The organism is Roseateles sp. P1_C6 (assembly GCF_056406315.1).
The window spans coordinates 51,962-502,372 of the sequence record NZ_JBFUAK010000004.1; the positions used below are offsets into that span (position 1 = coordinate 51,962).

A 450,411-nucleotide genomic window follows, 5' to 3' on the forward strand; every position below is an offset into this window, starting at 1 on the left:
GGGTTTTTTTCTGGCCCGCGCCTGAGCCGCGCGACGATGCCGCCATGTCTTCCTCCGCGCCACGCCTGCCCGTCATCGACATTGCGCCGCTGCGCGACCCGCTGGCCGGCGCGCCGGCGCTGCGGCATTACGTCGACGAGATCCGCCGTGCCTGCGTGGCCCACGGCTTCTTCTATGTGACCGGCCACGGCCTGCCCGAGGCGCTGACGGCCCGGCTGGACGCACTGGCGCGCGCCTTCTTCGCGCAACCTGAAAGCCTCAAGCTGAAAGTGCCGATGAGCGCCGGCGGCCGTGCCTGGCGCGGCTACTTCGGCGCCGGCGGCGAGCTGACCTCGGGCCGGCCGGACTGGAAGGAGGGCCTGTACCTGGGCAGCGAGCTGCCTGCCGATGACCCGCGCGTGCAGGCCGGCACGCCGCTGCACGGCCCCAACCTGTGGCCCGACGCGCCGCCGGGCCTGCGCGAGACGGTGCTGGCCTACCTCGACGCCGGTGCGGCCGTCTGCGCCGCCGTGCTGCGCGGCATTGCACTGAGCCTGGGCCAGCCGGGCGACTACTTCGAGCAGCGCTACACGCGCGACCCCTTGCTGCTGCTGCGCCTGTTCAACTACCCCAGCCGCCCGGCGCCCGACGACGCCGGCTGGGGCGTGGGGGAGCACACCGACTACGGCCTGCTGACGCTGCTCTACCAGGACAGCATCGGCGGGCTGGAGGTGCACACCCCCGAGGGCTGGGTCGATGCGCCGCCGTTGCCCGGGACCTTCGTGTGCAACCTGGGCGACATGCTGGACCGCATGACACGTGGCCTGTACCGCTCCACGCCGCACCGCGTGCGGCTGAACACGACCGGCCGCGACCGCATCTCGGTGCCGCTGTTCTTCGACCCCGACTTCTTCTCCACGCCCGCACCCATCGCAGGCCTGCCCGCGGCGCCCGACGACCGCGCGACGCGCTGGGACGGCGCCAGCGTGCACGCCTTCAGCGGCAGCTATGGCGACTACCTGCTGGGCAAGGTGGGCAAGGTCTTCCCGGACCTGGGCGCCGCCGTGCTGGGCTGAAGCGCCAAGCACGCGATCCGCATAACAGTTCGCGTTTTGCTTCGTTTGCCGCAGAACGCGGCAGGCCTAGCCTTGCTCGGTTTTCGCATGAGACCCGACATGAGTAACTCAGTTCTCGAAGAACCCGAAGCCCTGGCCCAGGCCCGTGAGGCCGCCCAGGCCACCGGCCTGCCGTTCGCGGGCGGCGTTGCGCCGCGTGAGGCCTGGGCGCTGGTCCAGGCCGGCCGCGCCGTGCTGGTGGATGTGCGCAGCGCCGAGGAGCGCCACTTCGTGGGCCATGTGCCTGGCAGCCTGCACGTGGCCTGGGCCACCGGCACGTCGCTGAACCGCAACCCGCGCTTCGCCAAGGAGCTGGACGCCAAGGTCGGCGCCAAGTCCGGCAACGAGCTGCCGGTGCTGCTGCTGTGCCGCAGCGGCAAGCGCTCGGCGCTGGCGGCCGAGGCGGCGACCAAGGCGGGCCTGGCCAACGTCTTCAATGTGCTGGAAGGCTTCGAGGGCGACAGTGACGACCACCAGCAGCGCGGCCATTTCAACGGCTGGCGCTTCCACAGCCTGCCGTGGGTGCAGGACTGATGGGCGCCGCGCAGGGCCGCCCCAAGCGAGCTCGCTCCCGCCTGGCGGGGCAGGCTGCCGGCCGAAGGGTGCAGCCATGAGCGCTGCTGACCCGGTCGACGACCTGTCGGCCATCGTCGCCGCGCTGCGCGGCGCACGCCGCCGCTGGCGCGAGGAGCACCGCCGCTGGGATGTGGGCGGGCGCGAGCTGCCGTCGCGCGAGCTGCTGGCGGCCTTCGTGCAGCAGCTGGCCGGCGCGTTGTTCCCGATGCGGCTGGGCCCGCCGGACCTGCAGCCCGAGGGCGAGGACTATTTCGTCGGCCACACGCTCGGTGTGGCGCTCGCGCGGCTGCGCCAGCAGGTGGCGTTGGAGCTGCGCCACGACGCCCGCCTGCGCGGTGTGGACGCGCCGCACGAGGCCACCGCGGCCGCGGTCGTCAGCGCCTTTGCGCGCCGCCTGCCCGCCGTGCGCGAGCTGCTGGACAGCGACGTCATCGCCGCCTTCCAGGGCGACCCGGCCGCGCGCAGCGTCGACGAGGTGCTGCTCTGCTACCCGGGCCTGCATGCGTTGATCAGCCACCGCCTGGCGCACGAGCTGTACCGCCTGGGCTTGCCGCTGATCGCCCGCGTGGTGGCCGAACTGGCCCATGCGCAGACCGGCATCGACATCCACCCTGGCGCGCAGATCGGCGCGGGTTGTTTCATTGACCACGGCACCGGCGTCGTCATCGGCGAGACGGCCGTGCTGGGCCGGCGCGTGCGCATCTATCAGAACGTCACGCTGGGCGCCAAGAGCATACCCACCGACGAGGCCGGCCACGCGCACAAGGGCCAACCGCGCCACCCCATCGTCGAGGACGACGTCGTCATCTACGCCGGCGCGACCGTGCTGGGCCGCATCACCATCGGCCGCGGCTCGGTCATCGGCGGCAATGTCTGGCTGACACGCAGCCTGCCGCCGGAGAGCCGCATTTCCCAGGCCGCCTCGCAAGCCGACCCGAACTCAGCCTTCCAGGCGCTGAGCGCCTGAGCACTTCACCACCCACCCACCGCCCCCAGGAGCCTCTTTCCCCATGGCTGACACTCCCCAACTCGCGCTCAGCGACACCGCCGCGCGGCAACTTGCGAACGCGACGAAAACCGTCCCGCAGCTCTCCACCATCACGCCGCGCTGGCTGACGCATCTGCTGCAGTGGATCCCGGTCGAGGCCGGCATCTACCGCCTCAACAAGGTGGCTGACCCCGAGGCCGTCAAGGTCGCCTGCGCCAAGCGCGACGAGGCCGAGCTGCCCGTCACCTTCGCCGACTACGACGCCGCGCCGCGCGAGTACTTCCTGAACGCGGTCGCCACCGTGCTGGACGTGCACACCCGCGTGTCCGACCTGTACAGCAGCCCGCACGACCAGATCAAGGAGCAGCTGCGCATCGTCATCGAGACGATCAAGGAGCGCCAGGAGTCCGAGCTCATCAACAACCCCGACTACGGCCTGCTGGCCAACGTCGCGGACGAGCAGCGCCTGTCCACGCTGACCGGCGCACCGACGCCCGATGACCTGGACGACCTGCTGGGCAAGGTCTGGAAGGAGCCCGCCTTCTTCCTGACCCATCCGCTGGGCATCGCCGCCTTCGGCCGCGAGTGCACGCGCCGCGGCGTGCCGCCGCCCACCATCAGCCTGTTCGGCAGCCAGTTCCTGACCTGGCGTGGCATCCCGCTGATCCCCAGCGACAAAGTGCCGGTCAACGACGGCAAGACCAGCATCCTCCTGCTGCGCGTGGGCGACAAGCGCCAGGGCGTCGTGGGCCTGTACCAGCCGGGCCTGCCGGGCGAGCAGGGGCCGGGCCTGTCGGTGCGTTTCATGGGCATCAACCGCAACGCGATCGCCTCCTACCTGATCAGCCTGTACTGCTCGCTGGCGGTGCACAGCGACGATGCGCTGGCCGTGCTCGAAGACGTGGAAGTGGGCAAATACCATGAGTACCCTGACACCTACCGCTGACGTGGCCGAGAGCCCGTTCGACGTGGCGGCACTCGGCCGGCTGGCCAACGAGCTGTTCGGCAGCCTGGGCGTCGGGTCGCTGCCTTCGGCCCAGCCGGTGCAGTCCGCTGGCGGCCTCAACGTGCCGGCCAACCCGCTGCCGCCGGGCTTGCCCAGCGGCCCGCTGCCGCAGTCCACCACGACGCAGTTCGGCGGCTTCGGCGCCGCGGCGCCGGGGTTGAATCTCATGCCGACAGGGCCCGACCAGGCCGCTGCACTGGCAAGGCCGTCACCCGCCCGCGCGCCGCATGCGCAGGCCGGCAACGGCGTGCCCGACGTGCTGCTGACCAGCGTGCCCGGCATCTACGGCCGCGCCGGCGGCCAGCTGCTGGGCGTGCCGCAGCAGATCGCGCCGCCGCAGCGTGAAGCGGTTCCCTCGGGCTACTACTTCGTTCAGCCGGCCGAGCAGTCACTGCAGCAGCCTTCGCTGTATGTGCTGGACCTGCAGCCACGCCACCCTGGCGTCACGGGCCATCACGCCGGGGAGTTGCCCAACAAGCATGCGCTGCAAGGCCAGCGCGTGCCGTTCGACGTGAACGCCATCCGCCGCGACTTCCCCATCCTGGCGGAGCGCGTCAACGGCAGGCAGCTCGTCTGGTTCGACAACGCGGCGACGACGCAGAAGCCCCAGGCCGTCATCGACCGGCTGAGCTACTTCTACGCGCACGAGAACAGCAACATCCACCGCGCTGCGCACACGCTGGCCGCGCGGGCGACGGATGCCTACGAAGGTGCTCGCAAGACGGTCGCGAAGTTCGTCAACGCGCGCTCGGCGGACGAGGTCATCTTCGTGCGCGGTGCGACGGAAGCCATCAACCTGGTTGCCAACACCTGGGGCGAGCAGCACATCAGCGCGGGTGACGAGATCGTCGTCTCCCACCTGGAGCACCACGCCAACATCGTGCCCTGGCAGCAACTCGCCGCCCGCAAGGGCGCGCACCTGCGCGTGATCCCGGTGGACGACACGGGCCAGGTGATCCTCAGCGAAGCGCAGAAGCTCCTTGGCAGCCCCCGCGCCAGGCTGCTCGCGGTCACGCAGGTCAGCAATGCGCTCGGCACCGTCGTGCCGGTGCAGGAGCTGGTCGGCATCGCGCAGCGGCAGGGTGTGACGACGCTGGTGGACGGCGCGCAGTCGGTGTCCCACCTCGCGGTGGACGTGCAGGCCATCGGCTGCGACTTCTTCATCTTCAGCGGCCACAAGATCTTCGGCCCCACCGGCATCGGTGCGGTCGTCGGCCGCAAGGCCGTGCTGGACGCCATCCCGCCTTGGCAGGGGGGCGGCAACATGATTGCGGACGTGACGTTCGAGCGCACCGTGTTCCAGCCGGCCCCGGCGAAGTTCGAGGCTGGCACCGGCAACATCGCCGATGCCGCAGGTCTCGGCGCCGCGCTGGACTACGTCTCGCGCGTGGGCCTGCACCACATCGCCCGCTATGAGCACGACCTGCTGGCCTACGCGACCGAAGCCGTCCGCCCCATCCCGGGCCTGCGGCTCATCGGCACCGCGGCGGACAAGGCCAGCGTGCTGAGCTTCGTGCTGGCCGGCCACGAGACGGCGGCCGTGGGCAAGGCGCTGGCGGAAGAGGGCATCGCGGTGCGCTCCGGCCACCACTGCGCCCAGCCCATCCTGCGCCGCTTCGGCGTGGAGGCCGCCGTGCGGCCGTCGTTCGCGTTCTACAACACCTGCGACGAGATCGACCACTTCGTGTCGGTCGTGCGCCGCCTCGCGAGGGCCTGAACCATGAGCACCGACGCCCTGACCCGTCAGCGTGTGGAGATCCGCCCGCTGCCCGGCAGCTTTGCTGCCGAGGTGGTGGGCCTGGACCTGAGCCAGCCGCTCGCCTCCGACGACTTCCGCCGCATCCACCGCGCGCACCTGGATCACCATGTGCTCGTCTTCCGCGACCAGCGCATCAGCCCGGAGCAGCAGATCGCCTTCAGCCGCCGCTTCGGCGCGCTGCAGATCCACGTGCTGCACCAGTTCCACCTGACGGGCCACCCGGAGATCCTCATCGTCTCCAACATCGTCGAGAACGACCAGCCGGTCGGCCTGGGCGACGCGGGGCACTTCTGGCACTCGGACCTGTCGTACAAGGAAACGCCCAGCCTGGGCTCCATGCTGCTGGCGCAGGAGCTGCCCAGTGAGGGCGGCGACACGCTGTTCGCCGACCAGCACGCGGCCTGGGTGGCGCTGCCGCCGGCGTTGAAGCAGCGCGTGCGCAACCTGAAGGCCGAGCACTCCTACCTGGCCAAGTACGAGGAGCTGCGCGAGCGCAGCCCCTGGCGGCCCAAGCTCAGCGACGAGCAGGTCGCGCAGGTCTTGCCCGTCGTGCAGCCCGTGGTGCGCACGCATCCGGAAACAGGCCGCCTGGCGCTGTTCGTCAGCGAGCACTTCACGACCCGCATCGTCGGCCTGCCCGAGGACGAGAGCCGCGCGCTGCTGGCCGAGTTGTTCACCTACGGCACGGCACCCGAGCTGCAGTACCGCCACCGCTGGCAGCCGCACGACATGGTGTTCTGGGACAACCGCTCCGTCACCCACCTGGCCGCCGGCTGCCCGCCGCAGCTGCGCCGCCGCATGCATCGCACCACGATAGAAGGCGACAAGCCTTTCTGACCATGAAGCTCACACAAACGCTGCGCCGCCTGGCGCTCACCACCCTCATCGCGCTGCCCCTGGCCGCTCAGGCCGAAGGCCGCATTCGCATCGCCGAGCAGTTCGGCATCGTCTACCTTCTGCTGGACGTGGCCAAGGACCAGGGCCTGATCCAGAAGCACGGCAAGTCGCAAGGCCTGCCCGACGTGCAGGTCGAGTTCGTCGAGCTTTCCGGCGGCGCGGCCGTCAACGAAGCGCTCCTTTCAGGCGGCATCGACATCGCCGGCGCCGGCGTGGGCCCGCTGCTGACGATCTGGGACCGCACCAACGGCAAGCAGAACGTGCGCGGCGTCGCGTCGCTGGGCAACTTCCCCTACTACCTCGTCAGCACCAACCCGGCGGTGAAGACCATCGCCGACTTCGGCGACAAGGACCGCATCGCCACGCCGGCCACCGGCGTGTCCGTGCAGTCGCGCATCCTGCAGCTGGCGTCCGCCAAGCTGTGGGGCGACGCGCAGTTCAACAAGCTCGACCGCCTGCAGGTCGCGCTGCCGCACCCCGAGGCGACGGCCGCCCTCATCAAGGGCGGCACCGAGATCAATGCCCACTTCGGCAACCCGCCCTTCCAGGACCAGGTGCTGGCCGGCAACCCGCAGGCCCACATCGTGCTGAAGAGCTACGACGTGCTGGGTGGCCCGGCGTCGGCCACGGTGCTGTACACGACGGAGAAGTTCCGCAAGGACAACCCGAAGACCTACAAGGCGTTCACGGACGGGCTGGCCGAGGCGGCCAGGCTGGTCAAGGCCGACCCCGAGAAGGCGGCCGACATCTATCTGCGCACCAACAAGAGCAAGGTCGACCGCGCGCTGCTGCTGAAGATCATCAAGAACCCTGAGGTGGACTTCAAGCTGACGCCGGAGAACACGTTTGCGCTGGCGGACTTCATGCACCGCGTGGGCGCCATCAAGACCAAGCCGGCTTCGGTGAAGGACTACTTCTTCGACGACGCCCACCTCGTCGGCGGGAGCTGACATGGTCGCCACGGCCCTGCAGGAACAGCAGGCGGTGGAGGCCGTGGCCTCGCCGCTGCTGCAGGTGCGCAACCTGACGCTGGCGTACCGCAGCGAGCAGCGCACCATCCGCGCCACGCACGAAGTCTCCTTCGACGTGCAGCAGGGCGATCGCTTCGTGCTGCTGGGCGCCTCCGGCTGCGGCAAGAGTTCGCTGCTGAAGGCGGTGGCCGGTTTCCTGCAGCCGCGCTCGGGCGAGATCCTGCTGCAAGGCCAGCCCGTGCGCGAGCCGGGGCCGGACCGTGTGGTCGTCTTCCAGGAGTTCGACCAGCTGCCGCCCTGGAAGCGCGTGCTCGACAACGTCGCCTTCGGCCTCATCGCGTCGCGCCAGTGCGGCAAGGATGAAGCCCGCGAGCGCGCCGCCCAGGCATTGGCCACGGTCGGCCTGACGCGCTTTGCCGACGCCTTCCCGCACCAGCTCAGCGGCGGCATGAAGCAGCGCGTGGCCATCGCCCGCGCGCTGGCCATGCGCCCGCGCGTGCTGCTGATGGACGAGCCCTTTGCCGCGCTCGACGCGCTGACGCGGCGCAGCCTGCAGGAGGAGCTGCTGCGGCTGTGGGGCGAGCTGGGCTTCACGCTGCTGTTCGTCACGCATTCCATCGAGGAGGCGCTGCTGATCGGCAACCGCATCCTGCTGCTGTCGCCCCACCCGGGCCGCGTGCGCGCGGAGCTGGACGCCGATCAATTCGACCTGGGCAGCGTCGGCAGTGCCGCCTTCCAGGCGCAGCAGCAGCGCATCCACCGCCTGCTTTTTGAACCATGAGCTACGTCCACCCCCGCCCCGAGTTCGAGCGCGAGTTGCCACCGCTGCCGGCGTTCGCGGCGCCCGCGCCGCTGGGCCGCGTACAGCGCCTGTGGCAGCGCGACGGCGTCCGCCAGGTGGTCGTGCTGGTGCTCATCGCGGCGTTGTGGGAGCTGGCCGCGCGCTGGGCCGGCAATGACTTGCTGCTGCCGGGCTTCCTGCAGGCCGCGCAGGCCTGGTGGGACGACTTGCGCAACGGCGAGCTGCTGATGCGCACCGCCGCGTCGCTGTCGCTGCTGCTGCAAGGCTATGCGCTGGGCGTCGTGCTGGCGCTGACCTTGTCGGCGCTGGCCGTCGCCACGCGGCCCGGGCGCGACGTGCTGGTCACGCTGACTTCGCTGTTCAACCCGCTGCCGGCCATCGCGCTGCTGCCGCTGGCGCTGCTGTGGTTCGGCCTGGGCCAGGGCAGTCTCGTCTTCGTGCTGGTGCACGCGGTGCTGTGGCCGCTGGCGCTGTCGACGCTGTCGGGCTTCCAGGGTGTGCCCGAGACGCTGCGCATGGCCGGCCGCAATTACGGCCTGCGCGGGCTGCGCTACGTGCTGCAGATCCTCGTGCCGTCGGCGCTGCCGGCGATCCTGTCGGGGCTGCGCATCGGCTGGGCCTTCGCCTGGCGCACGCTGATCGCGGCCGAGCTGTTCTTCGGCGCGTCGTCGGGCCGCGGCGGCCTGGGCTGGTACATCTTCCAGAGCCGCAACGAGCTGATGACCGACCGCGTGTTCGCGGGCCTGGTCACCGTCGTGCTGATCGGCTGGCTGGTGGAGCGCTTCGTGTTCGACACGGTCGAGCGGCTGACGGTCAGGCGCTGGGGCGTGCAGCGCTGATGCGGCTGTTGAAGCCGCGTGTCAGCAGGATGGGGTGCCCTGCGCCTGGCTGCTGCCGACGCAGGTTGTCGCCATTACACGAAGGTACTCGCCTACGATCCTTCGAATGAGCCATACGCCTGACCCCCAACGCTACGAACGCCAACCCTACCGCCGCAGCGGGCGCAGCGGGCTGCTGCTGCCCACGCTGTCGCTCGGCCTCTGGCACAACTTCGGTGACGTCGACCGCTACGACACGGCACGCGAGATGGTGCTGGGCGGGTTTGACCGGGGCATCACGCATTTCGACCTGGCCAATAACTACGGCCCGCCGCCCGGCTCGGCCGAGCTGACGATGGGCCGGCTGCTGCGCGAGGAGCTTCACGCCCACCGCGACGAACTCATCATCTCCACGAAGGCGGGCTACCGCATGGGCCCGGGGCCTTACGGCGAGTGGGGCTCGCGCAAGTACATGCTTGCCAGCCTGGACGCGAGCCTGAAGCGGCTGGGCTTGCCTTACGTCGACATCTTCTACTCCCACCGTCCCGACCCAGACACCCCGCTGGAGGAGACGATGGGCGCGCTGGACCACGCGGTGCGCAGCGGGCGCGCACTCTATGTCGGCGTCTCCAACTACTCGGTCGAGCAGACGCGCGAGGCCAGCGCCATCCTGCGCCGGCTGGGCACGCCCTGCGTCATCCACCAGCCGCGCTACAGCATGCTGGATCGCTGGGTCGAAGGCGGACTGCTGGACACGCTGGCCGAGGAAGGGATCGGCTGCATCGCTTTCTCGCCGCTCGCCCAGGGGCTGCTGACGGAGCGCTACCTTGCCTCGGCCATTCCGGCTGACTCGCGTGCGGCGAAAGGTGGCTTCCTGAAGCCCACCGACGTGACGCCCGGCCGCGTGGCCGTGGTGCGCGCGCTCAAGGCGCTGGCCGATTCGCGCGGCCAGACGCTGCCGCAGCTAGCGCTGACCTGGGTGCTGAGGCATCCCGGCATGACGTCGGTGCTGGTTGGCGCCAGCCGGCTGGCCCAGATCGACGATGCGCTCGGCGCGGCCAACGGCGCACCGCTGACGGACGAGGAGCTGGCGACGGTGGAAGCGGCGCTGCGGCTGGAGAAGCAGTCGGCCTAGCCTGGCTGTTCGACGACGTGAGACCGATGCGATGAGGCTCGGGGCGCTCAGATCGCTGGGGCACAACCTGGCGGATTCGTTGGCCGGCGGTGTTGGCTTGCTGATCGGCGTCTACGACATGAACGTCTTTGGCGAGGCGGCAGCCGAGGAGCCTGGTTACATCCACGTCGACTTCCTCACGGCGTCCACGACAGGAGGCCGCGTGTCGCCGGGTCTGCTGGATGCCATCGGGCGTTATCAGCAGGCGCTGCCGCCGCTGAATCAGTTCGCCGCGAAGCAGTACAGCAACCCCGCGCCACCGGTCGCCACCAGCTTGGGCTGGCTGCAGCCGCGGCTGCCGTGGGCGGAGTTCCACGAGGCGTTGCCGCCGCCGGTGCGGTCGAAGTGGCCCAGTTGCACCGAGCCGTCCTCCGCGCCCGACGTGTAGTTCCTGCAGGTCTTGTCGGCGCCCTCGGGGAAGGCGCGGCCCTCCACCGTGGAGCCGGTCAGGATGTCGTGCTCGTTGGGCGTGTCGCCAGCGGCCTTGGGGCGTTCGCCCTTCTCGGTCAGCGCGGTGTTGCGCGTCAGGTTGCTGCCGAGCTGGGCCTGCTCCAGCGTGTCGCCGTGCAGGTGGGCCACGTCACGCGCCACCGGCTGGCCGCGCACGTTGGTCCACGGCCCCTTGCCGATGCGGTCGCGCGCGTTGACGGCGTTCGCGCCCTGCGTGCTGAGGTAGGCGCGCCAGGTCTTGTGCGGGTTGCCCACGCCGTCGGCGAGCTTCTGGCAGTGTGCGTCGGCGCCTTCCAGGCCGCCATAGTTGGCGCCGTTGCCACCGCCCACGCTGGTGACGAAGAAGGTGAAAGGTGGCGGTGGCGGGGCGCTGGCGGCGTTGGCCGGCGGGGTCTGCGCCTGCACGTTGAAGGCGAGCAGGGCGGTCGTGGCGAGCAGCAGTGGCTTCATGATCAATTGCTGTTGCGGTAGTCGTCGTGGCAGGCCTTGCAGGTCTTCTGCAGCGCGGCGAGCTGGGCCTTGACGGCCGCGACATCGCCGCCCTGGGCGACGCGTGCGAGTTCGCTGGCTTCCTTGCCGAAGGCGGCCTGCGCGGCGGCGGCGCCGGACGCGTCGCTGAACAGCGTGGCCTTCACGGTCGTGTCCTTCCAGCCCTTGCCGGTTTCCGTGCCGGCGGCAAACAGCGACGGCAGGCCGGTGTTGGCGACCGCGGCAATCGTGTTGGCCGCGCGGATGACCTCGTCCTTGTTGTAGGTGCCGTCGACATTGGCCTTCACGCGGCCGGCGTTCCAGCCAATGACCTGGTAGGCCGACTGGCGCCACTTGATGAGTTGCTCGGGCTTGGGGGCCTGCTGGGCCTGGACCGAGGTGGCGACGGCGGCGGCCAGCAGCGTGGCCGCCAGCACGGTGAGGATGGTTTTCATCGAGTTCTCTGGTGGAGGGAAAGGGGTTACTTGCCGCGGCCCGTGTAGCCCTGGGCCAGCGTGTCGATGCGGTAGGCGGCGCCGCGACCGACGACGAAGAGCTGCTTCTTGTCCTTGCCGGCAAAGGCGAGGTTCTGGGGCTGCTTGGGCAGCGCGATGACGCCCAGCGCACGCCCCGTCGCGTCGAAGACCTCGATGCCGACGCTGCTGGCGACGAAGAGCCGGCCTTGCGCGTCCACGGCCAGGCCGTCGGCGCCGCTGCTGGGGCCGCCCGGCGCGTCGATGCGCCAGCCGGCCAACCTGGCGAAGTCGCGCCGAGGGCCGAGGTTGCCGTCGGCCAGGACGTCGTAGGCCAGCACATGCTCGCCGGCCGTGTTGGCCACGAACAGCGTCTTCTCGTCGGGGCTGAGCTGGATGCCGTTGGGGCGGGTGATGTCGACGGCCAGACGCTCCAGCAGGCCGGGAGTCCCGGGCTTGAGCCGGTAGACGGCGGGCGGCGCCGTCTCGCCAACCGCGGCAGCCTGGTTGGCGTTGCGGCCGGAGTCGGTGAAGTAGATGCTGCCGTCGCGCGCGACGACCAGGTCGTTGGGTCGGCCGAAGGGCTTGCCGCCCCAGCCACTGGCCAGCGTCCTGGCGCCGGCGCCGACAGTGCCGACGCGCGTGTCGTTGACCTGCACGGCCACCAGTTCGCCGGTGGGCGTCAAGCCCAGACCGTTGGCGCCATTGCTGTCGCGCAGATGCGTGGACAGGCGGCCGTCGGCGGCGATGCGCGTGATGCGCTGGTCCTGCGTTTCGGTGAACAGGAAGCTGCCGTCGGGCAGGCCGATGGGCCCCTCGGTGCCCTTGAAGCCGTCGCCCAGGACGACGATGGGCGTGCCCTCGGCCACGACGCCGGCGATGCCGCTCGTGCGCGCCGGCGCGGGCGCCAGCGCCTGGGCGGCGGCCAGCGCGGCTTCGACGTTGGCGGCCGGTGCGAGGTTGCCGACAGTGGCGACGACGCGGCCGCTGCGGTCGAGCACGAAGCTGGTCCGCTCGGCGCGCGCATGCGTGATGTCCTGGCCCTTGGTCGTCTTGCGGCCCGCGGGCGTCTCGGTCGTCGCGATGTCGAAGGCGCGGGCGATGCGCCCATCGGCGTCGGACGCGACGGTCAGCTTGCCGGCGCAGGTCTCGGGGTCGCTGGAGAACTCGCGCAGGCGCTCGATGCCGTCGCCGGACACGCCGATGACGGTGGCGCCGGCAGCAGTGAAGCGGGCGAGGTTCTCGGCGAACTCATGCGCCTGCAGATTGCAGCCGCCGGTGAACGCGGCCGGGTAGAAGTAGACGACGACGGGGCCTTTGGCCAGCGCGTCCTTCAGCTGCACGTCGACGGTCTTGCCGGCGAGTGCCGCGCTGGCGCGGAAGTCCGGTGCGGCATCGCCGGGCTTGAGGGCGGCCTGGGCAGCGCCGGTGAAGGCGAGCGCCAATGACAGGCCGAGGGTCTTCTGGAAGAGGTTCATGGCGTTCAGGGCAAGGGCTTGTAGGGGTCGTGGCAGTCGTTGCACGCCAGCGCGATGGCGCGCGCCGATTGCGCGGCGGCGGCGATGTCGCCCTGGGCCACGTGGGCGGGGATGGCCGCCGCCAGCCGCTCGCCGTCGCGCGAGAAGCTCACGGCGTCGGCCGCCGGGTAGTCGCGCTCGAAGTACAGCGCCATGTCGGCGTAGAGCTTTTGCAGCGCCTGCGCATCGGCCACGGCCTCGTCCTTGCGGCCGGCGGCCAGGTGCTTTTGCACGCTGACGGTCTTGCTGTCGATGGCGCGCATCCAGAGGCCCAGGTCCAGCCGCGAGGCGGCCTGGGTCAGCGGTGCGACGAGCAGGGCCGCGAGGGCCATCAGGGTCAGGCGTTTCATTTCTTCTTGTAGACCTCGTGGCAGGTCTTGCAGCTGCGCGTCAGGTCGCTCAGGCGGTCCATGGCCGCGTCGTAGTTGCCGGCCTCGACGGCCTCGACGATGGCGTTCGCGTGCGCCTGGGATTTGCGCGAGAAGTCCACGCCGCGGGCGGCATCGGCCTTGGCGCTGAAGTGGCCCTCCACCTGCTGGAAGTAGCGGGCCAGCTCCTTGGCGTCGTCCAGCGCCTTGCGGTCTTGCAGGCTGATGCGCGAGTCGAGGTTGTGCAGCGTCTCCTCGGCCTCGCGCATGTCGTCGGCCGTGAGCTGGCCTTGGGCGGCCAGCACGGTGCCGACGACAAGCAGGGGCAGGGCGAGCGCGAGAACGCGAACGATCAAGCCAGGATCTCCTTGATGACGTCGCCGAACACGGTGGTGGCCTTCTCCGCGCGGCCCTGGTGGGCGAACACCAGCTTCTTGTGGTTCAAGCCCAGCTGGTGCAGCAGCGTTGCCTGCAGGTCGTAGGTGTCGACGATGCCGGTCTCGGCACGCAGGCCGATCTCGTCCGTGCCGCCATAGGTGCCCGGCTTGATGCCGCCGCCGGCGATCCACTGCGTGTAGCCCCAGGGGTTGTGGTCGCGGCCGTTGCCGCTCTGGCCATACGGCGTGCGGCCGAATTCAGAGGCCCAGACCACCAGCGTCGTGTCCAGCAGGCCGCGTTCCTTCAGGTCGGCCAGCAGCGCGCCGACCGGCTGGTCCACCTGCTTGCACATGACGGCGTGGTTCTTCTCCAGGTTGTTGTGCGCGTCCCAGCTGTCGACGCTGTTGTCCGGCGCGCCGGAGATGACATGCACGAAGCGCACGCCGCGCTCCACCAGGCGGCGGGCGCGCAGCAGCGAGGTGCCGTACTCGTCGGTCTCCTTGGTGCCGATGCCGTAGGCCGCCTTGGTCGCCGCGGTTTCCTTGCTCAGGTCCACGGCCTCGGGGGCCGAGACCTGCATGCGGTAGGCCAGGTCATAGCTCTTGGCGCGGGCCAGCAGCTCGGTGTCGCCGGGGTAGCGCGAGGCATGGTCAGCGTTCAGCGCGCTCAGCAACGCCAGCTGTTCTTTCTGCTCCTTCTCGGTGATGCCTTCGGGGCGGGCCAGGTGCAGGATGGGCGAGTCGCCCTTGCGGAACGGCGTGCCCTGCAGCGCGGCGGGCAGGAAGCCGCTGCTCCAGATGACTGCGCCGCGGCCGCCGCCGGCCGCACCCACGCCGGTGGGCAGCACGACGAAGGCGGGCAGGTCGGGGTTGGCCGAGCCCAGGCCGTACTGCACCCAGGAGCCCAGCGCCGGGCGGCCCGGCACCAGGCCGGCCGTGTGCAGCTTCAGCGACGCGATGACGTGCGTGCTGCCTTCGGTCTTGCTGCCTTTCAGGAAGGCGATCTGGTCGGCCTGCTTGGCGATGTGGGGCAGCAGGTCGGAGACCCACGCGCCGCTTTCACCATGCTGCTTCCACGTGCGCTTGCTGGCGAACAGGTTGCCCACACCGCCGTCGGTGGCGGTCTTCAAGTCCTTGCCGAAGCTGTCGGGCAGCGGCGTGCCGGCCAGCTTGATCAGCTCGGGCTTGTAGTCGAACAAGTCCAGCGTGCTGGGCGCGCCGGCCATGTGCAGCCAGATGACGGCCTTGGCCTTGGCCGGGTGGTGGGGCTGGCGCGGTGTCGTCGGGTCGAAGAGTTCGCTGGCAAAGGCGGACGAGAGGCCGCCGAAGCTGCCGAAACCGAAGGCGCCCGCGGCTGCTGCACCGGCAGCGGTGCCGAGGAAATGACGGCGGGAATGATCGTGGGAGTGGCTCATGGCTGACCTCAGAAGCGATAGGTGAATTCGTTGGTGTTGACCAGGGTGTGGACCAGGTCGACGAAGGCGGCGGCGCGGGCCTTGCTGGCGCCCTTGGTGGGCGCGCCGGTCGGGGCCGCGGCTGCGGCGGGAGCGGCTGCGCCCCCGTCATCCGCCGCGTCGTCGCCGCCGTCGCCCTTCTTGCGCTTGGCGGCTTGCTGGTCCAGGTAGGACAGGAAGGCGGTGCGCTCGTAGCGGTCGGGCTCGCGCTTGTAGGCGGCCTTGTAGAAGCCGTCGATCTGCTTGGCGAGCTTGGGGTCGACCCCCCAGCCTTCGGGCAGATGCGGCTTCTTCACCTGGCCCGCCTGGGCGACCTGCAGCGTCTCCTGCGCGTTCAGGAAGGCGACGAGCTTTTCCTTTTCCTTCGTCGACGGCTTGCGGGCGAACAGGATCTCGTAGACGCGGTCGATCTGCGCGGACTCGCTGGCCGGTGCCTCCTGCAGCACGCGACCGGCCAGGGCCTGGCTCCAGCCCAGCACCAGGTCGCTGTTGACCAGGGCCAAGGCCTGCGGTGCGGTCGTCGTCACGTCACGGCGGAAGTGCGGCGATTGCGGGTTGGCCCAGTCGAAGGTTTCCAGCAGCGGGTAGGGCGAGTTGCGCAGCACGAAGACGTAGAGGCTGCGGCGGTTGTGGTCGCGTGGGTCCTCGGACGTCTGCCAGCGGTTGCGCTGGCCGCCGATGTCGAAGTTGGTCGGGATGGGCGGGTAGACCGACGGGCCGCCGCGCTTTTCTTCCAGCAGGCCGGAGGCGGCCAGCAGCGAGTCGCGCAGCTGTTCGGCTTCCAGGCGCTGGCGCGGGAAGGCCCACAGCAGCTTGTTGTCCGGGTCGGGCTTGACCTCACGCGCCTCGCTGGCCTGGCGGTAGGTGCTGGAAAGCAGGATCTGCTTGTGCAGCGTCTTCACGCTCCAGCCCTGTTTGACGAAATCGGCGGCCAGGCGGTCGAGCAGCTCGGGATGGGTCGGCTTGGAGCCGGTCTTGCCGAAGTCGGCCGACGTGTCGACGATGCCGCGGCCGAAGAACTGCGCCCACTGGCGGTTGACGAACACGCGCGCCGTCAGGCCGTTCTCCGGGCTCACCAGCCAGTTGGCCAGCGCCGTGCGGCGGCCCGAGGACGTGGCCGTCGGTTCGATCTTCGGCGTCGTGTTGTCGGTCAGCAGCGCCGGCAGGCCGGGTTGCACTTCCTGCAGCGGGCGGTCGTAGATGCCCTTGAACAACACCTTGGTCGGCGGCGAATCCGGGCCCAGCTCGACCATGGTCGAGATCGCGCCGGGGTCCTTGGGCTTGAGCTTGTCGAACTTCTTCAGCTCCTCGCCCAGCTCCTGGTACTTGGCGTAGTTGTCCTTGTCGCGGGTGCGCATCTGGTTCTCGGCATTGCGCGTGCGGCCCTGCATCGTCCAGAGGTTGCGGTGGTAGATCCAGCGGTCGTAGGCGTTGCGCTCAGCGGCCGGCTTGGTGATGGACACGCGCGTCTCGGGCACGAAGCCGGACAGGCGGTCGGTCTCCAGCTTGTCGATGGTGGGCTTGAGCAAAGCCTCGCGCTTCTCGCGCAGGTCCTTAGTGGCGGCCTCCCATTTGGCGAGCTGCGCGTCGTAGTCGGCCTTGGCCTTCCCGGTCAGCGGCGAGACGTCGTCCTTCCAGCTGGCGTTGGAGAAGAAGGCCTGGAACTGGTAGTACTCCTGCTGCGTGATCTTCTCGGTCTTGTGGTCGTGGCATTGGGCGCAGCCCAGCGTCGTGCCCAGGAACACGGCGGAGACGGTGTCGGTCAGGTCGTTGGCGACTTCCTGCTTCTTCAGGTTCAGGTCGCGCGCGTTGATCTCGTCCGGCAGGTTGCGCAGGAAACCGGTGGCGATCAGCGCCTCGGTCTTGTCGGGCCACAGTTCGTCGCCGGCCAGCTGTTCCTTGACGAAACGGTCGAAGGGCTTGTCGGCGTTGAAGGCGTTGACGACGTAGTCGCGGTAGCGCCAGATGTTGGGCCGGGTGCCGTCGGTGTTGTAGCCGTCGCTGTCGGCGTAGCGGCTCAGGTCCAGCCAACGGCGCGCCTGGCGCTCGCCGTAGCGCGGCGACGCGAGCAGGCGCTCGACCAGCTTCTCGTGCGCCTTGGGCGACTTGTCGTTGACGAAGGCATTCACTTCCTCCGGCGTGGGCAGGAGGCCCCAGGTGTCGAGCGTGGCGCGGCGGATGTAGGCGCGCCGGTCGGCCTCGGCCGAGGGTGCAATGCCTTGCGCCTCCAGCTTGGCCAGCACGAAGGCGTCAAGCGGCTCGCGCACCCAGGCCTTGGCCTTGACGGCCGGCGTGGCGACCTTGGTGTTGAGCGGCGTGTACGACCACGGGCGCTCGCTGCCCTTGACGAAGCCGCCGGGGGGCGCGTAGTCCTCGGCGGGACTGAGGGTGGTGACGCATGCCAGCAGGGCAGCAAGAGCGACACGAGAAAGAGGGGCGATCCGGAACTTGGGCACGTAGGTCTCCCGGGAGATGAACTGGAAGGGTCAGCGCAATAAACGCGCCAGCAAAAACGGCGCGGAGGGCGGCAAATCGGGGCTGGATTTGCGGGGGCGCCAACAGCGCTGTTGACGCGCTGTTGATTCCTGAACAGGGTTACAACTTGGCCATGAACTGGATGCCCACGCTGCGCGGTATGGCCGGTGTGTAGCTGGTGCTGCTGCGGCTGCGCACGGTGTCGTCGTCGAAGAGGTTCTTGACGAGCAGGGTCACGTTGAAGCTCTTGTTGCGCGTGCCGAAACCGATGCCGGCGTCCACCGTCGTGGTCTTGGGCACCACGGAATAGGCCGACAGGCTGACGTCCGAGTAATAGGACGAGGAGAACGCCACGTTGGCCGTGTAATTGATCTCCTTGTCACCCCAGACGGCCTGGCGATAGTCCAGGCCGACGTTGCCGGTGTACTTGGCCGCACCGGCCAGCGGCTGGCCGCTGATGTCGGTGTAGGGCGAGGAGCCCGGGTAGGCGTCCTCGACGCGTTGGGCCGCGTTCGGGAAGGACTTGTACTTGGCGTCGTTGTAGGCCGCCGAGAAGCGCACGGTCAGGTCGCGGATGCCGCCGTAGACGCCGTCGATCTCCAGCCCTTTGACCTCGACCTTGGGCGCATTGCCGGTGGCGCTGGTGTAGTAGCGCGTGCCGTCGTTGGTCTGCGTGGTCGTGTAGCTGTCCAGGATGCGGACGCTCTGCTGGTAGTCCTTGATGCGGGTCAGGAAGACATCGGCGTTCAGGATCAGCGTCTTGTTCAGCAGCGCCGACTTGAAGCCCAGCTCGAAGCTGTCGGTCTTCTCGGCCTTGACCGGCGTGGAGATGCCGTTGACGAATTGGGCGATGCCGGCCTTCTCGCCATGCTGCAGCGAGGCATAGCCGGTCAGGTCGCGGCTGAACTTGTAGCTCGGGCTCAGCACCCAGGCCGGCTGGGTCGCCTTGAACGGCTGGGCCTCGGTGGTCGGGAACAGCACGCCGATGTTGGCCTGGCGGATGGCCTTGGCGTCGGCAATCTGGCGGCGTTGCGCGGCCGTCAGTGCGGCATAGGTCTGCACGTTGAAGTACTTGGCTGCGGTGGCGTTGGCCAGGGCGATCTGCTCGGCCGTGTTGCCGGCGGCGAGGTCGCCAGTCGCGTTGGTGGCGAAGCCGCCCAGGGCCACGCCGTTGACGCTGACCGGGTTCAGCTCGGGTGCGCTGCCGTCGCTGGTGATGCGGCTGGCGCCGGTGTTGCGGCGGTCCTCGCGGGTCAGGCGGGCGCCGGTGGTCACGGTCAGCGCGTCGCTCAAATGCCAGTTGGCCTGGGCGAAGATGGCGGCACTCTGGTTGCGGATGTCCTGCACGCCGGTCGGGCTGTTGTAGGAGGCCTTCACGTTGGCCAGCGTGTTGCGCAGCAGGTCGCGGCCGGCGCCGTCGGCATCCAGGCGGGCGTATTGCGCGTTGTTGGCGAACCAGGCACCGGCGTCGTTGCCCCACCAGCGGCGGTAGTCGGCCGTGTTGTTGACCTTGATGAAGTAGAGCCCGGCCTGGTAGTCGACGAAGCCGCCGGGGGCGGACGTCAGGCGCAACTCCTGCGTGGCCTGGCGGTAGTCGTTCCAGAAACCGCCGGCATTGCGGTAGACGTCGAACGGCGTCGCGTCGTCGTTCACCGCGTCGAAGTGGTAGCTCTTGAAGGCGGTGATGGAGGTCAGCGTGTGGCCGGCGACCTGCCAGTTCAGGTCGGCCGTCGCGCCCGAGCTGCCGGTGACCAGGCCGCGCACCGAGTCGGTGGTCAGCAGGTTCTGGTAGTCGGCCAGGGAGTAGCCCGTGTTGTCCTTGAACCAGCGACGGCCCAGGCGCTGCTCGTTGGTCAGCGAGGTGATGGGCGCGCCGTTGGAATAGGTCGTCGGCGGGTTGACGACGGGGAAGCTGCGGCCGTTGGTGGTCTCGCCGGCACGCGGCTGCAGGTCGAAGGCGAAGCGGGCCTTGAAGTCGGGCGAGGGCGTGACGAGGAACTGCACGCGGCCGGAGATGCGGTCGGTGTTGGTGTAGCTGACGTCGCGGTTGTAGGCGTTCTTGATGTCGCCCGCGCCGCGGTTGGCCGAGAAGGTGCCGCGCCAGGCGACGAGGCCGTCGACGATGGGGCCGCCGATGGCCGCGGTGGCGAACACGCCATCGCGCTGCCGGAAGCCCAGCGTGAAGTCGGCCGTCGGCGTGAAGCTCGGGCGCTTGGTGGTGAAGATGATGTTGCCGACGCTGGCGTTCTTGCCCAGCAGCGTGCCCTGCGGGCCGCGCGTGACCTCGATGGTGTCGATGTCGACGAAGTCGAAGCTGGAGGTCAGCGCGTTGTAGGCGTAGGAGACGCCGTCCACGATGATGCCCACGCTGGGATCCTGGGCCTCGGTCTGGCCGATCTTGCCGATGCCGCGGATGGAGATGGAGCTGGTGCGCTGGTTGCCGAGGTTCCAGCTGACGTTGGCGGCGCGCTTGGTGATGTCGTCGATGCCGACGGCACCCAGGCGGTCCAGCTCGCCGCCTTGAATGACGGAGATGGACAGCGGCACGTCCTGCAGCTTCTCGATGCGATTGCGGCTGCGCACGGTGACGGCGCCGAGGGCCTGAGTGTCGTCGGCGGGCGGCGTGGCGTCCTGCGCGAGTGCGCTGCCGGCGGCCAGCGTGGCGATGAGGGCGGTCAGTGGACGCAGGCGAAAGCGGTGTGATTGGGTCATGGGTGAAGTGAACGGAGGAAGGTTTGCCGATCACTTCTTTGCAGCAAGCGTGCCCAATACGCTGGGCTTCTAAGCTGCTGCGCTTCTCGTTGGCAAACGGGGTTTGGCGCCGTTTGGGACGGCTTTGCGGCCATGGGGCCGGGTCTTGCTGCCGCCCGCTTGCACGGCGGTGTTGACGGATCAACAGCGCGGCAGCAGAGGCTGCTGTCGAGCGCGCAGTTCTGACGGGCGCGGCCGGCTTTCGGGCCTGTCCGGCGCCCGTCCGGGCTGGCACGGAAGCTGCGCTGTGCGCTGCATCCGTCACTTCTGCTGAGTCGCCCCATGAAGAAACTCGCCACCCTCGCCCTCGTCGCCTTGCTCGGCGCGAACACGCTTGCCCAGGCCCAGACCACCGCAGCCTCCGCGCCCGCCGCGGCCGCCGAATGGAAGTACAAGACCAAGCGCCTGAAGGCCGTCGAGGTCGACGCGCTGCTGGCCCAGCCCGAGAAGCTGCTGGTGCTGGACCTGCGCCGCCCGGACGAGCTGATCAAGTACGGCAGCTTCCCGGTCTACCTCAACATCCAGAACAGCCAGCTCGACAAGCAGCTCGCCTACCTGCCCAAGGACCGCGTCATCCTGACCGTGTCCAACCACGCACAGCGCGCCGGCCGCGCGGGCGACATCCTGGCCGACAAGGGCTACAAGGTCGCCGGCGCCACGGGCAGCGAGGACTATGAACAGGAAGGCGGCAAGGCTGTCGCCCACATCCAGCCGCCTGCGCCGCGCGCCCAGGCCGCCGCGGGAGGCACCGATGTCGCCGCAGCCCGCCAGCCTTGACCGCCCGGCGGCGGCGGCCGACGTCGTCGTCTGGGACCTGCCGCTGCGGGTCTTCCACTGGGCCCTGGTGCTGCTCGTGTCCAGCGCCATCGCCACCGGCCTGGCCGGCGGCGCGTGGATGACCTGGCATGCGCGCGCGGGCCAGGCCATCGCGGCTCTGCTGGTGTTCCGCCTCGCCTGGGGCTTGTGGGGCACGCGCTATGCGCGCTTCGCGCAGTTCTGGCCCTCGCCCGCGCGCGTGCTGGCCTACCTGCGCGGGCGCTGGCAGGGGCTGGGCCACAACCCGCTGGGGGCGCTATCGGTGCTCGCCGTGCTGACGCTGCTGGTGGCGCAGGTGCTGACCGGCCTGATGGGCAACGACGAGATCGGCTTCGCGGGGCCGTGGTCGGACTGGGTGTCCGAGGACACCAGCCTGCAGCTCACCGGCTGGCACAAACTCGCGGCCAAGCTGCTGTATGCCTGGCTGGGCCTGCACACGCTGGCCATCGCCGCCTATGTGCTAGTGCGGCGCCAGCCACTGCTGCGCGCCATGTGGGTGGGCCGCAAGCCGGGCCAGCCGGGCGACGCGCTGGCCTCCGCTGAGCGGCCACGCTGGCCGCTGCTGCTGCTGTCGCTGGCGCTGGCCGCCTCGGTCTGGTGGCTGCTGCGGACCTCGGGGCTGTCGTAGCCCCTGCGGTCGCGGGCGGCGCCCCTCAGTCCAGCGCGACCTTGGCGCGCTTGATGACGTCGGCGTACTTGGCCGACTCCGCCGCGATGAAGGCGGTGAACTGCTCGCGCGTCACGGGGAAGGGCTCATAGCCGAAGGCCGCGTAGCGCTCCTTGATGTCCGGCTCGGCCAGCGAGGCGGCGATGTCCTGGTTGATCTTGTCGGCCACGTCCTTGGGCAGGCCCTTGGGCGCGGCGATGGTGGTCCAGCCAGTCACCTCGTAGCCGGCTGGGCCGCGCGACTCGGCCACGGTCGGCAGGTCGGGGAAGGCGCTGTGCCGCTGCGGCGCGGTCACGGCGATGAAGCGCAGCTTGCCGGAGCGGTACAGCGCGCCGGCCGTGGCCAGCGAGCCCAGCGCCCAGCGCAACTCGCCCGTGGCCACGCCGGTGTAGAGCAGCGAGGTCTCTTTGTAGACGACGTGCTGCATCTGCGTGCCACTCATCGCCTCCAGCAGCGCCGAGCCCAGGTGCACCGGGTTGCCGACCGACCAGGAGCCGTAGTTCAGCTCGCCGGGGTGAGCCTTGGCGTCGGCCAGGATGTCGCCGACGGTCTTGTAGGGGCTGTTGGCCGCAACCGCGACGAAGAAGTAGGTGCGGAACAGCGGCGCCACGGGCTCGAAGTCGTGCACCGGGTCATAAGGCAGTTTCTTGAACAGGTGCGGGTAGGCGACGAGGTGGACGTTGTCCAGCTGGATCAGGTCGGTGCCGTCGGTGGCGCCGCGCTTGAAGGCGTCGATGGCGATGAAGCCGTTGGCCCCCGGCCGGTTCTCGACGATGACCGGCTTGCCCCAGCGGCGCTGCAGCTTCTCGGCCAACACGCGCAGCACGGCCTCGGGGCCGGAGCCGGCGGGGAAGGGCGTCAGGATGCGCACCGGCTTGGTCGGGAAGTCCGTGGCCAGGGCCGGGGCGGCCAGCACGGCCGCGGCCAGCCCCAGCAGCAGTTGGCGGCGCAGCATCTTTGTCTTCACCATCGTCGTCTCCACTCGTTGTGTTTGAGGTCGTGATTCAGTCGATGTAGCGCAGCCCCGCCTTGGCCAGAGGCTCGCGCATCTTGTACATGTCCAGCCCGAGCACGCCAGACGCGAGCTGTTCTCGCTTGGCGCCTTCGAGTGCCTCGCGGGCAGCGGCGGCTTCCAGTGTCTGCGCAGCGCGCACGGCCGGCACGCAGACGACGCCATCATCGTCTGCCACGATGACGTCGCCCGGCGTGACCCACATGCCGGCGCAGACGACAGCGATGTTGACCGAGCCCAGCGTCGCCTTGATCGTGCCCTTGGAAGAGATGTAGCGGCTCCAGACGGGGAAGCCCATCTCGGCCAGCGTCTTCACGTCGCGCACGCCGGCATCGATGACCAGCGCCCGCGCGCCACGGGCCTGGAAGGATGTGGCCAGCAGGTCGCCGAAGTAGCCGTCGCTGCACTCGGCCGTCAGCGCCGCGACGACGATGTCGCCGGGTTGGATCTGCTCGGCGGCGACATGCATCATCCAGTTGTCGCCCGGGTGCAGCAGGACGGTGACCGCCGTGCCCGACACCTGGGCGCCGGCGTAGATGGGCCGCATATAGGGTTTGAGCAGGCCCACGCGGCCCATGGCCTCGTGCACGGTGGCCGAGCCATAACGGGCCAGGCCATCGGCGGCAGCGCGCTCGGCGCGCTGGATGTTGCGGTAGACGACGCCGAGTTCGTACATGGTCAAAGTCCCTTTGACTTCAGTTGCGCATCCAGGCGCGGGAACACGCGGCGGGCATTGCCCTCGTAGACCGCGTGGCGGTCCGCGTCGCTGAGGTTGGCCGTCGCCTGGACGTAGCGCTTGGTGTCGTCGTAGTAGTGGCCGGTCTCGGGGTCGATGCCGCGCACGGCACCGATCATCTCGGACGCGAACAGGATGTTCTTCACCGGAATCACCTTGGTCAGCAGGTCGATGCCGGGCTGGTGGTACACGCAGGTGTCGAAGAAGATGTTGTTCAGCAGGTGTTCGCTCAGCAGCGGCTTCTTCAGCTCCTGCGCCAGGCCGCGGAAGCGCCCCCAGTGGTAGGGGACGGCGCCGCCGCCGTGCGGGATCAGGAACTTCAGCGTCGGGAAGTCCTTGAACAGGTCGCTGGTCAGGCACTGCATGAAGGCTGTCGTGTCGGCGTTCAGGTAGTGGGCGCCGGTCGTGTGGAAGCAGGCATTGCAACTGGTCGACACATGGATCATGGCCGGGATGTCGTACTCGACCATCTTTTCGTAGATGGGATACCAGTGCCGGTCCGACAGCGGCGGCGACGTCCAGTGGCCGCCGGACGGGTCGGGGTTCAGGTTGATGCCGACGTTGCCGAACTGCTCCACGCACTTGACCAGTTCGGGGATGCAGGTCGCCGGGTCCACGCCGGGCGACTGCGGCAGCATCGCCGCCGGCACGAAGTGGTCGGGGAAGAACTGCGCGACGCGGTGGCAGAGCTCGTTGCAGATCGCGGCCCAGGTGCTTGACGTCTGGAAGTCGCCGATGTGGTGGGCCATGAAGCTGGCACGCGGGCTGAAGATGGTCAGGTCCGAGCCGCGCTGCTTCATCAGCTTGAGCTGGTTGGTCTCGATGGACTCGCGCAACTCGTCGTCGCTGATCTTCAAGTCGGCAGGCGAGGGTGCCCGGCTCGGATCCTTCAGGCCGGCGATCTGCAGGTCGCGCCAGGCGCCCAGGGCCGCCGGCGCCGTCGTGTAGTGGCCGTGAACGTCAATGATCATGGTTGGGGTTTGTCTCGGGAGGAATGATTCGGGGCGTCCATGCCATGGGCGCGTTTCAGTGCCGCCGTGGCGTCGCTGGCCATGAACGCCAGCAAGGCCTGCGCGGCGTCGGCTTGCGTGCTGTGTGCGCCGACCGCGCCGGTGAAGGTCGTGACGATGTCCAGCGCGGGCGGCAGGCCGCCCAGCAGCGTGATGCCGGCCAGGCCTTGCAGTTCGGTGAGCTGCTGGAAGCCGATCTCGGCGTCGCCGTCGGCCACCAGCCGGCCCACGGGCACGCCGGGGCTTGCCTGCACGAGGCGGGCCTGCAGCGTGTCAGCCAGGCCCCAGCGTTCGAAGATCTGCAGCAGCGCGCGGCCGCTGGGGCCGGTGGAATAGCCGATGCTGCGCGCGGCCAGCAGGCTGCGGCGCAAGGCGTCTTCGGACGCGATGTCCGGCCGCTGCGCGCCAGCGCGCACGGCCACCGCCACGCGCGAGTCCGCCAGCGCGCGAGGCGACCGCGCCAGGCCTTGCGCGGCCAGCGCCGCCAACGCGTCGTCGGCCAGCACGATGACGTCGAACACCTCGCCGGCCTGCACGCGCTTGGCGGCATCGACGCCGCCGACGGACTCCAGTCGCACGGTCACGCCGTGCGCGCGCTCATAGGCCTGCGTCAGTGCGAGCAGCAGTGGCTTGGTGGCCATGGAGGACAGCAATGCGATGGCGGCGTGGGGCATGGGCAGGGGCAGTAGCGGCTGCTCGCATTCTTGTGAGTCGGCGCTAGTCCAACAAGTTCTGGGCGGCGCTAGCTGCTATTCCTTCCCGGCATGGCCGCTGCGATGATGACGGGCATGAACCTGAACCAGCTGGAGACCTTTGTCCATGTGGCCGAGCACGGCAGCTTCAGCAAGGCGGCGCTGGTGCTGGGCGTGGCTCAGCCGGCGCTGAGCCGGCAGGTGCGCGCGCTGGAGGTGGAGCTGCACGAGACGCTGCTGCTGCGCAACGGCCGTGGCGTGCAGCTGACCGACGCCGGCCGGCGCCTGCTGCAGCATTGCCAGGACATCCTGCATCTGGTCAGCCAGGCCAAGGAAGACCTGCTGGCTCAGCGCAACGAGCCGGTGGGCCACATCAGCATCGCGATGCCACCCACGCTGGCGCGGCTGCACACGCTGGCGCTGATCCAGGCCTTCCAGGCCGAGCTGCCGCAGGCGCGGCTGGCCATCATGGAGGGCTTCTCCACGCACCTGACCGAATGGCTGCTGACGGGCCGCACCGACCTCGCGCTGATCTACAGCCCCGAGCCGCTGCCGTCGCTGGAGATCCTGCCGCTGCGCCAGGAGAAGCTGTGCCTGGTCAGCCCGGCCGGCGAGGCGCCGCCGCGGCCGATCAGCCTGCGCCAGCTGGCGCGCTACCCGCTGGTGATGCCGCAGCGCGGCCACATCTTCCGCAGCCTGATGGAGTCATCCGCGGCGATGGCCGGCGTGCAGCTCAACGTCGTGTGGGAGGTCTCCAGCGTGCCGGCCATCCTGGACCTGGTGGCGGCCGGCATCGGCCACGCGGCCTTGGGCGAAGAGGCGATCCGCGCGGCCGAGCAGCCGGAGCGGCTCGCGATCACACCCTTCGCCGGCAGCGAGATCAGCGCCACGCTGTGCCTGGTGACGCCGGCGCAGAAGCGTGCCACGCCGCTGCTGCAGCGCAGCGCCGCGCTGTTGATGAAGCTGATGCGCCCCGCCTGAACGTCAGCCGGCCGTGCCCGTCAGGTGATGGGCGGCGCGGTGCAAGTGGGCCAGGAAGTGGCGCACGCTGGGCTTGATGGCCGTGTCTGCGCGCGCCAGCGCCACCAGCGTCAGTGCCAGGGCACCTTCTTCCACGGGCACGATCTCCAGATGCTGACTGGCGAACGGGTGCGTCGCAATCTGGCGCGGCAACAGGCCCGCGCAGTTGCCGCTGGCGACGATGGACAGCAGTCCCAGCGTCGAGTTGACGATGGCGCCGGCCGGCGGCGGCTTCATGCCGTGGCTTTCGTACAGCGTCTTCGCGTAGCCCGCGTCGGCCGTGGCGCCGGTGTAGACCCAGGGCGCCTGCGCCAGGTCGGCCAGCCGGCGCGCGCGCGCCAGCGGGTTGCCCTTGCGCACGACGATGACCATGTCGATGGGCATCAGCGTCTCGACGACGAACTCGCCTGCCGGCAGGTGCTCGGGCAGCGGTCCGAGGGCGATGTCGACCTCGCCTTTGCGCAGGCGCGTCAGTTGCGCGATGTAAAGCTCTTCGCTGATGCGCAGCTGGATGTCGGGGAACTCGCGGCCGAAAGTGCGCAGCGTTTCGGGCACCAGCAGCATGACCGCCAGCGGCACGGCACCGATGGACAGCGTGCCCGTCATGCGACCGCCCAGCTGCTGGATCTGGTCCACCGCCTGCGTCAGCTCGCGGTCGGCGGCGATGGCCCGTTCATAGAGGACCATGCCCTGTGCAGTGGCCAGAACGCCCGTTGTCGAGCGCAGCAGCAAGGTGGTGGCCAGCTCGCGCTCCAGCTCGCGAATCATCTTCGTCAGCGCCGGTTGCGACACGCCGATCTGCCGCGCCGCGGCGCGCAGGCTGCCCTGTTCGATGGCGGCCACCAGCGCACGCAAGTTGGTCAGCTTCATGAATTGATGATAACCAGCGGTTATCGCGACCGCTTGCGCAGCATCTTCTGGCGGCAAGGCCCGATTCCTAGACTGCGCCGCAACTTGATCTGGATCAAGTCAAACCAGAGAGATCGCCGCCATCGCAGCGGCACGCGAGGAGACTTCGTTGGATTTACATGACCCCGGCGCGCAGCCTTTGATGCGCCGCTTGGAACGGCTTTGCGACGCGAGCGCCGCCATCGGTGCCCTGGTGCTCAGCGCCGTCGCGCTGATGACGACCTGCAGCGTCATCGGGCGGGCCTTCTTCTCGCATCCCATCCTCGGTGACGTCGAGCTGGTGCAGCTGGGCGGCGCCGTCGTCGTCGCGAGCTTCCTGCCGTACACCCAGTTCCGCCGCGCCAACATCATCGTGGACTTCTTCACCACCGGCGCGAGCGCTTCGGCGCAGCGGCTGATGGACGCCTTCGGCACGGCGCTCTACACGGTCGTGCTGGCCCTCGTCACCTGGCGTGTCGCGGCCGGCGGTGTGTCGATGTACGCGTCGCAGGAACGCTCCATGCTGATGGACCTGCCGCTGTGGATGCCGTATGTGCTGATGCTGCCGGGCCTCGCGCTGTGCGTCGTCATTGGCGCCGTGCAGTCGGCGCAGGTGCTGCGCGGCGAGGTGCTTGCATGAGCACGATGTCCATCGGCCTGTCGATGTTCGGCGCCATGCTGGTGTTGATGGCCGTGCGCGTGCCCATCGCCATCGCGATGTTCGTGCCCGGCGCCGTCGGCTACATCTTCCTGTCGGGGTACGACCCGCTGCTGGCTCATCTCAAGGGCGCCGTCTATGGCCGCGTGTCGGTCTACGACTTGTCGGTCATCCCGCTCTTCATGCTGATGGGCTCGGTGGCCGTGCAGGGTGGGCTGTCCAAGGCGCTGTTCGACTTTGCCAACGCGCTGCTGGGGCGCTTCCGTGGCGGCATGGCCATGGCCGGCGTGCTGGCCTGCGCGGCCTTCGGCTCGATCTCGGGCTCCACGGTCGCCACCACCGCCACCATCGCCCAGGTCGCCTACCCGCAGATGCGCCGCATCGGCTACTCGGGCAGGCTCGCCACCGCCGCGCTGGCGACGGGCGGGACCATGGGCGTGCTGTTGCCGCCGTCGGTCACGCTGATGGTCTACGCCATCCTGACCGAGCAGAACATCACCAAGATGTTCCTGGCGGCTTACGTGCCGGCGCTGATCGCGGCGCTGGGCTACATCGCGGCCATCGCCGTCATGGTGCGCATCAACCCGCAGGACGCACCCGCTGCCCAGGCCGCCTCGCGCGCCGAGGTGGTTGGCACCGCGCTCAAGGTCTGGCCCATCGTCGCGATCTTCGCGGTCGTCTTCGGTGGCATCTACGGCGGCCTGTTCACGGCGACGGAAGGCGCGGCCATCGGCAACGTGATGACCTGTGCCATCACGCTGCTGCGCCGTGAGATGGATGCTCGCAAGTTCGTCGCCGCGGTGCGCACCACGGCCCAGACCAGCGGCATGATCTTTTTGATCTTCATCGGCGCCGACATGATCAACGCGGCGCTGGCCCTGTCGCAGTTGCCCGCGCAGCTCGCCGACCTCGTGGGCCATCTGCAGATCTCGCCGCTGCTCGTGATGGCCGGCGTGATGGTGTTCTACATCCTGCTCGGCTGCGTGATGGACGAGATGAGCATGATCCTGCTCACCGTGCCGACGCTCTTCCCCGTCATCATGGGCATGGACTTCTTCGGCCTGGGCGTGGCGGACAAGGCACTGTGGTTCGGCATCCTGATCCTGACCGTGTGCGAGATCGGCATGATCTTTCCGCCCGTTGGGCTGAACGTCTACATCATGAACGGCCTGGCGCGTGACGTGCCCATGGTCGAGACCTACAAAGGCGTCGTGCCCTTCCTCATCACCGACGGCCTGCGCCTGTCGCTGCTGATCGCCTTCCCCGCCACGGCCCTCTGGCTCGTGCATCTGCTGACCTAGAACAACCCCAGGAGACATCCATGAAATTCAACTTCCTGGCCGCATGCGGCCTGGTTGCAGCCGCCGCATTGCCCGTGCCGGCGCAAGCCCAGGAGGTCACGCTGAAGCTGGCCTTCTTCCTGCCGCCGACCTCGTTCGCGAACACGCTGTTCATCCAGCCCTGGTGCGACAAGATCGCCAAGGAGTCTGCGCAGCGCATGAAGTGCCAGCCGTACCCCTCCATGCAGCTCGGCGGCACGCCGCCGCAGCTCTACGACCAGGTGCGCGACGGCGTGGCCGACGTGGTCTGGACGCTGCCCGGCTACACCGCCGGCCGCTTCCCGAGCATCGAGGCCTTCGAGCTGCCCTTCATGATGCAGAGCCCCGAGGCCACCAGCAAGGCACTGTGGGACTACGTGCAACTGCACGCCCAGGCCGAGTTCAAGGACGTCAAGCCGCTAGCCTTCCACGTGCATGGCGATGGTGTCTTCCACATGGCCAGCAAGCCCGTGAAGATCGCGGCCGACCTGCGCGGCCTGAAGCTGCGTGCGCCCACGCGCATGACCAACAAGTTCATCGCCATGCTGGGCGCGACGCCGGTCAGCATGCCGGTGCCACAGGTGGGTGACGCGCTGTCCAAGGGTGTCATCGACGGCGCCGTCGTGCCGTATGAGGTCGTGCCCTCGGTCAAGCTGCAGGAGCTGGCCAAGTTCCACAGCGAGACCGACCCGGCCGAGCCGGCCTTCTACACGTCGACCTTCATCTTCGCGATGAACAAGGCCAAGTACGAGTCCCTGCCGGCCGACCTGAAGAAAGTCATCGACAACAACAGTGGCCAGGCGCTGTCCGGCCAGATCGGCAAGGCCTTCCTGCAGGCTGACCACGAGGGCAAGAAGCTCGTGTCCGCGGCCTCCGTTAACGTGATCCCGGCGAGCGAGCTCGCCGCCTGGAAGCAGCTCGGCAACAAGCTGGCCGCCGACTGGGTCAAGGACATGGACGCCAAGGGCCTGTCCGGCGCCAAGTTGCTCGACGACGCCAAGGCGCTGATCGCCAAGCACGTGGCGGCCCGCTAACTCACCCAACCACCCGCGATGCCCGACCCGAGGCCCGGAGACAAACCCATGATCAAACCCTTCAAGCGCCACCCGCTGGCACTGCGCGTCGCCATCGCCTGCGCCGCCGTGCTGCCCGCCGCCTGCGGCGGCAGCAACCCGGATCCTGTCGCCGCCGAACCCGCGCCGGCCGTTGTCGACGCCGAAGACGCCGCGCTCAAGTTCGACGCGGCCAAGTACACGACGGTCAATGTCACCGTCGACGGCGTGGCCGTGAAGCTGCGCCAGTACCGCATCGTCTATGTCGCCAAGCCCGTCAAGATGCTGCTGACCCAGTTCACGCTGGGCGGCTTCGGCACGACGACGCTGGCTGACCCCTACGCCTACCAGACCATGATCGTCTCGGTGCCGGAGGACAAGGTCTCCGACCAGAAGACGGCGCTGTACTTCCTCGTCAACAACGCCGGCTGGTGGGCCAGCCCCGTGGCGACGTCGATCACCGAAGGCAAGGCCTTCGTCAGCACCAGTGACACCGACAACGTCGGCGCGGCGCTGAAGGCCGGCTATGTGTTCGTCGATGTCGGCACTCGCAGCCGCGGCGGTGCGGTGGCCGAGGACGGCCGCTTCACCGGCAAAGCGCCTGCGCCGGTCGTGGACGCGAAGGCGGCCATCCGCTACCTGCGCCTGAACGACGCGCTGATGCCCGGCTCGGCCGATCGCATCGTCGTCAGCGGCACTAGCGGCGGCGGCGGCCTGACCTCGGCCGTGGCGGCCAGCGGCAACAGCGCCGACTACCTGCCCTACCTCGACGAAGTGGGCGCCGCCGGCCTCAAGGGCTCGGGTGCCAGCCTTGCCAGCACGATCAAGGACGACGTGTTCGCGGCCGTCGCCTACTGCCCCATCAACAACCTCGGCAACGCCGACGCCGGCTACGAGTACGAGTACAGCGCCGTTCGCAGCGACAGCAACACCGGCGCGCTCGGTGGCGTGGCCTACACGGCCGGCCTGCAGCCGGCGGCGTCGACCGCCATCGCCGCCAAGTTCGCCGCTTACGTGACGGGCCTCAACCTGAAGAACGATGCCGGCGCCGCGCTGACCGCGCAAGGCCTGCGCGACGCCACCCAGGCCTTCGTCAAGGCCGAGGTGGAACACCAGATTGCCAAGGGCACGGCGGTGCCGCAGCTGGGCGGCAACTTCGTGACGACGCGCGCGACGCTCGCCAACGACTGGCTCACGCTCGGCGGCACGGGCACCAGCGCCACCGTCACCGGCATCGACTACGCCAAGTTCGTCAAGTACGTCGCCACCAACCAGGCGCTCAAGACCGTCGTGGCGTTCGACGCGGTCGGCGTCACCGGCAATAAGAACGCGTCCACGGGCGCCTGGAACATCAGCGGCGAGACCAACCTGTTCGGCTCGGCGACCGCGCGCTATGCCAACTTCACCGAGTGGAGCTGGAACAACAACGCCGCCACCGGCGACAGCTCGGGCACCGATGACACCGGGTTGAGCTTTGCGCAATACACGGCGCTGAGCGCCAACACGCTGGCCACGCAGATCAAGCTCATCAACCCGCTGGCCTACCTGGGCACCGCGGCCGACAGCGCGCCCTACTGGTATGTGCGCCACGGCATGGTGGACCGCGACACGGCGTTCTCCATGCAGACGCTGCTGTATTTCGCGATCAAGAACGACACGTCGGTCAAGGACGTGAACTTCAAGTTCCCCTACCTCGTGCCGCACAGCGGCAACTACGACGTGCAGGAAGCCTTCGCCTGGATCAAGGCGAAGTTGGACGCCAACCCCTAAGCAACCACGGACGGCGGCGGGCTCGGCGCCCGCTGCCAGCGGTACACACCATGGCCCAGATCATCGGCGGCATCGCCGCTTCCCACACGCCGACCATCGGCTTCGCCTTCGACCGCGACAAGCAGGACGACCCGGCCTGGGCCCCCATCTTCGGGGCCTTCGCACCGGTGCAGCAGTGGATCGCCGACCGCAAGCCCGACGTGCTGCTGCTGATCTACAACGACCACGTCACGTCCTTCTTCTTCGACCACTACTCGGCCTTCTCCCTCGGCGTGGGCGAGCGCTGGGCCGTGGCGGACGAAGGTGGCGGCGCGCGCGACCTGCCTGCTGTCGAAGGTCATCCGGCATTTGCTGCCCACATCGGCCAGTCGCTGATGACCGACGAGTTCGACCTATCCTTCTTCCAGGACCGCGGGCTGGACCATGGCTGCTTCTCGCCCTTGTCCGTCATGTGCCCGCACGAGCCAGCCTGGCCCGTGCAGCTCGTGCCGCTGCAGATGGGCGTGCTGCAGTTCCCCATCCCGAGTGCGCGGCGTTGCTACAAGCTCGGCCAGGCGCTGCGCCGCGCCATCGAAAGCTATCCAGAAGATCTCAAGGTCGCCATCGTCGCTACCGGCGGCCTGTCGCACCAGGTGCATGGCGAGCGCGCCGGCTTCAACAACACCGAGTGGGACGCGCGCTTTCTCGACCTGTTCGAGCGCGACCCCGAGGCGCTGGCCGACATGACGCATGCCGAGTACGCCGCGCTCGGCGGCTTCGAGGGCTCGGAGGTCATCATGTGGCTGGTCATGCGCGGCGCGCTCGCGTCGCAGGTCACCTGCCTGCACCGCGACTATTACCTGCCGTCCATGACCGGCATCGCGACAGCCATCTACGAGCCCGTCGAGCAGGCGCTGCCGCCCGCCGTGCTGCAGCGCCACCGCGCCCGCATGGCCGAGCAACTCAGTGGCATCGAGAACCTGCCGGGCACCCACCCCTTCACGCTGGCACGCAGCGTCAAGGCCTACCGGCTGAACCGCTTCCTGCACGGCCTCGTCATGCCCGACGTGCGCGCGGCCTTCCTGGCGGACGAAGAAGCGGCTTTCGAGGCTGCCCAACTGCCCGAGGTCGAACGCGATCTCGTGCGCCGCCGCGACTGGCGCGGCCTGATCCACCACGGCGTCATCTTCTTCATGCTGGAGAAGCTGGGCGCCGTGATCGGCGTGTCCAACCTTCACATCTACGCCGCCATGCGCGGCGAGACGCTGCAGGACTTCCAGCGCACGCGCAACACCCAGGCCCTCTATTCGGTCGCCGGCAAGCAGGCCGGTGAGCTGGACTGGAACCCGGCCAAGACCTGATCCCCCATCACATCAACGAGGAGACATTCGCATGATCAAGAAGACCTACGCACTTGCGCTGCTGGCGCTGGCCTCTGCCGCCCACGCCCAGACCAACGTCACCATCTACGGCATCCTGGATGCGTCGGTGGAGCACCTCAGCAACGTCGGTGCCGGCGGCGCCAACCTCACGCGCATGCCCGGCCTGACCGGGGGCATCTCGCCGTCGCGCCTGGGCTTTCGAGGCACCGAGGACCTGGGCGATGGTCTCAAGGCCGTCTTCACGCTGGAGCAGGGCCTGGGCGTCGACAGCGGCACGCTGAACCAGGGCGGCCGCGCGTGGGGCCGCCAGGTCTTCGTCGGCCTGCAGGGCGGCTGGGGCACGGTCTCGCTGGGCCGCCAGTACTCGATGCTGTTCTGGTCGCAGCTGGATGCCGACATCCTGGGCCCGGCCATGTTCGGCTCCGGCTCGCTGGACAGCTATCTGCCCAACTCGCGCGTGGACAACGCGATCGCCTACCGCGGCACGTTCAGCGGCTTCACGGTCGGTGCCACCTACAGCTTCGGGCGTGACGCCGTGAACGCCGGCCCCAGCCCCTCGGGCACCAACTGCGCCGGTGAGAGCAGCACCGACACCCAGGCCTGCCGCCAGTGGTCGGTGCTGGCCAAGTACGACACGCCGGCCTGGGGCGTGTCGGCGGCGGTCGACGAGATCCGCGGCGGTGCCGGCGCCTTTGCCGGCCTGACCAGCGGCGCGCTGACCGACCGCCGCTCCACCGTGGCCGGCTGGGTCAAGTTCGGCCAGGTCAAGCTCGGCGCCGGCGTCATCGACCGCAGGAACGAAGCCAGTGCCACGACGCCCAAGAGCCAGCTCTGGTACGCGGGTGCGTCATACGCCGTCACGCCCGCGTTCTCGCTGGACGGCGAGGTCTTCAAGCTCGACTACCGCAACACCGCCAACCAGGCCACGCTGTTTGCGCTGCGCGGCGTCTACACGCTGTCCAAGCGCACGGCCGTCTACGCCACGGCCGGCCGTATCGACAACGACGGCACGCTGGCCTTGGGGGTCTCCAACGCCGCCGCCGGCAACGGCCCGGCCGCGGGCAATGGCCAGACGGGCCTTGCATTCGGCGTCAGGCACAGCTTCTGACGGCGCCGGCCTGGTCAAGCCTCCAGCGTCTCGTGGAAGGCCGTGGCGCCGGCCTTCCAATACGCCGCCACCTTCAGCGACTCCTTGGTCAAGCCCTTACCGACCAGCAAGGCCCTCACCTGAGCCATGACGGCAGACTCGCCGGCGGCCCAGGCGAAGCCGTCGCCCTCGGGCAACGCCAGCGCCGCGACGGTGGACAGCAGCGTTTCGGTGCTGTCCGCCCAGTGCAGGTCCAGCTGAGCGGCCGTGGTGAGTGGCCTGCGGTCGGCCGGGTCGCTGACGTGCAGCACGACCAGCGCGCGTGCGTCGGCAGGCAGTTCTTCCAGGCGGCGGTGCACGGCGGGCAGCGCCGAAGCGTCGCCGATCAGCAAGTGCCAGTCGTAGTCGGCCGGGATGATCATGGAGCCGCGCGGGCCGCCGACCGCCAGGCGCTGCCCGACCGCGGCTTGGCTGGCCCAGTCCGAGGCGGCGCCGGCGCCGTGCATGGCGAACTCGATCGTCAGTTCGCGGCGCTCGCGGTCAAAAGCGCGCGGCGTGTAGTCGCGGCGCGCCGGCTCGGCGGCGGTCTCGTCGAAGAACAGCTTCACGTGGTCGTCGAAGGAGTCTGAGCGAAAGCTGGCGAGGGAATCGCCGTGCAGCGTGATGGCGACGAAGTTCGGACTGACCTGTTCGACGCGCGTGACGTCGAGTTCCCGGCGCAGCAGCTCGTGGCGGACGCGCTGGATGCGGCGGACGGGAGAGGTGGTGGGATCGGACATGCGGCAGGGACGTTGGTTGATAATGTCATCCATCATGCGCAAACAAGTTGATATTGTCAACAATAAATCCGACCTGCCCGAAGAGGTCGTGGAGAGCGTCCACACGGTCATGCACCTGTTCCGCTCGCTGCAGTTCCAGGCCTTGAAGGAAGCCGCGCATGACCTGAGCCACATGGAAGCCAAGACGCTGGGCTTCTTCGCCTCGCGGCCGGGGGCGACGCAGAGCGAGCTGGTGCAGCACTCCGGGCGCGACAAGGGCCAGGTGGCGCGGTTGATCGCGGGCCTGCGCGAGCGTGGCCTGCTGGAGGCCGGCGCCGATGCGGCCGACAAGCGCAGCGTGCGCCTGCAGGTCAGCGCCTCAGGCAAGGCCTTGCAGCAGCAGGTGCGAAAGCAGGCGCAGCGGGTGTCGGCGCAGGCCGTGAGCGGGCTGGACGAGGCGGAGTGCCGGCAACTGCTAGCCCTGCTGGCCAAGTTGCGCGAGAACCTGGAGGGCGACGGCCCGCCGGACGCCGAATCCTGATCGCAGACAAACGCCCGGCGCACGGAGACAATCGACTGCAACCCAGCCAGGTCAGTGCGCCATGTCTTCGTCAGGGTCTCCGTCGCCGCCACCTGAAGCACCCGATGCGGAGGCGGACTCGCGGCAGGAGGCGCGCTTTCGGGCCATCACGGGCCTGTCCTGGGATTACTACTGGGAAACCGACGAAGACCATCGCTTGACCGAAATCGCCGGCAACCCGGAGCGCATGGCTTCGCTGGACACGACGAGCGCGCTTGGGCACCGCCCCTGGGACGCCGTTCCGCCGGAGGAAGCCAATGCCGACTGGCTGAGGGCCCACCGCGAGACGATCGCCCGGCATGAGCGCTTCCGCGATCTGGACATCGCCTTCACCTCGCGTGACGGCGTCTGGCACGTGGATCGCATCAGCGGCGAGCCCCGCCATGACCGCGACGGCACCTTTCTTGGCTACCGCGGCACAGGGCGGGACGTCACGGAGATCCACCTCGCCGAGCGCACGCGGCGATCACTCGAAGCCCAACTGCTGCAGTCGCAGAAGATGGAATCGCTCGGCGTGCTGGCCGGCGGCATCGCGCACGACTTCAACAACCTGTTGGGCGGCATCCTCGGCAATGCGGCGCTGGCCTTGCGCGCCGGGTCGATGGAGGGGCGCGCGCGGCTCGTCGCCGAGATCGAACGGGCGGGCCGGCGCGGCCGGGCGTTGGTGCAGCAGATCCTCACCTTCGCCCGCCGCACGGAGCGCACGCCGGAGCCGACCGACCTCGACGCGTTGGTGGCCGAAACGCTCGGCCTGCTGCAGGCCAGCCGACCCGCCGGCACGCGGCTGTTGGCGGTGCGCAGCGGCTCCCCGGTGGTCGCCCTCGTCGACCCCGTGCAGATGCACCAGGTGCTGATGAACCTCTGCACCAACGCCTGGCACGCGTTGCCCGAAGGGGTGGGCACGGTGACGGTCGGCACGGACCGGATGCCGCCCCAGGCGCATACCGGCGCCGGGCCTGCAGGCTGGGTTCACGCGTGGGTGCAGGACACCGGCGTCGGCATGGCCCCCGACACCACCGCGCGCATTTTCGAGCCCTTCTTCACGACGCGTGCCGTCGGCAAGGGCACGGGTCTGGGGCTGTCCGTCGTGCACGGCATCGTCGCCGGCCACGGCGGTGTCCTCGAGGTGGACAGCACACCGGGTGTGGGCACGACCTTCCATCTGTGGCTGCCGGCCACCGACGCCGCGCCGGCTGCCGCCGCGCCTGAGAACGCCGTGCCGCCGGGGCAGGGCGAGCATGTGCTCTACGTCGACGACGACGATGTGATGACGCTCGTCGTGGAGCAGTTGCTGGTGCACGCGGGCTACCGCGCGACGAGCGTTCGCGACCCGGCCCGCGCGCTGGCGCTGCTGCGCGAGGAGCCGCTCGTGTTCGACGCCGTCGTCACCGATTTCGACATGCCGCTGTGCAATGGCCTGGACCTGGCGCGCGACATCCTCGCGAGCCGGCCGGGTCTACCGGTGGTGCTGGCCTCGGGCTCCATGGCCGAGTCGCTGGAGGCCAGCGCGCATGCTGCCGGGGTGCGTGCCGTGCTTGCCAAGGAGCGCACGGTGGAAGACCTGGCCCGCCGCCTGGCCGAGGTGTTCGGCCGCGCCTGAGTCCGTCAGCCTCCCGGGGTCGGGTGCGCTGCTTCGAGCGCCTGCAGCAGCGTCCACGCCGCCCGCGTGGGCGCGGGGTCGCGACGGTGGATGCAGGCAAAGCTGCAGTCGTAGCTCAGCTCGTCCACGGACACGGCTTGCAGGCGACCGGCGTCGACGAACGGCTGGGCGTAGTGGTCGGGCAGGAAGCCGACGAAGCAGCCGGTCAGGATCAGCGTCGCCACGCCCTCCTGGTCGGACGCCGTGGCGGCCCGCTCCAGCTTGCGCTTGTGCGTGAGCGCGAGGTTGGGTGAGTGATAGCCCAGGCCGGCCAGCGCTTGGCGCCGCAGGTCGGCCCATGTCCAGTGCCGGCCGGCCGCGAACCAAGGGTGGCCGCTGCCGGCGTACAGGTGCATCTGCTCGCCGAACAGCGGCCGGTAGGCCAGGCTGTCCGAGCGCCGGTGCTCGGGGATGACGCCGACCTGGAACTGGCCCGACAGCACGCCCTGTTCGATGTCGGTGATGGTGCCGACGTGGATGTGCAGCTTCACGCCGGGCGCCGCCTGGTGGAACTGCGCCAGGGCCTTGTCGATGTGGCAGGCGGGGTTGCTGACGGTCTTCTCGAACAGCGCCAGGTGCAGGTCGCCGCCGATCTGGTGGTGGATCTCTTCGAGCCGGGCACGGAAGTCGGTCGTGGCGGACAGCAGCTGCAACGCCGCGGCGTACAGCTCGGCGCCTTCGGCCGTCAGCGCAAAGCCGGCGCGGCCGCGGCGGCACAGCACCAGGCCCAGGCGCTCCTCCAGGTCCTTGATCTGCCGGCTGATGGTCGGCATGCCGACGTTGAGCTCCAGCTCCGCCGCCGCCATGCCGCCGCATTCGACGACGGCCTTGAAGACGCGCAGCAGGCGCAGGTCGACGTCGGCGATCTGGCCAGGAATGTTCGCGGTCTTTGGTTTCATCTGACGGCAAGTAGACATGGCGATGTTGTCATTGTCTACAAGCATCGGCAGGAGCACGATGGCGGCGCAAACCACTCGCAAGAGACGCCATGACGCTCACCGCAGACAAAGACCGCCCTGAAGGCTGGATGGACGCCCACTGGATGCCCTTCACCGGCAACCGGCAGTTCAAGGCCAACCCGCGCATCCTGACCGGCGCCGCCGGCGCCTACTACCGCACCGACGACGGCCGGCAGATCTTCGACGGCCTGTCGGGCCTGTGGTGCACGGGCCTGGGTCATGCCCGCACGGAGATCGTCGACGCCGTCAGCCGCCAGGTGCGCGAGCTGGACTATTCGCCCGCCTTCCAGTTCGGCCACCCGCTGTCCTTCGAGCTGGCCAACAAGATCGTCGAGAAGATGCCCGCCGGCCTGAACCGCGTGTTCTTCACCGGCTCGGGTTCGGAGTCCGCCGACACGGCGCTGAAGATGGCGCGGGCCTACTGGCGCGTGAAGGGGCAGGCCACCAAGACGCGGCTGATCGGCCGCGCCAAGGGCTATCACGGCGTCAACTTCGGGGGCATCTCGGTCGGCGGCATGGTGGGCAACCGCAAGCACTTCGGCCAGGGTGTCGAGGCCGACCACCTGCCGCACACCCAGCCGCCCAACGGCAGCTTCTTCAAGGGCATGCCGCCGCAGGAAGGCCCCATGGGCGCAGCGCTGGCCGACGAGCTGCTGCAGCTGATCGCGCTGCACGACGCGAGCAACATCGCCGCCGTCATCGTCGAGCCCTTCTCCGGCTCGGCCGGCGTCGTCATTCCGCCGGTGGGCTATCTGCAGCGGCTGCGCGAGATCTGCACGGCGCACAACATCCTGCTGATCTTCGACGAGGTCATCACCGGCTTCGGCCGCGCCGGCGCGTGGACGGGCGCAGAGGCCTTCGGCGTGACGCCCGACATCCTGAACGCCGCCAAGCAGATCACCAACGGCGTGCAGCCCCTCGGTGTGGTGGTGGCCAAGCAGGAGATCCACGACGCCTTCATGGCTCAGGGCGGGCCGGACTACATGCTGGAGTTCCCGCACGGCTACACCTACTCGGCCCACCCGGTCGCCTGCGCAGCGGGCATCGCCTCATTGGACCTGCTGGAAAGCGACCATGCGCTGGAGCGCGTGAAGGCGCTGGCGCCCAAGTTCGAGGCCGCCGTCCATGGCCTCAAGGGCGCCAGGCATGTCGCCGACATCCGCAACTACGGCTTGGCCGCCGGCATCACCGTCGCGCCGCTGCCGGGCGAGCCGGCCAAGCGCCCGTACGACATCGCCATGGCCATGTACGCCAAGGGCTTCTACGTGCGCTACGGCGGCGACACCATTCAGCTCGCGCCGCCTTTCATCAGCACCGAGGCGCAAATCGACACGCTGGTCTCCGCGTTGGGCGACTGCTTCAACGCCACCCCCTGAACAACCACTTCCGAGCACGCCCGTGATCACCCATCTCATCAACGGCCAGCCCGTCGACGGCGGCAGCCGCTCGGCCGACGTCTTCAATCCCGCCACCGGCAAGGTCGGCGGGCAGGTCCGCCTGGCCGACCGCGCCACGGTCGAAGGGGCCATCGCCGCCGCGCAAGCCGCCTTCCCCGCCTGGCGCAACACGCCGCCGCTGAAGCGCGCCCGCGTGCTGACCCGCTTCAAGGAACTGCTCGAAGCCCATGCCGACACCATCTGCCGCCTCATCACCGATGAGCACGGCAAGGTGCTGGCTGACAGCCTGGGCGAGCTGCAGCGCGGCATCGAGAACGTCGAATACGCCAGCTATGCGCCCGAGCTGCTGAAGGGCGAGCACAGCCGCAACGTCGGCCCGGGCATCGATGCCTGGTCGGAGTTCCAGTCGCTGGGCGTCTGCGCGGGCATCACGCCGTTCAACTTCCCCGCCATGGTGCCGCTGTGGATGTGGCCCATGGCCGTGGCCTGTGGCAACACCTTCATCCTGAAGCCCTCGGAGCGCGACCCGAGCAGCACGCTGTTCATCGCCCAACTGGCCCAGGACGCCGGCCTGCCGCCGGGCGTGCTGAACGTCGTCAACGGCGACAAGGAAGCCGTGGACACGCTGCTGACCGACCCGCGCGTGCAGGCCATCAGCTTTGTCGGCTCGACGCCCATTGCCGAGTACATCTATTCGACCGGCACCAAGCATGGCAAGCGCGTGCAGGCCCTGGGCGGCGCGAAGAACCACGCCGTCGTGATGCCCGATGCCGACATCGACAACGCCGTGACAGCGCTGATGGGCGCCGCCTTCGGCTCCTGCGGCGAGCGCTGCATGGCCATCCCGCTGGTGGTGGCGGTGGGTGATGCGACGGCCGATGCCGTGCGCGACAAGCTCGTCGCCGAGATGGCCCGCATGAAGATCGGCTCGGGCCGTGAGGCCGGCTGCGACATGGGGCCGCTGGTGACGAAGGCCCACCTGGAGAAGGTGCGCGGCTATGTCGACCAGGGCGTGGAAGAGGGCGCCGAGCTGGTCGTCGACGGCCGCGGCCTGACGGTGGCGGGCCACGAGGCCGGCTACTTCCTCGGCCCCTGCCTGTTCGACCGCGTGATGCCCGGCATGCGCATCTACGAGGAAGAGATCTTCGGCCCCGTGCTGGGCATCGTCCGCGTCGACAGCCTGCAGGTGGCGATGGCCATGATCGACGCGCACGAGTACGGCAACGGCACCTGCATCTTCACGCGCGACGGCGAGACGGCGCGGCATTTCACCGACCACATCCAGGTCGGCATGGTGGGTGTCAACGTGCCGCTGCCGGTGCCGGTGGCGTATCACTCCTTCGGTGGCTGGAAGCGCTCGCTGTTCGGCGACTTGAACGCCTACGGGCCTGATGCCGTGCGCTTCTACACGCGCCGCAAGCAGATCACGCAGCGCTGGCCGTCGGCCGGGGTGCGGGAGGGCGCGGTGTTTGCGTTTCCGTCGAGCAAGTGAGGTCGTCCGCACGCCGGTGCGGAGATGCTGCTCGATCTAGAGCAGATCGAACCAAAGCCACTTGGCCTCGGTGAGCGGTGACACGGTCAACCGGGTCACCGTCGCCAGCTGCAGCGCATCACCTCCGCGCAACTCCATCGGCTGTGGCTCGCCGTCGACTTCGACGGACACGATGCCTTCCAGCACCTGAAGCCATCCATATCGACCCGCGTCGACTTCGTGCGGACAGTGCTCACCTGGCTTGCCCGAAGCGCCCCATACGCTCACGGGCGCTCGCAACTGCAATGCCCCAGGCTGCTCTGTTGGGCCGGCAATCAGGCGCGGGCCATCCGCCGTGCTCAGCCCGTCCGGCAGCAACTGGTAGCGCGGCGGCAGGTTGTCGGCATTGCCGTGCAGCCAGATCTGGAACAGATGCGTCGGGTCCTGAGGCTCGGGGTTGCGCTCGGAATGCTTGATCCCCGTGCCGGAGCTGATGAGCTGGACATCGCCTGCGCGAAGCCGGCCTTCATTGCCCGCCGAGTCCCTGTGCTCAAGCGCTCCCGACAGCATGAAAGTCAGGATCTCGAAGTGGTCGTGGGCGTGCTCCGCGAAACCGGAGCCGCCTGCGACGATGTCCTCGTTGATGACCCGCAGCGCGCGGAAGCCCATTCGGGTCGGATCGTTGAACGAGCCGAAAGAAAAGGTGTGATGCGCCTGCAGCCATCCGGTCTTGGTCCACCCCCGAGCCTGCCGGTCATGAAATACATCGCTCATGGTCTTGTGCGCGCTGAAGGGAGTTCCATGCAGGCTTTATAGCTTGCATGGCAAGCCCCGTCGGACCCGCAATCAAACGGCCGGGTCGCCATGCGCCTTCTGGTGGCACCGGCTACCCTGCGGGTATGAACATCGCCGTCATCGGTGGCGGCATCGCCGGTTTGGTGGCTGCGTGGCAGCTGTCGCGGCGCCACGCGGTGACGCTGTTCGAGCGCCATGCGGTGCCCGGCTTCATCGCCAGCTCGGTGGCGCTGGACGCCGTCGCCCCGGGCCTGCGGGTCGACGTGCCGCTGCGGGTCTTCTACCCCGGCTACTACCCGACGCTGACCCGCCTCTATGCCGAACTCGGCGTGGCCACCGAGCCCGTGGACTACGCCACCACCTTTTGCGGCAGCGACGGCCGCGCCTATTTCCGTTGGCGCAACGCGCGCCTGGGTGACTGGTCGTTGCCCTATGTGCTGCCGCAGGATGTGGCCAGCGCGCGGGGTTGGCGCATCGTGCAGGGCGCGCTGCACTTCCATGCCCGGGCGCGCGCGGCGCAGGCGGCCGGGGATCTGGGTGGCGCCAGCATCGGCGAGTTCATCGCTGCCGAGCGCATCGCACCCGACTTCGTTGACGGTCTGCTGCTGCCGGCCATCGCTACCATCGCCACCTGCAGCACCGAAGACGCCCGTGCCTACCCCGCTGCCGTGGTCGCCGGCTACGCCACCGCCGGCGTGGGGCGGCAGAGCGTGCGCCGTGCGCGCGACGGCGCCGACGCGGTGGCCGCGAAGCTGCTGGCCGGCATCACCCGCGTGCAATGCAGCGCCGGCGTGGTGGCCGTCCGACGCGGGCCGGGCGCGGCAGCGCAGGTGGTGGTGCAGCACGCGGACGGGGAGGAAGCTTTCGACCATGTCGTCTTCGCCACGCAGGCCAACCAGGCCCTCACTTTGCTGGCCGACGCCGCGCCCGACGAGACCGCGGCGCTGGCCGCCTTCCGCTACCGCGCGCTGCAAGTGCTGATGCACGGCGACACCGCGCTGATGCCCGAGCGCCGCGCCGACTGGTCACCGGTGAACGCGCGTGTCTGCGCCGAACACGCGCAGCCCGAAAGCACGATCTGGATCAACCGCGTGCAGCCGGGGCTGCGCCATGCCGCGCCGCTGTTCCAGACCGTGATGCCGCAGCGTGCACCGCGGGACGACAGCGTCATCGGCCACGCCCGCTTCGAGCGCCCGCTGGTGGGTGCCGGCAGTGCCGCGGCGTTGGCCGCGCTGCAGCAGTTGCACTCGCAACCCGAACGCCGCGTGTGGTGGTGCGGTTCGTACGCGGAAGCCGGCGTGCCGCTGCTGGAAAGCGCAGTGCGATCAGCGCTGGCGGTGGCCGCGCGGCTGGAGTCCTGCGCCGCCGCGCCGTCAGCCGGTGGTCGCCTGACGGCGAGCGTGCCCTAACCCGGGCGCGCCGTGCGGCAACGTCGTGTTCGGCAGATGCCTTACTCGACGGTGGCCAGCACCTTGACGCTGCCGTCGACGGCCGCCTTGTCGATGTAGGCGACGCTCTTGGGGTCGGCGGCCACGGCCTTCTTGGCGGCAGCAGCGTCTGCCGCTTCCTTGGGCGCCTGGGCCTTGCCCGAGAACACGAGGCGCGCCCAGGTCGCCTTGATCTGCGACAGGTCGCGGCCGGTGGCCTTCTTGTAGAACTCGGCGCGGATGCCGGCGGCCTCCGGCTGGTCCAGCGGGTTCAGCGCGGTGTTCTTGCCCAGGAAGACGTCGGCGACCTGGTCCTTGGACATGGGTGCGGCGGACGGGTGGCCGACGACGACGATGTCGGCGGCGAGTGCCGGCGAGGCAGCCGTGAAGGCGGCGAGCAGGGCGGCGCCTGCCATCAGATGCTTGTGCATGGCGCGTGCTTTCAGAAGACGAAGTCGAGGGCGACGGTCGTGATGCCGACCTTCTTGCCCGAGGGGTCGATGACGAGGAACTGCTGGCCGGTCTGGCTGGCGCGCTCGTACTGGGCCTTCAGCGCCATGCCGGTCTTGAAGTCCCAGCGCAGGCCGACGGCGTCGGTGGTGGCGTCGCCCAGGCCGGCCAGCGCCACGCCGGTGTACTTCAGCCAGGAATGGATGGCATAGGGCATCCAGTCACCGACCCGGTAGCCGGCCGTCAGGTAGTAGCTGCGCGTGTCGAACACCTTGCCGGAGGTCTTGCGCATGATGTATTCGCCCATCACGAGCAGGCGGCCGTCGTCGTACTGCGCGCCCACGCCGGTGAAGGCGTCGCGGAAGCGGTCGCTCGGGATGAAGGGGTGGGAGACGTAGACGTTGGTCGACTCCTGCGTGACCGTGTGGCCCAGGCGCAGCTGCCAGTCGCCCTTCTCGGCCGTCACGTTGACGCTGCCCAGGCGCTTCCAGGCGCTGTCGTTGGTGGCCATGCCGAGTTGCGGGCCCAGGTCGAAGTAGAGCTTGGCCTTGGCCTGGCCGAAGGTGGGTTGCACCGTCAGGTTGACGTCGCCCAGCCGCACGCGGTACGTGGCCTGCGCACCGTCGACGGACGTGACCGGGAAGCCGAGGTAGGCCTGGGCCGGCGTGCGCACCCAGTGCTGGCTGTAGCCGACATTGCGGCTGTCCGACAGCATGAAGGCGGGCAGCGCGACGCGGCCCACGCGGGCGCTCAGCTCGTCGGTGATCTGGGCCTGGGCATACAGCCACTCGACGTCGACCTTGTCCTTGCCGTCGCGGCGCAGCGCCAGCAGCTGGCCGGTGGCTGAGAAGGTGTCATTGAATTTGGCCGTGGCCTGCACGCCCAGGCGGGAGTCCACGCCGAAGTCGACATTGCCGTGGCTGCCCTTGTCCTGGCGCCAATTGGCGCGGAACTCGGTCGTGTCGCTGCTGGAGCGCACGGCCGACAGCGTGCCGTAGCCGCCAAAGGTGTATTCGGTGGCGCTCGCGCCGAGGGTCGCGGTGGCCAGGGCGGAGGCCACGCCGAGGCGAAGAATGGATGTCATCGTGGGTTCAGCTGGTTGGTTTGGAGGGCCGCCGGGCACAGGCATTCGCCCGGCTCTGCATCGCTGCGCAACCTTTTTGGGGATGCGATGAACTAATCTTAAAACGAACAATAGTTCGTAAATAGAAGCAGGTCGCACAGCGGCGCGGCTTTCGTGTGATCCGTCACCAGATCGATCCGCAGCGTCAAAAACTGGCTTCAATGACGCTGCAAAGGATTGCTTTGGGCAATAACGCACCGACAAGGTGCAAATGCGACCGTTGTTCGCATTTGCGCGCAAAGCGTGAGAAGCTGCCTGGATGCGAACAAACTGTCTAAATATGATGGCTCGATTCGCATTCGTGCAAGCCGGCAAGGAGCAACCACCCCATGAATTTCCGAACCAAGATCTGGATGCTGCCCATCAGCGCCGCGCTGGTTTTCATCGTCGGCTCGGGCGCGAGCTACGTCGTGGGCTCGCACACCTCGGCGCAGATGGAGCACCTGCGCGATGTCGACTACCCCTACATGGAAAGCGTCGCTCGCATCGACCGCGGCGCCGAGGAGTTCCGCCTGAGCCTGCAGTCCGCGGCCACCGAGGGTGACGACAGCAAGCTCAAGGACGTCGAGGAGGTCGTGGCCAACGTGCGCAAGTCCGTGGCTGAGGCGGCACAGCTGGACGGCAAGGCCGACGACGCGCGCAGCCTGGGCGGCGCCTTCGACACCTACCAGGGCGCGGCCCTGGCGGCGACGCGGGCCATGCTGACCAAGCAGGACGCGGGCGACTCCGTCAAGCGCATGCAGGCCGGCCTGGCCGACTTCAGCGAGCGCCTGCAGTTGCACAAGAAGGCTGCCGCAGAGGCCGTGAACCAGGCGCAGGCGGCTGCGCTGGGTGGCGTGCGCACCAATGTCTGGGTGGGGCTGGGCACGGGGTTGGTGGTGCTGCTGGTGCTGGGCATGGCCTCGCGCCTCATCCTCGCCTCGGTCTGGCGCGAGCTGGGCGACGAGCCCGCCCGTCTGCAGCGCTTCGTGCAGCGCGTGGCCGATGGTGACCTCAGCGGCGAAGGCGGTGCCGCTTCGGTGCCGGGCTCTCTGCACGCGGCCGTCATCGCGATGGTGGGCCGCCTGGGCGAGACGGTCAGCACCATCCGCCATGCCACCGATTCCATCGCAGTCGCCTCACGAGAGATCGCGGCGGGCAGCATGGACTTGAACACCCGTACCGAGCAGACGTCCGCCAACCTGCAGCAGACGGCCTCGTCGGTCTCGCAGCTGAACGGCAGCGTGCACCAGAGCGCCGAGGCCGCGCGTGCCGCCGATGGCCTGGTCAGCACCGCGTCTGCCGCCGCACAGCGCGGCGGCGAGATCGTGGCCCAGGTCGTCACGAGCATGGACCAGATCAACGACGCCTCGCGCAAGATCAACGACATCATCAGCGTCATCGACGGCATCGCCTTCCAGACCAACATCCTGGCGCTGAACGCGGCCGTGGAGGCCGCACGTGCCGGCGAGCAGGGCCGCGGCTTTGCCGTCGTGGCGGGCGAGGTGCGCACGCTGGCTCAGCGCAGCGCGCAGGCCGCCAAGGAGATCAAGACGCTGATCGGCGCGTCGGCCGAGAAGGTCAGCAGCGGCAGCAAGCTGGTGCAGGACGCCGGCGGCGCCATGCAGGAGATCGTCGAGGGCGTGCGCCGCGTGACGCAGATGATTGGCGAGATCAGCAACGCCGCGCAGGAGCAGGCCTCGGGCATCTCGCAGGTCGACCATTCGGTCAACGAGCTGGACCGCATGACGCAGCAGAATGCCGCGCTGGTGGAACAGTCCGCCGCCGCGTCCGAGAGCCTTCAGGAGCAGGCGCAGCGGCTGGCCGAAGCGGTGAACGTGTTCCGCGTCGGCGACGCCCAGCCTGCCTGAGGGCTCAGCCGCCCAGCGCGGCCTTCAGTCCGCCCCAGCTCTCGCGGAAGAGGCCGGCATCCATCCGCTTCACATCCCGCACGATGGGCTTGAAGTCCATGTGCGCGAGCACGTCGCGCTCCAGGTCGATGCCCGGCGCGATTTCGGTCAGCTCCAGGCCGTCCTCGCGCAGATGAAAGACGGCGCGCTCGGTGACGAACACGACTTGCTGACCCCGCTGCGCCGCGTCGCGGCCGTTGAAGGTGATCTGCTCGACCTGGTGGATGAACTTGCGCGAGCGCCCCTCGGTCTCGATGTGCAGCTGGCCGTCGCCGATCTGCAGCGCCAGGCCGCCGGCCGTGAAGCTGCCGCAGAACACCAGCCGCTTCGTCGAGCGCGTGATGTTGACGAAGCCGCCGCAGCCCACGGGCCGGCCGTTGAACTTGCTGACGTTGACGTTGCCGGCCGCGTCCACCTGGGCCAGGCCCAGGAAGCTCGCGTCCAGGCCGCCGCCGTCGTAGAAGTCGAACTGGAAGCTCTGCTCGATGATGGCCTCGGCGTTGTAGGCCAGGCCGAAGTCGCCCAGCTGCGCCGGGATGCCGCCGGTCACGCCGCTCTCGATGCTCAGCGTCAGCGCGTCGGCCATGCCTTCCTCGGCGGCGACCGACGGGATGCCGGCCGGGATGCCGATGCCCAGGTTGGTGATGGCACCGGGCTTGAGCTCCATGGCCGCGCGGCGGGCGATGACCTTGCGCTCGTCCAGCGGCATGACGGCCAGGCTGCCGGTGGGCACGCGGATGTCGCCGCACAGCGCCGGGTCGAACTGCGTGGCAATGGTCTGCATGTGGTTGCGCGGCTCGGCCACGACGACGTAGTCCACCACCACGCCAGGGATCTTGACGGCCTTGGGATGCAGCGTGCCGGCCTTGACGATGCGCTCCACCTGGCAGATGACGATGCCGCCGCTGGCGCGCGCGGCCTGGGCGATGGAGAGCTGTTCGAGGATGACGCCTTCCTTGTCCAGCGTGATGTTGCCGTGCTCGTCGGCCAGCGTGCCGCGGATCAGCGCGACGTCGATCCTGGGCGCCTTGTAGTAAAGCCACTCCTCGCCTTCGAACTTCACCAGGCGCACCAGGTCTTCGGTCGAGCGGCTGTTCATCTTGCCGCCCTCCAGGCGCGGGTCGACGAAGGTGCCCAGGCCCACCTTGGTGAGCACGCCGGGCGAGCGGCAGGCGATCTGGCGCGTCAGGTGCGACAGCGAGCCCTGCGGGAAGTTGTAGGCCTCGACGTCACCGTTGAAGACCATCTTCATCATCTCGGGCCCGGTCTGGCCGAAGTGGCCGGCGACGACCCGTTTGATCATGCCGGCGTGGGCGAAGTGCTTCATGCCCGCCGCGCCGGAGTTGCCGATGGCGCCGCAGGCCCAGGTGCTGAGCTGCTGCGGGTGGCCGGTGGCGAGGAAGTGCTGCTCCAGCGCTGCGAGCAGCTCCTCGGGCAGGCTGGTGACGGCCAGGCCGCCGAGGAAGAGCGTGGCGCCGTCGGGGATCAGTGCGCCGACGTCGGCGGGGCGGATGACTTGCATGGGTTTGACCGGTTAGCGGTTGCGGGAATCGGAAACGCGCAGCACGGTGGCAAGGCCTGTGTCGCCGGCCGCGCAGCCGGTGAAGAGGCCCACGCCGCCGCCGCGCAGCACCAGCTCCTCGATCAGCTCGATGACGCCGCGCAGGCCGGTGGGCGCCTGCGGGTGACCCCAGACGAGGGAGCTGCCGTAGTTGTTCATGCGCTCCCACGGGAAGCCGAGGTCCGCGGCCAGCGCGAGGTCGTTGACGGCGAAGGGGTTGTGCGTCTTGACGGCATCCAGCGCGCTTGCGGCGATGCCAGCGCGCTGCAGCGCGGCCAGCGCGGCGGGGCCGGGCGCGGCGGGCATGTAGCCAGGCGCCTCGCGGTGCATGCCGAAGCTCAGCAGCTCGATCTCGATGCCCGCGTCTGCGGAAACCTCGCGGGCGAACTCGCGCGTGGTGACGATGGCGCCGGCGTTGCCGTCGGCGGGGTGGGTCTGGGCGCCGAAGGTGACGGTGCCGCCTTCGAGCACGGGCTTGAGCTTGGCCAGGCCTTCGGCCGTCGTCGGGAAGATGCCTTCGTCCGTCGACAGCGCACCGGTGCTCTTCTTGAAGCGGCTGTCGGACAGCGGCGCGTCGACCATGTAGCGCTTCTGGAAGGCGCGGTCATCGGCCAGCGCCATCTGGTACTGCTCATGGCGGCGCAGCTTGACGGCGTGCTGCTGGGCCGTCGTGAAGCCGTAGCGCGCGGCCACGTTCTCGCCGGTCTGCAGCATGGAGTTCTTCGCATAGGGGTCGCGCGCCATGTTGTCCAGCACCCACCGCTCGGTGATGCCGTAGCCGCCGCTGCCGGTCGGATCGGGGTACTGCACGACCGGGCCGTTGGACTGGCGGTCGGTCATCACCAGCAGCGCGCATTTCGCGCTGCCTTCGCGCAGCTCGCCGCTGGCCATCTGCAGCGCACGCACGCTGGTGGCGCAGGCCTGCTGGACGGTCGGGCCGGCGACGCGGTCCAGGCCCATCAGCCCGGTGACGTAGGGCAGGCCGTAGAAGCCGCCGACCTGCGGGTTGGTGACGCCCAGCAGCCCCAGGTCGATGGCCTCGGTCGGGAACCTGCGCGCCGCCAGTGCGTTCTTGCCGCAGAGGGCCGCCAGCTGCAACGCGTTCAGGTTGGCCAGCGAGCCCTGCCACTTCGCAAAGGGCGTGGACCAGTAGGCCCCGTAAGGGATGTAGGCAGTCATCGGATGTCTCCAGGCAATTTGATTTCATCGTATAACGATTAAACAATGCAATCAAGTGAGTCATCGACGGCGATTAAGTCGAGGCATGGCTACATGTGTTGCTCGGTTGCGTTTGCAGAAATCGCTTGAAGTGATTCAAAAATTGAACGATCATCAGACCCATTGAGTAGTTCAACAGCTGAATCAAATGAACCTTGCCGACCTTGCCTCGCCGCCCGAACTCGCCGCCGATGGCCTGCTGGCCACGCTGGACCTGCTGAAGATCACGCGCGCCGGTGCCGTGCTGCACGTGCGCCTGAACCGCCCGGCCAAGCGCAACGCGATCTCGGACGACCTCATCACGCAGATCCACACCGCGCTGCTCAACCTGCCGGCCGACGTCGGCGCCGTGCTGATCAGCGGCGAGGGCGCGCACTTCTGCGCCGGGCTGGACCTGTCGGCGCTGGTGCAGCGCGACATCGGCGGCGCGGTGCTGCATTCGCGCAGCTGGCATGTCGCCTTCGACGCGCTGCAGTACGGCCGCGTGCCGGTCGTCGCGGCGCTGCATGGCGCGGTCGTCGGGGGCGGGCTGGAACTGGCCGCCGCCTGCCACATCCGTGTGGCCGACGACAGCGCCTATTTCGGGCTGCCGGAGGGTCAGCGCGGCATCTTTGTCGGCGGCGGTGGCTCGGTGCGCATCCCGCGGCTGATCGGCGTCGCGCGCATGACCGACATGATGCTGACCGGCCGCGTCTACGCCGCCGACGAAGCCGAGCGCATCGGCCTCGTGCAGTACCGCGTGGGTGAGGGCGAGGTGCTGGCCAAGGGCATGGAGCTGGCGCAGAAGGCCGCCCGTGCGGCGCCGATGACGGCTTACGCGGTCATGCACGCGCTGCCGCGCATCGCCGAGCAGAGCCCCGCCGAGGGCCTGTTCACGGAGTCGCTGATGTCCGCCGTCGCCGCGAGCACGCCCGAGGCGCAGGCGCGTCTGCAGGCCTTCCTGGACGGCAAGGCGGCGAAGGTGGTGAAGTCATGAGCGCCCCGTTCCGCTTCGCGCGCGTGGCCGGTTGCGTCGAAGCGAGCCTGATGACGCAAGCCGACGGCAGCCAGGTGCTGACGTCCACCGAGCCGTTACAGGACTACCCGCCGCGCCTGACCGATGTGCTGGAGCAGTGGGCCGCGGCCACGCCTGATCGCAGCTTCATCGCCCAGCGCGATGCCGCCGGTGAATGGCAGCACCTCAGCTACGCCGTCATGCTGGCGCGCGCCCGCGCCGTGGGCCAGGCGCTGCTGGACGCCGGCGTGACGGCCGAGCGCCCGCTGGCCATCCTGTCCGACAACAGCCTGGAGCACGCCACGCTGATGATGGGTGCGATGTGGGCGGGCGTGCCCTATGTCAGCGTGTCGGTGGCCTACGCGCTGGTGTCCAGCGACTTCGCGCGGCTGCGCCACATCCTGGGCGTGCTGACGCCGGGCGTCGTCTACGCGGCGCACGAGGGCTTCGGCCGCGCGATCTCGGCGGTGGTGCCGGTCGACGTGTCCGTGGTGCTGGGCCGCGGTGAATTGCCGGACCGCGCCAGCACCCCCTTCGCGGCCCTGCTGGCCACCGAGCCCGGCCCTGCGCTGGAGTACGCCCACGCCGCCGTCGGCCCCGACACCGTCGCCAAGATCCTCTTCACCAGCGGCAGCGCCAGCGCGCCCAAGGGCGTCGTCACGACGCAGCGCATGCTGTGCGCGAACCAGCAGATGCTGCGCCAGTGCATGGCCTTCCTGGCCGACGAGCCGCCGGTGCTGCTGGACTGGCTGCCCTGGAGCCACACCTTCGGCGGCAGCCACAACCTGGGCATCGCCCTCTACAACGGCGGCAGCCTCTACATCGACGACGGCAAGCCCACGCCCAGCGCCTTCGCGCAGACCGTGCGCAACCTCAAGGAGGTGTCGCCCACCGTCTACTTCAACGTGCCCAAGGGCCTGGAGGAGCTGGCCAACGCGATGGACCAGGACACGGGCCTGCGCGATGCCTTCTTCCGCGATGTGAAGGCCATCATGTTCGCCGCCGCCGGCCTGTCGCAGGCCGTGTGGGACAAGCTCGACCAGCACGCCATCGCCGCCTGCGGCGAGCGCGTGCGCGTGCTGACCAGCCTGGGCATGACCGAGACGGCACCGTCCTGCGTCTTCATCGTCGGCACGCACGCGCGCTCGGGCCACATCGGCCTGCCCTGCCCGGGCGTGGAAACCAAGCTGGTGCCGGTGCAGGGCAAGCTGGAGGTGCGTTTCCGCGGCCCCAACGTGATGCCGGGCTACTGGCGCGAGCCGGCGCTGACGGCCGCGGCCTTCGACGACGACGGCTTCTACCGCACCGGCGACGCCGTGCGCCTCGTCGACCCCGACGACCTCTCGCTGGGCCTGCTGTTCGACGGCCGCATCGCCGAGGACTTCAAGCTCTCCACCGGCACCTTCGTCAGCGTCGGCCCGCTGCGCGCGCGCATCACGCTGCAAGGCCATCCTTACGTACAGGAGGCGGTGCTGACGGGCCTGAACCGCGACCAGCTCGGCGCGCTGATCTTCCCGCGCCTGGCGGACTGCCGCGCGCTGAGCGGCCTGGGCGCGCAGGCGTCGGCGGCCGACGTGCTGCACCACCCCCGGGTGCGCGCCTTCTTCCAGCAGCTCACCGACACGCTGTATGCGCAAGGCACCGGCAGCGCCAACCGCATCGAGCGGCTGCATGTGCTGGTGGACCCGCCGTCCGTCGAGCACGGCGAGATCACCGACAAGAACTCGATCAACCAGCGCGCGGTGTTGAGCCACCGTGCGGCGCTGGTCGAGGCCATCTACGCGGATGCCGACCCCTGGCTGATCCGACCCCACAAGACTCCCAAGGAGACATCATGAAGATCCAAGACCAGGCCGCCATCGTCACCGGCGGCGGCTCCGGCCTCGGCGAGGCCGTGGCGCGTGAGCTGGCGAAGCAGGGCGCCAAGGTGGCCGTGTTCGACATCAACGCCGCCGGCGCCCAGCGCGTCGCGGCCGAGATCGGCGGCATCGCCTGCGCCTGCGACATCACCGACACCGCGTCGGTGACCGCCGCACTCGATGCCGCCGAGGCCGCCCACGGCCCGGCGCGCATCGTCATGAACATCGCCGGCATCGGCACCGCCAAGCGCGTCATCGCCCGCGACGGCTCGCCCGCGCCGCTGGAGGACTTCGAGCGCGTCGTGCGCATCAACCTCGTCGGCACCTACAACGTCATCCGCCTGGCCGCCGCGCGCATCGCCAGGCTGGACGGCGGGGAAGACGGCGAGCGCGGTGCCATCCTGTGCACCGCGTCGGTCGCCGCCTTCGACGGCCAGGTCGGGCAGGAGGCCTACTCGGCGTCCAAGGCCGGCGTCGTCGGCATGACGCTGCCGCTGGCGCGCGACCTGGCCCAGCACGGCATCCGCGTCTGCACCCTCGCGCCGGGCCTGTTCGCCACGCCGCTGCTGAAAGAACTGCCCGAGGAAGTGCAGGCGAACCTGGCTGGCTCCATCCCCTTCCCCAAGCGCCTGGGCAAGCCCGAGGAGTTCGCGGCATTGGCGGCGCACTTCGTCACCAACGGTCACCTGAACGGCGAGGTCATCCGCCTGGACGGCGCGCTGCGCATGGCGCCGCGATAAAACGCTTGCGGCATCATGGCGGCATGGCACCCAAAAACAAGAAAAGCGAGAAGACCGAACTGCAGACCGGCGTGCTGGACTCGGTGATCGGCTACCGCATCGCCAAGGCCCGCATCACCACGCAGGCCTTGTTCATCCGCCATGTCGGCAAACCTTTCGCGCTGCGGCCGGTGGAGTTCTCGCTGCTGATGCTACTGCAGGCCAACACCGAGCTGGCGCCCAGCCAGCTCAGCGACGCGCTGGCCTTGTCGCGGCCGCACCTGACGCTGCTGCTGGACCGCATGCAGGAGCGCGGCTGGATCGGCCGCGAGCGCAGCGAGGTGGACCGGCGCTCACAGCAGGTGCGACTGACCGAGGCCGGTGCCGCTTTGGCCGCCGACGTGGCCCGGCGCGCGCCGGACATGGAGAGCGAGCTGCAGAGCGCCCTGTCCGCCGCCGAGCGGGCGATGTTGATCGAGCTGCTGGACAAGGTCGCCGCGCATGGCGGCGGCGTGCTCGACGACGAAGAGGCCTAGAACTCCTCGGTGTCGATCTCGGCCTGTGTGGCCGCGCTGTAGCGCGCGCCGCTGACGGTGTGCCGATTGATCAGTGCATCCAGCCGCTTCAACGTCGCGCCGTCGAGCTGCAGTTGCGGCGCGGCCATCAGCTCCCACAGGTGCTCGGGCCGCGACGTGCCGGGGATGGGCACGATGTGCTCGCCCTGGTGCAGCAGCCAGGCCAGGGCCAGCGTGGCCGGCGCGCAGTTCAGCTGTGCTGCTTCGTCCTGGAAGCCATCCAGCAGCTTCAGGTTGGCCGCGTAGTTCTCCGGCGAGAAGCGCGGCATGCCGCGGCGGATGTCCTTGGGCGCCAGCTTGATGACGTCGCGCAGTTCGCCGCCCAGGAAGCCGCGCGCCAGCGGGCTGAAGGCGACGAAGGCGGCGCCCAGCTCGCGGCAGGCGTCCAGCACGGCGATCTCGGGGTTGCGCGTCCACAGCGAGTACTCGGTCTGCAGCGCGGCAATGGGGTGCACGGCGTGCGCGCGGCGCAAAGTGACGGCCGACACCTCCGACAGACCCAGCGCGCGCACCTTGCCAGCCTTCACCAGCCCGGCCATCGCGCCGACGCTGTCTTCCACCGGCACCTTGGGGTCGAGCCGATGCAGGTAGAGCACGTCGATGACGTCGGTGCGCAGCCGCTTCAGGCTGGCCTCGACGCTGGCGCGCAGCGTGTAGGGCCGGCCGTCGATGACGCGCTGGCCGTCCACGCCCTGCATGCCGCATTTGCTGGTCAGCACGATGCGTTCACGGTGCTGGGCCAGCAGACCGCCCAGCAGCTCCTCGTTGGCGCCGAAGCCGTACAGCGCCGCCGTGTCGAACAGCGTGATGCCGCCGTTGAGGGCGCCATCCAGCACCTTGGCCGCCACGTCACGCGGCGGCGGGGTGCCGTAGGCATGGCTCAGATTCATGCAGCCCAGGCCCACGGCCGAGACTTCGAACGGCCCGATGCGACGGGTCTTCATGCGGCGGTGTTCAGCTGCTGTTCAAGCTGGTGCAGCACCCGGTAGCAGGGCAGCACCTGGGCCACGCTGCTGTTGGGCTCGCGGCCTTCGCGGATGGCGGCGAAGAACTCGCGGTCCTGCAGCTCGATGCCGTTCATGGACACGTCCACCGCCGACACGTCGATCTTGTTCTCCTTGCCGTCGAACAAGTCGTCGTAGCGGGCGAGATAGGTGCCGGTGTCGCCGATGTAGCGGAAGAAAGTGCCCAGCGGCCCGTCGTTGTTGAAGGACAGGCTCAGCGTGCAGATCGCGCCGCTGGCGGCCTTGAGCTGGATGCTCATATCCATCGCGATGCCCAGCGTCGGGTGGATGGGGCCTTGCAGCGCGTGGGCCTGCACGACCGGGCTCTGCGCCTGGTAGGCAAACAGGTCGACCGTGTGCGCGGCGTGGTGCCACAGCAGGTGATCGGTCCAGCTGCGCGGCTGGCCCAGCGCGTTCATGTTGGTGCGGCGGAAGAAATAGGTCTGCACGTCCATCTGCTGGACGTTGAACTCTTCCGCGGCGATCTTCTGGTGCACCCACTGATGACTGGGGTTGAAGCGGCGCGTGTGGCCGCACATGGCGACCAGACCCGACTGCTTGGCCACGCTGATGACCTCCTCGCCATCGGCCAGCACGTCGCACAGCGGAATCTCCACCTGCACATGCTTGCCGGCCTTCAGGCAGGCCAGCGTCTGGCTGGCGTGCATCTGCGTGGGCGTGCACAGGATGACGGCGTCCACTTCGGGCAGGGCGAGGCTGTCTGCCAGGTCGGTCGTCACATGGCCGATGCCATATTTCTGCGCGACCTCGCGGGTCTTGTCCAGGTCGCGGCTGATCAGCGAGACGACCTCGACGCCGGCGATGTTCTTGATGCCATCGAGATGCTTGATGCCGAAGGCGCCGGCGCCGGCCAGGGCCACACGAATAGGCTTGCTCATGAGTTCTCCAAGATGAGGTGTCCAACGGCCGTGTTTGACGCAGGCACGTGATAGAAGCGATGCGCGACCTTCGGGGCCGGGCCGCCGTGGATGTCGGCCATTGCGCCGCGGGCGATCAGCCACATGACCAGCTCGATGCCTTCCGAGCCGGCCTCGCGCACGTAGTTGTCATGCGGCACGCGCGACAGCGCGTCGGGCTCGGCGATGAGGCGGTCCAGGAAGCGGTTGTCCCACTCGCGGTTGATGAGACCGGCGCGCGGGCCTTGCAGCTGGTGGCTCATGCCGCCGGTGCCCCAGATCTGCACGTTCAGGTCCGAGCCGTAGGACTCGACGGCGCGGCGGATGGCCTGGCCCAGCATGAAGCAGCGCCGGCCGGACGGCACCGGGTAGTGCACGACGTTGACCGCGAACGGGATGACGGCGCAAGGCCAGGCGCCGTTGACCGGGTCGGGCTGGCCGCACATCAGCGACAGCGGCACGGTCAGGCCGTGGTCCACGTCCATCTTGTTGGCGATGGTCAGGTCGAAGTCGTCCTGGATGACGCTGTGCGCGATGTGCGCGGCCAGTTCCGGGTGGCCGATGACGGGCGGCACCGGGCGCGGGCCCCAGCCTTCGTCGGCCGGCTCGAAGCGCGCGGCGGTGCCGATGGCGAAGGTGGGAATCAGGTCCAGGCTGAAGGCGGTCGCATGGTCGTTGTAGACGAGGAAGACGACGTCCGGGCGGTTGTTGTCGAACCAGCGCTTGGACGGCTCATAGCCGGCGAAGACGGGCTGCCAATAGGGCTCGTCGGTCTTGCCCAGGTCCAGCGCCGCGCCGATGGCGGGCACATGCGAGGTGTAGACGGATGCGGTGATGCGGGCCACGTTATTTGTCCTTCTTGCCGGCCTGGCCCTGCGGCTGGCGGTGTGACTGCGCGTCGCCGTCCTCGCCGATGCGGCGATTGCCCTCGATGGAGCGTCCACCGGCCACCATCATGTCGCGGTACTCGGCCTCGGTCATGCCGGTCATGCTGCCCGCCATCTGCTGGAAGCTGCGACCGTCCGTCGCACCGATCTTGGCCAGGAAGTAGATGTTGCCGCCCAGGCGTATGCATTCATTCAGGTCGCGTGCCAGCACGGCGTCCTTCTGCTCTTCCGTCATGGGCCATTCATTGAGATAGGCCCGCTCGTCGGCCTTGAAGCGGGCGCGGTTGTCGGCCTTCATCAGCGACATGCAGAACTGGTTCAGCCAGTAGCCCTTGCGGGACTGCTCGGCGTCGAAGATGGTGGTGCCGGGGATGTCGGTGTAGGACTTGTCGAGAGGCATCAGGTCTCCTCGGGCCAGTAGAGGCGCATCGGATTGGTCACCAGCAACTGGCGCTGCAGCTCGGGCGTCGGTGCGATGTGCGGGATGAAGTCCACCAGCAGGCCATCGTCGGGCATGTGGTCCTTGAGGTTGGGGTGCGGCCAGTCGGTACCCCACAGCACGCGATCGGGAAACTCATCCATGACGCGGCGGGCAAAGGGCACGACGTCACGATAGGCGGCCTGCTCACCGTCCAGCGCGCGCGGGCCGGTGACGGACAGGCGCTCGGGGCAGCTGAGCTTGCTCCACACGTTGGCGTTCTCGCGCATGAATTTCAGGAACAGCTCGAACTCGGGGCCGTCCACCGGCTTGCTCACGTCCGGCCGGCCCATGTGGTCGACGACCACCGTGGTCGGCAGCGCGGTGAAGAAGTCCCACAGCTCGGGCAGGTCGGCCGCCTCGAAGTAGATGACCACATGCCAGCCGAGCTTGGCGATGCGCGTGGCGATCTCCTGCAGCTCGTCCTTGGGCGTGAAGTCCACCAGCCGCTTGACGAAGTTGAAGCGCACGCCGCGCACGCCGGCCTCGTGCATGCGTTGCAGTGCCTCGTCGCTGATGCCGCGCTTCACGGTGACGACGCCGCGCGCCTTGCCGCCGGCGCTTTGCAGCGCGTCGAGCAACGCGCTGTTGTCAGCGCCATGGCAGGTGGCCTGCACGATGACGTTGCGCGCGAAGCCGAGGTGGTCGCGCAGCGCGAACAGCTGGTCCTTGCTGGCGTCGCAGGGCGTGTACTTGCGCTCCGGTGCGAAAGGGAACTGCGCGCCGGGGCCGAACACATGGCAGTGCGCGTCCACGGCGCCGGGTGGCGGCTGGAAGCGGGGCCGGCTGGGGTTGGCATACCAGTCCAGCCAGCCGGGGGTCTTGGTGAATTCCGCGTGGGTCATGGTGAGCTGCTGCCTGTATCTTCAATGCGCGAGGGCGGGGCGTGCGTCGCCGTCGTCGGCAAAATTGTCGGCGTCGCGCTTGATCCACAGCGCCGCCGCCGCGATGGCCGCGGGCACGGCCAGGACCGTGAAGACCATGCCGATGCCGGCGTGCATGGCGCCCAGTTGCGCCACCAGCAGCGACCCCAGGATGCCGCCGAAGCGGCCGATGCCCAGCATCCACGACACACCGGTGGCTCGGGCGTTGGTGGGGTAGAAGGCAGCGGCCAGCGCCGGCAGCGAGGACTGCGCGGTGTTCATCAGCACACCCGCGAGGAAGACGCTGACGACCAGCGCCCCCACGTGGCCCACCAGCTGCCCGATGGACCAGATGGCCACCGACGTCAACGCAAAGCCCAGGGCGACGATGCGGTTGGGCTCCACGCGGTCCATCAACCAGCCGAAGAACACGGCACCGACGCCGCCAAGCGGAAAGAGCGCGGAGATCAGCGTCGCGGTGCGCGGCGCGATGCCGGCCTCCTTGAACAGCAGCGGCATCCAGTTGATCAGCGCGTAGAAGATCACCAGGCCCATGAAGTACGCGAGCCACAGCATCAACGTGCCCAGGCGGTAGTGCCTGGCCAGCACCTGCGCCAGGCCGCCGCGTTCGTTGGTGACCACGCGCGTCTCGCTGAGCGTGAAGCGGGTGATCTGGTGCACCTGCGGGCCGGCGATGCGCGCCAAGGCCGCGCGAATGCGCTCGACCGGCTGGCGCCGCGTGACCATGAATCGCACCGACTCCGGCAGCAGCAGCGCCAGGCCGACGGTCAGCGCCAGCGGCGCGATACCGCCGAGCAGCAGCACGCTCTGCCAGCCCCATTGCGGGATCATCCACGCAGCCAGAAAGCCGCCGAAGGCGGCGCCCAGCGGGAAGCCGCAGAACATCAGGTTCGTCAGCGTGGCGCGGCGTGCGCTCGGGCAGTACTCGCTCATCAGCGTGACGGCGCTGGGCATTGCGGCGCCCAGGCCCAGGCCGGTGATGAAGCGCAGCACGCTGAGCTCTGTCAGGCTGGTGGCGAAGGCCGAGGCGAGCGTGGCCACGCCGAAGAGCAGCACCGTTACCGTCAGTACCAGCTTGCGCCCCAGGCGATCGGCGATCGGGCCGGACACCAGTGCACCAGCCGCCAGGCCGAAGAGTGCGGCGCTGAGCAGCGGCGCCAGCATGGGCTTGGTGACGCCCCAATCCTTGATCAGCGAGGGGGCGATGTAGCCGATGGCGGCGGTGTCAAAGCCGTCCAGCAGCACGACGAAAAAGCACAGCGCGAAGATGACCCACTGCCAGGCGGACAGCGGGTGGTCGTCGATGAGGCGCTGCACGTCCGCGGCACGCGTGCCGGGGGCAGTGATCGGTTGAGTCTGCAAGCGGGTCTCCAGTTTTGTCGGTCGGCGCCAGCGCAGGTCTTGGATCGCTCAGCTGCCGTGGCCGGATTCTTCTCAGTGCACCCCTGTCACGCTAGGTCTGGCTGCCGCTAGCAGCTATAGCGGTTCGGCATGGGGCTGGCGCTGCTGCCCGGCGCTGGCCCGTCACCATGGCAGGCCGACATAGTTCTCGGCCATCGCCGCCATCGCGCTGTCCGAGCTGACGAGGTATTCCAGCTCCGCGCGGTGCAGCTTGGCGTCGATCTCCGGCTCGTTGGGCAGGTTGTGCATCAGGCTGGTGAACCACCACGAGAAGCGCTCGGCCTTCCAGATGCGCGACAGGCAGCGCGCCGAGTACTGCTCGATGCCGGCCTGGCTCTTCTCGCGGTAATGCTCGATGAAGGCCTGTGACAGGTAGCGCACGTCGGACGCGGCCAGGTTCAGCCCCTTCGCACCCGTGGGCGGCACGATGTGCGCGGCGTCGCCGGCGAGGAAGAGCCGGCCGAAGCGCATCGGCTCGGCGACGAAGCTGCGCAGCGGCGCGATGCTCTTTTCCAGCGACGGGCCGGTGACCAGCGCCGCCGCCGCCGCGGGGTCCATGCGCTTGCGAAGTTCGCCCCAGAAGCGCTCGTCGCTCCAGTCGCCGGCCTGCTCGGTCAGCGGCACCTGCAGGTAGTAGCGACTGCGCGTGGGAGAGCGCATGCTGCACAGCGTGAAGCCGCGCTCATGGCGGCCGTAGATCAGCTCATGCGACACGGGCGGCGTGTCGCTGAGCATGCCCAGCCAGCCGAACGGGTAGACCTTCTCGTGCGTCTGGATCGCGTCCGCCGGCACGCTGGCGCGGCTGACGCCGTGGTAGCCGTCGCAGCCGGCGATGTAGTCGCACCGGATCTCGATGCGCTCACCGTTCACCGTGCAGCGTGCGCCCGGCTGGTCACCGTCGAAGCCGAACAGTTCCACGTCAGACGCCGAGTACAGCGTCTGCTCGCCGGCGGCCGTGCGGGCTTCCATCAGGTCGCGCGTCACTTCGGTCTGGCCATAGACCATGACCGACTTGCCGCCGGTCAGACGGCTCAGGTCGATGTGGTGGCGCTGGCCGTCGAACATCAGCTCGAAGCCGTGGTGCACCAGGCCTTCGGCATGCATGCGCGCGCCGACGCCGGCCTCGTCCAGCAGGTCGACGGTGGTCTGCTCCAGCACGCCGGCACGGATGCGGCCCAGCACGTAGTCGCCCGTCTGACGCTCGACGATGAGGTTGGCCACACCGGCCTTGTGCAGCAGCTGCCCGAGCAGCAAACCCGATGGCCCCGCGCCGACGATGAGCACCTGGGTGCGCAATGTCTTCATGTCTCGCTCCACGCTTCTTGAATGGTGGTGAGAGTAGGACGGCGGGCATGCGCGGGCAATGGACGTCAGGAACGCGTGCTTGCACAATTCGAACCTATGCCAAGGACCCAGCCCGTCACGTCGCCGCCGCTGTATGAGCTCTATGGTGAGATGGGACGGGATGCAGCGCTGGACGGGCTGCACATGGAGTCCATCGCCGACCGTAGCCGATTGCACAATTGGGAAATCCAGCCGCACCGGCATGCGACGCTGGTGCAGCTGCTGTTGATCGAGGCCGGCCTGGCCCGGGTGCAGATCGATGGCCAGGTGCTGGCGCTGCACGCACCGGCCGTCGTCTGGGTGCCGATGCTGGTGGTGCACGGCTTCGCGTTCTCGCCTGACACGCAGGGATACGTGATCACGCTGGACCACGCGCGGGTCAGGAGCTTGATCGGCAACTCACGCGGCCTCTGGGAAGGCCTGGGCGCCTCTCGCGCCGCCGCGTTGGCGGTCGATTCGCCGCAAGGTCAGACGCTGTTGGCGATGGCCCGCGCGCTGCGCGACGACTACGCCGGCACCTCGCCCTGGCGCACCCAGGTGCTGGACGGCGCGGTGCTGATGGCGGCCGCTCTCGTGGCCCGGCTGTCGCCGCTGGCTGCCGAGTCAGCGGACGCCGTCGAACCCGAAGGGCGGGCGATGCAGCACCTGGCGCGCTACCGCGAGCAGGTCGAGCGCCACTATCGCAACCACCCGACGCTGGACACGCTGGCCGCGCCACTGGGCATCACGACGACGCAGCTGAACCGCCTGTGTCGCCAGCATCTGAACTGCTCGGCGCTCGATGTGCTGCACCAGCGCCTGCTGCTCGAGGCCAAGCGCGAGCTGGGCTACACGACGCTGCAGGTGCGCCAGATCGCCGATGGGCTGGGCTTTGCGGACCCGGCCTACTTCACGCGCTTCTTCCTGCGGCTGACGGGACAGTCGCCATCGGCCTGGCGCGCCGAACGCTAGAGCTGCAGGCGGTCCCGCAGGTCGTACCAGAGCGCGCCCATGGCCGTCAGCGGCACACGCAGCAGCCGCCCGCCCGGGAACGGGTAGTGCGGCAGCGTCGCGAACGCATCGAAGCGCTCCGCCTGGCCGCGGATGGCTTCGGCCAGCACGCGGCCGATCAGGTGCGTGAACGTGACGCCGTGTCCCGAGCAGCCCTGCGAGTAGTAGATGTTGGGCGCCAGCCGCCCCACCTCGGGCAGGCGCGACAGCGTCAGCAGGAAGTTGCCCGTCCAGCCATAGTCGATGCGTACGCCCTTGAGCTGCGGGAAGGTCTTGAGCAGCTTGGGTCGCACGATGGACTCGACATGCGCCGGGTCGCGAGCACCGTAGATGACGCCGCCGCCGTAGATCAGCCGGCGGTCCGCGGACAGGCGGAAGTAGTCGAGCAGGAAGTTGCAGTCCTCCACGCAGTGGTTGTGCGGCAGGATCTCCGGGAATCGGTCGCCCAGCGGCTCGGTCGCGACGACCTGGGTGCCGCAGGGCATGGAGCGCGCCGCGAGCTGCGGCTCCAGCCCGCCGAGGTAGGCGTTGCCGGCGACGATGACGAAGCGCGCGCGGACCCGCCCTTCAGCCGTGTGCACGATGGCCGGCTCCCCACGCTCGATGCGCACGACGGCCGAGCCTTCGTGGATGACGCCGCCCAGCGACTCGAAGGCCATCGCCTCGCCCTGGGCCAGGCGCAGCGGGTGAACGTGGCCGGTGCTGCGGTCCAGCAGCGTGGCGCGGTAGCGTTGCGTGCCGACTTCGGCCTCGCTCTGCTCGGCATCCAGCAGTTCCAGCTCGCGGTGGCCGAAACGCTCCCACAAGGCCTTGTGGTGCTCCAGCTGGCGCACCTGCCGCGCGGTGATGGCGGCGAACATGCCGCCGCGCTGGAAGTGGCAGTCCATGCCATAGCGCTGGATGCGCTCCTTGATGATGGCCGCGCCCTCGAAGGCCATGGCGCCGAGCGCGCGCGCGGCGGCCGTGCCGTGGCGGGCCTCGATGACGTCGAGGTCGCGCGAGTAGCTGTGTACCAGCTGACCGCCGTTGCGGCCCGAGGCGCCCCAGCCGACGCGCTGGGCTTCCAGCACGACGACGCGGTAGCCGGCCTCGGCCAGATGCAGCGCGGTGGACAGCCCCGTGTAGCCCGCGCCGATGACGACGGCGTCGGCCTCGATGCTGCCCCGCAGCGGTGGGCGCGGCGGCTGCGGCAGGCCGCTGGCCGCGTAGAAGGACGGCGCGTGGCCGCCCGTGGGTGGAGTCGTTGTCTGCATGATGCTCAGCCGGCTATGCGCAGCCAGGTGGTCTTCAGCTCGGTGTACTTGTCGAAGGCGTGCAGCGACTTGTCGCGGCCGTTGCCGCTCTGCTTGAAGCCGCCGAAGGGCACGGTGATGTCGTCCTCGTCGTACTGGTTCACGTGCACGGTGCCGGCACGCAGCGCGCGCGACACGCGATGGGCGCGGTCCAGGCCGCCGGTCCAGACGCTGGCCTGCAGGCCGTAGGGGCTGTCGTTGGCGATGGCGATGGCCTCGGCCTCGGTGCCGAAGGCGATGACGCTGAGGACAGGGCCGAAGATCTCCTCGCGCGCGATGCGCATGCCGTTGTTGACCGAGCGGAATACGGTGGGTTCGACAAAGAAGCCGCCGCTGTCGGTGCGCGTCTGCCGTCCGCCGAACGCCAGCGCGGCACCTTCTTCCTGGCCGGCCTGCACGTAGCCCAGCACCGAGCGCATCTGCGTCTCGTCGACGAGCGCGCCCATGGCCGTTGTCTCGGCGAGCGGGTCGCCCGGGATGTGGCGCCGCGCCTCGTCGCACAGCAGCGCCACGCACTCGTCCACGCGTGAGCGATGCACCAGCACGCGCGTCGGCGCGTTGCAGGACTCGCCCTGGTTGAAGTACACGCTGCCGGCGGCCGTGCGCGCGGCGCGCTCCAGCTCGGCGTCGGCAAACACGAGATAGGCCGACTTGCCGCCCAGCTCGTTGTAGACGCGCTTGAGGTTGGACTCGGCAGAAGCGGCCAGCATGCGGCGGCCGATGCGCGTGGAGCCGGTGAAGCCGATGGCATCCACATCCATGTGCAAGGCCAGCGCCTCGCCAGCCTCGTGGCCGTAGCCGGGCACGACATTGAGCACGCCCGGCGGCAGGCCGGCCTTCAGCGCCAGCTCGGCCAGGCGCAGCGCGGTATAGGGCGACTTCTCGCTGGGTTTCAGCACGACGCTGTTGCCCGCGGCCAGCGCCGGGCCGAGCTTCCACGCGGCCATGATGAGCGGGTAGTTCCACGGCACGATGGCGGCAATGACGCCCATGGGTTCGCGCGTGACCAGGGCCAGCGCGTTGGCGGCGGTGGGCGCGATCTCGTCGTAGATCTTGTCGACCGCCTCGCCATACCAGGCGATGCAGTTGGCCGTGGAGGGCACGTCGACCGCCAGGCTGTGGGCGATGGGCTTGCCCATGTCCAGCGTCTCCAGCAGCGCGAGTTCGTCCTTGTGGGCCAGCAGCAGCTCGGCCCAGCGCTGCAGCACGCGCTTGCGCTCGCGCGGGCTTTGGTTGTGCCAGCGGCCGTCGTCGAAGGCGCGGCGCGCGGCGGCCACGGCCAGGTCGATGTCGGCGGCGCGGCCACGGGCCACGTCGCCCAGCAGGCGGTTGTCGATGGGGGAGTGTTTGGCGAAGATCTCGCCGCTCGCGCTGTCGCGGCGCTTGCCGTCGATCAGCGCACGGCCGTCGAAGCGCAGCGCGGCGGCGCGGGCGTGCCAGTCGATGGGGTTGGTAGTCGTAGTCATGATCAGACGTGCAGCAGCAGGTGCTCGCGCTCCCACGGAGAAATGACCTGCATGAACTCGGCATGCTCGATGGCCTTGACCTCGGCGTAGACGTCGACAAAGCCGTGGCCCAGCACATCGGCCAAGGCCTTCTCGCCCTTCAGCAGGTCCAGCGCCTCGCCCAGGCTGCGCGGCAGGCCGTACTCGCTCAGGTAGGCGTCACCCGTGCACTCCTCGGTGGGTTTGAGCTTCTGCGTGATGCCGAGGTAGCCGCAGGCCATCGTCGTGGCCAGCGCGATGTAGGGGTTCACGTCGGCGCCGATGACGCGGTTCTCGATGCGGCGCGCCGCCGGCGGTGACAGCGGCGATCGCAGGCCCACGGTGCGGTTGTCGATGCCCCATTGCGTGTTGATCGGCGCGGCCGTGAAGCGGGCCAGGCGGCGGTAGCTGTTCACATAGGGCGCCAGCAGCGCCATGGCCGCAGGCAGGTAGCGCTGCAGGCCGCCGATGAACCAATGGAACTCGTCGCTTGCCGTGCCGTCGGCGTTGCTGAACAGGTTGCTGCCGTCGGACGTGCGCACGATGCTCTGGTGCACATGCATGGCGCTGCCGGGCTCGCCGGCGATGGGCTTGGCCATGAAGGTGGCGTACATGCCGTGGCGCAGCGCGGCCTCGCGCACCAGGCGCTTGAACATGAACACCTCGTCGGCCAGGCCCAGCGGTTCGCCGTGGAAGAAGTTGATCTCCATCTGGCCGGCGCCGATCTCGTGGATCAGCGTGTCGACGTTGAGCTCCATCTTTTCGCAATAGGCGTAGATGTCCTCGAACAGCGGATCGAACTCGTTGACCGCGTCGATGGAATAGGCCTGGCGCGAGGTCTCGGCGCGGCCGCTGCGGCCGACCGGGGGCTTCAGCGGCAGGTCGGCATCGGTGTTGCGCGCCACCAGGTAGAACTCCAGCTCGGGTGCCACTACCGGGGCCCAGCCGCGCTCGGCATACAGGGCGCACACGCGCTTGAGCACGGAGCGCGGTGCAAAGGGCACGAGGTGTCCGTGGCGGTCGTAGCAGTCGTGGATGACCTGCACGGTGGGGTCCTGCGCCCAGGGCACGAGGCGGGCCGTCGTCGGGTCGGCGCGCAGTTCCATGTCGTGGTCGGTGGAGGCGATGACCTCGGTGTAGCGCGCGCTGCTGGGTGCTTCGCCGGTGACGCTCATCGCGATGGCGACCTCGGGCAGGCGCATGCCCTTGTCGGCGGCGAAGCGCTCGCGCGGCAGGATCTTGCCGCGGGCCAGACCGGTGAGGTCGGGCACCAGGCATTCCACTTCGCCGACGCGCTGCTCGCGCATCCAGTGGTTCAGGGTGTTGAAGTCGTGGGGTTGGGACTGCATGGGGATCTTTGGAGCGTGGGTGGCCCGCGGCCGGCGGCCGCGGGGTGGTTCAAGCCGCTCAGAGACCCGGTGGCCGGTGCAGGTCGCGCCAGTCCTGGCAGGCCGCACCGAAGGCCTTCAGGATGGCGAGTGACGCGGCGTTGTCGGCCGCCTGCCACTCGGGGTGCCATTGCAGGCAGAGCGCAAAGCCGGGGCCGGCCTGCAGGGAAAACGCCTCGACGAGACCGTCCGGCGCGCGCGCTTCGACGCGCAGGCCGTCGGCCAGGCGGTCTATGCCCTGGCCGTGGATGCTGTTGACGATCAATTCATTGCCCAACAGCCGGGCGAGCAGGCCGCCGGGTTCGAGATGCACGGGGTGCGACGGGCCGTACTGCACGCCCACCGGCGCGTCATCGTCGGCGCGGTGGTCGGCCAGGCCGGCCTGCTCGTGCACGGCCTGATGCAGGCTGCCACCGAGGGCCACATTGGTCTCCTGGAAGCCGCGGCAGATGGCCAGCAGCGGCAGGCCGCGCGCCAGCGCCAGGCGGATCAGCGGCAGCGTCCAGGCATCGCGCAGTGGGTCCAGCGGCAGCGTTTCGTCACGCACGTCGGCGCTGAAGTGCGCGGGGTGAACATTGGACGCCGAGCCCGTCAGCAGCACGCCGTCGGCGATGTCCAGCCAGCCTTCAAGCTCGTCCGGGTGCGCGGCCGGCACGACGATCGGATAGGCGCCCGCCAGGCGCACCGCCTCGATGTATTTGCGGCCAACCATGTGGAACGGGTGCTCGCCGTAGAAGCGATTGCAGGCCGGTACCAGCACGCGGGGTGCGTGGCGCGGCAGCGCGGCGGCAATGGGCAAGGTCGGGCTGAGGGACGTGCTCATTTGTGGAGATCCCCGAGGCAGAGGTATTTGGTTTCCAGGTACTCGTCGAGCCCTTGGTGCCCGCCCTCGCGGCCGAGGCCCGATTGCTTGACGCCGCCGAACGCCGCCTCGGCCGTCGAGATGAGTCCGGTGTTGATGCCCACCATGCCGTAGTCCAGCGCCTCGCCCACGCGCATCAACCGGCCGATGTCGCGGGTGTAGAGATAGCTCGCGAGCCCAAACTCCGTGGCGTTGGCGGCGGCGATGGCCTCGGCCTCGGTGTGAAAGCGGAACACGGGCGCTACGGGGCCGAAGGTCTCTTCGCTCGCGCAGCGCATCGCGGGCGTCGCGTCGGCCAGCACGGTGGGCGCGTAGAAGCGCTCGTTCACGCGCTCGCCGCCGGCCAGCAGGCGTGCGCCGTGGGCCAACGCGTCGGCAACGTGGGCCTCGACCTTGGCCAGCGCGTCGGCGTCGATCAGCGGGCCCTGCGTCGTCTGCGGATCGAAGCCGCTGCCCGGGCGCAGATCGTGACGCACGCGGGCGGCCAGCTGCTCGACGAAGCGGTCGTAGATGCCGTCCTGCACGTAGAAGCGGTTCGCGCAGACGCAGGTCTGGCCGGCGTTGCGGAACTTGGCCGCCAGCGCGCCCTCGACGGCGCTGTCCAGGTCGGCGTCGTCGAAGACGATGAAGGGCGCGTTGCCGCCCAGTTCGAGGGCCAGCTTCTTCAACGTCGGCGCGCACTGGCGCATCAGGATGCGACCGACCTCGGTGGAGCCTGTGAACGAGAGATGGCGCACCACGGGGCTGTGGCACAGCGCCTGGCCGATCGCGATGGAGTGCGCGCCGTCCGCCGTCAGCACATTCAGCACCCCCGCTGGCAGGCCCGCGCGCTGCGCCAGCTCGGCCAGCGCCAGGGCGGACAGCGGCGTCTGCTCGGCCGGCTTGATGACGACCGTGCAGCCGGCGGCCAGGGCCGGTGCGACCTTGCGCGTGATCATCGCGATGGGAAAGTTCCACGGCGTGATGGCCGCGCAGACGCCGATGGGCTGGCGCAGCGTCAGCAGGCGCTTCGTCGCGTCGTGGCTGGGGATGACCTCGCCGCCGGCGCGCCGGGCTTCCTCGGCAAACCACTCGATGAAGCTGGCGCCGTAGATCACCTCGCCGCGTGCTTCGGCCCAGGGCTTGCCCTGCTCGGCGGTAATCAGCGTGGCCAGGTCATCGGCATGGGTCTGGACCAGCTCGAACCAGCAGCGCAGCACGGCGGCGCGCTCCTTGGCGGGCTTGGCGCGCCAGGCCGGCAGCGCGCGCTCGGCGGCGGTGATCGCTTGCAGGGCATCGCCGGCGTCGCAATTGGCCACGTCGGCCAGGTGGGCGCCGTTGGCCGGGTCGAGCACGGCGAAACGCTCGTCCGCCTGGGGCCAGACGCCGTCCAGCAGCGCGCTGGTCTTCAGCAACGTGCCGTCCTTGAGCCGCTGCAAAGGGCTGCGCTGGCTCACGAAGCCTCCTCGGCGAGGGCCGCGGCCAACTCGGTCAACGCAGCGTCGAACTGCACGTCGGGGATGGTCAGTGGATACAGGAAGCGGATGACGTTGCCGTCCACGCCGCAGGTCAGCAGCAGCAGGCCGCGCTTCAAAGCCGCCTGCTGGACGCGCTTGGCGACGTCGGCGCTGGTGAACTCGGCGGCGATCATGGAGCCGACACCGCGGACTTCTTCCAGCTCGGGGCAGGTCTTCTGCTGCTCCCGCATGAATCGCGTCAGCCTTTCGCCGAGCACCTGGGCACGATGGCACAGGTCTTCTTCCTTCAGCACGTCCAGCACCGCATGGGCCGCGGCCACGGCCAGCGGGTTGGCCGCGTAGGTGCCGCCCAGGCCGCCGGGCGCCGGTGCGTCCATGACGTCGGCGCGACCACAGACGGCCGATAGCGGCATACCGCCGGCCAGGCTCTTGGCCGTCGTGATCAGGTCGGGCCGCACCGCGTAGTGCGCCATCGCAAACAGCGCACCGGTGCGGCCGAAGCCGGTCTGGATCTCGTCGGCGATCAGCAGGATGCCGTGCTCGTCGCAGATGCGGCGCAGGCCCGACATCAGCGCCGGCGGCGCGACGTTGAAGCCGCCTTCGCCCTGCACCGGTTCGATGATGATGGCCGCGACGCGCCTGGCTTCGATGTCGCAGGCGAAGAGCTGCTTCAGCGCGGCCAGGCTGTCCGCCACCGTGACGCCGCGGCGCTCGCTGGGGAAGGGCAGGTGGTGCACGTCGCCGGGGAAGGGCCCGAAGCCAACCTTGTAGGGCACGGTCTTGCCCGTCAGCGCCAGGCCCATCAGCGTGCGGCCGTGAAAGCCGCCGCCGAAGGCGATGACGCCGCTGCGGCCCGTGGCACAGCGTGCGATCTTGATGGCGTTCTCGACGGCCTCGGCGCCAGTCGTGAAGAAGGCGGTCTTCTTCTCGCCGTCGATGGGCACGATGGCGTTGATGCGCTCCGCCAGCGCGACGGCGCTCTCGTAAGGCACGATCTGGTAGGCCGTGTGCGTGAAGCGCTGCAGTTGCTGCTCGATGGCGCGCACGACGCGCGGGTGACGGTGGCCAGTGTTGAGCACGGCGATGCCGCCGGCGAAATCGGTGAACTGGCGGCCTTCGACGTCCCACAGCGTGGCGTTCTCGGCGCGCGCGGCATAGAAGTCGCACATCACGCCCACGCCGCGCGGGGCAGCCGCGCGGCGGCGTTGGTCAATCAACTGGTTTGTCATGGTGTTCAAGCGCCCTCGTGGGCCACAAATAACTTGCGCGTCGGCTGCAGCACTTCCCAAGTGCCGCTGAAGCCGCGCGGGATGACGAAGCGGTCGCCGGCGCGCAGCGTGTGGGCGTTGCCGTCGGCATCGGTCAGCACGCTGACGCCTTCGAGGATCTGGCAGAACTCTTCCTCGGTGTAGGCCACGTGCCAGGCGCCGACCTCGCTGTGCCAGTGGCCGGCGCTGAAGTCGCCGGTGGCGTCGACGTAGTGCAGCCACAGCGTCTGCAGCGGGTTGCCTGCGATGAGCTTTGCTGCCGGCAGGTGGTAGCTGCGCGGCTCGACGGTGCCGGTGATGCGGTGCAGGGTCATGGCGTCACACGTGCAGCAGCAGGTGCTCGCGCTCCCACGGCGAGATGACCTTCATGTACTCGGCGTACTCGATGTCCTTGATCTCGGTGTAGACGGTCACGAACTCGGGGCCCAGGACCTCGGCGAGGTCGGGCGACTGGCGCAGCAGCTCGACGGCTTCGCCCAGGCTTTGCGGCAGTTCGTGCTTGCCCAGGTAGGCGTCTCCCGTGCACTCGGCCGTGGGGGCGATGCGCTGCTTGATACCAAGGTAGCCACAGGCCAGCGTGGCGGCCAGCGCCACATAGGGGTTGGCGTCGGCGCCGATGACGCGGTTCTCGATGCGGCGGTTCTGCGCCGAGGCGATGGGCGAGCGGATGCCCACGGTGCGGTTGTCGGTCCCCCATTGCAGGTTGACCGGCGCGCCGAACTTGGCCGCCAGCCGGCGGTAGCTGTTCACATACGGCGCGAACAAGGCCATCGCCGCGGGCAGGTACTTCTGCAGGCCGCCGATGTACCAGTGGAACTCGTCGCTGGCGCTGCCGTCGGGCTTGCTGAACAGGTTGCTGCCGTCCCTGGCGCTGACCAGGCTCTGGTGCACGTGCATGGCGCTGCCCGGCTCGCCGGCGATCGGCTTGGCCATGAAGGTGGCGTACATGCCGTGGCGCAATGCGGCCTCGCGCACCAGGCGCTTGAAGAAAAAGGTCTCGTCGGCCAGGCGCAGCGGGTCGCCATGGAAGAAGTTGATCTCCATCTGGCCGGCGCCGATCTCGTGGATCAGCGTGTCGACGTTGAGCTCCATCTTTTCGCAGTACGCGTAGATGTCCTCGAAGAGCGGGTCGAACTCGTTGACGGCGTCGATGGAGTAGGCCTGGCGCGATGTCTCGGCGCGGCCGCTGCGGCCGACCGGCGGCTTGAGCGGCATGTCGGGGTCCACGTTGCGCTCCACCAGGTAGAACTCCAGCTCCGGTGCCACGACAGGCACCCAGCCCTCGGCCGCGAACAGGTTGCAGACGCGGCGCAGCACGGAGCGCGGCGCGAAGGGGACGAGCTGGCCGTCGGCGCCGTAGCAGTCGTGCAGCACCTGCGCCGTGGGGTCGGTGGCCCAGGGGACGATGTGCACGGTGCTGAGGTCGGGCGTCAGGTGCATGTCCCGGTCGTTGGCCGAGATCACGTCGTAGTACGGGCCGTCTTCGGGGAAGTTGCCCGTCACGCCCATCGCGACGATGGCCTCGGGCAGCTTCATGCCGCGATCCTCGGTGAACTTGGCGCGCGGCAGGATCTTGCCGCGGGCCACGCCGGTGAGGTCGGGCGCCAGGCATTCCAGCTCGGTCACGCCGTGCCGGTCCAGCCACTGCTCCAGGTTGGCGAAGGTCAGCAGTTCTCGTTCGGTCTTGTTCATGGTGAGGCTCAAAGCAGATCCAGCAGTCGGTACCAGGCCATGCCCAGCACCAGGGCCGGCGTGCGCAGCAGGCGCCCGCCGGGAAAGCGCCGGTGGCGCAGTCGTGAGAAGAGGTCGAAGCGGCCCGCGTCGCCGGCCATGGCCTGGGCGACGATGCGACCGGCCAGGCCGGTCAGCGCCAGGCCGTGGCCCGAGAAGCCCTGCAGGTAGTACAGGTTGCTGTCCAGGCGGCCGAAGTCGGGCGCGCGGTTCATCGTGATGTCGACGAAGCCGCCCCAGGCGTATTCCACCGGCAGGTCGCCCAGTTGCGGGAAGGTCATCACCATGCGGCGGCGCATGGTTTCGACCAGGTCGGCGGGCGTGCGCGTGCTGTAGCTGACCTCGCCGCCGAACAGCAGGCGGTGGTCGGCCGTCAGGCGCAGGTAGTCCAGCACGAAGTTGGTGTCGCACACCGCCGCCCGGCTCGGGATCAGCGCGTTGGCGCGCGCCTCGCCCATGGGCGCGCTGGCGATGATGTAGGTGCCGACGGGCATGATGCGCGGCTCCAGGGCCGGGGCTACGCCTTGCAGGTAGACGTTGCCGGCCAGTAGCGCCTGGCGCGCGCTGACCTGGCCCTGGGCCGTGTGCAGCGTGACGCTGGCGCCGCGCTCGAGGCGCAGCACGGGGCTGTGCTCGTGGATGCGCACGCCGGCCTGCCGTGCCGCGCGGGCCAGGCCCAGTGCGTACTTCAATGGATGCAGGTGGCCGGAGCGCGGGTCGTAGAGGCCGCTGTCATAGCGCGGGCTGTCGACCCAGCGGCGCATGTCGGGTGCGGCGATGCGTGGCATCTCGTAGCCATACAGGCGCTCGATGCGGTCCGCCCACTGGGACAGTTCCCGGCCCTTGCGCGGGCTGGTGGCCACGCCGACGAAGCCGTCCTGCAGGTCGCAGTCGATCTTGTGCTGCCGGCAGCGTTCGCGCACCAGGTCCAGCGCCTCGATGCTCATGTCCCACACGCGGCGCGCGTCCTCCAGCCCGAGCTGGGACTCGATCTCCGCCACATCGCAGGCCAGGCCATGGATGAGCTGGCCGCCATTGCGGCCGCTGGCGCCCCAGCTCACTTCCTTGGCCTCGAGCAGCACGACCTGCAAGCCTTGCTCGGCCAGGTCCAGTGCGGCGCACAGGCCCGCCAGGCCACCGCCGACCACGGCGACGTCGCATTGCACGCGCCCCTGCAGCGGTGGCTGCGCGGGCGGTCGTTGCGTCGTCGCGGCGTAGTAGGAGTGCCGGCTCAGCTCGAGGTCAGACTGGAGGAAGTTCATGGCGCACGCTGCGCGTTTCTGCTGGGTTACTGCGGAGAGAACAGGAGCTCGCCCACCGCGTGCTCGTCCGGCGCCGAGGCGTCGAACGGCATGTCGCCCCAGGCCAGGCGTTGGGCGGCGAGCGGGTCGTTGAGCACCTGCGGCGCGAGGCCCAGGTCCATCGTGGCGCGGGTGCTGGTGTCGTAGCGCGGCCAGTCGGGCAGCTCGGTTGCGGCTGGCGTGCCGCCGTGGGCGAAGGCCGTCCACGCCTGCTGCATGCGCTGGGCCAGCAGCTCGCGGCCGTCGCAGCGGCCGGTGAAGGCGATGGCGCTGGGGTCCTCCAGCGCGCCGAACAGGAAGGGCAGCTCCATCGCGTGCGCCGACTGGTAGCAGGCGACTTCTGACGTGGAGCGGTAGGTGAACAGGTACATCCACACCGGCTGGCGCCGGCACAGGTTCTCGGCCAGGCGGATGGACGGCAGGCGGAAGACGATGTCGCCGGCGAGCTGGATGCGCCCGCCGTCGCCAAAGCCGTAGGTGCGCTCGACGTCGGTGGCGCGTTCGCCGGCGACGTCGCGCAGTTGCGCACTCAGCGACGCGGCCGGCTTGCGCAACAGCGCCACGTCTTCGATCTCGGTCCAGAAGCGGATCTCGTCCAGCGTCGTGCCGATCAGCACCGGGACCTGGGCCCCGTGGCCGTCGCGCAGGCGGGCGATGGCGTGCTGCTCCAGCACGACGCCGTCCACCGTGGGCCAGAAGGCGTTGTCGGCCACACCGGAGTCGAACAGGCGTTGCTGCAGCGCCAGCAGGTCGGCCGTGCGCAGCGCCTGCAGCTCCTGCACGGTCGTCACCTCGGCCAGCGCCATGAAGGCCTTCGTCGCCTCCGCTGCGCGCACCGGACTGCGGCCCAGCTGCGGCGACATGCTCTGCACGATGGCCTTGTGGAACAGGCCGCGCGCCGGCGGCATGCTGAGCAGCATGGCCACGCTGGCGCCGCCGGCGGACTCGCCGAAGATCGTCACGTTGTCCGGGTCGCCGCCAAAGGCCGCGGCGTTCTGGCGCACCCAGCGCAGCGCCTCGACCTGGTCGAGCAGTCCGACGTTGCCGCTCTCGGCGAACTCGGGCCCGCCCACTTCGGCGAGGTACAGGAAGCCGAACGCGCCCAGCCGGTACTGCACCGTGACGACGACGACGTCGCCGCCGGTCGCCAGCGCGGCGCCGTTGTACCAGGCGTTGCGGGCGCTGCCCTCGATCAGCGCGCCGCCGTGCAACCACACCATCACGGGGCGGCGGCGGCCGTCCAGCGCGGGCGTCCAGATGTTGAGCGTCAGGCAGTCCTCGTGGATGACGTTGTTGCCGTTCTCGGTGACGTCGGTGCCGGCCAGCTGCGGGCAGGCCGGGCCGAAGTCCATGGCCTCACGCACGCCTTCCCAGGCCGCGGCCGGTTGGGCAACGCGAAAGCGTCGTTCCCCCACCGGGGGCAGCGCGTAGGGAATGGCGCGGAAGGACAGGGCGCCCTGGTCATGCACACCACGCAGCCGGCCGGTGGCAACTTCCACCTCGGGGCGCGGTTGCGCACTTTTCAGGACGTGTTCGATCAGCCGCAGCTGGCGCGCGGCGCTGGAAGGGAGCGACATGGGAACTTAGAACTTGTAGGCCGCGTTGAAGCCGACCGTGCGCGGGCGGAAGGTGGCGGCTTGCAGCGCGGGGGTGTCCGCCGTGCGCAGCAGCGTGGTGCGGCTGTTGAACAGGTTGTTCACGTACAGCGACAGGTCCACGGCGCCCATGCGCAGGCCGCCGTACAGCGAGACCTGGTGGGTGGCCGGTGCTTCGTAGAGGCTCGCGCGGTAGTCCAGGTTGCCGACCGGGCCAGTGCGCTTGTAGCTGCTGCCGTACTGGTAGTCGCCGCGCAGCGTGGCGCGCCAGCCGTCGGCCAGCGCCCACGCGTACTCGGCGCCCAGCGTCACGTTGACGCCCGGGATGGGCAGCGACTGGCCCTTCTGCGACAGCGCCACGCCCGTGCCGACGGTGCTGCCGTTGCCGTAGATGGTCTCGGTGTACTGGGCGTCGGTGTAGGCCAGCGTGGCCGACAGCAGCAGCTGGCGGGTGGCGCGCAGCTGCAGCTGCACATCGCCGCCGACGCTGCGCGCATGGCCGGCGTTGGCGGTGAAGCCGAACAGGCAGCTGGGCAGGATGGAGCTCGTCTGGATGTTGCGCCAGTCGACGTAGTAGACCGAGCCGGCCACTTCCATGCGCTGGTCCAGCAGGCGGCTCTTGTAGCCGATCTCATAGCTCCACAGCGAGTCGCCCTGGTAGGTGCGCGGCACGTCCGAGACGCCCAGGTCGGCCAGGCTGGGGCCGCACTGCGGCACGGCGGCGTACGACGGGTTGGCGCCGCCGACGCGGTCGCCCTTGGCGGCGCTGGCGTAGACCAGCGAGGCGTCGCTCAGCTCGTGGCTGATCGCGAGCTTGGGCAGGTTGCTCTTGCCCTTTTGCTTGCCGTTGAAGTTGATGTCACCGCCGGCAAAGGGGCCGCTTTCCAGCGTCTGGAACTCGAACTCGTTGCGGCCCAGGCGCAGGCCCAGCGTCAGCGTGGTCTTGGGTGCCAGCTTGATGCTGGCCTCGCCGAACACCGCTTCACTGCGGTCCTTCAGCGTGTCGTCCTCGGTGTAGGGGTACTCGCCGTTCGGGCCGCTGTTGGGCAGGCCGAAGATGAAGATGGCCGGTGCGCCGAAGGCGGTCAGCGTGATGGGGTCCAGGCTGCCGATGATGCGCTGGCTCATGGTCTGGTGGGCGCGCGATACATAGACGCCCGCCACCCAGCTGAGCTTGCTGTCGGCCGACTCATTGGACGAGACGCGGAACTCCTGCGCCGCGTTGCGCTGGTGGGTAGCCTGGGTGCTGCGCAGCACGTAGTCGGGGAAGCCGGGCAGCACTTCGACGGGGCCGCCGGTCATGCTGCGCGGGTCGCCCGTGACGCTGGCGGGGATCACATAGCTCAGGTCGTCCAGGCGGCTCTGCTTGCGCTCGTAATAGGACGTGACGGACTTGAAGGTCAGGTCGTCGGTCTCGTAGCTGACCGCCAGCGCGGACAGGCTGAAGCGGTCCTTGGTGGGCTGGCGCAGCTTGTTGTAGGTGTTGAAGGGGCCCGCGTCCTCGTAATAGATGTTGCGGTCCTTCTCATGCGTGCGCTGCACGTAGATGGACGGCGCGATGGTCAGCTCGGCCGTGGGCTTGATCAGCAGCGCGACGCGGCCGACGGTGGCCTCGCCCTGGTTGGTGTCCTTGTCCGTTACCGCACCGGTGGCGCGGTCGACATGGTTCATGTAGCCGCCCTCCTGCTTGTGCCAGAGGCTGGCGCGGAAGGCCACGGTGTCGTTGACGGGGCCGCCCGCGGCGACGCCGGCCTGGTAGGACATGTCGCCGCCCTGCGTGGCGGCGATGCCGGCCTTGGCCTCGCCGCTGAACTTGTCGAAGCGCGGCGTGGGCGTGATGAAGCGGATGGCGCCGCCCTCGGCGCTGGAGCCGAACAGCGTGCCCTGCGGGCCGCGCAGCACCTCGACGCGATCCAGGTCGAAGACCTGCGGGTAGGCGGTGCCGCCGGTCAGCACGCTGAGGTTGCGGGTCTGGATGGCCGCGTCGTCGATGTAGACGGCGGTCGTGGCCGCGCCGGCGTTGGAGGCGATGCCGCGGATGGCGATGTTGGGCGTGCCGAAGGGTGTCGTGGACGGCGTGGCGCTCAGGCCCGGGCTCAGGCGGCTCAGGTCCTGGATGTCGCGCACGCCCTGCTTGGTCAGCTGCTCCTGGCCGACGGCGCTCAGGCTCATGGGCACCTTCTCGGCGAACTGCGGACGCTTCTGCGCGGTCACGACCACGCGGGTCAGCGTGACGCCGTCGTCGCCTTCCTTGGTGGTGGCGGTTTCAGCAGCGGTGGCCTGGGCCCAGGCGGCGGGAGCGCAGCACAGCAGACCGGCCGCCATCGCGACGGCGGACAGGCGGGCACGGGGTGCTGCAAAGGAGACGGAAGGATTCATGGAACCTCGCGGATGAATGGCTTGGGTGACTCGCTACGGCCTCGCTGCCCGTACTGCTCTCGGGTGGGTAGCGGCTGAAGGTCAGCGTAACGACGGGGTGCCCGATGGCGCTTGTATGAAACGGGGGATTTCTGTGCCGCTCGTTGCGCCGGCGCTCAGGCGCCGTGGCAGTCGGCGCGGCGGATGCCGGGCTGCAGCGTGGCGCTGGCGGTGAGACCGAAGTAGCGCCGCACGGCGCGGCTGCCGTGCGGGGCGTCATAGAAGCCGGCTTCCAGCAGCGAGTCCTCCGCGCTGCAGGCGGTGGCGGCTGCGTGCGCGCCGACGCGCTGGGCATCGACCAGGCGGTGCAGCCGCGACCACATCTGGTAGCGCGACAGGCTCATGCCGGCGACTTCGCGGAAGGCCTTGCGCAGATGCTCGGGCGACCAGCGCACGCGCTCGGCCAACTGGCCCACGCTGAGCCGGCAGGCGAGGTCTTCGCGCAACAGCGTGGCGACGGTGCGCAGGCGCCAGTCGGCGTCGGGCTCGGGCGCCTGGGCCAGCAGCGCGGTGCGCAGGCGGGCGACCCAGGCCAGCACGGCGCCGCGGTCCGCGCCGCCCTGGCACAGGGCCTGGAACCAGTCGGGCTCCCAGCCGGGCAGCGCCGGTGCCGTCCACGGCAGCAGCGCCTGCGTGTGGCAGAGGTGGGTCAGTGCGCGGCCCGCCGCGCTGAGCGGGTCCCAGTAGAGGAAGGCCGCACCGACGTCGCGGTCGGCGCTGCAGCTGCTGCTGCCGGCGGCATGCAAGATGGCGGGCGCGCACAGCGGCGCGGCAGCGCCGTCGCCCTGCACCTGCAGCGCGCGGCCTGGCTGACCCAGCAGCAGGCAGGGCGCCGCCATCTCCGAGCGGGCATAGCTGCCGGACGCATCGACGTACAGCAGCCAGTCATCGCCCACATAGGCGGCCGCGCCAACGGCAGCGGCTGGCGTTGCGTTGGCGAGGCGGGCACCCATGGCGATGTCGCTCAGACCAGGCGGAAGATGTCGAGCGTCACGCCGTCTTCGCTCTCGTAGCGGATCTCGCCGACGAAGACCGATTCGTTCAGCCAGGCGTAGCGCCCGGCCGGCGCCTGGAAGACGGGCGTGCACAGGCAGCGGTACAGCTCGGGCGCGGGCGGCCAGGAGGGCAGGTCACGCTCGTTGACGCCGGGCGCGTAGCGCAGCAGCGCGCGGTTGCTGACCTGGATGACGGTGCCGTCTTCGGTGCGCAGGCAGTAGCGCGCATCGGGCTGGCCGACGCCGTCGCGGCGCTCCAGGTACCAGTCGGCGCCGCCGGGCATGATGTCGCCGCGCAGCAGCGTGCCCTCGAAGCGGCCGCCGACGATGGGGTAGTTCAGGCGCCGGCCTTCGGGGAAGTCGCCGACGACGACCTCGTCGCCGCAGACGACGTCCAGGCGCATGACCCAGGCATTGGCCAGCGGCGCGATGCTGCGTGACAGGTTGTTGGCTTCGGACATGTGGATTTCCTTCAGTCGAAGCGGAACAGGTCGATGCGAACCTGACCCAGCGCGGGGTAGTCGACGCGGCCGGCGAACACAGCCTGGTTCAGCCAGGCATAGGGCCCTTGTGGCGCCTCGAACACCGGCACGCAGTGGCAGCGGAACGGCCCCTCCTCGTTCGGATGGCCATCCGGTCCCGGGGCTGCCCACAGCAGCCCGCGGTTGTGGATGTTGATGAGCACGCCGTCATGCGTGCGCAGCGCATAGCGCGCGTCCAGCACACCCACGCCATCGGCGCGGCGCAGGAAGCGGTCCACGCCAGGCAGCACCTCGCCGCTCAACTCCGGGCCGAAGAAGCTGCCGCCGAGGATGGGGTAGTTCTCGCGCAGGCCGTCGTCCGTCTGGCCGATGGCCTGCAGCGGCGCGCACTGCACGTCCAGCCGCATGACCCAGCGGCTGGTCAGCGAGGGGGCGACGGCCGAGGTCATGCCGCCACCGCCCGCGGCGCGACATGCTGGTTCAGCGCCTTGATCATCTCCAGCGTGTCGATGTTGATCGCCGCGACCGCGTGCGGCGGCGACGACTGCTTCACCACGACGAGGCCGGTGTCGAAGTTCACGTACAGCGTCTGGCCGTGAATGCCGATGGCCAGCAGTGCCTGGCCGTTGAACACATACCACTGGCTCTTGTACGACAGCGGGCCGATGGGCGCGAACTCGGGGTTGCGCGCAAAGATCGCCGGGTCGCTGCCCGCCAGCAGCGTATCGATGACGGCCGCGGGGATCACCGACTCGCCGCCCACGCGGCCGCGGTCCAACAGCATCTGACCGAAGCGTGCCATGTCGCGCAGTGTCGCGCTGAAGCCGGCGCCCGCGACGCCGCGGCCGAGCGAGTCGGCAATGAAATAGCCATCGCGCTCGCAGCCCAGGCGCCCCCACACCTGCGCCAGCAGCTCGTGCGCGGCCACGCCGGTCGCACGCTCCATGACCCAGGCCAGCACCTCGGTGACGGCGGTCACATAGTCGAAGAAGCCGCCGTGCTCGCCCTTCTTGCGCAGCCGCGGCAGGAAGCTGTAGAGGCTGTCCAGGCCGGCGTACTCGGCCGGTGTTTCGGCGAGGTCGTCCGCATAGGGCGGAGTCAGGCCGCAGGCCATGCCGAACTGCGAGCTCTCGGAACGCGGGTCTTCGTAGTTCTCGGTGTAGTGGACGCCCACGGCCATGTCCATCAACTGGCGCACGGTCGCGTCGCCGAAGGCGCTGCCGCGCAGCTCCGCGACGATGTCCTGGGCCAGCTTCGTGTCGTCGAGCCGGCCCTCGTGGACCATCCACTGCGCCAGCGTGCCGATCATCGACTTGGTCACCGAGAACATGATGTGGCGCGTCTGCGGCGCATGCCCGTTGGCGTAGTGCTCGAACAGGATGCGGCCGTGCTGCAGCACGATGAAGCCGTCGGTATCGCTGGCGGCCAGGTGCTCCGTCAGAGACACCTCGGGCCCGCCGACGCTGCGAAAGCGCAGGCCCGCGAGGCTGGCGTCTTCCTGGCGCGGCAGCGCGCGCGGTTGGCCGCTGGCCGGCACGTCGATGGTGGGCAGCAGGCGGGCGATGTGCTGGAAGCCCCAGCGATGAAACGGCGGCCGCATGAAGTTGCGCCGGGTGACCTGCGCCGCTGCGGCGGGTGGAAAGCCGGCCATCAGCCCCTGTTCACGCCAGCTCGGTGCCGGCTCGGCGCTGGCCTGCGCGTAGCTGGCGCGGATCAGCGCGGGAATGTCGAAAGGGGGCTGGGACATGGTGCGAAGGCTCCGGTAAGGGCCGCCCGGCAAGCCTGGCGGTGCCGAGTGGTTGCAGTCTTAATATGAACTAATGTTCGTATTATGAGGAAGGTGCCACTTGGAGATCTCAGGGTTTTCTCGGTGTTGCGCCACGGTCTTCGCGATCGGCCAATGCTGGCTTTGGCCGTGCCTGGACGACAGCCGCCCAGAGTTGTGCAGTATTGGGCGTTGTTGGGGCAAATGTTGTGAGCTGGCACCGCGGGGCGGCGCGCCATGCCTGAATGGCGGCAGGTCACCGCGCCGCGCGCGGCCGGCCACCAAGACGGCAGGGAAAACGCACCCTTGTATGTGACACAAAGTTCATATTAAATGGGCTCATCGACCGGTCACGTGCCGCGCCGCTGCCGTCGGCCCACTCGGCCCAACTCCATTGCAACAGGGTGTCCTTCATGTCTTCCACCGCTCTTCCAAGTCAGGGTCCGCTCGGCCGGCCGCAATCACCGCTCTTCATCACCGCCATGGTGGCGCTGGGCTGCGTGGCCTTCACCTTCTTCCTGTGCACGCCGCTGTTGGTGGCCTTCATGGCACAGCAGTGGGGCTTCAGTCCGTCGCAGGTCGGCTTCGTCGTGACGGCGGACACGGCCGGCAACACGATCGGCGCACTGGCCGTGGCCAAGGGCATCCGGGGCTGGCCGATGCGGCGCATCCTGGGCGCTGGCATGCTGTGCATGATGGTCGGCAACGCCGTCATCGGCCTGGGCCTGGGCATGCCGGTGGCCATTGCCGGCGGCCTCTTCGCCGGCCTGGGCAATGGTGTGGTCAGCGCCTCGGCCATCGGCTTTCTGGCCTACAGCCGCGAGCCGCAGCGCAACATCGGCATCCTGGTGGTGTGCCAGAACCTGTATGCGATGGCCCTGATGGCCGTCATCCTGCCGACCGTCGGCGGGCAGTGGCAGGCCAGCGGCGCCTTCTTCTTCATCGCCGCGGTGGGCATCGTCTGCTTGCCGGCGATGTTGTTGTTCAAGCGTGGCGAGACCATTCCCGCTGCCTTCCGCGACGGCAAGATCAACAAGGCCGGTGTCTACCTGACGCTGTTGACGCTGTACACCTGCTACACCGGCGTCGGCGTGATCTGGACCTTCCTGGCCACGCTGGCCGAGAGCCAGGGGCTGGACAAGGCCTACGTCGGCAAGGTGCTGGCCATCGCCAACTTCGCGTCGCTTGCAGCCTGCTTCTTCGTCAAGGCGATGGCGCGGCACAGCCTGTTCGGCTGGAGCCGCTTCGTGGTGGTCGTGACGGCCGTTGGTGCGGCGGGTCTGGCCCTGCCGCTGACGCCCACCAGCTTTGCCGTCGCGACCGGTGCCTTTGTCGGGTGCTGGACGCTGACCGGCATCCTGGTGCCGACGCTGTTGCCGGTGTTCGACCCGGTGGGGCGGCATGCCGCGCTGACGCCGGCCATCCTGGGCCTGGGCTACTCGACGGGCTCGTTCATGGGCGGCATCGTCGCCGAGGTGGCGTCGCCACGCACGGCGTTCGTCGTCGCGGCGGGCTGCATCGCGCTGTCGGCCTTGCTGCTGTTCGTGCAGCGCTTCTTCGTGACGGCGCCGAGCGCGCCGCAACTGCCGGCCGCGGACCTGAAGCGCTCGGCTGCCTGAGGCCGCTTCGGCGGCCAACGACAAAGCCCGCCTCGCGCGGGTTTTTTGTTTGCTGCCTCAGGCCGCGCGGGGCACCAGCAGCCGCGTGGCCAGTGCCACCAGGCAGACGCGGATGTCGGCGGCCATGCGCTCGTGGTCGACGTTGGGTTCCATCTGCGCCGAGGCCATCAGGTGGTGGCACATCAGCGGGATGGTGCGCGCGACGGAGCGGACGTCCTCTCCATTGGCCTGCGGCGCATAGAACTTCAGCGCCGATTCCATCGATTCGCCGACCCGCTCGCCATGGCGAAACACCATCGCGTGCAACGCCGGCATGGACATCACCATGCCGAACAGCGCGCCGATGCCGGGCTGGTCCTCGTAGACGACGCGGGCGCGCTCCATCTGTTCGTTGAGGTAGGTGAAGAAGTCCCGGTTGCCGCCATGGCGCGGGTGCACGGAGTCCACGGCGTCGAAGACGCGCGTCAGCCAGGCCTCCAGCAGCGCCGCGATGATGGATTCCTTGTTCGGAAAATAGCCGTACAGCGAGCCCACCGACAGCCCGGCGGCCGAGGCGATGCGCTTGGTGGACAGGTGGTCCAGCCCGTCACGGCGGATCTCCTCGTTGGCCGCCCGCAGCACGGCCTGCACGGTCTGCTGGCTGCGCGCCTGCTGCGGAATGCGCCGCACCGACACGCCTTTGCGTTGCCGCGCGGGTGTTGCTGGCGGTTCGTCAGGGGCTGCCGGTTCGACCGCCGGCTTCTTTTCGAGGACTTTCTTCGGCATGTCGGCATCGTATCCAAGGGCCAATGTCGGACCCTCCGCCGCCACCGTGGCAGCGGCTTCCGCGGCCGTCGATGCCTCGCCCGCAAGCGCCACCTTTTTGTGATCTAAAGATCGTGTTTCATCGGTGAATGAGTCAGAAGGAAGCCCCTCCGGATGCGGTGATTCTTTGGGCTCTGTGCTCATTCAGCGTTTGGGTGGCCTGCTTTAAATGCGAATTAATTGTCGCATCAAAGACAGGTCGTCTCCCAGGGAAAAGCGCCGTCCCCCGGCGGCCAAGGCCGCACGCGTCATGCGAATCGGTGCGTCCCCGCGGCCAGGTGCCGTGCCTCGCGTCCCGGCAACACCACGCTGGCGCTCAGCCCTGCCGGCAACTCAAGCTCAAACCAGGGCTGGCCCTGGGCGTCGACGCCCCAGCGCGACGCGATCTGGCCGTGCACCGTGGCTTGCGTGGCGCGCCCCGCGCCGAGGCGGGCGTCCAGCAGCGGCCGGCACAGCACGGACTTGAAGCCAGGCTCGGCGCTCGCCAGCCCCGCCACGCGGCGATACAGGAAGCCCGTGATGGCGCCCAGCGCGTAGTGGTTGTAGGAGTTCATCGCCACGTCACCGGTGTCGCCGTTCCAGCGCTCCCAGATCGTCGTCGCGCCGCGCTCCACCATGTAGCCCCAGCTTGGGAACTCGGTGCGCAGCAGCAGCTCCACGGCCAGCGCACCATGGCCGTTGTCGGCCAGCACATCGAGACTGAAGGGTGTGCCGAGGAAGCCGGTGGTCAGCAGCGTGCCGCGGGCGCGGATGGCTTCGGCCAGGTGGTCCGCGGCAGCCTGGCGCAGCGGCGCGGGCACGAGGCCGAAGGCCAGCGGCAGGATGTAGCCCGTGTGGCTGCCGTTGCCGATGCGACCGTCCGGCTGGATGAAGGTCGCGGCAAAGGCCTGGCCGACGCGCTCGCGCCAGGCGCTGAAGTGCGCGGCCCTGTCGTCCCGCCCGGTGGCCGTGGCCATGTCGGCCATCATGCCCAGCATGCGGCCCCAGCAGGCGGTGGCGCTCAGCAGCTTGGGCGTGGTCTCGTCCATCAGGTTGACGGCGTCCAGCGACAGCCAGTCGCCGAAGTCCACCTCGCGCCGCGCGCGCCAAAGGCCTTCGCCGTTGGGTTCGGCGATCCAGTCCATCCAGCGCTCCATCGAGTCCCAGTGCTCGTCGAGCAGCGACGTCTCGCCGTAGTGCTGCCAGACGGTGTGCGGCAGCACGACGCCGGCGTCGCTCCAGCCGTGCGCACCATAGGCCGGCAACGCGGGCGGATTGGTGTCGGCGTAGGCGCCGTCGGCGCGCTGGCTGGCGCGCAGGTCGGCCAGGAAGCGGCGCGTGAAGCCGCGCACGTCCATGTTGAACGCGGCGGTGGGCCAGAAGACCTGCGCGTCGCCCGTCCAGCCCAGGCGTTCGTCGCGCTGCGGGCAGTCGGTGGGCATGCCGACGAAGTTGCTGCGCTGGCTCCAGAAGGTGTTGTGCCACAGGCCTTGCAGGATGCGCTGGCCGCTCTCGAAGTGACCGGTGAGGGCCAAGTCGCTGTGCACGACCACGCCGTCCACGTCGTCGGCCGTCAGCGTGCCAGGCCAGCCCGAAATCTGCACGTAGCGGAAGCCGTGGTACGTGAAGCGCGGTTCCCATGTCTCGCCGGCGGGGTCGCCGCGCAGCGTGTAGCGATCGGTGCAGCGCGCGGCGCGCAGGTTGCGCATGTCGACCTGGCCATCGTCGCCGAGGATCTCCGCGAAGCGCAGCGTGACCGTGCGGCCCGCCTCGCCGCGTACGCGGATGCGGCACCAGCCGGCGAAGTTCTGGCCGAAGTCGACAACGTACTGACCCGGTGCCGGCTCGCTGACGGTCTGCGGGCGTAGCGTCAAGGTCTCGCGGATGGGCGGGCCTTCCTGCAGGAAGAGGGTGCAGCTGGGTATGGGTGCGAGCCAGGCGGGGTCCCAGGCGCCGTCGTCGAAACCGGGCGAGGACCAGCCCGGCTGCTCCAGCCGCGCGTCATAGGTTTCGCCGTGATAGATCTCGGCAAAGCGCACCGGCGCCGTGGCGGCGCGCCAGTGGTCGTCGGTGGCGATGCGCCGCGCGCTGCCGTCGGGCAGCGTGACGTCCAGCGTCAGCCACAGCCGCCGGGGTGCGCCGCCAAACGGGTAGCGGCCGCGGCCGATGGCCTCGCTGGCGTAGAAACCGTCGCCGACGATGACGCCCAGCGCGTTCTCGCCGGCCTGCAGCTGATCGGCCACGTCGTGCTGCTGCACCAGCAGGCGGTGGCGGAAGTCGCTGTTCTCGGGTGCCAGCAGCGCGTCGCCAACACGGCGGCCATTCAGCTCGGCCTCGCAGCCGCCCAGGCCCGTCAGCGTCAGCGTGGCGGACACAGGCCTGGCTGGCAGGTGAAAGGCGCGGCGCAGCAGGCGCGCGGGCTGGGCAGGCATGGGCAGCCAGTCGATGGGTTCGGCTGGCGCGGTGGCCGGCTGCCATTCGGCACCGAGGTCGCCGAGGTGCCAGCCGGGCGCCGCCAGCACGCGCGTGCGCCAATCGGCCGGTTGCGGCGACAGGAACCTGCCGCCACCACGCAGCAGCGCCGCCAGCCCGCCCTGGCGCGGCTCGGCGATGAAGGGGTGGAAGACACGCACCTGCGCCGCCAGCCGATGCGCCCCGGCGGCCAGCGTGCCCAGGGCCAGGTCTTGCATCGCGCGGCCGGACAGCATGTCCGCCGACTCGTGCAGCGCCTGCCCGTCCAGCCAGACGCCGGGCAAGCCCTTCTGCGCGGCGATCAGCAGGCGCGCGTCGGCCAGCGGTTCGTCGAGGTGGAAGTCCCAGACGAACTCGCGCAGCTTGGGCTCTTGCGTCAGGCCCGTTGGCAGCGTGCCCCAGGCCCAGTGCCAGCCGGCCTGGCGCTCCGCGCGCGCGGCGGCGTCCTCGGCGGCCAGCCAGCAGGCGGCGCCGGGATCGATGACGTTGCTCATGTCACTGCCGCGTCAGCCAGGCGACATAGGCATCCAGCCAGGCGTCGGCCGTCGTGCCCCGCGGCATGGAGCCGAAGCCGTGGCCGCCGCGCTCGTACAGGTGCAGCTCGACGCGCTGGCCTGCCTGCCGCCAGTTCTGCACGATGTCGAAACCATCCGGCGGGAACAGCGGGTCGTCCGCCGCTTGCGCCAGGAACAGCGGCGGCACCGGCTGGCGTGGCTGTGTCGCGTAGAAGCCGCCGTAGATCAGCGCCAGCGTGTCGGGCATCTCGTCGGCCGTGGCCTGCGCCACCAGCGCGCGGCCGCTGCGGGCGCCGGCCGAGAAGCCGATGTAGCTCAGCCGTCTGGCGTCAAAGCCTTGCTCGGCCGCGTGGGCCTTCAGCCAGGCCATCGCCGCCTTGGCGTCTTCCACGGCCGGGCCGTGGGGGGTGAGGTCATCGGCGGCCTTGGGTGCGCCGGGCGCGAAGCGCTGCGCGATCTCCGCGTTGACCTCGGCGGCGAAGTCGGTGTCCGCCACCGGCGTGGGCTTGACGCGGTAGACCAGCACGAAGGCGGTGAAGCCCGCATCGGCGAGGCGCCGCGCGATGGGCATGCCTTCGTTCTCGATGGCCACGAAGCGGTAGCCGCCACCTGGCACGACCAGCACCGCGCGGCCATTGGCCTTTCCTGCGGCGGGGCGCACCGCGTAAAGCTGTGGGCGCTGCACGTTGCGCAGGATGCGTTCCTGGCCCAGCCCGGTCCACTGGAAGGCCGGGCCGCTGCCCGTGCCGCCAAGCGACAGCGGCGTGGGCAGCTCCATGGCCGTGGCGGGCACGGTGCGGAAGACATGGGGCGGCGGCTCAGCCGCCTGTGCGACAGGCATGTGGCTCAGGCTGGCGGCGGCCATCAGCGCGCCGGCGAGGGGGCGGACGTAGCGGTGTGTCATCAGTTCGGCGCCTTGTGGAAGCGGCCGTCCTTCATGATGGCCTTGAGGTGGTGCTTGTTCTGCAGGATGGCCACGTTGGCCGTCGGGTCGCCGTCGACCAGCAGCAGGTCGGCCAGATAGCCCTCCTTCAGCAGGCCCAGCTCGTCGCCCATGCCCATGGCCTGGCCACCCAGCGCGGTGGCGGCATGCAAGGCCGCGGCGGGCGTGTAGCCGAAGTGCTGCACCCACAGCTCCAGGTCGCGCGCATTGCGGCCGTTGGGGTTGAAGGGGAAGCCGTAGTCGCCGCCCGGCACCAGGCGCACCCCGCGGCGGCGCAGCTCGGGGACGATGCGCTTCTGGTGCTCCAGCACCACCGCCGCGTCCTGCTTCATGTGCGTCATGTCGATGTGGGGCGGCGGGTTGGCGTCCAGCGTGGCCTGGATGATGCCGATGGAAGGGCCCACGAAGACACGGTCGCGGGCCGCTTCCAGCAGGTCCAGCGCTTCCTCGTCCGCATAGGTGCAGTGGTAGAGCATGTGGAAGCCGTTGCGCACGCCCATCTTCACGGCCTCGGCCGCGTGGGCGTGGCCGGTCAGGAAGAGCCTGCTCTCCCTGGCCTGCTCGCCGGCGGCCTTGATCTCGTCCTCGGTGTACAGGATCTCCAGCGAGGCACCGGGCTTCAGCGCGCTCTCGCCGGAGAGCAGGAACTTGACCGACTTCGCACCCAGCTCGCCGCAGCCCTTGACGAAGGCGCGCACGTTCGCGGCGCCGACGCCGTGTTCGTCCGCCTTGCCCGGGTCCAGCATGGAGCCGTCGCTGGGCGGCTCGCGCTCCACGGAAGAGGGGATCAGGCGCGGGCCGGGCATGCCGCCGGAATCGATCTGGTCCTTCAGGTAGATCTCCAGGCGCTTGCTCAGGGCGCCGGCCGAGTAGGCGCCGGTGAAGCCGTGGTCCAGCAGGATGCGGGCATTGCGCGCGGCGGTCAGCGCCAGCTCTTCCGGCGGCAAGGCCATGCCGGGCACGAACTTCTCGACGCTGGTGGGCCAGGTCAGGTGGGCATGGGACTCGATCAGGCCGGGCATCAGGACACCGCCACGGCCGTCGACGATCTTGGCGTTGTCGCGCAAGACGTGGCCCCCATCACGAGCGAGCGCCGTGATGCGATTGCCGTCCACGCGCAACTCGCCGGCGAAGGCTTCGCTGCCGCTGCCGTCGAAGATGCGGACATTGGTGAAGACGATGCCGGGGTCGGCGGCGGGCGGGGTGTAGCTGTGGTCCATGGCCAGGTCCTTGGCGCTGCCGGAGGCGGCGTTGAGCGTGATGTCGCCGCTCAGCGCGTTGTCGCGAGCGATGGTGCCGAGCAGATGGGCGCTGGGCTTGGGCGTGCGCTGCTGCGTGCTGCGATCGACGGCGATCAGGCCGAAGCGCATCGCGTAGCCAAACACCCATTCGAAGTTGTCGAAGCCGCTCCAGCAGGTGTAGCCGATCAGCGGAACACCGTCCGCAATCGCCGCGTGCAACCCGGCCAGCGCCTGTTGCAGGAACTCGACGCGGCGCGTGTCGTCGTCGCCGCAATAGCCGTTCTCGGTGATCAGGATGGGCAGCTTCAGCTCATGCGCCACGCGGCGGGCGACGGACGCAACGGCCTGCGGCGCGAACTCGTAGCGAGCGCCGGTCGACTCGGCGTCCGCGGGCGGGGCTACCTGGCCGTCGGGGCCGTGGATCTCGCGGGTGTAGTTCTGCAGCGCGAAAAAGTCGTCGCCCTGGATGGCCGGCAGCCACTGGCGGAAGTTGCCGTGCCACATGCGCGCGGCGCTTTCCTCGCCGCCGGGGATGTGCTGCGGCTGGGACAGCGCCAGCGCCAGGCCCACCTGCACGCCGGGCGCCACGCGGCGGATCACCTCACGCGCGGCCACGTGCGCGGCCGAGATGGTCGCCACGCCACGCTCGTCGCCGGCCATCTGGAAGGCGCAGTAGGTGGCCGCGTCGGTGCCGCAGGCCTGGGCCGCGCTGTTGCGCCAGCCCGGCGCGCGCCAGCTCTTCACGTCCACACCGATGGGCGGCACGAAGCCCAGCGACGCGAACATGCTCTGCAGCAGCACACCGATGTTGCATTCATTCAGCGTCACCACGCGCTTGACCGCCGTGCCCAGCGCCGGCATCACGCGCTCCACGTAGCGCGCAAACAGCGCGGGCGTGCGCTCGCCGCGCCAGCCGCCGAGCGGCATCAGCCACTTGGGCGACGTGAAGTGGTGCAGCGTGATGACCGGCTCCAGCCCGTGCTCGACGCAGGCATCCACCACCGCGCGGTAGTGCGCCAGCGCCTCGGCGCTGAACTCGCCTTCGCGGGGCTCGACGCGTGCCCACTCCACCGAGAAGCGGTAGGCCTTCAGGCCCAGCGAGGCCAACAGCGCGATGTCGTCGCGGAAGCGGTGGTAGTGGTCGATGGCGTCGCCGCTCTTGTCCACATAGGGCGAGCCCTCGGCCCATTCCTCGGCCCAGGTGTCGCAGTTGTCGTTGCCGCCTTCGACCTGGTGCGCCGCAGTGGCGGCACCCCAGAGGAAGCCTTCGGGAAAGTTCTTTTGCATGACGGGAGCGGTGATCGGTAGGTTGTCGAGTTCAGGCGGTGGCCGCGTCGCGGCGCAAGCCCAGTTGCTGGTTCATCTGCGAAAGCTGCGCCCGACCCAGCGGGTAGACCCAGCCCATGATGGCCGCGACGCCCAGGGCCATCACGGCGGGGACGACGCTCATCAGCGCCACCACGCCCTGCAGAGCCTCGGGCGCTTGCTGTGCGGCACCGGCCTGGTAGGCCGTGGCGCTGAGCACGCCGCCGACGATGGCGCTGCACAGGCCGGCGCCGACCTTGGACGCGAAGTTGATCGTCGCGACCAGCGTGCCGACGACGCGCTGGCCTTCGCGGCATTCGATGTCGTCGGCGATGTCGCCGTTCATCGAGTAGCTGATGGGCGCGCTGACGCCCAGGCAGATGTTGGCCAGCAGGGACAGCACGAACACCAGCGGCAGCCGGTCCGGCCCCCCCAGCGTCATGGCCGTCAACAGCAGCGCGGCTGCGATCATCGAGCCGACATAGACGCGCTTCTTGCACAGGCGGCGCGTCAACTGGTCGCTCAGTACCACGCCCAGCACCAGGCCGATGCCGCCCAGGCCCATGAAGGGCCCGATCAGTTGCGGCTTGCCGATGACGACGGCGAAGTAGTAGACGCCGCTGGCCAGCGGCAGGCCGATCAGCGCGCCCAGCGCGCATTGCGCCAGCACGCCGGCGCGCCAGGCGCGGCTGGCCAGCAACGCGCGCAGGTCGGCCTTGAGGTCGGCGCGCGGACCGCTCATCGGCGCCACGCGCTCCCGCACGAACGCGAAGCACAGCCATGTGAACAGCAGGCCGAAGGCGCCGAACAGCAGCGCGGCGCGCTGGAAGCCCTGGGCCGGGTTGCCGTCGGACAGTGCGTCCTTCAGCATCGGGAAGCCCGCCGCGCAACCCACGACGAAGATGAACTGCACGAAGCTGCTGACGCCGGCCATGCGCAGGCGCTCGTCGGGGTCGGGCGCGATCATGGGCAGCATGGACTGGAAGGGGATCATGATCAGGCTGTAGGCGCACCACAGCACGACATAAGCCGCCACGAAGTAGACGGTCTTGGCCATGCCTTGCAGGGGCGGCACCGTGAAGCTGGCCACCAGCGCGAGGGCCAGCACCGGCGCGAACCACAGCAGATAGGGCCGCGCCTGGCCCCAACGGCTGCGCGTGGCGTCCACGCGCCGCCCGACGAAGATGTCCCACACCGCGTCGACGATGCGCACCAGCAGCAGCAGCGCGCCGATGAAGGCGGCCGACAGGCCGGCCACGTCGGCATAGAAATACATCGCCATGCCACCGGTGGCCGTGACGGCCGTGGGCATGAAGTTGCCCAGGCCATAGGCCACCTTTTCATGGAAGGGAATGCGGAGCTTGCTCATGGCGGGCTTTCAGGAAAGGTCAGGCGGCGCGAAGGCGCACGGGGCCGAGGAGGCCGGTGGGCAGGCGGGTCAGGCGCCGGCCGGGCAGCGGCAGACCGCCGGGTCGCGCGGGGTCGCGATGGGCGTTCTCGGGCACGTTGGCCACCGCGATGGACAAAGTATTGGCGCCCGCCTGCAGGCGGCGGGTCACATCGAACTCGAACGGGCCTTCGCTGCGCATCCACGGCGTGTCGCCGTTGAGTTGCAGCGACAGCGCATCATGGGCCGTGCCGAGATCCAGCATCAGGGCGCCGGCCGCCAGCTCCTTGGCGGTCAGCTCGAACTGCAGCGTGTAGCAAAGCAGGCCGGCGAAGTCGGCAAGGTCGGACAGGTTGCGCAGGTCGGTCAGCGTGTCCCAGGTGGCGTCGAAGCGGATGCGCCGTCCGCCCAGGCCCACGCCGTCGGCGCTGACCTGCCAGGGGCCGCGCAGCTCGAGCACGAGGACCGGGGCCGTCGCCGCCTTGGCGGCACGCGGCGCGCGGCAGACCTTCGCGGGCGCGACGCGCAGCCAGCGTGAGGTGCCTGCCGGCAATTGCGTCTCGACGTGTTCATGGGTTTCCATGGCGTCCACCTCTCCACTCCATGCATCCCAGACCTCGGCAGCCTGGCCGGCCGGCAGGCGCCAGCCCACGGTCTGAGCCGTCATGCCTGCGTTGCGCAGCAGCACCCATTGCTGCTCGCCGTCTTCGCGAACATGAAAGCTGCAGCCGTGGCCCGGCGCCAGCGCCAGGCTGGGCGGCACGCCGGCGGCCCGCAGCTCGTGTCCCGTGGCCGACGGCGCGACGAGGCGGACGGCTTGCAGCGATCGCTGCACGCGCAGATCACGCGCGGCAGCGTCCTTGAAGCCGGCCTCGCGGTTCGGCACGCGACCACAGGCCCAGACAGTCACGCCGGCCTCGGCGCAGGCGGCCAGGAACTCGGCGACCTCGGCGCGCAGCGCGGGCAGGTCCGGCAGCAGCAGCGCGCGGTAGCGGTGGCCGCCCGGCGTGACCAGTGCGCCAGCTTCCAGGCGGCTGGCCAGCAGGCCATGGTCGTTGATCCAGTCCCAGTCGTAGCCGGCGTCCTGCAGCGCGTCATGCCAGGCCGGCGGCGTCATGCGCTCGGCTGCACTGGCGAAGGCGAACAGGTCTAGCGGCGCCAGCACGGCCACGGTCACGCGCGCGCGGCCGCGCTGCAGCAGCGCCTGGTTGCGGGCCATGTAGTCGGTCAGCGGCCTCGCCAGGTGCCACCAGGGGTTGGTGTCGTCCAGCGGCGTGCCGATCTCCATGGCCTCGAACGGGTACCAGGGGTGGCCGCCGCTCCAGCCCGTCATGCGCGCCGACGCGCCGTGGCCGACGAGTTGCTGGATGCCTGCCGCGTAGAAGGCATCGGCGCGCTCGCGCACCTTTTGCGGTGTGACGGCGAAGCCTTCCAGCAGCCAGCAGAAGGCCTCGCCGGTGACCAGCTCGCGGCCATAGATGTGGGCGGCCGAGCGGGCCACGCGCAGGAAATGCGGCGCGGCGCCGCCGGCCAGATCCTCGGTCTCGGGGATGCCGGCCACGCCGTAGGCCTGCAGCCAGTCCACCGGCGCGCCGTGCGCCTGCACCTTGGCCTGCAGGCCGTGCTCGCGGGCCCAGTCGGACATGGGTTGGTACAGGCGCTCGATCATCAGCTCCGACACCGTCAGCCGGTAGTCGTGGCGCACGCGCGCGCCGATGTCGGCGTCGTCGAACAGCGGCGCACCCAGCCGCGCCTGGAAGCAGTTGCGCCAGCCCGGCTGCAGCATCAGCGGCAGGTGCGGGCGCGGGTCGTAGCCGCGGCGGCGCTGGAACTCGGCGCGGAAGTCGTGCGTCCACAGCAGGTCCGCAGGAATCTCCAGGCTGTCGATGAAGATGCTGCGCCAGGTGGCGCCGGCGTGTTCGCCCCAGCGGGGCAGGGCCGCGTCGCCGACGCGCGCGGCGTGGGCGTCGAAGGCGGCGCGCTGCAGGTGGTCCAGCACCAGCTGCGGGCCGCGGCCGGCGCCTTCCAGGATCATCTGGTCGCTGACGAAGCGCTGCACGACGACGAGTTGCCAGTCGCCGTCGGGCACGTTCCATTCGAGGCTGCCGTCGGGCTGCAGGCGGTCGGTCAGGTCGATGGTGCTGGCGGCGTCGAGCCAGCCAGCGGCCAGTACCTGGCCCCAGCGGTCGGGCAGCGTCATCGGCACGAAGCCGGGGTAGGGCCCGAGGCTGGGCACGCCGCCGCAAGCAGCCAGCACGGCGACGGTCTCGACGGGTGCTGCCATGCGCTCGGCCCAGTCGGCCGGCAGCGCCTGTTCCTCGGCGATGCCGCCGTGCCTTGCCAGCCACGTGGCCGAGCGCAGCGGGCGCTCGGGCTGGCGCGGTACGCCGCGCCATTCGCAAGGCCCTTGAACGCTGGTCCACGCCAGCGTCAGCTCCGACGCGGCCAGCTCTGGCGTGATGGCCTCGCCGCCGCCAAAGGGCCAGGCCGAGCCGAAGGTGACGTCCACGCACATGCCCAGCCGCGCGGCCTCGGTCATGACCGCGGCAACAGTCTCGTACCAGCCCGGCGTGAACACGTCATGCACGCGTGCCGACTGCGCCGGCGTTAGGTCATGCGGCAGGCCCACGCGGCAGGGCTGGATCTCCACGCCACCCCAGCCGGCCTTGGCAAAGCCGCGCAACTGCTCGCACAGCGCCTGCGCATCGACCGCGCCGCCCGGCCACCACCAGCGCAGCATGGGCCGCTGCGCCGTGGCCGGTTGGCGGAAGAGGGCTTCGACCGATGACATGGGTGCAGAGCCTGGCGCCGAATCAGAACTTGATGTCGGCCGTGAGTCCCACCGTGCGGAAGGAATTGGCACCCAGCGAATAGGCATACCCGGAGCCCGCACCCTTGCCGGGCAGCGGGTAGAGGATGGCGTTGGGCACGCGCTCGTCGCCGGCGTTGCGCACGAACAGGCTGATGCCCCAACGGTCGTCCGGGCTACGCAGGCCGGTGTGCAGGCCCACGATGCTGTGGGCCTTGTAGCTGCACTCGGGCGCCAGGGTGTTGCACAGGCGCACGGCGGTCTTGTAGGTCGCATCCAGCCCCAGGCTCCACTCGTAACCGCCCCAGACCTCGGTGTCGTAGTCGGCGCCGACGGTCAGCTTGCCCTTGGGCGAGTACAGCAGGCGCTGGCCGCCGACGTTCTGGTTGTCGAAGGTGAAGCCGCTCGGGTACTCGGTGCCCATGATCAGCGCGCCGCTGGCACGCAGGCTCAGCGCGCCCAGCACGCGGGCGCGCAGGTCCAGCTCCAGGCCATAGCTCTTGACCTTGGGCACGTTCAGCGGGATGCAGTTCAGCGCGCCGACCGGGTTCAGCGTGCAGTTCTGTTCCTGGAAGTTCTTGATGCTGGTGTTGAACACCGCGATGTCCACGTCCAGGTGCTTGTTGAACAGGCTGGTCTTCAGGCCCAGTTCCAGGCTGGTGGGCTGCTCGGCCTTGACCAGCGTGCCGCTGGTGGAACCGCTGGCAGCGAGGGCGCTGATGGGCGTGTCGTTGTCGATCTGCGGGCCCTTGTAGCCGCGGCTCAGCGTGAGGTAGCCCTGGGCCTGCTTGTCCAGCGCGTAGAGCAGGCCGACCTTGCCGGACAGGTCGCTCTCGCGGGCCGCAGCCGCGCTGCTCATGACGGTGGGCGGCAGCGCGAAGTTGGCGAAGGCGACGTTGCCGTTGCGCACCTGCTGGTCCTTCACGCGGTCGCGGGTGTAGCGCAGGCCGGTGAGCAGCTTGAGCTGTTCGTCCAGCTTGAATGTGGCCTGGCCGAACAGCGCGGCGGAGCCGGTGTCGGTCGTGTAGTCGATCAGCGTCGAGATCGAGCGTGGCACCGGCGGGGACGGCGCGAAGGGCGACGGCAGGATGGTGGTGGTGGAGACCTTGGTGGAGTGGTAGTCGGACAGGAACAGGCCGGCCACCCAGTCCACCGACTGGCCGCTGGGCGAGGACAGGCGCAGCTCCTGGCTGAGCTGGCGGATCTTGATCTCGGTGCCGGATGTCCGCACCTTGTCATAGCCCACCGACATGTCGATGGCCGCGGCGTCCGGCCCCGTCTTGCGCTCGCGCACGGCGGTGATGGAGGTCAGCGTCAGGCCGTTGGCCAGCGTCTTGTCGACCTGGGCCGACAGGCCGCCGACCGTCGCCTGGAAAAGCTCCAGCGAGTCCGAGCAGACGGTGTTGTTCTTCAGGCTCACCGTCACGCCGCAGGCGGCGAACTCGGCCAGCGGCGCATGGTTGCCGGCCGTGTTGGACGCGTAGGCGATGGCGGGTGCAAAGAACACCGCGTTGGTGCTCTTGTTCTTGTCGTAGTCGGCGATGAGGTTGATGCTCAGGTCGCCGTCGGGCTTGAGCAGGTAGCGCACCCGTGCGCCCGTGCCCGTGGTCTTGGCATCGGTGCCGTTGAAGACGTTGTGATACACGCCCTTGAGCTGGTCGGCATGGGCCGTGATGCGCAGCGCCGAGATGTCGTTGATGGGCACGTTGACCGCGCCGCGCAGCACCGTGTTGCCGAGCTTGGAGCCCAGCGCGTTCTTGCCTGACAGCTCCAGCGAGGCCGAGCCTTCGAAGAGGTTGAACTTGGGCGCCTTGGTGACCATGTTCAGCACGCCGGCCGAGGCGTTCTTGCCGAACAGCGTGCCCTGCGGGCCACGCAGTACTTCCACGCGCTCCAGGTCGAACAGCGCGCCGCCGGCCGTGTTGCCCAGCGGCACGCCGTCGACGACGATGCCCACCGAGCTTTCGGCCGAGGTCGTGAACACCGCCGTGCCGATGCCGCGGATGGACGCGCTGCCGCCGGCGCCGCCGGTCTTGGTGTCGCCGAACTCCAGGCTGGCGGCCGTCTTGGACAGGTCGGTGATGTCGGTGATGCCTTGCTTCTGCAACTGCTCGGCGCTGACGACGCTGATGGCGACGGGCACTTCCTTCAGCGTCTGCGTGCGCTTTTGTGCCGTGACGATGACCGTGGGCAGCTCGTTCACCTCGGCCTTGGCCGGGGTGGCCTCGGTGGCGGCCTGCTGTGCCGATGCCGACGGCGCGGCGGCCATCAGGCTGATCGTGGACAGAGCCAGGGCGATGGCGCTGGGGCGGAAGGGCGCGAAATGACGGGTCAAGTTTGTCTCCTGTGATGGTGGCCAAGGCGGGGCCTCGGGCGCTGACCGTGTTCTGGCGGCCGGCTCCATGCGGGCCGGCGCAGCGGTTCTAGAAATGGGGGAAATCAGGCCTGCCGGTGGGCGCGGCGGCGCGCCGCGATGGCGGCGTTGTGACATCAACCGGCGAGGGGCTCGCCCGGGTCTGCTGGGTCATGGACTGTCTCCTGTGAACCTCGCTCCGCAGGGGTGGCGGACGGGCTTTTTGATCTGTTGAAGGCCAGTCTATGGACTGGCTATTCATTCATCCAGGGGATGAAGTGAATTCTCCGAATCCATCTTGTGGATGGTGCAGGGGACTTGCCGCTGGCCCGGGCGTGGCGGGGGTTTTGGTGGATAAAACCGCCCTGCCAACGGCCGGCGGTCAGGGGAAAACACCGAGGTCGCGCAGCCACAAACGGCCGCGCCGCAGGGGCGCGGGCGCTACGGCGCCAGGCCCATGGTCCAGGCCAGGCCGCGCTCCAGCACGCGCATGCTTTCGGGGTGCTGGTAGCTCTCGGCGCGGTGGCCGATGGCGCTGTAGAACGAGCGGCCGCGGCCGACCCGGCGCACCCAGGCCAGCGGGTGGTCGCCCATGCGCAGGTCGCGCCCGACCAGGCCTACCGGGTCGTAGCTGGCCTCGTCCAAAGTCAGCAGCACCTGCGCGCCGGTCAGGCGCGGGCTGGCGGTGAAGGAGTACCACTCCTCCAGCATGTCCCAGCCCTCGCCCAGGCCGTCGACGATGGCGTGGCCGGGCTCGACGCGCACAAGGCCTTGCTGGAGCACCGGCGCCATCGGGTGGCCCGCGAAGCGCACGCCGAGCAAGGTGTCGGCATACCAGTCCCAGCGGCACACCGGGTCGCCGGCCGAGCCATGCACGGCGGCAAAGCCACCCCCTGCTTCCACCCAGGCGCGCATGGCCGCGCGCTGTGGCAGCGTCAGCGCGTCGCCGCTGACGTTGTTCCAGAACACAGCGTCAAAGCGCGCCAGGTCCTGCGCGTTGAAGACGGCGCCGTTGTCGCTGAACACGAGGCTCCAGCCGCGCCGCCGCGCCATCACCGTGACGGCGTCGCGGGCGCCGTTGACGCTGGCCTCGTCACGAAAGCCGTTGATCTTGTCGAACACCAGCAGCGCCGGGCGCGGCAGCTGCGCGGGCAGCTCGGGCGCAACGGCGTCGTAGCGGGCGCAACGCTGGCGCAAGGCCTCGTCGCTGGGCGGGATGGCGGCCAGCGCCGCATCCAGCTGCGCCAGCACGGCGGCGCCGTCCTGGCCCTGGTGCTCCAGCCTCGTGCGTGGCGTGAAGACGCGCAGGATGCCCAGGGGCAGCGGCCCGCCACCGAAGGCCGCCGGCGCCTGCAGCAGGCCCGGCGCCAGCCGCTCCAGCACGGCCAGCGCCTGCGGTTCGGCGGCCAGGTCGGCCAGGGAACTGCCGCTGGAATAGGACTCCAGCGCGCCCGGGCATTCGTGCGCCGGCACGGCGGGCAACGGACTCATGAGGGCTCCGATCAGCCGTGGCGCGCGATGAAGTCCAGCACCGGGCCGCTGAGGCTGTCGTCGCCGGTGTTGACGGCCAGCGTCTGCGAGAAATGGTTGTGGTGGCGGATGAAGCGCAGCTCAGGTGCAAACCCATGCCGGCCGCTGAGCCGCGCGAACAGCTCGCCGGCCTGCACCTGCATCTGCAGCAGGTCGCGTTCGGCATAGGTGACGAGCAATGGGAACGGGGCCGCGTCAACCTGGTCGACGATGCTCATCGCGATCAGCGTCTCCGCATCGTCAGTGCCGAAGTAGGCATCGTTGCGCGGGTCCGGCGTGGCGATGCCGAAGGCGTCGCGGGTCAGGCGTTCGAGCCGCGCGTTGTACGGTCCCGAGGTCAGGATGGCGCCGCGGATGCCCAGCACGCCAAAGCGCCTCAACAGAGCAGCGGCAGCCACATGCGCCGCGCCGGCCGACTCGCCCATCAGGAAGATGCGCGCGGGGTCGGCACCGAGGCTCGATGCCTGCTCGCGTGCCCAGGCCACGGCGGCGGCCACGTCCTCGGGTCCGGCGGGCCAGCGGTGCTCCGGCGCCAGGCGGTAGTTGGGCAGCAGCGTGACCACGCCGTGCCGTGCCAGATGCCAGCCGATGTTGGCCTTGTGCGCTTTGTCGCCGCGGATGAAGCCGCCGCCGTGGAAGAACAGCAGCAGCGGGCGGGGTGCCGTTGCTTCGGCCGTCGGTTGGTAGACGTCGAGCACTTGGCGCGCATGCTCGCCGTACCGTTGTGACTCCAGCCGCAGCACGCCGTTCGTGGGTTGTTGGGCGAGCAGCGGCTCGTACATCGCCTGCACCTCGGGCAGGTTGAAGCCTGCCCCCAAGGCGGCCAGTCGCGTGGCAATTGAGTCGGGCAGCATGCTCATGGCTTGAGTATCGTCAGCCATGCAGTGCCACGACGGCGTCGTCCAGCAGTGCGCGCAGCCGCGCCGCGTCGCCGGCCGTGCCGTAGACGTAATGGTCGGGCCGCAGCAGCACGGCCTGGCAGCCCTGTGCCTCAAACCAGCGCGCCATGACGCCCTCGGCCTCGGCCATGCAGCCTTCGCCGTCACCGAAGCGCAGCGTCTGCAACTTGAGCGCGTGGGCCTGGGCCGGCGTGGGGCCCCCGAGGTCGCTGTCGGCGGCAATCAGCAGGCGCCAGCCGCAGCCCAGCCAGTGGTCCATGCGCACGCGGCGGTCCGGCAGCAGCAGCCAGGGCTGTGGCGCGAGGCTGCCTGCGGCAGCGCTGTCGTCGAGCAGGCCTGTCGTCAGCCGCGGCAGCATGTCCTGGCGCGGCCTGGGGGCCACGCCCTCGGCCAGCATCTGGCGGTCGCGGCTGCGTGCCGCGTCCACGTCGCGCTCGCAGATCACCGCCCCTATGCCCTTGAGCCGCGTCGTCAGGTCGCTCACATGGGCCTTGCGCTCCAGGCCGTAGCTGTCCAGCAGCGTGTCGGCGGCGCTGGCCCGCACGTCGCCGCGCAGCACGGCCGTCAGCTTCCAGGCCAGGTTGACGACGTCGCGCACGCCCTGGCACATGCCCTGGCCCAGGAAGGGGGGCTGCTGGTGGGCGGCGTCGCCGGCGATGAAGACGCGGCCGATGCGCCAGCGCTCAGCCACCAGCGCATGGAAGCGGTAGGCCGCCTGGCGCCACAGCTCGCCGTCGGCTGGCGTGATCCAGCGCGACAGCAGCGTCCACGTGGCGTCGTCCTCGACGACGGCCTTGGGGTTTTCGCCGGCTTTCAGCGAGATCTCCCAGCGGCGGTGGTTCCTGGGGCCGATCACATAGGTGCAGGGCCGGTCCGGCTCGCAGTACTGCACGCTGGTGGTGGGCAGCTTGGCGAGGCCTTGCTCGTTGGCCAACACGTCGACCACCAGCCAGGGCTCGTCAAAGGACAAGTCCTCCAGCGTGATACCGACCAGGTCACGCACGGTGCTTGAAGCGCCGTCGCAGCCGATGGCGTAGCGGGCCCGCACTTGGCTCAGGCCCCCGTCCTCGGCGCGGCAATGCAACAACACTTGCTCGTCGGACTGCTGCAGATCGAAGACGGTCAAACCCGTGTTGACGATGACCGACGGCCGCGCGGCGACGGCGCGGCGCAGCGCCTCTTCGACTGGCGGCTGCGTGAACACGACCGACGGCGTGTAGCCCTGCGGATAGGGCGGCGCCACCATGGTCATGCGGCGGATCAGTTCGCCGTCGACGCCGTAGTAGCAGGAGTCGGTGAACGGCTCCATGAAGGGGGCTATCTGCTCGACCACGCCCAGCTGCTGGAACACGCGCAGCACCTCGTGGTCCAGCGCGATGGCGCGCGGCCGGTCGTAGACCTCGTGCGCTCGGTCGGCCACAAAGACCTTGAACCCGGCCTGGCCCAGCAAGGCCGCAGCCACGGCGCCCGAAGGCCCGAAGCCGACAATGGCCACGTCGTACAGCGGCTCAGCCATGGCTCAAGCCTCTTCGCGACGGATGGGGTTGACCAGCGTGCCGATGCGCTCGATGTCGATCTCGATGACGTCGCCGTCCTTCATCCACACCGGCGGCGTGCGCGCCTGGCCGACGCCGGCTGGCGTGCCCATGACGATGACGTCGCCCGGCTCCAGCGTCAGGCAGTCGGACAGCAGCGCGATGGTCTCGGCGACGCTCCAGATCATGTCGGTGGTGGAGGCGTCCTGCATCACCTGGCCGTTCAGCCGGCTCTGGATGCGCAGGCCGGTGGCGCCGGGCGCCAGCTCGTCGGCCGTCACCAGCACCGGGCCGAAGCCACCGGTGGCGTCGAAGTTCTTGCCGATAGTCCATTGCGGCGTGCGCTTCTGGTAGTCGCGCACCGACATGTCGTTGAAGCAGGTGTAGCCGAACACGTAGGCCAGCGCATCGGCCTGGCTGACGTGGCGCGGCACCTTGGCGCCGATGACCAGGGCCAGTTCGGCCTCGTAGTCGAATTTCTCCGAGACCTGGGGCAACTGGCCGGGGGCGCCGTGGGCGAGCAGCGAACTCTTGCCGCGGAAGAAGAACCACGGGTACTCGGGCTTCTCGCGGCCGCCTTCCTTGGCGTGGTCGTAGTAGTTCAGGCCCAGGCAGATGGTCTTGCCGGGCTCGGGCACCAGCGGGGCGAGCGTCAGGTCGGCGAGCGGCGTGCGCGTGGCATCACTCGCGAGCGCGGCTTGCGCGGCGGCGGCGAGGTCCACACCGGCTTCCAGCGCGGCGCGCAGGTCGGCCGGCACTTGCGGCTGGGCGGCGTTCAGGTCGATGACGCGGTCGCCGTCGACGAGGCCCAGGCGGTTGCGCCCATCGGCGCTGACAAAGGTGGTGAATTTCATGGCGGGACTCGATTCGGATCGGGTTCAGGTCGGGATGAAGAAGACGCTGCGCTGCGCGGCTTTCAGCGCGGCGCTGGGTGGGGCGGAGATGCCCCATTGGTCGACGCGGCCGGGCGGCCAGGTCCAGTCGGCGGGGCCGCCGGCGCGGTAGCTGTCGTCGATCTGCTCGACCTCGGCCGTGTATTCGATGACCTCGCCGAAGGGGCCGATGAAGTAGTTGAAGGCGTTGTTGCCGGGGCCGTGGCGGCCCGGGCCCCACTCGATGGCGTGGCCGGCATCGCGCATGCGGCCGCCACCGCGCATGACGGCGTCGATGCTGGGCATGACGAAGGCGATGTGGTTGAGCGCGTCGTTGTCGGCGTCGCCCAGCGCCAGCGTGTGGTGGTCGCTGGCGCAGTTCAGGAACGCCATGATCCGCGTGCGGTCGGCCAGCGTGAAGCCCAATGCCTGCTCTATCCACGCCTGGCTGGCGGGCAGCGCGTGACTGTTCAGCACCGCGTGGGCGAGGCGGATGGGGCTGTCGGGTTCGTCGGCGGTGTCGGTGTGGCGGGTGTCGCCGTGGATGACCTGGAACAGCCGGCCGCTGGGGTCGCGCACGGTCAGGCCGGTGCCGCCGCCGGGCTCGGCGATGCGGGCCAGGGCGTGCTGGACACGGCCACCGGCGGCCACGGCGGCTGCGCCAATCGCCGTCAGCGCAGCTTCATCGCGGGCGCGCAGCGTGACGTGGCGAATGGCCAGCGTGTCGGCGGCGTGCAGCGCCAGCAGGTGGTGGTCGGCGCCGGTGCCGCGCAGGTAGATCGCATCGGCCTTGCGCGCGGCGACCTTCAGGCGCCAGACGTCGGTGTAGAAGGTTTCAGCGCGCGCCAGGTCGGGCACGTCCAGGGCGACGCTGCGCAGCCCGCTGATCCAGCGTGAACTCATGAATAGGCCTTGGGAGTAAGACCGAGGAAGCGCTCGGCGTTGCCATGCAGCAGCGCGCTGACGGTCGCGTCGTCTAAGCCGGCGGCCTCGACGCGCTGGGCCGGCGTGCGGTCATGGAAGTTGAAGGGGTAGTCGCTGCCCAGCATCAGCTGGCTCGCGCCGAAGCGCTCCACCAGATGGCGCAGCGTGGCGTCGTCGAACACGAGGGTGTCGAAGAACAGCTGGCGCGCCTGCTCGACGGGCGATGCCTGCACCTGCTCGCGCAGCGCCGGGAACACCTGCCAGCCCTGTTGCAGCCGCGGCAGCAACATGGCCAGCGTGCCGCCGCCGTGGCTGAAGGCGATGCGCAGGCGCGGGCAGGCCAGCAGCAGGTTGGCCGTGATGACCGAGGCCGCGGCCAGGCCCACGTCGCTCGGGTAGGCCAGCACCTGCTGCAGCGGCGCCGGGCCCACGAGGCGGTCCATGCCGGTGGGCTTGAGGGCATGCACGAACACCGGCACGTTCAGCGCCTCGCAGGCCTGGAAGAAGGGCAGAAAGCGCGGGTCGCCGATGGGCACGCCGTTGACGTTGCTGCCGAGCTCCACGCCCACCAAGCCGAGCTTATCCACGGCGTGCCGCAGCTCGGCGAGGGCGAGATCCAGGTCCTGCAGTGGCACGGCGGCCAGGCCCAGCAGCGCGCCGCCACTGTCGGCCACCATGGCGGCGGTCTGCTCGTTCAGGTAGCGCAGCAGCGCCTGCGCGTCGGCCGGCTCCAGCCAGTAGCTGAGCAGTTCGGGCATCGGCGAGATCACCTGCTGCGCCAGTCCCATGCCGGGCAGGTCAGCCAGGCGGCGCGGCGTGCTCCAGCATTTATCGGACACGGTGCGGTACTGCTTGCCGGCGATCATCACGTGGCGGTGGCACAGGCCGCCCTGCGTCGGCGCGGCCACGGTGGACGGCCATTGCGCTGGCACATGGGCACCCAGGTAGGCCGGGAAGTGCTCGGGCACGACGTGCGCGTGCACGTCGATGCCCCGGCAGGCGCAGGGTTGAAGGGTCATCCAGCCACCAAGCCTGCAGCGACCACACCGGCAATGCAGATCGCCTCGTCCTCGTCACCGCTGCCACCCGAGGCACCCACCGCGCCCAGCACGCGACCCGAGCAGTCCTTGATGAGCACGGCACCCGTCTGCGGAAGGAAGCGCCCCTTGGCCGTGTCCGCCAGCGTCGTGAAGAAGTTGGGATTGCCCTTGGCCCGCTCGGCCAGCACGCGGCTGGACACGCCCATGCCGACCGCGCCCCAGGCCTTGGCCGCAGCGATGTCGATGCGGAACATGCTGGCGCCGTCGTCGCGCTGGGCGGCCTTCAGGTGGCCGGCGTCATCCAGCACCACCACGCCCATGGGCGCATGGCCGGCCGCGCGGGCGGCGGCCAGCGCGGCGGCGAGCAGGGCGTTGGCCTGCGCCAGGGTCAGCGTGGACATTGAATCGTCTCCAGGAAGAGCCTCTTGGCCCGTGGCGGGCGAGGCATTGCTTTGCACTGGCGGCGACTCTAGGAAAACGGCTTCAATTCATCCAGATGATGGGGTGGATATTTAGAATCCACCAAATGGATATATCCAAGGTCGACCTGAACTTGCTGGTGAGCTTTGACGCGATGGCGGAGCACCGCTCCGTGACGCGCGCCGGCGAGGCCATTGGCCTCAGCCAGCCCGCCATGAGCGCCGCGCTGAACCGGCTGCGCGCGCTGTTCGGCGACCCGCTGTTCGTCAAGACCGGCAGCCACATGGAGCCCACGTTGCGCGCGCAGGCGCTGGCGCCGCATGTGCGGCGCGTGGTGGAGACGGTGAAGACCGAAATCCTGAGCAGCGCCGAGTTCGACCCGGCGACCAGCGAGCGCACCTTCACGCTGATCACGCCGGACATCGGCGAGATGCACTTCGTGCCGCCGCTGCTGGCCTTCCTGGCCCGGGCGGCGCCGCACCTGCGGCTGCGCGTGGTGTCGCGCCCGCGGCTGGCCGCGTCGGAGGCGCTGGCCTCGGGCGCGGCCGACCTGGCGCTGGGGTACTTCCCCGACCTGGACAGCGCCGAGTTCTTCCGCCAGAAGCTGTTCGACAACCACCATGTCTGCATCGTGCGGCGCGATCACCCCAAGGTCGGCGACGCGCCCTTGAGCGTGGACGACTACCTGGCCATGCGCCACGTGCTCGTCAAGCCCGAGGGTCGCGCCCATGTGTTCGAGCAATACCTGCAGCAGCAGGGGCTCAAGCGCGACGTGGCGCTGGAGATCTCGCACTTCATGAGCCTGCCGCCCATCATCGAGAGCAGCGACCTGATCGCCACCGTGCCGCGCGACCTGGCCGACATCTGCTCGCGCTACGCCGAGCTGCGCATCTTCGACACGCCGGTGAAGGCGCCGGTGATCCCGGTGCACCAGTTCTGGCACCGCCGCGCGCACAAGGACGCGGCCACCGTGTGGCTGCGGGCCAGCATCCAGAAGCTGTTTGCGACGTGAGCGCGGATCCGGTGCGCGGCGATTGCGGCCCACCCTAGCTGCGGCTGCCCCGAATTGCGGGCGGCCCCAGCTAGCGGGGGTGACCGACTGCGAATGCAATGGCATCCGCGACTGAGTCAAACCCCCTGAGGAGAGCCGAATGACGACCATTCAAGCGGCAATAAGCACGACGGCGCTGAGCGCCTCGTCCAGCGTTGCCAACACCAACCCGACCCACGCCAGTACCCACATGAGCGGTGGCCAGGCCGTGTTCGAGAACGACAACTACCGCATCACCGCCGGTGACAACAACACCGTCAACATCTTCAACAAGAAGACCGGCGAGAACTACAACATCTGGGGCGACCCGCACGTCAACATCGACGGCAAGCAAGCCTTCGATTTCTGGGGCACCACCACCTTCAAGCTGGAGGACGGCACCAAGGTCACCATCGAGACCACGCCCTGGAAAGCCGGCAACGGCGCGACGGTGGCCAGCAAGGTCGCCATCACCAGCGGCGACTACGGCGTCGAGATCAGCGGCGTGGACACCAACAAGGTGGGCGACCTCAAGATCAACGAGGCCGCCGGCTGGGGCAGCACGCTGGACTGGACCCACGACGATGGCAACGTGCTGCAGGAGAACCCCGCCGGCAAGGGTTTCCTGGGCGTGGACGCGCAGGGCAACATCAAGGCGGTCGACCAGGCCTACATCAACGGCACCGACCTGCAGAAGAACCCGCCGGCCGCGAGCACGCAGCAGAAGGCAGGCGACTTCCTGCAGCACCTGTTCAGCGCGTTCTCGGGCCTGCTGTCGGCTTCGTTGAGCGGCGCCTTCCTGGGCGCGCTGGCGGCGGCCAGCGAAGGCGGCGAAGGCCGCCGTCAACCCGAGGCCGCGACGCGCGATGCGCACCGCTTCTCGCTGACGCTGGTCCGCCTGGACTTCTGACGGGAGGCCGGCCATGAGCGTGCTTGCAATCGACGGCGCCTCCGGCGCCCGGCCGGCGCCACCGGTCACGCGCGATCCCGCGGCGGACGTGGTCGGCCGCGCGACCGACCCGCGCACCGGCGTGGTGGACACCCAGCGCCTGGCGCGCTGGGTGGTGGACGCGCGACACACCGACCCGCAGTCTGCCGAGACGGCGCATGCCGCCATCGAACAGCACCTGCTGGCATCGGGTCATCCCGGTGACGTCGCGCACTATCACCAGGACCTGCTGCAGGCCGCTCGTGACAGCCAGGCCGGCGCAACCGGGCCGATGCCGGACCACGTCCCCGGAGGCCTCTGGGCCTCCGGCCAGTCGTGGGTCCAGCAAGGCGGCCAGCTGCTGCGCGACAACCCCATCCTCGTCAAGCAGTGGGAGGCGACGCGCAGCCAGTGGACCGGCAAGGGCGGGTTCACGCCCGGGCTCGCCGATCTGTTCAGGCAGAACGGCATCCAGTTCGACGCCAGCATCCGCACGCCGCCACCGGGGTCGCTCGGCCCCGGCAACGGGGTGCGGGTGGCCGTTGCCAACAACACCAACGGCGCCCTGGCGCGCGACGCCATTGCCAATGAATGGCGGGCCGCGGGCGCGCAGGTGCGCACCGAGGTGCCGGAGCAGGGCGGCGCGCGGCGGGTGGATGTCGTCGTGGAGCCGCCGGCGACCGACCCGCGCATGCGCCAGCGCATCGACATCGAGTCCAAGGTCGGCCGCACGGGCCTGGACAGCGACATCCGCGGCCAGGTCGCGCGCGACGCCGAGGCGCTGAAGGCCAACCGCATGCTGCGTGGCTCCGGCCAAGTGCTGGAAGGCGTTGGCAAGGTCGCCCGGCCGGTGGGCGTGGTGCTGGACGCCATCTCGCTGGGTCAGGCCTACCGGGCCGACGGCAACCGCATCGGCGAGAACACCGGTCGCACCGCATCCGGCGTGGCCGGCGGCGCGCTCGGTGGCTGGGGTGGTGCGGCCGCGGGTGCGGCCATCGGCACGGCCATCTTCCCGGGCGTGGGCACGGTGGTGGGCGGCATCATCGGCGGCATCGGTGGCGCGATTGCCGGTGACGCGGGCGGCCGCGGCATCTTCAATACGGTAAAAGGCTGGTTCTGACCGCGGCCTCTTCGAAGTGGGCGGCTCGACAGGGTCGCCCACTGTTCGTTTGCGCTTGTTCAACATGTTGAATCTGATTCAGCGCTGGCTCGCCGGCGCCCCCCGCGTGCCCACCTGGGACTTGAGCGACTACCCGCATTTCGCGCTGCCGCACGCGGGCTGCGGTGCGGCGCTCAGCGACGATCAGGCGCAGCAGAACTGGGCCTTCTTCCAGGCCACGCTGGCCGAGCGCCTGCGGCTGGTGCGCGGCTGGCTGCTGGCGCACGGCGGCCCCGACCCACAGGCACTGCAAGGCGTGGCCTACGCCAAGGCCTTGAACACCTGGGCCAAGCAGCACTGGCCACAGCTGCCCCCCGCGGCCGGCCTGCCGGCGCACAAACCCTGGCCCGACGGCCCGCGGCACGGCCGGCACATCGTCTACAGCCTGCTGGGCGATATGGCGCTGACGCTGGGCGAGGCGATCCGCCAGGCGGATGGGCACTGGCGCTGGGGCCTGAACCTGGACGCCGTCGACCTGGCCGACGGCATGCACTCGTCGCGGCGGGTCGTGTTGCTGGCCCCGCTGCGTCACCCGACGCCGCAGGCCAGCGAGGCGGTGCTCGATCTCGAGGCCATGGTCGTGCATGACTACGAGTCACCGGACTCGCCCAACTTCACCTACCTCGAGGTCTGGGCCAGGACGGTGGCCGACGCGATCTCCGGTCGGGACTACAGCTTCTGAGATCGCGGCGGCAGGCGCCGCCAGGTCAGCGCGCCACCAGCCCCTGCCGGCCGATCTGGATGCGCTCCACCGCCAACCCCAGCGCCGCCTCCAGGTTGGCCTTGGCCGCGTTGCGGAAGTTGACCTCTTCGTTGGGGTTGGGCTTGCGGTTCAGGTGCTCGCGGTAGACCACCATGAAGGTGCCCACCATGGCCAGCTGCTCGAACATCGCGCGCTTGGCGGTGGGGCTGCTCTGGGCGAAGGACGGGTTGCGCGCCAGCAGGCTCTGCATCTGCAGCACCAGCGACTTGAAGTCCTCATCGGCCACCTGCTGCTGCATGAAGGCGGCGTAGTTGCCGGCGATGAAGGCGGCCACGCCGGCGGCGACATCGTTGGGCGTCAGTCCGAGCTGGGTCTCGAGCTTCTGCCAGAAGACGAACGATTCCTCATAGGCCTTGGTCATCGCGCCGCGATGGGCGGCCGGGAAGCGTTGCGCCAGTTCGGCGGCGGACTGGCGGACCTGAGGCGGGCCGTCCACCACGATGGGCGCATTGAAGGGGCCCAGGTTGGCGCCACCGTTGGCTGCCGGCGCGGGGGCGAACGTCGGCGCGGCCGTGGCGGCGCCGCCCGCCGCGGGCTTGCCGAGCATGCCGCGCATCTGCTCGGCCAGGCTGATGGAAGGCGCGACCTGCGCGAAGGCCGGTGCGGCGGCACAGGCGAGGGCCGCCAGCACGAGGCGCAGGGAAGGGGTCTGCAGTCGAGGCAAATCGAACTCCAAGAAAAATGAGCTGGTGATGGCCGGCCCCGGGGCTGGGGCTACAGCCGCCCGCGCGTTCTCGCTCAGCGCAGCTGTATGCCGCGGGCCGTGAAGCGCAGGCTGTCCGCGGCGTCGCCCAGCACCACGCGCAGGTTTTCCCGCGCCGACTGCCGCAGATTGGCCACCACATTGGCAGGCTGCTGCTGGCTGGTCTTGTTGGCCAGCGCCATGAAGGTGCCCAGCATGGCGCACTGCTCGTAGAGGCGGCGGCGGTCCGCCGGGCTCAGCTGGTCCAGCAGGCCCTGGACGGCGGGACTGGCGCGAAGCTGGTTCCCCGCGGCCGTGACCGATTCGTCGCTGAGCTCACTGCCCGTCATGGCCATGTAGTTGCCCGCCAGCAGGGCCGCCATCGCGCCGGCGACGTCGTTCGCCGGCCATCCCAGCTTCTGCTCCAGCTGGTGATAGCCCGGCATCAACTGCACGTAGACCTTTTCCAGTCGCGCGCGCTGCGCCGGCGGCGCCGCCTGCGCGAGCTCGGCCGCGTTGCGCTCCACCTGCGGCGAGGCCAGCGGGAAAGCCTTCTGCCCGCCGGCCTGGGGTGCGCCGGGTCGTGTGGCGTTGATGAGCGCCTGCTGGTTCAGGAAGGTGTTGCTGATGAAGTTGGAGGCCGGCGCGTTGTAGGTCTGGGCGAACTCCATGACGTACTGCGCCGACGCCACGGGCGACACCAGGCCGGCCAGCAAGGCCAGCGTGCCGGTGCGCCACGCAACGCGGAGTGCCGGCGAGCGGCGCACATGCTTCAAAGCTGTTTTCATCACGAGACCCATGTGGATGTGGCGAACGAACCCTGCCACCCAGTTTCCAACAAGCCCGTTGCCCATGCAGCGATGAACGCGTAAGCAATGGTCATGGCAGCCAGCGCAGCGTCGAGCAGGTGGTGACCCATTCGCCGCCGCCGCCGGTGGTAGCGAGCATCTTGAGGGCCAGCTCCTGCTTCACCGCGGGCCAGGTGAAGGCCTGCGCCTGGGCCTGCGACGCGGGCAGCACATAGGCCGGGCTCGCCGCGCAGCCGGTGGTGCCGACGACCTTGGCCGCGCCGATGCTGTCCTGCGGCCAGACCGGCGCCGCGGTGGCGCCGTTCATGTACAGCACGAAGGCCAGCCACTGGCCGTCGGGCGACCAGGTCGGGCTGCCGAAGGCATAGCCCAGCGGGTCGGTGGTGTCGGCCACGGCGGTCATCTGCTTGATGTCGCTGCCGTCGGCACGGGCCGTGAAGATGTGGGTGTCCATGCCGTTGCCGCGCTTGACCCGCCAGGTGAAGGCGATGCGCGTGCCATCGGGGCTGACGGCCAGACTGCTCTGACCGGCGACGAAGCTCGTGTTGTCGACGGCGTCGTTGGACGGCAGCGCCAGGCGAGCCACCAGCTCTGAAGTCGTGCTGGTTGGCGACGACACCCAGAGCTCGTTGGCGCGCAGGTACAGGTAGCGGCCGTCGGGCAGCCAGGCCTGTGGGTCGCCCACGATGTCGGCGCCGTCGAGTTGCGACCCCTGCTTTTGCACGCTCATGTTGCTCGCATCGAAGACGGTCAGGCGACGGTCGGTCTGGAAGTTGTCGCCGTACTGCGCCAGCGCCCATTTGCCGTCTGCCGACAACTGCAGGTCACTCAGGCCCAGCAGGCTGGACACGGCCTGCGGCGTGCCACGCGCGGCGAGCGTGGCCGCATCGAACCACGCGACCGGATAGCTGTTCAGGCCGCTGTCGCGCGTCCAGCGCACCAGCGTCTGGCCGTTCTGGCTGGCCGACCACACATCGAAGCTCGCATTCGTCGACGCGGGCAGGCTGACCTGGTTGCCCAGGGACAGGTCCATCAGCCGCGCGGCGCGTCCGTCCGGCGCGTTGACCAGCAGTCGGCCCGGCAGCGTGCGGCTGCCGTACGTGGTGATGGACGGCGGCGTGGGGGTGGTCGGCGACGTCGGCGTGGTGGGGTCGGGCGACGATGAACCGCCGCCGCCACCGCCGCAAGCCTGCAGCAGCGCAAGTGCCGCGCCGGCCAGGATGGTTTTCAGGACATTCGCTGGGATTCGGGGGAAATGGCTGGCTGTCATGGAGGGCGCTGGAAAAAGGAAAAACCGGAGTGCCTTTTCGGCACTCCGGCGATGGGGGCAAAAAGCGATTACTGCTTGCGGGCCACCGAGGACATGGCTTCACCGATGGCCTTGATGGCCGTCGAGAAGGTGTTCTGCAGCAGGCTGAATTCCTGCGACGTGGCTTGGAACTCCGCGTTCAGTTGCTGCATCTGCTTGGCAGAGGCTTGCTGGTCGGTGTTGCTGCCGCCGGTCTTGGTGTTGGCGATGCGTTGGCTCAGGTCGACCAGCTTGCCGGCGCGGTCGCCCATGGTCTTGCCCATCGCCTTGGCGATGGCAACCAGCCAGCTTTCGGCCGAAGCCTTGCCGTCGGCCTTGCCTTCACCCTTGAGCTGCTTGGTGGCTTCCTCGACGATCTGCTTGGCCGAGTCCTGGATGAATTGCTGCATCCAGTCGCCAGCGGCTTCCTTGGCGTGGCCAGCGGCTTCCGGGGTCACGCCTTGCTGGCTTTGGCTGAGCAGGCCTTGCACGGCCTCGTCGATCTTGGACTTGACTTCCTCGGCCAGGAACTTGGGCATGCCATGTTCCTTTTGCAGCGTGTCGACGGCTTGCTTGCTCGCGTCGCCGACGGCTTGCTGCAGCATGCCGCCGATGGCCTGGCCGATCATGGCGCCGATCGGGCCGCCGAAGATGCCACCGACGATGCCGCCCACGGCACCCAGGATGCCACCCGAGCCACCGCCACCGAAAACGCTGCTAACTGCTGATCCCATGTTGATCTCCAAAAAGATTGGGTTTCGCGGCAAACCTTGCCGCAGTCATTGATTGAAATTCCGAGGCATCTGAATCCGGCGGCGACTGAGAAAAACACCGGGTTCGCTGCGTGTCTTGTCGTCAAGGTTTTCTAATCAAACTCTGCGGCGTTGACGGGTTTCATTAAACGGGGTCGGACCTGCGCTGCCTATCTGCGGCTGCTCCTAATTCGGCGTGCTGCGCGCTAGGGTTGCCCGCAGTCGGCACGTCCAGCGCACGCAGCACGGCGCACAGCGCGGGCAGGTCCAGCCCCAGCTGACCGCGCAGGCTGCTGCTGGCCATCCACGTGGCCGAGGCCTGCTGCGCCTTGCCCTGGCGGCTGGCCTGCACGGTCCATTCGCCCAGGGCGACGGCGAGCACGGCGAAGCGCTCGAACGCGTCCTGGCGTTCGGCCAGCGGCGCGTCATCCCAGGGCAGCTCGTCGATGACCCAGGCCTTCAGCCATTGCGTGACGGCCTGCCAACGCTGCGGGCTGAGCGGCTCCTGGTCGAAGGCCTGGCGGCATGCGCCCAGATAGGCCGCCAGCGCCACGCCGAGGTCGTCTTGCGCGGCGTCGGCCGCCAGTTGCGTGCGGTAGTGCTGCAGGCAGCGCGCGAGCAGCTCGGCGTGTGCCGCGGCGCCGCCCAGCATCTCGCTGAGCGCGCCCGCCGCGGCGGCCTGCTGCAGCGGCCGGGCGGGCAGTTGCCAGCGCGTCGCCAGTGCGTCGGGCTCGGCGCCGCTGGCGGTGTCGGCGAAGGGCGCGTGCGCGAGGCGGGACTGCGCCAGCGCTTGCGCCAGGCGTTGGCCCAAGGCCGATTGCCAGGGGTTGGGTGAGGCGGGCTTGTTCATGGTCTGGCGAGGGCTGAGGGTGGGAGGGCGCGCCGGCTCAGGCGCAGGCGGTCGCGGCGGCCGAGGAGGCGCACGTTCGACCAGGTGGTTGCGTCCAGCGCGTGGTAGTCGGACAGCTGGCCCTCGTAGGGCGCGCGGCGGCGCGGCGAAAAGCCCAGCGCCTCCAGGCAGACGCGGGCGCCACGGTTGTCGGGGTGGCAGACGCCCCAGACGGTGCGCAGTCCCAAGCGCTCGAAGGCGTGATGCAGCAGCACCTCTCCGCCGCTCAGGCTCAAGCCGCTGCCCCAGTGCTCCGGCATGAGCCGGCTGCCGAGTTCCGCGTCGCCGGGTTGTGGACCTGTGGCCGTGGTGCCAGGGCGTGCCTGCATCGGCATCAGGCTGAACCAGCCGGCAAACTGCTCGCCATCGCCATCGTCCATCGGCACGGCGCAGCGCCAGATGCCCAGGCCGGGGTGCCGGCGGTAGAAGCCGGCCAGGCAGGCGGTGAAGTCCTGGGCCCAGCGCGCCTCGTGCAGCGGCTGCTCGTCGGGCAGCAGCGCGCGGACGCGCGGGTCGGCATGCAGGCGCTGCACATCGGGCGCGTCGCCGGCGACGAACTCGCGCAGCAGCAGCTTGTCGCCGCGGTGGAAGAAGCCGGCGCTCATGCGTCGCCGCCCGTTGGGGTGGCGGGGTGAGGCCAGCGGGCCAGCAGGCTGATGCCGCCGGCCGTGACGCCCAGCATCCAGCGCTCGCCGGCATGGTCCAGCAACACGACGCGTTCGCGTGTCCCGACCGGCAGCGCGCGCACGAAGCGCAGCGCCTCGGTGGTGTCCGTCGGGGTGCCGCCGCCCAGGTTCTGCAGGCGGCGCCAGCCACGGATCAGCACCCAGGCCAGCAGCAGCACGAAGGCCAGCGCAGCGAGGGTGCTGGCGAAGTTGAGCATCAGTTCTTGCATGGTGTCCGGGGCTTGTCGATGCGGGGCTCAGGCGGACACCACGCGGGGATCCAGGTCGGGGTGACGGGTCAGGTCTTCACCCGGCGCCGGCCGCGTGCGTGGTGACTCGGGCGGCACCTGGTCACGCCGGTGCGGGTCGGCGCGGGCGGCCTCCCACTTGAGCTGCTCGCGCACCCCTTCGGCCCAGACGATGACCTCGGCCAGCACGTCGAACAGGTCCGGCGGGATGACCTCGCCCTCCTCGCAGCGCGCCAGCAGCTCGCGGGCCAGCGGCACGTTGCGCACGATGGGCACGCCGGCATCCTCGGCGGCCTCGCGCATCGCGCGGGCGACGTGATCCTCGCCCTTGGCGCTGACGGTGGGCACGGGGCAGCGGCCGGGCTCGAAGTCGATGGCGATGGCCACGTGCGTCGGGTTGACGACCAGCGCGCTGGCGCCGCGCGCGGCCGCCTGCTGGTTGCGCTGGCTCCATTCGGCATGGGCCTGTTTGCGCTGCTGCTTGAGGTGCGGGTCGCCCTCGCTGTCCTTCATTTCCTTCTTGATGTCGCGCATGCTCATGCGCAGCTTCTTCGTGTAGCGGTGCCGCGTCCAGAACGTGTCGAGCGCGGCCACGCCGGCGAACACGCCCACCGTCCAGGCCAGCGTCTTGACCGTGGCTTCCCAGACGAGGCCGCCCAGGTGCTGGGCCGGCCGCCCGGTGTCAAGCGCCAGCCGCATGGCGTCGGGCAGCAGCAGCCGCGCCACGGCCCAGCCTATGCCCAGCAGCAGGGCGGTCTTGAGGATGCCCTTGATCAGCTCGACCAGGTTGTCCAGCGAGAACATGCGCTTGATGCCCTCGGCCGGGTTCAGGTGCTCCAGCTTGGGCGCCGCCTTCTCGAACGCGACCACCGGACCGGCCTGCAGGAACTCCACCAGCGTGCCCAGTGCCGCCACGGGGATGACGAGCAAGGCCACCAGCAGCAAGGCCAGCTCGACGCTCTGCCAGCCCAGCAGCGCGGCGACATGGCCGAAGCCTTCCTCGCGCCAGCCGCTGGAGATGCGCGCGAACAAGGCCTCGCACAAGGCTGCAGCCCTTTCGGTTCCCAGGCGCAGGCATAACGCTCCCATCACGAGCCACACCAGCAGCGTGGCCGTGCTGGTCAGCTCCTTGCTCTTGGCGATGTCGCCCTTCTTGCGGGCGTCCTGCAGGCGCTTGTGGGTGGGTTGCTCTGTCTTGTCGCCGCTGTCGTCGGCCATGGCTCCCTAACACCTATTTCTAGGGGGTGCAAACGTGGGTTGTGAAAACTTGTTTTCAGAAGCGAGTCAAAACCTACTTCTAGGGGGCAATACCACCCTGCCGCCAACAGCGTGGCTGCAGCGTGCGGACCGAACGATGCCGGGTCTTGCCTCCCCCGCGAAGCAGCAAATGTTTCTACGCGTAAACATGGGGGTAGGTGGTCTGCATACAAAGGGTGCGAGGTCCACTGACGATTCGGTTACGTCTGCTTTCAATGGTCATCACGTCGGCTGTCCTTGCCCGCATAGTCCGCCACTCGCAAATCGCACTGGACGGTAAAAATTGTTCGGACTCCGACAGCTCTCCCAGGTCATCGCGACTGGCATGGTGTGCACCGTGGTAGCTGCCGCTCAGGCTGCTGCGCAGTGCCGCACAGCTAACGTCGAGGATTTGCTGACCGAAGGCGAAAGGCCTGCTACGGCCGGCGGTTTCATGCTCGCCGAGCGGCTGTGCGTGGCGACCCTGGTGCGCACCGTGTCGACGCCGGCGGCGGTCGCCGCTGACGAGCCGGTCGCGGTGCTGGACGATGCGCCGGCAAGCCCGCCAGTGCAGGAGGCCGCACCGCGGGCCGAGCCCAAGCCGCCGCTGCGCCGTGATGCCGCCGGCCAGGCCCGCATCCGCGCGCTGGCGCCCTTGATGGCCGAGGTGGCTCAGCGGCACGGTATCGACCCGCTGCTGCTGCACGCGTTGGCGCACATCGAATCGCGCCACCAGAGCCAGGCCATCTCGGCGGCCGGCGCGCGGGGGCTGATGCAAGTCATGCCGGCCACGGGTCGCGACATGGGCATCGCCGCCGAGCGCGAGCTGCTGACGCCGCAGGCCAACCTCGAGGCTTCGGCCCGCTACCTGAAGCGGCTGCAAGCCCGCTTCGGCAGCGACCTGCGCCTGGTGCTGGCCGCGTACAACGCGGGCGAAGGTGCGGTCGAGCGCCACGGCCGCCGCGTGCCGCCCTACGCCGAGACCCAGGCCTATGTGCGCAACGTGCTGGCCGTCTATGCCGAGCTGCGGCGCAGGTTCGGAGTGCAGGCATGAGCACCACCAAGCGCACCGACGGCCTGTCCGGCTACTTCGCCGCAGCCGACCAGCCGCGCGAAGGACTGATCGCCCGCTTCAGCGACCTGTTCCTGGTTGCCGGCATCGTCGCCATCGTGGCCTTGATGGTGCTGCCGCTGCCGCTGTGGCTGATCGACATGCTGGTGGCCGTCAACATCGCCTCGGGGCTGGTGCTGATCCTGATCGCCGTCTACGTGGCCGGGCCGCTGGAGTTCTCGGTGTTCCCCAGCGTGCTTTTGATGACCACGCTGTTCCGGCTGGCGCTGTCCATCGCCACCACGCGGCTGATCCTGCTGCATGCCGATGGCGGGCACATCATCGCCACCTTCGGCAAGCTGGTGGCGGGCGGCAACCTGGTCGTGGGCCTGGTGGTGTTCCTCATCATCACCGTCGTGCAGTTCATCGTCATTGCCAAGGGCGCCGAGCGCGTGGCCGAGGTGGCGGCGCGCTTCTCGCTGGACGCGATGCCGGGCAAGCAGCTGTCCATCGACTCGGACCTGCGCTCGGGCCTGATCGACAAGGACGAGGCCAAGCGCCGCCGCCGCACGCTGGAGCTGGAAAGCAAGCTGCACGGCAGCCTCGACGGCGCGATGAAGTTCGTCAAGGGCGACGCCATCGCCGGCATCGTCATCATCCTGATCAACCTGCTGGGTGGCCTGGCCATCGGCGTGCTGCAGCAAGACCTGGCGCTGGGCGAGGCCGTGCACCGCTACTCCATCCTGTCCATCGGCGAGGGCATGGTGGCGCAGATCCCGGCACTGCTGGGTGCGATGGCCGCCGGCCTGCTGGTGACGCGCACCAACGACGACGAGAACGATCGCCACCTGGGTGACGCCATCCGCAAGCAGCTGGGCGCCAAGCCGCGCGTTCACCTGATGGCCGCCGCCATCTGCCTGCTGCTGGCCACGGTGCCGGGGTTCCCGCCGCTGGTGTTCGGCCTGCTTGCCGTGGTGTTCGGCGTGGGCGGCGTGATGCTGACGGCCAAGGGCCGCGACTGGCTGACGGAGCACATGCCCGACCTCGGCGCCAAGCGCAAGCAGCCGGAGCCCGCTGCGTTCAAGACGGCGCAGCCGCGCGTGCGGCCGTCGGTGCCGCTGCTGCTGGAGTTGCCGCAGGGCATGCTGGGCGACGGTGGCCTGGCCGTCACGCGCGCCATCGAAGCCATGCTGGACGACCTGCAGCTCGATCAGGGCCTGCCGCTGCCGCGCCTGGCCTTGCACGGCCGCGTGGGGCGCGATGGCTGGCGCCTGCTGGCCCACGAGGTGCCGCTGGCCGAAGGCGAGCCGGTCGGCGACGCGCTGGCGCTGGCGGAGCAGGTGCGCCAGGCGCTGCGCCGTCAGGCGGCGCTGTTCATCGGCATCCAGGAAACCAGCGAACTGCTCACGCGTGCGCAAGCCGAACTGGCCGACGTCGTCAAGGAAGTGCTGCGCGCGCTGCCCGTGCAGAAGGTCACCGAGGTGTTGCGCCGCCTCGCGTCCGAGGAGGTCTCCATCCGCAACCTGCGCGACATCCTCGAAGCGCTGGCCGACGCCAGCCAGCGCGAGAAGGACGTGCAGGCGCTGACCGAGATGACGCGCATCGCGCTGCGTCGCCAGACGCACCACCGCGTGTGCCCCAGCGGCGAGCTGCGGGCCTTGATGCTGTCGCCCGAGCTGGAGGCACTGCTGCGCCAGAGCCTGCACGTCAGCGGCGGCGTGGCGCAGCTCGCCATCGCACCCGACGTGGCGCGCCAGCTGGCCGCCGACGTGCAGACGCAGGTGGCGGCGCTGCGGCCACAGGCCATCGTCTGCGCCGTCGACCTGCGCTGGCACCTGCGCAAGCTGATCGAGAACGAGTGCTTCGACACGCCCGTGCTGTCCTTCCACGAACTCCTGCCCACGCTGCGGCTCACGCCGCTGCTGCATCTGCCGCCGCCGGGGCCCAGCCTCCCTGCGCCCCACCAGGCCACGCCCCAAGCCGCACTTCTCGCCGCATGACCTCACATCTCAGAATCGCGGCAGCCGTCACGCTGCTGCTGGCCCAAGCCGTGCCCTTGTCCGCCGCGCCGCTGCCCGAAGGCCTGCGCCCGCTCAAGGTCGAAGCGCGTGACCAGCCCATCGAGCAGTTCCTGCAAGGCCTGTTCTCGGGCAGCGACATCCCCGTCGTCGTCAGCGGCGTGCAGGGCCAGGTCAACGGACGCTTCGAGGGTACGCCGGCCAATCTGCTGCGCGACCTGAGCCGCGCCTACAACCTGCTGAGCTACTACGACGGCGGTGTGCTCTACATCGCGCCCGCCAGCGACACCACCACGCGCAGCTACCTGCTGTCGCCGGCGGCAGCGTCGCAGGTCCAGCGCGCCGCGCAGGCCTTGCAGCTGCCCGACACGCGCAACACGCTGAAGTTCGGCGACGACGGCGCGCTGCTGGCCGTGGGCGCCAAGCGCTTCGTGCAGCAGGTGGACGAGCTGGTGCGCCAGGTGCGCCCGGCCACGGCCAGCGCGGCCGTCAACAACTGGGCGCCCGTGCAGCAGCAGCCGCTGCCCGACTACCGCATCTTCTACCTGCGCTACGCCTGGGCGCAGGACGTGCCCATGAGCTTCGGCGGCCAGCAGACGACGCTGCCCGGTGTGGCCAGCATCCTGCGCTCGCTGGCCGGCCAGCCGAACAAGACGCGTGCCAGCGTGGCCACCGATCCGACCCGCGCGCAGGGCAGCCAGCGCCTGCGCGGCGGTGCCCTGCGCACCGGTGGCACGGGCAGCACGCTGGGCCTGGTCGATGACACCGCGCCCGGCGTTCGTGGCACGGAGACGCTGGTCGCCGCGCTCACCGAGGTGGGCTACGCCCCGCCGGGCGCCGCCGAGCCGCCGCCCCCGCCCGACTTCAGCCCGCGCATCGAGGCCGACCCGCGCCTGAACGCCGTCATCGTGCGCGACCTGCCCGAACGGCTGGACCGCTATGCCGCCCTCATCAAGTCGCTGGACATCGAGCCCCAGGCGCTCGAGATCGAGGCGACCATCATCGACATCAACACCGACCGCCTGCGCGAGCTGGGCATCAACTGGCGCTACAACCACGGCCTGTCCAGCCTGCTGGTGGGCAACGGCACAGCCAGCGACCTGCGCCTGAACGGCCAGCAGGACGTCACGCCCAGCGCCAAGGGCGGCGCCATCTCGGCCGTCATCGGCGACCGCTTCCCCTTCGTGGCCCGCATCACCGCGCTGCAGAGCGACGGCGCGGCCAAGGTCGTCAGCAGCCCGCAGGTTGTCACGCTGTCCAACGTCGAGGCGGTGTTCGACAACAGCTCGACCTACTACGTGCGCGTCGCCGGGCGGGAGGAGGTGGACCTCTTCAACGTCACGGCCGGCACGCGGCTGCGCGTCACGCCGCACGTGTTCAAGGACGGCACCGACGCGGCGCGCATCAAGCTGCTGGTGCAGATCGAGGACGGCGGCCTGACCGGCCAGACCGTGGACCAGCTGCCCGTCGTCGAGCGCTCCGGCATCAACACCCAGGCGCTGATCTCCGAGGGCGAGAGCCTGCTGATCGGCGGCATGGTGCGCGACAGCTCCACGGCCGGCGTCGACAAGGTGCCCGTGCTGGGCGACATCCCGCTGCTGGGCAACCTGTTCAAGACCCAGCGCAAGGGCGGTCAGCGCATCGAGCGCATGTTCCTCATCACGCCGCGCCTGGCCAGCAGCAAGGCGGCGGCCGACGCGATGGACAAGGTGCGCCAACCGCTGCCGAACCCGGCGGCGCCGGTGGGGTCGGCGGGTGGCGACGCCGTGACGCAGCAGGAGTGACAGCCATGCCGAAGATGCCCCCCTCCCCAGATGCCGCGCTGGAACTCCGCGTGCTGACGGGCCGCCAGGCCGGCGCCCGCGCGCGGCTTGACGCGCAGCGCGACCTGCTGGTCTGCGGCCAGAACGCGGCCAACCAGGGCGACACGCAGTTCGCCGACATCCTGCTCGCCAGCCAGGCCGACTTCCACGCCCGGCTGCTGCCGACGGCGCCGGGCCGGGTCAGCGTGCAGCTCATTTCCGGGTACGCGGTGCTGGCGGAGCGCGAGCTGATGCCCGGCACCGACCTGCACGCCTGGGCGCCCGGCCAGCCGCTGCAGCTGGGCGACACCCGCGTGGCCTACGGACCCGCCGACCAGGCGCGCTGGCCCGAGCCCGTCATGCACGACGGGCCCGCGCTGCTCACCGCCGACCGCGCCGCCAGCCCGCCTGCCGCGGCGCCCCGCGCCCGCCCCGTGCTCGAAGGGCTGCTGACCGCGCTGGGCCTGGTCATGGTCACCGGCGGCGCGATGCTGGCCTGGCGTGGCGGCACGCTGCGCGAGGCGGGGCAGGTCGTCGCCAAGGTCGTACCGCCCGCGCTGGCAGCACCCGCAGCCACCGTGCCGCGCGACCCGGTCGATCTGCTGGCCGGCGTGGTGGACGTGTTCCGCCTGTACGGCATCGCCGCGCAGGCGAGCTGGTCACCCGAGGGCGAACTGGTGCTGCGCACCCACGAGCGCGACAGCGCCAAGGTGCAGGCCGCCGCCGCGGCCGCCCGGCGCGACATCGCCCGTCTGCCGGCGCTGCGCGTGGACAACCAGCCGCCCGCCGCCGCCGTGGCCGCGGCCAGCCCCGCGCCGGACGACCCGGCCAAGCGCCTGGTGGCCGTGGTCGACAACACCGACAGCCCGTACTTCATCACCGCCGATGGCAGCCGCTATTTCAGTGGCGCGCTGCTGCCCAGCGGCCACCGTGTCGTGCAGATCGCCGAGCGCGCCGTCATCGTCGAGCGCGACGGCCAGCGCACGCGACTCACGCTCTGATTCTTTCTCCCTCAACCCTCCCAACCAGGAGACTCCCATGTCCAACTCAATTCTCAGCACCCTCGCCGCCGCACCCGTAAACGGTTCCACGGGCGGCAAGACCAGCGGCGGCTCGTGGTTCGAGGCGATGGCCGATGCCTGGGGCCAGGCGCTGGACAAGCAGGCGAGCGACATCGAGACCAAGTCCGCCGCGATGGGCGCCGGTGGCGACAAGCCGGCCGACGTGACCGAGCTGACCGCCATGTCGCTGAAGATGAGCTTCCTGGCCAGCAGCTCGCACACCGCCGTGTCGACGGTGGGTTCCGCCCTCGAAACCATGGCGCGCAAGCAGTGACACCCGGCGTCGCCATCGCCACCCCGGTGGCGGATGTCCAGCTGGGCGCGGGTGCGTCGCTGTCCGCCCTCGGCCAGCTCGCGCCGGCGGCCGATGCGGCGGGCTTCGAGCGTGCGCTGGCCGGGGCCATGCAACGCCTGGACGTGCGCGCGACCGAGTCGTCCGCGCTGGCCATGCAGCGCATCGTGCAGCCGCTGGACCACATCAACGCCGAGGCCGCCTCGCTCGGGCGCGACGCCCGCGCGGCGGCGGTGTCGGGCCAGGAACTGACGCCGGGCGAACTGGTCAACCTGACGGTGCGCTGCCAGGAGTTCATGTTCCATTGCCAGCTGACCTCGAACATCGCCAACCGGACGTCCGAGGGCCTGCAACAACTGTTCCGACAACAATCCTGATGAAGCACCTACGAAGCCTTTCCGCGCTTGCGTTGGCCGCCTTGCTCAGCGCCTGCGGCGACCAGACCCTGTACGCCAAGCTGGACGAGCGCCAGGCCAACGACATGGTCTCGGCGCTGCGGCTGGCCGGCGTGCCGGCGCAGAAGCAGGCCCGCGAGGCGGGCTTCGAGGTGCTGACCGACGAGGCCGACTTTGCGCGCGCCGTGCAGATCCTGAAGGCCCAGGGACTGCCCCGGGAGGACTTCGACAGCCTGGGCAAGGTGTTCAAGCGCGAGGGCTTCGTCTCCACGCCGGTGGAGGAGCGTGCGCGGCTGATGCACGCGCTGTCGCAGGAGCTGTCGCACACGCTGACCAGCATCGACGGCGTACTGCAGGCGCGCGTGACGCTGGTGGTGCCCGAGCGCCACCCGCTGTCCGACAAGGTCCAGCCCTCGTCGGCCTCGGTGATGATCAAGCACCGCCCCGGCCTCAACGTCGAGGCGCTGCTGCCCAAGATCCGCTCGCTGGTGGTCAACAGCGTCGAAGGGCTGCCCTACGAAAGCGTCTCGGTCGTCGCCTTCGCCGCCGAACCCACACCCGCGATCACGCCGGTGGCTGAAAGCCAGCCGACCACCGCGCTGGCTCTGGCGCTGACGCTGGGCACCGCCAGCCTGGGCGGCGCCGGCGTGCTGGCCTGGCGCCGCCGCAAGGCCTCGGCCCAGCTGGCCCTGGAGGGAGGCGCGCATGACTGACCGCCAGCTGCGCGCGACGGTCGCCCGCCGTCTGCTCGCCGATGCACCGGCCGAGGCCCGCACGCTGACCTGGGCACAGCTGGACGCCGCGCCCGCCTGGCTGGGGCTGGAGCGTGGCGAGCTGCTGGCGCTGGCGCAGCGCTGCGGCTCCGTGCTGGCGGCGCCGGCGCTGCGGCTGTGGATCGCCGGGCCGCTGCGCGAGCTGGCGCGCTCGGCGCTGGGCGTTGCCTGGTGGCGGGCGCTGCGCAGTGCGCAGGACTGGCCACCACTGCCCGATGGCCTGCCGGCGTCCTTGAGCGACTGGCCCGAGGTCTCCACGCCCGAGGCCTTGGGCCAGCAGTTCACCGAGGCCGGCGCGGCCGTGCTGCTGGCCGGCCTGCCGCACGGCTCGCTGCGCCACGCCGCCAGCCGCCGCCTGGGGCCCGTCGCGGCCTGGGTCATGCCTCAGGCCACGGCGCTCGCCGTGCTGCGCGAGACGCTGGCCTTGCAGGGGAGGGTGGCGACATGAACAGCTTCATGCTGTGGCACCGCGACCCCGAGGCGCGGTTGGGCATCGCGTCGGACCGCCGCGTGCTGCGCGCCGCCGAGGTGCCGGCCCTGCAGGAAGCGCAGCAGCTGGTCGACGCACTGCACGAGCTGCTCGAGCAGGAGCAGCAGCGCATCGCCGCGGCCTGTGACCAGGCGCGCGCCGACGGCCTGGGCCAAGGCCTGGCGCAGGCGCAGGACCAGTGCCGCGCGCAAGTGGCCGACGAGCTCGCGCGGCTCACCCAGGCTCACGATGAGGAGCGGCAGCGCCTGCAGCGGGACGTGGCCGCGCTGGCGCTGGAGGTCTTCCAGAAGCTGCTGGGCGAGGTGCCTGACCAGCAGCGCCTGGCTCGCCTGGCCGCACAGGCTGCGCGTGAGCTGCTGCCGGCGCGCACCTGGCGGCTGCAGGTGCACCCGAGCCAGGTGGCCGGTCTGCGCGCCGCGCTGCTGGCGCTGGACCCGCAGGACCAGGCCGGCCTGGACGGCGCCGAGATCGTTGCCGACGCGGATCTGGCAGAGGCCGACTGCCGCCTGATCACGGAGTTCGGCAGCGCCGACGCGGGGCTGGACACGCAGTTGCAGCGCCTGACCCGCGCCTGGGGAATCAAGCCATGACCCCCACGCTGGACGCCGCTGTCGACACGGACGACCTGCGCCGCAGCCTGCAGCGGCTGCGCACCGTCGCCACGCGCGGCCGCGTCGTGCAGGCGGGCGGCACGCTGATGCGCGCCACCGGCGTGCAGGCGCGCGTGGGGCAGAGCTGCCGCGTGTTCGACGCGCAGCGCCCGCAGGACACGGGCCTGCTGGCCGAGGTCATCGGCTTCCAGGGCCACGAGGCCGTGCTGGCGCCGCTGGGTTCGCTGCAAGGCGTGCCGGTGGGTGCGGCGGTGGAGGTGCTTCACGACGTGGCGCAGCTGCCCAGCGGCCACGGCCTGCTGGGCCGCGTCATCGATGCCTTTGGCCAGCCGCTGGATGGCGGGCCGGCGCTGGATGCGTTGCCGCGCGTGCCGCTGTACCGCGACGCGCCGTCGCCGCTGCAGCGCCGCCCGGTGCACGAGCCGCTGGTGTGCGGCGTGCGCGCCATCGACGCGCTGCTGACGGTGGGCGAGGGCCAGCGGCTGGGCATCTTTGCGATGGCCGGTGGCGGCAAGTCCACGCTGCTGGGCATGCTGGCGCGCAGCACGCGCGCCGAGATCAATGTCATCGGCCTGATCGGCGAGCGCGGCCGCGAGGTGCGCGAGTTCCTGGAGGACAGCCTCGGCGCCGAGGGCCTGGCGCGCTCGGTCGTGGTGGTCTCCACGTCGGACCGGCCCGCGCTGGAGCGCGTGCGCGCGGCCTACGCGGCCACGGCCATCGCCGAGGGCTTTCGCGCGCAGGGTGCCCGCGTCGTGCTGATGATGGACTCGGTGACCCGCTTCGCGCGCGGCCTGCGCGAGATCGGCCTGGCCGCCGGCGAGCCGGCCGTGCGGCGCGGCTACCCGCCGTCGGTGTTTGCCGAGCTGCCGCGGCTGTTCGAGCGCGCCGGCAACGACGCGCACGGTTCCGTCACGGCGTTCTACACGGTGCTGGCCGAGGACGAGGAGGGCAGCGACCCGGTGGCCGAGGAGGTGCGCTCCATCCTCGACGGCCACCTGGTGTTGTCGCGCGGGCTGGCCCAGGCCCAGCACTATCCAGCCATCGACGTGCTGGCCAGCGCCAGCCGCGTGTTCACCCGCGTGACGTCACCCGATCAGCAGCGCGACGCGGCCCAGCTGCGCGCGCTGATGGCGCGGCACAAGGAGGTCGAGTTCCTGCTGCGCGTGGGCGAGTACCAGGCTGGCAGCGACCCGCTGGCCGACCAGGCCATCGAGCGCATGCCGCAGATCAAGGCCTTGCTGCAGCAGGGCTCGCACGAGCCCAGCGACTGGGATGGCTGCCTGCAGCACCTGCGGGAGATCGTGTCGTGAGCGGCACGGCGGTCACGCTGTCCGCCGCCGATGGCCGTCAATGGCTGCGGCTGCGCCAGCTGCGTGTGCAGCGTGCGCGCCAGGTGCTGGCCGGGGCATTGGCCGAGGAGCGCCAGGCCCGCGTCGCCGTGGACGAGCGCACGGCCGCCGTCGAGCAGGGTCGTGCGCGGCTGGCCGAGCTGGCGCAGCACTGGGGCGGCGCCGGCAGCGTCGACATGCCGCGCTGGGTCGAGCAGGTGCAGGCGCACCGCGAGGCGCTGGCCGAGCGGCTGGAGCGCGACGAGTACGCGTTGCTGGATGACCGCGAAACGCTGGAGCGGGCCGAAGCCCGGGTGCGCCAGTGCCGCGGCGAACTCACGCGCGCCCAGGCCCGCGAATCGGCCGTGGATGCCACGCTGAAAGACCAGCGGCGCCAGACGCTGCAGACCCGCGACCAGCAGGCCGAGCTGGAAGCCGAGGACGCGTTCCGTCCCCGCCATTGAGACCCCAACCATGAAGCTGCTGCCCGTTCCCCTGACCCTGGCCGCCGCGCTGCTCCCGCGTGGGCGTGGCGCGGTGGCGCTGCAGGCCTTGGCTGCGGCCGACACGCCGCCGCGCGAGGCCGCTGCGCGTAGTGATGCCGATGCGCAGGATTGGCGCAGCGCCTGCCAGCGGCTGCGCGCGCGGGATGAAGACGAGTCGCCCGACGACCAGACGCAGCAGCAGCCGTTCCCGCCTCTTGTGCCATTTGCCCCGCTGGCGCCGCCGATTGCCGCGCTGGTGCCACGAGACCTGGCACCCGAGGTCGCCGAAGTCCGCGCGGTGGCGCCCGCCACGCCCACCACCGAACGCATCGCCGCGCTGCACCAGCTGGCCGAGGCCAACCCGGCCGCCGTGCCGGTGGCACGCACGTGGCAGGTGGAGCTGCCGGCCGCGGTGGGTGGCGCGGCCTGGCAGCTGCACGTCGGGCAGGCTCAGCCGCTCGCACCGCTGAACCTGGAGCTGCGCGTGCCGCCGGTCGCGCAGCTGCAAGCCCGCCAGCAACTCAGCGACCTGGACAAGCGCCTGCGCGATGCCGGGCACGACGTGCTGCGGCCGCGTGTGCGTGATGCGTCGCGCAGCGCCAAGCGCTCGCGGCCCGTGGACGAGGTGGATTCATGAGCAGCATCAGCCCCATCCAGGCGCTGTCGACTGCCGAGACCTGGGAGGCCTGGCAAGCGGTGATGCAGGCCAGCTTGGGCGAAGCGTCCGGCGCCGAGGCCGGTGCGCAGGTGGGCGTCGAGGTCGGTGTCCAGGCCACGGCCCAGGTGGCCGCCGCGCTGGCCACCACAGCCGAACCCGCAGGCCGCGCGTCGATGCCAGCCACCACGGCCACGAATGCCGCGGCGCAAGCCCAGCCGGCGCCCGACGCCGTGCAGCCCCTGGCCCAGCCACCGGCACCGTCGCAGCTGCGGCCGCACGATTCGGCCCAGGCCGCGTCGTCGCCGTTGCAGCCGCCATCGACCGGCCTGCCGACCGACCTGCCGGTGCGCACGCCGCAGCTGGCCGATGCGAGCGCCGCGGTGCTGCCGATGGCGCCGGTGCTGATGACGCCGCTGGCACTGCAGAACGGCCCCGAGCTGCGCTGGCGCGTGCAGGACGCCCCGGCCTGGCGCGCGCTGTTCGACGACGCCGGCCGCGATGCGCCGGACGAGGATGAAGCGCCCGCGCAGCACGCCAGCGCCGCACCGGATGACGCCGCGCACGAGCCCCCCCCATCCTGGGCCCGGGCGCTGCTGGCGCGCCTGCGCGAGGCGGCCACCGCGCCTGCGTCGGCCGACCGCCTGCGCCCGGCCCTGCAGGCCTGGCGCGTGGGCCTGCCCGTGCTGCTGGCCAGCCCGGCGGGGCTGGCCTGCCTGCAAGCCAGCGGCGACGCCACGCTGTGGCGCTGGCGGCGCTGGCCCGCTCGCTGGCGCAGCGTGCGCCCGGCGGTGGCCGAACGCTGGTGGGCCGTGCGCGTCGCGCTGGCGCCCAGCGGCTGCCCGCGCACGCTGCGCGAGCTGTCCGGCGGCGCCGCGCTGCTGCCGGGCCAGGTGAGCTGCGAACTGCGGCTGGACGGCACCGCAGCCGGCATCGCGCGCTGGGCCGAGGTGCTGGTGCAGGCGCCGGCCCATGCCAGCCTGCAGGCCTTGCTGGCGTCGCGGCCGTCGCTGACGTGGCTGCTGTGCAACCAGCCGCTGTGGCCGCAGGAGGGGCCATGAACCGGCTCGACGCCGACCTGTTGCACGCGCTCGGTGACCTGAACGAGGCGTTGGCCATCCTCGACGGCGACTTCCTGGTGGCGCTCAACGCGCCCATGCAGGCGCTGCTGCCCGGCGAGCCCGGCGGCCTGGCCGAGGACTGGGCCGAGCCGCTGCACGGCCTGGCCAGCGCGCTCGCGGCTCCGCTGGGCCAGCGCACGCGCTGCGGCGTCAGCGGCGAGTACGTGGCCCAGCGCGTGGCGCTGGATGCCCGGCACGTGCTGCTGCGCCTGGCCGACGAGCGCGAGCGGTTGCACCACCTGCAGCGCCAGCTCGACGACCGCGAGGGCCTGCTGTTCACGTCGCGGTCGCTGACCGTCAGCGAGATGGGCAGCGTGCTGGCGCACGAGCTGAACCAGCCCATCGGCGCGACGGCCAACCTGCTGCGCGGCCTGAAGCTGCGCCTGGCGCGCCGCCATCCGGACGACGCCGACGAGCTCGCCGCGCTGGACAAGGCCGTGCAGCAGGTCACCTACGCCAGCCAGATCATCGGCCGGGTGCGCGAGTACACGCAGTCCCGCCAGCCCAACACCGAGCGGCTGGACCTGGTCGACCTGGTGCACCAGAGCCTGGCCTTGCTCGACTGGGACTTGCAGCGCGAAGCCGTGCGGCTGTCGCTGCGCCTGCCCGAGTCGCCGGTGCCCGTGCAGGGCGACGCCGTCATGCTGCAGCAGGTGCTCATCAACCTGCTGCGCAACGCGCTGGATGCTTTGCGGCTGGACCGGCCTGCCGATCCGCTGATCGACATCGAGCTGCGCGTGGAAGCCGGCCGCGCCGAGCTGCGCGTGGGCGACAACGGCCCGGGCATCACGCCGCAGACCGAGGCGCGGCTGTTCCTGCCCTTCAGCTCCACCAAGCCCAATGGCATGGGCCTGGGGCTGTCCATCTGCCGCTCGCTGATCGAGATGCACCAGGGCCGCCTGTGGTTCACGCGCCGCGAGGCCGGGGGCTGCTGCTTTCATTTCGCGCTGCCCGTGATGGCGGCGGTGACAACACCCACTTTGGAGAAGACGGCATGACACCGCGTCAGATCTACGTCGTGGACGACAACCACGAATTCCGCGACTCGCTGCGCTTCTGGCTCGAAGGCTTCGGCTGCCAGGTGCGCGACTGGGGCGACCCGCGCGACGCGCTGCAGTCACTGGCCCGCGTGGCGGTGGGCACGACCTGGCCCGAGTCCACCTGCCTGATGCTGGACGTGCGCATGCCGGAGCTGTCGGGGCTGGACCTGCACGACGCGCTGCGCGAGCGCGGCATCCACCTGCCGGTCATCTACATGAGCGGCCATGCCGACGTGCCGCTGGCCGTGGCCGCGATGCAAAAGCGCGGCGCCGTGTCGCTGCTGGAGAAGCCGCTGGACGACGTGGCGCTGAGCGCGGCGCTGGACCGCGCTTTCGCGCCGACCGACGTGGACCTGGGCGCGGACGCCGAGGTGGAGGGCTCTCGCGAGGAGTTCGAGCGCCGCCTGCAGCAGCTGTCGCCGCGCGAACGCCAGGTGCTGTCGCTGGTGGTCAAGGGCCTGATGAACAAGAACATCGCCGACGAGATCAAGCTGTCGCTGAAGAGCGTGGAGCTGTACCGCTCGCGCGGCATGCGCAAGATGAAGGCCCGCGCGGTCACCGAGCTGACGCGCATGATGGTGAGCCGCAGGGCATGACCGGGGCGGTGGCGGCATGAGTTCCTTCCCCCAGCCCCATGCGCAGGCATTGACCTGGCATTTCCTGTCCGGCCCGGCCCGCCTGTCCATCAGCGCCTTCGAGTTCGCGCCCGGCGAGCTGCCGCCCTGCGCCGCCGAGGCGGCCGTCGTGCTGGACCTGGCCGGCGAGCTGCTGGACGCGCTCGCCGCGGCGGGCCTGCTGCCCGATGCGCCGTGGGAGTGGGTGGCGCAGTCGGCGGCCGCGGGCGGCGCCCAGGCCAGCTGGCGTGGTGCCGAGGCCGAAGTCCGGCTGTCGCTGCCGTGGCCCAGCCTGCGTGCACTGAACGAGGCGCCCGACGTGGCGGGCCTGCAATGGCAGCCGACGCTGGCCGAGTGCGTGCTGGCGCAATGGCGGCTGGGGGACGACGAGCTGGCCGCGCTGGAGCCCGGCGGCCTGCTGCTGCTGGACGGCGTGGCGGACGGCCGGCTGCGTGCCCGCGGCGAGACGGCGGCGGGCGAGGCGCCCTGGCAGCTGGTGGCGCGCTGGGAGCAGCCGCTGCCGCTGGAGGTCGTCATGGGCTGGGCCAGCGCCGCGCCCACCGCGCCGGTGCCCTGCCAGCTGATCGACACCGCACGCCCGGACATCGTGCGCGCCCGCGGCCGCCTCGTGCCCTGGGGCAGCGGCCGGGCCTTGCGCATCGAGACGGTCTAGGCCATGGATCTCAGCAGCTTCACGCCGGCCTCGGCGCTCATCACCGTCATCCTGCTGGCCATGGCGCCGTTCGTCGCGGTGATGGTCACGTCATTCACCAAGCTGGTCGTCGTGCTCAGCCTGTTGCGCAACGCGATGGGTCTGCAGCAGGTGCCGCCCAACGTGGTCATGAACGGCCTGGCGCTGATCCTCAGCGTCTACGTCATGTACCCCGTGGGCGTGGAGATGCAGGACCGGCTGGGCACGCTGCCCACCACCGGCAAGGCGTCCACCAGCCAGATGCTGGCGGCGGCCGACACGGCCAAGGAGCCGTTGCGCGAGTTCCTCATCAAGCACAGCCGGCCGCTGGAACGCGCCTTCTTCCTGAAGACCGCGCAGCGCAGCCTGAAGCCCGAGCAGGCGAAGGAACTGTCGGAACGCGATTTCCTGGTCGTCGTGCCGGCCTTCACCGTCAGCGAGCTGACGGTGGCCTTCGAGATCGGCTTCCTGATCTTCCTGCCCTTCCTGGTCATCGACCTCGTCATCTCCAACATCCTGATGGCCATGGGCATGCAGATGCTGTCGCCCACCACCGTGTCGCTGCCGTTCAAGCTGCTGCTGTTCGTGCTGATCGACGGCTGGGTGAAGCTGACCCACGGCCTCGTGCTGACCTACCAGACCTGACATGAACAGCGAAGTCATCCAACTCACGCAGCAGGCGCTGTGGCTGGTGCTGCTGCTGTCGGCGCCCCCCATCCTCGTGGCGGCCATCGTCGGGCTGCTGATCGCCTTCGTGCAGGCGGCCACGCAGCTGCAGGAGCAGACGGTGCAATACGTGGCCAAGTTCTTCGCCATCGTCATCACCATCTTCATCACCGCCTCGCTGCTGGGCGGCAGCCTGTACCGGCTGGGCGACAAGGTGTTCAGCGAGTTTCCCGGCCTCGTGAAAATCGTCCGCTAGAAATGGAGCCCCTTGCCCAGCGCGTCGCTTGGCCGGTCCCCCGAGCGAACGGCGATGCTTGCCGGCTCGGCCGGCAAACACATGGCCAGTGCGGGCTGGCTTGGGTGCGGCCCGGCGCTCGGCCCGCCAGTGGCGTCGCAAGGGGCTGAGGCGGTGCTGGAATTCTGGGTCGGCCATCCGACCGACGCCGCATTGCTGCTGGGCCTGTCGACGATGCGGGTGGCCGTGGCCTTCCTGCTGGTGCCGCTGTTCACGCAGGACCTGATCCCCGGGTTGATCCGCAACTCGCTGTTCCTCGCGCTCGGGCTGCTGGGCCTGCTGGTGCAGGACGCCAGGCCCCTGCAGCTCAGCGGCTGGCAATGGGCCGTGCTGTACGGCCGCGAGGCGTTGCTGGGCGCGGCGCTGGGCTTTCTGTATGCCGGGCTGATGTGGTCGTTCGAGATGGCCGGGCAGCTGATCGACACCAAGGTGGGCTCGTCGCAGGCCCAGGTGCTGGACCCGCTGTCGGGCCACCAGACCTCGCTGACCGGCGCCTTCCTGGCCCGGCTGGCGAGCTGGGTGTTCATGGCCTCGGGCGGCTTCATGCTGTTCGCCGCCACGCTGTTGGACAGCTTCGCGCTGTGGCCCCTGCATGGCAGCTGGCAGCTGATCCCGGCCGGCGCTGTCGCCTTCGAGATGGAGTTCGGCCGCATGCTGCGCCTGGCGCTGCTGGTGGCGGCGCCGTCGCTGGTGCTGCTGTACCTGGTGGACGGCGTGCTGGGCCTCATCAACCGCTACGCGCAGCAGCTCAACGTGTTCAGCCTGTCCATGTCCGTCAAGGCCGTCGTGGGCCATCTGGTGCTGCTGCTGCAACTGGGCAGCCTGGTGGCGTTGATGAATGGCGAACTGCTGGCGCGGCCCAGCGTGGTCCATGACCTGATGACGAAGCTGTTCGGCTGACGACTGCGGCCAACCCTAGCGGCATGCCCGGCCGTACGTTCTGAAATAGCAGCGCCCGCAATTGCCCGGCGGGCGCGCCTGCCCTGAAATGGCCGGACGGGCGTGATGCCTTCCATCACGCCGTTGCCAGCCACAGGGGCATGCCATGAGCACCGTTTCCAGAACCACGTCCGCCGCCGCCAGCCTGCACGACAACCCGCCCGCCGGCCGCAGCTACGAGGTGCAGCACGGCGACAGCCTGCACCGCATTGCCGCGGAGCAGGGCGTCACGCTGAAGGCGCTGCTGGCCGCCAACCCGCAGCTGCGCAACCCCGACGTCATCTACCCCGGCACGCGGCTGCACCTGCCCGAGGCGGGCGCCGCCACCCGCTACACGGTGAAGCCCGGCGACAACCTGCGCCACGTCGCCGCGGAGCAGGGCGTCACGCTGAAGGCGTTGCTGGCCGCCAACCCGCAGGTGCGCGACCCCGATCTCATCCACGTCGGCGACCAGCTGAACCTGCCGCCCCTCGGTGACGTGGCCGCGACGCTGCCCGTCGGGTCCTCGGGCTTGTTGCGCGGTGTGCTGGACACGCTGATGCCGGTGTACATGATGGACCCGGCCTACCGCCAGGCCTCGTCCAGCACCACGGCCGCCAACGGCGCGGTGCAGTCGGCCCACGGTCCGCAGGCGAACAACGTCCTCGGCGCCGACCCCGCGCGGCTGCGCGATGCGAACCTGCAGGCCCAGCCGGCGCTGACGCGCGCCGACGGCACGCGGGCCGCGCCCGTGCTGGACCTGCAGCGCTTCACCGACCCCGCGCTGGGCTCCAACGCGCCGGCGGCCATCGTCATCGGCAACGCCGAAGGCACGCGCCGGCCGAACGGCGGCTTCACCGCGGCCTATGGCGGCCACACCGACCCGGGCAACGCCGCGCACAACCGCGGCTCGTTCTCCTACCAGCACGCCGCCACCAGCCCGGCCGATGCCGACCGCCGGCAGTTGCAGACACTGCGGGGCCGCCTGCCCGCCTACGAGGCCGCCGCGCGGCAGGCGGGCCTGAACCCCAACAACGCGCGCCTGGCCAGCGCCTACCTGGACCTGTACAACCAGTCGCCCAGCGCGGCGCAGCGTTTCCTCAACCAGCTCGGCACGCTGCGCGGCCAGCCCATCGATGCCGCGCACATCACCAACCTGCGCGTGCACAGCTATGTCGATGCCGCCAGCGGCGAGCGCTTCCGCCTCAGCGGTGGCGGCCAGGCCGGCAGCGGCTTTGCCAACATTGCGCGCCAGCAGCTGGGGCGCACGCCGACCGAAGCCGAGGTGCAGGCCGTCATCCGCGCCGACCAGCAGCGCCGCACGAACGCCGTCGAGGCCGCCCTCGGCGCGCAGGGCCTGCTGGCGCCAACCGCTGCCGCGCCGGCCGCGCCCGCCGCACCGGCCGCCAGCGCATCCCCGCGCTGGCTGCAGATCGCCCGCGGCGAGCTGGGTACCACCGAGATCCGCGGCGGCCGCAACAACCCGCGCGTCGTCGAGTACCACCAGGCCACCACGCTGAAGGCCGGCAACGACGAGACGTCCTGGTGCTCGTCGTTCGTCAACTGGACGATGAAGCAGGCCGGCGTGCAGGGCACGGGCAGCGCCGCGGCGCGCAGCTGGCTGAACTGGGGCCGCGCCGTGCCCAGGGACGCCGAGCATGTGCGGCCCGGCGACGTCATCGTCTTCCCGCGCGGCAACAACCCGGCGCAAGGCCATGTGGCCATCGTCGAATCCGTGTTGGCGGATGGCCGCGTGAAAGTCGTCGGCGGCAACCAGTCCACCGGGCGCGGCCAGCCGGACGGCGTGACGGAGTCCATCCGCCCGCTGGCGGACGCCATCGGCGTGCGCCGCGCGCCCTGAGCCTCGTGACGCTGGCCGGCTGCCGTTCCAGCGTGTTGTTACACGCATCGGCCGCGGCGGCCGAGATACTGCGCGGCCCATCCCATCCCTCGTTCAGTTCATGGCCTTTGACACGCCCTCCGCACGCGCCCGGCGCGGCCTGCCGCTGATCACCGCGCTGCTGGTCGCCGGCGCGCATGCCCAAGTCACGAAAGACCCGCTGGCCACGCTGCTGGTCTGCCAGCCCAGCGACAGCCTGACGGCCAATGTCAGCCATGACCCGGCCGGCACGCCGCTGGGCGCGGGCGTGTTCGCCACGTCGGGCACGCACGAGTGCGGCGTGCAGACGCAAGGCCCCGGCACCGCGCAGCCCGATGGCGCCTGGCGCTTCGAATGGACCCACAAGATCGTGGGCCAGACCCGCTACCGCGCCACCGTGAAACGCGTGGGTGCCGACGGCTACACGCTGGCGCTGGAGCCCGCCGCTTGCGGCACGCAGGCGCTGCCTGCGTCGATCGCGCTGTCCGCCAAGGGCAAGGGCTGTCAGTCCCGTGTCGACCGTGATCACGCCTTCGTGCTGTTCTGGCGCCAGCTGCGCGATGCCGTGGCCCAGCGTGACGGCGCGATGCTGCAGCGCCTGTCGCTGCCGCAGCTGGAGTTCGCCGAGGGGCCCGACTACATGAAGGCACCCGCCACCATCATGCGCACCGCAGCGGCCTGCATGCCCGACGTGCCGACCAACGACGGTCGCACCGACCTGGGCAAGCTGCTGAAGGCCACCGACTCGCCGCGGCTGGACATGCCGCCGATGTCCTGGTCGGGCGACGCCAGCGTCAGCGCCGGCAATGCCTTCACGGCGCGCTGGACGCCGCAGGGTTGGCGGCTGGAGTCGTTCAATGCGTCCCGCTCGGTGTTTGCCACGTGCAAGGCCCGATGAGCGGGGTGCACCAACGAATTAGGGGCAGCCGTAATCGCCTTTCGCGGCGCGCTTCGATAAGCTGACGCTCAACTTCCATCCACCACCGCCAAGCCATGATCGGCGCCCCGCTGCCACCCTCCGCCACGCTGTTCTCGGCGACCTCGCTGCGCCCGTCGACGCTGCCCTCGACGCCCGCGCTGGGCCGTGCCGGCGGTGCGACCTGGCTGGACGGCCTGGGCGCGGGCGGCCCCGCCAGCCTGCGCGCGGACGTGGCGTTGGACCAGCGCGGGCTGTCCGTGCAACAGCACGCCGAGCGCGTGCTCAGTGCGCTCGTTGCAGGCTGAACCGCAACTGCTGGCCCAGCCCCGCTGGACCGAGGCGGCGCAGGCGCTCATCGGTGGCTGTCTCGATCTCGGCCCCCGGCACGAGGGCGCCGTCGCGTTGATGGAGGCCGTCTGCGTGGGCCTGGGCGACCAGCTCTATCCGGCCTTCCTGCGGGTGCTGGCCGAGGTCAACCTGCGCGGCGAATATGCGGCCCGCGCCGCCGTCGCGCAGACGCTGACCCAGTCGCTGTGCCAAGGGCGCCTGCCCAGCGGCTCACGGGCCGCCTGGGGTTCGCATCAGCCGGGCGCGCAGCGGCGCAGCCTGGGGCCGATCGAGTACCTGTGCCTGGCGGCCTGGCCTCAAGGCGGCCAGTCGGAGCTGTCGCCCGAGCAGTTCCAGACCCTGGCCAGCGCCGTGATGGAGTTGCTGGACTGCGACGCCGAGGCCCGCAAGCTCTACGCCGACCACTTGTCCGCCGTGGCGGACGACCCGCTCGACGGCACGATGCCGCGCGAGGTGAGGTCGGCGCTGCGGACGCTGGCGCAGAGCTGGCGAGGTCATCCCGACGCGAGCCAGGCCTGCACGGCCTTCGTCGCCAGCCTGAGCCGGTCCTGGCGCGAACGCTGAAGGGCCTTCAGGGCGAGGTGGGCATGGCGCTCAGCGCGTCGCCGCGGGACAGGTAGGCGCTGAAGATCTTTTGCAGGCTGCCGTCCGCGCGCATGGCGGCGAGGGCGTCCTGGATCTTGCGGGCGTCGTCCTCCCGGACCCTGGCCCTGGACAGCGCAAATCCCGCGGCGTAATTGTCGTCCGGGAAGGCATCGATGACGGTGACCCGGCCCGCCAGCTTGCTGTCGGCAAGGATGCGCTCCCAGACGACGGGTTCGGACAGGAAGGCCGCGTCACGCCCAATGGCGACGAGCCGGGACGCCACGTTGGCATCGGCGTACTCGTCCACCCGCCCTTGCTGGCGCAGCTTGGCGATCCAGTCATCCCACTGCGGGCCATGCTTGAACCCCTTGACGACCGCCAGACGCAATTCGCTGCGTTCGGCGAAGGCTTCCAAGGTCGGCACCGGATAGGGCAGGCCGGTTCGAACCAGCAGCCGGTTGCGCCCGCTCATGTAGATCACGAAGCGCGCAAACCGGTTGCGCTCCTCCGTCTCGATGGCCGACACCGTCATGTCCAGCGTGCCGTGGGCCAGGTCGGTCCAGGTGCGGACCCTGGAGTCCACGAACGTCTCGAACTTGCAGCCGGTCCGCCGGCCCACTTCGTCGACGATGTCGACGTCGATGCCCGCGGCGCTCGCCCCGGCGCGGCGAAAAGCCAGCGAGCCGTATTCATACAAGGCCACGCGATACGGCCCGCACACGGCCGGCTGCGCCAATGCCGGCACGCTGCCTGCGGCCAGCAAACCAGCCGTCACCCACGCCCTGACCTTGCCCATGCGCCTTCCATGCCCCTCAAGCCCCGATCAAGTATGCGCTGGCGCGTGTGGACGGCTGCTCCCGATGCTCAGAACTTGTAGTCTGCCGTCAGCACATAGGCCCGGCCCAGCACGTCGGCAACGCTGGTCAGATAGCCGCGGTAGGCGTTGTGGTTGGTCAGCGGCGGTTCCTTGTCGAGCAGGTTGCTGACGCCCAGCGACAGGCCGACGTTCTTGATGCCGCTGTACTTGACCATCAGGTTGTACTGCGCGTAGGCGCTGACATTGCGCGGGGCGTTGGTGCCGATGACCGCGGGCAGGTTCTGGTCCACGATCTTGCTCTGGTAGCGCTGCGACAGCTGCACCATCCAGTCCGGCGTCTGCCAGGCCACCTGCGCCGTGTGGCGCCAGCGGTTGTTCAGGCCGCGCGTGGCGTTGGAGAGGCCGGCGTTCGGGTTCACCGGCACCACGTCGTTGTAGTAGCCCAGCGCCGAGACCCAGTTGCCGTTGTTCACGCCTTCGCTCTTGGCGTCCCAGCGGGTCAGGTAGGCGATGTCGATGCCGCCGGACAAGGTGCCCCAGCTCTGTTTCGGCGCGATGTACTTCAGGCTCACGTCAAGGCCGGCGCCGCGCAGTGCGCCGACGTTGGAGGGCGTGTTGATGACCGCGTCCTTGGCGCCCGATGGCGCCACGACGCCCAGCGTGCCGTCGGCGGCGCGAAGGAACAGGCTCGGGTAGATCGCCGGGTTGGCGAGGATGTAGTCGATGGCGCGGTTGCCGATCACGCTGTCGATCTGCGTGCGCCAGTAGTCCACCGTCATCGTCAGGTTCTTGACGGGCTCGTAGCCGAAACCGAAGGTCATGCTTCGCGAGGTCTCGGGCTTGACGCCGGCGTTGTTGGGCACCTTGGTGATCTGGTTGTAGCCGGTCAGCCCGCAGACCTGTTCGGGCGTGTAGCCGGGCTTGGGCGTGGCGACGCCGTTGACCGTCGGGCACAGCAGCGGGTCATTGAAGACTGACATCGACGTGCGTTCGGTCTCCTTGGTGTAGATCTCCGGCAGGCTGGGCGCGCGGTAGCCGGTGTTGGCCGAGGCGCGCAGCACCAGGCTGCTGATGGGCGTGTAGCGCAGGCTGAGCTTGGGGTTCCAGGTCGTCTCGCCCAGGTCGCTGTACTTGTCGCCGCGCACCGAGGCGTTCAGGGTCAGGTCCTTGCGCAGCGGCGCATCGAGCTCGGCGAACAGCGAGGTGACGTCGCGGGAGATCTTGGTGCTGGTGCTGGAGTTGGCGCCGGTGGCGATGTTGTCGCCGCCCAGCAGGTCGATCTGCCCGTTCAAGGCCGTGGAGAGGTCGTTGCTGGCCTGGCCGATCGCCTTCCAGCTGTCGCGGCGCAGTTCGGTGCCCACGGCGAGCATCAGGTCGCCGCCGCCGAGCTTCATCAGGCTGCGGCTGATGGTGGCGTCGACACTGGCGTTCTCGGCCTGGTGCTGGCGCAGCGTCTGGCCGTTCATCGACGCGGCATCCAGCAGCGCCTGGCCGGCGGCGTCCTGCAGGCCGAAGGGGTTCAGCTTCGGGTCCAGGAACAGCGTGCGGGAGGTCGTGCCCTGCACGGTGGCGATGCCCGTCACGCGCAACCAGCCGTCGCCGGCCTGGGTGTCACGCTTGGAGCGGCCGAAGTTCAGGCCGGCGCGATAGTCCCAGCCGGCCACGCCGCCCTCGGCGGTGAGGACGAAGCGGTCATTGGTGTGGATGTCGTCGCGGACGCGCGGGCCGGCGTCGGCCACCGACCAGAGCACGTCGATGGGCCGGCCGGCCAGGTTCAGGCCCGGCACGGCGGGCACCTTGCTGTTGCCGGGGTAGTAGGGATGGGTGCTGGTCAGGCGCACGGTGGGTGCGGCCGGGTTGTTGTACTGGTCGACGCTGAACTTGCTGTGGTTGAACTCGGCCGTCAGCAGGTGCTCGCCCAGCTGCAGCTTGCCCTGGGCGTAGAAGTTCAGGATGTCGTTCTTGTTGTTGAACGTCGTGTACTGGGTGTTGGCGTCCAGGAAGCAGGTCTGCCGGCCGCCGGAAGTGCTGGGCACCGAGTAGGGCGGCAGGCAGCCGCTGGCGTACATCGGGTTGTAGCGCACCGTGCGCAGTGCTGCGGTCGGGTTGGTCGGGTCGGTGAAGTTGCCCGGCGCGGCGTTGGCGCCCAGGCCGGGGGCGGTGCTGATGCCCAGCTGCGTCAGCGCCGAGCCATCGGTCAGCTCCGGGCGGGCCGAGCGGGGCAGCACGTCGCGGTATTGCACGTCGAAGGCGGCGTAGACGTTCCAGCCCTGCTCGGCCAGGTCGCCGACGCCGCCAATCAGGCCCAGCGCCTTGGTCGCGCCGCCACCGGAGCGCTCGGGCAGCGTGGTCTCCAGCTTGATGCCGCCGCCCTTGTAGCTGTTCAACGTGTAGAAGGCCTGCACGCCGCCCATGGCGTCGGAGCCGTAGCTCGACGATGCGCCGTCGCGCAGGATGTCCACCCGGCTCATGGCCATGCGCGGGATCACGTTGACGCTGACGTACTGGTTGGTCAGCGGCTCCTTGGCCAGGCGGCGGCCGTTGAGCAGCGTGAGCGTGCGCATCGGGCCGAAGCCGCGCAGGCTGGTCATCGGGCCGGCCGTGCCGGCGTAGCTGCCCAGCGAATTGGCCTGCGGCAGCTCGAGCATCAAGTCCTTCAGCTCGGTGTTGACGCGGGCATCCAGGTCGCTGGCCTTGATGGCGGTGACGGGCAAGGCCGCCTCGTCCTTGATGGAGCGGCGGATGATGGAACCGGTGATCTCGACCCGTTCGATGGTCGAGACTTCCTTGGTGTCGGTGGCGTCCTGCGCCAGCACCAGGCCCGGCAGGCCGGCCAGGCCCAGCATGGCCAGCGCCATGGCCGTGGGCCGGGCGCCTGAGGTGCGGTGATCTTTACTGCTCATGCTTTGTCTCCTGTGGGATGTCATCGTTATGGGTCCAGGTGTCAGGGGTGCCGAGCCGGGCGGGCTCAGCGGCTGGTGTTCTTCATGCGCTCGCGGCTGTTCGTCAGGTGCATGAACATCGCAGCGCGGGCCATCGAGGCGTCGCCGCGGCGGACGGCTTCGAGCACGGCGCGGTGCTCGCGTGCGGTGATGTCCTTGCCCGGGCTCAGCTGGGGTGACGGTTCGCCGAACCGGGGTGCCTTGGCGGCGGCGCGTCCGCGGCTCTGCGCCGCGGCCACCTGGCGCGGGATGGTGGCGCTGCTCATGGCGCGCAGCACGTGCACGAAGTACTCGTTGCCGGTGGCCTCGGCCAGCGCTTCGTGGAAGCGGAAATCGGCCTCGGCGGTCAGCTCGCCGATGCTGTGCTGGACGTCGAAGTCATCCAGCGCGCGCTCCATGGCGGCCAGCTGCTCCGGTGTGCGCCGCTGCGCCGCCAAGGCCGCGGCCTCGGGCTCCAGGCTCAGGCGCAGCTCCAGCATCGACAGCTTCTGCTGCAGCTTCAGCGCCGCGGTGGGCGGCTGCACCAGCGGTGACGCCTCGACCTTGGGCGCCAGCACGAAGCTGCCCACGCCCTGGTGCGTGCGCAACACGCCGCCGGCCTGCAGACGCGAAATGGCCTCGCGCACCACGCTGCGGCTGACGCCGAACTCCTGCATCAGCACCGGCTCCGTCGGCACGCGCTCACCGGGCTTCAGCGCCCCGCTCTTGATGCGCTCGCTGATGCCTTCGACCACGCGCTGCGACAGGCTGGTGGCACGGCCGGCGGCGGGCGGGTTGGCGGTGGAGGGAGGGGGCGTCTGGGTCACGGCAGGGATGGGATGCAAGGGGTTTTGGTGGCTCAAGTCATCAGACGACTGATGTATATGAGCTGCGATTGGCGCTATGGTGGCGCTTGTGCAAAGCTTAAGCACGCTGGATTACCCTTGTATAAGGCGAAGTCGCTTGCCGTACCATATGCATCAAGTCATCAGACGACTGATGTAAAGAAGGTGCCATGATCAAGATTGAAAGCGTGAAGGCGGTGGAGTTCACCCACCCCACCCGGCGTTCCGTGGATGCCGCGGGCCACTCCCATCCGGGGCCGCTGGGCACGGGCAGGCTGGCGCTGCTGACGGTGCGCAGCACCGACGGTGTCGAGGGCCATTGCTTCGCGCCGCCGCAGGTGGTGCGGCCCCACGTGCTCGACCATTTCGTGCGCCGCGTGCTGGTGGGTGGCAATGCGCTGAACCACGAGAAGCTCTGGTGCGAGCTGGAGCACTGGCAGCGCGGCAGCGCCGGCCAGCTCACCGACCGGGCGCTCGGCGCGGTGGACAGCGCGCTGTGGGACCTCGTCGGCAACACCTTCAAGACGCCGGTCTATCAGCTGCTGGGCGGCTACCGCGACAAGATCCCCGCCTACGGCAGCACCATGTGCGGCGACGAACTCGAAGGCGGCCTGTCAACGCCCGAGGAGTACGCGGCCTTCGCGCTGCAACTGGTGGAGCGCGGCTACAAGGCCATCAAGCTGCACACCTGGATGCCGCCGGTGGCCTTCGCCCCCGATCCGGGCATGGACATCAAGGCCTGCACGGCGGTGCGCAAGGCCGTGGGCCCGGACATCGCGTTGATGCTGGACGGCTATCACGAGTACAGCCGCACGGATGCGCTGCGCATCGGCCGCGCGCTCGAGGAGCTGAACTTCACCTGGTTCGAGGAGATGATGAACGAGCAGAGCACGGCGTCGTACGCTTGGCTGGCCGATCAACTGAGCATCCCCATCCTGGGCCCCGAGAGCCTGTCGGGCAAGCACTACGCCCGGGCCGGCTGGGTGACGGCAGGCGCCAGCGACATCCTGCGCGCCGGCGTCACCGGCTGCGGCGGTATCAGCCCGACGATGAAGGTGGCGCACCTGGCCGAATCCTTCGGCATGAACTGCGAGGTGCATGGCAATGGCGCGCCCAACCTGGCGGTCTGCGGCGCGATCCGCAACTGCACCTGGTACGAGCGCGGGCTGCTGCACCCCTTCCTGGACTACGAGGAGGTGCCGGCCTACCTGAACGCCATCGTCGACCCCATGGATTCAGACGGGTTTGTGTCGCTGCCGCAGGGCCCGGGGCTGGGCGAAGACATCAACTTCGACTACATCGCCAAGCACACGGTCGCCACCTACTGAACACCGGGACGCGCCCGCCTATGTTCCCCGGTTCCCACACGCTGCTGCGCCGGCGCCAACTGGCCGGCCTGGCCGCTGCCGGCTGGAGCGGCATCGTCCGCGCCGACTCGCCCACGGACCAGCTGCTGGTCGGCATGAGCATGAACAACCTGCTGTCGCTGGACCCGGCCGCGGCCACGGGGCTGGACGCGGTGACCATCGCCTGCAACGTCTATGACAGCCTGCTCGAAGCCGACGCGCATGACATCACCCGCTTGAAGCCCAGCCTCGCCGAGGCCTGGGAGGTGAGCGGCGATGGCCGGCGCCTGACCCTGCGCCTGCGCCCGGGGCTGCAGTTCGCCAGCGGCCGGCCGCTGACCGCGGCCCACGCGGCGTGGTCCCTGCAGCGGGTGCTGAAGCTCAACCTCGCGCTGGCCACCGTGTGGAAGAGCTACGGCTTCACCGCCGCGAATGTGGAGGCCACGATCCGCGCCGACAACCCGCTGACGCTGGTGCTCGACCTGCCGCTGCCCACCGACCCGAGCCTGGTGCTGATGACGCTGGCCACGTCGATGAGCGCCTATGTGATCGACCGCGAGGCGGTGCTGGCGCACGAGGTCAAGGGCGACCTGGGCAATGCCTGGCTGACGACCCACATGGCCGGCTCCGGCGCCTTCGAGCTGGAGGACTGGCGGCCCAAGGAGTTGCTGGTGCTGCGCCGCGCAGCCCGCCACTGGCAGGCGCCGGCCCGACTCAAACGCGTGGTGGTGCGGCACATGACGGAATCCCAGACGCTGCGCCTGATGCTGATGCGCGGCGACCTGGACGTGGCCGGCGGCCTGTCGGCGCCCGACGTGAGGGCGCTTGCCAGGCGGCCCGACCTGGTCGTGGACAGCGTGCGCCGCAGCACCCAGTACTACGTGGCCGTGAACGCCCGCCATCCGCGCTTTGCCGATGAGCGCGTGCGCCGGGCGGTGCTGCGTCATCTGATCGACTTCCAGGGCCTGGCCAGTGGCGTGCTGCCCTTCTACGGCGAGCTGCAGATGCGCCCGGTGCCCGCCGGCCTGCCGGCCTCGCTGGCGCAGCCGGGCTACACGTTCAATGCGGCCGAAGCGCGCCGCCTGCTGACCGAGGCCGGCATGGCCGACGGCTTCGACACCACCATCCGCGTGATTGCCGAGGCGCCGTTCACCGGCATCGCCACCAGCCTGCAGGCCACGCTGGCGCAGGGCGGCATCCGCGCCAGCATCCTGCCCGGCACCGGCAACCAGGTCTACGGCGCGATGCGCGAACGGTCCTTCGAGATCGTGGTCGGCCGCGGCGGCGGCGGGGCGGAGGGGCACCCGCACTCCAGCCTGCGCGCGCTGGTCTACAACCCCGACAACCGCGACAGCGCCCGGCTGACCAACTTCCAGGGCTGGCGCACCGGCCATGCCGACGCCAAGCTGAACCAGCTGATCGAACAGGCCTTGCTGACGCGCGACGCGGCCGAGCAGACGGCCCTCTACCGCCAGGCCCAGCAGCGCTTTGACGAAGCCGTGCCCGCCATCCAGCCCATCGCCCAGATGCTGGACACGCAGGTGCTGCGCCGCAGCGTCCAGGGCTATGTCGGCCACCCCAGCGGAGCCACGCGGCTGCGCGAGGTCTACAAGACGGAGGCGAAGGCATGAGCGCAGCGCCGGGCCGCCCCAAACATACTCACGCCCGCCTGGCGGGACAGCACTTTGCGCGAAGGGTGCTCCCATGAATGCACGCTGGATGACATGGTCGCGCGGCGGTGCCGGTGCGCTGAGCGCGCTGCTGGGCCTGCTGCTGCTGACCTTCATGATCGGCCGCGTGATGCCGCTGGACCCGGTGCTGGCCATCGTCGGCCCCGATGCCGATCGCTCGACCTACGAGCAGGTCTACCGCCAGCTCGGCCTGGACCGGCCGCTGTACGTGCAGTTCGGCCGCTACCTCGGCGACCTGATGCAGGGCGACCTGGGCAAGGCGCTGCTGACCGGCCGCCCGGTCACCGAAGACCTGGCACGCGTGCTGCCGGCCACGATAGAGCTGGCCACGCTGGCCATCCTGCTGGGCGCGCTGCTGGGTGTGCCGCTGGGCGTGTGGGCCGCCGTCCATCACAAGCGCATGCCGGACCATCTGGCCCGCGTGCTCGGCCTGCTGGGGCATTCCACGCCGGTGTTCTGGTTCGGCATGATGGGCCTGCTGATCTTCTACGCTTGGCTGGGCTGGGCGGGCGGCATCGGCCGCATCGGCATGGCCTATGAAGGGCTGGTGCCGCGCGTGACCGGCCTGATGCTGGTGGACGCCCTGCTGGCGGGCGACTTCGCCGCCCTGCGCAGCGCGCTGCGGCACCTGGTGCTGCCGGCCTGCGTGCTGGGCCTGCATTCCATGGCCTACCTCAGCCGCATGACGCGCAGCTTCATGCTGGCGCAGCTGACGCAGGAGTACATCACCACCGCCCGGGTCAAGGGCCTGAGCCAGACCCAGGTCGTCTGGGGCCATGCCTTCCTGAACATCCGCGTGCAGCTGCTCACCATCCTGGCGCTGGCCTATGGCGGCTTGCTGGAGGGCGCGGTGCTGGTCGAGACGGTGTTCGGCTGGCCCGGCTTCGGCAGCTACCTCACCGGCAGCCTGCTGCTGGGCGACATGAATGCGGTGATGGGTTCGGTGCTGGTGATCGGCGTGCTCTTCGTGACGCTGAACCTGGCCACCGACGCCTTGTACAAAGTGTTTGATCCAAGGGCGCGCACATGACGGCTTCGGCACTCCCCCTCCCGCCGCAGGGTGGCTTCCAGGCCTGGCGCCAGGAAGCCGCCGCCACGGCGCGCAAGCTGCTGCGCAACCCGCTGACTGCCATCGGTGTCGCCGTCATCGTGGTGCTGATCCTCGTGGCCGCCTTCGCGCCGTGGATCGCGCCTTACGACCCGCTGGTGCAGGACCTGTCCAGCGCGCTGCTGCCGCCGAGCGCCCAGCACTGGTTCGGCACCGACGAGTTCGGCCGGGACGTCTTCAGCCGGCTGGTCCACGGGACCCGCATCACGCTGTTCATCGTCAGCCTGGTCACCGTCGTCGTCGGTCCGCTGGGCATGGCGGTGGGGGTGGTCTCGGGCTACTTCGGCGGCTGGGTGGATGCCGTCTGCATGCGGGTGGCGGATGTGTTCCTGTCCTTCCCCAGCCTGGTGCTGGCGCTCGCCTTCGTCGCCGCGCTGGGCCCCGGGCTGGACCACGCCGTGCTGGCCATCGCCATCACCGCCTGGCCACCCATCGCCCGCCTGGCCCGTGCCGAGGCGATGACGCTCAGGCAGGCCGATTTCATCGTCACGGCGCAGCTGCAGGGCGCCTCGCACCTGCGCGTGCTGTGGCGCCACCTGGCGTCGTTGTGCCTGCCCTCGGTGCTCGTCAGGCTGACGATGAACATGGCCTCCGTCGTGCTCACCGCCGCGGGCCTGGGCTTCCTGGGCCTGGGCGCGCAGCCGCCGCTGCCGGAGTGGGGCTCGATGATCTCCGAGGGCCGCCGCTACATGCTGGACAGCTGGTGGCTGGTGGCCGCACCCGGTGCTGCCATCCTGGCCGTGAGCATGGCCTTCAACCTGCTGGGCGACGGCCTCAACGACGCGCTCGACCCGCGCCAATCCTGATGACTCCCATGAGCTCGACCGAACCCCCGCTGCTGCAGGTCGAAGGCCTGAAGATTGCCTTCGGCACACCGGCCGCGCCGATTCCCGTCGTGCATGGCGTCTCCTTCACGCTCGGCCGGGAAAAGCTGGCCGTGGTGGGCGAATCCGGCTCGGGCAAGACCACGGTCGGCCGCGCCCTGCTCAAGCTGCTGCCCCGCCAGGCCCAGGTCACCGCCCAACGCCTGCAGTTCGACGGCATCGACTTGCTGCAGACGAATGAGAGCGGCATGGCCGCGCTGCGCGGGCGCCGCATGTCGATGATCATGCAGGACCCCAAGTACTCGCTGAATCCGGTGATGAGCGTCGGCCGGCAGATCGCGGAAGCGGTGCTGCGCGTCGACGGCGCGATCTCGCGCGCGCAATGCCAGGAGCAGGTCGAGGCCCTGCTGACCCGCGTCCGCATCCACGAGCCCAGGCGCGTGGCCGGCCAGTACCCGCACGAGCTGTCCGGCGGCATGGGCCAGCGCGTGATGATCGCGATGATGCTGGCCCAGCGGCCGCAGCTGCTGATTGCGGACGAACCCACCTCGGCGCTGGACGTCTCGGTGCGCCAGGAGGTGCTGGCGCTGCTCGATGAACTGGTGGCGGAGCAGGGCCTGTCGCTGCTCTTCATCAGCCATGACTTGAACATGGTGGGCCGCTTCTGCGACCGCGTGCTGGTGATGTACGCCGGCCGCGTGGTGGAGAGCGTGGCCGCGGCCGATCTGGCGCACGCCCGTCACCCCTACACGCAGGGGCTGATGTCCGCCATGCCCACGCTGCGGCGGCGCCGCGCGGTGCTGCCGGTGCTCAAGCGTGAAGCCGCGTGGGGTGCCGCATGAGCGACACCCCGGCCATGCTGAGCGTCAGCGGTCTCAATCTCTCGTTCGGCGAGGGCGAGCAGGCTCGCCAGGTGTTGCACGGCGTTGACCTGCACGTGCCGCGCGGCCAGGCCTTCGGGCTGGTCGGCGAATCCGGCTCGGGCAAGACCACGGTGCTGCGCTGCCTGGCCGGCCAGTACCGCCACTGGCAGGGGCAGGTGGCGATTGACGGCCAGCCCTTCCGCGGCGAGCGCAGCCCTGCCCATGCGCGGCGGGTGCAGATGGTCTTCCAGGACCCCTACGGCTCCCTGCACCCGCGCCACACCGTGCGCGCTGCGCTGGCCGAGCCCCTGCACATCCAGGGCATGGACCGCGTGGACGAACGCATCGACGACGTGCTGCAACAGGTCGGCCTGTCCACCGCCTTCCGCTTCCGCTACCCGCACCAGATCTCCGGCGGCCAGCGCCAGCGCGTGGCGATTGCCCGCGCGCTCATCCTTCAACCGCCACTGGTGCTGCTGGATGAGCCGACCTCGGCGCTTGACGTGTCGGTGCAGGCCGAGGTGCTGAACCTGCTGTCGGAACTGCGCCAGCGCCATGGCCTGACCTATCTGCTGGTGAGCCACGACCTGGGCGTGGTCGCACACCTGTGCGAGCGCCTGGCGGTGATGCAGCACGGCCGTATCCTGGAGACACTGAGCAGCGACGCGCTCTGCGAAGGTGGCGCACAACACCCGTATACGCAGGCGCTCGTGGCTGCGAGCGAGGCATGAGCGGTTCGCGGTGACCTCCAGCCGCGCAGGCGAAAAGCCCGGGTCAGGGTAAAACGCGCAGCAAGCGCCCCGGGCAGGGAGCAGGGAGGACTCGTGAGCACGACTTCGATCAGTGATGACCTCGTAGGTCGCGTCCGCCACGCACTGGCCGACGTCCCTGACGTGCGGGAAAAGCGCATGTTCGGCAGCGTCGGCTTCATGGTGCGGAACAACCTGTGCGTGACGGCGCGGCCCGAACGGCTGATGTGCCGCATCGACCCGGCGCTGCACGAGAAGGCGCTGAAGCGCGAAGGTTGTGAAACGGTGGTCATGAAGGGGCGCCCCTACCCGGGCTATGTGTTCGTGGCCTCGACAGCCGTCGAGACGACGGCGGCGTTGAACTACTGGATCGACCTGGCCCTGAAGCACAACGCGACGCTGCCTGCAGGCAAGGTAAAGAAGAGCGCGGCGCAGGGCAAGGCCAAGGGCGGCTAACGCGACATTTGCCGTGGATGGCCCCCGCCCACACGGTGCTTGAACGGTCACAGGGCCCCAGAAACGACAAAGCCCGCACTGGGCGGGCTTTGCGGTGATGAGGACAAGGGGGCAACCTTGTTGTAGCGCAGCGTTAGGTCCGCGATATCGACTTCGACAGGCGTCATCCGTCGCTTCCAGCCTAAGGGGCAAGCCCCTTGAAGCAGATGGCGACCAGCCAGTCAACGATCTGGGCGTCGCTGAAGGCTCCGCCGGCTTGCATGACGCCCAGCACCGGGTCACAGGCGCGCGCGAACAGCGTGTAGAGCACCAGCTCCGGCGGCAGCGCGGGGTTCAGCTGGCGCTGCGCCTGGGCCTCGGTGATCCAGCCGCCGAGCTCGTCGGACACCTGCATCAGTCGCTCCATGTAGGCCTTGTTGGCCACCAGCGTCGCGCGCAGCTTCGAGTCCTGAGACGGCAGCAGCGGCATCAGGCCGGCCAACTGCTGCTGGTAGGCCCAGCGCGCCACGCCCTGCAGCCGGCCCAGCGCGTCGAGGTCCAGCGCACGCAGCCGGGCCAGTTCGTCCTGGGTGCGTGCCAGCACCTGCACCATGGCAGCCGCCGCCAGCTCTTCCTTTGATGTGAAGTGCTTGTACAGGCTGGCCTTCGCGATGCCCACATCGGCCACCACTTCGTCGACGGTCATCAGGTCGAAGCCCTTCTCGGCCAGCAGCCGGCTGACCGACGCCACGATGGCGTCTTCACGGGCCTGCAGCACTTGCTCTCGGAACCTGGGGCGTGGCGTCATGGGGACGATTCTAGGCGGCACGGTTACAAGCAAGACGGTGAAGGTCAACAGTGCATCAAATAGTTCTCAAATAAACCGCACAGTTGACAATGTGAACTGAGCAGTTCAAATTATGACCTGACGAGTATTTCGCGAGGTTGCGATGCTGAACTGGATTCGAGAGCTGGTGCTCCCGCCGATGCCACATCTGTTGCCGCATGGCCAGGGTGGTGGGGGACGCGCGGCAGCCGAGCTGAAGGCGGACTGGCTGGTGCCGCTGCTGTCCGGCGCGCAGCTGCAGTCGCTCGCCCGCAGCGAGGTCCCTGTGACGCTTTTTGCTCCCACCGACGCGGCGGTGCATCAGGCCGGCCTGTCGCCCCAGACCATGTCGCTGCTGGTGCAGCAGCGTTGGCTGATGCGCCATCTGACGGCGCTCGACAACCCGGCCGCTGCGCTCGTGCGCATGCTGGATGGCAGCCTGCTGCGGCAGGACGGCGCTGGCAGCTGGCGCGACGCCAGTGGCGAGCGGGTGGGTGGGTTGCAACTGGGGCCGGGCCGAGGCAGTTTGCGCGTGCTGCTGGTGGACCGCACGCTGCAGCCCGCCGCCGCCAGCGTGTGGCAGCTGATTGCTGCCCAACCAGGTCTGGCGCTCTTCGCCGACGCGCTGGAACGCACCGGCCTGGCGCCCTTGCTGGGCTGCGCCGGGCCTTTCACGGTGTTCGCGCCGTCGGATGCCGGTCTGGAGCGTGCCGCCGCAAGGTTGGGGCTGCGGCGCCATGCGCTGTGGGCCGACCCGGCGCGCCTGGGTGAGCTGCTTCGCCAGCACGTGGTGCCGGGCCGCTGGTACAGCCTGGACCTGCCCTGGGGTGGTGGCCTGCGCACCTGGACCGAGACGCCGCTGCAGCTGACGCCGCTGGGCCAGCTGCGCGCAGGCGGCTGCACCGTCCAGGCGCTGGCCGATGGCAGCGACCAGCCCTGCAGCAACGGCGTGCTGCACCGGCTGCACGACGCGCTGCTGCCCGCGGGCTGACCGGCGCGCTCCCACCGCTGAATCCCCCTGCGGGGCCGCCGCCGCGGCAGCCCCGAGGTTTCTGCTCGTTCGTTCAAGGAGACCCCCCATGTGGACCACCTGGCTTCAACGTCTTGGCATGACCTTGCTGATCGGCCTGCTCGCGGCCTGCGGCGGCGGCGGTGACGACCACGACCCCAACGTCGTGGAAGTCGCGCAGCGCGACCCCAATTTCTCCATCCTGGCCGAGGCCGTCGTCGCGGCCGATCTGGCGACCACGCTGTCCGGCCCCGGGCCTTACACCGTGTTCGCGCCCACCGACGCGGCGTTCGCCGCGCTGCTCACCGAGCTGGGCGTCACCAAGGCCCAGCTGCTGGCCGACAAAGCGCTGCTGCGTACCGTGCTTCAGTACCACGTGCTGGGCGCCAAGGTGGCCAAGGCGAACGTGGCGCTGGGCAAGGCGATCACGCCGCTGGACGGTGGCATCTTCAAGATCGATTCGGTGAGCGGCAACCTCGTCATCACCGACGGCCGCAACCGCACCGCCAAGATCACCGCGACCGACGTGATGGCCACCAACGGGCTCGTCCACGTCATCGACAAGGTGCTGTTGCCGGCCAACAAGACCATCGTGGAAACCGCCCAGGCGCTGCCCGACTTCAGCATCCTGGTCGAGGCGGTTGTGGCCGCGGACCTGGCCGGTACGCTCAGCGGCACGGGCCCGTTCACCGTGTTTGCGCCCACCAACGCGGCGTTCGCCAAGCTGCTGACCGAGCTGGGCGTGACCAAGGCCCAGCTGCTAGCCAACAAGCCGCTGCTGACCAAGGTGCTGACCTACCACGTGCTCGCGGGCCGCGTGCTGAAGGCCGACGTGCCGGTCGGCAGTGCCATCGCCACCGTGCAGGGCGACAGCTTCACCGTCGACGCCAGCCTCGCCATCACCGACCGCAACGGCCGCAAGGCAGCGATCACCGCCACCGATGTGCTGGCCCGCAACGGCGTCATCCATGTGATCGACACCGTGCTGCTGCCCACGCTCTGAGTTCCTCCTCCCGCAAGCCTGGCTTGCCTTGTCCTTCCCTCTCGAAAGTCCCATCACCATGAAGAAGCTTTTCGCACTGACCGCTCTCTCGCTCGCCGCCCTCGGCGCCCAAGCCAAGGACATCGTCGACACGGCCGTGGCCGCCGGCAGCTTCAAGACGCTGGCCACCGCGTTGCAGGCCGCCGGCCTGGTCGACACGCTCAAGGGCCCCGGCCCGTTCACCGTGTTCGCACCGACCGATGCCGCGTTTGCCAAGATCCCGAAGTCCGACCTGGACGCGCTGCTGAAGGACAAGGCCAAGCTGACCGCTGTGCTGACCTACCACGTGGTGCCCGGCAAGGTCATGGCCGCGGACGTCAAGCCCGGCAAGGTCAAGACCGTCCAGGGCAGTGAGCTCACCATCACCACCATGGGCGGCGTGATGGTGGACAACGCCAAGGTCACCGCGACCGACATCGCGGCCGACAACGGCGTCATCCACGTCATCGACAGCGTCGTGATGCCGAAGTGAGCACCCAGGGGCGCTGGAGCGCGTCCCGTGCCCCTGGGCGTCGGCCCAGGGGTGGGCAGCCCTGCTGGTGGTTGGTTGATCAAGCCCGTGGCCGTGGTCGTACGGGCATGGTCGCGGGTACGACGAACGGGGGCTTGCTCCAGCGTCCGCAGGTGGCGCCGTGCCAAAGTCGCGTCCGGCTGATCTTCATCAGGTGTCTCCGGTGCCGCATCCGTCATCGCGTCGTTGCGCATGTTGCTGGCGTGCCGCGCGTGTGTTCCCTCTTTCAGCTTGGCCGCCAGAACGGGCCCGGCAGACATGGTCATCGCCAGGTCATGTCGCAGGCCTCGCGCGTGAGCAGCGATGGTCTGCACACCATGACAAATAAGCTCCGGTGCCATGGCAATCCCTGATGAGGAAGCGCTGGCGGCCGCCCGCGCGCAGTGGCACTGGCGTGGACGGGGCCGGCCGCCGTTCGCCGACCTGCCGACGCCGGGGCAGGTTTCCGTCTGGGACTTCCCCCGCCCGCCCGAACTGGTGCGAGATGCGCGCGAGATCGTCGTGCGCTGGCGAGGGTTGGAAGTGGCGCGAACGCGGTCAGCCTGGGCGGTACGGGAGACGGCCCACCCGCCCACGTTCTATCTGCCGCTCGCCGACGTGCGTCGTGGGGTGCTTCGCGCCGCCGGGACTGGCTCGTTCTGCGAGTGGAAGGGGCCGGCGCTCTACTGGCACCTGGTCGATGGCGCACGCCAGCTGGATCGGGTGGCATGGAGCTACCCGCGGCCTCTGCCCGGCGCAGAGCCTTTGGCCGACTGCGTGGCCTTTTATGCGCACGACCTGGCGTGCAGCGTCGGCGCAGCGTCCGTCAGGCCGCAGCCCGGCGGCTTTTACGGCGGCTGGATCACGCCCGACCTGGCCGGGCCTTTCAAGGGCGAACCCGGCAGCGAAGGCTGGTAGCGAGCTTGGCCGACAAGACGGAGCCAGGCGCCAAGTCAGAAGGCGCGCAAGCGCCGTCTGAACACCGGCCCGCCGTCGTCGATGCGCACATGGGACGACGCCTCGAAGCCCGCTGCCTCCAGGGCCTGCGCGATGGGCCTTGCCGACGCGGCGTGATGGCCCATCCGCGCCTCGGCGTCGGCGCCGAGGAAGGACAGGTAGATCGTCTGGCGCGGCAGCAGCGCGGCCAGGTGGCTGCGCCAGTCGCTGCCCATGCGTGCCTCCGCCTTGGCCGGGTCTTCGCGGAAGAAGCGCGCGCCCAGCGACTGCCAGACCGGACACAGCCCGGCGTCATCGCGCCAGCCCGGCAACTCTGCGACAAGGGTCTGCGCACCGTCCGTGACGGTGCCGGCGTGGGCCACGGCCGCCTTGATGAGCCGACTGAATGCATCGGTGTGCGCGGCACCGTCGAGGGCCGGATCGGCGCGAAAATCACCCAGCTCGGCGTGTCCGGTCAGGTCGTTGCCGAGCAGCAGCGTCGTCTGCACGCGATACAGGTTCAGCTCCCGCGCTGCGTGCACGATGCGCCCGACGTGGAAGTGGTAGCGGGGCAGGGCCATGCCCAACCGCGGCACGAAGCGCAGCGAGGCCATGCCGTCCGTCAGCGCCAAACGCTCGCTGTCGGAGTCGCGGGTGATGAGCAGGCGTTCGGTCATGCCTGGGCTCCCGGTTGGAGTGGCGTGACAAGCACGCGATCGCCGACGCGTGCACCGAGGGCGCCCACGTCATCGGTGCCCAGCGTGTCGCCGATCTCAGCCAGCACGGCGCCGAAACTCGCCCGCGCCGGCCGCACCAGCAGGTGCCAGCGTCGCGGCCCGCTGCCGGCGCCGGGCTGCACTTGGAGCTCGCGCGCATGCCTCACGCTGCTCAGCGAGGCCAGTGGGCCTTCCACCGTGGGGCCGCCGTCGAAGATGTCGACATAGGTGTCGGCGTCGAAGCCCTCTTCCTGAAGGATGGAGAAGGGCAGCTCGCCGACGGGATGCAACTGGCCCAGCGCCCATTGGGCGGCTTCGGGCAGCAGGGCCACGTAGACGGGGTAGGGCGGCATCAGATCGGCGATGCAGGCGCGACTGCGGCCGCCGATGACAGCCTCGGCTTCGGGGTAGGCCATGCCGAAGAAGCGTCTGCCGACGGCGTCCCAGAACGGGCTCTGCCCCGCGTCGTCCGTCACGCCGGGGCTTTCCGCCGCGATGCGCTCCGAGAAGCGCTCGGCGTTGCCATGGATGAACAGCAGCCGCGCGCGCGACAGCAGTTGGGCGGCAGGGCCATCCTCGTAGCCAGGGTCAAGGAAGAAGGAGGTCAGCAGCGTCGCACCGGTCAGGTCGTGGCAGAGGTGCAGCGTGTGCATGCGCTGCGTCACGCCGAGCCCGGCGCTGGCATGGACGACGAACTCGTTGCGGTAGCTGTAGAAGCGGTCGAAGAAGCCCGCGCTCGCGGCGATGCCCGAGCAGCCCACGATGCGGCCCGAGTCCTCCAGCACGAAGAGATAGGTCTCCTCGCCGCTGGCGTCGTCGGGGCTGGCGAAGGATTGCAGTGAGGCCGCGATGCGCGCGCGCAGCTTGGCCTCGTCGTTGGGCAGCGAACTGATGCCGTCGGCGCTGGCGGCGGCCATGCGCACGAGGTCGGGCAGGTCGGCCGCTGCCACGGGGCGCAGCAGCAACTGGGTCATGACAGGTCTCCCTGGGGTGTGGTGGCGCCGCGCCAGGCCTGGGCGCGCCGGCTGCGCTCATCGCGCGGTGTGTGGCCGAAATGGGTCTTGTAGGCGTTCGAGAAATGCGGTCCGGACGAGAAGCCGCAGGACAAGCCGATCTGCAGGATGGACTGCGAGCTCTGCTGCAGCAGCCGCCGCGCGCGGGCCAAGCGCAGCTCCAGGTAGTGGCGAGAGGGCAGGCTGTCAAGGTGCTGCTTGAAAAGGCGCTCCAACTGGCGCCGCGACACGCCCACCAGCCGCGCCACCTCGTCGGTCGGCAACGGCTCGGCCAGGTTGGCCTCCATCAGCGACAGCGCCTCGGCCAGCTTGGGGCTGCCGGCGCCGCGGCGCTCGCTGTAGCCGGCGCGCTGGCGTTCGTCGCGCGGGCGCAATGCCTTCTGGCCCAGCGCATGGATCAGCTCCAGGCCAAAGCGCTCGCCGTGGCGCGCGGCGAGCCATGCGCAGCACAGGTCCACGCTGGCGGTGCCGCCCGCGCAGCTCAGCCGCTGCGGCGCGGCACTGATCTCCCACAAGCCGGCAGCCCAGGCGACGCCGGGGTGCTCATCGGCGAGGCCGTCCAGCAGCGCCCAGTCGGCACAGGCGCGCTGTCCGTCCAGCTGGCCGGCACGGGCCAGCCAGGCGGCGCCGGCATCCACGCCGCCGAGGGCCACGCCGGCCTCAGCACAGCGGCCCAGCCAGGCGAGTGTGGCTGCGTCCGGCTGCGTGGCGTCGGTGGCGATGACGAAGACGGCGAGCCAGTCGATCGCGCCCGCAGCGTGTGCCGGCAGCACCAGGCCGCCGTTGCTGGCCACCGCGGCCCCGTCCGCGCTGAGGCAGTCGGCAACGTAGACGGCCTCGTCCTGCAGCGCGTTGGCGGCCTGCAGGCCATCCAGCAGCCCGCCCAGCGTCAGCATCGAGAAGCCCGGCACCAGCAGCAGGCCGACGCGGTGGACAGGCGCGGTGTTCATCTCCGCGATGTTCTCATTGCCAGCGCATCAGTGCGGGTGGCGTCAGCAGCGCGAGCGCCATGACGAGGTAGATCGCCTGCAACGGCAGCATCCACCGGACCCAGGTGCTGAAGCGCACGCCCGCCAGCGCCAGCACGCCGACGGTGATGCCGGAGGTGGGGATGATGGGCGTCGTCAGCTCGCCGAACTGGAAGGCCAGGACGGCCGTCTGGCGCGTGATGCCGACGAGGTCCGCCAGGGGTGCCATCAGCGGCATGGTCAACGCGGCCTGGCCGGTGCCGGAGTGGATGAAGAAGTTGATGACCGACTGGATGGCAAACATCTTTTGCGCGGCGAATGCCGGACTGTCGGACGCCACCCATGGCGCCAGCGCGTTCAGCAACGTGTCGATGATCTGGCCGTCGCGCATCAGGATGACGGTGCCTTTTGCAAGGGCGATGACGAGGGCCGTGCCCACCAGGTCTTTCGCACCTTGCAGGAAGGCGGCCATCAACTCGTCCGCCGACAGCCGGGCGACGAGGCCGACGGCCGCGGCCATGACGAGGAACAGGGCGGCGATCTCCTCGATGTACCAGCCAAAGCGCACGACGCCGAAGATCATCGCCGCCAGCGTGGCGGCGAAGAGCCACAGCACCAGCCGATCGCGTCTGGTCATGCCGGCGAAGTTCTCGAAGCCGCTCAGGTCCAGCGTGGCGCGGCGTTGCTGGTCCAGCTCATAGGTGGGGCTCAGCGCGGGATCGCGGCGGATGCGGGCCGCCCACCACTGCAGGAAGGCCACCGTGAGGCCGGTCGCGACGGTCCAGCACAGGGCGCGGTAGCCCAGGCCGGAAAACATGGGCACGCCGGCAATGTTCTGGGCCACGCCTACGTTGAACGGGTTGAGGAAGGCGGTCGCGAAGCCGACCTGCGAGCCGACGAATGGGATCGCCACGCCGGTCAGCGTGTCCAGGCGCAGCGCCAGCGCCAGTGGAATGAAGATCAGCACGAAGGGGATGGCCTCCTCGGCCATGCCGAAGCTGGCGCCACCCAGGGCAAACAGGCCGACGAAGACGGGAATCACGGCGGCGCGCACCAGCGCCGAGCGGCTGTGGGCCTGGGCCACGGCCTTGATCATGGCGTCGATGGCCGCTGTCTTCTGCAATACGGCGAAGGCGCCACCGACAATGAGGACGAAGCCAATGACCAGCGCGGCCTCGACAAAGCCCTTGATCGGCGCCGTCAGCAGCGCCGTGAGCCCCTGAGGCCGTGCATCGACCACGTGATAGCTGCCGGCGACCACGACCTTCTTGCCATCGACGAGCGCGGTTTCGAAGCGGCCGCCCGGCACGAGCCAGGTCGCCAGCGCGATCAGGGCTAGCAGCGCAAACAGCAGCACGTAGGTGTTGGGCAGGCGCAGCTTCATCGCGGCCTCACATCGACAGCAGCGCGCCGCTGCGAAAGGCCACCGCGCCGGCGATCTTGGCCAAGCGCATGCCGCGCGTCGCGTAGCGCCGCGCGGTTCGCGCAAAGCAGCGGCCGCTGACGCTGGCGTACAGGGCGGTGCGGGCGTCGGTCAGAGGGTCCAGGATCTCGGCGACCAGCTCGCCTGATTCCACCCAGTCGCCCGGCGCCTTGGCGAAGACGACGATGCCGGGCACGCAAGCAATCACTGGTTCCACACCTTCCAGCGGTGTTGCCTCACAGGCCGCAGGCGGCGGCGGCGCGGCGCCATCGACATGCCCCAGGTGCTGCAGAAAGGCCACCAGCGCATCGGCGTCGTGTTCCGCCAGCTCGTGGCTGACATCGGTCTCGCCGCGCAGCTCCACCGTGGCGGCCAGGCAGCCGTGTGGGTCGATGGGGTGAGCCTGGCCGAAGTGCGCGGCCAGTTCCCACCAGATCCGGCTGGCCGATTCGTCGAAGGGTTCGTCGCCGGACACCTCGCTGGTCAACAAGGCCTGCGCGCCCAGGTAGGCGGCCAGCGGGGCAAACGCCTGGGCCTGGGCCGTGCCGGTGTAGAGGTGGACGATGGCCTGGTTGTCGCAGTGCAGATCCAGCACGAGGTCGGCATCGTGCGCCAGCGTCTGCAGCAGCTGCTTCAGCGACTCAGTCTCGGAGGTGGTCTGCCACGCCGCCAGCAGCTCGTGGCTGCAGGCGCGGATGGCCCGGGTGTTGTGCCGCGCGTCGGGGCCGAGGCGGCCTTCGAGTTTGCCGATCAGCGCCGGCGTGAGGTGCCGGAAGCGGCGGTTGAAATTGACACCGGTGCCGAGGTCGAACCGACCCAGGGCCGAGCCTTGCAGGTCCTGCGCGAGGCCGATGGGATTGGCCATGGGCACCAGCACGATCTCGCCGGCAATGGCGCCCGCGGCATCGAGGGCGGCGAGGCGCTCGATCAGTGCCTGGGCCACGAGCAGTGGCGGCACTTCGTCAGCATGCAATGCCGCCTGGAAATAGGCCTTGCGACCCGAGGTGCGGCGGCCAAAGTGCAGGCTGCGCAAGCGGCGCAGGGTGCCGGCGCTGGGCGATGGCAGATCGTGGAAAGTGGTTTGCATCGGCGAGCGAGAGGGAGATCAGTTCTTGGCCAGCGGGGCGTAGAGGGGGTTGGCGACTCGCACGGGTGTCACATCCAGGCGGGCCTTCAGCACGGTGTAGTCCTCGCCGCCCAGGGCGCCGCTGAACCAGCCGACCAGGCCGGGTCCTCTGTAAAGCCGGAACTCGTAGCCCACGTGGGGCGACGGGTCGTCGCCGCGCGGGTGCGCGCGGTACGCCAGCCCGCGAATTTCCTGCGCGGGGCTGTCCAGCAACTGGGCCATCGCGCTGACGATGCTGCCGTCGCCGAGGATGTCCAGCACAAAGCCGTCGCTCGGCAGGTAGGGCTTGTAGTCGCTGGCCGCGGGGTCGATGCGGGCCTCGCGCAGCTTGTGCGGCGCCGGCGTGGTGATGCCGCTCGCGAGGTCGTGGAAGTCGCCGCGGTCCAGGTAGCTCAGCTGCGCGCCGCGCAGGTTGAAGGCCGGCTGGTGAGCGTCGGAGGTTGCATCTGCGAGGTCCACGAACAGCGCGCCGCGCGCGCCGATGATCTCGACGACCGAACCCTTGATGACAGCGGCCGAGTTCTCCTCGATGCCCAGGCCCTGCCTGTAGCCAAGGGCACGCATGGCCGGCAGCATGCGGCCGATGCGGCCGCGCTTGAGGAAGTGCTGGTCGATGAAGAGGTCGGGCCCGACGAAGCCCAGGCCGCGGTCGTATTCCTTGCCCTCGCGCCAGATGCCCTTGAGGATCTGCAGGTTGTCCTGGGCGTCGCGAAACATCATGCGGCTCATCACCGCGGCGCCCGCGCTGGTGCCGGCCACGACGCCGCCACCTTCCTTCACCTGGCGGATGGCCTTCAGCATGGCGGTGGGTTCGCCACCAGGCAGCAGCGTGTCGACGATGAGCTCCTGCGCGCCGCCGGAGAAGAACACGGCGCGCGATGCCGCCACCCTCGCGATCAGCGCCGGGTCGTTGAGGCTGGCCTGCAGATCGACCTGCTTCAGGCGCGGTGCCACGGGGATGGCCTGCGCACGCGCGCCGCGTTGGTTCAAGGCCGCGACGATCTGTGCCGCGCTGCGGTCCGGGTTGGCGGCCGCCGTGGCGAAGACCGCGATGCGCGCACCGGTGCCGCCGGCCTCGTCGACGATGCGTTGCCAGACCACGTCGTTGTCGAACTTGAGCGCGCCGCCGATGACGATGGCCGTGCCTTGGGCTTGGGCCTGAGGGGAAAGTGCCAGCAGCGCGACGGCAAGGAGTGCAGACAGGAGACTTCGCATGGCGTCATCTTGTCAGTGCGTCTGCGGGCTCGACAGCGGGTTGCACCCCGTTGGGGCTGCGCACGCAATTCCATGTCGCATCTACGCAAGAGGCCGGTGCAGCCGTGGTGGTGCCGCGCCACGTGATTGCAGCGAAGCGACGCGCATTTGCGTGCAAGCGACCTGCACGCCCAAACCCCATAGGCAAGTGCGGGAGCCCATCCCTAACCTGAACGGCGTTCGCTCCACTCATCAAAGAACACCGAGGCCTTCATGACCCAAGCCCGTTCCTTCACCCTGCATGCGCTGGCGCACGCCGCGCTGCTCGCCGCCGCGGCGGCGCCCGCCCACGCGCAAGAGCAAAAGCTCGAACGCGTCGAGATCACCGGTTCCAGCATCAAACGCATCGACGGCGAGGCCGCGCTGCCGGTGGAAGTCGTCAAGCGCGCCGACATCGACAAAGCCGGCGTGACGACCGCAGCCGAGTTGCTGGCCAAGATCACGTCCAACGTCGGCGGCCTGACCGACGGCGCCAGCATCTCCGACCAGTCGGGCGCGCAACGCGGCTTCAATGGCGCTAACCTGCGCGGCCTGGGCGTGTCCAGCACGCTGGTGCTGCTCAACGGCCGGCGCCTCGCCAACTTCGCAAGCCCTGGCGACAACGCCGGTGTCGACCTGAACAACATCCCGGCCGGCGCGATCCAGCGCGTGGAAGTGCTGAAGGACGGTGCCTCCGCCATCTACGGCACCGACGCGATGGGTGGTGTCATCAACTTCATCACGCGCAAGGACTACCAGGGCCTCGACCTGAGCACCTATGCGCTGCGCACCGAGGAAGGGGGCGCTGGCAAGACGACGGCGTCCGTGTCCGCGGGTTTCGGCGATCTGGCCAGGGACCGCTTCAATGTGTTCGCTGCGCTGGACGTGCAGAAGCTGGGCGCGCTGGACGCCAGTCAGCGCAAGTTCATCCAGGAGTACAGCCTGCCCACTCGGCTGCCGCCGCAAACGTCCAGCAACAGCTTTCCGGCAAACGTCGATCTCACGTCGGCCCAACTGACCGCGTTGAATGCCTTCGTGCTGGCCAATCCGGCCACGGCGCTCAAGGGCAGCAACGCCAACGGCACCTGGAACCCCGGAGGCGTCAATTCCGGCTCGCGCCGTGTCAACTTCGGCAAGGCATCCTGCTCGGGTGGCATCAACCCCAACTCCGTGCAGCCGTCGGGGCTGGGCGGCCGTGAAGGATGCTCGTACGACTACGTGGCCGGCTCCGAGATCTATCCGAAATCCGACAAGGCCAGTGTCGTCGGGCGTGCCACCTTCCAGGTGGCTGACGAACACCAGGTCTTCGTCGAGGCGCTGTTTGCCAAGACCGACACCGACTACTCGGCCTCGCCAGCCACGGCCCGCTTTCGCACCGCCTCGGGCATCAGCCTGCCGGCTTCGCTGCAGGCCGTCACTGGCGTCACAGGCGCGGTCGACTTCCGCTTCCGCCTGGAGGATGCCGGCAAGCGCGTCAGCCGGGTCAAGAGCGAGGCGAGCCGCCTGGTGGCCGGCGCGGTGGGCCGCTTCGGTGAGTGGGACTACGACACGGCGCTGAACTACAGCGTGAACAAGGCCACCGACACCAACTTGGACGGCTGGGTGTCGTTCAGCAAGCTGGAGGCTGGTTTGAAGGCGGGCCAGTACAACCCGTTCCAACGCGCCAACGATTCGTCGGCCGGCCGCGCGTTCATGAACGCCATCCGCGTCGACGGTGCGGCGCGGGTGGCCGAAGGCAGCAGCACCAGCATCGACGGCAAGCTGACCCGGGCGCTGGCCGCGTTGGATGGCGGCGACCTGATGCTGGCGATGGGGGCGGAACTGCGCCGCGAGAAGTTGCAGTTCCATGCCACCGATGCGCTCAAGGGCAACGATGTCAACAACGACCGCTCCAGCTCCGGCCCGCTGCTGGCCGACACCCACCACAAGCGCGATGTGATGGGCGTGTTCGCCGAGTTGAGCGCGCCGTTCAGCAAGCAATGGGAAGGGCAGTTTGCGATTCGCCACGACCGTTACGACGGCGTCTACGACGAGGCGACCAAGACGACGTCGCCCAAGCTCAGCACCACCAATCCCAAGGTGGGATTGAGCTTCCGTCCCGACCGCGCCTTGCTGGCGCGCACGTCCTACGGCACGGGGTTTCGTGCGCCGACCGTCTCGGAGTTGTTCCGCCCGGTGCGCAATGGCATCACCGCCAGCTTCGTGAGGGACCCGGTGTCAGGGGAGGTCGCACAAATGGTGGTGGACCGTTTCTCCAATCCGGAGCTGAAGCCGGAGAAGTCCAAGCAGTTCAACATCGGCCTCGTGTTCGAGCCATCGCCCAGCTGGAACGGCAGCGTCGACTACTGGACCATTCGCAAGACCGACATCATTTCCGAGATCGGCGAAGAGACCATCTTCACCAACCCTGTCTACTACAACGACCCGACGATCGTGAAGCGATTCTCGGATGGCATCGTCGAAACCGTGATGGTCAAGAAGGAGAACCGCGGCAAGCTCAAGACGTCCGGCCTGGATCTGTCGCTGTCCTGGCGTGGGGAGGCGACCGAGTTCGGCCGGTTCGGCGCCACGCTGGCCGGCACGCTGGTCACCGATTACAAGTTCAACACCGATCCGCGCTCGCCGATGGTCAGCGGTCTGGCCAAGTTCCGCGACGACAAGGCCGTGCAGCGCTGGCGCCACAAGCTGACGGTGGATTGGGAAGCCGGCCCCTTTGGCGTGACCGTGGCCAACAACTACCTCTCTGGCTACACCGACCAGAACACACCCGGCCTGGCCGCACCCGAGTGGAACGACCGCGACGTGAAGCCCTACTCGCTGTGGGACGTGACCGCCAGCTACCGCATCACGCCGGCCCTGCGTCTGCGCGCCGGCGTGCTCAACGTGGCCGACACGGCGCCGCCCTTCACCAACCAGTCCCGGTACTTCCAGGTCACCTGGGACCCGACCTACGGTGACCCGCGCGGCCGCAGCTACTTTGCGAGCCTGAGCTACCAGTTCCGCTGACCCGCCAGCCTCGTGCCAGGGCGCCAGCGATGCTGGCGCCCTTTTCATATTTTCAATCCCGCTGCATCGGCTTGTGCTGCGCGAGCGCGACCTTGATCTGCGTCAGAACGGCCAGCCCGAGCGTGTGACGATGGGTGAGTCGACGCGCAGAACCGGGCCGAGGGGCAGGGCGGTTCGAGCGAGGGCTGCGGTGGCGAAGCTGATGGTCAGGTCGGCCTCGCGCTGTTCAGGCGTCCGAGCGATGCGGGCGAAGGGCCTGAGCTGGATGTCGGCCTGGCTGGCTTGGGGGATGTCGAAAAGCACCACCCGCAGCGAGCGGCTGCCGGCCTTGACCTGGCCGACGCAGGCCGACGGCAGGGCAGCAAAGATCAGGCTGCGCTCGGGGGGCTACGCCTGCAGTGCGGCCGGTCAGTAGATGTCGACCTTGACCTTGTCGACGGTGTACTTGCCGCTGCTGTAGTAACCCTTGCTTGTGGCGTCGCGGGTGAAGCGCAGCTTGATGACCGGCGAGCCGCCTGGGTAGCTGGGGCCGCTGCCGTAGACGGGAACGGGCGCCGTGCCGATGTTGATCGTCGGCACCTGGTCGACGACATGCGTCAGGGATCCGGAAGTTTCCAGCGCCGCGAAGATGTCTGCCGAATCGTAGGCACTGCCGTAGTAGTAGGCCGTGCCGATGGCGGCCTTGGTGCTGGTGACAACTTTGCTGGCGTAGTTGTAGCGGTCACCCGGCGTCAGCAGGCTGACGCGCAGGCCGTTGACCTTGTAGTACGTGCCGGTCTGCACGCTGGCATTCGCGGTATCCACGACGAGCAGCTTGTTCGAGCCATAGACCGTCGCCGTCTGCGCGGATGTATCGACGACCACGCCGGTGTTCTCGTCGACGCCGAATCCCTGTGGCACGCTGAGGTCTCGCAGCGCCGCGGCGAGGCGGCCCAGCCGGCCGGAACGGCTGTCGAAGTGGGTGTCGCTGAGGATGCCGGCGGGAAGGAAGCCCAGGCCCTTCATCGTTGCGCCGTTCTCGAGGTATCGCAGCGCGCTGGTGCCGTCCCGTGTGTCGCCCAGCGTCTGCCAACCTGTGACAGGCGTATCGGGCAGGTCGGCACCGTAGTAAAGGTAGCCGTAGCTGACGCCGCCAGCATGCATCTTCACGTTCAGCGCATGGTTGCCCGCCGAGTCGCCCGCGATGACGATGCTGCCATTGCCGCCGCTCCAACGCGCGCGCAGCGCGGCTGCCAGGCCTGTGTCGGCACCGCTGTCGGTCAGCAAAGTACGAATGACCTTCGCCTGGTCGCCGCCGACGATCCACACCACGTCGGCCTGGTTGATCAGGGCAATGTTGGCCTGGCCCTGCGTCGTGCTGCTGCTGGCATGCACGCCGTAGTTGTCGACATGCGCGGTGATGTGCTTGGGGCTGAAGCCGTGCGTCTGAAAGAGGTTGTAGTAGCCGCGCTTGAGCGGCGCGGACCCGCTGGCTGGGATGTCGTTCTCAAACGCGTCCAGGCCCAGCGCATAGCTTTCCTTGGCGGCCGTGATGACGGCGATCCTCGGGCACAGCGTCGTCGTCCAATTGGTGCCGCAGTTGTTCGTGCTGTTGATGTTGGGTGTGAAGCTGCCGTCGCGCCCGGTCGCCTTGCGCAGGCCGTTGACGAAGAGGTCGGTGTTGGCGTCTTCATAGGCCCCGCCGGACAGGAAGAGCTTGCCGGCCATCGCCGGCGACGTGGCGATAGCGAACAGCAGGACGGATGCGCAAGTCCTGACGAGAAAGCGTTTCATGTGGTCTCCAGGCGAAGCGGGGGGCGCCGGAATGGCGGCCTTGAACCCCGTCTCAACGGTAGTCAGCGCTGCCGTCTGGAGGTAGGTGGCGACTTGCGTTGCAGCGACGAGAACTTGCATCGGCGTGCCGCATGAGGGAATGTCCCTTCAGGGTTCGCCCGCAAGCAGGCGCTTCAATCATGGGTGTCTTCTGCGCTCTTTTGACGATGAGCTGAAGTGAGACTGATGTGGATCGCCGAGTCGCGCTTTTGATTCAGTGGCGAGTGAACGTTGATCGCACCGCCCGTGCGTGGCGCGCAGGCGCGGATGTCTCTCAGGGACGGACGCCCACAGTAGCCTGGAGGTCAGCCAGCAGCAACGCTGAGTCCCGCGGCTGGGGGCGGGAACGCCGATTGCAGTGCAGAGGGCCGGGGCAACCTGCCCCGTAAGCAAGGAACCGCGATGACACAGCGTTTGCAACAACCAACGACCCGTTCGGACGTGGCTGCTGGCCCAGAGCCAAGCCGCGATCTTCCTGTGAATGATCCCCCTCCCGCGGACGGCTCCCAGCCACCCGTGCAAGATCCGCCTGTCCCTCATCCGGACCCAACCTTGCAGCAAAAAGCACCTCTGGATCTCCGCAAGGCCGGCCCTGACACGATCGAGCCGGCGACGGCCGTCGATTCGGACTGGCCGGAGGACGTCAATCCTGAAGCTCACGAGAGTGCAGTGTGACGCCCAACCAAGGTCTTCAGCATCAAGGACAAGGACACCGACGTACCTGGCGCACAGACGCAGGCAGAACTGAAGAACCTGGGCTGGCGTGGCCAAGATGTCGAAGATCGAAGCGGACTGGCCCCGGCTTCACGGCTGGCGCGCGCCACTGATGCGCAGGATCTGCGTCAGCAAGGATTGAGGGCGCAGCGGCTTGCCCAGGTGCACGTCGAAGCCGGCATCCAGCGCATTGATGCGGTCACCCTCGCGGGAGAAGGCGGTGAGCGCGATGGCCGGCAGATGGGGCCCGGCACCTTCACGGCTGCGCAGTTCGCGGATCAGGTCGTAGCCATCGCGACCCGGCATGCCGATGTCGCTGATCAACAGGTCGAAGCCCTGGCTGGCGAGGCTTTCCAGCGCCGCGTCCACGGAAGTCTCGTGCCGCACCTGCATGCCTTGCTCGCCAAGGATCATGGACAGCATGGCGCCTGCTTCCTCGTCATCTTCGACCACCAACACCCTCAGCCCCACCAGGGGAGCCGAGGGCACGGGGTCCAACGGCGCATGGCCATTCGGCGCTCCCGGTTCGTCCGCAGGCCTCGTCGTGTTTTGGGCCGGCAGCCAGAAAGTGAACTGCGCCCCATGTCCAGCGCCCGCGCTGGCCACGGCCACGCGGCCACCGTGCGCCTCGACAAGGTTCTTGACGATGGCCAGCCCCAGGCCGAGGCCGCAGTGTTGCCGGTTGCTGGCGGCGTCGCTTTGCGCAAAGCGATCGAACACGAAGGGCAGGAAGTCCTTCGCAATGCCCTGGCCCTGATCGGCCACGGTGATGGCGACAGCATCGATTTCAGCACGCAGGATCAGCGAGATCTCGCTGCCCGCAGGAGAGAACTTGATGGCGTTGCCGAGCAGGTTCCACAGCACCTGCTGAATGCGCGCGTCGTCGGCGCAGACCTTGAAATCCTCCCGCTCCAGGTCAAGGCGCAGGCGGTGCTTGCTGCGCTCCAGCAGGGGTTGCACGGCGGTCACGCTGGCTGCGACCACGCTGCCGACGTCGATCCAATGGAGGTTCAGCGGCAGCTTGCCCAGGTTCAGCCGCGACATGTCGAGGATGTCGGAGATCAGGCGGGCCTGGATCAGCGCATTGCGCTCGATGGCGGCGAGCCCGCGTTCCAGCAGCTCCGGTTGACTGCGCCTTTGCAGCATCAGGGACCAGTTCAGGATGACATTCAGCGGCGTGCGCAACTCATGCGAGAGCACTGCGATGAGGTCGTCCTTGAGCCGGTTGTGTCGCTCGGCCGTGCCGCGGGCGCTGCGTTCGCGGTCCAGCAGTTCCTGTCGCTGGTGGGCCAGCAGCAAGCGCTGCGACATGTCGGTCGCCACGATCATGGCGATGCCGGGCTCGGTGTAGGTCGCGGCGGCCCATTCGATGGGCAGGACTGCCCCGCCGGGCTGCACCAGCTGGAACTCGGCATGCGTGGTCTCGTGGGCCAGGCCGTGCAAGAAGACCGCGGCAACCTCGGCATCCGCCGGTGCGACGAAGTCCAGCAGCAAGCTGCCGGCGACCTGCTCGCGTGCGAGCAGGGCGAGCATGGCTGGGTTCACGTCCAGCAGCCGGCCATCCAGCGTGTCCACCAGGCAGATGCCGCTGGGCGCCCGCTCGAAAGCGGCGCGGAACTTCGCCTCGCTGTGCCGCATCGCATCCTCGGCCTCGCGGGTGCGCACCAACGCCTGGATGGTTGAGACCAGCACCGCCGGCTCCACGGGGTGGGTGAGGTAGGCATCGGCGCCGGAATCAAGGCCGCGCACCTTGTCCTCGTCGGTCAGATAGGCCGCCGTGAGGTGGATCACGGGCAGCTTGAATGTGGTGGGCTGGCGGCGAAGACGCCGGCACACTTCCAGGCCGTCGATATCCGGCAGGTGGATGTCCAGCACGACCGCCGACAGCCGCTCGTCGGCCAGGGCGAGTGCCTCCATGCCGGTGGAAGCTTCGACGACCGGAAAGCCTGCCGACTGCAGCAAGCGCACGGTCGCATACCGGCCGACTGGGTCGTCGTTCACGACCAGCAGCGTGTGCCGCGAGCGGTCCAGCTTGCGGGCGCCGCCGGCGCTGGCGGGGGGTGACTCATTCATGGCTGCGTTGCCGCACTGGCGTCGTCGGACAGCTTCAGCGGCACCGTGACGGAAAACGTCGAACCCACACCCGCTGCGCTTTGCAGGGCGATGCTGCCACCCAGCAACTCGGCCAGGCGCTTGCTCAACGACAGCCCCAGGCCGGTGCCGCGCAGGCGCTTCTGGATGGGCGAGTCCAGCTGGGAAAAGTCCTGAAAGATGGCCGAATGGAACTCGGACGCGATGCCCAGGCCGGTGTCCGCCACCGAGAACGTGATGGCCTCACCCTGCTGCACGGCCGACACGCGGATCTCCCCGCGGGTCGTGAACTTCAAGGCGTTGGAAATGAAGTTGCGCAGGATCTGCGACAGCTTGGCGTTGTCGGTGTAGAGCTGCCCGACACCTTGCGGCTCCTCGAACACCAGCTGCACGTCCGGATTGACCAGCACCGGCTTGAACATGCCGCGAAGCGCGGCGAACAGGTCGACGAGTTCAAACCATGCCGGCGAGATGTCGATGCGCCCGGCTTCGACCTTGGCCAGGTCCAGCAGGTCGTTGACCATCTCCGCAAACTCTTCCGAGGTGGTGCGGATGAAGTTGATCTGGCGTTCCTGCTCGACCGTCAGCGGCCCGTCCACGCGGTCCAGCAGCAGGCGCGTCAGACTGCGGATGGATGAGATCGGCGTGCGGAACTCATGGCTCATGTAGGCCAGGAAGCGACTCTTCAGCTCAGTGGCCTGGCGCAGCTGCTGGGCCTGCGTGTCCAGCTCCGCATAGAGCGCGAGCACGCCGCTGTTGGTTTCGTCCAGCTCCTGCTGCAACATCAAGATCTGCTCGTGCGCGTCTGCCAGCGCCGCCTGCAGCGCGGGGAGGTCGATGGCTAGCTGTTCCGGCATGTGTCGGCTCCCGCCGCGTAGTCGCGCTTGACCACCACGACGGTCGTGTCGTCGCGTCCTCGGGTGTGATCCCTGATGATCCAACCCGCGATGACGGCGGGCGCGCAGGCCAACAGTCCGCCGGCGTCTTCCAGGCTCCAACGCGAGACGATGCCGTCCGAGAACAGCACCAGGATCGCATGATCCGGCCAGTCATGGGCCGATTCCTGCAGGCGCCGAATCTGCAGCCCCAGCGTGCCGGGCTGAGACATCAGGCTGCGATCACTGACGCCGTTGATCAGGCGGCCCGTGACATTGCCCGCGCCGGCAAACACCAGCCGGTCATGCGCGGGCTCGATGGCGACCATGGCCACCGCCGCGCCGCGCGTGCTGCGCAGCGTGAGATGAGCATCCTCCAGCAGCACAGCCGGCCCGGCAGTGGCGCTGCGTTGGAACACCGCCAGCGCCAGGTCCGACGCCTCCGCAGCCTCGGGGCCATGACCCAGGCCGTCCGCCATCAGCAGCATCGTGCGCCCGTCCTTGACGCGCAGGCCCCAACCGTCGCCGGACACCCGTTCGCCCGGCGCAGCCAGGCTGATGCCGGCGACGCTCAGGCCCGGGCCAGGCGTGGCGACACCCGGAGCCTTGCCTTCGAATCGGGCAGCGATCACCGCACCGCGTTGCGGCAGGGAGAACGCAGAAAAGCGGTTGGCGATCCGCTTGACGGCGCCCAACCCGGTGCCCGCAGTTCCGCCGGTGGAGAAGCCGTCCTGCAGGCAGCGTTCGACATTCATGCCCGGACCCGTGTCCAGCGACAGCAGTTCGACCGCATCGCCGTCCAGGCCCAGCAGCAGGGCGCCGCCACCGGCGTGCCGGACGAGGTTGGTACCGAGCTCGGTCACGCCCAGGGCCAGGCGGCCGGCGGCGGTTTCCTCGAACCCGAGCTCCGTCGCCAGCACCTGTGCGGCGCGGCGAACCTCGCCAACCTGGCTCGCATGCTCGATGGCAAACCGCTGATACGGTCGCATCGCCGGCTACTTCCAGCGCGTGATGGTCACGCGGGTACCCTGGCCGACAGTCGACACCAGTTCGAACTCGTTCACCAGGCGCTTGCTCCCGGACAGGCCCTTGCCCAACCCGCCACCGGATGTCCAGCCGTCCTTCATGGCCAAGTCCAGGTCGGGAATGCCGGGGCCCTGGTCGATGAAAGACAGCGTCAGGCCGTCGCGCAGGCCCTCCTTGTGCAGCTTCCATGTCATGTCGCCGCCGCCGCCGTAGATGAGGGTGTTGCGCGACAGCTCGCTGGCCGCGGTGATCATCTTGGTCTGGTCGACCAGCGAGAAGTTGAGCTGCTGTGTCAGCTTGCGCACCAGTTGCCGGCTCGTGACGACGTCTGTCTCGCTGCGGATCGGCACGCTGCCTTCATTGCCCGTCGGATTCGTGGTCATCGGACGGCTCCTGGGTTGCCTGCCTGAGCAATTCCATGCCGCGCTCGACATTGAGTGCGGTGCGAACCCCATCCAGGGACAGCCCCAACTCGACGAGCGTGATGGCCACCGCCGGCTGCATGCCGACGACCACCGAGGTCGCGCCCAGCACGCTGGCGATGCCGGAGATGCTGGCCAGCATGCGGCCAATGAAGGAGTCGACGATCTCCAGCGCCGAGATGTCGATCAACACGCCCGTCGCGCCGCTGCGTTCTATCTTGTTGGCCAGGTCGTCCTGCAGAGCCAGTGCGGTCTGGTCCATCAGGTCCACCTGGATGGTGACCAGCAGCCGCCGGCCGATCTGGAGGATGGGGATGCGTTGCATCTCAATCGGCCGACGACGCCGAGGGCGCCGAGGGCGACTTGCCGCGGCTGACGACGAAGCCGGCACGCTTGAGCGCCACTGACAACGCATCGGCCAGCGTGGCCTTGGTGATGATGCCCTGCAGGTCGATGCCCAGATGGACGATGGTCTGCGCGATCTGCGGGCGAATGCCGCTGATGATGCATTCCGCGCCCATCAGGCGGATGGCCGTCACGGTCTTGAGCAAATGCTGGGCGACGAGCGTGTCCACGGTGGGCACGCCCGTGATGTCGATGATGGCGATCGTGGAGCCGGTGTCGACGATGCGCTGCAACAGCGCCTACATGACAAGCTGCGTGCGGCCGCTGTCCAGCGTGCCGATCATCGGCACGGCAAGAACGCCCTCCCACATCTTGATGACGGGGGTGGACAGCTCCAACAGTTCCTGCTGCTGGCGGGCAATGATTTCCTCGCGGGTGCGCTGGTAGGCCGTCACGGTGAACTGGGCCATGTCGTCGACCAGTGATGACACTTCCCACACGGCACCCACCAGCACGGCGGGGTCATGAACCAGGGTGCGCTGCAGGCCCGAGAAGAGAGGCTTCTTCAAGGCCAGCACGAAACGGCTGGTGTCGGCGGCTGTCGAGCCTTGTGCGGCGCGCGAGCGCGACAGGCTCGAAAGGAACTCGCGACTCCGGTCCCAGGCCTTGTCCTCGAAGTTGTCGAGCGTGCCGTCGCCGCGCAGGCTTTCAAGCACGGCGTCCAGCAGTTGTTCCGTGCCCTGAATGTCGATGCCGAGGCCCCGGTTCCCTGAACTGCTGCCCAGCTCGGCGCGCCATTCGGTCAGAACTTGGTCGCGATCCTGGGACAGCAAAGCTTCGACGGCCGCACTGTTCTTCTTCTTCATGTATTCTTCGCTGAACGGGGGACGGCCTCATCGGCCGTGGAGATGTGCAGCGTTGAGCTGTCGTGCATCGTAGTCCGCGCACTCACGCAGCGGTGTCAGACAACACTCCTTCTGCATGAGCAGCAGCCTGACGGTCAAGGGCAGCAAGTGCCGAGGTGCCATGCTCGACCTGCCGGCCCGTGATTGACATGCTGTCGCAGCAAACGGTGGCCGGGTCGACGCAGCGCGTGCCGCAGCGGCGCTGGGCCAACGCTGCGTGCGCGCTGGTGGCTGCTGCTTTCACGATGGCCGTGGCCAGGCTAACGGCGGGTTTCTAGCAGCCCGTCATCAGCCGTCAGACACGTTCTCTGGCGGCGAGCCATTCGCGCGACCCGCCGGACCAGATGCTGGCTCGTCGCCCGCGGGCTCTTTCGATGCGGGACTCTGCCTCTGGAGATGGTCGCGAACGGCTGCTGCGTTCCTTTCCACCAAATCGCTGACGGCCTCGGTCAGCACCCGGTCAATGGCAACGCGCTCTATCAGCTCTTCGACGCCAATCACCTTTTCGCCGGCCGGCGATTCCTTATCGCCGTCGCCGGGCGAGGGGGCGCCTGGTGCATTAGAAGATTGAGGGGCCTGGTCGCTTGAGTATTGCCTGCACAGTTCCAGGAACTGGTCGATCTCGGTCGACTTGTCGAACACTGCGTCAGCGCCGCACTCACTCGACTTTCGGCGAATTTCCGGCGTCGCATAGTTGGTCAGAACGATCATGTATTGATCGCTGCGCCGCTTTCTTCCGGCGCGCAGTACCTGGAGGCCGTTGCCTGCCTTCAACAACATGTCGACTATGGCAAGTCGCCATGCGTCCGCATGCGCATTCAGCGCCGCAATGCCCTGATCTGCCGTCTCGGCGGTGGCGATGACTTCGACATCCGCAAACTCCGCCAAGGCCGGAATCAACTCCGAACGGATCGTGGGACTATCTTCGATCAGGATCGTCGCGATAGTCATGTTCATCCAACCGGCGCCCAAATGGCAGGACGTTTATACCGGGCGTGGCGTGTCCATAATGTAGGACGACGCGCTGCCGCCGTACCAAGTGGGCCGGCGTACCACGCTACTCAAGGAGACGCCATGTCGGACGATTTGCCGGATTCGCAGGGGCAGCGGGATGCATCCCCCCTTGACGAAGCACTCACCAAGAACAAGGAAGCCACCGAGGAAGTTGAGCGCGCCGCTGACGATTTGGCGGTCGTGCATGCAGTCCTGGATACCAAGCTCGCCAAGAGCGCGGGTGACGGTGACGTCAAGCGGGCAGTCGCCGAGACGAAGAAGGTTGAGGAACGCCTCAACGAATCCGCCGACAAGCTGGAACAGGTCAACGAGACCCTGGCACGCGAAGCGCGTCGAGCGGGTTGACTTACCGGAGGCGCTCAGAGCCCGTGCCATTGCGTCACTGGCCGGCCTTCGTTGGCGATCGTCTTCTTAGGGAGCCGGACATCGGCGCTGCCGCGTCGATAGCTGCGCCAAGGTCGGCCTGCGTCCAGAACCCGAATCCGGCCACATGCCGCGGATGACGGCAATCGCTGCAACCCAATGGTCGTTCGGGCAAAGCCCGTAACTTTGGCGGGCTACGTTCAGGCCAAAGATGGGCCACGGAATTCTGAAAAGACAAAGCCCGCACTTGGCGGGCTTTGCTAAGTCCTTCACAGGACTCTGTATTTCTTGGTTGCGGGGGCAGGATTTGAACCTACGACCTTTGGGTTATGAGCCCAACGAGCTACCAGACTGCTCCACCCCGCGACTGAAGCTAGCAGTATACACGACTTTCTGCGGGTTCGGCAAATTCGCTTATTGCGCCTGCACGGGGCCGTGAGCCGAGCGCTGAACTCGCCTCTGGCGCGAAAGGCCGGTCTCCAGCGTGCGAGTCGGCAAGGATTGCCGGTAAATCAGACCCTGGGCGGGAAAAAGCGCCGGAGCTTTTCCAGCGACAGTGGCTTGCACAGCACGTGGTCGATGCCGGAGGCCAAGGCCAGGTTGTGCTCCTCCTGCTCGCGGCGGCCGGTCAGCGCGATCAGTACGAGATCGGGCCCGTATTGTCGGCGCAAGCGCTTTGACAGCTCGCAGCCGTCGATGTCAGGCAAGCCGAGGTCGACCACGGCGCAGATGGGCTGGTACTCGTCCACGGCCGTCATCGCGTCCTTGGCCGTGGTGGCGATGCGCACGCTGTAGCCGTCTATCGTCAGCAAGCTGCTCAGCGTCTCACAGGCGTCTATGTCGTCATCGACCAGCACGACGCGGAAATCATCAGTCGACATGACATCGCTCCTAGCAATAGGTGTCATCTGACACCGTTCGTAACGCAGGAGAGATGGCAAGTACCGTGCCCGGTGGTGACCGGGCCTGACAACGGCTCATCGATCTGCCGCATCACCCGGGCAAGGGCGGCGCCCGGGTCGCGGCTGGGGGTCACTGGAAGTAGCGGGCCTTGGCGCTGGCCTGGCAGCTGTCCTTGGCGTCGCCGGACAGCGAGTCGCAGCGCTCGTTGGCGGCCTTGTAGTCGGCCTTGAGCTTGGCTTCCATCTGGTCGTTCTGCGCCTCGGCGACAGCCTTGTTGGCCTTCAAGTCGGCCTTGGCCTTGTCGTGGGCAGCCTTGGCGTCGGCCACACAGACGTCCTTGGCATTGCCGGACTTGTCGTCGCAGGCTTCCTTGGCCAGCTTGTACTTGGCCTCGTAGCGGGCTTCGAGGTAGTCGTTGCGGTCCTTGGTCGTGCCCGTGTATTGGTATTCGAGGTGGGCGAGGGCGACCTTCTCATGGCCCTTGGCGCGTTCGACGCAGACGTCCTTGGCATTGCCCGACATCGAGCCGCAGCTGTCGCGCTCGGTCTTGTACATCGCCTTGAGTTCATCCTTGGCGGTCGAGTAGACAGGCTTGGTGATGTTGGCCGAGGCGGCACCGGCCAGTCCGACCAGGGCAAGGGCACACAACAGGCGGGAAGCAGTGAATCGGGTCATCGTGTTCTCCTTGGAATTGATGGGTTGGCGGCAACGGGGTTGCCCCGTCTGGCAGAGTAGGGAAACGAGACGCTGCAAGGTGTCAGCGCCACGGTGCCATGTGCGTCGGACAAGACCGCATGCTTTGGGTGCACGGCGCAAACGGCGTGCCCGCGTCGTCAGGCGGTTTGCAAACGCTTGGTCGCTGAGGTCAGCGACTGCTTGGTTTTCCAGTACGCCGACCAGGGGTCGGTGCCCGCGAAGGACAGGTATTCGCGCGCCGTGCGCACCGTCCAGTGCGCGCCGCTCTTCAGCGACGGCAGCTGCTCCCAGGCCACCGGCATGGACACGCCCAGCCCCGGCCGCGCGCGCGCCGAGAAGGCCGCCGCGGTGGTCTGGCCGTGGCCGTTGCGCAGGTAGTCGATGAAGATCTTGCCGACGCGCCGGCTGGGCCCGCTCTTGGCCACGAAGCGCTGCGGGATGGTCTTGGCCATGTGCGCGACAACGGCGCGAGAGAAGTCCTTAACCGCGTCGTGATCGAGCCTGGGCGTCAGTGGCACCACCACGTGCAGGCCCTTGCCGCCGCTGGTCTTCAACCAGCTCTGCAGGCCCAGCGTCTCCAGCATCGTGTGCATCAGCAGCGCGGCCTCCTGCAGCTGCGCCCAGCTGACGCCTTCGCCAGGGTCGAGGTCGAAGATGACGCGGTCGGGCCGGTCGATGTGCTTGACGGTGGCGTTCCAGGTGTGGAACTCGACGACGTTCATCTGCGTCGCACTGATCAGGCCTTCGAGCTGGTTGATGCACAGCAGCGGCGCATGGCCAGGTGACAGCGCGGCGTCCAGTTCGGTGACGCCGGCCATCCTGGCCTCGGAATGCTTCTGGAAGAACAGCTCGCCGGCGATGCCCTGCGGCGCGCGCACCAGCGACACCGGCCGCTGGCGCAGGTGCGGCAGCATCCACTCGGCCACGCTCTCGTAGTAGCGCACCAGGTCGATCTTGCGCAGGCCGGTGGAGGTGTCGACGACGCGGTCGGGGTGGGTGATGTTGATGCCGGTCTTGCGTGCGTCGTCGGCCGGCGCTGGCGCTGGCGCGGCCTCGCGCGTGATGGCCTTGGCGGGCTTGTCGGCGCGCACGCCGCGAAAGCTGGCATGCCGGATATGGCCGTCCGGCGTCCACTCGCCGAAGGCCACCTCGACGACCATCTTGGGCTTGACCCAGCGCTCGCTGCCGCGCGCTCGCCGGGACCAGCGCCCCGGCAACAGCTCGGCCGCGTCGACGCTGGGTTGGTCAGTCTGCAGCGCCAGCAGCTGGCGGTGCAGCTCGCGGCCCTGTGCCGTCGACCAGCCGGTGCCGACCGAGCCCGCCGAGCGCAGCTTGCCGCCCTCGTGATAGCCCAGCAGCAGCGCACCAACCTCCTTGGCTGAATTCGTGCGGTCGGTGAAGCCGATGACGACGAACTCCTGGCGGCGCTGGCACTTGAGCTTGAGCCAGCTGTCGCTGCGCCGCGAGGCATACGGCGAATCCGCGCGCTTGACGATGACGCCCTCAAGGCCCAGCTGGCAGGCCGCCGCCAGCATCTGCGCGGGCGAGGCCGGCAGCGCGTCGCTGAAGCGGATGCGCTCGCTCGTGCGCCCGTCCAGCAGTTGCTGCAGCACGGCGCGGCGGCTGCGCAGCGGCACGGCGCGCAGGTCGCGGCCGCCGTGGAAGGGCAGGTCGAACAGGAACAGCACGATGTCCTCGCTGCGGGCGTTGTCGATGGCGTTCTGCAGGCGGTTGAAGTCCGGCAAGCCCTGCTCGTTCATGACGACGATCTCGCCGTCCAGCCAGCAACTGCCCAGCTTCAGCGCCTGCAGCGCGTCGGCCAGCGGCTTGAGCCGGGTCGTCCAGTCGTTGCCCTGGCGCGTGAACAGCCGCACCTTGCCGGCGGCGCTGCGGGCCAGCAGGCGGTAGCCATCGAACTTGCTCTCGACGACCCAGTCGCCGTCCACGGGTGCTGCGGCGGCCAGCGTGGCCAGCTGGGGCTGCAGCGCTTGCGGCAGCGCGGCCTTGACGGCCTTGGACAGGTCCGGTGCCGCGGCGGCAGGCGCGGCCTGCACGCCGCGTGGCTCGCGGGCCTCGACCAGGCCCAGCGGCTTCTCGACGACGCTGTCCGGCAGTGCGGTGATGACGTCGTACTCGGCGCCCGGCCGGGCCCAGGCGTCGCCGCGCTTCTTCAGCAGCAGCCAATGGTCTTGCTTGAACTGCCCCGGCTTGGAGATGCGCACCAGCTCCCACAGGCCGGCCAGCTTCTGGCCGTGCAGGTGAAAGATGAGCTTGCCCTTCTCCAGCCCCTCGCGCGGGTCGCCCACTGGCGTCCAAGTGCCGCGGTCCCAGATGATGACGGTGCCGGCGCCGTAGTGGCCCTTGGGGATGCGGCCCTCGAACGTGTTGTAGCTGACCGGGTGGTCTTCCACGTGGATGGCCATCTGCTTGACGGCTGGGTCGAAGCTGGGCCCCTTGGGCACGGCCCAGCTCAGCATGACGCCGTCCAGCTCCAGCCGGAAGTCGTAGTGCAGGTGCGAGGCCCAGTGCTTCTGGATGACGAAGCCCAGCGCCTTCTTCACCTTGCCGGCCTTGCGCGCGGCCTTGCCCGCCGGCTCGGTGGTGGCGCTGAAGTCGCGCTTGGCGTTGTAGCGCGCCAGCGGCGTGTCGGCAGCCTTCTTCATGGCTGCTGGCGCCGGTAGGCGTTCAAGTGACGCAGCGAGCCCTGGTGGTCGCCCAGGCGCTCCAGCAGCACGCCGAGGTTGTAGTGGGCGTCGGCCAGGCCAGGCTCCAGCGCCAGCGCGCGCTCGTAGGCGGCGACGGCCTGGTGCGGCCGGCCGACGTCTTCCAGCGCGGTGGCGCGGTTGAAGTGCACCAGCGGCGTGGGCTCGCAATGGTCGAGCGCCTGCTCGTACAACGCGACGGCCTCCTCGCAGCGCTGCGTCTCGCACAACAGCGCGCCGAGGTTCACGTAGGCGGTCGCGCAGCAAGGGTCCATCTCGATGGCATGCCGGTACGCGTCCTCGGCGGCGGCGCTGTCGCTGGCTTCCAGCGACACGGCCTGGCGCAGCCATTGCGCGGCGTCGGGCTCGGCGGCCAGCGGCCGGACGCCGCCGGGCGCGGGCTCGTCATCGAAAGGGAGCAGGGCCTGACCGGTGTGGGCGTCGATACGCTGCTGGTCCCGCGTCCGCGCCTCGACGCCGCCGGCGTGGGCGCGCAGCCGCACGCCCGACAGCGCGCCGGGCGCCAGTGAGGCCTTGACGTTGTGCAGGGCCTGGACCACCTTGCGCGCTGGCACGCCCGCGTCACGCAAGGCCTTGGCGGTGCGCAGCACGACGATGTCCTGATGCGTGAAGCGCTGCCCTTCGCGCGGCGCGATGACGCCTTGCTCGACCAGCGCGTCGAGCAGGCGCTTTGACAGGCCGGTCAGGCGCAGGGCCTGGCGCAGCGGGTAGGGCGCGTCCGAGCCCATGCGCGGCGCTACTTCTGAGCGCGTTTGCGCGGCGCCGGCGCGGCTTCGGGCTCGACCGCGACACGCTTGGCCGCCTTGCGTGCCGGCGCGGTCTTCAGCGCCGTCACGTTGGAGGGCGCGGGCTTGCCGGCCTTGGCCGGGCGCTTGGCGCCGCCCAGGCTGGCGCGCAGCGCGTCCATCAGGTCGATGACCTGGCCGCTGCCGGCCGGGCCGTCCTCCGCGTGGGCGGACGCAACGATCTCCTTGCCCTTGACCTTTTCTTCGATGGCGGCCAGCACGCGCGCTTTCTCCTCGTCCTGGAACTCGCCCGGCTCGAAGGTGTCCGCGGCGATCTGCTCGACCAGTTGCAGCGCCAGCTGCAACTCGCTCTTGGACACCTCGGCCTTGGGAATGTCCAGGTCGGCCAGCGACCTGACTTCTTCGGCGTAGCGCAGCTGCTGCAGGATCAGCCCGTCGTCATTGGCACGGATCTGCACGACGTACTGCTTGGCCTTCCACGCCCACTTGGCCAGCGCGCAGCGGTTGGACTGGCGCAGCGCCTGCGCCAGCAGCGCATAGGGCTTGTCGCCGCGCTTGTCGGGCGCCAGCAGGTAGCTCTTGTCGTAGTACAGCGGGTCGATGGACGCCAGCGGCACGAAGCTGACGATCTCGATGACATGGCTGCTGCCCTCCTCGAGCGCCTTGAGCTCCTGCGGCGTGAACAGCACGAAGCGGTTGTCCTCGACCTCGTAGCCCTTGACCATGTCCTTGCGCTCGACCACCTGCTTGGTGCGCTCGTTGATGTACTGCTGCTTGACGCGCGAGCCGTCCTTGTCGAGCAGGTTGAAGCGCACCTCGGCGCCTGCCTCCGTGGCGGAGAACAGCTTCACGGGCACGTGCACCAGGCCGAAGCTCAGCGACAGCGAGGCGATGGAACGGGCAGATGTGGGCATACGGACATCCCTGGCGGTTGATTACGCGGGCCGAGCGCCGGGCCGCCCGAGGGCGGCCCGCCAGGGCGATGTGCTTGCGGGTCGACGCCACAAGCATCGCCGTCCCCTCGGGGGACCGCCGGGACCCCGCCCGCGTTCAGCAGGCGGGGGCCAGCGAAGGGCTCACGCCCCTCACATCCAGGGGAAGCCGTAGTAGTCGTAGACCTTGCGACCGTAGTCGTCCGAGTACGTCGGCACTTCGTCCTCGGTGTAGCGCGGCGCGCTTTCCAGGCGGGCCTTGTCGAGGTTGACGACGTAGCCGTCCTTGACGGTGTCGTACTTCAGCATGTTCCAGGGCAGCGGGTAGCGGTCCGTGCCGACACCCAGGAAGCCGCCGAACTCCAGTGCGGCGTAGCGCACCTGGCCGCTGCGCTTGTCGATGACGAGGTCGTCGATCGAGCCGAGCTTGTCGCCTTCGAGGTTGTAGACGTTGGTGCCTTCGACCTTGGATGAAGAGATGGTGGGGTAAGACATGAGTGGCTCCTGTGAGGTTGAGCTTGACGGGGCGGCTGGCGAGCCGGCCACCCTGGTGCGTGCACCAGGCCGTCAATTTGCGCCTCGGCGGCGGCCCGCGGGGTCGGGATGTGCCCAGTCTGGATGTAGGCCATGACCGACGCCGGCCGACGTGCGCTGGCTGCCGCCCGCAACCGGCGTTAGGCGGCCGTCAGGCCAGGCCCGGGATCAGCGAGCGATGCGTGGCCGCGCCGGTCAGCGCGCCGTCCCCCACCGCCAGCGCCACGTTGCCGAAGGCGCGTGCGGCGTCACCGCAGGCAAACACGCCAGGCACCGTGGTGGCCGACAGCGCGTCGCGGCGGATGTAGGAGCCGGCGGGGCTGTGGTCGAACTCGCAGCCCAGCTGCGAAGCAAGTTCGCTGGCCATGCGCGTGCGCGTGGCAACGAACAGGCCCGCCAGCGCCAGGCGGCGACCGTCGCGCAGTTCCAGCGTCGCGGTGTCGATGACGCGCGCGACGGCCGTGGCCTCGATGGCGACGCCGCGCGCGGCCAGCGCCGCCGCCTGCGCCGCGTCGGGCGCGAAGGCACCGTTGAGGAACAAGGTCACGCGTCCCCAGTCCGGCAGCAGCAGCGCCTGGTGCAGCGACGACTCGCCCGTCGCCAGCACGCCGATGTCGCCCTGCTGCAGCTCGTAGCCGTGGCAGTAGGGGCAGTGGAAGACGCTGCGGCCGAAGCGCTCGGCCAGGCCTTCGACGGCTGGCAGCTCGTCGATGACACCGGTGGCCAGCACCAGCCGGGTGGCGCTCAGTTCGCGGGCGGCCAGCGTGACGGCGAAGCCATCGCCGTGCCGCCGCGCGCTCAGCGCCTGCCCGTCTATCCAGCTCACGCTCGGGTAGGCGAGCAGCTGCTCGCGGGCGTCCCGCGCGATGTCGCCCGGCGCGCGTCCGTCCTGGCCCAGGAAGCCGTGCGACGTGGCGGCGAAGCGGTTGCGCCGCTGGCCGGCGTCGATGACGGCGATGCGGCGCCGCGCGCGGGCCAGTTGCAGCGCGGCCGACAGACCGGCATAGCTGCCGCCCACGATGATGACGTCAAGCGACATGATCCATCTCCTCGATGCGGGCGCCTTGGGCCTGCAGGCGCGCGTGGAAGTCCTGCGACAGCTGGGCCAGCGTCACCTCGTGCAGGCGCTTGAGCAGCAGCGCCTCGGCGGCCTCGTAGGCCTGGCCCAGCGCGCCGTTGACGGCCTGCTCGACGAGGCAGCTGGGGTGCGCATCGCGGTGGCCGACGGCCAGCAGCGCGGGCGCGCCCAGCGCCGCGTGGATGTCACCCAGCGTGATCTGCGCCAGCGGGCAGCCCAGCACCCAGCCGCCGCCATGGCCCTTGGCCGACGCGACGAAGCCGGCGCGCCGCAGCCCCGCCATCAGGCGGCGCACCACGACCGGGTTGGTGCGCATCGCCCGCGCCAGCGCCTCGGACGTGGCGGGGCGCTCGCTCTCGGCCATGTGCAGCAGCATGTGCAGGATGCCGGACAGGCGGCTGTCTTGTTTCATGAAACTACTGTAGTTTCATGAGCAAGACCCTGCGCGGGGCAGGGGCAGCGCGCAGGGTCAGCGGCCGCCGTGCGCGAAGCGACGCTGGGCGAGGATGAGCATGCGCGCGAAGGACGTGCCGGCCGGCGGGCGCGGTGGCGCCGGCGGTGTCGTTGTGGCGGTGGCTGTCATGGCATCAACCAAAGGTGAAGGCGTAGGCCTTGGCGCCGGGCGCGCCGAAGCGGATCTCGAAGCGGCGCTCGCGCACGGGGCCGCGCTGGCGCACCAGCTGGTAAAGACGGTCGCCGGTGATGACGCCGCGGCCGTCGGCATCGACGTCCACGCCCGCGTCCGCGCCGGGCGGCTGGCCGTCGACGGTGATGCGAAACGGCAGCGGCTTGCCGTCGGCCGCCGGGCCCAGCACCAGGTGCAGATCGCGGGCATGAAAGCGCAGCGTGATGGCGCCGCCGTCGCCCGTCGCCTCGGCATGCTCGGCGCGCACGATCCAGTCGCCGGCCAGCGTCCAGTCGTTCAGGCGCGGCTCGCCGCCGGCGTAGCGCTTGATGCGGTCCGGCAGCACGCCGCGGCCCTGGCCATGCGCGTGGCCCAGATAGGTCTCCGGTGAGCGCACATGGGCGAGGTCGGGCGCCAGACCGACGCCGGCCGCTGCCACCTGGGCCATGCCCGGCTCGGGCGGCCTGCCGGCCTCGCGCAGCAGTTCGCGGATGACCTGCTCGGCACGCTCGTAGTCGCCCTCGCCGAACTGGTGATGGCGCACCCGGCCCTGGGCATCGACGAAGTACAGGGCCGGCCAGGCCTGGTTGCGAAAGGCGCGCCAGATGGTGAAGTCGTTGTCCAGCACCACGGGATAGTCGAGCTGGCCGTCCTTGACGGCCTGACGCACGCGGCGCACGTCACGCTCGAAGCCGAACTCCGGCGCGTGAACGCCGATGACGACCAGGCCCTGGCTGCCGTAGGTCTTGGCCCAGGCGCGCAGCCACGGCAAAGTGCGCTGGCAGTTGATGCAGGAATAGGTCCAGAAGTCGACCAACACGACCTTGCCGCGCAGCTGGGCAAAGCTCAGTGGCGCAGTGTTGATCCACTCGCCGGCGCCGTCCAGCCGGGGCTGGATGGGCTCGACGGGCAGCGGTGCCGCGGGCGTGGCTGCGGCCAGGGTCCATGCGAACAAGGCGGTGAGGAGGTGCTTGATGGCGGTCATATCAGTCTCAGCGTCAGGGCCTTCAGCGTCGCGGCCGCGCGGGTGGAGCAGTCGAGCTTGCGGAACACGCTTTCCAGATGGGCGCGCACGGTGCTCGGGCTGATGCCCAGCACGCGCGCGGCCTCCTTGTTGCTTTCACCCAGGCCGATGCGGCGCAGCACCTGGATCTCGCGTTCGGTGAGCGGCGACGCGGCGGGCGTGGCGGCCCTGGCCGGCGCCGGGCCGCCGCACAGGGCGCCGACCGCTGCGGCATCGAGCCGGCCGGCGTCGGCCTCGGCGCGCAGCCGCTGCAGCGCGTCGGCTTCACCCAGCGCCGCGACGCCAGGCCGGGCGGTCTGCAGTCCCACCGCACAGGCGGAAGCCGCCAGCACGCGCGCCTCCAGCGGGATGGCGTCGGCGCGCACGCCACGGTAATGACCGGAGCCGTCCATGCGCTCCTCGATGAAGGAGGCCAGCAAGGCCTCGTCGCGCAGCGCTGCGATGCGGCGGCCCGCTCGCTCGGCCCAGTAGGGCACGAGGCGCAGCTTCTCCTGGTCGGCCTCGCCGAGTGGGCGAGTCGCTTCCAGCACCGCGTTCGGCACCGACGAGCGGCCGATGCCGTGTATGAGGGCCGCGCGGTAGACGCGGCCCTGGGCGTCATCGTCCAGGCCCAGGTGTGCGGCGCCACGCCGCGCGGTGTCGGCCACGCGGCGCGACAGCCCCAGCATCCATGGCAGCTTCAGGTCGATGACGTCGGCCACCAGCTCCAGCGTCGCGGTGCGGCCGGCGCTGCCGAAGGCGGCCTTCAGCGCATCGCTGCCGGCGGCGCCGCGGTCCAGCGCGTCCAGCCACTCGGCGCCGTGCTGGCGGGCCAGGGCCACGAGATGAGCCGGGTAGCGGTGGTCGGCACGCTCGGTGATGGTCTGCAGCGCGCCGGCCAGGCCGTAGGTGCGCGACAGGATCTCCAGGTCGCCGGCCAGCGCGACGACGTAGACCGACGGCGGCACCGCAGCGCCGCTGAGCCCCAGCGGCTGGCCCGAGCCATCGAAGGCCTCGAAGCAGTGGCGCAGCGTCGCCTGCACGTTGTCCGGCAGGGCCAGCGTGCGCGCGATGTCCTCGGCCACCTCGCAGTGGATGTGCACCATGGGCACGACGCTGCCGGCGATGCGCGCCGCCTCGACCGACGACGTCAGCGCCAGCATCGCGCGCCGGCCACCGACATCGTCGCCCATCATGTCGGCGAACTCCGGCGCGTTGGCCGTGCAGCCCGACCAGCGCAGCAGCGCCGCCCAGGCCGCGTCGACGCAGGCCTCGGGTGCGCCGCCGCTGGCCTCGGCCAGCCGCGCCGCCAGCCAGGCCGTGCGCGCGGAATGGTCCACGGGTTGGCCCATGCTGAGGTCGCCCACGAAGGCGAGGGCGCAGATCGCGTCGAAGACGGGAATGGCGGCGCTATTGCTCATCGGTCAGTTCGAGTGCTTGACGGCATCGAGGATGACCGCGGCGACCTGGGCCGGCGCGGACTGCTGCGGCACGTGGCTGGTCTTGACCTCGCTGACACGCGCGCCGATCTGTTTGGCGAAGTCGCGCTGCAGGGCGGGCTGGATCATGTGGTCGTTGCCGGCCACGAGGTACCAGCTGGGCTTGGTCTTCCACGCGGCGACGTTGACCTTCTCGCCAAAGGCTTTGGCGGCGATGGGGCCCTGCGTGGCGGCCATGACGGCGGTCTGCGCGGCGGGCAGGTCTTGCGCGAAGTGCTTGCTCATGCCTTCGTCGGTCAGGCGCAGGAAGCCGGCGGCATCGGGTTGCAGGTGGGACAGGCCCACGGGCGCCGGGTAGGCCTTGCCGAGGTCGCCGACCGCCTGGCCGACGTCGGGCGCGAAGGCCGCGATGTAGACCAGGCTGGCGACCTTGTCGCTCGTGCCGGCCTGCGTGATGACGGTGCCACCCCAGGAGTGGCCCACCAGCACGACCTTGCCCGGCGCGGCGTCGATGGCGCGCTTGGCGGCGGCGACGTCGTCGTCCAGCGAGGTCAACGGGTTCTGCACGGCCGTCACGCGCACGCCCTTGGCCTGCAGCAGCGGGATGACCTTGGCCCAGTCGGAGCCGTCGGCAAAGGCGCCGTGGACGATGACGACGCTGGGCTGGGGTTCGGCGGCCTGGGCAGCAAAACCGAGCGAGAGAGCAGCGGCGGCGATGGAGAGCTTGGCGAAGTTCATGGTGGTCTCAAGGGGTGGGTTGGGGACGGAACGAATGGTCCGATGTCCGCGCCGCGGTGAACATCGGACGAATGTCCAGTCTCAGGCGCGGCTGACGTCGATGACCGCCTGGGCGAACGCGGCCGGCGCCTCCTGCGGCAGGTTGTGGCCGATGCCGCCGGTCAGCTCGCGGTGCTCGTACTTGCCGGCAAAGCGCTTGGCATAGGCGGCGGCCGGCGGGTGCGGGGCGCCGTTGGCGTCGCCTTCCAGCGTGATGGCCGGCATGGCCACGCTTTGCACGCTGACCAGGCGCGCCTCCAGTGCGTCGTAGCGCGGCTCGCCCTCCGCCAGGCCCAGGCGCCAGCGGTAGTTGTGGACGGTGATGGCGACATGGTCGGGGTTGTCGAAGGCGGGTGCCGAGCGCAGGAAGGTGGCGTCGTCGAAACGCCATTCGGGCGAGGCCTGGCGCCAGATCAGGCGGGCGAAGTCGCGGTGGTTCTTCTCGTAGCCCGCGCGGCCGCGGTCGGTAGCGAGGTAGAACTGGTACCACCAGGCCAGCTCGTCGGCCGGCGCCAGCGGCTGGCCACCGGCCTTCACGTTCGTGACCAGGTAGCCGCTGACGGACACCAGCGCCTTCACGCGCTGCGGCCACAGCGCGGCCATCACGCAGGCCGTGCGCGCGCCCCAGTCGCAGCCGGCGACGACGGCTTGCTGGATGCCCAGCGCGTCCAGCAGCGCGATCGCGTCGGCGGCGATGGCGGTCTGCTGGGCGTTGCGGGGCGTGGCATCGGACAGGAAGCGCGTCGTGCCGTAGCCGCGCAGGTGCGGCACGAGTACGCGGTAGCCCGCCGCGGCTAGGCGCGGTGCGACCTCTTCGTAGGTGTGGATGTCATAGGGCCAGCCGTGCAGCAACAGCACGGGTGGGCCGTTGCGCGGGCCCAGGTCGGCAAAGCCGATGCTCAGCACGCCGGCATCCAGCTGGCGGAGTTCGCCGAAACCGCCGGCGGCAGGGGCCGCGAAGGCGGGGCGGGCAAGCAGGGAAGAAGCGCCGGCGAGTGCGGCGGCGGACAGCAGGCTGCGGCGTTGGAGCAGGTGGGTCATGGCTTGGGGGGGTGAAGACGACACGATCGATTATTCTTGACTGATCGTTCAAAAACAAGTCCAATTCGTTTCATGGCCAGACCTTCTGAGTTCGACAAAGACGAAGTCCTCCACCGCGCGATGGAGGTGTTCTGGTGCCAGGGCTTCGAGGCCACGGGCATGCCCGACCTCGTGGAGGCCATGGGCATCGGCCGTCAGAGCCTCTACAACGCATTCGAGAGCAAGCGCGGCCTGTTCCTGCAGGCGCTGGCGCTGTATCAGGCCGAGCGCGCCAAGTCACTGCAGAAGGTGCTGGCCAGTGCGGCGTCGCCGTTGCAGGGCATTGAGACCTTGCTGACCGCCATCGCCACGGCGACCGGCGAGGCCCGCACGCGCGGCTGCATGTCGGTCAACACGGCCACCGAGATCGGCCTCAGTGACGACGAAGTCGCCGCCATCGTCAAGCGCGGCGCGCAGAAGTCCAAGGCCGACCTGGCCGCCGCCATGAGCCAGGCCAAGGCGCTGGGCGAATTGCCCGGCGCGCTGGATGAGCAGGCCGCGGCCGACTTCGTGCTGACAGTCATGCGCGGCCTGCGTGTCAGTGCCAAGGCCGGTGCGACCGTGAGCGAAACGCGCAACGTCGTGCGCATGGCCATGGTCGCGCTGCGCCATTTTCAAGACCAGGCCTGAACGGCCTCAACCACGTCCATCAACAGGAGTCGCCATGTTGCGCACCATAGAGAAAGTCGTCTACACCGCACACACCCACACTGCCGGCGGCCGCGACGGCGCGGGAAAGTCCAGCGACGGCGCGCTGGACGTCAAGCTCAGCCCGCCCGGTTCGGGCCGCCCCGGCACCAACCCGGAGCAGCTGTTCGGCATCGGCTACTCGGCCTGCTTCATGGGCGCGATGCGCCGGGCGGGCGCGCCGCTGGGCATCCGCGTGCCGGACGACGTGGCCGTCGATGCCGACGTGTCGCTGGGCATGACCGCGGATGAGGGCTTTGCGCTGGCCGTCAAGCTGACCATCAGCCTGCCGGGCCTGGCGCCGGAGCAACAGCGCCAACTGGTGGACGGCGCCCATCAGCTCTGCCCCTATTCGCACGCGACGCGCGGCAATATCGACGTGCAATTCGACATTCGCTGACGCTCGCTGCGGCGCCAATCACTCGCCTGAGCATTTCAGTCCATTCGGCCAGGGGAATGGGTTTTCACTCCCCTGGCAAAAGTCAATTGACTCGACAGCTGTGCTTGAATGCACCACTCGAAGAATCGATGTCGTTGGAGACTTGAATGGCGAAGACACTGCAGAACCTGCTCAAGCAGATCGAGCATTTGCAGAAACAGGCGGACGCATTGCGCTCACGCGAAAAGGCCGATGTGGTGACCCGCATCAAAGAGGCCATTGCCCATTACGGCATCACTGCGAATGAATTGTTCGGCGCGTCGCCGGCCAAGTCGCCTCGCAAACGCGCCACGACCGCCGCAGCCACCAAGGCGGTCGGGCGGGGCCGCAAGGCCGCGGCGAAGAAGCAGGGTGGCGTCGCCAAGTACACCGATGGCGCGGGCCGCACCTGGTCCGGCGTCGGCAAGCGGCCCAACTGGTTCAAGGACGCGCTGGCTGCGGGCAAGCAGGCCGAAGACCTGTTGGTCGCCAAGTAAGCCGCCGGGCCTTTCAGGCCCGGCCTTCTTTCACGCGGCGTTGGTCGTCACCTCGATGCGATGTCCGTCGAGGTCGTGGAACATCGCGCCGAAATAGCTGTCGCTGATGTCGGGCCGCGTGCGCGGCGTGAAGATGTCGCCGGCCGATGCGGCCATGGCCGCTTCGTGGGTGGCCGTCACCGCCGCGCGGTTGGGTGCGCTCAGCGCGACATGGGTGCCACGCGCCGTCACCGGCTCGTCCGCCACGGGGTAGAGAAAGAAGCACCACTGTGCCGCGGTGCCGAAAGCGGCTTCGCTGCCGGTGTCGCGCAGCAGTTCCAACCCCAGCGGCGCCAGCACGCGGCGGTAGAAGGCCACCGACTCGGCGTAGCGCGCGGTGCCCAGGGATACGTGGTCGATCATCGACAAGACTCCTCAATTCAAGAGCAGCCATGCTAGGTGGGGGCCTGCGATGAATTGCGGCAAGATGCCCGGCCGCGGCGCCGTTTGGCCGCAATCTCAATGCCTTCTGCGATGACCGAGCTGGACCGCTTCGACCGCCAACTGCTGACCCTCGTGCAGCAGGATGCCGCACTGACCGCCGAGCAATTGGCCGAGCGCGTCAGCCTGTCGGTGTCTGCCATCCAGCGCCGGCTGCGCAGGCTGCGTGAGCAGGGCGTCATCCAGCGCCAGGTCGCCGTGCTCGACGCCGCCCAGGTGGGCCGCCCGACCACCTTCCTGGCCGGCCTGCAAGTGGAAAGCGAGCGGCCCGAGCTGATGGCCCGGCTGCGCGCCTGGCTGGAGGCCGAGAGCGCGGTGCAACAGGCCTTCTACGTGACCGGCGAGGCCGACTTCGTGCTCGTCGTCACCGCGCCGGACGCCGCCGCCTACGAAGCGCTGATGACGCGGCTGCTGGCGGACAACGCCAACGTGCGGCGCTACACGACGCAAGTCGCGCTGGGCGTGCTCAAGCGCGGGCTGGCGCTGCCGGTGCCGGGCAGCGAATGAATTCCGGAATACATGCCATGCGTTGACAGGTATCGCGGCGCAGACTGCACGGACGATGAACTCCGCGGACTCAAGTGCCATGCCTGCCAATTCCGACTTCACCGCTCCCGCCGCGCCGGACTGCCGCGTCGTGGAGCTGCGCCAGTACACGCTGCACCCCGGCCAGCGTGACACGCTGATCGCCCTGTTCGACCGCGAATTCGTCGACAGCCAGGAGGCCGTGGGCATCCGTGTGCTGGGCCAGTTCCGCGACCTGGGCGACGCAGACCGCTTTGTCTGGCTGCGCGGCTTTGCCGACATGGCCGCGCGCGGTGACGCGTTGCCGGCCTTCTACGGCGGACAGGCCTGGGCCGCCCATCGCGATGCGGCCAACGTGACGATGATCGATTCCGACGATGTGCTGCTGCTGCGCCCGGCCTGGGACGGCGCGGCGCTGCCGGCGACCGTTCAGCCCCGCGCCGAACGGGGGGCGACGGCGCCGCCGCCGGGCGTACTCGCCGCGGCTGTGTTCCACCTGAAGGCGCCGGCCGCGCCCGAGCTGTTGGCGCAGTGCCGGGCCGCGATGGTCGGGCTGCGGGGCGTGTCGGCCTGCTACGTCACCGAGGCCGCGCCCAACAACTTCCCGCGGCTGCCGCTGCGCGAAGGCGAGCAGGTGCTGCTCGCGCTGGCCATGTTCGACGACGGCCGGGGCGCCGACGCCTGGCTGCGCGGCATGGCGCCGCCAATGCAGCCCTGGCTGGCCAAGCCGACGCAGGCGCTGCGCCTGGCCCCCACCGCCCGATCCAGCCTTCATGCCTGAGACCGCCATGACCCACACCGCCACTCCGCGAGACTTCGATTTCCTCATCGGCCACTGGCGCGTCAGCCACCGCCGCCTCAAGGAGCGCCTGCTCGGCTGCGAGGACTGGGAGAGCTTCCTCGGCCGCTGCCGCATGTGGCCGCTGCTGGGCGGCCTCGGCAACATCGATGACAACGTGCTGGAGCTGCCCACCGGGCCTTATCGCGCCGCGTCCATGCGCACCTTCGACCCCGCCACGCGCCAGTGGGCGATCTGGTGGGTGGACGGCCGCAACCCGCACCGGCTGGACCCGCCGGTGGTCGGCGGCTTTGCCGACGGTGTCGGCGAGTTCCAGTGCGACGACGAGCTGCGCGGCCAGCCCATCCGCGTGCGCTATCGCTGGACCGACATTGCCCGCGACAGCGCGCGCTGGGCGCAGGCCTTCTCGGCCGACGGCGGCCAGACCTGGGAAACCAATTGGGTGATGGACTTCGAGCGCCTGCCCGACGCTAGCTAGCCTGCGTGCCGTGGCTGGCGTGGGGCGGGATCCACGCCAGCAGCGTGCGCACCAGTTGCTTGGGGTCGATGGGCTTGCTGACGTGGGCGTTCATGCCGGCGGCCAGGCAGTCCTGCACGTCGCGCTCCATCGCGCCGGCCGTCATCGCGATGATGGGCAGGCGGGCATGCTGGGGCATCGCGCGGATCAGCCGCGTGGCGGTCAGGCCGTCCATCTCGGGCATCTGCATGTCCATCAGCAACGCGTCGAAGCGCTCGTGCTTGAGCCGCTCCACGGCCTGCAGCCCGTTCTCGGCCACCTCGACCTGCAGCCGCGCCATCGCGAGGAAGGCGCAGGCGACCTGCTGGTTGACCGGGTTGTCTTCCACGAGCAGCACGCGCGCGCCGTGCAGCGGCCGCATCGTGTCGGCCAGGTCGGCCATGCTGCCGCCGGCCGGCAGGCTGCCCACGCGCTTCTCGCCCATCTGCAGTTGCAGCACGGCCTCGAACAGGCGTGACGGCGTGACCGGCTTGACGAGCACCTGGGTGCCAGCGCGGCCTTGCAACTCCTCGGCGACGCGCTCGCTCGCATGCAGGCTGCCCAGCGCGATGACGGCCGGCGCCGGCGTGCCGCGCTCGCTGGCGATGCGTCGCGCCGCGTCGACGAAATCGGCGCCCGCCGTCTTCCAGTCCAGCAGCAGCAGCTCGTAGGGGTGCAAGGGATCGGCCTGGCGCAGCCGGTACAGCGCCTCGTCGCCGAACGAGGCCACGCCGACCTGGAAATGCCAGCTCTGCAGCATCTGCTGCAGGATCAGCCGCTCGGTGGGCTGGGCATCGATGACCAGCGTGCGCATGCCGCGGATGCGGTGCGGGTCGATGCGCTCGGCGCCCGGCTTGGCCTTGCCGAAGCTGCAGCTGAAGCTGAAGGTGCTGCCCTGGCCGGGCGCGCTGCTGACCTCGAAGCTGCCGCCCATCAGCGTCACCAGCCGCTTGCAGATTGCCAGTCCCAGGCCGGTGCCGCCGTAGCGCCGCGCGATGGACGCGTCGGCCTGGCCGAACACCTGGAACAGGCCGTTGACCTGTTCGGGCGTCATGCCGATGCCGGTGTCGCGAACACCGATGCGCAGCCGCATCTGCCCGTCCTGTTCGCTGAGCACCTCGGCGCGCACGACGATCTCGCCCTTGGGCGTGAACTTGATGGCGTTGCCGACGAGGTTGTTCAGCACCTGCGTGAGCCGCAGGCTGTCGCCCAGCAGCCGGTCCGGCAGGTGCTCGTCGAACTCGAACAGCAGGTCCAGGCCGGCCTCTTCCAGCCGCGCCGAGAACAGATGGCCGACGTTCTCGATCAACTCCTCGGGGCTGAACTCCTCGGCCTCCAGCGTGATCTTGCCGGCCTCGATCTTGGAGTAGTCGAGGATGTCGTTGAGCAGGCTCAGCAGCGCCTTGGAGGACATCTGCACCTTGCCCAGGTAGTCACGCTGCCGGTTCTCCAGCCGCGTCTCCAGCACCAGGCTGGTCAGGCCGATGATGGCGTTCATCGGCGTGCGGATCTCGTGGCTCATGCTGGCCAGGAACAGGCTCTTGGCGGCATCGGCGGCGCGGGCCTCGTCGCGCGCGATGGCCAGGGCCTCGCTCTGGCGGTGGTCGGCTTCGTAGGCCTTGAAGAGGCGCGCGTACAGCGTGCTGTTCTCCAGCAGCAGTTCCATCAGCACCACCGCGCAGGCCAGCAGGCCGTAGATGCGGCCGGCGTAGAAGCCCAGGTCGAAGCGGGCGGCATTCAGCATGGCCGACAGTGCGATGTCGAACAGCCAGGCCAGGCAGACCACCATCAGCCATTGGTCCAGCACCGTGTGCGGCCGCTGGCGCCACAGCGCACCCAGCGCGACCAGGCTGAACAGCCACACGCAGCCCACGGTGACCTGGAAAGCCAGCGAGTAGCGGCCGCCCACCAGCAGATCGGGCAGCCAGGCATGGCCCAGCGTGGCCAGCGCGACGAGGCCGGTGGCAGCGGCCAGCGTCACCAGCGGCCAGGCGAGGGTCGGCACGGCGACCGGCGGCCGGGACTTCAGCGCGAGATAGCCCAGCACGAACAACGGGAAGCCGCCATGCCAAAGCATGTAGAGCCACACGGTCGTCTGCGTCGTGGCGCCGAGCAGGCCGCTGGTGCTGAACAGGCCCGGGAAGGTCAGCGCATGGGCCGTCGTCATGACGGCCGTGAACAGGTAGCCGCAGCCCAGCAGCAGCAGCGCCTGCGAGCGCAGGATGCGGTGCTGGCCGAACAGCAGCACGGCCGTGATCAGGTCGGTCAGCACCAGAGCCGACTCGTAGATGGGGATGAACGCCGGCACTGGCGCCAGCTTGACCTTGGCAAAGGGCACCAGGGCCGCGAAGACGGCCACCGACAGCAGCGCGACGATCAGCGCATGGCGGCGCTCGCGCGGGCCGGCCGGCTGGTCCAGCAAAAAGGCCGGGCCGTCCCGCGACGGCACAGCTTCAGAGGGGGCAGCGTCTTCCCGAGACAGGCTGCTGGCTTGCACATCGGCTCCCTGCCGCGCCGGACTTGGCGGGCGCTCCCTAACAGGATAGTCGAACTGCGCACCGCCTCCGGCGGTGCCCGCACGGAAGCGGTTTGCAGTCGTTACGCCAGCCGATGGCCGCGGGTCATTTGGCCGCGTTGACGATGGCGCTGATCAGGCTGGGGTAGGCCTGCACGCCGGTGTTGCGGTCGAACAAGCCCATGCTGTGGTTGGCGCTGGGCGAGCCCGCGTCCCACCAGACCGGCACGGCGCCATGGGTCCAGGCCGAGCGGGCGACGTAACGGCTCCAGTTCGTGCGATAGGTCTCGGCGCCGGCGTGCTCGGTACGCCGGATGGCGCCGAACTCGCCCAGGATGACCGGGATGCCGGCATCGACGAAGCGGGTCTTCATCTTCTGGAACTGGGCGTCCACGTAGGCCTCGTTGGCCCAGGTCTCGGTGGCCGACGCATCGGTGGCGCCCGCGCCCCACTGCCAGATGTTGCTGCTGTCGTTGAGCGTGAAGTTGTAGGGGTCGTAGAAGTGCACCTCCATCATCAGGCGCTTGGATGCCGAGTCGCTCGGCACGGTGGCGAAGTTCACCGTGTGGTCGATGTTGGTGTTGAAGCCCTGCACGACCAGATGGCGGGCCAGGTTGCCGCCGCCGGTTGCCCGCACGGCGTTGACGAAGGTCTGGTTGAAGCTGTTCTGCACCGTGTAGTACTCGACCGTGGGCGTGCCGTAGTTGCCGTCCACCATGACCTCGTTGGTGCCAGCGAACAGCAGCGTGTCGTCAAAGCCCTTGAAGTTGTTCGCGATCTGCGTCCAGAACCTGGTGATGCGCGTGTTGACCGCCGCCTGCTGGGCATAGGTGGGCTGCATCCAGCCGCCGTCCCAGTGGATGTTGATGATGGCGTACAGGCCGGCGTTCTTCGCGTAGTTGACGACCTGCGTCGCGCGGGTCATCCAGGTCGCGCTGATGTTGTCGTTGGCATCGGCGTACTGCTTCCACGACAGCGGGATGCGCACGGTCTTGAAGCCGGCGGCCTTGACGGCGTTGAACAGCGCCTGCGTGGCCGGTGGGTTGCCCCAGGCGGTCTCGCCGCCGATGGCTTCCAGCGAATTGCCGAGGTTCCAGCCGGCGCCCATCAGCTTGCTCAACTGCAGGCTGGTCAGGTCGCGCATGCCGGGCACGGTCAGCGTGAAGGCCTGCGTCGTCTTGGCGCCGCAGCTGTTGGTGTAGGTCGCCGTCGCTGTGCAGCTGGCCTTGGCCGTCAGGCTCTGCTCGCGGGCCGTTCCTGCGCTGGCGCAGCCGCTCCACGCCCAGCTGCCGCCGGAGGTGGGCTGCGGGCCCAGCACGACGGCCGTGCCGGCGGCGACGCTGGCCGACGCGGTGGCCGTCCAGGTGCTGCCGACCTTGATAAAGGGTTTGACGGCCGTGGCCGTGCAGGTCTGCGCGACCGCGGCGGGTGCGCCGGTCAACACGAGTGCGAGCGCGCACAAGGAAGTCCAGATTCTCGATTTCATGGTTTGTCTCCTGGGGTGGAATGCGGCGCGGCACCTCGTGTCGGGCACCTGCACCGCGGGCACGGGGCACTGCCTGGGCGGCAGCGCCTCGAGTTCTGTGCGGCGGGGCGCTCAGCGGCGCCGGCGGGCGGCCAGCGCCGCGAGGCCAAGGCCCAGCAGCAGCGCCGACGCAGGCTCGGGCACCGGTGACGCCGACATGGCCTGGGCCGACACGTTGACCCACAGCTGGCCCCAGGCGGCGTCGGCGCTGGTGTTGTCCCAGTGCACGCTGAGCGTGGCCGGCGCGTCGGTCTGCGTGAAGTCGGGCGATTCGAAGGCCCAGGCCTGGCTGCTGTCGACGGCGCCGCCGCTGTCGTTGGCAATGCCCAGGCTGGCGGTGGCCTGCGCCTGGCCGCCGCCCGCGCTAGCCGAGACGCCGTCCAACTGTGCCGTCACGACGATGCGCGTGCCGGCGCCGGCCATCACGCGGCCGCTGAAGATCTGCGCGATCGCCCAGGCGGACAGGCCGTCGCTGGCCGTGGCCAGGGCCGAGCCGGTCGTGCTGCCACCGCCGCCCAGGTCGGCCACGCTGCTGACCGCCGCGGTGGCCTGTGTGCTGCCCAGGAGCGCCTGGGCCGACAGCGTGTCGCCCAGCCAGCCCAGCTGTTCCTGGCCGTTCAGCGGGTCGGGGATCTGCACGCTGGCGCTGGACGTGCGCGCCACCCAGTCCACGTTGCTGACCACCCAGACCCAGGGCCAGTTGCCGTCGCCCGGCGTCAGGTCCACGACTTCAACGCGGACATGCGACAGCGAGGCGGAAGCACTGGCAGCGTGGCCCAGCGGTGCCGTGAGGGCCAGGAGCAGGCAAAGCAGCGGCCGCGCCTGGCGAAGGCGAGATGGGTTCATGGTGAGTCCGGGTTGGGGTGGGTGGTGGTCAGCGGGCCCCGTCGACGAGGGCCTTGATCAGCTCGGGGTAGACCTGGGCGCCGGTCTTGCGGTCGAACAGGCCCATGCTGTGGTTCTCAGTGGCGGCGCCGGCGTCCCAGTAGACGGGCACCATGCCGTGGGCCCAGGCGGAGCGGGCGACGTGGCGGTTCCAGGCCAGCCGGTAGGCCTCGGCGCCGGCGTACTCGGTGCGGCGGATGGCGCCGAACTCGCCGAGGATGACCGGGATGCCGCGGTCGACATAGCGCAGCTTCATCTTCTGGAACTGCGCGTCGGCGTAGGCCTCGTCGGCGCCCGCGACCCTGGCCTTGCTGTCGGTGGCGCCGGCGCCCCATTGCCAGAACGCACTTTTCTCGTTGAGCGTGAAGTCGTAGGGGTCGTAGTAGTGCACTTCCATCATCAGCCGGTTGCTGGCGGTGTCGGTGGGCGTGACGGCAAAGGCGATCGTGTGGTCGATGTTGGTGTTGAAGCCCTGCACGACCAGGTGGCGCACCGCGTTGTTGCCGCCGGTGGCGCGCACGGCCGACACGAACGCCTGGTTGAAGCCGTTCTGCACGCTGACGTACTCCGCCTTGGGCGTGCCGTAGTCGCCTTCCACCATGACTTCATTGGTGCCGGCGAACAGCAGCGTGTCGTCGTGGCCCTTGAAGTGGTTGGCGATCTGCGTCCAGAACTTGGTGAGGCGCGCGGTGACCACGGCCTGGCGCGCGAAGGTGGGCTCCAGCCAGCCGCCGTCCCAGTGCACATTGATGATGGCGAACAGGCCGGCCGTGCGCGCGTAGTCGACGACCTGGGCCACGCGGGCCAGCCAGGTGGCGCTGATGACGTCGTTGGCGTCCGCGTACTGCTTCCACGACACGGGGATGCGCACGGTCTTGAAGCCGGCGGCCTGGACGGCGCCCAGCAGCGCCTGCGCCGTGGCCGGGTTGCCCCAGGCCGTCTCGCCGCCGATGGCCTCCAGCGAGTTGCCCAGGTTCCAACCGGCGCCCATCAGCTGGCTGAGCTGCAGGCTGGTGAGGTCGCGCATGCCGGTCGTTGCGGCTGCCGCCGGAGCGGGCGCGCTGGGCTGAGCGGCCGCCGCTTCGGCGCCGCCGCCGCCACAGCCTGCCAGCGGCAGCAGCGCGAGCAGGGCGTCGCGGCGCTTCATGCGCCGACCTTGCGCAGGCTCAGCAGCAGCACGTCGTGGCTGCGCAGCTTGACGGTGACCGTGGCCGCACCGCTGGCGCCGACGACCAGCTCACGCTGCAGTTCGGGCTTGTCGCTCGTCAGGCCTTGCAGGGCGGCGAGCTGCCTGGCATCGAGGGTCTTGGGCGAGCCCATCTTCAGATACGCGGTGTGTGCATCGTTGACCTCGAAACCGGTGCGGCGCTGCGTCAGCTGGTAGCGACCGGGCGGCAGGTGGCGCAGCTCGACGGTGACCGTGCCCACGTCGCGCGCCGGCCGCGGCTTGCCGAAGTAGCTGCGGTTGCTGACCTTCTGCTCGGTGTTGCGCCAGTCCCAGACGAGGGCTTGCAACTGCTCGCCGTCGGTCGCAGCCCAGCTGAAGCCGTCGGTGCTCGGCACCTCCTTGCCCTGCAGCGCGGCCAGGTAGCGGTAGGCGAACCACACGGGCTTCCTGATGCCCTCGCGGGTCATCAGGCCGAATCCGCCGTGGAAGGGCGCGTCCGGCGGGCCGGGCTCCTCGAACAGGTCGCTGTAGACCCAGTAGCTCATGTGCTGGGCCAGGCCTTGCGTCTGCTTCAGCTTGGTCAGCACATAGGCGGCGCTCATGTAGCTGTCGTGCACCAGGTCGCGCGGGTTGTAGCTGGTGCTCCATTCGGTGAAGAACAGTGGCAGGCCGGGCAGGTGGGAGGCCTCGATCTCCTTGCGCACGCGCCGCACGTCGCCCACGATGGCATCGGGGGTTGCAAGAAGCATCAAGTCCTCCTTGCCGAACTCGTCCAGGAAACCGCCGTCGACGCCGTAGGTGTGCACGGTGATGAAGTCCACCGGCGTGTCGGTCACCTTGGCATGCGCCAGGAACTCCGGCACCCAGGCCGCGCCGGCCGTGGACGGGCCGCCCACGCGCAGCAACGGCGCGATGGCCTTGATGGCCTTGGCGGTGCGGGTGTAGAGGTCGAAATAGGCCTTCTGGTCGGCCTTCTCCCAGAAGCCGTCGAGGTTGGGTTCGTTCCAGACCTCGAAGTACCACTCGTGCACCTCGGGCGCGCCATAGCGCTGCAGCAGGTGGCGGATGAAGGCCTCGATCAGCGCGACCCACCCGGCCGGCTCGGGGTGGGAGGTGTTGCCTTCCCAGTAGAAGATCTTCAGGTCCGACGTCTTCAGCGCCAGCGGCGTGAAGCCCAGCTCCACGAAGGGCTTGATGTGGCGAGCCAGCATCGCGTCGTAGAGCTTGTCGATGCCGGTGAAGTCGAACACCAGCTGGCCGGCGGCATCTCGCGTCACCGTCTTGAAGACGTCGTGGAAGATCGCGTGGAAGCGCAGGTAGCGGAATCCCAGCTCGTCCACCGTCGTCTTCAGCTGTGCCAGCGAGTCCTCGCGGAACAGCGTGCCGGGGTAGTCGGCGCCGACGCAGTGGTCGAAGAAGCGGTCCAGCGGCTGCTTCGCTTGCGCGACGTCGAGCACGATGCGGCGCTGCGTGGGCGGCGCGGCGAACACGGTGGAAGCGAGGGGCATGGCGGCTGCGGCGGCCAGCAGCCGGCGGCGTCGTTGGGAAGTCACGTCGTGAGTCCTCTGTAGACAAAGTTGCGGGCGCGCACCTCGCCCGCGCCGGCGCTGAACAGCGCAGGCCGCAGGCTGACGAAGCCGCCGAAGACGTTGTGATGCAGGCCCGAGACCTCCATCTGCCAGGCATGCTGTTGCCAGGTCTTGCCGCCGTCGTGCGAGGTGTGCCAGGTGACGACGTTCTCGCGGTTGGTCAGGCGGATGTGGACGCGGCGCGTGGCCGCAGTGGTGGAGAGCGTTTCGCGCATCCACGCGTGCTCCTGGCCGTAGGCATAGGTCAGCATCTGCGTGGTGCTGAAGGCGATGCCGACATGGCCGCGCTCCTCGTAGAACAGCGCCAGGCCGCCATGCCCGTCGCCGCTGATCTCCAGCTCGACCGTCACCTCGTAGCTGCGGTCGCCGGCCTGGCAGGTCAGCGGCGACGAGTCGGGCAGCGACTTGCCCTTGCCGCGGATGACCAGCGTCCTGTCCTCGAAGCGCAGGCGCCTGGCTTCGTCCGGCCCGGGCGCGTGGAAGGCCCATTGCAGGCCCAGCTTGCCGCTGGAGAAATCGTCGGACAGCGCAAAGCCCGCCTTGCCGGCCTTGCCGCCAGGGGGTTTCGGCAAGGGCTTTTCCAGCGTGCCGCCCTTGGCGCGCAGCCAGCCGTCTTTCGTCCACTCGACGGGCTCCAGCAGTGCCTGGCGGCCGAGCGTGCGGAAGCCGTTCTCGTAGCCGTGATAGACCATCCACCAGTCGGCCGCCGGGCCTTCGACGACGCTGGCATGGCCGCGCGACCACCAGGGCTCTTGGCTGCTTGCCGTGCGCACGAGGGGGTTGTTGGGGGCGTCTTCCCAAGGCCCGTGCACCGAGCGCGAGCGGGCGACCGTCACCATGTGGCTGGTGGGCGGTCCGGCCGTGCCGCCGACGGCGGAGATCAGGTAGAACCACTCACCGCGCTTGAACAGCTTGGGGCCCTCGGGCGCGAACATCTCGACGACCCAGTCCTTGGGGTATTGCCAGGGCCGCCAGGCGTTGGCCTCCAGCGCGCCGTCGGTGGCGAGGCCGTCGTCCTTCAAGCGCACGCGCCGCCCGCCGTTGACGAACAGGTAGCGCCGGCCATCCTCGCCCACCACGTGGCCGGGGTCGATGCAGCCGGGCACCTTCAGGTCGATGGGCGCGCTCCAGGGGCCGCGGATGTCGTCGGCGTGGATCACGTAGATGCCCGTGCCGGCGTCCTGCAGCACGGGGATGTAGAGGTAGAAGCGGCCTTGATGCTTGATCAGGTCCATCGCCCAGACGGTGCCGATGGGTTGCGTCAGCGCAGCCGTGATCGGCGTCCAGTTCACCAGGTCCTGCGAGTGCCAGATGACGGCGCCCGGGTAGGACTGGAAGGACGAGAACGTCATGTAGTAGTCGGCCCCGTCCTTCAGGATGGTGGGGTCGGCGTGGTCGCCCGCGACGATGGGGTTCAGGTAGCTGCCGTTGCCCAGGTCGGCCTTGCGCTGGCCTTCGATGCCGGCGGCAAAGCGCGGTGCGGCCAGCGCCGGGCTCACTGCAGCGCCGGCGAGTGCGGCCTGCACGGCCATGCGGCGCGACATGTTCATACCGTGCCCCGCTTCGCTTCCAGCGCGCCGCGGATCTGCAGCATGCGCGCCTCGGTGAGCGGGAAGCGCAGGATGGCGATCAGCGCCAGCACCAGGCCGATGACCGGGATGCCGGACAGCAGCAGGCGGATCCAGAAGATGGCCTCGGCCGCCTGCGCGCCCTCCCTGTGGGCGTCGAAGCCGGTGAACTGCAGGATCCAGCCCGAGGCGCCGACGCCCAGCGCGATGCCGACCTTGGAGATCCACGACTGGCAGGCCGAGAACGAGCCCTCGCGGCGCTGGGCGGTCTCCAGTTCGTCATAGTCGACGACGTCGCCGATGGTGGCGGTGTACAGCGTCCAGAAGCCCGCGCCGGTGAAGGCGACGAAGCCGCAGGCGAAGAGTTGCAGCACGGGCAGGTCGGGGTCGTACAGCCACCAGTCGCCGATGAAAGCGCAGATGGCGAGCGTCAGCACCACGGCCAGGCCCGTGCGCTTGCCCCAGCGGCGCGCGATCCAGGCGAAGAATGGAATGCCCGCGAAGCCGAAGCCCATGCCCGCCAGGCCCATGGCGGTGTTCCACTTCGTCGCGGTCACGACGTCGCCCTTGCAGACGTAGTAAACCGTGGCGTAGTAGCCCAGCGCGCCCACCATGGCCGTGCCGATGCTGTAGGCCAGCGACATCGTCAGCACGGTGCGGAAAGGCTTGCAGCGCAGCGTGCGCCACAGCGTGTCGGCCAGCGGGATGCGCGTCTGCGAGTGCGACACCAGCTTCTCGTAGTAGCGCTCGCGCACCAGCAGGAAGATGGCGATGGACACCGCCACCATGATGGCGCCGAGGATGCCGGTGTAGACCTGGGCGCCGCGCAGGATGTCGGGCTTGCCGTTGGCATCGTGGAAGAAGGACAGCGTCGTGAACTGCGCGGCGAAGAACATCGCCAGCTCGGGGCCCTTCTGGATGGCGTTGCGAATGGCCATCACCGTGGTGCGCTCGTGATAGTCCGGCGTCATCTCTGCGCCCAGGCTCACCCAGGGCATGTTGAAGCAGCTCATCACCGGCACGTAGATGATCATGCTGATCAGCATGAAGCTGAAGTACTGCATGTCGGTCCAGCCCTTGCCGACGGCGAACATCAGCGGCAGGCCGATGCCGGCGAGGATGCCGCCGACCAGGATGAAGGGACGCCGGCGACCGTACTTCGTGCGCGTGTTGTCGGAGAGCCAGCCGAACAGTGCGTCGGAGCCGGCGTCGATGAAGATCTTGATCGCCTGGACCGTGGAGATCAGGCCCGGTGCGACGCCCAGGAAGATGTTGAACACCTGGAAGGCCAGCGACGCATAGAGCCAGTGCCCCCACATGTCGAGGATGGAGCCCAGGCCGAAACCGATCTTCTGGCGCAGGGGCAGGCGGTCGGTGGCCGTTGGCGCCAACTGCGCCATGTGGAGGGTGCTGGCGTTCACAAAATCTTTCTCGTCTTGATGACGTCGGCGTAATAGCGGGCGGACAACTTGGGCGTGCGGACCTGCGTCGCGAAGTCGCAATGCACGATGCCGAAGCGGCGCTGGTAGCCGTCTTCCCATTCGTAGTTGTCGATGAACGACCACAGGAAGTAGCCCTTCAGCGGCACGCCGTCGGCGATGACGCGGTGGGCTTCGCGCAGGTGGCTGCGCAGGTAGTCGCGGCGGTGCAGGTCCAGCACCTCGCCGTTGACGACCGGTTCCTCGTCGTAGCCGCAGCCGTTCTCGGTGATGTACAGCGCCTTGTGGCCGTAGACCTCGTGGCAGAAGCGCGAGCCCCAGTAGATGGACTGCGGCACCAGGCGCAGCCAGGTGCTGTCGGCGCGCGGGTAGTTGACGGGGTGGGGCAGGGCCTCGTACGCGGCGCCGTTCTTGCCGGCGCGCACATAGGTGCCGCTGTAGATGTTCAGACCCAGGAAGTCGGTCGGCAGGCTGATCAGGTCGAAGTCGCCGGGCTGCACGTCGGGGGCATCGGCGCCCACGCGTGCCAGGAAGTTCGCGGTGTATTTGCCGGCATGGATGGCGCCCAGCACCTGGGCGTTCCTGTCCACGAACCAGGCCTTGGCGGCGGCGATGTCGGCCGGCGTTTCCGTCACGGGCACGGACACCCCGCAGTTGTCGGTCAGGCCCACCACGGCGCCCTTGCCACCAAACTTGCGCACCGCGCGCACGCCGTGACCGTGGCACAGCAGCGCGTGGTGGTAGGTCTGGTTGACGACCTTGGCGTTTTCCTTGCGGCCCGGCGCCTTGCTGCCCGTGCCGTAGCCCAGCAGCGTGAAGCAGACGATCTCGTTCAGCGTGATCCAGTGCTTCACCTCGCCGGCAAAGGCCTTGACGACGGTGTCGGCGTAGCGGGCGAAGGCGTCGACGGTCACGCGCGACGTCCAGCCGCCGCGGTCCTCCAGCGACTGCGGCAGGTCCCAGTGGAAGAGCGTCACCCAGGGCTCGATGCCGTGCTTCTTCATGCTGGCGAAGAGGCGGCGGTAGAAGTCCAGCCCCTTCGGGTTGATCTCGCCGTCGCCGTTCGGGTAGATGCGCGGCCAGGCGATGGACAGGCGGTAGGTCTTGAACCCCAGCGAGGCCATCAGCGCGAAGTCCTCGTCGAAGCGGTGGTAGTGGTCGCAGGCGACGTCGGGCGTGTCGCCGTTGTGGACCTTGCCGGGGATGCGGCTGAATCGGTCCCAGACCGATTCGCCCTTGCCGTCCTCGAAGGCGGCGCCCTCGAGTTGCGCGGAGGCCGCGGCGACGCCGAACACGAAGTCAGGCGGGAAGGGGCTGTCGTAGCTCGTCACGCCCTGCGCGTTGCGGCGCTGCGGCGTGGCGGCCAGCGCAGGCGTGGCCAGCGCCGGCAAGGTGGCGGCGGCGGCGAAGAGGTGGCGGCGGCGCAGGGGGCGAAAGGCAGTCATTGGGATGGTCCTCGTTAGACCGCATGGGGGGGCGGAGGCCCGCTGCGGCGCGAGGCAATATAGGCGGCTTGGCTCGGCCCGCTTCATGTCAGAGGATGCGACGGGCCTTGATCACTTGGGCGTAGTAGCGGGCCGACAGCTTGGGCGTGCGCACCTGCGTCGCGTAGTCGCAGTGCACGATGCCGAAGCGGCGCTGGTAGCCGTCCTCCCATTCGTAGTTGTCGATGAACGACCACAGGAAGTAGCCGTGCAGCGGCACGCCGTCACCGATGGCGCGGTGGGCTTCGCGCAGGTGGTTGCGCAGGAAGTCGCGGCGGTGCAGGTCCAGCACCTCGCCGTTCACCACCGGCTCGTCGTTGTAGCCGCAGCCGTTCTCGGTGATGTACAGCGACTGGTGGCCGTACAGCTCGTGGCAGAAGCGCGTGGCCCAGTAGATGGACTGCGGCGCGATGTGCAGCCAGGGGCTGTCGGCCTTGGGGTAGTTGGCGGGCAGCGGCACGGCCTCCCAGGCGGCGCCATGCTTGCCGGCGCGCACATAGGTGCCGGTGTAGATGTTCAGGCCCAGGTGGTCGGTGGGCAGGCTGATGAGGTCGAAGTCGCCGGAGTGGACCTGGGGCGCATCGGCGCCGGCGCGGGCCAGGTAGTCGGCCGGGTAGTGGCCGGCATGCATGGCGCCCAGCACGTGGGCGTTCTTCTCCAGGAACCAGGCCTTGGCGGCGGCGATGTCCTCGGGCGTCTCGGTCACCGGGATGCAGACGTCGCAGTTGTCCGTCAGGCCCACCACGGCGCCCGCGCCGCCGAACTCGCGCACCGCGCGCACGCCGTGGCCGTGGCACAGCAGCGCGTGGTGGAAGGTCTGGTTGACGACGGCCGCGCGCTCCTTGCGGCCCGGCGCCTTGGTGCCGAAGCCGTAGGCCAGCTGCGTGAAGCAGCGGATCTCGTTCATCGTGATCCAGTGCTTCACCTCACCGGCAAAGGCCTTCACGACGGTGTCGGCGTAGCGGCCGAAGGCGTCGACGGTGACGCGCGCGGTCCAGCCGCCGCGGTCTTCCAGCGACTGCGGCAAGTCCCAGTGGAAGAGCGTGACCCACGGCGTGATGCCGTGTTTCTTCATGCTGGCGAACAGGCGGTGATAGAAGTCCAGCCCGGCGGGGTTCAGCTCGCCGTCGCCGTTCGGGTAGATGCGTGGCCAGGCCAGGGACAGGCGGTAGTTCTTCAGGCCCAGCGAGGCCATCAGCGCGAAGTCCTCGTCGAAGCGGTTGTAGTGGTCGCAGGCGATGTCGAGCGTGTCGCCGTCGTGCACCTTGCCGGGCTCGCGGGAGAAGCGGTCCCAGATGGATTCGCCCTTGCCATCGGTGAAGGCGGCGCCCTCGATTTGCGGGGCGGCGGCGGCAACGCCGAAGACGAAGTCGGCAGGGAAGGAGCTGGAGTAGGTCAGGGCGGTCATGGAGGGTCTTCGCTGTACGCCGTCAGGGCGCCAGCAGGGGGGGCAGGGTGGCATCCAGGCTGCGGGCCCAGATCTCGTAGCCAAGCGGGCTGAGGTGCAGCCAGTCCGGCAGGATGTCTTTGGACAGCGTGCCGTCCGGGTTCGTGAGGGCCTTGCCGATGTCCAGGAAGATGACCTGGCGGCCATCGGCCAGCGCCGGCAGCAGCGCATTGACCTTGGCGTTGTGGCGTCGCATCAGGCCATCGGGCTTCTCGTCGCGCGGGAACAGGGCCAGCAGCAGCACCTTGGCCTGCGGCTGGCGCTGGCGGATCTCGTCGAGGTTGCGGCGGATACCGGCGACGGTGAGCGCCGGGTCTTCCAGCCGGTCGCCGGTGTTGTTGGTGCCGATCATCACGACGACGGCCTTTGGGCTCATGCCGTCGAGCTCGCCATGCTGGAGGCGCCACAGCAGGTTCTCGGTGCGGTCGCCGCCAAAGCCCAGCGCGACGGCGTTGTACTTGGCGAAGGCCGTGGCCCAGGCCGCCTTGCCCTCGTTCTCCCAGCCCTGCGTGATGGAGTCGCCGACGAAGACCAGGTCCACGCGCCGCCCGGCGTCGCGGTGGGCCTTGATCTCGGCGAGCTTCTGCTCATGGCGCGGCAGCCACCAGTCCACGGCCCAGGACTCCTGCAGGCGCTCGGGCGTGACCGACTGGCTGCGGTAGTCGGGGCAGGCGGTCGTCGCCTTGCCGCGCTTGTTGATGCGCAGGTTGGCGATCTGTACTTCGCCGCTGCCGGTGCCTTCCAGTGTGAAGGGCGTCGGCACGGCGGAGAAGTCGTCGCCCTCGCGCCAGAAGCACTTCAGCGCCAAGGACAGGTGCTGGCGACCCTTGCCGATCAGCGCACGGCCGGCGAACAGGAAGGGGACCTTGCGTTCGCAGTCCTTGCCGCAGCCCAGCTTGAACTTCATGCCGCCGTGAGCTAGGTCGATGACGTTCAGGTCGAACTCGACGGTGCCTTGCGCAAGATACGGTCGCAGGTCCACGGGCGGGCCGTCCTGCCAGCGCGCCTGCGCGATCCAGGAGTTGCTGAACTGCAGCGTCAGCGCGCCGTCCTTGCCGCGGCGCGCAGCGACGTGGCTGTCGGGCACGCGCGGCTGGGCGGGCTTGGGCACGGTGACGCGGTCGCCGTCGAGCCGGGCCCCGCCTTCGAAGTCGGTGACCATGACCTGCCAGCTCTTGGCCGGGCGGCCGACATCGAGGTCCAGTGACTGCGCTGTCAGTGGTAGCGCGGCGAGGAGGGCGAGCAGGAGGCGATTCATGTCAGAGGAAGTCCTTGGCTTGCAGCGTGCGCGACTGGCCGGGCTTGAGCTTCAGGTCGACGACGCGCGCGCCGACGCGAACGCGCCCGCCGCCGGCACCGGCCACCGAGCGCACGGTGGCGCTTTTTAGCCGGCTGTCGGCCCAGGCCATGTCGACCTCGAAGCCGCCGCGTGCGCGCAAGCCCTTCACCGATCCGGTGGGCCAGGCGCCGGGCAGCGCGGGCAGCAGGTCGATGACGTCATCCTGCGACTGCAGCAGCATCTCGGCGATGGCCGCGGTGGCGCCGAAGTTGCCGTCGATCTGGAACGGCGGGTGGGTGTCGAACAGGTTGGGATAGGTGCCGCCCTGGTGCACTTCCTGGCCCGGCAGCGCGGCGCGTGCGCCCGGCGTGGCCAGCAGGCCGCGCAGCAGGTGGTGGGCGTGGTTGCCGTCGCGCAGCCGCGCCCAGTAGGCCATCTTCCAGGCCATGGACCAGCCGGTGCTGACGTCGCCGCGCGCGTCCAGCGTCTTGCGTGCCGCGGCGGCCAATTCGGGCGTGCGGCTGGGCGAGATCTGCCGGCCGGGGAAGAGAGCGAACAGGTGGGACACGTGCCGGTGCGTGTCGCGCGGCGTGTCCAGCACAGCGTCCTTCAGCTCGGTCTGCCATTCCAGCAACTGGCCCCAGCTGCCCACGCGCGGGCCGGCCAGGCGGTCGCGCAGCGCGAGGGCGCGGGCGCGTGCCGCAGGCTCGCCCAGCACCGCCGCGGCCTGCGCCGTGTTGTCGAACAGGTCCCACAGGATCTGCTGGTCATAGGCCACGCCATCGGCCACCGGGCCATGCTCGGGCGACCAGCCGTTGGGGGCGACCAGCCGGCCGTCGGGGCCGGCCTTCAGTCGGTCCTCCCAGAACGCGCCCACCTCCTGCAGCAGCGGCCAGGCCTGCTCGCGCAGGAAGCGCTGGTCCTGCGTGAACGCGTAGTGCTCCCAGAAGTGGCGCGCGTACCACGCGTTGCCGGTCATGTTCCACAGGTAGCCCAAGGCGCCGAAGGGGTTGGTCTCGGTGCGCAGCGTCCAGCCGCGAACGGGCTTGCCGGCGGCGGTCAGGAAGGTCTCGATGGGCGGCTGCACCGAGTTGTCCCAGGGTGGCGTCTCCGGCGGCAGCGCGCTGGCGTCCTTCAGCGCCAGCGCGGCGCGTTCGGCGACCGGGCGGCGCCACGCGGGGATGAGGCTCTGCACGAAGCGGTGCAGCGGCCGCGCGGCTTCGGCCAGGTTGGTCGGCTCGGCCGGCCAGTAGTTCATCTGCAGGTTGATGTTGGAGTGGTAGTCCGCATTCCAGGGCGGCGTCAGACTGTCGTTCCACAGGCCTTGCAGGTTGGCCGGCAGTGCGTCGCGCGAGCTGCTGACCAGCAGGTAGCGGCCGTACTGGAAGTACAGCGCCTCCAGCTCCGGGTCGCCGCCGCTCTGCGTGTAAGCGGCCAGGCGGGCGTCGGTGGTCAGTGCACGGCGCTCGGGCGGGCTGTGGCCCAGATCGAGTTGCACGCGGCCCAGCAAGGCGGCGATGTCGCGCTCGTGCTCCGCCTGCAGCTGGGGCCACGGCTTGGCGGCGGCCAGCTGCGCCTGCACGCGCGGCAGCGGCGCGGCGCCGTCGACGCGGCCGGCCGCGTAGCTTGTGCCCGCGCCGAGGATCACCGTCAGCGAATTGCAGCCGCGAAAGACCAGCGTGTTGCCGTCGACGCTGACGCTGCCGCCGTCGTGCAGCACGCGCAGCTGGCTCGCGTAGGCGAGGCCATTGGGCAGCGCACCGACGGCCGTCAGCGTGGCGCCTGCCGCGGACAGCACGGCGCCATGGCGGTCGGTCAGCGCGATGCGGCCGCTGTAGCGGCCGGGCTGGTCGGCAGTCAGCCGCCAGGCGATGACCTGGGCCGGCTGGCTGGCGATCGTCTGGCGTTCGAAGCGCACGCCCTGTTGTTGGTAGCTGACGCGATGGCGGGCGCGCTGCAGGTCGAGCTCGCGCCGGTAGTCGCTGACCGGCGCGCCGGCGTCGTCCAGTTCCAGGACGACATCGCCAAACGGCTGGTAGGCGCCCATGGCCTTGTCGTCGCCGGTCCACAGCGTGATGTCGTTGAACTGCAGCCGGTCGCGCGCCGCCTGGCCGAACAGCATCGCGCCCAGCCGGCCGTTGCCGATGGGCAGTGCCTGCTGCTCCCAGCCCTTGGCCGTGTCCGGAGCGGGCGCGGCATAGCGCAGCGTCAGCTCGGCGGCACGCAGGGGCAGGGCGAGGGTCAGGCTGCTGGCGAGCAGCGCCGTGACCCGCAGCAGTTGGCGGCGCAAGCTCATGGCGTCAGCGCGGGCGGCCCATGGTCACCTTCAGCATGACGGGCTCGGCCGGCAGGTTCAGGCCGTAGTCGACCTGGTCGCCGTTCCACACGCGCTCCATCACCCAGCGGCCCTTGTCGTCGAAGCGGCCTTGCTCGGTGCGCAGCATGAAGCCACCCTGGCCCGGTGCCGCCTCCATGCGCACGCGGGTGCGCTGGCCGATGACGAGGAACTCGTCGTCTCCGATCTGCGCGATGGCAACGCCGCCACCGGGCTGCTCGGTGCCGGCGGGAAGCTTGTCGGTCATCTTCCAGCTGGTCTCGCCGAACTGCCATTCGCGGTAGCTGAGCTTGGCGACCCAGCCGGGGAACTCCAGCATCTGCGGCTTGCGGTCGTCGCCTTCCGCCGCGCCGCGCGTGCGGCCGTCGAAGGCCCACTGTGCCCACTGCCGCTGGACGGGCGCGAACATCTTGAACACGCGGCCGAAGGGCTCGACCATGGTGCGGTCGGTCGCCGTCGAGCCAAGCGGGAAGTTGCTGTAGTTGAAGTAGTCGATGCCGAAGGGCGCCACGCCGAGCGCGCCCTTGCCGAGGATGGCGTAGAGGTAGCGCGCATAGATCGACGCATTGCCGATCTCGGGCACCCACAGCGCGTTGTCGGTGCGGCCGAACAGGCGCAGGTTGGCGTCCACCTGCGCGGAGTCGGCCGTGTAGATGTCGGGCGCGACGATGTCCAGCGCGGGCGCGGCGGCCTTGTAGATGTCGATGACGTCCCAGGTCGGGCCGCCGCTGGCGTAGTCCTTGTTCCAGGGCTTGGGCGGCTGGTCCAGCGGGTTGCGCAGCGCGTTGTTGACGTACATGGGCAGGTCGTAGACGGCCTTGCCGGCCTGCGCGATGTCGCCGATGTAGCGGGCGATGGCCCAGGCGTGGAAGTACTCGTCGGCGTAGTCACCGTAGACCTCGCGCCAGGTGCCGGTCGCGGCAAGCTTGGGCTTTTGGCGGGCCAGCACGGCGGCCGGCACCGGCTGCTCGAAGGCGGCCTGCGCTTCCTTGCCGAAGTCGCGCACCAGGCCGTAGGTGCCGACCTCGTTCTCGACCTGCACCATCAGCACGGTGCGCTGGGCGGAGTCGATCTTCTTCAGGTGCGTCATGAAGGCGACGAAGGCCTTCTTGTCGGCCTTCAGCGTCTCGGCGCCGAAGGGGCTCAGGCTGTAGTTCGCCTTGCCTTCGCGATCCATGTTGAACGGGAAGCGCTTGGGATCGAGCTTGACCCAGGCGGGTGTGTATTGGGCGCTGGTGTTCTTCCAGGTGGCGAACCACAGGATCACCAGGCGCTGGTTCTGCTTGCGGGCCTCGGCGACCAAGGTGTCGACGAAGCTGAAATCAAAGCGACCCTCCTCGGGCTCGACCTGCTCCCAGGCCACCGGCATCAGCACGGTGTTGGCCTGCGCGTCCTTGGCCGCCGTCCACACGGGCTTCAGCGCCGCAGGGTAGTTGCTGGAGTTGTGCGCCTGCGCGCCGAGGATGAGGAAGGGCTTGCCGTCCACCAGCAGTGCGTGGCGGCCGTCGCGGGTGACCAGGCGGGGCGCCTCGGCGGCGCCGGCGGCTTGCAGGGAGAGCAAGCCAGCCAGCACCACCGAAAGAAGAGTGATTTTCTTCATCGGGATTCCAAGCGCCCGGCGATCCGTGGGGACCGCCGGGTGCAAACCAAGGTCAGAACGTGTAGCGCGCAGTGACCACGTAGCGCGGACCGGTGTAGAACAGGCCACGGGTCATGTAGCCGACGTGCTGCTGCATCAGCTGACGCTGGCGGGCGGAGTTGAGGTTCTGTGCCTCCAGGCCGAGCGACAGCTGATCGTTGAACAGCTTGTACGACACGCCGGCGTCCAGTTGGCCATAGCTCTCGGCCCACACCGGCAGGCCCCAGGCCACGTTGGTCTGGCCCTTGTTCGGGCTGTTCGGGTCGGTCACCAGGCCGTCCGTGCCCTGCGTGCCGTTCACGTTGATGGCCTGCAGGTAGCGCGAGCGCCAGCTGTAAGCCAGGCGCGCGGACAGCGGCCCCTGGTCATACATCAGCGCGAGGTTGTAGGCTTTTCGTGACAGGCCCTGCAACGGCAGGTTGCCGAACTGGCGGCCGTCGACGTCACAGCCGTTCAGGTTCAGGCCGAAGTTGTCCGCCGTGTTGCCGCCGCTGCAGTAGGCCGAGTTGACCGGGTTGTACAACTTGCTCTTGCTGTCGACGTAGGTGTAGTTGGCCTGCACGCCGAAGCCGGAGAGCCAGCCCGGCAGCTTGTCGAAATACGTCTGGAAAGCGAGTTCCACACCCGTGAGATTGCCCGAGGCACCGTTGATCGGGCTCGTCACCGCGAAGTTCTGCGCCTTGCCGCTGGCGTCGGGCAACTGGAAGGTCGTCGTCTGGTTGATGACGATGTCCTTCAGGTCCTTGTGGAACGCTGCAACCGTCAGCGAACCGGCACGGCTGAAGTACCACTCGGCCGTCAGGTCCTCCTGCGTCGAACGGGTGGGCATCAGCATCGGGTTGCCCTTGCCCGTACCGGTCTGCGAGACGCTGGTCACCGTGGTGGCGGTGCTGTTGATGGTCTGGCTCAACGTTGTGCTGGCTTGCAGCTTGTCGAAGTCAGGCCGGGCGATGGCCTTGGCCGCGGCGAAACGGAACTGGAGGTCCTGTGCAGCCTGCAGCTTGAGGTTCAGGCTGGGCAGCACGTCCGTGTAGGTGTTCTTGAAAGTCTCCAGCTTCTGGTACGCCGGGATGTTGGCCACCGGCACGCCGCCGAGGCCCAGTTTGGCTTGTTCCGTGCCGGCGAAGGAGGTGTAGCCGAGGGCGCTGTTTTGGGTTCGCACGACCCGCACACCCAGGTTGCCGTCCATCGGCAGCTTCCAGTCCTCAAAGCCGAACCGCAGCTGCGCAAAGGCGGCCTGCGTCTTCTCAGACTGCTTGTTGCCGCTGCCGCTCTGGATGTCCTGAGCAATGTCGTTGCCCAGCCCCTCGGGCGTGAAGGCGAAGGGCCACTGGCTGCAGGGGGCCGTGCTTTGACCGGCCGCCGTCAACTTGGCCACGCAGTTGTCGGCGCCGTACTTGTGCAATACCGAGTAGGACGCCGGGAAGCCTGCAGCCTGCGCGACCGACGGGAACACGACCGACGGCGGCGTCGGAACGCTGCCACCAAAGAAGTTGTTGAAGGTGTTGGTCGTGGTGCCGCCGGGGTAGTCGCTCAGGTAGGCCGGGCCGCCTGCCGTCCACGGCTGGGAAATGGCCTGCCAGTGGTAGTTGGACGGGTTCGTCGAACTCTGCGCCTCGCGGTCCGTGAAGCGCAAGCCGAAGCGCAGGTCCTGCAGCACCGGGTGCTCGAAGCGGTAGCGGGCATCGCCCTTCCAGCTCTTCTGGGTTCCCTCGCTGCGGTCCAGGTGCTCCATCGTGAAGCCCCAGTAGTAGTTCTTGGGATCGGCGAGGTAGGCGCGGTCGGCCGCGTCGAAGGTGAGGCTGGGCGTGCTGCCGCTCAGGTCGAGAACTTCCTTCTGCATGCCGACACCGGTCGCCACGGTGGAGTCCAGGCCGCGCGTGGATGCCTTCACGTATTGCAGGTCGGACGTGAAGCTCCAGCGGTCGTTGGCCTTCCAGTTCAAGCGCCAGGCGAAGTCTTCGGTCTTGGAGTCGCGGGTGGCCGTGCGGGTGTCGTCGTTGAAGTTCAGCAACGAACCGTCGTTGTTGGTCAAAGTGCCGGAGAGCAGCGCGCCCTGGTCACTGAACTTGCCGTTGGTGACCCGGATCTTGTAGGGCTCGGTCTGGGCGAAGATTGCCTGCTCGTCCCACTGCATGCGGTACTTGGAGCGGAAGTAGGTGAGCGAACTGTCGACGTTGTCCTTCTTCCACTGCAGGGCGCCGTACAGGCCGTCGCGCTTGCGCTCGAATTCCAGCGTGCGCCATTGCGCGCCCTTGGGCACCCACAGATAGGTGCCGGCGGCCTGACCCACCACCGCGTCGGTACGGGGGTAATAGGGTTCGATCTGGAAGAAGTCGGAGCGGGTCGCGCTCTTGGAGCTTGCAGCATTCAGCAAGACGCCGATGCGGCCGATGTCGGTGTTCCAGCTGTTGACCAGCAGGCCGCTGGCAGACGGCTTCTTCTTGCCGTTGAGCTTGTTGTAGGCCTCCTGCACCGTGACCGAGCCCTTGAAGCCCTGGTAGTCGAATGGCAGCGCCGTGCGCAGGTTCACGAGGCCGCCGACAGCGCCCTCGATCTGTTCGGCCGACGGGTTCTTGTACACGTCGATGCCAGCCATCAACTCGGGCGGCACGTCCTCGAAGTTCAGTGCGCGGCCCCCGTTGGCGGAGAAGGTGTCACGGCCGTTCATTTCGGAACGCACGTACGACAGGCCGCGGATGTTGACGCCTGAGCCTTCTACCGAGTAATGCTCGGGGTCGTTGCGGGCCATGGTGCGCTCGATGGTCACGCCGACGATGCGCTGCAGCACCTCGGTGATGGAGCGGTCCGGGAGCTTGCCGATGTCGTCGGCCACGATCGAATCGACGATCTCGTCGGAATTCTGTTTGATCTTCTGGGCTGACTCGAGCGCCGCGCGGCGGCCGCTGACGACGACCGTCTCCAGGTTGGTGGTGGGCGCGGACGCGGCGGCCACGGGGGGCGGTGCCGTCTGCGCGAGGGCCATGCTGCTGCAGAGCAGGGCGGCCTGGGCGGCGGCTAGGGAAATGGCGGTGCGCTGGTGGGTTTTCACTGATGTCTCCTCTGTTGTCGTGGCGGGCTCAAGGCCCTTCTGGGATGTGACGGGTTCGGCGGCAAAGGGGTGGCGTCAACATCGACCGGGGCGGTCGCGTGGGCTGTGATCGGGGGGCGTCATGTCAGCGTTGTCTTCGTGGGCTGGCTTGGGGCCGGGTGTTCCGGGCGTCGGGGTGGCTCAGCCGCAGAAGCGGTTGACGAGGTTCTCGAACACTTCCTGGCGGCCAGACACGGGTGCGACGTCGGTGTTGCCGGTGAGCACCTGGTCGGCCAGCTGCTCGAGCGTGCGGCGGCCTTGCAGGATGTCCTGGCCGGCGGCTGTATCCCAGCCGGCGTAGCGCGCGTCGACGGCGGCCTTCAGGCGACCGTCGGTGACCATCTTCTCGGCGATCAGCAGCGCCTGCGCGCAGACGTCCATGCCGCCGATGTGGCCGTGGAAGAGGTCGGCCGCATCGATGGACTGGCGGCGCACCTTGGCGTCGAAGTTCAGGCCGCCTTGCCCCAAGCCGCCGGCCTGCAGCACGTGGTACAGCGCCACGGCCGTCTCGGGCACGTTGTTGGGGAACTGGTCGGTGTCCCAGCCCAGCTGCGGGTCGCCGCGGTTCATGTCCAGGCTGCCGAGGATGCCCAAGGCGCCGGCGGTGGCGATCTCGTGCTCGAAGCTGTGGCCCGACAACGTCGCGTGGTTGGCCTCGATGTTGACCTTGACTTCCTTCTCCAGGCCGTAGCGCACGAGGAAGCCGTACACGGTGGCGGTGTCGAAGTCGTACTGGTGCTTGGACGGCTCGCGCGGCTTGGGCTCGATGAGGATGGCGCCCTTGAAGCCGATCTTGTGCTTGTATTCAACGACCATGTTCAGGAAGCGGCCCAGCTGGTCCATCTCCTGGCCCAGGCGCGTGTTCAGCAGCGTCTCGTAGCCCTCGCGGCCGCCCCACAGCACGTAGTTCTCGCCGCCCAGCTTCAGCGTCGCGTCCATCGCGTCGCGCACTTGCAGCGCGGCCATCGCGAACAACTCCGGATTCGGATTGCTGGCCGCCCCCGACATGAAGCGGCGGTGGCTGAACAGGTTGGCCGTGCCCCACAGCAGCTTGACGCCGGTGGCCTGCTGCTTCTCGCCCAGCACGTCGACGATGCGCTGGAAGTTCTCGTGGCTCTCGCGCGGCGTGGCGCCTTCGGGGGCCACGTCGCGGTCATGGAAGCAGTAGTAGGGCGCGCCGAGCTTGGCGAAGAACTCGAACGCCGCGTCGGCCTTCAGCTTGGCGAGTTCCATCGGCGAGCCGCCCTGGAACCAGGGGCGCTCGAAGGTGGCGCCGCCGAACGGGTCCAGGCCGGTCCAGACGAAGTTGTGCCAGTAGCAGACGGCGAAGCGCAGATGGTCTTCCATGCGCTTGCCCAGGACCATGCGGTCCTTGTCGTAGTGCTTGAAGGACAGGTCGTTCTGGCTGTCGGCGCCCTCGTAACGGATGGGCGCGATGTGTTGGAAATAGCTCGTCATGTCTAACTTCTGGAGGGCTTAGGCGCCGCGCAGGCGGCTGTAGAGATCACGGAAGCGCGCCAGGCGGGGGGCCAGGCGGGCGTGGCGTTCGGGGTTGGGGCTGAAGCGGGCGGCGATGGCCGGGCGGGTGCAGACGGTCTCGACGCTGCCACCCGTGGCCAGCCAGCCCAGGCGTGCGGCGCCGAGGGCGCCACCGGCTTCGCTGCCGGTGTGCACGAGGAGTTCGACGTTCAGCGCATCGGCAATCAGCTGCGCCCACCAGGCGCTGCGCGAGCCGCCGCCGACGAGCGAGAGCTGGTTGACCTGGGTGCCCGCCGCACGCAGCGCGTCCAGGCCGTCGGCGAGGCCAAAGGCCACGCCTTCCAGCACGGCGTAGGTGCAGTCGGCGCGGTTGGTCTGCGCCTTCAGGCCGTGGAACACGCCGGGTGCGAACGGGTCGTTGTGCGGTGTGCGCTCGCCGGCCAGGTAGGGCAGGAAGATCGGTGCGCCGGCTTCGCGATTGACTGCGCTGTCATCCGGCGAAAGCTCGGCCAGCAGCGTGGCTTCGTCCGCGCCGACCAGCTGGCAGAACCACTTGAAGCAGCTCGCCGCCGACAGCATCACGCTCATCTGGTGCCAGCGCGCGGGCAGCGCGTGGCAGAAGGCGTGCACGGCCGACGCCGGGTTGGGGCGGTAGGCGTCGTTGACGACGAACAGCACGCCGGACGTGCCCAGCGAGATGAAGCCGTCGCCCGGCTGCGTCGCGCCGATGCCGATGGCGCTGGCCGCGTTGTCACCGGCGCCACCGGCGATGACGACCTCGGGACCGAGACCCCAGGCCTTCGCCAGTTCGGGCTTGAGCACGCCGCTCGGCGCGTTGCTCTCCACCAGGCGCGGCATCTGCGCGCGCGTCAGGCCGCAGGCCGCCAGCAACGCGTCGGACCAGTCGCGCTGCGCCACGTCCAGCCACAGCGTGCCGGCCGCGTCGGACGGGTCCGAGACCTTGTCGCCGCTGAGCTGCAGGCGCAGCCAGTCCTTGGGCAGCAGCACGCTGGCGGTGCGTGCGAAGAGCCCGGGCTCGTGCTTCTTCACCCACAGCAGCTTGGGCGCCGTGAAGCCCGGCATGGCCAGGTTGCCGGCGATCGCGTGCAACTGCCGCGCGGCGGCCGTCAGCTCGGCGCACTCGGCATGGCTGCGGCCGTCGTTCCACAGGATGGCGGGGCGCAGCACGTCGTCGCCCGCGCCCAGCAGCACGGCGCCGTGCATCTGGCCGGACAGGCCGATGCCGCGCACGGCGGCAAAGGCCATGGGATGGGCGGCGCGCAGCTTGGCCACGGCGGCTTCGGTGGCCTGCCACCAGTCGGCGGGGTCTTGCTCGGACCACAGCGGCTCGGGGCTGGACAGGCTCAGCGTGCTGCCCGCCGTGCCGACGATGTGGCCCGCATCGTCAAGCAGCAGCAGCTTGACTTCGGACGTGCCCAGATCGATGCCGAGAAACATCAGACGGTCTCCTCGGCTTCGGCAAAAGAGACGCCACTGTCGGCCAGCGGCAGCGCCGGGCGGGTCAGCCGATAGCGGGCCAGCGCCGCAGCGCCCACGGCGACGGCGTTGGCGCCGAACATCGAGGTGCGCACGGTGGGCGGCGGCAGGCTGGCCGCCGCTGCGTAATCGAGCAGCGTGTCCAGCGCCGGCTTCAGGAAGGGCTCGCCCAGCTCGACCACCGACCCGCCCAGCACGATGCAGGCGGGGTCGTAGGCAGTGGCCAGGTTCTGCAGCAGCACGCCCAGGTAGCGGCCGGCGGAGGCGACGGCCTTCAGCGTCTCGGGGTCCTCGTCGACTAGGTGCGCGCGCACCTCGGCCAGCGAGCGCAGCGCGGTGCCGTCCTCGCTGCCGCCCAGCATGGCGCGGGTGGCGATCAACGCTTCGGCGCAGCCGCGGCGGCCGCAGGAGCAGCGCGGGCCGTTCAGCTGCAGCACCATGTGGCCCACCTCGCCGGCAAAGCCGCGGCTGCCGGTCAGCAGCCGGTCGCCGACGATGACGCCGGCGCCCAGGCCCTGGTTGATGGAGACGTACAGCAGCGGGTCGGACGACGGCGCGGGGTTGAACTCCATCTCGCCCAGCGCCGCCACGTCGGCTTCGTTCTGGATGAACAGCGGCACGCCGGCCAGCGCCGTGTCCTGCAGCTTCTCGCCCAGCAGGGCGCCGAAGGGGATGTCGCGCCAGCCCAGGTTGGGCGCGAAATGCAGCACGCCGCGCGCCTCGTTGACGCCGCCCGGCAGGCCGACACCGATGCCCAGCACCTGCTGGCTGGCGTCCAGTTGCTTGCGCAGCTTCAGCAGCGCGGTGGCCAGGCTGGCGATGCAGGCCTTGGCCGTGCGGCTGGCGCCGTAGTTCGTGACCGTGCAGGCACGCACCTCGCCGGTCAGCGACGTGGCAACCACGCGCACGGACTCGATGCCGACCTCGGCGCCCAGCAGCAGCAGGCGGTCGGGGTCGATGAACAGCGGCGTGGGGCGGCGGCCCAGGTCACCAGTGGCCACGACCTCGCGCTCGGCCAGCCACCCCTCGGCAATCAGCTCCCGCACCAGCAGGCTGACGGTGGACTTGGTCAGGCCCACGGCGCCGGCCAGGTCGGCACGCGACAAGCCCGGGTTGGCGCACAGATGGCGCACCAGCGCCATGCGGTTGATGCCCTTGAGCAGCTGTTGGCTGCCGGCAGCTTCGGCCTGCATTTGTCTCCTAGAGGTACCCATGCTGTGACGGGTTTCGAGCCATATTAGTTCGGCCGTCGCACGAAGTAAATACGGTAAAAGCCCCTAGCGCGCTGCGGCCCGACTCGCCGAAGATCGCGCCGCCCGCAGCCTGCTGTGGCAGCACAAGAACGAAGCGAGACATGTCCGACCCCTCCATCCGCAAGATCGTCATCGTCGGCGGCGGCACCGCCGGCTGGATGGCGGCCGCACCGCTGGCGCAGCGCTTTCAGAAGGCCGGCGCGGCGGGCTGCGAGATCGTGCTGGTCGAGTCGCCGGACATCGGCACCATCGGCGTCGGCGAGGCGACGCTGCCCACCATCCGCTTCTACAACCAGAGCCTGGGCCTGGACGGCGCCGACTTCGTCAAGCGCACGCAGGGCAGCTTCAAGCTGGGCATCGAGTTCCGCGACTGGGGTCGCGTGGGTCATCGTTTCTTCCATGGCTTTGGCGACTTCGGCCCGGCCATCGAGACCCGCGCGCCCTGGCAGCACTGGCTGCGCCTGCAGCGCGAGGTGGACAAGCTGCCGAGCTACGAGGACTGGTCGACGTCCACCGTCATGGCCCGGGGCAACCGTTTCACGCCGCCCGAGCCGGGCGCGCCGTCGGCGGCCAACGCCTACTCCTTCGCCTATCACTTCGATGCCGGCCTGTATGCCGCCTACCTGCGCGACTACGCGATGCAGCGCGGCGCGCAGCGCATCCAGGGCACCATCGTCGACGTGGAACTGCGGCCTGCGGACGGCTTCGTCGCTGCCGTGAAGTTGCAGGACGGCCGCCGCATAGCTGGCGACCTGTTCATCGACTGCTCGGGCTTCCGTGCGCTGCTGATCGGTGGCGCGATGCAGAGCCCTTACGAGGACTGGAGCGCGCTGCTGCCCTGCAACAGCGCCCAGGCCGTGCCCAGCGAGCGCGTCGAGCCGCTGACGCCCTACACCCGCTCCACCGCCAAGTCGGCCGGCTGGCAGTGGCGCATCCCGCTGCAGCACCGCACCGGCAATGGCCACGTTTACTGCAGCCAGTTCATCAGCGACGACGAGGCGGCGAGCACGCTGCTGGCCGGCCTGGACAGCCCGGCGCTGGACAGCCCGCGCCAGCTGCGCTTCACGACCGGCCGGCGCAAGGCCGGCTGGGTCAAGAACGTCGTCGCCATCGGCCTGGCCTCGGGCTTCCTGGAGCCGCTGGAGTCCACCAGCATCCAGCTCATCATGGACGGCGTGGGACGGCTCATCCAGTTTTTCCCCGACAGGCAGTTCAAGCCGCACCTGGCCGCCGAGTTCAACCGCCGCATGGCCTTGCAGTACGAGTCCATCCGCGACTTCATCGTGCTGCACTACAAGCTGACCGAGCGGCGCGACAGCGAGCTGTGGCGCTATTGCGCGGCCATGCCCATCCCGGACTCGCTGTCGCACCAGATCGAGCTGTTCCGCGCGACGGGCCGCGTCACGATCTACGACCCCGAGGGCTTTGCGGAGCCGTCCTGGGTGTCGCTGTTCCTGGGCCTGGGGCTCACGCCCGAAAGCTACGACCCCTTTGTCGACCACATCGACACGCAGGCGCTGCTGCAGCACTTCGTGCGGCTGCGCCAGGCCATTCACCAGACCGTGGGCGCCATGCCCGACCACGGCGACTACATCAACCGCCATGTGAAGGCGCCCTCAGCCTAGGAGATCCGGCGCACCAGAGACACGCACAGACAAAGCGGCCGGCACACCCGCCGGCCCATCGGAGACAACAAGGAAGTTCACCCATGAAGTTCACTGACGGACAGTGGATGCTTCAGCCGGGCGTCGCCGCGCACTACGCGGCCGAGGCCTACGCCATCGAAGTCCACGAAGACCGCCTCGTCGTGCTCGCCACGACCCGCCCCATCAAGCACCGCGGCGACACGCTGCAAGGCCCCACGCTGACCGTGACGCTGAGCTCGCCGCTGGCAGGCGTCATCCGCGTCAGCGTCGAGCACTACACGGCGTCCAGTGCGCCGCGGCTGCACATCCCCATGGTCGGCGCCGGCAAGCCCGCCGTGCAGATCGTCGACGGCGAGACCCAGGCCACGCTGACCTCGGGCGCCATTTCGGTCGACGTCAGGAAGGGCGACGGCTGGAGCCTGACCTTCCGCGAGGGCGATCGCATCCTCACCAAGAGCGACTGGCGCGGCCTGGGCTACATCCAGTACGCCGGCAAGGGCAACTACGTCCACGACCAGCTGACGCTGGCCGTCGGCGAGAACGTCTACGGCCTGGGCGAGCGCTTCACGCCCTGGGTCAAGAACGGCCAGATCGTCGAGAACATCAACAAGGACGGCGGCACGGCCTGTGAGCAGGCCTACAAGAACGTGCCCTTCTACCTGACCAACCGCGGCTACGGCGTGCTCGTCAACGAGGCCGGCCCGGTGTCCTTCGAGGTCGGCTCGGAGAAGGTCGCCCGCGTGCAGTTCAGCCGCGAGGGCGAGAGCCTGGACTACTGCGTCATCGCCGGCCCCGATCCCAAGGCCGTTTTGACCCGACTGACAGCGCTGACAGGCCGCGCGCCGCTGCCGCCGGCCTGGAGCTTCGGCCTGTGGATGACGACGTCGTTCACGACGCAATACGACGAGGCGACGGCCACCCACTTCATCGACGAGATGAAACGCCGCGACCTGCCGCTGGCCGTCTTCCACTTCGACTGCTTCTGGATGCGCGAGTTCCAGTGGTGCGACTTTGAATGGGACCGCCGCGGCTTCCCCGAGCCCGAGGCGATGCTGGAGCGCCTGCATGCCAAGGGGCTGAAGATCAGCTTGTGGATCAACCCCTACGTGGCGCAGAAGTCGCCGCTGTTCGCTGAAGGCGCCAAGAACGGTTACTTCATCAAGAGAACCAACGGCCTCACGTTCCAAACGGATCAGTGGCAGCCCGGCATGGCCATCGTGGACTTCACGAACCCCGCCGCCAAGACCTGGTACCAGAGCCACCTGCGCCGCCTGATCGCCCAGGGTGCTGACTGCTTCAAGACCGACTTCGGCGAGCGCATCCCCAGCGAAGGCGTGACCTACTTCGACGGCTCCGACCCCGTCGAGATGCACAACCTCTACGCGCTGCACTACAACCAGGCCGTCTTCGAGCTGCTGGAAGAAGTGCAGGGCCAGGACGCCATCGTCTTCGCACGCTCCACCTACGCCTCCGGCCAGCGCTTCCCGGTGCACTGGGGTGGCGACTGCTGGAGCACCTTCGAGTCCATGGCCGAGAGCCTCAGAGGCGGCCTGTCACTCACCAGTTGCGGCTTCGCCTTCTGGAGCCACGACATCGGCGGCTTCGAGGGCAACCCACCGCCGGCCGTCTACAAGCGCTGGATCCAGTTCGGCCTGATGTCCTCGCACAGCCGCCTGCACGGCAGCAGCTCCTACCGGGTGCCATGGTTGGTCGACGAGGAAAGCTGCGACGTGCTGCGCGCCTTCACGCGGCTCAAGCACCAGCTCATGCCTTATCTCTACGCCAAGGCTCACGAGGCGACCCAGACCGGCGTCCCGCTGATGCGCGCAATGCTCATTGAGCATCCGCACGACCCGGCCTGCGCGCCGCTGGACCGGCAGTACCAGCTCGGCGAAGCATTGCTGGTGGCGCCGGTGTTCACGGAGAGCGGCGAGGTGGACTTCTACCTTCCCGAGGGCACCTGGACCCATCTGCTCAGCGGCGAGAAGAAGCAGGGCGGCCGCTGGCATCGCGAGACGCATGGCTTCCTATCGTTGCCGCTTTACGCCGCGCCGGGCAGCGTCATCGCCTGGGGCGCCGAGACCGAGAAGCCGGACTACGACTACGCCCGCGGCACCGTGCTGCGTGTGTTCGAGCTGGCCGACGGCGCGAGTGCGGCCTTCAAGGTCGTGGGCCTGGACGGCAACGTCGCGGCACGCGGCACGGTCAGCCGGCAGGGCGGGCAGTACACGGCGCAGGTCACCGAGGGCGCGCTGCGCGATTGGGGCCTGGACGTGGACGGTCAGCGCAGCCCCGTGCTGGCCGAAGGCGCGTCGCTGCGCTGGACGGCCTGACCGGCCTGCGGGCCGACGAGCCGGTGGACGTGCCTGCCCAGGCCGCCCACCGGCTCATTGTTTGATGGAGTGAGTTGTGGCCTGGCGTGGCGTTCTATTGATCGTTTGGCTCGCCGCAGCCTGCCTCGCGCAGGCCGCCCCGCGCGAGCGCCAGTCGCTCGACCAGGACTGGCGTTTCCTGCGCGCCGACGTGGCGGGCGCGAGTGCGGCCGATTTCGACGACTCCGCCTGGGCGGCGGTGCGACTGCCGCACACCTGGAACGGCGTCGACGGCGAGGCCGGCGGCGCCTACTACCGCGGCCCCGGCTGGTACCGGCGTGAGCTGCAGCTGCCGGCCTCGGCGCTGCATCATTTCCTGCAGTTCGACGGCGCAGCGCTGCGGGCCGAGGTCTGGGTCAATGGCCAGCTCGCCGGCCGGCACGACGGTGGCTACGCGGCCTTCCGCATCGATATCAGCCGTTGGCTGCGCGCCGGTCGCAACCAGCTTGCCGTGCGCGTGGACAACGCGACGGCGAAGCACGTCGCTCCGCTGGGCGGCGACTTCACGGTCTTTGGCGGCCTGTACCGCGGCGTGACGCTGCTGGCCGTGCCGGCCGCGCATTTCGACCTGCTCGACGATGGCGGGCCGGGTGTCTATGTGTCGGCCACCGGCGTCAGCGCGGAGCGTGCGCTGCTGGCGCTGCGTGCCCGCGTGCGCAACGACGGCGGCGAGGCCAGGAAGCTCGCGCTCAACCTCAGCCTGCGCGACGCCGCCGGCCGCGTCGCGGCGCACAGCGAGCAGACGCTTCAGGTTGCGCCCGACGCCAACGTCGTCGCCGAGCAGCCCTGGACGCTGCCCAACCCTCGCCTCTGGCAAGGACCGGCCGACCCGCATCTCTACACGCTGACCGCCGAGCTGCGTGACGGCGCCGATGTGCTGGACACCGTGACGCTGCCGGTCGGCCTGCGCGACGTGCAGATCGACCCGCAACGCGGCCTGCTGCTGAACGGCCGGCCGCATGCGGTGCATGGCGTCAACCTGTTCCACAGCGGCCGCCCGGGCCAGGGCCTGGCCGTCAGCGACGCGCAGATCGACGAGGACTTCCGCATCCTGGCCGAGCTGGGCGCGACCGGCCTGCGCTTCGTGCACTTCCAGCACCCGCAGCGTGCCTACGACAACGCCGACCGCGCCGGCCTGCTGACCTGGACCGAGATCCCGCTGAACTCGGCCATGGACGAGGGCGACGACTTCCGCGCCAACCTCGCGCAGCAGATGCGCGAGCTGGTCAAGCAAAACCAGCACCACCCATCGGTCTTCATCTGGGGCGTGGGCAACGAGGTTTACCGTTCGGATGACGCGGTCGTCAAGCTGCTGGCCGACATGAGCCGCCTCGCCCATGAGCTCGATCCCACGCGGGCGACGGCCTACGCCCACTGTTGCGCTGCCGACGACCACGCGATGGCGCGGCAGACCGACGTCATCGGTTTCAACCGCTACTACGGCTGGTACGACGGCGCATTCAGCGACATCGGACCCTGGGCCGACCGCGTGCACGCGGCCCAGCCCGGCCGCGCGATGGCGCTGGCCGAGTACGGCGCCGGCGCCAGCGTGCGCCATCAACAGGACCCGCCCGTGCGCCCCAAGCCCACGGATCGCTGGCACCCCGAGCAGTACCAGGCGCTGTTCCACGAGGCCTATTGGGCGCAGATCGCCGCGCGGCCCTGGCTGTGGGGCAGCTTCGTCTGGGTGGGCTTCGACCTTGCGTCGGCAGGCCGCAACGAGGGCGACCGACCCGGCATCAACGACAAGGGCCTGGTGAGCCATGACCGCCAGGCGCGCAAGGACGCTTTCTTCTTCTACCAGGCGCAGTGGAGCGGGAAGCCCATGCTCCACATCGCCAACCGCCGCGCCACGCCACGCGCGGCGGGTCGCGCCGACATCAAGGCCTACACCAACGCGCGCAGCGCGGTGCTGCAGGTCAACGGCGTCGGGCTGCCGGCGCAGGCCGTGCAGGGCGGCATTGCCCGCTGGCCGGGCGTCGCGCTGCAGCCCGGCCGCAACCGCCTGCAGGTCCGCGGCGACAACGGCGCCATCGACAACATCAACTGGATCGTCACCCCATGAGCCCACATCTCCGCAGCCTCGTCGTGGCGGGCCTGCTGACCGCCGGCCTCGCGCGAGCCGACGGCATCGAGGTCAACCAGGTCGGCTTCACACCCGGCGCGGCCAAATGGGCCGTCGTGCCCGACGGCGCGGCACGTGGCTTCAGCGTCGTGCGCGCGGGCAGCGACCACGTCGTGCTGCGCGGCACGCTGGGCGCCGCGCAGCCCTGGGCACCGGCCGGGGCGGCCGTGCGCCTGGCCGACTTTTCGGCGTTGAAGACGCCGGGAGACTACGAGCTGGTCGTCGACGGCCTGGCCCGCTCGCCGCGCATCCACGTCGCTGCCGACGCCTACGCGGCGCTGAACGCGGCGGCCATCAAGGCCTTCTACTTCAACCGCGCCAGCACGCCGCTGCTGGGCGTGCACGCGGGCCGCTACGCCCGCGCGGCCGGGCACGCGGATGACCATGTGCTGGTGCATGCCTCGGCCGCCGGCCCCGGCCGACCCGAGGGTGCCGTCATCTCAGCGCCCAAGGGCTGGTACGACGCCGGCGACTACAACAAGTACATCGTCAACTCCGGCATCACCGTCTACACGCTGCTGGCGGCCTACGAGCATTTCCCCGCGCTGTTCAAGGCGCAGAAGCTCAACATCCCCGAGAGCGCCGAGAACGGCAAGGGCCTGCCCGACCTGCTCGATGAGGTGCTGTGGAACCTCGACTGGATGCTGGCCATGCAGGACCCGGCGGACGGCGGCGTCTATCACAAGCTGACCAACAAGAGCTTCGACGGCAACCTGATGCCGGCGGATGCCAAGGCCGAGCGCGTCGTCGTGCAAAAGAGCACCGCCGCGGCGCTGGACTTCGCCGCAACGATGGCGCAGGCCAGCCGTGTTTACGGCGCTTTCGAGGCCCAGCGGCCGGGGTTGTCGGCCCGCATGCTGGACGCCGCGCGTGCGGCCTGGCGCTGGGCGCAGGCCAACCCGCAGGCCGTCTACCGCCAGCCGGCCGACATCCGCACCGGCGAGTACGGCGACGCCAAGCTCGACGACGAGTTCGCCTGGGCCGGCGCGGAGCTGTTCGTCACGACCGGTGAGGCGCGCTACCGGCCCGACCTGGAGAAGCTGGCCATCAACGTGCCGTCCTGGGGCGATGTGAAGGGCTTGGCCTGGATAACACTAGCCCAGCACCGCTCGAAACTGAATCAAAATGACAGCGTTGTCGTCAAAGCGCGCGTCATGGCACTTGCGGAAGAACTGGTTGCGATTCAGCAGGGCTCGGCCTACCGGCTGGCCATGCAGCCTGCCGATTTCGGCTGGGGCAGCAATTCGCAGGTGCTGAACCAGGCGGTGATGCTGATCCAGGGCTTTCGCCTGTCCGGCGAGCGCCGCCAGCTCGACGCCGCGCAGGCCGCGCTGGACTATGTGCTGGGCCGCAACCCGCTGGGCATGAGCTATGTGACCGGCTTCGGGGCGCGCTCGCCACAGCACCCGCACCACCGGCCATCCGAGGCCGACGGCATCGCCGCACCGGTGCCCGGCTTCATCGTCGGCGGCCCCAACCCTGGCCAGCAGGACCAGAAGAACTGCCCCGCCCGCTACGCGTCGGCGCTGCCGGCGCTGTCCTACCTGGACCACGGCTGCAGCTACGCCAGCAACGAGGTCGCCATCAACTGGAACGCGCCGCTGGTCTATGTGTCTGCGGCCCTGCAGGCGCTGACACCGCGAGCCCCGCCGCCACGCCACGCCGCGGCCCCATAAAAAACAGACAGGGCCGGAGGAGACGATGACGACTTGGAGAAGGGCCGCGCTTGCAATGCTGCTGGCCGCGCTGTCGCTGGGCGCCCTGCCGGCCCGCGCCGCGGACTGGCTGCGCGCCGAGAGCAAGCACTTCCGCATGCTGGCCAGCACCTCCAAAGCCGTGGCCACGCGCAAGCTGCAGGACCTGGAGCGCATCCACGAGGCCATGCTGATGGCGCTGCGCGTGCAGGAGACGCTGCTGCGCTCGCCGTTTCCCATCGTGCTCAGCGACGACCCCGACATCATCGGCCAGGCCGTGCCCCACCTGCGCCAGCGCGGCATGGCGGGCGTCTTCATGTCCGGGGTCGACGGCTCGGTGGCCTTCGCCGTCAACTACCCCTGGCACCAGAACTTCTCGGGCACCGTGCTCTTCCACGAGTACGCCCACCGCGTGCAGGCGCAGTACGCGCGCGGCCCCTACCCGGTCTGGTTCGTCGAGGGTTTCGCGGAGTTCTTCGGGTCCTCGCGCATCCAGAAGGAGGGCATCGAGGTCGGCGCCGCCAACGCCGGCGCGGCCATCCTGCTGGAGCGCTCCTGGCTGCCGCCCGAGCAACTGCTCAAGCCCGACTTCAGGGCGACGGGCGACAAGGATGTCAACGACCGCTACTTCGCCTTGTTCTACGCCCAGTCCTGGCTGCTGACGCACTACGCGCTCAAGGACCCCGGCCGCAAGCAGCGCTTCGAGGCCTACTTCCGCCGCATCGGCGCGGGCGAGGACCCGCTCGCCGCCTTCGAGCCGGCCACCGGCATCGCGTTGAACAAGCTCAATGGCGAACTGCGCCGCTACATGGAGAACCTGTACGCCAGCCTCTACCCGGTCGGCGCGCCCGCCGAGGTGCGCATCACGGCGCTGGCGCGCGAGCAGGGCGAGGCGGAGTTCGACGATCTCGTCATCAGCGGCCAGCCCGAGGCCGGCCACGGCAAGGCCGTGCTGCAGCGCCTGCGCGAGCGCGTCGCCAAGGCCGGCGGCGAACGCGCGCCTGACACCATGCGCTGGGCGCTCGCCCATGCCGAGGTCCGCTACGGCGACGCTGACCGCGCGCTGGAGATCCTGGCGCCCTGGGCGCCGCTGGACGATGCCCCCTTCGAGGCCAACCGCCTGCTCGGCTGGGCCTGGATGGCCGCGGCCCCGGAAGCCAATGGCGCGGAGCGCACCCAGGCGCTCGACCAGGCGCGCGCCTTCCTGACGGCCGCCTACAAGCAGCGCCGCAACGACGCGCCCACCCTCTACCAACTCGCCCGCGTGCTCTACGCCAAGGGCCCCAGCGCCGGCCTGAGCAGGGCGGCCGAAGGCGCCACCGTGCTCGAGCCCCAGGTGCCGGCCTATGCCTACCTGGCCGTCAACGTGCACCTGCAGTCCGGCGACCGCGGCGACCGCGAAAAGGCCTTGCGCGCGCTGCAGTCGCTGGCCAGCAACCCGCACGGCGGCGAGGGCACCGACAGGGCCCGCGCCGCACTGCAAGCCCTGCAATCCAACCAAGAGGCGTCCGACGTGCTCGCCTTGCTCAACGGCACCCAGAAGCCCAGCTCACCATGACTCAGACCTACCGCCATCCGCTGACCTGGGTGCCTTCGCTCTACCTGGCCATGGGCTTGCCCAATGTCATGGTCGGCGTCGTTGCGGCCATCATCTACAAGAACCTGGGCGTGTCCAACGAGGACATCGCGCTCTACACCTCGCAGATGTACCTGCCCTGGGTGCTGAAGCCGCTGTGGGCGCCGCTGCTGGAGACCTACCGCAGCAAGCGCTTCTGGGTCATCAGCATGGAGTTCACGATGGCCGCCGCGCTGGGCCTCGTGGCGCTGTGCCTGCCGCTGGAGGGCTTCTTCAAGCTGTCGCTGGCCTTCTTCTGGATCGTCGGTTTCGCGTCGGCCACGCAGGACACCTGCGCCGACGGCGTCTTCATGACCACCGTCTCCAAGACCGACCAGGCGCGCTATTCCGGCCTGCAGGGCATGTGCTGGAACATGGGCGCGGTCGTCGCGTCGGGCCTGTTCGTGTCGCTGACCGGCTACCTGCACAACCACGCCGGGCTGGGCTGGGTGCAGTGCTGGGTCATCGTCGTGTCGCTGGCCGCCGGCGCCATGGCGCTGTTCGGCCTGTGGCACTGGCGCGTGCTGCCGCCGGGCGCGCCGTCCACGCTGCAGGGCCAGGGCCTGGCGGTGGGCATGACGGGCATGCGCGAGGCCTGGGTCACGTTCTTCCAGAAGCCGCAGATCTGGATGATGTTGGCCGTCATCTTCTTCTACCGCTTCGGCGAGGGCTTCATCGAGAAGTTCGGCCCGCTGTTCCTGCTCGACTCGGTGGCCGCGGGCGGCCTGGGGCTGGACAACGAATCGCTGGGCCACATCAACGGCACGGTGGGCACGCTGGCCTTCATTGCCGGCGCCTTCCTGGGCGGCTTCTTCGTCGCCAGGCGCACGCTGCCGCGCAGCTTCTTCACGCTGGCCCTGGTGCTCAACATCCCGCACCTGACCTATTTCTATCTCGCGCAGTCCATGCCGACCGACACGGTCTGGATCGCCACCGTCATCGCCATCGAGAAGTTCGGCTTCGGCATGGGCTCGGTGGGCCACATGCTGTACATGATGCAGCAGATCGCCCCGGGCCCGTTCCGCATGGCGCACTACGCGATGGCCACCGGTGTCATGGCGCTGACCAAGTGGTCGACCGGCAGCGTCAGCGGCCTGCTGTGGAATGCCGTCGACCACCATTACGTCGGCTTCTTCGGCTGGGTGCTGGTCTTCTCGGTGCCGCCGGTGCTGCTGGCCTGGCTGGCACCCTTCCCGCACGACCACGAGGAAGCGGCCGAGTTCCACGGCGAGGCCGCGCCCGCCGGAGGGCATTGATGAGCCTGCTGATCAGCATGGCCCTCGCGGCAGCCATCGCCCAACCGGCATGCGGCGCCGACGCGCTCGGCACGTCGCGCATGCTGACGCTCAAGCGCGAGGGCGCCGCCTGGGGTGCGGCCCAGCATGCGGCGCTGCCGCTGGCGGCCAAGGAGGTCGTGCTGACCTTCGACGACGGCCCCCGCCCGGAGTCGACGCCGCTGGTGCTGAAAGCCCTGGCCGAGCAATGCGTGCAGGCCAGCTTCTTCATGAACGGCGAGCCCATGCGCCAGCACGCGGCGCTGGCCCGCCAGGTGCGCGAGGCCGGCCACAGCGTGGGCATGCACGGCTACCGGCACGATCACTTCCCGCAACTGTCCTCCAGCGCCCAACTGGCAGACCTGGACGCGATGGTCGCCACCTACCGCGCCGCGCTGGGTGGCGAGCCGGCGGCCTACCGCTTTCCCTTCCTGGAAGAAACACAGCCGCTGCTGACCGCGCTGCGCGAGCGCGGCCTGACCGTGATGTCCATCGACGCCGGCGCCGAGGATTGGCTGCCCGACCAGACGCCGCAGATGCTGGCCGACAAGCTGCTGGGCCAGCTGGCCAAGAGCGGCGGCGGCATCGTCTTGCTGCACGACGCGCAGGACCAGACGGCGAGGGCGCTGCCATCGCTGCTGCAGACGTTGAAGGCCAAGGGCTACCGGGTCGTGCATCTGCGCTGGGAGTAGCCCGACCTCAGGGTTTGTCCGGCGAAGGGCGGCCTGTCAAATTACTTGACGTTTGAACTATTGATTTCTAAAGTTGTACGCAGAAAGGCGTTGTCCTCCATGCGTATCACCTGTGTCGGCGGCGGCCCGGCGGGCCTGTACTTCGCGCTGCTGATGAAGAAGGCCGACCCGGCGCATGTCGTGCGGGTGCTGGAGCGCAACCGCGCGGGCGACACCTTTGGCTGGGGCGTCGTGCTGTCCGACCAGACGGTGGATGCGCTGCGCGAGGCCGACGCCGCGACGGCCGGGCAGATCAGCGACGCCTTCAACCACTGGGACGATATCGCCGTGCACATCGGCGGCCGCACGATGGTCTCGGGCGGGCACGGCTTCTGCGGCATCGGCCGCAAGAAGCTGCTCAACATCCTGCAGTCGCGCTGCGAGCAGCTCGGCGTCGAACTGGTCTACGAGACCGACGTGCCCGATGACGCCGACATCGACGCCGACCTCATCATCGCGGCCGACGGGCTGAACAGCCGCATCCGCCAGAAGTACGCCGCCACCTACCAGCCCGACATCGACCTTCGCGCCTGCCGCTTCGTGTGGCTGGGCACGACGAAACTGTTCGACGCCTTCACCTTCGACTTCCAGCAGACCGAATGGGGCTGGTTCCAGGCGCACGCCTACCGCTTCGACGCGACGCATTCGACCTTCATCGTCGAGGCGCCCGAGGACGTCTGGCGCGCCGCGGGCCTGGAGGACATGAGCAAGGAAGACGGCATCGCCTTCTGCGAGAAGCTCTTCGCCAAGGTGCTGGACGGCCACCCGCTGATCTCCAACGCCAGCCACCTGCGCGGGTCGGCGTCGTGGATACGCTTCCCGCGCGTGGTCTGCAAGACCTGGGTGCACCACAACGGCAAGGCGCCCGTCGTGCTGATGGGCGACGCGGCCCACACGGCCCACTTCTCCATCGGCTCGGGCACCAAGCTGGCCTTGGAAGACGCGATCGACCTGGCGCGCGACATCGCCGCGCATGGCGACGACCTGACCGCCGCGCTGAAGGCCTACGAAGCCAGCCGCAGCATCGAGGTGCTGCGCATCCAGAACGCGGCGCGCAATTCCACCGAGTGGTTCGAGAACGTCGAGCGGCACGCGCGGCTGGCGCCCGAGCAGTTCGCGTATTCGCTGTTGACGCGCTCGCAGCGCATCTCGCACGAGAACCTGCGGCTGCGCGATGCGCGCTATGTCAGCGAGTTCGAGCGCTGGCTGGCGGGTCGCAGTGGTGTCGATGCCCCCAATGCCCCGGCCGTGCCGCCGATGTTCACGCCCTTCAAGCTGCGCGGCGTCACGCTGAAGAACCGCGTCGTCGTGTCGCCGATGGCGCAGTACAGCTGCGTGGACGGCATCCCCGGCGACTACCACCTGGCCCACCTCGGCGCACGCGCGCTGGGCGGCGCTGGCCTGGTGTTTGCGGAGATGACCTGCGTGTCGCCCGATGCACGCATCACGCCGGGCTGCCCGGGGCTGTGGAACGAAGCGCAGGGCGCGGCGTGGCAGCGCATCGTCGAGCATGTGCACGCCAGCAGCAGCGCCCGCATCGCGATGCAACTGGGCCATGCCGGCCCCAAGGGTTCCACGCGTGCGCCCTGGGACGGCGAGGACCAGCCGCTGCCCAGTGGCAACTGGCCGCTGATCGCCGCGTCCACGCAGCAGTACCTGCCTGGCATCAGCCAGGTCGCACAGGCGATGACCCGCGCCGACATGGACCGCGTGCGCGAGGACTTCGTCGCTGCCGCCGGCCGCGCCGCGGATGCCGGCTTCGACTGGCTGGAGCTGCACTGCGCCCACGGCTACCTGCTGTCGGCCTTCATCTCGCCGCTGACCAACCAGCGCGACGACGACTACGGCGGCTCGCTGGAGAACCGGCTGCGCTACCCGCTGGAGGTCTTCACCGTGCTGCGCGAGGTCTGGCCGCTGGACCGGCCGATGTCGGTGCGCATCTCGGCGCATGACTGGGTGCCGGGCGGCACGACACCCGAGGACGCCGTGGCCATTGCCGCCGCGTTCAAGGACGCGGGGGCCGACCTCATCGACGTGTCCTCCGGTCAGGTCAGCAAGGCGCAGAAGCCCGTCTATGGTCGCATGTACCAGACACCGTTTGCCGAAAGCATCCGCAACCGCGTGGGCATCGCGACGATGGCCGTCGGTGCGATCTCCGAGGCCGACCATGTCAACAGCATCGTCGCGTCCGGTCGTGCGGATCTCTGCGCCATCGCCCGGCCGCATCTGGCCAACCCGGCCTGGACGCTGACCGAGGCCGCGCGCATCGGCTACGCCGGCCCCATCGGCCTGGAATGGCCCAAACAATACCTGTCGGGCAAGAGCCAGCTGGAGCGCGAGTTCGAACGCCAGCGTTCGGCAGGCGTGGCCGCGGCCGAACTGGCGAACAAGGCGCTGGGCGTATGAACGAACACGCGGTAGTCACCGGCGGCGGCAGCGGCATCGGCGCCGCCATCGCGAAGCGGCTGCTGGCCGATGGCCTGCGTGTCACGCTGATGGGGCGCAGCCTGGACAGGCTGCAAGCTCAACAGATCGCGCTGGGCGGCGTCGCCATCCAGGTCTGCGATGTCGGCGACGAAGACAGCGTCACGGATGCCTTTGCAGCCGTGGGCGACGTGGACATCCTCGTCAACAACGCCGGCCAGGTCGAGACGGCGCCGGTGGCGCGCACGTCGCTGGAGGTCTGGCAGCGCCTGCTGAACGTCAACCTCACCGGGACATTCCTCTGCAGCCGCGCCGTGCTGCCCGGCATGCTGACGCGCAGGCAGGGCCGCATCATCAACGTGGCCAGCACGGCGGCGCTGAAGGGCTATGCCTATGTCGCAGCCTACTGCGCTGCCAAGCACGGCGTGCTGGGGCTGACGCGGGCGATGGCGCTGGAGGTGGCGGCCAAGGGCGTGACGGTCAATGCCGTGTGCCCCGGCTACACCGAGACCGACATCGTCGTGTCGGCCATCGACACCATCGTCGCCAAGACCGGCCGCACGCCGGAGCAGGCGCGTGCGGAGCTGGCCAAGGCCAACCCGCAGGGGCGGCTGATCCAGCCCGATGAGGTGGCGGACACGGTGGCGTGGCTTGTCGGCGCCGCGGGCGTCAACGGCCAGGCCATTGCCGTCTGCGGCGGGGAGACGATGTGATGTCGGCCGAACCCATGGACTTCGAAACCCGCCTGTCCGATGACGACCACCAGGCGCTCAGGCTGTGGCTGCGCCTGTTGTCCTGCACGACGCGCGTGGAGGACCAGATCCGCCAGCGGCTGCGCGCGGACTTCGCCACCACGCTGCCGCGCTTCGACCTGCTCGCGCAGCTGGAGCGCCACCCCGACGGGTTGACGATGCGCGAGCTGTCCAAGCGGCTGATGGTGACCGGCGGCAACGTGACCGGCATCACCGACCAGCTCGAAGCCGAAGGCCTAGTGCTGCGCGAGACCCGCATCGACGACCGCCGCAGCTTCATCGTCAAGCTGACGCCGCAGGGCCGCAGGCAGTTCAAGCGCATGGCCGCCACGCACGAGGGCTGGATCGTCGAGCTGTTCGCAGGCTGGACGCCCGCGCAAAAGACCCAGGTCCACGACCTGCTCGCGCAACTGAAAACGCATCTGGCGAAGGACGCCCAATGAACCCGCACCTGACCTCCGGCAACAGCCAGAGCCTGGCCGGCTACACGCCCCAACACTTCGGCTGGCAGCAGCAGGGGGCGGTCGGCCTCATCACGCTGAACCGGCCCGAGCGCAAGAACCCGCTGACCTTCGAGTCCTACGCCGAGCTGCGCGACCTGTTCCGCCGCCTCAGCTATGTCGACGACGTGAACGCCATCGTCGTGCAGGGCGCCGGCGGCAACTTCTGCTCGGGCGGTGATGTGCACGAGATCATCGGCCCGCTGACCGGCATGAGCATGCCCGACCTGCTGGCCTTCACGCGCATGACGGGCGACCTGGTGAAGGCCATGCGCGCCTGCCCGCAGCCCATCGTCGCGGCCATCGACGGCGTCTGCGCCGGCGCGGGCGCCATCATGGCCATGGCGTCGGACCTGCGCGTGGGCACCGCGCGCAGCAAGACGGCCTTCTTGTTCACCCGCGTGGGCCTGGCCGGCTGCGACATGGGCGCTTGCGCGATGCTGCCGCGCATCGTCGGCCAGGGCCGTGCGTCGGACCTGCTTTACAGCGGCCGCAGCCTGGGCGGCGAGGAGGGCCTGGCCTGGGGTTTCCTGAACCGCCTGGTCGACCCTGAGCAGCTGCTGAGTGAAGCGACGACCTGGGCCGGCGAGATTGCGTCGGGCCCGAACTTCGGCCACGCGATGACCAAGCGCATGCTGCATCAGGAGTGGTCCATGGGCGTGGACGAAGCCATCGAGTCCGAGGCGCAGGCGCAGGCCATCTGCATGATGACCAAGGACTTCCACCGCGCCTACGAGGCCTTCGTCGCCAAGCGCAAGCCGGTGTTCCAGGGAGACTGACATGGAACACCTCGATTGGCCCTTCTTCGACGCCAGGCACCGCGAGCTGGCGGCGGCGCTGGACGCCTGGTGCGGCGAGCATCTGCAGCATGTCGACCATGACGGCGACATCGATGCGCGATGCCGATCGCTGGTCGCCCAGCTGGGCGCGGCCGGCTGGTTGGCGCATGCCGTGGCCGGTGACGGCCAGGCCATCGACACGCGTGCGATCTGCCTGATCCGCGAGACGCTGGCCAGGCATGATGGCCTTGCCGACTTCGCGTTCGCGATGCAAGGCCTGGGCTCCGGTGCGATCTCGCTCCAGGGCACGCCGGCACAGCGCGAGCGTTATCTGCCGCGCGTCGCACGCGGCGAAGCGTTGGCGGCCTTTGCGCTGTCCGAACCGGAGGCCGGCTCCGATGTCGCGGCCATGCAGTGCACCGCCACCGAGGACGGCGACGCTTTCCTGCTGAACGGCGAGAAGACCTGGATCTCCAACGGTGGCATCGCCGACTTCTACGTGCTGTTCGCGCGCACCGGCGAAGCGCCCGGCTCGCGCGGCCTGTCGGCCTTCATCGTCGACGCCGACCTGCCCGGCTTCGACATCGCCGAGCGCATAGACGTCATCGCGCCGCATCCGCTCGCGCGCCTGCGCTTCACGAACTGCCGGGTGCCGAAGTCGCAGATGCTGGGCGCGCCCGGCGAGGGCTTCAAGCTGGCGATGCGGACGCTGGACGTGTTCCGCACGTCGGTGGCCGCCGCGGCGCTGGGCTTCGCCCGCCGCGCCTTGCAGGAAGGCCTGACCCAGGCCAAGTCCCGCCCCATGTTCGGCGCGCGGCTGGCCGACCTGCCGCTGACGCAGGCCAAGCTGGCGGACATGGCCTGCACGGTGGACTCGTCCGCGCTGATGGTCTACCGCGCCGCGTGGCTGCGCGACCAGGGCAAGACCATCACCAAGGAGGCCGCGATGGCCAAGCTGATGGCGACCGAGGGCGCGCAGCAGGTCATCGACGCCGCGGTGCAGCTGTTCGGCGGCCGTGGCGTGCGGCGCGGCGAGATCGTCGAGTCGCTGTACCGCGAGATCCGCGCGCTGCGCATCTACGAAGGCGCCAGCGAAGTGCAGCAATTGATCATTGGTCGCGAACTGCTGAAAGGCTGAGCCGTGAATCCTTCGGCCCACATCGATACCTTCGCCAGAGACCATCTCCCGCCGCAGGATCAGTGGCCGGAGCTGGTGTTCGACCTGCCCGAGCTGCAGTTCGGCCCCCGACTGAACGCGGCGACCGAGCTGCTGGACCGCTGGGTGGCGCAGGGCCACGGCGACCGCCCCTGCGTGCAAGGCGCCGGCGTGCGCTGGACCTATGCCGAGCTGCAGGACCAGGCCAACCGCATTGCCAACGTGCTGGTCGAAGAGCTGGGCGTGCTGCCCGGCAACCGGGTCTTGCTGCGCGGCGCCAACACGCCGCAGCTGGCCGCCTGCTGGTTTGCCGTCATCAAGGCCGGCGCCATCGCGGTGGCGACGATGCCGCTGCTGCGCGCCGTCGAGCTGGGCAAGGTCATCGCGAAGGCCGAGGTCACGCACGCGCTGTGCGACGCGGCGCTGGCAGATGAACTGGCTGCGGCGCAGTTGCAGAACCCGGTGCTGCGCGGCATCTGCCACTTCCGCAGCCCCGAGCCCGATGGCCTGGAAGCCCGCGCGGCGCGGCAGCCGGCGGGGTTCGACACCGTCGACACGGCCAGCGATGACTGCGCGCTCATCGCGTTCACGTCCGGCACGACCGGCCAGCCCAAGGGCACGATGCATTTCCATCGCGACATCCTCGCGATCTGCCGCTGCTGGCCGCCGCACTGCCTGCGTGCGGATGACAGCGACGTCTTCATCGGCAGCCCGCCGCTGGCCTTCACCTTCGGGCTGGGCGGCCTGCTGCTGTTCCCGATGAGCGTGGGCGCGTCCACCGTGCTGCTGGAGGAGCCGGCGCCCGATGCGCTGCTGGCGGCCATCGCCGAGCACCGCGCGACCGTCTGCTTCACGGCGCCCACGTCCTACCGCGCGATGGCGCCGCTGGTCGGCAAGGTCGACGTCTCTTCCCTGCGCAAATGCGTCAGCGCTGGCGAGGCGCTGCCGGCGGCGACGCGCGCGCTGTGGAAGCAGGTCACCGGCATCGAGCTGATCGACGGCATCGGCGCGACCGAGCTGCTGCACATCTTCATCTCGCACACCGAAGAGACCGTCAAGCCCGGCGCCACCGGCAAGCCCGTGCCCGGCTACCAGGCCTGCATCCTCGACGACGGCGGCCAGCCGCTGCCGGCGGGCAAGGTCGGCCACCTGGCCATCAAGGGCCCGACCGGCTGCCGTTATCTGGCCGACGAGCGTCAGCATCAATACGTGCAGGACGGCTGGAACCTGACCGGCGACTCCTACCTCATCGACAGCGACGGCTACTACGTCTACCAGGCGCGCACCGACGACATGATCATCTCGGGCGGCTACAACATCGCCGGCCCCGAGGTCGAGGCCGCGCTGCTGAGCCACCCGGCCGTCGCCGAGTGCGCCGTCATCGGCGTGCCGGACGAGGAACGCGGCCAGCTCGTGAAGGCCTTCGTCGTGCTGCGTGCCGGCCATGAAGGCGACACGCGCGCGCTGCAGGAACACGTGAAGGCGACCATCGCGCCCTACAAATATCCGCGCGCCATCGAGTTCCGCACCCAGCTGCCGCGCACCGAAACCGGCAAGCTGCAGCGCTTCAAGCTCAGAGACACTGCCTGACCTTTTCCGTGGAGATCCCGCACATGAAGAAGACCCTGGTTGCCCTGGTTCTGGCCACGTCCCTGCTGCCTGCGGCCGAGGCGGCGGACAAGCTCAAGATCGGTTTCCTCAGCACGCTGTCCGGACCCGGCGCGGGCCTGGGCGTGGACATCCGCGACGGCTTTGCGCTGGGCCTGAAGCACAGCGGCGGCAAGTTCGGCGGCCTGCCCGTGGAGATGGTCACGGCCGACGACCAGCAGAACCCCGAGGTCGCCAAGCAGAGCGCCGAGCGCCTGATCAAGCGCGACAAGGTCGACTTCATGACCGGCATCGTCTTCTCCAACGTGATGCTGGCCGTGGGGCCGTCGGTGTTCGACGCCAAGATCCCCTACATCAGCGCCAACGCCGGCCCCTCGCAGTACGCCGGCGAGCAGTGCAACCCGTACTTCTTCAACGTCGCCTGGCAGAACGACAACCTGCACGAGGCCGTGGGCAGGACGGTGGCCGAGAAGGGGTTCAAGAAAGTGGTGCTGCTGGCGCCCAACTACCCGGGCGGCAAGGACGCGATGGCGGGCTTCAAGCGCTACTACAAGGGCGCGGTTGTGGAGGAGATCTACACCAAGCTGGGCCAGCTGGACTACGCGGCCGAGCTGGCGCAGGCGCGCGCGGCCAAGCCGGACGCGATGTACATCTTCCTGCCCGGTGGCATGGGCATCAACTTCATCAAGCAGTTCGTCGGCGCGGGGCTGTCCAAGGACGTGACGCTGTTTGGTCCGGGCTTCTCGGCCGACGAGGACGTCATCAAGGCCGTGGGCGAGCCCATGCTGGGCATGTTCAACAGCTCGCATTGGGCGCATGACATGGACAACGCGGCGAACAAGAAGTTCGTGGCCGACTTCGTGAAGGACTACGGGCGGCTGCCGTCGCTGTACGCGAGCCAGGGGTACGACGCGGCGCTGCTGATGAATGCGGCGGTGCGCGACGTGAAGGGGAAGGTGGAGGACAAGCCGGCCTTGCTGAAGGCGATCAAGGCGGCGAAGTTCGAATCGGTGCGGGGGCCGTTCAAGTTCAACCGCAACCAGTACCCGGTGCAGGACTACTACCTGCGCGTCATCACGAAGGATGGCCAGGGGCGGGTCACGAACCGGACCATGGGGAAGATCTTTACGCAGCATGAGGATGCTTACGTTGCTGCTTGCAAGATGAGTTGAGATGGGTCGAGTGATGCGGGGTGCCTTTGCGAAACGTGTAGCTCCTCGGTGCATTGCCGGGAGTCCGTCCCGGCGGCCGGGTAACTTTCTTCTGCGGGGCCAGAAGAAAGTCACCAAAGAAGAGGCCCTGAACCGCACACGAGCACCACAGGCCCTCGCTGCGCATGGCAACAGCAGCTCGGTGAGTGGGCAGACGCGACCCGCTGCGCTCTCGCTGCTGTCCTTGTCACCAGCTTCATTCATCGCATCACCTGCCCGCTTAACGCGCGGCTGCACGCCGTGCTCACGAGGAACACCAAAGACAGCGTCGCTCGGGCGACGCGATGGTGCGACGGTCCGTTGGGCCTTCGTAGGTTGGGGTGAGCACAGCGAACCCCAACACTGCGCCGCTCAATCCCTGCGGCGTCGCACCAGCGACGCGGTACCCCCTGGTGAGCCCGGCGTGCAGCCGGCGTTAACCGGCGTGAAGCGGCGATTTGTGGCCCTCGTCATAGGGACGGCAGCGAGAGCGAAGCGGTTCGCGTCTATGCGTCATGCCATCGAACGTTTTCGCGCGCCGCTCTCCGCGGCGACGCGACGGTGTGCGGTTCAGCGCCTCTTCTTTGGTGACTTTCTTCTGGCGCCGCAGAAGAAAGTTACCCCGCCGCCGGGCGGGACTCCCGGCATGGTGGCGCCAACCAAGTGCTGCCAATCAACCGAACCAACCCGCTGACATGGACTGGATCCTCATCACCGAGCAGCTCCTCAACGGGCTCCAATTCGGCCTGATGCTCTTCCTGCTCGCCGCCGGCCTCACGCTCGTGTTCGGCATCATGGACATGATCAACCTGGCCCATGGCTCGCTGTACATGGTCGGCGCCTACCTCGCTGCCGCCACGGCCGCAGCGACCGGCTCCTTCCTGCTGGCCGTGGTCGTCGCCATCGCCGGCACCGCCATCCTGGGCATGCTGCTCGAAGTGACGCTGCTCAGACGCCTCTACGCCCGCGACCACCTCAGCCAGGTCCTCGCCACCTTCGCCCTCATCCTGATGCTCAACGAGGGCGTGCGCATTCTCTGGGGCGACCAGCCGCTGATGCTCAACACGCCCGCCGCGCTGTCCGGCCCGGTCGAACTGCTGCCCGGCCTCATGTACCCCGCCTACCGCCTTCTCATCATCGGCGTGGGCCTGGCCGTTGCGCTGCTGCTGTGGGTGCTGGTGACGCGCACGCGCTACGGCGCCTGGGTACGGGCCGGCGCGTCCAACCGCCCGATGGCCACGGCCATGGGCGTCAACATCCGCGCGCTGTTCACGGCCGTGTTCGGCTTCGGCGCGGCGCTGTGCGCGCTGGCCGGCGCGCTGCTGGGGCCGTTGCTGGCCGTGCAGGTAGGCATGGGCGAGAGCATCCTCATCCTCGCCTTCGTCGTCATCGTCGTCGGCGGCATAGGCTCGGTGCGCGGGGCGTTGGTCGGCTCCCTGCTCGTGGGCCTGGTGGACACCGCCAGCCGCACGCTGCTGCCGGCCGCACTGCGCCAGTTGGCCTCGCAGGAGGTGGCGTCCAACCTGGGCCCGGCGCTGGCCTCCATCCTCATCTACGTGCTGATGGCCGCCATCCTGTTCTGGAAACCGCGTGGCCTCTTCCCCGCCCATGGCTGACCCGCGCCGCCTCCATCACCGCGGCCTCGGGGTCTGGACCTGGCCGTTGCTGGCCGCGCTCGCCGCATTGCCGCCGCTGCTGCAGGCCGTGGGCCTGGAGTTCTACACGGTGGTGGCGACGCGCGTCCTCATCTTCGCCATCGCTGCCTCCAGCCTCAACCTCATCCTCGGTTTTGGCGGCCTGGTCAGCTTTGGCCATGCGGCCTTCATCGGCCTGGGTGCGTACACGACAGGCGTGCTGATGGATGCCTGCATCACGTCGGCCTGGATCGCGTGGCCGGTTGCGATGGGCGTCAGCGCCCTGGCGGCCGCAGTGATAGGCGCGATCAGCCTGCGCACGCGCGGCGTGTACTTCATCATGATCACGCTGGCCTTCGCGCAGATGTTCTATTTCCTGGCCGTGTCGCTGAAGGCCTATGGCGGCGACGACGGCCTGCCGCTGGCGCAGCGTTCGGTGCTCGGTTTCGGTGTCGAACTGAGGGACGACGCCACCTTTTACTGGGTCGCGCTGCTGCTCTTCGCGGCTGTCATGGCCGGGATGCAGCGCCTGGTGAACTCGCCGTTCGGCTGGCTGCTGCAAGGCGCGCGTGAGAACGAGGTGCGTGTCGCCGCGGCGGGTGGCCGCGTGTTCGCGCTGCGCTGGCAGGCCTTCGTGCTGGCGGGCGCCGTTGCGGGCCTGGCGGGCGCGCTGCTGGCCAACCTGAACGGCCTGGTGTCGCCGCACCTGATGCATTGGTCCCAATCCGGCCAGTTGATGGTCATGGTCATCATCGGTGGCGCCGGTGCGCTGTGGGGTGGGCCACTGGGTGCGGCGGCGTTGCTGCTGCTGGAGGAGCTGTTGTCGGGCTACACGCTGCACTGGCAGCTGGGGCTGGGCGCCTTGCTGCTGCTGGTCGTGCTGTACGCACCGCGAGGCCTGGCGGGACTGGGCTGGAAGGGGCGCCGTGCTTGAGATCAGGCAGCTCGTGAAGCGCTTCGGTGCGCTGGCCGCGACGGATGGCGCGAGTTTTGACGTGAGGCCCGGCGAGCTGCATGCGCTGATCGGCCCGAACGGCGCGGGCAAGACGACGTTGATCCACCAGATCTCCGGCGCGCTGGTGCCCGACGCCGGCGCCATCGTCTTCGACGGCCAGGACGTCACGCGCCAAGGGATCGCGCACCGCGTGCAGGCCGGCCTGGTGCGCAGCTTCCAGATCACCAGCCTGTTCCAACCCTGCACGGTGCGCGACAACCTCGTGCTGGCAGTGCTGGCCCGCCGCGAAGGCGCGCCGCCGTGGTGGCGCAGCGCGCGGGCAGACGCGGCCGCGCACGCCGAGGCGGATGCGCTGCTGCAACGCGTCGGCTTGGCGGCCGTGGCGGACCGCGTCGCCGGCGAACTGGCCCACGGCGAGCAGCGCCAGCTCGAAGTGGGCCTGGCGCTGGCCGCCAGGCCACGCCTGCTGCTGCTGGACGAGCCGCTGGCCGGCATGGGGCCGGACGAATCGGCACGCATGGTCGAGCTGCTGCAGGCCCTGAAGGCCGAGGGCCTGACGCTGCTGCTCGTCGAGCACGACATGGACGCCGTGTTCCTGCTCGCTGATCGCATCTCGACGTTGGTGGGCGGCCGCGTCATCGCCAGCGATGTGCCACAGGTCATCCGCGACCACCCCGACGTGCGCCGCGCCTACCTGGGTGACGAGCTGGAGGCGGTGTCGTGACGGCGTTGCTGCACATCGAGAACCTGCAGGCCGGCTATGGCGCCAGCCAGGTGCTGTTCGGCATGGGCCTGACCATGCAGCCGGGCGAGGTCGCCACGCTGCTGGGCCGCAACGGCATGGGCAAGAGCACGCTGCTGCGCTGCCTGTGCGGCTGGCTGAAGCCCACGGGCGGCCGCATCCGCTTCTGCGGTGAGGACATCACCGGCTGGTCGGCGGACCGCATCGCGCGGCTGGGGCTGGCGCTGGTGCCCGAGGGGCGGCAGGTCTTCCCCAACCTGAACGTGCGCGAGCACCTGGACGCCTTCTCGGCCAACCGCAGCTGCGCGCGCGAGCCGTGGACCACGGCGCGCGTGTTCGAGCTGTTCCCACGTCTGGCCGAGCGTGCCGGCCATTCGGGCCAGCAACTGTCGGGCGGCGAGCAGCAGATGCTGGCCATCGGCCGGGCGCTGGTCACCAACCCTCGGCTGCTGGTGCTGGACGAGGCCACCGAAGGCCTGGCGCCCCTCGTGCGCGAGGAGATCTGGCGCTGCCTGGACCTGCTGCGCAGCGCGGGCCAGACCATCCTCGTCGTCGACAAGTACGTGCAGCGGCTGATCCGCCTGGCCGACCATCACACGCTGGTCGAGCGCGGCCAGGTCGCCTGGGCCGGCCCCTCGGCGGCGCTCGCAGCCGAGCCAGCCTTGTGGCACAAGCATCTGGGGGTGTGATGAAGCCCGCCGCTTTCATTCGCGAGCAGCTGGTGCGTTTCGGCCACTGCGACCCCGCGGGCATCGTTTATTACCCGCGCTACTTCGAGATGCTGAACGAGCTGATCGAGGACTGGTTCGCGCAGGCACTGGGCCTGCCGTTCGACGTGCTGATCGGCCAGCGCCAGGTCGGCATGCCGACGGCGCAGCTGGACACCCGCTTCCTGCGCGTCAGCCGCCACGGCGACCGGCTCACGCAGCGCATCCACATAGCCCGCCTGGGCGGCAGCTCGATCAAGCTGCACATCAGCTTCCTTGGCGACGACGGCCCGCGTGTCGAGTTCACGCAGGTGCTGGTCTGCACGTCACTCGCCACGCACAAGCCCCAGGCCTTCCCCGACGATCTGCGCGCCGCCTTGCAGCGCTCGCTCGCCGCACAACAGGAGACACCACCATGAACAACAACGCCAAGCAGATCCTCCAACCCGCGGGCTGGGTGCAACCGCGCGGCTATGCCAACGGCGTGGCGGCCAGTGGGCGGCAGGTGTTCGTCGCCGGCCAGATCGGCTGGAACGAGCGCTGCGAGTTCGACAGCGACGACTTCATCGCCCAGGTGCGCCAGACGCTGCTCAACGTCCGCGCCGTGCTGGCCGAGGCGCAGGCTGCGCCCGAGCACATCGTGCGCATGACCTGGTACCTCATCGACAAGCGCGAGTACATCGCCCGCGGCCGTGAGGTGGGCCAGGCCTACCGCGAGGTGCTGGGCCGCGACTACGGCATCGCCATGAGCGCCGTGCAGGTGTCGGCGCTGATGGAGGACCGGGCCAAGGTCGAGATCGAGGTCACGGCCGTCGTGCCGGCGTGACTCACTTGCGGCCGCGCAGCGGCAGCCGCCACAGCTCGTAGCGCTCCTGGCCCGCAGCCACGCGGCCGGCGAAGTGGTCGTTCAGCGCGCTGGCGGTGAAGACGAGATCGCCGTTCGGCAGCAGCGCCGGGGTGTCGGGCCAGTGCACGCCGTCGCTGGCGCCCGCCAGCGTGAAGCGGCCGGTGCGCGGGTCATAGCGCGTGATGCCATTGCGCGTCACGTCGGTGATGTAGACCGCACCATCGGCGGCGACGACCAGGCCGTCGGTGTTGCCACCCACGTCGCCCAGCTCGCGCACGGCGCCAGCCAGTTGGGCGTCGCTCGCCTTCGCGTCGCGCAGCAGCGCGGTGGGCAACGAGAACAGGTGCGTGCCGGTCGTGACGGCCCAGTACAGCGTGGCGCCGGCGGGCGACAGGCCGATGCCGTTCACGCCCAGCGTCAGCGGGTTGCCGGGCCACACCTCGGCGCCGTGCGACACGACCTTTGCACCGGGCTCGGGCAGCACGCTGGCGTGGCGGTGCAGCACGCGGCGCGCGTCGCCTGAAGCGAAGTCCAGCAAGATCAGCCCGGCCTGGTTGTCCGGCGCGCTGCGCAGGCCGCTGTCGGAGATGAAGGCCACGCGGCGGCGCTCGTCCACGGCGATGTCGTTCAGGAAGCTGCCGCGCCGGTCGGCCACGCCGTCCAGCGGCAGCGCCTTTACCAGCTTGCCCGTCGCCAGCGCGAACACCAGCACCTTCTGCGCACCGGCCGGTGCCTCGGCCTCGCCGGCGACAAAGCCCTGGTCCAGCGCCCACAACCAGCCGTTGCGGCGGTCGATGTGAAAGCCCAGCACGCTGCGCAGGTGCGTGGCGGGGTCGGCTGCCGGGTCGTTGGCGGCGGCAGTCGGGAAGGCGGTGAGGCGCGCCGGGCCGTCGGCGACGGTGGTGTCCAGCCGGCTCAGCGTGGCCGGCGTGTTCGCGGCCAGCACGCGCGGCGTGCTGACGTAGGCATGGCCCTTCGCGTCGAAATGCAGGCCGGCGATGGGCGACTTGGCCGAGTCGGCATACGGCGCGGGCGCCGTCCACGTCACGCCGTCGTAGCTGCGCCAGAGTTCCAGCGAGGTGTCGGCAAAGGCGATGTGCGTCGGCGCAAGGGCCAGCAGCAGGGAAGCGATCTTCATGGCGATGTCCTTGTGAGGTGTATCAGTGGGCGAGCGGGCGGGTGCCGCCCAACATGCGGGCCGGCCGGCCTTCGCGGCGGTCCAGCACGCCGCTCCAGGTCGTGAGCGCCAGCGCGACGAGCACGACCAGCGCGCCTATCCACGGCGTGTGTTGCAGGCCGATGTGCGTAACGATCAGCCCGCCCGCCCAGGCCGCGAACGCGATGCCCAGGTTGAACGCGGCGATGTTCAGCCCCGAAACCACGTCCACCGCCTGCGGCGTGAAGCGCTCGGCCTGGCGAACGACGTACAGCTGCAGCCCCGGCACGTTGCCGAACGCGACCGCACCCCACAGCAGCACGGTGGCCAGCGCCGCCACCTTGACGTGGATGGTGAAGGTCAGCACGAACAGCACGGCAGCGAGCAGCGCGAAGATCAGCTGCAGCGCGGGGATGGGGCCCTTGCGGTCAGCCAGCTTGCCGCCCCAGATGTTGCCCACCGCGACGGACACGCCGTACACCAGCATCACCAGCCCCACCGAGCCGGCGCTGAAGCCCGCCACGTCCTGCAGCAGCGGCGCCAGGAAGGTGAACGGGATGAAGGTGCCGCCGTAGCCGATGGCCGTCTTGGCGTAGACCAGCAGCAGCCGCGGCTGCGCCAGCACGCCGGCCTGCTGCGCCAGCGTGGCCGGTGGCGTACCGCGCAGGCCGCGCGGCACGGCCACCAGGCTCGCGACAAAGGCGATGGCGCCCAGCAGCGCGACGGCCAGGAAGGTGGCGCGCCAGCCGAAGTGCTGGCCGATGAACGTCCCCAGCGGCACGCCGGTGACCAGCGCCACCGTCAGCCCCGTGAACATGATGGCGATGGCGCTGGCGGCCTTTTCCTTGGGCACCAGGCTGGTGGCCAGCGCGGAGCCGATGGAGAAGAACACGCCGTGCGCCAGCCCCGTCAGCACGCGGGCGGCCACGAGGGCCTCGTAGCTGGGTGCCTGCCAGGCCAGCAGGTTGCCGGCGGTGAACACCGCCATCAGCGCCAGCAGCAGCGCCTTGCGCGGCAGCCGGCCGGTCAGCGCCGTCAGCACCGGCGCGCCGATGGCCACGCCCAGCGCGTACAGGCTGACCAGCAGGCCGGCGGACGGCAGCGTGATGCCGAGATCGGCCGCGACCGTGGGGATGAGGCCAACGATGACGAACTCGGTCGTCCCGATGGCGAAGGCGCTGATCGTCAGCGCAAGGAGGGCAAGAGGCATGGTGGATTCCCACAAACTGCGAAGGCCCGCAGTGTGTGGATTTCATTCATGCCGAAAAAGCCGGTATCGAGCAGAATATTCTTGATTCGGAATCAATAATGAAAACCAGCCTCGACGAACTGCTCGCGTTCTCGACCGTCATCGACACCGGCTCCATCACGGCCGCGGCCGAGCAGCTGGGGCAGACGGTGTCGGGTGTCAGCCGTGCCTTGGGCCGGCTGGAAGAGAAGCTGGGCACCACGCTGCTGACGCGCACCACGCGCCGGTTGGAGCTGACGCCCGAGGGCCAGCTGTTCCTGGCCAGTGCGCGCGGCATCCTCGCGTCGGTCGAGGCCGCCGAGGAGCAGATGGCCGTGTGCCGCCAAAAGCCCGCCGGGCGCCTGCGCGTGAACGCGGCCTCGCCCTTCATGCTGCACGTCATCGTGCCGCTGGTGAGCGACTTCCGCCGCCAGTTTCCCGACATCGAGCTGGAGCTGAACAGCAACGAGGACATCATCGACCTCATCGAACAGCGCACCGACGTGGCCATCCGCATCGGCACGCTGCGCGATTCGACGCTGCATGCGCGGCCCCTGGGAAGCCACCGGCTGCGTGTGCTGGCCAGCCCGGCCTACCTGGAGCGCGCAGGCCGGCCGCGCAGCGTGGCGGGTCTGAGCGCGCACAGCTGCATCGGCTTCACGCAGCCCGAGAGCTTGAACCAGTGGCCGCTGAGGAGTGCGGCGGGGGAAAGGTACGAGATCACGCCGGCCATGCGCGCCTCCAGTGGCGAGACGGTGCGGCAGCTGGCGCTAGTGGGCGCGGGCATCGCCTGTTTGGCGGACTTCATGACGGCCGAGGATCGCCAGCGCGGCGACCTTGTGCAGATACTGGCCAAGGACACCGTGGAAGTCCGCCAGCCGGTGCATGCGGTGTATTACCGAAACACGGAGCTGGCGTTGAGGATTCGCTGCTTTCTGGACTACTTGGCAGCGCGACTAGGGGATCTGGCCTAAGCCGCCTGCCGTAGTCACGCCGGCAGATACCCAGCCAAGAAGAGATCCATGCCGCGCCTCTTGTCGCTGCCGCCAAGAGATACGCCTCTATCGGGCGCAGTTTGCGGACCCGGGTTCATACGGGCCTTTGATGCCCGCATTCCAGCTGCTGCCCTTCAGCGAAAACGGCGATGAAAGCCATGCCCTCTGAAGGAAACACTGACAACCCATCCTCGTCATCCCACAGTTCGAATTGGGCCTCCTCGCTGGCGACGTCGGCGTGCAACACGAAAGTCTGCTCTGGAAGCATCCAATAGTCCGCGCCCTCAGGTTCGACAAAGAGCGGACGAGGGCTCGCTTTCCTATTCGTAATGGACATGGTTCGCTTCATGAGACGTGACCTAAGCCAACACCACTTCAATCCCCCGTCCCCGCAACTGATCCACGATCGCCTGATCCGCCCCGCTGTCGGTGATCAGCATGTCCAGCTGCTCCACCGGCGCGATGACGGAGAGGTTGCGCTTCATCAGCTTGGACGCGTCCGCCACGGCGACGACCTGGCGGCTGATCTTCATCATCTGGGCGTTGAGCTGCGCCTCCAGCAGGTGGGGCGTCATCAGGCCGATGTCGGGGTCGAGGCTGTCGACGCCGAGGAAGAGGCGGTCGGCATACAGGCCCTGCAGCGCGGCCACGGCCTGGGGGCCGGACAGCGAGTACGAGTTGGGGCGCAGCTGGCCGCCCGGCATGATGAGGTTGACGTGCGGCACGGTGGCCAGCAGCGCCGCGATGTTCAGCGCGTTGGTGATGACGTTCAGCGAGTTCAGCCGCAGGCCGCGGATCTGCTTGGCGATCTCTTCCGTCGTGGAGCCCGAGTCGAGCAGGATGGTCTCGCCGTCGCGGATCAGCTTGGCGGCTTCGGCGGCGATGCGCGCCTTCTGCTCGTGGCGCAGCTTCTGCTTCACGCCGATGGGCACTTCCTCGGTGTCGCGCTGAGCCAGCGCGCCGCCGTGGGTGCGCAACACGGCGCCGGTGGAGGCGAGCGAATTCAGGTCGCTGCGGATGGTGACGACGGAGGTGCCGAAGCGCTCGGCCAGTTCGTCCACCGTCACGCGGCCCTGGCTCTGCACCAGCTCGCGGATCAGCCGGCGCCGCTCGTCGATGAGCAGCGGGCTTTCGGTTTTCGCGGGCAGGGAGAGGGAGGCAGGCATGCGGGGAGCGAAACGTCGAAGGGTGAAGCCGACTTTCGAATGATATGGCCGGCTCAGGCCTGCAGCCTGGCGAGCGCCTCGGCCGACAGGGGCCGGCCGGCCAGGCGTGCGGCATACAAGGCCGCCCCCAGCTCGGGGCCGAAGCGCGGCGTCTTCAGCGTGGCACCCGGCAGTCGGCGGGCCAGCGCCGCCTGCAGCGGGCCCAGCACCAGCTCGCCGGCCGCGAACACGCCGCCGGAATACGACACGGGCACCGCCTGGATGCCCGCCACGCCCAGGCTGCGCGCCACGCCGGCGGCCAGCGCGGCCAGCTCGTCACCGGCGCGCACGAGCAACTGGCGCGCCTGCACGTCACCGGCCTGGGCGGCGGCCGTCGCCAGGCGAGCGATCTGGGCCAGCTCGCTGCGCGCGGCGCTGCCGTTGATCTCGCCGCACAGGTCCAGGTCGTGGGTCAACTCGAAGTGCTCACGCACCAGGCCCAGCAGCGGGCCGGGCTCGGCGCGGCAGTCGGCCATGCGCGAGAACAGCGCCAGCACCTCGCGCGCCAACCAGTGGGCCGAGCCCTCGTCGCCGAACACCTCGCCCCAGCCACCGCAGCGCGCGCCGCGGCCCATCCACTCGCCGTAGGCGATGGAGCCGGTGCCGGCAACCAGGCTGATGCCATCCGCGCCGGCCAGGGAGCCGGCCCAGCTGCAGACCATGTCGTTGCCGATGCGGTGGCGCGGCAGCAGATCGGCCAGCAGCGCGTCGAACGAGGCCAGCAGCTCGCTGTCCTCGCCGTGGGCGGGCAGGCCGGCAAAGGTGTAGGCGATGTCGCCTGCCATGACGCCGGCTTGCCGTAGGGTTGTCTGCACGCCGTCGCGCAGCAGCGCACGCAGTGCGTCGAAGCCGATCTCGATGTAGTAGCTCGTCGTCGACTCGTGGCGCGCGAGCAGGCGGCCGCCTTCGTCCACGAGGACGAAGGCGGTCTTGGTGCCGCCGCCGTCGATGCCGAGGAAAAGGCCGCTCATTTGTTTTGCTGCGCGTCGGGGTTCACGGGATGGATGGTGACACCGCTGACGACCCGGGTCACGGTGCCCGAGGCGCTGGGGTTGTCCGGCGTGATGCCGAGCTGCAGCGACGCGAGCAGGGCCAGGCATTGCGCGAACACCAGCGCCACGGGCGCGAGCGCGAGGTCCGGCGCGGACGCGGACAGCGACAGGTGGACGTCATCGGCATGCGGAGCCTCGACACCGTTCAGTGCATGGGTCCGCAGCGCCAGCACGCGGGCCGGCCCTTGCTGGCGCAGCTCGCGCAGCAGGTCGAGGTCGTACTGGCGCGTGTAGGGGTCGTTGGACAGGATGATGACGACCAGCGTGTGGTCGTTCAGGATGGTCTTGGGCCCGTGGCGGAATCCGAGCGTCGAGTCGGCCATCGCGACGAGCTTGCCGTCGGTCAGCTCCAGCATCTTCAGCGCGGCTTCGCGGGCCAGCCCCAGCAGCGTGTTGCTGCCGAGGAAGACGACGCGTTCAAACGGCTTCTCGGTCAGCGTGTAAAGGCGGTCTGTTTCGCCTTCGGCCAGCGCCTGCGCAGCGCGGGCCAGCTCGGTCACCGGCGCTAGAGGCAGGCCGAACGCCCAGGCGGCGGCCAGCAGCATGCCGCTGAAGCTGGACGTCATTGCAAACGCGCGGTCATTCGTCTCGTCGGGCAGCAGCAGCACCTGGGCGCCCGTCTGGCCGGCCATGCGGCGGTTCAACGTGCCGTCGACCGCGCAGGTGATGACGAGGTGGTGGCAAGTCTTGACGAAGCGGTCGGCCAGCTCCACGGCGGCCAGGCTCTCGGGGCTGTTGCCGGAGCGGGCGAAGGAGACGAGCAGCGTCGGCACCTCGGGCTGCAGGCACTGCTCGGGGCTGGAGACGATGTCGGTCGTCGCCACCGCCTCGACGCGGATGCCGGGGCGCTGGCCCAGCAGGCGCAGCAGGGCCGGTGCCAGGCATTGGCCGATGAAGGACGAGCTGCCGGCACCGGTCAGCACGATGCGCAGGTTGGGCAGCGCCAGCAGCGGGTTCAGGAAGGCGTCGAGCGACGGGCGCTCGGCCTGCAGTTGCTCGTAGACCGTCTGCCAGACGGCGGGCTGATGGGCGATCTCGCGGGCCGTGTGCGCGGCGCCGCGGTGGTCGAGGTCGGTGGGGTCGAGGTGGAGCAAGGTCATGTGGAGATCAATCAAGCTGCGCAAGCGTGGAGGTAGGGACGGAGCGCTTGAACGGTCCCGTCGCGCAGCAAGGCGTCGGTGCGGGAAGTGATGCGGCCTTCGCGCACGGCCTCGTACTGGCGTGGCAGGTACTGGCTGAGCAGCGTCAGCGGCGGCGGCGCGGCGTCCAGGCGGGCCAGCATGGTCCGGCAGGCCTCGCGCACCGCGGGGTGGGCCCAGTAGTAGCGGATGCGGTCGCTCAGGCTGTAGGCCAGGTCCACGTGCAGCCGTGCCGGGTCCTGGTAATAGCCGCGCCAGTGCTCGGGCTCGGCGCGCATGACGCCCAGCACGGTGTCGACCAGGCCTTCGCCGTCGCCCACCCATTCGCGCTCCACGGCGGCCAGCGCCCACAGCGTCTCGCGCAGCGCAAAGGTCACGCCGGGGCCGACCTTCAGGATGGCGAAGTGGTCGCGCGCCAGCTGGGCCAGGTGCTCGGGCGTCTGGTAGTCGGTCGAGTGGGCCTCGAAGACAAGGCCGGGTTGCGCCGCGATGAAGGCGCTCAGGGCTTGAGCCTTCTCGGGCCGGTAGTCGATGACCTTGTGGTGGTCGAACTCGACGCCGGGCTGCACGACCATCGCGACGACGCGCTCCCAGGCCGCCTCCAGGCCGGCGCGGGCAAAGGCGTGGCGATGCAGCTCCAGCGTGGACGAGGCGGCCTCGGGCGAGGTCACGGCCAGCTCGCCGAGGTCTTCATGCGCGCCGCCGGGCACGGGTACCTCGGTGCCGATGACGTAGACGGGCGGGTCGCCGCGGTCGGCGCTCGCAGCCCAGGCCTGCTCGGCCGCATGGCACAGGCGCACGGCGCGCGCAGCGATCTCGGGCTCGGGCAGCGGCACCGGGTCGCCGGCGCAGGACATGGAGCAGTCGAGGTGGATCTTGCGGAAGCCCGCCGCCACGTACTGCGCCACCATCACCTCGGCCTTGGCCATCGCGGCCTCGGCCGGCAGCTTGCGCCAGGCGTTGGGGCCGAGGTGGTCGCCGCCCAGCAGCAACAGCTCCGGCGCCAGGCCTTCGGCTTCTGCCATGCCTTGCACGTAGCGGCGAAAGTCCAGCGGCGTCATGCCGGTGTAGCCGCCGTCCTGGTTGACCTGGTTGGACGTGGCCTCGATGAGCGCCGGGCGGCCTTGCGCGGCGCATTCGCGCAGCGTGGCGGCAATGACGACGGGGTGGGCGGAACAGACCGAGGGAATGCCGACGGCGGCTGAGCCGTGGGCGGCTTGCTTGTGGCGGCGCACGAGGTCGAGCATGAGCTTCATGCGGCGTCTCCTTGAACGGGTTGAGAAGAGGAGGAAGGGGTTTCGGGCTGCAGCGCCAGCAGCAGCGCGGCGAGCAGGGCCAGCGCGATGCCGGCCAGCTTGGCGCCGCTGGGCGCGGTGCCGCTGACGGCCATGGACAGCACTGCCGTCAGCAGCGGGCCGCCGGCGTTGACCAGCGGCGCGACGACCATGGCCTTGCCGTAGCGGAAGGCGTAGACCAGCGTCAGCGCGCCGACGGCGTTCAACACCTGGATGACCGCCGCGAGGCCTGGGCCCTGCCAGCCCCAGTTGATGGGCTGGGAGAAGTCCGTCATCCACAGCGCTGCGGGCACGCAGGCCAGCGCACCGACGGCCATGTAGAAAAAGATGCTCTCGGCGCTGGTGCCCGCGGTGGCCAGCTTGATGAAGTAGGCCTGCAGGCCCCAGGCGACGAGCACGGCCAGCGCCAGAACGAACCACAGGCCGATGGCCTGGCCGCCCTGGCCCAGTTGCAGGTCGAACAGCGGCAGCGAGCACAGCGCCAGCGCGATGCCGGCCATGCCCAGGCGCCCGGTGCGCTCGCCCAGCAGGCCGAACGACAGCGCGATGGTCAGCGCCGGCGACAGCGAGACGATGGGGAAGATCAGGTAGGCCGGGCCGGACTGCACGGCGCGGAACAGCAGCATCTGGCCGCCGGCGCCCAGCAGGCCCACGGCCAGGCCCAGCACGACGGAGCGGCGGTCGCGGTCCAGGCGCCAGCCGGCGCGGGCCAGCACGATGACGGCGGGCACCGCCATCGTCAGCGCCCAGACGGCGTAGATCAGCGTGTCCGGAAAGCCGTGCTCGGCCGGCAGGCCGGTGAAGGCGCCCCACACCCCCCACAGCAGGGTTGTGATCAGCGTGTACGTGAGCCAGTTGCTCTGCATCGGGTGTCTTTCGGGTGGACAGAAGGCGTCATTGCGACTTTCGAGCGAAAGCATAAACGAACAAAAACGAAAACACAACGGCGAAAGCCCTTTCGTATGCCAAATCCCCAAGTTGGGGGATCGATTCCCATATAGCTCACGCCGTCCTCTCTCTGTCAGCGGGGCGGAAGCCTTTCGTGGCATGATGCAACGAAAGCATTTGGCATCGGTGAAAACTCTATACGAAATCAAACGAAAGAATTCGTAGACTTGCGGCAAGCCGGTTCGGGGCATTCCAGAGCCGGCACAACGCACCGGGGGAGAGCTGCCCCGGCAACAACAAGCCGATTTGCTTCCCGCTGCCCTGACGGCGGCGGGCGCGACATAAAAGGAACCGTTCGATGAGTCCTCGACTGCAACCCCGTTTTGCCCTGCACCCGCTGACGGTGGCTGGCCTGCTGACCGTGGCCGCCGCTGGCGCCGCGGTACCGGCGTTCGCCCAGGAGGCTGCGGCCAAGGGAGAGGCCGACACGCTGGAGCGCGTGGAAGTCACCGGCACCCGCGCCAGCCTGCAGAAGTCGCTGGCGCTCAAGCGCAACGCCGCCGGCGTGCAGGACAGCATCAGCGCGACCGAGCTGGGCCGCTTCCCCGACAACAACGTGGCCGATTCGCTGAGCCACATCACCGGCGTGTCGATCTCGCGCACGGCAGGCGGTGAAGGCCAGAAGGTCAGCATCCGCGGCCTGGGCCCCGAGTACACGATCACGACCTTCAACAACCGCCTGCTGGGCACGGACAGCGCCGGCCGCTACTTCGCCTATGACGTGCTGCCCGCCGACGTCATCAACGGCGCCGACGTCGTCAAGTCCGCCCAGGCGTCCCTCATCGAAGGCGCCATCGGCGGTCTGGTGAACCTGCGCTCCGCCAGCCCGTTCGACCAGAAGGGCCAGCGCGGCCTGCTGCGCCTGGAGGCCGACCGCAACCAGATGAGCAGCCTCAACGGCACCAAGCTGTCAGGCACCTACAGCAACACCTTCGGCAACGAGGTGGGCGTGCTGCTGGGCGTCGTGTATGCGAAGCGCGATGTGCGGACCGACACGGCCGGCAACGACGGCGGCTGGAGCAGGAACCCGGCGCCGAACAAGCCGGAGCTCTTCTGGCCCTGGGGCAACACCTGGGGTGGCGCCATCGACCCCAACAACAACGGCGTGCTCGATCCGGAGGAGGAAGGCCTGATCGGCCCGGGCCAGTTCCGCTTTGGCTCCATCATGGAGAAGAAGGAGCGCCTGGCGGTGTCGGGCAAGATCGAGTGGCGGCCGACCAGCAACGTGAAGGTCATCGTCGACGGCTTCAAGACGCGGCTGGACTCGCCGCAGGTGGGCTACCAGCTGTCGTTCTACCCGCTGTACGCACCCGGCAAGAAGGCGACCGAGCCGGGCGAGCAGGACCTGCCCAGCCGTTGGTCCAACATCAAGATCAACAACGGCGTCGTCACCGACCTGACGCTGGACAACCCGGCCGCCGACATGCGGCTCAACCCCGAACTGTTGAACAAGACCGAGTACCGCGTGGTGGACACCGCGCTGTACGGCGCGAATGCGGAATGGAAGCTCTCGCCGAGCCTGACGCTGACGGGCGACATCTACGAGTCCACCTCCAAGCGCCACTCCGGCGGCAACGACAGCTACGTCGTGCTGCGCATGAACCAGCCCAACGTGACGCGCATCCAGCTGACCGGCTCGGCCGTGCCCGACGTGAAGACCACGTTCGCCGACGGCCGCGATCTGCAGACCGGCCTGGCGCAGGGCCTGTTCAAGGCCAGCGACTTCAACACCCACTACTACAGCCGCGCCGGCGACAACATCGACGACAAGATCAACGGCGCCACGGCCAACCTTGACTGGAAGCTGGACCGGTTCTACATCGACCAGCTGAAGTTCGGCCTGAGCCAGACCAACCGCAAGAAGTCGCGGGACATGATCAACAACGCCTTCAATGCCGGCGCTGACCACTACTCCGGGAACTACGCGATCAACGTCGGCACGCTGGGCGGCAACGTCATCAACCAGACGTTCAGCCCCGACGGTTTCCTGAGCGGCGTCAGCGGCAACTTCCCGCGCAGCTTCCTGGGCTTTGACGTCAACAACTACGCCGAGGCCTTGAAGGCCTACGACGGCAAGCCCCGCCCCGGTGGCGGCGTCTACAGCTCCACAGCTTCCGGGCCGGCCTGGAACCCGCTGGAAAGCTACCGCGTCTCGGAGAAGACGACGGCCGCCTTCGTGCAGGCTGACCTGGCGGGTGACGGCTGGAACGCGGACGTCGGCGTGCGCTTCGTCAGGACCAAGACCTCCTCGCAGGCCTGGGACGCCAAGCTCACCGACATCATCGAGAACGGTGCCTTCAACTACACCGCCGTCTACGCGACACCGACCACCCTGCAGCAGGAGGCCAGCTACAACTTCGCGCTGCCGACGGTCAACTTCACCTGGCTGTTCACCGACGCGCTGCAACTGCGCCTGGGTGCGGCCAAGACCATGGCCCGGCCGTCGGTCGACAAGCTAGCGCCGTCGAGCACGACGGCCAGCATCTCCTGGGGCGACTTCACGCAGATCTACAGCGGCAACGCCGAGCTCAAGCCCTACAGCGCCCGCCAGTACGACGCCTCGCTGGAGTGGTACTACAGCAAGGACTCGGCGCTGACCTTCGCCGTCTACCAGAAGAACATCAAGAACCAGATCACCAACCTCTGGCTGGCGGGCCAGGACATCGGTGCGCCGGGCGGCCGGCTGTTCAATGTGCAGCGGCCCGTGAACGGCGACAAGGCCACGGCACGCGGCTTCGAAGTCGGCTTCCAGCACCTGTTCAACAACGGCTTTGGCGTGCGGGCGCAGTACACGCGCAACAAGTCGCGCGCCTGGGTGGGCGGCGAGGAGCGCGCGCTGGAGGGCATCGCGCCGGCAACCGCATCGCTGGGCGTGGTCTACGAGAACGGCCCGTGGAGCATGAGTGCCACGGCCGATCACACCGACGCCTTTGTCACCGCCACCAACGTGCTGGGCGCCAACTTCAACGAGACGGCCAATGCCACGACCTGGGTGACGGCCCAGGTGGCCTACGAAGTGAACAAGTGGCTGCGCATCAGCCTCGAAGGCAACAACCTGACGGATGCGGTGCAGGCGCCCAAGCTGGGCAACGGCAGCATCAGCCTGCCGAACGGCTATTACCGCTATGGCCGCGCCTTCACCCTTGGCGCTTCCATCAAGTTCTGATGCGACACCTTGTCTCCTCCGTTGCCGCCCTGCTTGCCGGGGTGGCTTTTTTCTCCGCGCAGGCTGCCGAGCCCAAGCCCTACACGATGGCCGACTACGGCCGCGTCGTGAAGATCGACACCCACCTGCACCTGCACAACCCAGACCCGGCCTTCATGGCCGCGGCCAAGCGCCAGAACTTCAAGGTGCTGACGATCAACGTCGACTACCCGGACTTCCCGCCGCTGGACGATCAGCAGCGCGTGGCGATCCAACTGCAGACGGCGTTTCCGCAGGACGTGGCCTGGGCGGCCAGCTTCTCGGTGGAGGGCTCCGACCAACCCGCCTGGCTGCCCGCCACGCGCCAGCGCATCGACGCGGCGTTGAAAGCCGGCGCCGTCGGCGTGAAGGTGTGGAAGAACATCGGCATGAGCCTGCGCGGTGCCGACAACAAGCTGGTGATGATCGACGACGCCCGCTTCGCGCCGCTGTTTGATGACTTCGCCAAGCGTGGCATCCCGCTGCTGGGCCACCAGGGCGAGCCGCACAACTGCTGGCTGCCGCTGGAGAAGATGACGGTCAACAATGACCGTGAGTACTACAAGGCCCACCCGCAGTACCACATGCACCAGCACCCCGAGATGCCCAGCTGGGAAGCCCAGATGGCCGCGCGCGACCGCATGGTGGCCGCGCACCCGGGGCTGCACTTCATCGGCGTGCACCTGGCGTCGCAGGAGCGTGACGTGGACGAGCTGGCTGTCTTCCTCGACAAGTTCCCCAACGCCGTCGTGGACGTCGCCGCGCGCATCGGCCAACTGCAGTACCAGAGCCAGAAGGACCGCGAGCGCGTGCGCCGCTTCTTCATCAAGTACCAGGACCGCATCCTCTACGGCAGCGACATGTCGCAGACGCCCGACCAGGACGGCGCCGCGCTGGGCCGCGAGGCCGAGGGCGTGTGGCGCATGCACTGGCGCTACTTCAACACCGCCGACAGCTTCAAGGTGGCCGACCTGGACCAGCCCGTGAAGGGCCTGGCACTGCCGCGCGCCGTGGTGGACAAGCTGTACCGCACGAATGCCGAGCGCGCCTTCCCCGGCGCCTGGGGCGGCAAGCAATGAAGGCACGGCGTGCTTTCCTGCAGTGGCTGGGCGCCGCGCCGCTGGCCACGCAGCTGCCGCTCGCCGCCCACGCCGCCGAAGGCAAGGGCCATGTGCGCGTGCAGGACGCCGCGCTGTCGCTGCAGTTCGACGATCAACTGCGTTGCCGCGTCGTCAGCTTGCTGGGCAAGCAGCCCGCCACGCTGACCGGCTTTGATGCGAGCGAGCACCTGGTCGTGAAGGGCAAGCCGCTGAGCCGTTTCACGCTGCAGCAGGCCGACCCGGGCAAGGCCACCACGCCCTTCGGCGCGGGCCAGACACTGCGCCTCGTCGGCCGCTCGGCCGATGGCATCGAGAAGCGAGTCACCGTCACGCTGCTGGACGAACACCCCGGCGTCGCGCTGCTGGACGTGGCCTACGTCAACACCGGCGCCAAACCCATCGCCATCGACGCCTGGGTCAATGCCGCCCACCGCCTGGCCGCCGCGCCGCGCCATGCGGGCGGCTGGTGGACGTATTCCGGCGCCAGCCATGCCGACCGGCGCGACTGGGTGCAGCCCGTCAAGCGTGGCTTCGAACAGCGCAACTTCATGGGCATGAACGCGTCCGACTACGGCGGGGGCACGCCCGTCGTGGATGTATGGCGGCGCGATGTGGGCCTCGCCGTCGGCCACCTGGCCCTTCAACCGCAGCTGGTGGCGCTGCCCGTGAAGGCCATCGGTGATGCCGTCGAGGTCTCGCTGCGCGGTGACGCGCCGCAGACCCTGGCGCCGGGCCAGACGCTCACCACGCCGCTCAGCTTCATCGTCGTGCACCGCGGCGACTTCTTCGTGCCGCTGGACCGCTACCGCCGCCTGATGGCCGCGCAGGGCCTGACCGCACCCGAGCCGCCTGTGAGCGCCTACGAGCCGCAGTGGTGCGCCTGGGGTTACGAGCGCGACTTCTCGCTGGACTTCGTGCGCGCCACGCTGCCCAAGGTGCAGGCCGTGGGGTTCAAGTGGGCGGTTCTCGACGACGGCTGGCAGGTCAGGACCGGCGACTGGACGCCCGACCTCGCCAAGTTCCCCAAGGGAGGCGCCGACATGAAGGCGCTCGTGGCCGACATCCACGCCCGCGGCATGAAGGCACGCCTCTGGATCGCGCCGCTGGCCGTCGCGCCCGGCAGCGACGAGCTGCACGAGCACACCGACCTGCTGCTGCTGGACAAGGACGGCGCGGTGCAGAACGTGACGTGGTGGAACAGCTTCTACCTGTGCCCGGCCTACGAGAAGACGCAGGCGCGACTGGCCGCGACCGTCCAGATGATCATCGGCGACTGGGGCTTCGACGGCCTCAAGGTCGACGGCCAGCACCTCAATGGCGTGGCGTCGTGCTTCAACCCCAGGCACAAGCATGCGCGGCCGGAGGAGTCGGTCGAAGCCGTCTCGGCCTTCTACAAGGTCATGCACGACACGGCCCACGCGGCCAACCCGGAAGCCGTCGTCGAGGTCTGCCCCTGCGGCACCAGCTACGCCTTCCACAACATGCCCTTCATGGACCAGGCGCCCGCGTCGGACCCGCTGTCCAGCTGGCAGGTGCGCCACAAGGGCAAGACGCTGAAGGCGCTGATGGGCCCCTGGTCGGCCTACGCCGGCGACCACGTGGAGCTGAGCACCGGCGGGCAGGACTTCGCCTCCAGCGTAGGCATCGGCGCGGTCGTCGCCAGCAAGTTCACCTGGCCGGTGGACCCCAAGCCCAAGGACAGCTTCCTGCTGACGCCCGAGCGCGAGGCGCACTGGCGCCAGTGGGTCGATCTCTACAACCGCCAACGGCTGGCCGAAGGCCGCTACCGCGGCGAGCTGTACGACCTGGGTTTCGACAAGCCCGAGGCGCATGTCGTCGAGCAGGGTGGGGCGCTGCATTACGCTTTCTATGCGGAGCGCTGGGACGGCCCGGTCACGCTGCATGGTCTTAGCAGTGGCCGCTGGACGTTGCGCGATTCGCTGACGGGCAAGGCGCTTGGCGTGGTGAGCGCCGACAAGCCCACGCTGCCCGTCCGCTTCGCGCACAGCCTGCTGATCGAGGCACGGCCTGAGGCGTCTGACACACTGCCCGTCGCCTTCGCCGGCAAAGTCACGCAGGTCGCCGCCGACGGCTTCCCGCTCGCGTCGCAGTGGGCCGGCGCGCCCACCACCTTTTTCCGCCACGACTGGCAGGGCAAGGCACTGGCCGGCCCGCAGTCCACCCGCGTGCAGCTGCTGCGGTCGCCAAGCCAGCTCTACCTGCGTTTCATCTGCAAGTTCGACGCGCTCAGCACGTTTGATCGTGCAGGCTCGGCGACCGACATCTGGCCGCTGTGGGAGCGCGACGTCGTCGAGGTCTTCCTGCAGGCGCCGGACCGCGCGGGGCTCAAGAGCTACCGCGAGGTGGAGGTCTCGCCCAACGGCCTGCTGCTGGAGATCGCCGTCGAGGCATCGGGCAAGAAGCGCGTCGTTGGCGAGAGCCGCGCCAAGGCGCAGATCGACGCCAGGCATAAGGTCTGGACGGCCGAGCTGGCCGTGCCCATGCGAAGTGCGGGCGGGGCGGACGAGGGCTGGCGCCTGAACCTGTTCCGCGTGGAAGGGCAGGGCGCAGGCCGCGTCTATTCCGCGTGGAGCCCGACGAACACCGCGACTCCCGACTTCCACGTGCCGGCCGCCTTCGGCCGCCTGATGAACGACGCCGCATGAAGCTGCTTGCCCTCGCCCTCGCTACGACGCTGACCACCGCGTACGCCCAGCAGCCGCTGGCGCCCACCGGTCGCTGGCAACACCAGCCGGTCGGCAGCGCGCCCACGCCGCCCATGGGTTGGTCCAGTTGGAACGCCTTCCGCGTCGACATCACCGAGCAGAAGGTGCTGGGCTCGGCCCAGGTCATCGTCGACTCGGGCCTGGCCGCCGCCGGCTACCGCAGCATCAATGTGGACGACGGCTGGTGGCTGAAGCGCCGCACGTCCGACGGCCGCCTGCAGGTGCGCACGGGCCTGTTCCCCAGCGCCGCCACGGGTGGCGAGAAGGGCAGCTCTTTGCGCCCCTTCACCGACAAGATCCACGCGATGGGCCTGAAGGCCGGCATCTACACCGACATCGGCCGCAATGCCTGCTCGCAGGCCTATGACGCCGACAGCCCCAACCTGCCCGAAGGCACGCACGCCGAGCGCGAGGTGGGGCTGATGGGCTTCATGAAGCAGGACGTGGCCCTCTTCTTCGGCGAGTGGAACTTCGACTATCTGAAGGTGGATGGCTGCGGTTTGTCCTCCTATGGCCGCGACCGGCCCCATGTCGCGTCGGGCCAGTACCGCGAGTACAAACCCACCATCGTCGAAGGCAGCATCAACCAGTCCGACGTCGAAGGCACCAAGGTGCTCTACGCCGGCCTGAAGCAGGCGCTGCACGACGTGCGGCCACGCGGTGACTACGTGTTGTCGGTCTGCCTGTGGGGCACCGTCAATGTGCGCAGCTGGGGCCAGGACCACGGCACGATGTGGCGCAGCAGCCGCGACATCGCGAACAGCTTCTCGCAGATGGTGCACAACTTCGACACCGTGGCCACGCGCGAGTTCTACGCCGGCCCCGGCCGTTGGAACGACCCCGACATGCTGGAGATCGGCAACGGCGATTTCGATGGCAGCCACCTGCTGGAAGCTCGCACGCACATGGGCCTGTGGGCCATCGTCGCGGCGCCGCTGATGATCGGCACGGACCTGTCGAAAGCCTCGCCTGCGCTGATCGACGTGCTGAAGGCGCCCGAGGTCGTCGCCATCAACCAGGACCCGGCTGGCCACCAGGGCGTCATCGCCTATGCCGACAGCGACCGGCAGATTCTCGTGAAGACCTTGGTCGATGGCCGCAAGGCGGTGCTGCTGTTCAACCGCACGGGTGCTGCCGCCAAGTTCACGCTGACCGCCGAGCACCTGAAGATGGACGCGAGCGCGCCCATCGCGCTGCGCGACGCCTGGGCGCGCGCCGACGCCGGCACGTTCACCGGCAAGCGCGAGTTCGAGCTGCAGCCGCGCGAGGCGCTGCTGTTCACCGCCACCGGCAAGCACCTGCTGCCGCGCGGCTACTACGTGTCCGAGCGGCCCGGCAACGTCTACGTGGCGCGCGACGGCATCCGCGCGCTGGAGCAGGACCCGGTCGTCTACCGCGCGCTGGCGTCGTGGTCCACCACCGACAACGGCGGCACCCGCCCGGCTTACGCCGGCTGGGGCGGGCCGCGCGCCGATTCGACGCCCTACGACCAGGCATTGAGCGTGCAGCGCCAGGCCTTCCGCCATGGCATTGGCGTGCTCGCCGACTCGCGCCTGCAGGTGCAGGTGCCCACCGGTTCGCAGCGCTTCATCGCCCGCGTGGGCGTGGACGACTCGACGCGCGGCAGGACCGCCGGCGTCAGCTTCGAGGTCTGGGGCGATGGTCGCCGCCTCGCGACCACCGCAGCCATGAAATTCAACCAACCGGCGCGCGAACTCAGCGCCGACCTGCGCGGCGTGAAGCTGATCGAGCTGATCGCGCGCCAGCACGGGACCGACACCACGGGTCCCCTCGTCGTGACCTGGGGCGAAGCTCACATCGAGTAGCTCCCCACCACGCGTCTCTCTCCCATCGTCCTTTGGCACCGGTCGCGCCGGTGCCCCGGCCGCGTTCGCGCTGACGTGGCCCGGTCCCTCCTGCCCAGCGCACTTGTGTGTCCGCCACCTCGGGCCTGACGCCCGATCTTCACGAGGAGAACCCGATGCCTTCCATGCGCCCCTGCCCCAAGCCGCGCACCCGCAGCGTGCTGAAGCTTGCCACCCCGCTTGCCGGCGTCCTCGGCTCGGCCCTGCTGGCCGCCTTGCCCGCCACGGCGGCCGCGGCGCCGGTGGTGTCCAACCCGCTGGGCGCCTGCCTGGAAGCCAAGGTGGACACCTGGGACATCCGGCTGGCGACGTGCAATGCCAGCGCGGTCCAGGATTTCGGTCTCGTGCCGGTCAGCGCCGGCAGCAGCATCTACACGCTGAAGAACGCGCAGTCCGGCCTGTGCGTTGCCGCCACCGGCACCAGTTCCGGCGCGTTCGTGGAGCTCAACAACTGCGATTCGAGTCAGACGCGACAGCGTTTCTCGGTGGTCCCGCTGGCCGGCGGTTCGACGTCCCAGCTGAAGCTGGCCGCCAACAACCTCTGCCTGACCGCACCGACGCAGTTGGGCCAGGTTGCCTTCTCGGTCGCGACATGCAGCACGGGCAACGCGAACCAAGCCTGGCGGCTGAGCGCGCCCATGCCCGCACCCACGCCGGCCCCAACGCCAGCGCCTACCCCTGCGCCAACGCCAGCGCCTACCCCTGCGCCGACGCCCGCACCCACGCCTGCCCCGACGCCAGCGCCGACGCCTGCCCCGACGCCAGCGCCGACGCCTGCCCCCGCCCCGGTCGAAACCAGCTTCACCGTCAGCACCGCGGAGATCGCCAACCCCGAGCGCGGCATGTACGTCTGGGCGGCCGACAACCTGCTGCAATGGACGCAGGCGGACGCGGACGCGCAGTTCCAGTCGGGCTACCGCGTCGTCTATGCCCCCGTGCGGCTGGACGCCTATGCGAACACCACGCTGCCCGCCAGCCTGCTCACGCAGCTCGGGGACGGCTTTGCCAAGGCGCGCCGCGCCGGCCTGAAGCTGGTGCCGCGCTTCCTCTACAACTACCCGGCCAACGAGACCGAGTACCAGAACGTGAAGGACGCGCCGCTGACGCGCGTGCTGGGCCACATCGACCAGCTCAAGCCGGTGCTGACGGCCAATGCGGACGTCATCGCCTACCTGCAGGCCGGCTTCATCGGTGCCTGGGGCGAATGGCACACGTCGTCCAACAACCTCACCGCCGCCAGCCCCCGCACGCAGATCCGCGATGCGCTGCTGGCCGCGCTGCCGGCCGACAGGTTTCTGCAGTTGCGCTACCCCGCCTATCTGATGGCGTGGGCACCGCAGGTGCCGAGCTGGCGCGACGGGTCGGCCGCCTCGCGCATCGGCGCGCACAACGACTGCTTCCTGGCCTCGGCCACCGACGTCGGCACCTACAGCGAAGACGCCGCGACGCGCCAGAACGAGCGCAACTACATCGCCTCGCTGTCGCGCGTGGCGCCCTTCGGCGGCGAGACCTGCAACCCCGCCGACGAGGAGGGGGCGGTGCCGCGCACCAGTTGCACCGACATCCTGAACGAAGGCAAGCAGTTCGGCCTGACCTACCTGAACAACGACTACTACCGCGACCTGTTCCACACCAAGTGGGAGGCCCAGGGTTGCATGGCCGAGGTCAGGCGCAGCATGGGCTACCGCTTCGAGTTCTCGACGCTGCGCCACAGCGATGCCGTGACGGCCGGGCAGTCGGGCACCTTGTTGCTGACGGTGCGCAACAGCGGCTGGGCACGCGCCTTCAACCCGCGCGCGGTGCAACTGCTGCTCAAGCATCGCAGCACCGGCGCCGTCGTGCGCATGGCGCTGCCATCGGTTGACCCGCGGGCCTGGCTGCCCAACACCACCAGCACCGTGTCGGCCGGGTTCACTGTGCCGGCCGGAACGCCGACAGGTGCCTATGACGTGCTGCTCGCCTTGCCCGACGGTGCCGCATCGCTGAGCAGCGACGTGCGCTACAGCGTGCGCCCGGCCAATTCGGACAACGCGGCGAAGGCCCAGGCCTGGGATGCCGCGCTCGGCGCCTTCCGCGCCGGCACCACGCTCACCGTCCGTTGAAGAACCGTCTCCAGGAGAAACGAATGCTCGAACTTCGATTGAAGCCTGCCGTCGCGGCGCTGCTGGCCGGCCTGACTGCCACGCTGGCGACCGCCGCCCCCACCGGTTTCGGCATGGTGGCCTACTGGGGCGAGACCGCCAGCACCTATGGCGGCCAGATCCCCAGTGGCGCCTATGTCGTCATCAACCCCAACAGCGGCGCCACCGGCCTGAACGCCAGTCAGATCGCCAACTGGAAGGCCGTCATCGCCAACATCCGTGCGCAGGGTGGCAAGGTGCTGGGCTATGTCGCCACCGGCTACAACTACAACACCGCCGACGAGCTGGCCCGCTACAACGCGATCAGCGCCAACCTGACGGCCTACAAGACCACGCTAGCGGGCGTGGACGGTTACTTCTTCGACGAGGCGGCCTTCGACGACGCGGCGCTGACCGACACGCAGAAGTGCAACGGCACCGGGCCGAAGTTCAGCGCCGTGCGCACCAAGATGGCCGCCGCCGGCACGGGTGGCACGGTGGTGTGGAACGCCGGCTGGCCCGGTGCCAGCAGCTGCTTTGTCAGTGCCGCCAGCTACGGCGAACACCTCGTCATGTACGAGGCCCGCTACAGCGACTACGTGGCCGCGGCCAGCTGGCTCAACGGCGGCGTGCAGAACCTGGCCATGTCGCTGGGCGTGAAGACCTGGCTGCTGGTGCATTCCGCCACGCAGGCCGAGATGCAGGCCACGCTCAAGGGCACCACGGCCAACTACGTCTACGCGACCAGCATGACCTACAACCCCGCCCTGCCGTGGGGCGGCCCGATCTGGAACTACACGCCCACCTACTGGGGCAACAACACGCTGTCGGGCTCCGAGCGCTGGTGCCTGAACAGCCTCAAGACCGGCGGCAACTGCTGAGGAGAATTGATCATGCGTCGTTTGAAGACCCTCATCGCCACGCTGGCCCTCGCCACCGCGGCCCCCTGGGCCTCGGCCATCGAGATCATCGTGCCGGCCTATTTCTACCCGTCGTGGATGCCGTCGCTGAACGAATGGCACCAGCTCAGCTGGGCCGCGCTGCAGGGCGTGCAGGTCACGGCCATCATGAACCCGGGCAACGGCCCGGGTGCGGCGTCCAACAGCGACTACGTGGCCTCGATCAACGAGCTGCGCGCGGCCGGCGGCAAGGTGATCGGCTATGTCTACACCTGCTACGGCGTCAACCACTGCACGCCGGAAGTGCCGCCCACGCGGTCCACGTCCGAGGTGATGGCGGATGCGCAGAAGTACGCCAACTGGTACGGCGTGGACGGTGTGTTCCTGGACGAGATGGCCACGCAGCCCAGCGCGTTGCCGTTCTACCAGACCGTCAGCGATGGATTGAAGGCGGCGCACCCGGGCTGGAAGGTCGTGGGCAATCCGGGCGTGACGCCGAGCGCGGGCTACACGGCGCTGGCCAACACGCTGATGAGCTTCGAGGGCTCGTACAGCGACTTCGTCAACGGCTCGTTCCTGAGCGGGCTGACGAATGCGGCGGCCACCGGCGCCATCGTTCACACCGTGATGACGGTGGCGCAGATGCAGGAGGTGATGGGGCTGGCCAAGCAGTACGGCCTGGGCGCCATCTACGTCACCGACGGCACGATGGCCAGCGGCAACCCGTACCTGCATCTGCCGAGCTACTGGGCGGCCGAAGTGGCGGCTGCCGTGCCGGAACCGGCCCAGGCCCTCACGCTGCTGGCCGGGCTGGGCATGCTGGCCCTGCTGCGGCGCCGCCGTTCGGTCTAGACGGGCTAGAGGTCGCGGCGGCGCTCAAGCCGCTGCAGCCGCCATCTGCCGCCTGGGCAGCCGGATGAACGCCAGCGCCGCCAGGAAGGCGCCGGTGCCCATCGCGAACGCGCCGATGAAAAGCCAGGTGTAGCTGGAGAACGAGTCGTAGATCAGCCCGCCCAGCACGGGACCCAGCGCCATGCCGATGCTGCTGGCCATCGTCGTGCCGCCGATCACCGTGCCCATCATGCGCAGCGGAAAGTTCTCGCGCGCGATGACGGCGAACAGCGGCATCACGCCGGCATAGGTGAAGCCGAACAAGGCGGCCACGGTGTAGAAGCTGCCCAGCTGGCGCGCATAGATGTAGCCCAGCACGACGATGGCCTGCGCCAGCAGGGCCAGCACCAGCGTGCGCGCGGCGCCGAAGCGGTCGCCCAGCAGCCCGAACACGAGGCGACCGCCCATGCCGGCCAGCCCCTCCAGGCTGTAGATCGACACGGCGGCCATCAGCGGGATGCCGCAGGTGACGGCATAGCTCACCGTGTGGAAGATCGGCCCCGAGTGGGTGGCACAGGTCAGGAAGCTCGTCAGCACGAGGATCAGAAAGGGCGCGGAGCGCACGGCCTGCCCGACGGACATGCCCGGCTCTTGCGCCGCACCTGCCGGGGCCGAGGCTTCGGCCTGCGCCAGCGCGGGCGGGCGGCGCACCAGCAGCGCCGCAGGCACCATGATGGCAGCCACCACCACGGCGATGATCTGCAGCGACGTACGCCAGTCGTGGGCCTGCACCAGCCAGGCGGCCAGCGGCGACATCGTCAGCGGTGCCATGCCCATGCCCGCCGACACCAGGGACACGGCCAGGCTGCGCCGCGTGTCGAACCAGCCCGTGACGCAGGCCATCAGCGGCGCGAAGATCGCCGCGGCACTGACGCCGACCAGCGCGCCGAACCACAGCTGGAAGGCCGGCAGCGAGGTCGCCAGGCTGGCCAGCACGAGACCGGCGGTGAGCAGCAGGGAACCCGCCAGCACCACGATGCGCGGGCCCACGCGGTCCGAGAGGGTGCCCCAGCCGATGCTGCCGACCGCAAGCGCGGCGAAGGCGATGGTCATCGCGGTCGAGATGCCCGTGGTGGACCAGCCCGTGTCCAGCGCGATGGGCCGCAGCAGCACCGGCAGCGAAAAGAGCGCGCCTATCGCCACGCAGCCGAGCAGGCCGCCCGCGACGACGATGATCCAACGGTAGTTCTCGCGCAGAGCGTTCGTCCAGGCAGGCATGGCAGGTCCTTGGCAGATGGGTGTGAGCTGAGGGGCGGTTCAGCGTGGCATCAAGGCTTGCAGCCGAACTCCGGTCCGTCGAGCGGGCGCACTTCGCACTCGACGTCCCAGTCGGTGCCGTGCACGCTGAGGAATCGCCGCGTCAGCTCCACCGCCTCTGCCAGGGACGGCGCCTCCAGGATGGCGTAGCCGCCGATGACCTCCTTGGTCTCCGTGAAGGGGCCGTCCACGACCGACAGGTGGCCGCCCCGCCGCAGCCGCACGAGCGCGCCTTCCGACGTCGGGCGCAACCCGGCGGTGCTCACCAGCTGTCCGGTGCGGGTGAGCTCCTCGATCAGCCGGCCCATGTCGGCCATCAGCTGCTCGCTGGGCGCCTGGCCCGCCGTTTCGTTCGTGCGGACCATTGAAAGGAATCGCATGGTCAAGTCTCCTGGGTTGCGATGCGGCGGAACAATTCCGTCGCATCCCCAGACGACGAACGAGACCCCGCTAAATCGACAGCCGTGGCATCCCTCGTTTTATGGCCCCAACCGACTCGGGGCAAGCGGGGTCGACGGGCCAGTTCTGGCCCATCGACCCCGTCCGGCTCAGGCTGCCAGCGCCGCGCGTGCCGGCGCCTCGGCGTAATGCCCCAGCTGCATCGTGAACTGCGCCCGGCCCGAGCTGATGGCGCGCAGATGGCCGATGTAGCCGAACATCCGCTCCAGCGGCACGTGCGCGGTCACGACCACCGCGTTGCCACGCGCGTCCTGGCCTTGCACCTGGCCGCGCCGGCGCAGCAGGTCACCGATGACATCGCCCAGGTACTCCGCCGGCGTGATGACCTCGACAACCATCACCGGTTCCAGCACCGCGGGCGCGGCCTTCATGACCGCCTCGCGCAGCGCTGCCGCCGCCGCCAGCTCGAAGGCCAGCGCCGACGAGTCGCGCACGTGGTAGCCGCCGTCCACCAGCACCGCCTCGAAGTCCACCAGCGGATGGCCGGCAAACGGGCCAGACAGAGCCGCCTTGCGGATGCCCGCCTCCACCGCCGGGATGAACTCGCGCGGGATCGCGCCGCCCACCACCGTGTTCTCGAACCGGATGCCGGTGCCGCGCGGCAAAGGTGACACGCGCAGCGTCAGCTCGGCGAACTGGCCGGGGCCGCCGCTCTGCTTCTTGTGCACATGCCGCACCTCGGCCGTGGCCGCGATGGTCTCGCGGTAGGCAACCTGCGGTCGGCCCACCTGCACCTCCACGCCAAAGCGCGCGCGCAGCTTTTCCACGGCCACCTCCAGCTGCAGCTCGCCCATGCCGGACAACAGCGTCTGGCCGGAGTCGACGTCCTGGCGCAGCCGCAGCGACGGGTCTTCGCGGACGAGCACGCCCAGGCCCTTCGCGAGGGCTGCCGCATCGGTCTGCTTGCGCGGCTCGATGGCGACGTCGATGACGGCCTCGGGCACGGCGATGCTTTCCAGCACCGGCGCGTCCTTGGTGGCGGCCAGCGTGTGGCCGGTCAGCACGTCCTTCAGGCCGACGACGCCCGCGATGTCGCCCGCGACCAGTTCGTCGCGCTCGACGCGCTGGTCGGCGTGGATCTCGTACAGCCGCGACACGCGCTCGGCCTTGCCGGTGCTGGCGTTGAACACCGTGTCGCCGCGCTTGAGCTTGCCGCTGTAGACGCGCACGAACACCATCGCGCCGTGGTCGTCGGCGGTCAGCTTGAACGCGAGGGCAGACAGCGCGCCTTCGGTCGTCGCAGCGCCGGGCGCTTCACCGGGGCGGGGCAGGTAGGCCACGACGGCGTCCAGCAGCGGCTCCACGCCGCGGTTGCGGAAGGCCGAGCCGGCCAGCACGGGCACGAAGGCGCCCGCGATGGTGCCGCGGCGCAGCGCCGCGCGCACATCGTCCAAGGGCAGCTCGGCACCGCGCAGCCAGGCGTCCAGCAGCGCGTCGTCCTGCTCGGCAGCGGCTTCCACCAGGCGCGCACGGGCGGCCTGGGCGGCGCTCAGCAGCTCGGGCGGAATGGTGTCCACGCGCGGTGGCGCCGACGCGTCGTCCTGGTCCCAGACCAGGGCCTGCATCGTCAGCAAGTCTACCACGCCGCGGAAGTCGCCTTCCGCGCCGATGGGCAGCTGCAGCGGCAGCGCGCGCACGCCCAGCCGTTCCTGCAGGGACGTGACGACGCGCTGGAAGTCCGCTCCCACGCGGTCCAGCTTGTTGACGAACGCCAGGCGCGGCACGCGGTACTCGTCCGCGAGGCGCCAGTTGGTCTCGGTCTGGGGTTCCACGCCGGCCACGCCGTCGAAGACGACGACGGCGCCGTCCAGCACGCGCAGCGAGCGGCGCACCTCGAGGTTGAAGTCGATGTGTCCGGGCGTGTCGATCAGGTTGATCTGCGTGCCGTGCCAATGCACCGTCGTGGCGGCGCTGTGGATGGTGATGCCGCGTGCGCGTTCCTGCGGGTCGAAGTCCATCGTCGTGGCGCCGTCGTGGACTTCGCCGATGCGATGGTTCTCGCCCGTGTAGAACAGGATGCGTTCGGTGGTCGTGGTCTTGCCGGCGTCGACGTGGGCGATGACGCCGATGTTGCGCAGGTTGCGGAAGGAAGAAGTGTTGGTGTTCGAGTTCATGGCGATTCCTGAATGAATGAGGGGCCGGCCCCTCGGCGGAATCGCCGTCAGGGGCTAGCGCAAAAGCAGGACGCCGAAGCGCAGACGCAGCTCAGCCGCGCTCCGGCGCTCGGGAATCGTGGCGATCAGCTTGTCGAAGGTGCGTGTGCGCATGGTGTGAACTCAGGTCGAAAAAAACCCCGGGAGGTGCGGGCCTGCCGGGGTTGGGTGGACCGGAAGGCGTGGCGCCTTCCGAACACGGTCGAAGGGCGCTTCAATGGTTGAGGCAGGCTTGGATCGTGTGGTTGAGCTTCATGATGGGTGTGATTGTGAGCTGCCAGGAAATCTGGGGCGTCGCGTAGGGGATTTCAAGCCCGCAGCGGCGTGGCCGCCAGTTGCGCGGTCGTCGCGTTGCGATACGGCGCGCAGAGCTGCTCGACATAGGCCTGATGGCTGGGCAGGCCGGCGACCGTGCGCGAGACCTTGAGATGGATGTCGCCGAGGAACTGGTTCAGCTCGGCCGGGCCCATCAGGTCGGCGACCGGGTGGTAGCTCCGCGGCGTGATGCCCTGGCCCATCATGACCTGGATCCATGAGTTCTCGGCGAACAGCTCGTCGCTGGGACGGAAGGCGCGGGCGCTTTGGCGGAACAGCTCGATGCGGTGGCGCAGCGTGGCGGGCACTTCCATCGTGCGCACATGGTTCCACAGGCCCGAGTCGCTGCGCTCGGTCACGTGGTAATGCAGGATGATGAAGTCGCGGATGTGCGTCAGCTCGCGCTCGCACTGGGCGTTGAACTCGTCCACGTCGGCGGGGTTGATGCCCTGGGTCGGGAAGAGCTGCATCAGCCGGATGGCCGTGCGCTGGATCAGGTGGATGCTGGTGGACTCCAGCGGCTCGATGAAGCCGCTGGCCAGCCCCACGGCGATGCAGTTGCGCTCCCAGACCTTGTGGCGCTGACCCGGCGTGAACTTGAGGACGCGCGGCTGGATCAGCAGCTCGCCCTCGACGTTCTTCTTGATCACCTCGGGCGCGTCGGCGTCGCTGAGCTCCTTGCTGCTGTAGACCAGGCCATTGCCGACGCGGTGCTGCAGCGGAATGCGCCATTGCCAGCCGAAGGGGTGGCAGATGGAGCGGGTGTAGGGCCAGGCTTCGCGCACGGAGGCGGTCTGCACGGCCACGGCGCGGTCGCAGGGCAGCCAGTGCGACCAGTCCTCATAGCCCACGCCCAGCGCCTCGCCGATCAGCATGGCGCGAAAGCCTGTGCAGTCGATGAAGAGGTCGCCATCGATGCGGCTGCCGTCCTGCATCTGCAGCGCGGTGATGTCGCCATCGCGGCCCAGGGGGCCGTCCATCAGCACGGCGGCGATCTTGCCCTCGATGCGCTGCACGCCGAAGCTCTCGCTCATCGCGCGCAGGTACTTGGCGTAGCGGCCGGCGTCCAGGTGGTAGGCGTAGTTCAGGCCGTTGCGCGGCAGGTGGGCGAAGCGGTCGGCATAGGCGGCGACCGTTTCGGGGTTGTAGTCCGTGTAGGTCTTGGCGATGCCGGCGGCCTGGCCCTTGAGCCAGAAGTGCTGGAAGCCGGCGCTCCAGTGGTCGTTGCCGGTGCTGCCGAAGGAGTGGAAGTAGTCCTGGCCGATGTCCTTCCAGCCCTCGAACTTGATGCCCAGCTTGAAGGTCGCGTTCGTCGCGGCCATGAACTCGGCCTCGTTGATGCCGAGCAGGTTGTGATAGGTGTGCAGCGCGGGAATGGTGGCCTCGCCGACGCCCACGGTGCCGATCTCCTCGGACTCGACCAGCTTGATGTCCAGCTGCTTGCCGAGCAGCTTGCCCATCAGGGTGGCCATCATCCAGCCGGCGGTGCCGCCTCCGGCGATGACGACGCGGCGCGGGGGCTTGTTGGAAGTGTTCATCGTTTGAGTTGGCTCAGGAGTTGCGCGCGGGCCTGGCGCGAGGTGGTTTCGTCGGCGGCCTCCAGCAGGCCGCGGGCGGCCTCGGGGATGTGGGCCCAGGTGCTGGCGTCGGCATCGAAGACGAAATGCTGGAAGTGGTGCTGCCAGATGCGGCGCTCTTTGTCGGGCAGATGGCGCAGGGTCATCAGCGCGAGATGCAGCGCGCTCAGCGGCGAGTCGACGTATTCGGGCGTCTGGCGCCACCAGGCGTTGATGAGCAGGTTGACGGGCGCCAGCCCCTCGATGTGGTGGAACCACATGCTGGGGATGAAGATGGCATCACCGGGTTCCAGCTCGGCCACCTCGCCGGCGTCCAGCGCGCGGGCGAAGCGCGGGAAGCGTTCGAAGTCGGGCTGTGCGAAGTCCACCAGGCTGACCGGCTGGCCGGCCGGCGTCGGGTCCAGCGGGCCCATGTAGAGGTTGCCGATCTGCTCGGGTGGGAAGACCGTGAAGCGGCGCCGACCGGCAGCCACGACGGCGAGGTTGTCCGGCAGGTCGTAGTGGGCGGCGATGCGGGTGCGGTTGCCCAGCCACAGGCTGACCAGCGCGTCGCGGTTGCCCAGGCCCATGACATTGGCATCGAGGAAGCCGGGCAGCACGGCCTCGACGGTGGTGGAGCCCACGTACAGGGCGGGGGGCTCGGGCGTCGCGGCCAGGCCCAGCAGGCCGGCCAGCACCTGGTCCAGCGTGGCGGCATGGCGGCTGAAGTTGAAATCCTGCAGCGTCTCGTCGGCGTAGAACACACGGCCGCGGGCCTCGGGCGCGAGCTGGAAGAGGCCGATGCGCACGCCGTTGTAGAAGCCCATCAGATATCGGGCCAGCGCGTCGTCGGACTGGCGTGCGGCCTGCACGACCGGCCAGTGCGCGAAGCCGCCGCGCACGACATACGGCCGGTCGCCGGCCAGCAGCTCGGCGGGCAGGTCGCTGGGGTCAAACGCCCCGGTCCAGACGGGTACTGCGCGCATGGTCAGCTCAATGCAGGCCGAGCGCCGGGCCGCTCCCAAGCCGGCCTGCGCTGGCGATGTGCTGGCGGCTCGATGCCGCAAGCATCGCCGTCCCCTTGGGGGACCGGTCAACGTACTCGTTGGACGAGGGGTTCATCGGTTCGCGCGTTCGACGAGGACGGGCAGTTGGGCCAGCGAGGCGATCTGCATGTAGATGGGCAGCAGATGGCCTTCGCGCGCCAGCGCCTCCAGCGCGGCGCCGGGCAGGGCGGCCAGGCGCTCCTCGTGGATGGTGAAGAGGCCCGACAGGCGGCCCTGCTCGCCGCTGGTCGTCTCGATGTCGATGACGAAGGGCTCCAGCAGCTGGTGGCGGGTCAGCGCCTCGATGAAGACCGGCAGCTGCTGGGCCTGGGCGTGCAGGTGCTCCATCAGCTGCACGACATGGTCGAGGTAGTCGCTGAAGCCGCCATGCGGCATGAAGATGGCGGTGCCGACTTCGCCGTCCTCGGGTCGCACGATGCGCGGGCTGTCCATGTCGATGTGCAGCTGCAGGCTGTCGTCCGGCGCGCGGCCGATCATGAACGGGTCGCGCTGCAGGGCCATGGGCACGACGGGCGCTTCCCAGCCGGTGTCGGTCAGGAACAGGTTATGCCCTTCCTCCAGGCCGAACAAGGCCACGGGTTGGAAGCCCGCATCGCCTTCGACCAGCTGGAAGACGATGGGGAAATGCGCCTGCAACTGGCGGAACTCGGCCGGCAGGGCCAGGGCCGACTGGCGGGCGTCGCCCAGGGCGGCGGAGCGCTCGCTGCGCACACGCAGATGGCGGTGGGTGACGTTGTCGAGCAGGGTCGGGCGGGTCATGTCTCGGTCTTGTGAATATGGGCGATCAGGCTGCGATGGCCTGGCAGGCCCGGCACGAGGCGGCGGGCCTGGCGGGCGGCTTCGTCGAAGGCGGCCTGGGCTGCCTGCAGTTTGGTGGTGGACAGGGGTTGGGTGTCAGGGCGGAAACCCATGCCGTAGAGCACGTATTGGTAACTGGCCGACGGGAAGACCTCGTCGATGCGGCCGAAGTCATGCCGTGCCGGCGCGCGCAGCTGCCACTGCGGCAGCAGCTCGCGCAGGCGCTCGGGCCAGCTGGCCGGGTCGCGGTGGGCGCGCCAGTAGTCGCTGTCGTCGCGCTGGCTGAGCGCGTAGTGCAGCTTCAGGAAGTCGATGACGCGGGCCCAGCGGTAGCTGAAGTCGTCGTTGAAGCGGCGCGCGACCGCGTCCATGGACGCGCGCGTCATCGGCAGCTCGTCGCACAGGCGCTGGACGGACAACTCGACAAGGGCCAGGGCCGACGCCTCCAGCGGCTCGATGAAGCCGGCGGACAGGCCGATGGCGACGCAGTTGCGAACCCAGAACTGCTGGCGGTAGCCCGGGTCGAAACGGATGGAACGCGGCGTGGGGCGCTCGGCCGGCGCGCCGGTGGCATCGAGATAGGCCTGCAGGGCCGCCTGGGCCTCATCGTCGCTGGCGTGCGCCCGCGAGTAGACGCAGCCGACGCCGCGGCGCGAGGGCAGGCCGATGTCCCAGATCCACCCCTTGGCCCAGGCGGTGGCGATGGTGACCGACGCCAGCGGCGCGTCGGCCTGGGCATAGGGCACCTGCACGGGCAGAGCGGCGTCGTTGAAGAGCACGTCGCGCTCGCTCTTCAGCGGTACGCCGAAGTGTTGGCCGATCAGGCGGGACGTGAGGCCGGAGCAGTCGATGAAGAGGTCGGCCTTGATGTCGCCGCGCTCGCGGGTCTGCAGCGCCGCGATGTCGCCGTTCTCGTGCGACACGATGGCGTCGACGTGGGCTATGACGTGATGCACACCGAGCTTCGCGACCGCATGCTCGCGCAGCATCTGGCCGAACAGGCCGGCGTCGAAGTGGTAGGCGTAGTTGGCGACGGCAGCGAAGTCGGGTGTCTGCACCTGCTTGGGCGCGCGGCCGGTTTCACAGACCTGCACGGAGGGGCTGACGACGTCCGCAAACGGCCGCGTGCCCTGCGTGGCCAGCCAGGGCTGCACGAGGTCCACGTCGCCGTAGCCGACCGGCAGCATGAAGGGGTGGTAGTAGCGGTCGCCTTGCGCGCCCGGCTCGCCGCGGGCCCAGCCGTCGAAGCGGGAGCCCTGCTTGAACGAAACCTGGCAGCGGCGGATGAAGTCGGGCTCGGACAGGCCGATGCGGCGCAGCGTGTCGCGCATCGAGGGCCAGGTGCCTTCGCCGACACCGATGGTCGGCACGTCGCTGGATTCGATCAACGTGATCTGCAGCTCGGCATGTTCGGCTGCCAGCAGCCCGGCAACCAGCCAGCCTGCCGAGCCGCCGCCCAGCACCACCACTTCGCGCAACCTGTTGTTCAAGACCTGGTTCCCAGACGTAAAAAGGGCCGCTCGCGCGGCCTCGCCAAGCGGCGAACAAGGGCGGCACCCCAGAGTGAGAGCACCGCCGAACCAGACTTTGCCTCACAAGGAAGGGCCGGGGAGTCCCGACTTTCCTTGACCCCCGGTCGAGGGGCGGACCGGCCGAAGCCGGCCCTGAGGCGTTCTCTCAGAACCTGTAGCGCGCGCCGATCATGATGCGACGGCCCAGCTGGGTGACGGCACCCACCTGGTTCTCGTTGCGCAGATGCGTGCGGGTGTACTCGTCCGTCAGGTTGATGGCTTCGAGCTGGAAGCGCAATTGCGGCGTGAAGTTGTAGCCCAGGCTCACATCCAGCTGCCCGAAGGGTTCCACGTACAGCGGCTGCGCACCTTCCACGCCACCGAAGTTGGCCGCCAGGAACTTGCCACGCCAGTTGTAGGCCAGGCGAGCCGAGTAGGTCTCGTTCTCGAAGAAGCCGACCAGGTTGCCGGAGTCGCCGAGGCCGACCAGCACGTCGGTCTGCGCGCCCCGCTTGTTGTTGTCGTAGCTGAGGTTGGACTTCACCTTCGTGAAGTTGGCCGACACGCCGAAGCCGCTGTTGCCGAAGATGTGCTGGGCGTTCAGCTCGATGCCGTTGAGCTTGCTGGTGCGCTTGTTGTTGACGTAAGTGCCCAGGTTGAACATCAGCAACGGGTCGTTGGGCTGGGCGGTGATGGTGCCGAGGGACGTTCCGGGCGCACCGGGGCTGACGCCCGGGGCGGTCGGGAAGTTCGCGAAGATGTACTTGCGAATGCACTCGGAATCGGCGCCGCAACCGCCAGCCGTCTGGGCCTGGTTGTACATCGCGCTGCCGATCGGCGTGTGCAGGTCGAACACGTTCGCGCGGGTGATGACGGCTTCGTTGTAGTCCTTGAGGGACTTGCGGAAGTAGCTTGCCGCGACGTAGCTGCTCTTGGCGTAGTAGTGCTCGGCGGAGAAGTCGAAGTTGCTCGACTTCAGCGGCTTCAGGTCGGGGTTGCCCACCGAGCCCACGCCGCCGTCGACGCGGGCCAGCGGGTCCAGCCGCTGTCCGCCCTGGATGGCGTTCCAGCCCGGGCGGCCGATGGTCTGGCCGTAGCTGACGCGCAGCTTGGTGTCGCTGGTCACGTCGGCGCTCAAGTCGATGGACGGCAGGAAGTAGCCGTACTTGCCCTCACGCGACGCGGAGCGCGAGCCGCTGAAGCTGATGGGGATTTCGTTGTTGGCCACCCAGGCCACCGACACCGGGATCTTCTCCGTCGACGGCGAGCTGACCTTGGTGCGCTCGTAACGGGCGCCGATGGCGGCCTCCATGGGCACACCCCAGTCCCAGGCCAGGTTGTACTGGCCGAACGCGGCCTGCGACTTTTCCGTCGTGCGGTAGTCGTCCTGCCAGTCGAACGAGGCCTTCAGCAGCGTGTCGGAGCCCAGGTTCTTGATGGCCGCGGCGCGCAGGTCTTCGAAGTTGAAATAGAAGAACTGGTTGAACAGGCGCGGGTCGTTAGAGCCAGGGATGCGGCTGAAGTACTTGCTGATGGAATCGGCCTTCCAGATGTCGTCGGGCATGCCGGCGGGGCCGCCTGCGGCGTTGGCACCCCAGGTGTCGCGCTGCACGTTGGCAAAGGCCGAACGGTTCTTGACCTCGGTCAGCGTCAGGCCGAAGTCCAGGCTGCTGTCTTCGTTGATCTTCCAGTTGCCCTTGGTCTGCAGCTGGTTGACCTCGTTCTTCTGGTAGCTGTTGCCGAACACGGAGCCCTGCAGCTCCTGCTTGGCCGGGTCCAGCGTCGCGCCCGAGATGCCCAGCACCGGGAACTTGTTGCTGAAGTCGACGAAGGTGTCGCCGCGATTCAGCGAGGCGGTGGCCAGCGTCACGCTGGTGCCGAGCGGATCGTTGGCACCCGACGTGGCGGTGGAGTGGTGGGCGTCGAGGTCGAAGCTCAGCGCGTCGGTGGCTTTCCACTTCAGGTTCAGGCCGATCTGCTGGTTCTTGTTCTTGGTGTTGATGCGCGAGGCACCCATGGCCAGGTCCGAGTTGGCCATGTGCTCGCCGTAGATGATGGGCGAGGAGGGCGAGCCGGTCTGGTATTCGCCGAACTGGCCGCCGTAGTTGAACCAGGCGGAGATGTCGTTGCGGCGCTGGCGGAACTTCTGCTCCGACATGACGAAGTCCAGCGTGCCGACCAGGTCCTTCACGGGCTTGAACTGCAGCACCAGCTGGCCGTTCAGGCGCTCGCGGTGCACGCCGGTGAACGAGTAGTTCAGGTTCTGCGGCACGCTGTAGATGGAGGTCGTGGCCGGGCGGTTCTTGATTTCACCCGTCGGGGACGCGGGGGGCAGGCCACCCCAGACGGCGTTGGTCCCGCTCCAGTCGTTGTCCTGGATGCCGTTGAACGTCTTCCAGCCGCTGCTGACGTTGGCCTGCGAGTAGCCGGAGTCGCGCACCTGGTAGGTGCCCATCAGCGCGATGCCGAAGGTGCCGTCGTTGGACTGCGTGCTGTAGATGCCGCTCAGTTCAGGCGTGGCGTTCTTGCCCTGCTCCTCGCCGGGCAGGCGGCGGGCGGACTGGTCGCTGACCAGCTTCACGCCAAAGCTGGCGACGGTTTCCTTGATGTCGAAGGGGCGCTGGGTGCGGACATTGATGGTCGCGCCCATGCCGCCCGTCGGGCTGCTGGCGCGGCTGGTCTTGTAGACCTCCAGCGCGGCAACGCCATCGGAGGCGAGGTTGGAGAAGTCGAACGAGCGCGAGCTGGGCGCGCTGCCGTCCAGGCTGGCGCCGGGCATCTGGCGGCCGTTGAGCAGCACCAGGTTGAAGTCGGGGCCCATGCCGCGCACGGTGATGCGCGTGCCTTCGCCGTTGGCGCGGTCGATGGACACGCCGCTGATGCGGCTCAGCGATTCAGCCAGGTTGGTGTCGGGGAACTTGCCGATGTCCTCGGCCACGATGCCGTCGACCAGGCCCGACGACGAGCGCTTCAGGTTGACCGAGGTCTCCAGCGACTTGCGAATGCCGGTCACGATGACCGTTTCCAGCTGCGTGGTGCTGGCCAGCGCCTGCGGCACCGAGGTGGACGGTGTCGGGCCGGCGTTGGGGTTCACGGGGCCTTGACCGGGGCCGCCTTGGGCCAGCACGGCGGCGCTGGCAAACAGCAGGCCGCTGGCGGTGGCCAGGGTCGTGAGGCGAAGGGCAGGACGAGGCTGTCTCATTCACTTGTCTCCAGAGTTGTGATCTTGTCGTGATGCCACCTGAAAGTGGCTGAAAGCGCTTTCAAGAATACGTGATTGGCAGCGCTTTCAACCTAGGCAACACCCTTGGTCTGCGGCGTGCTGGCAACGCACGACCCCAGCCGGAGTTCTGAGAGCCGATCGCCTGCACCGCCGCACCCGTCGCCTATGGGGTGGAACGACGTTTCAGGCGATTCAAGGGTTGCTCGGGGTTGAAAAGCGGCAAAACATTGAAATCACTGAAAGCGCTTTCAGCAAATGATGCGGCGCGACCTGTCGGTCGGCCACATGGTTTACCCCAGCCGTACAACAGTCGACCGCGCAGCGGTATCGGCCGCAGCAGCGGCCAGGCGGTGGTTGACGGGTGGGCGGGCGGCCGCTGCGGGCCGCCGCGTCAGCGCTGCATGCGCCGGGTGCTCTCGCGTGCAACCAGCTCGGGCCCGGGCAGCTGTGCCTTGGGCTGGCCGCCGCGCAGCATTTCCAGCATGGCGGTCGCGGCCTCGACGCCGATCTCGTAGACCGACTGGCGCACGGTGGTCAGTGGCGGCATGGAATAGCGCGCCATGATGAGGTCGTCGAAGCCGACCAGCGAGACGTCGTCCGGCACGCGCAGGTTGCGCCGGTGCAGGCCCAGACAGGCGCCGATGGCCATCTGGTCGTTGGATGCGAACAGCGCCGTGAAATGAGCATCGCGCTCCAGCAGCCGCGTGACCGACAGCATGCCGCCGGCCTCGGTGTAGTCGCTCTGCACGATGAGATTGGGGTCGACGGCGATGCCGGCCGTGGCCAGCGCGTCGAAGTAGCCGTTCTGGCGCTCGACCGCATCGTCGTGCATCAGGTCACCGGCGATGAAGGCGATGCGGCGGTGCCCTTGCTCGATCAGGTGCTGGGTGGCCAGGCGCGCGCCCTCGCGGTTGTCGAAGCTGAAGCTGAAGAGCTGCGGCCCCGACAGCTGGCGGCCGACGACCACGACGGGCAGGCTGTCCGACACCTTGGTCAGCTCGGCATCCGAGATGCGGCCGGCCAGCACGATGACACCGTCGACGCGGCGCGACAGCAGCGTCTCGATGGCCTTGCGTTCGTCGTCCTCGTGCCAGTTGCCGCTGACGAACAGCGGCACATAGCCGGCCCGTTCCAGTTCGCGTTCGATGCCCAGCAGCGCTTCGCCGTAGAACGGGCTGGAGATGATCTGCGTGACGACGCCGACCGAGAGGGTGCGCCCGCCGGCCAGGCCGCGTGCCACCGGGTTGGGCCGGAAGCCCAGCTCGCGGATGGCGGCCTGCACGGCGTCCTTCTTGTTCTGGCTGACGGCGGCCGTGCCATTCAGGATGCGCGACACCGTGCTGGGCGACACACCCGCCATCTCCGCCACCTGTTCCAGCGTGACGACGCCGTCCGGGCGGCTTGAAGGCGCTTTCTTGGCGGGGAGCAGCTTGTCGTTCATCGGCGTGACAGGGGAATGCGCGAGTGTAGGCGCGGCTGCGTCCACTGAATTTGCGGGCCGGGCGCCGGGCCGCTCCCAAGCCGGCCCGCCAGGCGATGTGCTCGTGGCTTGATGCCGCGAGCATCGCCATCCCCTCGGGCGATCGACCAGCCTCGCCCGCGTCCAGCGCGGCGAGACTGGGCGAGGGGCTCACAGCTTCGTGAACTTGATCCAGTTCAAGTTCCAGCCGCCCTGGGCTGCGAAGACGCCGACGTTGTAGGTGCCGGCATTGATGTTCACGGTGTGCGACACGGTCGTCCAGTTCTGCCAGCCGCCGGTGTTGGGCACGCCCAGCTGGCCGAGCTGGATGCTGCCGGCGTTGAGGTCCAGCGACAAGGTGCCGCCCGCCGCGCTCGCCACGCGGTACTCGACGCGGTAGCTGCCGCTGGTCGGGAAGGTGACGCTGTTGTAGGCCATCCAGTCGTTGGTGTCGATCCAGCCAACGTTCTGGCCGCCCTCCGAGCAGGCCTCGAGCTGCACGCCGGCCTGCGCGCTGAACGCCTCGGCCTCGATCTGGCGCGACCAGGCGGCCGTGACCTTGGAGACGATGGCCGAGGTGGCCCGGTCGTTGAAGCCCTGGTCCACCAGGCAGCCGGTGTCGCCGGTCCGGGTCACGCTGGCGCCGGTGAAGTTGTCGCCGTCGAACAGCTGCACCTGGTAGCCGGCGTTCACGCGCAGCGACGACAAGTCGTTGTCACGCACGCCGCGCGCCTGCAGCTGCGCCAGCGTGTAGTTGCCTTCCGGCAGCGCCGCCGCGTAGCCGGCGTAGTTGCAGTCCTGGTAGACCGTGGCCACGCCGCCGGCCGCGGGCGCGTAGACGCGTACGTAGTCCACGTACATCTTGGCGGGCAGCGCGGCGGTGTTGACGTTGAAGCCGGGCCAGTTGCCGCCGATGGCGAAGTTCAGTAGCAGGAAGAAGTCGCGCTGAAACTCCTCGGTGCCGTTGACGCTGTTGGCGATGTTGGCTTCGTGGTACTTGGTGCCGTCCACGTACCAGCGGATCGCGTTGGCGTCCCATTCCACGGCGTAGACGTGCCAGTCGGTCACGGTAGTAGCGATGTTGCCGCCGTACTGGGCGTACTGGCCGGTGTGGTCCTGCCAGTGGATGGTGCCGTAGACCTTCTGCTCGTCGTTGACGTGCTCCATCACGTCGATCTCGCCGGAGGCCGGCCAGCCGACCTGCGGCAGGTTGGCGCCCAGCATCCAGAACGCCGGCCAGGCGCCCAGGAAGGCGGGCAGCTTCATGCGCGCCTCGATGCGACCGAACTTGAAGGTCTTGAGACCCTGGGTCTTCATGCGCGCCGAGGTGTAGGCCATGCCGCCGAAGTTCTCGCGCTTGGCCGTGATGACCAGCGCGTTGTTCTCGATGGTGGCGTTCTCGCGCCGGTAGTACTGCAGCTCGTTGTTGCCCCAGCCGCCGGCGCCGGTCTCGAAGACCCAGCTCGGGCCGATGCTGCCGTTGAACTCGTCGCTCCAGACGAGTTGCCACTGGGCGTGGGCGAGGCTGCTGGCCGCGGCAAGCAAGGCCGCGGCAATGAATCTCAACGATCTCATGTTGTCTCCTGTGGTGGTGGGAAATGCTCCGAGTGCTTGGCTCAGAGCTTGGTGAAACGGATCCAGTTCAGGTTCCAGCCGCCGGCCGGCGCGAACACGCCGACGCTGTAGCTGCCCGCGTTGATCGTCACGGTGTGCGAGACGGTCGCCCAGTTCTGCCAGCCGCCGGTGGCGGGGACGTTGACTTGGCCGAGCTGGATGCCGCCGGCGTTGAGATCCAGCGACAGCCGCGCGCCGCTGACACTGGCGACGCGGTACTCCACGCGGTAGCTGCCGCTGGTGGGGAAGTTGATGTTCCCGTAGGCCATCCAGTCGTTGGCGTCGATCCAGCCGACGTTCAGGCCACCCTCGGTGCAGGCCTCGGTCTGCACGCCGCTCTGGCTGCTGAAGGTCTCGGCCTCGATCTGCAGCGACCAGGCCGAGCCGGTCCGGGCGACGACGGCGGAGGTGGCGCGGTCGTTGAAGGCCTGGTCCACCAGGCAGCCGGTGTCGCCGGTGCGGGTCACGCTGGCGCCGGTGAAGTTGTCGCCGTCGAACAGCTGCACCTGGTAGCCGGCGTTCACGCGCAGCGACGACAGGTCGTTGTCGGTCACGCCACGCGCCTGCAGCTGGGCACGCGTGTAGCTGCCTTCGGGCAGCGCTGCCGAGTAGCCGCCGTAGTTGCAATGCTGGTAGACCGTGGCCACGCCGGCGGGCTGCGTGTTGCCGATCTCGGCGCGCACGGCGGCCAGCAGGTTGTTGGCGCCGGCCGGGTCCTGCGACAGCTCCCAGATCATCACGCCCGCGCCCTGCTGCAGCGCCAGCCGCGTCTTGGCCTTGATCGTCGGGATGCCGTTGTAGGTGATGTAGGCGCAGCTGGCGCACGGCGTGCCGATCAGGTCGGTCTGCGCGGCGGCGGCGCCGAACTGGTTGACGATGTCGGCAAACGCGTAGTTGGCCGCGTAGCCGTTGAAGCCGTAGCCGTAGAAGGGCAGCCCCAGCACCAGCTTGCTCTTGGGCAGGCCTCGCGCCTGCCAGGTGGCGACGTGGCTTTGCGCCATCGCGTAGGTCGAGTGCTCGGTGCCCACCGTGCCCCAGCCCGGGCCCACCGCGTCGTAGGCCATCAACGTGACGAAGTCGAAGGAGGCGAGCGACGACGTCGGCACCATGCCGCCCTCGTAGGTGGCCGTGGCGGCGGTGACGAGCTTGCCGGGCAGCGCGCTGCGCAGGGCCTGGATGAAGGGCGTGTAGTTGCCGGCGTTGTCGATGGCGGTCAGCAGCGCGCCTTCGATGTCGACGTCCACGCCGTCCAGCCCGAAGGTGTTGACGAACTGCACGAGGTTGTTGACGACGGTGGCGCGGCTGCCGGGCTGCAGCAGCGCCTGCCAGTTGCCGGAGCAGGCCGGGATGACGCCACCGGCCAGCGACACCAGCACCTTGGCGCCGGCGGCGTGGGCCTTCTGCACCACGTAGCTGATGTCGGCGCCCGTGGCCGCCTCCATGCAGGCGGGGTTGCCGCCATTCAGGAAGCTGCCGCCCGGCGCCGGGTTGGCGAACGCGAGGTTGATGTGGGTGAGCTTGGCCAGGTCCGTGCGGTCGGCGACGGCGCGCAAGCCTTTGTAAGACGGGATGTAGCCGACGACCTTGGTCTGGGCGAGGGCAGTGCCGGCCAGTCCGAGCAGGACCATGGCGGCGAGGGGGCGAAGCAGTCTCATGGAAGTCTCCAGGGTGGAAGTGCCCTTGCCGATCCTGCTTGGCTGAAAGCGCTTTCACGCGTAAGCGGACTGGGGCCGGGGCGGCAACACGGGCATGTGCCCGAACTCAGGGACAGGTGGACCCCAGGGTGGGCAGCCCCAAGGTGAGGGGGAGGCTCGCGGTGTCGAGCCGCGAGCACATCGCCAATGCGGGCCCGCTTGAGAGCGGCCCGGCACCCGGCCCGCAAATGCAGGCCGGGTGCGCCGTCAGGGCAAGGTGTTCAGCGCATTGCGCACGCCGTTGGAGAACGCCAGTCCATCCTTCTTGTCCCAATTGATGGACCAGGTCATCACGCCGCGCAGCGTCGGGTAGGCCACGGGGGGCTTGATCGCGCCGCACTGCGTCAGCTTGGTCAGGCAGTTCAGCGCGGCCGTGATGGTCGCGAGGCTGGCCTGGCCGCTGTTGGCCGACGACGGCCCCGACGGCAGGCCGAACGCGACCTGGTCGGGCCGGATGCCGCGGAACACATAAGGCCCCGTGCCGTTGTTGGTCGTGAAGCCCTCGATCAGCATGCGGCTGGCGGCCACCAGCATGTCCACGCTGCCCTCGGCCAGCCCCTGCGTGCTGTACGGCGTGTAGACGGCGCCGTTGTTGTAGTACTGCACGTGCAGCACGTTCAGCTCGTCGCGCAGGCCGTCGATGATGGGCAGGTAGGCGCCCCAGATGCCGCTGCTGGCGACGTAGCCGCCCTGCACATACGGGTGCTCCGGCGCCATCGACAGGTAGAAGCTGCTGCCGATGCGCGCCTTCAGCTGCTTCACCGCCGTGACGAGGTTGGTCACCACCGGCGCGCCGGACGTGACGCCCGCGCCGCTTTCCAGGTCGATGTCGATGCCGTCGAAGCCGTACTTGCGCAGGATGGCCTCGACGCTGTTGACGAAGTTGCTCACCTGCGTGGCGTTGTTCAGCGTGACCGTGCCGTTCTGGCCGCCGAACGACAGCACCACCTTCTTGCCCTTGGCGCGGGCCGCGGCCACGTCGGCGATGAAGCGCGCCTCGCCACCGGAGCCCGAGTCCAGGTTGAAGGTGATGGCGCCGTTGCCGCCGTCATCGGCGAAGGCCACGACGATGACGTCGTAGGCGGCCGGCACGTCGCTGATCGGGAAGGTCGGGCCGGATGGGTTGGTGAAGTTGTGCCAGTAGCCGATGAGCTGGTGCTTGCCGGGCGGCGGTGCCGGGGAGGGCGACGGTGCGGGGCTGGGGGACGGTGAAGGCGAGGGGGATGGCGACGGGCTCGGGGAAGGGCTCGGGCTGGGCGCTGGCGACGGACTGGGCGCAGGCGAGTTGCCGCAGGCGCCCTGCGACGTCCACGGCTGGCCGCTGCCGGTGGGGCCGTTGTTGGTGGCCGGGTCGTTGCCCTGGGTCCACCAGTTGGCCTTGTAGTTGGTGGTGCCCTTGCTGGCGATGGCTCCGCCGTTGTAGGCGGTGGCGGCCACCCACACCGGTGCGCAGCTGCCGCTGGGCGTGGGTGCAGGCGTCGGGGCTGGTGTGGGCGCGGGTGTCGGCGCCGGGGTCGGTGCGGGCGAAGGCGCTGGGCCGGAGGCGGCGCCGATGTCAGTCCACAGCGAGGCGTTGGTGGGGTTCCAGCCGGTGCTGGCGTAGTCGGTCTGGTTGACCGTGGCGCGGTAGATGCGGCCGTTGTAGGTCACGACCGTGCCGGCCGTGTAATAGACGTCGGGTGCCCAGGCAGGGTAGCTCTGGGCGAAGGTGGCCGTGCTGAAGGCCAGGGCGCCGGCGGTCAGCGTGGCAAGAAGCCAGGGGCTGGCCGCGCGCGGCAGGGGTGGGCGCGAAATCATGCGGTTCTCCAAAAGGGGAATGAAGAAAAGGCCGCCGGCCGAGCGGACTCGGGCGGCGGCCTGCCGGCTTGGCTTTATTTCCAGGGCGCGTTCTGCAGCGCCGGGTCGTTCACCAGGCCCAGGCTGTTGGCAGCCTTCACGCCGATGGACCCGGGCGAGGCCAGCGGTGCGCTGCCGCAGCTGCCGCTCGCAGTCTTCAGCGCCTGCCACAGCATGGCGCCGTCACGCGGGTTCTTGTTGGCCAGCGTGCTGGTCGTCACCGCGTTCAGGTAGCGCTCGACGGAGTAGGCCTGGTTGATGTTGACGCCGTAGCTGTTCTGCAGGATCACGGAGCCCGTGCACTGCGCGTCGGCGTTGTTCACCACCAGTTGGCCGCCGGCCCAGCCTTCGGGGGCCGTCTCGAAGCCGATGGACACGATGGTGCTGCTGGGGAACAGCTGGCGGTACTGCTTCCAGGCCGTCACGCCGTCGTAGTGCTCGAAGCGCGCGTCGTAGCTCATGATGTTCACGAGGTTGAACGCGGTCTTCAGCGCCGGGTAGCTGTTGACCAGCTGGCGTTCCAGGCCGGCCTTGCCGCCCCAGTAGCTGGTGCCCACGCCCGCGCATTGCGCGTCGTTGGCGGTCGCGCCCGTGCAGTCCGCGCCCGTGGACCAGGCGGCCACGCTGAGGATGCGCCCGCCGCCGGCCAGGTCCACCGCCTTGCGCATCGCCTTCACGGCGCCGGCGTAGCCGTCGAGGCCTTCGATCTCGAAGTCCACGTCCAGGCCGTCGAAGCCCACGTCCTTCATGATGTTGGACAGCGCCGTGATCGTCGGGCCGCTGCCGGCGTGCCCTTCCGCGGACAGCGTGCTCCAGCTGTTGTACGTCGCGCCACCCACGGCCAGGATGACCTTGATGTTGCGCGCGTGCAGCACGTCGATGGCGGCCTTGATGTCCGACGGCCGGCCGTTGAAGTTGATGCCGGTGCCCGACCAGTTGTTGGCCGCCATGCCGCCCCATGTGAAGTTGGGCTGCGCGAACGCGGCCACCACATGGGTGTAGTTGGCGGGGATGCGCGCGAAGTTGCTGGCCTGGAAGACCTGGTTCATGTCCTTGCCAGTGGCATCAAACCAGTTGTCGCTCCAGCTCGGGTAGTAGACGGTGTAGGCGCGGGCGGACTGCGTGGCCGACTTGGCGGCCGGGTCGCTGAGGCCGGGCGCCGGTGCGGGCGACGGTGCCGGGCCCGGGGAGGGCGCCGGGCTTGGGGACGGGCTGGGGCTGGGTGAAGGCGACGGGCTGGGCGCGGGGCCGGTCGTGCAGGCACCCTGCGACGTCCAGGGCTGGCCGCTGCCGGTGGGACCGTTGTTGGTGGCCGGGTCGTTGCCCTGGGTCCACCAGTTGGCCTTGTAGTTGGTGGTGCCCTTGCTGGCGATGGCGCCGCCGTTGTAGGCGGTGGCGGCCACCCACACCGGTGCGCAGCTGCCGCTGGGCGTGGGTGCAGGCGTCGGGGCTGGTGTGGGCGCGGGTGTCGGCGCCGGGGTCGGTGCGGGCGAAGGCGCCGGGCCGGAGGCGGCGCCGATGTCAGTCCACAGCGAGGCGTTGGTGGGGTTCCAGCCGGTGCTGGCGTAGTCGGTCTGGTTGACGGTGGCGCGGTAGATGCGGCCGTTGTAGGTCACGACCGTGCCGGCCGTGTAGTAGACGTCGGGCGCCCAGGCGGGGTAGGTCTGGGCGAGCGCGCTGGTGGCGCTGGCGCCCAGTGCGAAGGCGGTGGCGGTGATGACGGCAAGGCGGCGCAACTGGTGTGCGGAGATGCCGGTGGAGGGCTGCTTCATGGGAGGCGTCCTGTGCTGTGCAAGGGCTCGTTTGAAAAGGGACGCGCCATAGGCTCGTCCCGCGGCTGGCCTGCCTCTCCGTGCAGGCTCTTGGAGCTGGTTCCAACTGGTATGCATCCAGTTTGCTACTGCTACCACCTCTTGAATACCACTTTGCAAACCAATGCCTCGGGCGTCACCGGTACAAACCCGGTGATCGGGTGACAAAACGTTGCCGCGGCAGGTTTCTAGGGAGTTCCAGCCTTCGTCTCGGGTTGTCCTAGGGTTTGTGCGGCTGGGGCCGTGCACCGGGTCGACGCACAATCTTGAAAGCGCTTTCAAACCATGCCCGACTCCCATTCCCTCCACCGCCGGCACCTGCTCGCGGCCGCTCTCGGCGGCGCGGCGGGCCTGGCCCGTGCCAAAGAGCAGCCGCCGCTGACCGTGGCGGCCTTCCCGCTGGTCGATGTCATCGCCAAGGATTTGCTCAAGGGCTGGAGCGAACGCCACCCGGAGATCCGCGCCCAGGTCATCAGCCGCCAGTACGACGACCATCACACGGCGATGACGACAGCGTTATCCACGTCCGGCCACCTGCCCGACGTCATCGCGCTGGAGACCAGCTACCTGGGCCGCTTCTCGCTGGGCTCGGGCCTGGAGGACTTGTCGGCGCCGGCCTTCGGCGCGGAGCGCTTCAAGGACCGCTTCGTGCCTTTCGCCATCGAGACGGCGCGCAACCGTCAGGGCGCACTCGTTGCGATGCCCAGCGACGTGGGCCCCGGCTCGCTGTTCTACCGCGTCGACCTGCTGACGCAGGCGGGCCTGAAGGAGGCCGACCTGACGCGGTCCTGGGAGGACTACGTCGAGGCTGGCGCCCAGCTCAAGGCCAGGACCGGCGCCTACCTGATCGGCGACGTGCGGCTGCTGAAGAACATGATCGTGCGCGGCGGCACGCCGCCGGGCGAGGGCCAGTTCTTCGACAACCAGGGTCGCGCGCAGATCACGACGCCGCGCTTCGTGCGCGCGTTCGAGCTGGCCAAGAAGGTGCGCCAGCTCGGCCTGGATGCCCGCGTGGAGGTCTGGCAGAACGACTGGGCCGAGATGCTCAAGCGCGGCCGCCTGGCCACCGAGATGTCGGGCGGCTGGATGGCTGGGCAGATGGCCAACTGGGTGGCGCCCGGCACGGCCGGCAAATGGCGCGTGGCGCAGCTGCCCGAGAACACGTACTGCTCCTACGGCGGCACCTACTACGCCATCCCGCGCCGCTCGGCGCCGGAGAAGAAGCAGCTCGCCTGGCAACTGATCCAGGAGCTGACGATGGACCGCCAGCGCCAGCTCGACGCCTTCCGCTCGCAGGACGCCTTCCCCGCGCTGCTCGCCGCGCAGGAAGACCCGTTCTTCGACCAGCCCGTGCCCTTCCTCGGTGGCCAGCATGCGCGCGTGTTGTGGCGCGAGGCCGCGCGGCGCGTCCCCGTCGTCAAGATGCACAAGCAGCACAAGTTCGCCGACGAGGTCATCGACGCCGAACTCGACAGCGTGCTGGAGTACGGCAAGCCCATCCCCCAGGCCCTGGAAGACGCCCAGGCCCTGCTCGTCCACAGGGCCAACCGCTGATGAGCTTCCGCATCCCGTCCCGCTGGACGCCCTACATCCTGGTCAGCCCCTTCCTGATCCTGTTCGCCGTCTTCGGCCTGTTCCCGCTGCTCTTCTCGGCCTGGCTGGCCTTCCAGTCCTGGGAGCCGACCAGCGGCCTGGACTCGATGAAGTTCGTCGGTCTGGACAACTTCGTGTTTGCGCTGACCGACGGCTGGTTCTGGAAGTCGCTGCGCAACACGCTGTGGCTGGCCATCGCCTCGGGCGTGCCGCAGCACCTGGTCGCGCTGCCGCTGGCGGTGTTCCTGCACCAGGCCTTCGGCCGCTGGCGCGGCCTGTTCTCGGGCGCCTACTTCTTGCCCTACATCACGTCCACCGTCGCCATCGCGATGTTGTTCGGCTCCCTGTTCTCCACCGACTACGGGTTGGTGAACCAGGCGCTGCATGCGCTGTTCGGCACCGAGAACATCAACTGGATGCGCTCGCCGCAGGCCATCAAGCCGGCCGTGGCCATCATCGTGTTCTGGCGCTACGTGGGCTTCAACCTGGTGCTGTACCTGGCCGCGCTGCAGACCATCCCGCACGACCTCTACCAGGCCGCCAAGCTCGACGGCGCCAACGCCTGGCAGCAGTTCTGGCGCATCACGCTGCCGGGCCTCAAGCCCATGATCCTGTTCGGCGTGACGCTGTCGGTCATCGGCGGGCTGCAGATCTTCGAGGAACCCTTCATCCTGACCAACGGCAAGGGCGGCGCCGACCAGGCCGCGATGACCGTGGCCATGTACCTGTACCGCCTGGCCTTCGACTTCAGCGACTTCGGCGGCGCCAGCGCGCTGGCCTGGATCATGTTCGGCATCATTGCGCTGCTGACCTGGCTGACCAACCAGGCCTTCCGCGAGCGGTCCGGTGAGCGCGGGGTGAAAGCATGAAGCCGACGCCCAAGCTCGCGGCCTACGCCATCGTCGGCGTGGGCGCGCTGTTCATGCTCGCGCCGTTCTATTTCATGTTCGTGTTCGCGACCCAGTCGCGCACCGACATCTTCAACGTGCCGCCGCCGCTGTTCTTCAGCGACGAGCTGCTGAACAACATCAAGGTGCTGACGACGCGGCTGCCGTTCTGGAAGAACGTCGGCTGGAGCCTGTACGTGGGCCTGATGTCCACGGCGCTGACGCTGCTGTTCTGCTCCATGGCCGGCTACGCGTTCGCGATGCTGGAGTTCCGCTTCAAAAAGGCGCTGTTCGCGCTGGTCATGGGGACCATGATGGTGCCGGCCTTCATGAACATGATCCCCACCTTCATGGTCATGGACACGCTGGGCTGGATAGACACGCACCGTGCGCTGTACCTGCCCGGCGCGGCCAGCGCCTTCGGCATCTTCCTGATGCGCCAGTTCGCCGCCAGCACGGTGCCGCACGAGCTGCTCAGCGCGGCGCGCATCGACGGCGCCAGCGAGCTGGGCATCTACTGGCGCATCGCGCTGCCGCTGATGAAGCCGGCGCTGGGCACGCTGGGCCTGATCACCTTCATCAGTTCATGGAACAACTTCATGAATCCGCTGATCGTGCTGCGCAGCGCCGACAACTACACGCTGCCGCTGGCGCTGCGCAGCCTGTTCAGCACCACCAGCACCGAGTGGGGCGCGCTGATGGCCGGCTCGGCCATCGCGACCCTGCCCCTCATCGTCCTGTTCGTCGTGTCGTCGCGCCAGCTCATCGCCGGCCTGACCGCGGGCGCCGTCAAGTAAGCCAAGCCTCATGTCCCAAAGTCCCTTGCACCGCCAGTTCCCGCCCAACTTCGTCTGGGGCGTGGCCACCAGCAGCTTCCAGATCGAAGGCGCCGCCCATGAGGACGGCAAGGGCGAGTCCATCTGGGACCGCTTCTGCAAGCAGCCCGGCGCCATCGCCGACGCCAGCAACGGCGACGTCGCCTGCGACCACTTCCACCGTCTGGAGGAAGACCTCGACCTCATCGCGTCGCTGGGCGTCAACTGCTACCGCTTCTCCATCGCCTGGCCGCGCGTGCAGCCCGCTGGCCATGGCGCCTTCAACCCCAAGGGCCTGGACTTCTACGAGCGGCTGGTCGACGGCCTGAAGCAGCGCGGCATCCAGGCCTTCGCGACGCTGAACCACTGGGACCTGCCGCAAGGCCTGCAGGACCGCGGCGGCTGGAACGACCGCGACACCGTGCACCGCTTCGTCGACTACGCCCGCCACGTGCAGGCGGGCATCGGCGACCGCGTCGACGGCATCACGACGCACAACGAACCCTGGGTCGTCGCCGTGCTGGGCAACGAGCAGGGCAACTTCGCGCCCGGCATCAAGAGCCGCAAGATAGCCACGCAGGTCTGCCACCACCTGCTGCTCAGCCACGGCCTGGCGCTGCAGGCGCTGCGCGCCGACGGTGCCAAGAGCCAGCTGGGCATCGTGCTGAACCTGTCGTCCTGCATGCCCGCCACGGCCATGCCCGAGGACATCGCCGCCGCGCAGATGGCCGACGCGCGCGGCCGCCGCTGGTATGCCGACCCGCTGTTCAAGGGCAGCTACCCCGACGAGGTGATGGCCGAGCTGGGCGCCGACGCGCCCATCGTCGAAGCGGGCGACATGGCGGCGATCGCCCAGCCCATGGACTACCTGGGCGTCAACTACTACACCCGCACCGTCGTGTCGGCCAGCGGCGAGGACTGGAAGGCCAAGGAGCGCGGCCTGCCCGTGTCCGACATGGACTGGGAGATCTACGCGCCCGGCCTGGCCGACCTGCTGGTGCTGCTGCACCGCGACTACCCCGGCCTGCCGCCCGTCTACGTGACCGAGAACGGCGGCGCCTTCAAGGACCAAACGGTCGTCAACGGCCGCGTGCAGGACGACGACCGCATCGCCTACCTGCGCGACCACATCGCCGCCGTCGCCAGCGCCATGCGCCGGGGCGTGCCCATGGCCGGCTACATGGTCTGGAGCCTGATGGACAACTTCGAGTGGTCCAGCGGCTACCTGAAGCGCTTCGGCATCGTGCATGTCGACTACGACACCCAGGCCCGCACGCCCAAGGCCAGCGCCGAGTGGTACCGCCAGTTCCTGCGCGACTGGCGCGGCTAATCGGCCCCGCACGACACAACAAACGGAGACAAGACATGACCCCCATCACCCGCGCACCCAGCCCCTGGCGCAGCTTCCTGCCCGCCGTGACCGCCGTGCTGACCGCCTGCGGCGGCGGTGGCGGCTCGGCCAACGCGGCGCCGGCTCCCGCCACGCCCGCGGCGTCCACGCCCGCGCCGTCCAACAGCTGGACGCTGGTCTGGAGCGACGAGTTCGACGGCGCCGCCGGCACCGTGCCCAGCGCCACGAACTGGAACTACGACCTCGGCAACAAGGAAGCCAACGGCTGGGGCAACCACGAATTCCAGTACTACACGAAGAACGCCCGCAACGCGCAGACGGACGGTGCCGGCATGCTCGTCATCACCGCCGAAAGAGCCACCAACCCCGGCCCCTGCTGGAACGACAAGCCCTGCGAGTTCACGTCCGCGCGCATCCACACCAGCAACAAGGTCAGCTTCACGCACGGCAAGGTCGAGGCACGCATGAAGCTGCCTTCCGGCCAGGGCATCTGGCCCGCCTTCTGGAGCCTGGGGTCGGACATTGCCGCCAACCCCTGGCCGGCCTCGGGCGAGATCGACATCATGGAGTTCATCGGCAAGACGCCGACCGTCACCTACGGCACGCTGCACGGCCCTGGCTATTCCGGCGCGCAAGGCATCGGCAAGCCGCGCGAGTTCGGCGGGCCGGTGGACAAGGATTTCCACACCTACACCATCATCAAGCGGCCGGGCGAGATCATCTGGCAGGTGGACGGCGTGGAGTTCCACCGCCTCACGCCCGCCACGCTGACGGCGGGCGGCACCTGGGTCTTCGAGAAGCCCTTCTTCGTCATCCTGAACCTGGCCGTCGGCGGCGACTGGCCCGGCGCCCCGGATGCGACGACGCCGGCGACGGCGCAGATGAAGGTGGACTGGGTGCGGATCTACAAGGAAAACTGACCGCACAGCCCCCGCCAACCGTCTGCGAGGACCGACCCATGCCACGCCTGCTCTACGCCCTGACCCTGATCGCCGGTCTGCTTTGCGGGCCGGCCGCCCAGGCCGCCGAAGTGAAGACCGCCTTTGGCAGCTTCAACGCCCCGGACGGCGTGACGGTGGTGAACCGCGAGGAGAAGCCCGACAAGGCCGGCAGGCCGACCGGCATGGCGGTCTTCTCGCGCACCGACGACCCCAAGGCCGTCTTCATCGTCGTGTGGAGCTACGCCGAGCCCGACCCGGCCAAGCCCTACGACCCGCTGGACGGCGCCGTCAAGTTCGGCAACCCCTTTGACAAGAAGCTGACTCGCGACGCGGCCAGGCCGGTGTTGCTGGGCGGCGTGGAAGGCGGCCGCTACGAAGGCAAGCTGCCCAACGGCCTGCGTTCCGTCAGCTACGTCGCCACCCACAAAGGCTACCGCGTCATCGTGCTGCTCAAGGCACCGCCGGACAGCCCGTACAAGGAACTGACCGACGCTTTCGTGAAGGGCGTGGAAGGCTTTGCGTGGGCATTGCCGGCGGAGACACCGGCGTCGGCGCCGCAGCAGTAGCGGCGCGAGCCGCTGCCCCGTGCGGCGCGGAAAAAAGGCCCACCCCGGTTGGGGTGGGCCAAGAGGGCGCGGTGGGATCGCCGCGCACCTAGGAGCGGCGGTAGTCGCTCAGAAGCTGTGGCGGATGCCGGCCACGACTTCGGTCAGGTTGCGGTTGTTCGCATCGGTCAGGCCCACGGGGATGGTGCCGGCCGCGCGGCTGGCATAGCCCACGCCGTCGTTCTTGAAGCGGGTCACCGAGCTGTACAGCGCCGTGCGCTTGGACAGGTCGTACTGGTAGCCCACGCCGAACGCCTGGGTCTTGCCGTCGGCGAGCGCGCCGTCGTTCTTGCTCTCGACGTACTGGCCCTTGAAGAGGTGCTGGCCCAGCCGATAGCTGGCGCCCAGCCAATAGCCCTTGCCGTCCTTGTCGGCGGGGCTGCGATCGTCGACCTGGATCACGCCGCCGTTGAAGCGGTAGTTGCCCCAGTCGTAGGCGGCGGCTGCCGACACGGTGCGCAGGTTCTGGCCCAGCGCATCGGCCTTGTCCTCCACCACGGACAGCATCGCATCGACGCCGTGGCCGGTGTAGCGGCCGTAGACGTCGGCGATGCGGTTGCCGTTGGTGTCGCCCGCCACTTCGCCCATGCCCCACAGGGCGCCGACACTGAAGCCGCCGTAGTTGACGGACTCCAGCTTCACCGAGTTGTTGACCCGCGCCGGGCCGCCGTTGCCGGTGGCTGAGTTGCTGCCGCCGCGCACCGGCTCGTAGCCGCCGAAGCCGCCGATGACGGCCGTGCTGGCACCCGTGCCGACGTTGGAGAACTGGCTGAAGTCGCTCGTCAGCGTGTAGATGCTGCCGTACTGGCGGCCCAGCGAGACCTTGCCGTAGGGCGTGCCCAGGCCGACGAAGGCCTGGCGGCCCCAGAAGGCGTTCTGGCCGTAGTTGCCGTCATCGACGTTGATGCCGGACTCCAGCGTGAAGAAGGCTTTCAGGCCGCCGCCGAGGTCTTCGCTGCCGCGCAGGCCGAAGCGCGAACCGGACAGGCCGCCCGACTGCACGCGCGTCTGCTTGGAGGCGCCGTCGAGCAGTTGCACATTGGCGTCAAGGATGCCGTAGAGCGTCACCTGCGGGCCCGAGGTTTGGGCGAAGGCAACGGAGCTGGCCGCCAGGGCCAGCGCGGAGAGAGCAAGGGTCTTGTACTTCATGGACTCGTCTTTCGGGGGGCTTGGGGCCGCCGATGGGCGACCGCACAGGCCGGCACATCAGGGATGCCCCAAGGATCAAAAGACCGAGACCGTGGAACGGACTGTTCCGGATTCGCCGTCAATGGCGGGGAGGCGCTGCGTTAGCCTCGAGCGAACCCGCCCCGCGACCCGCTCAATCGCGGCGGAAGGCGATGTCCACGTCCGCCGTGCGCGCCTGCGCAAGGGGGGCGAACTGCCATTGCAGGATGGCATCGGTGGCAGGTTTTGCCAGGCGGCGCGGCACGGTGGCTGCGGCTTCGGCGCGGCTCACCGTGCCGTCGGTCTGCACCGTCAGGCGCACGCGGACATTGCGCGAGCCGGCGCCCAGCGTGGCCTGCAGCGCCGGCGTCAGCACGGGCGCCACGAAGTGCTGCATGCGCAGCGGCACCTCGTCGGGCTCGTCGGTGTCGGTGCCCTGCTCGGTCGGGGCTGCCTGGGCCATGCCGACGGGCTCTTCGCCCTGCGTGGCGACGGGCTGCCCCAGCCAGGGGTTGGGCGAGGGCTCCGGCGCCGGTGGTGCGGTTTCCGCACCGGTCGGGTTCGATCCGGCGGGCTCGGAAGGCAGCGCCAGCGCGGTCGCAGGTGGGGGCGCGGGTCGGGTCGGTCGTTCGGTTCGCGGCGCGGGTGGGCGCGGCTTGCTGGCGGCCGCATCGGCCGCGGGCTTGCTGCGGATCGAGTGGAACTTGATGACGCTGAACACCCGCTCCGCTTCACGCTGGGCCCGCTCCTCGGCCGCGCTGAGGGCTGAGGGGCTGATCTGTGCCACGGCCAGCAAGGGCAGGGCCAGGGACAGGGTGGTCAGCAGGCGCGGAAGCAGGGCGGGGCGTTCGGACATGGGCGTGGGACTCGGCGGGGCCGGCGATTGCAGCAGCTTTTCATGACAGTCTTGCAAGTGCCGTGCCGTGCCGGGCAGCGCCCGTCAGGCCGCCAGTCGTTCGCCGGTGGCGTTGAACCACAGCGTCTTCGTCCGGTCGAAGCGGAAGCTGGCCCCGGCGCCTTCCTGCACTGCCGGTTGACCTGGCAGCCCGGCGGACATCGTGCTGGCCGCGCAGCTCAGCCGGACGACGTGCTGGTTGCCCAGGAGCAGCCCCAGTTGCGCCTCGGCCTCAAAGTCCTGACCGGCGCCGGCGCGGTTGTCCGGTCTCTCGTCGACCTCGGCCGGCGTGACGGTCCGGGGTGAGGCCCAGGTGCATGGCGACGCTGCGCGTGGCCAGCGTCATCGCCTCGACCTGGTCGCGGGTCAGCTGCGGCGCAAGTGGCGCCGCATGCCCAGCGCTAGCAAGCCGCCGGCCCACAGCACCACGACGGCCGGCTCGGGAACGGGCAGCAGCCCGCCGGGGCCGTAGCCCGTGCCGGAGGCGGACAACACCGAGAAATCGTTGACCGCCACGCCGCCGGCGCTGGCGCTGATGCCCGTCAGCAGCGCGCTGCTCATGAACGCCGAGTCGAGCGAGCTGCCGTTGCAGCAGGGCGAGACCGACGTCAGCAAGGCCACTTCGACTTCGAAGGGCACGCCCCACTGGATGCCGAAGTGGGCGGTGCTGAGCACCTCGGCCGAGCCCTGCAGGCTGCCGGGCGACAGCACGAAGGCGCCGGGCAGGCCGGTACCGCCCCCGCGCACGTAGGGCAGGCCGTCGTTGACGACCGTGCCCATGAACGAGAACCACGGGCCATAGGCCGCATTGCCCACGCTGTTGCCCACGCGGATGCCCAGGCCGATGTCGCCCTGTTGGGAGTAGGGCGCGTTGGGCAGGCTTTTCAGCACGCCGTCGATGAGGAAGGCGAAGTCCACCGTGCCCGCCGTGCCGGCCGCGACGCCGGGGTTGTTCAACGTCAGCGTGTCCTGAAAGCGCGCGAAGCCGGCCGTCTGGCGGTAGGTGGACGAGGTGGATGCGCCGGTCATCGTGCCGCTGGCGGCCACGCCCAGGCGACCGTAGTCCGCGCGGGCGCTGGCCTGGCCGACAAAGCTGCCGCCGCCCACCGGCGCAGCGACGCTCTGCTGGGACGTCAGCGGCCCGGACGCGGCGGTCTTGTCGTCGATGCCGCCGCCCAGATTGCAGGCGGCGAAGCCTTCGGTGGGAATGGCGACGCCGGCGAACCAGCCGCGGCCGATGGTGGGGCCGCTGGTGGCGCAGGCAAAGGGGCTGCCGCTGCCGGAGGCGATGCCGCCCACCGCGCCGGCATAGGCCTGCAGTTCAGCGGCCACCGCCGGCTGCATGGCCGCCGCGGCGGCGCACAGGCAGAACGCCCAGACGGATGACAGTCGGCGGGGCTGATGAAGGGGCAGGCGCATGGCGGTTCTCCACGCCGGCGGACCGGCCGCGCCATGCTATGAGCGGCCGCGACCGGCCGGCACCCCTATAAGGCCCTGGCCCTGTTGACCTTGGGGGGCGCTGGTCAGGCCTCGACGCGGTCCCCGGCGGCGTCGAACCACATCGTCTTGCCCGCATCAAAGCCAAACCTGACCTTGGCGCCTTCCTGCACCTCGGGCTGCCCCGGCAGCACGGCCGACACGGTGCTGCCCGCGCAGCTCAGCCAGACGACATGCTGGTTGCCCAGCGGCTCAACCAACTGCACCTCGGCCTCGAAGGCTTCGCCGGCGCCCACGCGCACGTTCTCCGGCCGGATGGCCAGCGTCAGCACCTCGCTCTGAGGCCGTGACGCGAGCACGGCGGGCAGCGGCACACTGAACGCGGGCGACGCGAACACACCGCCCTCGCCGACCTGGCCCTCGATGCGGTTGATGGCCGGCGACCCGACGAAGCCCGCCACGCGCAGGTTCCTCGGCTTCTCGTACACCTCGGCCGGCGTGCCGATCTGCTGGATGACGCCCTGGTGCATGACGACGATGCGCGTGGCCAGTGTCATCGCCTCGACCTGGTCATGGGTCACGTAGATCATCGTGTTGCCCAGGCGGCTGTGCAGCAGCTTGAGCTCGCGGCGCAGGTCGGTGCGCAGCTTGGCGTCGAGGTTGGACAGCGGCTCGTCCAGCAGCAGCACCTTGGCTTCGCGCACCACCGCGCGGCCGATGGCGACGCGCTGGCGCTGGCCGCCGGACAGCTGGCCGGGCTTGCGCTCCAGCAGGGCCGTCAGCTGCAGCATGTCGGCCGCGGCGGCCACGCGTTTCTCCAGCTCGGCCTTGGGCGTCTTGGCCATCTTCAGCGGGAAGGCCAGGTTCTCCTTCACCGTCATCGTCGGGTACAGCGCATAGCTCTGAAACACCATGCCCACGCCGCGCTGGCTGGGCTCAGCGCGGGTCATGTCCTGCTCGCCGATGTGGATGCTGCCGCCGCTGACCTGGTTCAGCCCGGCAATGGTGTGCAGCAGCGTGGACTTGCCGCAGCCCGAAGGGCCCAGCAGCACGAGGAACTCGCCGCTGTTGACGTCGAGGTCGAGGCCTTTGATGACCTCGTGGTTGCCGAAGCGGATGCTCAGATCCTGGATGTGGACGCGGGTCAAGGGAGTCTCCTGTTGTTCTGCAAGGTCAGGGCCAGCTGTTGCTGCGCCCTCTCGACCGGGATGTCTCGGTTCCAGTAGTCGCTGACGACACGTTCCAGCGCGCTCAGCTCGGCGGGTGCCAGCAGCATCTCGGTGTTGCCCACCAAGCGGCCGGCATCGCGCAGCGCGGCCGCACCTGCTTGAGCGCAGGCGTCGAGTGTGCGGGTGTCGACGTCGGTGCGCACGGGCACCGAGCCCTTGCGGGCGCTGAAGGCCAGCTGCGTGGCCGGCGCCGTCGCGACGCGGGCCAGCAGCCGCTGGGCCGGCAGCGCGGCGCCGTCCTTGCTCTTGGGGAAGACCAGCACGTCACCGTCAACGATGTAGGGCGAGCGCGGGCTCAGGCCCGGCGTGCAGCCGTAGTCGCGGCCGGGCAGCTGGCCGGCGGCCGTGAACTCGCCCTTGACCCAGTCACCCATGAACTGCAGCCCGGCGCGGCCGCTGATCAGCAGCGCGGTCGTGTCATGCCAGTTGCGGCCGGGCGAGGCGGCGTCCACATAACGGCGCAGCCGCTTGTAGTTGACGAGCACCTGGCGCAGTGGGTCGCCCTGCAGCGCCGTGGCGTCACGGTCGCGCAGCACGGCGAGGTAGAGCTCGCGCCCGCCCTGGTTGGCCAGCATCGCGGCAAACAGGTTCAGGTCCTGCCAGGGCTCCCCGCCGTGGGCCAGCGGCACCAGGCCGGCCGTCTGCAGCCTGTCCAGCGTGGTGAAGAGTTCATCGACGCTGCGCGGCTCCTGCTTGACGCCGGCTTTGGCCAGCGCGGCCTTGGAGCTCCACAGCCAGGCCGGCATGTGGACGCTGATGGGCGCGGCGTAGATGTGGCCGTCCACGCGCACGGCGTCCAGCAGCACGGCCGGCAGCACCTCGGCCCAGCGGCCCTCGGCCGCGACGTCGTCCAGCGCGTTGAGCCGGCCCTGGCGCGCCAGGCGCAGAAACGGCTGCGACGGGTTGAACTGCGCCGCCGTGGGCGGGTTGCCGGCGGTGATGCGCTCCGTGACGGCCGCCCGCGCCTGCTCGGACGCGACCACCGCCAGGTCGCGCCACTGGCCGCCGGCCGCGCGGTAGGCGTCGGCCAGCGCATGCATGGCCGCCGTCTCGCCGGGCGAGGTCCACCAGTGGACGACGTCCGCCTGCGGCCCGGCCTGCGCCGCGCCCAGGGCGCAGAGCAGCGCAGGGGCGAGGGTGCGCGCGCGGAGCATGCCGGCATCATTACCGATAGTTAATAAACTTAATATCGTATTAACCATGAGGCGTCGCCGACTAAAGTCCGGGGCCATGAACCTGCTGCTCGCCGAAGACGACGCCCTGCTGGCCGATGCGCTGCAGCAGCAGTTGCTTAACGCGTCGTTCAAGGTCGAGTGGGCCGAGAACGGCGCTGTCGCCGAGTACCTGCTGCGCAAGCAGGACTTCGACGTCGCCATCCTGGACCTGGGCCTGCCCATGGTGGACGGGCTGACCGTGCTCAAGCGCGTGCGCGAGGCCGGGCGCACGCTGCCCATCCTCGTGCTGACCGCGCTGGACGCGCTGGAGCACCGCGTGGCCGGCCTGCAAGCCGGGGCCGACGACTACCTGACCAAGCCCTTCGACTTCCCGGAGCTGGAGGCGCGCCTGCATGCGCTGATGCGCCGCGGCCGGCCGGCCGGTGCCGCGCAACAGCTGCGTGGCCTGACGCTGGACCGCGCCGCGCGGCGCGCCAGCATCGGTGGCGAGCCCGTCGAGCTGAGCCCGCGCGAATGGACGCTGCTGGACCTGCTGCTGGCCGAGCGCGACCGCGTCGTCACCAAGGCGCAGATCGCCGAGGCCTGGGGCAGTGACGATGGTGGCTCGCTGGAGGTCTACATCCACCGCCTGCGCAAGAAGCTCGAAGGTTCGGGCCTGGCGGTGCGCACCGTGCGCGGGCTGGGCTATCTGCTCGAAGCCACCGCGTCGCCGTGAGCAAGCCGGCCGGCCGCTCGCTGCACCGGCAACTGCTGCTGTGGCTGCTGCTGCCGCAGATCGTGCTGTGGCTGGTGGCGGCCTTCGGCGCCTACCGCGTGGCCAGCCGCCATGCCGACGAACTGGTCGACGCCAGCCTGCTGCAGGCCGCCCGCGCGCTGGCCCGGCAGATCAAGCCCACGGCCAGCGGCCTGTTCGTGGACCTGCCGCGCTCGGCGCAGGACATCCTGGCCGCCGACCCCGAGGACCGCGTCATGTACGCGGTCAGCTCGCCGCCGGGCCAGTTGCTGCTGGGCGACGCGCGCCTGCCGCCGCCGCCGGGCGTGCCGGCGCTGGACGCGCCGGTGTTCTTCGACGCCACCGTGCCCGAGCCGATGCGTGTCGTGTCGCTGGACCTGCACCTGGGCGCCGCCGGCGCGGCCGACTCGACGCTGCGCGTGCAGATCGCCCGCGCCAGCGCGCCGCGTGAGCTGCTGGCACGGCGCATGCTGCTGGACACGGCGCTGCCGCTGTCGCTGCTGATCGGGTTGATGAGCATGGGGGTCTGGGCCGGTATCCGCCGCGGCCTGAAGCCGCTGGCCGAGCTGCAGCGCCAGATGGAGGGCCGGCGCGCCGACGCGCTGGACCCCGTTCAGCTGCAGGCCGCGCCGCCCGAGGTGGGCGCCCTGGCCGGCGCCGTCAACGAGTTGCTGGGCCAGGTGCAGCAAAGCCTGGCGACGCAGCGCCGCTTCATCAGCGACGCGGCCCACCAGTTGCGCACGCCGCTGGCCGGCCTGAAGAGCCAGACCGAGCTGGCGCTGGACGCGACCACCGAACCCGCGCTGCGCCAGCGCCTGGCCCGCGTGCATGAGAGCGCCGTGCGCGGCGCGCGGCTGGTGTCTCAGCTGCTGGTGCTGGCGCGCGCCGAGCCCGAGGCCGCGGCGACCCAGGGCTGGGCCGCGGTGGACTGCGGCCGGCTCGTGCGGGAGACGACGGCCGACTGGGTGCCGCGCGCGCTGGCGGCCGGCTGCGACCTGGGCGCCGACGTCGCCGACGAGGCAATCACCGTGCAGGGCGTCGAGCTGCTGCTGCGCGAGGCGCTGGTCAACCTGATCGACAACGCGGTGCACTACGCCGGCCGCGGTGCGGCCATCACGGTGCGGCTGCGGCGCGCGGGCGACGACGTGTGGATCGACGTCGAGGACAACGGACCGGGCCTCGCGCCCGAGCTGCGCGGGCGGGCCTTCGAGCGCTTCGTGCGCGGCAGTACGCGCGGCGAGGGCTGCGGCCTGGGCCTGGCCATCGTGCGCGAGATCGTGGAGCACCACGGCGGCAGTGCCGAGCTGCTGTCCGCCGCACCGCACGGCTGCATCGCCCGGCTGACGTTGCCAGCGGCCTAGCCGGCCGTCTTCAGCAGCTCGGCCATGCGCGCCAGCGCCTCGTCGACGCCTTCGGGCGCGACGCGGCCAAAGCCCATCAGCAGGCCCTCCTGACCCGCCGCAAATGCCTGCAGCGGGTACAGCCCCACATCCACCCGCCGCGCCAGCGCCGCGAGCTGATGGGCGTCGATGGCGGCACCGGGCTTGAACAGCGCGGCCTGGTGAAAGCCGGCCTCCGCGGGCAGCAGCGTCAGCCAGGGCGCCAGCGTGCCGGCAAAGCCCGCCATCAGCCGCTCACGCCGGCGTGCGTACTCGGCCACGCAGCGGCGCAGGTGCTTGCGGTAGTGGCCCTCGGCCATGAAGCGCGCAAGCGCGTGCTGCAACAGGCTGGGGCCGTGCACGTCGGCCAGGTGCTTGGCATGCAGCAGCGCTTCGCGCAGCGCCGGCGGCGCGATGACGTAGCCCAGCCGCAGCGACGGCGCCAGCGTCTTGGAGAAGCTGCCGACGAAGGCGACGCGGCCGCCCGTGTCCAGCCCCTGCAGGCTGTCGCGCGGCTGGCCTTCGAAGCGGAACTCGCTGTCGTAGTCGTCCTCGATGACGACGGCGCCGGTGCGCGCCGCCCAGCCCAGCAGCGCGCGCCGCCGTGCCGCGCTCATCGCCACGCCCAGCGGGAACTGGTGGGCCGGCGTCGTGTAGACCAGCTTGGCCTCGGGCGGCAGCGCCTCCGCCACCAGCCCTTGTGCGTCCACCGGCACCGGCACGATGTGCGCGCCCTGCGCCTGCAGCAGCGCGATGACCGGCGGGTAGCCCGGCGACTCGATGGCCGCCGTGTCGCCCGGCCCGACGAGCACGCGCACCAGCAGGTCGAAGGCCTGCTGCGCACCCTGCGTGACGATGACGTCGGCGGCCGTGCAGCGCACGCCGCGGGCGTAGGCCAGGTGTTCGGCGATGGCCTCGCGCAGCGCGAGGTGGCCGGCGGGCGGCGCGTGCGCCACGCCCTGGCCCAGAGAACGCTGGGCCGCGTGCAGGTGGCGGCGCCAGTCCTCGTGCGGGAACAGCGCCGGCTCCGGCGAGCCGCCGATGAAGTCCCAGCGCGCCAGCGGGCTGTCGGCAAAGCGCAGCAGCGGCACGGGCAGGGCCTGGAAGGCGGCGATGCGCGCGGCGCTGGCGAGGCTGACGGCGGTGGCCGCGGGCCGCTCGGCTTCCGCGGCCGGCAGCGCGCGCACGAAGCTGCCGCGACCGCGCCGGGCTTCGATGAGCTGCTCCAGCGTCAGCCGCTCGTAGGCCTCGGCCACGGTCTGGCGCGCCAGGCCCAGCTGCTCGGCCAGCAGCCGCGTGGGCGGCAGCTGCGCGCCGGTGGCCAGCCGCCCGCTGCGGATCAGGCCGCGCAGCTGGCGCAGCAGCTGTTCGCCGCGCGGCTGAGCGGGGTCGATGACGATGTGGAGATCCATCCGGTGGACTGGTCGAAATGGTCGGGATTGGACTGCTCTGGTTGGCGTGTGGGATTCAACATTCCCTCACCCCAACACCACCCACCGGAGCATCTCATGAGCACCCCCCGCATCGACTTCTACAGCGCCTCGCCCGCCGCCATCAAGGCCATGCTGACCTTGGAAGGCAGCGTCACCAAGCTGGGCCTGGAGCCCAGCCTGCTGGAGCTGGTGAAGATGCGCGCCTCGCAGCTCAATGGCTGCGCCTTCTGCCTGGACATGCACAGCCGCGACGCCCGCAAGGCTGGCGAGAGCGAGCGCCGCCTGCACGTGCTGCCGGCCTGGCGCGAGACGACGCTCTTCACGCCGCGCGAGCAGGCGGCGCTGGCCTGGACCGAGGCGCTGACACTGGTCACGCAAGGCCACGCCAGCGACGCCGACTACGCGCTGGCCAGGGCCGAGTTCAGCGAGGCCGAGCTGGTCAACCTGACGCTGGCCATCGTCACCATCAACGCCTGGAACCGCTTCGCCATTGGCTTTCGCAGCCAGCTGCCCGAAGAGAAGTGATTCAGGCGTAGCGGTCCACGCCGTTGACGAGCCGGTCGCGCAGCCGCGGCTCGTTCAAGGCCTCCAGCCACCAGGCCAGCGCCCGGCCGTCGCCGGCGCGCCAGCCCAGGTACAGCGTGTTGGGCTCGCGCGGCACGGTGACGGGCTTGGCCACCAGCTCGCCCCGCTGCAGCAGCGAGGCCACGCGCGCCTCGGGCAGCCAGCCCACGCCCAGGCCCGCGCGCTGGGCGTCGATCTTGGCGGTCATGCTGGGCACGGCCAGCGTCGTCTGGCCGGCGCTGTGCCCGTAGGCACGGCCATCGCCGCGGCGTGAGCTGTCGGCCACGACGACGGCGCGGTGCGCCTGCATCTGCTCGGTCGTCAGCGGCCCCTTGGCCTTGGCCAGCGGGTGGCGCGGCGACACCGCATAGACCCAGCTCAGCGCGCCCAGCTCGCGCCACTGCACGCCGGCCAGCGCGGGCGGCTCGTTGGTCGCGCCGATCACCAGGTCGGCGCGGCCCTCGGCCAGCGCCTCCCAGGTGCCGCCCAGCACCTCGTGCGTGATGCGCAGGCTGACGCCCGAGGCCAGCGCGTCGAAGTCCTGGATGACCGGCACCAGGCTCTCGAACGCGATCAGCTCGTCGGTGACGATCCACAGCCGGTCCTCCCAGCCCTTGGCCACCTGCGTGACGCGGCGCGTCAGGCGCTGCATGTCGTCGCGCAGCCGCGCGGCCTCGCGCACCAGCAGCGCACCGGCGGCGGTCAGCTGCAGCCGGTAGCGGCGGCGGTCGAACAGCAGCGCGTCGAAGCGGGTCTCGATCTGGCGCAGCGTGTACGACACGGTGGACGGCGCCTTGCCCAGGCTGGCCGCGGCGCGCGACAGGCTGCCGCTCTCGCGGATGGCTTCCATCAACTGGATCTCGTCGTCGCTGAGCATGATGTTCGAAAGCCTTGCACGAGTCGGCCAACGCGGCCGGACGTCAAAAGGGATGGTGAATCCGAGTATCGAGTCCACGGCAAACCCGCCGCGCACTCACCGCAAGGAAACCATCATGTCCCGCTTCACGAACAAGACCGTCCTCGTCACCGGTGGCACCTCCGGCATCGGCCTGGCCGCCGCCCGCGCCTTCAAGGCCGAGGGCGCTCACGTCATCGTCACCGCCCGCCCGGGCAAGCAGCACGCCGCCGAAGGCTTCGAGCTGGTGGCGCTGGATGCGTCCGACGTGCTGGGCGCCAAGGCCCTGGGCGCGCACCTGGCCGCCGCCGGCCGCACGCTGGATGCCGTCTTCGTCAACGCCGGCATCGCCGAGTTCGCGTCGCTGGCCGACGCGAGCGAAGACCTGTGGGACCGCACGTTCAACACCAATGCCAAGGGCGCCTTCTTCCTGATCCAGGCGCTGCGCCCGGTGCTGGCCAAGGGTGCGTCCATCGTGCTGAACGGCTCCATCAACGCCCACATCGGCATGCCCAACTCGGCCATCTACGCCGCCAGCAAGGCCGCGCTGATCTCGCTGGCCAAGACGCTGTCGGCCGAGCTTCTGCCGCAGGGCGCGCGCGTCAACGTCATCAGCCCCGGCCCGGTCGAGACGCCGCTGTACGGCAAGCTGGGTTTCGATGTCGAGACGCTGAAGACCGTCGCCGCGCAGATCCAGAGCCAGGTGCCGCTGGGCCGATTCGGCACGCCGGACGAGATCGCCGCCACGGTGCTGCACCTGGCCGCGCCGGAGTCCGCCTTCATCGTCGGCACGGAAATCATCGTCGACGGCGGCATGAGCCAACTCTGAGGAGAACCACCATGAAGCGATTCATTGCCGCCCTGGCCGCCGTGCTGTTCGCCGCCGGCGTTCACGCCGCCACCATCGAAGACCGCCATGCCACCGCCAACGGCGTGCAACTGCACTACCTGCAAGCCGGCGCCGGTGCCGAGACGCCCGTCGTGCTGCTGCACGGCTACGCCGAGACCAGCCGCATGTGGCGGCCGTTGATGGACCAGTTGGCCGACCGCCGCGTCGTCATCGCACCGGACCTGCGCGGCGCCGGTGGCTCCGCCAAGCCCGAGGGCAGTTACGACAAGAAGACGCTGGCGCAGGACGTGCACGCGCTTGTTCAAAGCCTGGGCCACCGCAAGGTCAAGGTCGTGGGCCATGACATCGGCCTGATGGTGGCCTACGCCTATGCGGCGCAGTTCCCCGACGAGGTCGAGAGCGTGGTGCTGATGGACGCCTTCCTGCCCGGCGTGGGCGACTGGAAGAACGTCTGGCTGCTGCGCGACCTGTGGCACTTCCACTTCCATGGCGAGACCGCGCTGCAACTGGTGGCCGGCCGCGAGCGCATCTACTTCGAGCACTTCTGGAATGACTTCGCGGCTGACAGGACGCGCTCGCTGTCCGAAGCCGACCGCCGGTTCTACGCGGCGGCCTATGCGCAGCCGGGCGGCATGAAGGCGGGCTTCGGCTACTTCAAGGCCTTCGAGCAGGACGCGGCCGACTTTGCCGGCTTCGCCCAGGGGAAGCTGCGGCAGCCCATGCTGGTGCTGACCGGCGAGAAGGCGTCGGGCAGCTTCCTCATCGAGCAGGCGAAGCTGGTCAGCGCCCAGGTCGAAGGCGTGGTCATCCCGGGCGCCGGCCACTGGCTGATGGAGGAGGCCCCCGCGCAAACCATGCCGCGCCTGGTGGACTTCCTGAACCGCAAGTGATCGCTGCGGTGCGGGTGGCGACAATCGCGGCATCCACTGACCTCGCGATTGCCATGACCACCCGCACCGTCTTCGGCGCCTGCCCCCACGACTGCCCCGACACCTGCGCCATGCAGGTCACCGTCGAGAACGAACGCGTCATCAAGGTGCAGGGCCGCGCCGACCACCCCAACACCCACGGCGCGCTGTGCACCAAGGTCTCGCGCTACCCGGAGCGGACTTACCACGCCGACCGCCTGCTGCACCCGCTGAAACGCGTCAGCAAGAAGACCGAGGCACCGGCCTTTGTGCAGGTCAGCTGGGCCGAGGCCATCGCCGACATCGCCGCGCGGCTGAAAGCGATTGCCGACCCGCAGGCCATCCAGCCCTACAGCTATGCCGGCACCATGGGCCTGATCCAGGGCGAGGCCATGGCCGGGCGCCTGTGGAACGCGCTGGGCGCCGCGCGACTGGACCGCACCATCTGCGCCTCCGCCGGTGGCGCGGGCCTCGCGGCCACCTACGGCCACAAGCTGGGCATGCACACGCGCCATTTCGCGGGCGCCAAGCTCATCATCATCTGGGGCAGCAACTCCATCGCGTCCAACCTGCATTTCTGGACCTATGCCAACCAGGCCAAGCGCGAAGGCGCCAAGCTCATCTGCATCGACCCGCGCAAGACCGAGACGGCCGACAAATGCCACCAGCACATCGCCGTGCTGCCCGGCACCGATGGCGCGCTGGCGCTGGGGCTGATGCATGAGCTGATCGCCAACGACTGGCTGGACCGCGACTACATCGAACGCCATGTGGACGGCTGGAACGAGCTGCGCGAGAAGGCGCTGGCCTGGCCGCCGGAGCGCGTCGCCGCGACCTGCGGCATCAGCGCCGATGAGGTGCGCCAGCTGGCGCGCGACTACGCCGACAGGGATGTCACAAAAGCGCCCGCCGCCATCCGCATGAACTACGGCCTGCAGCGCGTGCGCGGCGGCGGCAATGCCGTGCGCCTGATCGCGCTGCTGCCCTGCCTGACCGGCGCATGGCGGCACCAGAGCGGCGGCGTGCTGCTGTCGGCTTCGGGCTGGAATGCGCCGTTCAAGAACGCCAACCTGGAACGCCCGGACCTGCTGGCCGGACGCAACCCGCGCATGGTCAACATGAGCACCATCGGCGACGCACTGCTGGCGCCGGCCTCGCCCGAGTTCGGCCCGAAGATCGAAGCGCTGATCGTCTACAACAGCAACCCGGTGGCGGTGGCGCCCGAGTCGCCCAAGGTCGTGAAGGGCTTCCAGCGCGAGGACCTGTTCACCGTCGTGCTGGAGCACTTCATGACCGACACGGCCGACCTGGCCGACTACGTGCTGCCGGCCACGACGCAGCTGGAGCACCTGGACGTGCACACGTCCTACGGCCACACCGACGTGCTGATGAACCAGCCCGCTGTGCAACCGCTGGGCGAGGCCAAGGCCAACACGCAGATCTTCCGCGAGCTGGCCGCGGCGATGGGCCTGACGGACCCGGCCTTCAGCGACAGCGACGAGCAGCTGGCGGCCCAGGCCTTCACGGCCGACATCGACATGGCCCTGCTGCGCGAGCAGGGCTGGCAGCCGCTGCCCATCGCCGAGGCGCCGTTTGCCCACGGTGGCTTCCGCACGCCCAACGGCCGTGCGCAGGCCGCCGGCGCCGACTACGTGCCCAACTACGAAAGCGCCCAGGCCTCGCCCGAGCTGGCCGCGCGCTTCCCGCTGGCCATGATCTCGCCGCCGGCGCGCAACTTCCTGAACTCCAGCTTCGTCAACGTGAAGAGCCTGCGCGACATCGAAGGCGAGCCGTTGATCGAGATGCACGCCGACGACGCCGCCGCGCGCGGCCTGGCCGACGGCGCGCTGGTGTCGGCCTTCAACGACCGGGGCCGATACGTCGCCAAGCTCAAGGTCAGCAAGCGCGCGCGGCCCGGCGTCGTCAACGGCCTGGGCATGTGGTGGCGCAAGCTGGGCGCGCAGGGCACCAACGTCAACGAGGTCACGCACCAGCGCCTGACGGACATGGGCAACGCGCCGGCGTTCTACGACTGCCTTGTCGAGGTGGAAGCGGCTTGATCCGGCGCGGGTTGCTTGTTGCCGCTGCTGTGCTCGCACTGAGCGGCTGCGGCGCCGTCGGCCACTGGGGCCAGGCCGCCGGCGGGCACCTGGCCATCGTGCGCGCGGCCAAGCCGGTGGACGACTGGCTGGCCGACCCCACGACGCCGAACGACCTGGTCGAGCGGCTGCGGCTGTCGCAGCAGATGCGCGACTTCGCCAGTGCGCGCCTGGCGCTGCCCGACAACAACAGCTACCGCCGCTATGCCGACCTCGGCCGCACGGCGGTGGTCTGGAACGTTGTCGCTGCGCCGGAGTTCGGCTTCGAGCTCAAGACCTGGTGCTACCCCATCATGGGCTGCGCCGGTTACCAGGGCTGGTTCAACCTCGACGAGGCCAGGAAGCGCGCGGATGCGCTGAAGGCCGAGGGCTGGGAGGTGCAGGTGCAACCCATCCCCGCCTACTCCACGCTGGGCTGGAGCCGCTGGCTGGGCGGCGACCCGCTGCTGAACACCTTCATCCGCTACCCCGAGGGCGAGCTGGCGGCGATGATCTTCCACGAGCTGGCCCACCAGCGCGTCTATGCCGGCGACGACACCGGCTTCAACGAGGCCTATGCCAGCGCGGTGGAGCTGCTGGGTGCGCGTGAATGGCTGGCCGCCAAGCCCGACGCGCTGGCCGCGTTCGAGTCGGGCCGCGCGCGGCGGGCCCGCTTCCTGGCGCTGGCACGTGAGGGGCGAGCGCGGCTCAAGGCCGTCTACGCCGGCCCGGCCGACGCGCGTCCAGAGGCCAAGGCCGCCGTCATGGCCGAGCTGCGCGAGCGCGCGCCCAGGGAGGCGCCGGGCTACGAAGCCTGGTTCCAGCGCGCCAACAACGCCAACTTCGCCATCCTCGCCGCCTACGACGACCTGGTGCCGGCCTTCGTGCGGCTGTTCGAGCGCGAGGGGCGCGACTGGGTGAAGTTTCACGCCGCCGTCGAGCGGCTGAGGCCGCTGTCGCGCGAGGAGCGCCGAGCTACATTGAAAGGCCTTGATGGAGGCCTTGTTGATGAAGCTGACCCTGCGCCGCGTCAAACCCGCTGACGCCGCTGCCATCGCCGAACAGTTCGGCGACCCCGAAGTCTTTGGCGGCACGCTGCAGCTGCCGTTCGCCAGTGAGGAGATGTGGACCCAGCGCATCGCCGGCATGAACCCGCCGGCGCCGGGCTCCAATGAACTGGTGCTGTGCGCCGTGCTGGGCGACAAGCCCGTGGGCCTCGCCGGGCTGCACCCGGTCGGCCCGTCGGTGCGCCGCCGCCACGCGATGGGGCTGGGCGTCACCGTCGCCAAGGCTTCGCAGGGGCAAGGCGTCGGCCAGGCGCTGATGGCAGGCCTGCTGGACTACGCCGACAACTGGGCGCAGATCCTGCGCATCGAGCTGACGGTCTATCACGACAACGCGCGGGCGATACGGCTGTACGAGCGGCATGGCTTCGAGCTGGAGGGCCGGCTCAAGGCCTATGGGCTGCGCAATGGCGTCTACGAGGACGTGCTGACGATGGCGAGGCTGCATCCGAGGCAGCCGTTGGTCCGGCCGTCCAACTGACGTCGCGCTACCCGCAGACGTTGTAGGTCGTCACCGCCTGGGTTTTCAGATCGCACTCGAAAACCAGCGTGACGCCCTCGGCGTCGCCGCTTCGGCCCCACATTGAAAAGCCGATGGCTGCCGGGGGCGGGATCAGCACGATCATTTCGCTGGGTTGCTCGCCGGGAAGGTTGGGCGCCCGCTCGCAAAAGGCCTCCCACGACTCTTTCACTGGCATGCCTGCCTCCATTGGAATGAAAGGCAGCAACTCGGGATAGCCGCGGTAGGGCCAGTTCGGGGTGGGCTCGCCCAAAACACCGGATGTGATGCTGATGCTTCGCGAGTCCTTGAAGTCGTATCGCAGCAAACCACTGTCGTAGAACAGTCCGTGGACCAATGGCAATTGCCACACGCTGCGAGGAGCACCGTGGGCGTTGAAATGGCTGAGGTGGATGGTCGCAAGGTGGTGCAGAGGCTTGGCAAGGTTTTCTCCAGTCACCTCTCGCTCCAGCGGACCACCGAACCAGGAAGTCGAATGTCTGAGGCTCTGCACCAATGGCGTCACCGTGCCGGAGTGATAGACGACAGCGAGGGTTTCACTCATGGGCAGGGCGACTCAAGGCTGGCGGTGGAGCGGCTGATTTCGGCCAATCGGCGCTCAAGATGTGCGAGCCGTTTAATGATCGCGTCTCGGTTCTTGGCCGCCTTCATCCAGACCGGTAGACGTGAGAGGAGCGACGCGTTGCCAGAGCCGCCGCGTCGTCCGCGCAGCGTCGCTGAGACATACCCCTTGAGAATCTGAAGGTGGGCGGCGTTGTAGGCCCACACGGGTCCGTGCCTTCCTGCGTCTACCAAATACAGCGGCATGCCGAAATGCGGATCGTGGCAACCCGTTGCATCGAACGCCGGTTGCGCTTCCAGAACCACTGCCGAGCTGTGGTGGCAAGCAAGGCATTCAACATCGACGGCATCGATGACTTCACGCGGCCAACCGGACTGTCTGATCCGCGGTCTTAGCCATTGGTGGCCGCAGTAGCCGCATGACCGTCTGCCTGACAGCACCACCGCACCAACCCAATCTCCACGCGTGGAGTCCAGCGTCAGTTCGCAAGCCTTGCATCGAAAGCCCGCATGCCATTGCCAGCCGCTTCGTTCTCCGCTCACCGGGCCGGGTGCCTGGCAACGGATACACAGCACCCAGACTTCTCCGGCGAGCTCGTGCAGGTAGCGTCCTTCGTCAACGTGGCGACTGGGAGGGGTTGCACGGGATGCTGCTGGCATAGGGACGGAACTCAAATGGCGTGTTCAGGGCAATGCCTGCGCCCGCGCCGCCACATACAGCCGATACCACTCATCCCGGCTCAGCTGAATCTTCATTGCATCGCCACAGGCTCGAATCCGCTCGGGATTCCCGCTGCCGATGACCGGTTGAATGCCCGCCGGGTGCCGCAGCAGCCAGGCCAGCAGCACGGCGTTGGCCGTCGTGCGATGAGTCTCTGCAATCTCGTGCACCACCTTCGCCGCGGTCGACGCCGCCGGATCGTTGAACCGCCCCTGCGCCAGCGACCCCCAGGCCTGGATCTGCACGCCATGCTGCTGCGCGTACTCCAGCGTGCCAGCCCAGCCGATGCCGCCGGGCCGCGTCGTGGCCTGCGGGTCGTTGAAGGTGGTGCCCACGTCGATGGCGTCCAGCTTGGCCAGGCTCAGCTCCAACTGGTTGGCGACAATGGGCTCGGCGAGTGCCGTCTGCAGCCAGCGCATCTGCCCGGCATGCATGTTGGACACGCCCAGATGACCCACCTTGCCTGCCGCCTTCAAGCGACCGAAAGCGCGCGCGACTTCGGCGGGTTCCACCAGTGGGTCGGGACGGTGCAGCAGCAGGATGTCGATGCATTGGACCGACAGCCGCTTCAGGATGCCGTTGACGCTGGCTTCGATGTAGTCGGCGCTGAGGTCGTAGCGGCCGGGGTTGTGGTCGTCGCTGAAGCGGATGCCGCACTTGCTCTGCAGCCGGATCCTGCCGCGCAGCCCCGCGTCGCGCTTGAGCAGTTCGCCGAACACGGCCTCGGCCTTGCCGCGGCGGTAGATGTCGGCGTGGTCGAACAGCTTGATGCCGATGTCCAACGCGGCCTCGACGGCGGCATGCGCGTGGGCAACGTCGGCCTCGGTGATGGGGCCGTCGCTCCAGTCGCCGCCCAGGGCCATGCAGCCGTAGACGAGCGGGCCGACGTCGATCAGGTGGGCGTTCAGGGGCAGGGCGCGGGTCATCGCGAGAAGGTCAGGCAATGGACGTGGGGCCGGCATCATGCGCGAGCGGGTGACCGCTGCGCCAGCCGAACAAGCCCGCCAGCGCGGCGGTCAGGCCCGCGGCGATGGCCGTCAGGCTGGCCAGCCGCAGCAGGCGGCGACGCTGCCGGGCGCTGAGCCGCGGCTTGCGGCCTGGGTGGTGCGCGAGGTCTTGCACCAGCACGATCTCGTGCTGGCGCTCTTCGATGATCTGGGCCAGCGCGTCGCCGTGCTCCAGCCGCCGGGCCAGGTCGCGCACGGCGTCCAGCTCGCGCTCGCGCACGCGCAGGCCCGGCGCCTTCAGCCGGCTGCCCAGCGAGCGGGCACGCAGGAACAAGGCCTTGGCGGCCAGGCGGTCGACCTGGCAGCCCCAGCCGGCGTCCAGGCAACTGGCGAGATTGAACGTGGCGTCCGCATGGCCTTGGGCGGCGGCGGCGGTGTACAGGGCAATGCCGCGCGCGGCGTCGGCCGGGCCACCCCAGCCGGCGACGAGCATGCGGCCGAGGTTGAACTTGGCCGTCAGGCTGCCGTCGGCGGAGGCACGTTCGAAGCGCTCGCGCGCCTGCACGGGGTCGCGCGGCAGCCCCAGGCCTTCGAGCTGGCAAAAGGCCAGCAGCGCCAAACCCTCGGCATTGCCCGAGTCCGCGGAGACGCGGAACCAGTAGACCGCCTGCTCATGGTCGGGCTCGTCGGCGCGGAAATGCGTCAAGCCCGCGTCGAGCGGGTCGAGGGTGTACAGGTCGTGGTCGGCAAGGCGCATGAATCCTCCCTGGGCTGCAGCGGGCTTGATGCCCGACTTTTGCGGCGCGAAGTATCCGTGCAAACGCTGAATGAGGGTGTGACCGGAGGCTTCTCGCGTAGAGTGCATCGCAGCCGACAAGGAGAGCCGCAGATGGCCGAAATCCGCATCCACCGAGACCACGCGCTGGGCCTTCAGCGCGCGCGAGAGATTGCCTGGAAATGGGCCGAGCAGGTCGAAGAGAAGTTCGACATGGAATGCACGGTGCACGAGGGCGACGACGGCGACACCGTGGCGTTCACGCGCTCCGGTGTGAAGGGCGAGCTGACGGTCGCCGCCGATCACTTCGACCTCGTCGCCCAGCTGGGATTCCTGCTGGGCGCCTTCAAGAAAACCATCGAGGGCGAGATCGAGAAGGAGCTGGACACGCTGCTGGCCGCGGGTGCCAAGAAGAAGGCGCCGGCCAAGAAAAAACCGGCTTGAAGCCGGTTGTTCGATGGCACAGAGCGTCGCGGCATCGGATCTGGGCCGAGCGTCGGGCCGCTCCTAAGCCGGCCCGCGTTCAACGCGGCCAGGCTGGGCGAGGGGCAAACTACTTCAGCGATTCGATCAGGTCGATGTACTGCTGCTGGGCGTCGTCGGTGCCGGTGCCCTTGAGCTCGTTCCACGCGTCCCACTTGGCGCGGCCGACCATGTCGGTGAAGCCAGGGCGCTTGCCATCCACGTCGCCGGCGCTGCCCTGCTTGTAGAGGGCGTACAGCTTCAGCAGCGTGGCGTTGTCGGGCCGCTCGGCCAGGTTCTTGGAGTCGGCGACGGCGGCTTCGAATTGGTCTTTCAGGCTCACGGGGTTCTCCAGGCTGATCAGGGGCGTCGATTCTCATGACAATCGACCGAGGCCCATGAGTTTAGGCCGCGAAAAACAACGCATCGAGGAGACCGATTTGGGCCCAAGCAGCGAACGCATGTCAAAGGTGGATACCGCCTGGCTGCGCATGGACACCGAGGCCAACCTGATGATGATCGTCGGGGTCTGGTCCATCCGCCCCGGCATCACGTTGGCGGCCCTGCGCGAGCGCGTGGCCGAGCGGCTGCTGCAGTACCCGCGCTTTCGGCAGAAAGTGGTCGAGGATGCACTGCTGGGTGCGCAGTGGGTGGCGGACCGCGACTTCGACATCGCCCGCCACGTCATCGCCGAGGTGCCGCTGCCGCTGCGCGGCCAGAGCCGCGACGAGGTGCTGCGCGAGCGCGTGGCCGAGTTGTGTTCCGAGCCGCTGGACCCGGCCCACCCGCTGTGGCAGTTCCAGCTCATCGAGGACATGGGTGACGGCACCAGCGCGCTGATCGCCCGCATCCACCACTGCATCGCCGACGGCATCGCGCTGATCGCGGTGATGCTGTCGATCACCGACGGCGGCAAGGCACCGCCCAAGCGTGCGGCCAAGGTCGAGGAGGAGCCGGACTGGCTGCTCGACGCCTTCCTGCGCCCCATCAGCAACATGACGGTGAAGGCCATCGGCCTGACCGGCAAGGGCGTGTCCAAGGGAGTGGACACGATGATGTCCGCCGGCACGCCGATGGACGCGTCGATGGAGATGGCCCGCATGGGCTACCAGGCGGTGTCCGACGTGGCGGCCTTCGCGCTGATGCCCGACGACTCGCCGACGCGGCTCAAGGGCAAGCCCGGTTCGAAGAAGACCGTGGCCTGGGACGACAGCCTGGCGCTGGACGAGGTGAAGGCCGTGGGCAAGGCGCTGGGCGCGTCCATCAACGACGTGCTGCTGGCCTGCGCGGCCGGCGCCATCGGCAAGTATCTGGCCGACAAGGGCGAGGACCCGGCGGGCAAGGAAATCCGCGCGATGGTGCCGGTCAACCTGCGCCCGCTGGAGCAGGCCTGGCAGCTGGGCAACCGCTTCGGTCTGGTGCCGCTGGTGCTGCCCATCGGCATCGCCAACCCCATCGAGCGGCTGTTCGCGGTGCGGGCGCGCATGAGCGAGCTGAAGGGCAGCTTCCAGCCCGTGATGGCCTTCGGGCTGCTGTCGGTGGCGGGCCTGTTGATCAAGCCGGTGCAGCACGCGATGCTGAACCTCTTCGCCAAGAAGGCAACGGCCGTGATGACCAACGTGCCCGGCCCGGCCGAGGCGCTGAAGTTCTGCGGCGCGACCGTGGAGAAGGTGATGTTCTGGGTGCCGCAGTCGGGCGACATCGGCATGGGCGTCAGCATCCTGACCTATGCCGGCCGCGTGCAGTTCGGCCTCATCACCGACACGGGCCTGTGCCCCGACCCCGAGGCCATCATTGCCAACTTCGCGCCGGAGTTCGAGAAGCTGCTGATGCTGTCGCTGATGATGCCGTGGGACAGCGACGCGGCCTGAGCCGCGCGTTGATCAGGACATGCCGGGGCTGGACGCCGGCGTCGCAGGCTTCTTGGCCTTGGGGCGGCCCGCGGCGCTGGGGTAGGCGCGCATGACCAGCGACGGGTCGGCCTTGTCGAGGTAGGCGGCCAACTGCTCCTCGCTGCAGGGCTTGGCGTCGGCGTAGTACTGGGTGTCGCCGGGGTGCTTGTCGCCACGGTACTCGGGCGCGTTGCCGGCCGGCTGGTGGGCGATGAAGCTGGCATGGCTTTGCGCGCAGCCGGCCCGCAGCTCGGAGCGGGCCTTGGCCGTGTCGGCGTCATCCGCCGCGAAGGCGGCGCAGGCGGCGAGGCAGGCGAGTGCGGTGAGCAGGGTTTTCACGGCGGTCTCCTTGGAAAGTCCAGTGACTTTCAACATTAGGTCGGCCGGCGCGCAAAAACAAAAGGCGCTCCGGGGAGCGCCTTGTCTGGTCACCAATCGAAACAATCAGAGGCGGAAGGGCTCGGCCTTCTTCTTCGTGGTCGGGCGGCCGGCGGCGGTCGGGTAGGCAGCCATCACCTTGGCCGGGTCAGCCTTGTTGTCCAGGTAGGCGGCGTACTGCTGCGACGTGCAGGGCAGCAGCTTGCCGGGCTTGGCTTCGCCCTTGTACTTGCCGTTGGCGTAGACGAACTGGTACTCGTTGGCCGCGACCGGCGTGGCGATGCTGCTGGTGTCGCTGTAGCTCTGGGCGCACTCGGCGCGCAGCTCGGCTTGCTCAGGCGTGGCGTTGTTGGCGGCCTGGGCGGTGAAGGCGGTCACGGCTGCGAGGGCGGGGATCAGGAACTTCATGGCGCGGTCTCGTCTCGTTGAAGGGGGGTGGTTGACGGGACGAAGCTTACGTCGCGACGCGCCGGCTTGCACCCCCGGAAGCACGGGTGGGCAGGGCGTGACGCAGTTCACGAACGCCCGCCGCGACCGTGAACTATGACCGCTTCCCTGCATGGAAGCGGGTTCGCAAGGCACGGGTCAAGACGCACGTCTTGGCCCCGGTCCCTGCTCACTCCTCAAGCTCCTCTTTGGCCAGCTCGATGTCCAGCAACTCCATCGCGTCCATCGCGTCGCAGGCGGCGGCGTCCGCGTAGAGCTTCTCGGCCTCCTTCATGCGCTTGTCGCCTTCCAGCATGACCAGGCCGTTGGCGCGCTCGATCATCGCGATCGCGCTGGTCGGATTGAGCTTGATGGCCTGCTCGAACATCTTCAACCCGGTGGCCGTGTCGGCCCCCTGCGTGCGACCCAGCAGCTTGCCGACCTTGTCGATCACTTCGGCATGGAAGGCGCCCAGCGCAATGTGCGCGTCGGCATGCTTGGGCGCGAGGGTGATGGTGGTCTCCAGCGCGTTCTTGACCTTGCTGCCCAGCCCTTGCGCCAGCGCCTTGGCGACGCTGATGCCCTGGCCGTAGCGACCGATGGCGTAGGCCTGCCAGTAGTAGGCGTTGGGGTTCTTGGGCTCCTCGGCCTGCTGCGCTTCCGCGCGCTCGGCGATCTCCAGGAACATCTCCAGCTTCACCTTCTCCTTCTTCTCCAGGTAGTTGGCGTAGATGCCCTGGGCCTTGTTGGCGACCGTGACGCCGGCGCCGCCGGCGGCCAGGCCCGCGTCGTAGGCGGCCTGGAAGTCACCTGCATGGAAGTGGATCCAGGCCTGCACCACGGCAGCGTCCTTGGGGAAGGGCTCGGCATCGCCGGCATGCAGCCGCGCCCAGTGCTTCTTCAGCGTGGCCGGCGTGTAGACGAAGGCGCTGTTGTCGTAGGGGAAGGCGGTCCACTTGGCCATGACACTTGTCTCCTTCAGGGTTGTGATTGGTATTGGCCGGCGAGCTTGAAGAGGTGGTCCTTGGACGCAGGCTCGAGGTAGGGTAGCAGCAGGCTTAAAGCGTGGAAGGCGCCGCGCATCAGCGCCGCACCGGCACGGTCCGGCTCCAGCGCGTGGCGCGGGTCGCGCACGTATTCGTAGCTCAGCCAGTAGCTGACGACGACGACCATCGCGTTGGCGGTCGGGGCGGCCTCGCGCAGCTCCATCTTCAGCGCGCCGCCCAGGTGCAGGCCCGACAGCACATGCCGCATCGCCTGCTCCTTGGCCGTCAGCAGCGTCTGAAAGTGCGTCTCCAGGCGGCGGTTCTTGAACAGCAGGTCGTTCAGGTCGCGGTACAGGAAGCGGTGCTTCCAGATCAGCTCGAACAGCATGTGGAAGAACAGCCAGGCGTCCTCCACGTTGCGCACGTTGTCGGCGGCGGCCAGCAGCTCGTTGAGCTCGGCCTCGTAGCGGCCGAAGAGGGCGTTGACCAGCTCGTCCTTGGCCGGGTAGTGGTAGTACAGGTTGCCCGGGCTGATCTTCAGTTCGGCCGAGATCAGCGTCGTCGACACATTGGGCTCGCCGAAGGCGTTGAAGAGATCGAGCGTGACCTCGAGGATGCGCTCGGCGGTGCGACGGGGTTTCTTGGGCGGGGGCATGCTCGGGGCATTCTGGCAGCCCGCGGCACGAACGGGGACCGACTCCTAGAATTCTGCGCCATGCCGATTCAGACCTCCGCGCCCGCCATCTCGTTCGAGAACGTCAAGAAAACCTACCGGGGAGGGCAGCTGAAGGCGCTGGACGGGGTGAGCTTCGACATCCAGCCCGGTGAGTTCTTCGGCCTGCTGGGCCCCAACGGCGCCGGGAAGACGACGCTGATCAGCGTGCTGGCCGGCCTGACCAAGGCCACCGAGGGCCGCGTGCACGTGATGGGCCACGACGTCGTGGACGACTACGCCGCGGCTCGCAAGGCGCTGGGTGTCGTGCCGCAGGAGCTGGTGTTCGACCCCTTCTTCAGCGTGCGCGAATCGCTTCGCATCCAGAGCGGCTACTTCGGCGTGCATGGCAACGACGCCTGGATCGACGAGCTGCTGCACAACCTGGGCCTGGCCGACAAGGCCAACGCCAACATGCGCCAGCTGTCCGGCGGCATGAAGCGCCGTGTGCTGGTCGCGCAGGCGCTGGTGCACCGGCCGCCGGTCATCGTGCTGGACGAGCCGACGGCGGGCGTGGACGTGGAGCTGCGCCAGACGCTGTGGCAGTTCATCGCTCGCCTGAACAAGGAAGGCCACACGGTGCTGCTGACCACGCACTACCTGGAAGAAGCCGAGGCGCTGTGCCAGCGCATCGGCATGCTGAAGGCCGGCCGCATCGTCGCGCTGGACCGCACCTCGCAGCTGCTGGCCGGCACGGCGTCGACGATGCTGCGCTTCAAGACCGACGCGGTGCTGCCGCCGGACATTGCGGCGAGGGCCCGCGTGACGGGCCGCATCGTGCAGGTCACCGCACACGACGCGAACGAGGTCGAGACCACGCTGGCCGCGTTGCGCCAGGTGGGCTGCCCCGTTGAGGATCTGGAGATCGGCCGCGCCGACCTGGAAGACGTGTTCCTGGAAATCATGCAGGGAGAGCACGCATGAACGGCGCCTCCACCCTGTTCAAGAAGGAAGTGCTGCGCTTCTGGAAGGTCGCCTTCCAGACCGTGTGCGCGCCGGTGCTGACGGCGGTCATGTACCTGCTGGTCTTCGGTCACACGCTGGAAGACCATGTGAAGGTCTACGACAGCGTCGGCTACACGCAGTTCCTGATCCCCGGCCTGGTGATGATGAGCGTGCTGCAGAACGCGTTCGCCAACAGTTCGTCCAGCCTCATCCAGAGCAAGATCACCGGCAACCTGGTGTTCCTGCTGCTGACGCCGCTGTCGCCGCTGGCCTGGTTCGTCGCCTACGTGGGCGCGGCCGTCGTGCGCGGCCTGGCCGTGGGCGCGGGCGTGCTGTTGGTCACCGCGTGGTTCGCGCCGCCGGGGCTGGACAACCTGCTGTGGGTGCTGACCTTCACCGTGCTGGGCGCCGGCCTGATGGGCACGCTGGGCCTGATCGCCGGCCTGTGGGCCGAGAAGTTCGACCAGCTCGCCGCCTTCCAGAACTTCATCATCATGCCGATGACCTTCCTGTCCGGTGTCTTTTACTCGGTGCATTCGCTGCCGGGCTTCTGGCAGGGCATCAGCCACCTGAACCCGTTCTTCTACATGATCGACGGCTTCCGGCGCGGCTTCTTCGGCGTCAGCGATGTGTCGCCTTGGCTGAGTCTGGGCGTCGTCGGTATCAGCTTCGCCGTCACGGCGGGCCTGGCTTTGTCGCTGCTCCGACGCGGCTACAAGATCCGCTCCTGAAAAGAGTGGTTTGCGCGGCCCCGAAGGGGCGTGGCGCCATCCCTCCCTAGAATCCCGGGTTTCCACCGAGGACCGTGATGGCCGACCCGACACCGCAAGACGTGCGCGATTTCATTGCCGCAGGCCTGCCCTGCGCGCATCTGGAAGTCGAGGGCGACGGCCGCCATTTCTTCGCGACCATCGTGTCGGATGAGTTCAACGGCCTGTCCCGCATCAAGCGCCACCAGCGGGTCTACGCGGCGCTGGGCGAGCGCATGCGCGAGCAGATCCATGCGCTGTCGATGAAGACGCTGAGCCCTGAAGAATGGAGCGCGAAATGAGCGGTTTGACCCTCGCGCTCTCCAAGGGCCGCATCTTCGAAGAGACGCTGCCGCTGCTGCGCGCCGCGGGCATCGAGGTGCTGGAAGACCCCGAGACCTCGCGCAAGCTCATCCTGCCGACCAACCGTGACGGCGTGCGCGTCGTGCTCGTGCGCGCGAGCGACGTGCCGACCTACGTGCAGTACGGCGGCGCCGACCTGGGCGTGGCCGGTCGCGACGTGCTGCACGAGCAGGCGCTGGCGCAGGGCGGCTCGCACGGCCTGTACCAGCCGCTGGACCTGAAGATCGCCCGCTGCCGCATGAGCGTCGCGACGCGCGCCGACTTCGACTACGCCGCCGCCGTGAAGCAGGGCTCGCGCATCCGCGTCGCCACCAAATACACCGAGATCGCCCGCCAGCACTTCGCCGACAAGGGCGTGCACGTGGACCTGATCAAGCTTTACGGCTCCATGGAGCTGGCGCCGCTGACCGGCCTGGCCGAGGCCATCGTCGACCTGGTCTCCACTGGGGGTACGCTGCGCGCGAACAAGCTCGTCGAGGTGGAGCAGATCATGGACATCTCGTCCCGCCTGGTCGTCAACCAGGCCGCGCTGAAGCTCAAGCGTGACGCGCTGCGGCCGCTCATCGACGCCTTCGCCGGGGCAATCGCATGAAGCTCGTCCGCCAACTCTCGACTGCCGCCGCCGACTTCGCCACCGAGTTCGAGCGCCTGCGTTTCTGGTCGGCTGCCGACGATGCCGCCATCGAAAGCCGCGTTGCCGAGATCCTGGCCGACGTGCAGCAGCGCGGGGACGTAGCCGTGCTGGACTACACCGCCCGCTTCGACCGCGTGAATGCGGACAGCGTGGCCGCGCTGGAGATCACGCCGGCCGAGTTGCAGGCTGCGCTCGCCTCGATCACGCCGGCTCAACGCGACGCGCTTGAAGCCGCCGCCAAGCGCGTGCAGACCTATCACGAGCGCCAGCTCGACGCCTGCGGGCGCAGCTGGAACTACCGGGACGAAGACGGCAACCTGCTCGGCCAGAAGGTGACGCCGCTTGACCGTGTGGGCATCTACGTGCCGGGCGGCAAGGCGGCCTACCCGAGCAGCGTGCTGATGAACGCCATTCCCGCGCGGGTCGCCGGCGTCGGCGAGATCATCATGGTCGTGCCCACGCCCGATGGCGTGCGCAACCCCCTGGTGCTGGCCGCAGCCGCCGTGGCGGGCGTGCACCGCGTGTTCACCATTGGTGGCGCGCAGGCCGTGGCGGCGCTGGCCTACGGCACGGCCACCATCCCGCGCGTCGACAAGATCACCGGCCCGGGCAATGCCTATGTCGCGTCGGCCAAGAAACACGTCTTTGGCCAGGTCGGCATCGACATGATTGCCGGCCCGAGCGAGATCCTCGTCATTGCCGACGGCACGACGCCGCCGGACTGGGTGGCGATGGACTTGTTCAGCCAGGCCGAGCATGACGAGCTGGCGCAGAGCATCCTGCTCAGCCCCGATGCTGCCTTCCTGGATGCCGTGAGCGCCAGCATGGACCGCCTGGTCGACGAGATGCCGCGTGAAGCGGTCATCCGCGCGTCGCTGGCCGGCCGCGGTGCGCTGATCCTGACGCGCTCGATGGAAGAGGCCTGCGAGATCAGCAACGCAATAGCCCCCGAGCACCTGGAGATCAGCGCCGCCGACCCGCAGCGCTGGGAGCCGCTGCTGCGCCATGCCGGCGCGATCTTCATGGGCGCCTACACGAGTGAATCGCTGGGCGATTACTGTGCCGGCCCCAACCATGTGCTGCCGACGGCCGGCACCGCGCGCTTCTCGTCGCCACTGGGCGTCTACGACTTCCAGAAGCGCAGCAGCATCATCGAAGTGAGTGCCGAGGGCGCGCAGAGCCTCGGCCGCATCGCCAGCGAGCTGGCGCACGGTGAGGGCTTGCAGGCCCACGCGCGTGCTGCCGAGTTCAGACTGAAATGACCTTCGGGCCGCGTCCACGGGCGCGGCCCCCAGCCTGAAAACTCCGCTAACCAGCGCGAGGTTGAAGCGCGCGCACCGGTTGGGCTACGCTGCGCCGATGGCTTTGCGGCGTCGCGATCTCCTGCTTTCATCGGCCGTGGCTCCGTTGGCGGCCCATGCCGCACCGCGCCGCCTGCGTATCCCCCATGTGTCGGCCAAGGCCGAGCTGGCGCGCACCTATCCGGCCGTGCTGCTGGAACAAGCCCTTGCCGCGGCCGGCATCCCTGCCACGCTGGAGCCGACACCCGAACTGATCCCGCAGCACCGCGCGCTGCAGGAACTCGGTCGGCGCGGCGGGCGGCTGGACGTGCTCTGGACCATGACCTCGGTCGAGCGGGAGCAGCAGGCCCTGCCCATCCGCGTGCCCATCTTCAAGGGCTTGTACGGTTGGCGGCTGTTGCTGGCCGCGCCCGATGTGGCCGAGCGCATGCGCGACGTGCAGACGCTGGGTGACCTGCGGCAGTTCTCCATGGTGCAAGGCCTGGAGTGGCCGGACACCAGCATCCTGCAGGCCAACGGCCTGAAGGTGGTCGTTTCGGCCGGCTACGACGCGATGTTCAAGCAATTGCGCCTGGGCCGCGCCGACGCCTTCCCGCGCTCGGTCGAGGAGGTCTGGTGGGAACAGGAGCGTTACGGCCAGGGCTTGGTCGTCGTGCCGCATCTCTGCCTGCACTACCCGGCGGCCGTGTATTACTTCGTCGCGCCGGACGAGGCCGAGCTGGCGCGCGCCATCGAGCTGGGCCTGCAGCGGCTTCGCGCCAGCGGCGCCTTCGATCGCCTGTTCCTGCAACACCATGGCGACGACCTGGCCCGCGCCCGCTTGAGCACCCGCAAGATCATCGAGTTGCGCAACCCGCTGCTGCCACCGCAGACGCCGCTGGACAAGCCGGAACTCTGGTACCGGCCCTCGTGAGTCATTTCGACACGAAGTTCGTGCAACACGAACTTCGTGTTAATCTGCGGCCATGAAGAATGTCACCGTGTCGATGGACGACGCCGTGGCCGAATGGGCCCGGCTGGAGGCGGCTCGGCGCAACACCAGCGTGTCGCGCCTGCTCGGCGAACTGCTCGCCGAGAAGATGCAGCACGACGACGCCTACGAGCGCGCGCTGCAGGACTGGCTGCACCGCGAGCGCGCCTGGTCGTCGGACGGCCAGCCCTATCCAGGCCGAGGCATCGTCTGATGAAAGACCCGGTCTTCGTCGACACCTCCGTGCTGCTGTTCAGCGAGGACGGTGCCCGCCCGGCCGAGCGCGAGCAGGTGCTGGCCTGGCTGCGCGAGCTGTGGGCCACGCGCCGCGGCCGCGTGTCGGTGCAGGTGCTGAACGACTTCTATCTGCTGTCCACCCGCCAGGTCAGCCCCGCCATGCCGCAGGGCGACGCGCGCGCCGAGGTGCGCCGCTACCAGCACTGGCACCCCTGGGGCACCGACCAGGCCACCGTCGAATCCGCCTGGTCGCTGGAAAGCCGCTTTGGCCTGCCGTTTGCCGACGCGCTGGTCGTTGCCAGCGCCAAGGCCCAGGGCTGCACCCGCCTGCTCAGCCTCGCCCTGCCGCACGATGCCGTCTACGACAGCGTGCAGGTGCTCAACCCCCTCGTCACCCCACCATGAGTCTCGACCAGGCCCTCGAAAAAATCCGGCCCGACGTGCTCGCCGCGCAGGCCTACGTCGTGCAGCCCAGCACCGGCTTCGTCAAGCTGGACGTGATGGAGAACCCCTACCGGCTGCCTGCCGACCTGCAGCGCGCGTTGGGCGAGCGCCTGGGCGCCGTCGCCATCAACCGCTACCCGGCCGAGCGCACCGCCGACCTGGCCGCCGCGCTGAAGGCGCATGCTGGCCTGCCCGAGGGCTGTGGCATCACGTTGGGCAATGGCTCGGACGAGCTCATCAGTCTGCTGACGCTGGCCGTGTCCAAGCCGGGCGCGGTCGTGCTGTCGCCGCTGCCCAGCTTCGTCATGTACGAGATGTCGGCGCGCCACCAGCATCTGCGCTTCGTCGGCGTGCCGCTGCGTGCCGCGGACTTCGAGCTGGACGAGGCCGCCATGCTGGCGGCGATCGCTGAGCACCGGCCGGCGCTGGTCTACCTGTCCTACCCCAACAACCCGACCGGCAACCTGTGGGACGCCGGCGCCATCGAGCGCATCGTCGCGGCCGCCCCCGGCCTCGTCGTCATGGACGAGGCGTACCAGCCGTTCGCATCCAGCGACAGCCTCGCGCTGATGGCCCGCCACCCTCATGTGCTGGTCATGCGCACCATGAGCAAGTTCGGCCTGGCCGGCGTGCGCATCGGCTACCTGTGCGGCGCGCGTGAGCTGGTGGACCAGATCGAGAAGCTGCGCCCCCCCTTCAATGTCAGCGTGCTGAACGCCGAGGCCGCGCTGTTCGCGCTGGAACATGCCGGTGTCTACGCGGCCCAGGCTGCCGAGCTGCGCCAGCAGCGCGAGCGTGTTTTCACGGCGCTGCAGGCGCTGCCAGGCATCGCGCCCTGGCCCAGCCAGGGCAATATGATCCTGGCCAGGGTGCAGGACGCGGCCGCCACCTTCGCGGCGCTGAAGGTGCGCGGCGTGCTGATCAAGAACGTTTCCGCCATGCATCCGCTGCTGGCGAACTGCTTGCGAATCACCATCGGCGCGCCCGATGAAAACACCCGGCTGCTGGCCGAACTCACGAGCTGCCTGTCATGAACGCCCCCGCCCTCGCTCCCGCCTCCCCCCGCACCGCCGAAGTCACCCGCAACACCCGCGAGACCCGCATCACCGTGCGCGTCAACCTGGACGGCACGGGCCAGTCCAAGCTGCACACTGGCATCGGCTTCTTCGACCACATGCTGGACCAGATCGCCCGCCACGGCCTGATCGACCTGGACATCCACTGCGAGGGCGACCTGCACATCGACGGCCACCACACCGTCGAGGACGTCGGCATCACGCTGGGCATGGCCATCGCCCAGGCGGTGGGCGACAAGGCTGGCCTGACACGCTACGGCCACAGCTATGTGCCGCTGGACGAGGCGCTGTCGCGCGTCGTCATCGACCTGTCCGGCCGCCCGAGCCTGCACATGGACGTCAAGTTCACGGCCGGCAGCATCGGCGCCTTCGACACCCAGCTCGCGTTCGAGTTCTTCCAGGGCTTTGCCAACCTCGCGCTGGCCACCGTGCACATCGACAACCTGAAGGGCCACAACGCCCATCACCAGGCCGAGACCATCTTCAAGGCCTTCGGCCGCGCGCTGCGCATGGCGACGACGGTCGACCCGCGCTCCATCGGTGTCATCCCGTCGACGAAGGGGTCGCTGTGACCCGCACAGTCGCCGTGGTCGACTACGGCATGGGCAACCTGCGCTCCGTGTCGCAGGCCGTCATCCACGTCGCCCAGGGCACGGGCTTCGAAGTCGCCATCACCTGCGACCCCAATGTGGTGCGCGCCGCCGAGCGCGTCGTGCTGCCGGGCCAGGGCGCCATGCGCGACTGCATGCGCGAGCTGGCCGACTCGGGCGTGAAAGAGGCCGTGCTCGAAGCCGCCGCCAGCAAGCCGCTGCTGGGCGTGTGCGTGGGCATGCAGATGCTCCTGGACCACAGCGAAGAGCAGGACACGCCCGGCCTGGGCCTCATCCCGGGGCGTGTGCAGCGCTTTCGCCTGGAAGGCCGGCTGCAGGACGACGGCAGCCGCTTCAAGGTGCCGCAGATGGGCTGGAACCGCGTGCACCAGGCCCAGCCGCACGCGCTGTGGGATGGCATCCCGGACGAAAGCTGGTTCTACTTCGTGCACAGTTTCTACGCGACCACCGCGTTGCCGGAACACAGCGCCGGCGAGACCGACTACGGCGCGCGCTTTACCTGCGCGGTGGCCCGGGATAATATTTTTGCGACCCAATTCCACCCCGAGAAAAGTGCCGCGCTGGGCCTCGCCCTGTACCGCAATTTCCTTCATTGGAACCCCTGACCGTCTCACATCGGTCCGCACTCTCTCGCCCACCTTCCCACGCTCCCTCCGGCCATGCTGCTGATCCCTGCCATCGACCTGAAAGACGGTCGCTGCGTCCGCCTCAAGCAAGGCGACATGAACGACTCCACCACCTTCGGCGAAGACCCCGCCGCGATGGCGCGCCGCTGGCTTGACGCCGGCGCGCGCCGCCTGCACCTGGTGGACTTGAACGGCGCCTTCGCGGGCAAGCCCGTCAACGAGCCGGCCATCAAGGCCATCATCAAGGAGATCGGCGACGAGATCCCCATCCAGCTCGGCGGCGGCATCCGTGACCTCGACACCATCGAGCGCTACCTGGACGACGGCCTCAGCTACGTCATCATCGGCACGGCCGCGGTGAAGAACCCCGGCTTCCTGAAGGACGCCTGCAGCGCCTTCGGTGGCCACATCATCGTGGGCCTGGACGCCAAGGACGGCAAGGTCGCGACCGACGGCTGGAGCAAGCTGACCGGCCACGAGGTCATCGACCTGGCCAAGAAGTTCGAGGACTACGGCATCGAAGGTGTCATCTACACCGACATCGGCCGCGACGGCATGCTGACCGGCATCAACATCGAGGCCACGGTCAAGCTGGCCCAGGCGCTGACCATCCCCGTCATCGCCTCGGGCGGCCTTTCGGACATCGCCGACATCGAGCGCCTGTGCGCCGTCATGGGCGACGGCGTCGAGGGCGTCATCTGCGGCCGCTCCATCTACACCGGCGCGCTGGACTTCACGGCCGCCCAGGTGCGGGCGGACGAGCTGATCGCAGCGGCCGGCTGAGGCGTCAGCCCTTGCGGCGGCGGGCGAGCAGCGTCAGCACGCCCAGGCCGCCGAGCATCAGCGCATAGGTCTCCGGCTCCGGCACCGCGGTGACGAAGGTGCGGATCTCGCCGCCAGGGAACGTCGTCGTGTGGATGTTGAAGTAGGCGTTCCCCGACATCAGGTTGCTGATCAGGCGGGCCTCGGCCAGCGCCGCAGTGCCGCCGCTGGCGGTCAGGAAGGTGGCGCTGTACTGGTTGCTCTGCGTCAGGTCGATGATCCTGACGTAGGAGCCCGACGTCACGCCCAGCGGAAAGCTCGGCAGGATGCCACCCTGCGCCAGGGCGACGCCGGCCGTGCCGGTGTTGGGATCGACGGTGCAGCAATGGATGTGCGCGTTGCTGGTGTTGCCCGACAGCCCCGACCAGCTGGCGTTGATCAGCAGGCTGTGGCCGTCGTCGTCGTACTCCAGCGACAGCGTGCCGGTGCCGGTGGCGCCCACGGCCTCGGCCGCAAAGTTGCCCGCAAACAGCACGGAGTGGGCCGAAGCGGCGCTGGCGCCCAGGGCGAGTGCAGCGGCGAGCAGGGCAGGGGACGTCAGTCTCATCGTCATCTCCAGTTGTGGTGGGTGAACTTGCGAAGCTCCGCATTGAGCGCTTGTTCAGATCCCTCGCGAAGCCCCTAACCATCGAGGGAATAATCCGGTACTCGTTTCCGTCTGCCCTCTTCATGCTCGCCAAACGCATCATTCCCTGCCTGGACGTCACCGCTGGCCGCGTGGTCAAGGGCGTCAACTTCGTCGGCCTGCGTGACGCGGGCGACCCGGTGGACATCGCCGCGCGCTACAACGAGCAGGGCGCCGACGAGCTGACCTTCCTCGACATCACCGCCACCAGCGACGGCCGCGACCTCATCCTGCCCATCATCGAAGCCGTGGCCAGCAAGGTGTTCATCCCGCTGACGGTGGGAGGCGGCGTGCGGGCCGTGGCCGACGTGCGGCGGCTGTTGAATGCCGGTGCCGACAAGGTCAGCTTCAACTCCGCCGCCGTGGCCGACCCCGAGCTGATCCGCGCGGCCAGTGACAAGTACGGCGCCCAGTGCATCGTCGTCGCCATCGACGCCAAGCGGCGCGCTGACGGCACGGGTTGGGATGTCTACACGCATGGTGGCCGCAAGAACGTGGGCCTGGATGCCGTCGAGTGGGCGCGCAAGATGGCCGAATTGGGCGCCGGCGAGATCCTGCTGACCAGCATGGACCGCGACGGCACCAAGAGCGGCTTCGACCTGGCATTGACCCGGGCCGTGTCCGATGCCGTGCCGGTGCCCGTCATCGCGTCCGGCGGTGTCGGCTCGCTGGACCACCTGGCCGACGGCATCACGCTGGGCGGTGCCGATGCGGTGCTGGCGGCCAGCATCTTCCACTTCGGCGAGCACACGGTGGGTGAGGCCAAGGCGCTGATGGCGGCGCGCGGCATCCCGGTTCGCCAGTGATGGGAGAGGTTCGGATCATTGGCGGCCAATGGAAGCGCTCCAAGCTGCCAGTCCCCGACCTGCCTGGCCTGCGCCCCACGTCCGACCGCACCCGTGAGACGCTGTTCAACTGGCTGGGCCAGACGCTGACCGGCTGGCGCGTGCTGGACGCGTTCGCCGGCAGTGGGGCGCTGGGCTTCGAGGCCGCATCGCGTGGCGCGGAGGCCGTCGTCATGATCGAGCGCGAGGCGGTGTTAGTCGACGGGCTGCGGGCCAGCCAGAAGCGCCTGCAGGCCGCCGCCATCACCATCCACCGCGCCAACGCGCTGAACTGGATGACGGCTTGCGCGGACCGCTTCGACCTCGTCTTTCTGGACCCGCCGTTCGCGGACGACCTCTTCGACCGCGCGCTGGCCGCTGCGCAGCCGCTGGTGGCCGAAGGCGGGCTGATCTACGTGGAGTCGCCCGGCGAGATCCCGCCGCCCCCCGGATTCACCGCCTGGCGCCAGGGCCGCGCCGGGGCTGTGCACTACCAATTGCTGCGTCGCGAGGACAATCCGGCCACATGACCTCGCGCACCACCATCACCGCCGTCTACCCCGGCACCTTCGACCCCATCACGCTGGGCCACGAGGATTTGATGCGCCGGGCCGCAGGCATGTTCGAGCGCCTGGTGCTGGCCGTCGCCGTGGGTCATCACAAGAAGACGCTGTTCTCGCTGGAGGAGCGGCTGGAGATGGCGCAGGAGGTGGCGGCACCGCTGGGCAATGTCGAGGTCATCGCCTTCGACGGCCTGCTGCGCGATTTCGTGCGCGCTCATGCCGGCCGCGTCGTCGTGCGCGGCCTGCGCACCGGTGGCGACTTCGAATACGAATTCCAGATGGCCGGCATGAACCGCAAGCTCATGCCCGAGGTCGAGACCATCTTCCTGACGCCCGGCGAGCACCACCAGTACACGTCCAGCACCTTCGTGCGCGAGATCGCGACGCTGGGCGGCGAGGTGGCCGAGTTCGTGTCGCCCGGCGTGCTGGCGCGGCTGAACGAGCGCTGCGGCAAGGAGGGCTGACGATGGCGCTGATGATCACGGACGAATGCATCAATTGCGATGTCTGCGAGCCGGCCTGCCCGAACAACGCGATCTCGATGGGCGAGGAGTTCTACCAGATCGCCCCGGACAAGTGCACCGAATGCGTGGGGCACTTCGACGAGCCGCAGTGCGTGATGCTGTGCCCGGTCGCCTGCATCCCCATCAACCCGGCCCACATCGAGAGCCGCGAGACGCTGATGCAGAAGTACCAGCGGTTGACGGCCGCCGGCTGAGCGCGCTTCAGGCCGTCGTGATGTCGGGCTGACGCGCCATCACTTCCACGACCCAGTCGATGAAGGTGCGCAGCTTGGCGCTGACATGCCGGTTTGGCGGGAAGGCCACGTAGAGCGGCATCACGTCGACCTGCCAGCCTTCGAGCAGCGGCAGCAGTTCGCCACGTGCGACATGGGGTTCGGCCATGTAGCGCGGCAGCCAGAGCGCGCCCAGGCCGGCCACGCCGGCGGCAAGGTAGGCGTTGCCGTCGTCCACCGCCAGCACGTGGCGGCCCTGGAGTTCGACGGTCTCGCCGTTGCGGTGCATCGTGGTGGGCGCCACCTGGCCGCTGCGCCAGCGCAGGTAGCCGACGATGCGGTGGGGCTCCTCGGCCAGGTCGCGCGGATGCGCTGGCCGGCCGGTGCGCTGCAGGTAGGCGGGTGCTGCGTAGATGCCCATGGGCAGCGCGCCGACGCGGCGCGCCATCAGCGTGGAGTCGGCCAACTCGCCGCCACGCAGCACGCAGTCGACGTTGTCGCCGATGACGTCGACCATGCGGTCGCTGACGCCCATGTGCAGCTGGATCTCGGGGTAGCGGGCGTGAAAGTCCGGCAAGGCCGGCACAAGCACCAGGCGCGCGAGCGGGCTGGGAACGTCCACGCGGAGCCGGCCCTTCAGCGCCGCGGCGGCGTCGGACAGGCTGGTGTCGGCGTCTTCCAGGTCGGCGAGCAGGCGCACGACGCGCTCGTAGTAGGCCGCGCCGTCCTCGGTCACGCGCACCTGCCGCGTCGTGCGATGCAGCAGCTTCACGCGCAAGCGCGCCTCCAGCTGCTGCACGAGTTGCGTGACGGTGGTCTTGCTCACATCGAGCGCGCGGGCGGCCTTCGTGAAGCTGCCGCTCTCCACGACGCGGGCGAAGGCCTGCAGCGCATCGAAACGGTCCATGGATGTGGGCTCCGATTGTTTGGCGGCGGCAAAAAGTGATTGTGGGGCCGGCCGGTTTATCGGCGCGGGCGGCATGCCTAGAGTGGCCGCCATCCCCTTCACCAAGAGAAAGCGCTCACCATGTCTTCCACGCGCGATGCCGTCTTCCCCGCCGGCCGCCAGGCGCTGTATGAGCGCAACCGCTATTCGCCGGCCGTTCGTTCCAACGGCTTCCTGTTCGTGTCGGGTCAGGTCGGCAGCCGGCCAGACGGCTCGCCAGAACCGGCACTGCAGCAGCAGGTGAGGCTGGCATTCGAGAACCTGAACGGCATCCTCGCCGCGGCCGGCTGCTCCTTCAACGACGTGGTGGACGTGACCGTCTTCATCGTCGATCCGGCGACGCACTTCGAGGCGGTCTGGCCGATCGTCATGGAGCACTGGGGCGACGCGCCCTACCCGACGCTGACCGGCGTCGGCGTCACCTGGCTCTACGGCTTCCAGTTCGAGATCAAGGTCATCGCGAAGGTGCCGGATGCCGCAGCAGCCTGAAACCCTCTCGGTGCATCACGGTTGGCCGAGGGTTGCCTTCAGCACCTGGGCCAGCCGCGCGCCCGCGATGGTCAGCTGCCGGCGCTTGATGAGGTCGGCCTTGGCGCTGTAGCCGCTGGGCAGCGCAACATTCCAGTGCGAGCCCTGCTTGGCCGAGAACTTCAGGCCCTCGAAGGCGAGACCCGCCTGGTCCAGGGACTGCGTGGCCCAGCGGGCCGGCCAGTCGACGGGGTCGCCCAGGTTGGGGTGGATCTTGCGTGCCTCGGCCACCCAGGCGGCGTCGACGCGCTTGGGCTTGAACTTGTCGGGCACGCCGTCCCAGATGGTGTGCAGCTTGAGGGGGCCGAAGCCGGCCGTCACGGGGCCATCGGGCCCTGCGCCGACGGGGGCGGGCGGCGGTGGGGGCGCGGGTGGCGTGTTGCCGATGATCCACAGGCTGTTGCCGCCAACGGTGAACGTGCCCTCGTCCAGGCCGGTCTTGTCGGGGTCGACGCGCCGGCCCTGGGCGTCCAGGTAGACGGCGCCGACATGCAAGGGCTGGTGCATGTCGCCCACCAGGTGCACGAGCACGAGCAGCGCCTCGCGCTGGCTCTTGAAATGCGGCGGGCCGTCGGCAGGCTTGCCTTGCAGCACCAGGATGGCCGTGCGCAGCGCACCGACGACGTCGTCGGCGCGCGTACCGACGAAGCCCAGCAGGTAGCGGCTGCGCTGCAGCGTGATGTCGGCGTAGTGTGTCTGGCGGTGGCAGCTGTCCTCGTCCATGCCGATCTGGCACTGGCGGTCGTTGCGCTTCACGTAGTCGGCCATCTCGGTGATGCGCGCGGGCGTTTCCAGCGGGACGCACTCGGCGTACTTGCCCGGCGCGGGGTAGGTGTAGCCGTGGCTGGGCGAGATGCCTTTCACGCAGTCGGCCCAGAGCGAGGCCAGCGGCAGCGGGATGTCACCCAGCAGCGCGGCGACACGGGCCTCGGTCGGCGTGCCCTTGAGCAGGCCGGCGGCGATCGTCGCCACGGTCTGGTGGCCGTCCGGCCCCCAGGCGTGGGCGGCGAGGGGCATGGCGATCAGGGCGGCAGCAAGCAGGCGGCGCATAGGGTCGTTTCCTCAGGCAATCAAGCCTGCGATCTTGCCCGGTTGGAAGTGCAGGTCAATGAAGTCCGCCAGGCCGTCAAAAACGGCCTCCAGCGGCCGGCCGCTCTGGCCGAACAGGGCCTGCAGCACGGCCGGCTGTTCGAACAGGCCGTGCGCATAGACGCCCAGCACACGGCCGGCCTGCCAGCCGATGGCCTCGCCCGCCGCGTTGCGCAGCGCGACCTGCGGCGCCGGCAGGCCCGGGTGGGGCTGGGTGCGGCCGTGGCGGATCTCGTAGCCGTCAGCCTGCACGCCGTTCAGCGCGGCCCAGGGGCCGTCCAGCCGGTCGAAGCGCAGCGCGGTGCTGCTCAGCAGCTTCTCGGGCTCGAACACCGTGACCAGCGGCAGCAGGCCCAGGCCCGGCGCATTGCCGTCCACGCCATGCGTGTCGATCAGCGCCTCGCCCAGCATCTGCAGGCCGCCGCAGACGCCCAGCACGCGGCCGCGGTGGCTGTTGATGGCCAGGTCCAGCTTCTGCGCGCGCAGCCAGGCCAGGTCGGCCGCGGTGGACTTGCTGCCAGGCAGGATGATCCAGTCGGCGCCTTGCAGGTCGCGCGGCTCGCGCGCCCAGGACAGGCGCACGCCCGGCAGCTGGCGCAGCGGCTGGAACTCGTCGAGGTTGGACAGCCGGGGGTAGGCCACCACGGCGATGTGCAGGCCCTGGCCGGTGCTGGCGCTGTCGAACACGCCGTCTTCTTCCGGCAGGCCGTGGCCGCGCCACATCGGCAGCGTGGCGATGGTGGGCACGCCGGTCAGCCGCTCCAGCTGCTCGGGGCCGGGCGCCAGCAGCGACGCGTCGCCGCGGAAGCGGTTCAGCACGAAGCCGCGCACCAGGCCGCGCACGTCCTCGGGCATCAGCTGGTGCGTGCCGTACAGGTGGGCAAAGGCGCCGCCGCGGTCGATGTCGGTGACCAAGAGGCAGGCCGCGTTGGCGTCGCGCGCGGTGCCCAGGTTCACGTAGTCGCTGGGCGCCAGGTTGATCTCGGCCGGCGAGCCCGCGCCCTCGATGACCACAACGTCGTTCTCGTGCAGCAGCTCCAGCAGCGCGGCGCGGGCGCGGGGCTTCAGCAGCGCGCTGCGCTCGCGCCAGGGCATGCGCGACAGGGCGGCGTCCACCTCGCCCAGCACGACCACCTGGCTCTGCGTGTCGGCCTCGGGCTTGAGCAGCACCGGGTTCATGCGCACCTCGGGCACGCGGCGCGCGGCCAGGGCCTGGAAGTATTGCGCGCTGCCGATCTCGCCCATCAGCCCGTTCAGGCCAGGCACGACGCGCGCGTTGTTGCTCATGTTCTGCGCCTTGAACGGCGCGACCTTGAGGCCCTGGCGCGCGTACCAGCGGCACAGCGCCGTGGCCAGCCAGCTCTTGCCCGCGCCGCTGGTCGTGCCCAGCACCATGACGGCCTTGCCTCGATGACTTTTGGGGCTCATGCGTCCTCGCTTTCGATTTCGAGCAGCGCCTGCTGCAGTGCCTGCCTGGCTGCCGGTGGCTGGGCCGACACGCGCACCCAGCCGGGCAGGCCGAAGGAGGTGGCGTCGCGCAAGCGCACGCCCCACTCGTGCAGCCGCGTGGCGATGTCCGGTCGCGGCGGCCGGGCCAGCCAGAAGTGGGTGCAGCTGGGCTGCTGCAGCCAGTCCAGGTCGGCCAGCAGCGCGCGCTGCGTCGCCGTCCATTCGCGCAGCTGCTTGCGGGCGTCGGCCAGCCAGGCGGCCGTCGCGTCGTCATGCCAATGCGTCAGCATCGCGACGCCCTCGGCCGACAGCACCCAACTGGGTGCCAGCGACCGCGCATGCGTCCAGACGGCGTCGGCGGCCGGCGCGATGAGGTAGCCGGCGCGCACGCCGGTCAGACCCAGCGCCTTGTTGGGGCAGATCAGCTGCCAGGCACCGGGCGGCAGCGCCGGCGCGTCGCCGTGCAGACGCAGCGGCTCGTAGGCGCGGTCCACGGCCACCAGGTGCTCGCTGAGGCCAGGCCAGGCTGTGGCGCTCGCGCCGGTCGGGTTGCAGGGCTCGCAGAGCCAGACCAGCGCCGGTGCGGTGGGGCGGATGTCCGCCGGCTCGGCATAGGGCTTCACGGCCAGCCCCAAGGCTTGTGCGGCGATGGCGTAGTCGCCGAAGCCCGGCTGCGGCACCCAGACCTCGCGGCGGCCGGCCAGCATTGCGGCCAGCGTCAGGCGGCGTATGCCCTCGGCGCCGCCGGCCGTGGGCAGCAGCAGCGCCGCGTCGACGGCGTGGGCGTCAGCCAGGCGGCGGCGCAGCGCGCCGTACTGCGGGTCGGGGTAGCTCTGGCGGTCGGCGGCCAGCACGGCGTTCAGCAGCGCGGGCGGCGGGCCCAGCGGGCTCGCGTTGGTCGAGAAGTCATGCGTCGCTGTCGGGCCGCCGTCGGGGCCACCGTGTTCGGCTTGCAAATAACTCATGCGGGCATCCTCAGCGCCCAGGCCAGCGCGGCGATCAGCACGGTGCCAGCCACGACGGCATGCCGGGCCACCGTGCACGCCGCCTGCAGCGCGCCGGCTGCCACCGGCTGCCCGTTGGCGTGCAGCGAGTAGACACCCGGTTTGCTCAAGCGCACACCCAGCCGCAACGCCATGGCGGCCATGGGCCAGCCGCTGTTGGGTGACGGCGTGCGGCGGGCCTCGCGCAGCAGGGCCGGCAGCGAGGGCGGCAGCAGCAGCAGCGCGGTCAGCCGCGCCGGCAGCCAGGACAGCAGGTCGTCGGCGCGCGCAGCCCATTTGCCGCTCCACTCGCGCTCGTCGCGGTAGCCCCACATCGCGTCCGCCGTGTTGGCGAAGCGGTACAGCGCCGCGCCGGGCAGGCCCAGGATGGCGAACCAGAACAGCGGCGCGATGACCGAGTCGTTGAGGTTCTCGGCCAGCGTCTCGATGGCGGCCTCGCGGACCTCGGTCTCCGTCAGCGCCGCGGTGTCGCGGCTCACCAGGCGCGACAGCCGCGTGCGTCCGGCATCCAGCGATTCGGTCAATGCCGCTTCCACCGCTATCGCTTCATCGGCCAGCATGCGCCAGGCCAGCAGCGGCTTCAGCAGCAGGCCGATCAACATGGCCGCGCCCACGAGGCGAAGCGGCGAGGCCCAGGGCTGCAGCGCCAGCAGCACCCAGCCCTCCAGCCACAGCGCGATCAACGTCACCGCCGCCGCGCCCAGCAGCCAGGCCAGCGCACCGGCGATGAAGGCCAGCGGCGGGGGCAGCCGCGTCAGCTTGAACAGGCCCAGGTAGCGCCCCATGCCCACGACCGGGTGCGCCCAGGCGGGCGGCTCACCGAGGCGGTCCACCAGCAGGACCAGCGCCATCGCCAGCGGCAGCAGCAGGTTCATGAGCCGCTCAGCCCAGCGGCGGCAGCCGCGCCACCAGGCCGCCCTTGAGCCGGTCGGGGCGGCGGTCCCAGGCCAGCAGCCCGTCGCCGGGCTCGGCATGCTGGGCGGCCACGGCCAGCAGCGCGTCGACGCTGACCGCGTCGGGCGCCAGCAGCCCGAACAGGTAGCTGTGCTTGCCCGTGCCCTGCAGGGCGGCCGTGCAGCTCTGTTTGCAGGCGGCCATGCAGGCCTGGCCGCGGATGGGCACCGTGCAGTCCCGCGCCAGCGCCTCGTTCTCGACAGCTTCCAGCAGGGCCTGGCCTTGGCCGTCGGCGCAGGTGGTGCAGATGACCAGTGCGCTCAATCTTCTATCCCTCGCTGAGCCGGCACGCCGGCCTTGAAGTGGTGCTTGACCATGGCCATCTCGGTGACTGTGTCGGCGACGTCGATCAGCTCCTGCGGTGCGCCGCGACCCGTCAGCACGACGTGCACGTGCGAGGGCCGCTCGCGCAAGGCTTGCAGCACCGGTTCCAGTGGCAGCCAGCCGTAGCGCAGCGGGTACATGATCTCGTCCAGCACGACAAGGAAATGCTCGCCCGCGCGGAGGGTCGCCTCCGCCCTGGCCCAGCCGTCACGCGCCAGCTGCGCCGAGTGCTCGAGGTCCTTGCTCTTCCACGAAAAGCCGTCGCCCAGCCCCTCGATGGGCACGCCCAGCTGCTCGAAGATGCGGTGCTCGCCGAAGCGCGCGCTGGGCACCTTCATGAACTGGTAGATGCGCACCGCCTTGCCGCGGCCATGGGCGCGCAGCGCCAGGCCGAAGGCGGCCGTGCTCTTGCCCTTGCCGTCGCCGGTGTGCACGAGGATCAGGCCGCGGCGCTCGGCGGTCGGGATGACCCGTTCGCGGTCGACCGGTGGTTGTTCGATTTCCATCGGGTTCAGCCTTTGAAGAAAGCAGCGATCGCTTCCGGGTTGGACGGGAAGTAATGGTGCACGTAGCTCGCGCGCAGCGAGCCCTGCTGGTACAGCGCCTCGGCCGTCCTGCCGGCGTTGGGGTTGCTGGCGTGCGCCAGTGGCACGAGCGGTGTTTCCAGCGTCGAGTAGTGGAAGCTGTGGCCGCGCAGCGGGCCCTCGGGCCAGTCCAGCGCCTGCAGTCCCAGGGCAGCCAGGCGTTGCTGCACGCGGGCGCGGCCGGGCAGCAGACCGGCCATGGGGTGGGCGTGGCCGTCGGCGTCGGTCAGTTCGTCCAGCAGCGCCAGCATGCCGCCGCATTCGGCCAGCAGCGGCTTGCCCGCGCCGACGTGGTGGCGCAGGCCGGCGAACAGCGGCGTGTTGGCGGTCAAGGCCTGGGCATGCAGCTCCGGGTAGCCGCCGGGCAGCCAGACGGCGTCGCACACGGGCAGGCGATCGCCGGCCACCGGTGAGAAGAAGGCGAGCTCGGCGCCCAGCGCGCGCAGCGTGTCCAGGTTGGCCGCGTAGATGAAGCCGAAGGCCGCGTCGCGCGCGATGGCGATGCGCCGCCCGGCCAGCAGGCGCGGCAGCGCAGGTTCCGGCTCGTCGTTGAACCGCACCGGCTTGAACGCGAAGCCGGGCCGCAGCGAGGCCTCCCAAGCATCGGCCCAGGCGTCCAGCCGCGTGTCCAGGTCGGGCAGCTCCTGCGCCTGCACCAGGCCCAGATGACGCTCGGGCAGGGCCAGCGCCGCATCGCGTGGCAGCGCCGCGATCAGCGGCAGGTCGGTCGGCAGGCCCTCGCCCAGCATGCGACCGTGCGCCGGGCTGCCCACGCGGTTGGCGATGACGCCGCAGTGGCGCAGCGCCGGGCGGAAGCGCTGCAGGCCCGTGGCCAGCGCGGCGAAGGTCTGGGCCATCGCCGAGGCGTCGATGACGCAGACCAGCGGCAGGCCGAACGCGGCGGCAAGGTCGGCGCTGCTGGGGTCGCCGTCGTACAAGCCCATGACGCCTTCGACCAGGATGAGGTCGGCCGTGCGCGCCGCTGCGGCCAGCAGGCCCTGGCAATGGGCGAAGCCGCCCATGAACAGGTCCAGCTGGTAGGCCGGGCTGCCGGCGGCGCGGGCCAGGATGCCGGGGTCCAGGTAGTCGGGCCCGGTCTTGAACACGCGCACGCGCTGGCCGCGGCGGGCGTGGGCGCGCGCGATGGCCGCCGTGATGCTGGTCTTGCCCGAGCCGGACGACGGCGCGCTGATCAGCAGGGCGGGGCAACTGGTCATAGCGGCAGGGCCACCCAGCGCCCCTCGATCTGCGCGATGTGCAGGCGCGGCCCGAAGACGCGGCGCAGCGCATCGTGCGTGGCCGGGTCGGCAGGCGCGCCGGTGTGCACGATGCGGCCATCGGCCATCAGCACCAGGTGGTCGGCCTGCAGCGCCAGGTGCAGCTCATGCAGCACGCTGACGACGCTGTGGCCCGCGGCCACGCGCGCGCGCACCAGCGCCATCCATTCGGCCTGGTGGGGCGGATCCAGGTGGGCCAGCGGCTCGTCCATCAACGTCAGCGGTGCCTGCACGGCGAGCGCCCGGGCCAGCAGCACGCGCTGGCGTTCGCCGCCGGACAGCGAGCCCAGGCGGCGTTCGCGCCAGGCCCAGCTCTGCGTGTCCTGCATGGCGGCCTGCACGGCGGCATGGTCGGCGGCGGTGGGCGGCGCTAGCCAGGGGCGGTGCGGCAGGCGGCCGAGCATGACGACGTCATGCGCCATCAGGTCGTCGGCGCCGGTCTCCTGCTGGCCCATCCAGGCGAGATGGCGGGCGCGGTCGCGCGACGGCCAGTCGGCCAGCGGCTTGCCGCTCAAGCGCATGGCACCGTCGCAGCGCTGCAGGCCGGCGACGGCGCGCAGCAGCGTGGACTTGCCGGCGCCGTTGGGGCCCACGATGGCCGTCCAGCGGCCTTCGGGGATGCTCAGGTCGATGTCGCTGATGAGGTCGCGTCCGTCGATGCAGACGCGATCAATGCGGGCGTGCAGGACGGTGCTCATCGCTTAGGGGCTCCACGTCTGTGCATGAGCACCAGCAGGTAGACGCCGCCCAGCAGCGCGGTGACCAGGCCTACGGGCAGCTCCTGCGGCCGGATCAGCGCGCGGGCCAGCACGTCGGCGGCCAGCAGCAGTGCGCCGCCCGCCGCGGCCGACAGCAGGATCAGCCGGCCATGCAGCATGGGGCACAGCACGCGCACCAGGTGCGGCGCCACCAGGCCGACGAAGGCGACGATGCCGGTCTGCGCCACGGCCGCGCCGGTGGCCAGCGCGAACGCGAAGATCAGCAGCAACCGCATCAGGCCCATGCGCACGCCCAGCGACGCGGCGGTGGACTCGCCCAGCGTCAGCGCATCCAGCGCCGGGCTGGCGAGCAGGCCCACCAGCAGCGCCGCGAGGCCGCTGGCCGCCATCACGCTGACGCTGCTCCAGCCCAGCAGCCCGGTGTTGCCCAGCAGGAAGGCCTGCATCGCGCGCAGGATGTCCGGCGCCCACAGCGTGGCCAGGCCGGTCAGCGCGTTCAGCACCACGCCCACGACCACGCCGGCCAGCAGCAGGCGCAGCGTCTGCTCCACGCCGCGCGCGAGGATCAGCGTCAGGCCCACGCCCACCAGCGTGCCGACGAAGGCGATGCCCGTCAGGCCCACATGGGCCAGCAGCGACGAGGTCTGCGGCGACACGCCGGTCAGCGCCAGCGCGACGGCGACGGCCAGGCCCGCGCCCGACGCGCTGCCCAGCAGGTAGGGGTCGGCCAGCGGGTTGCGGAACAGGCCTTGCGCCATCGCGCCGGCCATGCCCAGCAGCGCACCGGCGCACCACGCGCCCAGCGACCGCGGCAGGCGGATCTCCCACAGGATGACGCTCATGCCGTCGTCCTGCAGGTCGGCCCAGCCGGTGCTGCCGATGAGCACGCCAGCCAGCACGCCGAGGCCACCGACGACCAGCAGCAGCGTGAGCAGCAGCCCGGGGCGCATGTTCATCATGAGGCGGCCTTCTCGCGCAGGCACCTGGCCATGATCTGCGCGGCCTCGGCCATGCGCGGGCCGGGGCGCGACAGGATGTCGCCGTCTTCGGCCTTGAACACGCAGACGCGGCCGCGCTTGATGGCGTCGATGCGGTCCCAGCCGGGGCGTGCGCTGAGACCCTCTGAGCCGCGCTGGCCGATCATGATCAGCGCCGGGTTGGCCTTGACGACGAACTCCGCGTTGATCTTGGGAAAGGGGCCCAGGTCGGGCGGGATGATGTTGCCGGCGCCCAGGCGCGTCAGCGTCTCGCCCATGAAGGAGACGGTGCCGGCCGCGTACAGGCCGCTGGCGACCTCGTAGTACACGCGCACGCCCCGCGCTGCCGGCGGCACGCTGCTGGCGGCTGCGGCCACGCCGGCCTCGATGTGGCGCCAGACGCGCTGCGCATCCGGCACGCCCAGCACCTGGCCGATGATGCCCAGCACACGCTGCACATCCTTGTACGAACGCGGCTCCAGCGCGACCACTTTCATGCCCAGCGCGCGCAGCCGCTCGGCCACGCGCGAGGACACGGCCACCAGCACCACGTCGGGTTTCAGCGACGCGATCAGCTCCACGTTGGTGTCGTCCATGCCGCCCAGCTTGGGCAGGGCGTTCACGCTGGCCGGGAAGTTGGAGTAGCGGTCCACGCCGACCAGCCGGGCGCAGGCGCCCAGCTCGCAGACGGTCTCGGTCAACGAGGGCAGCAGGCTGATGACGCGTTGCGGCGGCGCGGCCAGCACCGTGGTCTGGCCGAGGTCATCCTTGATCTCGACAGCGGCGGCGGGCAGCGCGGCGGCAAGCAGCAAGCTTGCAATGAATCTAAGCATCGGGGGAGTCCTCGACGGGGCGGGTCCATGCCTGGCCCGCGACCATCAGTGTCAGCTGGCCGCACCGGTGGGCCACATCCTGGTTGAGCCGGCCGAGTTCGTCGACGTAGTGGCGGGCCTCGCGGCCCAGCGGCGACACGCCCCAGCCCACCTCGTTGGAGACGAAGACGACCGGCGATTTCAGCCGCGGCAGCAGGTTCAGCAGCACGGCGCGCTCGGCCAGCCAGCCGGCCTCGTCGGGCGCGCCGCTCATGGGCATCAGCCAGTTCACCAGCCACAGCGTCAGGCAGTCGACCACGAGCAGCCTGCCCGCGTCATCGGCCTGCTGCAGCGCCGCGCTCAGGGCCAGCGGCGCCTCGACGGTGTCGAAGCCCGCCGGCCGTGCGGTGCGGTGGTGGGCGATGCGTGCACGCATCTCATCGTCGGCGGCCAGCGCAGTGGCGACCACCGCCACGCGGCCGCCGCCCGCCTGCCAGCGCAAGGCCAGGGCTTCGGCGCGACGCGACTTGCCGCTGCGCTGGCCGCCGACGATGAGGTGGTGCGTGCTCATGCCGGTCAGCTTAGAGCGTGGGGCTCCAGCGCAGCGACACCAGCACCGTGCGCGGCGTTGACGCGAAGCCATAGGCCGTCGAGTACTCGCGGTCGAAGGCGTTGTCCAGGTTCAGCTGCAGCTTCAACTCGCGGTTGATCTTGTACTGCGCGTTGAAGTTGAACAGGCTGTAGGCGCCCAGCTTGCGCGTGTTGGTGGCGTTGTCGAAGCGCTTGCCCGAGGCCTGCACGCCCGCGCCCAGCAGCCAGTCGCCCAGCTCGGTGTCCGCGTTGAGGGTGCCCAGGTGCTTGGCGCGGCGGGCCAGCAGCAGGCCGGTGCTGGTGTCCTTGGGTGCCTGCAGGTCCAGCGTGGCGCGCAGGTTCACGTTGGCGAGCCTGGTGTTGCCGGCCAGGCTCAGGCCTTGCAGGCGTGCCATGGCGACGTTCTGGTAGCAGCCGAACTGGCTCTGGCAGGTGCCGGCGGCGCCGAAGACGATGAGGTTGCTGACGCGGTTGCGGTAGGCGGTGGCCGAGACCTCGGTGTCGCCCACGCCGTACTTCAGGCCGAACTCGATGTTGTGGCCATGCTCCGCGTCCAGTGGCTTGACGCCGGGCTTGCTGAGGTCGGGGCCGTAGACGGTGCCTTGCTGGTAGAGCGTCGGCGCGCGGAAGGCGTTGCCGATGGAGCCGACGAGGCGCAGGCCCGGCGCGACCTCGTAGCCGGCCAGCAGCGTGCCGGTGTTGACCTTGCCGAACTGGCTGTCGCGGTCGTGGCGTGCGTGGGCTTGCAGGCTGAAGGCGCCGGCGCTGAACAGATAGCCCAGGCCCGCGGCGTTGCGGTGGCGCTTGCCGACGCCGGCCGTCACCAGGCCGCTGTTCTCCAGCTCGTCCTGGATGCGTTCACCCTGGAAGTTGACCTGCTGGCCCTTGGCGATCTTGTAGGAACCGGTCAGCGCCAGGTTCTTGACGTGGGTGATGGTCAGGTAGGGCGAGGGGTCGGTCTCGTAGCGGTCGCGCGATTCTCCGTAGCTGAGCTGCGTCTGCAGCGCGGGGGCCCACTGCGCCGTCCACGACAGCCGGGCAGCGTCGGTGTCCTGCTTGGTGTGGTCGTCGACCAGCGGCTTGGACTTGGAGGCGTCGTACTGGCCGTTGGTGTGGCTCTTGATGACGACGCCGTCGACGCGCTGGCCTTCGGTCAGCTGGGCGCCGACGCGTGCGCTGGCGTTGTGCTTGCGCCAGCCGTCGCGGTCGGGGATGTAGCTGAACGAGCCGGGGTAGTCGACCGTGGCGTTGAAGCCGTCACTGCGCTCGCCCGCCAGCGTGAGGGCGTAGTCGAAGACGCCGGCGCTGCCGAACAGGCCGCCGTCGATCTTGCGCGTGCCGAGGTTGCCCAGGGCAATGCCGAGGTCCACGCTGGTCTTGGCACCGCCCTTGCGGGTGAAGATCTGCACCACGCCGCCGACGGCGTCCGAGCCGTAGATGGCGCTGGCCGGGCCTTTCAGCACCTCGATGCGCTCGATCTGCGACAGCGGCAGGCCTTGCCAGCTGGCGCCGCCGGTGGACTGCGAGTCCATGCGCACGCCGTCGACGAGGACCAGCGTGTGACGCGAGTCGGCGCCGCGCAGGAAGATGGACGTGGTCGACGCGGCGCTGCCGTTGCGCACCATCTCGCCGCAGCCGTTGTTGCGCAGAAGGTCGGCCACGCTGGCGGCGGCCTGGCGCTCGATGTCGGCGCGCGTGATGACGGTCAGGTCGGCCAGCACTTCGGACAGGCGCTGGGGTGAACGCGTGGCGGTGGTGACGACGGTGTCCAGCTTGTTCTGGGCGTGGGCGGACGCAGCCAGGGCCAGTGCGGAAAGGGCCAGCAGCGGCCGACGGGCCGCGAGGAGAGAGTGAGACATGGAAGAGGAGCGCAAACGAACACCCAGCCGCGCTGACCCCCGCAGCAAGGCTGAAAAACGGCCGCTGGCGTGTGCGCGCAGCGGCCCCGTCGTTGGCCGGTATCCGGGCTGATGGACTTTGCGTGCCCTCGATGCCTTCCCAGCGCTTGCGCGCCAGTGGCTTGTGAGTCGAGAGCAGGAGCCAGGGGCTCCGTCCACTTACCGTTGCGGGGACAGCTCAGGTTAGACGCACCGCGGCGCGGCTTGTCCTCCTGATTCCCGTTGAACTGCACCCGGCTTGAGGCCGGGCGCGAGCACCAACGCGGCGCATTCTATCGGCCGCTGTGGGCGGACGCGGCGGGCTTGTGGGGCTTGGCCGTCTTGGGAGGCTTCAGCGCGATGACCTGCGGGGCGCTGGCGGGCTGCGCCGGTGGCGGCAGCGTCTGCAGGCCGACATGCTGGCTGCGCAGGTGGCGCGCCTCGGCCTCGCTGGCGCGGCGCGCGGCCGCCAGCGCAGCGGCCTGCTTGGCCTGGCTCAGGTGCCGGTCGCGGGCGGCCTGGCTGTCGGCGCTGCTGGGCTGGTCATAGTCCACCGTGCTGCCGGCCGTGTTGCCGCCGGGGCAGGGCGAATCGCGCAGGTCGCGCCCGTCCGGGCCGCAGCGGTAGACCTGGGCGCGGCGCACCTGGGTCTGCGCCAGCGCGGGCAGGGCGAGACCGAGGGCGACAGCCAGCAGCAGAGGTTTCATGACGCCGGAGTGTCTACCGGCGGCTGGGGTTTGGGGGGCTTGGGCCGGGGCGGTTTTGCGTGAATTTTCGCGAGTGCCTTGTCCATGTCGCCGCGCAGCATCAGCTCGACGGCGCCGTAACTCTTCTCGATGCAGTCTTCCACGGCCTGGCGTTCGGCCAGCGGCGGCTTGCGCAGCACGTAGCCCGCCACCTCGTCCTTGTGGCCGGGGTGGCCGATGCCCAGGCGCAGCCGCCAGAAGTCGCCGCTGCCCAGGGCGGCCTGCATGTCCTTCAGGCCGTTGTGGCCGCCGTTGCCGCCGCCCTTCTTGAACTTCATCTCGCCGGGCGGCAGGTCCAACTCGTCGTGGATGGCCAGGATCTCCTCCGGCGCGATCTTGAAGAAGCGCGCCAGCGCCGCGACCGACTTGCCGGAGAGGTTCATGTAGGTCATGGGCTGCAGCAGCCAGATCGGGCCGCTGGCACCGGGCGCGTTGTTTGCCCGGGCCACCAGCCCGTGATAGGCCTTGTCGGGTGCCAGGCTGACCTTCAGGCCGCGCGCCAGCCCGTCAATCCACCAGAAGCCGGCGTTGTGGCGGGTGTCTTCATATTCGGCCCCCGGGTTGCCCAGGCCGACCATCAGTTTGATCATGGACGTGATCGTAGCTTTGGCACTCAGCAACGCTGTAGCTACATTCGGCCGGGAAACTTGGGCGCACGGAGTGAACTCGAATGAAAAACAAGGATTCCAGGCGCAGCCGCTCGGCTGGTGCTGCCAGGGTGTGGGTCTTGGTCGTCGTGGCCGCCGTCGGCATCGGCCTGGCGGCCTGGTGGTGGAAGGGCCGCGACGGTGCCGCTGGCGGTGACGGCCCGGCCAGCGCGGCGTCGGCCGCCTCCGGTGCGGGCCGTGGCGGCAGTGGCGCCGGCGGGCGCTTCGGTCGCAGCGGGCCGCAGCCGGTGTCGGTGGGCACCGTGCAGCGGCGCGACATGAACGTCGCCGTGGACGCCATCGGCAGCATCGCGTCGGCCAACACGGCCGTCGTGCGCGCCAAGGTGAGCGGCGATCTGCGCGCCATTTACTTCAGCGAAGGCCAGCCCGTGAAGGCCGGCCAGCTGCTGGCGCTGATCGACCCGCGGCCCTACGAGATCGCGCGGGACCAGGCGCTGGCGGCGCTGGCCCGTGACCAGGCCCAGCTGGAGAACGCGCGCGCCGACCTGGCCCGCTACAAGGACCTCGTCGCCCAGGAGGCCGCGCCGCGCCAGCAGCTGGACACGCAGCAGGCGCTGGTGCGCCAGCTGGAGGCCACGCTGCTGTCCGACAAGGCGGCGGTGGACAACGCCAAGCTGCAGCTCTCGTACACGCGCGTCACGGCGCCCATCGCCGGCCAGGCAGGCCTGAAGCAGGCCGACCTGGGCAACACCGTGACGCCCGGCGACGCCAACGGGCTGCTGAGCATTGCACAGACGCAGCCGGCCGCGGTGGTGTTCGCCGTGCCCGACGCGCGCTTGGCGCGCATCCGCCAGCAACTGGCCGACAAGCAGCCGCTGGCCGTGCAGGCCTGGGACCGCGAGCGCAAGCAGCTGCTGGCCGAGGGCCGCGTCGCCAGCACCGACAACGCCATCGACGCCAGCACCGGCACCATCAAGGTCAAGGCGCTGTTCCCCAACAAGGACGGCGGCCTGTTCCCCAACCAGTTCGTCAACGTGCGGCTGCAGCTGGACCGGTTGAAGGACGTGCTGGTCGTGCCGACCGCGGCCGTGCAGCGCGGCGCGCCGGGCACCTTCGTCTACGCCATCGCCGACGGCCAGGTGGCGCTGCGCAAGGTCAGCGTGCTGGCGGCGGACGGTGATTCGACGGCCGTGCAGGGCGATCTCAAGCCGGGCGAGCAAGTCGTCACCGACGGTGCGGACCGGCTGCGTGACGGCGGCAAGGCCGAGGTCATCAAGGCACCGGCCGGTGCGGCGTCCGGCGCCGGCGGGCGCGGTCGTGGGCGTGGTGCCGCTGGCGCAGCCAGTGCCGCGAGCGCTGCTAGCGCCGATGTGGCTGCGACCAGCACCGGTGACGCCGAGCGCCCGCGCTGGGCGGACCGCGTGCCGCCCGAGATGGTCGAGAAGCTGCGGGCCATGAGCGCGGAGGACCGCCGCGCCTGGCTGCAGCAGCACCGCGCCTCGGCCCCGGCGCAATGAGCCGCCGACGATGAACCCGTCACGCCTCTTCATCGCGCGGCCGGTCGCAACGTCGCTGCTGATGCTGGCCATCGTGCTGGCCGGCGCGCTGGCCTACCGGCTGCTGCCGGTGTCGGCCCTGCCCGAGGTGGACTACCCGACCATCCAGGTCACGACGCTGTACCCCGGCGCCAGCCCGGATGTGATGACCTCCTCGGTCACCGCGCCGCTGGAGCGCCAGTTCGGCCAGATGCCGGGCCTGGCGCAGATGTCGTCGACCAGCTCGGGCGGCGCCTCGGTCATCACGCTGCGCTTCGAGCTGAGCCTGGCGCTGGACGTGGCCGAGCAGGAAGTGCAGGCGGCCATCAACGCCGGCAGCAACCTGCTGCCTTCGGACCTGCCCATGCCGCCGGTCTATAGCAAGGTCAACCCGGCCGACGCGCCGGTGCTGACCATCGCGGTGTCGTCGACGACGCTGCCGATCACGCGCGTGCACGACCTCGTCGAGAGCCGCCTCGCGCAGAAGATCTCGCAGGTGCCAGGCGTGGGCCTGGTGGGCATCGCGGGCGGGCGGCGGCCGGCCGTGCGCATCCAGGCCAACCCGGGCGCGCTGGCCACGCTGGGCCTGTCCATCGATGACGTGCGCACCGCCATCTCGGCGGCCAACGTCAACCAGTCCAAAGGCAGCTTCGACGGGCCGCTGCGCGCGTCGACGCTGGACGCCAACGACCAGCTGCGCAGCGCGGCCGAGTACGCCAACCTCGTCATCGCCTACAAGAACGGCAACCCGGTGCGGCTCAAGGATGTGGCCCAGCTGGTGGACGGCGCCGAGAACCAGCGGCTGGCGGCCTGGGCCGGGCAGACGGAAAAGTCGTCCGTCTCCGCCGTCATCCTGAACGTGCAGCGCCAGCCCGGTGCCAACGTCATCGACACGGTGGATCGCGTGCGCGCCGTGCTGCCGCAGCTGCAGGCCAGCCTGCCGGCGTCGCTGGACGTGCAACTCCTCAGCGACCGCACGACCACCATCCGCGCGTCGGTCACCGACGTGCAGCACGAGCTGCTGTTCGCCATCGTCCTCGTCATCGGCGTCATCTTCGTGTTCCTGCGCAGCGTGCCGGCCACCGTCATCCCGGCCGTCGCGGTGCCGGTGTCGCTGGTGGGCACCTTCGGCGTCATGTACATGGCGGGCTTCTCCATCAACAACCTGACCCTGATGGCGTTGGTCATCTCCACCGGCTTCGTCGTCGACGACGCCATCGTCATGATCGAGAACATCGCCCGGCACATGGAGGAGGGCGGCGAATCGGTCACGCCCTACGACGCCGCGCTGACCGGCTCCAAGCAGATCGGCTTCACCATCATCTCGCTGACGGTGTCGCTGATCGCCGTGCTGATCCCGCTGCTGTTCATGGGCGACGTGGTGGGGCGCCTCTTCCACGAGTTCGCCATCACGCTGGCCGTGTCCATCCTGATCTCGGCCTTCGTGTCGCTGACGCTGACGCCCATGATGTGCGCGCGGCTGCTGAAGCACGAGCACCCGGAAGACCACGGTCGGCTGTGGCGTCGCGTGGGCAAGGCCTTCGACGACACCATCGCCGGCTACGGCCGCATGCTGAACTGGGTGCTGGACCGCTCGGCGGCGACGCTGATCGTCTTCGTCGCGACGCTGCTGCTGACCGGCGTGCTCTACCTGCTGGTGCCCAAGGGCTTCTTCCCGGTACAGGACACCGGGCAGATCCAGGGCATCACCGAGGCCGCGCAGTCCACATCCTTCGGTGCGATGGCCGAGCACCAGCAACGCCTGGCCGAGCGCGTGCTGAAGGACCCCGCGGTGGAGAGCGTGTCGTCCTTCATCGGTGTGGACGGCGGCAACACGACGCTGAACCAGGGCCGGCTGCAGATCACGCTGAAGGCCAAGGCCCTGCGCGGCGCCAGCGCGGCCGAGGTGTCGCGCCGCATTGCCGACGCGGCCGCCCAGGAGCCCGGCATCGCGCTGTACCTGCAGCCCGTGCAAGACCTGACCATCGAGGATCGCATCGCCAAGACGCAGTACCAATTCACGCTGAGTTCGCCCGATGCCGGCGAGCTGAGCCGGTCGACGACGGCCGTGCTGCAGCGGCTGCGTGAGCTGAAGCAGATTGCCGACGTCGCCAGCGACCAGCAGGAGCAAGGCCTGCAGGCCTATGTCGACATCGACCGCGACGCGGCCGGGCGCTTCGGCGTCAGCGTGGCGGCCATCGACAGCGCGCTGTACAGCGCCTTCGGCCAGCGGCTGATCTCCACCATCTTCACGCAGAGCAATCAGTACCGCGTCGTGCTGGAGGTGGCGCCCAGCTTCCGCGAGGGCCTGGACGGCCTGCAGCGCCTGTACGTGCCGGGCACCGGCGGCACGCAGGTGCCGCTCAGCTCGGTGGCGCGCTTCAGCGAGAAGCTGGCGCCGCTGGCCGTCAACCACGTGGCCCAGTTCCCATCGGCGACCATCTCCTTCAACCTGGCGCCCGGCGCGTCGCTGGGCGAGGCGGTCAAGGGCATCAAGGCCGAGGTCGATGCGCTGCAGCTGCCGCTCAGCGTGGAGACCCGCTTCGAGGGCTCTGCGCTGGCCTTCCAGGCCTCGCTGACCAGCACGCTGCTGCTGATCCTGGCCGCCATCGTGACGATGTACATCGTGCTGGGCGTGCTGTACGAGAGCACCATCCACCCGCTGACCATCCTGTCCACGCTGCCGTCCGCGGGCCTGGGTGCGCTGCTGGCGCTGCTGGCCTTCCGGCTGGACCTGGACATCATCGCCATCATCGGCATCGTGCTGCTGATCGGCATCGTCAAGAAGAACGCGATCATGATGATCGACTTCGCGCTGGAGGCTGAGCGCGACTTGGGGCTGAGCGCGCGCGACGCGATCTACCAGGCCTGCCTGCTGCGCTTCCGGCCCATCCTGATGACGACGATGGCCGCGCTGCTGGGCGCGCTGCCGCTGATGCTGGGCACGGGCGTGGGCAGTGAGCTGCGCCACCCGCTGGGCGTGGTCATGGTGGGCGGCCTTATCGTCAGCCAGCTGCTGACGCTGTTCACGACGCCGGTCATCTACCTGGGCTTCTCGGCGCTGGCTGCCCGGCTCAAGCGTGGTCGCGGCAACGGCGGCAAAGACGCGAGGGCCACCGCTTGAACCTGTCGCGCGTCTTCATCGAGCGGCCCATCGGCACGGCGCTGATCACCTGTGGCATCGCGTTGGCCGGCGCCATCGCCTACCTGCTGCTGCCCATCGCGCCGCTGCCGCAGGTGGAGTTCCCGACCATCTCGGTCAGCGCCTCGTTGCCCGGCGCCAGCCCCGACACGATGGCCGCGACCGTCGCGACGCCGCTGGAACGCACGCTGGGCAGCATCGCCGGCGTCACCGAGATCACGTCGTCGTCGTCGCTGGGCAGCGCACGCGTGACGCTGCAGTTCGACATGAGCCGCAGCATCGACGCCGCCGCGCGCGACGTGCAGGCCGGCATCAACGCGTCGCGCGCGCTGCTGCCCAGTGGCATGCCCAGCAACCCGACCTACCGCAAGGTCAACCCGGCCGACGCGCCCATCATGATCGTGTCGCTGACGTCGGACACGCTGACGCGCGGCCAGATGTACGACGCCGCCTCCACCGTGCTGGCGCAGCGGCTGTCGCAGGTCGACGGCGTGGGCCAGGTCAGCGTGGGCGGCGGCGCGCTGCCGGCCGTGCGCATCGAGCTGGACCCGAACAAGCTGTCCGCGCAAGGCATAGGCCTGGAGCAGGTCAGGGCGGCCGTCGTCGCGACGAATGCGAACCGGCCCAAGGGTCAGCTGGAAAGTGGCGACCGCTACTGGCAGATCGCCGCCAACGACCAGGCCCGCCTGGCCAGCGACTACGCGCCGCTGGTGCTCAGCTACAAGAACGGTGCCGCCGTGCGCCTGGGCGACGTGGCCGACATCCAGGACAGCGTGCAGGACCTGCGCAACGACGGGCTGGCCAACGGCCGCTCGGCCGTGCTGCTGATCCTGAACAAGGCGCCGTCGGCCAACATCATCCAGACGGTGGACACCGTGCGCGCGCTGCTGCCGCAGCTGCGCGCGTCCATCTCGCCGGCCATCAACGTCGACGTGGTCATGGACCGCACGGCCACCATACGCGGCAGCATCGTCGAGGTGCAACGCACGCTGGTCATCGCCTTCGGCCTGGTCATCGTCGTCGTGTTCATCTTCCTGCGGCGCTTCCGCGCAGCGCTGCTGCCGGCGGTGGCCGTGCCGGTGTCGCTGGCCGGCACCTTCGGCGTCATGTACCTGCTGGGCTACAGCATCGACAACCTGTCGTTGATGGCCATGACCGTGGCGACCGGCTTCGTCGTCGATGACGCCATCGTCGTGCTCGAGAACATCTCGCGCCACATTGAGCGTGGCGTGCCGCCGCGCGAGGCGGCGCTCAAGGGCGCGCGTGAGATCGGCTTCACCGTCGTCTCCATCTCGCTGAGCCTGATCGCCGTCTTCATCCCCATCCTGGCGATGGGCGGCATCGTCGGCCGGCTGTTCCGCGAGTTCGCGGTCGTGCTGTCGGTGGCCATCCTGGTGTCCATGGTCGTGTCGCTGACGACCACGCCCATGATGGCCGCCACGCTGCTCAAGCCCCACACCGCCGCGCGCAAGCCCGGGCGCTTTGGCCAGAAGCTGGCCAACCTGCAGCGCGGGCTGCTGCGTGGCTACCGCCGCTCGCTGCGCTGGACGCTGCGCCACCAGCCCATCACGCTGCTGGTGCTGGCGGGCGTCATCGCGCTCAACGTGCACCTGTACATGACCATCCCCAAGGGCTTCTTCCCGCAGCAGGACACGGGCCTGATGACCGGCGGCGTGCAGGCCGACCAGGCCAGCTCCTTCCAGTCCATGCAGGGCAAACTGCGCACCTTCCACGACATCGTGCGCGCCGACCCGGCCGTGGCCAACGTGACCGGCTTCACCGGCGGCGGCCAGCGCAACAGTGCCAACATGTTCATCAGCCTGAAGGGCCGCAGTGGGCCTGATGGGCGCAAGGAAAGCGTCGACGACGTCATCAACCGGCTGCGCGGCAAGCTGGCCAAGGTGCCCGGCGCCAACATGTTCCTGGCGCCGGTGCAGGACATCCGCATTGGTGGCCGGCAGTCCAACGCGTCCTGGCAGTACACGCTGCAGGCCGACGACCTGAATGACCTGCGCACGTGGGAGCCGCGCATACGCCGCGCGCTGACCGAGGTGCCCGAGGTCACCGACGTCAACACCGACCAGCAGGACAAGGGCGTGCAGACCTCGCTGGTCGTCGACCGCGACGCGCTGGCGCGGCTGGGCCTGACGATGAGCGGCTTCGACAGCGTCCTCAACGACGCCTTCGGCCAGCGCCAGGTGGGCGTCATCTACAACCCGCTGAACCAGTACCGCGTCGTCATGGAGCTGGCGCCGCAGTGGCTGCAGAGCCCGCAGACGCTGGACCGGCTGCTGCTGACCAGCAGCGGCGGCCAGCAGGTGCCGCTGTCAAGCGTCGCGCGCGTGGAGGCGACCAGCACGCCGTTGTCCGTCAGCCACCAGAGCGGCACGCCGGCCAGCACCATCAGCTTCAACCTGGCGCCGGGCGTGTCGCTGTCGGACGCGGTCACGGCGGTCAACGACGCCGTCGCCGGCAGCGGTGCGCCGGTGTCCGTGCGCGGCAGCTTCCAGGGCACGGCCCAGGCCTTCCAGGCGTCGCTGAAGTCGCAGCCGCTGCTCATCCTCGCGGCCATCGTCACGATCTACCTGGTGCTGGGCATGCTGTACGAGAGCCTCATCCACCCCATCACCATCCTGTCCACGCTACCCTCCGCCGGCGTCGGCGCGCTGCTGGCGCTGATGGCCTTCAAGACCGACTTCACCATCATTGCGCTGATCGGCGTGATCCTCTTGATCGGCATCGTCAAGAAGAACGCCATCATGATGCTGGACTTCGCCATCTCGGCGCAGCGTGCAGCCGTCGAGCGCGGCCGGCGACTGTCGCCCGGCGCGGCCATCTACCGCGCGGCGCTGTTGCGGCTGCGGCCCATCCTGATGACGACGGTGGCAGCCGTCTTCGGCGCCGTGCCACTGGCGCTGGGCCACGGCGAAGGCGCCGAGCTGCGCGTGCCGCTGGGCATCTCCATCGTCGGCGGCCTGCTGCTGAGCCAGCTGCTGACCCTCTACACCACGCCCGTCGTGTTCTGCTGCATGGACCGGCTCAGCCGCAAGAAGCGCCCCAGTGCTGCCGAGGTCGCGCCACCCATTCCAGTCACGACCTGAAGCCATGTTCAAGCCCGTACTCGCTCCTTTGACCCTGGCGCTGCTGCTGGCCGGCTGCGCCGTGACTTCGCAGCGCCCGCCGGCGGAAAGCCCGCCGCCCGCCAGCTTCAAGGGCTCCGCCGAATGGACCCGCACCGCGCCCGACGTCGCTGTGCCAGAAGCCTGGTGGACGCTGTTCAAGGACCCGGTGCTGGACAGCCTGCAGGCCGACCTGGTCGTCGGCAACCAGAACCTCGCCGCTGCGCTGGCCCAGGTCGCGTCGGCCCGGGCGGTGCTGAAGGCCAGCGGCGCCGCGATCTGGCCCACGCTGTCCGTCGGCGCCGGCACCACGCGCTCCGCCACGGCGGAGAACAACAACGGCCAGCGCACCGTGTCCACCAACAACTCACTGACGGCCAACGCCGCCTGGGAGATCGACCTGTGGGGACGGCTGGCCGAAGGCGTCAAGGTGGCGGGCGCCAGCTACCAGGCCAGCCAGGCCGACCTCGCCGCGCTGCGCCTGTCGGCCCAGGCAACGTTGACGCAGAGCTACTTCGCGCTGCGCACCGCCGAGGCCCAGCAGGCGCTGCTGGCGCGCACGGCCGCGGCCAACCAGCGCGCGCTGGAGCTGACGCAGGTCCGCTACGCCAGCGGCGTCGTCGCGCAGACCGATGTGCTGCAGGCGCGCACGCAGTTGCGCAGCGTGCAGTCACAGCTGAGCGACGTGCGCACGCAGCGGGCGCAGCTGGCGCATTCCATCGCGGCTCAGCTTGGCAAGCTGCCGGGCCAGTTCGAGTTGCTGGCCAGCGCCCGGCTGCCCGAGCTGCCGCCGGTGCCCGACCTGGTGCCGTCCACGCTGCTGGCCCAGCGCCCCGACATCGCCGCCGCGCGGGCCCGCCAGACGGCGGCCTATGCGCAGATCGGCATCGCCGACGCGGCCTTCTTTCCCTCGGTCGATCTGTCCGCCAGCGCCGGCTACCGCGGCTCGTCCTGGTCCAACCTGATCTCCGCACCCAACCTGATCTGGTCGCTGGGCGCTGCGGTGGCCGCGCCCATCTTCGACGGCGGCCAGCGCCGCCTGGCCAGCGACCAGGCACGTGCGTCGGCCGACTCGGCGACGGCCAACTACCGCCAGACCGTGCTGACCGCCTTCCAGGAGGTCGAGGACAACCTCGTCGAGTTCGCCGAATCGGGTGCCGCGCTGGCCCTGCAGCGCGACGCCTTGGAGGCGGCGGAGCGCAACCTCGACATCGTGCTGGCCCAGTACCGCGCCGGCACGGTCAGCTTCCTGAACGTCAGCGCGGCGCAGACATCCGCGCTATCGGCCGAAGGCAGCCTGCTCAGCTCGCGCAACCGCCAGCTCGCGGCGGCCAACCTGCTGCTGAAGAACCTGGGCGGGCGACTGCCGGCAGCAACGCGACCACAGGCGCAGCAATGAAAAAGGGCTCCTTGCGGAGCCCTTTGACTTTGGCCAGAAGCCAGGAAGAAATTACTTCTTCTTCTTCTTCTTGCCGTCGTCGGCGACCGGGGCGGCCACGACGATGACTTCTTCAGCGGCCGGCGCGATCGGCGTCGCGATGACGGGGTTCGGCTTGCCGTGCGTGACGACCTTGATGCCTTCCGGCAGCTTGATGTCGTTGACGTGCAGCGAGTGACCCTGGGTCAGGCCGGACAGATCCACCTCGATGAACTCGGGCAGTTGCTGGGCCAGGCAGGTGATCAGCAGCTCGGTGACGACGTGGTTGACCGTGCAGTGATCGGTCTTGACGGCCGGCGAGGTCTCTTCACCGATGAAGTGCAGGGGCACCTTCTTCGTGATCTTGGTCGTGCCGTCCACGCGCTGGAAGTCGCAGTGCAGGACTTGCGGCTTGTACGGGTGCATCTGGAAATCGCGCAGCAGCACTTGCGTGGTGGCGCCAGCCAGTTCCATGTCCAGCAGCGAGCTGTGGAAGGCTTCCTTCTTGAGGGCGTGGAACAGCGCGTTGTGATCGAGTTCGATCATGACGGGCTCACCGGCGCCAAAAACAATGCCCGGCACCTTGCCGGCCACTCGCAGGCGGCGGCTCGCTCCGGTCCCCTGCAACTTGCGCTCAAAAGCGACAAACTTCATGGTTTTCTCCAAAAAGAGAAACGGCACCCGCGACCAGGCGCCGTTGGGAATGCGGTCTTGCGACCGCGACGAATACCCCGATCAGAAGTTGTTGTTCTGCTCGGAGAAAAGCGATGTGACCGACTCGCCGTCGGAAATGCGGCGGATGGTCTCGGCAAACAGGAAGGCCACCGACAGCTGGCGGATCTTCTTGCAGGCCTTGGCCGCGTCGGTCAGCGGAATGGTGTTGGTGATGACGACCTCGTCCAGCTGCGAACCGGCGATGCGCTCGATGGCCGGGCCGGACAGGATGGGGTGGGTGCAATAAGCGAACACGCTCTGGGCGCCACGCGCCTTCAGCACCTCGGCCGCCTTCACCAGCGTGCCGGCCGTGTCGATCATGTCGTCCATGATGACGCAGTTGCGGCCGTCGATCTCGCCGATGACGTGCATGACCTCGGACACGTTGGCCGCCGGGCGGCGCTTGTCGATGATGGCCAGGTCGCAGCCCAGCTGCTTGGCCAGTGCGCGTGCGCGCACGACACCGCCGACGTCAGGCGAGACGACGACGAGGTCCTTGTAGTTGCGGCTCTTCAGGTCCGACAGCAGCACGGGCGACGCGTAGATGTTGTCGACCGGGATGTCGAAGAAGCCCTGGATCTGGTCGGCGTGCAAGTCCATCGTCAGCACGCGCTCGACGCCCACGGTCTCAAGACAGTTGGCAACCACCTTGGCCGAGATCGGCACACGCGTGGAGCGCGGGCGGCGGTCCTGGCGGGCGTAGCCGTAGTAGGGGATGACGGCGGTGATGCGGCGGGCGCTGGAACGCTTGAGCGCGTCCGCCATGATCAGCAGCTCCATCAGGTTCTCGTTCGTCGGCGCGCAGGTGGGCTGGATGACGAAGACATCGCGGGCGCGGACGTTCTGCTGGATCTCGACGGCCACTTCGCCGTCGGAGAAACGACCGACCACGGCCTTGCCCAGCTCGAGACCGAGATGGGTGGCGATTTCCTGGGAGAGGACCGGGTTCGCGTTGCCGGTGAAGAGAACCGTGTTGAGCAGCACTGGGAGCCTCTGGTGTCAGTGGCTCGCTGAAGCGCAAGCCGGTTCAGCGAATTACAGAAAACATTTGGCAGGGGAGGAAGGACTCGAACCCTCGCATGTCGGAATCAAAATCCGATGCCTTGACCAACTTGGCGACTCCCCTACACAGGACACAGCAGAGCTGCTGCACCCTATAACCTTTCAGCCGGCCCAGCCCGCGAGCGGGTGAGAGCCTAAGCTGCGGCAGATTCGACCGGTCCACCCCTCAGGTTGCGCCTGAAGCAATGTCGCCAGGGACTGGTCGTCCTTGCCATCTTTTCCATCCCCGGCGAGCACTGAAAACACGGCGGCACCAGAGCCCGTCATCCGGGCGTTGCCGAAAACTTCGGACAACTGGGCCAACGCGTCTCGCACTTCACTGCTGATCGCCTCTGCTGCGGGCTGAAGGTCGTTGCGACCGAAGCCTGAAGCCAATTCATTGAGGTTTTCTGCAGTTCCAGCCAGGGCGGGAAAGCCCGCGACTATAGCCAGGTTTTCGCTCCTTGCCAAGAGTGGACTCGAAAAGATGTCTTTGGTCGCCAGACCGGCGGGCCCCTTGAGCACCGCGAAGCGCTGCTCGGGCAGCATCAGCGGATGCAGGATCTCGCCGATGCCTTCGACAAAGGCCGGGCCGCCACCGAGGAAGAAGGGCACATCCGCGCCCAGCTTCAGCCCCAGCGCCATCAGCCGCTGCAGCGGCAGGCGCAAGTCCCACAGCCGGTTCAGCGCCAGCAGCGTGGTCGCGGCATCGGATGAGCCGCCGCCCATGCCGGCCCCGGCGGGCAGGCGCTTTTCCAGGTGGATGTCGGCGCCCAGCGGGCAGCCCGTCTCGGCCTGCAGCAATCGCGCGGCGCGCAGGCAGAGGTCGTCGGCCGGCAGGTCCCCACCCAGCACATCGTGACGCGCCAGCTGCCCGTCGCTGCGCCTCTCGATATGCAGCATGTCGGCCCAGTCGACCAGCACGAAGACGGACTGCAGCAGGTGGTAGCCGTCCGGCCGTTTGCCGACGACATGCAGGAAGAGGTTCAGCTTGGCCGGCGCGGCCAGATCATGGAGTGCCTTCATCGCCCCCGTCCAGTTTGGCGCGCAGCGTGACGACGGGCTCGGCCAGGCGGGTGGCGACGAGGGCGGGCAGCCTGGGCTCGATGCGCCATCCCAGCTGCTCGAAGCCGCTGGCCGTCTTCTGATGCGGCACGGCGGCCCAAGGCCGGGCCTGCAACCAGTCGAACAGCGCGGCCACGGGCACGGCCTCGCCGAGCAGCTCGCGGGTCAGCGCGTCCAGGTCGTCGTAGCGGCGCTCGCCATCGGGCGTCTGCAGCGTGACGAGGCCGGGCCGCCAACCGGCACGGGCGACCAGGGCACCGAGCGGCGATGTCAGCTCCAGCCGGCCGGCCTCGGGGCCGCCGAAGAGTTCGAAGCTGGCCGCACCGCCAGTCCCGCGGCTGTGCACGTTGCCGGCCACGGTAACGCTGATGCGGCCGCTCAGGCGCGCCTCGTTGCCGGCCGGCGGCGTCTGCGGCAGCTGTGCGCAGCCCGCCAGCACCAGCGCCAGGAAAACGCTGGCCAGCCTCACGGCTTGACCTTCAGGCGGTCCAGCGTCTCGCGCAGCGCCTCGTTGCCGGGCTCGCGCTGCGCGGCCTCGGCGAACAGGCGGCGGGCCTCGTCCTGCGCGCCGCTGGCCCACAGTACTTCACCCAGGTGGGCCGCGATCTCGGCATCGGGGCGGCCGGCATGGGCCTGGCGCAGCAGCTTGGCGGCCTCGGGCAGGTTGCCCAGGCGGAACTCCACCCAGCCCAGGCTGTCGACGATGAAGGGCTCGCCGGGCGCCAGCGTCAGCGCGCGCTCGATGAGCTGCTTGGCCTCGGGCAGGCGCAGGTTGCGATCGGCGAAGGAGTAGCCAAGCGCGTTGTAGGCGTGGTGGTGGTCGGGCTTGAGTTCCATGACCCGGCGCAGCAAGGCCTCCATCTCGTCGAAGCGGCCCAGCTTCTCGCTCATCATGGCCTGCTCGTAGATCAGGTCGGTGTCGTCCTTGAAGCGTTCGACCGCCGTCTTCAGCACGCCTTCAGCGCCGGCGAAGTCGCGCTGCTCGCGCAGCAACTGGGCCTCGGCCAGCAGTGCTGCGCGTGCGTCGGCATCGCTGGCGTCGGCGGCGGGGCGCAGCAGCTTGCGGCCTTCGGCGAGCTTGCCCTGGCGGGCCAGCAGGCTGGCGCGGCGAAAGCGCACATCCAGGCCGGTGCCGTCGACCTTCTGCAGCGCCGCCTCGGCCGCCTTCAGGTCGCCACGCTGCTCCGCGGCCTGAGACAGCATCAGCCAGGCGCTCTGCCGGCCTTCGGCGCGGGCGCGGATCTCGGCATCGGTGCCGGCGGCCGGCGTGTCCAGCCGCTTCAGGCCTTCGCGCAGCGCCGTCTCGGCGGCGGGCACATGCTTGAGTTCCAGCTCGATGGCGCCCAGCGCCAGCCAGGCCGCGGGGTTGTCGGGCGTCACCTCGGTCAGCACGCGGAATTCGCGCGCCGCATCAACGGGGCGCTGCGCCTTGACCAGCGCGCGGGCATAGGCCTGGCGCAGCCCATGCTGGTCGGGCTTGAGCTTCAAGCGCTCGACGATGAGCGCCTCGGCCTGCGGCTCGGCGGACATCAGGTCGACGGCGAGCTGCATCGCATCGTCGGTCTCGGGGGCCGCCGCCTGCAGTTCGCGCGTCAGCGCCAGCGCGCGCGCGTTCTCGCCGGCATTGATGGACAGCGTGGCCTCGGTGTAAAGCGCCGCGGGCTTGAGCACGCCGGTCTGGGCCTGCAGCACAGGGCCCAGCGCGGCGAGCACGGCCTTGGGGTCGGGCGAGCGCTGGAACAGCCGCGGCAGCGCCACGAGCAGGCCCGGGCGCTGCCCGGCGGGCGCCAGGCGCAGCAGCGCCACCAGCGGCTGCGGCACCTCGGCGGGCTTGTTCAGCAGGGCCAGCAGTTGCACGGTGGTCTGCTGGGCGTCGGCCGAGGTCGGTACGGTCTCGCCCCAGGCGCGGGCAGCCATCAGCGCCTGGTCGCCGGCGCGGGCCTGCAGCGCGATGTTGACGACGCGCTTGAACAACTCCTCGTCGCCGGTGCGCCGTGCCGCGTCCAGCAGCACCTGGAAGGCGACGCCGGCCTGGCCGTTGTTCAGCTCCAGCTCGCCGATCAGCAATTGGTAGAACAGCGGCGCGTCCATCGCCGAGTTGGACAGCGGCGTGGACGAGGCCTCTTGGGCATGGGCTGCGTGCAGCCCCAGCAACAGGGCGGCGGCAAGGGCGACACGGCGGACGGTGAACGGCATTCGTACTCCAATGACAGGCGCTGATTATGATTTCCGACCTATGCCCGAGTTACCCGAGGTCGAAGTCACGCGCCGCAGCTTCGCAGGCGCCATCCAGGGGGCCCGGATTACCGGCCTGCGCCTGGGGAAACCGCTGCGCTGGCCCATAGGCGTGGACCCTGAAACGCTGCTCGGCAGCCGCGTCGGCGACGTGCAAAGACGCGGTAAATATTTGTGGCTTCCGCTCGAGAGCCGGGGTGGCTTGCTGATGCACCTGGGCATGTCGGGGTCGCTGGCCTTCCTGGACACGACGCCGGCACCCGGTGCGCACGACCATTTCGACCTGCACACGGACCGTGGCCTGCTGCGCCTGACCGACCCGCGCCGCTTCGGCGCCGTCGTCTGGAGCGCGGGCCTGCAGGCCGAACCGGTGGCGACGCTGCTGGGCAGCCTGGGCCTGGAACCGTTCGATGAGCGCTTCGACGGCCTGCACCTGCACGCGGCGCTGAGTGGGCGGCGCGTGGCCATCAAGCAGGCGCTGCTGGCGGGCGACATCGTCGTGGGCGCCGGCAACATCTACGCCTGCGAGGCGCTGTTCATGGCAGGCATCGACCCGCGCCTGCCTGCCGGCAGGCTGAGCCGGCCGCGCGCCGACAAGCTGGCGCTGGCCGTGCGCACGGTGCTGGGCCGGGCGCTGGAGGCCGGCGGCACGACGCTGCGCGACTTCCGCGACGCGCACGGCGTGGCCGGCAGCTTCCAGATGCAGGCCCAGGTCTACGGCCGCGAGGGCGAGCCTTGCGGGCGCTGCGGCACGGCCATACGGCGCATCGTGCAGGGCGCGCGCTCGACCTTCTTCTGCCCGCAATGCCAAAAGCGATGACGCAGCAAGGGCTGATCGCCGACTTCGGCAAGACCGTCGTTGCCTGGCAGCACCGCCATGGCCGGCACACGCTGCCATGGCAGAACACGCGCGATCCGTATCGCGTCTGGCTGTCGGAAATCATGCTGCAGCAGACCCAGGTGGTGACGGTGCTCGGCTACTACGAGCGCTTCCTGGCGCGCTGGCCGCGCGTCACCGACCTGGCCGCGGCGACGCTGGACGAGGTGCTCGCGCAATGGGCGGGCCTGGGGTACTACAGCCGGGCGCGCAACCTGTACGCCTGCGCGCGCGCCGTGGCCGAACTGCATGGCGGCGAGTTCCCGCGCACGGCGGCCGGGCTGCAGACGTTGCCGGGCATAGGCCGTTCGACCGCGGCGGCCATCGCGGCCTTCTGCTTCGGCGAGCGCGTCGCCATCCTGGACGGCAACGTCAAGCGCGTGCTGACCCGCGTGCTGGCCTTCGACGGCGACCTGGCCAGCAGCGCCGCCGAAAAGAAGCTGTGGGACCGCGCGACCGAGCTGCTGCCCGAGCACGACGTCGACCGCTACACGCAAGGCCTGATGGACCTGGGCGCGACGGTCTGTACGGCGCGCTCACCCGACTGCCTGCTTTGCCCAGTGCAGCCGCTGTGCCGCGCGCAACACGAGGGCGATCCGACGCGCTACCCCATCAAGACACGCAAGCTCAAGCGCGGCCGGCGCGAGAACTGGTGGCTGTGGCTGGAAAGCCGGGGCCAGGTCTTGCTGCAGCAGCGCCCGGCCACCGGCGTCTGGGCGGGGCTGTGGACGCTGCCGATGTTCGACGACGAGGCCAGCGCCCGTGCGGCTTTGCCCGGTGCGCCGCTGGAGACGCTGCCGCGCATCCAGCACGCGCTGACCCACTTCGACTGGGTGCTTCATACGATGCGGGCCGACGCCGGTACGGGCGTGGTGCCGCCCGGCACCTGGGTCGCCCGGGAGAAACTCGTGGATTACGCGCTGCCGGCGCCGTTGAAAAAATTGATCGAGGAGAGCTGAATGAAGGCCGAAATCAAGAGCGTCTTCGAATACGCGCTGATCAGCCTGCTGGTTGCAGGGCTGTGCCTGTGGCAGGTGATCAGCGTCAGCCAGGAGGACGACCCGTCGCCGGCCAAGCTGGCGATCCTGGGCCTGGGCCTCATCGTGGCCGGGGCCATGCATTGCGTGTTCATGATGCAACTGGTGCGCCGCACCGGCCGCGCGTTCATGCCGTGGTTCATCGCCATCGTCATCTTCATGCCGGTGGGCACGGCCGTGCTGCTGGCGCTGGTGCTTGGCGAGACGGACGCGGCAGAAAGCTAACAGTTCACGACCTGGGCTGACAGCCCGCATTGCCTGCCCGGGTCGAAACGGGCAAAGTCCCCCGAACAACTAGAGGGGACAGCCGTGGACGCATTGAAGAATCTGCGCGTTGGGACGCGCCTTGGGCTCGCCTTCGCGGTGTTGCTGGCGCTGCTGCTGGGCATGGCCGGCGTCGGCGCGCTGCTGGCCAAGTCCATCAATTTCTACGCCGAGTACTACCCCGAGAACATCCTGCCGTCGTTGCGGGTGGTGCACCAGGTCGACGCCGACATCTCCGACATCCGGCGCTTCGAGGGCCAGCACCTGCTCAGCGAGGACGACAAGGAGAAGAAGACGCTGCGCGAGCGCATCAGCAAGGCTCGCGAAAACATCGTCCAGCGCCTCAAGGACTACGAGCTGCTGACGGCCGACGAGCAGGACAAGGCGCTGCTGAAGAAGGTCAAGGACAGCGCGACGGCCTATTTCGCCATCAACGAGAAGGTGCTGAAGTCCTCGGACGACAGCGCCGCAGACCCCACCCAGGGCACGGCGGCCAAGGAGCTGAGCTTCGGCGCCGCGCGCGCCGCCTTCACGCCGCTGCGCGACGACCTGAAGAAGTGGTGGGACTACAACGAGAAGCTGGCCGGCACGGCAACCCAGTCCGCCGAGGCCGCCTATCACCGCGTGCTGTGGGCGTTCGCGGGCGCGTCGCTGGTCGCGCTGGCCATCGGCATCGTCGCGGCCGTGGTCATCACGCGCTCCATCACCGGCCCGGTGCAGAAGGCTTCCGACGCCGTGCGTGCCGTGGCGTCCGGCGATCTGACCCACCGGGTCCACAGCAGCTCGACGGATGAGCTGGGCAAGCTGTTGCAGATGCTGGACGAGATGACGCAGAACCTGGCGCGCATGGTGTCCGGCGTGCGCCAGGGCTGCGACCAGCTCAACGTCGCCGCGTCCGAAATCGCGCAGGGCAATGCCGACCTGTCGGCGCGCACCGAGAGCCAGGCATCCAGCCTGGAGCAGACGGCCGCCTCGGTCGAGCAGATGGCCGCGCAGATCAAGGCCAACGCCGACAACGCCCGCCAGGCCGACCAGCTGGCCAACCACGCCTCCGAGGTGGCCCAGGCGGGTGGCACGGCCGTGGGCGAGGTGGTGATGACGATGGACGGGATTTCGGCGTCCAGCCGCAAGATCGGCGACATCATCGGCACCATCGACGGCATCGCCTTCCAGACAAACATCCTGGCGCTGAACGCAGCGGTGGAGGCGGCCCGCGCCGGCGAGCAGGGCCGCGGCTTCGCCGTCGTGGCCGGCGAGGTGCGGCTGCTGGCTCAGCGCAGCGCCGAGGCGGCCAAGGAGATCAAGAGCCTGATCGGCGACAGCGTCGGCAAGGTGGAGAGCGGCAGCGCCCAGGTGCTGTCGGCGCGCGAGACCATCGGCCAGATGGTCAACGAGGTGCGCAAGGTGACGGACCTGGTTGGCGAGATCACCGTGTCCAGCCGCGAGCAGTCCGAAGGCGTGGGCCAGATCAATGCGGCCGTCAGCCAGCTTGACCAGGCCACCCAGCAGAACGCCGCGCTGGTGGAGCAGACGGCGGCCGCCGCCGAAAGCATGCGCATGCAGACCAGCAAGCTGGCCGAGGCCGTCGCGGCCTTCCGCGTCGATGCCGCGGTGGCACCGCGCAGCAGCGCACCGAAGCCCGCGCCGAAGGCGGCGCCAAGGCCGGTCGCGTCGCCCAAGGCGGCCGCGTTCAAGCCGTCGCTCAAGGCGCCGGCAACCCAGCCCCGGCCTGCGCCGGTGGTGTCTTCGCCGCCGCCTGCGCCCAAGGCTGCGGCCCCCGCGCCAAGCGCGGGCGAGGGCGACTGGGAAACCTTCTAGAACAGGCTGGCCAGGCGCCGCACGGCGTCCTCGGACTGGGCCCGGTCGGGCCGCAGGTCGTCGTTGCCGAAATCGTGTTCGCCCATGGCCGCGACGAGCAGGCCGTCGCGGCGCGGCAGCGCGACGACGTTCTGGCCGCGGTAGATCACGGCGTAGTCCACCTCGGGCTGGGGGATGAGCCGGGCGGTCTGGCCGCGCACCGGCGTGAGGCTGGTGTCGCCCAGCAACCTGCGCGCACCGTCGCCGGTGCAGTTGACGATGAGGCGCTCCGGCAGGCGCGCAAAGTCGCGCGGCTGGCGCAGTTCGTGTTGCACCAGCTCGCCGCCGTCGCGGGCGAAGTCGTCCAGCAACAGGCGCTGGTAGGCCGGGATGTTGAAGACCATCTGCGTGAAGCGGCGCGCGTGCGCCGTGCGGAACGGGTGCTCGCCGGCTTGCAGCGCGACGCCGCGCGGCCGCAGGTCGGCGACGCGGTCGTTCAGCTCGGGGTAGTCCGGCTCGCCGACGTGGCCCTGCAGCGGCGCGTCGAAGCCGTCGTCCGACACGACGTAGCCGTCATGCCATTCGACCGGCCCCGAGGGCAGGCCGAGATAGCTTTGATGGACCTTGAACGATGCGCGCGCCATCGCCTCCCACCCGGCCGTCCAGGCCTCGCTGGCGTGCTCGCTGGTGACGATGCGCGACTCGGGCGTCCACAGCCCCGTCGCGGCCGACGAGTGCACGTGCGGCGGACGGTCCTTGGCATACAGGCGCACCTTGAAGCCGGCCTGCTGGGCCGTGCGCGCCGTCGTCAGGCCGATGGCGCCGCAGCCGATGACGGCGATGCGTTCGCCCGGGCGCAGGCCTTGCGCGTGGATCAGCGCCAGTGCGCGCTGCGCCGAGCCCCAGGACAGCGACCAGCCGCTGCCGCCGTGGCCGTAGTGATGCACCAGCGTCTTGCCGAAGCGGCGCTCGGCCTCGATGCGGGGCCCAAGCGCCCGAAAGGGGCGTATGCCCACGGCGATGTCGATGAGGCGGTCGACGCTGGCGCGCATGGCGACCGGCGGGCGGGGTGCCGCGAAGTCGAGCGAGTGGGTCGGCAGCGCGAGCGTGGCGCTGCCCGCCGCGAGCAGATGGCGTCTTTGCATGGCCGGTGCTCGCTTCAGCTGGCCTGGCGGGCCAGGGACTTGCGGATCATGGCCGCGTCGCGCAGCCGGTTGGCCGAGCCGTCGGCATCCAGCAGCACGACGGTGACCGGGCGCTTGCCGTTCATCATGCGCATCGCCAGGCAGCGACCGGCCTCCTCGGTGTAGCCGGTCTTGGAGATGCGGATGTTCCAGCCCTTGGCGCCGACCAGACGGTTGGTGTTGCGCAGTTCGCGGGCTCGGCCGTCCACCGGCACCGACGCCTTCTTGACGCTGGTGATGCGCTCGATCTCGCGGTAGCGCGCCGCCGCCGCCGTGATGGCGGCCATCTCGGTCGCCGTCGACGTGTTGCTGGGCGACAGGCCGGTGGGGTCGCTGATCGAGGTGTGGCTCAGGCCCAGCGCGCGCAGCTTGGCCTGCACGGCCTTGACGAAGCCGGCCTCGCCGCCGGGGTAGGTGCGCGCCAGCGCGAAGGCCGCGCGGTTCTCGGACTCCATCAGCGCCATCTCCAGCGCGGCCTGGCGGCTCATCTGCGTGCCGACGCGCACGCGCGAGCGGCTGTGCTTGAGCGTGTCCACATCCTCGGCGGAGATGCGCAGCTTCTCGTTCGGGTCCAGCTTGGCGTCCAGCACCACCATGGCCGTCAGGAGCTTGGTCAGCGACGCGATGGGCACGACGGTGTCGGCGTCGCGCGCCATCAGCACCTTGCCGGTCGCGTCGTCGATGACCAGCACATGCTTGGCGTTGACGGGCAGGCGCAGCTGCTGCACCGGTTGCGCGGGGTCGGGTTTCTCGGTTCTCTCGGCCTGGGCCACCTGGGCCGGTGGCGTCTCCGGCGCCTGAGGCTTGTCCCGGCCCTTGGCCTGCACGACGAAGCTGGTCGCGGCGATCAGCAGTGCCGGCAGCGCCAGCTTCCAGCCCGTGGCCTGCGGCCGCGGTGCCAGCAGGCGCTCGATGCGACCGAGCAGGTCGCCGCCGCGCGCGGCCAGCGCCACCGGCGGTGTCGCCCGCACGTCATCCAGCTCGGCCAGCGCGTGCAGCGCGAGCGCCAGCCGGCGCGAGTCACCCAGCGCTACCGCCGAGATCTCGTCGGCGACCAGTTCGCGCTCGGCCCGCATGCGCGCCGACAACCACCACACCACCGGGTGGAAGAACAGCAAGGCCTCGACGGCGCTCTGCAGCAGGTTGGCGGCGTAGTCCCAGCGCCGCACATGGGCCAGCTCATGGGCCAGCAGTGCCTCCAGCAGGTCCACCGGCAGGCGGCTCAGCAACGCGGCGGGCAGCAGCACGCAGGGCTTGAGCATGCCCAGCGCGATGGGGCTGCTCAAACCGTCCAGCAGGCGCAGGCCGACCGTGCGGCGCAGCCCCAAGCGGCGGGCGAGGGCGTCCAGCCGGGCCTGCCAGTCGGCCGATGCCGGCAGGCTGCGTTTGCGCGCACGGGCCACCCAGGCCAGGCCCATCGCCAGGCGGCCCAGCATCAGCGCCGTGCCCAGCGCCCACGCGCTGACCAGGGCCGGCAGCTGCTCCGCCAGCGGACTCAGCTCGCTGACGAAGTCGCCTTCGGCCGGCGCGGCCAGCGCCAGGCATTGCGCCAGCGGCAGGCCCAGGCACAGCGCCAGGCTGGCCGCGCAGACGGCGTAGCGCCAGCGCGCCGGCGCGCCGCGCATCAGCGCCAGCAGCAAGGCCGCCACGCCGCCAACGATGGCACCCTGCCAGACGAAGTTCAACAGGGCCCAGCCCCAGGCATTCATCGCGATGTCGAGGCTCACGCTTCGTCTCCATTCCTGACCAGCAACTGGCGAATCTCCGCGCGCTCCTTGGCACTGACATGGCTCTTCAACGCGGCCAGCACGAGCGCCTTGCCCGAGCCGGCGAAGGCCTTGCTGATGAAATCCTTGACGAGCGACTGTTGCAGCTTGTCCTGGGCCTGCAGCGGTGCGTAGCGCTGCGGGCGCTGGCTCTCGTCGCGGCTGAGCAGGCCCTTGCCGTGCATGACCTGCAACTGGCGCAACACGGTGGCGTAGGTCGCGTCCGGGCGATCGGGCAGCAGGGCTTCGTGCACGGCCTTGGCGTCGGCCGGGCCCAGGCGCCACAGCACCTGCAGCAGGTCCAGCTCGGCCGTCGTTGGCTTGACGGTGGGAGGGGGTTTGGAGGGCATGAATTCAGAATAATCGTTCTAGAACTGGTTGTCTAGAACAATTGTTCTGGATTCGTGGGGGTCAGCGCGCGTCCAGCTCGCGGTGGCGCTTCAGCACGTGGCCGTGGTGGCTGAATTGACGCGCCAGCATCTCGACCAGGTAGACCGAGCGGTGCTGGCCGCCGGTGCAGCCGATGGCGACGGTCAGGTAGCTGCGCTGGTCGGCCGCGAAGTTGGGCAGCCAGCGCGACAGGAAGCCGGCGATCTGGCCCATCATCAACCCGACCTCCGGCTGGGCCGCGAGATAAGCCGCCACCGGCGCGTCGCGGCCGGTGAGGGGCCGCAGCTCGCGGTCGTAATAGGGGTTGGGCAGCACGCGCACGTCGAAGACGAAGTCCGCGTCGCTGGGCACGCCGTGCTTGAAGGCGAAGCTCTCGAACACCAGCGTCAGCTTGGCGCCGGCGTTGGGGCCGACCAGGTCGGCCAGCCAGGCGCGCAGCTGGGCCGGGCGCAGCTGGCTGGTGTCGATGACGGTGGACTCGGCCTTCAGGCCGCCGAGCAGCTCGCGCTCCAGCTGGATGGCATCCAGCAGCAGCCGGTGCCTGTCCTGGGCGCCGTCGCCCAGGCCGCCGAAGTTGGTGTCGCGGTCCTCGCGCAGCGGGTGCGGGCGGCGCGTCTCGGAGAAGCGCCGCATCAGCGCCTCGTTGCTGGCATCCAGGAAAACCGAGCGCACGGCGATGCCGCGGGCGCGCAAGTCCTTCAGCAGCGGCAGCATCAGCGGCAGCGAGCCGGCCGAGCGCACGTCGACCGCGATGGCGACGCGTCGCTCGCCGCGCTGCTGTTCGAGCTTCAGGAAGTCCAGCAGCAGCTCGGCCGGCAGGTTGTCGACGCAGAAATAGCCGGCATCCTCCAGCGCATGCATGGCAACCGACTTGCCGCCACCGGACATGCCGGTCAGCAGCACGACGTCGCCCAGCAGCTCGGCCTCGGCAATGCTCATGACTTGGCTTTCTTCGGTTTCGGCGTGTTCACTGACGAGGCGGCCAGCATCTCCTCGGCATGGGCGAGGCTGGTGGACGACAGGCGTTCGCCACCCAGCATGCGCGCGATCTCGGCGACCCGGGCTTCGCCGGAGACGGCCGCGACGCGGCTGGTCGTCGTGCCATCCTGCAGGCCCTTGGCGACGACCAGATGACGGTCGGCGCAGGCGGCGACCTGGGGCAGGTGGGTCACGGCCAGCACCTGCCGCTCGCGGCCCAGTTGTTTCATCAGTCGGCCGACCGTCTCGGCCACGGCACCGCCGATGCCGGCGTCGATCTCATCAAAGATCAGCGTGCCGGGCGAGGTGTCGGTGGTCGCCTGGCTGGTGGTCACGGCGATGGCCAGCGCGATGCGCGACAGCTCGCCGCCCGAGGCCACCTTGGCCAGCGGCCGCGGCGTGCTGCCGGCGTGGCCGGCGACGAGGAACTCGGCCGATTCGAGGCCGAAGCTCTGCGGGCCGTCGGTGGCGGTCAGCGCGATGTCGAACTGGCCGCCGGCCATGCCCAGCTGCTGCATCGCGGCGCTGACGGCCGCGGCGAGCTTGGGCGCCGCGTCGCGGCGCGCGCGGCTGGCGGCCTTGGCCTCCGTGTCGAAGGCCTTGCGCGTGGTGGCCAGCGCCGCCTCCAGCAGCGCCGGGTCGCTGGCGGCGTCCAGCGCGGCCAGTTCGGTGCGCCATTGCGCCAGCAAGGCCGGCAAGTCCTGCGGCTGGCGGCGGTAGCGGCGCGCCAGCGTCATCCAGGCCGACACGCGTTCGTCCAGTTCCGACAGTCGGCCCGGGTCGAGGTCGGCCTTGTGCAGATAGGCCGACAGCGTGTGACTGGCGTCTTGCAGTTGCGCCTGCACGTCGCGCAGCGCCTGCACGGCGGACAGCAGGCGGTCGTCATGGTCCAGCACGCGTTCGAGCTGGTCCAGCGCGGTGGTGGCCAAGGACTGGGCGCTGGGCTCGGCCTCGTCCAGCGCGTCCAGCGCCGACTTGGCTGCGTCGATCAGCGACTGGCCGTGCGCCAGGCGCTCATGCTCGGCGTTCAGTTCCTCCCACTCGCCGTCGCCGGGTGCCAGGCCGTCCAGCTCGCCGATCTGCCAGGCCAGGCGCTCGCGTTCACGCAGCGCGTCCGCTTGCTGGCCTTGCGCCTGTGCCAGCGCCTCGGCGGCCTGCTTCCAGGTGGCGTAGGCGCGGGCCAGCGGCGCGGTGTCCAGGCCGGCAAAGCCATCGAGCAGCTCGCGCACGGCGGCCGGGCGGGTCAGGCCTTGCCAGGCGTGCTGGCCGTGGATGTCGAGCAGGTGGTCGGCCAGCTCGCGCAGCTGGGTCAGCGTGGCCGCGCCGCCGTTGATCCAGGCGCGGCTTTTTCCCGCGGCGTCGATGACGCGGCGCAGCAGCAGCGCCTCGTCCGCGTCAAAGCCGGCTTCGTCCAGCCACGCGCGCAGATGCGGCGGCGTGTCGAACTCGGCCGTGATCTCGGCCTTGGCAGCACCCTCGCGCACGACGCCGGCGTCACCGCGCCCGCCGAGGGCCAGCTGCAGTGCGTCGATGAGGATGGACTTGCCCGCGCCGGTCTCGCCGGTCAGCACGGCAAAGCCGGGCTCGAAATCCAGCTCCAGCGTGGGGACGATGACGAAGTCTTTGAGAGACAGGTGCCGCAGCATGGGTCAGAGGTACCAACGGAGTTTGCGACGCAGCGTCGCGTAATAGCTCCAGCCCTTGGGGTGCAGGAAGCGGACCTGGTGCTGGCTGCGCCGCACGGTGATGACGTCGCCGTGCAGCAGGCTGGCCAGGCTCTGCATGTCGAAGTTCACCGACGCGTCACGGCCGGCGAGGATCTCCATGCGCACCTCGCCGCTGTCGGGCAGCACGATGGGCCGGTTGGACAGCGTGTGCGGCGCGATCGGCACCAGCAGCCAGCCGGCGATGCTGGGGTGCAGGATGGGCCCGCCGGCCGACAGCGCATAGGCCGTGGAGCCGGTGGGCGAGGCGACGATGAGGCCGTCGGCGCGCATGTTGGCGACGAACTGCTCGCCAACCTCGATCTTGAGCTCCACCATGCCTGCCGTGCCGCCGCGGCTTACGACGACGTCGTTGAGCGCCAGCCCCGAGAAGATGGACTCGCCGTCGCGCAGCACCGCGCCTTCCAGCATCGTGCGCGGCTCCACCTCGTAGTCACCGGCCAGCACCGGCGCCAACGACTCGCGCCAGCGCTCGATGGGAATGTCGGTGATGAAGCCCAGGCGCCCCTGGTTGATGCCCAGCAGCGGAATGCCGTGGCGGGCCATGTCGCGCGCGAAACCCAGCATCGTGCCGTCCCCGCCGATGACCACCGCCAAGTCGCACTGGCGGCCCAGCTCGTCGTTGGACAAGGCTTCGTAGCCCGTCAGGCCGGTGTTCAGCGCGGTGTCCGCTTCGAGCGAGACGTCCAACCCCTGACTGCACAAAAATTGGGCAATCTCCTCCAGCACCGGCCGGATGCCAGGCGCCTGATGCTTGCCAACGATGGCGACATGTCTGAAGCGCTCGGCCATGCGGCAAATTACACCACAGGGGTATCGCCTCTCTCCCCAGTAACGGGGGTGTTCATAGAATGGCGCAATGCTCGACGAGCGATCCAAATCCCTGCTGAAAACCCTGGTTGAGCGCTACATCGCGGATGGCCAGCCGGTGGGCTCGCGCACGCTGTCCAAGGCTTCGGGCCTGGAACTGAGCCCGGCGACCATCCGCAACGTGATGGCCGACCTCGAAGAGCTGGGCCTGATCGCCAGCCCGCACACCAGTGCCGGCCGCATCCCGACGGCGCGCGGCTACCGCCTCTTCGTCGACACCATGCTGACCGCCCAGCCCGGCCTGATCGGCGTGGATGCGGCCCGGCTGCAGCCCGACCAGCCGCAGCGCGTCATTGCCAGCGCGGCGCAGATGCTGTCCAACCTGTCCAGCTTCGTCGGCGTCGTCACGTCGCCCAAGAAAGCCAGCGTCTTCCACCACATCGAGTTCCTGCGGCTGGGCGAGCGGCGCGTGCTGGTCATCCTCGTGTCGCCCGATGGCGACGTGCAGAACCGCGTCATCTTCACCGCGCAGGACCTGAGCCAGTCGGAACTTGCCGAAGCCAGCAACCGCCTGAACGCCAGCTATGCCGGCCTCACGCTGGAAGCCGTGCGCGAGCGGCTGCGCAGTGAGGTCGACGTGCTGCGCAGCGAGATCGCGGGGCTGATGAGCGCGGCCGTGCAGGCCGGCACCGAGGCCATGGCGCAAGACCAGGAGCAGGTGGTCGTCTCCGGCGAGCGCAACCTGCTGACCGTGCAGGACTTCAGCCACGACATGGGCAGCCTGCGCCGCCTTTTCGACCTGTTCGAGCAGAAGACGCAGCTGATGCGCCTGCTCGACACGTCCAGCCGCGCCGAGGGCGTGCGCATCTACATCGGCGGCGAAAGCCAGGTCGTGCCGTACGAGGAGTTGTCCATCGTCAGCGCGCCCTACGAGGTCGACGGCCAGGTCGTCGGCACGCTGGGCGTCATCGGCCCGACGCGCATGGCCTACGACCGCATGATCCAGATCGTCGACATCACGTCGCGCATGGTCGGCCAGGCGCTCTCTCAACGTTGAGCCAAGGCTGACTAGAATCCGCGCCTCCTCCCCGGGGGCCGTTAGCTCAGTTGGTCAGAGCAGAGGACTCATAATCCTTTGGTCGTTGGTTCAAGTCCAACACGGCCTACCATTTCAAGCCGATTCTGCGGACGGTGGCCACCAGCGCCGCTCGGCCACGCGTCACATGCCTGGTCTGCGATCAATGCGTTGAATCGTCATCCGTGAGGATGCCGGCCCAAGTGGTTGCGGGTAGAAGCTTGCGCATGAGCAAGCCCTACAGCCGCCACCCTGACGATGTGTTCCGCCCGCAAAAGCGACACGCGGTGTTCACAGGCGGCATCGCGTCAGACCGGGTGACACTGGCCGTCGAGGCGTCTCGGCTGGCTTATTTCCGATTCGAGAATCCGAAGGACCCGGATCCTGAATCAGACCCCCGGCAAACGCCGGAACCGTCGCCGAAGCAGAAGCTGGAGGAATCGCTGGGGAGCATCGGCTTCAAGAAGTTCGCCTACTTCGTCGATTCCGTTCCCAGCCTCGCGGAGTTCGTTTCGACGCACGGGCCGCTCAGGATGCCGCGGGAGTCGCTGCAGACGTTGTTGGCCGTGGGAGACATCTCCTGGCCCGATGTTTCGCTACCCGGCGTGCTGGGCGTGGCGGCGCGCAAGCTCGCTGAAACGCTGGCCCAGCGTGTTTCCGACGTTCTGCCCGCACTGCCCGCCGAGAACCGGCTCTCCAGCTTCACCCACACGCAAGCCTTTGCGGCGTTTCGGCCCGAGGATCGCCTGGCCCTGCTGGCCTTCCGCGGCTCGCAGGCGGATACCTTGTGCGACGTGCTTCTGGATGGTCAGTTTCTGCAAGTGCACGCTGATGGATGGACGGGCGCGCTGCACCATGGGTTCGCACGTGGCGCAACGGCGATCTGGCCCCAGGTCGAAGCTTGGCTGCGTGACGAGGGCGGCATGCGCAGGCAGCTGCTCGTCAGCGGCCACAGCCTGGGCGCTGCCCTCGCAACGCTGATCGCGATGCGCGCGCCTCGCGCCGAACTGCCGACGCAGCTGGTGACCATCGGTTCGCCGCGTGTGGGCAATCAGGCGTTTGCCAAGGCATTCAATGCTTCCGGCGTTGAAGCCATCCGCATCGTCAATGGCATCGACGCGGTGACTCATGTGCCGCCGGCGAACGTGCCTCTGCTGACCTATTGCCACGTCGGTAAGGAAGTCTTCATCGACCAGGCGGGCGATCGATCTGCGCAGGCCACGGCCGACAACAAGCCCGTCGCGGTCAGCCTCGCCGACAAACGACGCTTCATCACTACGGGGCTGAAGCCCGATGAATTGCTGCCCCGCTGGCTGGCGGACCATGCCCCGGTTAACTACCTGCGGGCTTACTGGCCTTAGGGTCGGCGGCCGCTTTATATGCAGCGGCATCCTCAGAACCGTGGATGAGTTGCGCGGCGCTCCGAAGAAGAATGACGCCGAAGCGGAGGGAGGGGGTCATGAGCGACACATCCATGCGCCGGCAGATCGTCATCTGCTGCGACGGCACAAACAACACCCTGACGGGCGGTAGCAACGACACCAACGTCGTGCTGCTGCACAACTACCTCGCCGCGCAACCCACGCCGGCCGGCGAGGTGCGCGTCCTTTACTACGACCCGGGCGTCGGGTCGCCGGGCACGTTGCCGCCCGTTGGGCCCGTCGACTGGGCCATACGCAAGTGGGAGCGGGTGTCCGGTCTCGCGTCCGGCGGCGGCGTCTTCGACAACGTCGCCGAGGCCTATCTCTTTCTGATGCGCCAGTGGCGCGGCCACGAGGACCGCATCTTCCTGTTCGGCTTCTCGCGCGGCGCGTTCACCGTGCGGGCCCTCGCCGGCATGATCAACCTGTTCGGCATCCTGAAGCCCGAGTACGAGGCGCTGGTGCCCACGCTCGTGCACCTGTATTTCACGCCGTCGGACAAGAGCCGCGGCGGGCCGATGCAGAAGCTCACGCGCTGGCTGTTCGACAAGACCAGCCGGGAGGACTCGGCAGCAGCGGAGCCCGCTGGCCACGCGCAGCTCGACCCGGCCGACGACCGCGCGGGCCAGCAGCCCGGCCGGCAGCCCCGGAAGAAGGCCGCCAAGTCGACCGACGACCGCGAGCGCATGGCACAGGAGGTGCGCGCGAACTTTGCCGGCGAAGGGCGGGAGGACGCCTGGGTGCACTGGGTGGGCGTGTGGGACACGGTCGAGTCGGTGGGCCTGCCAGGACCGTTCTCGCGCGTGAACCCCAGTCCGCCGGTGGTCCTGGGCAAGCGATACCGCCACGTGCGCCATGCGCTGTCACTGGACGAGCACCGCTGGCCCTTCGTGCCGCGGCTGTACGAGGAGCCGGGCGACATCGACAACGGGGAGCAGACGCTGAAGCAGCGCTGGTACCCCGGCGTGCACTGCGACGCTGGTGGCAGCTACAAGGTCGACCAATGCGGCATCTCTGACGCGGCGCTGCGCTGGATGGTCGAGGAGGCGGCGCTGCAGCTGGGCATCGCGCCCATGGTGCAAGACACGACTCAGCCGGTGCAGATGTGGCGCCACGATCCGCTCTGGGACACACCCTTCTGGGCGCTTGGCGGCATGACGGTGCGGCCGATGGCCCCCAAGCTCAAGCTGCCCGGCCGCGCTCCGGCGGACTTCATCGCCATCCCGGCCGACAACCTGCCCGACCAGCCCATCCACAGTGTCTGGGAGAAGCGGCGCAAGCTGTGGCCGGCCATCGCGGCGCTGCTGCTCGGGTTCGCGACATTGGTGGCCTCGGGTCTGTGCCTGCTGGGCACGACGGAGGTGAAGCTGCTGGACCCGATGACGATGGTTCGCGCCATCCAGGCCACGCAGGACCATGCCGACCAGCAGCTGGCCGCACTGTGGTTTGAAGGTGTGATGGAGCCCGGCTACCGGCCCTGGGAGAGCGACGCCGCCGTCCAGCCCGGCTGGGCTGCGTTCTGGGACCTGGTGTTCGTCGGCTGCTGGGGCTATCTGCTGGCGCGAGTCAGCTCGCGCGCCTTCGCCTGGCTGGTGGGCGACCGCACCGTCGGCTCGAAGCGGCCTGTCTGGTGGCCGCTCGGCTTCGCCCCCATGCTCGCCGTCTGCGCGGTCGTCGCGGGCGACTTGTCGACATGGTTCGCGCTCGCGCTGCACGGGGCCGGCACCGACACCCTCGCCAAGCTGGCCCTGTTCCTGGGTGGCGTGGCGGCCCTCCTGAAGTTCGTCGGGTTCGCCGCCTGCGCGACGCTGCTCGCGGTGCGCTGGCGCATCGGTTTCAACCCGGGGCTGCTGTGGCCGCACTCGCTCAGCCAGGCTTCGAAAGGCGCGCGCCCCACGCCGCATCGCCAGCACCTGGGCGACGCCATCGCCGCCGTGGCGCTGGCCGCCGTGGCGATGGCCGTGTGGGCCTTCTCGCGCGGCATGATCTGCTGGGGCCAGTACAACTGGTACGGCGTGGGCGGCTGCAACTCGCACTTGGTGGCCATCGCCCTCGTGGCGCTGGCGGCCCTGCCCATCGTGCGTGTGGTGCGCCAGCTCGCCCGCCCTGTCGAGGTCAGCGCCGCAGGGCTGCGCACGATGGGTGTGCGGCCGGCGAGCGAAGGGCTGCGCAGCCTGGGTGGCGCCGGCCTCCTCGGGGCGGCGTTGGCCACGCTGCTCATCCTCGCCTCGGCCGGCCTGCTGGGCTGGCTGATGCTGGGCACGGGCGCGGACATCCGCTTCTGAACCGGGGGAGTACGAGATGCGACAACGCGCCATCCACGGCCTGCTGGCCGCCACGCTGCTGCTCGGCCCGGCCGGCCCGACGCGGGCGTTCCAGGAGGCCGGGCACTTCTACACGGCCTATGCGCTCGTGCAGACCGGGTCACAGAAGGAACTGACGCTGATCTCGCTGTGCGCGCAGTTGCCCGACATGGCGTCGGACATCGACGCCGTCGCCGTCTACAAGTCGGCCGCCCTCGGCAGCCCGCTGTCGTGGTGGCGCTGGGCCACGGCCGACGCGGTCGACTCGGAGGACACGCGCCGCATGGTCACCATCCAGCAGGTGCTGCATGCGCTGACGGGCGGTGCCAGGGATGCCGTCGAGCGCGTGGCCAGGGCCAGCGTTGCGGAGCTCATGGTGTCGCTGCGGCGCAGCCGGCCGGCGCCGACTGGCGTGGTGGACACGCTCAGTGAAGCGTCGGCAGCGAAGGAGCGCGCCACGGCCCTGTGCGCGCTGGGCTTCGCCTTCCACTTCTACGGCGATTCGGTCGCGCACCGGCAGCTCGACAAGCCGACGAAGATGTACACGACCGGCAAGGGCCATGCGGGCGACCTGAGCTACCCGGACTTCCCCATGTGCGACGGCCCGGCCAACTGGATGAGCACGCAGGACCACTGCACGCCCTACAAGCCGGGGTCGCAACAGCGCTTCGCCGCCTGGATGGACATGTGGGGGCACGCCGAGGACTTGCTGGACATCAGCAAGGTCGACGACAACGTCAGGAAATCCCGCGAGGACAAGCTCAAGGAGCTGATCAAGATCAGTGGCGAGGCCTCCGACAGCAACGGCTGGCTCGAGGAGAGGATGCGCCTGGCGCTCGGCGGAGGTTCGCGCAGCGACGACCCGGTGAACCTGTACTCGGCGTTCATCAAGAGCCAGAAGAGCGACCGCAAGTGCGAGCTGGTGCTGGAGGACGCGTTCAAGAAGCTGCCCCACATCGGCGTCTTCAGCAAGCTGACCTGCGCCGATGTCTGGACGCTCTACTCGGGTGTCGTGCGCAAGGCGCTGAACGCGGAGCCCGATGCCCGGGCACCGCTGGGCGAGCGCCGTGGCAAGGACATCGATGCCGTCTATCTGGACATGCCGATGATGAAGAAGTGAGCCTCGCTGAACCCACCGCCGGCCAGTGCCGGGCGGCCTGCTGGGTGTGACCAAACCCACATCTTTGGCGACTTGATGGCTCCGCGCCGCGCGAACAGCGCAGAAGCGGTGTTTCTTCAGCGCCAGCATGCCGGTGCCGGTCCTATCTTCGCGGCCATGACATCCCGCCACCGCCGCCCGCTTCCGCTGCCCAGCTTCGGCCCGCGCCGCATCAGCTGTCCGCAGGGCTCGGCCCGGCTGGTCATCGACGAGGGCTTTGCCGCAGAGGAGCGGCCGCTGCAGGCCGACCTGCGCCTGCTGGAGCGCTTCTCGGCGCTGATGGCGGCCCAGGGCTGGCCCGCGCATGTGTCGCGCATGGCCTACGACCGCATCTATGCCGGCGAGCGCTTCGGCTTCGCCAAGCGGGTGGGCCGGGGCGAGCTGCCGGTGCTGGCCCAGCAACTGATCCAGTGCTGGCGCGCCAACCGGGCCCAGCCCGTGGAGCGCTGAAGCGCGCCTGACGAGCCGGCCGCCGCCGTCAGGCGGTGCGCGGCTGCAGGCCGTCCCGCTGCGCCAGCGCGGGGAACAGCTTCCACCACAGCAGCACGACGGCCAGCGTGCCGATGCCGCCCATCAGCACCGAGCCGACCGGCCCCAGCAGCGCGGCCGTGGCGCCGGATTCGAACTCGCCGAGCTGGTTGCTGGCACCGATGAAGACCGAGTTCACGGCGCCGACGCGGCCGCGCATGTCATCGGGCGTCTCCAATTGCACCAGCGACTGGCGGATGACGACGCTGACCATGTCGGCCGCGCCGCTGATGGCCAGCACGACGAAGGCGACGAGGAAAGAGGTCGTCAGTGCAAAGCCGATCATCGAGAAGCCGAACACGGCGACTGCGCCCAGCAGCCAGTGGCCGGCGCGGCGCGCGATCGGCTGGCGGGCCAGCCACAGGCCGACGACGACGGCGCCCAGCGCGGGCGCCGAGCGCAGCAGGCCGAGGCCCTCGGGACCGGTGTGCAGGATGTCGCGCGCAAAGATGGGCAGCAGCGCCGTCGCGCCGCCCAGCAGCACCGCGAACAGGTCCAGCGAGATCGCGCCCAGCACGACGGGCCGCTGCCAGATGAAGCGGATGCCGGCCGTCAGCTGCGCCAGGCCAGGCGCGGCGCGGCGCGCCTGCGCCGGGCGGTGGCGGATGTTGAGCACCGCCGCCACGGCCGCGACGAGCAGCAGCAGCGACACGCCGTAGACGATGGCCGCGCCCCAGTGCGCCGCCACGCTGGCTGCCGTGCTGTGGGCGACATGGCCGGCCGCCCAGGGCCCGAGGGCGTACAGCACGCCGCCCAAGGCCGGGCCGGCAATGATGGCGGCCTGCATCGTCGAGCTGGACGTGGCCACGGCGCGCGGCAGCAGCGCCGGCGGCACGAGCGAAGGCATCAGGGCCTGCTGCGCCGGCATCTGCAGCGCGCGGGCGCAGCCCAGCACCACCGACAGCGCCAGGATGAGCTGGGGCCCCACCCAGCCGCCGCCGCTGGCCAGGGCCAGGCAGGCGGCGGTGAGCAGTTGCAGGCCGAGGCTCGCCGCCAGCAGCAGGCGGCGGTCGTGGCGGTCGACCACGTGGCCGGCCGGTAGCGTCAGCAGCAGCGCCGGCAGGAACTGCGCGAGGCCCACAAGGCCCAGGTCCCAGGCGCTGGCGGTCAGGTCGTACATCTGCCAGCCCAGCGCCACCATCAGCATCTGGTTGGCGGCGCCGCCGGTCACGCGGGCGCCGAGCAGGCGCAGGTAGTCATGCTGGTCGCGCAGCCGCGACGTCGGCTCGAAAACATTCATCGAGCCGAGTCTGCCATCTCCTCAAGATCCACGGCGAAGACCACCCCGTGGCACTCAAGCGGCCACGGGTTCGTAGCCGGCTTGCCGGATCGCGTCGCTGAGCTGGCGCGCCGAGATGCTGCTGCCCTCGATCTCCACGGTCTGCGTGGCCAGGTCGATGCGCACCCGCGCGCGCGGGTCCACCTCGCGCAACGCCTTGGTCACGGCGCTCGCGCCGCGGGCGCTGATCATGTCGTTGACCCGGAAGGCGATCATCGCGCTCAGGGCTTGGCCGTGGTCACGGCGTCGCGCTCGCGCTGCTGCCGCCGCAGGGCGGCCTCGCCCTTGTCGCGCGCGGCCTGGGCCTGCTTGGTGCAGGTGGTCTTGGCCGCGCCGGACTGGTCGTTGCACTGCGTGCGCGCGAGGTCGTAGGCGGCATCCAGCTTGGTGACGGCAACCTTGTCCTGCGCCCTGCGGCTGCCGGTGTGGGCCAGGTCCAGCTCGGCCTTGGCCACCCGCTCCTTGCCGCGCGCCCGTTCGCGGCAGGTGTCGCGCGCGTTGCCGACGAGTTGGTCGCAGGCGGCCTGCTCGGCAATGAGGCCGGCGTCGGCGCGGGCGCGGCCGGCGTTCAACTCGTCGATGCTGGTCAGGCGGGCGGCGCCCAGCGCGGTGGCGACGTGCAGCGAGGCGAGCAGGCCGGCCGCCGCCAGGCGCAGAGGGCGAGAAGTTGCTGGAAGGCGGGTGGGCATGGCGGGTCCTCGGGGCGCGGATCGGGTGCCCAGCCTGCCCGCCGCGCGCCGCCCTGTCGGTTCGACAGCGCACCCAGCGCAGCAGCGCTGCGTGCGCCAGCAGACGGTCGGCCGGCGCCGGCGGGGTCAGACTCGAGCGTCATCCACCGCAACCTCGGCCCGCCATGTCCCTGCCTGACGACGACCGCCACGACGCGCAGGCCGCCGCGCTGCTGGGCCGCCCGTTCGCGGCGCTGGATGCGCGGGCCCAGCGCGTGGCACGGCACATCGGCCAGCGCCGCCCCATCACGCGGCACCCCGAGGCCGTGGCCACGCCGGCGACGCGGGGGCAGCGCGCGGCCGACGCGGTCACCGCGTTTGGGGGTTCCTGGCGCTTCGTGGGCCTGTTCGCGGCCGTCATGGGGGGCTGGGTGGCCGTGAACGTGCTGCTGCTGAGCGTCCGCGGGCAGACCTTCGACCCCTATCCCTTCATCCTGCTCAACCTCTTCCTGTCCATGCTGGCGGCGGTGCAGGCGCCCATCATCCTGATGTCGCAGAACCGCCAGTCCGAGCGGGACCGCATCACGGCTGGCCACGACTACGAAGTCAATCTCAAGGCCGAACTGGAGATCATGTTGCTGCATGACAAGCTGGACGAACTGCGCCGGCCGCAGTGGACGGAGCTGCTGGCGCTGCAGTCCGAGCAGATGCGGCTGCTGGCTGCGCTGGTGGCGGCGCTGCCGGCAGCGTGCGCCAGCGCACCGACGCCGCAGCAGCGGCCTGCGCACGATGGCGTCGCCGCTGGTCCCGCAGGCCAGGAGACCTAGCCCGGTCTGCCCCGCAGTGTTTGCGGCCAGCGGCGCCAAACAAGGGCCCCGCTCGGGGCGCTGCCGCACCAGACGGTTGGTGCGGTAGCGCACGGTGGATCGGCCACGGCGCCGGCAGCATCCAGGTCTTTGCGGAGCGAATCCATGTACGCCGTCCAGCCACGCCCGCCCGGCGTGGAGCCCCTGCTGTTGAGCTGCACCCAGGTGGCCACCTTTGTTGGCCCGGAGGCCCTGACGGCGGCCAGCGGTTTCTTCTTCCAGCGCGGCGCCCACCTCTACCTGATCACCAGCCGCCATGTGCTGCTGGACCTCTCCGCCGACCACCGGCCGCAGCGCATCGAGTTCACGCTGCACGCCGCCGGCGCAGACCTCACCCAGCACCACCGCGTTTCGCTGCCGCTGTACGACAACGGCATGCCGCTGTGGCGCCAGGTGGGCGACAGCGGAGGCGACGTGGACGTGGCGGCGCTGGAGATCCCCAGCATGGCGATGCCCCGGCATGCGCAGTTCAGTGCCTTCACGGCGCGGCACATCCAGGTGCAGATGCATGCGGTGCGCGTGGGCCAGCCGTTGCTGGTCGTGGGTTTTCCGCTGGGTTTTCACGACACGCTGCACCACTTGCCGGTCGTTCGCGGCGCCGTCGTGGCCTCTGCTTTCGGCGTACCCTTTCAGGGGCAGGGCTGCTTCGTGACCGACGCGCCCATGCACCGCGGCAGCAGCGGGGCGCCGGTGGTGCGACACGACCCCGACGGCGACACCGGCCTGCCCTGGCAGCTGCTGGGCGTGCATGCCTCCCGCATGAATATGGCGCCGAGAGACACCTTGCAGGACGCCTCGCTGGGGCTCAACCTGGCCTGGTATTCGGACGTTTTGCTGACGTTGACACAGTGAGGAGACACCACCTGGATAACGCCTTATGTTCGCTACCGAACACACAAAGACTCGTGGCGCTGGCTAGAGTCGTCGTTTCACGGTCTCAACAGCACGGGAGGTTCGATGCCTGCACCACCTGATGCGCTGGACCCGCGCAGCAACCGCCTGTTGGCGGCCCTGCCGGAGGAGGAATGGGCCCGCCTGTCGAGCCAACTGGAGTTCGTGCCGCTGCAACTGGGCCAGGTGCTGTACGAGTCGGGCCGGCCGCAGAGCCATGTGTACTTTCCCACCACGGCCATCGTGTCGCTGCTCTATGTGATGGAGGACGGCGCGTCGGCCGAGATCGCGGTGGTCGGCTACGAGGGGGTGGTGGGCGTGTCCCTGTTCATGGGCGGCGAGACCACGCCGAGCCGCGCCGTCGTGCAGAGCGCCGGCGCCTGCCACCGGCTGCGCGCCGCGGGCATCAAGGCCGAGTTCAACCGCTACGGCGTGGGCATGCACCTGCTGCTGCGCTACACGCAGGCCTTGCTGACGCAGATGGCGCAGACGGCGGTCTGCAACCGCCATCACCTGCTGGAGCAGCAGTTGTGCCGCTGGCTGCTGCTGAGCCTGGACCGCATCGCCGGCGACCAGCTGGTGATGACGCAGGAGCTGATCGCCAACATGCTGGGCGTGCGCCGCGAGGGCGTCACCGAGGCGGCGCTGAAGCTGCAGAAGCTCGGCCTGATCGACTACGCCCGCGGGCACATCACCGTGATCGACCGCGCCGGCCTGGAGAAGCGCAGCTGTGAGTGCTACGGCGTCGTCAAGAATGAGTACGACCGCCTGCTCAAGCAGCCGTTGCCCGTCGTGCGCTGACCGCCAGGGTGCGTTGGCGCACAGCGTAAGCGGCCGAGGCGGGCACAGACTGGTGCATGAACGCCAACCAGTTGCTCGATCATCTGCCGGCCGCCGAGTTGAAGCGGCTGCTGTCCCAGAGTGTTCAGGTGTCGCTGCGCAGCGGCGAACAGCTCGCCACGCAGGACTTGCCCATGCGGGCGCTGCTGTTCCCGATGCAGGGCTTCGTGTCCCTGGTCACGCCGCTGGACGCTCATCCGCCACTGCAGGTGGGCATGGTGGGCCGTGAGGGTGTGCTGGGCGCGCAGCTGCTGCTGGGCGTGGCCACCAGCCCGGTCAGCATGGTGGTGCAGGAGGGGGGCCAGGCCTGGGGCCTGCCGGCCACCGCGCTGCACCGGCAGCTGCCCAGCAGCCCGGCGCTGCGCCGGATGCTGATGCGCTATCTGCAGGTCCAGCTGCGGCTGTCCAGCACCGAAGCCGCCTGCCTGCACTTCCATGCGCTGCAGTCCCGGCTGGCGCGCTGGCTGTTGATGGGGCAGGACCGCGCGGAGGGCGAGGATTTCGCCGTCACGCAGGAGTGCCTGGCCCGCCTGCTGGGCGTGCGGCGCGTCGGCGTCACGGTGGCGGCAGGCGGCCTGCAAGGGCATGGCCTGATCCGCTATCACCGCGGCAGCATCACCGTCAGCGACCGCGCCGGGCTGGAGGCGGCGGCCTGCGGCTGCTATGCCCAGGACCGCGCAAGCTATCTGCACGGCATGAACTTCGCATCCGCCGTGGTCGTCCGTTCGCCGCCGCACTGACGCGTTCAGCGGCCTCGCCTACAAGCTGTGTTCCATGTACCCGCCCGCGCCGCAAGCCGCCGACCGAGCCATGACGCCAACCCAGCCCGCCGTCGCCCAACCCGTTGCGGCGCCGCCGCAGCCGGAGATGGAGGCCGACTTGCAGTGCCAGTTGCGCCTGGCGTTGGAGCGGCTGTCCGCGGCGCTGCAGCGCTGCGAGCAACTGGAGTCGCTGTTGCGCGACGGCCAGTTGCGCGAGCGGCTGCAGCAGCACCGCGCCGAGCATGACGACCTGACCGGCCTGCTCAACCGCGCCGCGTTTCGCGAGCGGGTCCAGCAGGCGCTGGCTGGCGGTGCCCAGATCGCCGTGATGATGCTGGACCTGGACGGCTTCAAGCTCGTCAACGACCAGCACGGCCACGCGGCCGGCGACGAGGTGCTGCGCATCATCGCGGCCCGCATGGGGCATGCGCTTCGCAACGGCGACGTCGTGAGCCGCCTGGGCGGGGACGAGTTCGCCTGCCTGCTGCAGAACGTGGGCAGCGCGGACAACCTGGTGGCGCTGGCGGCCAAACTGGCCGCGTCCATCGCGTCGCCCATGCAGGTGGCCGGTGATCGCCTGAGCCTGCAGGCCAGCGTGGGCCTGGCGATCAGCCCCGATGACGGACACAGCGTCGACACGCTGCTCACCACAGCGGACACGGCGATGTACCGCGCCAAGCGGCTTGGCAAGGACCGGCCGGCCTGCCCCGCGCCAGCGGTGCCGGTCGACGCCGCGCGCAACAGCCATGTCAACGGCCATGTCAATGGCAGCGGCGTGCAGCCACCGACCGAGCGGCGGTGAGTTGCTCGCTCAGCTGGCGGCCGGCATCAGCACAGTGTCGATGGCGTGAATGACGCCGTTGGTGGCTTCGATGTCGCGCTCGACGACGCGGGCCTTGTTGACCCGCAGGCCCTGGGCCGTGTCGATGTCCAGCTGCTCGCCCTGCAGCGACTGCAACTGGGCCGGCTTGTCGCCGGACGCGCCCGACCGCACATGGCCCGACACGACGTGCAGCAACAGGATGGCCGTCAGCCTGGCCTTGCTCTCGGGCTTGAGCAGGTCGGCCAGCTCGTTCTTGGCGAGCTTGTCGAAGGCCCGGTCGTTGGGCGCGAACATGGTGTAAGGGCCAGCGCCATCGAGCGTCTCTGCCAGGCCGGTGGCCTTGACGGCCGCCATCAGGTACTTGAAGTGGCCCGACCGGTGGGCCGTCATCAGCAGGTTTTCTTGCGGGTCGGTCTTGGCCGGGCTGGTGCCGACCATGGTGCTGACAGGGGTCATGGGAGCTTTCGAGGTGGTGCCGCCTCGCCCCGGCGGCGCCAGGGGAGGGGGTTTCCGCCAATGCTGGGGCCGGGTGTTGCGGCGGTCTGTGCGTTGCGACACCCCGGGGCGTCAGGCGCGCGGCTCGCCGTTGGCGTTGACGGTCACCGTCGCGCCAGGCTGTGTGGCCAGCTGCACGTGGTGCTGCTGGCCGCGGAAGTTGTAGGTCACGTCCCAGTAGGCGGGCGCCTGCGCCGCGGGCCGGTCGCTGCAACGCTGCACATCGCGGGTCACAACCGGCTCGCCGTTGCTGTTGCGCCCGATGTTGTTGCCCACCACGCCACCGGCCACCGCGCCGCCGGCCGTGGCCAGCACGCGCCCCGTGCCGCCGCCGATCTGGTGGCCCAGGATGCCGCCGATGACCGCGCCGACGACGGTGCCGGGCACGCTGTTGTCGCTGCGGCGGCCGTCGTTGACCGGTTCGCGCTCCGTCCAGCAGCGTTGCTGGCCGGACTCGCCGTAGACCGCCCGCACATCGCTGACATCGGCCTGGTAGAGGCGCTCGCGGTCGCGGCGGCGGTAGTCGCCCTGCACGGCCGGGTAGGGCGCGTAGCTCACCTCGTCATCGCGGGTGCGGCGCTGCACGACACGGACCGACGAGATCTGGTCGTCCAGCCCCATGGCCTGCAGCGAAGCGTACTGGCCGGGGCGCAGCACGCGGCAATTGCCCTGGTAGCGCTGGTCCACGCAGACTTCCCAGCGCTGGCTGCGCACGACCACCGAGGACGCGCGGTCGTTGAAACGGTTGCTGCGCAGGTTGCTGAGGCTGCCGCTGACCGTCAGCGAGCGGCCCTCGAAGTTGGGCTGTTCGTAGAAGGTGATCTGCGCCAGCGCGGGTGCGCCGGCCGCCAAGGCCAGCAGCAGGCCCATCGTCAGGCGGCGCAGCGGGTGGGGTCGGGGGTTGTTCATGTCGGTCTCCGGTGTTCGGGGCAAGGCCCGTGGCCGCAGCCTGGGTCCCGCGGGCCCGCCCGTCTGTGCGATGGCGGACCGAGGGCGGTCAGGACAGCGCCTCGCCCACGACGCTGGCCAGCACCGCTGCCCCCATGGCGACCATGAGCACCACGGGAAGGCGGCGCCTGCACATGCGCAGGAAGCTCTCGTCGCGATACGTCATCGTGTTGGGGTGGCCGCGGTCCTGACGGTGCGCCAGCGCACGTTCGACAGGCAGAGCGGCTGCGTGCGCTGCCGCACGGACCCGGGCGGCCGGTGGGCGCAGATTGCCCGCATGCACGCTGATCCGGCGCACCACGTGCCGTCACCGCCAAGCCCCAGCGACGCCGATCTGGCCTACATGGCGCAGGCCGCGCTCGCGTGGGTCCATTCGCTGCCCGCCGGCCAGGTCACGGCCCGGGTGGAGGCCGGCTGGCTGACGCTGTCAGGGCAGGTGCGCTGGCACTACCAGCGCCAGGATGCCGACCACTGCGTGCGCAACCTGCCCGGCCTGGCCGGCGTCAGCAACTTGATCACGCTGCACCCGCCGGGCGGCTGAGCGGCCGCCAGGCGCGGTGGGCTAGAGCCGGCCCATCAGCCACAGCACCAGCACGATCAGCAGCACCAGGCCGATGCCGCCCGAGGGCACGAAGCCCCAGCCGCGGCTGTGCGGCCAGGTCGGCAACGCGCCGACCAGCAGCAGGATCAACACGATCAACAGGATGGTGGCGACACTCATGACGTTCTCCTTGAGCGCAGTCGCTCGGTTCGATCAGGCCGATGCGGCGGAAGCGGGCGGTGTCACGACGACCACGGCGCTGGTGCCGGGCTTGCCGGCCTCGCCGGTGGCCCCGGTCGCGCCCGGCGTGCCGGGTTCGCCCGCAGGGCCGGGCGCGACGATGACCGTGGGCGGGGGCTCATTGCGCTGGCAGCCGCCCAGCGACAGCGCCAGGATGGGCAACAAGAAGGCCAGCGCGAGTGGGCGTGAAGACATGACGGATCCTTTGCGAACGACGGCACCGGCAGGTGCTCGAACGCCACGGTAGGCCCATGCCGGCGCCACGTCGGTGCGGTATCGCACTGGCGGGCGGGGTCCGTCATCGCGGCGTGTGCTTCGCGGCCTTGGGCGGCACGCCGGGCGCGGCAGGCTGCTCTGTGTCGGGCGGCGTCTTGCCCAGCGTCCAGCGCCCGCCGCCGGTGAGCTTGAGCACGCGGCGGTGGAAGCCCGCCACGGCCGCTCGGTGGGCGATGCTGATCAGCGTGGTGCCGCGCTCGCGCAGGCGCTCGTACAGGCGGCGCTGGTTGGCGTCGTCCAGCGCGCTGGTGGCCTCGTCCAGGATGGCCACGCGCGGCGCATGCACCAGCAGCCGCGCGAAGGCCAGGCGCTGCTGCTCGCCGCCGCTGAGCAGCTTCTCCCAGTCCTCGTTGCGGTCCAGGCCGGCGTCGTTCTCGGTGAGGTGGCGCAGCTGCACCTCGTCCAGCACCTTCAGCAGCGCCGCGTCGTCCAGCTCGCTGTGAGTGCTGGGGTAGATGAGCTGGCTGCGCAGCGTGCCGGTCTGCAGGTAGGGGCGCTGCGGCAGGAAAAACACGTCCTCCTGCGGCGGGTGGTCGATCTTGCCGCTGCCCTGCGTCCACAGGCCCGCGATGGCGCGCAGCAGCGAGCTCTTGCCGCAGCCGCTGGCGCCGGTGATCAGCAGCGACTCGCCGGCCGGCAGCGTCAGCGACAGGTTCTCGACCAGCACGCGCTCGCTGTCCGGCGCCATCACGGTCAGCTTGGACAGCTTCAGGTCCTGCGCGGGCTGGCGCTCGATGCCGCCTTCGGGCAGCGCTTCGTCCAGCTTGGCGGCCATCACGTGCAGCCGGTCGATGCCGGCGACGAAGCGGGAGAGGCTTTCGAAGTTGTCGACGATCAGCGACACCGCGGTCAGCACCGCCGCGAACGCGCCGCCGGCCTGCACGGCCTTGCCGACCTCCAGCTCACCCGCCAGCACCTGGCCGGCCAGCACGACGAAGGGCACCAGCAGGCTCAGCTGGCTGAAGGAGCGCTGGAACAGGTTCAGCAGGAACTGCGCGCGGATCATCTTCTTCGTGTTCAGCAGCGCCGCGCGCAGGCGCTGGTCGAGCTGGTGGCGCTCCTGCTTCTCGCCGCGGTAGAAGGCGATGGACTCGGCGTTCTCGCGCAGCCGCATCAGCCGGAAGCGGAAGTCCGCCTCGCGCTTGAGCTGCCAGAAGTTCAGCCGGATCAGCGGCCGCCCGAACAGCAGCAGCGACAGACCCGTGCCGACCAGCGCGTAGACGACCAGGAAGCCCACCAGCATCTGCGACAGGCTCCACAGCACGGTGCTGAAGGCCACCAACTGCATCAGCGAGCCCAGCAGGATGAGCAGGAAGTTCAGCGAGCGACTGGTGAAGGTGTTGACGTCGTCGGCGATGCGCTGGTCGGGGTTGTCCACGCCGGCCATGCGGAAGTAGGCGCGGTCGGCGAGGTAGGCGTCCAGGAAGCGGCGCGTGAGCCAGCGCCGCCAGTCGTTGGCGTAGGCGTCGCGCGACGCGTAGTAGATGGCGTATACCGGCACCGCGAAGCCCACCACCCACAGCATGCCGCGCACGGCGGCCCAGAAGCGGTCCTCGTCGCGCGCCGCCAGTGCCGATGTCAGGTCGCCGGTCTTCTCGTTGACCATCACGGCCAGCTGCGTGTCCAGCAGCATCAGCGCGATCAGGCCGACCAGCACCGCCCAGGCCACGCCGCGCCGGTCGCCGGCCCAATAAGGCCTGGCCACGGCAATGAAGCGGCCCCAGGCGGAAGGTGCATCGGCGGCGACGGTGGCGCTCATGAAGGCAGGTTGCAATGGTCTCGACGTTGCCAAGACTACGGCTGCGCTGTCACCGCAGGTGTCGGACGACGCGCCACGCGCGCGTCGCCCGCCAGCGCGATCAAGGGGATGGGCTTGACGCGGGCGGCTGCATTAAGGTCGTCGCCCATCGACATTTGACGGAGCCCATGGACATGAGACCCCTGATGAATCCGATGCCGCGGCGCTTGATCGCGGCGGCCGCCGTGCTGGTCGCGACGTTCGCGCACGCGGCGTCGCAGGCACCGGTGGCCGCCGAGAACGGCATGGTGGTCACCGCCCAGCACCTGGCCACGCGCGTGGGCGTGGACGTGCTGAAGGACGGCGGCAACGCGGTGGACGCCGCGGTGGCCGTGGGCTACGCGCTCGCCGTCGTCTACCCGGCCGCCGGCAACCTCGGCGGCGGCGGCTTCATGACGATCCAGCTGGCCGACGGCCGCAAGACCTTTCTGGACTTCCGCGAGAAGGCGCCGCTGGCCGCGACGGCCAACATGTACCTGGACAAGGATGGCAACGTCATCAAGGGGCTGAGCACGCTGGGGCACCTGGCGGTGGGCGTGCCGGGCAGCGTGTCGGGCCTGGAGTACGCGCTGGCCAAGTACGGCACCCAGAAGCGAGCCACGGTCATCGCACCGGCCATCCACTACGCGGAAAAGGGCTTCGCACTCGACCAGGGCGATGTCGACATGCTGCATGCCGCGACCGACGACTTCCGCAAGGACCCGGCCACCGCGGCCATCTTCCTGAACAAGGGCGAGGCCTTCCAGGTGGGGCAGAAGCTGGTGCAGAAGGACCTGGCCGCCACGCTGAAGGCCATCCGCGACAAGGGCGAAGCCGGCTTCTACAAGGGGCCCGTATCCGCGGCCATCGTCGCAGCCAGCAAGGCCGGCAAGGGCATCCTGCAACAGGCCGACTTCGACCAATACACCACCCGAGAAATGAAGCCGGTGGAGTGCGACTACCGCGGCTACCGCGTCGTGTCGGCGCCGCCGCCCAGCTCCGGCGGCGTCATCATCTGCGAGATCCTGAACGTGCTGGAGGGCTACCCGCTGAAGGAGCTGGGCTACCGCTCGGCGCAGTCGGTGCACTACCAGATCGAGGCGATGCGTCATGCCTACGTCGACCGCAACAGCTACCTCGGCGACCCGGACTTCGTGAAGAACCCGCTCGACCGGCTGCTCAGCAAGGAATACGCGGCCAAGATCCGCGCCGTGATCGACCCCGCCAAGGCCGGCGTGTCCAAGGAGATCAAGCCGGGCGTCTCGCCGCACGAGGGCAGCAACACCACGCACTACTCCATCGTCGACAAGTGGGGCAACGCGGTCTCGGTGACCTACACGCTCAACGACTGGTTCGGCGCCCGCGTGACGGCGGCCGGCACCGGCGTGCTGCTGAACGACGAGATGGACGACTTCACCGCCAAGGTGGGCGTGCCCAACCTGTACGGCCTGGTGCAGGGCGAGGCCAACCGCATCGAGCCCGGCAAGCGGCCGCTGTCGTCCATGAGCCCCACCATCGTCAGCAAGGACGGCAAGACCGTGATGGTGGTCGGCACGCCAGGCGGCAGCCGCATCATCACGGCGGTGCTGCACACGATGATCAACGTCATCGACTACGGCATGAACGTGCAGGAGGCGGTGGACGCGCCGCGCTTCCACCAGCAGTGGCTGCCGGAGGCGACCAACGTCGAGACCTTCGCGCTGTCGCCCGACACGCGCAAGATCCTGGAGGGCTGGGGCCAGAAGTTCGCCGAGCCGCAGCCGGCCAACCACCTCGCGGTCATCCTGGTCGGCGCGCCGACGCTGGGCGGCAAGCCCGTCGGCAAGAACCGCTTCTACGGCGCCAACGACCCGCGCCGCAACAGCGGCCTGGCGCTGGGGTACTGAAGCCCCTCGCCCGGTGACGGCTGCGGTCGTCATCGCTTTGACACACAGCGCCGCCAGCATGCAGCCCTTTTGACAGGGGCCTGCATGCGACTGCCCTTTCCACTGCTGCCGTTGCTGCTCACCGGTGCGCTGAGCCTGCTGCCGCTGGCGGCGCGCGCGGCGCCGCTCGAGCTGAGTTTTTCCGACTTCTTCGCGCAACCGATCGGTCCGCGCGGGCTGGAGCCCACGGCGGCGCTGAAGGCCGCTGCCGGCCATGAGGTCCGGCTGGTGGGCTTCATGGTGCTGCGCGAGCAGCCGCAGGCCGGCCGTTTCCTGCTGACGCCACGCCCGGTGACCATGGCCGAGCACGCCGATGGCGAGGCCGATGACCTGCCACCGTCCACCGTCACCGTCGTGCTGCCCGAATCGCAACGCGAGCGCCTGGTGGCCCACCAACGCGGCCCGCTGGTGTTGACCGGCCGGCTGGCCTACGGCCCCGCCGAGGACGAGACCGGCCGCGTGAGCTGGCTCCGCCTGCACCTGTCGCCCGACGCGCTGGCCGCGCAGCCCGCCGCTGCCGCCACCCCCCATTCGCACTGAGCTCCCCGATGAAACCAGCCCTGCTTCTTGCCGCCATCGCCGCCGCCGGCTCCGCCGTCGCCGCGCCCACCGTCACGCGCCTGACGCCGCCCAGCGAGCTGTTCGCCAGCGGCAGCGTCGACCATCCCATCGTCGCCCGCTTCCTGCCCGGCCAGCGCTTCGACCTGCAGGCCAGCATCAAGGCTGACGCGGGGCAGAAGATCACCGCCGCGCGCTTCCTCGTCGACGGCAAGCCGGTGTCGGCGACCGTCGCGCTGCGCGACTGCGCCAGCGGCTGCAGCAAGGGCCTCGCCGCCGAGACCGCGATCGCGACCGTGCGCGCCGTGTCCAGCGACGCCGCCGGCAGGCACGAGTTCAGCGTCGAGGCGACGCAGGCCGACGGCCAGAAGGTCGTCGCCAAGGGCAACTTCGAGGTCGTGCCCTTCACCGCGGCCATGGGCCCCAAAGTCAAGAACATCATCATCCTGCTGGGCGACGGCATGGGCGCCTCGCAGCGCACGGCCGCGCGCATCGTGCATGGCTATGCGCAGGGCAAGGCGTTGCAGCCGTTGGCCATGGACTCGTTCACCGCGACGGCCATGGTCAAGACCTCGTCGCTGAACTCCATCGTCACCGACTCGTCGCCCGGCATGACGGCCTATGTCAGCGGCAACAAGAACAACAACAACGAAGAGGGCGTGTTCCCCGACGACACCGTCGACGCCTTCGACAACCCGCGCGTCGAGTACCTCAGCGAGTACCTGCACCGAACCCAGGGCAAGCAGCTGGGCGTCGTCACGACCGCCGACGTCTTCGACGCCACGCCGGCCGGCAATGCGGTGCACACCAGCAACCGCGGCGCCGGCACCGGCATCGTCGACCAGTTCTTCGACGACCGCGGCCAGACCGGCCTGACCGTGCTGATGGGCGGCGGCCGCAAGTGGTTCCTGCCCGCCGGCACGCCGGGCTCGGCGCGCACGGACAGCAACGACTACGCCTTCTCGGCCAGCGACGCGCACACGGCCGAGATCGTCAAGCGCTGGGGCGCCGCCGCGGGCGCCATGGACAAGGGCCGCGACCTGATCGCCGCCTTCCAGGGCGCCGGCTTCAGCTATGCCGCGACCAAGGCCGACCTCGACAAGGCCGACACGGCCAAGCCGCTGCTGGGCCTGTTCGCGTTCTCCAACATGAACGTGGCACTGGACAAGATCAACGGCCGCCGCGGCAGCGACAGGAACGGCCTGCAGGGCGGCAGCGTCGTCCAGGACTTCGGCCTGCCCGACCAGCCCATGCTGGACGAGATGGCGGCCAAGGCCATCAGCGTGCTGAAGCGCTCGCCCAAGGGCTTCGTGCTGATGATCGAAGGCGCGTCCATCGACAAGCAGGCCCACAACATGGACACCGAGCGCTGGATGCTGGACACGCTGGAGTTCGACCGCGCCGTGCGCGTGGCGCAGGACTTCGCGGCCGAGCAGGGCGACACCCTCGTCATCGTCACGGCCGACCATGAATGCTCGGGCGCCGCGCTGATCGGCGGCGCCACCGTCACCGACAAGGCCCTCGCGGAGCTGGCCACGAAGAAGGGCGTGGCCAACCTGCGCAACAGCGTCGTGGGCGTCTACGAGAAGGCCGGCTTCCCGCGCTACAAGATCGCCGCCGACGGCTACCCCGAGACGACCGACATCGACTTCCGCCTGCTGGTGGGCTACGGCGCCAATGCCGACCGCTACGAGGACTGGCGCACCAAGAAAACGCCGCAGCGCGACGTTCAGCAGCCCTTCGCCAGCGATGCGCCGCTGAAGTGGTACCCGGCCAATGCCCAGGAGCGCGACGATGCGCTCGGTGAATACCTCGTCACCGGCCAGGTGCCCGGCGAGACGGCCGTGCACACGGCCACCGACGTGCCGCTGTCCGCCTACGGCCCCGGCGCGCTGGCCTTCACGGGCGTCATCGACAACACCGACGTGTTCTTCAAGCTTGCCCAGGCGGCCATGAAGGGCGTCGTCGCGCCGGCCGATACTTCCGGCTCCAAGAAGCCGCCCAAACCCAAGCGTTGAAACCCAGCGACACCACGACCCCCGAGCGCCGGCCCAAGCCCTGGCGCCGGCTGGCGATGGTGTTGGTGCTGGCGGCGGCGCTGTGGGCGGTGTTCGAGTTCACCGGCCTGCGCGCCCAGATCAACCCGCAGGCCATGCGCGACGGCTTTGCGACGCACAGGGTCTGGGGCTTTGCCGGTTTCATGGTGCTGTTCGTCATCGGCAACCTGATCCATCTGCCCGGCTGGTTCTTCCTGGCCGCGGCGGTGCTGGCGCTGGGGCCGGTGTGGGGGGCGCTGGCCACGTTCTCGGCCGCGCTGATCTCCTGCGTCGCCACCTTCTTTGTCGTGCGCGCCTTTGGCGCCAATGCCTTGCGCGAGTTGCCGGGGCCACTGGCGCGCCGCCTGTTCGAACGCCTGGACGCTCATCCGATCCGCAGCGTGGCCGTGCTTCGCCTGCTGTTCCAGACGCTGCCGGCGCTGAACTACGCGCTGGCGCTGTCGGGCCTGCGCTTTCGCGACTACATGCTGGGCACGTTGATCGGGCTGCCCGGGCCGCTGGTCGTCTACGCGGTCTTCTTCGACACGCTGGCCGGCTGGATGGGCTGGGCCGTGAATTGACCCCAGGCAGGCGCGTTCGCGCGCGTGTCGCGATGATGGCGGCCTCTTCGGGAGCGTGAATGGGTCAATCCGCGGCGCGCCAGCTCTGGCTGCTGGCACTGGCGAACTTCGTCATCGGCATGGGCGCCTTCGTTGTCGTCGGCGTGCTGTCGCCGGTGGCCCAGGCCTTTGGCGTCGACCGCGCACATGCCGGCGCGCTGATGAGCGTCTACGCCGCCACCTATGCCGTCGCGTCGCCGCTGCTGGTGGCCGCCACCGGCCGGCTGGACCGCAAGCGCCTGATGTCCATCGGCCTGGCGCTCTTCGCGCTCGGCTCGCTCGCGGCCGCGCTGGCGCCCAGCTTTGCGCTGCTGCTGGCCGCACGGGCGCTGATGGCGCTGGGCGGCGGCCTGGTCACGCCGGTGGCCGCGTCCATCGGCGTGGCGCTGGCCGGCCCGGGCCAGCAGGGCAGGGCGCTGTCCATCGTCTTCGGCGGGCTGACGCTGGCCCAGGTGCTGGGCGTGCCGGCCGGCGCGTGGCTGGGTTATGCCTTCGGCTGGCAGGCCGCGTTTGCCGTCGTCGCCGTGTTGTCGCTGCTGGGCCTGGCGGCCATCGCGCTGGCGCTGCCGTCCGGCATCGCCGTGCCGGTGGCCAGTCTCGCCAGCCTGGGCGCGGTGCTGCGCAGCGGGCGGTTGATGACGGCAGTCGCCCTCACGGCCTTGTTCATTGGCGCGCTCTACGTCTGCTACACCTTCCTGGCGCCGCTGCTGGAGACGCTCTACGGCCTGAGCCGCGACGGCGTGACCGGCATGCTGCTGCTGTTCGGGCTGGGCGCCGTCGTCGGCAACGCGATGGGCGGGCGGCTGACCGACCGCATCGGCTCGCGCCGCACGCTGGTGCTGCTGTGCCTGGCGCAGACGCTGCTGATGCCGGCGATGACGCTGCCGACCTGGCCACTGGCCGTGGTCGGCGCGCTGATCTTCACGTGGAGCGTGTTCGGCTGGAGCTTCATGGTGCCGCAGCAGGCGCGCCTGGCGGCGCTGGATCCGGCGCGGCTGCCGGTGCTGTTCGCGCTCAATGCGTCGGCCATCTACGTCGGCGCGACGCTGGGTTCGGGCATCGGGGGCGTGGTGCTGAACGGCCTGGGCCTGCACGCGCTGGGCCTGTTTGGCGCCGCACTGGCCCTGCTTGGTCTGGCGTCGCTGGCATTCCGTCGCAGACCTTAGACAGGGGCATTGCCGGCACCGCATACTGGCCGCCCCCAATGGAGACACAACCCATGAAGACTTGGCTGATCGCCACTCTCGCCCTGGCTGCCGCAGGCGCGCAAGCGCAAGGCGCCGACCCGCTGAAGGCCGCCGTCGCCGCCGACCACCGCAGCGTCGGCAACGTCGCCCGCGACGTGTACCGCCACCCCTATGAGACGCTCGCCTTCTTCGGCATCAAGCCGACCGACACCGTCGTCGAGCTGGCGCCGGGCGGCGGCTGGTACACCGAGATCCTCGCGCCCTATCTGAACGAAAAGGGCCAGCTCTACGCGGTGGCCGGTGCCAGCGCCCGCTTCAAGGCCAAGATGGATGCGCTGCCGGTCTACGGCAAGGTCAAGATCACCACCTTCGACGCCGCCAAGGGCCAACTCGAGATCGCGCCGCCCGGCACCGCCGATGCGGTGCTGACGTTCCGCAACGTGCACAACTGGATGGACAACGGCAGCGTGCAGGCCGTCTTCGACTCGGCTTTCAAGGCGCTGAAGCCGGGCGGCACGCTGGGTGTGGAGGAGCACCGCCTGCCTGCCTCCCGCACGCAGGACGCGAAGGCCAGCACCGGCTATGTGCATGAGGCGACGGTCATCAAGTTCGCGGAGGCCGCGGGCTTCAAGCTGGCCGCCAGGAGCGAGGTCAATGCCAACCCCAAGGACACGGCCGACCACCCCGATGGCGTCTGGACGCTGCCGCCCACCTATGCGCTCAAGGACAAGGACCGCGCCAAGTACCAGGCCATCGGCGAGAGCGACCGCATGACGCTGAAGTTCGTCAAACCCTGATGAAGGGGCGCAGATGACGCACGCCGTCATCGGCTTCGGGCGCCTGGCCCGAGCGCTGGTGCCGGCGCTGCGTGCGGCGGGCGAGGAGGTGGTCGTCGGCCGGCGCGAGCCGGGAGCGGGCGAACTCTCTCCCGCCGCCGCGGCGCAGGCGGCCGACTGGGTCTGGCTGACCGTGCCGGACGACCATATCGCCTCGACTGCCGCGGCCTTGCCCTGGCGAGCGGGTCAGCTGGCGCTGCACTGCAGTGGCGCGACACCGCTGACGGCGCTGACCCCGGCGCCGTCAGCGGCCGGGTTTCATCCGCTGAAGCTGCTGGCTGGCGATGCCGACCTGGCCGGCGTGCATGTCGGCATCGAGGCCGATGCCGCTTCCCGGCCCGCGCTGGAAGCGCTCGCTCACGCGCTGGGCCTCGTCCCGCTGACGTTGCCGTCGCCGATGGGTGCCGAGGCGAGGGCGGCCTATCACGCGGCGGCCAACCTGGCGGCGAGCGGCGTGCTGGCCGTGCTGGCCGAGGCGCAGGCCCTGTGGGGTGCAGCCGGGCTGGCGCCGGCCGAGGCGCTGGCGGCCCTGGTGCCGTTGACCCGCGGTGCGCTGGACACGGCGTTGGCGCGCGGCTTGGCCGGTGCCGTCTCCGGTCCCATCGCCCGTGGCGATGCGGGCGTGCTCGCCCGCCATCTCGACGCGCTGCAAGGCGGCGGCCTGCCGGACGACTTGCTGCTGGCGCTGGGCCGGCGCCAGCTGGCGCTGGCCGAAGCCGCCGGGCGGTTGGACGCTGCGCAGGTCGCGGGACTGACGCGACTGCTGGCGCTGCGGTGAATACGTTTTCAAGCGGCGTGACAAAGGCCGCGTTCGGATGTCCGCCAGGCGTTTGCACCGCGGGGTGCCCGTCCTAAACTGACCAGATTCCCGTCGCTGTTGCCGGGAGCAGCAAGGGAGTTCCAGATGTCTGACGCGTCCATCCAGGCGGTGATCCGGGCCGACGCCGCCCAGATCCTGCACAACGTCGTCGAGGAACTGCCCGACGCCCGTGAGCGCCTGGCCTACGTGCGCAGCATGACGGAGCAGGCCGCCACCAAGGTGCTGAACCTGGTGGAGGCCGCGCAGGACGACGCCGAGGCCGTGCGCAAGAAGGGCCGCGAGCTGTCCGATGCGCTGAACCGCCTGGCCTTGTCCAGCAACATCAGCCCCGACCGTGCCCGCGCGCTGATGAAGCTGTGCGCTGCCTACGCGTCAGACGCCGCGAGCTTTGCGGCGCGCGAGAAGTCGCTGCACACCGAGATCATGATGTCGCAGGACTTCCAGGATCTCTCGGGCCAGGTCATCAACAGGGTCAGCAAGATGCTGGAGCGCGCCGAGCCGCCGCTCAAGGACCTGATCCAGTCCCTGCCCAAGCCGGCCGTGGCCGCTGCGCCCGAGGAACTCGGCGGCGTGCAGACACCGGACAAGGCCCTCAAGCAGGATGACGTGGACGACTTGCTGGCCAGCCTGGGTTTCTGATCAGTTGGGGACAGAGCTGCCCGCGACGCTCGATCGGTCTGTCCCGCAAGGCCATCAAATCCAGCTTGCCGGGTCCAGCCGGTAGTAGCCGCTCAACTCGGCATAAAGCGCCGGGTGGCCCACGGCCAGCTCGATGGGTCGTTCGAAGAACAGCTCGCTGATGACGGCGAAGAACTCGGCCGGGTCGGTCGCGCCATAGGCGTCGATCAAGCCCGGTTCGCCGCGCGCGAGCCGCCCTCTCAGCACATCGAACTCGTTCTGCATGACCGTGGACCAGCGCCGGTAGGCCTCGGCCGTCGGCAGCGCGGGTGCGCCGTTGGCGGGGCCGCCCGCCTGGTCGAGCTGGTGCGCAAACTCGTGGATGACCACGTTGTGGCCGTCGCCCGGTGTCGCTGCGCCGCGCTTCACTTCGTCCCATGCCAGCAAGACCTGGCCCTGGCTCCAGCTCTCGCCGGCCAGCACGCGGCGTTGGTCCGACAGCACGCCGCCGGACTCGGTCACTGGCCGGTCGACGACGAAGGCGCCGGGATAGACCAGCACCTGGCGCAGCTCCGGGTAGACGCCGCGGGCGGCGCCCAGCAGCGGCAGGCAGGCCAGCGCGGCGATGGTCACGCGGATCTCGTCCGTCACGCGCAGGCCGCGGCAGCCCAGGATGGGCTTCTCGGCCAGGAAGACCTGCATCAGCCCCTTGAGCCGCAGTTGCTGGCGTGCCGGCAGGTTGGCGACCAGCGGCACGTGGCGGCGCAGCAGCCGCCGCCAGGCCTGCGGGAAGGGCCGGCGTGCGATGCGCTCGCGGCGACGCCGCACCCACAGTGGCCACAGCGCGATGGCGCTGGCGGCCAGCAGGACGAGGGCGAAGCAGATCAGCAACGGCATGCCGGGCAACTGGGTGTGGTGGCGCGCTTTGCAAGCCCCGCAGCAAGGGAATCCCGCCGATCGGGTGGCGCTGCGAGGCCTGGGCGCGTTGGCACCCTAACGCATCGAGAAAGACCCTGTCCGCTCGTCGCCGGCCGTGGCCGCCGGCGCCTCGCGTAAGCCTCGCGCACGGTGGCAGCGTTAGGCTGGCCGCATGCCCGTTGCCGCCGCTTCCGCCGAGTCACGCCTGCAAGCCTGGCAGGTGCTGCTGGGCGGCGTCTGCGCGCTGGTGCTGACCATCGGCCTGGCGCGCTTCGCCTACACGCCGCTGCTGCCGCAGATGCATGCGCAGGCAGGCCTGGGGGTGGCCGACGGCGGCCTGCTGGCGGCCATCAACTACGCCGGCTACATGAGCGGCGCACTGCTGGCCGCCTGGATAGAGAACCCGGTCTGGCGCCAGCGCCTGTACGTCTGGGGCCTGCCGCTGGCGTTGCTCATCACGGCGCTGATGGGCTGGAGCACGCAGTTCGGCGTCTGGGCGCTGTCGCGCTACGTGGGCGGGCTGTGCGGCGCGGCCGGCATGCTGCTGGGCTCGGGGCTGGTGCAGGGCTGGCTGATGCGCTCGGGCCGCCGGCCGGAACTGGGCCTGTACTTCATCGGCCTGGGGCTGGGCATCGTCGTGTCGGCGCTGGGTGCGATGGGCATGACGCGCGGGCATCTCGGCTGGGCCGAGCAATGGCAGGGTTTCGCGCTGCTGGGCCTCGTCTTCCTGATCCCTGCCTGGGCCTGGCGCCCGCCGGTGCCGCCGCCGGTATCGCGGGCGACGCTGGGCGAGGCGCCCAGCCGGCGCTGGATGGCGCTGATGGTGGCGGCCTATTTCTGCGCTGGCTGGGGCTTCGTCATCAACGCGACGTTCACGGTCGCCATCGTCGAGAAGCAACCGCTGCTGGCCGGCCAGGGGCCTTGGGCCTGGCTGCTGGTGGGCCTGGCGGCCACGCCGGCCGTCTTCGTGTGGGACCGCATCGCGCGGCGCACCGGTGATGTCGGCGCGCTGCTGATCGCCTTCGGCGTGCAGATCGTGGGTGTGCTGCTGCCGGTGCTGGCCGGCGGGCTGGCCGCCGCGCTGCTGGGCGCGCTGCTGTACGGCGCGACCTTCATCGGCATCGTCAGCCTGACGCTGGCGCTGGTGGGTCGGCGCTCACCCGCCAACCCGGGCAAGGCGATGGCGCGGCTGACGCTGAGCTACGGCGTCGCGCAGATCAGCGCACCAGCGCTGACGGGGCGCATGGTCGAGGCCAGCGGCAGCTTCCACGCGGCACTGTGGCTCACGGCGGCCGTGCTGGCCGTCGGCATGCTGCTGCTGGCCGCGCTGCTGCGCGAGTCGCGCTGATCAGCGGCCGGGCGTGCCGCTCGGGCGGGTGCGGCGTGCCGACTCGGCGATGGCGTCGACGTCGCGCTTGTCTTGCTCACGGTCGGCGGCGCTGCGGCAGCGCGTGTTGATGAACCTGCTGCCGGTGGACTGCTCGCGTTCGCAGACCGTGCCGGGGGCCACGGCGGCGACCTGCACCGCTTCTTCAACGGGGGGCGTGCCGGCGCAGCCGATCAAGGCGCAGGGCAGCACAAGCAAAAGCAAACTTCTCATGGCGTTCAAACTCATCTGGGACGAAGGCGCAAGCCGCTCACGCCGTTCGGCGGGCGGGTGCAGGGCTGAAACGGGTGACGCGGGCTTACTTGCCCGTCGTCATGCCCTGGAAATTGCGGCGGTTCTCTTCGACCTGGGTGAGCGCGGCCTGCTCGGCCTTGCGCTGCTCGGCGGTGCGGCAGCGGGTCGTCGGGAAATTGGTGCCACTGCGGGTCTCGCGCTCGCAGATGGTGTCCTTGTCGGCGGCGGCCAGCGGCACCTCCTTGTCGGGAGGGGCCGAGGCGCAGGCGGCCAGTGCGAGCGGGAGCAGGGACAGCAGCAGTCGTTTCATGGCGAAAGTCGGTCGGTTCAAAGCGCCGCAGAATACCGCGCGCCTGACGCTCCAACCCCGTGACATGAGGCACCCTGCTGGCAACCCTATCCCTCACCTGGATGATGCTGTTGCCGGCGACTGCCAGCCCATCCTCGCCGCCGGCGGCCCTTTTCAGGCCGACCCTTGGCCTGTCGCTGCCCAGCCGGCTGCATGACTGAGTGACCCGTTTCATCGCCTGGATGGACCGTCATCCGAGGGCGGCGCCGAAGTAACTCTCTGTGACGCGGTCATCCGCCGGGGCTCCGCATCGGTTGAAGGCTGACGGTTGCGCATTTGCGACCGGGAGATGCCCTCATGAAACGACTCGCTCTGGCGGTCACGCTGATTTCCGCCGCCCTGTTGTCCGGCTGCATCATCGTGCCGGCCCACCGCCACGGTGGCTACCGCGGCGGCTACGGCTACAGCCAAGGCAATTACCAAGGCAACTACCAAGGCGGTTACCAAGGCGGTCCCGTCTACGGCCAGCCCGGCCGGCGTTGATGCGGAGGACGTCATGAAACGACTGACGCTGGCGCTTGCGCTGGCTTCATCGGCCCTGCTGTCGGCCTGCGTCGTGGTGCCCGCCCGTGGCGGTTACTACGCCGGCGGCTATGACAGCGGGCCTGCGGTCGTCGTCGATGCACCGCCGCCGGCGCCCTATGCCGAAGTGGTGCCGGTGATGCCGTATGCCGGCGCCGTGTGGATAGGCGGCTACTGGGGCTGGAACGGCGGCCGGCACAACTGGGTGCCCGGCTACTGGGAGCGCCCGCGCCCGGGCTATCGCTACGAGCCTTACCGCTGGGAACCGCGCGGTGGACGCTGGCACCTGCACGCGGGCGGTTGGCGGCGCTAAGGCGCTCCTAGACCCGTTCGATGACGGTGGCGATGCCCATGCCGCCACCCACGCACAGCGTCACGGCGCCGGTCTGCAGGTCGCGCCGCTCGAGTTCGTCGAGCAGCACGCCCAGCAGCATCGCGCCGGTCGCGCCCAGCGGGTGGCCGAGCGCAATCGCGCCACCGTTCACATTGACGCGCTCCGGGTCCAGCCCGAGGTCGCGCAGGGTCTTCAGCGGCACGGCCGCAAACGCCTCGTTGATTTCCCACAAATCCACGTCACTCGCCTGCATGCCGGCCTGGCGCAGCGCCTTCCGGCAGGCCGGCGTCGTGCCGGTCAGCATGATGGTGGGCTCGCTGCCGACCACCGCCGCCGCGCGGATGCGCGCGCGAGGCTTGAGCCCGGCCGCGTCGCCGCCGGCCTTGGAGCCGACCAGTACCAGCGCCGCGCCGTCGACGATGCCCGAGGAATTGCCGGCGTGGTGGCGGTGCTCGATGGCGCCAGCCTGCGGGTAGTTGCGCAGCGCCAGCGGGTCGAACTTCGCGCCCAGCTTGATGAAGCTGGGGTTCAGCGCGGCCAGCGTCTCGGCCGTCGTTTGCGGGCGGATGGTCTCGTCCTCGGCCAGCAGCAGCGCACCGGCCTCGTCGTGCACGGGCACCAGCGCGTGCTTGAAACGGCCCTCGGCTCGCGCCTGAGCTGCGCGCTGGTGTGAGCGCGCGGCCCAGGCGTCCAGCTCGTGGCGCGTGAACCCCTCCAGCGTGGCGATCAGGTCGGCGCTGATGCCCTGCGGCACGAAGCCGATGGCGTTGACGACGCGCTCGTCCAGCAGCCAGGCGCCGCCGTCGCTGCCCATGGGGACGCGGCTCATGCTCTCCACGCCGCCGGCCACCACCAACTGCTCGAAGCCGCTCGCGACCTTGGCCGCGGCCAGGTTGACGCTTTCCAGCCCCGACGCGCAGAAGCGCGACTGCGTGACGCCGGCCACCGACTGCGCCCAGCCGGCGTCCAGCGCGGCGATGCGCGCGATGTCGCCGCCCTGTTCGCCGATGGGCGTCACGCAGCCCAGCACGACGTCGTCGACGAGGGCGGTGTCCAGGCCGGTGCGCTTCTGCAGCGCCTGCAGCAGCGTGCGCACCAGCCAGATCGGCGGGGCCGGGTGCAGTGAGCCCTCGGGCTTGCCCTTGCCGCGCGGCGTGCGGCAGTGGTCGTAGAGGTAGGCGTCGAACATGGCTTGTCTCCAGGGCCTCACATGGAGCGCGAGGCCAGTTCCTTCATGATCTCGTTGGTGCCGCCGTAGATGCGCGTCACGCGCGCATCGGCCCACAGCTCGGCGATGGGACTCTCCAGCATGTAGCCGTAGCCGCCGAAGAGCTGCAGGCAGGCGTCGGTCAGCTTGGAGGCGAGGTCGCTGCACCAGGCCTTCACGAGGGCGGCGCGGGCCGCGTCGAGCTCGCCCTGCAGGTGCGCGGCGATGGCGGCGTCGACCAGCGCGCGCGCGGCCAGCACGTCGCTCTGCGCCTGGGCCAGCACGAAGCGGGTGTTCTGGAAGTTCCAGATCGCCTGGCCGAAGGCCTCGCGCTGCTTGGCATAGGCGACGGTGTCGTCCAGCGCCCGCTCCATCATCGCGACGGCTTGAACGGCGATGACCAGCCGCTCCTGCGGCAGCTCGGCCATCAGCTGGCCAAAGGCCAGGCCTTCGCGCTCGCCCAGCAGATTTGCCGCGGGCACGCGCAGCTCGTCGAAGAACAGCTCGCTGGTGTCCTGGGCGTGCAGGCCGATCTTGTCCAGGCGCCGCCGCGTCAGGCCGCGCGTGTCGGCGTCGATCTCGGCGACCAGCAGGGACAGCCCCTTGGCGCCGGGTGCGTCACCGGTGCGGCAGACGATGACGATGAGATCGGCGTTCTGGCCGTTGGTGATGAAGGTCTTCTGGCCGCTGACGACATAGTGCTCGCCGTCCAGCCGCGCGCGGGTGCGGATGGCCTGCAGGTCCGAGCCCGTGCCTGGCTCGGTCATCGCGATGGCGCCGACGCGCTCGCCGGTGGCCATCAGCGGCAGCCAGCGCTGGTGCTGTGCGTCGCTGCCGTGGCGCCGCAGGTAGGGCGCCACGATGGCCGAGTGCACGCTGCCGCCGAAGCCGCCCAAGTTGGCCCGCGCGGCCTCCATGACGATGACGGCCTCGTGGCCGAAGTCGCCGCCGCTGCCGCCATGGCTTTCGGGCATGGCTGCGCACAGCAGCCCCTGCGCGCCGGCCTCGCGCCAGGTGGCGCGTTCCATCATGCCGGCGGTGCGCCAGCCTGGCGCGCGTGGCACCCAGCGTTCGGCGAAGAAGCGCGCGGCGCTGGCTTGCAGCAGCCGGTGCTCCTCGGTCATCCAGGCCGACGGGAACAGAGGCAGTGGCATGCCGCTCAGACCGTCGCGATGCCGACCGCCTGCTCCAGTGCCGCGATCTCTTCCTCGACATAGCCCGCCAGCCGGCCGAGGTTGGGCAGCGCGTCCGTCGCGATCAACCCGAAATACAGCGTGCCGGCATAGCTGAACAGCGTGATGTTGAGCAGGTGCGTGGCCGGCAGCGTCGATACCGGGTGCATCTCCAGCAGCGGCGCACCCTTCATGTACAGGCGGTGGTCGGGGCCGGGCACGTTGGACACCAGCGTGTTGCCCATGGGCGTGATGACGTCGGCCAGCTTGAGCATGCCGGCGATCTGGCCCAGCAGGCCGGTCAGGATGGTGTAGGTCTCGACGGCCTCGGGCGCGACCGCGTCGATCATGGCGCGCACGTTGCGCAGCGAGTAGCCGACGTTGCGCAGCCGCACATAGGCGTCGTCGGTGGGCGGCGACAGGTCCACCAGGATGATGCCGATCTTGTTGCCGCCACCCTTCTCGCCCTCGCGGCGCAGGTTGACCGGCATCTGGATGGTGATGGGCCGGTCCAGCTCTATGCCCTCGTCGGCCAGGTAGCGGTGCATGGCGCCGTCCAGGCAGGTCAGCGCGACATGGTTGAGCGTGGCGCGCGCCACCTTGCGGATGGCGTCGATGCGGGCCATGGGCACGGCGGCGGTCGCGAACTGCCGGCCGGGCGTCGCATTGCCGGTGAAGGGCGTGCTGCCGCTGGCCATGAAGGGCAGGGCGATGGCGTTCTTCGTCAGCTTGACGGCCTCCAGCGCCAGCATGGCGGTGAGCCGCCCGATGCCGACGGCGCGCTTGCTGTTGGCGGTGAGCTGCTTCCAGACCGTGCCTGCCACCGCCTGGTCCAGCCGCTTCTTGCGGCCGCTGCCGCTGCGGCGCGTGTGGTCCAGCGTCCAGACCGGCGTGAGGGTGTCGTCGTCCGGTGTCGTGCGCAGCGAATCGACGCCCCAGCGCGTCATCGTGATGCCATCGGCCACCGCGTGGTGCATCTTGTAGTAAACGGCGAACTGCTTGTCCCACAGGCCAGCGATGACATGCACCTCCCACAGCGGCCGGCTGCGGTCCAGCATGGGCTCGTGCAGCTCGGACGTCAGCGCGTACAGCGCCTCGCGGTCGTTGTGGCCAGCCTTCATCTTGTGGAAGAAGACATGCTCGCTCAGGTCCACCGACTCGGCCGTCGTCCAACTTGGCATCAGCCCGGCCGACACGAAGTTGATGACCTGGTCGAACGGCGGCTGCACGTCGCTATGGGTCAGGAACTCTTCATAGAGCTGCTTCGCGAAATTCGCGCCGCCGCCCTTGGGTGTCTGGTGGATGTGCAGGCCGGCGACGTGCTTGGGGCTGGCCTCGTTCTCGGCGATGAAGAACGCGAGGTCGAGCAGGGAGAGTCGGCTCATGTTGTCTCTTGTCGTTCTGAGTCGGCCCAGCATAGGCGCGCACCGGGGCCGGTCAAGGCAGGGGAATCACGCGTCGCCGCTGGTGGCCTTGCGCTTGCCGCTGCGGCGCTCCTTGTCCGCCAAGCGGGTGGCTTCCGCCTCGGCGGCCTTGCGTGCCTCCTCGTCGGCCGCGGCGCGGCGCCAGGCGCTCATTTCCTCGGGCGTCTCCAGCGTGATGCGCCCCAGCAGCCCCTGGCGGTAGTCGATCAGCAGTGCCTCGGCGGCCTTGTGCATCTGCACCGCGCCGCCGCGCACCTTGGCGCCGCGCTTCAGGCCGATGGCTTCCAGCACGGCGTCGTCCGCGCCCAGTTCGGTCAGACCGTAGCGCTCCTGCAGCCGCTCGGGGTAGCGGCGCTTGAGCAGGTGGATCAACTCCAGCGCCACTTCTTCTTCGTCGAAGGCGTTGCGGCCGATGGCGCCGCTGGCGGCGAGGTTGTAGCCGCTCTGCTCGATGGCGATGCGCGGCCACAGCATGCCGGGGGTGTCGAACAGGTAGAAGCCGTTCTCCAGCACGAACTTCTGCTCCAGCTTGGTGATGCCGGGCTCGTCGCCGGTCTTGGCGGCCTTGCGGCCCACCAGCGTGTTGATCAGCGTGCTTTTGCCGACGTTGGGGATGCCGCAGATCAGCACGCGCAGCGGCTTGTGCATGTCGCCGCGCAGCGGGGCCAGCTCGCGGCAGGCCTTGATCAGTGCCCGCGCGGGGGACTTGTCACCCGCGTCCAAGGGGATGGCGCGCGTGTGCGGCTGGGCGTTGTAATGGGCGAGCCAGTCAGCGGTGACCGACGGGTCGGCCAGGTCTTGCTTGTTCAGCACCTTCAGCGACGGCCGGCCAGTGGTCAGCGCGGCCAGCAGCGGGTTGCTGCTGGAGCCGGGCAGGCGCGCGTCCAGCAGCTCGATGACCACGTCCAGTCCTGCCTTGACGCGATCCTTGATCGCCTGGCGGGTGGAATTCATGTGGCCTGGGAACCAGTTGATGGGCATGCGCGGGAGTGTGGCTTTCGAAGGAGGCGGGATTGTCGGGCTTACATCCGGTTGCGGCGCCTGGCCCCGCCTCCCCCAAGATTTAAGGGTTGCGTTTGAGGACAGTATGCGATTTGAAGGAGTTTTGAGCGCCTGGAATCCCGATGCCGGGTACGGCACGATCCGCCCCTCGGGCGGCGGGGAAGAGGTGTTTGTGGGCCTGGCGGCGTTTCCGACCGACGGCGAGGGCCCGCGGCTGGATGAATCGCTGAGCTTTGAAATTGTGACCGGGCGTGACGGGCGCAAGCAGGCGGTGAATCTGCAGCGTGTCAGGCGCGTCCAGCTCGCCCCGGCCCTGCACGAGGCCGCCGGTGGCGGCCGCCAGCATGTTCGGCACGCGCAAAGAAAACGGCGCCTGGGCCTGGTGGCCGGCGCCGTCGTGGCGGTGGTTCTGGTGGTAGGCGGCGTGCAGTGGTGGCAGAGCAAGGCCGGGGACGTGCCGGCGGGGATGCGGCGGTAGGCCGACGGGTCACGCTCATGCCCGCGGCCTGCATGCCGCGGTTCTCCGTAGCGCGTCAGACAGCGCGCAGGCGCTGCTTCGGTCGCTGGCCTTCGCAAGGCGTCGAACAGGCCGCAGGGCCTGTTCTCGGTCCTTGTTCAGTCCTCGTTCTTGAAGACGAGCTTGACTTCGTGCGTGGCCTTCTCGCCCGGCTCGAACTTCCACTCCATCAACGCCGACTTCACGGCGCGGTCGAAGACGCGCTTGGGCTCTGCTTCCAGGATCTCGACGTCGCTGACCTTGCCGTCGGCCTCGATGATCATCTTGGCCTTGACGACGCCGGTGGAGATGCCCTTCTTGGAGGCCTCCGCCGGGAAGTCCGGCGGCACCTTCTTGACGATCTTGGGCGTGGCGTGGGCGGCCAGAGCCAGCATCAGGCTGGCGGCGAGCACGGTGGCGGAACGCAGGAATGACATGGCGAACCTCGGGAAGTGGGGATTTGGGGTCAGGCGGCGCGGAAGAAGCCGACGGCCTCGATCAGGCGGGTCGAGCTGTCGCGCAGCGCGTCGGCGGAGCGGCTGAGCTCGCCGACCAGGCTGGTGTTCTGCTGCGTGGCCTTGTCCAGTTCGTTCATCGCGCCGTTGACGACGCCGACGCCCGTGGCCTGCTCCTGGGCCGAGTGCGAGATTTCCTCGATCAACTGGCCCATGTTGTTCACTTCGTCGACGACGCTGCGGATGGTGACGCCTGCGTTGTTGACCAGCGTCGTGCCGTTCTCGACCTTGACGGTCGATTCCTGGATCAGCACCTTGATTTCCTTGGCGGCGCCGGCCGAGCGCTGGGCCAGCGCGCGCACTTCGGCCGCCACGACCGCGAAACCGCGGCCATGCTCGCCGGCACGGGCGGCTTCCACGGCCGCGTTCAGCGCCAGGATGTTGGTCTGGAAGGCGATGCCGTCGATGACGCCGATGATGTCGCCGATCTTCTTGGAGCTGGCGCTGATTTCTTCCATGGTCTCGACGACCTTGGAGACCACGGCGCCGCCGTTGCTGGCCGACTGGCGCGCGGTCACGGCGATGCCGGCGGCGCGGCGGGTCAGGTCGCTGGCGCCCTTCAGCGTGGAGGCGATTTCCTCGACCGAGGCGGCCGTGTTCTGCAGGCTGGCGGCGGAACGCGTCGTGCGCTCGGCCAGGTTGGAATTGCTGTCGGCGATGGAGCCCGAGTTGGACGCAACCTCGCTGGCGGCGGTCGACACGTCGCGCACGACGCCGGACAAGGCGGTCTGCATGTCCTTCATGGCCTGCAGCATCTGGCTCAGCTCGTCGCGGCCTTCGACCTGGATGTTCTGGGTCAGGTCGCCGTCGCGGATGGCTTCGGCGGCTGCCTGGGCGCGGCGGGCCGGGCCGACGATGGAGCGGGCGATGACGATGCCGCCGCCGATGCCGATGGCGGCCGCCACGGCGACCAGCACGGCGGTCAGCAGCACCGACGAACGGGCCAGTTCACCGCCGGAGGTGGCGAGTTCCTTGCCGCTGTCGAACTGCATGTCGACCAGCTTCTTCAGGCCTTCCTGCAGCGCGGCCTGGGCGGGGCGCAGGTCGGTGATCAGGCTTTCACGGGCTTCGTCGGGGCTGCCGTCGGTCTGCACCTTCTGGAACTTCTCCAGCGCGGTCAGGAACTTGGTCTTGCGCTCCCGCACCTCGCCGACGACGGACTTCTCCTTGTCGTCGGTGGCCGCCTTTTCCAGGCCGGCCAGCTGCGTTTCGGCTTCTTCGAGCGCGCCGGTGATGGCGGCCTTCTGCTTCTTGATGGCGCCGGCGGTGTCCAGCAGCAGCAGGTCGCGCACGGCGCGCGAAATGATGTTCACCTGGCTCTCGAGGGCGTTCGCCGCAGCGATCTTCACGAGGCTGGAGTTGGCGGTTCGATCCAGGTCCTTGGCCAGGCGGTTGGCGTTGGAGGCGCCATAAAAGCCAATCGCCACCAGAAGCAGGATCAGCAGGCCGAAGCTCACCGCCAGCCGTTGGCCAATGCGCAGTTGCGTCAGGAAGTTCATTGCAGTTCAGGTCCTTGCGGTGATCTTCGGGTATCGGCGGCAGGCTGCCGCTCTTGAATCCAACGATGACTGTAGGCCTCGCGGCCTTGTTTTTTTCGGCCCACCCAGCGGCCGCCGCGCAGTGTGTCGCGACCTGTGACCATTTGCTTCAAGGCTGCGCCAGCCTGCCGTGAAGTCGTTCACGTCGCTCCCCTCGCCTCGGGGCTTGCCGCGTCAATGTGCCGCGGCTGCCGAACGCAAACGCAGCACCTCCACGGTGTCGATCTCGCCGGCGCCATGCCCGAAGGACTGGCGCAAATGGCTGGCCAGCGCGGCCAGATCGTCCGCGGACAGCAGGCCGGCAAAGGGTGGCATGCCATACGGCCGCGGGTGGCCGGGCGTGGCCGGCGCGAAGCCGCCGCGCTCGATGACGCGGATCAGGTTGGCCGCGCTGGCCTGGCTGACCAGGCGGCTGCCCGCCAGCGCCGGGTAGGCGATGGCGCCCGATTCGTCGTGCCGGCCTTCGCCCTGCGCACCGTGGCAGGCGGCGCAATGCTCGCGGTAGAGGCCGGCGCCGCGCTCGCGGCGGGCGGGGTCGGGCCGCGCGGGCTCCGGCCGAGCGGTGGGCTGCTGCGGCAGCGCGCGCAGATAGGCGGCCATCGCGGCGAGGTCGGCGTCGTTCAAGGCCGCCGTGCTGCCCAGCACGACCTCGGCCATCGGGCCTTGGGCCGCGTGGCCGTCCGCGTGGCCGTCGCGCAGCCAGCGCTGCAGCGTCTGGGCCGGCCAGCGCTGCACGCCGGCCTCGGCGGGGTCCAGCAGCGACGGCGCCTGCCAGCCCAGGCCGGCCAGCAGGCCGCCGCGGAAATCGGCGGCACCCTGGTCGCCGCCCAGCGCATCACGCCCGGCATGGCAGGCGCTGCAGTGGGCCAGGCCCTGGCTCAGGTAGGCACCGCGGTTCCAGGTCGCGTCATGCGCCGGGTCGGGCCGGTAGACGCCGGGGCTGAAATACAGCGCCCGCCACGCGGCGATCGCCAATTGGCTGCCGTAGATGCCGCGCAACTCATGCGCCCGGCGCGTGGCGGCCGCGGGCGGTTGGGCCTGCAGCCAGGCGTGCAGCGCGTCGGCGTCCTCGCGGGTGACGAGGGTGGTGTTGGTGACCGGGTGCGCCGGCACCAGCAGCCGGCCGTCGCGGCTGGTGCCCAGGTGCAGGGCCCGCCAGAAGTCGTCGCTGCTCCAGCCGGCCAGGCCGGTCGCGTGGGGCGTCAGGTTGGGCGAGAAGACGGTGCCGAAGGGCGTCGGGATGGCGCGGCCGCCGGCCAGGCGCTCGCCGCCGCGGGCCGTGTGGCAGCCGGCGCAGTTGCCCACCGCCGCCAGGTAGGCGCCGCGCTCGAGGCTGACGGGCGTGCTGGACGGCGGTGTCGCGTCGCTCAGGCCGCGCTGCCAGGCCAGCAGCGCGAAGCCGGCGGCCGTGGCGAGCAGCACCAGCAGCACCAGGGCGATCCATGCCCGCCTCATGGCTGCAGCCCCCCGCAGCGCAACGGCGCGGGCGCGGCCAGTGCGGCGGCCGGGTGCGGGTCGGCCGGCATGGGCTGGCCGGCCAGGAACTGCGTCATCGCGTTGATCTCGGCCTCGGTCAGCGTCTTGGCGATTTGCGCCATGCAGTCCGGCGCCAGCGCGCGGCGCTGGCCGCTGCGCCAGGCGCCTAGCTGGCCGTTCAGGTAGTCGCGCGACAGGCCCAGCAGGCCCGGCACGCCCGGCTGCGTGCCGGTCAGCCGCGCTCCATGGCAGGCGGTGCAGGCCGGCAGGCGGCGGGCGGCGTCGCCGCTGCGGATCAACGCCTCGGCGCGGGCCAGCTCGGGCGCCGGCAACGTGGGCTTTTGTGGCGGCGGGTAGGGCAGGTCCAGCGACGCGAAATGCCCGGCCAGCTCCTGCAGATAGGTGTCGGACAGCGGCGCGATCAGCTCGCTCATCAGCCCGTAGTCGCGCCGGCCGTCGCGGAAGTTCAGCAGCTGGTTGTACAGATAGCCCGCCGGCTTGCCCGCCAGGCGCGGGTAGTAGCCATCGGGCGCAGCACGGCCCTCCTTGCCGTGGCAGCCGGTGCAGGCCAGGGCACGCTGCGCCAGCGTGTCGGGCACGGGGCCGGCCTGGCTGCAGGGGCCGATGAGGAGCAGCAGGCTGGCGGCCAGCGCGTTGAGCAAGGGGGAAAGCATGAGGCAGGAGTGTGGCATTCGCTCAGCAGCTTGAGCGTTGCCGCGGGCCGCGCGGCGGGGCGGGCCTCTAGCATGCGGCGCCCCGTCCGCATCCAGGCCAGACCATGTCGATTTCCGCCCCGCTGTCCCTGTTCGCCTTGGTGCTGGCGTTGTCGGGCACGGCGCCCGCCCAGGCGCGCGAACGGCTGGACTGGTCTGCAGGCTGGCGCTTCACTCAAGGCGATCCGCAGGGTGCCGCGGCCTTGCGCCCGGCCGACTTCAAACCCTGGCTGCTGGCTGCCGCCGCGCCGCTGCTGGCCACGGCGCCACCGGCACCGCCCGCCGGCCCGGCGCCGGGCGAGGCACTGGCCTACGCCGCCCGCGATTTCGACGACGGCGGCTGGCGCCTGCTGGACCTGCCGCATGACTGGGGTGTGGAGAGCCCCTTCAGCCAGGCCCTGCCCGGCGAGACGGGCAAGCTGCCCTGGCACGGCGTGGCCTGGTATCGCAAGCGCCTGGCACTGACGATTGGCGACGCCGGCAAGCGCACGGTGCTGGAGATCGACGGCGCGTTGTCCAACTCGGCCGTCTACTGCAACGGTCGGCTGGTGGGCGGCTGGCCCTATGGCTACACGTCCTTCCAGGTGGACCTGACCGGCTGCCTGAAGCCGGGCGCCGACAACAGCCTGGCGATCCGCCTCGACAACCCGCCCAGTTCCTCGCGCTGGTATCCGGGTGGCGGCCTCTATCGCCACGTCTGGCTGACACGCACCGACGCCGTCCATGTGCCGGCGGGGCAGGTGTTCGTGCGCACGCCCGAGGTGTCGGCCGAGCGGGCGACGGTGGCGGTGCGGTTGGCGGTGGCCAACGAGGGCCCGGCGCCGGTCAAGGCCGACGTGACCGTTGAGGTCTACCGGGCCGACGCCAACGGCCGCCCGGTCGGTGCGCCACTCGTGCCGGCGCGCGAGCAGCCGCGAATGCTCAAGGCCGGTGAGCGCACGCTGCTGGACTTCGATCTGCGGCTGGCCAGGCCGGCGCTGTGGGCCGTGGCCTCGCCGCAGCGCCATGTCGCCGTCACCGTCGTGAAGCAGGGCCGGCGCGTGCTGGACCGCGTGGAGACGCCGTTCGGCGTGCGCCGCGTCGCCTTCACGGCCGACGACGGCTTTCACCTCAACGGCCGCCGCGTGCAGCTCAACGGCGTCTGCATGCACCATGACCTGGGCGCGCTAGGCGCCGCCTTCAACGTGCGCGCCGCCGAGCGCCAGCTGGAGTTGCTGCGCGAGATGGGTGTCAACGCCATCCGCACCAGCCACAACCCGCCCGCGCCCGAGCTGCTGGAGCTGACCGACCGCATGGGCCTGCTGGTCATCGACGAGCTGTTCGACACCTGGACCCAGGCCAAGAAGCGCCAGGACTACCACCAGCATTTCGCCGACTGGTCCGAGGCTGACCTGCGCGCCTGGGTGCGGCGCGACCGCAACCACCCGTCGGTCATCCTGTGGAGCACCGGCAACGAGATCCACGAACTGGGCCGCGCCGATGGCCCGGCCGTCTCCACGCGCCTGGCCGAGCTGGTGAGGCAGGAGGACCCGACACGCCTGGTCTCGGCCGCGGCCCATGTGCTGCAGGCCGGCTACAACGGCTTCCAGAAGACGGTGGACGTGTTCGGCTACAACTACAAGCCCAAGGAATACGCCAAGTTCCACGCCGCCAACCCGGCCCAGCCGCTGTATGGCAGCGAGACGGCGTCGACGATCAGCTCGCGCGGCGAATACGTCTTCCCGGTGGACGACAACCCGGCGCTGGGCCGCGCCAACTTCCAGGTCAGCTCCTACGACCTGGTCGCGCCGCCCTGGGCCACGACGCCGGACGCCGAGTTCCGCGCCCAGGACCAGCAGCGCTTCGTCGCCGGCGAGTTCGTCTGGACCGGCTTCGACTATCTGGGCGAGCCCACGCCCTTCAACGACGACAGCAGCAACCTGCTGGACTTCCACAGCGCCGAGGAGCGCGAGCGGGCCAAGGAGGAGTTGCAGCGCCTGGGCAAGATCCAGATGCCGTCGCGCAGCTCCTATTTCGGCATCCTGGACCTGGCGGGCTTCAAGAAGGACCGCTTCTACCTCTACCAGGCGCGCTGGCGGCCGGACCTGGCCATGGCGCACATCCTGCCGCACTGGAACTGGCCGGAACGCGTGGGCCAGGTCACGCCGGTGCACGTCTACACGTCGGGCGACGAGGCCGAGCTGTTCCTGAACGGTCGCTCGCTGGGCCGGCGCCAGAAGGGCGCGCTGGACTACCGGCTGCGCTGGGACGACGTCGTCTACGAGCCGGGCGAACTGCGGGTGGTGGCCTACAAGGCGGGCAAGGAATGGGCGCGCAGCCGCGTCGCGACGACCGGCGCGGCCGAGAGCCTGCAGCTGGCGGTCGACCGCGCGGCGATTGCCGCCGACGGGCGCGACCTGGCCTTCGTCACGGCGACGGTGGTGGATGCCGCTGGCCAGCCCGTGCCACGCAGCAAGCCCCAGCTGCTGTTCACGCTGGAAGGCCCGGGCGAGCTCGTTGCGACCGACAACGGCGACGCGACCGACCACACCGCCTTCAAGTCCACCGAGCGCCGCGCCTTCAATGCGCTGGCGCTGGCCATCGTGAAGCTCAAGCCGGGCGCGACCGGGCCGGTGACGCTGCGCGTGGCCTCGCAGGGGCTCAAGGCCGCCGAGGTGGTGATCCGGCCCTAGCCGCGGCTGCCGAAGATGGCCGAGCCGACGCGCACCATCGTCGAACCGGCCGTGATCGCATCTTCCAGGTCGGCGCTCATGCCCAGCGACAGCGTGTCCAGCGCCAGGCCGCCAGCCTTCAGCTCGCCGAACAGCGCGGCCATCGCGCGGTGCTGGCCCAGCGCCTCGGGGCCGGGCTCGGGCACCGCCATCAGCCCGCGCAGCTTCAGCCGGGGCAGGGCGGCGACCTGGCGGGCCAGCGCGGCGACTTCACCCATCGGCAGGCCGCTCTTGCTGGCCTCGTCGCTGATGTTGACCTGCAGGCAGACGTTCAACGGCGCCAGCTCGGCCGGGCGCTGCTCCGACAGCCGCTGGGCGATCTTGAGCCGGTCCACCGAATGCACCCAGTCGAAGGCTTCAGCCACGGGCTTGGTCTTGTTGGACTGCAGCGGGCCGATCAGGTGCCATTCGATGCCGGCGCGCAGGTCGGCCAGCTCGCCGACCTTGGCCAGGCCTTCCTGAACATAGTTCTCGCCGAAGGCGTGGGCGCCGGCCGCGAAGGCTTCACGCACGGCGGCGGCAGGGAAGGTCTTGCTGACAACCAGCAGGCGTACCGCCTCGGGGGGACGCCCGGCTGAGACACATGCCGCCTGGATGCGGCTTTTGATGGATTGAAGGTTGTCGGAGATCGCCATAATGGTCCGAGCATTCCACGGAACATCATGGACATCACTCAGCTGCTGGCATTTTCGGTCAAGAACAAGGCATCCGACCTGCACCTCTCGGCTGGGCTGCCACCCATGATCCGCGTGCATGGCGACGTGCGCCGCATCAATGTCGAGGCCCTGGACCACCGCGCGGTCCACGACATGGTCTACGACATCATGAACGACTCGCAGCGCAAGGTTTACGAGGAAACCTTGGAAGTCGACTTCTCGTTCGAGATCCAGGGCCTGGCGCGTTTCCGCGTCAATGCCTTCAACCAGAACCGCGGCGCGGGCGCCGTGTTCCGGACCATTCCGAGCAAGATCCTGTCGCTGGAGCAGCTGGCCGCGCCCAAGGTCTTTGCCGAACTTGCGCTCAAGCCCCGCGGCATGGTGCTGGTGACCGGCCCCACCGGCTCCGGCAAGAGCACGACGCTGGCGGCCATGGTCAACCACCTCAACGAGAACGAGTACGGCCACATCCTGACCATCGAGGACCCGATCGAGTTCGTGCACGAGTCCAAGAAGAGCCTGATCAACCAGCGCGAGGTCGGCCCGCACACGCATTCGTTCGCCAACGCCTTGCGCTCGGCGCTGCGCGAAGACCCGGACTGCGTGCTGGTCGGCGAAATGCGCGACCTGGAAACCATCCGCCTGGCGCTGACCGCGGCCGAGACGGGTCACCTGGTGTTCGGCACGCTGCACACCTCGTCGGCCGCCAAGACCGTCGACCGTATCGTCGACGTCTTCCCCGCGGCCGAAAAGGAAATGGTGCGGGCGATGGTGTCGGAGTCGCTGGTGGCCGTCATCTCGCAGAGCCTGTGCAAGCTGAAGGACGGCACCGGCCGCGTCGCGGCGCACGAGATCATGCTGGGCACCTCGGCCATCCGCAACCTGATCCGCGAGAACAAGGTGGCGCAGATGTACTCGTCCATCCAGACCGGTAATTCGCAGGGCATGCAGACGCTGGACCAGAACCTTACCGACCTGGTTCGCCGCAACATCATCTCGGCTGCTGAAGCCCGCTCCAAGGCGAAGTTCCCTGAGAACTTCCCCGGCTGATCGCAAAGGACACGCACCATGGAACGCGATCAGGCCTCCAAGTTCATCAACGACCTGCTGCGGCTGATGCTGTCGCGCAAGGGCTCGGACCTCTTCCTGACGTCCGAGTTCCCGCCCGCCATCAAGGTGGACGGCAAGCTGACCAAGGTGTCGCCGCAGCCGCTGACCGGCCAGCACACGCTGCAGCTGGCGCGGGCCATCATGAACGACAAGCAGGCGGCCGAGTTCGAGCGCACCAAGGAGTGCAACTTCGCGATCTCGCCGCACGGTGTCGGGCGGTTCCGCGTCAACGCCTTCCTGCAGCAAGGCCAGGTCGGCCTGGTGCTGCGGACCATCCCGTCCACGTTGCCGACCATCACGTCGCTGGACCTGCCCGTCGTGCTGCGCGAGGTGGTGCAGCACAAGCGCGGCCTGGTCATCGTCGTGGGCGCGACCGGCTCCGGCAAGAGCACGTCGCTCGCCGCGATGATCGACGAGCGCAACGAGACGACCTACGGCCACATCGTGACCATCGAGGACCCGATCGAGTTCGTGCATCCGCACAAGAACTGCATCGTCACGCAGCGCGAGCTGGGCCTGGACACCGACAGCTGGGAAGCGGCGCTGAAGAATTCGCTGCGCCAGGCGCCCGACGTCATCCTGATGGGCGAGCTGCGCGACCGCGAGACCATGGAGCACGCGGTGGCCTTTGCGGAGACCGGCCACCTGTGCATGGCCACGCTGCACGCCAACAGCGCCAACCAGGCGCTGGACCGCATCATCAACTTCTTCCCCGAGGACCGCCGTCAGCAGTTGCTGATGGACTTGTCGCTGAACCTGCGCGCGCTGATCTCGCAGCGGTTGCTGCCGCGCCGCGAAGGCAAGGGCCGCGTCGCCGCCGTCGAGATCCTGCTGAACTCGCCGCTGATCTCCGACCTGATCTTCAAGGGCGAGATCAGCGAGATCAAGGAGCTGATGAAGCGCTCGCGCGAGCTGGGCATGCAGACCTTCGACCAGGCACTGTTCGACCTCTACGAGGCCGGCAAGGTCACCTACGAGGATGCGCTGCGCAACGCCGACTCCGTCAACGACCTGCGCCTGCAAATCAAGCTCAACAGCGAGCGCGCGCGCAGCGGCGACCTGTCCACCGGCACCGAACACCTCACCATCCTCTGAGCATGAGCACCCGCAGCTACGACCCCGTTCCTTCCCGCCGCGTCGCCTTCCTGGGCCTGGGCGTCATGGGCCATCCCATGGCCGGCCACCTGGCGCGTGCCGGCCATCAAGTCACCGTCTACAACCGCACGGTGGCCAAGGCCGAAGCCTGGGCGAAGGAGTACGGCGGTTCGTTCGCCGCCACGCCGGCCGATGCCGTGAAGGGTGCTGAGTTTGTCTTCTGCTGCGTCGGCAACGACGACGACCTGCGCTCCGTCGTGCTGGGTGATGTCGGTGCGTTTGCCGGCATGGCGGCTGGCGCGGTGTTTGTCGACCACACGACGGCCTCGGCCGAGATCGCCCGGGAGCTGCACGCCGAAGGCGCGAAACGCGGCATCCCCTTCATCGATGCACCGGTCTCCGGCGGTCAGGCCGGTGCCATCAATGGCGCGCTGACCGTCATGTGCGGTGGTGACGCGGGACCCTTCGACGCCACCAAGCCCATCGCGCTCGCCTTCGCCAAGGCCGTCACGCTGCTGGGCGGCCCGGGTTCGGGTCAGCTTGCCAAGATGGTCAACCAGATCTGCATCGCCGGTGTGCTGCAAGGCCTGTCCGAGGCGGTGCGCTTCGGCCAGACCGCGGGCCTGGACATGGTGCAGGTGCTGGAGGTCATCGGCAAGGGTGCAGCGCAGAGCTGGCAGATGGACAACCGCGGCAAGACCATGGTGGTGGGCCAGTTCGACTTCGGCTTCGCGGTCGACTGGATGCGCAAGGACCTGGGCCTGGTGCTCGACGAGGCCCGCCGCAACGGCGCGCGCCTGCCGCTGACCGCGCTGGTGGACCAGTTCTACGCCGACGTGCAGGCGCTGGGCGGCAACCGCTGGGACACGTCCAGCCTGATCAAGCGTCTTTGAATCAAGCGCGCCGCCGGGGCTTGCCCGTGAGCATCGGTGTCCCCTCGGGGGGGCCGTCCAGCGCCGCAGGCGCTGGACGAGGGGCTTACTTCTTCGGGGCGGTGCGAGCGAGTTCTTCCTCGGTAATGATCTCGAAGGCGCGCACCACCTTGCGCACGCCGCTGACCTGGCGCGCGATCTCCGTCGCGCGGTCGGCCTCGCGCTCCGTCACGCGGCCCATCAGGTACACCTGACCGCGTTCGACGACGACGTAGAAGGCGTTGCTCAGCAGGTCGCGCGCCTCGATGAGCTGGGCCTTGATCTTGCCCTGGATGACCACGTCGTTGGAGCGGCTGCTCAGCGAGCTGGCGGCCATGACGGCGGTCTCGTTCAACACCTTCTGCACGTTCTCCACGCCGCCGACGATGCCGTCCAGCGCCGCGCGGGACTCCTCGGAGTTGGCCTCGCCGGTGATCAGCACGACGCGGTTGTAGCTGTTGACGGTGGCATGCACCTTCTCGCCCAGCTGCTCGCGCACGCGGGCGCCGGCCTTGACCTCGATGGTCTCGTCCTCGAGCTGGGAGCCCGAGGTGCGGCGGTCGGTGGCGACGGTGACGCCGCCCACCATCGCGCCGCCGATCAGCAGCGGCGCGCAGCCGGTGGCGAGCGTGCTGGCAAGAACGGCGGCGGTCAGGGTCAGGGTGAGCTTCTTCATCGGGGATTCCATCAAAGGGTTATTCGTCGCTGCCGAGCAGTTGCAGGTCGACGGCGTCGGCCAGCGCATGCAGCAGCACGCGCTGGGCTTCCACAACGCGCGGCTCGCGGCCGTGGCTGACGCGGATCTGGATGTCGGTGTCCTGCAGCACGCCGCGCCACTCGTCGGCCGCGCCGGGCGGCTGGGCGGTCAGCGCAATGATGCTCATCTCCTGCGCGTGGGCCACCGCCAGGATGGGCTGCCAGGCGTCGCGCTGCTCGCGCAGAGGCTCGATCATGATGAGCACGTCGCCCGGATGACCGTGGGCCTGCAGCAGTCGCGCCAGGTCCAGCCCGGCGGCTTCGCGGGCCTGGGCGGCCAGGCTCCAGGCGGCGAGTCCAGGGCGCTCCTGCTCGAAGCGGCCGGCGAAGCGGGCGGCGAGGTAGTCGGCGTCCATGCTGGCCAGGCCCTGGGCGGCGCACAGGATGCGATTGCCGCCGGTGATGGCGTCCACCACCATCTGCGCGGCCATCGCGAGGGGCCGGGCCAGTTGCTCGGCGGCTTGGTAGAGCAGGTCGGCGCTCTCGAAGAACTGCTGCTGGATTCTTTGTTCGATCATCAGAGGGGAATCATAGTCAGCTCAAATCGAAGGCTCCCTGTAACCAGGTGAGTTGCTCACCGTCGAGCGCGACGACGTCGAAACGGCAGGGCGGCGGGCTGGCGTGGCGCAGCAGGTAATGCTGGGCGGCGTAGATCAGCCGCTGCTGCTTCTTGACGGTGACGCTGGCCGCCGCGCCACCGTGCGAGGCATCGGCCCGCGCCCGCACTTCGACGAACACCAGTGTGCCGTCGCGGTCCGTCAGGATCAGGTCCACCTCGCCCGCGCGGCGGCTGGGGCCGGCGGCGACTCGATAATTCCGCTCCAGAAGGCGCAGGCCCGCACGTTGCAGATGGGCCAGTGCCGCGTCCTCGGCCGCAGCGCCGCGGCCCGTCGTGTCCGGTTTAGATCGAGAGCCCCAGTTGAACATCGATGCCTCCCTGCTTTGCCAGGCCGCCGCGGCCGCGGCCGGCGGCCAGCAGTATCCGGCCGCCACGCTCTACCTCGTCGCGACGCCCATCGGCAATCTCGCCGACCTGTCCTTGCGCGCCATCCATGCCTTGGGTCTGGTCGACGCGCTGGCCTGCGAGGACACGCGCCAGGGCGGCTCGCTGCTGCGCCACCTGGGCCTGCACAAGCCGCTGATCGCGCTGCACCAGCACAACGAGCGCGAGGCCAGCGCCAACGTCCTCGCGCGGCTGGCGACCGGTGAGCGCGTGGCCTACGCGTCGGACGCCGGCACGCCGGCCATTTCCGACCCCGGCGCGGTGCTGGTGCAGGAAGTCGTCGCCGCCGGCTACCGCGTGCTGCCGCTGCCGGGGCCCAGCAGCGCGGTGACGGCGCTCAGCGTCGCGGGCGACACGGCGGCGCAGGGCTTTGCATTCGCCGGCTTCCTGCCCACCAAGGCCGGCGAGCGCCGCACGGCTCTTCAGGCGGTGCTGGCGGTCGAAGGCCAGAGCCAGGTCGTCTTCGAAGCGCCGCACCGCATCGTCGAAGTCATCGCGCTGCTGGCGGAACTGGCGCCCGAGCGCCGCGTGACGGTCTGCCGCGAGCTGACCAAGCAGTTTGAAAGCATCCACACGGCCGAAGCCGCGACGCTGCCCGCCTGGCTGGCGGCCGATGCGCAGCGCCAGCGTGGCGAGTTCGTGCTGGTGCTGCACGCCCGCGCGCCCGTGGCGGCGGCGGATGACGCGCTGCCCGACGAGGCGTTGCGCGTGCTGGCGCTGCTGGCGGCCGAACTGCCGCTGAAGCAGGCCGTGGCGCTGGCCGCGCAGATCAGCGGCGCGCCGCGCAACCGGCTCTACGAAGCCGGCCTGGCCCTCAAGCGCGGCGGCGACGAATGAAGAAACCGCCCGCCGCCAGGCCCAGCACGAACAGCGCGGCCGACGCGGGCTCCGGCACGGCAGCGGCCAGCAGGTAGATGTCGCCGTTGATGCCCACGGCATAGAGCGCGCCGTCGCTGCCTTCGCCGAAGCTGGTCAGCGTGCCGCCGCCGAAAGGCGAGGCCAGTGGCGTGGCGGTGCCGCCGCTCAGCGTCCACATGCGGCCGGAGATGTAGTCGCCGAAGACATATTTGCCCTGCAGGCTGGCGTCCGCGCCGCCGCGGTAGACGTAGCCGCCGATGACGGTGGCGTCACCCGCGCTGCGGCCGTAGTCGTACACCGGTTCGGTCAGGTTGGGGGGCGTCGGATCGTTGATGCCGGGCGTCGGGATCGTGCCTTCGCGCACGCGCCAGCCATAGTTGGCGCCTCGGCCCAGGCCGCTCGCTGCCGACGCGAAGTCGATCTCCTCGCGCGCGCCCTGGCCGACATCGCCCATCCACAGGTCGCCGGTCTGGCGGTCGAAGCTGTTGCGGTAGGGGTTGCGCAGGCCATAGGCCCAGATCTCGTCATTGCCGGCCGCGCCGACAAAGGGGTTGTCCGTGGGCACCGTGTAGCCGCCGGCGGCCTGGGGCGTGATGCGCAGCAGCTTGCCAAGGTTGCTGTTCAGGTTCTGCGCGTTGTTGTCGGGGTCGTTGCCACTGCCGCCGTCGCCGGTGGCGATGTAGAGCTGGCCAGGGTCGGCATTGCTGAAGCCCAGCCAACCGGCCTTGTGGTTGTTGCGGCCGGCGGGCTGGGCGATGGAGATGATGGTCTTGGCGCTCGCCGCGTCGGGCCGACCATTGGCACCCAGCGTGTAGCTGGCGACGACGGTGTTCAGCGTTGTCTTGTCGATGTAGTCGACGTACAGACGGCCATTGGTCGAGAAGGCGGGGTCGAAGGCCAGGCCCAGCAGGCCGCGCTCGCCGCCCGTGTCGACCTGGGTGGAAAGGTCCAGCCAGGCGGAGCCGTCGCCACCGAGGATCTTGACCCGCCCGGTCTTCTCGACGACGAAGAGCCGCGAGTCACCGCTGGGTGCTGTCAGGAAGACCGGCTGCTCGAAACCCGAGCCGACCAGTGTGGCGGCGGGCGCGGCCCCGGCCGCGGCCAGCGCAAGGCCGGCCAATGCAAGCAATTTCATGCAGCGCTCCAACGTGGTGCAGGAGCGCTGGATGCTGTGCTTGCGTCGGGTCGGGTGACATCCCTAGCAGCGCGTGGCCAAGGACGGATTTGTTAGCAGGCGTTTCAGCTGCCGGAGCCCGCAGTGCGCTCGTTGTGCTTCTTGCGGTGGGTGTCGCGGCTGGCGCCGTCCTGCATCGCGTGCAGGCGGCGGCGCTCCTTGGCCGTCACGGTGCCGTCGGACCTGGCTTTGGCTTCGGCGGTGTCGATGCGGGCCTGCTCTTCTTCGAGGCGCTGCGTCTCGTGCGCCGTCAGGCTGCCGCTGGCGGCGCCCTGGGCGATGCGCGATTGCTGGTTGGCCTCACGTTGGTCGACGCGCGGCGTCTGGGTGCCGGGGGTCTGGGCGAAGGCGCTCGCGCCTGCCAGCGTCAGCAGGGCGATCAGGGCGTGGGAGTAGGGCTTCATCGCTGTCCTTTCGGTTGGGTTGCAAGGCCCGTGCACAACGACGCGAAATGACCCGCCGCCGACCCAAACTTCGTAAAGAAGCGTAGTCGGCCGCGCCTTCCTAGAATCGCCCCATGATCGCCGTCGAACCCACCCTGGCCCGCCTGGCCACCGCTCGCTCGCAACTGCTGGAGCCCTTTGGCCTGACCGAGGCTTCGCTGTCACAGGCGCTGCGCTTTATCACCGAGCACCGCGTCGATGACGCCGACCTCTATTTCCAGACCACGCGCGCCGAGGGCTGGAGCCTGGAGGAGGGCATCGTCAAGAGCGGGTCGTTCAGCATCGACCAGGGTGTGGGCGTGCGCGCCGTGGCCGGCGAAAAGACCGCGTTCGCCTATTCGGACGACATCTCGCTGGCGTCGCTGCTGGATGCAGCACGCACCGTGCGCACCATCGCCGCGGCCGGGCAGAGCAAGAAGGTGAAGGTGCCCAGCCAGAACCGCGTGGCCGGCAGCCGCGAGCTGTACGGCGTGGCCGACCCCATTGCCAGCCTGGACAGTGCCGCCAAGGTCGCGCTGCTGGAGCGCACCGAGAAGATGGCCCGCGCCAAGGACCCGCGCGTGGCCCAGGTCATGGCCGGCCTGGCCGCCGAGCATGAGGTCGTGCTGATCGCGCGCGCCGACGGCACGCTGGCCGCGGACGTGCGGCCGCTGGTGCGGCTGTCCATCACCGTCATCGCCGAGAGCAATGGCCGCCGCGAGGTGGGCTCTGGCGGCGGCGGCGGGCGCTTCGGCCTCGCGTACTTCACCGACGAGATGATCGCCACCTACGTCGAGCAGGCCGTCAGCGCCGCGTTGATGAACCTGGAGAGCCGGCCCGCGCCGGCGGGCGAGATGGTCGTCGTGGTCGGCCCCGGCTGGCCCGGCGTGCTGCTGCACGAGGCCGTCGGCCACGGCCTGGAAGGCGACTTCAACCGCAAGGGCTCCAGCGCGTTTGCCGGCCGCATCGGCCAGCGCGTGGCCGCCAAGGGCGTCACGGTGCTGGACGACGGCACGCTGCCGGACCGCCGCGGCTCGCTGAACGTCGACGACGAGGGCTGCGCGAGCCAGCGCAACGTGCTGATCGAGGACGGCATCCTGAAGGGCTACATCCAGGACGCGATGAACGCGCGCCTGATGAAGACCGCCCCCACCGGCAACGGCCGCCGCGAAAGCTATGCCCACGTGCCGATGCCGCGCATGACCAACACCTACATGCTGGGCGGCAAGGACGACCCCAAGGAGATCGTCGCATCGATCAAGAAGGGGCTGTACGCCACCAACTTCGGCGGCGGCCAGGTCGACATCACCAGCGGCAAGTTCGTGTTCTCCGCCAGCGAGGCCTACTGGGTCGAGAACGGCAAGATCCAGTACCCCGTCAAGGGCGCCACCATCATCGGCAACGGGCCGGACGCGCTGACCCGCGTCAGCATGATCGGTAACGACATGGCGCTGGACACCGGCGTGGGCGTGTGCGGCAAGGAAGGCCAGAGCGTGCCGGTGGGCGTGGGCCAGCCGACGCTGCGCATCGACGGGCTGACGGTGGGCGGCACCGCCTGACGGCGGCCGGCGCGCCGCGCGCCCTCCTACAGCCGCTTCAGCGGCGGCCGACGAGGCCGAGGCGAGGCTGTCCCTAAGCTGGGCGCAGGTTGCACGCGCCTGCACCGTCGCGTTTGGCGTGCAGGAGGACTCCAGCATGCCCATCTCTGCCTACCTGTTGCCCGTGACGCTGGTGGCGTCCATCGCCGTGACTTCGCTGGCGGCCTGCCGCCAGCAGACGCCGCCGCCGGAGCCGACGACGACGCCGTCGTCAGACACCAGGCCCCAGGTCACGCCCAGCACCGATCTGCGCGGCGCCTCCGACCATGCGGATGCGCCGCCCGCGGTCGGCGCGCTCACGGCGGGTCAGGCCACGGGCGGGGCGCGCAGCGCGCCCATCCAACCCACGGGGGGCGACGGCACGCGCGCCGGGGCCGCGGCGAGTTCGCCGGCCTCGGGCGCGTCCAGTCCCCGCTAGGCGTCAGGCCACGACCTTGACGCTGAGCAGCGGCAGCCCGGCAATGCTGCCTTCCATCAGGTCGCCGGGCACCACGGGCCCGACGTTCTCCGGCGTGCCGCTGAAGATGATGTCGCCGGGCATCAGCTCGAAGGCCTGGGACAGCTGAGCGATCTGCTCGGCCACGTTCCAGATCATCTGGTTCAGGTTGGCGTCCTGCTTGGTCACGCCGTTCACCTTCAGCGTGATGGCGCCCTGCGTGAAGTGGCCCACCTGGGCCACGCGGTGGATGGGGCCGATGGGCGCGGAGCGATCGAAGCTCTTGCCGATCTCCCAGGGCTTCTTCTGGTCGCCCATGCCGCGCTGCAGGTCGCGGCGGGTCATGTCCAGGCCCACGGCGTAGCCATAGACCAGGTTCAGCGCCTGCTCCACCGGCACGTTCCTGCCGCCCCGGTGCAGCGCCGCGACCAGCTCCAGCTCGTAGTGGTAGTTCTTGGTCAGCGGCGGGTAGGGATGCAGGGTCAGCCCGCCCGGCGCGACGAACTGCACCGCGTCGCTGGGCTTCTGGAAGAAGAACGGCGGCTCGCGCGTCGGGTCCGAGCCCATCTCGCGGGCATGCGCTGCGTAGTTGCGGCCTATGCAGTAGATGCGCCGCACCGGGAACAGCTCGTTGCTGCCGGCGATGGGCACGGCTGGCTGGGCGACCGTGAAGGGCACGGCGGCCGCGGTCGTCGTGGCGCAGCCCGTGGCCGCAAGACCGGTGATGGCCGCCCCGAGGGCATGGCGTCGTTGCATGGCTTGTCTCCTGTCTGATGACTGGCATTGGCCGGCAAGCGCTGCATGAGGTCAAGCGGGCAAGCCCGCTGCCCTCAGGCGTGGGCCCTGAGCTCGCGCGCGGCCGTCACCATGTGGCTCAGCGCGGCCTCGGTCTCCGGCCAGCCGCGCGTCTTCAGGCCGCAGTCGGGGTTCACCCAGAGCAGCTCGGGCGGGATGACGGCGGCGGCCTTCTTCAGCAGGCGCAGCATCTCCGCCGCGTCAGGCACGCGCGGCGAGTGGATGTCGTAGACGCCCGGGCCGATCTCGTTGGGGTAGCGGAAGTCGGCGAAGCCACGCAGCAGTTCCATGTCGGAGCGGCTGGTCTCGATGGTGATGACGTCGGCATCCATGGCCGCAATCTCGGGCAGGATGTCGTTGAACTCCGAGTAGCACATGTGGGTGTGGATCTGCGTGTCGTAGCGCACCGGGCTGGCGGCCACGCGGAAGGCGCGCGTGGCCCAGGCCAGGTAGTCGCCCCAGCCAGCCCGGCGCAGCGGCAGTCCCTCGCGGATGGCGGGCTCGTCGATCTGGATGACGGCGATGCCGGCGGCCTCCAGGTCGGCCACCTCGTCGCGGATGGCCAGTGCGATCTGCAGCGCCGTGTCGGCGCGCGGCTGGTCGTCGCGCACAAAGGACCATTGCAGGATGGTGATGGGGCCGGTCAGCATGCCCTTCATGGGCTTGTCCGTCAGGTCCTGCGCAAAGACGGTCCAGTCCACCGTCATCGCCTGGGGCCGCGACACGTCGCCGAACAGCACCGGCGGCTTCACGCAGCGCGAGCCATAGCTCTGCACCCAGCCGTTGGCCGTGAAGGCGAAGCCCGCCAGCTGGTCGCCGAAGTACTCCACCATGTCGTTGCGCTCGGCCTCGCCGTGGACCAGCACGTCCAGCCCGAGTGCCTCCTGCTTGCGCACGGCCAGCGCGATCTCGCGCTGCATCGCCGCGCGGTAGGCCGGCTCATCCAGCGTGCCACGCTTGAAGCCGGCGCGGGCGGCGCGGATCTCGGCCGTCTGCGGGAAGGAGCCGATGGTTGTCGTCGGGAAGGCCGGCAGGCGCAGGCGCTGCCGCTGCGCGAGCTGTCGCGTGGGGAAGGGCGAGCGGCGTCGGTCGGCATCGGCCGGCAGCGCGGCCAGGCGGGCGGCGACGGCCGGGTTGCGCACGCGCGGGCTGTCTGCGCGGGAGGCGCGTGCCGCGCGGGATCGGGTGAGCTCCTGTGCGGTGCCGGCCTCGTCCTCCCAGAGCGCGCGCTTGAGCAGGCGCAACTCGTCCAGCTTCTCGACGGCGCCGGCCAGCCAGCCCTGCAGCTCGGTGTCCAGCGCCGGATCGTGGCGCAGGCTGAAGGGCACATGCAGCAGCGAGCACGACGCCGCCACCCACAGCCGCCCGCCGCGCAGCTCGCGCGCCTGGTTCAGCAGCTGCAGCGCCCGGTCGAGGTCGCTGCGCCAGATGTTGCGGCCGTCGATGATGCCGACCGACAGCTCACGCTGCGCCGGCAGGCGCAGCGCGACGGCCAGCAGCTCCTGCGGCGCGCGCACCGCGTCGACATGCAGGCCGGCCACGGGCAGCTCGCAGGCCAGCGCCAGGTTATCGCCCAGCGGCGAGAAGTAGGTCGCCAGCAGCACCGGCTGGTCGGTCCTGGCCAGGCGGGCATAGGCTTGGCGCAGGGCGGCCTGCCACGCGGCGTCCAGGTCCAGGCCCAGGATGGGCTCGTCCAGCTGCGCCCAGGTCACGCCGCGGGCGGCCAGCCGGGTCAGCAGCTGTTCGTAGGCCGGCAGCAGCCGCTCCAGCAGCGTCAGGCGGTCAAAGCCATCCTGCTTGCTCTTGCCCAGGAACAGGAAGCTCACCGGGCCCAGCAACGCGACCTTGGGGCTGGCGGGCAGCGCGATGGCTTCGTCTACCTCGGCCAGCAGCCGCTCTGGATTCAGGCTGAAGGTCGTGGCGCTGTCGAACTCGGGCACGAGGTAGTGGTAGTTGGTGTCGAACCACTTGGTCATCTCCAGCGCCGGTGCGCCGTCGCCCGACGAGGCACCGCAGCCGCAGGCGTCGGCATGCGGGTGCGTCGCGGTGCCGCGTGCCATCGCGAAGTAGCGCTGCAGCGGCGTCTCCCGGCCGGTGAAGCCGAAGCGTGTCGGCTCGCAGCCGAGCAACTGGATCAGGTTGGCGACATGGTCGTAGAGCGCGAAGTCGCCCACGGTGACGTGGTCCAGCCCGGCCTGGCGCTGCAGCCGCCAGTGCCGGGCGCGCAGCTCGGCGGCCTGGGTTTCCAGCGCATCGGCGGCGATCTCGCCGCGCCAGTGGCGCTCCAGCGCCGTCTTCAGTTCGCGCTGCTCGCCCATGCGCGGGAAGCCCAGGATATGAGTCTTGATCACGTTGAATTTGTTTGTGTTGAATCAGATTCGTGATGATCGGCAATTGCTGACTATGATTCAAACGAAACCTTTTCTGAATCATTACGAGTTCTGTTCATGCGTGCCCCGCTGGAACTGCGCCATCTGCGCACGCTGGTCGCGCTGCGCGAAGCCGGCAACCTGTCGCGCGCCGCGCAGCTGCTGAACCTGACGCAGTCGGCCCTGTCCCACCAGCTCAAGGGCTTGGAGGAGCACTACGGCGCCGAGCTGTTCGCGCGCAAGAGCAACCCGCTGGTGTTCGGCGCGGTGGGCCAGCGCCTGCTGAAGCTAGCCGACCAGGTGCTGCCGCAGATCGACGAGGCCGACCGCGACGCGCGCCGCCTGGTGGACGGCTCGGCCGGCCAGTTGCGCATCGCCGTCGAATGCCACACCTGCTTCGACTGGCTGATGCCGGCCATGGACGCCTTCCGCGGCCGCTGGCCCGAGGTGGAGCTGGACATCGTCTCGGGCTTTCAGGCCGACCCGGTGGGCCTGCTGCACCAGGACCGCGCCGAACTGGCCATCGTGTCGGACGTGGACGCCGACGAGACCGGGGTCGTCGTGCACCCGCTGTTCAGCTTCGAGATCGTCGCACTGCTGCCCAAGGGCCATGCGCTGCTGGCCAAGCCCTGGCTGCACGCGCAGGACTTTGCCGAGCACACGCTGATCACCTACCCGGTGCCCGATGAGATGCTGGACCTGGTGCGCCGCGTGCTGCAGCCCGCCGGCATCACGCCGCCCCGGCGCACCAGTGAGTTGACGGTGGCGATGCTGCAGCTGGTGGCCAGCGGCCGCGGCTTTGCGGCGCTGCCGCTGTGGGCGGTGGAGGGCTATCTGTCGCGCGGCTACGTCGCGCGCCAGCGCATCGGCGAGCAAGGGCTGACGGGGCGGCTGTATGCCGTCAGCACGCCAGCGCTGGCGGCCAAGCCCTTCCTGGCCGACTTCGTGCGCATCATGCGCGAGACCTCGCTGCTGAATCTGGCGGGAGTCAGCCTGCTGTGATGTCGCGCGGCGCGATGGCTGCTTTGCGCGGCGCCGAAACCGCGCCGCGGCCAGCGTGCTAGATTCCGCTCCCATGTCCCGCGCCGCATTTTTTAGCTTTTGGTTTTTTCCCCGCCCCGGCGGTGGAGAGTCCTGAGCGCGCGCGCTGAACCCAGACTCCCTACAAACCGCCGGGCCTCCAAAGCCCGGCGGTTTTTTCATTTCAGAGGTGCCCACGATGAACGCCAAAGTCTCTTCCGTCGAACCCGAAGCCCAGCGCTGGTACTCCCAGGACGACAAGACCAGCGCCACCGATGACGAGCGCATCCTCGACATCACGCCGCTGCCGCCGCCGGAGCACCTGATCCGCTTCTTTCCCATCCGCGGCACGGCGATGGAGGGCCTGATCAGCAGCACCCGCCAGCGCATCCGCAAGATCATGAGCGGCGATGACGACCGCCTGCTGGTCGTCATCGGCCCCTGCTCCATCCACGACCCGGCCGCGGCGCTGGAATACGCCCGCAGGCTGAAGGCCGAGCGCGAGAAGTACGCCGACACGCTGGAAATCGTCATGCGCGTCTACTTCGAGAAGCCGCGCACGACGGTGGGCTGGAAGGGGCTGATCAACGACCCCTACCTGGACGAGAGCTACCGCATCGACGAGGGCCTGCGCATCGCCCGCCAGCTGCTGCTGGAGATCAACCGCCTGGGCGTGCCGGCCGGCAGCGAGTTCCTGGACGTGATTTCGCCGCAGTACATCGGCGACCTGATCGCCTGGGGCGCCATCGGTGCGCGCACGACCGAAAGCCAGGTGCACCGCGAACTGGCCTCGGGCCTGTCGGCGCCCATCGGCTTCAAGAACGGCACCGACGGCAACATCAAGATCGCCACCGACGCCATCCAGGCCGCGGCGCGTGGCCACCACTTCCTGTCCGTGCACAAGAACGGCCAGGTCGCCATCGTCGAGACACGCGGCAACGCCGACTGCCACGTCATCCTGCGCGGCGGCAAGGCGCCCAACTACGACGCGCAGAGCGTGGCCGCGGCCTGCGCTGACCTGGCCAAGTCCAAGCTGCCGCAGCGCCTGATGGTGGACTGCTCGCACGCCAACTCCAGCAAGCAGCACCAGCGCCAGCTGGACGTGGCGCGCGACATCGCCGGCCAGATGCGCGAGGGCGGCAAGAGCATCTTCGGCGTCATGGTGGAGAGCCACCTGAACGACGGCGCCCAGAAGTTCACGCCCGGCCAGGACGACCCGGCGGCGCTGCAATACGGCAAGAGCATCACCGACGCCTGCCTGGGCTGGGACGACTCGCTGGCGGTGCTGGACGTGCTGTCCGAGGCGGTCAAGGCCGGGCGCTGACACAATCCGGGCCATGCAAGCCCGGATCACCGTCATCTTCGAGGCCATCGCGCCCATCGAACTGCAGCTCGACTGCGCCGAGGTGTTGAGCTACGACGCGGCGCGCCGCTGGCTGGACGAGAACTTCGTCCGCCTGGAGTGCGAGCCCCTGCGCGGCTCCGGCAAGGTGTTGCTGGCCGACAAGCTCGTGGGCATCGCGCTGGCCGCCGGCCCGGCCGCGTTCGCCGACGAGGCCTGGGCGCTGGATTACGCCCGCGCCGCGGCCGGCTCGCTGTCCAAGGCCCTCATCAAGATCGATGTGCCCAGGCTTGCGGTTTCCTACTGACGCCCCCACTTGAACTCCTGCCGCGCGGCCCGACCTGAGGCCGCGTTTTGTTTTGATGGACACCTCACCATGACCAAGCAAATCCACGCCTTCCAGGCCGAAGTCAAGCAGATCCTGCATCTCGTCACGCACTCGCTGTACTCCAACAAGGAGATCTTCCTGCGCGAGCTGGTCAGCAACGCCAGCGATGCGTGCGACAAGCTGCGCTTCGAGGCGCTGGACAACGCGGCGCTGTTTGAAGACAACCCCAACCTGGAAGTGCGCGTCAGCTTCGACGAGGACGCCAAGACGCTGACCATCAGCGACAACGGCATCGGCATGAGCGCCGACGAGGCGGCGTCCCACCTGGGCACCATCGCCAAGAGCGGGACGCGCGAGTTCATGGCCAAGCTGGAAGGCGACCAGAAGAAGGACGCCCAGCTGATCGGCCAGTTCGGCGTGGGCTTCTACTCCGGCTTCATCGTCGCCGACCGCATCACCGTTGAGACCCGCCGCGCCGGGCTGCCCGCCGACCAGGGCGTGCGCTGGAGCAGCGAGGGCACCGGCGAGTACGAGCTGGAGACCATCACCAAGCCGGGCCGCGGCACCGACGTCATCCTGCACCTGCGCGACGGCGAGGAAGAGTTCCTGAAGACCTGGCGCGTCAAGTCGACGATCAGCAAGTACAGCGACCACATCTCCCTGGCCATCCTGATGAAGAAGGAAGAGTGGGACGCCGACGCCGCCAAGCAGGTGGTGAAGGACGAGTGGGAGCCGGTCAACAAGGCCTCGGCGTTGTGGAGCCGCAGCAAGAGCGAAGTCACGCCCGAGCAGTACGAGGAGTTCTACAAGCAGATCAGCCATGACAGCGAGGCGCCGCTGGCCTACACGCACAACCGCGTGGAGGGCCGCAGCGAGTACACGCAGCTGCTCTACATCCCGCAGAAGGCCCCGTTCGACCTGTGGAACCGCGACAAGCGCGGCGGCGTGAAGCTGTACGTGAGGCGCGTCTTCATCATGGACGACGCCGAGGCGCTGATGCCGGTCTACCTGCGCTTCGTCAAGGGCGTCATCGACTCGGCCGACCTGCCGCTGAACGTCTCCCGCGAACTGCTGCAGGAAAGCCGCGATGTGAAGGCCATCCGCGAGGGCTCCACCAAGCGCGTGCTGGGCATGCTGGAAAGCCTGGCCAACAGCGAGGAGCAGGCCGACAAGGACAAGTACGCGGCCTTCTGGACCGACTTCGGCCAGGTGCTGAAGGAGGGCATCGGCGAAGACCACCAGAACCAGGAGCGCCTGGCCAAGCTGTTCCGCTTCGCGTCCACGCATGCCGACGCCAACGTGAGCCTGGCGGACTATGTCGGTCGCATGAAGGACGGCCAGGACGTCATTTACTACATCACCGCCGATTCGCTGGCCGCCGCCAAGCACAGCCCGCAGCTGGAGATCTTCCGCAAGAAGGGCATCGAAGTGCTGCTGCTGGTGGACCGTGTGGACGAGTGGATGCTCAGCCACCTGTACGAGTTCGAAGGCAAGCAGCTGCAGTCCGTCGCCAAGGGCGCCGTCGACCTGGGCAAGCTGCTGGACGAGGACGAGAAGAAGAAGGCCGACGAGACCGCCGAGAGCCTGAAGCCGCTGCTGGACAAGCTCAAGGACGCGCTGAAGGACCGCGCCAAGGACGTGCGCGTGACGACCCGCTTGGTCGACTCGCCGGCCTGCATCGTCGTGGAAGAGGGCGACATGAGCGGCCACCTGGCGCGCCTGCTGAAGCAGGCCGGCCAGAGCGCGCCCGAGAGCAAGCCGACGCTGGAAATCAACGCCGAGCACGCGCTGGTCAAGAAGCTGGACGGCAGCGCGCACTTCGACGACCTGGCCCAGGTGCTGTTCGACCAGGCCGTGCTGGCTGAAGGCGGCCACCTGGAAGACCCGGCTGCCTACGTCCGCCGCGTCAACGCGCTGCTCACCGGTTGACCACCACGACGCTGCAGCTGAAGGCCAAGCCCGGATCGTCGCGGTCCGAGCTGGTCCAGGAGCCGGACGGCACCTGGACCGCTTGGCTGAAGTCGCCGCCGGTGGACGGCAAGGCCAACGCCGAGCTGATCGCGCTGGTGGCCCAACGCTTCGGCTGCGCGAAGGCCGCCGTCAGCATCCACAGCGGCGGCGGCTCGCGCTTCAAGCGCGTGCGCGTGGAGACCGGCGGCTCCTAGCGCGCAGCGCGCCAGGGGCAAGCAAAACTATCGATTGAAGATGCCGGAGCCGAGGTTTGCGCAGCGGGTTGTTCGACCACACTGCCGCGCATGCTTCACCCGCCGTCCGCCAGCCAACGCCACTTCCGCAGCAAGCTCTTCGTGCCGGGCGTGCGGGTCGACCTGTTCGACAAGGCGCTGAGCAGCGAGGCCGACGCACTCTCCTTCGATCTCGAGGACGCGGTGCTGCCCGAGGCCAAGGCGCAGGCCCGGGTCGACGTCGCGGCCGCCGTGGCGCGTGCCGCGGCGCTGCCGCGCCGGCCGCTGCTCATCGTGCGCGTGAACGCTTTGGGCAGCGCCTGGTTCGAGGCCGACCTGCAGGCGCTGGTCGGCGCGGGCCTGGACTGCGTCAACCTGCCCAAGGCCGAGTCCGCGGCGGATGTGCGGCACGCGGCGGAGCGCCTGCTGGCGCTGGAGGTCGCTGCCGGTCGCGCGACGTCGGTCGGGCTGCTCGTCAACATCGAAAGCGCCATGGCGCTCAGCCGCGCGGCCGACATCGGCGCGGCGCATCCGCGCGTCGTGGGCCTGCAGCTGGGCCTGGCCGACCTCTACGAACCGCTGGGCATCGCGCGCCACGACGCTGCCAACGTGCATGCAACGCTGCATGCCATGCGCATGGCGGCGGCGGCGGCGGGCGTGCCGGCTTATGACGGCGCCTACCCCGACCTGGCCGATGTCGACGGCTTTCGCGCCGAGGCGCTGATGGCCCGGCGCCTGGGCTTTGCCGGCAAGAGCTGCATCCACCCGCGCCAGATCGCGCCGGCCAACGAGGTCTTCGGCCCGAGCGCAGCCGAGCTGGCCTGGGCCGAGCGCGTCGTCGCCGCGGCCAGCCGGGCCGAGGCCGAGGGCCGCGCCGTCGTCGCGCTGGATGGCCGCATGATTGACGCCCCGTTTGTCGAACGCGCACGCCACCTGCTGAACGCCCACCGCGGAGTGAAGCCTTGACCGAAAGAATCTCTGCCTGGGGCCGGCCGCTCTTCGTGCTGCTGCTGGCCCTGCTGACCTGGGCTGCGCGTGCCGACAGCCTCGTCAATCTGCGCCGAGCCAGCCTGCCGGCGGTGCCCGCGGCCACGCAGCTGCTGGCGGCGGCCGACGGGCGTGTCATGGCCCTCGGTGCCGACGCGGCCTGGCTGCTCGACCCCGCGCAACCCGCGGCCGGCTGGCAGCGCCGGGGCTGGGCCCCGCCCCAGCCCGTGCAGGGCGCGGCCACCGCGGCCGGGCGCACCGTGCTGCTGCTGGGCGCGAACGGCGAAACCCGTGCCGTCGCACGGCTGGAACTGGCGCAAGGCCGCATCACGACCGAGGCGTTGGCGCCGTTGCCGCAGCCGCTGCGGGACGCCCAGGCGACGCTGACGGCCGACAGCCTGTGGCTCGCCGGCCTGGCGGCCGACGGCAAGGCCACGCTGCTGCAACTGCCGCTCGCGGCCGCCGACGCGCGCTGGCAGGCCCACCCGGGCTGGCCCGGCGGCGCCAGGCCGCGCGCCGTCGTCGCCCAGACCCGCGCCGTCTACGTCGCCCAGGCCGGCGAGGGCGCAGCACCCGACCGCCTGTGGCGCTGGACGACCGAGGCGGGATGGGAGCCGCGCGGCGTGCTGCCGGGCCGACTGGCCGGGCCCTGGGCGCGGGCGACCGGCCAGGCCCATGCGCTCTTCGTCATCGAGCCCACGGCCGGCGGTGCGGCGCGGCTGATGAGCTGGCAGACGATCACGCAGTCCTGGGCCGAACTGCCCGGCGGCAACATGCCCGGCGTCGCGCAGGCGCTGCCCTGGCAGGACGGCTGGCTGTGGCGCGACCAGGCCGGCGCCGCGGCCACGCTGGAGATCGAATCCGGCAAGCTGCTGCTCAAGCCGCTGGACTGGGCGGTCATCTTTGTCTACCTGATCTCGATGCTGGGCATCGGCCTGTACTTCTACCTGCGCGAGAAGCGCCAGTCGACGACGGAGTTCTTCGTCGGCGGCCGCAGCATCCCGTTCTGGGCCGCGGGCGTCAGCCTGTACGCGGCCAACACCAGCTCCATCAGCTACATCGCCATCCCTGCCAAGTCCTTCGAGACCAACTGGCAGTACATGACCAACAACCTCATCGCCGTGGTGGCGCTGATGTTCGTCGCCGTCTGGATCGTGCCGCTGCTGCGCCGGCTGGACCTGATGAGCGTGTTCTCCTACCTGGAGACGCGCTTTCACCCCGCCATCCGCATGCTGGCCAGCGGCCTGTTCATGCTGACCCAGCTCGGCAGCCGCATGAGCGTCATCCTCTACCTGCCTTCGCTGGCCATCGCCACCATCACCGGCATCCCGGTGACCTGGAGCATCCTGCTGATGGGCGCCTTCACGATCTGCTACACGGCGCTGGGCGGCATGAAGGCGGTGGTCTGGACGGACATCGTGCAGCTCGTCGTCAAGATGGGCGGCGCGCTGTTCGCGATCGGCTTCATCGTCTGGTCGCTGGACGGCGGCGTGGCCGAGTTCGTGCGCACGGCCGCCGCCGAGAACAAGATCCGCGTCTTCGACTTCAGCTTCGACCTCAGCAAGGCCACCGTCTGGGGCTTCCTGTTCCTCGTGCTGTTCGACGTGGTGCTGACCTTCCCCAAGGACCAGGTGCTGATGCAGCGCACGCTGTCCACCGCCAACGCCAAGGAGGCCGGCCGCTCCATCTGGGCCTTTGCGGCCATCATGATCCCGGGGGGCGTCGTCTTCTACGGCATTGGCACGGCGCTGTTCGTCTTCTACAAGGCCCACCCGGAGCGCATGAACCCGCTGCTCAGCATCGATGCGACCTTCCCACTCTTCATCGCCGCCGAGCTGCCCAGCGGGCTGACGGGCCTCATCATTGCCGGCATCTTTGCCGCCGCGATGGCGACGCTGTCCAGCATCATGAACAGCGTGTCGACGCTGGCGTCGGTGGACTTCTACGAGAAGCTTGTAAAGGCGCCCGACCCGGCGCGCAGCGTGCGCTTCGCCGAATGGATGACGGTGGTCGCGGGCCTGCTGGGCGTCGGCTGTGCGCTGCTGCTGTCGCGCTACGACATCCATTCGCTGTTCGACGTCTCCATCGAGCTGGCCGGCCTGCTCGGCGGCGGCTTCGCGGGGGCCTACACGCTGGGCATGTTCACGCGCCGCGCCAACTCCCCCGGCGTGGCCATCGGCGTGGCCGCGGCCATCGCGCTGACGACGACGGCCTGGTATTTCAAGCTGCTGCACCCCTACCTGTACCTGGGCATGTCCATCATGCTGTGCATCGTCGTCGGCTACCTGGCCAGTCTGTTCTTCCCGGTGCCGACGCGTTCGCTGCGCGGGCTGACCATCTACCGCCAGGACGCCGTGGACGTGGAGTAACCTTCCGGCGCAAGCCAGCCCCCAGAGCTGCGCCAGGAATCGCACGTTGGAGACCCAGTTCCTGCATACCTTCGTGGCCGTCGTCGACCATGGTTCGATGGCAGCCGCGGCGCGCGTGCTCAACATCACACCGGCCGCGGTGGCCCAGCAGATCCGCACGCTGGAGCGCGAGATCGGCGCACCGCTGATCGCGCGAGCGGGCCGCTCGGTGCATGTCACCGAGCCCGGCTCGCGCATCCTGGAGCGCACGCGCGAGCTGCTGCGCGGCGTGGCTGACCTGAGCACCATCGCCACCGACGAGACGCCCGCCGGCGAGCTGCGCCTGGGCGCCGGCACGAACGCGCTGACCGGCCTGGTGCCCGACATCCTGGCTCGCCTCGTCGACCTGCATCCCAAGCTCAAGGTCTTCATCCGCCCGGGCTACTCGCCCGAGCTCTACCGCGCCGTGGAGGCCGGCGATCTCGACGCGGCTGTCGTGCTGGAAGCGCCGTTCCCGTTGCCCAAGACCTGCGGCTGGGAGCTGCTGCGCGAGGAGCAGCTCGTCGTGCTGGCGCCGCGCAAATGGGCCGCGCGCGACCCGCACGAGCTGCTGGGCGGCGAGCCCCTGGTGCGCTACGACCGCACGCAATGGGGCGGCCGCGTGGCCGACCAGTACCTGCAGCGCGCCGGCATCGTGCCGCAGGAGCGCTTCGAGCTGAACGCGCTGAACGCCATCGCCGTCATGGTCGACCGGGGCCTGGGCGTGTCGCTGGTGCCGGACTGGCTGCGCCCCTGGCCCGAGGGGCTGGACGTCGTCTGCCTGCCGCTGCCTCTGCCCAGCGAGCCGCGTCGCATCGGCGTCGTGTGGTCGCGCGCGACGGTGCGGCACCGCCTCGTCACGGCCTTCCTGCGCGAGGCGCGCGCCGTGGCCGGCCTGGGCTGAGGCCAGAGGCATCGGCACACAACAAATTCTTGGGCCTGAACATAGGCCGCGAGGGTGTGAGCTTGTCACGCACTCGCTGAGACTGCGGCCAGCGCCCGCCACGCCACGCCCACCGGCGTCACGTCCAGAAGGCGCGCCCACAGACCCGATGGAAAGCACAACGATGACGAGACAAGCACCGGCCGGCCAGGGCCACATTCCACGTTCGCCGTACAGCGCCGTTGCGCTGGCCGTCCTTGCCGCGCTGGCCGCGGCGGGGGCCCAGGCCCAGCAGGCGGCGGCCGATGCCGACACCAACGCCGACGGCAGCGAGCTCAAGCGCGTCATCGTCACCGGCACGCGCATCCCCAAGGCCGTCGACAAGATTCCCGGCGCCGTCACGCTGATCACCAAGGAGGAGATTGGTCACACGTTGAACATGACCGACGACATGACGGCCGTGCTGTCGCGCACGGTGCCGGGCTATGCCGAGTCGTCCCAGGCCATGAGCAACACCGGCGAGAACCTGCGCGGCCGCATCGCGCTGCGCCTGTTTGACGGCGTGCCCCAGGGCTCGCCGCTGCGCGAGGGCACGCGCAACGCCAGCTTCACCGACATGGGCCTGGTCGGTCGCATCGAGGTCATCAACGGCCCGTCGGCCTCCGAGGGCATCGGCGCGGCGGGCGGCATCATCAACTACCTGTCCAAGGCGCCCACCAAGCCGGGAAGCGAGGTCACGCTGACGGCGCGCCACACCTCGGCCTTCAAGGACGACAGCGCTGGCTGGAAGCTCGGCGCCAACTACGCCTTCAAGGCCGACGACTGGGACTTCATCGGTGCCGTCTCGCGCATCGACCGCGGCATGACCTATGACGGCAACGGCCGGCGCATCGGCCTGAACACCAGCGGCTCGGTGGCCGACTCCCGGGCCGACAACGTCTACGCCAAGGCTGGCTACAACTTCGGCGCCAACCGCGAGCAGCGCATCCAGGCCTCGCTGTCCAAGTTCAAGATCGAGGGCAAGGGCAACTACCACCTGGTCGACGGCGACCGCACGGCCGGCTCGACCAACACCTCCGAGCGGCCCGGCCTGTTTGGCACGCTCAGCGAGATCAACGACTTCTCGCAGGGCACGCTCTCCTACAAGCACAACGACCTGTGGGGCGGCTCGCTGTCGCTGGATGCCTACTACGCCGACCAGAAGATGCGCTACCCGGCCGAGAACGGCGCCGACCGCCAGGACCCGCTGATCGCGCCGCTGGGCACGTTGGTGGACCAGTCCGAAGTGCGCACGCGCAAGTACGGGCTGCGCAATGCCTACAGCCACGGCGACGTGTTCGGCATCGACGGCCTGGAGATGCGCGGCGGCGTCGACCTGACGCATGACACCGCGGCCCAGTGGCTGGCGCTGACGGACCGGCTGTGGGTGCCGCCGATGAACTACAGCAGCGTGGCGCCCTGGCTGCAGGCCTCTTATGACATCGGACCGGTGACCATCTCGGGGGGCTTCCGCCGCGAGGACGGCGAGCTGGAGGTGGCCGACTACAAGACCACCTATTTCCGCAACCGCGTGGACGTCAAGGGCGGCAAGCTCAGCTACAAGGCCAACCTGCCCAACATCGGCGCGGTGTGGAAGATCGGCGGCGGCTGGTCGGCGTTCGTCTCCAGCGGCAAGGGCTTCACGCTGCCCAATGTGGGCATCCCGCTGCGCAACATCAGCTACCCCGGCCAGTCCGTCGCGGGCATTCTGGACCTGCAGGCCGTCATCGTGAAGAACAACGAGGTCGGCTTCAACTGGCGCGGCGCGATGGGGTCGTTCGGCGGCTCGTACTACAAGAGCAAGTCCGACTTCGGCCAGTCCCTGTCCATCGACCCGGTCACCAACGACTTCCTGCTGTCGCGCCAGCCCGTCAACATCAGCGGCTACGAGCTGACCGGCGAGCTGCGCGCCACGCGCGACCTGAAGTTCACGGCGCTGTACTCGCACACCTCGGGCAAGACCTGGTTCACCAGCGGCGGCCCGCTGACCAAGCAGATGGGTGTGCTGGACATCAACCCCGACAAGCTCGGCGCATCGGCGACCTGGCACTTCCTGCCCCAGGCCGACGTGACGCTGGGCGCGACCAAGCTGAGCTCGCGTGACCTCAACGTCGGCACCAGCGCCGAGGAGCACACCAAGGGCTACACGCTGTTCGATTTCAGTGCCAACTGGGACTGGGGCCGCGGTGGCAAGTCCTCGCTGGGCATCGAGAACCTGACCAACAAGTTCTATGTGCTGAGCTGGTCGCAGGTGATCGGTTTCCGCAACTACACCTCGGGCCGCGGCCGCGTCGTGTCGCTGACGCACACGGTGACGTTCTGACGCCAGTGCCCCGACCCGAGCCGACCCGGCGCCTGTTGCTGGCCGGTGCCGCCGCTGCCGCCTGGCCGGTGCGGGCCGAGCCGCCGCTGCCGTCCTGCACGCCGGCCTCGGCCGGCTTCTCCGCCGAGCGCCTGCAGCGGCTGGACGCCTTCCTCGCTGCCGACACCCGCCCCGGCCCGCGGGGGCCGGGCCACCTCGGCGCTGTCGTGCTGCTTGCCCGCGATGGCTGGCTGCTGCATCACCAGGCCCACGGTCATCGCGACCTCGCGCGCCGCGAGGCGATGCCGCGGGATGCGATCTTTCGCATCTACTCCATGACCAAGCCCATCGCGTCGGTCGCCGTGCTGATGCTGATGGAGGAGGGCGCGCTGACGCTGGACGACCCGGTCGCGCGCCATCTGCCGGAGTTCGCCGGCCTCAAGGCCCGCGACGGCGCCGCGCCGCGCCAGCCGCTGACGCTGCGCCATCTGCTAACGCACGCCTCGGGCCTGGCCACCGATGGCGCCGGCGTCGACCCGCAGGCCGCGCCCGACCTCGCCAGCTTCGCCCGCCGGGTTGCCGAGCTGCCGCTCGCGGCCGAGCCCGGCAGCCGTTTCCGCTACGACGGCATCAACACCGACGTGCTGTGCCGCGTCGTCGAGGTCGTGGCGGGGCGGCCTTTCGCGCGCTTCCTCGCCGAGCGCGTCTTCGAGCCCCTGGGCATGGCCGACACCGGCTTCACGGTGCCACCGGCCCAGCGCCACCGCATCGCCGACCTGACCGCCGTGGGTGACGATGGCCGCCTCGTGCTGGCGCCCGGCCCCTCGGCCGCAACCCCTGGCATTGCGCTGCGCGACTACGACAGCGGCGCCGGCGGGCTGTACTCGACGGCGACCGACTATCTGCGCTTCGCCCAGATGCTGCTCGACGAGGGCTGGTGGCGCGGTCGCCGGTTGCTGTCGCCCAAGACCGTCGCGCTGATGCGCATGAACCAGGTCGGGCATCTGGACGTCGGCAACGACCTCGGGCCGGGCGAGGGCTTTGGCCTGGGCGTGTCCATGCTGCTGGACCCGGCCAGGCGAGGCCGCCTCGGTTCCGAAGGGGCCTTCGGCTGGCCCGGTGCCGCGACAACCTATTTCACCGTCGACCCACGCGAGCGCCTCGTGGCCATCTTGCTGATGCAGCATCTGCCCCGTGGCGTCGCGGCCGACCCGCCGCGGCCCACGGCCGCCTTCCACAACCTCGTCTACCAGGCCCTCGAGCGATGAAGCCTCCCGCCATCCTGGTTGCCGGCTCGGCCAACCTTGACTTTGTCGTGCGCGCGCCGCGCATCCCCCGCCCCGGTGAGACCGTGCTGGGCCGCGGCCTCCAGACCTTCCCCGGCGGCAAGGGCGCCAACCAGGCCGTGGCTTGCGCGCGTGCCGGTGGCGTCGCGACCGACATGCTGCTGGCCTTGGGCGCCGACGCCTATGCCGCCGAGCTCGAAGCCTCGCTGCGCGCCGCCGGTGTGACGCCCCACATCGTCCGCCCCGACGGCCTGGCCACCGGCACGGCCTTCATCTGCGTGTCCGACGACGCCGAGAACGCCATCACCGTCGCACCGGGCGCCAACGCCGGCCTGGCGCCGCATCACCTGCCGCCGTTGGCCCGCTACAGCCACCTGCTGCTGCAGTTGGAGACGCCGCTGGCCACGGTCACCGCCCATGCGCGCGCGGCGCATGCGGCAGGGCTCAGCGTGACCTTGAATGGCGCGCCGGCTCAGGCGCTGCCACGGGCGCTGTTGGGCGCGCTGGACCTGCTCGTCGTCAACGAGGGCGAGCTGGCCGACATCAGCGGCATCCGGCATGACGTCGACGCGGCCATTGCGTCGCTGGACGTGCCCTGCGTCGCCGTCACGCTGGGCGCGCGCGGCGTGCGGGCGCGTTGCGGCGCCGCCTGGTTCGAGCAGCCGGGCTTTGCCGTCGAGGTTGTCGACACGACGGCGGCCGGTGACACTTTCTGCGGCGCGCTGGTGGCCGAGCTGGCCCTGGGCGCCCGCTGGCCCGAGGCGCTGCGCTTTGCCTGCGCGGCCGCGGCGCTGACCTGCACGCAGCCCGGCGCGCAGGCCAGCATCCCGGCGCGCGCCGACGTCGAACGCCTTCTGCAGCCCCATTGAAGCCATGGCCGAGTACAAGTTTTCCCACGTCACGACGCAGCGCTACCTGCCCACGCCGGGCAAGGCGCCGGGCTGGCCCTTCGCCGAGATCGGTCATTGGAAGATGGACGTCAACGGCACGGCCGACGACTGGCTGCGCGAGCTGCGCGACTGGCGGCGCGAACACCTCGTGCGCATCGGCTACGACGACGCCAACTACCGCCGCCCCGAGCTGCAATGGGCGCAGCGCAATTTCGTGCACGCGCAGATGATGGTCGAGGACCGCTTCTTCTTCGACGCGGCCACAGGCGAGTACACGGTGGATCGCTACCTGGACGACCTGGTGCAGCGCTACGGCGGCCTGGACAGCGTGCTGATCTGGTACGTCTACCCCAACATCGGCATCGACGACCGCAACCAGACCGACCTTGCCCACGACCTGCCCGGAGGCCTGGCCGGCCTGAAGCGCGCGGTCGACGCCTTCCACCGCCGCGGCGTGCGCGTTTTCCTGCCCACCAAGCCCTGGGACCACGGCACGCGCGAGCACGACGAGAGCGACTGGGAAGCCATTGCCCGCATCGTTGACGCCGTCGGCGCCGACGGCATCAACGGCGACACCTACAACGGCGTGCCGCGGGCCTTTTTCGACGCCTGCGAGCGGCGCGGCCGTTATGTCGTGCTGCAGCCGGAGTCGACCATCTCCTGCGAGGAGCAACTGATCTGGAACGTGCAGAGCTGGGGCAAGAAGGTGCCGCAGGATGTCGTGCCCGTTGTCGCCAAGTTCAAGTGGCTGGAACCGCGCCACATGATCAACCTGGAGAACCGCTGGAGCCGCGACCGCAACAACGACTTCCAGTACTGCTTCTTCAACGGTGTGGGCTACAACGCGTGGGAGAACGTCTGGGGCATCTGGAACGGCCTGACCGACCGCGACGCCGCGACGCTCAAGCGCATCGCCACGCTGTACCGCGGCCTGGCGCCGCTGCTGGTCAGCCCCGACTGGCGCCCCTATGCGCCGACGCTGCAGGCCGGCGTGTTTGCCAGCGCGTTCCCGCTCGGCGGGCGCCGGCTGTGGACCCTGGTGAACCGCAACGAGTACGCGGTCGACGGCGAGCAGCTGGTCGTCGAGCACCAGGCCGGCATGCGCTACTTCGATGCCTGGCACGGCGTGGCGGTGCAACCCCGCATCGTCGGCAGCCAGGCGATCTTCTCGGTGGCGCTGGAGGCGCGCGGCTTTGGCGCGCTGCTGGCTGTGGCGGACGGGGAGCCGCTCGACGAGCCGCTGCTCGCCCGCATGGCCGAGCTTGCGCGCGCGCCGCTGCAATCGCTGGACAAGACCTGGCGGCCGCTGGCTCAGCGACTGGTGGCCATCGAGCCGACGCCGCGCAGTGCCGGCGCGCCCGAGGGCATGGTCGAGATCCCGGCCGGCGACTTCGACTTTGCGGTGGGTGGCGTTGAGGTCGAGGGCCAGACGTGGGCCGGCCTGGACGTGCAATACCCCTGGGAGGATGTGCCGCGCCGCCAGCACCGCCGGCGCATGGCCATGCCGCGCTTCTTCATGGACCGCACGCCGGTCACGAACGCGCAGTTCCACGCCTTCGTGCAAGCGGCGGGCTATCGCCCGACGGACGCGCACAACTTCCTGCGCCACTGGGTTGACGGCGCGCCGCTGCCCGGTTGGGCCAACAAGCCGGTGACCTGGGTCGGCCTCGAGGACGCGCGCGCCTACGCGGCCTGGGCCGGCAAGCGCCTGCCGCATGAGTGGGAATGGCAGTACGCCGCTCAAGGCGGTGACGGCCGTGCCTACCCCTGGGGCGAGGCCTGGGATGCGAGCGCCGTGCCGCCCCCCAACACCGGCCGCACGCTGACGCCGCCGGCCGACGTCGACGCCCACCCGCGCGGCGCCAGCCCCTTCGGCGTGCTGGACCTGATCGGCAACGTCTGGCAGTGGACGGACGAGTATGCGGACGACCACACCCGCGCCGCCGTGCTGCGCGGCGGCAGCGCCTACCAGCCGCAGACCTCGCACTGGTACTTCCCGCAGGCCTACCGGCTCGACCAGCACGGCAAATACCTGTTGATGGCGCCGTGCAAGGACCGCTCCGGCATGCTGGGCTTCCGCTGTGTCGTCGATGCGCGCTGAGGTCCAGCTCGGCGGCCTGCTCGGCGAGGCCGTCGAAGCCAGCCGCCGTGGCCGGCTGCACCGCTTCATCTCGGGGCCGGACAGCCCGGCCATCGCGCTCTTTCTGCGCGCCGTGGCGGACAAGAACCTGGAAGGCGACTGGTATGGCGAGCATGCCGGCAAATGGCTGGTCGCCGCTTCGCGCGCCGCGGCGCGCAGCGGCGATGCCGCGCTGGAAGCGAACGTGCGCGCCGTCGCCGACTTCCTCTGCGCCCAGCAGGAGGCCGATGGCTACCTCGGCACCTATGCGCGGCCGCGCCGCTTCATGGTCAGGCAGCCACCCAAGCCGCAGAGCTGGGACGGTGCCCCCAGCGTTCGGACGTGGGACATCTGGACGCACAGCTACCTGATCCTCGGCCTGCTCGAAGCGCACCGCCAGTTCGGCCAGTCCAGTGGGGGGAGCTGGCTGCAGGCGGCCTGCCGCATCGGCGACCTGTGCGCGCGCACGCTTGCCGACATCGACATCACCGAGCTCGGCAACCACCACGGCATGTCGGCCACCGTGCTGATGGACCCGGCCTGCGAGCTGTACTTCGCGACCGGTGAGTCGCGCTATCTGGCGCTGGCCGAGCGCATCCTCGAACAGGCCGACCGGCACGCCCCGCTGGCCTTGCTCAGCCGGGCGCTGGCCGGCGCCGATGCCGCCGACATCGCCACCGGCAAGGCCTATCAGCTGCTGTGGAACCTGGTCGGCCTGGCCAAGCTGCACCGCGCCACGGGCCGGCCCGAGCTGCTCGACGCCGTGCACGCGCTCTGGCGCAGCGTGCGCGAGCAGCACCTCAGCCTGGGCGGCGGCCCCTGGGGCGGCGTGGCCCACCGCTCGCGCGAAGTCTTCAACGCACCCGGCAGCTTCTCGCCGCAGGCCTATGTCGAGACCTGCTCCACGCTGGCCTGGCTGCAGCTGAACCGGGAGCTGCTGCTGCTCAGCGGCGACGCACGCTACGCCGAGGAGATCGAGCGCACGGCCTACAACGACCTGCTCGGCGCCGTCGCGCCCAACGGCGAGGACTGGTGCTACTACAGCTTTCCCAATGGCCGGCGCGTGCACACCACCTATTGGCGCTGCTGCAAGAGCAGTGGCGCGATGGCGCTGGAGGAACTGCCCACGCTGGCCGTCAGCGGCGGGGAGGCGGCGCTGACGGTGCATCTGCACGGGCCGCTGACGGCCCGCGTCGATCTCGGCAGTGCCGGCGTCGTGGGCCTGCGCATCGCCACCGCCTACCCCTACGAAGGCGACGTGACGCTGACGCTGGATGTGGCCGCGCCGGTGCGCTTCACGCTGCGGCTGCGCTGCCCGAGCTGGGCGCACGGCGCGTGCGCCGTGATCGGTGGCGACCGCGTTGTCGCCGCGCCAGGCGACTACCTGCGCCTGGACCGCGAATGGCAGCCCGGCGATGTCGTCGACCTGCAACTGCCGATGACCGTGGCGCTGCATGAACGGCGCAGCCGCAACGTGCAGGAGTCACGCGCGCCCGACGGCAGCGCGGTGCAGCAGACCGTGCTGGATCTCGGCTACGCCGCATTGACGCGCGGGCCGCTGGTGTACGCCACCGAGCTGATCGACGGCTTCAAGACGGACGAGACCGTCCGGCTGCCCGAGGCACCGCTCACTCAATGCGTCAGCGAAGTGGCCGGCGCCCGCGTGCCGACGCTGCGGCTGGCGCTGGGCTATCGCGCGGCGCTGGATTTCCAGCCCTACTTCTTGGCAGGTGGCCGCGAGGACGGCGCCTGGCGCCTGACGTGGCTGTCGCTGGCACCGCCGACAACCAAGAAATCGTGATGCCTGAGCGAACGCCCGAGCCCTTGGTCGCGGCAGGCTTTGTCCGCAGACTGTGCATCCGACCGCCAAGCCCGACACCGTGAACGCCGCTGCCTTTCCTCCCTCCACCCGCGCAGGCCCCTCCGGCCCGCTGAGCGGCATCCGTGTCGTGGACCTCAGCGCCTACATCGCCGGCCCTTACGGCTGCACGCTGCTGGCCGACCAGGGGGCCGACGTCATCAAGGTCGAGCCGCCGGTCGGCGACAACCTGCGCAACTACCCGTCGACGCTGGCCGCGGAGAGCCGCGCCTTCATCGGCGTGAACCGCAGCAAGCGCGGCGTCGTGCTGGACCTGAAGCGGCCCGAAGACCTGGCCGCGTTGCTGCGCCTGCTGCGCGAGGCCGACGTGCTGGTGCACAACTTCCGCCCCGGCGTGCCCAAGCGCCTGGGCATCGCCCATGAACAGCTGGAGTTGCTGAACCCGCGCCTCATCTACTGCGCCGTGACCGGCTACGGCGAGGCCGGCCCGCTGCGCGACAAGGCCGGCTACGACCAAGTGCTGCAGACGCTGACCGGCATGTGTGCCCTGCAGGGCAAGCGCGGCGGGCCGCCGGAGATCCTGTACGGCTCCGTCGTCGACTACTACGCCGCGGCGCTGGTGGCGGCCGGCGTCGCGTCGGCGCTGTTCGAGCGCGAACGCAGCGGCCGCGGCCAGCACGTCGGCGTGTCGCTGCTGCGCAGCGCGTTGACGATGCAGTCCGCCCGCCTGGTCTGGGCCGGCGGCGAGCCGCTGGACATCGGCCGCGACATGCGCTCCGGCGGCGTTACCGGCATTCATCCCGCGCGCGAGGGCCACATCTACATCTCCGCCAACACGCCGCATTTCTGGGCGGCGCTGTGCCGCATCACCGGCCTGGTCGACCTGGCGACCGATGAGCGCTTTGACAGCGTCAAGAAGCGCGCCGCCAATGCCGGCGAACTGCAGGCGCGCCTGCACGCGGCGCTTGCCGCCCGCACGGCGCTGGAGTGGGAGGCCTTGTTCGGCGACGAAGTGCCCTGCGCCGCGGCGCGCCAGGTCGAGGACATGTTCGAGCACCCCCAGGTGCTGGCCGAAGGCATCGTCGGCGACTTCCAGCACGCCAGTGTCGGCAGCTATCGCGGCGTGACCCGGCCCATCGTCTTCGGTCGCACCCCCGGCCCCGAGCCCTTTGCCGCGCCCACGCTGGGCCAGCACGATGCGCAGCTGAAGCGCGAGCCTTGAACCGACCGGGCGCGGGTCGCGCCGGTGCGCCCAGCCGCTTCAGCGGCGCCCCAGCAACCGTTCTTTACGGGCGCATTTCACGCTTTTGTGACAGTAATGCGACAACACCCGCCGTTGCGGACTTCCGCCGCGGCCGACTCGCGGCTACCCTCCTAGGGTTTTTACCGAGTCTGCGTCATTCCATGGTCCTGAGTGAGTCCTGCGAGCCTGTTGCCCCCGTGCCGGCAGCCATGGTCACCCGCCGCCTGGTGCTTCGTCCGCCCAGGGAAGGTGATCTGGACACGTTGATGGCGCTGTATGCCGACCCGGCCGTGACGCGCTTCTGTGCCGCCGCGACGCCGCATGGCCGCGCCGCGACCGAGGCCCAGTTGCAGGCCTGGATCACGCACTGGCAGACCCGCGGCTTCGGCCACTGGGCGATTGCCGAGCGCGAGAAGCCGGATCAGCTGATCGGCTTTGGTGGCCTGATGCACCGCAGCGTGGCCGGCCACGCCGGCCTGTACCTGTACTACCGCATCACGCCGCAGGCCTGGGGCCGTGGCCTGGCGTCCGAGATGGCGCTGTACGGCATGGCGCAGGCCTTCGAGCAGCGCCACGAGGGCTCCGTCGTCGCCGCCGTGCTGCCCAACAACGCGCCGACGCGCAAGACGCTGGAAGGCCTGGGCCTGCGCCTGAAGGGCACGCTGGCCGACGGCCCCGGCAGCGCCGCGGCACTGCTGTACGAGCTGACCGCCAACCGCTGGGCCACGCTGCCCCGTGGCGAGCCCGAAGCCATCGCCTTCGCGGCCTGATCCTTCAGCTGGCCGGGTCAGGAAAGCGCCGCAGGCCGGCGAGGTCCAACACCCGCAGGCCGCCGTACTCGATGCGGATCAGCCCCGTATCGCTCAGGCGGTGCAGCGCCTGGTTCACCCGCTGGCGCGACAAGCCCACCAGATAACCCAGCTCCTGCTGCGTGATGCGCAGCCAGTTGCCCACGCCCGGGTACAGCAGCGGGTGGAAGAGGGCGGCCAGGTTGCGCGCCACACGCACGTCCGGGTCGTGGATGCGGTCGGTCTCGCGCGCGGCGATGAACTGGCCTAACCGTTCGTTCAGCTGGTCCAGCACGAAGCGGTTGAAGGCGATGCTGCCGTCCAGCAGCGCATGGAAGCTGTCGATGGGCAGGCCCGCGACGACGCTGGGCCGCAGCGCCTGGATGTTGTAGCGGTAGGTCTCGCGCTTGAGCAGCGTGCCCTCGCCGAACCAGCCGCCGGGCGGCACGCCGGTGAAGGTGACGGCCTGGCCCAACGAGTCGTCGTTGTTCATCTTCAACAGGCCGTCGACGACGCCGAACCAGAAGTTGGCCGGCCGGCCGATGCGGCACAGGCGCTCGCCGGGCTCGGCGTCGGCCACCTCCAGCGTGACGATGGCGCGCGAGCGCTGCGCGCCGTCCAGCAGCTTCAGCCAGGGGATGGCGTCCAGCTCGGCCGGCGTGGGCTTGCGGGCGCGCTGGCGCAGGGATGGGGGCTGGTCGGCCATGGGGATGCGGGAAAGTCTCGCCCGTGAAGACCCGTAAATTGTCGTCGCACCGACAGATTGGCGTCAAAGTACTGACCAGAATGCGGCACACAGACGGGGGCTCCAGCCCCTGCAACGGAGACAGGCTTGACCGCGACCTTCCCTCGGCTCTTGCTCGACCATGCCGCCCGCCGGCCCGACGCGCCCGCGTTGCGCGAGAAGGCCTACGGCGTGTGGCAGACGCTGACCTGGGCGCAACTCGCTGCCCTGGTGCAGGAGCTGGCCCTGGGCCTGGCGGCCGCCGGGCTGCGCCGCGGCGAGCACCTGGTCGTCGTCGGCGAGAACCGCCCGCGGCTGTACGCCAGCATGCTGGCCGCGCAGGCGCTGGGCGCCGTGCCGGTGCCGCTGTACCAGGATGCCGTCGCCGCGGAGTTCGTCTTCCCGCTGAACAACGCCGAGATCGCGTTCGCCATCGTCGAGGACCAGGAGCAGGTCGACAAGCTGCTGGAGCTGCGCGAGCAGTGCCCGCAGCTGAAGTGCATCTGGTTCGACGACCCGCGCGGCCTGCGCAACTACGACGAGCCCGGGCTGGCGTCGCTGGACGAGCTGGCCGCGCAGGGGCGCGCGCATGCGGCCGGGCGCACGGACCTCTTCGCCGCCGAGGTCGCGGCGGGCCAGCCCGGCGATGTCGCGGCGCTGTTCTTCACGTCTGGCACGACCGGCAACCCCAAGGGCGTCATCCACACCCATGCGTCGCTGATCGACCGCGCCCAGGCCGGCATGCGCTTCGACAAGCTGACCGAGCGGGAAGAGGTGCTGGCCTATCTGCCGCCGGCCTGGGTGGGCCAGAACATCTTCAGCTACTCGCAGTGGCTGGCCGTGGGCTATGTCGTCAACTGCCCGGAGTCGGCGTCCACGGTCAGCATCGACCTGAAGGAGATCGGCCCCACCTACTACTTCGCGCCGCCGCGGGTCTTCGAAGGCCTGCTGACGACGGTGATGATCCGCATGGAGGATGCCTCCGCCCCCAAGCGCTGGCTGTTCGACCGCTGCATGACGCTGGCCCGCCGCGTCGGCACGCGGCTGATGGATGGCCAGGCGGTCGGCACGCTGGACCGCCTCGCCTATGCGCTGGGCGACGTGCTGATCTACGGCCCGCTGCGCAACACGCTGGGTTTCTCGCGCGTGCGTGTGGCCTACACGGCGGGCGAGGCCATCGGCCCGGACCTGTTCAGCTTCTACCGCGCCATCGGCATCAATCTGAAGCAGCTCTACGGCTCGACCGAGACGGCCGTGTTCGTCTGCCTGCAGCCCGACCACGAGGCGCGCGCCGACACGGTGGGCGTGCCCATCGAGGGCGTGGAGATCAAGCTGTCGGACAGCGGCGAGCTGCTGGTGCGCTCGCCGGGGCTGCTGAAGGGCTATTACAAGAACGAGGCGGCCACCGCCGAAGTGCTGGGCGCGGACGGCTGGTACCGCACCGGCGACGCCGGCTTCCTGACGCCTGGCGGCCACCTGAAGATCATCGACCGCGCCAAGGACGTGGGCCGGCTGCGCGGCGGCGCCTTCGACGGCGCGATGTTTGCGCCCAAGTATGTCGAGAACAAGCTGAAGTTCTTCCCGCACATCAAAGAGGCGGTCTGCTTCGGCGACGGCCGCGAGAAGGTCTGTGCCTTCATCAACATCGACTTCGAGGCCGTGGGCAACTGGGCCGAGCGCCGCAACCTGCCCTACGCCGGCTACACCGACCTGGCGCAGCGGCCCGAGGTCTACCAGCTGATGCTGGAATGCGTCGAGAAGGTCAACGCCGACCTGGCCCAGGACGAGCTGCTGGCCGGCAGCCAGATCAGCCGCTTCCTCGTGCTGCACAAGGAGCTGGACGCCGACGACGGCGAGCTGACGCGCACGCGCAAGGTCAGGCGCGGCGCCGTGCAGGACAAGTACGGCGTGCTGATCGATGCGCTGTACGGCGGCAAGGCCTCGCAGTACATCGAGACGCAGGTGAAGTTCGAGGACGGCCGCACGGCCCTGATCTCGGCGGACCTGCGCATCGTCGAGGCCAAGACCTTCCCGGCCGTCAAGGGTGAGGCCGCATGAAGAAGATCGGCGACGTCGTCCTCGACGTGAAGAACATCTCGCTGGCCTTTGGCGGCGTGAAGGCGCTGACCGACATCAGCTTCGACGTCCGCGAGCACGAGATCCGCGCCATCATCGGCCCCAACGGCGCGGGCAAGAGCTCCATGCTGAACTGCATCAACGGCGTGTACCAGCCGCAGCAGGGCGCCATCACCTTGCGCGGCAAGACCTATCACGGCATGAGCCCGCGCCAGGTTGCCGAGATGGGCGTGGCGCGCACCTTCCAGAACCTGGCCTTGTTCAAGGGCATGAGCGTGCTGGACAACATCATGACCGGGCGCAACCTGCGCATGACGCGCGGCCTGTTCTGGCAGGCGCTGCATGTCGGCCCGGCGCGCCGCGAGGAGAACGAGCAGCGCGAGGCCGTGGAGCGCATCATCGATTTCCTGGAGATCCAGGCGTACCGCAAGACACCCGTCGGCCGCCTGCCCTACGGCCTGCAAAAACGTGTGGACCTGGGTCGGGCGCTGGCCATGGAGCCCAGCCTGCTGCTGCTGGACGAGCCCATGGCCGGCATGAACGTGGAAGAGAAGCAGGACATGTGCCGCTTCATCCTCGACGTCAACGACGAGTTCGGCACCACCATCGTTCTGATCGAGCACGACATGGGCGTGGTCATGGACATCTCGGACCGCGTCGTCGTGCTGGACTACGGCAAGAAGATCGGCGACGGCGCGCCGGACGACGTGCGCAACAACGAAGACGTCATCCGCGCTTACCTGGGGGCAGGACACTGATGGGACCTTTCCTCGAAACCCTGCTGGGCGGCCTGATGGCGGGGATGCTCTATTCCCTCATCGCCCTCGGCTTCGTGCTGATCTTCAAAGCCAGCGGCGTCTTCAATTTCGCGCAGGGCGCCATGGTGCTGTTCGCGGCGCTGGCGATGGCGCGCTTTGCCGAGTGGATCCCGAAGTACACGGGCCTGGACGGCAAGATCGTCGTCAATCTGCTCGCCTTTGCCGGCGCGTTGCTGGTCATGGTCGTGGTCGCCTGGGTCGTCGAGCGACTGGTGCTGTCCAAGCTCGTCAACCAGGAGGGCATCACGCTGTTGATGGCCACGCTGGGCATCGCCTACCTGCTGGAGGGCCTGGGCCAGACGCTGTTCGGCAACGACATCTACAAGATCGACATCGGCCTGCCCAAGGACCCGATGTTCCTGTTCGAGCAGCAGTTCCAAGGCGGCATCCTCGTCAGCAAGGAAGACCTCTATGCAGCGCTGATCGCGGCGGCCCTGGTCGCTGGTTTGTCGTTGTTCTTCCAGAAGACCGCCACGGGCCGCGCGTTGCGCGCCGTGGCCGACGACCACCAGGCCGCGCAGAGCATCGGCATCCCGCTGTCGCGCATCTGGGTCATCGTCTGGAGCGTGGCCGGCTTCGTCGCGCTGGTGGCCGGGATGATCTGGGGCAGCAAGCTGGGCGTGCAGTTCTCGCTGTCGCTGGTCGCGCTGAAGGCGCTGCCGGTGGTGATCCTGGGCGGGCTGACCAGCGTGCCCGGCGCCATCGTCGGCGGGCTGTTGATCGGCGTGGGCGAGAAGCTGTCGGAGGCCTATCTGGGGCCGGCGCTTGGCGGCGGCATCGAGTACTGGTTCGGCTACGTGCTCGTGCTCGTTGTGTTGCTGGTCAGGCCGCAGGGCTTGTTCGGCGAGAAGATCATCGATCGGGTCTGAACCATGCTGTACAGAGAGAACGGCCAGTTCAAGACGACCTACCCGGCGGACAGCCAGATCCTGCCCATCCGGCAGGACCGCATTGCCTTTGCCGTGCTGCTGGCGGTCGCCTTCCTCGTCATCCCGATGGTGTCCAGCGAGTACCTGCTGCGTGCCATCTTCATCCCCTTCCTGATCCTCAGCCTCGCCGCACTGGGTCTGAACGTGCTGGTGGGCTACTGCGGCCAGATATCGCTGGGCTCGGGCGCCTTCATGGCCGTGGGGGCCTATGTGGCCTACAACTGCCAGGCGCGTTTTGAAGGCATGCCGCTGATCGTGTCGCTGCTGGCTGGCGGCCTGGGTGCCACCGTGCTGGGCGTGGCCTTCGGGCTGCCGTCGCTGCGTATCAAGGGGCTCTACCTCGCGGTGGCGACGCTGGCCGCGCAGTTCTTTGTCGACTGGGCCTGCCTGCGCTTGCCCTGGGTCACCAACGGTTCTTCATCCGGCTCCGTCAGCGTCGCCGGCCTGAGCCTCTTCGGCTTCGGCGTCGAGTCGCCGGCGTCGCGCTACCTGCTGTGCCTGGTCTTCGTCGTCGTCTTCGCGCTGGCCACCAAGAACCTGGTGCGCGGCCATATCGGCCGCTCGTGGATGGCCATGCGCGACATGGACGTGGCGGCCGCCGTCATCGGCATCCGGCCCATGCAGGCCAAGCTCAGCGCGTTCGCCGTCAGCAGCTTCATCATCGGCGTGGCCGGTGCGCTGTGGGGCTTCGTGCACTTGGGCTCCTGGGAGCCGGCGGCGTTCGGCATCAACCGCTCGTTCGACCTGCTCTTCATGGTCATCATCGGCGGCCTGGGCTCGATCTCGGGCGCCTTCTTCGGCGCCGCCTTCATCGTCGTGCTGCCGCTGATCCTGGACAAGCTGCCCTATTGGACCGGCCTGCCCATCGACACCGCCACCGCCTCTCATCTCGCGCTGATGATCTTCGGCGCGCTGATCGTGTTCTTCCTCATCAAGGAACCGCACGGCCTGGCGCGGCTCTGGGCGACGGCCAAGGAAAAGCTCAGACTCTGGCCCTTCCCGCATTGACCCTTACGCATTGAATACCCACAACGACAGGAGACAACGCCCATGAAGACCGTCATCGCTTGCGCGGCCCTCGCCGCATTGCAACTCGCAGCACCCGCTGCCCAAGCCCAGGCCAAGGAGCAGTTCTTCCCGTTGCTGGTCTACCGCACGGGCCCCTACTCGCCCAACGGCACGCCCTGGGCCAATGGCAAGCAGGACTACATCAAGCTCATCAACGCGCGCGACGGGGGCGTCAACGGCGTCAAGCTCACGTTCGAGGAATGCGAGACCGGCTACGCGACCGACAAGGGCGTGGAGTGCTACGAGCGGCTGAAGGGCAAGAACGCGACGCTGTTCGACCCGCAGGCCACCGGCATCACCTTTGCGCTGACCGACAAGGTGCCGGCCGACAAGATCCCGCTGATCACGCTGGGCTACGGCCTGTCGGCGTCGGCCGATGGCGGCGTGTTCGCCTGGAACTTCCCGCTGATGGGCAGTTACTGGACGGCGGCCGACATCCTCATCCAGCACATCGGCAAGAAGGAAGGCGGCCTGGACAAGCTCAAGGGCAAGAAGATTGCGCTGGTCTACCACGACAGCCCGTTCGGCAAGGAGCCCATCCCGCTGCTGGAAGAGCGCAGCAAGATGCACGGCTTCGAGCTGGTGAAGATCCCCGTCACCGCGCCGGGCGTGGAGCAGAAGAGCGCCTGGCTGCAGGTGCGCCAGGCCAGGCCCGACTACACGCTGCTGTGGGGCTGGGGCGTCATGAACTCCACCGCGCTGAAGGAGGCCCAGGCCACCGGCTATCCGCGCGACAAGATGTACGGGGTCTGGTGGTCGGGCGCCGAGCCGGACGTGAAGGACGTGGGCGAGGGCGCCAAGGGCTACAACGCGCTGAACCTGAACACGTCGGGCCAGTCGCCCAAGGTCATCCAGGACATCCTGAAGCTGGTGCACGAGAAGGGCCAAGGCACAGGCCCCAAGGACGAGGTCGGCTCGGTGCTTTACACACGCGGCCTGGTCATCCAGGCGCTGGGCGTGGAGGCCGTGCGGCGCGCGCAGGAGCGCTTCGGCAAGGGTAAGGTCATGACCGGCGAGCAGGTGCGCTGGGGCCTGGAGAACCTGGCGCTGGACGACAAGAAGCTCGCGGCACTGGGCCTGACCGGCGTCATCCGCCCGATCAGCACCAGCTGCACGGACCACCAGGGCTCGACCTGGGCGCGCATCCACACCTGGGATGGCGCCAAGTGGAGCTTCAGCAGCGACTGGTACGAGGCGGATGGGCAGATCATCAAGCCCATGGTCAAGGCGGCAGCGGACAAGTACGCGGGTGAAAAGAAGATCACCCGCCGCACGCCGCAGGACTGCCAGAGCTGACGATGAGCCAAGCGCCGCTGCTCGATGTGAACGGCATCGAAGTCATCTACAACCACGTGATCCTGGTGCTCAAGGGCGTCTCGCTGCAAGTGCCCGAGGGCAAGGTCGTCGCGCTGCTCGGCGGCAATGGCGCCGGCAAGACGACGACGCTGCGGGCGGTGTCCAACCTGCTGGAAGGCGAACGCGGCGAGGTCACCAAGGGCAGCATCGAGCTGCGCGGCGAGCGCATCGAGAAGCTGTCGACCTCCGCCATGGTGCAGCGCGGCGTCGTGCAGGTCATGGAGGGCCGGCACTGCTTCGCCCACCTGACCATCGAAGAGAACCTGATGACCGGCGCGTACACGCGCAAGGACGGGCGCGCTGCGGTGGCGGCCACGCTGGAGAAGGTCTACACCTACTTCCCGCGCCTGAAGACGCGTCGCACGAGCCAGGCCGCGTACACCTCGGGCGGCGAGCAGCAGATGTGCGCCATCGGCCGTGCGCTGATGGCCAACCCGAAGATGGTGTTGCTGGATGAGCCGTCCATGGGACTGGCGCCGCAGATCGTCGAGGAGGTGTTCGAGATCGTGCGCGACCTGAACCAGCGCGAGGGTGTGACCTTCCTGCTCGCCGAGCAGAACACCAACATGGCGCTGCGCTATGCCGACTACGGCTACATCCTGGAGAACGGCCGCGTCGTCATGGACGGCGCTGCCAGTGCGCTGCGCGAGAACGAGGACGTCAAGGAGTTCTACCTCGGCGTCGGCGGGGAAGGGCGGCGCAGCTTCAAGGACGTGAAGTCCTACAAACGTCGCAAGAGGTGGCTCGCATGAGTGATGACGCCTGGGAGATCGCGCCGCCGCCGTTCAGTGCGGACTCGGCGCTGCTGACGATGAAGCGCTTCGCCCGCGACCAGCGCGTGCTGGCCGAGCGCGGCGAGGGCTGGATGCTGGGCGCGGATGTCGTGCTCAAGCTGGCCGTGGACGGCGACACGCTCAAGGTCCAGCTGGCCAAGCGGCCCGCGCGCACGCCCGAGTGGGACACGGTCACGCTGACGTCGGCCACCGAGCTGCGCAAGCTGCAGGATGAGATCAAGCGCCGGCTCACGCGCTGGAAGGATGACGAGTGAGCGACTTCTACGACGCGCTGGAGAGTCGCGACCCGGCCGAGCGCGAGGCCGTGTTGATGGCCGCGCTGCCGGCGCAGGTTGCGCACGCGCAGTCCAGCAGCCCCGCCTACACCGAGCTGCTGGCCGGCGTCGAGGCCCAGGCGATCACGTCGCGTGCCGCGCTCGCGCAGCTGCCGCTGACCCGCAAGAGCAGCCTCGCCGCGGCCCAGGCCGCGCGGCGCTCGCTGCGCCTGGGTGGCTTCGCGGCCGGCATGCCGCGGCGCATCTTCCAATCGCCCGGAGCGCTGTACGAGCCCGAGCCCGATGCCGATGGCGCCGACCCGTGGCGCATCGCGCGCGCGCTGCATGCGGCCGGCATCCGCGCCGGGCAACTGGCGCATGTGGGCTTCAGCTATCACCTGACGCCTGCAGGCGCCATGATGGAAGCGGGCCTGCGTGCCATCGGTGCGGCCAGCTTCCCCGGCGGCGTCGGCAACACCGAGCTGCAGTTGCAGGCGCTGGTGGACTTGCAGCCCGAGGCCTATGCCGGCACGCCCAGCCTGCTGCGCATCCTGCTGGAGAAAGCGGCCGAGGGCAGTCATGTGCTGCCCTATCTGCAGCGCGCCCTTGTCAGTGGCGAGGCCTGTCCGCCCGCGCTCGTCGCGTGGTTTGCCGAACGTGGTGTCGACGCCTACCAGTGCTATGCGACGGCCGACCTGGGCCTCATCGCCTACCAGACGGCGGCGCGCGAGGGGCTGGTCGTCGACGAGGGCGTCATCGTCGAGATCGTGCGCCCCGGCTCGGGCGAGCCACTGCCGGACGGCGAGGTCGGCGAGGTTGTCGTGACGACGCTGAGCCCCAGCTACCCGCTGATCCGCTTCGCCACCGGTGACCTCTCCGCCGTCATGCCCGGCGCCAGTCCTTGCGGCCGCACCAACCAGCGCCTGCGCGGCTGGCTGGGCCGGGCCGACCAGTCCGCCAAGGTGCGCGGCATGTTCGTGCACGCCGGCCAGGTGGCCGACATCGTCAAGCGTCACCCCGAACTGCTGCGCGCCCGGCTGGTGGTCAGCGGTGAACTGGCCCAGGACCAGGTCGTGCTGCAGGTCGAAATTACGCAGACCTTGCAGCAAGCCTTCGTGGAAAGCCTGATGCAGACCGCGCGCGACCTGACCAAACTCCGCATCGAGGTAGAACTGTTGCCGCCAGGCAGCCTGCCCAACGACGGCAAACTCATCGAGGACCGTCGTTAACTGTTGGAGACACCCTGATGCGCCGTTCCCTGATGCTTGCCGCGGGCCTGCTGGCCTGCCTGCCCGCCCTTGCCGAGTACCCCGACAAGCCCATCACCATCATCGTGCCCTTCGCGGCCGGCGGCCCCACCGACAAGGTGGGCCGTGACCTGGCCGAGGCGCTGCGCAAACCGCTGGGCGCGACCCTCATCATCGAGAACGTCGGCGGCGTCGGCGGCACGCTGGGCGCCAACAAGGTCGCCAAGGCTTCACCCGACGGCTACACGCTGCTGCTGCACCACATCGGCATTGCCAGTGCCACCGCGCTGTACCGCACGCTGCCGTACAAGACGCTGGAAGACTTCGAATACCTCGGCATGGTCAACGAGGTGCCGATGACGCTGATCGGCCGGCTCAACCTGCCTGCCAGCAACTACGCCGAGCTGACCAAATGGATGGAGGCCAACAAGGGCCAGATCAACCTCGCCAACGCCGGCGTCGGCTCCGCCTCGCACCTGTGCGGATTGCTGTTCCAGCAAGCCGTCAAGATCGACATGACCACCGTGCCCTACAAGGGCACCGCGCCGGCCATGAACGACTTGCTCGGCGGGCAGGTCGACCTGATGTGCGACCAGACCACCAACACGACGGGCCAGATCGAGTCCGGCAAGGTCAAGGCCTTTGCGGTGATGTCGTCCAAGCGCCTGCCCAGCGGCTCGCTGGCCAAGCTGCCGACGGCGGACGAGTCCGGCCTGAAGGGCTTCAACCTGGCGGTCTGGCACGGCCTGTACGCCCCCAAGGGCACGCCCAAGGCCGTGGTCGACAAGATCAACACGGCGCTGCGCGCCGCGCTGAAGGATGCCGACTTCCACAAGCGCCAGGAGGCCCTGGGCGCCGTCATCATCAGCGACGCCCGGCTGGCGCCCGCCGAGCACAAGAAGTTCGTCGAGGCCGAGATCAACAAGCTCGGGCCCGTCATCAAGGCGGCAGGGCAGTACGCGGACTGACGCAAAGCGCCGCATCGTCGGCGCGCCAAAGCACAGGGCGAAGCGCGAGAGCGCTTCGCTTTTTTTGTGCCCCTTGGGCTTTGGCGGCGTCTGTGGGCTGCCGCGCTCAGCCCTCACCCTTGACCCTTGACGCCCTTATCTGTCGGTTGGACGCGACGGGGTAAACACGCTGTTGACGCACCGAGTGGTCTTGTCCAAGAATGCATGTAAACGTTTACATGACCTTTCAACAAGCCGGCACGCGCAAGTGACAGCCGGTACGACGGATGAGACAACCGTTCCCGCCCGGCTTCCTGTGGGGCTGCGCGACCTCTGCGTACCAGATCGAAGGCTCGCCGCTGGCCGACGGTGCGGGCGTCAGCAACTGGCATCGCTTCGTGCGCACACCCGGCCGGGTGCTGGGTGGCGACACGGGCGACATGGCCTGCGACCACTACCGCCGCATGAAGGACGACGTGGCGCTGATGCGCGAGCTGGGCCTGACGGCCTACCGCTTCAGCATCGCCTGGGGGCGGGTCTTGCCGGAGGGGCGTGGCAAGGTCAACGCCGCCGGGCTGGGCTTCTACGAGCGGCTGGTCGACGAACTGCTGGCCGCCGGCATCACGCCGATGGCCACGCTCTACCACTGGGACCTGCCCGCCGCGCTGGACGACCGTGGCGGCTGGCTCAGCCCCGACATGCCGGACTGGTTTGCCGACTACGCGCACGCCTGCTACCGCGCGCTGGATGACCGCGTGCCGATGTGGACGACGCTGAACGAGCCCTGGGTGGTGGCGGACGGTGGCTACATGCACGGCGTGCTGGCGCCAGGCCACAGGAGCGCCTTCGAGGCGGCCATCGTGGCGCACCGGCTGATGCAGTCCCACGCCAAGGCCGTGCAGGCTTACCGCGCGGTCGGGAAGAACAAGATCGGTCTGGTCGTCAACATCGAGCCCAAGCACCTGCCGCCGGACGCGACCGACGCCGACCGCCACGCCGCCCAGCTGGCGGACGCGTACATGAACCGCCAGTACCTCGACCCTGCGCTGCTGGGCACCTACCCCGAGGAGCTGCGCGAGGTGTTCGGCGACGCCTGGCCCGACTGGCCGGCAGCGGAAGTCCAGGCGCTCAAAGTCCCGGTCGACTTCCTGGGCCTGAACTACTACACCCGTGCCGTCGTGCGCCACGACGCCAAGGCCTGGCCCGTGCCCGTCGCGCCGCAGCGCCAGCCGGGCGGCATCTACACCGAGACCGGCTGGGAGCTGCACCCGCAAAGCCTGGCCGACACGCTGGTCTGGATGCACGAACGCTATGGCGGCCTGCCACTGTACGTGACCGAGAACGGTGCCGCCTTCTACGACCCGCCCGTGGCGATAGACGGCCGCGTCGACGACCCGCTGCGCCTGCACTACCTGCGCACCCATATCGCCGCCGTGCAGGACGCCATCACGCGCGGTGCCGACGTGCGCGGCTACTGCGCCTGGTCGCTGTTCGACAACCTCGAATGGGCTTTGGGTTTTGCCAAGCGCTTCGGCCTTGTGCATGTGGACTTTCAGACACAGCAGCGCACGCCCAAGGCCAGTGCGCGCTTCTATGCTGAGGTCATCGCCTCGCATGGCGTCAACCTCTGAAAACTGCATGACGCTCACGCCCGCCACGATCAAGGATGTTGCCCGCGTCGCCGGCGTGTCGGTCGCTACCGTGTCCCGCGCGCTGAACGGCGCCGAGAACGTGCTGCCCCATACCCGCCAGCGCATCCTCGACGTCGCGCGCGAGCTGCGCTACAGCCCTTCCGGCGCCGCCCGCAGCCTCATCACGCGCCGCACCGACACGATAGGCGCTCTGCTGCCCGACCTGCACGGCGAGTTCTTCTCCGAGCTGATCCGCGGCATCGACCAGGCCGCCCGTTCGCGTGGCCTGCACCTGCTGCTGTCCAGCTCGCATGACGACGCGAACGAGGCCGCCGCCGCGCTGCGCGCGATGAACGGCCGCGTGGACGGCCTCATCGTCATGTCGCCGCACGCCGACGACGACTTCCTGTCGCAGAACCTGCCGCCGGCGCTGCCGGCGGTGCTGCTGAACTCCGGCGTCAGCGAGCCGACGCAGCGCGTCTTCGCGGTCGACAACTTCGGCGGTGCGCGCGCGATGACGGAACATCTCGTCGGCACCGGCCGGCGCCGCATCGCCTTCCTCGGCGGCCCGGCCGCCAACTTCGAGGCGCGCGAACGCGAGCGCGGCTACCGCGCCGGCCTGGCCCGGGGTGCAAAGCCCTGGCTGCTGGAAGGCGACTTCTCCGAGGCCGGTGGCCAGCGTGCCGCGGCGGCCCTGCTGGCGCTGCCCGCGGCCGAACGGCCCGACGCCGTCTTTGCCGCCAACGACATCATGGCCATCGGCCTGCTCGGCGCGCTGCAGGCCGGCGGCGTGCGCCTGCCCGACGACATCGCGCTGGCGGGCTTTGACGACATCCCCGTCGCCCGTTACGTGAGCCCCGCGCTCACCACCATGCACGTGCCCATCGCCGCACTCGGCAGCGATGCGCTCGACGCGTTGGCCGATGCGCTCGAACGCCCGCAGTCGCTGACCGCCGAAAGCACCGTCATGCCGGTGCAACTGGTCGTGCGGCGTTCGTGCGGGGCCCGCAAGACCTGAATCCCGGTCCACATCACAAACACACAGGAGACAAGCACCATGAACAACCACCATCCGCGCAGCAAGCCCAGCTTGCTGGCCCGCCACCTCTGCGCCGCCGGCTTGCTCGGCGGCCTGCTGTTTGCTGCGCTGCCCGCGCAGGCACAGACGGCCAACGCCACCGTGCGCGGCACCATCACCGCCGCGGGCGCCACGGCCCCGGCCGGCACGGAGGTCGTCGCCATCAACAAGGCCAACGGCAACACCTACCGAACCAAGACGCTGGCCGACGGCAGCTATGTGCTGGTCGGCCTGAACCCGGGCAGCTACGAGATCCGCGTCGGCGGCGCCGCCACCGGCAGCCTCATCACGCTGTCGGTGGGCCAGAACGCCACGGTCGACCTCGGCGGCAGCACCGCGAACCAGCTCGGCACCGTCGTCATCGAAGGCAGCGCGCAGCGCCAGGGCGTCATCGATTCCCAGGTGGGCACGACCGTCTCCAACAAGATGATCGAGGCCATCCCGCAAGCCTCGCGCAACTTCCTGTCGGCGGCAGACTTCGCGCCCGGCGTGCGCTTTGACACCGACAGCAGCGGCAACACGCGCCTGCGCGGTGGCTCGCAGAACGTCGACTCGGTCAACGTCTTCATCGACGGCGTCGGCCAGAAGAACAACATCCTGCGCGGTGGCGTCATCGGCCAGAACACCAGCCAGGGCAATCCGTTCCCGCAGACGGCCATCGCCGAGTACCGCGTGCTGACGCAGAACTACAAGGCCGAGTACGACCAGGTCTCCAGCGTGGCGATCTCGGCAGTCACCAAATCCGGTGGCAATGAAACGCATGGAAACGTTTACGGCAACCGCACCGGCAGCAACTGGACGTCGTTGAGCCCCATCCAGAAACGCGACGAGGCCAATGGCATCGCGCCGCCCTCGAACAAGCAGGTTGAGGCCGGCTTCAGCATCGGCGGCGCGGTCGTGCCCGACAAGCTGCACTATTTCCTCGCCTACGACGGCAAGTCGCTCGACAAGCCGCGCCAGCTGACCGCGATGAATCTGGACAAGTACCCGGGCAGCCCGGGCGTCGTGCCCGGCATCGCCGCGCAACAGGGCTCGTTCAACAACAAGTTCACCCAGCACCTGGTGTTCGGCAAGCTGTCCGCGGAGATCGACGATCGCCAGCGCCTGGACCTTTCGGTCACCGTGCGCAAGGAAGACGGCTACTCGGTCGACGGTGATCGCTTTGCGCCGAGCACGGCCATCAACAACGTCAATACCGAGCAACGCATAGCGCTGACCCATGAGTACACCGGTGACAACTGGCTCAATGAAGCGCGCATCGGCATGGAACGCTCCAAGTGGAACCCGCAGTCCGACTCTGCTGACCCGCTGGTCCGCTACAAGTACTCGCCCACCAACGCCATCAACAACGTTCAGGACATCTTCTTTACCGGCGGTTCGCCCAACTCGCAGGACCGCCGCCAGAGCGGCGTCTACCTGAAGGACGACCTGACCTACACCGGCATGGCGGGGCACGTCGTCAAGGGAGGCGTGCAGTTCAGGGCGATGAAGTACGACCTCAGCGGCACGGCGTTCCGCGTGGCGGCCATTGACACCGTGCTGAACACGACGACCGGGCAGCCCTACTACAGCGGCCTCACCTGCACCGGCACCAACGTCAGCAGCAATGGCCTGTCCAGCGACCAATGCAACATCCGGCTCGCCATTCCGTCAGCGTCCGCCAACCTCAAGAACAACCAGTACGGCATCTACCTGCAGGACGACTGGAAACTCAGCAAGCAGCTGGAGCTGAACCTCGGCGCGCGTTGGGACTACGAAGACAACATGCTCAACAACGACTACGTGACGCCGGCGGACCGCGTCGCGGGGCTGAACGCGCTGGATGGCCGCACCATCGGCGGCGTCACCGCGCCCGCGGGCCAGACGTATGCACAGTCCCTGGCCAAGGGTGGCATCAACATCGCCGACTACATCTCCACCGGCAACTCGCGCAAGGCCTTCAAGGGTGCCTTCGCACCGCGCGTGGGCGCGTCCTACGACCTGCTGGGCAACAAGGCCACGGTGATCTACGGCGGCTGGGGCCGCAGCTACGACCGCAAGATGGCCAACAACGCGCTGGACGAACTGCAGAAGAACGCCGCACCGGGCGGCGAGATCTGGATGATCAAGAACGACTTCAAGATGCCGTTCGCCGACCAGATGAGCCTGGGCGTGCGCCAGGCGCTGGGCATGTGGAACATGGACGTCGCGGTGTCGAAGATCCACGCCAAGAACCAGTTCATCTGGTTCAACGGCAACCGCGACTTCAACGGCGGCTTCGGCAACTCCAACTCCGTCGATCCGTTCTGGGGCGGCGCGCCGCGCAACTTCGGCACGCTGGTGCTGGGAGACTTCGCCGGCCAGAACAAGGCGACCAGCCTGTTCCTGTCACTGGAGAAGCCCTACACCCAGGCCAGCGGCTGGAGCATGACGGTGGCCTACACCTACACCGACGCCAAGACCACCAACAACGAATGGTCGGACGACATCTTCGACTGGACTTACGGCAAGAGCACCTACGGCTTCCGCCCCGCCAAGGACGCCGAGAAGCATCGCCTGGTGGTGGGCGGCCTGATGGACAAGCTGCCCTGGGGCATGCAGCTTTCCGGCAAGCTGACCGTGGGTGACGGACAGCCGCGCCGTGTGATCGATTGCCACACCGGCTTCGACGGCCCCAACGGCTGCGTCGCCGTCTCGCGCGGCTCTGACACCTTCAAGCAGCTGGACATGGCGCTGGCCAAGAACTTCAAGGTCTACGGCGGCGAGCTCCAACTGCGCGTCGACGTGCTGAACCTGTTCAACACCGCCAACTGGGGCTACTACGACGACTGGGTCGGCGGCCCCTCCACCCCGCCGAAGAACGCGCTGGGCGGCGACAACGACCACTTCGACACCAAGACCGGCGTGCGTGGCTCGATGCGGCAGTTCAAGCTGGGCGCGAGCTACACGTTCTGATCTGAAGTTCGGGGGCCGGCCGTGCCGACGGTGCGGCCGGCTCCCACAATCACTCCCCATCATGAGTTTGCTGACCCGACGCGCCGTGCTCGCACACGGCGCCGGCCTTGCGCTGGCCGCCAACCTGCCCAGCTGGGCCGACACGACGGCACCGGCGCAAGCCGCGGACGCCTTCCTCGCCGACCTGGAACGGCGCACCTTCGACTTCTTCTGGGAGACGACCGACGCCCAGACCGGCCTGGCGCCCGACCGCTGGCCCACGCCGTCGTTCGCGAGCATCGCGGCCGTGGGCTTCGCGCTCAGCGCCTACCCGGTGGGCGTGGCGCGTGGCTACATCACTCGCGCCCAGGCGCGCGAGCGCACGCTGACCACGCTGCGCTTCTTCGCCGGCCTGCCGCAAGGCCCGGGCAAGACGGGCGTGGCCGGCCACAAGGGCTTTTTCTATCACTTCCTCGACGTGAAGACAGGGCTGCGCTTCGGCCGCTGCGAGCTGTCTACCGTCGACACCGCGCTGCTGCTGATGGGCGCGCTGCATGCGCAGAGCTTCTTTGACGCCAAGCAGGCCGACGAGGCCCGCATCCGCGCGCTGGTGGACGAGCTGTACGGTCGTGTCGACTGGGCCTGGTCCCAGGTGCGCCCACCATCCATCAGCCATGGCTGGTCGCCCGAGAAGGGCTTCATCCCCAGCGACTGGAAGGGCTACAACGAGGCCATGATGGTCTATCTGCTGGCGCTGGGCTCGCCCACGCGGCCGGTCAAGCCCGAGGCGTACGACGCCTGGATCAGCACTTACGACCAGCACAGCTGGGGCGAGAGCCACGGCCAGACCTTCCTGCGCTTCCCGCCGCTGTTCGGCCACCAGTTCACGCACTGCTGGGTGGACTTCCGCGGCAT

At 69.5% G+C, this 450,411-nt stretch carries 408 protein-coding genes, 3 tRNA genes, 1 pseudogene and 1 riboswitch (1 of these 413 running past the window's edge); of the genes and pseudogenes, 206 read left to right on the forward strand and 206 right to left on the reverse strand.

Annotated elements, in window-relative coordinates:
- Positions 1-44: 44 nt before the first annotated feature.
- The 10 genes from AC1D29_RS08995 to AC1D29_RS09040 all read left to right on the forward strand — a co-directional run bounded on the left by AC1D29_RS08995 (position 45) and on the right by AC1D29_RS09040 (position 10,046).
- Complete coding sequence (locus tag AC1D29_RS08995; RefSeq protein WP_477896344.1) at positions 45-1,055, forward strand: isopenicillin N synthase family dioxygenase; 1,011 nt, start codon at positions 45-47, stop codon at positions 1,053-1,055.
- A 99-nt stretch (positions 1,056-1,154) separates the two neighbouring features.
- Positions 1,155-1,628, forward strand: a complete 474-nt coding sequence (locus AC1D29_RS09000; protein ID WP_477896346.1) for a rhodanese-like domain-containing protein — start codon at positions 1,155-1,157, stop codon at positions 1,626-1,628.
- A gap of 76 nt (positions 1,629-1,704) precedes the next feature.
- Positions 1,705-2,637 carry a serine O-acetyltransferase EpsC gene (gene epsC / locus AC1D29_RS09005; RefSeq protein ID WP_477896348.1) on the forward strand — a complete coding sequence of 311 codons (933 nt, stop codon included), beginning with the start codon at positions 1,705-1,707 and terminating at the stop codon, positions 2,635-2,637.
- Between the two features lie 43 nt (positions 2,638-2,680).
- Positions 2,681-3,604: a family 2A encapsulin nanocompartment shell protein gene (locus AC1D29_RS09010; protein WP_477896350.1), complete on the forward strand. Its 924-nt coding sequence runs from the start codon at positions 2,681-2,683 to the stop codon at positions 3,602-3,604.
- Positions 3,579-5,381, forward strand: a complete 1,803-nt coding sequence (locus tag AC1D29_RS09015; RefSeq protein WP_477896352.1) for a family 2A encapsulin nanocompartment cargo protein cysteine desulfurase — start codon at positions 3,579-3,581, stop codon at positions 5,379-5,381. Before AC1D29_RS09010 ends, AC1D29_RS09015 begins: the two co-directional genes overlap by 26 nt.
- Positions 5,382-5,384: 3 nt before the next feature.
- On the forward strand, positions 5,385-6,260 hold the full coding sequence (locus AC1D29_RS09020; protein WP_477896354.1) for a TauD/TfdA dioxygenase family protein: 876 nt from the start codon (positions 5,385-5,387) through the stop codon (positions 6,258-6,260).
- Between the two features lie 2 nt (positions 6,261-6,262).
- On the forward strand, positions 6,263-7,270 hold the full coding sequence (locus tag AC1D29_RS09025; protein WP_477896356.1) for an ABC transporter substrate-binding protein: 1,008 nt from the start codon (positions 6,263-6,265) through the stop codon (positions 7,268-7,270).
- A gap of 1 nt (position 7,271) precedes the next feature.
- Positions 7,272-8,072: an ABC transporter ATP-binding protein gene (locus tag AC1D29_RS09030; RefSeq protein WP_477896358.1), complete on the forward strand. Its 801-nt coding sequence runs from the start codon at positions 7,272-7,274 to the stop codon at positions 8,070-8,072.
- Entirely contained in the window at positions 8,069-8,932 is an 864-nt protein-coding gene (locus AC1D29_RS09035; protein ID WP_477896360.1) for an ABC transporter permease, read from the forward strand. The genes AC1D29_RS09030 and AC1D29_RS09035 overlap by 4 nt, the downstream gene beginning before the upstream one ends.
- Positions 8,933-9,038: 106 nt before the next feature.
- Positions 9,039-10,046, forward strand: coding sequence for an aldo/keto reductase (locus AC1D29_RS09040; RefSeq protein WP_477896362.1), 1,008 nt, complete (start codon positions 9,039-9,041; stop codon positions 10,044-10,046).
- A gap of 261 nt (positions 10,047-10,307) precedes the next feature.
- On the opposite strand, the gene AC1D29_RS09045 is transcribed toward AC1D29_RS09040, so the two are convergent.
- The 8 genes from AC1D29_RS09045 to AC1D29_RS09080 form a co-directional block, all read right to left on the reverse strand.
- Positions 10,308-10,985 carry a lectin gene (locus AC1D29_RS09045; protein ID WP_477896364.1) on the reverse strand — a complete coding sequence of 226 codons (678 nt, stop codon included), beginning with the start codon at positions 10,983-10,985 and terminating at the stop codon, positions 10,308-10,310.
- Between the two features lie 2 nt (positions 10,986-10,987).
- A complete protein-coding gene (locus AC1D29_RS09050) occupies positions 10,988-11,458 on the reverse strand; it encodes a c-type cytochrome (RefSeq protein WP_477896366.1) in 471 nt (156 codons plus the stop codon).
- 26 nt (positions 11,459-11,484) lie between these two features.
- Entirely contained in the window at positions 11,485-12,954 is a 1,470-nt protein-coding gene (locus AC1D29_RS09055; RefSeq protein ID WP_477896368.1) for an SMP-30/gluconolactonase/LRE family protein, read from the reverse strand.
- 5 nt (positions 12,955-12,959) lie between these two features.
- Entirely contained in the window at positions 12,960-13,343 is a 384-nt protein-coding gene (locus tag AC1D29_RS09060) for a hypothetical protein (RefSeq protein ID WP_477896370.1), read from the reverse strand.
- Positions 13,340-13,717, reverse strand: coding sequence for a hypothetical protein (locus AC1D29_RS09065; RefSeq protein WP_477896372.1), 378 nt, complete (start codon positions 13,715-13,717; stop codon positions 13,340-13,342). The genes AC1D29_RS09060 and AC1D29_RS09065 overlap by 4 nt, the downstream gene beginning before the upstream one ends.
- Positions 13,714-15,153, reverse strand: a complete 1,440-nt coding sequence (locus AC1D29_RS09070; protein WP_477896374.1) for a DUF1501 domain-containing protein — start codon at positions 15,151-15,153, stop codon at positions 13,714-13,716. Before AC1D29_RS09070 ends, AC1D29_RS09065 begins: the two co-directional genes overlap by 4 nt.
- 8 nt (positions 15,154-15,161) lie before the next feature.
- Positions 15,162-17,648, reverse strand: coding sequence for a DUF1549 and DUF1553 domain-containing protein (locus tag AC1D29_RS09075; protein WP_477896376.1), 2,487 nt, complete (start codon positions 17,646-17,648; stop codon positions 15,162-15,164).
- Between the two features lie 139 nt (positions 17,649-17,787).
- On the reverse strand, positions 17,788-20,379 hold the full coding sequence (locus AC1D29_RS09080) for a TonB-dependent receptor (protein WP_477896378.1): 2,592 nt from the start codon (positions 20,377-20,379) through the stop codon (positions 17,788-17,790).
- Positions 20,380-20,700: 321 nt separating this feature from the next.
- Here AC1D29_RS09080 and AC1D29_RS09085 point away from each other — a divergent pair, with 321 nt between their 5' ends.
- Both AC1D29_RS09085 and AC1D29_RS09090 read left to right on the forward strand, forming a co-directional pair.
- The gene (locus AC1D29_RS09085; RefSeq protein ID WP_477896380.1) at positions 20,701-21,195 is read left to right on the forward strand and encodes a rhodanese-like domain-containing protein; all 495 of its coding nucleotides are present in this window, start codon (positions 20,701-20,703) and stop codon (positions 21,193-21,195) included.
- Complete coding sequence (locus AC1D29_RS09090; RefSeq protein WP_477896382.1) at positions 21,170-21,862, forward strand: cytochrome b/b6 domain-containing protein; 693 nt, start codon at positions 21,170-21,172, stop codon at positions 21,860-21,862. The genes AC1D29_RS09085 and AC1D29_RS09090 overlap by 26 nt, the downstream gene beginning before the upstream one ends.
- Before the next feature lie 25 nt (positions 21,863-21,887).
- Here the strand turns inward: AC1D29_RS09090 and AC1D29_RS09095 are convergent, their stop codons facing one another.
- From AC1D29_RS09095 to AC1D29_RS09110, 4 genes are read right to left on the reverse strand one after another with little or no spacing between them, the layout of a single operon-like run.
- On the reverse strand, positions 21,888-22,871 hold the full coding sequence (locus AC1D29_RS09095; RefSeq protein WP_477896384.1) for a Bug family tripartite tricarboxylate transporter substrate binding protein: 984 nt from the start codon (positions 22,869-22,871) through the stop codon (positions 21,888-21,890).
- Between the two features lie 34 nt (positions 22,872-22,905).
- Positions 22,906-23,589, reverse strand: a complete 684-nt coding sequence (gene ligK / locus AC1D29_RS09100) for a 4-carboxy-4-hydroxy-2-oxoadipate aldolase/oxaloacetate decarboxylase (protein WP_477896386.1) — start codon at positions 23,587-23,589, stop codon at positions 22,906-22,908.
- A gap of 2 nt (positions 23,590-23,591) precedes the next feature.
- A complete protein-coding gene (locus AC1D29_RS09105) occupies positions 23,592-24,620 on the reverse strand; it encodes an amidohydrolase family protein (protein WP_477896388.1) in 1,029 nt (342 codons plus the stop codon).
- On the reverse strand, positions 24,617-25,333 hold the full coding sequence (locus AC1D29_RS09110) for a substrate-binding domain-containing protein (protein ID WP_477896390.1): 717 nt from the start codon (positions 25,331-25,333) through the stop codon (positions 24,617-24,619). Before AC1D29_RS09110 ends, AC1D29_RS09105 begins: the two co-directional genes overlap by 4 nt.
- Before the next feature lie 90 nt (positions 25,334-25,423).
- On the opposite strand from AC1D29_RS09110, the gene AC1D29_RS09115 reads away from it, so the two are divergent.
- Positions 25,424-26,332, forward strand: a complete 909-nt coding sequence (locus AC1D29_RS09115; protein WP_477896392.1) for a LysR family transcriptional regulator — start codon at positions 25,424-25,426, stop codon at positions 26,330-26,332.
- A 3-nt stretch (positions 26,333-26,335) separates the two neighbouring features.
- Here AC1D29_RS09115 and AC1D29_RS09120 read toward each other — a convergent pair whose 3' ends face one another.
- The gene (locus tag AC1D29_RS09120; protein ID WP_477896394.1) at positions 26,336-27,241 is read right to left on the reverse strand and encodes a LysR family transcriptional regulator; all 906 of its coding nucleotides are present in this window, start codon (positions 27,239-27,241) and stop codon (positions 26,336-26,338) included.
- Positions 27,242-27,422: 181 nt separating this feature from the next.
- On the opposite strand from AC1D29_RS09120, the gene AC1D29_RS09125 reads away from it, so the two are divergent.
- The 6 genes from AC1D29_RS09125 to AC1D29_RS09150 are packed head-to-tail and all read left to right on the forward strand — an operon-like array spanning position 27,423 to position 34,527.
- The gene (locus AC1D29_RS09125) at positions 27,423-27,899 is read left to right on the forward strand and encodes a TRAP transporter small permease (protein WP_477896396.1); all 477 of its coding nucleotides are present in this window, start codon (positions 27,423-27,425) and stop codon (positions 27,897-27,899) included.
- Positions 27,896-29,218: a TRAP transporter large permease gene (locus AC1D29_RS09130; protein WP_477896398.1), complete on the forward strand. Its 1,323-nt coding sequence runs from the start codon at positions 27,896-27,898 to the stop codon at positions 29,216-29,218. Before AC1D29_RS09125 ends, AC1D29_RS09130 begins: the two co-directional genes overlap by 4 nt.
- 20 nt (positions 29,219-29,238) lie before the next feature.
- The gene (locus AC1D29_RS09135; protein WP_477896400.1) at positions 29,239-30,270 is read left to right on the forward strand and encodes a TRAP transporter substrate-binding protein; all 1,032 of its coding nucleotides are present in this window, start codon (positions 29,239-29,241) and stop codon (positions 30,268-30,270) included.
- A 48-nt stretch (positions 30,271-30,318) separates the two neighbouring features.
- Positions 30,319-32,058 carry a subtype B tannase gene (locus AC1D29_RS09140; RefSeq protein ID WP_477896402.1) on the forward strand — a complete coding sequence of 580 codons (1,740 nt, stop codon included), beginning with the start codon at positions 30,319-30,321 and terminating at the stop codon, positions 32,056-32,058.
- 50 nt (positions 32,059-32,108) lie between these two features.
- Positions 32,109-33,398 carry a gallate dioxygenase gene (locus tag AC1D29_RS09145; RefSeq protein WP_477896404.1) on the forward strand — a complete coding sequence of 430 codons (1,290 nt, stop codon included), beginning with the start codon at positions 32,109-32,111 and terminating at the stop codon, positions 33,396-33,398.
- Positions 33,399-33,429: 31 nt separating this feature from the next.
- Positions 33,430-34,527: a porin gene (locus AC1D29_RS09150; RefSeq protein WP_477896406.1), complete on the forward strand. Its 1,098-nt coding sequence runs from the start codon at positions 33,430-33,432 to the stop codon at positions 34,525-34,527.
- Between the two features lie 14 nt (positions 34,528-34,541).
- On the opposite strand, the gene AC1D29_RS09155 is transcribed toward AC1D29_RS09150, so the two are convergent.
- Positions 34,542-35,285, reverse strand: coding sequence for a siderophore-interacting protein (locus AC1D29_RS09155; protein WP_477896408.1), 744 nt, complete (start codon positions 35,283-35,285; stop codon positions 34,542-34,544).
- A gap of 34 nt (positions 35,286-35,319) precedes the next feature.
- On the opposite strand from AC1D29_RS09155, the gene AC1D29_RS09160 reads away from it, so the two are divergent.
- Positions 35,320-35,805 carry a MarR family winged helix-turn-helix transcriptional regulator gene (locus AC1D29_RS09160; RefSeq protein ID WP_477896410.1) on the forward strand — a complete coding sequence of 162 codons (486 nt, stop codon included), beginning with the start codon at positions 35,320-35,322 and terminating at the stop codon, positions 35,803-35,805.
- A 61-nt stretch (positions 35,806-35,866) separates the two neighbouring features.
- Positions 35,867-37,444, forward strand: a complete 1,578-nt coding sequence (locus AC1D29_RS09165; RefSeq protein WP_477896412.1) for a hybrid sensor histidine kinase/response regulator — start codon at positions 35,867-35,869, stop codon at positions 37,442-37,444.
- Between the two features lie 5 nt (positions 37,445-37,449).
- On the opposite strand, the gene AC1D29_RS09170 is transcribed toward AC1D29_RS09165, so the two are convergent.
- Entirely contained in the window at positions 37,450-38,382 is a 933-nt protein-coding gene (locus AC1D29_RS09170; RefSeq protein ID WP_477896414.1) for a LysR family transcriptional regulator, read from the reverse strand.
- Positions 38,383-38,471: 89 nt separating this feature from the next.
- On the opposite strand from AC1D29_RS09170, the gene aptA reads away from it, so the two are divergent.
- Both aptA and AC1D29_RS09180 read left to right on the forward strand, forming a co-directional pair.
- Entirely contained in the window at positions 38,472-39,818 is a 1,347-nt protein-coding gene (aptA, locus tag AC1D29_RS09175) for an omega-aminotransferase AptA (protein WP_477896416.1), read from the forward strand.
- A gap of 22 nt (positions 39,819-39,840) precedes the next feature.
- The gene (locus AC1D29_RS09180; protein WP_477896418.1) at positions 39,841-41,331 is read left to right on the forward strand and encodes a CoA-acylating methylmalonate-semialdehyde dehydrogenase; all 1,491 of its coding nucleotides are present in this window, start codon (positions 39,841-39,843) and stop codon (positions 41,329-41,331) included.
- A gap of 36 nt (positions 41,332-41,367) precedes the next feature.
- On the opposite strand, the gene AC1D29_RS09185 is transcribed toward AC1D29_RS09180, so the two are convergent.
- Positions 41,368-42,084: a pirin family protein gene (locus AC1D29_RS09185; RefSeq protein WP_477896420.1), complete on the reverse strand. Its 717-nt coding sequence runs from the start codon at positions 42,082-42,084 to the stop codon at positions 41,368-41,370.
- Between the two features lie 125 nt (positions 42,085-42,209).
- On the opposite strand from AC1D29_RS09185, the gene AC1D29_RS09190 reads away from it, so the two are divergent.
- Positions 42,210-43,514, forward strand: coding sequence for an FAD-dependent oxidoreductase (locus tag AC1D29_RS09190; protein ID WP_477896422.1), 1,305 nt, complete (start codon positions 42,210-42,212; stop codon positions 43,512-43,514).
- 41 nt (positions 43,515-43,555) lie between these two features.
- On the opposite strand, the gene AC1D29_RS09195 is transcribed toward AC1D29_RS09190, so the two are convergent.
- Together AC1D29_RS09195 and AC1D29_RS09200 are read right to left on the reverse strand one after the other, a co-directional pair.
- Positions 43,556-43,963, reverse strand: a complete 408-nt coding sequence (locus AC1D29_RS09195; RefSeq protein ID WP_477896424.1) for a hypothetical protein — start codon at positions 43,961-43,963, stop codon at positions 43,556-43,558.
- 11 nt (positions 43,964-43,974) lie between these two features.
- Positions 43,975-45,066: a hypothetical protein gene (locus AC1D29_RS09200; RefSeq protein ID WP_477896426.1), complete on the reverse strand. Its 1,092-nt coding sequence runs from the start codon at positions 45,064-45,066 to the stop codon at positions 43,975-43,977.
- Between the two features lie 368 nt (positions 45,067-45,434).
- Here AC1D29_RS09200 and AC1D29_RS09205 point away from each other — a divergent pair, with 368 nt between their 5' ends.
- Entirely contained in the window at positions 45,435-46,955 is a 1,521-nt protein-coding gene (locus tag AC1D29_RS09205; RefSeq protein WP_477896428.1) for a methyl-accepting chemotaxis protein, read from the forward strand.
- 4 nt (positions 46,956-46,959) lie between these two features.
- On the opposite strand, the gene AC1D29_RS09210 is transcribed toward AC1D29_RS09205, so the two are convergent.
- Together AC1D29_RS09210 and AC1D29_RS09215 are read right to left on the reverse strand one after the other, a co-directional pair.
- A complete protein-coding gene (locus AC1D29_RS09210) occupies positions 46,960-48,516 on the reverse strand; it encodes an acyl CoA:acetate/3-ketoacid CoA transferase (protein ID WP_477896430.1) in 1,557 nt (518 codons plus the stop codon).
- A gap of 12 nt (positions 48,517-48,528) precedes the next feature.
- Positions 48,529-49,734, reverse strand: coding sequence for a thiolase family protein (locus tag AC1D29_RS09215; RefSeq protein ID WP_477896432.1), 1,206 nt, complete (start codon positions 49,732-49,734; stop codon positions 48,529-48,531).
- Positions 49,735-49,921: 187 nt separating this feature from the next.
- On the opposite strand from AC1D29_RS09215, the gene AC1D29_RS09220 reads away from it, so the two are divergent.
- Genes AC1D29_RS09220 through AC1D29_RS09235 form a run of 4 tightly spaced genes read left to right on the forward strand, consistent with a single transcriptional unit; the run spans position 49,922 to position 53,881 of the window.
- Positions 49,922-50,749, forward strand: a complete 828-nt coding sequence (locus AC1D29_RS09220) for a crotonase/enoyl-CoA hydratase family protein (RefSeq protein WP_477896434.1) — start codon at positions 49,922-49,924, stop codon at positions 50,747-50,749.
- Positions 50,746-52,605 carry a feruloyl-CoA synthase gene (locus tag AC1D29_RS09225; RefSeq protein ID WP_477896436.1) on the forward strand — a complete coding sequence of 620 codons (1,860 nt, stop codon included), beginning with the start codon at positions 50,746-50,748 and terminating at the stop codon, positions 52,603-52,605. The genes AC1D29_RS09220 and AC1D29_RS09225 overlap by 4 nt, the downstream gene beginning before the upstream one ends.
- Positions 52,602-53,366: an SDR family NAD(P)-dependent oxidoreductase gene (locus tag AC1D29_RS09230; RefSeq protein ID WP_477896438.1), complete on the forward strand. Its 765-nt coding sequence runs from the start codon at positions 52,602-52,604 to the stop codon at positions 53,364-53,366. The genes AC1D29_RS09225 and AC1D29_RS09230 overlap by 4 nt, the downstream gene beginning before the upstream one ends.
- 23 nt (positions 53,367-53,389) lie before the next feature.
- Positions 53,390-53,881 carry a MarR family winged helix-turn-helix transcriptional regulator gene (locus tag AC1D29_RS09235; RefSeq protein ID WP_477896440.1) on the forward strand — a complete coding sequence of 164 codons (492 nt, stop codon included), beginning with the start codon at positions 53,390-53,392 and terminating at the stop codon, positions 53,879-53,881.
- On the opposite strand, the gene AC1D29_RS09240 is transcribed toward AC1D29_RS09235, so the two are convergent.
- From AC1D29_RS09240 to pobA, 7 genes are all read right to left on the reverse strand, one after another.
- Positions 53,878-54,864, reverse strand: coding sequence for an aldo/keto reductase (locus tag AC1D29_RS09240; protein ID WP_477896442.1), 987 nt, complete (start codon positions 54,862-54,864; stop codon positions 53,878-53,880). The genes AC1D29_RS09235 and AC1D29_RS09240 overlap by 4 nt on opposite strands.
- Positions 54,861-55,823 carry a Gfo/Idh/MocA family oxidoreductase gene (locus tag AC1D29_RS09245; RefSeq protein WP_477896444.1) on the reverse strand — a complete coding sequence of 321 codons (963 nt, stop codon included), beginning with the start codon at positions 55,821-55,823 and terminating at the stop codon, positions 54,861-54,863. Before AC1D29_RS09245 ends, AC1D29_RS09240 begins: the two co-directional genes overlap by 4 nt.
- Entirely contained in the window at positions 55,820-56,686 is an 867-nt protein-coding gene (locus AC1D29_RS09250) for a class III extradiol dioxygenase subunit beta (protein ID WP_477896446.1), read from the reverse strand. Before AC1D29_RS09250 ends, AC1D29_RS09245 begins: the two co-directional genes overlap by 4 nt.
- 1 nt (position 56,687) lies before the next feature.
- Positions 56,688-57,128, reverse strand: a complete 441-nt coding sequence (ligA, locus tag AC1D29_RS09255; protein ID WP_477896448.1) for a protocatechuate 4,5-dioxygenase subunit alpha — start codon at positions 57,126-57,128, stop codon at positions 56,688-56,690.
- Positions 57,128-58,051, reverse strand: coding sequence for an amidohydrolase family protein (locus AC1D29_RS09260; RefSeq protein WP_477896450.1), 924 nt, complete (start codon positions 58,049-58,051; stop codon positions 57,128-57,130). Before AC1D29_RS09260 ends, ligA begins: the two co-directional genes overlap by 1 nt.
- A 21-nt stretch (positions 58,052-58,072) precedes the next feature.
- Positions 58,073-59,452, reverse strand: coding sequence for an MFS transporter (locus AC1D29_RS09265; RefSeq protein ID WP_477896452.1), 1,380 nt, complete (start codon positions 59,450-59,452; stop codon positions 58,073-58,075).
- Between the two features lie 162 nt (positions 59,453-59,614).
- Positions 59,615-60,787 carry a 4-hydroxybenzoate 3-monooxygenase gene (gene pobA / locus AC1D29_RS09270; protein WP_477897308.1) on the reverse strand — a complete coding sequence of 391 codons (1,173 nt, stop codon included), beginning with the start codon at positions 60,785-60,787 and terminating at the stop codon, positions 59,615-59,617.
- A gap of 105 nt (positions 60,788-60,892) precedes the next feature.
- Here pobA and AC1D29_RS09275 point away from each other — a divergent pair, with 105 nt between their 5' ends.
- Entirely contained in the window at positions 60,893-61,786 is an 894-nt protein-coding gene (locus AC1D29_RS09275) for a helix-turn-helix domain-containing protein (protein ID WP_477896454.1), read from the forward strand.
- Here the strand turns inward: AC1D29_RS09275 and AC1D29_RS09280 are convergent.
- The 15 genes from AC1D29_RS09280 to AC1D29_RS09350 all read right to left on the reverse strand — a co-directional run bounded on the left by AC1D29_RS09280 (position 61,783) and on the right by AC1D29_RS09350 (position 79,845).
- Complete coding sequence (locus tag AC1D29_RS09280; protein WP_477896456.1) at positions 61,783-63,078, reverse strand: NAD(P)/FAD-dependent oxidoreductase; 1,296 nt, start codon at positions 63,076-63,078, stop codon at positions 61,783-61,785. The two genes, AC1D29_RS09275 and AC1D29_RS09280, sit on opposite strands and share 4 nt — an antisense overlap.
- A 5-nt stretch (positions 63,079-63,083) precedes the next feature.
- Positions 63,084-64,583, reverse strand: coding sequence for an aldehyde dehydrogenase (locus AC1D29_RS09285; protein ID WP_477896458.1), 1,500 nt, complete (start codon positions 64,581-64,583; stop codon positions 63,084-63,086).
- A gap of 2 nt (positions 64,584-64,585) precedes the next feature.
- Entirely contained in the window at positions 64,586-65,950 is a 1,365-nt protein-coding gene (locus AC1D29_RS09290) for a glutamine synthetase family protein (protein ID WP_477896460.1), read from the reverse strand.
- Positions 65,951-66,008: 58 nt separating this feature from the next.
- A complete protein-coding gene (locus AC1D29_RS09295) occupies positions 66,009-66,812 on the reverse strand; it encodes a gamma-glutamyl-gamma-aminobutyrate hydrolase family protein (protein WP_477896461.1) in 804 nt (267 codons plus the stop codon).
- Positions 66,809-68,287, reverse strand: a complete 1,479-nt coding sequence (locus AC1D29_RS09300; RefSeq protein WP_477896463.1) for an NAD-dependent succinate-semialdehyde dehydrogenase — start codon at positions 68,285-68,287, stop codon at positions 66,809-66,811. Before AC1D29_RS09300 ends, AC1D29_RS09295 begins: the two co-directional genes overlap by 4 nt.
- Positions 68,284-69,537, reverse strand: a complete 1,254-nt coding sequence (gabT, locus tag AC1D29_RS09305) for a 4-aminobutyrate--2-oxoglutarate transaminase (protein WP_477897309.1) — start codon at positions 69,535-69,537, stop codon at positions 68,284-68,286. The genes AC1D29_RS09300 and gabT overlap by 4 nt, the downstream gene beginning before the upstream one ends.
- A 5-nt stretch (positions 69,538-69,542) precedes the next feature.
- On the reverse strand, positions 69,543-69,890 hold the full coding sequence (locus AC1D29_RS09310; RefSeq protein WP_477896465.1) for a cupin domain-containing protein: 348 nt from the start codon (positions 69,888-69,890) through the stop codon (positions 69,543-69,545).
- A gap of 4 nt (positions 69,891-69,894) precedes the next feature.
- Complete coding sequence (locus AC1D29_RS09315) at positions 69,895-71,268, reverse strand: glutamine synthetase family protein (protein WP_477896467.1); 1,374 nt, start codon at positions 71,266-71,268, stop codon at positions 69,895-69,897.
- 8 nt (positions 71,269-71,276) lie between these two features.
- Positions 71,277-72,569: an NAD(P)/FAD-dependent oxidoreductase gene (locus AC1D29_RS09320; protein ID WP_477896469.1), complete on the reverse strand. Its 1,293-nt coding sequence runs from the start codon at positions 72,567-72,569 to the stop codon at positions 71,277-71,279.
- Between the two features lie 26 nt (positions 72,570-72,595).
- Positions 72,596-74,185, reverse strand: a complete 1,590-nt coding sequence (locus AC1D29_RS09325; RefSeq protein WP_477896471.1) for a carboxylesterase/lipase family protein — start codon at positions 74,183-74,185, stop codon at positions 72,596-72,598.
- 6 nt (positions 74,186-74,191) lie between these two features.
- Positions 74,192-76,582: a TonB-dependent receptor gene (locus tag AC1D29_RS09330; RefSeq protein ID WP_477896473.1), complete on the reverse strand. Its 2,391-nt coding sequence runs from the start codon at positions 76,580-76,582 to the stop codon at positions 74,192-74,194.
- Between the two features lie 155 nt (positions 76,583-76,737).
- Positions 76,738-77,574 (reverse strand): helix-turn-helix domain-containing protein, encoded by an 837-nt coding sequence (locus tag AC1D29_RS09335; protein WP_477896475.1) that lies wholly within the window; start codon positions 77,572-77,574, stop codon positions 76,738-76,740.
- Positions 77,575-77,585: 11 nt separating this feature from the next.
- Positions 77,586-78,077 carry a DUF3237 domain-containing protein gene (locus tag AC1D29_RS09340; protein WP_477896477.1) on the reverse strand — a complete coding sequence of 164 codons (492 nt, stop codon included), beginning with the start codon at positions 78,075-78,077 and terminating at the stop codon, positions 77,586-77,588.
- An 11-nt stretch (positions 78,078-78,088) separates the two neighbouring features.
- Entirely contained in the window at positions 78,089-78,547 is a 459-nt protein-coding gene (locus AC1D29_RS09345) for a DUF3237 domain-containing protein (RefSeq protein WP_477896479.1), read from the reverse strand.
- Positions 78,544-79,845, reverse strand: coding sequence for a serine hydrolase domain-containing protein (locus AC1D29_RS09350; RefSeq protein WP_477896481.1), 1,302 nt, complete (start codon positions 79,843-79,845; stop codon positions 78,544-78,546). The genes AC1D29_RS09345 and AC1D29_RS09350 overlap by 4 nt, the downstream gene beginning before the upstream one ends.
- 431 nt (positions 79,846-80,276) lie before the next feature.
- Between AC1D29_RS09350 and AC1D29_RS09355 the strand changes: the two genes are divergently transcribed.
- Positions 80,277-81,482, forward strand: coding sequence for an MFS transporter (locus AC1D29_RS09355; protein ID WP_477896483.1), 1,206 nt, complete (start codon positions 80,277-80,279; stop codon positions 81,480-81,482).
- A 57-nt stretch (positions 81,483-81,539) separates the two neighbouring features.
- Here the strand turns inward: AC1D29_RS09355 and AC1D29_RS09360 are convergent, their stop codons facing one another.
- The 14 genes from AC1D29_RS09360 to AC1D29_RS09425 form a co-directional block, all read right to left on the reverse strand.
- On the reverse strand, positions 81,540-82,247 hold the full coding sequence (locus AC1D29_RS09360; protein ID WP_477896485.1) for a TetR/AcrR family transcriptional regulator: 708 nt from the start codon (positions 82,245-82,247) through the stop codon (positions 81,540-81,542).
- Between the two features lie 287 nt (positions 82,248-82,534).
- A complete protein-coding gene (locus AC1D29_RS09365) occupies positions 82,535-85,231 on the reverse strand; it encodes an alpha-L-rhamnosidase (protein WP_477896487.1) in 2,697 nt (898 codons plus the stop codon).
- A 1-nt stretch (position 85,232) separates the two neighbouring features.
- Positions 85,233-86,156, reverse strand: coding sequence for an alpha/beta hydrolase (locus tag AC1D29_RS09370; RefSeq protein WP_477896489.1), 924 nt, complete (start codon positions 86,154-86,156; stop codon positions 85,233-85,235).
- Positions 86,156-88,723, reverse strand: a complete 2,568-nt coding sequence (locus AC1D29_RS09375) for a family 1 glycosylhydrolase (RefSeq protein ID WP_477896491.1) — start codon at positions 88,721-88,723, stop codon at positions 86,156-86,158. The genes AC1D29_RS09370 and AC1D29_RS09375 overlap by 1 nt, the downstream gene beginning before the upstream one ends.
- Before the next feature lie 31 nt (positions 88,724-88,754).
- Entirely contained in the window at positions 88,755-90,110 is a 1,356-nt protein-coding gene (locus AC1D29_RS09380) for an MFS transporter (RefSeq protein ID WP_477896493.1), read from the reverse strand.
- Between the two features lie 19 nt (positions 90,111-90,129).
- A complete protein-coding gene (locus AC1D29_RS09385; protein WP_477896495.1) occupies positions 90,130-92,919 on the reverse strand; it encodes a glycosyl hydrolase in 2,790 nt (929 codons plus the stop codon).
- Positions 92,920-92,941: 22 nt separating this feature from the next.
- Positions 92,942-95,272 (reverse strand): TonB-dependent receptor, encoded by a 2,331-nt coding sequence (locus AC1D29_RS09390; protein WP_477896497.1) that lies wholly within the window; start codon positions 95,270-95,272, stop codon positions 92,942-92,944.
- Between the two features lie 459 nt (positions 95,273-95,731).
- Entirely contained in the window at positions 95,732-96,781 is a 1,050-nt protein-coding gene (locus tag AC1D29_RS09395) for a ThuA domain-containing protein (RefSeq protein WP_477896499.1), read from the reverse strand.
- Positions 96,782-96,792: 11 nt separating this feature from the next.
- Positions 96,793-97,680, reverse strand: coding sequence for an alpha/beta hydrolase (locus tag AC1D29_RS09400; protein ID WP_477896501.1), 888 nt, complete (start codon positions 97,678-97,680; stop codon positions 96,793-96,795).
- A gap of 13 nt (positions 97,681-97,693) precedes the next feature.
- Positions 97,694-99,235, reverse strand: a complete 1,542-nt coding sequence (locus AC1D29_RS09405; RefSeq protein ID WP_477896503.1) for a bifunctional 3-(3-hydroxy-phenyl)propionate/3-hydroxycinnamic acid hydroxylase — start codon at positions 99,233-99,235, stop codon at positions 97,694-97,696.
- A 3-nt stretch (positions 99,236-99,238) separates the two neighbouring features.
- Complete coding sequence (locus AC1D29_RS09410; RefSeq protein WP_477896505.1) at positions 99,239-100,108, reverse strand: fumarylacetoacetate hydrolase family protein; 870 nt, start codon at positions 100,106-100,108, stop codon at positions 99,239-99,241.
- A 24-nt stretch (positions 100,109-100,132) separates the two neighbouring features.
- Entirely contained in the window at positions 100,133-101,029 is an 897-nt protein-coding gene (locus AC1D29_RS09415; RefSeq protein WP_477896507.1) for a VOC family protein, read from the reverse strand.
- Positions 101,026-102,069 carry an amidohydrolase family protein gene (locus tag AC1D29_RS09420; RefSeq protein ID WP_477896509.1) on the reverse strand — a complete coding sequence of 348 codons (1,044 nt, stop codon included), beginning with the start codon at positions 102,067-102,069 and terminating at the stop codon, positions 101,026-101,028. Before AC1D29_RS09420 ends, AC1D29_RS09415 begins: the two co-directional genes overlap by 4 nt.
- Positions 102,066-102,491 (reverse strand): GlcG/HbpS family heme-binding protein, encoded by a 426-nt coding sequence (locus AC1D29_RS09425; RefSeq protein WP_477896511.1) that lies wholly within the window; start codon positions 102,489-102,491, stop codon positions 102,066-102,068. Before AC1D29_RS09425 ends, AC1D29_RS09420 begins: the two co-directional genes overlap by 4 nt.
- Positions 102,492-102,616: 125 nt before the next feature.
- Between AC1D29_RS09425 and AC1D29_RS09430 the strand changes: the two genes are divergently transcribed.
- The 4 genes from AC1D29_RS09430 (at position 102,617) to AC1D29_RS09445 (ending at position 106,309) form a co-directional block, all read left to right on the forward strand.
- A complete protein-coding gene (locus AC1D29_RS09430; protein WP_477896513.1) occupies positions 102,617-103,522 on the forward strand; it encodes a LysR family transcriptional regulator in 906 nt (301 codons plus the stop codon).
- Between the two features lie 139 nt (positions 103,523-103,661).
- Positions 103,662-104,450, forward strand: a complete 789-nt coding sequence (locus tag AC1D29_RS09435) for a DUF1521 domain-containing protein (RefSeq protein WP_477896515.1) — start codon at positions 103,662-103,664, stop codon at positions 104,448-104,450.
- A gap of 13 nt (positions 104,451-104,463) precedes the next feature.
- Positions 104,464-105,588, forward strand: coding sequence for a hypothetical protein (locus AC1D29_RS09440; protein ID WP_477896517.1), 1,125 nt, complete (start codon positions 104,464-104,466; stop codon positions 105,586-105,588).
- A 64-nt stretch (positions 105,589-105,652) separates the two neighbouring features.
- Complete coding sequence (locus AC1D29_RS09445) at positions 105,653-106,309, forward strand: hypothetical protein (RefSeq protein WP_477896519.1); 657 nt, start codon at positions 105,653-105,655, stop codon at positions 106,307-106,309.
- A 25-nt stretch (positions 106,310-106,334) separates the two neighbouring features.
- On the opposite strand, the gene AC1D29_RS09450 is transcribed toward AC1D29_RS09445, so the two are convergent.
- From AC1D29_RS09450 to AC1D29_RS09485, 8 genes are all read right to left on the reverse strand, one after another.
- Positions 106,335-107,054 (reverse strand): DUF6683 family protein, encoded by a 720-nt coding sequence (locus AC1D29_RS09450; protein WP_477896521.1) that lies wholly within the window; start codon positions 107,052-107,054, stop codon positions 106,335-106,337.
- Between the two features lie 74 nt (positions 107,055-107,128).
- Positions 107,129-107,860, reverse strand: a complete 732-nt coding sequence (locus AC1D29_RS09455; RefSeq protein ID WP_477896523.1) for a DUF6683 family protein — start codon at positions 107,858-107,860, stop codon at positions 107,129-107,131.
- Between the two features lie 91 nt (positions 107,861-107,951).
- A complete protein-coding gene (locus AC1D29_RS09460) occupies positions 107,952-109,151 on the reverse strand; it encodes a TolB family protein (RefSeq protein WP_477896525.1) in 1,200 nt (399 codons plus the stop codon).
- Positions 109,152-109,219: 68 nt separating this feature from the next.
- Positions 109,220-109,903, reverse strand: coding sequence for a hypothetical protein (locus AC1D29_RS09465; protein WP_477896531.1), 684 nt, complete (start codon positions 109,901-109,903; stop codon positions 109,220-109,222).
- A gap of 163 nt (positions 109,904-110,066) precedes the next feature.
- Complete coding sequence (locus tag AC1D29_RS09470) at positions 110,067-110,771, reverse strand: DUF6683 family protein (protein WP_477896533.1); 705 nt, start codon at positions 110,769-110,771, stop codon at positions 110,067-110,069.
- Positions 110,768-111,415: a GNAT family N-acetyltransferase gene (locus tag AC1D29_RS09475; protein WP_477896535.1), complete on the reverse strand. Its 648-nt coding sequence runs from the start codon at positions 111,413-111,415 to the stop codon at positions 110,768-110,770. The genes AC1D29_RS09470 and AC1D29_RS09475 overlap by 4 nt, the downstream gene beginning before the upstream one ends.
- Positions 111,412-111,705, reverse strand: a complete 294-nt coding sequence (locus tag AC1D29_RS09480) for a flagellar biosynthetic protein FliO (protein ID WP_477896537.1) — start codon at positions 111,703-111,705, stop codon at positions 111,412-111,414. The genes AC1D29_RS09475 and AC1D29_RS09480 overlap by 4 nt, the downstream gene beginning before the upstream one ends.
- Positions 111,706-111,732: 27 nt before the next feature.
- The gene (locus tag AC1D29_RS09485; RefSeq protein ID WP_477896539.1) at positions 111,733-112,941 is read right to left on the reverse strand and encodes an EscU/YscU/HrcU family type III secretion system export apparatus switch protein; all 1,209 of its coding nucleotides are present in this window, start codon (positions 112,939-112,941) and stop codon (positions 111,733-111,735) included.
- A 472-nt stretch (positions 112,942-113,413) separates the two neighbouring features.
- Between AC1D29_RS09485 and AC1D29_RS09490 the strand changes: the two genes are divergently transcribed.
- From AC1D29_RS09490 to AC1D29_RS09600, 23 genes are all read left to right on the forward strand, one after another.
- A complete protein-coding gene (locus AC1D29_RS09490) occupies positions 113,414-114,013 on the forward strand; it encodes a lytic transglycosylase domain-containing protein (RefSeq protein WP_477896541.1) in 600 nt (199 codons plus the stop codon).
- Positions 114,010-116,010 (forward strand): FHIPEP family type III secretion protein, encoded by a 2,001-nt coding sequence (locus AC1D29_RS09495; RefSeq protein WP_477896543.1) that lies wholly within the window; start codon positions 114,010-114,012, stop codon positions 116,008-116,010. The genes AC1D29_RS09490 and AC1D29_RS09495 overlap by 4 nt, the downstream gene beginning before the upstream one ends.
- Positions 116,007-117,812, forward strand: a complete 1,806-nt coding sequence (sctC, locus tag AC1D29_RS09500; protein ID WP_477896544.1) for a type III secretion system outer membrane ring subunit SctC — start codon at positions 116,007-116,009, stop codon at positions 117,810-117,812. The genes AC1D29_RS09495 and sctC overlap by 4 nt, the downstream gene beginning before the upstream one ends.
- 5 nt (positions 117,813-117,817) lie before the next feature.
- Positions 117,818-118,831, forward strand: coding sequence for a SctD/MshK family protein (locus AC1D29_RS09505; protein ID WP_477896546.1), 1,014 nt, complete (start codon positions 117,818-117,820; stop codon positions 118,829-118,831).
- 37 nt (positions 118,832-118,868) lie between these two features.
- The gene (locus tag AC1D29_RS09510) at positions 118,869-119,165 is read left to right on the forward strand and encodes a hypothetical protein (RefSeq protein ID WP_477896548.1); all 297 of its coding nucleotides are present in this window, start codon (positions 118,869-118,871) and stop codon (positions 119,163-119,165) included.
- A complete protein-coding gene (locus AC1D29_RS09515; RefSeq protein ID WP_477896550.1) occupies positions 119,162-119,560 on the forward strand; it encodes a hypothetical protein in 399 nt (132 codons plus the stop codon). Before AC1D29_RS09510 ends, AC1D29_RS09515 begins: the two co-directional genes overlap by 4 nt.
- The gene (gene sctJ / locus AC1D29_RS09520) at positions 119,560-120,291 is read left to right on the forward strand and encodes a type III secretion system inner membrane ring lipoprotein SctJ (protein WP_477896552.1); all 732 of its coding nucleotides are present in this window, start codon (positions 119,560-119,562) and stop codon (positions 120,289-120,291) included. Before AC1D29_RS09515 ends, sctJ begins: the two co-directional genes overlap by 1 nt.
- A complete protein-coding gene (locus AC1D29_RS09525; protein WP_477896554.1) occupies positions 120,284-120,799 on the forward strand; it encodes a hypothetical protein in 516 nt (171 codons plus the stop codon). The genes sctJ and AC1D29_RS09525 overlap by 8 nt, the downstream gene beginning before the upstream one ends.
- The gene (locus AC1D29_RS09530; RefSeq protein ID WP_477896556.1) at positions 120,796-121,431 is read left to right on the forward strand and encodes a FliH/SctL family protein; all 636 of its coding nucleotides are present in this window, start codon (positions 120,796-120,798) and stop codon (positions 121,429-121,431) included. Before AC1D29_RS09525 ends, AC1D29_RS09530 begins: the two co-directional genes overlap by 4 nt.
- A complete protein-coding gene (locus AC1D29_RS09535) occupies positions 121,428-122,762 on the forward strand; it encodes a FliI/YscN family ATPase (protein ID WP_477896558.1) in 1,335 nt (444 codons plus the stop codon). Before AC1D29_RS09530 ends, AC1D29_RS09535 begins: the two co-directional genes overlap by 4 nt.
- Positions 122,759-123,244 carry a hypothetical protein gene (locus AC1D29_RS09540; protein WP_477896560.1) on the forward strand — a complete coding sequence of 162 codons (486 nt, stop codon included), beginning with the start codon at positions 122,759-122,761 and terminating at the stop codon, positions 123,242-123,244. Before AC1D29_RS09535 ends, AC1D29_RS09540 begins: the two co-directional genes overlap by 4 nt.
- A 10-nt stretch (positions 123,245-123,254) precedes the next feature.
- Positions 123,255-123,902 carry a hypothetical protein gene (locus AC1D29_RS09545; protein ID WP_477896561.1) on the forward strand — a complete coding sequence of 216 codons (648 nt, stop codon included), beginning with the start codon at positions 123,255-123,257 and terminating at the stop codon, positions 123,900-123,902.
- On the forward strand, positions 123,899-124,981 hold the full coding sequence (locus AC1D29_RS09550; RefSeq protein WP_477896563.1) for a hypothetical protein: 1,083 nt from the start codon (positions 123,899-123,901) through the stop codon (positions 124,979-124,981). Before AC1D29_RS09545 ends, AC1D29_RS09550 begins: the two co-directional genes overlap by 4 nt.
- Positions 124,978-126,039: a sensor histidine kinase gene (locus tag AC1D29_RS09555; RefSeq protein WP_477896565.1), complete on the forward strand. Its 1,062-nt coding sequence runs from the start codon at positions 124,978-124,980 to the stop codon at positions 126,037-126,039. The genes AC1D29_RS09550 and AC1D29_RS09555 overlap by 4 nt, the downstream gene beginning before the upstream one ends.
- Entirely contained in the window at positions 126,036-126,677 is a 642-nt protein-coding gene (locus AC1D29_RS09560) for a response regulator transcription factor (RefSeq protein ID WP_477896567.1), read from the forward strand. Before AC1D29_RS09555 ends, AC1D29_RS09560 begins: the two co-directional genes overlap by 4 nt.
- A 16-nt stretch (positions 126,678-126,693) precedes the next feature.
- The gene (locus tag AC1D29_RS09565; RefSeq protein WP_477896569.1) at positions 126,694-127,368 is read left to right on the forward strand and encodes a hypothetical protein; all 675 of its coding nucleotides are present in this window, start codon (positions 126,694-126,696) and stop codon (positions 127,366-127,368) included.
- A gap of 3 nt (positions 127,369-127,371) precedes the next feature.
- Positions 127,372-128,031: a type III secretion system export apparatus subunit SctR gene (gene sctR, locus AC1D29_RS09570; protein WP_477896571.1), complete on the forward strand. Its 660-nt coding sequence runs from the start codon at positions 127,372-127,374 to the stop codon at positions 128,029-128,031.
- A 1-nt stretch (position 128,032) separates the two neighbouring features.
- Positions 128,033-128,308, forward strand: coding sequence for a type III secretion system export apparatus subunit SctS (sctS, locus tag AC1D29_RS09575; RefSeq protein ID WP_477896573.1), 276 nt, complete (start codon positions 128,033-128,035; stop codon positions 128,306-128,308).
- A 153-nt stretch (positions 128,309-128,461) separates the two neighbouring features.
- Positions 128,462-129,247, forward strand: coding sequence for a type III secretion system export apparatus subunit SctT (gene sctT / locus AC1D29_RS09580; protein WP_477896575.1), 786 nt, complete (start codon positions 128,462-128,464; stop codon positions 129,245-129,247).
- A 145-nt stretch (positions 129,248-129,392) separates the two neighbouring features.
- Entirely contained in the window at positions 129,393-131,126 is a 1,734-nt protein-coding gene (locus AC1D29_RS09585; protein WP_477896577.1) for a TIGR02594 family protein, read from the forward strand.
- Positions 131,127-131,226: 100 nt separating this feature from the next.
- Positions 131,227-132,042, forward strand: a complete 816-nt coding sequence (locus AC1D29_RS09590) for a hypothetical protein (protein ID WP_477896579.1) — start codon at positions 131,227-131,229, stop codon at positions 132,040-132,042.
- A gap of 95 nt (positions 132,043-132,137) precedes the next feature.
- Positions 132,138-132,368, forward strand: a complete 231-nt coding sequence (locus tag AC1D29_RS09595; RefSeq protein ID WP_477896581.1) for a hypothetical protein — start codon at positions 132,138-132,140, stop codon at positions 132,366-132,368.
- Positions 132,358-132,975, forward strand: a complete 618-nt coding sequence (locus tag AC1D29_RS09600; protein ID WP_477896583.1) for a hypothetical protein — start codon at positions 132,358-132,360, stop codon at positions 132,973-132,975. The genes AC1D29_RS09595 and AC1D29_RS09600 overlap by 11 nt, the downstream gene beginning before the upstream one ends.
- 7 nt (positions 132,976-132,982) lie before the next feature.
- Here AC1D29_RS09600 and AC1D29_RS09605 read toward each other — a convergent pair whose 3' ends face one another.
- The 3 genes from AC1D29_RS09605 to AC1D29_RS09615 form a co-directional block, all read right to left on the reverse strand.
- Positions 132,983-133,792 (reverse strand): substrate-binding periplasmic protein, encoded by an 810-nt coding sequence (locus tag AC1D29_RS09605; RefSeq protein WP_477896585.1) that lies wholly within the window; start codon positions 133,790-133,792, stop codon positions 132,983-132,985.
- Positions 133,793-133,860: 68 nt separating this feature from the next.
- Positions 133,861-136,716 carry a TonB-dependent receptor domain-containing protein gene (locus tag AC1D29_RS09610; RefSeq protein WP_477896587.1) on the reverse strand — a complete coding sequence of 952 codons (2,856 nt, stop codon included), beginning with the start codon at positions 136,714-136,716 and terminating at the stop codon, positions 133,861-133,863.
- Between the two features lie 65 nt (positions 136,717-136,781).
- Positions 136,782-137,561, reverse strand: coding sequence for a FadR/GntR family transcriptional regulator (locus AC1D29_RS09615; RefSeq protein WP_477896589.1), 780 nt, complete (start codon positions 137,559-137,561; stop codon positions 136,782-136,784).
- 188 nt (positions 137,562-137,749) lie between these two features.
- Here AC1D29_RS09615 and AC1D29_RS09620 point away from each other — a divergent pair, with 188 nt between their 5' ends.
- From AC1D29_RS09620 to AC1D29_RS09650, 7 genes are all read left to right on the forward strand, one after another.
- Positions 137,750-138,907 (forward strand): mandelate racemase family protein, encoded by a 1,158-nt coding sequence (locus AC1D29_RS09620; RefSeq protein ID WP_477896591.1) that lies wholly within the window; start codon positions 137,750-137,752, stop codon positions 138,905-138,907.
- Positions 138,908-138,927: 20 nt separating this feature from the next.
- Positions 138,928-140,556, forward strand: coding sequence for an ABC transporter substrate-binding protein (locus tag AC1D29_RS09625; protein ID WP_477896593.1), 1,629 nt, complete (start codon positions 138,928-138,930; stop codon positions 140,554-140,556).
- A gap of 73 nt (positions 140,557-140,629) precedes the next feature.
- Positions 140,630-141,646, forward strand: coding sequence for an ABC transporter permease (locus tag AC1D29_RS09630; protein ID WP_477896595.1), 1,017 nt, complete (start codon positions 140,630-140,632; stop codon positions 141,644-141,646).
- A complete protein-coding gene (locus tag AC1D29_RS09635) occupies positions 141,643-142,530 on the forward strand; it encodes an ABC transporter permease (protein ID WP_477896597.1) in 888 nt (295 codons plus the stop codon). The genes AC1D29_RS09630 and AC1D29_RS09635 overlap by 4 nt, the downstream gene beginning before the upstream one ends.
- An 8-nt stretch (positions 142,531-142,538) precedes the next feature.
- Entirely contained in the window at positions 142,539-143,390 is an 852-nt protein-coding gene (locus tag AC1D29_RS09640; protein WP_477896599.1) for an ABC transporter ATP-binding protein, read from the forward strand.
- Positions 143,387-144,142, forward strand: a complete 756-nt coding sequence (locus AC1D29_RS09645) for an ABC transporter ATP-binding protein (RefSeq protein ID WP_477896601.1) — start codon at positions 143,387-143,389, stop codon at positions 144,140-144,142. The genes AC1D29_RS09640 and AC1D29_RS09645 overlap by 4 nt, the downstream gene beginning before the upstream one ends.
- Before the next feature lie 93 nt (positions 144,143-144,235).
- Positions 144,236-144,616: a TfoX/Sxy family protein gene (locus AC1D29_RS09650; protein WP_477896603.1), complete on the forward strand. Its 381-nt coding sequence runs from the start codon at positions 144,236-144,238 to the stop codon at positions 144,614-144,616.
- A gap of 181 nt (positions 144,617-144,797) precedes the next feature.
- Here AC1D29_RS09650 and AC1D29_RS09655 read toward each other — a convergent pair whose 3' ends face one another.
- Positions 144,798-145,403, reverse strand: coding sequence for a TetR/AcrR family transcriptional regulator (locus AC1D29_RS09655; RefSeq protein ID WP_477896605.1), 606 nt, complete (start codon positions 145,401-145,403; stop codon positions 144,798-144,800).
- Positions 145,404-145,581: 178 nt separating this feature from the next.
- Between AC1D29_RS09655 and AC1D29_RS09660 the strand changes: the two genes are divergently transcribed.
- The 4 genes from AC1D29_RS09660 to AC1D29_RS09675 all read left to right on the forward strand — a co-directional run bounded on the left by AC1D29_RS09660 (position 145,582) and on the right by AC1D29_RS09675 (position 148,880).
- On the forward strand, positions 145,582-146,412 hold the full coding sequence (locus AC1D29_RS09660) for a fasciclin domain-containing protein (protein WP_477896607.1): 831 nt from the start codon (positions 145,582-145,584) through the stop codon (positions 146,410-146,412).
- An 88-nt stretch (positions 146,413-146,500) separates the two neighbouring features.
- Complete coding sequence (locus AC1D29_RS09665; protein ID WP_477896609.1) at positions 146,501-147,433, forward strand: fasciclin domain-containing protein; 933 nt, start codon at positions 146,501-146,503, stop codon at positions 147,431-147,433.
- A 58-nt stretch (positions 147,434-147,491) separates the two neighbouring features.
- Positions 147,492-147,944: a fasciclin domain-containing protein gene (locus AC1D29_RS09670; RefSeq protein WP_477896611.1), complete on the forward strand. Its 453-nt coding sequence runs from the start codon at positions 147,492-147,494 to the stop codon at positions 147,942-147,944.
- A gap of 378 nt (positions 147,945-148,322) precedes the next feature.
- A complete protein-coding gene (locus AC1D29_RS09675) occupies positions 148,323-148,880 on the forward strand; it encodes a DUF427 domain-containing protein (RefSeq protein ID WP_477896613.1) in 558 nt (185 codons plus the stop codon).
- Between the two features lie 35 nt (positions 148,881-148,915).
- Here the strand turns inward: AC1D29_RS09675 and AC1D29_RS09680 are convergent, their stop codons facing one another.
- From AC1D29_RS09680 to AC1D29_RS09705, 6 genes are read right to left on the reverse strand one after another with little or no spacing between them, the layout of a single operon-like run.
- Entirely contained in the window at positions 148,916-149,575 is a 660-nt protein-coding gene (locus AC1D29_RS09680; protein ID WP_477896615.1) for an arginine N-succinyltransferase, read from the reverse strand.
- Positions 149,572-150,588, reverse strand: coding sequence for an arginine N-succinyltransferase (locus AC1D29_RS09685; RefSeq protein WP_477896617.1), 1,017 nt, complete (start codon positions 150,586-150,588; stop codon positions 149,572-149,574). The genes AC1D29_RS09680 and AC1D29_RS09685 overlap by 4 nt, the downstream gene beginning before the upstream one ends.
- A complete protein-coding gene (locus AC1D29_RS09690) occupies positions 150,585-151,577 on the reverse strand; it encodes a GlxA family transcriptional regulator (RefSeq protein WP_477896619.1) in 993 nt (330 codons plus the stop codon). The genes AC1D29_RS09685 and AC1D29_RS09690 overlap by 4 nt, the downstream gene beginning before the upstream one ends.
- A gap of 13 nt (positions 151,578-151,590) precedes the next feature.
- Positions 151,591-152,979: a YfcC family protein gene (locus AC1D29_RS09695; RefSeq protein WP_477896621.1), complete on the reverse strand. Its 1,389-nt coding sequence runs from the start codon at positions 152,977-152,979 to the stop codon at positions 151,591-151,593.
- A 7-nt stretch (positions 152,980-152,986) separates the two neighbouring features.
- Positions 152,987-154,105 carry a succinylglutamate desuccinylase/aspartoacylase family protein gene (locus AC1D29_RS09700; RefSeq protein ID WP_477896623.1) on the reverse strand — a complete coding sequence of 373 codons (1,119 nt, stop codon included), beginning with the start codon at positions 154,103-154,105 and terminating at the stop codon, positions 152,987-152,989.
- 18 nt (positions 154,106-154,123) lie between these two features.
- A complete protein-coding gene (locus AC1D29_RS09705; RefSeq protein WP_477896625.1) occupies positions 154,124-155,359 on the reverse strand; it encodes a cyanophycinase in 1,236 nt (411 codons plus the stop codon).
- Positions 155,360-155,611: 252 nt separating this feature from the next.
- On the opposite strand from AC1D29_RS09705, the gene AC1D29_RS09710 reads away from it, so the two are divergent.
- Complete coding sequence (locus tag AC1D29_RS09710; RefSeq protein ID WP_477896627.1) at positions 155,612-158,383, forward strand: TonB-dependent receptor; 2,772 nt, start codon at positions 155,612-155,614, stop codon at positions 158,381-158,383.
- Positions 158,384-158,485: 102 nt separating this feature from the next.
- Here the strand turns inward: AC1D29_RS09710 and AC1D29_RS09715 are convergent, their stop codons facing one another.
- The 8 genes and pseudogenes from AC1D29_RS09715 to AC1D29_RS09750 all read right to left on the reverse strand — a co-directional run bounded on the left by AC1D29_RS09715 (position 158,486) and on the right by AC1D29_RS09750 (position 166,534).
- A complete protein-coding gene (locus AC1D29_RS09715; protein WP_477896629.1) occupies positions 158,486-158,686 on the reverse strand; it encodes a hypothetical protein in 201 nt (66 codons plus the stop codon).
- A 105-nt stretch (positions 158,687-158,791) separates the two neighbouring features.
- A complete protein-coding gene (locus AC1D29_RS09720) occupies positions 158,792-160,156 on the reverse strand; it encodes a cyanophycinase (RefSeq protein WP_477896631.1) in 1,365 nt (454 codons plus the stop codon).
- An 843-nt stretch (positions 160,157-160,999) separates the two neighbouring features.
- On the reverse strand, positions 161,000-162,982 hold the full coding sequence (locus tag AC1D29_RS09725) for a hybrid sensor histidine kinase/response regulator (protein ID WP_477896634.1): 1,983 nt from the start codon (positions 162,980-162,982) through the stop codon (positions 161,000-161,002).
- A complete protein-coding gene (locus tag AC1D29_RS09730) occupies positions 162,979-163,857 on the reverse strand; it encodes a sensor histidine kinase (RefSeq protein WP_477896636.1) in 879 nt (292 codons plus the stop codon). Before AC1D29_RS09730 ends, AC1D29_RS09725 begins: the two co-directional genes overlap by 4 nt.
- The gene (locus AC1D29_RS09735) at positions 163,842-164,864 is read right to left on the reverse strand and encodes a SpoIIE family protein phosphatase (RefSeq protein WP_477896638.1); all 1,023 of its coding nucleotides are present in this window, start codon (positions 164,862-164,864) and stop codon (positions 163,842-163,844) included. The genes AC1D29_RS09730 and AC1D29_RS09735 overlap by 16 nt, the downstream gene beginning before the upstream one ends.
- A gap of 6 nt (positions 164,865-164,870) precedes the next feature.
- Positions 164,871-165,284, reverse strand: a complete 414-nt coding sequence (locus AC1D29_RS09740) for an anti-sigma regulatory factor (protein WP_477896640.1) — start codon at positions 165,282-165,284, stop codon at positions 164,871-164,873.
- Positions 165,259-165,648: an STAS domain-containing protein gene (locus AC1D29_RS09745; protein WP_477896642.1), complete on the reverse strand. Its 390-nt coding sequence runs from the start codon at positions 165,646-165,648 to the stop codon at positions 165,259-165,261. Before AC1D29_RS09745 ends, AC1D29_RS09740 begins: the two co-directional genes overlap by 26 nt.
- A 1-nt stretch (position 165,649) precedes the next feature.
- Positions 165,650-166,534: pseudogene (locus tag AC1D29_RS09750) on the reverse strand (STAS domain-containing protein).
- A 188-nt stretch (positions 166,535-166,722) separates the two neighbouring features.
- Here AC1D29_RS09750 and AC1D29_RS09755 point away from each other — a divergent pair.
- Positions 166,723-166,851, forward strand: a complete 129-nt coding sequence (locus AC1D29_RS09755) for a hypothetical protein (RefSeq protein WP_477896644.1) — start codon at positions 166,723-166,725, stop codon at positions 166,849-166,851.
- A gap of 10 nt (positions 166,852-166,861) precedes the next feature.
- Here the strand turns inward: AC1D29_RS09755 and AC1D29_RS09760 are convergent, their stop codons facing one another.
- Positions 166,862-167,530 (reverse strand): response regulator, encoded by a 669-nt coding sequence (locus AC1D29_RS09760; protein ID WP_477896646.1) that lies wholly within the window; start codon positions 167,528-167,530, stop codon positions 166,862-166,864.
- Between the two features lie 117 nt (positions 167,531-167,647).
- Between AC1D29_RS09760 and AC1D29_RS09765 the strand changes: the two genes are divergently transcribed.
- Positions 167,648-167,932, forward strand: coding sequence for a hypothetical protein (locus tag AC1D29_RS09765; protein ID WP_477896648.1), 285 nt, complete (start codon positions 167,648-167,650; stop codon positions 167,930-167,932).
- A gap of 307 nt (positions 167,933-168,239) precedes the next feature.
- Here AC1D29_RS09765 and AC1D29_RS09770 read toward each other — a convergent pair.
- The 13 genes from AC1D29_RS09770 to AC1D29_RS09830 all read right to left on the reverse strand — a co-directional run bounded on the left by AC1D29_RS09770 (position 168,240) and on the right by AC1D29_RS09830 (position 180,447).
- Positions 168,240-168,316 (reverse strand) — tRNA-Met (locus AC1D29_RS09770).
- 146 nt (positions 168,317-168,462) lie between these two features.
- Positions 168,463-168,831 (reverse strand): response regulator, encoded by a 369-nt coding sequence (locus tag AC1D29_RS09775; protein WP_477896650.1) that lies wholly within the window; start codon positions 168,829-168,831, stop codon positions 168,463-168,465.
- 151 nt (positions 168,832-168,982) lie between these two features.
- Positions 168,983-169,528 carry a hypothetical protein gene (locus AC1D29_RS09780; protein WP_477896652.1) on the reverse strand — a complete coding sequence of 182 codons (546 nt, stop codon included), beginning with the start codon at positions 169,526-169,528 and terminating at the stop codon, positions 168,983-168,985.
- Between the two features lie 158 nt (positions 169,529-169,686).
- The gene (gene ligD / locus AC1D29_RS09785) at positions 169,687-172,212 is read right to left on the reverse strand and encodes a DNA ligase D (protein WP_477896654.1); all 2,526 of its coding nucleotides are present in this window, start codon (positions 172,210-172,212) and stop codon (positions 169,687-169,689) included.
- Complete coding sequence (locus AC1D29_RS09790; protein WP_477896656.1) at positions 172,209-173,000, reverse strand: tetratricopeptide repeat protein; 792 nt, start codon at positions 172,998-173,000, stop codon at positions 172,209-172,211. Before AC1D29_RS09790 ends, ligD begins: the two co-directional genes overlap by 4 nt.
- A gap of 8 nt (positions 173,001-173,008) precedes the next feature.
- Positions 173,009-173,932: a non-homologous end joining protein Ku gene (gene ku, locus AC1D29_RS09795; protein ID WP_477896658.1), complete on the reverse strand. Its 924-nt coding sequence runs from the start codon at positions 173,930-173,932 to the stop codon at positions 173,009-173,011.
- Positions 173,933-174,103: 171 nt separating this feature from the next.
- Positions 174,104-174,445, reverse strand: a complete 342-nt coding sequence (locus AC1D29_RS09800; RefSeq protein WP_477896660.1) for a PRC-barrel domain-containing protein — start codon at positions 174,443-174,445, stop codon at positions 174,104-174,106.
- 190 nt (positions 174,446-174,635) lie between these two features.
- Positions 174,636-175,523, reverse strand: a complete 888-nt coding sequence (locus tag AC1D29_RS09805) for an NAD(P)/FAD-dependent oxidoreductase (RefSeq protein WP_477896662.1) — start codon at positions 175,521-175,523, stop codon at positions 174,636-174,638.
- Positions 175,513-175,974, reverse strand: a complete 462-nt coding sequence (locus tag AC1D29_RS09810; RefSeq protein WP_477896664.1) for an Rrf2 family transcriptional regulator — start codon at positions 175,972-175,974, stop codon at positions 175,513-175,515. Before AC1D29_RS09810 ends, AC1D29_RS09805 begins: the two co-directional genes overlap by 11 nt.
- A 175-nt stretch (positions 175,975-176,149) precedes the next feature.
- Positions 176,150-177,172 carry a thioredoxin family protein gene (locus AC1D29_RS09815; RefSeq protein WP_477896666.1) on the reverse strand — a complete coding sequence of 341 codons (1,023 nt, stop codon included), beginning with the start codon at positions 177,170-177,172 and terminating at the stop codon, positions 176,150-176,152.
- The gene (locus AC1D29_RS09820; protein ID WP_477896668.1) at positions 177,169-178,611 is read right to left on the reverse strand and encodes an HD domain-containing phosphohydrolase; all 1,443 of its coding nucleotides are present in this window, start codon (positions 178,609-178,611) and stop codon (positions 177,169-177,171) included. Before AC1D29_RS09820 ends, AC1D29_RS09815 begins: the two co-directional genes overlap by 4 nt.
- 3 nt (positions 178,612-178,614) lie before the next feature.
- Complete coding sequence (locus AC1D29_RS09825; protein ID WP_477896670.1) at positions 178,615-179,367, reverse strand: alpha/beta fold hydrolase; 753 nt, start codon at positions 179,365-179,367, stop codon at positions 178,615-178,617.
- Positions 179,368-179,448: 81 nt separating this feature from the next.
- Positions 179,449-180,447: an alpha/beta fold hydrolase gene (locus AC1D29_RS09830; RefSeq protein ID WP_477896672.1), complete on the reverse strand. Its 999-nt coding sequence runs from the start codon at positions 180,445-180,447 to the stop codon at positions 179,449-179,451.
- 72 nt (positions 180,448-180,519) lie between these two features.
- On the opposite strand from AC1D29_RS09830, the gene AC1D29_RS09835 reads away from it, so the two are divergent.
- The 3 genes from AC1D29_RS09835 (at position 180,520) to AC1D29_RS09845 (ending at position 182,088) form a co-directional block, all read left to right on the forward strand.
- Positions 180,520-181,116 (forward strand): TetR/AcrR family transcriptional regulator, encoded by a 597-nt coding sequence (locus AC1D29_RS09835; protein WP_477896674.1) that lies wholly within the window; start codon positions 180,520-180,522, stop codon positions 181,114-181,116.
- Positions 181,117-181,150: 34 nt separating this feature from the next.
- Positions 181,151-181,573 carry an organic hydroperoxide resistance protein gene (locus AC1D29_RS09840; protein WP_477896676.1) on the forward strand — a complete coding sequence of 141 codons (423 nt, stop codon included), beginning with the start codon at positions 181,151-181,153 and terminating at the stop codon, positions 181,571-181,573.
- A 146-nt stretch (positions 181,574-181,719) separates the two neighbouring features.
- Positions 181,720-182,088 carry an H-NS histone family protein gene (locus AC1D29_RS09845; RefSeq protein WP_477896678.1) on the forward strand — a complete coding sequence of 123 codons (369 nt, stop codon included), beginning with the start codon at positions 181,720-181,722 and terminating at the stop codon, positions 182,086-182,088.
- 30 nt (positions 182,089-182,118) lie between these two features.
- Here the strand turns inward: AC1D29_RS09845 and AC1D29_RS09850 are convergent, their stop codons facing one another.
- Entirely contained in the window at positions 182,119-182,490 is a 372-nt protein-coding gene (locus tag AC1D29_RS09850; protein ID WP_477896680.1) for a VOC family protein, read from the reverse strand.
- Positions 182,491-182,601: 111 nt separating this feature from the next.
- Between AC1D29_RS09850 and AC1D29_RS09855 the strand changes: the two genes are divergently transcribed.
- The 3 genes from AC1D29_RS09855 to AC1D29_RS09865 all read left to right on the forward strand — a co-directional run bounded on the left by AC1D29_RS09855 (position 182,602) and on the right by AC1D29_RS09865 (position 184,370).
- Complete coding sequence (locus AC1D29_RS09855) at positions 182,602-183,075, forward strand: Lrp/AsnC family transcriptional regulator (RefSeq protein ID WP_477896682.1); 474 nt, start codon at positions 182,602-182,604, stop codon at positions 183,073-183,075.
- A 79-nt stretch (positions 183,076-183,154) separates the two neighbouring features.
- On the forward strand, positions 183,155-183,874 hold the full coding sequence (locus AC1D29_RS09860) for an NIPSNAP family protein (protein WP_477896684.1): 720 nt from the start codon (positions 183,155-183,157) through the stop codon (positions 183,872-183,874).
- A 7-nt stretch (positions 183,875-183,881) separates the two neighbouring features.
- Positions 183,882-184,370, forward strand: coding sequence for a DUF1579 domain-containing protein (locus AC1D29_RS09865; RefSeq protein ID WP_477896686.1), 489 nt, complete (start codon positions 183,882-183,884; stop codon positions 184,368-184,370).
- Here AC1D29_RS09865 and AC1D29_RS09870 read toward each other — a convergent pair.
- The 16 genes from AC1D29_RS09870 to AC1D29_RS09945 form a co-directional block, all read right to left on the reverse strand.
- The gene (locus AC1D29_RS09870; protein ID WP_477896688.1) at positions 184,363-186,837 is read right to left on the reverse strand and encodes a response regulator; all 2,475 of its coding nucleotides are present in this window, start codon (positions 186,835-186,837) and stop codon (positions 184,363-184,365) included. The two genes, AC1D29_RS09865 and AC1D29_RS09870, sit on opposite strands and share 8 nt — an antisense overlap.
- A gap of 172 nt (positions 186,838-187,009) precedes the next feature.
- Entirely contained in the window at positions 187,010-188,389 is a 1,380-nt protein-coding gene (locus AC1D29_RS09875) for a glycoside hydrolase family 5 protein (protein WP_477896690.1), read from the reverse strand.
- A gap of 111 nt (positions 188,390-188,500) precedes the next feature.
- Entirely contained in the window at positions 188,501-189,274 is a 774-nt protein-coding gene (locus AC1D29_RS09880) for a PEP-CTERM sorting domain-containing protein (protein ID WP_477896692.1), read from the reverse strand.
- 28 nt (positions 189,275-189,302) lie between these two features.
- A complete protein-coding gene (locus AC1D29_RS09885) occupies positions 189,303-190,460 on the reverse strand; it encodes a glycoside hydrolase family 5 protein (RefSeq protein WP_477896694.1) in 1,158 nt (385 codons plus the stop codon).
- Complete coding sequence (locus AC1D29_RS09890) at positions 190,457-192,034, reverse strand: GH39 family glycosyl hydrolase (protein WP_477896696.1); 1,578 nt, start codon at positions 192,032-192,034, stop codon at positions 190,457-190,459. Before AC1D29_RS09890 ends, AC1D29_RS09885 begins: the two co-directional genes overlap by 4 nt.
- The gene (locus AC1D29_RS09895) at positions 192,031-193,620 is read right to left on the reverse strand and encodes a family 43 glycosylhydrolase (RefSeq protein WP_477896698.1); all 1,590 of its coding nucleotides are present in this window, start codon (positions 193,618-193,620) and stop codon (positions 192,031-192,033) included. The genes AC1D29_RS09890 and AC1D29_RS09895 overlap by 4 nt, the downstream gene beginning before the upstream one ends.
- Positions 193,617-195,059: an MFS transporter gene (locus AC1D29_RS09900; RefSeq protein ID WP_477896700.1), complete on the reverse strand. Its 1,443-nt coding sequence runs from the start codon at positions 195,057-195,059 to the stop codon at positions 193,617-193,619. Before AC1D29_RS09900 ends, AC1D29_RS09895 begins: the two co-directional genes overlap by 4 nt.
- Positions 195,056-196,522: a GH1 family beta-glucosidase gene (locus AC1D29_RS09905; RefSeq protein WP_477896702.1), complete on the reverse strand. Its 1,467-nt coding sequence runs from the start codon at positions 196,520-196,522 to the stop codon at positions 195,056-195,058. Before AC1D29_RS09905 ends, AC1D29_RS09900 begins: the two co-directional genes overlap by 4 nt.
- 88 nt (positions 196,523-196,610) lie before the next feature.
- Entirely contained in the window at positions 196,611-197,969 is a 1,359-nt protein-coding gene (locus AC1D29_RS09910) for a GH1 family beta-glucosidase (protein ID WP_477896704.1), read from the reverse strand.
- Positions 197,970-197,991: 22 nt separating this feature from the next.
- Positions 197,992-199,266: a GDSL-type esterase/lipase family protein gene (locus AC1D29_RS09915; RefSeq protein ID WP_477896706.1), complete on the reverse strand. Its 1,275-nt coding sequence runs from the start codon at positions 199,264-199,266 to the stop codon at positions 197,992-197,994.
- A 1-nt stretch (position 199,267) separates the two neighbouring features.
- A complete protein-coding gene (locus AC1D29_RS09920) occupies positions 199,268-201,583 on the reverse strand; it encodes a glycosyl hydrolase family 95 catalytic domain-containing protein (protein WP_477896709.1) in 2,316 nt (771 codons plus the stop codon).
- 4 nt (positions 201,584-201,587) lie between these two features.
- Positions 201,588-203,222 (reverse strand): DUF5597 domain-containing protein, encoded by a 1,635-nt coding sequence (locus tag AC1D29_RS09925; protein WP_477896711.1) that lies wholly within the window; start codon positions 203,220-203,222, stop codon positions 201,588-201,590.
- A gap of 52 nt (positions 203,223-203,274) precedes the next feature.
- Entirely contained in the window at positions 203,275-206,313 is a 3,039-nt protein-coding gene (locus AC1D29_RS09930) for a TonB-dependent receptor (RefSeq protein WP_477896713.1), read from the reverse strand.
- Positions 206,314-206,493: 180 nt separating this feature from the next.
- Complete coding sequence (gene xylA / locus AC1D29_RS09935; RefSeq protein ID WP_477896715.1) at positions 206,494-207,810, reverse strand: xylose isomerase; 1,317 nt, start codon at positions 207,808-207,810, stop codon at positions 206,494-206,496.
- Between the two features lie 18 nt (positions 207,811-207,828).
- Entirely contained in the window at positions 207,829-209,289 is a 1,461-nt protein-coding gene (xylB, locus tag AC1D29_RS09940; RefSeq protein ID WP_477896717.1) for a xylulokinase, read from the reverse strand.
- On the reverse strand, positions 209,289-210,521 hold the full coding sequence (locus AC1D29_RS09945; protein WP_477896719.1) for an ROK family protein: 1,233 nt from the start codon (positions 210,519-210,521) through the stop codon (positions 209,289-209,291). The genes xylB and AC1D29_RS09945 overlap by 1 nt, the downstream gene beginning before the upstream one ends.
- 161 nt (positions 210,522-210,682) lie before the next feature.
- On the opposite strand from AC1D29_RS09945, the gene AC1D29_RS09950 reads away from it, so the two are divergent.
- The 20 genes from AC1D29_RS09950 to AC1D29_RS10045 all read left to right on the forward strand — a co-directional run bounded on the left by AC1D29_RS09950 (position 210,683) and on the right by AC1D29_RS10045 (position 235,311).
- Positions 210,683-212,206 carry a tryptophan halogenase family protein gene (locus AC1D29_RS09950; protein ID WP_477896721.1) on the forward strand — a complete coding sequence of 508 codons (1,524 nt, stop codon included), beginning with the start codon at positions 210,683-210,685 and terminating at the stop codon, positions 212,204-212,206.
- Between the two features lie 83 nt (positions 212,207-212,289).
- Entirely contained in the window at positions 212,290-214,560 is a 2,271-nt protein-coding gene (gene yicI / locus AC1D29_RS09955; protein WP_477896723.1) for an alpha-xylosidase, read from the forward strand.
- 97 nt (positions 214,561-214,657) lie between these two features.
- Positions 214,658-216,664, forward strand: a complete 2,007-nt coding sequence (locus AC1D29_RS09960) for a glycoside hydrolase family 2 protein (RefSeq protein WP_477896725.1) — start codon at positions 214,658-214,660, stop codon at positions 216,662-216,664.
- Entirely contained in the window at positions 216,661-218,400 is a 1,740-nt protein-coding gene (locus AC1D29_RS09965; protein ID WP_477896727.1) for a glycoside hydrolase family 9 protein, read from the forward strand. The genes AC1D29_RS09960 and AC1D29_RS09965 overlap by 4 nt, the downstream gene beginning before the upstream one ends.
- Before the next feature lie 25 nt (positions 218,401-218,425).
- A complete protein-coding gene (locus AC1D29_RS09970; RefSeq protein WP_477896729.1) occupies positions 218,426-219,976 on the forward strand; it encodes a tetratricopeptide repeat protein in 1,551 nt (516 codons plus the stop codon).
- Positions 219,973-221,289 (forward strand): MFS transporter, encoded by a 1,317-nt coding sequence (locus tag AC1D29_RS09975; protein ID WP_477896731.1) that lies wholly within the window; start codon positions 219,973-219,975, stop codon positions 221,287-221,289. The genes AC1D29_RS09970 and AC1D29_RS09975 overlap by 4 nt, the downstream gene beginning before the upstream one ends.
- Positions 221,289-221,999, forward strand: a complete 711-nt coding sequence (locus AC1D29_RS09980) for a polysaccharide deacetylase family protein (RefSeq protein WP_477896733.1) — start codon at positions 221,289-221,291, stop codon at positions 221,997-221,999. Before AC1D29_RS09975 ends, AC1D29_RS09980 begins: the two co-directional genes overlap by 1 nt.
- Positions 222,000-222,098: 99 nt before the next feature.
- Positions 222,099-224,444 carry a bifunctional salicylyl-CoA 5-hydroxylase/oxidoreductase gene (locus AC1D29_RS09985; RefSeq protein WP_477896735.1) on the forward strand — a complete coding sequence of 782 codons (2,346 nt, stop codon included), beginning with the start codon at positions 222,099-222,101 and terminating at the stop codon, positions 224,442-224,444.
- A complete protein-coding gene (locus AC1D29_RS09990) occupies positions 224,441-225,175 on the forward strand; it encodes an SDR family NAD(P)-dependent oxidoreductase (protein WP_477896737.1) in 735 nt (244 codons plus the stop codon). Before AC1D29_RS09985 ends, AC1D29_RS09990 begins: the two co-directional genes overlap by 4 nt.
- The gene (locus tag AC1D29_RS09995) at positions 225,175-225,657 is read left to right on the forward strand and encodes a MarR family winged helix-turn-helix transcriptional regulator (protein WP_477896739.1); all 483 of its coding nucleotides are present in this window, start codon (positions 225,175-225,177) and stop codon (positions 225,655-225,657) included. The genes AC1D29_RS09990 and AC1D29_RS09995 overlap by 1 nt, the downstream gene beginning before the upstream one ends.
- A complete protein-coding gene (locus tag AC1D29_RS10000; protein WP_477896741.1) occupies positions 225,654-226,493 on the forward strand; it encodes an enoyl-CoA hydratase family protein in 840 nt (279 codons plus the stop codon). Before AC1D29_RS09995 ends, AC1D29_RS10000 begins: the two co-directional genes overlap by 4 nt.
- A gap of 1 nt (position 226,494) precedes the next feature.
- Entirely contained in the window at positions 226,495-227,631 is a 1,137-nt protein-coding gene (locus AC1D29_RS10005) for an acyl-CoA dehydrogenase family protein (protein ID WP_477896743.1), read from the forward strand.
- A gap of 3 nt (positions 227,632-227,634) precedes the next feature.
- Positions 227,635-229,239, forward strand: a complete 1,605-nt coding sequence (locus AC1D29_RS10010; protein ID WP_477896745.1) for a benzoate-CoA ligase family protein — start codon at positions 227,635-227,637, stop codon at positions 229,237-229,239.
- A 23-nt stretch (positions 229,240-229,262) separates the two neighbouring features.
- The gene (locus AC1D29_RS10015; RefSeq protein ID WP_477896747.1) at positions 229,263-230,429 is read left to right on the forward strand and encodes an ABC transporter substrate-binding protein; all 1,167 of its coding nucleotides are present in this window, start codon (positions 229,263-229,265) and stop codon (positions 230,427-230,429) included.
- Between the two features lie 713 nt (positions 230,430-231,142).
- Entirely contained in the window at positions 231,143-232,063 is a 921-nt protein-coding gene (locus AC1D29_RS10020; protein ID WP_477896749.1) for a branched-chain amino acid ABC transporter permease, read from the forward strand.
- Positions 232,056-233,015, forward strand: a complete 960-nt coding sequence (locus tag AC1D29_RS10025) for a branched-chain amino acid ABC transporter permease (RefSeq protein ID WP_477896751.1) — start codon at positions 232,056-232,058, stop codon at positions 233,013-233,015. The genes AC1D29_RS10020 and AC1D29_RS10025 overlap by 8 nt, the downstream gene beginning before the upstream one ends.
- Positions 233,008-233,760: an ABC transporter ATP-binding protein gene (locus AC1D29_RS10030; RefSeq protein WP_477896753.1), complete on the forward strand. Its 753-nt coding sequence runs from the start codon at positions 233,008-233,010 to the stop codon at positions 233,758-233,760. The genes AC1D29_RS10025 and AC1D29_RS10030 overlap by 8 nt, the downstream gene beginning before the upstream one ends.
- Before the next feature lie 5 nt (positions 233,761-233,765).
- Positions 233,766-234,467 carry an ABC transporter ATP-binding protein gene (locus AC1D29_RS10035; protein ID WP_477897310.1) on the forward strand — a complete coding sequence of 234 codons (702 nt, stop codon included), beginning with the start codon at positions 233,766-233,768 and terminating at the stop codon, positions 234,465-234,467.
- Entirely contained in the window at positions 234,467-234,904 is a 438-nt protein-coding gene (locus AC1D29_RS10040) for an acyl-CoA thioesterase (protein ID WP_477896755.1), read from the forward strand. Before AC1D29_RS10035 ends, AC1D29_RS10040 begins: the two co-directional genes overlap by 1 nt.
- A complete protein-coding gene (locus AC1D29_RS10045) occupies positions 234,901-235,311 on the forward strand; it encodes a RidA family protein (RefSeq protein ID WP_477896757.1) in 411 nt (136 codons plus the stop codon). The genes AC1D29_RS10040 and AC1D29_RS10045 overlap by 4 nt, the downstream gene beginning before the upstream one ends.
- Position 235,312: 1 nt before the next feature.
- On the opposite strand, the gene AC1D29_RS10050 is transcribed toward AC1D29_RS10045, so the two are convergent.
- Both AC1D29_RS10050 and AC1D29_RS10055 read right to left on the reverse strand, forming a co-directional pair.
- On the reverse strand, positions 235,313-236,470 hold the full coding sequence (locus AC1D29_RS10050; protein WP_477896759.1) for an L-dopachrome tautomerase-related protein: 1,158 nt from the start codon (positions 236,468-236,470) through the stop codon (positions 235,313-235,315).
- 22 nt (positions 236,471-236,492) lie between these two features.
- On the reverse strand, positions 236,493-237,698 hold the full coding sequence (locus tag AC1D29_RS10055) for an MFS transporter (RefSeq protein ID WP_477896761.1): 1,206 nt from the start codon (positions 237,696-237,698) through the stop codon (positions 236,493-236,495).
- Positions 237,699-237,796: 98 nt separating this feature from the next.
- Here AC1D29_RS10055 and AC1D29_RS10060 point away from each other — a divergent pair, with 98 nt between their 5' ends.
- On the forward strand, positions 237,797-238,690 hold the full coding sequence (locus tag AC1D29_RS10060) for a LysR substrate-binding domain-containing protein (RefSeq protein ID WP_477896763.1): 894 nt from the start codon (positions 237,797-237,799) through the stop codon (positions 238,688-238,690).
- Positions 238,691-238,805: 115 nt separating this feature from the next.
- On the opposite strand, the gene AC1D29_RS10065 is transcribed toward AC1D29_RS10060, so the two are convergent.
- Genes AC1D29_RS10065 through AC1D29_RS10090 form a run of 6 tightly spaced genes read right to left on the reverse strand, consistent with a single transcriptional unit; the run spans position 238,806 to position 244,268 of the window.
- Positions 238,806-239,048: a hypothetical protein gene (locus AC1D29_RS10065; RefSeq protein ID WP_477896765.1), complete on the reverse strand. Its 243-nt coding sequence runs from the start codon at positions 239,046-239,048 to the stop codon at positions 238,806-238,808.
- A 22-nt stretch (positions 239,049-239,070) separates the two neighbouring features.
- Positions 239,071-239,877, reverse strand: coding sequence for a DeoR/GlpR family DNA-binding transcription regulator (locus tag AC1D29_RS10070; protein ID WP_477896767.1), 807 nt, complete (start codon positions 239,875-239,877; stop codon positions 239,071-239,073).
- Between the two features lie 53 nt (positions 239,878-239,930).
- Positions 239,931-240,887 carry an N-acetylglucosamine kinase gene (locus tag AC1D29_RS10075; RefSeq protein ID WP_477896769.1) on the reverse strand — a complete coding sequence of 319 codons (957 nt, stop codon included), beginning with the start codon at positions 240,885-240,887 and terminating at the stop codon, positions 239,931-239,933.
- Positions 240,884-242,068, reverse strand: a complete 1,185-nt coding sequence (locus AC1D29_RS10080) for an SIS domain-containing protein (RefSeq protein WP_477896771.1) — start codon at positions 242,066-242,068, stop codon at positions 240,884-240,886. The genes AC1D29_RS10075 and AC1D29_RS10080 overlap by 4 nt, the downstream gene beginning before the upstream one ends.
- 11 nt (positions 242,069-242,079) lie before the next feature.
- Positions 242,080-243,363: a D-tagatose-bisphosphate aldolase, class II, non-catalytic subunit gene (locus AC1D29_RS10085; protein ID WP_477896773.1), complete on the reverse strand. Its 1,284-nt coding sequence runs from the start codon at positions 243,361-243,363 to the stop codon at positions 242,080-242,082.
- A complete protein-coding gene (locus AC1D29_RS10090; RefSeq protein ID WP_477896775.1) occupies positions 243,360-244,268 on the reverse strand; it encodes an EamA family transporter in 909 nt (302 codons plus the stop codon). The genes AC1D29_RS10085 and AC1D29_RS10090 overlap by 4 nt, the downstream gene beginning before the upstream one ends.
- 380 nt (positions 244,269-244,648) lie before the next feature.
- Here AC1D29_RS10090 and AC1D29_RS10095 point away from each other — a divergent pair, with 380 nt between their 5' ends.
- From AC1D29_RS10095 to AC1D29_RS10125, 7 genes are all read left to right on the forward strand, one after another.
- Positions 244,649-247,516, forward strand: a complete 2,868-nt coding sequence (locus tag AC1D29_RS10095) for a TonB-dependent receptor (RefSeq protein ID WP_477896777.1) — start codon at positions 244,649-244,651, stop codon at positions 247,514-247,516.
- Positions 247,516-248,613, forward strand: coding sequence for an amidohydrolase family protein (locus tag AC1D29_RS10100; RefSeq protein WP_477896779.1), 1,098 nt, complete (start codon positions 247,516-247,518; stop codon positions 248,611-248,613). Before AC1D29_RS10095 ends, AC1D29_RS10100 begins: the two co-directional genes overlap by 1 nt.
- Positions 248,610-251,300 (forward strand): alpha-galactosidase, encoded by a 2,691-nt coding sequence (locus AC1D29_RS10105; protein WP_477896781.1) that lies wholly within the window; start codon positions 248,610-248,612, stop codon positions 251,298-251,300. Before AC1D29_RS10100 ends, AC1D29_RS10105 begins: the two co-directional genes overlap by 4 nt.
- The gene (locus AC1D29_RS10110; protein WP_477896783.1) at positions 251,297-253,186 is read left to right on the forward strand and encodes an NPCBM/NEW2 domain-containing protein; all 1,890 of its coding nucleotides are present in this window, start codon (positions 251,297-251,299) and stop codon (positions 253,184-253,186) included. The genes AC1D29_RS10105 and AC1D29_RS10110 overlap by 4 nt, the downstream gene beginning before the upstream one ends.
- Before the next feature lie 155 nt (positions 253,187-253,341).
- The gene (locus AC1D29_RS10115) at positions 253,342-255,327 is read left to right on the forward strand and encodes a DUF4832 domain-containing protein (RefSeq protein ID WP_477896785.1); all 1,986 of its coding nucleotides are present in this window, start codon (positions 253,342-253,344) and stop codon (positions 255,325-255,327) included.
- 23 nt (positions 255,328-255,350) lie between these two features.
- Entirely contained in the window at positions 255,351-256,226 is an 876-nt protein-coding gene (locus AC1D29_RS10120) for a spherulation-specific family 4 protein (RefSeq protein ID WP_477896787.1), read from the forward strand.
- Positions 256,227-256,238: 12 nt separating this feature from the next.
- Complete coding sequence (locus AC1D29_RS10125; protein WP_477896789.1) at positions 256,239-257,096, forward strand: spherulation-specific family 4 protein; 858 nt, start codon at positions 256,239-256,241, stop codon at positions 257,094-257,096.
- A gap of 24 nt (positions 257,097-257,120) precedes the next feature.
- On the opposite strand, the gene AC1D29_RS10130 is transcribed toward AC1D29_RS10125, so the two are convergent.
- The 13 genes from AC1D29_RS10130 to AC1D29_RS10190 all read right to left on the reverse strand — a co-directional run bounded on the left by AC1D29_RS10130 (position 257,121) and on the right by AC1D29_RS10190 (position 277,849).
- A complete protein-coding gene (locus AC1D29_RS10130; protein WP_477896791.1) occupies positions 257,121-258,353 on the reverse strand; it encodes an MFS transporter in 1,233 nt (410 codons plus the stop codon).
- Positions 258,354-258,403: 50 nt separating this feature from the next.
- Positions 258,404-258,772, reverse strand: coding sequence for a YciI family protein (locus AC1D29_RS10135; protein ID WP_477896793.1), 369 nt, complete (start codon positions 258,770-258,772; stop codon positions 258,404-258,406).
- 168 nt (positions 258,773-258,940) lie between these two features.
- Positions 258,941-260,965, reverse strand: coding sequence for an elongation factor G (gene fusA, locus AC1D29_RS10140; protein WP_477896795.1), 2,025 nt, complete (start codon positions 260,963-260,965; stop codon positions 258,941-258,943).
- Positions 260,966-261,312: 347 nt separating this feature from the next.
- The gene (locus AC1D29_RS10145; protein WP_477896797.1) at positions 261,313-262,857 is read right to left on the reverse strand and encodes a tryptophan halogenase family protein; all 1,545 of its coding nucleotides are present in this window, start codon (positions 262,855-262,857) and stop codon (positions 261,313-261,315) included.
- Positions 262,854-263,861 carry a cupin-like domain-containing protein gene (locus AC1D29_RS10150; RefSeq protein WP_477896799.1) on the reverse strand — a complete coding sequence of 336 codons (1,008 nt, stop codon included), beginning with the start codon at positions 263,859-263,861 and terminating at the stop codon, positions 262,854-262,856. The genes AC1D29_RS10145 and AC1D29_RS10150 overlap by 4 nt, the downstream gene beginning before the upstream one ends.
- A gap of 132 nt (positions 263,862-263,993) precedes the next feature.
- The gene (locus tag AC1D29_RS10155; RefSeq protein ID WP_477896801.1) at positions 263,994-264,701 is read right to left on the reverse strand and encodes a SapC family protein; all 708 of its coding nucleotides are present in this window, start codon (positions 264,699-264,701) and stop codon (positions 263,994-263,996) included.
- Positions 264,698-266,230: a tryptophan halogenase family protein gene (locus tag AC1D29_RS10160; protein ID WP_477896803.1), complete on the reverse strand. Its 1,533-nt coding sequence runs from the start codon at positions 266,228-266,230 to the stop codon at positions 264,698-264,700. The genes AC1D29_RS10155 and AC1D29_RS10160 overlap by 4 nt, the downstream gene beginning before the upstream one ends.
- Positions 266,231-266,417: 187 nt before the next feature.
- A complete protein-coding gene (locus tag AC1D29_RS10165; RefSeq protein WP_477896805.1) occupies positions 266,418-269,453 on the reverse strand; it encodes a TonB-dependent receptor in 3,036 nt (1,011 codons plus the stop codon).
- A 412-nt stretch (positions 269,454-269,865) separates the two neighbouring features.
- On the reverse strand, positions 269,866-270,915 hold the full coding sequence (locus AC1D29_RS10170) for a LacI family DNA-binding transcriptional regulator (RefSeq protein ID WP_477896807.1): 1,050 nt from the start codon (positions 270,913-270,915) through the stop codon (positions 269,866-269,868).
- 189 nt (positions 270,916-271,104) lie between these two features.
- Entirely contained in the window at positions 271,105-272,508 is a 1,404-nt protein-coding gene (locus AC1D29_RS10175) for a carbohydrate-binding protein (protein ID WP_477896809.1), read from the reverse strand.
- Between the two features lie 41 nt (positions 272,509-272,549).
- Positions 272,550-274,202, reverse strand: coding sequence for a carbohydrate-binding protein (locus AC1D29_RS10180; RefSeq protein ID WP_477896811.1), 1,653 nt, complete (start codon positions 274,200-274,202; stop codon positions 272,550-272,552).
- A 246-nt stretch (positions 274,203-274,448) separates the two neighbouring features.
- Positions 274,449-276,038, reverse strand: a complete 1,590-nt coding sequence (locus tag AC1D29_RS10185; protein WP_477896813.1) for a chitinase — start codon at positions 276,036-276,038, stop codon at positions 274,449-274,451.
- Between the two features lie 74 nt (positions 276,039-276,112).
- Positions 276,113-277,849 (reverse strand): glycosyl hydrolase family 18 protein, encoded by a 1,737-nt coding sequence (locus AC1D29_RS10190; protein ID WP_477896814.1) that lies wholly within the window; start codon positions 277,847-277,849, stop codon positions 276,113-276,115.
- A 324-nt stretch (positions 277,850-278,173) separates the two neighbouring features.
- Here AC1D29_RS10190 and AC1D29_RS10195 point away from each other — a divergent pair, with 324 nt between their 5' ends.
- From AC1D29_RS10195 to AC1D29_RS10220, 6 genes are read left to right on the forward strand one after another with little or no spacing between them, the layout of a single operon-like run.
- Positions 278,174-279,442, forward strand: a complete 1,269-nt coding sequence (locus AC1D29_RS10195; protein ID WP_477896816.1) for an ABC transporter substrate-binding protein — start codon at positions 278,174-278,176, stop codon at positions 279,440-279,442.
- On the forward strand, positions 279,442-280,350 hold the full coding sequence (locus AC1D29_RS10200; RefSeq protein ID WP_477896818.1) for a carbohydrate ABC transporter permease: 909 nt from the start codon (positions 279,442-279,444) through the stop codon (positions 280,348-280,350). Before AC1D29_RS10195 ends, AC1D29_RS10200 begins: the two co-directional genes overlap by 1 nt.
- The gene (locus AC1D29_RS10205; RefSeq protein WP_477896820.1) at positions 280,347-281,165 is read left to right on the forward strand and encodes a carbohydrate ABC transporter permease; all 819 of its coding nucleotides are present in this window, start codon (positions 280,347-280,349) and stop codon (positions 281,163-281,165) included. The genes AC1D29_RS10200 and AC1D29_RS10205 overlap by 4 nt, the downstream gene beginning before the upstream one ends.
- A 10-nt stretch (positions 281,166-281,175) precedes the next feature.
- Positions 281,176-282,513 (forward strand): GH1 family beta-glucosidase, encoded by a 1,338-nt coding sequence (locus tag AC1D29_RS10210; protein WP_477896822.1) that lies wholly within the window; start codon positions 281,176-281,178, stop codon positions 282,511-282,513.
- Between the two features lie 35 nt (positions 282,514-282,548).
- On the forward strand, positions 282,549-283,454 hold the full coding sequence (locus tag AC1D29_RS10215; RefSeq protein ID WP_477896824.1) for a glycoside hydrolase family 16 protein: 906 nt from the start codon (positions 282,549-282,551) through the stop codon (positions 283,452-283,454).
- A gap of 38 nt (positions 283,455-283,492) precedes the next feature.
- Complete coding sequence (locus AC1D29_RS10220; protein ID WP_477896826.1) at positions 283,493-284,041, forward strand: hypothetical protein; 549 nt, start codon at positions 283,493-283,495, stop codon at positions 284,039-284,041.
- Positions 284,042-284,149: 108 nt separating this feature from the next.
- Here the strand turns inward: AC1D29_RS10220 and AC1D29_RS10225 are convergent, their stop codons facing one another.
- The 5 genes from AC1D29_RS10225 to AC1D29_RS10245 all read right to left on the reverse strand — a co-directional run bounded on the left by AC1D29_RS10225 (position 284,150) and on the right by AC1D29_RS10245 (position 289,962).
- Positions 284,150-285,229, reverse strand: a complete 1,080-nt coding sequence (locus tag AC1D29_RS10225) for a porin (protein ID WP_477896828.1) — start codon at positions 285,227-285,229, stop codon at positions 284,150-284,152.
- A gap of 172 nt (positions 285,230-285,401) precedes the next feature.
- A complete protein-coding gene (locus tag AC1D29_RS10230; protein ID WP_477896830.1) occupies positions 285,402-286,103 on the reverse strand; it encodes an energy transducer TonB in 702 nt (233 codons plus the stop codon).
- A 405-nt stretch (positions 286,104-286,508) separates the two neighbouring features.
- A complete protein-coding gene (locus AC1D29_RS10235; protein ID WP_477896832.1) occupies positions 286,509-287,561 on the reverse strand; it encodes a hypothetical protein in 1,053 nt (350 codons plus the stop codon).
- Positions 287,562-287,665: 104 nt separating this feature from the next.
- Complete coding sequence (locus tag AC1D29_RS10240; protein WP_477896834.1) at positions 287,666-288,727, reverse strand: ABC transporter ATP-binding protein; 1,062 nt, start codon at positions 288,725-288,727, stop codon at positions 287,666-287,668.
- Positions 288,724-289,962, reverse strand: a complete 1,239-nt coding sequence (locus AC1D29_RS10245) for an ABC transporter substrate-binding protein (RefSeq protein WP_477896836.1) — start codon at positions 289,960-289,962, stop codon at positions 288,724-288,726. Before AC1D29_RS10245 ends, AC1D29_RS10240 begins: the two co-directional genes overlap by 4 nt.
- Positions 289,963-290,038: 76 nt before the next feature.
- Between AC1D29_RS10245 and AC1D29_RS10250 the strand changes: the two genes are divergently transcribed.
- Entirely contained in the window at positions 290,039-290,698 is a 660-nt protein-coding gene (locus AC1D29_RS10250; RefSeq protein ID WP_477896838.1) for a response regulator transcription factor, read from the forward strand.
- Positions 290,695-292,077: a sensor histidine kinase gene (locus AC1D29_RS10255; RefSeq protein WP_477896840.1), complete on the forward strand. Its 1,383-nt coding sequence runs from the start codon at positions 290,695-290,697 to the stop codon at positions 292,075-292,077. Before AC1D29_RS10250 ends, AC1D29_RS10255 begins: the two co-directional genes overlap by 4 nt.
- Here the strand turns inward: AC1D29_RS10255 and pdxR are convergent.
- Positions 292,074-293,507: a MocR-like pyridoxine biosynthesis transcription factor PdxR gene (gene pdxR, locus AC1D29_RS10260; protein ID WP_477896842.1), complete on the reverse strand. Its 1,434-nt coding sequence runs from the start codon at positions 293,505-293,507 to the stop codon at positions 292,074-292,076. The genes AC1D29_RS10255 and pdxR overlap by 4 nt on opposite strands.
- A gap of 96 nt (positions 293,508-293,603) precedes the next feature.
- Between pdxR and AC1D29_RS10265 the strand changes: the two genes are divergently transcribed.
- The gene (locus tag AC1D29_RS10265; protein ID WP_477896844.1) at positions 293,604-294,053 is read left to right on the forward strand and encodes a carboxymuconolactone decarboxylase family protein; all 450 of its coding nucleotides are present in this window, start codon (positions 293,604-293,606) and stop codon (positions 294,051-294,053) included.
- 1 nt (position 294,054) lies between these two features.
- Here AC1D29_RS10265 and AC1D29_RS10270 read toward each other — a convergent pair whose 3' ends face one another.
- Positions 294,055-294,969 (reverse strand): LysR family transcriptional regulator, encoded by a 915-nt coding sequence (locus AC1D29_RS10270; protein WP_477896846.1) that lies wholly within the window; start codon positions 294,967-294,969, stop codon positions 294,055-294,057.
- Positions 294,970-295,084: 115 nt separating this feature from the next.
- Here AC1D29_RS10270 and AC1D29_RS10275 point away from each other — a divergent pair, with 115 nt between their 5' ends.
- The 5 genes from AC1D29_RS10275 to AC1D29_RS10295 are packed head-to-tail and all read left to right on the forward strand — an operon-like array spanning position 295,085 to position 300,368.
- The gene (locus AC1D29_RS10275) at positions 295,085-295,816 is read left to right on the forward strand and encodes an SDR family oxidoreductase (RefSeq protein WP_477896848.1); all 732 of its coding nucleotides are present in this window, start codon (positions 295,085-295,087) and stop codon (positions 295,814-295,816) included.
- A gap of 11 nt (positions 295,817-295,827) precedes the next feature.
- Positions 295,828-296,727 carry an alpha/beta fold hydrolase gene (locus AC1D29_RS10280; protein ID WP_477896850.1) on the forward strand — a complete coding sequence of 300 codons (900 nt, stop codon included), beginning with the start codon at positions 295,828-295,830 and terminating at the stop codon, positions 296,725-296,727.
- A gap of 53 nt (positions 296,728-296,780) precedes the next feature.
- On the forward strand, positions 296,781-298,805 hold the full coding sequence (locus AC1D29_RS10285; RefSeq protein WP_477896852.1) for a molybdopterin-containing oxidoreductase family protein: 2,025 nt from the start codon (positions 296,781-296,783) through the stop codon (positions 298,803-298,805).
- A 29-nt stretch (positions 298,806-298,834) separates the two neighbouring features.
- On the forward strand, positions 298,835-299,866 hold the full coding sequence (locus tag AC1D29_RS10290) for an aminopeptidase (RefSeq protein ID WP_477896854.1): 1,032 nt from the start codon (positions 298,835-298,837) through the stop codon (positions 299,864-299,866).
- On the forward strand, positions 299,832-300,368 hold the full coding sequence (locus tag AC1D29_RS10295) for a GNAT family N-acetyltransferase (RefSeq protein WP_477896855.1): 537 nt from the start codon (positions 299,832-299,834) through the stop codon (positions 300,366-300,368). The genes AC1D29_RS10290 and AC1D29_RS10295 overlap by 35 nt, the downstream gene beginning before the upstream one ends.
- A 7-nt stretch (positions 300,369-300,375) precedes the next feature.
- Here the strand turns inward: AC1D29_RS10295 and AC1D29_RS10300 are convergent, their stop codons facing one another.
- The 4 genes from AC1D29_RS10300 to AC1D29_RS10315 are packed head-to-tail and all read right to left on the reverse strand — an operon-like array spanning position 300,376 to position 303,393.
- Complete coding sequence (locus tag AC1D29_RS10300) at positions 300,376-300,951, reverse strand: hypothetical protein (RefSeq protein WP_477896857.1); 576 nt, start codon at positions 300,949-300,951, stop codon at positions 300,376-300,378.
- Positions 300,948-301,628 carry a hypothetical protein gene (locus AC1D29_RS10305; protein WP_477896859.1) on the reverse strand — a complete coding sequence of 227 codons (681 nt, stop codon included), beginning with the start codon at positions 301,626-301,628 and terminating at the stop codon, positions 300,948-300,950. The genes AC1D29_RS10300 and AC1D29_RS10305 overlap by 4 nt, the downstream gene beginning before the upstream one ends.
- Positions 301,629-301,652: 24 nt before the next feature.
- Positions 301,653-302,615 carry an aldo/keto reductase gene (locus tag AC1D29_RS10310; RefSeq protein WP_477896861.1) on the reverse strand — a complete coding sequence of 321 codons (963 nt, stop codon included), beginning with the start codon at positions 302,613-302,615 and terminating at the stop codon, positions 301,653-301,655.
- 10 nt (positions 302,616-302,625) lie between these two features.
- Positions 302,626-303,393: a tetratricopeptide repeat protein gene (locus AC1D29_RS10315; protein ID WP_477896863.1), complete on the reverse strand. Its 768-nt coding sequence runs from the start codon at positions 303,391-303,393 to the stop codon at positions 302,626-302,628.
- Positions 303,394-303,525: 132 nt separating this feature from the next.
- Between AC1D29_RS10315 and AC1D29_RS10320 the strand changes: the two genes are divergently transcribed.
- Entirely contained in the window at positions 303,526-303,855 is a 330-nt protein-coding gene (locus tag AC1D29_RS10320) for a polyhydroxyalkanoic acid system family protein (protein ID WP_477896865.1), read from the forward strand.
- Between the two features lie 109 nt (positions 303,856-303,964).
- Here AC1D29_RS10320 and AC1D29_RS10325 read toward each other — a convergent pair whose 3' ends face one another.
- Complete coding sequence (locus tag AC1D29_RS10325) at positions 303,965-304,216, reverse strand: acyl-CoA-binding protein (RefSeq protein ID WP_477896867.1); 252 nt, start codon at positions 304,214-304,216, stop codon at positions 303,965-303,967.
- A 118-nt stretch (positions 304,217-304,334) separates the two neighbouring features.
- Here AC1D29_RS10325 and AC1D29_RS10330 point away from each other — a divergent pair, with 118 nt between their 5' ends.
- Positions 304,335-305,744, forward strand: coding sequence for a wax ester/triacylglycerol synthase family O-acyltransferase (locus AC1D29_RS10330; protein ID WP_477896869.1), 1,410 nt, complete (start codon positions 304,335-304,337; stop codon positions 305,742-305,744).
- Between the two features lie 12 nt (positions 305,745-305,756).
- Here the strand turns inward: AC1D29_RS10330 and AC1D29_RS10335 are convergent, their stop codons facing one another.
- The 4 genes from AC1D29_RS10335 to AC1D29_RS10350 all read right to left on the reverse strand — a co-directional run bounded on the left by AC1D29_RS10335 (position 305,757) and on the right by AC1D29_RS10350 (position 308,210).
- Entirely contained in the window at positions 305,757-306,104 is a 348-nt protein-coding gene (locus AC1D29_RS10335) for a hypothetical protein (RefSeq protein ID WP_477896871.1), read from the reverse strand.
- Between the two features lie 105 nt (positions 306,105-306,209).
- On the reverse strand, positions 306,210-306,551 hold the full coding sequence (locus AC1D29_RS10340; RefSeq protein ID WP_477896873.1) for a hypothetical protein: 342 nt from the start codon (positions 306,549-306,551) through the stop codon (positions 306,210-306,212).
- Between the two features lie 208 nt (positions 306,552-306,759).
- Entirely contained in the window at positions 306,760-307,533 is a 774-nt protein-coding gene (locus AC1D29_RS10345) for a hypothetical protein (RefSeq protein ID WP_477896875.1), read from the reverse strand.
- A gap of 14 nt (positions 307,534-307,547) precedes the next feature.
- The gene (locus tag AC1D29_RS10350) at positions 307,548-308,210 is read right to left on the reverse strand and encodes a TetR/AcrR family transcriptional regulator (RefSeq protein ID WP_477896877.1); all 663 of its coding nucleotides are present in this window, start codon (positions 308,208-308,210) and stop codon (positions 307,548-307,550) included.
- A gap of 60 nt (positions 308,211-308,270) precedes the next feature.
- On the opposite strand from AC1D29_RS10350, the gene AC1D29_RS10355 reads away from it, so the two are divergent.
- The 12 genes from AC1D29_RS10355 to hisA all read left to right on the forward strand — a co-directional run bounded on the left by AC1D29_RS10355 (position 308,271) and on the right by hisA (position 317,006).
- Complete coding sequence (locus tag AC1D29_RS10355) at positions 308,271-309,191, forward strand: ABC transporter ATP-binding protein (protein ID WP_477896879.1); 921 nt, start codon at positions 308,271-308,273, stop codon at positions 309,189-309,191.
- On the forward strand, positions 309,188-309,943 hold the full coding sequence (locus AC1D29_RS10360) for an ABC transporter permease (protein WP_477896881.1): 756 nt from the start codon (positions 309,188-309,190) through the stop codon (positions 309,941-309,943). Before AC1D29_RS10355 ends, AC1D29_RS10360 begins: the two co-directional genes overlap by 4 nt.
- Before the next feature lie 77 nt (positions 309,944-310,020).
- Positions 310,021-310,263, forward strand: a complete 243-nt coding sequence (locus AC1D29_RS10365; RefSeq protein ID WP_477896883.1) for a BolA family protein — start codon at positions 310,021-310,023, stop codon at positions 310,261-310,263.
- Positions 310,260-310,916 carry an ATP phosphoribosyltransferase gene (gene hisG, locus AC1D29_RS10370; protein ID WP_477896885.1) on the forward strand — a complete coding sequence of 219 codons (657 nt, stop codon included), beginning with the start codon at positions 310,260-310,262 and terminating at the stop codon, positions 310,914-310,916. The genes AC1D29_RS10365 and hisG overlap by 4 nt, the downstream gene beginning before the upstream one ends.
- The gene (gene hisD, locus AC1D29_RS10375; protein WP_477896887.1) at positions 310,913-312,220 is read left to right on the forward strand and encodes a histidinol dehydrogenase; all 1,308 of its coding nucleotides are present in this window, start codon (positions 310,913-310,915) and stop codon (positions 312,218-312,220) included. Before hisG ends, hisD begins: the two co-directional genes overlap by 4 nt.
- Before the next feature lie 136 nt (positions 312,221-312,356).
- On the forward strand, positions 312,357-313,172 hold the full coding sequence (locus AC1D29_RS10380; RefSeq protein WP_477896889.1) for a substrate-binding periplasmic protein: 816 nt from the start codon (positions 312,357-312,359) through the stop codon (positions 313,170-313,172).
- A 52-nt stretch (positions 313,173-313,224) separates the two neighbouring features.
- The gene (locus AC1D29_RS10385) at positions 313,225-313,443 is read left to right on the forward strand and encodes a CopG family transcriptional regulator (protein ID WP_477896891.1); all 219 of its coding nucleotides are present in this window, start codon (positions 313,225-313,227) and stop codon (positions 313,441-313,443) included.
- Positions 313,443-313,871, forward strand: a complete 429-nt coding sequence (locus AC1D29_RS10390; RefSeq protein WP_477896893.1) for a PIN domain-containing protein — start codon at positions 313,443-313,445, stop codon at positions 313,869-313,871. The genes AC1D29_RS10385 and AC1D29_RS10390 overlap by 1 nt, the downstream gene beginning before the upstream one ends.
- Positions 313,868-314,944, forward strand: a complete 1,077-nt coding sequence (gene hisC / locus AC1D29_RS10395; protein ID WP_477896895.1) for a histidinol-phosphate transaminase — start codon at positions 313,868-313,870, stop codon at positions 314,942-314,944. The genes AC1D29_RS10390 and hisC overlap by 4 nt, the downstream gene beginning before the upstream one ends.
- Positions 314,941-315,558 (forward strand): imidazoleglycerol-phosphate dehydratase HisB, encoded by a 618-nt coding sequence (gene hisB, locus AC1D29_RS10400; protein WP_477896897.1) that lies wholly within the window; start codon positions 314,941-314,943, stop codon positions 315,556-315,558. The genes hisC and hisB overlap by 4 nt, the downstream gene beginning before the upstream one ends.
- Entirely contained in the window at positions 315,555-316,202 is a 648-nt protein-coding gene (gene hisH, locus AC1D29_RS10405) for an imidazole glycerol phosphate synthase subunit HisH (protein ID WP_477896899.1), read from the forward strand. The genes hisB and hisH overlap by 4 nt, the downstream gene beginning before the upstream one ends.
- Before the next feature lie 54 nt (positions 316,203-316,256).
- Positions 316,257-317,006, forward strand: coding sequence for a 1-(5-phosphoribosyl)-5-[(5-phosphoribosylamino)methylideneamino]imidazole-4-carboxamide isomerase (hisA, locus tag AC1D29_RS10410; RefSeq protein ID WP_477896901.1), 750 nt, complete (start codon positions 316,257-316,259; stop codon positions 317,004-317,006).
- Positions 317,007-317,010: 4 nt separating this feature from the next.
- On the opposite strand, the gene AC1D29_RS10415 is transcribed toward hisA, so the two are convergent.
- A complete protein-coding gene (locus AC1D29_RS10415) occupies positions 317,011-317,592 on the reverse strand; it encodes a CHRD domain-containing protein (RefSeq protein ID WP_477896903.1) in 582 nt (193 codons plus the stop codon).
- A 122-nt stretch (positions 317,593-317,714) separates the two neighbouring features.
- Here AC1D29_RS10415 and hisF point away from each other — a divergent pair, with 122 nt between their 5' ends.
- Genes hisF through AC1D29_RS10435 form a run of 4 tightly spaced genes read left to right on the forward strand, consistent with a single transcriptional unit; the run spans position 317,715 to position 319,775 of the window.
- On the forward strand, positions 317,715-318,476 hold the full coding sequence (gene hisF / locus AC1D29_RS10420) for an imidazole glycerol phosphate synthase subunit HisF (protein ID WP_477896905.1): 762 nt from the start codon (positions 317,715-317,717) through the stop codon (positions 318,474-318,476).
- Complete coding sequence (rsmD, locus tag AC1D29_RS10425; RefSeq protein WP_477896907.1) at positions 318,476-319,024, forward strand: 16S rRNA (guanine(966)-N(2))-methyltransferase RsmD; 549 nt, start codon at positions 318,476-318,478, stop codon at positions 319,022-319,024. The genes hisF and rsmD overlap by 1 nt, the downstream gene beginning before the upstream one ends.
- Complete coding sequence (gene coaD / locus AC1D29_RS10430; RefSeq protein WP_477896909.1) at positions 319,021-319,521, forward strand: pantetheine-phosphate adenylyltransferase; 501 nt, start codon at positions 319,021-319,023, stop codon at positions 319,519-319,521. The genes rsmD and coaD overlap by 4 nt, the downstream gene beginning before the upstream one ends.
- Before the next feature lie 2 nt (positions 319,522-319,523).
- On the forward strand, positions 319,524-319,775 hold the full coding sequence (locus AC1D29_RS10435; RefSeq protein ID WP_477896911.1) for a YfhL family 4Fe-4S dicluster ferredoxin: 252 nt from the start codon (positions 319,524-319,526) through the stop codon (positions 319,773-319,775).
- Between the two features lie 7 nt (positions 319,776-319,782).
- On the opposite strand, the gene AC1D29_RS10440 is transcribed toward AC1D29_RS10435, so the two are convergent.
- On the reverse strand, positions 319,783-320,700 hold the full coding sequence (locus tag AC1D29_RS10440; protein ID WP_477896913.1) for a LysR family transcriptional regulator: 918 nt from the start codon (positions 320,698-320,700) through the stop codon (positions 319,783-319,785).
- A gap of 120 nt (positions 320,701-320,820) precedes the next feature.
- Here AC1D29_RS10440 and AC1D29_RS10445 point away from each other — a divergent pair, with 120 nt between their 5' ends.
- Complete coding sequence (locus AC1D29_RS10445; protein WP_477896915.1) at positions 320,821-321,228, forward strand: RidA family protein; 408 nt, start codon at positions 320,821-320,823, stop codon at positions 321,226-321,228.
- A 15-nt stretch (positions 321,229-321,243) separates the two neighbouring features.
- Here the strand turns inward: AC1D29_RS10445 and AC1D29_RS10450 are convergent, their stop codons facing one another.
- The 14 genes from AC1D29_RS10450 to pth form a co-directional block, all read right to left on the reverse strand.
- Complete coding sequence (locus AC1D29_RS10450; protein ID WP_477896917.1) at positions 321,244-322,317, reverse strand: S1/P1 nuclease; 1,074 nt, start codon at positions 322,315-322,317, stop codon at positions 321,244-321,246.
- 12 nt (positions 322,318-322,329) lie between these two features.
- Complete coding sequence (locus AC1D29_RS10455) at positions 322,330-323,784, reverse strand: cobyric acid synthase (protein ID WP_477896919.1); 1,455 nt, start codon at positions 323,782-323,784, stop codon at positions 322,330-322,332.
- Complete coding sequence (locus tag AC1D29_RS10460) at positions 323,781-324,770, reverse strand: aminotransferase class I/II-fold pyridoxal phosphate-dependent enzyme (RefSeq protein ID WP_477896921.1); 990 nt, start codon at positions 324,768-324,770, stop codon at positions 323,781-323,783. The genes AC1D29_RS10455 and AC1D29_RS10460 overlap by 4 nt, the downstream gene beginning before the upstream one ends.
- A complete protein-coding gene (gene cbiB, locus AC1D29_RS10465; protein WP_477896923.1) occupies positions 324,767-325,684 on the reverse strand; it encodes an adenosylcobinamide-phosphate synthase CbiB in 918 nt (305 codons plus the stop codon). Before cbiB ends, AC1D29_RS10460 begins: the two co-directional genes overlap by 4 nt.
- Positions 325,685-325,691: 7 nt before the next feature.
- Positions 325,692-326,027: a DUF1636 family protein gene (locus AC1D29_RS10470; protein WP_477896925.1), complete on the reverse strand. Its 336-nt coding sequence runs from the start codon at positions 326,025-326,027 to the stop codon at positions 325,692-325,694.
- A complete protein-coding gene (gene cobO / locus AC1D29_RS10475; RefSeq protein WP_477896927.1) occupies positions 326,024-326,593 on the reverse strand; it encodes a cob(I)yrinic acid a,c-diamide adenosyltransferase in 570 nt (189 codons plus the stop codon). The genes AC1D29_RS10470 and cobO overlap by 4 nt, the downstream gene beginning before the upstream one ends.
- 5 nt (positions 326,594-326,598) lie before the next feature.
- Entirely contained in the window at positions 326,599-327,888 is a 1,290-nt protein-coding gene (locus AC1D29_RS10480) for a cobyrinate a,c-diamide synthase (protein WP_477896929.1), read from the reverse strand.
- Positions 327,885-328,646, reverse strand: a complete 762-nt coding sequence (locus tag AC1D29_RS10485) for an ABC transporter ATP-binding protein (RefSeq protein ID WP_477896931.1) — start codon at positions 328,644-328,646, stop codon at positions 327,885-327,887. The genes AC1D29_RS10480 and AC1D29_RS10485 overlap by 4 nt, the downstream gene beginning before the upstream one ends.
- Entirely contained in the window at positions 328,643-329,626 is a 984-nt protein-coding gene (locus AC1D29_RS10490; RefSeq protein ID WP_477896933.1) for a FecCD family ABC transporter permease, read from the reverse strand. The genes AC1D29_RS10485 and AC1D29_RS10490 overlap by 4 nt, the downstream gene beginning before the upstream one ends.
- Entirely contained in the window at positions 329,623-330,477 is an 855-nt protein-coding gene (locus tag AC1D29_RS10495) for an ABC transporter substrate-binding protein (protein ID WP_477896935.1), read from the reverse strand. Before AC1D29_RS10495 ends, AC1D29_RS10490 begins: the two co-directional genes overlap by 4 nt.
- Positions 330,470-331,027: a bifunctional adenosylcobinamide kinase/adenosylcobinamide-phosphate guanylyltransferase gene (cobU, locus tag AC1D29_RS10500; RefSeq protein WP_477896937.1), complete on the reverse strand. Its 558-nt coding sequence runs from the start codon at positions 331,025-331,027 to the stop codon at positions 330,470-330,472. Before cobU ends, AC1D29_RS10495 begins: the two co-directional genes overlap by 8 nt.
- A gap of 10 nt (positions 331,028-331,037) precedes the next feature.
- Positions 331,038-332,906 (reverse strand): TonB-dependent receptor domain-containing protein, encoded by a 1,869-nt coding sequence (locus tag AC1D29_RS10505; protein WP_477896939.1) that lies wholly within the window; start codon positions 332,904-332,906, stop codon positions 331,038-331,040.
- A gap of 77 nt (positions 332,907-332,983) precedes the next feature.
- Positions 332,984-333,222, reverse strand: a riboswitch (cobalamin riboswitch).
- On the reverse strand, positions 333,218-333,631 hold the full coding sequence (locus tag AC1D29_RS10510) for a hypothetical protein (RefSeq protein WP_477896941.1): 414 nt from the start codon (positions 333,629-333,631) through the stop codon (positions 333,218-333,220). Its footprint overlaps the riboswitch before it by 5 nt.
- Complete coding sequence (pth, locus tag AC1D29_RS10515) at positions 333,628-334,260, reverse strand: aminoacyl-tRNA hydrolase (RefSeq protein ID WP_477896943.1); 633 nt, start codon at positions 334,258-334,260, stop codon at positions 333,628-333,630. Before pth ends, AC1D29_RS10510 begins: the two co-directional genes overlap by 4 nt.
- Positions 334,261-334,340: 80 nt before the next feature.
- Here pth and AC1D29_RS10520 point away from each other — a divergent pair, with 80 nt between their 5' ends.
- The 4 genes from AC1D29_RS10520 to AC1D29_RS10535 are packed head-to-tail and all read left to right on the forward strand — an operon-like array spanning position 334,341 to position 343,473.
- Positions 334,341-335,795, forward strand: coding sequence for an MdtA/MuxA family multidrug efflux RND transporter periplasmic adaptor subunit (locus AC1D29_RS10520; RefSeq protein ID WP_477896945.1), 1,455 nt, complete (start codon positions 334,341-334,343; stop codon positions 335,793-335,795).
- 10 nt (positions 335,796-335,805) lie between these two features.
- Positions 335,806-338,937: an MdtB/MuxB family multidrug efflux RND transporter permease subunit gene (locus AC1D29_RS10525; RefSeq protein ID WP_477896947.1), complete on the forward strand. Its 3,132-nt coding sequence runs from the start codon at positions 335,806-335,808 to the stop codon at positions 338,935-338,937.
- On the forward strand, positions 338,934-342,056 hold the full coding sequence (locus tag AC1D29_RS10530) for a multidrug efflux RND transporter permease subunit (protein WP_477896949.1): 3,123 nt from the start codon (positions 338,934-338,936) through the stop codon (positions 342,054-342,056). The genes AC1D29_RS10525 and AC1D29_RS10530 overlap by 4 nt, the downstream gene beginning before the upstream one ends.
- 4 nt (positions 342,057-342,060) lie before the next feature.
- Positions 342,061-343,473 carry an efflux transporter outer membrane subunit gene (locus AC1D29_RS10535; protein ID WP_477896951.1) on the forward strand — a complete coding sequence of 471 codons (1,413 nt, stop codon included), beginning with the start codon at positions 342,061-342,063 and terminating at the stop codon, positions 343,471-343,473.
- A gap of 51 nt (positions 343,474-343,524) precedes the next feature.
- Here AC1D29_RS10535 and AC1D29_RS10540 read toward each other — a convergent pair whose 3' ends face one another.
- The 6 genes from AC1D29_RS10540 to AC1D29_RS10565 all read right to left on the reverse strand — a co-directional run bounded on the left by AC1D29_RS10540 (position 343,525) and on the right by AC1D29_RS10565 (position 348,507).
- Positions 343,525-344,145: a 50S ribosomal protein L25/general stress protein Ctc gene (locus AC1D29_RS10540; protein WP_477896953.1), complete on the reverse strand. Its 621-nt coding sequence runs from the start codon at positions 344,143-344,145 to the stop codon at positions 343,525-343,527.
- Between the two features lie 81 nt (positions 344,146-344,226).
- Positions 344,227-345,189, reverse strand: coding sequence for a ribose-phosphate pyrophosphokinase (locus tag AC1D29_RS10545; protein WP_477896955.1), 963 nt, complete (start codon positions 345,187-345,189; stop codon positions 344,227-344,229).
- 65 nt (positions 345,190-345,254) lie between these two features.
- Positions 345,255-345,331, reverse strand: a tRNA-Gln gene (locus AC1D29_RS10550).
- A 38-nt stretch (positions 345,332-345,369) separates the two neighbouring features.
- Positions 345,370-346,272: a 4-(cytidine 5'-diphospho)-2-C-methyl-D-erythritol kinase gene (locus AC1D29_RS10555; RefSeq protein ID WP_477896956.1), complete on the reverse strand. Its 903-nt coding sequence runs from the start codon at positions 346,270-346,272 to the stop codon at positions 345,370-345,372.
- Positions 346,256-346,780, reverse strand: coding sequence for an outer membrane lipoprotein LolB (locus AC1D29_RS10560; protein ID WP_477896958.1), 525 nt, complete (start codon positions 346,778-346,780; stop codon positions 346,256-346,258). Before AC1D29_RS10560 ends, AC1D29_RS10555 begins: the two co-directional genes overlap by 17 nt.
- Positions 346,777-348,507 carry a tetratricopeptide repeat protein gene (locus tag AC1D29_RS10565; RefSeq protein WP_477896960.1) on the reverse strand — a complete coding sequence of 577 codons (1,731 nt, stop codon included), beginning with the start codon at positions 348,505-348,507 and terminating at the stop codon, positions 346,777-346,779. The genes AC1D29_RS10560 and AC1D29_RS10565 overlap by 4 nt, the downstream gene beginning before the upstream one ends.
- A gap of 40 nt (positions 348,508-348,547) precedes the next feature.
- On the opposite strand from AC1D29_RS10565, the gene mutM reads away from it, so the two are divergent.
- The 4 genes from mutM (at position 348,548) to AC1D29_RS10585 (ending at position 352,542) form a co-directional block, all read left to right on the forward strand.
- Positions 348,548-349,366, forward strand: coding sequence for a bifunctional DNA-formamidopyrimidine glycosylase/DNA-(apurinic or apyrimidinic site) lyase (mutM, locus tag AC1D29_RS10570; RefSeq protein WP_477896962.1), 819 nt, complete (start codon positions 348,548-348,550; stop codon positions 349,364-349,366).
- The gene (mutY, locus tag AC1D29_RS10575) at positions 349,351-350,382 is read left to right on the forward strand and encodes an A/G-specific adenine glycosylase (RefSeq protein ID WP_477896964.1); all 1,032 of its coding nucleotides are present in this window, start codon (positions 349,351-349,353) and stop codon (positions 350,380-350,382) included. Before mutM ends, mutY begins: the two co-directional genes overlap by 16 nt.
- Complete coding sequence (locus AC1D29_RS10580; protein WP_477896966.1) at positions 350,383-350,685, forward strand: hypothetical protein; 303 nt, start codon at positions 350,383-350,385, stop codon at positions 350,683-350,685.
- Between the two features lie 84 nt (positions 350,686-350,769).
- A complete protein-coding gene (locus AC1D29_RS10585; protein WP_477896968.1) occupies positions 350,770-352,542 on the forward strand; it encodes a methyl-accepting chemotaxis protein in 1,773 nt (590 codons plus the stop codon).
- Here AC1D29_RS10585 and AC1D29_RS10590 read toward each other — a convergent pair.
- From AC1D29_RS10590 to AC1D29_RS10615, 6 genes are all read right to left on the reverse strand, one after another.
- Positions 352,539-353,666: an FAD-dependent oxidoreductase gene (locus AC1D29_RS10590; RefSeq protein WP_477896970.1), complete on the reverse strand. Its 1,128-nt coding sequence runs from the start codon at positions 353,664-353,666 to the stop codon at positions 352,539-352,541. The two genes, AC1D29_RS10585 and AC1D29_RS10590, sit on opposite strands and share 4 nt — an antisense overlap.
- Before the next feature lie 14 nt (positions 353,667-353,680).
- Positions 353,681-355,432: a M56 family metallopeptidase gene (locus AC1D29_RS10595; RefSeq protein WP_477896972.1), complete on the reverse strand. Its 1,752-nt coding sequence runs from the start codon at positions 355,430-355,432 to the stop codon at positions 353,681-353,683.
- A complete protein-coding gene (locus tag AC1D29_RS10600) occupies positions 355,429-355,821 on the reverse strand; it encodes a BlaI/MecI/CopY family transcriptional regulator (protein ID WP_477896974.1) in 393 nt (130 codons plus the stop codon). The genes AC1D29_RS10595 and AC1D29_RS10600 overlap by 4 nt, the downstream gene beginning before the upstream one ends.
- A 61-nt stretch (positions 355,822-355,882) precedes the next feature.
- Positions 355,883-356,800, reverse strand: a complete 918-nt coding sequence (gene rapZ / locus AC1D29_RS10605; RefSeq protein WP_477896976.1) for an RNase adapter RapZ — start codon at positions 356,798-356,800, stop codon at positions 355,883-355,885.
- Positions 356,797-358,485 carry a DNA repair protein RecN gene (gene recN / locus AC1D29_RS10610; protein ID WP_477896978.1) on the reverse strand — a complete coding sequence of 563 codons (1,689 nt, stop codon included), beginning with the start codon at positions 358,483-358,485 and terminating at the stop codon, positions 356,797-356,799. Before recN ends, rapZ begins: the two co-directional genes overlap by 4 nt.
- Positions 358,486-358,488: 3 nt before the next feature.
- Positions 358,489-359,355: an NAD kinase gene (locus AC1D29_RS10615; RefSeq protein ID WP_477896980.1), complete on the reverse strand. Its 867-nt coding sequence runs from the start codon at positions 359,353-359,355 to the stop codon at positions 358,489-358,491.
- Positions 359,356-359,422: 67 nt separating this feature from the next.
- On the opposite strand from AC1D29_RS10615, the gene hrcA reads away from it, so the two are divergent.
- The 6 genes from hrcA to AC1D29_RS10645 all read left to right on the forward strand — a co-directional run bounded on the left by hrcA (position 359,423) and on the right by AC1D29_RS10645 (position 365,781).
- A complete protein-coding gene (hrcA, locus tag AC1D29_RS10620) occupies positions 359,423-360,430 on the forward strand; it encodes a heat-inducible transcriptional repressor HrcA (protein WP_477896982.1) in 1,008 nt (335 codons plus the stop codon).
- Between the two features lie 35 nt (positions 360,431-360,465).
- Positions 360,466-360,542: transfer RNA gene (locus AC1D29_RS10625), tRNA-Ile, on the forward strand.
- Positions 360,543-360,675: 133 nt separating this feature from the next.
- On the forward strand, positions 360,676-361,809 hold the full coding sequence (locus tag AC1D29_RS10630; protein ID WP_477896984.1) for a lipase family protein: 1,134 nt from the start codon (positions 360,676-360,678) through the stop codon (positions 361,807-361,809).
- 98 nt (positions 361,810-361,907) lie between these two features.
- Positions 361,908-364,154, forward strand: coding sequence for a DUF2235 domain-containing protein (locus AC1D29_RS10635; RefSeq protein ID WP_477896986.1), 2,247 nt, complete (start codon positions 361,908-361,910; stop codon positions 364,152-364,154).
- A 16-nt stretch (positions 364,155-364,170) separates the two neighbouring features.
- Positions 364,171-365,292, forward strand: a complete 1,122-nt coding sequence (locus tag AC1D29_RS10640) for a hypothetical protein (RefSeq protein WP_477896988.1) — start codon at positions 364,171-364,173, stop codon at positions 365,290-365,292.
- Positions 365,293-365,448: 156 nt separating this feature from the next.
- Positions 365,449-365,781, forward strand: a complete 333-nt coding sequence (locus tag AC1D29_RS10645) for a hypothetical protein (protein ID WP_477896990.1) — start codon at positions 365,449-365,451, stop codon at positions 365,779-365,781.
- Between the two features lie 28 nt (positions 365,782-365,809).
- Here the strand turns inward: AC1D29_RS10645 and AC1D29_RS10650 are convergent, their stop codons facing one another.
- The 3 genes from AC1D29_RS10650 to AC1D29_RS10660 are packed head-to-tail and all read right to left on the reverse strand — an operon-like array spanning position 365,810 to position 367,827.
- On the reverse strand, positions 365,810-367,099 hold the full coding sequence (locus tag AC1D29_RS10650; RefSeq protein ID WP_477896992.1) for an MFS transporter: 1,290 nt from the start codon (positions 367,097-367,099) through the stop codon (positions 365,810-365,812).
- Positions 367,100-367,153: 54 nt separating this feature from the next.
- Positions 367,154-367,354, reverse strand: a complete 201-nt coding sequence (locus tag AC1D29_RS10655) for a heavy-metal-associated domain-containing protein (RefSeq protein WP_477896994.1) — start codon at positions 367,352-367,354, stop codon at positions 367,154-367,156.
- Between the two features lie 5 nt (positions 367,355-367,359).
- Positions 367,360-367,827, reverse strand: coding sequence for a hypothetical protein (locus tag AC1D29_RS10660; protein ID WP_477896996.1), 468 nt, complete (start codon positions 367,825-367,827; stop codon positions 367,360-367,362).
- A 164-nt stretch (positions 367,828-367,991) separates the two neighbouring features.
- Here AC1D29_RS10660 and AC1D29_RS10665 point away from each other — a divergent pair, with 164 nt between their 5' ends.
- The 5 genes from AC1D29_RS10665 (at position 367,992) to AC1D29_RS10685 (ending at position 371,966) form a co-directional block, all read left to right on the forward strand.
- Positions 367,992-368,633, forward strand: coding sequence for a DUF1003 domain-containing protein (locus AC1D29_RS10665; protein WP_477896998.1), 642 nt, complete (start codon positions 367,992-367,994; stop codon positions 368,631-368,633).
- Between the two features lie 144 nt (positions 368,634-368,777).
- Positions 368,778-369,524: a S1 family peptidase gene (locus AC1D29_RS10670; RefSeq protein WP_477896999.1), complete on the forward strand. Its 747-nt coding sequence runs from the start codon at positions 368,778-368,780 to the stop codon at positions 369,522-369,524.
- A 105-nt stretch (positions 369,525-369,629) separates the two neighbouring features.
- On the forward strand, positions 369,630-370,364 hold the full coding sequence (locus tag AC1D29_RS10675) for a Crp/Fnr family transcriptional regulator (RefSeq protein WP_477897001.1): 735 nt from the start codon (positions 369,630-369,632) through the stop codon (positions 370,362-370,364).
- Between the two features lie 56 nt (positions 370,365-370,420).
- On the forward strand, positions 370,421-371,143 hold the full coding sequence (locus tag AC1D29_RS10680) for a Crp/Fnr family transcriptional regulator (RefSeq protein WP_477897003.1): 723 nt from the start codon (positions 370,421-370,423) through the stop codon (positions 371,141-371,143).
- A 70-nt stretch (positions 371,144-371,213) separates the two neighbouring features.
- Entirely contained in the window at positions 371,214-371,966 is a 753-nt protein-coding gene (locus AC1D29_RS10685) for a diguanylate cyclase domain-containing protein (RefSeq protein WP_477897005.1), read from the forward strand.
- A 9-nt stretch (positions 371,967-371,975) separates the two neighbouring features.
- On the opposite strand, the gene AC1D29_RS10690 is transcribed toward AC1D29_RS10685, so the two are convergent.
- Positions 371,976-372,443 (reverse strand): fasciclin domain-containing protein, encoded by a 468-nt coding sequence (locus AC1D29_RS10690; protein ID WP_477897007.1) that lies wholly within the window; start codon positions 372,441-372,443, stop codon positions 371,976-371,978.
- Between the two features lie 111 nt (positions 372,444-372,554).
- Entirely contained in the window at positions 372,555-373,391 is an 837-nt protein-coding gene (locus tag AC1D29_RS10695) for a beta/gamma crystallin-related protein (RefSeq protein WP_477897009.1), read from the reverse strand.
- A gap of 316 nt (positions 373,392-373,707) precedes the next feature.
- Here AC1D29_RS10695 and AC1D29_RS10700 point away from each other — a divergent pair, with 316 nt between their 5' ends.
- Positions 373,708-373,971, forward strand: a complete 264-nt coding sequence (locus AC1D29_RS10700; protein ID WP_477897011.1) for a BON domain-containing protein — start codon at positions 373,708-373,710, stop codon at positions 373,969-373,971.
- A gap of 21 nt (positions 373,972-373,992) precedes the next feature.
- On the opposite strand, the gene AC1D29_RS10705 is transcribed toward AC1D29_RS10700, so the two are convergent.
- From AC1D29_RS10705 to AC1D29_RS10715, 3 genes are all read right to left on the reverse strand, one after another.
- A complete protein-coding gene (locus AC1D29_RS10705; RefSeq protein ID WP_477897013.1) occupies positions 373,993-374,151 on the reverse strand; it encodes a DUF3309 family protein in 159 nt (52 codons plus the stop codon).
- Between the two features lie 33 nt (positions 374,152-374,184).
- On the reverse strand, positions 374,185-374,406 hold the full coding sequence (locus AC1D29_RS10710) for a hypothetical protein (protein ID WP_477897015.1): 222 nt from the start codon (positions 374,404-374,406) through the stop codon (positions 374,185-374,187).
- Positions 374,407-374,509: 103 nt separating this feature from the next.
- Positions 374,510-376,246, reverse strand: a complete 1,737-nt coding sequence (locus AC1D29_RS10715; RefSeq protein WP_477897017.1) for an ABC transporter ATP-binding protein/permease — start codon at positions 376,244-376,246, stop codon at positions 374,510-374,512.
- Between the two features lie 185 nt (positions 376,247-376,431).
- On the opposite strand from AC1D29_RS10715, the gene ggt reads away from it, so the two are divergent.
- The 8 genes from ggt to AC1D29_RS10755 all read left to right on the forward strand — a co-directional run bounded on the left by ggt (position 376,432) and on the right by AC1D29_RS10755 (position 384,885).
- Complete coding sequence (gene ggt / locus AC1D29_RS10720; RefSeq protein WP_477897019.1) at positions 376,432-378,150, forward strand: gamma-glutamyltransferase; 1,719 nt, start codon at positions 376,432-376,434, stop codon at positions 378,148-378,150.
- An 84-nt stretch (positions 378,151-378,234) separates the two neighbouring features.
- The gene (locus AC1D29_RS10725) at positions 378,235-378,729 is read left to right on the forward strand and encodes a hypothetical protein (protein ID WP_477897021.1); all 495 of its coding nucleotides are present in this window, start codon (positions 378,235-378,237) and stop codon (positions 378,727-378,729) included.
- Between the two features lie 8 nt (positions 378,730-378,737).
- Positions 378,738-380,765 (forward strand): alkaline phosphatase, encoded by a 2,028-nt coding sequence (locus tag AC1D29_RS10730; RefSeq protein ID WP_477897023.1) that lies wholly within the window; start codon positions 378,738-378,740, stop codon positions 380,763-380,765.
- Positions 380,762-381,364 (forward strand): TVP38/TMEM64 family protein, encoded by a 603-nt coding sequence (locus tag AC1D29_RS10735; protein ID WP_477897025.1) that lies wholly within the window; start codon positions 380,762-380,764, stop codon positions 381,362-381,364. The genes AC1D29_RS10730 and AC1D29_RS10735 overlap by 4 nt, the downstream gene beginning before the upstream one ends.
- 119 nt (positions 381,365-381,483) lie before the next feature.
- Positions 381,484-382,569, forward strand: coding sequence for an MFS transporter (locus AC1D29_RS10740; protein ID WP_477897311.1), 1,086 nt, complete (start codon positions 381,484-381,486; stop codon positions 382,567-382,569).
- Positions 382,570-382,622: 53 nt separating this feature from the next.
- Positions 382,623-383,387, forward strand: a complete 765-nt coding sequence (locus tag AC1D29_RS10745; protein ID WP_477897027.1) for a class I SAM-dependent methyltransferase — start codon at positions 382,623-382,625, stop codon at positions 383,385-383,387.
- A 13-nt stretch (positions 383,388-383,400) separates the two neighbouring features.
- The gene (locus AC1D29_RS10750) at positions 383,401-384,204 is read left to right on the forward strand and encodes a DUF2520 domain-containing protein (RefSeq protein WP_477897029.1); all 804 of its coding nucleotides are present in this window, start codon (positions 383,401-383,403) and stop codon (positions 384,202-384,204) included.
- A gap of 126 nt (positions 384,205-384,330) precedes the next feature.
- Positions 384,331-384,885 (forward strand): protein phosphatase CheZ, encoded by a 555-nt coding sequence (locus AC1D29_RS10755; protein WP_477897031.1) that lies wholly within the window; start codon positions 384,331-384,333, stop codon positions 384,883-384,885.
- A 54-nt stretch (positions 384,886-384,939) separates the two neighbouring features.
- Here AC1D29_RS10755 and AC1D29_RS10760 read toward each other — a convergent pair whose 3' ends face one another.
- Positions 384,940-385,761: a M90 family metallopeptidase gene (locus AC1D29_RS10760; protein ID WP_477897033.1), complete on the reverse strand. Its 822-nt coding sequence runs from the start codon at positions 385,759-385,761 to the stop codon at positions 384,940-384,942.
- A 193-nt stretch (positions 385,762-385,954) separates the two neighbouring features.
- Between AC1D29_RS10760 and AC1D29_RS10765 the strand changes: the two genes are divergently transcribed.
- A complete protein-coding gene (locus tag AC1D29_RS10765) occupies positions 385,955-387,130 on the forward strand; it encodes a YbfB/YjiJ family MFS transporter (RefSeq protein WP_477897035.1) in 1,176 nt (391 codons plus the stop codon).
- On the opposite strand, the gene AC1D29_RS10770 is transcribed toward AC1D29_RS10765, so the two are convergent.
- Both AC1D29_RS10770 and AC1D29_RS10775 read right to left on the reverse strand, forming a co-directional pair.
- A complete protein-coding gene (locus tag AC1D29_RS10770; RefSeq protein ID WP_477897037.1) occupies positions 387,131-387,382 on the reverse strand; it encodes a hypothetical protein in 252 nt (83 codons plus the stop codon). It lies immediately after the preceding gene.
- An 85-nt stretch (positions 387,383-387,467) separates the two neighbouring features.
- Positions 387,468-387,713 carry a hypothetical protein gene (locus AC1D29_RS10775; protein ID WP_477897039.1) on the reverse strand — a complete coding sequence of 82 codons (246 nt, stop codon included), beginning with the start codon at positions 387,711-387,713 and terminating at the stop codon, positions 387,468-387,470.
- 336 nt (positions 387,714-388,049) lie between these two features.
- On the opposite strand from AC1D29_RS10775, the gene AC1D29_RS10780 reads away from it, so the two are divergent.
- Positions 388,050-388,235: a hypothetical protein gene (locus AC1D29_RS10780; RefSeq protein ID WP_477897041.1), complete on the forward strand. Its 186-nt coding sequence runs from the start codon at positions 388,050-388,052 to the stop codon at positions 388,233-388,235.
- Positions 388,236-388,248: 13 nt separating this feature from the next.
- Positions 388,249-388,587 (forward strand): hypothetical protein, encoded by a 339-nt coding sequence (locus AC1D29_RS10785; protein WP_477897043.1) that lies wholly within the window; start codon positions 388,249-388,251, stop codon positions 388,585-388,587.
- A 7-nt stretch (positions 388,588-388,594) separates the two neighbouring features.
- Here the strand turns inward: AC1D29_RS10785 and AC1D29_RS10790 are convergent, their stop codons facing one another.
- The 4 genes from AC1D29_RS10790 to ylqF form a co-directional block, all read right to left on the reverse strand.
- Positions 388,595-389,797: an acetyl-CoA C-acetyltransferase gene (locus AC1D29_RS10790; protein WP_477897045.1), complete on the reverse strand. Its 1,203-nt coding sequence runs from the start codon at positions 389,795-389,797 to the stop codon at positions 388,595-388,597.
- Between the two features lie 17 nt (positions 389,798-389,814).
- Positions 389,815-390,969 carry an acyl-CoA dehydrogenase family protein gene (locus tag AC1D29_RS10795; RefSeq protein WP_477897047.1) on the reverse strand — a complete coding sequence of 385 codons (1,155 nt, stop codon included), beginning with the start codon at positions 390,967-390,969 and terminating at the stop codon, positions 389,815-389,817.
- A gap of 5 nt (positions 390,970-390,974) precedes the next feature.
- On the reverse strand, positions 390,975-392,372 hold the full coding sequence (locus AC1D29_RS10800; protein ID WP_477897049.1) for a wax ester/triacylglycerol synthase domain-containing protein: 1,398 nt from the start codon (positions 392,370-392,372) through the stop codon (positions 390,975-390,977).
- Positions 392,373-392,438: 66 nt separating this feature from the next.
- Positions 392,439-393,392 (reverse strand): ribosome biogenesis GTPase YlqF, encoded by a 954-nt coding sequence (gene ylqF, locus AC1D29_RS10805; RefSeq protein ID WP_477897051.1) that lies wholly within the window; start codon positions 393,390-393,392, stop codon positions 392,439-392,441.
- Positions 393,393-393,516: 124 nt separating this feature from the next.
- On the opposite strand from ylqF, the gene AC1D29_RS10810 reads away from it, so the two are divergent.
- Positions 393,517-393,891, forward strand: a complete 375-nt coding sequence (locus AC1D29_RS10810) for a cold-shock protein (RefSeq protein WP_477897053.1) — start codon at positions 393,517-393,519, stop codon at positions 393,889-393,891.
- Positions 393,892-394,028: 137 nt separating this feature from the next.
- Here the strand turns inward: AC1D29_RS10810 and AC1D29_RS10815 are convergent, their stop codons facing one another.
- The 4 genes from AC1D29_RS10815 to AC1D29_RS10830 all read right to left on the reverse strand — a co-directional run bounded on the left by AC1D29_RS10815 (position 394,029) and on the right by AC1D29_RS10830 (position 398,112).
- Entirely contained in the window at positions 394,029-394,346 is a 318-nt protein-coding gene (locus AC1D29_RS10815) for an energy transducer TonB (RefSeq protein WP_477897055.1), read from the reverse strand.
- A 29-nt stretch (positions 394,347-394,375) separates the two neighbouring features.
- On the reverse strand, positions 394,376-395,923 hold the full coding sequence (locus AC1D29_RS10820; RefSeq protein WP_477897057.1) for a methyl-accepting chemotaxis protein: 1,548 nt from the start codon (positions 395,921-395,923) through the stop codon (positions 394,376-394,378).
- Between the two features lie 213 nt (positions 395,924-396,136).
- Complete coding sequence (locus tag AC1D29_RS10825; protein ID WP_477897059.1) at positions 396,137-397,417, reverse strand: c-type cytochrome; 1,281 nt, start codon at positions 397,415-397,417, stop codon at positions 396,137-396,139.
- Complete coding sequence (locus AC1D29_RS10830) at positions 397,414-398,112, reverse strand: c-type cytochrome (protein WP_477897061.1); 699 nt, start codon at positions 398,110-398,112, stop codon at positions 397,414-397,416. Before AC1D29_RS10830 ends, AC1D29_RS10825 begins: the two co-directional genes overlap by 4 nt.
- Positions 398,113-398,216: 104 nt before the next feature.
- Between AC1D29_RS10830 and galB the strand changes: the two genes are divergently transcribed.
- The gene (gene galB, locus AC1D29_RS10835; protein ID WP_477897063.1) at positions 398,217-400,823 is read left to right on the forward strand and encodes a beta-galactosidase GalB; all 2,607 of its coding nucleotides are present in this window, start codon (positions 398,217-398,219) and stop codon (positions 400,821-400,823) included.
- On the opposite strand, the gene AC1D29_RS10840 is transcribed toward galB, so the two are convergent.
- Positions 400,820-401,500 (reverse strand): YggS family pyridoxal phosphate-dependent enzyme, encoded by a 681-nt coding sequence (locus AC1D29_RS10840; protein WP_477897312.1) that lies wholly within the window; start codon positions 401,498-401,500, stop codon positions 400,820-400,822. The genes galB and AC1D29_RS10840 overlap by 4 nt on opposite strands.
- 24 nt (positions 401,501-401,524) lie before the next feature.
- Between AC1D29_RS10840 and AC1D29_RS10845 the strand changes: the two genes are divergently transcribed.
- The 3 genes from AC1D29_RS10845 to AC1D29_RS10855 are packed head-to-tail and all read left to right on the forward strand — an operon-like array spanning position 401,525 to position 404,616.
- On the forward strand, positions 401,525-402,568 hold the full coding sequence (locus AC1D29_RS10845) for a type IV pilus twitching motility protein PilT (RefSeq protein WP_477897065.1): 1,044 nt from the start codon (positions 401,525-401,527) through the stop codon (positions 402,566-402,568).
- 18 nt (positions 402,569-402,586) lie between these two features.
- The gene (locus AC1D29_RS10850) at positions 402,587-403,723 is read left to right on the forward strand and encodes a PilT/PilU family type 4a pilus ATPase (protein ID WP_477897067.1); all 1,137 of its coding nucleotides are present in this window, start codon (positions 402,587-402,589) and stop codon (positions 403,721-403,723) included.
- Positions 403,724-403,725: 2 nt separating this feature from the next.
- Positions 403,726-404,616: an NAD(P)-dependent oxidoreductase gene (locus AC1D29_RS10855; RefSeq protein WP_477897069.1), complete on the forward strand. Its 891-nt coding sequence runs from the start codon at positions 403,726-403,728 to the stop codon at positions 404,614-404,616.
- Positions 404,617-404,701: 85 nt separating this feature from the next.
- Here the strand turns inward: AC1D29_RS10855 and AC1D29_RS10860 are convergent, their stop codons facing one another.
- The 3 genes from AC1D29_RS10860 to AC1D29_RS10870 are packed head-to-tail and all read right to left on the reverse strand — an operon-like array spanning position 404,702 to position 406,317.
- Positions 404,702-405,310 (reverse strand): BON domain-containing protein, encoded by a 609-nt coding sequence (locus AC1D29_RS10860; protein WP_477897071.1) that lies wholly within the window; start codon positions 405,308-405,310, stop codon positions 404,702-404,704.
- A 19-nt stretch (positions 405,311-405,329) separates the two neighbouring features.
- Positions 405,330-405,908, reverse strand: a complete 579-nt coding sequence (locus AC1D29_RS10865; protein WP_477897073.1) for an SIS domain-containing protein — start codon at positions 405,906-405,908, stop codon at positions 405,330-405,332.
- 16 nt (positions 405,909-405,924) lie between these two features.
- The gene (locus AC1D29_RS10870; RefSeq protein WP_477897075.1) at positions 405,925-406,317 is read right to left on the reverse strand and encodes a YraN family protein; all 393 of its coding nucleotides are present in this window, start codon (positions 406,315-406,317) and stop codon (positions 405,925-405,927) included.
- Here AC1D29_RS10870 and rsmI point away from each other — a divergent pair.
- On the forward strand, positions 406,310-407,230 hold the full coding sequence (rsmI, locus tag AC1D29_RS10875; protein ID WP_477897077.1) for a 16S rRNA (cytidine(1402)-2'-O)-methyltransferase: 921 nt from the start codon (positions 406,310-406,312) through the stop codon (positions 407,228-407,230). The genes AC1D29_RS10870 and rsmI overlap by 8 nt on opposite strands.
- Here rsmI and AC1D29_RS10880 read toward each other — a convergent pair.
- On the reverse strand, positions 407,208-408,386 hold the full coding sequence (locus tag AC1D29_RS10880; protein WP_477897079.1) for a PQQ-dependent sugar dehydrogenase: 1,179 nt from the start codon (positions 408,384-408,386) through the stop codon (positions 407,208-407,210). The genes rsmI and AC1D29_RS10880 overlap by 23 nt on opposite strands.
- A gap of 104 nt (positions 408,387-408,490) precedes the next feature.
- On the reverse strand, positions 408,491-408,829 hold the full coding sequence (locus tag AC1D29_RS10885) for a hypothetical protein (RefSeq protein ID WP_477897081.1): 339 nt from the start codon (positions 408,827-408,829) through the stop codon (positions 408,491-408,493).
- 113 nt (positions 408,830-408,942) lie between these two features.
- Here AC1D29_RS10885 and tldD point away from each other — a divergent pair, with 113 nt between their 5' ends.
- The gene (gene tldD / locus AC1D29_RS10890) at positions 408,943-410,406 is read left to right on the forward strand and encodes a metalloprotease TldD (RefSeq protein ID WP_477897083.1); all 1,464 of its coding nucleotides are present in this window, start codon (positions 408,943-408,945) and stop codon (positions 410,404-410,406) included.
- 136 nt (positions 410,407-410,542) lie between these two features.
- Entirely contained in the window at positions 410,543-410,863 is a 321-nt protein-coding gene (locus AC1D29_RS10895; protein ID WP_477897085.1) for a hypothetical protein, read from the forward strand.
- A 3-nt stretch (positions 410,864-410,866) separates the two neighbouring features.
- On the opposite strand, the gene AC1D29_RS10900 is transcribed toward AC1D29_RS10895, so the two are convergent.
- Positions 410,867-411,637, reverse strand: coding sequence for a fumarylacetoacetate hydrolase family protein (locus AC1D29_RS10900; protein WP_477897087.1), 771 nt, complete (start codon positions 411,635-411,637; stop codon positions 410,867-410,869).
- A 74-nt stretch (positions 411,638-411,711) separates the two neighbouring features.
- Positions 411,712-414,027 (reverse strand): 5-methyltetrahydropteroyltriglutamate--homocysteine S-methyltransferase, encoded by a 2,316-nt coding sequence (gene metE / locus AC1D29_RS10905; protein ID WP_477897089.1) that lies wholly within the window; start codon positions 414,025-414,027, stop codon positions 411,712-411,714.
- A 96-nt stretch (positions 414,028-414,123) separates the two neighbouring features.
- On the opposite strand from metE, the gene AC1D29_RS10910 reads away from it, so the two are divergent.
- From AC1D29_RS10910 to AC1D29_RS10980, 15 genes are all read left to right on the forward strand, one after another.
- Positions 414,124-415,047: a LysR family transcriptional regulator gene (locus tag AC1D29_RS10910; protein WP_477897091.1), complete on the forward strand. Its 924-nt coding sequence runs from the start codon at positions 414,124-414,126 to the stop codon at positions 415,045-415,047.
- Between the two features lie 217 nt (positions 415,048-415,264).
- Positions 415,265-416,389: a 3-deoxy-7-phosphoheptulonate synthase gene (locus AC1D29_RS10915; RefSeq protein ID WP_477897093.1), complete on the forward strand. Its 1,125-nt coding sequence runs from the start codon at positions 415,265-415,267 to the stop codon at positions 416,387-416,389.
- A gap of 13 nt (positions 416,390-416,402) precedes the next feature.
- The gene (locus tag AC1D29_RS10920; RefSeq protein ID WP_477897095.1) at positions 416,403-416,714 is read left to right on the forward strand and encodes a hypothetical protein; all 312 of its coding nucleotides are present in this window, start codon (positions 416,403-416,405) and stop codon (positions 416,712-416,714) included.
- Positions 416,715-416,783: 69 nt separating this feature from the next.
- Positions 416,784-418,664 carry a molecular chaperone HtpG gene (htpG, locus tag AC1D29_RS10925; protein ID WP_477897097.1) on the forward strand — a complete coding sequence of 627 codons (1,881 nt, stop codon included), beginning with the start codon at positions 416,784-416,786 and terminating at the stop codon, positions 418,662-418,664.
- On the forward strand, positions 418,661-418,900 hold the full coding sequence (locus AC1D29_RS10930; protein WP_477897099.1) for a DUF167 domain-containing protein: 240 nt from the start codon (positions 418,661-418,663) through the stop codon (positions 418,898-418,900). Before htpG ends, AC1D29_RS10930 begins: the two co-directional genes overlap by 4 nt.
- 90 nt (positions 418,901-418,990) lie before the next feature.
- Positions 418,991-419,884, forward strand: coding sequence for an HpcH/HpaI aldolase/citrate lyase family protein (locus AC1D29_RS10935; RefSeq protein ID WP_477897101.1), 894 nt, complete (start codon positions 418,991-418,993; stop codon positions 419,882-419,884).
- On the forward strand, positions 419,881-422,274 hold the full coding sequence (locus AC1D29_RS10940; RefSeq protein ID WP_477897103.1) for a sodium:solute symporter family protein: 2,394 nt from the start codon (positions 419,881-419,883) through the stop codon (positions 422,272-422,274). Before AC1D29_RS10935 ends, AC1D29_RS10940 begins: the two co-directional genes overlap by 4 nt.
- Positions 422,275-422,320: 46 nt before the next feature.
- A complete protein-coding gene (locus AC1D29_RS10945; protein ID WP_477897105.1) occupies positions 422,321-423,196 on the forward strand; it encodes a LysR family transcriptional regulator in 876 nt (291 codons plus the stop codon).
- Between the two features lie 163 nt (positions 423,197-423,359).
- On the forward strand, positions 423,360-425,537 hold the full coding sequence (locus tag AC1D29_RS10950) for a TonB-dependent receptor (RefSeq protein WP_477897107.1): 2,178 nt from the start codon (positions 423,360-423,362) through the stop codon (positions 425,535-425,537).
- A gap of 5 nt (positions 425,538-425,542) precedes the next feature.
- Positions 425,543-426,784 carry a serine hydrolase domain-containing protein gene (locus AC1D29_RS10955; RefSeq protein WP_477897109.1) on the forward strand — a complete coding sequence of 414 codons (1,242 nt, stop codon included), beginning with the start codon at positions 425,543-425,545 and terminating at the stop codon, positions 426,782-426,784.
- On the forward strand, positions 426,781-427,671 hold the full coding sequence (locus AC1D29_RS10960) for a ribokinase (RefSeq protein ID WP_477897111.1): 891 nt from the start codon (positions 426,781-426,783) through the stop codon (positions 427,669-427,671). The genes AC1D29_RS10955 and AC1D29_RS10960 overlap by 4 nt, the downstream gene beginning before the upstream one ends.
- 4 nt (positions 427,672-427,675) lie before the next feature.
- Positions 427,676-429,793, forward strand: a complete 2,118-nt coding sequence (locus AC1D29_RS10965) for an SUMF1/EgtB/PvdO family nonheme iron enzyme (protein ID WP_477897113.1) — start codon at positions 427,676-427,678, stop codon at positions 429,791-429,793.
- Positions 429,783-431,612: a glycoside hydrolase family 127 protein gene (locus tag AC1D29_RS10970; RefSeq protein WP_477897115.1), complete on the forward strand. Its 1,830-nt coding sequence runs from the start codon at positions 429,783-429,785 to the stop codon at positions 431,610-431,612. Before AC1D29_RS10965 ends, AC1D29_RS10970 begins: the two co-directional genes overlap by 11 nt.
- Positions 431,613-431,691: 79 nt before the next feature.
- Entirely contained in the window at positions 431,692-432,852 is a 1,161-nt protein-coding gene (locus tag AC1D29_RS10975) for a CoA transferase (protein ID WP_477897117.1), read from the forward strand.
- A gap of 230 nt (positions 432,853-433,082) precedes the next feature.
- Positions 433,083-433,643 (forward strand): GNAT family N-acetyltransferase, encoded by a 561-nt coding sequence (locus tag AC1D29_RS10980; protein ID WP_477897119.1) that lies wholly within the window; start codon positions 433,083-433,085, stop codon positions 433,641-433,643.
- A 4-nt stretch (positions 433,644-433,647) separates the two neighbouring features.
- Here the strand turns inward: AC1D29_RS10980 and AC1D29_RS10985 are convergent, their stop codons facing one another.
- Positions 433,648-434,367, reverse strand: coding sequence for a Crp/Fnr family transcriptional regulator (locus tag AC1D29_RS10985; protein ID WP_477897121.1), 720 nt, complete (start codon positions 434,365-434,367; stop codon positions 433,648-433,650).
- A gap of 126 nt (positions 434,368-434,493) precedes the next feature.
- Between AC1D29_RS10985 and AC1D29_RS10990 the strand changes: the two genes are divergently transcribed.
- From AC1D29_RS10990 to AC1D29_RS11050, 13 genes are all read left to right on the forward strand, one after another.
- On the forward strand, positions 434,494-436,443 hold the full coding sequence (locus AC1D29_RS10990) for an AMP-dependent synthetase/ligase (protein ID WP_477897123.1): 1,950 nt from the start codon (positions 434,494-434,496) through the stop codon (positions 436,441-436,443).
- Entirely contained in the window at positions 436,440-437,219 is a 780-nt protein-coding gene (locus AC1D29_RS10995) for an ABC transporter ATP-binding protein (RefSeq protein ID WP_477897125.1), read from the forward strand. The genes AC1D29_RS10990 and AC1D29_RS10995 overlap by 4 nt, the downstream gene beginning before the upstream one ends.
- Complete coding sequence (locus AC1D29_RS11000) at positions 437,219-438,148, forward strand: branched-chain amino acid ABC transporter permease (RefSeq protein WP_477897127.1); 930 nt, start codon at positions 437,219-437,221, stop codon at positions 438,146-438,148. The genes AC1D29_RS10995 and AC1D29_RS11000 overlap by 1 nt, the downstream gene beginning before the upstream one ends.
- 3 nt (positions 438,149-438,151) lie before the next feature.
- The gene (locus tag AC1D29_RS11005) at positions 438,152-439,216 is read left to right on the forward strand and encodes a branched-chain amino acid ABC transporter permease (protein ID WP_477897129.1); all 1,065 of its coding nucleotides are present in this window, start codon (positions 438,152-438,154) and stop codon (positions 439,214-439,216) included.
- Positions 439,217-439,258: 42 nt separating this feature from the next.
- Positions 439,259-440,572: an ABC transporter substrate-binding protein gene (locus tag AC1D29_RS11010; protein WP_477897131.1), complete on the forward strand. Its 1,314-nt coding sequence runs from the start codon at positions 439,259-439,261 to the stop codon at positions 440,570-440,572.
- A 2-nt stretch (positions 440,573-440,574) separates the two neighbouring features.
- Complete coding sequence (locus AC1D29_RS11015; RefSeq protein WP_477897133.1) at positions 440,575-441,384, forward strand: ABC transporter ATP-binding protein; 810 nt, start codon at positions 440,575-440,577, stop codon at positions 441,382-441,384.
- Positions 441,381-441,680: a hypothetical protein gene (locus AC1D29_RS11020; protein ID WP_477897135.1), complete on the forward strand. Its 300-nt coding sequence runs from the start codon at positions 441,381-441,383 to the stop codon at positions 441,678-441,680. The genes AC1D29_RS11015 and AC1D29_RS11020 overlap by 4 nt, the downstream gene beginning before the upstream one ends.
- Positions 441,677-442,909, forward strand: coding sequence for a phenylacetate--CoA ligase family protein (locus AC1D29_RS11025; protein ID WP_477897137.1), 1,233 nt, complete (start codon positions 441,677-441,679; stop codon positions 442,907-442,909). The genes AC1D29_RS11020 and AC1D29_RS11025 overlap by 4 nt, the downstream gene beginning before the upstream one ends.
- Before the next feature lie 17 nt (positions 442,910-442,926).
- On the forward strand, positions 442,927-443,895 hold the full coding sequence (locus AC1D29_RS11030; RefSeq protein ID WP_477897139.1) for a tripartite tricarboxylate transporter substrate-binding protein: 969 nt from the start codon (positions 442,927-442,929) through the stop codon (positions 443,893-443,895).
- Positions 443,896-444,161: 266 nt separating this feature from the next.
- Positions 444,162-445,505: a GH1 family beta-glucosidase gene (locus AC1D29_RS11035; protein WP_477897141.1), complete on the forward strand. Its 1,344-nt coding sequence runs from the start codon at positions 444,162-444,164 to the stop codon at positions 445,503-445,505.
- Between the two features lie 7 nt (positions 445,506-445,512).
- The gene (locus AC1D29_RS11040) at positions 445,513-446,523 is read left to right on the forward strand and encodes a LacI family DNA-binding transcriptional regulator (RefSeq protein WP_477897143.1); all 1,011 of its coding nucleotides are present in this window, start codon (positions 445,513-445,515) and stop codon (positions 446,521-446,523) included.
- A gap of 39 nt (positions 446,524-446,562) precedes the next feature.
- Complete coding sequence (locus AC1D29_RS11045) at positions 446,563-449,517, forward strand: TonB-dependent receptor (protein WP_477897145.1); 2,955 nt, start codon at positions 446,563-446,565, stop codon at positions 449,515-449,517.
- A gap of 61 nt (positions 449,518-449,578) precedes the next feature.
- On the forward strand, positions 449,579-450,411 hold the 5' portion of the coding sequence (locus tag AC1D29_RS11050) for a glucoamylase family protein (RefSeq protein ID WP_477897147.1). It continues 595 nt past the right edge of the window; 833 of the gene's 1,428 nt are visible here — the first part of the coding sequence; the start codon lies at positions 449,579-449,581; the stop codon falls past the right edge of the window.

Excerpts from the sequence above, each read along its gene's own strand:
- AC1D29_RS08995 (WP_477896344.1), top strand. The coding sequence starts at position 45 with ATGTCTTCCTCCGCGCCACGCCTGCCCGTCATCGACATTGCGCCGCTG.
- AC1D29_RS09000 (WP_477896346.1), top strand. The coding sequence starts at position 1,155 with ATGAGTAACTCAGTTCTCGAAGAACCCGAAGCCCTGGCCCAGGCCCGT.
- epsC (WP_477896348.1), top strand. The coding sequence starts at position 1,705 with ATGAGCGCTGCTGACCCGGTCGACGACCTGTCGGCCATCGTCGCCGCG.
- AC1D29_RS09010 (WP_477896350.1), top strand. The coding sequence starts at position 2,681 with ATGGCTGACACTCCCCAACTCGCGCTCAGCGACACCGCCGCGCGGCAA.
- AC1D29_RS09015 (WP_477896352.1), top strand. The coding sequence starts at position 3,579 with ATGAGTACCCTGACACCTACCGCTGACGTGGCCGAGAGCCCGTTCGAC.
- AC1D29_RS09020 (WP_477896354.1), top strand. The coding sequence starts at position 5,385 with ATGAGCACCGACGCCCTGACCCGTCAGCGTGTGGAGATCCGCCCGCTG.
- AC1D29_RS09025 (WP_477896356.1), top strand. The coding sequence starts at position 6,263 with ATGAAGCTCACACAAACGCTGCGCCGCCTGGCGCTCACCACCCTCATC.
- AC1D29_RS09030 (WP_477896358.1), top strand. The coding sequence starts at position 7,272 with ATGGTCGCCACGGCCCTGCAGGAACAGCAGGCGGTGGAGGCCGTGGCC.
- AC1D29_RS09035 (WP_477896360.1), top strand. The coding sequence starts at position 8,069 with ATGAGCTACGTCCACCCCCGCCCCGAGTTCGAGCGCGAGTTGCCACCG.
- AC1D29_RS09040 (WP_477896362.1), top strand. The coding sequence starts at position 9,039 with ATGAGCCATACGCCTGACCCCCAACGCTACGAACGCCAACCCTACCGC.
- AC1D29_RS09045 (WP_477896364.1), bottom strand. The coding sequence starts at position 10,985 with ATGAAGCCACTGCTGCTCGCCACGACCGCCCTGCTCGCCTTCAACGTG.
- AC1D29_RS09050 (WP_477896366.1), bottom strand. The coding sequence starts at position 11,458 with ATGAAAACCATCCTCACCGTGCTGGCGGCCACGCTGCTGGCCGCCGCC.
- AC1D29_RS09055 (WP_477896368.1), bottom strand. The coding sequence starts at position 12,954 with ATGAACCTCTTCCAGAAGACCCTCGGCCTGTCATTGGCGCTCGCCTTC.
- AC1D29_RS09060 (WP_477896370.1), bottom strand. The coding sequence starts at position 13,343 with ATGAAACGCCTGACCCTGATGGCCCTCGCGGCCCTGCTCGTCGCACCG.
- AC1D29_RS09070 (WP_477896374.1), bottom strand. The coding sequence starts at position 15,153 with ATGAGCCACTCCCACGATCATTCCCGCCGTCATTTCCTCGGCACCGCT.
- AC1D29_RS09080 (WP_477896378.1), bottom strand. The coding sequence starts at position 20,379 with ATGACCCAATCACACCGCTTTCGCCTGCGTCCACTGACCGCCCTCATC.
- AC1D29_RS09085 (WP_477896380.1), top strand. The coding sequence starts at position 20,701 with ATGAAGAAACTCGCCACCCTCGCCCTCGTCGCCTTGCTCGGCGCGAAC.
- AC1D29_RS09090 (WP_477896382.1), top strand. The coding sequence starts at position 21,170 with ATGTCGCCGCAGCCCGCCAGCCTTGACCGCCCGGCGGCGGCGGCCGAC.
- AC1D29_RS09095 (WP_477896384.1), bottom strand. The coding sequence starts at position 22,871 with ATGGTGAAGACAAAGATGCTGCGCCGCCAACTGCTGCTGGGGCTGGCC.
- ligK (WP_477896386.1), bottom strand. The coding sequence starts at position 23,589 with ATGTACGAACTCGGCGTCGTCTACCGCAACATCCAGCGCGCCGAGCGC.
- AC1D29_RS09105 (WP_477896388.1), bottom strand. The coding sequence starts at position 24,620 with ATGATCATTGACGTTCACGGCCACTACACGACGGCGCCGGCGGCCCTG.
- AC1D29_RS09110 (WP_477896390.1), bottom strand. The coding sequence starts at position 25,333 with ATGCCCCACGCCGCCATCGCATTGCTGTCCTCCATGGCCACCAAGCCA.
- AC1D29_RS09115 (WP_477896392.1), top strand. The coding sequence starts at position 25,424 with ATGGCCGCTGCGATGATGACGGGCATGAACCTGAACCAGCTGGAGACC.
- AC1D29_RS09120 (WP_477896394.1), bottom strand. The coding sequence starts at position 27,241 with ATGAAGCTGACCAACTTGCGTGCGCTGGTGGCCGCCATCGAACAGGGC.
- AC1D29_RS09125 (WP_477896396.1), top strand. The coding sequence starts at position 27,423 with ATGCGCCGCTTGGAACGGCTTTGCGACGCGAGCGCCGCCATCGGTGCC.
- AC1D29_RS09130 (WP_477896398.1), top strand. The coding sequence starts at position 27,896 with ATGAGCACGATGTCCATCGGCCTGTCGATGTTCGGCGCCATGCTGGTG.
- AC1D29_RS09135 (WP_477896400.1), top strand. The coding sequence starts at position 29,239 with ATGAAATTCAACTTCCTGGCCGCATGCGGCCTGGTTGCAGCCGCCGCA.
- AC1D29_RS09140 (WP_477896402.1), top strand. The coding sequence starts at position 30,319 with ATGATCAAACCCTTCAAGCGCCACCCGCTGGCACTGCGCGTCGCCATC.
- AC1D29_RS09145 (WP_477896404.1), top strand. The coding sequence starts at position 32,109 with ATGGCCCAGATCATCGGCGGCATCGCCGCTTCCCACACGCCGACCATC.
- AC1D29_RS09150 (WP_477896406.1), top strand. The coding sequence starts at position 33,430 with ATGATCAAGAAGACCTACGCACTTGCGCTGCTGGCGCTGGCCTCTGCC.
- AC1D29_RS09155 (WP_477896408.1), bottom strand. The coding sequence starts at position 35,285 with ATGTCCGATCCCACCACCTCTCCCGTCCGCCGCATCCAGCGCGTCCGC.
- AC1D29_RS09160 (WP_477896410.1), top strand. The coding sequence starts at position 35,320 with ATGCGCAAACAAGTTGATATTGTCAACAATAAATCCGACCTGCCCGAA.
- AC1D29_RS09165 (WP_477896412.1), top strand. The coding sequence starts at position 35,867 with ATGTCTTCGTCAGGGTCTCCGTCGCCGCCACCTGAAGCACCCGATGCG.
- AC1D29_RS09170 (WP_477896414.1), bottom strand. The coding sequence starts at position 38,382 with ATGAAACCAAAGACCGCGAACATTCCTGGCCAGATCGCCGACGTCGAC.
- aptA (WP_477896416.1), top strand. The coding sequence starts at position 38,472 with ATGACGCTCACCGCAGACAAAGACCGCCCTGAAGGCTGGATGGACGCC.
- AC1D29_RS09185 (WP_477896420.1), bottom strand. The coding sequence starts at position 42,084 with ATGAGCGATGTATTTCATGACCGGCAGGCTCGGGGGTGGACCAAGACC.
- AC1D29_RS09190 (WP_477896422.1), top strand. The coding sequence starts at position 42,210 with ATGAACATCGCCGTCATCGGTGGCGGCATCGCCGGTTTGGTGGCTGCG.
- AC1D29_RS09195 (WP_477896424.1), bottom strand. The coding sequence starts at position 43,963 with ATGCACAAGCATCTGATGGCAGGCGCCGCCCTGCTCGCCGCCTTCACG.
- AC1D29_RS09200 (WP_477896426.1), bottom strand. The coding sequence starts at position 45,066 with ATGACATCCATTCTTCGCCTCGGCGTGGCCTCCGCCCTGGCCACCGCG.
- AC1D29_RS09205 (WP_477896428.1), top strand. The coding sequence starts at position 45,435 with ATGAATTTCCGAACCAAGATCTGGATGCTGCCCATCAGCGCCGCGCTG.
- AC1D29_RS09210 (WP_477896430.1), bottom strand. The coding sequence starts at position 48,516 with ATGCAAGTCATCCGCCCCGCCGACGTCGGCGCACTGATCCCCGACGGC.
- AC1D29_RS09215 (WP_477896432.1), bottom strand. The coding sequence starts at position 49,734 with ATGACTGCCTACATCCCTTACGGGGCCTACTGGTCCACGCCCTTTGCG.
- AC1D29_RS09220 (WP_477896434.1), top strand. The coding sequence starts at position 49,922 with ATGAACCTTGCCGACCTTGCCTCGCCGCCCGAACTCGCCGCCGATGGC.
- AC1D29_RS09225 (WP_477896436.1), top strand. The coding sequence starts at position 50,746 with ATGAGCGCCCCGTTCCGCTTCGCGCGCGTGGCCGGTTGCGTCGAAGCG.
- AC1D29_RS09230 (WP_477896438.1), top strand. The coding sequence starts at position 52,602 with ATGAAGATCCAAGACCAGGCCGCCATCGTCACCGGCGGCGGCTCCGGC.
- AC1D29_RS09235 (WP_477896440.1), top strand. The coding sequence starts at position 53,390 with ATGGCACCCAAAAACAAGAAAAGCGAGAAGACCGAACTGCAGACCGGC.
- AC1D29_RS09240 (WP_477896442.1), bottom strand. The coding sequence starts at position 54,864 with ATGAAGACCCGTCGCATCGGGCCGTTCGAAGTCTCGGCCGTGGGCCTG.
- AC1D29_RS09245 (WP_477896444.1), bottom strand. The coding sequence starts at position 55,823 with ATGAGCAAGCCTATTCGTGTGGCCCTGGCCGGCGCCGGCGCCTTCGGC.
- ligA (WP_477896448.1), bottom strand. The coding sequence starts at position 57,128 with ATGCCTCTCGACAAGTCCTACACCGACATCCCCGGCACCACCATCTTC.
- AC1D29_RS09260 (WP_477896450.1), bottom strand. The coding sequence starts at position 58,051 with ATGACCCACGCGGAATTCACCAAGACCCCCGGCTGGCTGGACTGGTAT.
- AC1D29_RS09275 (WP_477896454.1), top strand. The coding sequence starts at position 60,893 with ATGCCAAGGACCCAGCCCGTCACGTCGCCGCCGCTGTATGAGCTCTAT.
- AC1D29_RS09280 (WP_477896456.1), bottom strand. The coding sequence starts at position 63,078 with ATGCAGACAACGACTCCACCCACGGGCGGCCACGCGCCGTCCTTCTAC.
- AC1D29_RS09285 (WP_477896458.1), bottom strand. The coding sequence starts at position 64,583 with ATGACTACGACTACCAACCCCATCGACTGGCACGCCCGCGCCGCCGCG.
- AC1D29_RS09290 (WP_477896460.1), bottom strand. The coding sequence starts at position 65,950 with ATGCAGTCCCAACCCCACGACTTCAACACCCTGAACCACTGGATGCGC.
- AC1D29_RS09295 (WP_477896461.1), bottom strand. The coding sequence starts at position 66,812 with ATGAGCACGTCCCTCAGCCCGACCTTGCCCATTGCCGCCGCGCTGCCG.
- gabT (WP_477897309.1), bottom strand. The coding sequence starts at position 69,537 with ATGACAAACCAGTTGATTGACCAACGCCGCCGCGCGGCTGCCCCGCGC.
- AC1D29_RS09310 (WP_477896465.1), bottom strand. The coding sequence starts at position 69,890 with ATGACCCTGCACCGCATCACCGGCACCGTCGAGCCGCGCAGCTACCAC.
- AC1D29_RS09315 (WP_477896467.1), bottom strand. The coding sequence starts at position 71,268 with ATGAACAAGACCGAACGAGAACTGCTGACCTTCGCCAACCTGGAGCAG.
- AC1D29_RS09320 (WP_477896469.1), bottom strand. The coding sequence starts at position 72,569 with ATGAACTTCCTCCAGTCTGACCTCGAGCTGAGCCGGCACTCCTACTAC.
- AC1D29_RS09325 (WP_477896471.1), bottom strand. The coding sequence starts at position 74,185 with ATGTCGCTCCCTTCCAGCGCCGCGCGCCAGCTGCGGCTGATCGAACAC.
- AC1D29_RS09330 (WP_477896473.1), bottom strand. The coding sequence starts at position 76,582 with ATGAATCCTTCCGTCTCCTTTGCAGCACCCCGTGCCCGCCTGTCCGCC.
- AC1D29_RS09335 (WP_477896475.1), bottom strand. The coding sequence starts at position 77,574 with ATGGGTGCCCGCCTCGCCAACGCAACGCCAGCCGCTGCCGTTGGCGCG.
- AC1D29_RS09340 (WP_477896477.1), bottom strand. The coding sequence starts at position 78,077 with ATGTCCGAAGCCAACAACCTGTCACGCAGCATCGCGCCGCTGGCCAAT.
- AC1D29_RS09345 (WP_477896479.1), bottom strand. The coding sequence starts at position 78,547 with ATGACCTCGGCCGTCGCCCCCTCGCTGACCAGCCGCTGGGTCATGCGG.
- AC1D29_RS09350 (WP_477896481.1), bottom strand. The coding sequence starts at position 79,845 with ATGTCCCAGCCCCCTTTCGACATTCCCGCGCTGATCCGCGCCAGCTAC.
- AC1D29_RS09355 (WP_477896483.1), top strand. The coding sequence starts at position 80,277 with ATGTCTTCCACCGCTCTTCCAAGTCAGGGTCCGCTCGGCCGGCCGCAA.
- AC1D29_RS09360 (WP_477896485.1), bottom strand. The coding sequence starts at position 82,247 with ATGCCGAAGAAAGTCCTCGAAAAGAAGCCGGCGGTCGAACCGGCAGCC.
- AC1D29_RS09365 (WP_477896487.1), bottom strand. The coding sequence starts at position 85,231 with ATGAGCAACGTCATCGATCCCGGCGCCGCCTGCTGGCTGGCCGCCGAG.
- AC1D29_RS09370 (WP_477896489.1), bottom strand. The coding sequence starts at position 86,156 with ATGACACACCGCTACGTCCGCCCCCTCGCCGGCGCGCTGATGGCCGCC.
- AC1D29_RS09375 (WP_477896491.1), bottom strand. The coding sequence starts at position 88,723 with ATGCAAAAGAACTTTCCCGAAGGCTTCCTCTGGGGTGCCGCCACTGCG.
- AC1D29_RS09380 (WP_477896493.1), bottom strand. The coding sequence starts at position 90,110 with ATGAGCAAGCTCCGCATTCCCTTCCATGAAAAGGTGGCCTATGGCCTG.
- AC1D29_RS09385 (WP_477896495.1), bottom strand. The coding sequence starts at position 92,919 with ATGTCATCGGTCGAAGCCCTCTTCCGCCAACCGGCCACGGCGCAGCGG.
- AC1D29_RS09395 (WP_477896499.1), bottom strand. The coding sequence starts at position 96,781 with ATGAGTCCGTTGCCCGCCGTGCCGGCGCACGAATGCCCGGGCGCGCTG.
- AC1D29_RS09400 (WP_477896501.1), bottom strand. The coding sequence starts at position 97,680 with ATGAGCATGCTGCCCGACTCAATTGCCACGCGACTGGCCGCCTTGGGG.
- AC1D29_RS09405 (WP_477896503.1), bottom strand. The coding sequence starts at position 99,235 with ATGGCTGAGCCGCTGTACGACGTGGCCATTGTCGGCTTCGGGCCTTCG.
- AC1D29_RS09410 (WP_477896505.1), bottom strand. The coding sequence starts at position 100,108 with ATGAAATTCACCACCTTTGTCAGCGCCGATGGGCGCAACCGCCTGGGC.
- AC1D29_RS09415 (WP_477896507.1), bottom strand. The coding sequence starts at position 101,029 with ATGAGTTCACGCTGGATCAGCGGGCTGCGCAGCGTCGCCCTGGACGTG.
- AC1D29_RS09420 (WP_477896509.1), bottom strand. The coding sequence starts at position 102,069 with ATGACCCTTCAACCCTGCGCCTGCCGGGGCATCGACGTGCACGCGCAC.
- AC1D29_RS09425 (WP_477896511.1), bottom strand. The coding sequence starts at position 102,491 with ATGTCCACGCTGACCCTGGCGCAGGCCAACGCCCTGCTCGCCGCCGCG.
- AC1D29_RS09430 (WP_477896513.1), top strand. The coding sequence starts at position 102,617 with ATGGATATATCCAAGGTCGACCTGAACTTGCTGGTGAGCTTTGACGCG.
- AC1D29_RS09435 (WP_477896515.1), top strand. The coding sequence starts at position 103,662 with ATGACGACCATTCAAGCGGCAATAAGCACGACGGCGCTGAGCGCCTCG.
- AC1D29_RS09440 (WP_477896517.1), top strand. The coding sequence starts at position 104,464 with ATGAGCGTGCTTGCAATCGACGGCGCCTCCGGCGCCCGGCCGGCGCCA.
- AC1D29_RS09445 (WP_477896519.1), top strand. The coding sequence starts at position 105,653 with ATGTTGAATCTGATTCAGCGCTGGCTCGCCGGCGCCCCCCGCGTGCCC.
- AC1D29_RS09455 (WP_477896523.1), bottom strand. The coding sequence starts at position 107,860 with ATGAAAACAGCTTTGAAGCATGTGCGCCGCTCGCCGGCACTCCGCGTT.
- AC1D29_RS09460 (WP_477896525.1), bottom strand. The coding sequence starts at position 109,151 with ATGACAGCCAGCCATTTCCCCCGAATCCCAGCGAATGTCCTGAAAACC.
- AC1D29_RS09465 (WP_477896531.1), bottom strand. The coding sequence starts at position 109,903 with ATGGGATCAGCAGTTAGCAGCGTTTTCGGTGGCGGTGGCTCGGGTGGC.
- AC1D29_RS09470 (WP_477896533.1), bottom strand. The coding sequence starts at position 110,771 with ATGAACAAGCCCGCCTCACCCAACCCCTGGCAATCGGCCTTGGGCCAA.
- AC1D29_RS09475 (WP_477896535.1), bottom strand. The coding sequence starts at position 111,415 with ATGAGCGCCGGCTTCTTCCACCGCGGCGACAAGCTGCTGCTGCGCGAG.
- AC1D29_RS09480 (WP_477896537.1), bottom strand. The coding sequence starts at position 111,705 with ATGCAAGAACTGATGCTCAACTTCGCCAGCACCCTCGCTGCGCTGGCC.
- AC1D29_RS09485 (WP_477896539.1), bottom strand. The coding sequence starts at position 112,941 with ATGGCCGACGACAGCGGCGACAAGACAGAGCAACCCACCCACAAGCGC.
- AC1D29_RS09490 (WP_477896541.1), top strand. The coding sequence starts at position 113,414 with ATGCTCGCCGAGCGGCTGTGCGTGGCGACCCTGGTGCGCACCGTGTCG.
- AC1D29_RS09495 (WP_477896543.1), top strand. The coding sequence starts at position 114,010 with ATGAGCACCACCAAGCGCACCGACGGCCTGTCCGGCTACTTCGCCGCA.
- sctC (WP_477896544.1), top strand. The coding sequence starts at position 116,007 with ATGACCTCACATCTCAGAATCGCGGCAGCCGTCACGCTGCTGCTGGCC.
- AC1D29_RS09505 (WP_477896546.1), top strand. The coding sequence starts at position 117,818 with ATGCCGAAGATGCCCCCCTCCCCAGATGCCGCGCTGGAACTCCGCGTG.
- AC1D29_RS09510 (WP_477896548.1), top strand. The coding sequence starts at position 118,869 with ATGTCCAACTCAATTCTCAGCACCCTCGCCGCCGCACCCGTAAACGGT.
- sctJ (WP_477896552.1), top strand. The coding sequence starts at position 119,560 with ATGAAGCACCTACGAAGCCTTTCCGCGCTTGCGTTGGCCGCCTTGCTC.
- AC1D29_RS09525 (WP_477896554.1), top strand. The coding sequence starts at position 120,284 with ATGACTGACCGCCAGCTGCGCGCGACGGTCGCCCGCCGTCTGCTCGCC.
- AC1D29_RS09530 (WP_477896556.1), top strand. The coding sequence starts at position 120,796 with ATGAACAGCTTCATGCTGTGGCACCGCGACCCCGAGGCGCGGTTGGGC.
- AC1D29_RS09535 (WP_477896558.1), top strand. The coding sequence starts at position 121,428 with ATGACCCCCACGCTGGACGCCGCTGTCGACACGGACGACCTGCGCCGC.
- AC1D29_RS09545 (WP_477896561.1), top strand. The coding sequence starts at position 123,255 with ATGAAGCTGCTGCCCGTTCCCCTGACCCTGGCCGCCGCGCTGCTCCCG.
- AC1D29_RS09550 (WP_477896563.1), top strand. The coding sequence starts at position 123,899 with ATGAGCAGCATCAGCCCCATCCAGGCGCTGTCGACTGCCGAGACCTGG.
- AC1D29_RS09555 (WP_477896565.1), top strand. The coding sequence starts at position 124,978 with ATGAACCGGCTCGACGCCGACCTGTTGCACGCGCTCGGTGACCTGAAC.
- AC1D29_RS09560 (WP_477896567.1), top strand. The coding sequence starts at position 126,036 with ATGACACCGCGTCAGATCTACGTCGTGGACGACAACCACGAATTCCGC.
- AC1D29_RS09565 (WP_477896569.1), top strand. The coding sequence starts at position 126,694 with ATGAGTTCCTTCCCCCAGCCCCATGCGCAGGCATTGACCTGGCATTTC.
- sctR (WP_477896571.1), top strand. The coding sequence starts at position 127,372 with ATGGATCTCAGCAGCTTCACGCCGGCCTCGGCGCTCATCACCGTCATC.
- sctS (WP_477896573.1), top strand. The coding sequence starts at position 128,033 with ATGAACAGCGAAGTCATCCAACTCACGCAGCAGGCGCTGTGGCTGGTG.
- AC1D29_RS09585 (WP_477896577.1), top strand. The coding sequence starts at position 129,393 with ATGAGCACCGTTTCCAGAACCACGTCCGCCGCCGCCAGCCTGCACGAC.
- AC1D29_RS09590 (WP_477896579.1), top strand. The coding sequence starts at position 131,227 with ATGGCCTTTGACACGCCCTCCGCACGCGCCCGGCGCGGCCTGCCGCTG.
- AC1D29_RS09595 (WP_477896581.1), top strand. The coding sequence starts at position 132,138 with ATGATCGGCGCCCCGCTGCCACCCTCCGCCACGCTGTTCTCGGCGACC.
- AC1D29_RS09605 (WP_477896585.1), bottom strand. The coding sequence starts at position 133,792 with ATGGGCAAGGTCAGGGCGTGGGTGACGGCTGGTTTGCTGGCCGCAGGC.
- AC1D29_RS09610 (WP_477896587.1), bottom strand. The coding sequence starts at position 136,716 with ATGAGCAGTAAAGATCACCGCACCTCAGGCGCCCGGCCCACGGCCATG.
- AC1D29_RS09620 (WP_477896591.1), top strand. The coding sequence starts at position 137,750 with ATGATCAAGATTGAAAGCGTGAAGGCGGTGGAGTTCACCCACCCCACC.
- AC1D29_RS09625 (WP_477896593.1), top strand. The coding sequence starts at position 138,928 with ATGTTCCCCGGTTCCCACACGCTGCTGCGCCGGCGCCAACTGGCCGGC.
- AC1D29_RS09630 (WP_477896595.1), top strand. The coding sequence starts at position 140,630 with ATGAATGCACGCTGGATGACATGGTCGCGCGGCGGTGCCGGTGCGCTG.
- AC1D29_RS09635 (WP_477896597.1), top strand. The coding sequence starts at position 141,643 with ATGACGGCTTCGGCACTCCCCCTCCCGCCGCAGGGTGGCTTCCAGGCC.
- AC1D29_RS09640 (WP_477896599.1), top strand. The coding sequence starts at position 142,539 with ATGAGCTCGACCGAACCCCCGCTGCTGCAGGTCGAAGGCCTGAAGATT.
- AC1D29_RS09645 (WP_477896601.1), top strand. The coding sequence starts at position 143,387 with ATGAGCGACACCCCGGCCATGCTGAGCGTCAGCGGTCTCAATCTCTCG.
- AC1D29_RS09655 (WP_477896605.1), bottom strand. The coding sequence starts at position 145,403 with ATGACGCCACGCCCCAGGTTCCGAGAGCAAGTGCTGCAGGCCCGTGAA.
- AC1D29_RS09660 (WP_477896607.1), top strand. The coding sequence starts at position 145,582 with ATGCCACATCTGTTGCCGCATGGCCAGGGTGGTGGGGGACGCGCGGCA.
- AC1D29_RS09665 (WP_477896609.1), top strand. The coding sequence starts at position 146,501 with ATGTGGACCACCTGGCTTCAACGTCTTGGCATGACCTTGCTGATCGGC.
- AC1D29_RS09670 (WP_477896611.1), top strand. The coding sequence starts at position 147,492 with ATGAAGAAGCTTTTCGCACTGACCGCTCTCTCGCTCGCCGCCCTCGGC.
- AC1D29_RS09675 (WP_477896613.1), top strand. The coding sequence starts at position 148,323 with ATGGCAATCCCTGATGAGGAAGCGCTGGCGGCCGCCCGCGCGCAGTGG.
- AC1D29_RS09680 (WP_477896615.1), bottom strand. The coding sequence starts at position 149,575 with ATGACCGAACGCCTGCTCATCACCCGCGACTCCGACAGCGAGCGTTTG.
- AC1D29_RS09685 (WP_477896617.1), bottom strand. The coding sequence starts at position 150,588 with ATGACCCAGTTGCTGCTGCGCCCCGTGGCAGCGGCCGACCTGCCCGAC.
- AC1D29_RS09690 (WP_477896619.1), bottom strand. The coding sequence starts at position 151,577 with ATGAACACCGCGCCTGTCCACCGCGTCGGCCTGCTGCTGGTGCCGGGC.
- AC1D29_RS09695 (WP_477896621.1), bottom strand. The coding sequence starts at position 152,979 with ATGAAGCTGCGCCTGCCCAACACCTACGTGCTGCTGTTTGCGCTGCTA.
- AC1D29_RS09700 (WP_477896623.1), bottom strand. The coding sequence starts at position 154,105 with ATGCAAACCACTTTCCACGATCTGCCATCGCCCAGCGCCGGCACCCTG.
- AC1D29_RS09705 (WP_477896625.1), bottom strand. The coding sequence starts at position 155,359 with ATGCGAAGTCTCCTGTCTGCACTCCTTGCCGTCGCGCTGCTGGCACTT.
- AC1D29_RS09710 (WP_477896627.1), top strand. The coding sequence starts at position 155,612 with ATGACCCAAGCCCGTTCCTTCACCCTGCATGCGCTGGCGCACGCCGCG.
- AC1D29_RS09720 (WP_477896631.1), bottom strand. The coding sequence starts at position 160,156 with ATGAAACGCTTTCTCGTCAGGACTTGCGCATCCGTCCTGCTGTTCGCT.
- AC1D29_RS09725 (WP_477896634.1), bottom strand. The coding sequence starts at position 162,982 with ATGAATGAGTCACCCCCCGCCAGCGCCGGCGGCGCCCGCAAGCTGGAC.
- AC1D29_RS09730 (WP_477896636.1), bottom strand. The coding sequence starts at position 163,857 with ATGCCGGAACAGCTAGCCATCGACCTCCCCGCGCTGCAGGCGGCGCTG.
- AC1D29_RS09735 (WP_477896638.1), bottom strand. The coding sequence starts at position 164,864 with ATGCGACCGTATCAGCGGTTTGCCATCGAGCATGCGAGCCAGGTTGGC.
- AC1D29_RS09740 (WP_477896640.1), bottom strand. The coding sequence starts at position 165,284 with ATGACCACGAATCCGACGGGCAATGAAGGCAGCGTGCCGATCCGCAGC.
- AC1D29_RS09745 (WP_477896642.1), bottom strand. The coding sequence starts at position 165,648 with ATGCAACGCATCCCCATCCTCCAGATCGGCCGGCGGCTGCTGGTCACC.
- AC1D29_RS09755 (WP_477896644.1), top strand. The coding sequence starts at position 166,723 with ATGCTGTCGCAGCAAACGGTGGCCGGGTCGACGCAGCGCGTGCCGCAG.
- AC1D29_RS09760 (WP_477896646.1), bottom strand. The coding sequence starts at position 167,530 with ATGAACATGACTATCGCGACGATCCTGATCGAAGATAGTCCCACGATC.
- AC1D29_RS09765 (WP_477896648.1), top strand. The coding sequence starts at position 167,648 with ATGTCGGACGATTTGCCGGATTCGCAGGGGCAGCGGGATGCATCCCCC.
- AC1D29_RS09775 (WP_477896650.1), bottom strand. The coding sequence starts at position 168,831 with ATGTCGACTGATGATTTCCGCGTCGTGCTGGTCGATGACGACATAGAC.
- AC1D29_RS09780 (WP_477896652.1), bottom strand. The coding sequence starts at position 169,528 with ATGACCCGATTCACTGCTTCCCGCCTGTTGTGTGCCCTTGCCCTGGTC.
- ligD (WP_477896654.1), bottom strand. The coding sequence starts at position 172,212 with ATGAAGAAGGCTGCCGACACGCCGCTGGCGCGCTACAACGCCAAGCGC.
- AC1D29_RS09790 (WP_477896656.1), bottom strand. The coding sequence starts at position 173,000 with ATGGGCTCGGACGCGCCCTACCCGCTGCGCCAGGCCCTGCGCCTGACC.
- ku (WP_477896658.1), bottom strand. The coding sequence starts at position 173,932 with ATGCCCACATCTGCCCGTTCCATCGCCTCGCTGTCGCTGAGCTTCGGC.
- AC1D29_RS09800 (WP_477896660.1), bottom strand. The coding sequence starts at position 174,445 with ATGTCTTACCCCACCATCTCTTCATCCAAGGTCGAAGGCACCAACGTC.
- AC1D29_RS09805 (WP_477896662.1), bottom strand. The coding sequence starts at position 175,523 with ATGTCGCTTGACGTCATCATCGTGGGCGGCAGCTATGCCGGTCTGTCG.
- AC1D29_RS09810 (WP_477896664.1), bottom strand. The coding sequence starts at position 175,974 with ATGAAACAAGACAGCCGCCTGTCCGGCATCCTGCACATGCTGCTGCAC.
- AC1D29_RS09815 (WP_477896666.1), bottom strand. The coding sequence starts at position 177,172 with ATGACCGCCATCAAGCACCTCCTCACCGCCTTGTTCGCATGGACCCTG.
- AC1D29_RS09820 (WP_477896668.1), bottom strand. The coding sequence starts at position 178,611 with ATGAGCAATAGCGCCGCCATTCCCGTCTTCGACGCGATCTGCGCCCTC.
- AC1D29_RS09825 (WP_477896670.1), bottom strand. The coding sequence starts at position 179,367 with ATGAACTTCGCCAAGCTCTCCATCGCCGCCGCTGCTCTCTCGCTCGGT.
- AC1D29_RS09830 (WP_477896672.1), bottom strand. The coding sequence starts at position 180,447 with ATGACCCACCTGCTCCAACGCCGCAGCCTGCTGTCCGCCGCCGCACTC.
- AC1D29_RS09835 (WP_477896674.1), top strand. The coding sequence starts at position 180,520 with ATGGCCAGACCTTCTGAGTTCGACAAAGACGAAGTCCTCCACCGCGCG.
- AC1D29_RS09840 (WP_477896676.1), top strand. The coding sequence starts at position 181,151 with ATGTTGCGCACCATAGAGAAAGTCGTCTACACCGCACACACCCACACT.
- AC1D29_RS09845 (WP_477896678.1), top strand. The coding sequence starts at position 181,720 with ATGGCGAAGACACTGCAGAACCTGCTCAAGCAGATCGAGCATTTGCAG.
- AC1D29_RS09850 (WP_477896680.1), bottom strand. The coding sequence starts at position 182,490 with ATGATCGACCACGTATCCCTGGGCACCGCGCGCTACGCCGAGTCGGTG.
- AC1D29_RS09855 (WP_477896682.1), top strand. The coding sequence starts at position 182,602 with ATGACCGAGCTGGACCGCTTCGACCGCCAACTGCTGACCCTCGTGCAG.
- AC1D29_RS09860 (WP_477896684.1), top strand. The coding sequence starts at position 183,155 with ATGCCTGCCAATTCCGACTTCACCGCTCCCGCCGCGCCGGACTGCCGC.
- AC1D29_RS09865 (WP_477896686.1), top strand. The coding sequence starts at position 183,882 with ATGACCCACACCGCCACTCCGCGAGACTTCGATTTCCTCATCGGCCAC.
- AC1D29_RS09875 (WP_477896690.1), bottom strand. The coding sequence starts at position 188,389 with ATGAAATCGAGAATCTGGACTTCCTTGTGCGCGCTCGCACTCGTGTTG.
- AC1D29_RS09880 (WP_477896692.1), bottom strand. The coding sequence starts at position 189,274 with ATGAACCCATCTCGCCTTCGCCAGGCGCGGCCGCTGCTTTGCCTGCTC.
- AC1D29_RS09885 (WP_477896694.1), bottom strand. The coding sequence starts at position 190,460 with ATGAAGCGCCGCGACGCCCTGCTCGCGCTGCTGCCGCTGGCAGGCTGT.
- AC1D29_RS09895 (WP_477896698.1), bottom strand. The coding sequence starts at position 193,620 with ATGAACATGTCGCGCCGCATGGCCGTGCAGGCCGCACTCGCCGGCGCT.
- AC1D29_RS09905 (WP_477896702.1), bottom strand. The coding sequence starts at position 196,522 with ATGACTGCCTTTCGCCCCCTGCGCCGCCGCCACCTCTTCGCCGCCGCC.
- AC1D29_RS09910 (WP_477896704.1), bottom strand. The coding sequence starts at position 197,969 with ATGACCGCCCTGACCTACTCCAGCTCCTTCCCTGCCGACTTCGTCTTC.
- AC1D29_RS09915 (WP_477896706.1), bottom strand. The coding sequence starts at position 199,266 with ATGAATCGCCTCCTGCTCGCCCTCCTCGCCGCGCTACCACTGACAGCG.
- AC1D29_RS09920 (WP_477896709.1), bottom strand. The coding sequence starts at position 201,583 with ATGAGCTTGCGCCGCCAACTGCTGCGGGTCACGGCGCTGCTCGCCAGC.
- AC1D29_RS09925 (WP_477896711.1), bottom strand. The coding sequence starts at position 203,222 with ATGAAGAAAATCACTCTTCTTTCGGTGGTGCTGGCTGGCTTGCTCTCC.
- xylA (WP_477896715.1), bottom strand. The coding sequence starts at position 207,810 with ATGACGAGCTATTTCCAACACATCGCGCCCATCCGTTACGAGGGCGCC.
- xylB (WP_477896717.1), bottom strand. The coding sequence starts at position 209,289 with ATGTTTCTCGGCATCGATCTGGGCACGTCCGAAGTCAAGCTGCTGCTG.
- AC1D29_RS09945 (WP_477896719.1), bottom strand. The coding sequence starts at position 210,521 with ATGCAGGCCGAAGCTGCCGGCAGCCAACAGCTGCTCAAGGGCATCAAC.
- AC1D29_RS09950 (WP_477896721.1), top strand. The coding sequence starts at position 210,683 with ATGTCCGACCCCTCCATCCGCAAGATCGTCATCGTCGGCGGCGGCACC.
- yicI (WP_477896723.1), top strand. The coding sequence starts at position 212,290 with ATGAAGTTCACTGACGGACAGTGGATGCTTCAGCCGGGCGTCGCCGCG.
- AC1D29_RS09965 (WP_477896727.1), top strand. The coding sequence starts at position 216,661 with ATGAGCCCACATCTCCGCAGCCTCGTCGTGGCGGGCCTGCTGACCGCC.
- AC1D29_RS09970 (WP_477896729.1), top strand. The coding sequence starts at position 218,426 with ATGACGACTTGGAGAAGGGCCGCGCTTGCAATGCTGCTGGCCGCGCTG.
- AC1D29_RS09975 (WP_477896731.1), top strand. The coding sequence starts at position 219,973 with ATGACTCAGACCTACCGCCATCCGCTGACCTGGGTGCCTTCGCTCTAC.
- AC1D29_RS09980 (WP_477896733.1), top strand. The coding sequence starts at position 221,289 with ATGAGCCTGCTGATCAGCATGGCCCTCGCGGCAGCCATCGCCCAACCG.
- AC1D29_RS09985 (WP_477896735.1), top strand. The coding sequence starts at position 222,099 with ATGCGTATCACCTGTGTCGGCGGCGGCCCGGCGGGCCTGTACTTCGCG.
- AC1D29_RS09990 (WP_477896737.1), top strand. The coding sequence starts at position 224,441 with ATGAACGAACACGCGGTAGTCACCGGCGGCGGCAGCGGCATCGGCGCC.
- AC1D29_RS09995 (WP_477896739.1), top strand. The coding sequence starts at position 225,175 with ATGTCGGCCGAACCCATGGACTTCGAAACCCGCCTGTCCGATGACGAC.
- AC1D29_RS10000 (WP_477896741.1), top strand. The coding sequence starts at position 225,654 with ATGAACCCGCACCTGACCTCCGGCAACAGCCAGAGCCTGGCCGGCTAC.
- AC1D29_RS10005 (WP_477896743.1), top strand. The coding sequence starts at position 226,495 with ATGGAACACCTCGATTGGCCCTTCTTCGACGCCAGGCACCGCGAGCTG.
- AC1D29_RS10015 (WP_477896747.1), top strand. The coding sequence starts at position 229,263 with ATGAAGAAGACCCTGGTTGCCCTGGTTCTGGCCACGTCCCTGCTGCCT.
- AC1D29_RS10020 (WP_477896749.1), top strand. The coding sequence starts at position 231,143 with ATGGACTGGATCCTCATCACCGAGCAGCTCCTCAACGGGCTCCAATTC.
- AC1D29_RS10025 (WP_477896751.1), top strand. The coding sequence starts at position 232,056 with ATGGCTGACCCGCGCCGCCTCCATCACCGCGGCCTCGGGGTCTGGACC.
- AC1D29_RS10040 (WP_477896755.1), top strand. The coding sequence starts at position 234,467 with ATGAAGCCCGCCGCTTTCATTCGCGAGCAGCTGGTGCGTTTCGGCCAC.
- AC1D29_RS10045 (WP_477896757.1), top strand. The coding sequence starts at position 234,901 with ATGAACAACAACGCCAAGCAGATCCTCCAACCCGCGGGCTGGGTGCAA.
- AC1D29_RS10050 (WP_477896759.1), bottom strand. The coding sequence starts at position 236,470 with ATGAAGATCGCTTCCCTGCTGCTGGCCCTTGCGCCGACGCACATCGCC.
- AC1D29_RS10055 (WP_477896761.1), bottom strand. The coding sequence starts at position 237,698 with ATGCCTCTTGCCCTCCTTGCGCTGACGATCAGCGCCTTCGCCATCGGG.
- AC1D29_RS10060 (WP_477896763.1), top strand. The coding sequence starts at position 237,797 with ATGAAAACCAGCCTCGACGAACTGCTCGCGTTCTCGACCGTCATCGAC.
- AC1D29_RS10065 (WP_477896765.1), bottom strand. The coding sequence starts at position 239,048 with ATGTCCATTACGAATAGGAAAGCGAGCCCTCGTCCGCTCTTTGTCGAA.
- AC1D29_RS10070 (WP_477896767.1), bottom strand. The coding sequence starts at position 239,877 with ATGCCTGCCTCCCTCTCCCTGCCCGCGAAAACCGAAAGCCCGCTGCTC.
- AC1D29_RS10075 (WP_477896769.1), bottom strand. The coding sequence starts at position 240,887 with ATGAGCGGCCTTTTCCTCGGCATCGACGGCGGCGGCACCAAGACCGCC.
- AC1D29_RS10080 (WP_477896771.1), bottom strand. The coding sequence starts at position 242,068 with ATGACCTTGCTCCACCTCGACCCCACCGACCTCGACCACCGCGGCGCC.
- AC1D29_RS10085 (WP_477896773.1), bottom strand. The coding sequence starts at position 243,363 with ATGAAGCTCATGCTCGACCTCGTGCGCCGCCACAAGCAAGCCGCCCAC.
- AC1D29_RS10090 (WP_477896775.1), bottom strand. The coding sequence starts at position 244,268 with ATGCAGAGCAACTGGCTCACGTACACGCTGATCACAACCCTGCTGTGG.
- AC1D29_RS10095 (WP_477896777.1), top strand. The coding sequence starts at position 244,649 with ATGAGTCCTCGACTGCAACCCCGTTTTGCCCTGCACCCGCTGACGGTG.
- AC1D29_RS10100 (WP_477896779.1), top strand. The coding sequence starts at position 247,516 with ATGCGACACCTTGTCTCCTCCGTTGCCGCCCTGCTTGCCGGGGTGGCT.
- AC1D29_RS10105 (WP_477896781.1), top strand. The coding sequence starts at position 248,610 with ATGAAGGCACGGCGTGCTTTCCTGCAGTGGCTGGGCGCCGCGCCGCTG.
- AC1D29_RS10110 (WP_477896783.1), top strand. The coding sequence starts at position 251,297 with ATGAAGCTGCTTGCCCTCGCCCTCGCTACGACGCTGACCACCGCGTAC.
- AC1D29_RS10115 (WP_477896785.1), top strand. The coding sequence starts at position 253,342 with ATGCCTTCCATGCGCCCCTGCCCCAAGCCGCGCACCCGCAGCGTGCTG.
- AC1D29_RS10120 (WP_477896787.1), top strand. The coding sequence starts at position 255,351 with ATGCTCGAACTTCGATTGAAGCCTGCCGTCGCGGCGCTGCTGGCCGGC.
- AC1D29_RS10125 (WP_477896789.1), top strand. The coding sequence starts at position 256,239 with ATGCGTCGTTTGAAGACCCTCATCGCCACGCTGGCCCTCGCCACCGCG.
- AC1D29_RS10130 (WP_477896791.1), bottom strand. The coding sequence starts at position 258,353 with ATGCCTGCCTGGACGAACGCTCTGCGCGAGAACTACCGTTGGATCATC.
- AC1D29_RS10135 (WP_477896793.1), bottom strand. The coding sequence starts at position 258,772 with ATGCGATTCCTTTCAATGGTCCGCACGAACGAAACGGCGGGCCAGGCG.
- fusA (WP_477896795.1), bottom strand. The coding sequence starts at position 260,965 with ATGAACTCGAACACCAACACTTCTTCCTTCCGCAACCTGCGCAACATC.
- AC1D29_RS10145 (WP_477896797.1), bottom strand. The coding sequence starts at position 262,857 with ATGAACACTTCCAACAAGCCCCCGCGCCGCGTCGTCATCGCCGGAGGC.
- AC1D29_RS10150 (WP_477896799.1), bottom strand. The coding sequence starts at position 263,861 with ATGCGCGCAGTACCCGTCTGGACCGGGGCGTTTGACCCCAGCGACCTG.
- AC1D29_RS10155 (WP_477896801.1), bottom strand. The coding sequence starts at position 264,701 with ATGACCCGCCCGACCCTGCTCGACAACGTCACCCACCGCCATCTGCGT.
- AC1D29_RS10165 (WP_477896805.1), bottom strand. The coding sequence starts at position 269,453 with ATGAGACAGCCTCGTCCTGCCCTTCGCCTCACGACCCTGGCCACCGCC.
- AC1D29_RS10170 (WP_477896807.1), bottom strand. The coding sequence starts at position 270,915 with ATGAACGACAAGCTGCTCCCCGCCAAGAAAGCGCCTTCAAGCCGCCCG.
- AC1D29_RS10175 (WP_477896809.1), bottom strand. The coding sequence starts at position 272,508 with ATGAGATCGTTGAGATTCATTGCCGCGGCCTTGCTTGCCGCGGCCAGC.
- AC1D29_RS10180 (WP_477896811.1), bottom strand. The coding sequence starts at position 274,202 with ATGAGACTGCTTCGCCCCCTCGCCGCCATGGTCCTGCTCGGACTGGCC.
- AC1D29_RS10185 (WP_477896813.1), bottom strand. The coding sequence starts at position 276,038 with ATGATTTCGCGCCCACCCCTGCCGCGCGCGGCCAGCCCCTGGCTTCTT.
- AC1D29_RS10190 (WP_477896814.1), bottom strand. The coding sequence starts at position 277,849 with ATGAAGCAGCCCTCCACCGGCATCTCCGCACACCAGTTGCGCCGCCTT.
- AC1D29_RS10195 (WP_477896816.1), top strand. The coding sequence starts at position 278,174 with ATGCCCGACTCCCATTCCCTCCACCGCCGGCACCTGCTCGCGGCCGCT.
- AC1D29_RS10200 (WP_477896818.1), top strand. The coding sequence starts at position 279,442 with ATGAGCTTCCGCATCCCGTCCCGCTGGACGCCCTACATCCTGGTCAGC.
- AC1D29_RS10205 (WP_477896820.1), top strand. The coding sequence starts at position 280,347 with ATGAAGCCGACGCCCAAGCTCGCGGCCTACGCCATCGTCGGCGTGGGC.
- AC1D29_RS10210 (WP_477896822.1), top strand. The coding sequence starts at position 281,176 with ATGTCCCAAAGTCCCTTGCACCGCCAGTTCCCGCCCAACTTCGTCTGG.
- AC1D29_RS10215 (WP_477896824.1), top strand. The coding sequence starts at position 282,549 with ATGACCCCCATCACCCGCGCACCCAGCCCCTGGCGCAGCTTCCTGCCC.
- AC1D29_RS10220 (WP_477896826.1), top strand. The coding sequence starts at position 283,493 with ATGCCACGCCTGCTCTACGCCCTGACCCTGATCGCCGGTCTGCTTTGC.
- AC1D29_RS10225 (WP_477896828.1), bottom strand. The coding sequence starts at position 285,229 with ATGAAGTACAAGACCCTTGCTCTCTCCGCGCTGGCCCTGGCGGCCAGC.
- AC1D29_RS10230 (WP_477896830.1), bottom strand. The coding sequence starts at position 286,103 with ATGTCCGAACGCCCCGCCCTGCTTCCGCGCCTGCTGACCACCCTGTCC.
- AC1D29_RS10235 (WP_477896832.1), bottom strand. The coding sequence starts at position 287,561 with ATGCGCCTGCCCCTTCATCAGCCCCGCCGACTGTCATCCGTCTGGGCG.
- AC1D29_RS10245 (WP_477896836.1), bottom strand. The coding sequence starts at position 289,962 with ATGCTCCGCGCGCGCACCCTCGCCCCTGCGCTGCTCTGCGCCCTGGGC.
- AC1D29_RS10250 (WP_477896838.1), top strand. The coding sequence starts at position 290,039 with ATGAACCTGCTGCTCGCCGAAGACGACGCCCTGCTGGCCGATGCGCTG.
- pdxR (WP_477896842.1), bottom strand. The coding sequence starts at position 293,507 with ATGGATCTCCACATCGTCATCGACCCCGCTCAGCCGCGCGGCGAACAG.
- AC1D29_RS10265 (WP_477896844.1), top strand. The coding sequence starts at position 293,604 with ATGAGCACCCCCCGCATCGACTTCTACAGCGCCTCGCCCGCCGCCATC.
- AC1D29_RS10270 (WP_477896846.1), bottom strand. The coding sequence starts at position 294,969 with ATGCTCAGCGACGACGAGATCCAGTTGATGGAAGCCATCCGCGAGAGC.
- AC1D29_RS10275 (WP_477896848.1), top strand. The coding sequence starts at position 295,085 with ATGTCCCGCTTCACGAACAAGACCGTCCTCGTCACCGGTGGCACCTCC.
- AC1D29_RS10280 (WP_477896850.1), top strand. The coding sequence starts at position 295,828 with ATGAAGCGATTCATTGCCGCCCTGGCCGCCGTGCTGTTCGCCGCCGGC.
- AC1D29_RS10285 (WP_477896852.1), top strand. The coding sequence starts at position 296,781 with ATGACCACCCGCACCGTCTTCGGCGCCTGCCCCCACGACTGCCCCGAC.
- AC1D29_RS10295 (WP_477896855.1), top strand. The coding sequence starts at position 299,832 with ATGAAGCTGACCCTGCGCCGCGTCAAACCCGCTGACGCCGCTGCCATC.
- AC1D29_RS10300 (WP_477896857.1), bottom strand. The coding sequence starts at position 300,951 with ATGAGTGAAACCCTCGCTGTCGTCTATCACTCCGGCACGGTGACGCCA.
- AC1D29_RS10305 (WP_477896859.1), bottom strand. The coding sequence starts at position 301,628 with ATGCCAGCAGCATCCCGTGCAACCCCTCCCAGTCGCCACGTTGACGAA.
- AC1D29_RS10310 (WP_477896861.1), bottom strand. The coding sequence starts at position 302,615 with ATGACCCGCGCCCTGCCCCTGAACGCCCACCTGATCGACGTCGGCCCG.
- AC1D29_RS10315 (WP_477896863.1), bottom strand. The coding sequence starts at position 303,393 with ATGCGCCTTGCCGACCACGACCTGTACACCCTCGACCCGCTCGACGCG.
- AC1D29_RS10320 (WP_477896865.1), top strand. The coding sequence starts at position 303,526 with ATGGCCGAAATCCGCATCCACCGAGACCACGCGCTGGGCCTTCAGCGC.
- AC1D29_RS10330 (WP_477896869.1), top strand. The coding sequence starts at position 304,335 with ATGTCAAAGGTGGATACCGCCTGGCTGCGCATGGACACCGAGGCCAAC.
- AC1D29_RS10340 (WP_477896873.1), bottom strand. The coding sequence starts at position 306,551 with ATGAAGTTCCTGATCCCCGCCCTCGCAGCCGTGACCGCCTTCACCGCC.
- AC1D29_RS10345 (WP_477896875.1), bottom strand. The coding sequence starts at position 307,533 with ATGGCCAAGTGGACCGCCTTCCCCTACGACAACAGCGCCTTCGTCTAC.
- AC1D29_RS10350 (WP_477896877.1), bottom strand. The coding sequence starts at position 308,210 with ATGCCCCCGCCCAAGAAACCCCGTCGCACCGCCGAGCGCATCCTCGAG.
- AC1D29_RS10355 (WP_477896879.1), top strand. The coding sequence starts at position 308,271 with ATGCCGATTCAGACCTCCGCGCCCGCCATCTCGTTCGAGAACGTCAAG.
- AC1D29_RS10360 (WP_477896881.1), top strand. The coding sequence starts at position 309,188 with ATGAACGGCGCCTCCACCCTGTTCAAGAAGGAAGTGCTGCGCTTCTGG.
- AC1D29_RS10365 (WP_477896883.1), top strand. The coding sequence starts at position 310,021 with ATGGCCGACCCGACACCGCAAGACGTGCGCGATTTCATTGCCGCAGGC.
- hisG (WP_477896885.1), top strand. The coding sequence starts at position 310,260 with ATGAGCGGTTTGACCCTCGCGCTCTCCAAGGGCCGCATCTTCGAAGAG.
- hisD (WP_477896887.1), top strand. The coding sequence starts at position 310,913 with ATGAAGCTCGTCCGCCAACTCTCGACTGCCGCCGCCGACTTCGCCACC.
- AC1D29_RS10385 (WP_477896891.1), top strand. The coding sequence starts at position 313,225 with ATGAAGAATGTCACCGTGTCGATGGACGACGCCGTGGCCGAATGGGCC.
- AC1D29_RS10390 (WP_477896893.1), top strand. The coding sequence starts at position 313,443 with ATGAAAGACCCGGTCTTCGTCGACACCTCCGTGCTGCTGTTCAGCGAG.
- hisC (WP_477896895.1), top strand. The coding sequence starts at position 313,868 with ATGAGTCTCGACCAGGCCCTCGAAAAAATCCGGCCCGACGTGCTCGCC.
- hisB (WP_477896897.1), top strand. The coding sequence starts at position 314,941 with ATGAACGCCCCCGCCCTCGCTCCCGCCTCCCCCCGCACCGCCGAAGTC.
- hisA (WP_477896901.1), top strand. The coding sequence starts at position 316,257 with ATGCTGCTGATCCCTGCCATCGACCTGAAAGACGGTCGCTGCGTCCGC.
- AC1D29_RS10415 (WP_477896903.1), bottom strand. The coding sequence starts at position 317,592 with ATGAGACTGACGTCCCCTGCCCTGCTCGCCGCTGCACTCGCCCTGGGC.
- hisF (WP_477896905.1), top strand. The coding sequence starts at position 317,715 with ATGCTCGCCAAACGCATCATTCCCTGCCTGGACGTCACCGCTGGCCGC.
- rsmD (WP_477896907.1), top strand. The coding sequence starts at position 318,476 with ATGGGAGAGGTTCGGATCATTGGCGGCCAATGGAAGCGCTCCAAGCTG.
- coaD (WP_477896909.1), top strand. The coding sequence starts at position 319,021 with ATGACCTCGCGCACCACCATCACCGCCGTCTACCCCGGCACCTTCGAC.
- AC1D29_RS10435 (WP_477896911.1), top strand. The coding sequence starts at position 319,524 with ATGGCGCTGATGATCACGGACGAATGCATCAATTGCGATGTCTGCGAG.
- AC1D29_RS10440 (WP_477896913.1), bottom strand. The coding sequence starts at position 320,700 with ATGGACCGTTTCGATGCGCTGCAGGCCTTCGCCCGCGTCGTGGAGAGC.
- AC1D29_RS10445 (WP_477896915.1), top strand. The coding sequence starts at position 320,821 with ATGTCTTCCACGCGCGATGCCGTCTTCCCCGCCGGCCGCCAGGCGCTG.
- AC1D29_RS10450 (WP_477896917.1), bottom strand. The coding sequence starts at position 322,317 with ATGCGCCGCCTGCTTGCTGCCGCCCTGATCGCCATGCCCCTCGCCGCC.
- AC1D29_RS10455 (WP_477896919.1), bottom strand. The coding sequence starts at position 323,784 with ATGAGCCCCAAAAGTCATCGAGGCAAGGCCGTCATGGTGCTGGGCACG.
- AC1D29_RS10460 (WP_477896921.1), bottom strand. The coding sequence starts at position 324,770 with ATGAGTTATTTGCAAGCCGAACACGGTGGCCCCGACGGCGGCCCGACA.
- cbiB (WP_477896923.1), bottom strand. The coding sequence starts at position 325,684 with ATGAACCTGCTGCTGCCGCTGGCGATGGCGCTGGTCCTGCTGGTGGAC.
- cobO (WP_477896927.1), bottom strand. The coding sequence starts at position 326,593 with ATGGAAATCGAACAACCACCGGTCGACCGCGAACGGGTCATCCCGACC.
- AC1D29_RS10480 (WP_477896929.1), bottom strand. The coding sequence starts at position 327,888 with ATGACCAGTTGCCCCGCCCTGCTGATCAGCGCGCCGTCGTCCGGCTCG.
- AC1D29_RS10485 (WP_477896931.1), bottom strand. The coding sequence starts at position 328,646 with ATGAGCACCGTCCTGCACGCCCGCATTGATCGCGTCTGCATCGACGGA.
- AC1D29_RS10490 (WP_477896933.1), bottom strand. The coding sequence starts at position 329,626 with ATGATGAACATGCGCCCCGGGCTGCTGCTCACGCTGCTGCTGGTCGTC.
- AC1D29_RS10495 (WP_477896935.1), bottom strand. The coding sequence starts at position 330,477 with ATGCTTAGATTCATTGCAAGCTTGCTGCTTGCCGCCGCGCTGCCCGCC.
- cobU (WP_477896937.1), bottom strand. The coding sequence starts at position 331,027 with ATGAGCACGCACCACCTCATCGTCGGCGGCCAGCGCAGCGGCAAGTCG.
- AC1D29_RS10505 (WP_477896939.1), bottom strand. The coding sequence starts at position 332,906 with ATGTCTCACTCTCTCCTCGCGGCCCGTCGGCCGCTGCTGGCCCTTTCC.
- AC1D29_RS10510 (WP_477896941.1), bottom strand. The coding sequence starts at position 333,631 with ATGAAACCTCTGCTGCTGGCTGTCGCCCTCGGTCTCGCCCTGCCCGCG.
- pth (WP_477896943.1), bottom strand. The coding sequence starts at position 334,260 with ATGATCAAACTGATGGTCGGCCTGGGCAACCCGGGGGCCGAATATGAA.
- AC1D29_RS10520 (WP_477896945.1), top strand. The coding sequence starts at position 334,341 with ATGAAAAACAAGGATTCCAGGCGCAGCCGCTCGGCTGGTGCTGCCAGG.
- AC1D29_RS10525 (WP_477896947.1), top strand. The coding sequence starts at position 335,806 with ATGAACCCGTCACGCCTCTTCATCGCGCGGCCGGTCGCAACGTCGCTG.
- AC1D29_RS10535 (WP_477896951.1), top strand. The coding sequence starts at position 342,061 with ATGTTCAAGCCCGTACTCGCTCCTTTGACCCTGGCGCTGCTGCTGGCC.
- AC1D29_RS10540 (WP_477896953.1), bottom strand. The coding sequence starts at position 344,145 with ATGAAGTTTGTCGCTTTTGAGCGCAAGTTGCAGGGGACCGGAGCGAGC.
- AC1D29_RS10555 (WP_477896956.1), bottom strand. The coding sequence starts at position 346,272 with ATGAAGGCACTCCATGATCTGGCCGCGCCGGCCAAGCTGAACCTCTTC.
- AC1D29_RS10565 (WP_477896960.1), bottom strand. The coding sequence starts at position 348,507 with ATGCCGTTCACCGTCCGCCGTGTCGCCCTTGCCGCCGCCCTGTTGCTG.
- mutM (WP_477896962.1), top strand. The coding sequence starts at position 348,548 with ATGCCCGAGTTACCCGAGGTCGAAGTCACGCGCCGCAGCTTCGCAGGC.
- mutY (WP_477896964.1), top strand. The coding sequence starts at position 349,351 with ATGCCAAAAGCGATGACGCAGCAAGGGCTGATCGCCGACTTCGGCAAG.
- AC1D29_RS10580 (WP_477896966.1), top strand. The coding sequence starts at position 350,383 with ATGAAGGCCGAAATCAAGAGCGTCTTCGAATACGCGCTGATCAGCCTG.
- AC1D29_RS10590 (WP_477896970.1), bottom strand. The coding sequence starts at position 353,666 with ATGCAAAGACGCCATCTGCTCGCGGCGGGCAGCGCCACGCTCGCGCTG.
- AC1D29_RS10600 (WP_477896974.1), bottom strand. The coding sequence starts at position 355,821 with ATGCCCTCCAAACCCCCTCCCACCGTCAAGCCAACGACGGCCGAGCTG.
- rapZ (WP_477896976.1), bottom strand. The coding sequence starts at position 356,800 with ATGAGCATTGCCGAGGCCGAGCTGCTGGGCGACGTCGTGCTGCTGACC.
- recN (WP_477896978.1), bottom strand. The coding sequence starts at position 358,485 with ATGCTGCGGCACCTGTCTCTCAAAGACTTCGTCATCGTCCCCACGCTG.
- AC1D29_RS10615 (WP_477896980.1), bottom strand. The coding sequence starts at position 359,355 with ATGGCCGAGCGCTTCAGACATGTCGCCATCGTTGGCAAGCATCAGGCG.
- hrcA (WP_477896982.1), top strand. The coding sequence starts at position 359,423 with ATGCTCGACGAGCGATCCAAATCCCTGCTGAAAACCCTGGTTGAGCGC.
- AC1D29_RS10630 (WP_477896984.1), top strand. The coding sequence starts at position 360,676 with ATGAGCAAGCCCTACAGCCGCCACCCTGACGATGTGTTCCGCCCGCAA.
- AC1D29_RS10635 (WP_477896986.1), top strand. The coding sequence starts at position 361,908 with ATGAGCGACACATCCATGCGCCGGCAGATCGTCATCTGCTGCGACGGC.
- AC1D29_RS10640 (WP_477896988.1), top strand. The coding sequence starts at position 364,171 with ATGCGACAACGCGCCATCCACGGCCTGCTGGCCGCCACGCTGCTGCTC.
- AC1D29_RS10645 (WP_477896990.1), top strand. The coding sequence starts at position 365,449 with ATGACATCCCGCCACCGCCGCCCGCTTCCGCTGCCCAGCTTCGGCCCG.
- AC1D29_RS10650 (WP_477896992.1), bottom strand. The coding sequence starts at position 367,099 with ATGAATGTTTTCGAGCCGACGTCGCGGCTGCGCGACCAGCATGACTAC.
- AC1D29_RS10655 (WP_477896994.1), bottom strand. The coding sequence starts at position 367,354 with ATGATCGCCTTCCGGGTCAACGACATGATCAGCGCCCGCGGCGCGAGC.
- AC1D29_RS10660 (WP_477896996.1), bottom strand. The coding sequence starts at position 367,827 with ATGCCCACCCGCCTTCCAGCAACTTCTCGCCCTCTGCGCCTGGCGGCG.
- AC1D29_RS10665 (WP_477896998.1), top strand. The coding sequence starts at position 367,992 with ATGTCCCTGCCTGACGACGACCGCCACGACGCGCAGGCCGCCGCGCTG.
- AC1D29_RS10670 (WP_477896999.1), top strand. The coding sequence starts at position 368,778 with ATGTACGCCGTCCAGCCACGCCCGCCCGGCGTGGAGCCCCTGCTGTTG.
- AC1D29_RS10675 (WP_477897001.1), top strand. The coding sequence starts at position 369,630 with ATGCCTGCACCACCTGATGCGCTGGACCCGCGCAGCAACCGCCTGTTG.
- AC1D29_RS10680 (WP_477897003.1), top strand. The coding sequence starts at position 370,421 with ATGAACGCCAACCAGTTGCTCGATCATCTGCCGGCCGCCGAGTTGAAG.
- AC1D29_RS10685 (WP_477897005.1), top strand. The coding sequence starts at position 371,214 with ATGACGCCAACCCAGCCCGCCGTCGCCCAACCCGTTGCGGCGCCGCCG.
- AC1D29_RS10690 (WP_477897007.1), bottom strand. The coding sequence starts at position 372,443 with ATGACCCCTGTCAGCACCATGGTCGGCACCAGCCCGGCCAAGACCGAC.
- AC1D29_RS10695 (WP_477897009.1), bottom strand. The coding sequence starts at position 373,391 with ATGAACAACCCCCGACCCCACCCGCTGCGCCGCCTGACGATGGGCCTG.
- AC1D29_RS10700 (WP_477897011.1), top strand. The coding sequence starts at position 373,708 with ATGCACGCTGATCCGGCGCACCACGTGCCGTCACCGCCAAGCCCCAGC.
- AC1D29_RS10705 (WP_477897013.1), bottom strand. The coding sequence starts at position 374,151 with ATGAGTGTCGCCACCATCCTGTTGATCGTGTTGATCCTGCTGCTGGTC.
- AC1D29_RS10710 (WP_477897015.1), bottom strand. The coding sequence starts at position 374,406 with ATGTCTTCACGCCCACTCGCGCTGGCCTTCTTGTTGCCCATCCTGGCG.
- AC1D29_RS10715 (WP_477897017.1), bottom strand. The coding sequence starts at position 376,246 with ATGAGCGCCACCGTCGCCGCCGATGCACCTTCCGCCTGGGGCCGCTTC.
- ggt (WP_477897019.1), top strand. The coding sequence starts at position 376,432 with ATGAATCCGATGCCGCGGCGCTTGATCGCGGCGGCCGCCGTGCTGGTC.
- AC1D29_RS10725 (WP_477897021.1), top strand. The coding sequence starts at position 378,235 with ATGCGACTGCCCTTTCCACTGCTGCCGTTGCTGCTCACCGGTGCGCTG.
- AC1D29_RS10730 (WP_477897023.1), top strand. The coding sequence starts at position 378,738 with ATGAAACCAGCCCTGCTTCTTGCCGCCATCGCCGCCGCCGGCTCCGCC.
- AC1D29_RS10740 (WP_477897311.1), top strand. The coding sequence starts at position 381,484 with ATGGGCGCCTTCGTTGTCGTCGGCGTGCTGTCGCCGGTGGCCCAGGCC.
- AC1D29_RS10745 (WP_477897027.1), top strand. The coding sequence starts at position 382,623 with ATGAAGACTTGGCTGATCGCCACTCTCGCCCTGGCTGCCGCAGGCGCG.
- AC1D29_RS10750 (WP_477897029.1), top strand. The coding sequence starts at position 383,401 with ATGACGCACGCCGTCATCGGCTTCGGGCGCCTGGCCCGAGCGCTGGTG.
- AC1D29_RS10755 (WP_477897031.1), top strand. The coding sequence starts at position 384,331 with ATGTCTGACGCGTCCATCCAGGCGGTGATCCGGGCCGACGCCGCCCAG.
- AC1D29_RS10760 (WP_477897033.1), bottom strand. The coding sequence starts at position 385,761 with ATGCCGTTGCTGATCTGCTTCGCCCTCGTCCTGCTGGCCGCCAGCGCC.
- AC1D29_RS10765 (WP_477897035.1), top strand. The coding sequence starts at position 385,955 with ATGCCCGTTGCCGCCGCTTCCGCCGAGTCACGCCTGCAAGCCTGGCAG.
- AC1D29_RS10770 (WP_477897037.1), bottom strand. The coding sequence starts at position 387,382 with ATGAGAAGTTTGCTTTTGCTTGTGCTGCCCTGCGCCTTGATCGGCTGC.
- AC1D29_RS10775 (WP_477897039.1), bottom strand. The coding sequence starts at position 387,713 with ATGAAACGACTGCTGCTGTCCCTGCTCCCGCTCGCACTGGCCGCCTGC.
- AC1D29_RS10780 (WP_477897041.1), top strand. The coding sequence starts at position 388,050 with ATGAAACGACTCGCTCTGGCGGTCACGCTGATTTCCGCCGCCCTGTTG.
- AC1D29_RS10785 (WP_477897043.1), top strand. The coding sequence starts at position 388,249 with ATGAAACGACTGACGCTGGCGCTTGCGCTGGCTTCATCGGCCCTGCTG.
- AC1D29_RS10790 (WP_477897045.1), bottom strand. The coding sequence starts at position 389,797 with ATGTTCGACGCCTACCTCTACGACCACTGCCGCACGCCGCGCGGCAAG.
- AC1D29_RS10795 (WP_477897047.1), bottom strand. The coding sequence starts at position 390,969 with ATGCCACTGCCTCTGTTCCCGTCGGCCTGGATGACCGAGGAGCACCGG.
- AC1D29_RS10800 (WP_477897049.1), bottom strand. The coding sequence starts at position 392,372 with ATGAGCCGACTCTCCCTGCTCGACCTCGCGTTCTTCATCGCCGAGAAC.
- ylqF (WP_477897051.1), bottom strand. The coding sequence starts at position 393,392 with ATGCCCATCAACTGGTTCCCAGGCCACATGAATTCCACCCGCCAGGCG.
- AC1D29_RS10815 (WP_477897055.1), bottom strand. The coding sequence starts at position 394,346 with ATGTCATTCCTGCGTTCCGCCACCGTGCTCGCCGCCAGCCTGATGCTG.
- AC1D29_RS10820 (WP_477897057.1), bottom strand. The coding sequence starts at position 395,923 with ATGAACTTCCTGACGCAACTGCGCATTGGCCAACGGCTGGCGGTGAGC.
- AC1D29_RS10825 (WP_477897059.1), bottom strand. The coding sequence starts at position 397,417 with ATGAGGCGGGCATGGATCGCCCTGGTGCTGCTGGTGCTGCTCGCCACG.
- AC1D29_RS10830 (WP_477897061.1), bottom strand. The coding sequence starts at position 398,112 with ATGCTTTCCCCCTTGCTCAACGCGCTGGCCGCCAGCCTGCTGCTCCTC.
- galB (WP_477897063.1), top strand. The coding sequence starts at position 398,217 with ATGTCGATTTCCGCCCCGCTGTCCCTGTTCGCCTTGGTGCTGGCGTTG.
- AC1D29_RS10845 (WP_477897065.1), top strand. The coding sequence starts at position 401,525 with ATGGACATCACTCAGCTGCTGGCATTTTCGGTCAAGAACAAGGCATCC.
- AC1D29_RS10850 (WP_477897067.1), top strand. The coding sequence starts at position 402,587 with ATGGAACGCGATCAGGCCTCCAAGTTCATCAACGACCTGCTGCGGCTG.
- AC1D29_RS10855 (WP_477897069.1), top strand. The coding sequence starts at position 403,726 with ATGAGCACCCGCAGCTACGACCCCGTTCCTTCCCGCCGCGTCGCCTTC.
- AC1D29_RS10860 (WP_477897071.1), bottom strand. The coding sequence starts at position 405,310 with ATGAAGAAGCTCACCCTGACCCTGACCGCCGCCGTTCTTGCCAGCACG.
- AC1D29_RS10865 (WP_477897073.1), bottom strand. The coding sequence starts at position 405,908 with ATGATCGAACAAAGAATCCAGCAGCAGTTCTTCGAGAGCGCCGACCTG.
- AC1D29_RS10870 (WP_477897075.1), bottom strand. The coding sequence starts at position 406,317 with ATGTTCAACTGGGGCTCTCGATCTAAACCGGACACGACGGGCCGCGGC.
- AC1D29_RS10880 (WP_477897079.1), bottom strand. The coding sequence starts at position 408,386 with ATGAAATTGCTTGCATTGGCCGGCCTTGCGCTGGCCGCGGCCGGGGCC.
- AC1D29_RS10885 (WP_477897081.1), bottom strand. The coding sequence starts at position 408,829 with ATGAAGCCCTACTCCCACGCCCTGATCGCCCTGCTGACGCTGGCAGGC.
- tldD (WP_477897083.1), top strand. The coding sequence starts at position 408,943 with ATGATCGCCGTCGAACCCACCCTGGCCCGCCTGGCCACCGCTCGCTCG.
- AC1D29_RS10895 (WP_477897085.1), top strand. The coding sequence starts at position 410,543 with ATGCCCATCTCTGCCTACCTGTTGCCCGTGACGCTGGTGGCGTCCATC.
- AC1D29_RS10900 (WP_477897087.1), bottom strand. The coding sequence starts at position 411,637 with ATGCAACGACGCCATGCCCTCGGGGCGGCCATCACCGGTCTTGCGGCC.
- AC1D29_RS10910 (WP_477897091.1), top strand. The coding sequence starts at position 414,124 with ATGCGTGCCCCGCTGGAACTGCGCCATCTGCGCACGCTGGTCGCGCTG.
- AC1D29_RS10915 (WP_477897093.1), top strand. The coding sequence starts at position 415,265 with ATGAACGCCAAAGTCTCTTCCGTCGAACCCGAAGCCCAGCGCTGGTAC.
- AC1D29_RS10920 (WP_477897095.1), top strand. The coding sequence starts at position 416,403 with ATGCAAGCCCGGATCACCGTCATCTTCGAGGCCATCGCGCCCATCGAA.
- htpG (WP_477897097.1), top strand. The coding sequence starts at position 416,784 with ATGACCAAGCAAATCCACGCCTTCCAGGCCGAAGTCAAGCAGATCCTG.
- AC1D29_RS10935 (WP_477897101.1), top strand. The coding sequence starts at position 418,991 with ATGCTTCACCCGCCGTCCGCCAGCCAACGCCACTTCCGCAGCAAGCTC.
- AC1D29_RS10950 (WP_477897107.1), top strand. The coding sequence starts at position 423,360 with ATGACGAGACAAGCACCGGCCGGCCAGGGCCACATTCCACGTTCGCCG.
- AC1D29_RS10960 (WP_477897111.1), top strand. The coding sequence starts at position 426,781 with ATGAAGCCTCCCGCCATCCTGGTTGCCGGCTCGGCCAACCTTGACTTT.
- AC1D29_RS10965 (WP_477897113.1), top strand. The coding sequence starts at position 427,676 with ATGGCCGAGTACAAGTTTTCCCACGTCACGACGCAGCGCTACCTGCCC.
- AC1D29_RS10970 (WP_477897115.1), top strand. The coding sequence starts at position 429,783 with ATGCGCGCTGAGGTCCAGCTCGGCGGCCTGCTCGGCGAGGCCGTCGAA.
- AC1D29_RS10980 (WP_477897119.1), top strand. The coding sequence starts at position 433,083 with ATGGTCACCCGCCGCCTGGTGCTTCGTCCGCCCAGGGAAGGTGATCTG.
- AC1D29_RS10985 (WP_477897121.1), bottom strand. The coding sequence starts at position 434,367 with ATGGCCGACCAGCCCCCATCCCTGCGCCAGCGCGCCCGCAAGCCCACG.
- AC1D29_RS10995 (WP_477897125.1), top strand. The coding sequence starts at position 436,440 with ATGAAGAAGATCGGCGACGTCGTCCTCGACGTGAAGAACATCTCGCTG.
- AC1D29_RS11000 (WP_477897127.1), top strand. The coding sequence starts at position 437,219 with ATGGGACCTTTCCTCGAAACCCTGCTGGGCGGCCTGATGGCGGGGATG.
- AC1D29_RS11005 (WP_477897129.1), top strand. The coding sequence starts at position 438,152 with ATGCTGTACAGAGAGAACGGCCAGTTCAAGACGACCTACCCGGCGGAC.
- AC1D29_RS11010 (WP_477897131.1), top strand. The coding sequence starts at position 439,259 with ATGAAGACCGTCATCGCTTGCGCGGCCCTCGCCGCATTGCAACTCGCA.
- AC1D29_RS11015 (WP_477897133.1), top strand. The coding sequence starts at position 440,575 with ATGAGCCAAGCGCCGCTGCTCGATGTGAACGGCATCGAAGTCATCTAC.
- AC1D29_RS11020 (WP_477897135.1), top strand. The coding sequence starts at position 441,381 with ATGAGTGATGACGCCTGGGAGATCGCGCCGCCGCCGTTCAGTGCGGAC.
- AC1D29_RS11030 (WP_477897139.1), top strand. The coding sequence starts at position 442,927 with ATGCGCCGTTCCCTGATGCTTGCCGCGGGCCTGCTGGCCTGCCTGCCC.
- AC1D29_RS11035 (WP_477897141.1), top strand. The coding sequence starts at position 444,162 with ATGAGACAACCGTTCCCGCCCGGCTTCCTGTGGGGCTGCGCGACCTCT.
- AC1D29_RS11040 (WP_477897143.1), top strand. The coding sequence starts at position 445,513 with ATGACGCTCACGCCCGCCACGATCAAGGATGTTGCCCGCGTCGCCGGC.
- AC1D29_RS11045 (WP_477897145.1), top strand. The coding sequence starts at position 446,563 with ATGAACAACCACCATCCGCGCAGCAAGCCCAGCTTGCTGGCCCGCCAC.